Raw genomic sequence first — 452,765 nt, 5'->3', positions numbered from 1 at the left:
GGGGCGGATCGGTGCGGGCGGCCTTTTTGCCATTGCCGAGCGGGCCGACCACGTGGCGCCGCTCTCCCGTCACATCGCCGCCAAGGCGCTGGAAGCGGCGGGCAACTGGCCCAAGGCCTTGCGGTTGTCGATCAATGTCACGCCGGCGGACCTCGCCTTCGGCAATTACGTGCGCCAGATGCTGGACCTTGTCCGCGCGAGCGGGTTTCCGCCGCGCAGGCTGACGCTGGAAGTGACCGAACAGGCCCTGATCGGCGATATCTCGCAGGCTGCGCAGATCCTGGCGGAATTCTCGGCGCAGGGCATCCGCATCGCATTGGATGACTTCGGGGCGGGCTTCTGCAACTTCCGCTATCTCAAGGTCCTGCCGATCCACTACCTCAAGCTCGATCGCTCGATGATCGACGGCATCACCACCGACAAGCGCGACGTGGCGGTGCTGCGTGCCATCGTTGCGATGGCGAAGGCGCTGGACCTTCAGGTCATCGCCGAGGGTATCGAGGAAGAGGCCCAGCGCCAGGTCGCCGCGCGCGAGGGCTGTGCCTATTATCAGGGGTTCCTGCGCGCGCAACCGATGAGCATAGCGATGTTCGGCAGGCTGGCCCGCACGGCGGGATAGCGGCGCCTATTTCTTGCGCGCTGCCGTCGCTTATCCCTTCCGCGCCACCGCCGCGAGGCCCTTGGTCAATTGCAGCAACCCGTTGAGGCGGCTCTTGGGATCGCCCCAGGCGCGTTGCAGCACCAGCTTGTTGTCCGGCCGCAGCTTGACCGCGCCCTGAAGCCGCTCGGCATAGGCGATCAGGCCCATGGGGTTCGGGAAGCTGTCGTTGTGGAAGCTGACCAGCGTGCCGCGCGGGCCGACGTCGATCTTGGCGATATGCGCCTCGATCGCCTGCCGCTTGATCTGGATAAGCTGGACGAGGTTCGACGTGGCGCTCGGCAGCGGTCCGAAGCGGTCGATCATTTCGGCCGAGAGCGATTCGATCTCGTCCTTGCTGTCCGCATCGTTGAGGCGGCGATAGAGCGCCATGCGCACGGCCAGATCGGGAACGTAGTCCTCCGGGATCATGATCGGCGCTTCCACCGTGATCTGCGGAGACAGGCCCGAGGTATCCTTCTCCAGCCCGACGCCGCCCGCGCGGGCCTCGAGGATCGCGTCCTCCAGCATCGACTGGTAGAGTTCGAAGCCAACCTCGCGGATATGGCCGGACTGCTCATCACCCAGCAGGTTGCCCGCGCCGCGAATGTCGAGATCGTGGCTGGCAAGCTGGAAGCCGGCACCCAGCGAATCGAGATCGCTCAATACCTTGAGGCGCTTTTCGGCCACTTCCGAGAGCGCGCGGCCCGCCGGTGTCGTGAGATAGGCATAGGCGCGGAGTTTCGATCGGCCCACGCGTCCGCGCAGTTGGTAAAGCTGGGCAAGGCCGAAGCGGTCGGCGCGGTGGATGATGATCGTGTTGGCGCGCGGAATGTCGATGCCGCTCTCGACGATGGTGGTCGACAGCAGGACTTCGTACTTGCCCTCGTAGAAGGCGCTCATGCGCTCTTCCACTTCGCCCGCGCTCATCTGGCCGTGGGCGGAGATGACCTTCACTTCGGGCACGCTCTTGGCGAGCCATTCCTCGACTTCGGCCATGTCCGAGATGCGCGGCACGACGATGAAGCTCTGGCCGCCGCGATGGTGTTCGCGCAGCAGCGCCTCGCGCATCACCATCTCGTCCCATTCCATCACGTACGTACGCACGGCGAGGCGGTCGACCGGCGGGGTCTGGATGGTGGAAAGTTCGCGCAGGCCGGACATTGCCATTTGCAGCGTGCGCGGGATCGGCGTGGCGGTGAGCGTCAGCACGTGCACGTCGGTGCGAAGCTGCTTCAGGCGCTCCTTGTGATTGACGCCGAAGCGCTGTTCCTCGTCGACGATGACGAGGCCGAGGCGCTTGAAATTGACGGTTTTCGAGAGGATCGCGTGGGTGCCGCAGACCACGTCCATGGTGCCTGCGGTAAGGCCCTCGCGGGTGGCCTTGGCTTCCTTCTCGGGCACGAGGCGCGACAGGCGGCCCACTTCCAGCGGGAAGCCGTTGAAGCGTTCGGCAAAGCTCGCATAGTGCTGGCGTGCGAGCAGGGTGGTCGGCGCGACGACGGCAACCTGCTGGCCCGCCATGGCGGCGACGAAGGCGGCACGCAGGGCCACTTCGGTCTTGCCGAAGCCGACATCGCCACAGACGAGGCGGTCCATCGGCTTGCCTTCGGCCAGATCGCCGAGCACGTCGTCGATGGCGTGTTCCTGGTCCTCGGTTTCCTGCCAGGGGAAACGGTCCACGAACTGGTCGTAGCTCGACTTTTCGGGCAGCAGCGCCGGGGCAACGCGCAGGGCACGCGCGGCCGCGGTCTTCATCAGTTCACCCGCGATTTCGCGGATGCGTTCCTTCAGCCTGGCGCGGCGTTTCTGCCATGCTTCTCCGCCCAGCTTGTCGAGCGCGACGCCTTCCGCCTCGCTGCCGTAGCGGGAGAGGACGTCGAGATTTTCGACCGGTATGTAGAGCTTGTCGCCGCCCGCATAGGTCAGCATCACGCAGTCGTGCGGGCTCTTGCCGACCGGGATCGACTGCAGGCCTTCGTAGCGACCGATGCCGTGGTCCATGTGGACGATCAGGTCGCCGGGCGTCAGCGCCGCCAGTTCGGCGAGGAAGGCGTCGGAATCCTTCTTCTTTTTCTTCCGGCGGACAAGGCGATCGCCCAGGATGTCCTGCTCGGTGACGACTTCGACCGCATCGTTGGAGAAGCCGGTCTCCAGCGGCAGCACCAGCGCGGCGGAGCGGCCCTGAACGGCAAGGCCGAGGGCTTCTTGCCATGTCTCGGCCAGCTTGGGCTCGGGTCCCTGTGCCTCACCCAGGATGGAGACCAGACGGGCGCGGCTGCCGGTGGAATAGGCGGCCAGGATCGCCTTGCGGCCGGTCTTGGCGACGGCGTGGAGGTGCTTGGCGGCAGCCTCATAGGCATTGTCGCCGCGGGCGCGCTCGGGCGTGAAGTCGCGGGCATTGCCGAAGCCGAAGTCGATGACCTTGGTGCTTTCCGGCTGCGCGAAAGGATCGGCGCGGTGGACCGGGAAGGCGGCCACGGCCTGCTCGAACTCCTCGCGGCCCAGGTAGAGCGCGTCGATCGCAAGCGGGCGGTACGATCCCGCCTTCTGGCCGGAGGTTTCGAGGCGGGCCTTGTGATAGTCCGCAATGTCGGTGAAGCGCTCGTCGGCGGCGCCGAGCGCCGGGCTGTCGATCACCAGCAGGTCGTCGTTCGAAAGGTGATCGAACAGCGTGACCAGACGGTCTTCGAATAGCGGCAGCCAGTGTTCCATGCCGGCAAGGCGGCGGCCGTCGCTGACCGCCTGATAGAGTGGGTCCGCCGTGGCATTGGCGCCGAACATCTCGCGGTAGCGGCTGCGGAAGCGCTTGACGCTGTCCTCGTCGATCAGCGCCTCGCTGGCGGGGAGCAGCAGGTGTTCGGGGACGGTGCCGGTGGAGCGCTGGGTGCCGGTATCGAACAGGCGCAGCGTTTCCAGCTCGTCGCCGAAGAAGTCGAGCCGCAGGCCGCCTTCAAGCCCCGAAGGCACGATATCGAAGATCGAGCCGCGCACGGCGAACTCGCCTGCGTCGATCGCGGTGTCGCTGCGCTGGTAGCCCTGACGGCGCAGCAGCGCGATCAGACTTTCATGGCCGATTTCCGCCCCAGGCTTGAGCAGGCGCACCGATTCGCGAATGCGGAACGGCGTGAGCACGCGCTGGAGCACGGCATTGGCGGTGGTGACGAGAAGCTGCGGGCCGGTGCGCTTGAGCTGGAGCCGGTGCAGCGCGGCCAGACGGCGGGCACTGACCGAAAGGGCAGGGCTGGCGCGGTCGTAGGGCAGGCAGTCCCACGCGGGGAATTCAACGACATCCAGTTCCGGCGCGAAGAACTGCGCGGCTTCGGCAACGGCGCGCATGGCGCTTTCGTTGTCGGCAATGAAGACCGCCCGGCCTCCGGAACTCTTGCTTGCCACGGCGCGGGCAAGGTCCGCCATGACCAGAGGCTGGGCCCCGCGCGTGACCGAGGCGAGGGTAAGCGGCGAGGTAGCCGAGACAATGCGTTGGAATTCGGCCATGCCGCAGTCAGTCTGCCTTATGAAATCAGCGCGGAATATCGACGTAATCGAGCTTCATCATGCGGTCCATCAAGGCACCGCGATATTCCTCGGGAATGCTCTGGGTGCCCAGCGCCCATGCCATGATGTCGACGTCTTCTTCCTCGATCATCGTTTCGAAGAGGTCGATCTCGGTGTCGGACCACTCTGCGTGGAATTTGTCGAAGAAGCAGCCGATCATGTAATCGGCCTCGCGCGTGCCGCGATGCCAGGCGCGGAACTTGAGGCGGGCGAGCCGTGCCTGCTTTTGGGGCGTGAGTTCGGTCATGCCCGCGCCGTTACGATACGGCGCGGGCATGAGCAAGGTTTTGGGTTAGCGCTGGATCACCTTGATGATCTCGCTGACGGGTCTGCCGGTCAGCGTCTTGGGCACTTCGGCCCGCAGCGAGGCTTTCAGTTCCTTGTGGTAGTGCCTTCGCATCTCACCAAGGGAGCGCGGATCGGCGACGATGACCAGTTCGGCGATTTCCCCTTCCAGTACCTGCTGGTTGAGCCATCCGGTCACGGCGGCGACATGGGCGCTCTCGTCGTGCGAGTCGTTGCTGCCGTCGCCGGTGCGGGCCTGATGGCGCCTTGGCGCGTCGCTGCGGCGGGCGCCGGCGCTGAAGTTGGTGGCCTCCAGCGCGGGGGGCTCCATGGCCGTCAGCCGCGGGGCGGCCTCGGCGCCCGAATTGCGGTAGAGTTCGAAGTTCTCGCCGTCGACGATTGCGAAAACGGTTCCGCGGGACATCCGCATGAATGGCTCTCCTGTGCAGTTGGGTTCACCAAGGCAACGGGTCTGTCCGCAAATCCGTTCCCCATCGGTCTGGTGAAACGCGCCGCACTCGCGCTAAGAGGCTGCTCATGCGGCCCGAAGCTCTGAATTGCCTGTTTGTCGAAACCGATGCCCTCGACGGCGTGGGCCCCAAGCTCAAGCGCCCGCTCGAAAAGCTGGGCCTCACGCGGCTGCGGGATCTTGTCTATCACTTGCCCGATCGTTTCGTGGAGCGGCGCGCGGTCACCCATCTGGACGAGGCCAACGTCGGCGAGAACGTCATCGTCCAGTTGACGGTGCGCGAGCATCGCGCCTCGTCCGGGCGCGGGCCGTTCCGGGTGGTGACCGAAGACGCGCTCGGCAACATTTGCTCGATCACCTATTTCGGCCGCGCCTCCTACACCGCGAAAAAGCAGCTTCCGGTGGGCGAGACGCGCTGGGTGGCCGGTCGGCTCGACCAGTACGGCCAGATGCTCCAGATGGTGCACCCCGAACATGTTTCGGAGGACAGCGCCGCGCCGGTGGGGCAGCTGTGCGAGGCGGTCTATCCGCTGTCTGAAGGACTGACGCAGGGGCGCGTGGGCGGTCTGGTCCAGCAGGCGCTCAAGGTCCTGCCGGAATTGGCGGAATGGATCGAGCCCAGTCTCTACGACAAGATGAAGTGGCCTGCCTGGCGCGAGGCGGTGATGGAGGCGCATCGCGGCGTCAACGGGCCTGCGCGCGACCGCCTGGCCTATGACGAATTGCTGGCCAACGCGCTGGCGCTGATGCTGGTGCGCGAGAGCAATCGCCGCCAGTCGGGCACGCCGCTGAAAGGCGACGGTTCGCTGCGTGCCAAGCTCAAGCTGCCTTTCGCGCTGACCGGCGCGCAGAAGCGCTCGATCGACGAGATCGAGGGCGATGTTGCGCAGCAGGCACCGATGCTGCGCTTGCTGCAGGGCGATGTCGGTGCGGGCAAGACGGTCGTCGCGCTTAACGCGATGCTGATCGCGGTGGAGGCGGGGGCGCAGGCCGCCTTGCTGGCGCCAACCGAAATCCTTGCCCGCCAGCACTATGAGACGCTCGCGCGGATGCTGCAGGGCACGGGCGTCGAGATTGCGCTGCTGACCGGGCGCGACAAGGGCAAGGCGCGCGAGGCGATCCTCATGGGGCTGATCGGTGGCTCCATAGATATCGTCGTGGGCACCCATGCGATTTTCCAGGACACGGTGTCCTATCGCAATCTCGCGCTGGTGGTGATCGACGAGCAGCACCGTTTTGGCGTTGGCCAGCGGCTGATGCTCGCCCGCAAGGGGCGGCGCACGCCGCATACGCTGGCGATGACTGCCACGCCGATCCCGCGCACGCTGACTTTGGCACAATACGGCGAGATGGAAGTCTCCAAGCTCGATGAATTGCCTCCGGGGCGCCAGGCGATCGACACCCGCGTCGTCTCGGTGGAGCGCATGGGCGACGTCGTCGGTGCCATCGCCCGCCATATCGAGACCGGGCAGCAGGCCTATTGGGTCTGTCCGATGGTGAGTGAAAGCGAGAACGACGATCTGGCTGCTGCCGAGGCGCGTTATGCGACGCTGAAGGAGCGATTCGGCGATACGGTCGTGCTTGTCCATGGGCAGTTGAAGCCGGAGGCGAAGGACGCGGGCATGGAGCGCTTTGCCAGTGGCGAGGCTTCGGTGCTGGTGGCGACGACGGTGATCGAGGTTGGTGTTGACGTGCCCAACGCCACGTTGATGGTGATCGAGCAGGCGGAGCGTTTCGGTCTTGCCCAGCTTCACCAGTTGCGCGGACGCGTGGGGCGCGGCAGCGAGAAATCGACATGCCTGCTGCTACGGGGGCAGCAGCTGAGTGAAACCGCCCGTCAGCGTCTTGCCCTGATGCGCGAGACGCAGGACGGCTTCCGTCTGGCGGAAGAGGATCTGCAGCTGCGCGGCGGCGGCGAACTGCTGGGCACGCGGCAGTCGGGCGACACGCCGTTCCGCATTGCGAGCCTTGAGCAGATCACCAAGCTGCTGCCGCTGGCCCATGATGACGCGCGGTTGCTGATCGAGCGTGACGGCGGCCTCACCGGTCCGCGCGGCGAGGCGGCACGGCTGCTGCTCTATCTGTTCGAGCGGGATTGGGGTGTGCAGCTTCTGCGAGGCGGTTGAGCGCCTCTCTCCATAAAGCGGGGGACGCCGCAATTGACTTGCCTGCGCCGCCCTGTGATGGCCGTGGCATGCCCCAGAAACCGGATATCCAGCTCGCCATTTTTGCCCAGGCAGTCGACGCGGTCGGCGGACAGCGCGTGATGGCGCGCTACATGGGCGTTTCCGAAAAGGAAGTGCGCGATTTCCTCTCCGGCGACGTGGCGCTGGATCGCAATGCATTGCGCTCGGCCTCGCAGGGGCTGATCAAGCAGGCCGACATGTGTCGCCGGCTGGAACGCAAGCTGTCCCCGGCCTTTGTCGAGAACATGACCGACAAGCAGCTGGAGGGGCTTACATTGCCCGATGGGCGGCCCGAGAACCACAAGCAGGGTTGATCCGGCACAAGCCGCAATATCGAGGGGCGGAGGCTTGGATGGAGCCTTCGCCTTTTTCTTTGCGTGCGGGATTCGTTGCCTGTGCCGCAGATAGCAAAAAACCCAGCGTTTCCGCTGGGTTTCTATGCCTCACCCGAAGGTGAAAATGGTCGGGGAAAGAGGATTCGAACCTCCGGCCCCTGCCTCCCGAAGACAGTGCTCTACCAGGCTGAGCTATTCCCCGACCGGAGGGCGTTCCGAAGAGCGCCCGGGGCAGGAGCGCGCCTATATAGGGCGACTCTCAGGGTGGCAAGTGTAGAAAATTGCTTTTTATGCTGCATGGCGCACCGAGGGTGTGGACAACTTTTGCAAGGAGCCGGTCGCGCTCCCGGAAACGCGGAAATGCGCGACGATGCGCGTCAGGTTTTCCGCTTCGCTGGAAAGATTGCGTGCGGCGGCGGTTCCTTGCTCGACCATTGCGGCGTTCTGCTGCGTTGCCGAATCAAGGCCGCCGACGCGTTCGTTGATTCGTCCGATGTCGGTCGCCTGTTCCATCGACACCTGGGCGATCCGGGCGAGAGCCTCGTCGATTTCTGCAATGGCGCTGACGATGGTCATCAGCGATTCGCCCGATTGGCCTACCAGCTTCACGCCCGAGGCGACTTGCTGTGTGGAGGCGCCGATCAGCGCCTTGATCTGGTTGGCGGCATCGGCAGACCTCTGGGCCAGGGCGCGCACTTCCGTCGCCACCACGGCAAAACCCTTGCCCGCCTCGCCGGCACGGGCGGCCTCGACGCCGGCATTGAGGGCCAGCAGGTTGGTCTGGAAGGCGATGCCGTCGATCAGGGCGATGATCTGGCTGATCTCGTTGGCGGAGCTTTCGATCTCGCCCATCGTCATGACGGCGTCCTCGACGATTGCGGCGCCGCTCATCGCGTCGTTGCGGGCCTTGGCCACGCCCGCCTGGAGCTCGCGGGCGCTGGAGGCATTGTCCTGAACCGTGGTGTTGAGCGCGCGCAGGGTCGTGGCGATGTCCTCGACCGTCGCGGCCTGCCGTTCGGTGCGCAGGGCAAGGTCGTCGGTGGCGGAGCGGATCTCGAGTGATCCGGTCTCGATCTGGCGGGCCGATTCGCCCACCCCGCGCACGATGCCGTCGAGGTCTTCCGCAGCGGAATTGAAGTAGCCGCGCAATTCCTCGTAGCTGGCGGGAAAGGTCTGGGCCAGCCGCAGCGAAAGGTCGCCGGCTGCAAGCGAACGAAGCCCGTCGCCAATGCTGTCGATCACGCTCCTTTGCTCGTCGGCCGCTGCGGCCCGTTCCTGTTCAGCCGCATGCTGGAGCGCTTCTCGCGCTTCGTGTGCCGCAGCCTGGTCGATCACCAGCTTTTCAAGCCGGATGGCGACCATGACCAGCACCAGCGTTTCGGCGATGACGATCGCCGCGTGAAGGACAACCCGGCCGAATTCGCCGCCATTGGTGAAGACGAGCGAAGGCGCGATGAAATTGGTCAGCAGGTGATGGACCGCGGTTATGGCTGCAGAAAGCAGGATAGGCCGCCAGTCGGCGAGAATCGCCAACATGGCGATCGTCGCGAAAAACAGCATGTGGAGGTCGATCATCCATTCGTGACCGGACCATTGCCACAGCAGGATGGCCGGATAGAGCGGCAAGGTCAGGCCGAGGGCCAGGCGGCTGTGCGGCCCGCTTTCGCTGCGCAGTACCAGCCAGGTGGGCGCGAGTGTTACCAGCACGGCAGCAACAGGCGGGCCGAGGCCGGTCTGTGCGAACAGAGTGCCGCCCAGCGTTATCAGCACGCCGATCCAGCATACCAGGACGAGCCCCTGGGCTCCTTTGCGACGCAGTTCTTCCAGTTCATTCATGGTCGGGGATTCGGTTCTTTTTGGAGGGAGTGCCCACAAAGGGCTTCGGGAACGGAAATCAGGAGGGCGCCTTGCCGCAGGGCGGCGAGCGTGGCGCGCGCAGAGGGTACGCGGACGAAGACGCTGCCGGGCCAGGGGCCGCGGGCGATCACGCCTGCACGCACGTCATGCGCCCATTGGAACGGGGCGGCACTGCCATTGCCGGGGGAGACGTAAAGTGCGATCCCGCCTCTGGCCGGTGTCAGTGCGAAGCAAACGGTCGCAACGGCGACGAGGCCTTGAAGGGCCAGCACGCCTTTTGCCGCGGTCTTGCTCTTGGCGCGGGGGCTGGCGGTGTTTGTCATGGCATCAATTATAGAGCCGCAGTCCTGCCTAGCTGCGAAGATGACCATAAGGTAAAGCACAAGGGTGAGGGCGGCTCGGGCGAAGCTGCTCTTTCCCTTGCGGCTCGGGGGAGGTAGGTCAGGGGCATGACCGACAGCCTGATCGAAGCCGCCAGAATCGACCCGTCCCGCGCAGCCTCGGGGCGACACTGGGAATGGCAGTATCTCGACCTTATGCGCCGCATCTGGGAGCAGGGTGACGAACGGGTGGACCGTACCGGCGTGGGCACCCGCTCGGTCTTCGGGGCGACCATTCGCTTCGATCTGTCGGGCGGGCTGATGCCGCTGCTCACGACCAAGCGTGTCTACTGGAAGACTGCGAGCCGCGAGATGCTGTGGTTTCTGACGGGTGACACCAACATCCGCTCGCTCTGTGCGCAGGGCGTGGAAATCTGGACCGACTGGCCGCTCGACCGTTACCGCAAGGCGACGGGTGAGGAGATTGCCCGAGCCGATTTCTCCCGCCGCATCGTCGAGGATGAGGGCTTCGCGGCAGAATGGGGCGATCTCGGTCCGGTCTATGGCAAGCAATGGGTCGACTGGCCGGTCTACGAGCCTACCGGCGACGGACTCTACAAGAAGCGTGAGCACGGCGTGAACCAGGTCGCGCAAGTGATCGAGAGCCTCAAGAGCAATCCCGGCAGCCGCCGCCACATCATCGAGGGCTGGAACGTTGCCGAACTGGACACGATGGCGCTGCCGCCGTGCCACAAGACCTATCAGTTCCACGTTGCCGAGGGCCGGCTGTCGTGCATTCTCTATCAGCGCAGCTGCGATCTTGGTCTCGGCTTCGCCTTCAACATGTGGTCACTGGCGCTGCTGACGCGCATGTTTGCGCAGCAGTGCAACCTTGAACCGGGTGAGGCCGTTTGGATGGGTGGTGATGTCCATCTCTATCTCAACCACGCCAGCCTCGTCGAAGAGCAGCTTTTGCGTCAGCCCTCGGGCGAGGCGCGGCTGGATATCGTGCGCAAGCCCGATTCGATCTTCGACTATCGGATCGAGGATTTCGCGGTTTCCGGTTATGCTCCGCAGGCCCACATCGCCGCGCCTGTCGCGGTGTGACGAGCCTTCGGGGCGGCCAATCGACTCTGTATTGACATTACCTTTGGTTGAAATATTGTGACCTGACTGTGGAATTTTGAAACTCACCGTTAACCGTTGTTTTCGGCGTAGTTTCACTCTTCGCGGCCCGATTCAATGCGGGAGAGGAAACAAAAATGGCTTCAGGCCCGACACGTACAGGTCCCACGCGTACAGGTAAGTCGCGCGGCAATCTGCCGCCCCTTGATCTTTATGTCCCCGAGCCGAAGTTCCGGCCCGGCGATCCGGTCGACTATTCGCATCTGGAAATTCCTGCCGCCGGCAAGCTGGCGCGCCCCGACGAGGGTTGCGCCGCCAGCGAGACATGGCCGCTGACGCTCGACCTGATCCGCGTTCTGGATGAGAACGACGCGGCGGTGGGTGCGTGGAACCCCAATCTCGATCCCGAGACCCTGCGCCGCATGCTGGCTTCGATGGCGCTCACCCGCGCTTTCGACGATCGCATGTATCGCGGCCAGCGGCAGGGCAAGACCAGCTTCTACATGAAGTCCACGGGCGAGGAGGCGGTCTCGATCGCCTGCGCCCATGCGCTGGCCTTCGACGACATGGTGTTCCCCAGCTATCGCCAGCAGGGCATCCTGATCGCGCGCGGCTATCCGCTGGTGGAGATGGTCAACCAGATCTACTCCAACCGCGCGGACCCGCTGAAGGGCCGCCAGCTGCCGATCATGTATTCGGCCAAGGACTACGGGTTCTTCTCGATTTCCGGCAACCTCGCCACACAGTTCCCGCAGGCGGTGGGCTGGGCGATGGCCAGCGCGATCAAGGGCGATACCCGCATCGCCACCAGCTTCGTGGGCGAAGGCTCCAGCGCGGAAGGCGATTTCCACGCAGCAATGACGTTCGCGGCGGTCTACAACGCGCCGGTCGTGCTCAATGTCGTCAACAACCAGTGGGCGATTTCCAGCTTCTCTGGCTTTGCCGGGGCGGAGCGCACCACCTTTGCGGCGCGCGCCGCCGGTTACGGCATCGCCGGCCTGCGGGTGGACGGCAACGACATCCTGGCGGTCTATGCCGCGATGGAGTGGGCCGCCAACCGTGCCCGCTCCAACCAGGGGCCGACGCTGATCGAGCACTTCACCTATCGCGCCGAGGGGCACTCCACCTCGGACGATCCCACGGCCTATCGCTCCGCGCATGAGCGTGAGGAATGGCCGCTGGGCGATCCGATCATGCGCCTGAAGAAGCACCTGATCGGGCTTGGTGAATGGTCCGAGGAACGGCATGCCGAGATGGACCGCGACGCCGCCGAGCAAGTGAAGGCCGCCACCAAGGAGGCCGAGAAGAACGGCATTCTGGGTCACGGCCTGCACCATCCGTTCCACACCATGTTCGAGGACGTCTTCGAGGAACTGCCCTGGCACCTTGAAGAGCAGGCGGATCAGGCGATCCGTGAGCGGCAGAGCAAGTTCCCGGATTGGAAGGACTGATCATGATGATTGAAGAAGATTCGGTCAGCCTCCACGACGCGCCGACCCGCCAGATGAACATGATCGAGGCGATCAACGACGCGCTCGACATCATGATGGCGCGCGATCCCGATGTGGTGACCTTCGGTGAAGACGTCGGCTATTTCGGCGGCGTGTTCCGCGCGACGGCCAATCTCCAGAAGAAGTACGGCCGCAACCGCGTGTTTGATACGCCGATCAACGAATGCGGCATCATCGGCGCTGCCGTGGGCATGGCCGCATATGGCTTGCGCCCGGTGCCGGAGATCCAGTTCGCGGACTATATCTACCCGGGCATGGACCAGCTCGTCTCCGAAGCGGCGCGTCTGCGCTATCGTTCGGCGGCGGAGTTCATCGCGCCGATCACCGTGCGCTCGCCTTTCGGGGGCGGCATTTTCGGCGGCCAGACCCACAGCCAGAGCCCGGAAGCGCTCTTCACGCACGTTTCCGGCCTGAAGACGGTGATCCCGGCCAGCCCCTATGACGCCAAGGGCCTGCTGATCGCTGCCATCGAAGACAACGATCCGGTGATCTTCTTCGAGCCCAAGCGCATCTATAACGGCCCGTTCGACGGCTATTACGATCGCCCGTCGAAGACGTGGAAGGGCCACCCGCTCGGCATGGTGCCGGAAGGGTACTATTCGATCCCGCTGGGCAAGGCGCGGATCGTGCAGGAAGGTTCGGCGCTGACGGTGGTGACGTATGGCACCATGGTCCACGTGGCCGAGGCGGTGCTGGCCGAAAAGGGTGTCGACGCCGAGATCATCGACTTGCGCACGCTGGTCCCGCTTGACCTGGAGGCTGTGGAAAAGTCCGTGGAAAAGACTGGGCGTTGCCTGGTGATACACGAGGCGACCCGCACCTCCGGCTTTGGCGCGGAACTGGTGACGCTGGTTCAGGAACGCTGCTTCTATCACCTGGAAGCGCCCGTCGAGCGTGTGACCGGTTTCGATACGCCGTACCCGCACAGCCTTGAGTGGGCCTATTTCCCCGGTCCCGTCCGCATTGGCGAGGCGGTCGATCGTCTGTTGAAGGATTGATTTGATGGGACGCTATACTTTCAGGCTCCCCGACATCGGCGAGGGCATTGCCGAGGCAGAGATCGTCGCCTGGCACGTCAAGATCGGCGATCGGATCGAGGAAGACGACCGCGTTGCGGACATGATGACCGACAAGGCAACGGTCGAGATGGAAAGCCCGGTTTCGGGCGTGGTGGTCGAAGTCGCCGGTGAGGCGGGTGACATCATCGCTATCGGATCGCCGCTGGTGGTGATCGAGGTCGAAGGCGCGGGCAATGGGGTCGACGGGGCCAGTGCGCCCAAGGTCGAGCCCGAGATGGCCAGTGCTTCGACAAGCTCGGCACGAGCGGAGGTTGTGGAGGCTGCCCCAGCGCCTGAACCTGAAGCTGTGCTCCCCAAACCCGCTCAGGCTGAGCTTGTCGAAGCCCGCGCGCCAACGCCCGCCACGCACGCCAAGGTCATGGCCAGCCCCGCCGTCCGCAAGCGCGCGTCGGATCTGGGCATCAATCTGGCCGAAGTCCGCCCTGCGGAAGACGGCCGCGTGCGCCATGGCGATCTCGATGCCTTCCTGTCCTACAACGCTGCGGGCGGTTTCCAGCCCGCCGGCAGCAAGGGTAAGGACGAACAGGTCCGCGTGATCGGCCTGCGCCGCCGCATTGCCGAGAACATGGCCGCGTCCAAGCGCCAGATCCCGCACTTCGCCTATGTCGAGGAATTCGACGTGACGGCGCTGGAGGAAACCCGTGCGCAGCTCAACGCTGGGCGAGGAGATCGTCCCAAGCTGACGATGCTGCCGTTCCTGATCGCGGCGATCTGCAAGCTGCTGCCCAAGTATCCGATGCTCAACGCGCATTACGATGACGAGGCGGGCGTAGTGACGCGCTACGGCTCGGTCCATCTGGGCATGGCCGCGCAGACCCCGGCGGGCCTGATGGTTCCGGTGATCCGCGATGCGCAGGACCGTAACCTGTGGCAGCTCGCTACCGAGATCGGCCGCCTTGCCAATGCGGCGCGCGATGGTTCGGCCAAGTCGTCGGAGCTTTCGGGCTCGACGATCACGGTCACCTCGCTCGGGCCGATGGGCGGTGTCGCCACGACTCCGGTCATCAATCGCCCCGAAGTCGCCATCATCGGCCCGAATCGCATCGTCGAGCGACCGATGTTCGTGAAGGGCGCCGATGGCGTGGAGCGCATCGAGAAGCGCAAGATCATGAATATCTCGATGTCGTGCGACCACCGTGTGGTAGACGGTTGGGACGCAGCAAGCTTCGCGCAGGACCTCAAGAAGCTGATCGAGGCCCCGGCGCTGATTCTGGCGGGATAAGATAGAGAGGGCATTCATGGGCAAAGATCCGCGCGCCGACGACTATATCGAAAAGGCCGCGGACTTTGCCCGCCCGATCCTCACCCATTTGCGCGATCTCACCCACCGCGCGCTGCCCGGGGCCGAAGAGGCCATCAAATGGGGCATGCCGCACTTTCTGGTGAAGGGTAAGAATGTCGCCGGGATGGCGGCGTTCAAGGCGCACTGCACGTTCGTCATCCATGGAGACGGGCGACAGGGCGATGCCATGGGCCAGTTCGGGCGCATCACCGCCATCGGCGAACTGCCGGGCGAAGGCGAACTCATTGAAAAATTGCAGGCGGCCGAGGCGAGGGTGCTCGAAACGGGCACTGCGCTGAAGTCTGCCGCCCCGCGCGCGCCCAAGGCGGAGATTCCGATGCCGGACGATTTCGCGTCGGTGTTGGCGACTGCTCCTGCCGCGCAGGGGCACTACGACGCCTTCTCGCCGTCACAGCGGCGCGAATATCTCGAATGGATCACCGAGGCCAAGACAGAGGCTACGCGTGCCAAGCGCATGGCTCAGGCCGTCGATTGGATTTCCGAAGGCAAGCGCCGCAACTGGAAGTACGAGCGCTGCTGAGCCTGAATCAGCGCACGATGCCGCTGTAGGTGATCTGCCCGCGTCCGCGCGCCGCGCTCTGCGGCGGGATGCGCCAGCGAACATGCGTGACGTCTTCGGGGGTGGCGAGGCGATTGCCGATCCTCAGCGCGCCGATACGGCCCCATGAGCGGCCGCCGTCCACCGAGACTTCCTGCATGTCTTCCGCGCTCTGCTGATAGGCGAGGGCGGTGGGCACGGGATTGGTGATGACGAAGCCGCCGGTTCCGGCGGCGCGGACCCATGTAACGATCGTCACGACTCTATCACCGCGAGCAAGGCGGCTCGCGGGTTCCAGGCTGCGGGAGGCGGCCGAGCCGCTGCGTTCCACATAGACGGCGCTGTCGGTGGCCACGGCGGGCCCTGTGCGCAGTTCTGCCTGCGCAGCACTGGTGGTGAACGTGCTGGCTGCAAGCGCAAGCGACATGGCGAGATGGATTGCTTTCACCCGAAAACCCCCTGCGATGTTCCGCGCCGTTTCCGCGTGGACGGGGTGTTTTCTGCAATTCCAGTCGCCAACATATGGTTAACGCCGGTTGCCCGTGTTGTCGCTCAGATGGGGTAAGGTCGGACCGGCCAGATTTTTCGGGGGTGTGGATAAAAACTTTTCAATCTTCGGGTCATTCCCGTTGACAGGGTGGGTGCCCTGCCATAGAGGCGCGGCTCCCAAGCGGACGCAAACGCAAGAACGCGGGTGTAGCTCAGTTGGTTAGAGTGCCGGCCTGTCACGCCGGAGGTCGCGGGTTCGAGCCCCGTCACTCGCGCCACTTGGGAAAATGCTGGTAATCCAGCGACTTGAGGTAGTCTAAAAACCTCGCATACATTGCTGCGCGGGTGTAGCTCAGTTGGTTAGAGTGCCGGCCTGTCACGCCGGAGGTCGCGGGTTCGAGCCCCGTCACTCGCGCCATTTCCTTTACGGGAAGTGGTAAGGCAATGAAACGAAAAAGGCCGGGTTCACGCCCGGCCTTTTCTTTTGTCCGGCGCAGGCGTGCCGTTCCTGATTTGTCGATGCCTGATTTGTCGAATCGGGTGGCTGCTCAGGGCAAAAATAAAAGCGCTGGGGAATCACCCCCAGCGCCCGGTTTCCATCCAGATCAGGAACCGCTTGAGCGGTAGCAGCCAAACCACTCCCAGAACCACGTAGACGGGCGTCTGAAGCAAAGGGTGCCATCCTTCGATCACCGGGGCCAGATAGCGTGCAATCAGCACGCCATAGGCGATCAGGGCGGCAAATAGCCCCAATACGCCCAGCGGGATTCGCAGGGTTGGAGTCTCGCGCAAGTTCAGATCGCTCCCTCGTATATTCTCGTCGGTGTCACCACGGCATCGAGGATGCGGTCGTGCGCTTCGATGGGAAGGGTGTCGGCGAGTTGGCAGTCCCATGCAAGCCCGATTGCCGGAACGTCCGGGTTGGCATCGAGCCAGCGATCGTAATGGCCGCCGCCCTGGCCCAGTCGGTGCCCCTCGGCAGTGAAGGCGAGCAGCGGCACGATGGCGATGGCGGGGGTGACGGGCGCTGCGTCTGCCAGTGGTTGCAGCGCACCCCAGGGGCCGATGGCAAGCTGTTCTTCGACGAAGGGATTTGCCCAGAGGCGGAACTCCATCGGCGCGTCGCGCGATTCGAACCAGGGCAGGGCGATCTTGCGGTCGTTCTCCGACAGCCAGCGCGCCCAGCCAAAGGCCGGTGCCTCGTCGCCTACGGGAGCATAGAGACCGATGGTCAGCCCCTCGGGCATCATTTCGGCGACGGGCGCGGGCGGGCGGTTCAGCATCAGCGCGCGCAGCTGCTGCGGAAGCGAGGCGACGTGCTCCGTGCGCGCGGCACGATGCTTTTTGCGCAGAGCGGCCTTTTCGGCTGCGGGAGAGAGAGGGAGTGACGAATCCACCGGTGGTCCCATTCCTGGCATTCGGAGCCGCACGGTATCATCTGCGGCTGCGTTGGGCATGTTGGAATTCCAGCGCGGCCAGCTTCGGGCCCATGCTGGAAGGGCGAGGCTAAATCCCTCAAGAAAAGGGAGTGATCACGGAAGAGGGGGTGACGGGCCCACCATAGGGTCGTTTGCCTAGAAATCCTCTGACGCCTCGACGTCAGGTGGGGACCATGTGTTCCGGACCAGGGTCCGGGCAGGGACAGCCCCCTTGGATTTGCTTATAGCCTCAGGGATTTTCGAACGGCTCGTGCCGGGCAGTTCCCGTCACCGTCTAATTAGGGGCTCTCTTGCGCTTCCTCAAGGAGGCTTGCGAGATTTTCGATGCTATCGGCAATTTTCGCCAGCCGATCGAGCATTTCCGGGGGCAGGGAGGCATTTTCCTCGCTGGCAGCAGGTGCCGGGGGGGATGTCAGGGGTGGCGCGGGAGGCGGTGCGGCGTCTTGTTCGCGCAGGTTATGCACTTCGTCGGCCAGCATGATGGCTGCAAACAGCAGCATGCGCGTCTCGGTCTGGCCGACGGCGCCGGCTGCGGCTGCCTTCTCGTCGATCAGGCGGCCGAGATGCTCGACATGGCCTTCCTGACCGTCCGCGCAGGCCAGCGTGAAGCTGCGACCGCCGATGGTGAGATTGACGTTGCTCATGCCTCGCGCCGCGCCAGCAATGCATCGATTTCGCCGAGGGCATCCTCAACCAGCACCCGCAGGCGGCGATCGCGACTGCGCTGTTCCACGGTTTCCGGAATGGCCTTGTCGAGACGGGACAACGCCGACTCGATCCGTTCGACGATCTGAACGATCGGTACCTCTTTCATGGCTTACGGTTACCGCGAAACTGTAAAAAGGCAAGAATTTGGCACAGCTTGGCGACTAATGCTTCGACGAGTGGAAGAGATTGTGCCACCACGCGAATTGCCTGGGCCCGGATCTGCGGTGTTTGGCTGCGGTGAACTTGACGCCCGCAGGCCTCAGCCTAAAGGGGGTCGGCAAGCCGAATCGTTCCTTTTTCCGTTTACCGGAGCCACCCGATGACCCTTGCTGCCGACCGTCTCGCGCCGATGGCCAACGCCATTCGCGCGCTTTCCATGGACGCGGTCCAGGCCGCCAACAGCGGCCACCCCGGCATGCCGATGGGCATGGCCGATGTTGCCACCGTCCTGTTCTCCAAGTTTCTCAAGTTCGATCCCGCAGCGCCCAAGTGGGCCGACCGCGACCGCTTCGTGCTGTCGGCCGGTCACGGTTCGATGCTGATCTACTCGCTGCTTCACCTGACCGGCTATGCCAGCCCGACGATGGACGACATCCGCAATTTCCGTCAGCTGGGCTCGGTCTGCGCCGGCCACCCGGAAAACTTCCTGATCGAAGGCGTGGAATGCACCACCGGTCCGCTCGGCCAGGGCCTGGCCATGGCGGTCGGCATGGCGATGGCGGAGCGCCAGCTCAACGCCACTTTCGGTGACGATCTGGTCGACCACAAGACCTGGGTCATCGCCGGCGACGGCTGCCTCATGGAAGGCATCAACCACGAGGCCATCGGTCTTGCCGGCACGCTCAAGCTGGGCCGTCTCAAGGTCCTGTGGGACGACAACAAGATCACCATCGACGGCGACACCTCGCTTTCGACCAGCGAAGACATCCCGGCGCGCTACCGCGCTTCGGGCTGGGACGTGTTCGAATGCGACGGCCATGACTTCGCCGACATCGAACGCGCGCTGGCTCAGGCTGCCGCTTCGGACAAGCCGACGCTGGTCGCCTGCAAGACCGTGATCGGCAAGGGTGCCCCCAACAAGCAGGGCGGCCATGACGTCCACGGCGCCGCGCTGGGCGAGGCCGAAGTGGCCGCTGCCCGTGAATACCTGGGCTGGACTTCGGCTCCCTTCGAAATCCCGGCGGAAATCCTCGCCGACTGGCGTTCGCTCGGGCAGGCCGGCGCCAAGGCCCATGCCGAATGGTTCGTGCGCCTCGGCGCTTCGGACAAGGCGGACGAATTCACCCGCCGCATGGCCGGTGAACTGCCGGAAGGCGATGCGATCCGCGCCAAGCTGGCCGAATGGCTGGAAGGCGATGCCACCGTCGCAACCCGCAAGGCTTCGGAAAACTGGCTGAACGTGCTGGCCCCGGCGATCCCCGAGATGATCGGCGGTTCGGCCGACCTTACCGGTTCGAACAACACCAAGGCCAAGTGCCAGGAACCGTTCACCCCGGACAACTTCGGCGGCCGCTATGTCTATTACGGCATCCGTGAGTTCGGCATGGCCGCGGCCATGAACGGCATGGCGCTGCACGGCGGCGTGATCCCCTACGGCGGCACCTTCCTGATCTTCTCGGATTACTGCCGCAATGCGATCCGCCTCTCGGCGCTGCAGCAGACCCGTGCGATCTACGTGCTGACCCACGATTCGATCGGCCTTGGCGAAGACGGCCCGACCCACCAGCCGGTCGAGCACGTCATGTCGATGCGCCTAATCCCGAACCTCTACGTGTTCCGTCCGGCCGACGTCATCGAGACGGCGGAATGCTGGAACGTGGCCCTGGAATCGCAGGATACGCCTTCGGTGCTGGCGCTTACCCGCCAGAACCTGCCGCAGCTGCGCAAGACCGGCGACATGCTTTCGGCGCGCGGCGCCTATACGCTTCGCCACGCCGAAGCGGATCGCAAGGTGATCCTGATCGCCACCGGTTCGGAAGTCGAGCTGGCGGTCAAGGTCCGTGCCGAGCTGGAATCGCAGGGCATCGGCGCCGACGTCGTCTCGATGCCGTGCATGGAGCTCTTCGCCGCCCAGGATGAAGCCTATCAGCACGAAGTCCTGCCCCATGATGCGTCGATCCTGAAGGTCTCGATCGAGGCCGGCACGACCATGGGCTGGGAACGCTACACCGCACAGAGCCGCAACGGCGGCCTGAACATCGGTCTCGACCGCTTCGGCGCCTCGGCCCCGGCCAAGGACCTCTTCGCTCGCTTCGGCTTCACCGTCGAGGCGATCGTCCCGAAGATCCTCAACAAGCTTAGCGTGTAAACAGGAGAATTTACCAATGGCGACCAAGGTTGCGATCAACGGTTTCGGACGTATCGGGCGCAATGTCGCTCGCGCCATTCTCGAACGCACCGACCATGACCTCGAGCTGGTGTCGATCAACGACCTCGCCGATGCTCAGGCCAATGCCCTCCTGTTCAAGCGTGACAGCGTCCACGGTACCTTCGAAGGCACCGTGGAAGTCGACGGCACCGATCTCGTCGTGAACGGCAAGCGCATCCACGTGACGGCGGAGCGCGATCCCGCGAACCTGCCGCACGCCGCGCAGGGCATCGATATCGTGCTCGAATGCACCGGCTTCTTCACCGACAAGGCGAGCGCCGGCAAGCACATCGACGCGGGCGCGAAGCGCGTGCTCGTCTCGGCTCCGGCCAAGGGCGTGGACCTCACCGTCGTCTACGGCGTGAACCACAAGGAACTGACCGCCGATCACGTCGTCGTGTCGAACGCCTCGTGCACCACCAACTGCCTGGCGCCCTTCGCCAAGGTACTGAACGAGAAGATCGGTATCGAGCGCGGTCTGATGACCACGATCCACTCGTACACCAACGACCAGAAGATCCTCGACCAGATCCACAAGGATCCGCGCCGCGCCCGCGCCGCCGCGATGAACATGATCCCCACCAGCACCGGCGCCGCCGTGGCCGTGGGTCTCGTTCTTCCCGACCTCAAGGGCAAGCTCGACGGTTCGTCGATCCGCGTGCCGACCCCGAACGTCTCGGTCGTCGACCTGACCTTCGTGCCCAAGCGCGACACCACCGCCGAGGAAGTCAACGCGCTGCTCAAGGAAGCGGCCGAAGGCGAACTCAAGGGCGTGCTCGGTTACACCGAAGAGCCGCTGGTTTCGATCGACTTCAACCACGACGCGCACTCGTCGACCATCGACAGCCTTGAGACTGCCGTTCTGGAAGGCAAGCTGGTCCGCGTCCTGTCGTGGTACGACAACGAGTGGGGCTTCTCCAACCGCATGATCGACACCGCTGGTGTCATGGCTGGCCTGCTCTGAGGGCTTGATGGCGGTGGATCGCCCTGTCGGCGTCAAACGCGGTGTAAGAGCCGCGTTGATCCGATGGTGGGCGGTTCGCCCCCACCACTGTCGCCGCGGAAGTCCGGTATGGGACTTTCGCGGCGCAGTGCATCCGGCACGATCGTCCGGCGCCCGCTTTGGGGCGGCGTCATGGCGGTACGGGCGGCATAGACTGCGAACAAGATATTCTGACGGCGCGCGTGCTGCCGTGGGCGACGAGACAAGGACCGAACGATGAGCGCTTTCAAGACCCTTGATGACCTTGGTGACGTGGCCGGAAAGGTCGCGCTGGTGCGCGTCGATTTCAACGTGCCGATGAGCGATGGCGTCGTCACCGACGATACCCGCATTCGCGCCGCCGCGCCGACGATCCTGCAGCTCGCCGAGAAGGGCGCCAAGGTCCTCCTGCTCGCCCACTTTGGCCGCCCCAAGGGTGAGCGCGTGCCCAGCATGTCGCTGTCGATGGTGGTCGGCGCGGTCGAGAAGGTGCTCGGCAAGGAAGTGATGTTTGTGCCGGAAGTGGCGGGCGACGTGGTCAAGCAGGCCGTCGGCATCCTGCGCGCGGGCGACATCGCGATCCTCGAGAACACCCGATTCTGGAAGGGTGAGGAAAAGAACGAGGCCGAACTTGCCGCCGCGATTGCCGCCAACGGCGACTTCTACGTCAACGACGCCTTCTCCGCTGCCCACCGCGCCCACGCCAGCACCGAGGGCCTCGCCCGCGTGCTGCCCGCCTATGCCGGCCGTTCGATGCAGGCTGAGCTGGAGGCGCTGGAAAAGGCGCTCGGCGCGCCGGAAAAGCCGGTCGCGGCCGTAGTCGGCGGCGCCAAGGTCTCGTCTAAGCTCGACGTGCTCAAGCACCTCGTTACCCAGGTCGATCACCTGATCATCGGCGGCGGTATGGCTAATACTTTCCTGGCCGCCAAGGGCGTGGACGTGGGCAAGTCGCTGTGCGAGCATGACCTGACCGGGACTGCGAACGAGATTCTCGATACCGCCGATCAGTCGGGCTGCACCGTGCACCTGCCCTATGAAGTGGTGGTGTCGAAGGAATTCGCCGCCAATCCGCCCAGCCTGCGCACCTGCAACGTCCACGAAGTGGCTGCCGACGAAATGATCCTCGACGTCGGCCCGCTCGCGGTCGAGGCTCTTGGCGACGTGCTCAAGACCTGCCGCACGGTGGTGTGGAATGGCCCGCTCGGTGCCTTCGAGACGGTGCCGTTCGATGCCGCCACCGTGGCTCTGGCCAAGACCGCGGCCGCGCTGACCCGTGAAGGCTCGCTGACCTCGGTGGCTGGTGGCGGCGATACCGTTGCCGCGCTTCACCATGCGGGCGTGGCGGAAGACTTCTCGTATATCTCCACGGCCGGTGGTGCCTTCCTGGAGTGGATGGAAGGTCGCGAACTGCCCGGCGTGGCAGCACTCGAAGCCTGATAGGATAGGGCGGGGCGGCGCGCATGAACGGACCTGCTTCGGTTTCCGACGCTGCCCGGGCCTGGCAAGGCCCGCGCCCGCCTTGGCACGGCCGCTATGTAACGCTCGACGGCATGCGCGGGATTGCCGCCCTTGCCGTCGCGCTGTTTCATTTCAACATCTCGCAGGCCCCGCACGGCTACGTCGCGGTGGACTTCTTCTTTGCGCTTTCGGGCTTCGTGCTTGCCACCAGCTACCTGCCGCGCTGGCAGGCGGGCATGGGCACCGGCGAGTTCATGATGAAGCGCCTCGTGCGGCTCTATCCGCTGTTCCTCGTCGGCGTGGTGCTGACAACGACGGTGGGCCTCGCCCGCCTCTACAGCGGCGGCGATACCTCGCTGAGCCTCAGGACGATCCTCGTCAGCACCGGCATCAACGCCGCCATGTTGCCGTCGCCGCTGACCAACACGCTGTTTCCGCTGAACGTGCCTGCCTGGTCGCTGTTCTACGAACTGGTCGCCAATTTCGCGATGATCGTGCTGCTGTTCCGCCTGCCGCGCATCGGCATCGCGGTGGTCTGTGCGCTTTCGGCCTGGTGGTTCGTGCCGGCGGTGCTCGAGAACGGATCGGGCAATATCGGCGCGGTCTGGCACGAATGGCCGATCGCGCTTGCCCGCACGCTCTATTCGTTCGGGATCGGCATGCTGATCGCCCGGATGCCGCAGCCCGAACATCGTCCCTCATCGTGGGTGGGCGTGGCTTGTCTCGTTGCCATCGCCGCGATGTTGATGGCGGATCCGCATTTCCTGTCGACCACGGCCTACGACCTTGCCTGTGCGCTGCTGATCTCGCCGCTGCTGGTCTGGTGCGGTTCGCGTGTCGAGCCCTCGCGCCGCTTCGCGCGCGCCGCCTGGTTCGTGGGCGAGGTATCCTTTGCGCTCTACGCGGTGCACTGGGCGGTGATCGAGCCGATGCGTTACTTCAAGGACGATCTGCATTATAACGCTGTGCTAATGGCATTTGTCTTTCTCGGTGCGTGCCTTGCCATCGCCTGGCTCTGCGTACGCTGGATCGACGTGCCGGCGCGCACTCTGCTGGGCGGCATCCTGCGTCGCCGCGAGAAGGCGCAGCGCCTGCGTCACGCCGCGCTGCCTTAGGGCGCGCAATCGTTTCGCTCCGGCTCGCCGGGGCAAATCTAGGAGGAGAAACCCATGGAATTTTCTGAGATGACGGCCAAGATCGCCGGCGGACACGGCTTCATTGCCGCGCTTGACCAGAGCGGCGGTTCGACCCCGAAGGCGCTCAAGGGCTACGGCATCGAGGAAGGCGCCTGGTCGACCGAAGAAGAGATGTTCGGCCTGATCCACCAGATGCGCGCCCGCATCATCTCGTCGCCGGTGTTCACCGGTGAAAAGGTTCTCGGCGCGATCCTGTTCGAACGCACCATGGACGGTGAAGTGAACGGCGTTCCCACCCCCCAGGCACTGATCGCCAAGGGCGTAGTGCCGTTCATCAAGGTCGACAAGGGCCTTGAGGACGAGGTGAACGGCGTGCAACTCATGAAGCCGATGCCGACCCTTGATGCGCTGCTGGAGCGTTCGAAGGCGCTGGGCGTGTTCGGCACGAAGGAGCGTTCGGTGATCAACTCGGCCAATGCCGAGGGCATTGCCGCCGTCGTCAGGCAGCAGTTCGAGATCGGCAAGCAGGTGCTCTCGCATGGCATGATGCCGATCGTCGAGCCCGAGGTGAACATCAAGAGCGCCACCCGCGCCGAGTGTGACCAGATCCTGCTCGCCGAGCTTCTCAAGAACCTCGATGAACTGCCCGAAGGGCAGAAGGTCATGCTCAAGCTCTCGCTGCCGATCGTGCCCGGCACGTTCGATCCGCTGGTCACCCACCCCAAGGTGCTGCGCGTCGTTGCGCTTTCGGGCGGCTACGAACGTCCCGAGGCCTGCGTCGAACTGGCGAAGAACAAGGGCATCATCGCCAGCTTCAGCCGCGCGCTGCTGCAGGACCTGCGCGCGCAGATGAGCGATGCCGAATTCGATGCCGCGCTCGGCGAAGCGATCGACGAGATCTTCAAGGGCTCGACCCAGAAGGCGGACGCCGCTGCGGCAGTCTGATCGTCCGGATCACGCGAAAGGACAGGGCGGTGCCGCAAGGCGCCGCCCTTTCTCGTTTCAGAGGCCGCCCATGAAGCGGAAACCGAACTGGTAGGCGAGCGGGGCCGGCTTGGAGCCTGCAACCGGCGTCGGACTTGCGGCCAGCAAGGTCAGGCTGCCATCGGCGACTTGCACAGGCTGTCCGAGCGTCATGTCGATCTTGTGCGAACCCGAGCCGAGATCGATGCGTACGCGAAGCCTCAGGCGCCCGGCCTGGATGCACTGCACACCTTGCGGACAGCGGCTATCCTCGATCAGCGAGAGCGGGGTGACCCTTGGGCCATCGACGGAAACCGTCTCGCCGATGCGGGTATAGGCGAGGGGCGGGCCGTTGTAGGGATGCGAGGCGGGCAATTCGCCGGCGGGCTGTGCGAGCGGCGGAGTGGCCTGCTCGGGCATGGACGCCGGTGGCTGCGCGGGGGCAGGCGGCGGGGGCACATCGGGAGGCGCCGGGCGATAAGACGAAGGTGGTACCTGCATTGGCGCGGACGGAGGCATTCCGGCGCCTTCGGGGATGATCCGGCAACCGCTCATCGCCAGGGCCAGCGCGGTGAGCGCCAGGGTCTGTGCGAGTGCGGAGGAAAGGGCGGGCGGCGGGGCGCGTCGTTTCATGTTCCTCCCTTATAGCTTGAAGCAGCCCCGGGTTCCGGGGGCGTGCCGGCGAAACCTATCGGCAGCGCCTGAACCTCTCCCGAACGAAACGGGCTTTGCCTGCCGCACCGGGGCGGGTAGGGATGGGCGCGGCAAGTGGTATGACGATGAAAATTCTCAAGTCCTGGCGGGGCGTCGATGGTTGGCTCAAGCTGTGGATCGCCTATCTGGCGGCGAGTTACATCCTTCCGTCGCTGCTGCCCATGTCCGTCCGGCAGGTGGTATTGCCGCCCGTTTTCTGTGCCCTGCTGGCGACAAGCGTGATCGCGCGGCTACGGCCCCGGCTCGATCCGATGTTGCGGCGCGCGCTCGCCTTGCTGGTCGCGGAAGCGGCATGGATCGGCTTTGATGCGGGGCTGGCAGGAGGCGTGCCGCCTGCAACCGTGATCGGCATCCTGGCAGCGCTCGTCTTTGCGGGCTGCCTTGTCTGGCGTCCTTCGAGAATGCTGCTGGGCATGCTGGTCGGCGCGGTCGGCGCAGCGGCGTTCGAGGCGATCTATCTGGCGGTGAGCGCGGCCGACTGGAACCTCGAGACCGCAACCGAGGCGCTTCATGCGACGATGCGCCTCGCGATCCTGGTGTTTACCCATGCCGCGCTGACGGGCTGCAATCGTGAGGCCGAGGATGCCTTGTTTGAAGACGAAGTCTTTTCCTGAGCCTCGCGAACGGCTAGGTGCGCGCTTATGGAAGAGATTGAACGCGAACCGACGCAGCTTTACCTGATTTCGCCGCTCGATGTGACCGGCGCTTTCCCCGAACGCCTGGCCCGCGCGCTCGATGCCGCGCCGGTGGCGGCGTTCCAGTTTCGCGTCAAGGACGTGGACCAGCACGAGGCGGCGCGCCTTGCCGAGCCGCTGCAGAAGATTTGCGGCGATCGCGACGTGGCCTTCATCGTCAACGATTCCACCAGCCTCGCCAAGCGCCTCGGTGCGGACGGCGTGCATCTGGGTCAGGAGGACGGCTCGGTCGAGGAAGCGCGCAAGGCGCTCGGCCGTGACGCGCAGATCGGCGTGACCTGCAACAACAGCCGCCATCTTGCGATGGACGCGGGCGAAGAGGGCGCGGACTACGTGGCTTTCGGTGCCTATTTCCCCACGACCACCAAGGACGTGAAGCACATGGCGGGGCTCGACCTGCTGGAATGGTGGCAGTCGATCTTCGAAATTCCCTGCGTTGCCATCGGCGGTATCACGCCCGGAAACTGCGCGCCGCTGGTGAAGGCCGGAGCCGATTTCCTTGCGGTGTCGGGTGCGGTGTGGAACGGCGATGAGGCCGCAGCGGTCAAGGCTTTCCACGAGGCGATGACCGGGGCGATGGCCTGAGGTCTGCGCGGGCGTTTGGCACAGCCCCGAACCAGTAGGCCGAACCGGCAGAATGGATCGGTTCAACTAAACCCCGTCATCCCCGCGAAGGCGAGGATCCCGCTTGTTCTTTGCGACGTGGCAAAAAGGGAAGCGGGGCCCCCGCCTTCGCGGGGGCGACGAGATGGTATTGTTTAAGATCGTGGTCGACCGCGATCTGACCCATCAAAAATCAATCTTCGCGATCACATCCTCCCCGAATTTCAGTGCCAGATCGCAATATTCCGCGCGCGTATCGGCATGCACCGTTGCGCCGGCGCCATGGATGCCAAGCGACTTGAGGTGCGCGAAGTGGTCCAGCGCTTCCGGCGCGCTCCAGCCCTCTTTGATCGAATAGGTGGACGAGGCGATGACCTTCGGCGGCTCCGCACGCCCGATCTTCTCGGCATGGGCGTGCATGTAGGCGATGGCCTCGCTGATGTCTTCGTCACCCTCCAGATTGGCGGTGCGGGCGGTGTCGGTCACCGACTTGGGCACAAAGAACGGGTGCCAGGCATCGCCCATCTCCGCTGCCCGGCGCAGCGCGCGCCGCGAATTGCCGCCGACCAGAAGCGGGGGGTGCGGCTTCTGCACCGGCGTCGGCAGCATGCGATTGCCCAGCGCGGTGTATCCGCTGCCCTCGAATGTGAAGTCCTCGCCCGTCCAGGCCAGCTTCATCGCCGTGATGTACTCGTCCATGAGGTCGTTGCGGCTGTCGAAATCGACGCCCAGCGCTTTGTATTCCGCCTTCATGTACCCGGCGCCAAGGCCCAGAACCACGCGGCCATTGGTGAAGTGGTCCAGCGACGAGACCCCGCGCGCCACCACGAAGGGATTGCGGTACGGCAGTACCAGAATGTTGGTCTGCAGCCGTAGCCTGGTGGTCACCGCGCCCAGCATCGACAGCATCACGAACGGATCCTGCGCGTAGTGTCCGCCCGCATCCAGCCAGCGTGCCGAGGGAGCAGGGTGATCGGTGACGGTGCCGGCGTGGAAGCCTGCCTTCTCGACCGTGCGGGCAATCTCGTGCACGGCCTCCATGGTGCCGAATTCCTCCGGCCTGTCGATCCGGTCGAAAGGCAGGCTGGTGCTGAGCGTGAAGGTCATGGCGTGCGGTCTCTCGTTCAATCGGTGGGTTCGGGCGGCAGCACCCAGTTTTCATCGCTGTTGCGCACCCATCCGCCGGATGCCCAGGTGCCGCCGTCGACCGGGATGATCGTGCCGGTGACGTATGTGGCCATTTCGGAGGCGAGGAACACGGCGACGCGGCCACATTCCTCGTCGACGCCTGCACGGCCGAGCGGGATGCGGCGGCGGATCGCCTCTTCCTGCGCAGGCGAGGGGCGATGCCAGAGCAGCGGATCGACCGGCCCGGTGAACTGGCCGCGGGTGCCCGGCGTTACCGTATAGTCGGGCGCGATGGCGTTCACGCGGATGCCGTGGTGGGCAAGCTCAACCGCCAGCGTACGGGTGAGGTTGTTGATCCCGGCCTTGCACGCGGCATAGACCGCGTAGCCCGGCGCCGCGCGCGACGCCTCGATGCTGGTGACGTTGATGATTGAACCTCCACGCCCGCTTTCGATCATGATCGGCAGCGCGGCCTGCGTGGCGGCAAGGTTGGAGACGAGGTTGAGATCGATATGGCGGCGCCAGTTCTTCTCGGTGAGGTCCGCGAAGGGCCGCCGGGACACGCCGCCGACGTTGTTCGCCAGCACGTCAAGCCGCCCGAAATGGCGCGCCGCCTCGGTAACGGCATCCTGCACGAAATCGGCGTCCATGGCATTTCCGGCGATGCACAGCGCCTTGCGCCCGCGCGCCTCGATCAGTTCGGCTACCTGATCGCAGCGTTCGGGGATCGCCTCAAGGATCGCGATGTCTGCACCCATATCGGCCATGCAGAGCGCGATCGCTCGCCCGATCCCGCCGCCGCCACCGGTGACGAACACGACTTTCCCCGACAGGTCGATGACCGAGGCATCCACACCCGTTCTCCCTTCAACCGGGCCGTTTTCGGCCTCCCGGGCGTGGCCAACCGTCGATCGCCGGGTTGTAGACGCGCCTTAAAACGCGAACAGCATCAACGAGATCGAGAGGGTCGTCTATATCTTTCTCCAGTCCGCAGGAGAGGATCGTCTCCACGGTAAGGCCGCGATTTATCGCTTGTTCGCAATGGGTTGAGAAGCTGTCCTGACCAAAGGAGAAGGGAAACCAGATGCCTGCCGGCAATGGCAGGGACAGCGCGTTGGTGCCGGTGCGATGACGGTCCGGGGCGATTCCCAGAGCATCGTGGGGCAGATCTACGAGCCGTTCGATGTCAGCGGCGGTGATGCACGGCAGGTCTGCCGGCAGCACCAGGATACGTTCCGGTCCCGCTGCGGTGATGGCCGATACCGTGCTTTCCAGCGCTCCGTTGAGGTCGGGGCCCGGATCGTCGAAACGCAGTACCCCGCTACCCAGATTGGGCCGCGCCGGACCCAATACGCAGACGCGCTGGATTGCCCGGCAGCCGCGCAGGGTATCAAGCACATGGCGCAACATGCCTGAAACCAGTGCCTCGCGCTCGTCAGGATCGAGCGCGGAGGCCAGCCGGGTCTTTCCCATGCCTGGCGCCTTGACCGGGATGAGCGCCCAGCAGCTCACGGCACTTGGGGCGCTGCGGTGAGGTTGGTGAAGCGTATTCCGGCCCCGTCGGCCTTGTAGGTCTTGTTCATGTAGATGAGGATCGAGGTCAGCGCCTCCGCCGCCGCCGAATTGGCCAGGCCGCCGCCGGAAAGCCCGCGCAGGCCCATGCCCGGGCACAAGTCCACAACGGTCTGGCGCGCCTCCACATCGTCCGAGAAGACCAGCACGTCGCAGTCAATGGCGTGATCGCTGTCGAGGTGGTGGGCAGAGACGTTGTGGAACGCGGTGACGAGGCGGGTGTCCGGCCCCAGATGCTCACGAGCCTGCATCGCGGCGCTGCCCTCTGCAGGAAGCTGCACGCGCATGACTTTGGGCGGCACCAGCGGCACGGTGGTGTCGACGACCACGGCCGAGCCGATCACGTTCGCGATCTGGCGCAGGGTCTCGCCTTGCGAAGCATGGGGCACGGTGACGATCACCACGTCCTTGCCCTGCGCGGCCTCGCCATTCTCGGCATAGCCCGCCGCCCCGAGTTCCTCGGCCGCCGCACGGGCTTTGTCCGCCGTGCGGGATCCGATCGTCACCTGATGCCCCGCCTTGACGAGCCTTCGGGCAATGCCCTTGCCCAGCGCGCCGGTCCCGCCGATCACCGCGATCGCTGCCATCAGATCATCTCCCCTGCGAATTCTTGGTCGTTGTCATTGTCGTTCCCGGTGCGGCAGCTTTAGACACGGTGGTTCGGGAGGGCCGATGAAGCGAAATCCAGAACTGACCGTGCGACCGCTGACGGGGCTACCTATGTTCGCTGCCGGAATGTCGATTGCGCAAGCGATATGCGCGAGCCTCGCAGGCGAAGGTGACCGGTTACGCGATGGCGATATCTTGGTGGTTGCGCAGAAGATCGTCTCCAAGGTGGAGGGCCGCACGCGCGATCTTGCGGCGTTCATGCCTTCTGAGGAAGCACATGAACTTACCCGTACAACCGGCCGCGATCCTGGGATGATGCAGGCGATACTAGAGGAGAGTTCCCAGGTCCTGCGCTGCACTCCGGCGGCCGTGATCGCGGCGCATCGCACCGGGCACGTGCTGGCCAATGCCGGGATCGACGCATCGAACGTGGAAGGCGGAGAGGCTGGCCGTGTGCTGCTCTGGCCGCTCGAACCCGATGCCTCGGCGCGGGCGCTGCGGGGCGAACTTCAGAAAGCGTGTAAAGTTCGGATCGGCGTGGTGGTCGCGGATTCGATGGGGCGGGCCTGGCGGATCGGCACGTTGGGCCATGCCATCGGCTGCGCGGGGCTGACCGTGCTGGAAGACCGCCGTGGTCGCGGGCAGGATCTTTACGGCCGCACGCTTCAGGCCACGGTGATCGGCATTGCGGACTCGGTTGCCGCCATGGCAGCGCTGGCGATGGGTGAAGGCGCGGAAGGCACTCCGGTCGCGCTGGTGCGCGGCTGCGAGCGCTGGGTGACGGAGGAAGACGGCCCCGGCGCGGTAAGCGGGCTTCGGCCTATCGAGCAGGATATGTTCCGATGAACGGCCAAAAACAGCAAGCGGGGCACGTACTCGCGCTTTCGGGCGGCGTCGGCGGGGCGAAGCTGGCTGCGGGGCTCGCTGCAGTCATGGCGCCGGCAGATCTCACGATCGTCATCAATACTGGAGACGATTTCGAGCATCTCGGTCTAACTATATGTCCTGACATGGATTCTGTGACTTATGCGCTCGCCGGTCTCAACGATGCCCAGCGCGGTTGGGGCGTGAAGGACGAGACGTGGCAGACCATGGCCATGCTCCGCGCGCTGGGCGAGGAGGGGTGGTTCAACCTTGGCGACCGCGACATGGCGATGCACATTGCGCGGTCATGGCGGCTGCGTGCAGGTGAGACGCTTTCTGAAGTGACGGCGCGGCTGACGCACGAACTCGGGATCGCCCATACGGTTGTGCCGATGAGCGACGATCCGGTGCGCACGCAGGTGCTTACGGAGGCAGGCTGGACAGATTTTCAGCGCTGGTTCGTGGGGGATCAATGCGTTCCGGTGGTTTCTGATGTACGTTTCGAGGGCGCGGCGGGGGCTAAACCCTCGTCCGGATTTGCTGACGCACTGGCACGGGAAGACCTTGCCGCCATCGTCGTCTGCCCGTCCAACCCGTTCCTCAGTGTCGATCCGATCCTTGCCGTCGACGGCGTGCGCGCTGCGCTGGCGGCGCGGCGGGTGCCGCTGATCGCAGTCTCGCCGATTGTCGGCGGAACCTCGGTGAAAGGCCCGCTGGCCAAGATGCTGGCCGAGCGCGGGCAGGCGGTGAGCAATGCGGCTATCGCTCATCACTACAGCGATCTTCTCGACCACCTCTTGATCGATCATGCCGATGAGGCCGATGTCTCTGGTTTGCAGGCACGGGGCCTCACGGTCACCGTGACGACGACAATGATGCGCGAAGCCGCCGACAGGGAAAGGCTCGCGAAGGAGGTGCTTGCCCTCGCAGGCATCTGAAGGGTGAGCAGATGCAGGATGATAGCCACACGCTGAAGGCATGGCTGCTGGCGGCTCAGTTGGAGGACGTCACCGCGCGGGCAAGGGCGCGGCGCGAGGCAAACGGTCCGGCGCGGATGACTTATTCGCCCAAGGTCTTCATCCCGCTGACACGCCTTTGCATGGACGTCTGCCACTACTGCACGTTCGCGACGACGCCGTCGCGGCTCGAGGCACCCTACCTCACGCCTGAGGAAGTGCTGGACATAGCCCGCGCCGGGGCCGCGGCGGGGTGCCGGGAGGCGCTGTTCACGCTGGGCGATGCCCCGGAGCGCCGTTATGCCGCCGCGCGCGACTGGCTGGCGGAGCGGGGCTTCGCGCGCACCGTGGACTATGTGCGCCACTGCGCCGAACTGGTGCTGAAGGAAACCGGCCTGCTGCCGCACGTCAACGCCGGTGTGCTGGAGGAAGTGGACTACCGGATGCTGCGCCCGGTCGCGGCTTCGGTGGGGCTGATGCTGGAAAGCACGTCGGAGCGGCTGCTGGAAAAGGGCATGTGCCACCATGGCTCGCCTGACAAGGTGCCGGCGCTGCGGCTCGCCTCGCTGGCGGCGGCCGGTCGCGCACAGGTGCCGATGACCAGCGGCGTGCTGATCGGCATTGGCGAGACGGCGGAAGAACGCATCGACGCGCTGATCGCCTTGCGCGATCTGCACCGCGAGCATGGCCATTTGCAGGAAGTGATCGTCCAGAACTTCTGCCCCAAGCCAGGCACGAAGATGGCCCGCGCGCCGGAAGCGAGCGAGGCGGATTTCCTGCGCGTGGTCGCCGCCGCGCGCATCCTGCTGCCGGACGAAGTATCGATACAGGCGCCGCCCAATCTGAATGATGAGCGGCTTGTCGAACTGATCGACGCGGGGATCGACGATTGGGGCGGCATCTCTCCGGTAACGCTCGATCATGTAAACCCGGAAGCGCCCTGGCCCGAAGTGGAGCGGCTGCGTGCGATCTGCGCGACCAAGGGCCTGCCGCTGGTCGAGCGCCTGACGGTCTATCCGCGCTTCGTGATGAGCGAGGACCGTTCATGGCTCGATTCGGCGATCCGGCCAGCCGTGCTACGCCATGCCGATGCCGAGGGGCTGGCGCGCGACAGCGTCTGGAGCCCCGGTCTGGCCGATCAGCATGCACCAGGCAGTGTTCGCGCTCCGCTGGGGCAGTTCCATGCCGGCCCGGTCGCAGCCTCGCTCCATCGTATTCTTGATCGTGCGGCGAGCGGCGTGACGCTCAGCGAGGACGAGATCGTCGATCTTTTTGCCACGCGCGGCGCTGCGGCGCAGGCGGTGATCGCCGCGGCCGACGCCCTGCGCGCCGAAGTCAGCGGCGATGCAGTGACGTACGTCGTCAATCGCAACATCAACTACACCAACATCTGCACGCACACTTGCTCGTTCTGCGCTTTCTCGAAGACCAGCAGCAAGGCGGGCTTCCGTGACAAGCCCTACAATCTCGACTTGTCGGAAGTCGCGGGCCGCGCGCGCGAAGCGGTGGAGCGCGGGGCGACCGAAGTCTGCCTGCAAGGCGGCATCCACCCGAGCTATACCGGCGAAACCTACCTTTCGATCTTGCGCGAAGTGAAAGCGGCGTGCCCGGACCTTCATGTCCACGCCTTCTCTCCGCTGGAAGTAAGCCAGGGCGCGCGTACGCTGGGCATGCCGGTGCGGGACTATCTGGCGATGCTGAAGGATGCGGGGCTGGGCTCGCTGCCCGGTACGGCGGCCGAGATCCTTTGCGACGACATTCGCGAGCAGATCTGCCCGGGCAAGCTGACCACGCAGGAATGGCTGGATGTGGTCGGCACCGCGCATGCTGTCGGCCTGCCGACGACGTCCACGGTGATGTTCGGTCACCTCGAAGGCATCGGGCACTGGGCGCGGCACCTGCTGGCGCTGCGCAATCTCCAGCTCGAAACCGGCGGCATCACCGAATTCGTGCCGCTGCCGCTCGTGCACATGGAAGCGCCCTTCTACCGGCGTGGACAGTGCCGCAAGGGGCCGACCTGGCGCGAGGCGGTAATGATGCACGCGGTGGCGCGTCTGGCGCTGAATGGGGCGATCAACTCGATCCAGTGCTCCTGGGTGAAACTGGGCATGGACGGGGCCGCCGCCGTGCTGGCAGCGGGCGCCAACGACCTTGGCGGTGTGCTGATGGATGAAAGCATCAGCCGCGCCGCAGGGGCAGCACACGGGCAGGGGGTGACGATCGCGGAACTGCGCACGGCGGCGGAAAGCGTGGGGCGCACATTGAAGCAGCGTACCACGCTTTACGGCGAAGTGGCATTGGAAGCGGTTTGAACCGGGACCTTACATGGCCTTGATCTGCTGCCACATGGCTTCGGGCATCCAGGTGTATTCGATGTAGTGCCCGAAGACCTTGCGGGCATCGAGGTAGAGGAACTTCAGCGCGTCCGGATTGTCGTCAGGCTCGCGCTCCATGGCGATGGGAAACTCCTGGCTGTCGACCCGTTTGCGAAAGTCCGGCCAGTCGTCCACCCCAAAGCAGATATGGTGGAAGCGCAGCGGTCCACCGTTCGACTGGCAACCCGCGTAGATGCCCACTTCGTCGATCTCGTTTTCGATCAGTTCGATCTGGAGTTCGCCGATCCAGATGAAGCAGATCCGCCCCTTCTGGCGTTTCAGGCCCTGCGGCGTGAGCACTTGCTGGTCCACCGGGATGATTACCGGTTCACGGACGAGCCCGCGCCTGCGGAACAGGTCGATTCCGGCTTCAAGATTGTCGCAGACGTAGGCGTTCTGGTAATGGCGGCCTTCAAGCATCGGTCTCTCCTGCAGTCTTGCGCAAGCCCCTGGACCCGTCGCCCCGGCGAGGGCGACGGGTCTGGAAGGAGTTCGCCGTCTCAGCCCTCGCGGGCGACGTCGTAGCGCGAAAGATAGCGTTCGAAGAGCGGTTCGAGTTCGGCCTTGTCGATGCCGTACTGGGCCAGCTTGTATTCGTGCTTGCCGAACTTGTCCTGCGGGTTGTCGTCCACCCACTGCTGGATCCCGGCCTCTGCCTCGGCGGTCCATTCGTCGCCCAGTTGCCGGTAGACCTTTTTCATGGTGCCGATCGGATCGGCCGTCATATCGGCGTAGTGGACGTCGATAATCTTGTCCTCGCCATGCCTGTCACGGAAATCCATGATCCGGTTGGCGTGCTCGGCGGCCTGCCAGGTGTAGTTTTCCTTGAGCCACGCGGTATCCGGCTTGCCCATGTGTGCCATGTGGCTGAGCGAGATGATCGAGCAGAGCGACCCTGTGGCGGTGAAGGGATCGCGGTGCGCCCAGAGCACGCGGGCGTCGGGATAGACCTTGAAAATCGTCTCCAGCCATAGCGCATGGCTGGGCTTCTTCACGTTCCACACGCCGCCGGCGTTCTGCTGGAGTACTTGCAGGAACTTCTTGTGGTATTCGTAGGCGCTGGTCATGTCGCAGGAGAAGATGAATTCCTTGTAGCCCGGCAGCTTGCCCTTGGAATCGATCATCAGTGTCTTGAAGTCGTGCGCCATGAAGAACACGCACTCGTTCGGATAGACGGCCGAGCCGCGATAGTACTTGCCCATCGCCGGATTGGCCTCGAGCATCGCCTTTTCCTGCGCCAGACGGGCCTGCGCGCGCGGATCGGTGGTGAGCAGTTCCTTCGAGGCGACCGGCGGGACCGGATCGTCGATTTCCCAGGTCAGCGGCGAGCGGCGCGCCGGGTCGGCGGCGAGCAGGTTCGAGAGCAGCGTGGTGCCGGTGCGCGGCACGCCCATCACGAAGACCGGCTTTTCGACCGGGCGACTGAGCAATTCAGGGTTCTGGCGCAGGTAGTCGGAGATCTTCAGGCGGCCGCGCAGATAGTGCACGATGTCCGCCTTCGCGCGGGCTATACCGCCCTCGGTATATTGACCGCGCGCGATGCCGGCGTTGAAATCGCCCACAAGAACGTCGAAGCCTTCGCGCCATGTGTCGTTGTCGAAGGTGTGGATGCCGGTCTCGTTCATCGCCTGTTCGACGAGTGCATCACCGACGAGTTTGTCCATCGTGAGGTGTTCGGTCATTTCGTGATCCTCTTTCCCGTGTCTCGGCGCGGGCCGCTGCGGCGACCTCATCGCCATGAGATAGCCAGCGGGAGAGCCGCCTTGGCAATGCGGCTGACATGACGGATCAGGACGTAATGTCGAATATGGGCCAAGACCCGCCGCCCCTCATGCTGCGGCGGAGGCCATCGAGGACAAGGCGCGCGCCTGCCGCTGGCGGAACGTGCTGGGGCTGGCGCCCACTGCGCGGCGAAACGCGAACGTGAAGCTGGAGGGGGAGGCAAAGCCCATGGCGAAGGCGACCGTCTTCACGCTTTCGCCTTCCATCAACAGGCGTTTGGCGGCTTCCATCCGGCGCTGTTCGATATAGTCGCCGATCGAGCAGGCGCGGCTGACGCGAAAGCCGCGGGTCAACTGACGCACGGAGAGCCCGCACATGTCGGCCAGATCCTTGAGCGACGGGGAAGTGAGGTCGCTGGCCAGCCGTTCCTCGATCAGGCGCAGCCGCCAGCCGGAAAGGCCGCCGGTCATCGGTCTTTCGGCAACTTCGAGGCCGTAGCGCCCGAGCTCGATGGCCAGTTCGCCGCCCAGCAGTTCCAGCATGCGCTGCGCGGCAAGGCCGGGGTGGCGCACTTCGGCGGTGATGCGGAACAGCAGCGCCCGCACATGCGCGCTGCCGATGTCGAGCGCTGCGGCGAGGTGCGCATCGTCCCACGGCAGTTCTCGGCCGAGCAGGTCGTGCACCAACGCGGCGTCGATGGTGCAGACCAGGGAGGCTTGCCGGCCGCTGCCGCCGCGAATGTAGAGCGCCTCTCCGGGGGGGATCGCAAAGATGTCGCCCAGACGTTCGAACCGGTGCGGGCCCCAGCGCTCGCGATAGCCGCCGCGCGAGTCCAGCGGGCGCGGGGTCAGGCACATGTTGACATGATAGCCCGAGCCGAGGGCATGGCGCGTGTCGGTCGGTTCGGGAATGTCGAACCGCACGATCTGCGCGGTGATTCCGGCTGCGGAAAGTTCCGCATCGACAATCATCGTCGGCGAATGGGCAAGTTGCGTTTCGGGCATGGCAGGCTCTCCGGGGCGTGTCGGGTCGCTGGCCCGAATTCGTGTCCCTGATGCTTGGATAGGGCCCGAACTCTACGATTGCCACACTTGCGGGACAAGCCGCCCACGGGAAACATCGCGCCAACGAAAGTGCCGGCAGGAAAGTCGGTGGAGGGATCGAGGAGAGAATGATGGCCAAGGGCCTTTTTGACTGCACGGGCAAGGTGACGGTGGTGACCGGCGGCAACGGCGGTATCGGCTTCGGCTTTGCCATGGGCGTGGCCAAGATGGGCGGCGATCTGGCGATCTGGGCGCGCAACGCGGAAAAGAGCGCGAAGGCCAAGGCCGAACTGGAAGCGGCCGGCGCGTGCAGGGTGATCGCCTATCAGGTCGACGTTTCGGAAGAGGCGAACATCAAGGCCGGTTACGAGCAGGTGATGGCCGATTTCGGCCGGGTGGACTGCGTGTTTGCCAACTCCGGTGCAAGCCCGCGCTACAACTCGGCCTTCGAGATGCCGACCGAGCATTGGTACGAATTCCAGAAGACTGCGCTGGACGGTGCGTTCTTCACGCTGCGTGAAGGCGCGCGGTTGATGAAGGAGCGCGTGGAGGCGGGAGACCAAAGCGGCGGCAGCCTTGTCGCCTGTGGTTCGCTCTCGCTGTTCCAGGGTCTGCCGGGCAAGATGGAATATGCCGCATCGAAGGCGGCGGTGGCGGCGGCGATCCGCTGTCTGGCCATCGAGCTGGCTCCGCTGGGCATTCGCGCCAACGTCGTGGCGCCGGGCCTCGTCATCACGCCGATGATGGGCGAGGGCGCCCGCGCTGATGCCGTGGCCGCGCATTTCGCGCCGACGATCCCGATGAAGCGCACCGGCTATCCGGCCGACTTCGAGGGCATCGGCGCCTATCTTTGCTCGGACGCAAGTTCGTTCATGACCGGCGAGACGGTCACGATCGACGGCGGCTACATGGTTCGCCCGTAAGCGGGGCTTGGGGAGAGACGTGATGGAATTGCTCAAGATTCATGGGCAAGGCGACGTTCGCCTCGATGCCTACGAACGTCCGGCGGCCGGGCCGAAGGACGTGGTCGTCAGGATGAAGTCGGTTGGCATCTGCGGATCGGACCTGTCCTACATCAAGATGGGCGGCATTCCGCCGGGCGTGGAGACCGCGCTGGGCCATGAAGGCGCGGGCGAGGTGATGGAAGTCGGCGCCGAAGTCGCCGGGATCGCGGTGGGTGATGCCGTCATCGTCAACCCGATGATGACGCCCAGCAACATCGGTTCGGGCGGCCCGGAAGGCGCGTTCACGCAGGAACTGCTGGTGCGCGAGGCGCGCCTCGGCGATTCCATCCTGCCGATCCCCGAGGGCATTTCCTACGACGTGGCCGCGATGTGCGAGCCGCTGGCCGTGGCCATGCACGGCGTCAACCGCGCCGATGTGAAGCCGGGTGACAAGGTCGTCGTGTTCGGCTGCGGGCCGATCGGGCTTGGCATGTTGCTCTGGCTGGTCGATCGCGGCGTGACCGATGTCGTCGCGCTGGACCTTTCCGAAGAGCGCCTGGAGCGCGCGCGGGCGCTGGGCGTGCAGGCTGCGCTCGATCCCACGAAGGTCGATCTGCGGGCGGAACTGGCGAAACTGCACGGCGAAGTGCCCAGCTACGGCCGCGTGGGCGTGGGCACCGATGCCTTCATCGACGCGGCGGGCGCGCCCAACATCCTGACCGATGTGATCATCATGGCCAAGCTGCATGCCAGGCTGGTCATCACCGCCGCCTACATGCGGCCCATCGAGTTCCCGGTCGGCCGCATGCTGACCAGCGAGATGACGATCACCACGGCGGTTGGCTATCCCACCGAAATGCCTGAAGTTGTCGCCGCCATGCCCCGCCTGAAGGACAAGATCGCGCCGATGATCAGCCACAAGCTGCCGTTCAGCGAAATCATGAAGGGCCTGGAAATTGCCGCCACGCCGCAGTCCGCCAAAGTCATGATCGGGATCGAGGAGGCTTGAGATGGCCGATATGAAGGATGCCGGTCCGAAGCTGGCGGGCCTGGTCCGCTCGGGTGACGAGCAGGCCGAGGCTATCGCGGTCACCGATTTCGTGTTTCAGGCGAACGATATCTCGAACGCCTACCTCGTGACGACGTCCGAGGGCGACGTCATGATCAACACCGGCTTCATGGACAATGCAGAGCGCACCAAGCGCTTGCTGACCCCGCATCGCACCGGGCCGCTGGCCTTTATCATCCTGACGCAGAGCCATGCGGACCACTTCGGCGGCGTGCCGGAATTCCTGGAGCAGGGCACGCAGGTCGTCGGCGGGCCGGGCTTCAATGAAGCGCTTTCGGACATGATGGACCTCCAGCCCTTTTTCGGGCCAAGGAGCGGGAAGCTCTGGGGGGCGACGCTGAAGCGCGGCGGTTCGCCCAAGCCGGCCCCGCACGTGGTTCCCGACATCCTCGTCGACCGCCGCCTGACCATCGATCTTGGCGGGCGGACCTTCGAACTGATCTCCACGCCCGAGGGCGAGACCGTCGATGCGCTGACGGTCTGGCTGCCCAAGGAGAAGATCGCCTTTACCGGCAATGTCTTCGGGCCGGTCTGGCTGTCGATGCCGTTCCTCAACACCCTGCGCGGAGACAAGCCGCGTCTGGTGCGCAACTACCTGAAGTCGCTGGAGACGATCCGCGACCTTGGGGCCGAGATCGTTGTTACCGGCCACGGCGAGGCCATTCGCGGAGCCGAGCGCATCCGTGCCGATCTCGACAGGATGCACGCGGCGGTAAGCTACGTGCGCGACTATACGCTGGAAGGCATGAAGGCGGGCAAGGACGTGCACAGGCTGATGCGCGAATTCGTCTGGCCCGAGGGGCTGGAGATCGGCGAATTCCACGGCAAGGCAGCCTGGGCGGTCAAGTCGATCTGGCGCGAGTACGCGGGCTGGCTGCACTATGAGGACGGTACGACGGCGCTCTACGGCGTGCCGCGTTCCAGTGTGGATGGCGATCTGGTCGAACTGGCTGGCGGCGCGGTCAAGCTGGCGGAACGGGCGCAGGCGAAGCTCGATGCGGGCGCTCCGCTGGAGGCCGTGCATCTGACCGATATTGCCCTCAGCGCGGAGCCGGACAATGCGGCGGTGCTGACCGTGCGCAAGGCGGCGCATGAGGCGCTGCTGGCGGCGTCGGGCGGCAGGAACCTGTCCGAGATGATGTGGCTGCGTTCGGAAATCGGGGCGATGGAGGCCAAGCTGGGGGATTGATCTGCTAAAACCTCGTCGTCCCCGCGCAGGCGGGGACCCCGCTTGGTCTTCTGGCCTCGCGCTAGCGTGCAAAAAGGAAGCGGGGCCCCCGCCTGCGCGGGGGCGACGAAGTTTTTGGGTTTGAGGTTGGGTTTGGGTTCGCGGCGTCGTGCGGGCGCGTGTTTTACGCCATCACCGCGCTGCTCTCATAAACCAGCCGCACGAGTTCCGCTTGCCCGCGCACGCCCAGCTTGGCGTAGAGCCGCTTGGAATAGTTGCGCGCCGTTTCCAGGGTCAGGCCCATGCGCTCCGCCGCTTCGGCGATGGAGTGGCCGTCCGCCAGCGCCATTGCCAGTTCCGCCTCGCGCCGGGGCAGGTCGAAGACGGCTGCCAGTCGTTCGGCGCTCTGATCCGAATGCGGGCGGGGCAGGGTGCAGAGCGCCAGGATCGCCGGTGCCGCGAGGGTCTGCGCATTCTCGGCGGGCATTAGCAGCGCCTCGATATGCGGGTTGTCCCGCAGCAGCAGCGGCCGTGCGGACAGCGCGGGGGCCTGGGTCATTTCCGCCGCGATGGCCGCCAGCTTGCGCTCGGCGGCAAGGTCGAGGCCCAGCACGCGCTCGCCCGGGCGCAGCGCCGCGCCGCAGTGCGTCTGCCAGAATTCCGCCAGCGCGCGATCGGCCACCACGATGCGCGCTTCGGCATCCAGAAGCATCCAGCCCTTGCCGGTGCGCTCCAGCCCCATGGCGTTGATCCGCGCCGCAAGCCGGTCGCGGTCCATCGCCACGAGATTCTCGACCGCGATGGCCACGTAAGGCGCCAGGCTGGAGAGCAGGGCGCTGTCGGCGGCGGTGCACTCGCGCGCACGCGCCATCAGCAGCCATGCGCTGTAGCGCTCGCCGCCGGCGATCCGCACCACGCGCTCGTCGCCGATGCCAAGCTTCGCCATGCGCCGGTTGCGATCCGCGCGCGCCACGGGGTCGTGGTCGATCATCTCCCCGATCGAATAGACCCGCCCCGGCCGCAGGCTGTCGTAGAGGTAGCGGTCAAGGTCGAACGGCCCCTGCTGTTCCGACTCGCGGGCGCGTTTGCGCAAGTCGATTCCGGCATGGCTTTCGACGATGGTGCCATGCGGACCATCGCCCATGCGAAGGATCAGGCTGACGTAGTCGGCCTGGGTGCGACGACGCAATCTTTCCAGAAATGTCGCAAAGCGCGGATCTTCGGCATTTCCCTGAAAGAGCGGGATCAGGAGATCGGTCTCGTCGTTGCTGGTAAGAGCCATACCCTCCCATATGGGAGGTTCGCGGAAATGTCATCCTTGCGATTCGGATCGGGACAGTTTGAAACCCAGCCGAACGGGCGCGAGCCCAAGGGCAGAGGAAGACCTGATGAAAACACTCACGCATCTGGAGCGTCTCGAAGCCGAGAGCATCCACATCATCCGCGAAGTCGTTGCCGAGGCCGAAAAGCCGGTGATGCTCTATTCGGTCGGCAAGGACAGCGCGGTGATGCTGCACCTTGCCCGCAAGGCGTTTTATCCCTCGCCGCCGCCGTTCCCGCTGCTCCATGTCGATACGACGTGGAAGTTCAAGGCGATGTACGAGCTGCGCGACAAGATGGCGCGCGAGAGCGGCATGGAGCTGCTGGTCTACCAGAACCCCGAGGCGGTCGAGAAGGGCATCAACCCGTTCGACCACGGCGCGCTCCACACCGACATGTGGAAGACCGAAGGCCTGAAGCAGGCGCTGGACAAGTACGGCTTCGACGCGGCCTTCGGCGGCGCCCGCCGCGACGAGGAAAAGAGCCGCGCCAAGGAGCGCATCTTCTCGTTCCGCACCTCCTCGCACGGCTGGGACCCGAAGAACCAGCGCCCGGAGCTGTGGAACCTCTACAATGCCAGGAAGGCGCGCGGCGAGTCGATCCGCGTCTTCCCGATCTCCAACTGGACCGAGCTGGACATCTGGCAGTACATCCACCTGAACGACATCCCCATCGTGCCGCTCTACTTCGCCGAGAAGCGCCCGACCGTGGAGCGTGACGGCATGCTGCTGATGGTGGACGACGAGCGCTTCCCGCTGAAGGACGGCGAGGTTCCGGTCGAACGCTCGATCCGTTTCCGCACGCTCGGCTGCTACCCGCTGACCGGCGCGGTGGAGAGCGAGGCGAAGACGCTTCCCGACGTGATCCAGGAGACCCTGCTCACCACCACATCCGAGCGGCAGGGCCGCGCCATCGACAAGGACGCTGGCGGTGCCGGCATGGAAGTCAAGAAGCAGCAGGGGTACTTCTGATGGGACAGAGCGACACTGAAACGGTGCAGAACGACACCAAGGAAGCTGTCTACGTCACCGACAAGCTGATTGCCGAGGACATCGACGCCTATCTCGTCCAGCACGAGCACAAGACGATGCTCCGCTTCATCACCTGCGGCAGCGTCGACGATGGCAAGTCCACCCTGATCGGGCGCCTGCTCTACGATTCGAAGATGATCTTCGAGGACCAGCTCGACGCGCTGCAGTCGGATTCCAAGAAGGTCGGCACGCAGGGGCAGGAGATCGACTTCGCGCTGCTGGTCGACGGTCTTGCCGCCGAGCGTGAGCAGGGCATCACCATCGACGTGGCCTATCGCTTCTTCAACACCGAGAAGCGCAAGTTCATCGTTGCCGACTGCCCGGGCCACGAACAGTACACCCGTAACATGGTCACCGGCGCTTCCACCGCCGACCTTGCGGTGATCCTGATCGATGCGCGCAAGGGCGTGCTGGTGCAGACGCGCCGCCACTCGTACCTGTGCCACCTGATCGGCATCAAGAACATCGTCCTGGCCGTGAACAAGATGGACCTGGTGGATTACAGCCAGGAGGTCTTCGACAAGATCCTGGCGGACTATACCGAGTTCGCGCAGTCGATCGGCATCGAGAGCTTCACCGCGCTGCCGATCTCGGGTTTCAAGGGCGACAACATCACCACGCTCTCGGACAAGACCCCGTGGTACAAGGCGCCAGCCTACGCCGGTGTCCCGCTGGTCGAGCATCTGGAGACGGTGGAGGTTCTCTCCTCGGTCGATGCCGACAAGCCGCTGCGCCTGCCGGTGCAGTGGGTGAACCGTCCGAACCTCGATTTCCGCGGGTTCTCGGGCCTGATCGCCACCGGTTCGGTGAAGGCGGGCGACAAGATCCGCGTCCTGCCCTCGGGCAAGACCAGCACGATCACGCGCGTCGTCACTTTCGACGGCGATCTGGAAGAAGCGGTCGCCGGCCAGTCGGTTACCGTCTGCTTCGCGGACGAGATCGACTGCTCGCGCGGGTCGGTGATCTCGGTTGCCGACAATCCGCCGCAGACCGCCGATCAGTTCGAGGCGACCTTCGTGTGGATGGCGGACGAGGCCATGGTGCCCGGCCGCGCCTACTGGCTGAAGATCGGCACCCAGATGGTGTCGGCCACGGTCCAGGAGCCGAAGTACGAAGTCAACGTCAACACGATGGAGAAGCTGGCGGCCAAGACGCTGGAGCTGAACGCCATCGGCGTGGCGGAACTGACCACCGACAAGCAGATCGTCTTCGAGCCTTATGCCGACAACCGCACGCTCGGCGGCTTCATCCTGATCGACAAGATGACCAACGCCACGGTGGCGGCGGGCATGATCCACTTCTCGCTGCGCCGTTCGCAGAACGTGCACTGGCAGGCCGTGGACATCGATCGCAAGCAGCACGCCGGCCTCAAGAACCAGAAGCCCGCGGTGCTGTGGTTCACGGGTCTTTCGGGCTCGGGCAAGTCGACCATCGCCAACCTTGTCGAGAAGAAGCTGCACCGGATGAACCGGCACACCTTCCTGCTCGACGGCGACAACGTGCGCCACGGGCTCAACAAGGACCTGGGCTTCACCGAGGCCGACCGCATCGAGAACATCCGCCGCGTGGGCGAAGTCTCCAAGCTGATGACCGACGCGGGCCTGATCGTCATCACCGCCTTCATCTCGCCGTTCCAGGCGGACCGCGAGATGGTGCGTTCGATGCTGCCCGAAGGCGAGTTCTTCGAAGTGTTCATCGACACGCCGCTCAAGGTGGCCGAGGCGCGCGACGTCAAGGGCCTCTACAAGAAGGCGCGTTCGGGCGAGCTGAAGAACTTCACGGGTATCGACAGCCCTTATGAAGCGCCGCGGAACCCCGAAATCCGCATCGACACCACGGCGATCTCGCCCGAAGAGGCCGCGAACCTGATCGTCGACACGCTGTTGGGAGACGCCTGATGCGCCACGACGGTAGCCTCACCGACGGCGACCTGGCCGCGCACCTGGCCGAAGTGGCGGGCAAGATCCTGCTCGACGTGCGCAGCTCCGGCCTGTTCTCGGGCAAGGCGCTGGGCAAGGCGGGGGACCAGACCGCCAACCAGTTCCTCTGCCACGCCCTTCGCGAGCAGCGGCCCGAGGACGGGCTGCTCTCCGAAGAGGAAAAGGACAATGCCGAGCGTCTGAGCAAGCAGCGGGTGTGGATCGTCGACCCGGTCGACGGCACCCGCGAATATGGCGAGGAGCGTGCCGACTGGGCGGTCCATGTCGGCATGGCGGTGGACGGTGCGCCGGTGCTGGGCGCCGTGGCGCTGCCGGGCGCCGGGCTTGTCCTGCGCTCCGACCAGCCGGGCGAGGTTCCGCCCGCGCCGGAAACGCTGCGCATGGTCGTCAGCCGCACGCGTCCCGCCAAGGAAGCGACCGGGGTGGCCGAGGAAATCGGCGCCGAACTGGTGCCGATGGGATCGGCCGGGGCCAAGGCCATGGCGATCCTGCTGGGGGATGCGGACATCTACCTCCACTCCGGCGGCCAGTACGAGTGGGACAGCTGCGCCCCTGCCGCCGTGGCGCAGGGCTGGGGCCTCCACGTCTCGCGCATCGATGGCAGCCCGCTGGTCTACAACCGGGAGGACGTCTATATGCCCGACCTGCTGATCTGCCGGAAAGAACATGCCGAACTGGTCCTCGAAAAGGTGAAAGCCTTCCTCTGAGGACAAGCTAATCAACATTGTCGATTAGTAAGCACGCCGCTATGCTCGCCCTTTGATACAGGAAAAGGGGCGGGCATGGAGGCGAAAACACGGCGCAGGACGCGCGATCCGGTCGCGACGCGCGCCGTCATTCTGGATGCGGCGGCCAATCTGCTCGCCAAGGACGGGCCCGAGGGCGTCAGCCTTTCCGCCGTTGCCCATCTCGCCGCCGTCAATCGCGGCACCGCCTACCAGCATTTCGAAACGCGCGAGAAGCTGATCGAGGCGACCATCCAGTGGGTGTCCGACAAGCTGTTCCATGCCGTTTTCGGCGATCCGCAAACCGTGGGCGAGCGCCGGGTCGAGGAAGTGGACGTGGTGTCGCTGACCGAGCGGCTGGCCGATTTCGCGATGGAAAATCCCGACATCTGCCGCGTCTGGCTGCAGCAGGTGCTGGCCTCTCCCGATCCCTCGCAGGACCCGTTCTGGCGGGAATATTGCGGATCGCTGGGGCGCTTTGCCGGCACCGCTCTGGCCGAACCGGGCATCGATTTCGAGGTCTATTCGGTGATGAACCTTGCGGGCGTGTTCTTCTGGCCGATCCTCGCCCGCGCCCATGCCGCCGACGAGGGCGAGCGGCGCGAACTGTCGCGGCGCTATTCGCGCGAGATCCTGCGGCTGTCGATGTACGGCACGATGCGCGCCAAGGCTTTCCCGAAAGTGGCGGACCTGCTGGCGGCGCACGGGGTTTCTCCCGGAGGCTGACCGTTCGGCTGATACCCCGCCCATGATGCCGCTTCGCCTCCGCGATGGCATGGGGCGGCGGCATTGACGCAGCGGCGCATATTCCCTTTCAACCAGGGCCTGCCTAAGCCCGCATCGCCGGGTCCCAGCGTGACCCTTGAGGGAGTATGCCATGTTTTCCGCTATCGTGATCGACAAGACCGATGAGGGCCAGACGGTCACTCTCCAGCAGCTTGACGAAAGCGCGCTGCCCGAGGGCGATGTCGCCATCGACGTCGCGTTCTCGACGCTCAATTTCAAGGACGGCCTTGCCGTCACCGGCGCCTCGCCGGTCGTGCGCAAGTTCCCGATGGTGCCGGGGATCGACCTTGTCGGCACCGTTACGCAAAGCAGCCATGGCGACTGGAAGGCGGGCGATACCGTCGTGCTCAACGGCTGGGGCGTGGGCGAGGGCCACTGGGGCGGGTTGTCGCAGAAGGCCAGGCTGAAGGGTGACTGGCTGGTGCCGCTGCCTTCGGCCTTCACGCCGAAGCAGGCCATGGCGATCGGCACGGCCGGTTATACCGCCGCGCTCTGCGTCGATGCGCTGGTGGACTGGGGCGTGACCCCGGATCAGGGCGAGATCCTCGTCACCGGCGCCACCGGCGGGGTCGGCTCGGTCGCCATCGCCATCCTCAAGAAGCTGGGCTATTCGGTCGCCGCGCTCACCGGCAAGCCGGGCGAGGCGGACTACCTGAAATCGCTGGGCGCGGAAACGATCATCGACCGCGCCGAACTCGCCGAAAAGGGCAAGCCGCTCCAGAAGGAGCGCTGGGCGGGCGTGGTCGACACCGCGGGCAGCCACACGCTGGCCAATGCCATCGCGCAGACCAGGTACGGCGGCGCGGTGGCCGCTTGCGGTCTGGCGCAGGGCTTCGATCTGCCCTCGACGGTCATGCCCTTCATCCTGCGCGGCGTTTCGCTGCTCGGCATCGACAGCGTCATGGCCCCCAAGGCCAAGCGCCTGAAGGCCTGGGACCGTCTGGCCAGGGATCTCGATCCGGCGGCGCTGGAAACCATCGGCCAGACCATCGGCCTCGGCGATGCCATCGAGGCTGCGCGCAAGTTCATGTCCGGAGAGGTCACCGGCCGTTACATCGTTGACGTGAACGCCTGATGCAGCCGGCGCGGCGGGCGGTTTGAGGGAGCCGCCCGCCGCGCCAGAGCATCATTGGGAGAAAGGGCGACACGGCCCTGCAAGGATGGCGAGGAAGGCATGGTCGAAGTCACGCAGGGTCTGTCCATTGCGCGCGGAATTCCGCTGGCGGAAGAGCAGGGCATCGGCCCGCTGACGCTGGGCGGGTTCCTCCGCGAGGTCACGCAGCGCCATGGCCCGGCGGAGGCAGCGGTGATCCATCTGGGCGACACGGTGGAGCGCTGGACGTACGACGACCTCTGGGCCCGTTCGATGGACGTCGCCCGCGCGCTCGTTGCCTGCGGGGTCGGCAAGGGCACCCGGGTCGGGGTTCTGGCGACCAATCGCCTCGAATTCCTCTCCAGCGTCTTCGGCACCGCGCTGGCGGGCGGCGTGGCGATGACGGTCAGCACCTTCTTCACCCCTGCGGAACTGGAAACCGTGCTGCAGATGGGTGGCTGTTCGGTGCTGCTGCTCGAACGCCGCGTGCTCAAGAAGGATTTCGCGCAGACCCTCGTCGATCTCGAACCGCAGATCGGCTCGGCCAGGCCCGGCGAAGTCGCCTCCACCAGGTTCCCGTTCCTGCGCCATCTCGCCGTGATCGACAGCGACGAAGGCCTCGGCGCGATCGAGGGCTGGCAAACGTTCCTCGCGCGCGGAGAGGGCGTCGATCCGGTGCTGGTCGATGCCGCCGCCGCCACGGTCCAGCCGAGCGATCCCGGCGTGCTGTTCTTTTCCTCGGGTTCCACCGGCAAGGCCAAGGGCATCCTTTCGGCCCATCGCGGCGTCTGCCTGCAGCTCTGGCGCTGGCCGCAGTGGTACGCGGTTCAGGAGCCGCCGCGCACCTGGTCGGCCAACGGCTTCTTCTGGTCCGGCAATTTCGCGATGGCGCTGGGCGGCACGCTCGGTTCGGGCGGCTCGCTGGTGCTCCAGCGCTGGTTCGACGCCGGGGAGGCGCTGGCGCTGATGGAGGCGGAGCGGGCGACGATGATCCTTGCCTGGCCGCACCAGTGGGCCCAGCTGATCGCCGCGCCCAATTACGAGACGGTTGACCTGTCGTCGATGGTATACCTCGATGCGCTGACGCCTTGCGCCCGGCATCCCACGATTTCGACGACCTGGCGCGAACCGGCGCAGGCCTTCGGCAATACAGAGACGTTCACGCTGATCTCCGTCTTCCCCTCGGGCACCAGCGAGGACGTGGCAGGCAAGTCGCACGGGCTGCCCACTGCCGGCGCCACGATCAAGATCGTCGATCCCATGACCGGCGCCACGATGCCGCTGGGCGAACGCGGCGAGATCGCCGTCAAGGGGCCGACGCTGATGCTCGGCTATCTTGGCGTGCCGCTCGACGAGACGCTCGACGAGGATGGTTTCCTGCGCACGGCGGATGGCGGTTATCTCGACGCGGCGGGGCGGCTGTTCTGGGAAGGCCGCCTCAACGACATCATCAAGACCGGCGGCGCCAATGTCTCCCCGCTGGAGATCGACGATGTGATCCGCGCCCATCCCGAAGTGAAGATGGTGCAGACCGTCGGCGTGCCGGACGAGCTGCTGGGCGAACTGGTGGTCTCCTGCGTGGTCCCGGTGGAGGGCGTGCGCCCCGATGCCGGATCGATCCGTGATTTCGCCAGGGAAAAGCTCGCCAGCTACAAAGTGCCGCGCAAGGTGCTGTTCGTGGCCGAGGGCGACCTCAAGACCACCGGCAGTGCCAAGATCAAGACGGCGGACCTGCGCAAGCTGGCCGCCGAGCGGCTGGAAGCGGAAACCACACCGGGTTGAGGGGACGAACAGCGTGACACAGGTGCCGCGTTTCGAGGACTGGCTGGAGATCTGCAATCTCAAGGCGCGCTATTGCCGCCTGCTCGATACCAAGGACTGGGACGGCTGGGCCGCGCTGTTCACCGAGGATTGCGAGATCGACACGCGCCCCGCCGGGGGTACGCTGGAGCAGGGGCGCGATACATTTGTCGCGATGGTCCGCCGCTCGCTGGCCGATGCGAAGACCGCGCACCAGGTCCACTCGCCCGAGATCACCTTTCACGGCGACCGCGCCGACGTGGTCTGGGCCATGCAGGACCGCGTGGTGAAGGACAGCTTTGCGCTGACCGGGTACGGCCATTATCACGAGACCTGCGTGCGTGCTGCCGATGGCTGGAAGATCGCGAAGCAGACGCTCTCGCGGCTGATCGTCGACATGGATATGACCCAGCGCTGAGTGCCTGCCGCCGGGGCGCTTGCTGGGCCGGTCTTTCGGCGAACCGGCGCTGCCGATCGGCGTGATCCGGCCTCGGTGGCAGGTTCTCGGCGTGCCGCCCGGTATCGCGGGGACGGTCCTGCCCAAGCATCGTGGCCGCGATAGGCGGCGCCTTGCGCAAGGGTTAGAGTTCGGGAAATCGTGCCGGACAAGGACCGGCACTCGAAAGCCGTAAGAGCGGGAGGATGCGTGGGTAAGACGATCGTGATCACTGGCGCCGGGGCGGGCCTCGGCCGCGCGCTGGCAAGGCGTTTCGCCGGTGAAGGGGAGACCGTGATCCTGCTGGGGCGCACGCTGTCCAAGGTGCAGGAACTGGCGGACGAGATCGGCCCGGCAGCCATGGCGGTGGAGTGCGACGTGGCCAGCGCCGATTCCGTGCGCCAGGCCTTTGCCGCGATTGCGCAAAAGCACCCGAAGATCGATGTGCTGATCAACAATGCGGCGGTCTACGAACCGTTCACGGTGGCCGAGGCGAGCGACGCGCAGATCGACGGTATCATCGCCACCAATCTCAATGGCCCGATCTACTGCTGCCGCGCGGCCATCCCGATGATGGAAAAGGGCGGGCAGATCATCAACGTGGGCAGCGAATCCGTCGCCGTGCCGTTCGTGATGCTCTCGCTCTACCAGTGCACCAAGGCGGGTCTCGAACGCTTTACCGAAGCGCTGGTGGAAGAACTGGAGCCTGCCGGCATCCGCGTCACCACCGTGCGCGCCGGGCCGATGTACGAAGCGGGCAAGGCTGCGCCGGGCTGGAATCCCGATGCCGCCATGCGTTTCCATCAGGGCTGCGCGGCCAATGGCATCGACCTGCGCGCGCGCCCGATCTCGCAGACCGAGAACGTCACCGGGGTGTTCCGCTCGGTCATCGATCTGCCGCCCGACGTGCGCGTGCTCCACGTTTCAGTGGGAGCGCGCCGTCCATGAGCGACGCCCAAACCCTGCAAGACGCCATTCCCGCCAAGGATCACACGATGACCACTCTTCCCGACGCCCAGCTCTATATCGACGGCCAGTTGCGGGGCGCCAGCGACGGCGGCACCTTCGAGGTGATCAGCCCCTGGACCGGCGAGGCGATCGGCAAGGCCGCCGATGCCACCGCCGATGACGTGAACGCGGCCATCGCCGCCGCCCGCCGCGCTTTCGACGAGACCGACTGGGCCACCAACACCGAAAAGCGCGTGGCTCTGGTCAAAAAGTACCGCGAGTTGTTCGAAGCGGCCCGTCCGCGTCTTGGCGAACTGGCGATCAACGAGGCCGGCGCGGCGCAGGGGGCGGTCAGCCGGGCCCATGTCGGCATGGCTCTCGACGGCTGGGACGACTACATGGCCGTGTTCGACAAGCTGGAATGGGAAAAGGACTACGGCGAGAAGCCGGCCTTCGGCATGGTTCACAAGCGCATCGGTGTGCGTGAACCCGTCGGCGTGGTGGGCGCGATCACGCCGTGGAACGTGCCGCTCTACGTGAACATCGGCAAGATCGTTGCCGCGCTGCTCGCCGGTTGCACCGTGATCCTGAAGCCCGCGCCCGATACGCCCGGAATGGGCGCGATCTTTGGCGAACTGGCCAGGGAAGCGGGCTTCCCCGACGGCGTCATCAACGTGGTGTTCGGCGCCGATCCGGCGCTGGCGGGCGAAATGCTGGTCACCGATCCACGCGTGGACCTGATCTCGTTCACCGGCTCCACCGGCGTCGGCAAGCGCATCATGGAGCAGGGGGCGGCGACGCTGAAGCGCGTGTTCCTCGAACTCGGCGGCAAGTCGGCCAAGATCGTGCTCGACGATGCACCGAACTTCGCGATGGAAGTGGGCATGGCGATGCTGGTGTTCCATGCCGGGCAGGGCTGCGCCGTGCAGTCGCGCCTGCTGGTGCCGCGCAGCCGTTACGAGGAAGCCAAGGCCATCCTCAAGGGCGCCTACGGCAACTTCGGCGACAACTGGGGCGATATCGCGAACCCGGCGCACATCATGGGCCCGGTGATCTCGAAGCGTCAGATGGAACGGGTGAAGAGCTACATCGATCTCGGGCAGGAAGAGGGCGCCACGCTGCTGGCCGGCGGCAACATCCGCCCCGACAAGGGCGGCGGCTATTTTGTGGAGCCGACCTGCTTCGTGGACGTTACCAATGACATGCGCATCGCTCAGGAAGAGATTTTCGGCCCTGTGCTGGTCGTCATCCCCTACGAGGACGACGAGGATGCCGTGCGCATTGCCAACCAGAGTTCCTATGGCCTATCCGGCGGTGTCAGCTCGGGTGATCTGAACCGGGCGATCAATATTGCCAAGCGTGTGCGCACCGGCTCGATGAGCGTCAACAACGGCATGTGCATCGCTGGCGACATTCCCTTCGGTGGCTACAAGGCCAGCGGCATGGGACGCGAATGGGGTCTGGAAGGCATTGAAGAGTTCACCGACGTCAAGATCCTCGCCTGGCCCGTCGGCCAGGCCGCGGCCTGACGCAAGCGGCTCGGACGAGGCCTTTCTGGGAAGCGACACCGGAGAAGAGAATAGCGGCGAGGACACCGGAACCCCGGCTGTCCCGCCGCATCTCGCCGCCGCCGTCACCGACGCATCGGCGGCGGTCAGCCATAACCTCCACGGGCAGAAACTGGGCCGCAAGGGGCGCGTCACGCGTGAGCGCATCCTTGCCGCCACCATCGAGCTTGTCGAGAAGACCGACGAGCCGGTGACGCTGGGGGCCGTGGCGAGGACGGTCGGGATCGGCATGACGTCGATCTACAACTACTTCACCGACTTCACCGAACTGCTGCTCGCCGTGCTGGAGCCGGTGATGGGCTCGGCGCAGGACGAGTATTTCGTGCTGGCCCGCGACCAGTGGCCGGACGCGGAGCTCAATGCGCGGGCCATGGACTTCGTGCGCGCCTATCACGCGTTCTGGGCCAAGCACACCGGCCTGCTGCACTTGCGTAACTCACTGGCGGACCAGTTCGACGTGCGCATCATGCACCAGCGCGTGAACTCGACCCGGCCGCTGATCGGCCTGTTCGTGGCGCAGATGGACCCGCGCGGGGCGCTGGGCGACACGGCGGTGCTGATGGCGACGACGCTGATGACGGGTATCGAACGCTCGATCACGCTGGCGACCGACAGGCGCTTGCGGCGTATCCTAGGCACGCTGCCGGGGCGGCGCGAGGAAAGCCTGCTGGAGGTCAACGCGCGGCTGATGGAACTGGCGATCCGCGACATGCGGGAGCGGGCGGCGGGGTGAGGCGCCGTTAACAACCTCGCTTCCATGCACAAACCCCATTTCGTCATCCCCGCGAAGACGGGGATCCCGCTTGTTCTTCTGGCGTGGCGCAAAGGAAGCGGGGCCCCCGCCTTCGCGGGGGCGACGAGCGTTTGTGTCTAGGTTCGGGGTGACCGGAGGGAAACCTCCAGACCGCCCCTACTTCTTCTTCCCGCCCACGCCTTTCAGGTATTCTTCCATGCCGCGGATATAGTCCGGGTTGAGCATGAGTGCGCTGTTGGCCATGCGTTCGATGTGGCGGGCGCTGTCGCGGCCCACTTCGACGCTGAGTTCGATGGCGACCTTGGCCGCGCCCATCTGCTCGGGATTCTGTTTGGCGAGGTGGCGGCAGAACGCCATGACGTCCGCCTCGAACGTCTCGTCCTCATAGACCTGGTGGACCAGCCCCATGGTCAGGGCCATGTCCGCCGGGGCGGGTTTGTTCGCCATGATCAGCCAGCGCGCCCAGTGCGGCCCGCAGATGCGCGTCAGGCGCGAGACGCCGCCCGATGCGGGGAGCACACCGAACAGCCCTTCGGGAAAGGCGTAGGACGCGCTTCTGGCGGCAAGGCGGAAATCGCACGAGAGGCTCATTTCCAGCCCGCCGCCCACGCACATGGCATGGTGCGCGACGACAAAGGGTTTCTCGATATGCTCGATCTCGTCCCACAGCTGCTGCATGTTGTTGAGATTGAGCCGGTGGTTCTCGCGAATGCCGCGCGCGCTGCCCCCGGTCGACACGGGCGAGACGATGTTCTGGTTGCCGCCCCGCAAGTCCGCGCCGGAACTGAAGTAGCGCCCGGCCGAGCGGATCAGCATGACCTTCAGTTCGGGTGTCTCGCGAAAGCGCAGCACCGCCTCGGTCAGCAGGTCCATCATCTGCCGGCTGATCGCGTTGAGCTTGTCGGGCCGGTTGAGCGTGGCGATCAGGATGCCGTCCACGTCTTGGGTGAGCAGGTGCGGTGCTTCTTCGGTCATCGTATTCTCCCCCTCCGTTGCGCGCCTCAATTGCGGGACCGCGGCAGGCCGAGGCCCTTTTCGGCGATCATCGAACGGTGCACCTGGCTGGTGCCGCCGTAAATGGTCGTCCCGTGGGCATGGCGATAGGCGAGGTTGATGGCATTGGCCGCGCCCTTGCGCTTGGACAGCGAGTAGGGCGCCGTCAGGTCGAGCAGGTCGCGGGAATCGGTGATGAACAGTTCGGACGAGAACATCTTCGCCATCGGGCCGTAGGCACCGTTGCCTTTGCCGTGGACCTGCGTCCAGTTGGCGCGATAGGCGATCAGTTCGGAGGCCAGCACATTGGCGTAAGTGCGCGCCAGCCGCGCCTGCGCCTTGGCCGTTTCGATCAGCCTGCCGCCGCCAGCCACGGGGATTTCCTCGCAGAGTTCCACCGCGTTCTCCAGCATCGCGCGCTGCACTTTCGCAAAGCCGCCGCCGTGTTCGAGTTCGAGGCTGGCCGCCATGGTCCGCCCGCCCGCGTTGATCTCGCCCAGGCGCCAGCTGTCGGGGATGCGCACGTTGTCGTAGAAGGTGATGTTGGTGCGCTCGTCCATGAAAGTGTGGACGCCCTGCACGGTGACGCCTTCGGCCTTGAGCGGCACGATGAACATGGTGAGCCCCTTGTGCTTGGGCGCGTCCGGGTCGGTGCGGCAGAGCATCAGCACATAGTCGGTCAGGTTGGCGCCGCTGGTCCACATCTTGGTGCCGTCGATCCGCCACGACCCGTCCTCAAGCTGGGTCGCCTTGCACTGCGCGGCAAAGACGTCCGAACCGCAGCCCGGTTCCGAATAGCCGAGCGAGCAGATCGCCTCGCCCGCCATCACTCGGGACAGCACGTCGCGCTTCAGGTCCTCGCTGCCGAAGCGGTGCATGATGAGGGCGACCATCTGCGAGACATTGGCGACCGGGTTGCTCCAGCCCTCCTCCTCGAAGGCCGAGCGCGCGGCAGTGACGGCGTAGGGGCTGAGGCTGCGCCCGCCGACGTCCTTGGGAAGCTGGAGGTAGGCAAGGTTCGCCTCGACCAGCTGCTTGTGGATGACCGGGTTATGGCCTTCCCACGAAAAGTGGAACTTCTCGCGCTGTTCGTCGGTGACGTTCCTGGCGAAGAATTCGCGGATTTCCTGCTGGATCGCGCGGGCATCCTCGCCCAGATCGAACTCGACGGGGACGTCGCCGACATCGGGCAGGCTGGCCTGCTCGCCCGCGTAGAGGCGGCGACCGGCTTCGGCGAGCCAGTCCTCGGGATCGCCGGCCACCAGCGGCCAGGCCTTGGCGCGCAAGTTGTAGAGGTGGACGTCATGCTCGGTGGTGAGGCCGATGCCGCCGAAGGTCTGCACGGCGTGGCGCACGGTGCGTCCTGCGGCGCCGGCGGCGTACCATGCCGATAGCGAAACCTGGGCTCCTGCCGCCGCATCGCCATCGGCGATCGCGCGCATCGCCTGCCAGGCAAGGAACTTGGCGGAATCGATTTCGCAGATCAGGTCCGCCATCGGGTGCGAGAGCGCCTGGAACGTGCCGATGAACACGCCGAAGGCCTTGCGTTCCCCGGCATAGTCCGCCGCCATCGTCAGCGCGGCACGGGCAAGGCCGGACAGCGCCAGCGCCATCAGCACCTTCCATTCCTCGCGCCCGGCTGCGAAGAGCGCCAGCGCGTCTTTGCCGCTGGCCAGAACGGTTGTCGGCAAGGCACCGAGATCAAGCTCCGCAATCGCCGTGGTGGCAAGCGTCGGCTCCGCGATCCGCGCTTCGGCGGGCACCGTGACCAGCACCACCTCGTTACCCCTGCGTGCGGCGACCGCATCGGCCACGAGGCCGCCCGCGACCCATTGCCGGGGGAATTCGGCCACGTCCTGCATGGCAATGGTGACGACGGCCTCGCCGCCGAGCGCTGCGGCCAGCAGGTCTTCCTGACCGCCCAGCAGGCCGAGCAGGCGGGTGGCCACCAGCGCTTCGGCCAGCGGGCCGGAGGCGAGCGTGCGACCGGCTTCCTCCATCAGCAGGCCGGCATCGAACAGGCCAAGGCCCATGCCGTCGGCCTCTTCGGGAACGCGCATGGCAAAGGCGCCAAGCTCGGCAAGGCCGGTCCACAGGGCGTGGTCGAAACCGCCGCTTTCCTGCGCCTTGCGCACGCGTGCCATGCTCGAATTCTCGTCGAGGAAGCGCGCGAACGTATCGCGCATCATGACCTGTTCATCGGTGAGGTCGAAGTTCATTTCAGGCTTTCCCCGGGGGTTCTTGGTTTTCGTGTTTCCTCGTCAACATCATACCTCGCCGCCCCGTTCAATCGCCTCCGGTACGCAATCGCGGGCGCGATAGCTCGGCGTCGCCGCTGGCAGGGCCGGGAGGGGAGGCGTAGCGTCCCGGTCCAAGGCGCCACGAACGATGCGCCCGCCGGGGACCGTCCGGCCCGGCAACGGATGGGAGTGCCGACATGGAAATGAACGACATGGTGCTGATCAGCGTCGACGATCACATCAGCGAGCCGCCCGACCTGTTCCGGAACCATCTTTCCGGCGCTGCGCTGGAATCCGCGCCCAGGCTGATCCAGGACGAGAACGGCAAGGACTTGTGGGTCTACCAGGGCCAGAAGTTCCCTTCGGTGGGCCTCAACGCCGTGGTCGGCCGTCCTTTCGAGGAATACGGCATGGAGCCGACCTCGCTCGATCAGCTGCGCGCCGGTTGTTATGACGTGCACGAGCGTATCAAGGACATGGACGTCAACGGCATCGCCGCCTCGCTCAACTTCGGCTCGGTGTTCGACTTCGCCGGTGGCCGCCTTCACCGCGTGCCCGACCGCGATCTCGCGAAAGTCCACGTCAGCGCCTACAACGACTGGCATATCGACGAATGGTGCGGCGCCTATCCGGGGCGCTTCATTCCCTGCGCGATCCTGCCGACCTGGGACATGGACGCGACCATCGCCGAGCTGAAGCGCGTCTCCGCCAAGGGCTGCCACACCGTCTCGATCAGCGAGAACCCCACCTGCCAGGGCCTGCCGAGCATCCACAACGCCTATTGGGACCCGTTCTACAAGGCGATCAACGATCTCGACATGACGATCTGCCTGCACATCGGCGGCGGCAATCCGGCGCCCCATGCCTCGATGGAAACGCCGATCGAGGCGTGGATCTCGACGATGCCGATGTCGATCGCCTATGCCGCCTCGGACTGGCTCCAGCTGGAGGCGCTGCACCGGTATCCGGACATGCGCATCGCGCTGTCGGAAGGTTCGATCGGCTGGGTGCCCTACTTCACGGAGCGGGCGGACTTCTCGAACTGGCGGCACAAGGCCTGGACCAACTCGCGCTTCCAGAAAATGAAGCCCAGCGAGATGTTCAGGCGGCATTTCCTCAACTGCTTCATCGACGATGCCTTCGGCCTCCAGAACATCCAGTTCATCGGCGAGGACAACATCGCCTACGAGTGCGACTATCCGCATTCCGACACGCTCTGGCCGGAAGTGCCCGAGCATCTCTGGCCTTCGATCAAGCACCTGACCGAAACGCAGATCGACAAGATCACGCACGGGAATGCGATGCGCTGGTTCCGGTTCGATCCCTTCCGGCACCATGCCCGCGCCGAGCTGACCGTCGGCGCGCTGCGGCAGCGGGCGAAGGCGGAAGGCGTCGATACCAGCGCCAAGTCTTCCGCCGGTGAACGTCCGGTGGAGGAGGGGGATACCCGGCCGGTCACTTCGGGCGACATCATGAAGATGTTCATGCGCCACGAAGATACCGACCGCACCGCGCGCATGCACCGGCAGGAGGCCTGATCGCCGCCGGTAAAAGCAGAAAGGCCCCGCGAGCGTACTCGCGGGGCCTTTTCGGGTGGCTGTGCCCGGTCAGGCTGCGTGGGGCAGTTGTTCCGGTTCGGCGATCACGACGGGATCCGGCAGGCACTTGCGCATCGCGTCGCTGAGCGACTGGAGCAGGGCTTCCGGGTTCACCTTGTCGTCCTTGCCGTAGATCAGGCTGATGACGAGCGGGTGGCCGTCGGGCTGGCGCGGGACAAGGCCGCAGAGCGATTCCGCGCCGCTGCCGAAGCCCGCCGGGCCGAACACGTAACGCGGATCGCGGCAGCTATCGATGCGGGCCATCATGTCGGCAAAGGCGAACTTGTTGAGTTCGCTGGCTTCGGCATTGAGGCGGCGCACCATGCCTTCGCAGCGCTGGCGGGCCACGGTCGAGAGCATCAGCAGGCCAGCGGCGTTCTGGGCCAGCGGTTCCTTGATGCCGCCCGAAAGCTCCCGCGTGGCGGCAAGGGCGCGCGGGCCGTGGCGCCAGTTGACGATCTGGACGTCGAGCCCGACCATGGCATGGAGCGCGACCGAAAGGCCGGTCTGGGCGACCAGGCGGTCCATCAGGCGCACGATGCGGCCGTCGCGCACCAGCTCGGGCTGGCCCGAGGTGCCGATCAGCGCGGCGCGCGGCGTCAGGCTGTAGGCGCGCGAGTAAGGGTCCTTGTGAAGCAGGCCGAGCTCGACCAGGCTGGAGAGCAGTTCCGACGTGCTCGACTGCGGGCGGTTGTAGCGGCGCACGATGTCCATGACGGTGGCTTCACGGTGCGCATCGTCGAAATATTCGAGCACTTCGATCACGCGGCGTGCGATCTTGGCCTTGTTCGATGACGTGGTCTTTCCAGGCATGAGGTCTCTCCTCCCTCAAGTGTGGTGTGATGAACTCACTTCTCTCCCGAGTCGGATCCCTGAAAACTGAGTCTGACTCGTTTTTTGCTAAGCTTGGTTATCATTGCTTTTGGAAAGCCGCAAGGGGCTTCGCGCAGACGATAAGTTGCGCGCAGGGGCGCTCTCTCGAAATATCGCGAAATCCCGCAGCTTCCGGCGGTTTCCGGCGATCGGCGCATCGCCGAGCCGTGTTTGCGGCGGGGCAGGCTGGTCATGACGCGCAATGCTCGTCATGCTCCGGTGCGACCAGGTATTTGTGCGGGAGGGAAAAGTTCGAGGATGCAGGTGGAGGGACTGACATTCGCCGGAGCCGGGCTGTACGATTCGGCGGTGCAGTCCGGCGCGCCGATCGCTTTTGTAGATCTGACGCGCGAAGCCGGGGACCTGCCGGACATGCTCCTGCCGCCATGTCCGGTGATCGGGATCGGCGCACGCGAGCATCCGCTGGCATCGCGGCTCGATGCCTGTCTCGAACCGCGCTTCGATGCGGCGCAGCTGGTGGATGCCGCCTCGGCCCAGCCGCTCGCCGCGGCCGTCGTCGCCCAGTTGCTGCGGCTTCTCCCGTCGCTTTCGATCGATGACGGGCTGACGGCGGAATCGCTTGCCTATGCAACCTTGCAGGGCAGCGAGGCGCATCGCCGCTGGATCGGCGCGCGGGTCACCCCGGACAGTCCGGCCGCGGCGGGGCGGGTCGTGCTGGCGCGCGGCGGCGACGTGCTGACGGTGACGCTCGATCGTCCCGCCGCGGGCAACGCCATCGACCGCACCATGCGCGACGAACTGCGCGAGGCTTTCGTGCTCGCGGGCATCGACAGGAGCATTTCCCGCATCGTGCTGCGGGGCAATGGCAAGGCCTTCTGCCTTGGCGCGGATCTTGGCGAGTTCGGCACGACCCGCGATCCTGCCGAGGCCCATCGCCTTCGCGGGCTGACCCTTCCGGCCAGGGAGGCGGCCCGCTGCCGCGACCGTTTCGAAGTCCGGATCGACGGGGCCTGCATCGGCGCGGGGCTGGAGATCGCGGCGTTTGCCGCCCATGTCGCGGCGACGCGGCGTTCGTGGTTCCAGCTTCCCGAACTGGCGATGGGCATTCTTCCGGGGGCGGGCGGCTGCGTCTCGCTCAGCCGCCGGATCGGGCGGCAGCGCGCCTTGCTGATGATCCTGTCAGGCCGGCGTTTCGCAGCGCGCGAGGCGCTCGAATGGGGGCTCGTCGACGCTCTGGTGGACGATCCGGCCTGACACGACCGTGAGGCGGACGTCCGCGCTGCTCAGCCGCGTGCGGGCCTCGTGCCAGGGGCGGCCGAGCAGGCACAGGTCGGCGGCTTCGCCCACGGTCACCTGTCGCTGGCGGGAAAGGTCCATCGGATCGGCGAGGTAGAGTGCCAGCGCGTCCTCGGGAGAGAGCGCCTCGTCCGGCGTGAAGGGGGTGCCTGCAAGCGTGCTGCGCAGCACGGCGGCGCGGATCGCCTGCCAGGGATCGCCGCTGCCGTAAGGCGCGTCGCTTCCCCCCGCCAGCGTGATGCCCGCCCGCCGCAGCGAGGCCAGCCGGTAGAGGTTCTTGTGGTGATGCGGCTCGACGTCGCGCAAGTAGCGATCGCCGTTCCGGTGAACGAAGTGCGGCTGCACGCAGGCCTGCAGGTCCAGCGCGGCCATGCGCGCCGCGAGATCGGCGGGAACGATCGAGGCATGTTCGATCCGGTCGCCTCGCCGGGCACCCGCGGTTTCGAACAGGGCCAGCGTGAAGACCAGTTCCACTTCGGTCACGCAGTGCACGGCAACGCCGCGTCCCTGGGCGTGGGCCTGGGCGATCCAGGCGCATGCCGCGTCGAAGTCGGGCAATGCGGCTTCGTGCAGGTGGAGCTTTGCAGGCCCCAGCCGCCAGCCGCTGCAGGGCGCATCCGCCAGCGACAGCCCGCCCGCCACTACGAGCCTCTGCGAAAGCTGTCCGGCGCTGATTTCGCAGGCAAAATGGTGCGCGATCAGCGGGTCGTTGCGGGGGGACATATCGGTCACGCCGGTGAGCCCGAAACGCGCGAGATCGTGGCTGATTGCCGCAAAGCCCGGCGGCGCGGCGGCCAGCGCGCCTTGCAGCCAGGCATCCTCGTCGAACAGGCGGCCGGTGAAACGGCCGCCGATCCGCTCAAGCCCGGGCGGCGGGGTGTTCGACGCCAGCAAGGCGTCCAGCGCGGCGCTGTTCAGCAGCCACATGCGGCCGGTGCGATGTTGCAGGCGGACAGGGCGATCCGGCACCATGCGATCGAGCGCCGCCGCATCGGGCAATTCGCCGTCCAGCACGCTTTCGCAGAGCCCGAAACCGCGAAGCCAGCCGGTGCCGGGACGCGAGAGGGCGCGGGCGAGGTCATCGCGGTCCCGAATCGCGGGCGGGCCGCATTCGACCGAGGCCGCACGCACCGCGAGCGCCGCCAGGTGGATGTGATGATCGTGCAGGCCGGGCAGCAAGGCACCGCCGCGCGCCTCGACAACCGCTTCGCCCGGGCGCGGGGCGAGATCGCCGATGGCGGCGATGATACCGCCGTCGATGCGCAGGTCGCCGGTGCCGTGCCGGTGGATGGCGGCGCCGCGGATCAGCATGGCGCAAGCGCGGGCAGATAGCCTGCGGTGTCGGCGCCGAGCGGGCGTACGGGGGCGCGCAGGGCGCGGCGCTGCAGCGCCGGGAAGGGGCGTCCGGGCGCAGTGCCCCAGGCGCGCAGTTCCGCTTCGAGCCGCGGCGCGTCGAAGGCGCGTTCCTCGGCCAGTGCCATGGCGGTTATCGCGCTCATCGACAGGCCGATGCGCTGCGCCTCCCCGCGGCGCAAGGCGTGCAGCACCGCGCCCGCGCCGATGATCCCGGTGAGCGGGTCGGCGATGGCGTCGCCGACGTAGCCGGGCGTCCCGCAGGCTTGCGCCAGCGCGCGGGAGAGGCCCCCGGCAACGCCGCAGTCATTGCCGATGCCCACCCAGTTGGCCGCTTCCCCGCTGGCGCCATGGCCGGTGACGGACAGCCACACCAGCCCCGGCACTTCGCCCACCAGCGCCTGCGCGTCGATCCCGAGATGCCGCAGGGCGCGCGGGCGCGCACTCTCGATGACGACGTCGGCGCGGCGGATGAGGGCGACCAGCCGGGCCTTTTCGGCGTCGCTGGCAAAGTCGACCAGCACGCTGGCCTTGCCCTGGTTGATGAGATCGAAAGTTGCCGGATCGTCGCGGCGGATGAGGTCGGGGCGGGAGCGGCTTTCGACTTTCACCACCTCCATTCCCGCCTGCCAGAGCAGGTGCCCGGCGAGCGGCCCGGCCCAGATGGCGGACATGTCGATCACCAGGGGGCGATGGCCGGGGGCCCTGTCGCGGTGCGGGCCGCGCGCGATCACCTCGATGGCAGGCGAGACCGGCTGTTCGTCGAGCAGGGCTACCGGCAGCCCCAGCAGCCGTCCGGTTTCGAGCAGCGCAGCGCCGTCGCTGCGCCGCACGGCCGCAGCAATCGCGGCAGGGTCGCCCGCGTCGAGGTCGGCATCGCCGAACAGTGCGGGCAGGAGGTCGCGGTCGATCTCGCGGATCAGCGTGAGGGCAAACCAGTTGCCGTCACGCGTCGGTAGCAGGCGGCTGCCGCCAAGCCCTGCGGAGACCTTTCCGGCGATGCGATAGCGGCCATGGGCGGCGCGTTCGCCCAGCAGGGTCGAGCCGGAAAGACGGGGCAGGCCGAAATCGCGGGCGAGCGCATCCAGTTGCCGGTCGGCCCAGCGAGCCAGCGGGATCGCCGGGCCGCGCGCTGAACCCTCAGTCGGCAAGGACGTCCTTGACCTTGCGGCGCAGCAACTTGCCCATTTCGTTGTAGGGCAGCTCGGCGACGAAGACGACCTTCTCCGGCACCCGCGAGGATCGCAGGCGGGCGCGGACAAGGTCCTTCAGCTCGGTTGCGCAGGGCGACGCGTGGCCTTCGCGGGTGACGATCGCAACGCCCACGGTCTCGCCCCATTCGACCGACGGGATCGCGCAGGCACAGGCATCGGCGATGGCCGGGTGCGTCAGCAGGACGTCCTCGATCTCGCCCGGCGACATGTTCTCGCCGCCGCGCACGATCACGTCGTCCGCGCGCCCGGAGAGGAACAGGTAGCCATGCTCGTCGATGAAACCGGCATCGCGGGTGGGGAACCAGCCCTCGGCGTCGAGCGCGCTCTTTTCCTTGTATTCGCCCGAGACCTGCTCGCCGCGCACGTAGATTTCGCCGGGTTCTCCGGGGCCGAGCACCTCGCCGTTGTCGCCGCGGATCTCGATCTCCACGGTCGGGATCGGCTTGCCGAGCGAGGTGAGGCGGGCGCGGACCTGCGGGTCGCCCGAGGCCAGCGCCTCGCGGTGGTCCTCGGGGCCGAGCAGGGCGATGGTCGAGCTGGTTTCAGTGAGGCCATAGGCATTGGTAAAGCCCGCCTCGGGGAAACGTTCGAGCGCCTTCTGGATCACTTCGATCGGCATCTTGCCGCCACCATAGGCGACGGCGCGCAGTGAGGAAACGTCGCCGCTCGCGCCTTTTTCCATCGCATCGATGATCCGTGCGAGCATGGTGGGCACGACAAAGGCGTTGGTGACGGTTTCCGCCGCGACCAGCGATAGCCAGCCCTCGGGCGAGAATGCCGGCAGCATCACGATCTTGCGCAGCGCATAGATCGAGGAGAGCAGCGCCGAGATCCCTGCGATATGATAGGGCGGCACCACCACGAGCGCGGCGTCGGCCTCGTCCGCCGAACCGAACTCGACGGTGCCCAGGATATAGCCGAGCAGGTTGGAATGGCGCAGGATCGCGGCTTTCGGCGCGGCGGTGGTGCCGCTGGTGAAGAGCTGGATCGCGATGCCGCTCCCGGATTCATCGCCCCCCGGATCGTATTCACGCGCTTCGTCGGCGGGCACGGTTTCCTGCGCCTTGAGCACGAACTCCCCGCGCGAGAACACGGTGTGGCCCTGATCGGCGGCGACGCGCAGGATGCGTTCCTCGTCGCCGATCACCAGCGCCGGGGCGATGCGGCCGAGCAGGGCGGCGAGATCGGCATCGGGCAGGCGGTAGTTGAGCGGGCAATAGGGCACGCCGGCCAGCGCGGCCCCGAACACCGCGATCACCGCCGCTTCGCTGCTCTCGTCGAGCAGGGCCACATAGTCGGCCTCGCTCTGGCGGATCAGTTCGAACGCGCCGCGCGCGGCAGCGAGCAGGTCGCCATAAGTCCAGCGCCGTCCGTCGCAGACGAGCGCGACGCGGTCCGGCGCGGTCTCCGCCGCCATTTCCAGAAGAAGCGCGATGTTCATGGGGCGTCAGTCCGAAGCGGGCAGGGGCTTGGCGTCCTTGACGACCAGCGCGACGCCGCCGACTGCAAGCGAGCCCTTGCCCGGCTTCACGCAAAGCAGTTCGTACTTGCCGTCACTGTCGACGTAGCGCTTGCCCATCAGGGTGCCGGCCGAGAAATCGGCGGCGAGCGGCGCGGCATCGGCGGGCCTGGCCTCGCCCATCGGCGCGCCGCCGCATTCGATCGTGCCGTCGGCGCAGCGGATCACCATGACTTCGGTGTCGCAGGCAGCGCTCTTGAGACGGGTTCCAGGCTTCATGTCTTCGGTCCTTGCTTGGTATGTCGTGCGGTCGGGCGATCAGGCGATCGCGCCCTTGGCCTTGAGGTCCTCGATGCGGTCCCAGTCCACGCCCATTTCCATGAGCACGATCTCGGTGTGCTCCGAGGCCTGCGGCGAACGCGTGGTTTCCAGGGCCTCGCCGTTGAACTGCACCGGACCGCGCACCAGCTTGAGCGGCGCGCCGCCATCGGCGGCCTCGACCTCGACCACGGTGTCGTTGGCGATGGCCTGCTCGTCCTCGGCCAGTTCGAGCAGGGTGAGGATCGGCGCCCACTGGCCTTTCATGGTCTTGAGGTGTTCGCGCCAGTAGGCGAAGGGCTTTTCGGCAAAGGCCTCGACCAGGATGGCGCTGGCGGCCTCGGCGTTCTCGATCAGGCTGAGGACGTCGGCAAAGCGCGGATCGTCGGCGGCCTCGGGGCGTCCGACATGCTCGAACGTGTCGCGGATCAGGCCGGTCGGGCTTACCATGCAGAAGTTGATGGTGCGCTTGTCGGCCGTCCAGAAGTTGCCCATGAACGGGTTCTTGGCGCTGCCGCCCGAGGTCGGCATGGCGTTGCGCGAGACAACGCCGGTTTCCAGCACTTGCGCGATGTTCGCGCCCGAGGCCCAGGCGGCCGTGCTCATCAGCGAGACGTCGAGTTCGGTGGCCTCGCCGGTCTTCTCGCGGTGGAAGAGGGCTGCGGAAATACCGCCGGCGATGAACATGCCGCCGATGGAATCGCCGAATGCGGGCATGCCCTGCGACAGCGGGCCGGGCAGTTCCGGCGGGGTCATGCAGTCGGCAATGCCGCTGCGCGACCAGAATGCGGTGCCGTCGAACCCGCCCTTTTCCCGCTCGGGCCCCTTGTCGCCCCAGGCGCTGCCGCGCGCATAGATGATCTGCGGGTTGGCGGCGCGGATGTGCTCGACGTCGAAGCGGTTCTTCTGGCGGACCTGCGGCAGGTAGTTGGTGAGGAACACGTCGCACTGCCGGGCCAGTTCGTAGAGCAGTTCCTGGCCTTCCGTGGTGGACAGGTCGATGCCGACGCTGCGCTTGCCGCGGTTGGGGTGTTCGAACAAGGTGTGACGCAGCGGGTCGAGCTTGACCCCGCCCATGTTGAGGAAGCCGCGCTGGGTGTCGCCGCGCACGGGGTGTTCGATCTTGATGACGTCCGCGCCCCAGTCGGCCAGGATCGCACCGGCCGCGGGGGTGAACGTGAACTGCGCCACTTCGAGGACGCGCACGCCCTGCATGACCTTTGTCGGCATCAGACAGTCCCTGTTTCTTGTCTTCTCGGTTCCGGCGCGAACCGGCGCTTTTGAGCCGCTCGCACCGCTTGCCATCGATGTGCGCGCAAAGGTCATCGGGAGCAACACCACCGCCATCGCGGCGACGATCATCGGCCGGATTCGCCGGTGCGATCTGTTGCGTGTTGCACTGCGGCAGATGGGCGAACCCATGAAACGGCGCGGGAGCGATGGTTGCGAAAAATGTTTTAGCGGTTGCGGCAATCGCAATTGACACCTAGGCAGGTAATTACTAACCTAGGTGAGTAAATAGCGGGGATGGACCCGTTCCAAGCACTCGGAGAGTTACCCATGAAGAAGTTCGTTGCCCTTGCCGCCGTCGCTTCGCTTGCCTCGTTCGCTGTCGTTCCGGCTGCCTTCGCCGAAACCACCCAGTCGGTTCGCGCCGTCACCGAGGAAGCGGCCGCTCCGGTCGACCTGAGCGCCGGCAAGATGCTCTATGCCGCCAACGGCACCCGCATCGCCCCGATCTACCGCGTTGCCGCCGACGGCAACCCGCAGGTGATCCTCAACGGCCGCCTCATCACCGTTCCGGCCAACAGCCTGACCGATGCGCAGGGCAAGATCACCACTTCGCTGACCAAGAAGGACCTCGCCTCGGCGAAGTGATACCAGCCGGCGTTGACCTTGACGCATCGCAGGTCGGTCAAGCCCGCGCGGCGCCCGAGCGTTCCAGGCTGCTGATGCGTCAGCATCACCGCAGCCTGGAACAAGCCTTCGGTCCGTTCGGGACACAGAAAAGGGCGGCACCGCGGTGCCGCCCTTTTCTGTGCGTCCAAGCAGGAGGAGAGGGAAGGAGGGAAGGAGGAAAGGCCTCAGCCGCGGCTGACGTTGTCGTAGATGCGGTTGAGATAGTCCCGCATCTGTTCGACTTCCGCGTCCGAAAATCCGGCGAACATCCGGCCCTCGGCTTCGGCGGCGATCAGCCCGAGCTTTTCGAGCAGCGGATGCGCGGCGTCGGTGACGTAGACCGAACGCGCGCGGCGGTCGTCCCGGCGGTCGCGCCGTTCGAGCAGGCCGTCGGCGCAGAGGCGGTCGATCAGGCGGCCGGCGGAGGCCTCCGACATCTCCAGATATTCGGCGACGGTGCGCTGGGTCGATCCGGGATAGCGCGCAACCACCGCGATCATCGCCCATTGCGAGCGGGTGACGTTGAGTTCGGTGACGAGCCGGTCGAAATTGTTGCGCTGCAGGCGGGCAATCACTGTCAAGCGCAGGCTCACCTGGCGGCGCGGGCTCTCGGTCTTGTCGTTGAGGACATCGCCCAGTTTGCCCGTCAGTTTGTCTTCCGCCTCGGTTGCCACATGTATCTCCTTGTAATGACTTAAATTCGCTCGATGATCACGGCAGGGGCCATACCGCCCGCCGCGCACATCGTCACCAGTCCATAACGCCCGCCGCTGCGTTCCAGTTCGTCGAGCGCGGTGCCGATCAGGATTGCCCCGGTCGCGCCGATCGGGTGGCCCAGCGCGATCGAGCCGCCATTGGGGTTCACCTTGGCGCGGTCGAGATCGAGATCGCGGATGAGCTTCTCGACCACGACGGCAAACGCCTCGTTCACTTCCCAGACGTCGATCTGGTCCTTGGTAAGACCCGCCTTGGCGAGCACCTTCCTTGCCGCCGGGACCGGGCCGTTGAGCATCAGGGTCGGGCAGTCGCCGGTCTCGGCCATGGCGACGATGCGCGCGCGCGGCTTGAGGCCATGCTTCTCGGCATAGTCCTTCGAGGCGAGCAGGATCGCCGATGCGCCGTCGACCACGCCCGAGGAAATGCCGACGTGGTGGACCGGCTTGACGTCGAGGTCCGGGTAGACCTGGTGGACGAGTTCCAGATAGGTCTTGCCGCCGGGGGCGGAGGGCATGGCGTAGAACATCTCGAACGCGGGCTTGAGCTGGGCGAGGCTTTCGGCGGTGGTGTCCGGTCGGGGATATTCCTCGTGGTCGAGGATCACGTTGCCGTCATCGTCCTTCACCGCGATGGTGGACCGCGCGAAGCGGCCCTCGGCGATGGCAAGGGCGGCGCGGCGCTGGCTTTCGGCGCCGAGCGCTTCCAGTTCCGCGCGGCTGATGCCCTCCATCGCCGCGATCGCATCGGCGGCAACGCCCTGGTTGGTCTGCGGGTGCTTGGCCTGGAGGCGGGGATTGCCCGCGCCCATGCCGGCGCTGCCGAGCCCGGCCTCGCGCATCTTCATGCCGTGGGCATTGGCGTAGGAGAGCATGTCCATGCCGCCCGCCACCATCAGGTCCGACATGCCCGACATGATCATCGCGGCGGCGAGGTTGGTGGCGGTGATGCTCGATCCGCAGAAGCGGTTGAGCGTGACGCCGCCTGCCTTGACGTCATACCCCGCATCGAGCGCGGCCATGCGGCCGATGTCGCCGCCTTGCAGGCCGATGGCTGCGGACACGCCCCAGATTACGTCGTCGACGTCGGCGGTGTCGAAGCCGTTGCGCTCCTTCAGGGCGGCCAGCACGGTGGCCGACAAATGCTCGGGGTGCATCTGCGAAAGGGCTCCCTTGCCCATCTTGCCGATGCTGCGCGGGGTGCGCACGGTGTCGATGATCCAGGCTTCGCTCACGGTCGGATCTCCTCAATGTCCCGGGCAGGCGCGCGATCTGTCGAGGCGCCTTTTGCCGAGGTCATGCTGGCAGGTCCGGGGAATTGCAATTGGAGGGGGGTGTCCTATCGCAGCGGCGATTGCTTTCAGATGAAAGCATATCGGATTTCGTGCCTGCCGCGTCAACCTTTCCGGCCAGGCGATGGATCGCGCGGGCGCAGTGGCTGTGCTTGACGCTGACCGCGCTGCGGACACAGTCAGGAGCCAAGGGGCAGGACGAAGGGAAAGAGCGTGTCGGACAACAGCGCGCCGAACGGGGAAGAGGGCGCTTCATCGCTGGAGAACGGTTCGCCGGGCGGTGCCTTCGCCCCCTTGCGCGAGCGAACCTTCCGCCGGATCTGGACGGCCAGCCTGTTCTCCAATTTCGGCCAGCTTTTCCTGGGTGTCGGGGCGGCCTGGGAAATGACCAGGCTCACCAGTTCGGCCGAGATGGTGGCGCTGGTGCAGAGCGCGATGATGCTGCCGCTGGTGGTGGTCACGCTCCCGGCAGGCGCCATTGCCGACATGTTCGACCGCCGCCGCATCGCCATGAGCGGGCTTGCCTTCAGCGCGGTCTGCGCCGCGATGCTGGCGGCGATCGCGTTCCTCGATCTGGTGACGGGCGCGATGCTGCTGCTGTTCTGTGCGCTGATCGGTGCCGGCGTGGCGCTCTATTTGCCGTCGTGGCAGGCCTCGATCCCGGAGCAGGTCTCGCGCGGGCACTTGCCGGCCGCGGTGGCGCTGGGGACGATCAGCTACAATGTCGCGCGCAGTTTCGGCCCGGCGCTGGGCGGATTGATCGTGGTTGCCTATGGCGCGCGCGCGGTTTTCGGGATGACCGCGTTGCTCTATCTGCCGCTGTTCTTCGCGTTTTTCCTCTGGCAGCGACGGCACGTGCCATCGCGCCTGCCGCCCGAGCGCATGGACCGCGCGATGCTGGGCGGGGCGCGTTACGCGCTGCACGCCCCGGCGATCCGGACCGCGCTGCTGCGGGTCTTCGCGTTCGGCCTGTCGACCGCGACCGCTTCGGCGCTGGCGCCGCTGATCGCGCGCGACATGCTGCGCGGCGATGCGGCGACCTATGGCCTGCTGCTTGGCGCGCAGGGGGTGGGGGCGGTGACGGGGGCGCTGTTCGTCAGCCGCATTCGCGAGATGATCTCCACCGAATGGGCGGTGCGCCTGTTCGCCATCGGCACCGGCGCGGCGCTTGCCGTCATCGGCTTCAGCCACGAGGCCATGCTGACGTGCGCGGCTTTTCTGGTGGTCGGCGCCTGCAACATCCTGACCATCGCGATGATCAACGTGACCGTGCAGCTTTCCGCCCCGCGCTGGGTGACGGCGCGGGCGCTGTCGCTGTTTTCCTCGGCGATCACGGCCGGGATCGGCATCGGCGCATGGGTCTGGGGGCAGGTCGCGCAGCAGACCGGGGTGGGCCATGCCTTGCTGGTGTCCGGCATGGCGGTCGGCGCAACGGCCCTGCTCGGTCTTGTCCTGCCGATTGCGCGCGAGGGGGCGAGCGGGACTTCGGAAATGCCGCTGGGCAATGAGCCCGAGGTCGGCATGGCGCTGACCTTGCGGTCCGGTCCGGTGGTGATCGAGGTCGACTACGACGTCGATCCCGCCCACGCGCGGGACTTCTATGCGGCGATGATGAAGATGCAGTCGATGCGCAAGCGCAACGGCGGTTTCGCCTGGTCCATCGCCCGCGACATCGCCGATCCCGCGCTCTGGACCGAGCGGTATCATTGCCCCACCTGGGGCGATTACCTGCGGCTGCGCGATCGCTTCACCGAGGCCGATCTGGCGGTGCAGGCCGCCGCCGATGCCTTCCACCGGCGGGGGGAGGGAAGCCGGGTGCGGCGCCAGCTGGAACGGCCGTTCGGATCGGTGCGCTGGAAGGCGGAATCCTACGATCCCCGGCAGGAAACGACGGGCTGGATCGCGCCCTGAGCGTTCCCATCCGGGGATTGTCGCAGCCGTGAGGGGCAGGCGAAATGACGCAAGGACCGGGAGAGAAGCGAATGCAGGACAGGATCTGGCGCGTGGTGCAATGGGCCACGGGCAACATTGGCAGCCGCGCGCTGCGCACGGTGATCGAGCATCCGCGCATGGAGCTGGTGGGCCTGTGGGTCTCCTCGCCCGGCAAGATCGGCAAGGATGCCGGCGCGCTGTGCGGGCTGCCGGCAACCGGGGTGACGGCGACCGGTTCGCTGGAGGACATCGTCAGGCTCGATGCCGACTGCGTGCTCTACATGCGGCAGGGCACCGACTGGGACGAGCTTTGCGCGCTGCTGGAATCGGGCAAGAACGTTGTCACCACGCGCGGTGACTTCCACAATCCGCGGCTGATGGACAAGGACCTGCGCGCCCGCATCGAGGCGGCCTGCGCCAGGGGCGGCGTCTCGATCTATTCCACCGGATCGAGCCCGGGCTTCGTCACCGAGGCGCTGGCCATCCCCTTGCTCTCGCTGGAGCGCCGCCACGGCGTGCTGACCATCGACGAATATGCCGACGTCTCCAGTCGCGATTCGCCCGAGATGCTGTTCCAGGTCATGGGCTTCGGGGCCGAAATGGCGCCGTTCGACCAGCGCCGGGCCGAGCATCTGAAAGGCGATTTCGGCAGCTCGCTCTCGCAGGTCGCCGATGCCATGGGGCTGGAGATCGATGCGATCGAGGCGTTCGGCGAACTCTCGGCCACGCGCAAGGACCTGACCATCGCGGCAGGGACCGTGCCGGCGGGGACGGTCGGGGCGATGCGCACGACGATCACCTGTCTGCACAAGGGCGAGCCGGTCATGCGGTTCCGCGCCAACTGGTACGTCACCACCGATATCGAGCAGGACTGGGATCTGCGGGAATCGGGCTGGCGGGTCACGACCGGCGGCGATGCGCCGGTGCGCATGGAGATCACCTTCCCGGTTGCGCCCGAGGACTATGCGGCCTTCACGCCGGGGCTCACCGCGCACCGCCCGGTCAATGCGATCCCGGCCGTCTGTGCCGCGCCGCCGGGGATCAGGACGACCGTGGACCTGCCACAGATCGTCCCGATCTTCGCCTGACTTACGGCTGGGCGGGTGCGGTCGCCTGATCGCCGCCGAGCACGCGGTAGAGCGTCACGCGGTTGCTGGCGACGGCGAGGCGCACCGCGATTTCCTGCTTGCGCGCGGTGTAGAGGCTGCGCTGCGCGTCGAGGTTGTCGAGCGAGCTGGAGATGCCCTGCTTGTAGCTGGCCTCGGTCAGCTTCGCAGTGTCGCTGGCGGCGTTCGAATAGGCGCTGGCGGCGCGCAGGCGCTCGTCCAGCGTGCCCTGATCGGCAAGGGCATCGGCCACTTCGCTGAACGCGGTCTGGATCGACTTCTCGTAAGTCGCCAGCGCCGCATCGCGCCTGGCTTTCGAGACGTCGACATTGGCCGCCTTGCCGCCGGCGTTGAAGATCGTCCAGCTGGCATCCGCGCCTGCCGTTGCCGAGAACGCGCCCTTGTCGAACAGCGAGGACAGCGCGCCGCTGGCAAAGCCGAGCAGGCCGGTGATCGAGATCGACGGGAACAGCTGCGCCCGCGCCGCGCCGATGTCGGCATTGGCGGCGCGCAGGGCATATTCGGCTTCCACCACGTCCGGACGGCGGAGCAGGACTTGCGAACTGGTGCCGGCGGGCAGGACGGCGAGCGAGGCGTTGACCTCGTCGATGCCGCCCGGCAGCAGGCTCTGGTCGAAATCGGCGCCCACCAGCAGGCGGATCGCGTTGATGTCCTGCGCCAGCGCGGTCTTCTGTGCGGCGAGGTCGCCTCTGGCGGTTTCGAGGACCTGTTCCGCTTGCCGAAGGTCCGTGCGCGGGGCGATGCCGCCCTTGAGGCGGGCACCGGTCAGCGTGACCGAGCGTTCGGCATTGGCCGCCGTTGCCTCGGCGATCTTCAGGAGATCGTTATCGGCACCGTAGTTGGCCCAGGCCTGCGCGAGATCGGCGACAAGGCCGAGGCGCACGGTGCGGGCATCGGCTTCGGTCGAGACGGCGGTATCGCGCTGGGCCTGCGTGGCGCTCGCGTACTTGCCGAAGAAATCCAGTTCGAAGCTGGAAATGCCGCCCTTCAGCGACAGCGCGGTGCTGTCGCCCGAACCGTTCACTTGCGTGCGGGTGCCCGATCCGGTCACGCCGAGCGCGGGGATCTGGTCGGCGCGGGTGACGCGCACTTGCGCCCGTGCCGCTGCCACATTGGCCGCCGCGACGCGCAAGTCGCGGTTGTTGAGGAGGGCCTGCTCGACCAGCTTCTGCAGGCGCGGGTCGCGGAAGATTTCCGAATAGGACACCAGCGGCAGGTTTGCCTCGCTCTGCGCGAGATAGGCGTCACCCACCGGCCAGGAGGCCGGGGCGGGAAGCGGCGGCTGCACGTATTTGGGGGCCATCGAACAGGCGGCAAGCGCCAGCGCGGGCAGGGTGAGCGCCATGCGCTTCAGCATGCGGGCGCGGATCATGCGGCGTCTCCCTTGGCGGCGCGGCGATTGCGAAGATAGCGGTGGGCAACGGCCAGGCCTTCGCGGACACTGCGACGAACGATGACGAAGAACAGCGGGATAAAGAAGATCGCCAGCAGCGTTGCCGTCAGCATGCCGCCGACGACGGCGGTGCCGATGGCGATGCGGCTGTTGGCGCCGGCTCCGCTGGCGACGGCAAGCGGAAGCACGCCGAAGATGAAGGCGAAGCTGGTCATCAGGATCGGACGCAGGCGGATGCGCGCGGCTTCGAGCGCCGCCTCGATCACGCGCTTGCCCTGCTTTTCGGCCTGTTCGGCAAACTCGATCATCAGGATCGCGTTCTTGGCGGCAAGGCCCATCGTCGTCAGCAGGCCGATCTGCAGGTAGACGTCGTTCTCCAGTCCGCGCAGCGTCACCGCGAGGATCGCGCCCAGCAGGCCGAGCGGGATGATCAGGATCACCGCGATCGGGATCGACCAGCTCTCGTAGAGCGCGGCAAGGCAGAGGAACACCACCAGCAGCGACAGCGCGTAAAGGATCGGTCCCTGGCCCGAGGAGAGGCGCTCCTGATAGGACGAGCCGGACCAGGCCACGGCGGTGCCCGGGATCTGGCTGGCGAGGTCTTCCATGATCTGCATCGCCGTGCCCGAACTGACGCCCGAGGCCGGAGTGCCCGAGAACTCGTAAGCCTGCAGGCCGTTGAAGCGCGACGAGGTACTGGGCGCGGTCGACCAGCTGATCGAGGAGAAGGCCGAGAACGGCGCCATCTGCCCGTCGGTGCCGCGCACGAACCAGCGCGAAAGGTCTTCGGGGCGCGAGCGGAACTGCGCATCGCCCTGGACGTAGACACGCTTGACGCGGCCCTTGTCGAGGAAGTCGTTCACGTAAGTGCCGCCCCAGGCCGTCTGCAGCGTGGAGTTGGCGTTCGCGGCGGTCAGTCCGTAAGTGGTCAAGGCGCGCGTGTTCATCGCCACCTTGAGCGTGGATACGTCCGGAAGGTCGCTGAGGCGCACGTTGGTGAGGCGGCTGTCCTCGCCCGCCTTGGCCAGCAGTTCGTCACGGGCCTGCTGGAACTGCGCGCGGGTCATGCCGGAGCGGTTCTGCAGTTCCATGGTGAAGCCCGCGGACGAGCCGAGGCCGCGGATGGCGCCGGGTACGAGCGTGAAGACCTGGGCGTCGCGCAGCCCGCGGAACGCGCCGTTGGCGCGCTGGACGATGGCGGCCGCGGTGTTCTTCGCGCCGGGGCGCTCTTCCCAGTCGACCAGGGTGATGAAGGCGGAGCCGGTGTTCTGGCCCGATGCGCCCATGCCGCCGCCCGAGAGCGACAGCATCGTCGCGATATTGTGCTTCTCGTAAGTCTGGAAATAGGTCTCGATCTGCTTCTGCACTTCTTCCGTGCGGGTGCGCGGCGAGCCTGCCGGCAGGCGCCACTGCACCATGATCGTGCCCTGGTCCTCGTTCGGCAGGAAGCCGGTCGGCAGGCGCTGGAACAGCATGAAGGTGGCAACGCAGGCGATCGCGAAGAGGGCAAGCCAGCGCCACTTGTGCTGCACCACACGCTCGACGCGGCGGGCATAGGCATCGGTCATGCGCTCGAAGCCGGTATTGAACCCGGTGTGGAAGCGGTGCCAGAGGCGGCCCAGCCAGGGCAGGTGGCGGTCCACCCAGGTGGGTTCCTCCTCGCCCTGGGTCTTGGGCTTGAGCAGGGTGGCGGTCAGCGCCGGGCTCAGGATCAGGGCCACCAGCACCGAGAGCACCATGGCAACGACGATCGTCAGCGAGAACTGGCGATAGATCACGCCGGTCGATCCGCCGAAGAAGGCCATCGGCAGGAACACCGCCGACAGCACCAGCGCGATGGCGACCAGCGCGACCTGGATTTCCTGCATCGACAGGATCGTCGCCTGCCGGGGCGTCATGCCCGGGTTTTCCTCAAGCAGTCGCTCGACGTTCTCGACCACGACGATGGCATCGTCGACCAGGAGGCCGATCGCCAGCACCAGGCCGAACAGCGTGAGCGTGTTGATCGAGAATCCGGCGACGTAGAACACCGCAAAGGTGCCCAGCAGCACGACCGGAACCGCGATCGCGGGGATCAGCGTGGCGCGCCAGCTTTGCAGGAACACGAACATCACGATCACGACCAGCACGATCGCCTCGAACAGCGACTTCTCGACTTCGGCCACCGAGAGCTTGATGAACGCGGTGGAATCGCTGCCGTAAGTGTAGTCGAGGCCGTCCGGCATGCCCTTGGCGAGATCGACCATGGCCGACTTGACCCGCTCCGCCGTCGCCAGCGCGTCGGCGCCGGGCGAGAGCGAGATCGAGATGCCGGCGCCGGGATGGCCGTTGATGCGCATGATCGTGCTGTAGTTCTCCGCGCCGATCTCGACACGGGCGACATCGCCGATGGTCACGCTGGAGCCGTCGGTGTTGGTCTTGAGCACGATGGCGCGGAACTGGTCGGCCGTCTGCAGGCGCGAGCCGGCGGTGACGATGGCGTCGATCGACTGGTCCTGCGGCGCGGGAAGGCCGCCGATCTCGCCCGCGGCAACTTCGGTGTTCTGCGCGGTGATGGCCGAGGTCACGTCGCTGGGCATCAGCGAAACCGCCGCCAGCTTGTTGGGGTCGAGCCAGATGCGCATCGCGTGCGGGGCGCCGAACACATTGACGTCGCCGACACCCTCGATACGCGAGAGCGGATCCTGGATGTTCGAGGTCAGGTAGTCGGAAACGTCCTGGTTGGAACGGCCGTTGCTCTTGTCGTAGACGCCGACCATCAACAGCTGGTCGGGGTTCGACTTGGTGACCGTCACGCCCTGGCTTTGCACTGCCTGCGGCAGGCGCGAGAGCGCGGACTGGACCTTGTTCTGGACCTGGACCTGGGCGATGTCGGGATCGGTGCCCTTGGCGAAGACCGCGCTGATCGTGGCCTGTCCGCGGTTCGAGGACTGCGACGAGAAGTAGAGCAGGCCGTCGATGCCGGTCAGCTGCTGCTCGATCACCTGGGTGACGCTGTTCTCGATCGTTTCCGCCGAGGCGCCGTTGTAGGTCGCGCGGATGTTGACCTGGGCCGGGGCGATGTCGGGGTACTGCTCGTTGGGCAGGAAGGCGAGGGCGCCGAGCCCCGCCATCATCACGATGATGGCAAGGACCCATGCGAAGATCGGCCTGTCGATGAAGATGCGCGACATGGGAGGATCAGTGGCCCTTGGCTGCGCCGGGCTTGCCGGACTGGGGCTTCACTTCCTGCGGCGCGGTGGACAGCACGGCCTTGATCTCGGCGCCCTGCTTGAGGCCGTTGAGACCCTGGACGATCACCTTGTCGCCGCGCTGCAGGCCCGAGGTCACGACCGAGTTGGGCCCGTTCGTCCGGTTGGTCTCGATCTTGCGGCGGGCCGCCTTGCCGTCGGCGCCGACCACCATGACGTAAGCCGAGCCGTCGAAATCGCGCTGCACGGCGTTCTGCGGCACGAGGAAGGCATTGGGGTCGTTGGCCTGGTCGAACACCGCCGAGACGAACATGCCGGGAAGCAGCAGGCCGTCGGGGTTCGGGAACTCGGCGCGCAGGGTCACGGTGCCGGTGCCTTCGTCCACGGTCACTTCGGAGAAGCGCACGGTGCCGGGCAGCGCGTACTGGCTGCCGTCATCGAAGGTGAGGTGCACGGTGGTGCTGCCGGGGATGACGCCGCCGGCCGCCAGCTTGCGGCGCAGCGCGGTGATTTCGGCGGCGGACTGCTGCATGTCGACGTAGATCGGGTCCATGCGCTGGATCACCGCGAGCGGATCGGTCTGGCTGGCGCTGGCAAGCGCGCCGACGGTGATCAACGAGCGACCGATGCGGCCGCTGATCGGCGCCGGCACGGTGGTGAAGCGCAAGTTGATCTTCGCGGTGTCGAGCGTGGCGGCGTTCTGCGCGATCGAGGCATTGGCCGAGCGCGCGGTTGCCAGTGCATCGGCGTAGTCCTGCTTGGCGACGGCCTCCATGTCGGCCAGCGGCTTGTAGCGCTGGGCCTTGGCACCGGCCGCCTCGGCCGTGGCGCGGGCACTGGCGAGATCGGCCGAAGCCTGGTTCACCGCGGCGCGGTAGAGGCTGGGGTCGATCTGGTAGAGCGGCTGCCCTGCCTTCACGAGGGTGCCCTCGGTGAAGAAGCGCTTGACGATCACGCCGGTGACCTGCGGGCGCACTTCGCTGGTCTCGTAGGCCACGGTGCGGCCGCTGAGCGTCACCGCGACGGGCACGGTCGAGGGCTGGGCGACGATGTAGCCGACTTGCGTGGGTGGGCGCTTGTCATCCTTCTTTTCGCCCGAGCAACTGACCAGCAGCGAGGCGATGACCAGCGACAGCGCGGTCCGGCGGAAGGGAAGGGCGGAAAGAGGGGCTGGAATCGTCAAAGGCATGGTCGATTTCAAGTTGCGCACCCGATCACGGAAAAGTGCGCGAGCTATCGAGGCAATCGGCGACGACCGCAAGCCGGCATTTCGCAAGTGCGACAATTTGTGACCGAATGCCGTTTTATGCAATTGCATCGCCGCCCTCGCGGATTTTTGCTCTAAAACGGGGAGGTGACGGGCCATGTCAAAACGTTGCTGCCCTTGCGCGGGCCATTGACGCGCGTGCATGCGGGTGAGAGCCCGAGGCAAGGCGCTGCCCCCGCGCAGGCGGAACGATGGAGCATGGCGCCGCCGAGAAGAGAGGTGAGAGTGCCGCATTTCCGTTCGCCCCGCCTGGCCGTGCAGGCCGCGTCGTTGCTGCTCCTGCTCGGGCTGGTGCAGCTGGGGGGCAGCATCGCCTTCTATCAGGCCATCGACCGCCAGACGCTGCGCGAGGATCACGCGCGGCGCATCGCCGAATTGCTGGTGGTGAGCGACCGGCTGCACCGTCTCGATGCCCGGCGAACGGCCGAAGTGATGTCGACGCGGCATCTCGATGCGCGCGTGGATGCCGCGCCTGCGGTGCCCCGCATGGGGCAGGGGCGGACGCTGCAGCTGATTGCGGGGCAGGTCGTGCACTGGGAGCCGGGGCTGGCGACGCGGCCGCTGCATCTTGCCTTCGCGGACAAGCGCGGAGGCGGGCGCGATCTGGTGGGCTCGATTCGCCTTGCCGACGGGCAGTGGCTGAACTTCCGTTCGCGTGATTTCGGGGCGATGTGGCCGATCGCCCTGAGGGCGACGATCCTGACCTTCTTCACCGCGCTGGCCTGTCTTGCGGTGGGTCTGCTCTTGCTGCGCCTGCTTACGCGGCCGCTCAGGCGCCTGGCGCTGGCCGCCGATGCCATCGGGCATGGCCAGCGCGTGGAGATCGACGAGCGCGGTCCCGAGGACCTGCAGAACCTCGCCCATGCCATGAACGTGATGCAGGAGCGCATCGCCCGGCTGCTCGAGGATCAGGCGCGCTCGTTCGAGGCGATCAGCCATGACTTGCGCACGCCGCTGGCGCGCCAGCGGGTTGCGGTGGATCTTATCGACGACCGCGAGATCTCCGAGATCGTGGCGGGCAGCATCGATGAGATGGAGGGGCTGCTGGCCTCGCTTCAGGGCTATCTGCGCGCCCAGCATCTGGCCAGCGAGGCCGAGGCGGTCGATCTCGCGGCGCTGACCGGCGCGCTCGCGGCGCCTTATGCGGGGCGGGTCCATGTGCTGGGGCCGGAGACGGCCATTGCAACCACTTATGCGGAGCCGGTTCGCCTGGCGCTGGCGGCGCTGGTGGAGAATGCCGTGCGTTATGGCGGCGAGGCGGATGTGCGGATCGGCCGGATGTCCGGCGCATGGGAGATCGAGGTCGAGGATTCCGGCCCCGGCATTCCCGCGGCGCACTTCGAGGACGTGCTGACGCCGTTCTTCCGTCTCGACGAGGCGCGCAGCCGCGATACGCCGGGATTCGGCCTGGGCATTCCCACCGCGCACCGCTTGATGATGCGGTTTGGCGGCAAGCTGTCTTTCGTGGAGCGGGCGGAAGGCGGCCTGAGGGCGACCCTGACCATACCCGAGGCTTGAAAGGGCGCTATGAAATTTCAGGGAGCGGAAAAGGAAAAGGCACCACTTCCTGCTGAGGAAGTGGTGCCCGGGGACGGGATCGAACCGCCGACACCATGATTTTCAGTCATGTGCTCTACCAACTGAGCTACCCGGGCATCCCTGGTCCGGTGCGGTGCCGAAGCTTCCGTACCGTGTCGGTGGCGGGCCTATGGCGAAGGCAGCGGGCCTTGGCAACCTTAAAATGACATCGGGTCTTAATCGTCCTGTGGAAAAATATTCGGCCGCGACAGTTCCGGCAGATCCGGGTCGGCGGGCTGGCCGGGCAGGGCATAGCCGTCGTCGAGCCATTTCAGGAGGTCGCGGTCGCGGCAGCCCTTGGAGCAGAACGGAGTGTGCTCTTCGCTGCGCGGATTGCCGCAGATCGGGCACTTGCGGGTCTTGGTGGTCATGACGTGATCGCCTGCGCGAATCCGCCGGTGAGCGCAAGCGCGGCGTCCTCGTGCCATTGCAGCGCGCGGCCGGTGCGGCGGGCGAGTTCGGCCTCCCACTGCGGCAGGACTTTTGCCCGCACACGCGGATGGGCGGTGAGCAGGAGCGTGCCCGGCTGCGTGACGCGCTCGGCCTGGCGCAGCAGCAGGCGGGCGCAGGCGCCGGCGGGATCGTGGTGCAGGCGGTGGAGAATCGAGGGGCGTTCCAGCCGGGCGATGATCTGCACGAAGCCGAAGCCGTTCATTGCCGTGGACTGGTGCGGCCAGTGGTCGAGCGCCTCGGCCAGCGCCTGGTCAATGGCCTTGCGCTCGTCCTTGCGCTCCAGCGTCGGGAAATCGATGCCGATCGATCCGCCAAGGTCGAACTGTTCCAGCGCGCGGGCGATTGCCGGCACGGCCGCGCGGGCAAGCGCGGCAGGGGGCAGGGTGCCGTCGATGTCGATCAGCGTCATCGCCGGGGTCGGGATGACCAGCAGCGCGCCGCCGTCGAACAGGACTTCGCCCGAGAAGGCCTCGGCGAAGAGTTCGGGCCAGGGATCTTCGGCAAAGGCGCGCAGACGGCGTACCGCCATGCCGCCTGCGCGCAGCGATTCGCCGAGCGAGGGGGCCGGGCGCGGGTCCAGTTCGCTGGGCCGCGCCTGGGCGCGCTTGAGGCGGCCGGTCTCGGCCATCGCGGAGCGGGTGACGATCAGCCGGATCGGTGCGCCTTCACTGGCATCGGCGGGCAGTCCGTCGACCAGGGCTTCCTCGCCCGAGGGGAAGCGGGCGGTGCCGCGCTTCGCCCCCTTGCTGCGGCTGATAAGCACGGCATCGGCCACTTCGCCGGACCTCAGGCCGGTGTGCCATTCCAGCCGGGCGGCCAGAACGGTGCCGTTATCGACGAGGACCGCGCGGGTCTCGCCGATCCCGTCCTCGACCAGCCATTCAGCCAATGGCGAAGCCGGCTGCCTTGAGCAGCGCGCGCGTTTCGAACAGGGGGAGGCCGACGACGCCGGAATGGCTGCCGGAAATCCAGGTGATCAGCCCTTCGGCACTGCCCTGGATGGCATAACCGCCTGCCTTGCCGTGCCACTCGCCGCCGGCGATATAGGCCTCGACCTCATCCTTCGAGAGCGACTTGAAGCAGACGATCGTTTCGGACAGCCGTTCGCGCAGGGTGCCGTCGGGGGATCTGAGGGCAATGGCGGAAAGCACGCGGTGACGGCGGCCCGAGAGCAGCGCGAGGCATTCGCGCGCGGTCTTCTCGTCCTCGGCCTTGGGCAGCACGCGGCGTCCGCAGGCCACAACCGTGTCGCCTGCCAGGATATGCACGTCGTCCGCAGTCACCGCGAGCGCCTTTTTGCGCGCCATGCGGCGGGCGTAGGCGCGCGGATGTTCGCGCGCGTCATGCGTCTCGTCGATGTCGGCGGCGACGACGGCGTGCGGTGTCACGCCAAGCCGTCCGATCAGTTCGCGCCGACGCGGGCTCGCCGAGGCAAGCAGCAGGCGCGGTCCGCCTGAAGCGTCGTTCACCGAAACGGGGCCAGCCGAAACGATAGCGTCCCCTTCAGGGGACGCGGCATCAGTACTGACCGGGGCCACCGCGACCAGGCATGAAGCGGTAGGTGATACGGCCCTTGGTAAGGTCGTAAGGGGTCAGTTCGACGAGGACCTCGTCACCGACGAGCACGCGGATGCGGTTCTTGCGCATCTTGCCGGCGGTGTGGCCCAGGATCTCGTGGCCATTTTCGAGCTCGACGCGGAACATCGCGTTGGGAAGCAGTTCGACCACACGGCCGCGCATTTCGAGAAGTTCTTCTTTCGCCATCGGCGATCAATATCCGTAAGCTAGCTTTGTCGTTGGGGCGCGACATAGCCACGACTCGCCGAAAATGGAAGCCTTGGCGAACATTCGGTTGAATTGACCGGATTTCACCTTCTGGCAGCGGCCTTGCGACAAAATGTTACCGCAGGTCGGCTTGCGGCCGTTTCGCACTCGCGGCATCTGCCCTGCGGGGGATAGCGACCCTGTCTTTTGGCGGAGATCCGAGTTGCGTAGTGTTCATACGATCGCCTTTGCGGCGGGCGTCAGCCTGTCGGCGATGGCTCCTGTCCTGGCCCATGCGCAGGACGGGCCGGTGGCAGCCACCGGCAGGCTGAGCACGGTGCATGACGATGCGGCGGAAGCGTCCGGCGGCGCCGGGAGCGCGCCGGCCAGTTCCGCAGCGCCGAAACCGGATCCGGAAGCGCAGCTGAATGCGCAAGGCACGGTGACGATCGTGCCCACCACGCGCGGCAAGGACATCGTCGTCACCGCGGCGCGGGTCGCGGGGCAGCTCGATGTGCCGCAGCAGCCGATCCAGACCTTCGACGAGGACGACATTGCCGCGTACGGCGTCAACTCGATCAGCGAACTGATCGATGCGATCTCGCCGCAGACCGGCAGCGGCCGCGGGCGGGGAAGCGGCGGGCCGGTGATGCTGGTCAACGGCCAGCGCATCACCAGCTTCCGCGAGATGCGCGACATTCCGCCCGAGGCCATCCGCCGCCTGGAAGTCCTGCCCGAGGAGGTCGCCCTGCGTTTCGGGTATGCCGCCAACCAGCGGGTGGTGAACATCATCCTCAAGAAGAAGTTCGACGCCGCGACCGCCGCCGGGGAATACAACCGCCCGACGCGCGGCGGCTATGACAATTACGAATTGCAGACCGGGCTGTTCAAGGTGGCCGGGCCGCGCCGTTACAACGTCACCGCAAAATATAGCGATACCTCGATGCTCACCGAGGACGAGCGGGGCGTCACGCAGGCCGAGGGCAGCGTTCCCACCGTCGCGGGGGATCCCAGCCCGGCGCACTATCGCAGCCTTGCGGCAGCCGATTCCGAATTCACGCTGAACGGCACCATGACACAGGGCATCGGCAAGGACGGGCTCGACGGTTCGTTCACCACCAACGGCACCTTCACACATTCGGTCACCAACAGCTGGTCGGGCCTCGATACAGTCACGCTGGTGCAGGACGGCGATTCGGCGGTCCGCGCCTTGCCCGATCCGCTGGCGACGCGGGTGGAGACCAACCAGTTCCAGGCCGGGCTTGGCTATAGCCGCATGCTCGGCACCTGGAATTTCAACGTGACCAACGATGCCGGCTACACGATCACCCAGACCGATACCGACCGGCGCCGGGACACCTCGGGTCTGGTCGCGGCGGCGGCGGCGGGCGATCTGGCCATCGACGGGGCCCTGCCTTTCGTGCCCGGTGCCGGTGTGGACGAAGCGCGTAACCGCACGACGACATTGTCCTCGATGGCGACGCTTTCGGGCCGTCCGTTCACGATGCCGGCGGGCGATGCCAACCTGACTTTCAAGGGCGGCTACGACTATACGCATAGCAATAGCGAGAACACGGCTTCCGATGTGGGCCGGATCGGCCTGACGCGCGGGGACCTCTCGGGCCTCGTCAATCTCGCGCTGCCGCTGACCAGCCGCAGCCGCGATACGCTGGGGGCGGTGGGCGACATCACGCTGAACCTCAGCGGCGGGCTCGATCACCTCTCGGACTTCGGCACGCTTTACAACTGGAGCGCAGGTGTCACCTGGTCGCCGACCGACAGGCTGAGCTTCCAGGCGAGCTATATCGTCGAGGAGGCGGCGCCCACGCTCACCCAGCTCGGCGCGCCGATCGTGCAGACCTACAACGTCTCGGTCTACGACTTCACCCAGAACCGGACGGCGCTGGTGACGGTGACGAGCGGCGGCAATCCCGATCTGGTCAAGGAAAAGCAGCGCGACATCAAGCTGGGCGCGACCTGGCAGCTGCCGTTCCTGCAGCGCTCCAACCTGATGGTGGAGTACTTCCACAACCGATCGAACGACGTCTCCGAGGCCTTCCCGATGCTGACCCCGGCGGTGGAATCCGCCTTCGCGGGCCGGGTGACGCGTGATGCCGACGGCAACCTGATCGCGCTGGACCGCCGTGCGGTGACGTTCGATCAGGAAACCAGTTCGCGCATCCGCTGGGGGCTCAATCTCTCGGGCAGCATCGGCGCGCAAGGGCAGGGCGGTCCGGGCGGATTTGGCGGGCCGCCGCCGGGCGGGCCTTCTTCGGGGGGACCGGGCGGTGCCGGTGCCGGAGCTCGTGGCCCTGGTGGTCCGGGCGGCTCCGGCGGGCCGCCGCCGATGATGGGCGGTGGTCGCGGGCCGCAGGGTACGCGCTGGAACCTGTCGATCTACCACACCTGGCGCTTTACCGACCGGGTGCGGATCGCCGAGGGTGTGCCCGAACTCGACCAGCTGAACGGCGAGGCGCTGACGGCGGGCGGCGTGCCGCGCCATGCCATCGAGGCCGAGGGCGGCCTGTTCTCCAACGGCTACGGTTTCCGCCTGAAGGCCGAGTGGGATGCGCCCAGCACGGTGGACGGCACCGGCGCGCCGGGCAGCACCGACTTGCGCTTCGGCAGCACGTTCGTGGCCAACCTGCGCATCTTCGCCGACCTCGGCCGCAAGGAAGAGCTGGTGAAGAAAGTGCCGTTCCTCAAGGGCATGCGCGTGTCGTTCGTGGCCGACAACCTGCTCGATTCGCGCCAGAAGGTCACCGACGACAATGGCCTGACGCCGATCGCCTACCAGCGCGCCTATCGCAGCCCGCAAGGTCGTGTGATCGGCATCGACGTGCGCAAGATGTTCTGAGTACTTGTCTGAAAATCCGCCATGGGCGGATTTTGCGGCACCGGCCCGCTCCCCCACCCGACCTCCCATCCAGGATACACTGTTGTGGGAGGTCGGGTGGGGGAGCGGGCCGGTACCGCATCAAAAATGCCCCACGGGCATTTTTCAAACGGACTCTGGATTGATCCGTGCCGGGGCTACCCGATCCGGCACGGATACCCTATCTGGCGGGCATGGCGCGAACACCTGCCGGAACTCCTGAACACCCCAAGGGCACCGCACGCTTCAACGAGGAGCAGGCGACCTCGGCCCTGCGCGGCTCGGACCAGCCCGACCTGATGAAAGGCGTGGAAGCGATCCGCGAGGTCGTGCGCACGCTGCCCGCCAAGCCCGGCGTCTACCGCATGCAGGACGCGCGCGGCGACGTGCTCTACGTCGGCAAGGCGCGGGTGCTGCGCAACCGCGTGACCAATTACACGCAGTGGGAACGCTTGCCGATCCGCCTGCAGCGCATGGTCAGCCAGACGCGCAGCATGACCATCGTCACCACCAATTCCGAGGCCGAGGCGCTGCTGCTGGAAGCGCAGCTGATCAAGCGCTTCCGCCCCGCCTACAACGTGCTGCTGCGCGACGACAAGTCGTTCCCCTTTATCCTGCTGCGCGCCGAGCATGACTTCCCGCGCATCATGAAGCATCGCGGCGCGCGCAAGATGAAGGGCAATTATTACGGCCCCTTCGCCAGTGCCGGATCGGTCAACACCACGATCAACGCGCTGCAGAAGCTGTTCCTGCTGCGCTCCTGCACCGACAGCTTCTTCGCGCGGCGCGACCGGCCCTGCCTGCTCTACCAGATCAAGCGCTGTTCGGCCCCTTGCGTCGGCCGGATCGACGAGGCGGGTTACGGCGAACTCGTGAAGGAGGCCAAGGACTTCCTCGGCGGCAAGTCCAGCGCGGTGCAGAAGAAGATCGAGAGCCAGATGGCCGAAGCCGCCGAAGCGCTGGACTTCGAGCGCGCCGCCATGCTGCGCGACCGTCTGCGCGCGGCGACGTTCATCCAGGGCAGTCAGGCGATCAATGCCGAGGGCATGGACAGCGCCGACATCTTCGCGATGGCGGCCAGGAACGGCCAGATCGGCGTGCAGGCCTTTTTCATTCGCGGCGGCCAGAACTGGGGGCACCGCGCGTTTTTCCCGAGCCACACCGAGGGACTGTCGGAAGAAGAGGTGTTCCAGAGCTTTCTCGCCCAGTTCTACGAGGAAGTGCCGCCCGCGCGCACGATCCTGGTCGACCGTGAACTGCCCGAGGCCGAACTCATGGCCGAGGCGTTCCGGGAACTGGCGGGCGGCAAGGTCGAGATCTCGGTCCCCCAGCGCGGCAACCGCCGCCGGCTGATGGACCAGGCCCTGCGCAATGCGGTCGAGGCGCTCGACCGGCGCATGGCCGAACGCGGATCGCAGGCGAAGATCTGGCGCGAGATGGCCGAATTCCTGGAACTGCCGGACCTGCCGCAGCGCGTGGAAGTCTACGACAACTCGCACATTCAGGGCAGCAAGGCGGTCGGCGCGATGGTGGTGGCGGGGCCGGAGGGTTTCCTCACCAGCCAGTACCGCAAGTTCAACATCCGCGAGGCGCAGTCGAACGACGACTTTGCGATGATGCGCGAAGTCATGACCCGCCGCTTCGGCCGTGTTCAGGAAGAAGACCCCGAGCGCGAAAGCGGGACATGGCCCGACCTCGTGCTGATCGACGGCGGCAAGGGGCAGATGAGCGCGGTGAAGGACGCGCTGGAGGAACTCGGCATCGAGGACGTCAACCTCATCGCCATCGCCAAGGGCCCCAACCACGGGCGCGAAGGGCGCGAGGTGTTCCACTTCCCCGACGGGCGCGAGAAGATGCTGCCGGTGAACTCACCGCTGCTGTTCCATCTCCAGCGCCTGCGCGACGAGGTTCACCGCTTCGTGATCGGTGCGCACCGCGCCAAGCGCAGCCGCGCGATCACCGCCAGCCCGCTGGACGAGATCCCCGGCATCGGCCCGGCGCGCAAGCGTGCCCTGCTGCTGCACTTCGGCACGGCGGGCAAGGTGAGGGCGGCCAGCCTGGAAGACCTCCAGCGTGCCCCCGGCGTCAGCGCGGCAGTGGCGCAGACGATCTACGATTTCTATCACCCGGGCGGGTGAGGCATCACTTGCACTTCTCGTGCGTGCCGATGTCGCGCACGTCGCTGGCCTTGCCGTCCGCGGTGGTCATCTGCACGCACTGGGCGGATTCCCGGCGATACCAGATCGTGTAGGAGGTATTGCCGCTCTGGAAGGCGTCGACATTGGCGAAGCCGCGATTGCGCAGTTCGCTGTCGGCCGTGGAGGCGCGCCAGCCGTTGAGGTCAGACACGGTGACGGCGCCGTTTCCGTTGCCTGAGGGGCCGTCGCTGCTCTTCTTGGCGTCCGACTTGTGCGAAGCGGACGCTGCGAGGGCGGCGATCAGCGCGGCACCGGCGACGACGGCCACCGCGGTTCCCGTGCCCGAACCGGACTTCTTGCCGCAATCCTTGGCCGAGGCATCGTCGATGGCGCGAATGCGTCCGTCGCGGGTCTTCACGTCCACGCAGCGGTCGTGCTTGCTGTTCCACCAGAAGGCGTGGCGGTTCTTGTCCCCGGCGTAACCGGTCTGGAAACGATAACCGCGATCGCGCAGTTCGCGTTCCGCCGAACTCGCCCGCATGCCGACCAGATCATAGAGGCCGGAGCCGTCTCTCGCGGCGCCGGGGGTGGTCATGGCGGAGGCCGTCAGGGCAAGGACGATGCCCCATGTGCGGGTGAAAACGCGGGTGGATGGCGGGCGGGTCGTGGCAGGCCGTTTGGCGGCATCGCGATGGAACTGGGTCATGGAAGCCTCCGAGTCGCACTTCGGAAGTGTGAAAAATCGCACAAAAGCGAGGGGATGTCGCGCGCCGCCTTCAATACCAAGGTATGATTCCCATCGACAAACGACATGGCATCAGGGTGGTTCGCAGCCAGGCTTCGGGCTAACACGCGCGCACGGCTGGCGCGGCGTCCTGCCTGCGCAAACAGTACCCGATTTCTCGGAGCCTCTCTTTCATGCGTTCTACCCTGCGTAACCTTGCCACGGCCGGTGCCGTGATTGCCTTTGCCGTTTCCGCCCATGCATTCGCCGCCAGCGCGCCGGCTGCTCCAGTTGCCGCAACCCTCGCCCCGCTGCCCGAAACCGTGCCGAGCGACCTGCCGCGCAACGCCCGTCCGACGCATTACCGCATCGAAGTGACGCCCGACGCGCAGGCGCTGACCTTCACCGGCAAGGTCTCGATCGACGTCACTGTCTTTTCCGCCACCGACGCGCTGACGCTGCACGGCAACGGCCTTGCGGTCTCGAGCGCTGCGCTCGTCGGCGCCGACGGCAAGCCGGTCGCCCTGACCACCACGGCCGACGAGGCCGCGCAGACCCTGCGCTTTGCCGCCCCCAAGGCCATCGCGCCGGGGCAGTACCGCCTCGACGTGGCCTATGCGGGCAAGATCGGCACGCAGCCCTCGGGCCTCTTCGCGCTCGACTATCCCGACAAGCGCACCGGCAAGGAAGTGCGCGGCCTGTTCACCCAGTTCGAGGCCCCCGACGCCCGCCGCTTCGTGCCGAGCTTCGACGAGCCCAGCTACAAGGCGACCTTCGACGTTTCGGCCATCGTTCCGGCCGACCGCATGGCGCTCGGCAACATGCCGGTGAAGGGGCAGGAAATGCTCGCCGGCGGCCTCAAGCGCGTGACGTTCGCGACGACGCCGAAGATGAGTTCCTACCTGCTGTTCTTCGGCATGGGCGATTTCGAACGCTCGTCGCAAAAGGCGGCGGACGGCGTCGACGTCGGCATCGTCGCGCCTGCGGGCAGCGGCGCGCAGGCCGATTATGCGCGCGAGGGCCTGGCCCAGATCCTGCCGTGGTTCGATGACTACTTCGGCGTCAAGTTCCCGCTGCCCAAGCTGGACAACATCGCCGCCCCCGGCACCTCGCAGTTCTTCGGTGCGATGGAGAACTGGGGCGCGATCATGACCTTCGAGCGTATCCTGCTGCTCGATCCCAAGACCACCAGCCCCTCCGGCAAGCAGAGCATCTACAGCGTGCAGGCGCACGAGACCGCGCACCAGTGGTTCGGCGATCTGGTGACGATGGCCTGGTGGGACGACATCTGGCTGAACGAGGGTTTTGCCAGCTGGTTTGCCGCCAAGGCGACCGATCACTTCAATCCGGACTGGAACTGGAAGCTGGGCGCCGTCGACGGCCGCGAAGGCGCGATGGCGCTCGATGCGCTGCCCACCACCCACCCGGTGGTGCAGAAGGTCCGCACCGTTTCGGAAATGGAGCAGGCCTTCGATTCGATCACCTACCAGAAGGGGCAGGCGGTCATCTCGATGCTGGAGGACTACGTCGGGCCCGACACCTGGCGTGACGGCATGCGCCTCTACATGAAGCGCCACGCCTACTCGAACACCTCCAGCCGCGATCTCTGGGCGGCGATGGAAGCTGCCGGCGGCAAGGACGTGGACCGCATCGCCGAGGCCTTCACCCACACGCCGGGCGTGCCGCTGCTGCGCGTCAACGCGGTGTCGTGCCAGAACGGCCAGACCCGCCTCGACCTGACGCAGGATGCCTTCTCGCTCGACCCCGCCGCACGCGGCACGACCGCGCCCGTCTGGCCGATGCCGCTGCTGGTGCGTGTCGGCGATGCCGCGCCCGCCCGTCACCTGATGGCGCAGCGCAGCGAAAGCATGACCCTGGCCGGTTGCGGCCCGGTCCTCGTCAATGCAGGGCAGCTCGGCTACTACCGCACGCTCTATCCGGCCCCGGCGATCAAGGCGCTGGTCGCCGCGTTCGGCAAGCTGGCCCCGATCGACCAGTACGGCCTTGCCCGCGACAACCTCTCGCTGGCGCTGGCGGGGTATCAGGACATGGCGGTCGGCCTCGACTTCCTCTCGGCCTTCTCGCCTAATGCCGACGCCGTGCTGTCGGGTAACGTCGCGGCGCGCTGGCAGGCGGTCTACGGCCTGCTCGACGGCGATGCCGCGAAACCGGCCCGCACGGCGCTGGGCGCACGCATCTCGAAGATCTGGTCGCCGCGTCTCGGCAAGCTGGGCTTCGACGGCACTGCCGGCGAGCCGCTGGTCGACACCGAACTGCGCGCGCAACTGATCGAGACGCTGGGCGCGGTGGGTGATGCCAAGGTCGTGGCCGAAGCGCGCCGCCGCCTTCAGGGCCTGACGACGAACCCGCAGTCGCTCGACGGCCCGCTCAAGGGCACCTGGCTCTCGGTCGCCGCCGCCAACGCCAACCGCGCAGACTGGGAACTGCTGCGCAAGCAGGCCGCCGGCGCCACCAGCTTTGTCGAGCGCCAGATGTACTACTCGAACCTCGGCCTCGCCAAGGACGACGCGCTGGCCGGGGAATCGCTGGCCTTCGCGATCTCCGGCACGCCGGATGCCACCAGCGCTTCGCAGATCATCACCTCGGTCGCCCGCGCGCACCCGGAAATGGCCTTCGACTTCGTGCGCGCCAATCAGGCCAAGGTCGACGCGCTGATCGAACACTCGGGGCGCGCGCGCTTCTTTGCCCGCATCGTCGCCTCGAGCACCGATGCGGCGATGGTCGGCAAGATCGAAGCCTATGCCGCCACGCTTCCGGCCGACGAGGCCAAGCCGGTGGTGCAGGCGCTGACCGCGCTCAAGGAACGTCTCGCCAACCGTCCGCGTCAGCGCGAGCAGGTGGCTAAGTGGGTCAAGTGAGTAGGGGGAAGGGTAAAAGCAGGGGAGCATAGCCACCCTGCACCCCCATTACCGTCTTCGTTGCGCCTCGCCTATCGGTTGTGCGCTCCTTGCAGCCGCAGGCTATTTGTCTCCCGGCTCTCAGTGAGCGCAAGACGGATAGGCAGGGCGCAACATAGACATTCTGCGGGTCTGGGGGATCTCCCGAGCTTGTCGAAGCGCCCCAGGACTTTCTCTTATTTCTTGAACTTGCGCAGCACCCGCCAGGCCAGTGCCTTGGCGCGATTGCGCGCCGGCCAGCGCCCCGGCGCCTTGGGTTTGAGGCCCAACTTCCGCAGCACCCCGTTGAACGCCCGGGCGTCCGCTTCGGCAAAGCTCCATTCCGAACGCCACGTGATCGAGAGCGAAACCGAAGGTTCGGTGCCGTTCCGCACAAAATGCGGCGCCATCACCGGCACGAACACGGCCTCGCCCGAACCCAGCGCGAATTCGCGGCCGCCTTCCAGCAGTTCGTCCCGCCATTTCAGCTCGCGGCCGCCCCCGGTATGGTAGGTTTCGTGCACTTCGTCCGGCGCGAAGCGGTGGTCTCCGGCGGGGAACTGGGTCATGACCTTGTGGCCGCGCACTTGCAGCAGGATGTTGTGCTCGGGGTCGAAGTGATAGGGCGTGACGCCGCCTGCCGAGGTGACGAAGATGAAGCCTTGCAGCTTCATCATGGCGCCGGTCTTTTCCTCGATCATCGGGCGCAGTTCGGCGAGCAGGTCTTCGAGCAGGCGGGCGTAGTCGGGGTGCTGCTCGATATTCTTGATGACGGCCCAGGAGTTGGTCGTCTCGATCTCGCGGATGGTGCGGCCGATGGGGATGCCGGTGGGCGCGGGCTTGCCGTCGATGCCGAGGGGCTGGTTGCCGAAGTTGTACTCGACCGAACTGGCGGGCACGGTTTCCGCCAGTACGGCGAGCGCTTCGAGGTCCAGCAAGGGGTGGCTGGTCAGCCTATGCGGCAGCTTGTGCGGCGCTTCGGGGTAGTTTGCGGCAAACAGCGCGCGCGCCGGAGCGCCGAAGACGGGAAGGGCGGGGGCGTTCATCCAGTGGTTCCAGCGGGATTGCGGGCGAGTTCGGCGGACATGAAGCGCTGGAACAGCGCACGGCGCACCGGCCCGCCGATGGCGATGGAGAGGCGGCCAAGCACGCGGCGCTCGCGCCAGAGGTGGTCGATCATCGGGTGATCCTGCGCCGCGCAGCTGTCGGTCCAGGCGATGTCGGCGCGGGCAAGCACGTCAAGGTATTCGCGCTGAAGCAGGACGCCGGGTGAAAAGCGGGCGAAGCTCTCGTCAAACGCGGTCTTGAACGAGAAGGCGCCGGGCGGGGTGAGGAATGTGGCCAGCATGGCGATCGGCTTGCCGTCGAGCCGCAGGGCGAGCCGTTCCAGCCGGGCACCGGCGGCGGCGCCGGACAGCGCCTCGCGAAACAGCGTCCGCGTCGTCTCCAGGCTGGCGAGCGCGGACCCGGCATTGCCTTTCCAGCCTGCCGCTTCGAGCGCCAGAAATTCGTCGATCCAGCCCTGAAGCCCGTCGCTGCCGCCGAGCCGTTCGACCGTGACCTCGCCGCATTCGCCGAGGCGGTTCCACTGGCGGCGGATTTCCTTGCGCTTCTTCCCGGAAAGCGAGGCTTCCAGGTAGGCACCGGGCGAAAGGTCGGAGCGCAGGAGGGCGCGTTCCTCGCGGTGGACGATGGCGGCGGTACGGTTGCCGAGTGCGTCCTCGAGGCCGCGATGGACCGGCCCGCCCAGCGGGATCGCCCGCAAGTGCAGGAACATAGCGCTGCGCGCCGAGCTGTCGGCCCATGCGAGCAGCGCGCGCCAGAAGGCCTGCTCTGCGCCGCGTTCGATCAATGGGGTGCCCAGGAAGGCGTTGGCGTGCAGCCAGCCTGCCATGTTCGGCACCGGCCAGCGGTAATAGTGGCGGCTGCGCACGATGGGCAGCAGGCCCGCGAGGCGGCCATCGCGTTCGAAACGGAGCATCTCTACGCATTCCCCGCTGGCGAGGTGGCGCAGCGAGGGCAGCAGGTACCAGCTTTCGTAGAACGGATTGGCCTCGCTGGCGCGCCGGGCCAGGGCATCCCATGCACGCACGTCGCTCGCCAGCTCCCGCAATGGCACGGCGGCGATGGTGCCGCAGTGGCCGGGCGCGTCCTCGTGGACCGGGGGGCTGGTCGTGAGCATGGAGGGCTTTCTAGCGCCTCGGTTTCAAGGAAAGCCTAACGCGGTGCCGGAAAAGGCAAATCCCACGGCGGATCGCTCCGCCGGGGGATTGCTGCAACCGGGAGATCAACCCGCCGCCAGTGCTGCGAGCAACAGCAGGGCGACGATATTGGTGATCTTGATCATCGGGTTCACCGCAGGACCGGCAGTGTCCTTGTACGGATCGCCCACGGTATCGCCGGTGACCGCGGCCTTGTGGGCCTCCGAACCCTTGCCGCCGTGATGGCCGTCTTCGATGAACTTCTTGGCATTGTCCCAGGCACCGCCGCCCGAGGTCATCGAGAGCGCCACGAACAACCCGCCGACAATCACCCCCAGCAGCAGTGCGCCGAGGGCGGCAAAGCCGTTCTCCACCCCCGCCACGAACGAGATCGCGAAATAGACCGCGATCGGCGTCAGCACCGGCAGCAGCGAGGGCACGATCATCTCCTTGATCGCGGCCTTGGTCACGAGGTCCACGGTGCGGGCATAGTCCGGCTTGGTTTCGTAGGTCATGATACCGGGATTGGCCTTGAACTGCTCGCGCACGTCCTTGACCACGTCGCCCGCCGCGCGGCCCACCGCCGTCATGCCCATGGCCCCGAACAGGTAGGGCAGCAGCGCGCCGAGCAGCAGCCCGACGATGACGTAGGGATTCTCCAGGCTGAAATCGACGTCGAGATCGGGGAAGAACTCACGCAGGTCCGTGGTGTAGGCCGCGAACAGCACCAGCGCGGCAAGCCCCGCCGAGCCGATGGCATAGCCCTTGGTCACCGCCTTGGTGGTGTTGCCCACGGCGTCCAGCGCGTCGGTCTTCTCGCGCACGCTGTCGTCGAGTCCGGCCATTTCGGCGATGCCGCCGGCATTGTCGGTAACGGGACCATAAGCGTCCAGCGCCACCACCATGCCTGCCAGCGCCAGCATGGCCGTCGCCGCATAGGCAATGCCGAGCAGGCCCGCGAGTTGATAGGCGATGATGATGCCCGCCACGATCACCACGGTGGGCAGCGCAGTCGCCTCAAGGCTGATGGCGAGGCCCTGGATGACGTTGGTGCCGTGTCCGGTCTCCGATGCCTTGGCGATCGAGCGGACCGGCCGGTAGCCGGTGCCGGTGTAGTATTCGGTGATCCAGATGATCAGCCCGGTGATGACCAGGCCGACCAGTGCGCAGTGGAACAGCGACTTGCCGGAGAACCCGGTGGTGCCGATCTCGGCGCCGATATCGGCCAGCGCGTAATTGATCGCCCACCAGATCGCCGGGATCGACAGGACCGCGGTGACCAGGAAACCCTTGTACATGGCCCCCATGATGTTCTGCGATCCGCCGAGGCGCACGAAGTAGGTGCCGATGATCGAGGTGACGATGCAGACGCCGCCGATCAGCAGCGGCAGCGCCATTAGGCCTTCGAAATTGGCGATGCCCTTCATCAGCAGCGCGGTCAGCACCATCGTCGCGCCGACGGTGACGACATAGGTCTCGAACAGGTCGGCGGCCATGCCGGCGCAGTCGCCCACATTGTCGCCCACGTTGTCGGCGATCACGGCGGGGTTGCGCGGGTCGTCCTCGGGGATGCCCGCTTCCACCTTGCCGACGAGGTCGGCGCCCACATCGGCGGCCTTGGTGAAGATGCCGCCGCCAAGACGCGCGAAGATCGAGATGAGCGAGGCGCCGAAGGCGAGGGCGGTCAGCGCCTGCACGACGGTGCGATCCTCACCGCCGACGGTGTGGCCGCCGGGGCCGGTCAGATACCAGTAGAACACCGCGATCGCGAGCAGCGCGAGGCCTGCGACGAGCATCCCGGTGATGGCGCCCGCGCGGAAGGCCAGCGTCAGGCCCGCTTGCAAGCCGGTCTGCGCGGCGGCGGCGGTGCGCACGTTGGAGCGGACCGAGATGTTCATGCCGATGAACCCGGCCACGCCTGAAAGGATCGCGCCGATGACAAAGCCGATGGCCGAGATATGCCCCAGCGTCAGCGAAATGATGATGGCAACGACGATGCCGACGACGGCGATGGTCGAATATTGCCGCTTGAGGTAGGCCTGCGCGCCTTCCTGAATGGCGGCGGCGATCTCCTGCATCTTGTCGGACCCGGCCGGAGCGCCGAGAACTTGTCTGCTGGTAATGAAGCCATAGAGAATGGCCAGAAGCCCCAGGATAATTGCGATCGTGACTGGATTCACAAAACGCCCCCTTTTCCCACGCGAACATTCGCTATTTTCGACGGTTTTTCCCGTTCTGGACGTAAAGGGCTATAGACAAGGAGGATTACTGGCAAGCGCCTTCATCCGAAGTCGATTTTGTCGGGAGGAACTTGGCGGGAATGCGGTATCGGCCCCAACGACAGTGCGCGGTCGGGAATGCGGACCTTCGTCCCGCCCATACCGCTCATCCTGAGCCTGTCGAAGGATGGGGAGCCGTGGTGCCGACCCAGAGGGCTTCGACAGGCTCAGCCTGAGCGGAGTTGGGATGTCTGATTTGGGTGGGGAGCGGCCATTGCCTCTCCAGCATTCCAAGCGCAAGCATCCGAGTATAAAAGGGGACTGATGATGCCTTTACGAGAAGATCTGCAATTTGCGGCACGACCAAGGTTAATTCGTTACTTAGCGCGTGCGATCCATGGGTTCACTATCATGGCCCGCGACGATGTTAGCGTGCAGGTAAATTGGGCGATCAACAACTGCATACACTATCTCGCTGGGCATATAGTTGGACTCTCTGATCCTGCAGAACCCCTGACCGAAGCTCGACTGGACGGCATCATGGAGCAGGTCGCGCGGCTCAATACCGGCATAGCCGAAGAAATCGAAGCTGAACTGATCCGCTGATGTCCGCAACGGGGCGTACCTGGAACGGCAGCTTGAAGACGGCAACCGTTGAGAGCGGTCATCGCAATCGCCGCCGCGCAAGTATGCCGGGCCTAATGCTGATAACCCAACCGATCCGGCAGCGAGATCGGCGAACCCTTCCATTCCAGAACGATGCCGCTGCCTTCGGAAACCGTACCGATGGCGTGGATTTGCGTATCCAGTCCCTTGGCTGCGGCGCGCAAATAGGCGCTGTTTACCGGCGGGGCGGTGAACAGCAGGACGTAGTCGTCTCCCGCCGTCATCGCGGCTATGCGCTGTTCGACATTGTCCCCGGCGACAGCGCGATAGGCGCCTGAAAGCGGGACTTCGGAGGCATCGAAATGGATGGCGACGCCGCTGGCATCGGCCATGCGCCGCGCGTCGATCAGCAGGCCGTCCGATACGTCCATCATCGCGCTGGTGAGCGGGGCGAGCGCGGCGCCCAGCGCCGGTTCGGGCATCGGGCGGCGATAGCGGTCGATCAGCCAGTCATGGTCGGGGCTGACGTCCTTCACCCGGTCCGACAGCAGCGCCAGGCCGAGGCCGGAATCGCCCAGCGTGCCGCTGCACCACACCACATCGCCCGCCTGCGCGCCGCTGCGGGTGGGCACCGGCACGTCCTCGATGCCCCGGCCGATGGCGGTGAGCGAGAAGCTGCGCGCCGAACCGCGCGGCATGCGCACGGTGTCGCCGCCCAGCAGCGGCAGGCGGAAATGGCGGCAGGCCTGATCCATGCCGCCAAGGAAGGCGCGGTCCCACGCGTCTTCGCCCAGCGCGTGGGACTTGAGGCAGCCCAATGGCTCGGCGCCCTTGGCGGCAAGGTCCGAGGCATTCACCGCCACCAGCTTCCAGGCGATGCTTTCCGGCGGATCGTCGGGCAGGAAGTGGATGCCCTCGACCAGCGTGTCCATCGTCAGGACCAGCTTTTCGCCGCCGATTTCGAGTACGGCGGCATCGTCCGCAAGGCCGCGCGCGGCCGGGCTGACGGCAATGGCGCGCAGGGCTTCGATGAAGGCGAATTCGCGGGTCATGGAAATGACAATGGGCCCGGCAGGGCCCATTGTCGAGATCGGGTGTGGGCGCTGATGCTGCGCAAAAAGCTCAGCGAACGGCCTTGGCGACGGCATCAAGCACGCCGTTGACGAACTTCGCCTCGCGCGCGTCGAAGAAGGCGTGGGCGACGTCGAGATATTCGCCGATCGCCGCGCCGGTCGGCACGTCGGGGCGGGCCAGCAGTTCGTAAACGCCGGCGCGCAGGATCTGCAGCATGGTCTTGTCGAGACGGGCGAGCGACCAGCCTTCGGCCAGCTTGCCGGAGAGCAGTTCGTCGATCTCGTCGCGGCGGGCGATCACGCCCTTCACCACGTCGTCGAAGAAGGCGACTTCGGCCTTGGCGTACTGCTCCTCGTCGATTTCCGCGCCAAGCCGGTGGCGGTGGAATTCGTCGAGCAGGATGGCCTGCGCGGTGCCTTCCATCTCAAACTGGTAGAGGGCCTGGACGGCGGCAAGGCGGGCGGCCGAGCGGGCCTGCTTGGAATTGGGCTGGGGATTGCTCATTGGGAAAGTCTCACGGAAATGGAGCGCGCGTGCGCGGGAAGCCCTTCGGCATCGGCAAGGGCAACGGCGGCGGGGCCAATGGCCTCAAGCGCCGCAGAATCGAGCTGGATGAAGCTGGTGCGCTTCATGAAATCAAGGACCGAAAGGCCCGAGGCAAACCGCGCGCGGCGCCCGGTGGGCAGCACGTGGTTGGGACCGGCGACGTAATCGCCCACCGCTTCGGGGGTCATGCGGCCCAGGAACACCGATCCGGCGTGGCGGATCCGGCGGAACAGGCTTTCGGGATCGTCGGTGGCGATCTCGACATGTTCGGCGGCGAGGGCATCGGCCAGCGCCGGAGCCTCGTCGAAGCTCTCGACGACGACGATGACGCCGTAGTCGTTCCACGACTGGCGCGCGGTCGCCTCGGTGGCGAGGGCGGAGAGTTCGACCTCCACCGCCTCGGCAACGGCGTCGGCATAGCCGGCATCGTCAGTGATGAGGATCGACTGCGAGGTCGGATCGTGCTCCGCCTGGCTCAGCAGGTCGGCGGCGATGCGGCGTGGTTCGTTCTTCGCATCCGCGATGACGAGGATCTCGCTGGGCCCGGCCACCATGTCGATGCCGACAACGCCGTAGAGCTGGCGCTTGGCTTCGGCCACCCAGGCATTGCCGGGACCGGTGATGACGTCGACGGGCGCGATCCGCTCGGTGCCATAGGCCAGCGCGCCCACGGCATGGGCACCGCCCACGCGCCAGACTTCGTCGACACCGGCAAGATGCGCGGCAGCAAGGACAAGCGCATTGACTTCGCCCTTGGGGGTCGGCGTGACGACGACGAGACGCTCGACGCCCGCGACTTTGGCGGGGATGGCGTTCATCAGCATCGAGGAAGGATAGGCCGCGCGGCCGCCCGGCACATAGAGCCCGGCGGCGTCGACCGCGCGCCACACGGCACCGAGGCGCACACCGGCGGCATCGGTATAGTCGCGGTTCTCGGGAAGCTGGGCGGCGTGATAGGCGCGGATGCGCTCCGCCGCGAGTTCGAGCGCCTCGCGCAGTTCGGGCTTGAGAGCTTCGAACGCGGCGCGGCAGGTTTCGGCGTCGATGCGCCAGCCGGTCTGGTCGAGGTCATGGCCGTCGAACCGCGCGGTGTAATCGGCCAGCGCCGCGTCACCGCGCTCCCGCACGGCGGCGAGGATGTCGGCGACGTCACGGGCGACATCGGTGGCGCTCTCGCGGCGGTCGGCAACGACGCGCCGGAAGGCTTCGGCGAAGCCCGCGTCCTGGCTGTAGAGACGCTGCATCAGGCGGCGACCTTGCGTTCGGCGACGAGTGCGCGGAAGGCATCGACCAGTGCGGCGACACGCTCGTCGGTCTTGAGGGCGGCGCGGTTGACGATCAGGCGCGCGGAAATGTCGAGGATGCGGCTCGTCTCGACGAGGCCGTTCTCCTTGAGGGTGCGGCCCGTGGAGACGAGATCGACGATGCGGCTCGACAGGCCGAGCGAAGGCGCCAGTTCCATCGCGCCGTTCAGCTTCACCACTTCGGCCTGCACGCCGAGCTTCTCGTAGTGCTTGCGCGTCAGGTTCGGATACTTGCTGGCCACCCGCAAGTGCGAGGGCAGGGCGCCGCCCTGTTCGCCTTCGCGCTCGGCAACCGAGAGGCGGCAGTGGCCGATATCGAGATCAACCGGGGCGTAGAGATCGGGGTAGGCGAACTCTTCCACCACGTCGGAACCGACGATGCCGACTTGCGCCGCGCCATGGGCCACGAAGGTCGCGACGTCGAACGCGCGCACGCGGATCAGGCGCATGTCGCTGTTCTCGCACGCAAAAGAGAGCGCGCGCGACTTCTTGTCGTGGAACTCCGCCTCGGGCACCACGCCGGCGTGCGCCATCAGCGGCAGCGCTTCGTCGAGGATTCGGCCCTTAGGCACGGCAAAGATCAAGGGTGTCGGCATGGTGCGCGCATGTAGGCTGGGAGCGCGAAAAGGGCAACCGGCGATAAAACCGGAGCGTGCCGGTTTGAAAAATGCCCGTTGGACACTCTTGTGGCCGGTGCCAGCCCGCTCCCCAATCTGGTCACCTGATAGGGGACCGAGCGGGAGCGGGCTGGTACCGCCAAATCCAAGTGCTTACTCTCCCGGCGCGCGGGCCTTGATGGCGACGGCGTGGACGCGGTTGCCGGGAATGTCGCCGAGCGCGGCGTTGACGAGGCGCTGGCGCTGGAGGCGCGAGACGCCGGTAAAGGCAGGGCTTTCGATCGCAATCGTGAAGTGCGATTCGCCGCTGCCGTCATCACCGGAATGGCCGCGGTGCGTGGCGGAATCGTTGATCACGTCAAGCTGCGTGGGGGCGAAGGCGGCGACCAGCAGTTGCCGCATTTCCTGTTCGAGTGGTCCGTTCATGGCTTCCATTTAGGCGCTCGATCCCCCATCTGGAAGCCGGTGAGACATTCTAGATTTCATGGAAGGGTCGAATCCGGCGGGCGCGTGTGCAGTTGGCCGGGGTGCGACGAGGCGGGCGAGTTCCGCGCGCCGGGCGGGCGCACGCCCAGTTTCGACGGGCCGGGCGATTATCGCTGGTTCTGCCTCGACCATGTGCGCGAGTTCAATTCGGGATACGACTATTTCGACGGCATGAGCGCGGAAGAGATCTTCCGGGCGCAGTCGCCGCTGCATGGCTGGGAGACGCAGACGCGCGCGTTCCGGCCCGATGCGGGGGTGGACGGGGCGCCGAAATGGGCCGATTTCGCCGATCCGCTGGATGCGATCAGCGGGCGGGCAAGGGCGCATATGCGTCAGCGTCAGGCCGACATGAAGGCGGATATGCACCCGCAAAACGCCCGCTTCACGCCGGACGAGCGCCGTGCGCTGGGGGTGCTGGGGCTGGACGGCAGCATTGATCGCAAGACTTTGCGCCTGCGCTACACGCGGCTGCTGCGCCAGTATCACCCGGACCACAACGGCGGTGATCATGGCCATGCAAGCAGGCTGCAATCGGTGGTCGAGGCCTATCAGCTGCTCAACAAGGCCAGCGCCTTCACCTGATCAGCCGCTGCGCAGGACTTTCCAGCGGGCCGCCGCATTGTCGCCGTAGATCCGCACCACGTCCTTGCCGGAATAGAACACTTCGTACTGTTCGGCCCGTTCGGGGAGCACGACCCATGGTTGCCTGCTCCCCGTGAAGATATGCACGTCGGGCGGGAATGTGTCGGGATTATCCAGCGTGCCGACGCGTACGTAAGCAGCCCTGTCGCCCGCGCCGCCGTAGTGGCTCCAGAGCGCGACCTTGCAGGCGGGGCAGCGCAGGATCGCCTGCCCCTTGCCGCTGAGCGACGGCGTCTCGATGCGTTCCGGTGCGGTCTTGCCGACCAGTTCCACCCGGTCCGCCTCGATCACCGCGTTGAGGGCGAAGGCACTGCCGGTTTCGCGCTGGCACCAGCGGCAATGGCAGCAGTGGACAACGATGGGGTCGTCCAGCAACCGGTAGCGGACCTGACCGCAGGTGCAGCCGCCTTCGGCGCCCTCGCTCAAGAGACTTTGCCTTCGCAGATTTCGGCAAGCTGATCGGCGCAGGCCGACCAGCCCTGTTCAAAGCCCATGTCCGCGTGTTGCTGCATGGTTTCGGCGTTCCAGTGGCGGGCGCGGGCGGTGTAGCGGGTGCCGCTGCCTTCGGGTTCGACTTCCCAGATGCCGATCATGAAGGGGCCGGATGGCTGGAACTCGCCGGTCACGGCGTCGGTCGTGACGAAACGGCGACCTTCGTCGTAGGCGAGATAGATACCGTTCTGCGGCGCGACTTCGCCTTCGGGGCCGTACATCGTCATGTGGCAGACGCCGCCGGGGCGCTTGTCCTGCTCGTCCACTTCGACGCGCCAGGGCCGGGGGCACCACCATTCCTCCTGCCGGTTGGCGAGAACCTCCCAGACTTCGGCGACAGGCGCGTCGATATGGCGGGTGATCGACAGTTCGTGGTTGGTCGCGCTCACAGGCATCTCTCCGAATGTGGTGTCAGTCGCGGTCGGGCGCTCCGAGCGGGAAGTAGGAGCGGTACGGGCGGGCATCGTCCACGCAGCGCGCAACCGGGGGCAGGGCCAGCAGATGCGCACGCCATTGCCGCAGGCGGGGCAGTTCTTCGGGGATCGGGTGGACCCAGTCGGCATAGAACAGCGAAGGCGCCGCCGCGCATTCGATCAGCGTGACATGGTCCATTGCCGGATAGAACTGCAGCCAGCCTTCCAGCCAGGCGTAGCTGCGTTCGAGCCGGCCACGCGCTTCGGTGCAGCGGGCCATGTCCGGCGTATCGGGCGAGCGGATATGTTCGTCCACGACCACCTGCATCACGTTCATCACGTAATTGTCGAAGACCCGGTCGAGCATGCGGATTGCGGTGGCGGCATCGGGGTCTTCCGGGATCAGCGTGCCTGCGCCGATATGATGGCGGTCGAGGTATTCGAGGATCGACGTCGTTTCGAAGAGCAGGTTCTCGCCATCGCGCAGCACCGGGAACTTGCCTTGCGGCCCCGCGGTCTGGACCACTTCGACGTTTTCCGGATGGTCGGGGCCGACCAGGCGGAACGTGAATGGCACCTCGTAGGCGTAGAGCGCGATCAGCACCTTCCAGGTGTAGGACGAGAAGGGATGGCCAAAGAGTTCGAGGCTGGGGCCGGGATTCATGCGGAGGTTCCTGCCAGTGCGGCTTCGATGGCGGCTATGTCGATCTTGCGCATCGTCATCATCGCTTCCATCGCCCGCTTGGAGGCGGCGCGATCAGGATTTGTGAGGGCGTCCGACAGGGCTCTGGGTGTGATCTGCCACGACAGGCCCCACTTGTCCTTGCACCAGCCGCACATGCTCTCCGCGCCGCCATTGCCGACGATGGCGTTCCAGTAGCGGTCGGTCTCTTCCTGTGTTTCGGTCTCCACCTGAAACGAGAAGGCCTCGCTATGCGGAAAGGCGGGGCCGCCGTTGAGGCCGAGGCACGCGATCCCCATCACCGAGAACTCGACGGTGAGTACATCACCTGCCTTGCCGTCGGGATAGTCGGCGGGTGAGCGGGTCACCGCGGTGACGAAAGTATCGGGAAACACGCCGGCGTAGAAGTTTGCCGCTTCCTGCGCCGCGCCGTCATACCACAGGCAGATCCGGTTCTTGGCCCGAGGTGCCGGCGCGGTCATTTTTTCATCTCGGCAATCAGCGTGTTGTCCACCGCCTTCGCGGCCTTGTAGGCGTCGCGGGCCTGAAGCCGTTCGGCATAGGCAACAAAAGCAGGGCGCGGCGGCATCGTGCCGAATGTCAGCCCCCAGTCCACCGCGCTGCCGACATAGACGTCCGCCATCGTGAAACGTGCGCCGCAGACCCAGTCACGCCCTTCGAGGTGCTTTTCCAGCGTGTTCATCGTGCGCTCGAAGCTGCCCCAGCCGGCCATCATTTCCTGTTCGGGAGAGGGTTCGCTGTTGAAGTGGCGCGACATGACCGCCTGTTCGACCGGCCCCGAGGCGAAGAAGGTCCAGCGCAGATAGTCGGCCATTTCGGTTTCGCTGGGCAGGAGGCCGGCTTCAGGGTTCATCTCGGCCAGGTAGAGGCAGATTGCGGCGGCTTCGGTCACCACCCGGTCGCCGCTATCGGCATGATGGACAAGCGTGGGCACTTTGCCCATCGGGTTGATGTCGAGGAAGCCTGCGGGCTTTTCCTTCCACTCGACAATCACCTGATCGTAGTTCGCACCGGCTTCGTGGAGGGCCCAGCGGGCGATCTGGCCGCGCGACATGGGATTGGTGTAGAAGGTGTAGTCTGCCATTCCCGGTGCTCCTCGCAGTCCATGTCCTCGATGGAACAATTATGGAACAAATGCCCGCCGTCAAGCCATGATCGACGGGCTGCCCGCATCAAGCGCCCTTGGGTCCGACAACACCGAAACCTGCCCCTTGCGGGTCCATGGCAACAATGATCCACTCGCCGCCGGGGACTTCGTGCGGCCCCATCAGCACGGTTCCGCCATGGGCCTCGATCGCCGCCTTTGCCGCGGTTATGGAGGGGACGCCGAAGTAGAACAGCCACATTGCCGGTTGCTGGTCGCTCTGCCGCTGCATGATCGCGCCGAGCGTCTGTCCGTGGTGGCCGATGAAGCAGTAGTCGCCCATGTCGCCCATCGACATCTTCTCGTTGAACGTGAAGCCGAAGTGCCTGGCATAGAAGGCCATGGAGGCGGCCTGGTCGGGGCTGGCGAGTTCGTTCCAGCGCACGTGCTGGGGCTCGGTGGCGGAAAAGACATCGCTGACGGAGCCGGCATTGTCCTGTTCCTGGCCATCGCTGGACAGTGATTGTCCGGCGGGAGACACCGGCTTCATCAGGTAGATCGGCACGCCTTGCGGATCGGCGACCATGGCGATGCGGCCGACCGGCAGGTCGAAGGCGGGAAGCCGCTCTTGCCCGCCGGCAGCGACGATCGCATGGACTTCGGCATCGACGTCGTCGACCGCGAGATAGGGCAGCCAGCAAGGGCGGGCGCCGCCCATTGCCATGTCCTGCGTGATCTCCATCGCACCGCCGGCCATGCCGCCGTCGTCGCGGCCGATCATGCGGTAGTTCATGTCCTCGGCATCAGGATAGGCATCGGCCGAGATCGTCCAGCCGACCACCGCCTTGTAGAAGACGGCGGCGCCGTCGATGTCGCTGGTGAGAAGCTCGTACCAGATGAAGCTGCCGACCGGGTTGCCCATCGTCATTCTCCCACCGCGACGACGCGCTGGAACCCGCCGAAGATCATCCGGGCGCCGTCGAACGGGGGCGGATTGGTCTGCGGGTCGAAGCGCGGGTCGTTTTTCATCAGTTCGCCGAGCAGGCCCATCTGGCGGTCGCGGGTTTTCTTGTCGGGCCATTCGATCCAGCTGAAGCAGACCGTCTCGTCCTCCCTGGCGGCGACGGCGCGATGGAAATCGGTCTGCTTGCCGTGGGGAACGTCGTCGCCCCAGCATTCCCAGACGCGGATGGCGCCATATTCGATGAAATAGTCGTCGAATTCACGCGCGTGGGCGATGAACCGGTCCTTGCTTGCAACCGGTACGGGGATCACGAAACCGTCGACATAGGCCATGGCTGTATCTCCTGTGGGGCTCACTCTCCTGTGGGGGCGGCGTAGGCTTCAAGCTGTTCGGCAAGCGCGCGGACAAAGGCGGGGCGGGCCTCGCCGCGTGCCTTGTAGGCGGCAAGGGCCGGGAACTCGGCGAGGACATCCGTGTGGTCGAGCAGGCGCAGCACGGTGACCATCAGCACGTCGGCGATGGAGAAGGGGCCCGCCAGCCACGCGCGCTCGCCCAGCGCCTTCTGGAGCGAGGCCAGCTTGCGCCGGGCCTGCTTGACGGCGCCGGGACGGGCCTGCTCCGCCCAGGGTTCCTGCGCGAAAAACAGGTCCAGCCCGTTAAGGTGGGCAAGCGCCGGTTCGACCGAGTTGCCGGCGGCAAACAGCCAGGTGATCGCCTGCCAGCGCGCTTGCGGGGCCGTGGGCAGCAGGTGCGCGTTCTGTTCGCCGAGATAGAGCAGGATCGCGCCGCTTTCGAACATGCGGATCTCGCCATCGTCGAAGGCGGGGACCTGGCCGAAGGGCTGCCATTGCCGGTACTCGCCGCTGCGCGGGGCCATCGCGTCGATCAGGTCGAGCCGGTAGTCGCGCCCGATTTCCTCCAGCGCCCAGCGGATGCGCAAGTCGCGCACGTGTCCGCGCACTTGCGGCGGCACGTTGCTGAAGCCGCTGATCACCGTTGCCGCGTCATCGCACAGGGGCATCTGTCGTCTCCCATCGAGGATCGTACCACAAGTTCGCTCAGGAACGGATCATTCAAGCGTTCCCGAACGGCGCACTTGCGGCGAATCGTTATTGCCATGGGCTGCGCTTCAAGGTTACGAAAAGCAACCATGAAGTTACTAAATGAAACTGATGTGACGCCGAAGCGCGCCGGGGCTGCGCCAGTCTCCGCGCCTGCCCGCCACGGGCGCTGGTATGACGATGCCTGCGGGGCGTCGCTGGCGCTGGAACTCATCGGCGAACGCTGGTCGCTGCTGATCGTGCGCGAGATGCTGCTGGGCCCGCGCCGCTTCAACGAACTGCGCGGCGCGCTGCCCACGCTGAGCGCCAAGGTCCTGACCGAGCGCCTGGTGGCATTGGAGGCTTCGGGCATCGTCCGGCGCATCCGCATGGCGCCGCCCGCCTCGGTGCAGGTCTATGGGCTCACCGAATGGGGGCAGGGGCTGGAGCCGGTGCTGCTGGAGCTGGTGCGCTGGGGGCTGCGCGCGCCGGGGCACGATCCGGCGCTGGCGTTCACGCCGGTGGCGCTGATGCTGTCGCTGCGGGCGCTGATCGATCCGGTCCGCGCGCGCGATCTTTCGCTCTGGGTGGAATTCGACATCGGCGCGCAGAAGTTCGCGGCCCGGCTGCGCGGGGGTGAGCTTGCCATCCACCCGGCCGGAGAGGGCATGAGCGCGCCGGACCTGCGCTTCACCGCGGCCAGCGCGTCCGATTTCCTGCCGGTGTTCTACGGCAAGCGCAGCCTTGGCGAGGCGGTGGGCAAGCTCAAGGTCGGCGGCGATCCGGCACTGGCCGGGCGGTTCATCGATCTCTTCGCGTTGCCGCCGAAGTTTCGCGGCTGACGGGCGGGGGCAGTGCTCAAACCCTGTTGCGGTGCAGCGCCCGCTTGTCTACGCGGTTAGGCACGATGACTGAGACCATGAAAGCCGAGAGTCGCGACGCCACCGTGCTGGCCGCCCCCGATATCGAACTCGACGTGCGCGAGACCTTCGGGATCGATATCGACATGAAGGTGCCCGCCTTCTCCGTGGCGGACGAACGCGTGCCTGATCTGGACGAGACTTATGTCTTCGACCCGGATACCACCCTCGCGATCCTGGCGGGCTTTGCCTACAATCGCCGGGTGATGGTGCAGGGTTACCATGGCACCGGCAAGTCGACGCACATCGAGCAGGTGGCCGCGCGCCTCAAGTGGCCGTGCATCCGCATCAACCTCGACGCGCACATCAGCCGTATCGACCTGATCGGCCGTGACGCGATTGTCCTGCGTGACGGTCTTCAGGTCACCGAATTCCGCGAAGGCCTGCTGCCCTGGGCGCTCCAGCACCCGGTGGCGCTGGTGTTCGACGAATACGACGCGGGCCGTCCGGACGTGATGTTCGTGATCCAGCGCATCCTCGAAACCGAGGGCAAGCTGACGCTGCTCGACCAGAACCGCGTGATCCGCCCGGACCGGAACTTCCGCCTCTTCGCCACGGCCAATACCGTCGGCCTTGGCGATACCTCGGGCCTCTACCACGGCACCCAGCAGATCAACCAGGGCCAGATGGACCGCTGGAACCTGGTGGTCGGCCTCAATTACCTGCCGCAGCCGGTCGAGACGGAAATCGTCACGAAGAAGGTGCCGCAGGTGGATGCGGCAACGATCGCCAACATGGTCAAGGTCGCCGACTTCTCGCGCCAGGGCTTCATGAACGGCGACATCTCGACCGTGATGAGCCCGCGCACCGTCATCACCTGGGCGCAGAACACCGCGATCTTCAAAGACGTGGGCTTTGCCTTCCGCCTCTCGTTCCTCAACAAGTGCGACGAGACCGAGCGGGTGATGGTTGCCGAATACTACCAGCGCGTGTTCGGCACCGACTTGCCCGAAAGCGTCGTCGCCAAGGCCTGATGGCCCGAGAGTCTGTTTGAAAAATGCCCGATAGGGGATTTTGAGGGCGGCACCAGCCCACTCCCCCACCCGACCACCCACAGAATACTGCCGATGGGTGGTCGGGTGGAGGAGTGGGCTGGTGCCGCGAAATTCGCTTTTGGCGAATTTCCAAACGGACTTTGCGCCTCGGCGAACAGGCAAAAGGGAGGCCGCGGCCTCCCTTTTTTCATGTCAGTCGTAGGAGAACGCCGTCACCGTGCCGTGGCGGGTGTCGCACTTGAAGGTCATCTTCTTCATTTTCAGCTTGCCGTCCTTGTCGGGGATCGCGACGTCGACTTCGGCGCGCACCGAGGCGCGGCCGTCGCTTTTCTTGTCGGTATCCTCGACCTTGCGCATGCTCACGTCGCGCGCGCCGAGCTTTTCGCCGCGCGCCTTGGCCTCGGCCATGCAGACCTGGACCACCTGATCGCGTTCATCGCCCGAAACCGGGGGCGGCGAGGGGTCCTGGCTCCAGGCCTTGGTCACGAATGCGACGCTGAGCACGAGCACGTTCGCGCTGGCAAAGTACTTCAACATGAGATCCCGCATTGCCACCTCCTGCCCAATCCCGGCGGGGCATGACCGGCCGGGCCGATGTCATCCATTCGGCAGGATCGAAGGTACCGGGAAAGTGTCAGCGCTCCCATTGGGGCAAACCCTCGTCGGCGCAGGGGAAATCCCCAAGACGGCGTATGGCGCGGGGGCGTGGCCGGCCCCGATCAGTCCCCGGGATACGTCGCCTTGACGAAATAGAGCCCGTCTGGCGGCGAATTGAGGCCGAGGGCCTGACGGTTGCGCGCTTCCAGCGCCGCGGTAACCCGCGCTTCCTCCCAGCGGCCCATGCCCACGAGCGCGAGGCAGCCGACCATCGAGCGAACCTGGTGGTGCAGGAAGCTGCGCGCCTCGGCCTCGATCAGCACCATCTCGCCCTCGCGCCGGACCTCGAGCCGGTCGAGTGTCTTGAGCGGGCTCTGCGACTGGCAATGGGTGGAGCGGAAGGTGGTGAAGTCGTGCAGCCCCACCAGCCTTTGCGCGGCGCGGTGCATGGCCGTTTCGTCGAGCGGCTTGGGCACTTGCCAGGCCTTGCCGCGCTCCACCGTGAGCGGGGCGCGGCGGTTGGCGATGCGGTATATGTACGAGCGGCCGATGCACGAGAAGCGGGCGTGCCAGTCGTCCGGCACCACCTCGCAGCCGACCACCGCGATCGGATGCGGGCGCAGCCGCGCGTTCATGCCTTCCGAGAACTGGAAGGGCGTGAACGGCTTGTCGATGTCCATGTGCACTTTCATGCCCAGCGCATGGACCCCCGCATCGGTGCGCCCGGCGGCATGCATGCCGGTGACTTCCCCGGTCAGCGCAAAGGCCGCTTCCTCGACGCTCTGCTGCACCGAGGGCCCGTGCACCTGCCGCTGCAGGCCCATGTAGGGCCCGCCGTCGAATTCGAGAGTGAGGGCAAAACGGGTCACGCGAGCCTCGTTCCGGCAGCGACCGGACGGCCGCGCAGCAGGTCCGCCGCTTCCATGGCGGGCTTGCCCGCGCGCTGGATGCGGGTCACGCGGATCGCGCCTTCACCGCAGGCGATGGTGAGAACGTCGTCGAGCGTTTCGCCGGGCGTGCCCGAACCCTCCGCGAGATCGGCGGCGAGTACCTTGTAGCGCTCGCCATCGAGTTCGAAGAAGGCGCCGGGCGCAGGCATGAAGGCGCGCACCTGGCGCTCCACTTGCTCGGCGGGAGCCGCGAAGTCGAGCCGGGCTTCGGCCTTGTCGATCTTCCTGGCATACGTCACGCCGTCTTCCGGCTGGGTGACGGCGCGGTGCACGGCAAGGTCGCGCAGGGTGCCGACCATGAGCTGCGCGCCCTTTTCGGCCAGTTCGGCGGTGAGTTCACCGGCGGTCTTGCTGTCGATCGTCGTGCGCAGCGTCGCCAGCATCGGCCCGGTGTCGAGCCCGATTTCCATCTGCATGATCGTCACCCCGGTGGTGGGATCGCCCGCCAGGATCGCCCGCTGGATCGGCGCCGCCCCGCGCCAGCGCGGCAGGATCGAGGCGTGGATGTTGAGGCAGCCAAGGCGCGGGGCATCGAGCACCGCCTGCGGCAGCAGCAGGCCGTAAGCGGCGACAATGGCGATGTCGGCGCCCAGCGCGGCGAACTGTTCCTGTTCCTCGGCGCTCTTCAGCGACACCGGATGGCGCACCCCGATCCCGCGGGCCTCGGCTTCCTTGTGGACGGGCGAGGGGGTCAGCTCCTTGCCGCGGCGACCGCCGGGGCGCGGCGGCTGGCTGTAGACGGCAACGACCTCGTGCCCGGCCTCGACCAGCGCGACGAGTGCGGGCACCGCAAAATCGGGCGTTCCCATGAAAACGATGCGCATGGTGTGGGGAATTCTCCGAAGGACTATCTCTTGGGCTGCGCAGGCCCTATCTCCGCCGCCATGGCATCGCAAGAGATCGAGACGCTTACCGCCGCGCTGTCGCGCCTTCCCGGCCTTGGCCCCCGCTCCGCGCGGCGGGCGGTGCTGTGGCTCATCAAGCGCCGGGAAACCTCGCTGGTGCAACTGGTCGATGCGCTTGCCGCCGTGCGCGAGGCGCTGGTCGAGTGCCGGACCTGCGGCAACATCGATACCACCAACCCTTGCGGCATCTGCGCCGATCCGCGCCGCGATGCGGGTTCGCTCTGCGTGGTGGAGGAAGTGGCGGACCTCTGGGCGCTGGACCGCGCGCGGCTGTTCAACGGTCGTTATCATGTGCTTGGCGGCCGGTTGTCGGCGCTCGACGGGGTGCGGCCGGAAGACCTGACCATCGACCAGCTCTTGCGCCGGGTCGAGGAAGGCGGCATCGACGAAGTCGTGCTCGCCATGAATGCGACGCTCGAAGGGCAGACCACCGCGCACTATATTGCCGAGCGTCTTGAAGGGCTTGCCGTGCGCATCACGCAGCTGGCCCATGGCCTGCCGGTAGGCGGCGAGCTGGACTATCTGGACGAGGGAACACTCGCCCAGGCCATTCGCGCAAGGCGGCCGGTGGCCTGACGATCACTCTGATCGGACCGACGACCTTGCGAGAATCGGCCATCGCGCTTATTTGGCGGGCATGGCTATCCGTGAAATCCTCGAAGTTCCCGATCCGCGTCTCAAGCAGGTTTCGGTCCCCGTCGAAAAGTTCGACGACGAGCTCAAGACGCTTGTCGAAGACATGTTCGAGACCATGTACGATGCCCCGGGCATCGGTCTTGCCGCCATCCAGGTGGGCGTGCCGCTGCGCGTGCTGGTGATCGATCTCCAGCCCGACGACGAGGATGCGGAACCGGAAGTGTGCACGGCCCATGGCGGTCACCACCACACGCACCAGCCGACCAGGAAGGAACCCCGGATCTTCATCAATCCGGAAATCCTCGATCCTTCCGAAGACCACACGGTCTATCAGGAAGGCTGCCTGTCGGTGCCGGAAATCTTCGCCGACGTCGAACGCCCCTCGCGCATCCGCGCGCGCTGGCAGGACCTCGACGGCACCGTGCACGAGGAAGAGATGGACGGCCTCATGGCCACCTGCCTCCAGCACGAGATGGATCATCTCGAAGGCATTCTCTTCATCGATCATCTCTCGCGCCTGAAGCGCCAGATGGCACTCAAGAAGCTCGACAAGCTGCGCCGCGCGGCCTGATTTGCACGCATTGGGGAAAAGCCGGCCGGAAGGCTGGCGTTCCCTGAATGTTCTGGCTATGCTGCCGGAATGGAAATCGCAGTCGTCGCCATTGTCGCGCTCGTTGTCGGTCTTGGGGCCGGCTGGTTCTTCGGATCCCGGCCGGCCGCCGACTGGCGAAACCGCCACGAAACCCGCGATCGCGAAGCGCGTGAACTCGACGAGAAGTTCCGCGCCGCGATTCGCGACCTTGCCGCCGCCGGTGAACGCGCCAGCCGTGCGGACGACCTCGCTGAAACGCTCGAACGCACCCGCGCCGAGCATGGGCAGGCGATGGAACTTGTCCGCCGCGGCCATGACGAAGCGCAGCAGCGCCTGCGCGGCGAACTGACGCAGGCGCTCGACACTACCCGATCCGAACATGCGACGCTGGTCGACGCCTTGCGCCGCGAACAGCGCGAACTGGCCTCGGAACTGGCGACGCTGCGGGAAAAATCCGCCAATTTCGACGAGCAGAAGCGCCTCCTCATCGAAGCGCAGGAAGCGCTGCGCAAGGAGTTCGAGAATGCCGGCGCCAAAGTGCTGGCAGGAGCGCAGGAAGCCTTCCTCAACCGCGCGGGCGCGCGCTTCGAGGAGAGCGAAAAGGCCAGTGCCGAGCGTATCCGCACCCTGCTGGCCCCGGTCGGCGAGCGCCTGAAGAGCTACGAGGAGCAGGTCGCCACGCTTGAAAAGCAGCGCACCGATGCCTTTGCGACGCTGACCGGACAGCTGGTCGAACTGAGCGCCGGGCAGGAACGTGTGCGTAGCGAGGCGGCGCGTCTCAGCAATTCGCTGCGCAACGCGCCCAAGGCGCGCGGCCGCTGGGGCGAGCAGCAGCTCAAGAACGTGCTCGAACAGTGCGGCCTTGCCGAACATACCGATTTCGTGACCGAGCATTCGGTGGAGACCGAGGATGGCCGCCTGCGTCCCGACGCGATCGTGCGTATCCCCGGCAACAAGCAGCTGGTGATCGACGCCAAGGTCTCGCTCAACGCCTATCAGGATGCCTTCGAGGCTGAGGACGAGACGCTGCGTGCGGCCTTCCTCGACCAGCATGCCGCCTCGATGCGAGGCCACATCCAGACGCTGGGCAACAAGAGCTACCAGAGCCAGTTCGAGAACGCGCCCGACTACGTCCTGATGTTCGTGCCGGGCGAGCATTTCATCGCCGCTGCGCTCGACCACGATTCCAGCCTGTGGGACTATGCCTTCGAGCGGCGCGTGCTGCTGGCGAGCCCGACCAATCTGGTCGCGATCTGCCGCACCATCGCGCAGGTCTGGCAGCAGGAAGGCCTCGCCAAGGAAGCGCGCGAGATCGGCAAGCTGGGCAGCGATCTCTACGACAGCCTGGCCAAGACGCAGGACGATCTCGGCAAGGTCGGTGTGCATCTGGGGCGCGCGGTGAACAGCTTCAACGACTTTGCCCGCACCTATGAAGGCAACGTGATGAGCCGTGCCCGCCGTCTTACCGAAAAGCACATCAAGATCGGCAAGCGCGAGATTTCGGATGAAGTGGCGGGGGTGGAAGCGATGCCGCGCTACGCCGAAACCGGGGGGCAGATCGCCGACTTTTCCGGCGATATAGCCGGCGATACAGCCGGCGATTCAGGCAGCGATGTACAGAGCGAGGACGCCGCAGCGGCCGAATGAACCCCGGGGCCTATTTGCCGGCGACGGCGGCCTCTCGTTGCAGTTCGGCGCTATGGCCGCTCGACTGCAAGGTCATCCGGCCATGGTCGACGACCATGCGCGGCGTGGCGACGAGCAGCGCGCCGATGGCCTTTTCCTGATCCCAGGCGGGCGTCGGACAACTCATCTCGGTGAGCGAGAGTGGGCCCGCGATCAGCCGGTCGTCGTCGACATGCCAGGGGCCGTCCAGACGGTTGCAGCCCACCCGGACGCCGATCTTGCCGCCCTCGAAGGCGATGCTGGCGCCGTCGGCCTGCGGCCGCTGGCCGTCGATCAGGGTAATCCGCCAGGAGGTGCGGGCAAGTTGCGGGTCACCATCGCCGCCCGGGCTCGAGCAGGCCGCAAGCATGGCGGCGCAGGAGGCCGGAAAAATCGCGTGACGAAGCATGGCGAAGCCTTGTCACAGCTGACCTGAGGCTGTGATGAACGCGCGCCATAGATATGCCGTTCCCAGCGAGGGTTTGACAGCCATCGGGCCGGGAATGGCGGCGATGCAGGCGCGGGCAGGGGCTTGCCCCGCCTCTGCCGGTTTCGGTCGGTGACGGCAATCAGTCCCGGCGCAGGTGGGCGAGCGCTTCGTAAGCCAGCACTGCCCCTGCAACCGCCGCGTTCAGGCTGTCCGCACGGCCCAGCATGGGGATCGTGACACGCAGGTCGCAGGCTTCTTCGTAGGCCTGCGGCAGGCCTTGCGATTCGTTGCCTACCATCAGGAAGCAGGGCGCGGCGTAGGCCGCCTCGCGGTAGTCGGTCGGGTCCCGCAGCGAGGCGGCGACCAGCTGGCCGCCCAGTGCCCCGGCGTCCTGCGTTCCGGCGCCTTCGCGCAGCCAGGGCAGGAACTCGTCCCAGCGGGCCGTGACGATCTTCTGCGTGAAGATCGCCCCCATGCTGGCGCGCACGGCCTCGACCGAGAAGGGATCGGCGCAGTCGTCCAGCAGGATCAGGCCGCCCGCGCCCACGGCGTCGCCGGTGCGCAGCATGGTGCCGAGATTGCCGGGATCGCGCAGCGCCTGCGCCACCAGCCAGATCGGGGCGGCAGAGCGGTCGAGGGTGGCAAGGCGGGTGTCGAATTCGGCAAAGACGCCGGCGACGGCCTGCGGATTGTCCTTGCCGGTGACCTTGGCGAGGATCTCCACGTCCATCTCGACGATGTCGCCGCCGGCGGCCGCAACGGCCGCTTCCAGCGCATCGAGCAGGGGATGGGGATCACGGCCGATTGCCATGACCAGGATCTCGGGCACGATGCCGCATTCGCGCGCGTCTGTCAGCAGGCGCAGGCCTTCGGCGAGGAAGCGCCGTTCCTGCTTGCGGTGCTTCTTCTCGCGCAGCGAGCGCAGGAACTTGACGAGCGGGTTGGAAAATCCGGTAATGGTACGGCGCACGGCCAAAACTCTTGCCTTCTACTCTTCGCCGAAACCGTCGCGCACCAGCGTGGCGAGCGTGGCCAGCGCTTCGGGGGCGCCTTCGCCCGCGCAGGAAATCTCGATGCTGTCGCCCTTGGCGGCGCCCAGCATCATCAGGCCGAGGATCGAGTTGCCGGCGGCCTCGGTGCCGTCCTTGCCGACCTTGACCAGCACGGTGGCCGGCAGTTCGGCGACGTGGTTCACGAACTTGGCGCTGGCGCGGGCATGAAGGCCGCGCTTGTTGACGATCAGCACCGTTTCACGAAAATCGCTCATGCCGCATCCTGCCCCAGATACTCGCTGGCGATGGTGATGTAGTTGCGCCCGGCGTCGCGCGCGGCGGCGGCGGCTTCGCGCACCGACATGCATTCGCGGGCCTTGGCGAGGCGGATCAGCATCGGCAGGTTGATGCCGGCGATCACTTCCACGCGGCCCGCTTCCATCAGCGAAATGGCGAGGTTGGACGGCGTGCCGCCGAACAGGTCGGTGAGGATGATGACGCCCGAACCGCTGTCGACCGCGGTGATCGCGTCGGCAATCTCGCTGCGGCGGCGTTCCATGTCGTCATTGGGACCGATGCAAACGGTTGCAACCGCCGACTGATCGCCGACGACGTGTTCCATCGCGTTTACGAACTCCTCGGCGAGATTGCCGTGAGTGACGAGGATCATGCCGATCATGCTGGAAGCAGGCTCCGAACTTTTTCTTGCGTGGGCGACCAGGTTACTTGTTCATTTTTCACGCCGCTGACCCCCTTCCAGAAGATCGGCTGCTCGCGAGCCCAGGTTGCGGTGCAGCAATGTGGGCGAAAATCCCGCATCGCGCAAGGCCGCAGCCATGAGTTCGGCGGTGAATACCGACCTGTGACGCCCACCCGTACACCCGAAAGCGACGTGAACATAGGCTTTGCCCTGTGTGCGATAGCGTGGAAGCAGGAGCAGGAGAAGGTCGCGAATCCGCGTGAAAGCTTCGTTAAAGGCAGGGTCCTGCCGGACATAGTCGCCCACGGGCGCATCAAGCCCGGTCATCGGCCTCAGCATCGGATCCCAATGCGGGTTTTCCACGAAGCGCATGTCGAACACGAGGTCGGCAAGCGGCGGCATGCCGCGCGAGAAACCGAAGCTCGATACCGTCAGCGTGAGGTCTTCCGGCGCTTCGGTTGCGAATCGTTCGCGAATCACGCGCTGGAGGTCGTTCGAGGTGAACTCGGTGGTTTCGACCAGGAGATCGGCCCAGCGGCGCAGCGGTGCCAGCAGTTCACGCTCGGCGCGGATGCCGGTGTCGACCGGGGCGTCGGCGGCCAGCGCGTGACGGCGGCGGGTCTCGTTGAAGCGGCGCTCCAGTTCCTTGCTCGAACAGTCGAGGAACAGGGTGTTGAGTTCGACATCCTCGCGCTCGTCGAGGGCCTTGACCTGCGCGATCACCCGCGCCGGGTCGAAACCGCGGGTGCGACAGTCGAAACCGATCGCCAGCGGCGGGCGCGGCGAGCCTTCCGCGGTCGGGGATCGTTCGATCAGGCGATCGAGCAGGCGCACCGGGAAATTGTCGATGATCTCCCAGCCGAGGTCTTCGAGTACCCGCAGGGCAGTGGTCTTGCCCGCACCCAGCATGCCCGTGACGAGCAGGACACGCTGGCGATCGGCAGCCGGGGTGGGGGGAGGAACGGCGCCGCAGGGGGATGCGCCGCTTTCCGGGGATTCGCGATTCATCGCGTCTGTTTGCGCCGGGCGGCCGCGAAAGGGAAGGGGGTGCCGGTGCGGTCAGCCCGGCCTGTGGCCAAAGTGGGACAGTGCCAGTTCGGTCTTGAGCGCGAGCGGTCCCGATCCCGGCCAGAGGCGCAGATGTGGCAGCGGGATTCCGGCAATTTCAGTAGTTTGGGGGATCTCGATGAAGCGCGGTGCTTCGGGGTCGAGGGTGACGAGCAGGGCGAGCGGCACCTCTTCCACGCAGGGAAACGGCAGCAGCCCGAGATTGCGCACTTCGATCAGCCCGCGGGTATTGGGATGCGGGCGGGCGAGGAGCACGCCGTTTCCCGCCATCAGCAGCACGCTGTCGTCGCCCACCAGCGCGGCTCCCCGGTCGATCAGTTCCAGCGCGAGGCTGGACTTGCCGGTACCGGATGCGCCCTCGATCAGCACGCCGCGCCCGCCGATGGCGACGCAGGTCGACTGGCGCGCGAAGGGGGAGGGATGTGCCGGTGCCGGTGCGGATGCGGGTGGGGTGTCCATGCTCATTCGCCCTGCCATGCGGGCAGCGAGACCACCAGCCGCGCGCCGTGTTCGCCGTCGATCCGGTCGGTCGCGCGCAGCTTGCCGAAGTGGGCCTCGACGATGGTGCGGGCGATGGCGAGGCCGAGGCCGCTGTGCTTGCCGAATTCCTCGCCGGAAGGGCGCAGCGAGTGGAAACGGTCGAAGATGCGTTCGCGCGCGCCTTCGGGGATGCCCGGGCCGTGGTCCGATACCGCGATGATCACCCGCGTACCCTCGCGCGCCAGCATGACCTCGATCGGCGCGCCGGCCGGGGAGAACGACACGGCGTTGTCGAGCAGGTTCTGGAGCACGCGCTCAAGGCGCGGCGCGTCGCCCGGCACCATCAGGCGGGTGGTTTCGTCCATGCCCGGTTCGCTGGTTTCCAGGACTTCGACCGGGCAATGGCCGTTGACGCCGCGCTGCGCCCTTTCGCTCGCCAGCGCGCGCACCAGGCGTCCCATGTCGACCGGCTCGAAAGTCGTGCGGCTGAGTTCGGCGTCGATGCGGCTGGCATCGGCGATCTCGGTGACGAGGAAGTCGATCCGCCGCACGTCGTCCTTGGCGATGCCGATCAGTTGGCGGCGCAAGTCGGGCTCGTCCACCCGGTCGAGGCTTTCGAGCGCGCTGCGCAGCGAGGTCAGCGGGTTCTTGAGTTCGTGGGCGACATCGGCGGCAAAGCTCTCCACCGCGTCGATGCGCTGGCGCAGGGCTCCGCTCATGTCGGAGACGGCGCGGGCCAGCAGGCCGATCTCGTCGCGGCGGTCGGGCAGGCGGGGGACCACCACGCTGCGGTCGCGTCCGAGGCGCACGCGCACGGTGGCGCGCACCAGCTTGCGCAGCGGCTCGACGATGGTGCGCGCCAGGAACAGCGAGAGCAGGATCGAGACGGCAAAGGCGCCGCCGACGATGATCGCCAGGGTCTGGCGGGCCATGCGCACGTTTTCGGTGATGTCGCGGGCGTTGCGGGTGACCAGCAGGGCCTCGCCGTCATGGCCGACCGGCGTGGCGGCGATGATGATCGGGGTCTGGTCGGGGGCGGCCTCGTGGTTGACCTCGGTGCGGCCATTGAGGAGGGCCTGGGTGATCTCGGGCCATGCCCGCGCATCGGCGCCGGGATTGTCCTCGTAAGGCGGGATCGGCGGGGCGCCGAGAACGAAGTCCATGCCCTGGTCGATGGCGCGGGCGGCATCCTGCAGCCAGGGCTCGCTGGCGGGATCGACAAGCCGGTAGGAGGGCGGCGCGAGGTCGAAGCTGTCGGCGACGAGCTTGCCGCCTGCGTCGTAGAGGCGCAGGCGCAGCGCCTGCCCGGCGCCGATGCGGGCGATCAGTGCGCGGCGATCGGCAGAGTCCATGCCGGTCAGCGCATGGGCAACGATCTCGGCCTGCGAGGCGGCAAGCCGATACCGCTCGGCCAGCAGTTCGCGCCGGTAGCTGTCGATGTAGAACAGGCTGCCGGCCAGCAGGGCGAGGGCGATGACGTTGACGGCGAGGATGCGCGCGGTGAGCGAGACGCGCCAGGGCAGGCCCAGCCGCATGCCGAGGGGCGTCTTCCGGTGCTTGCCCTTGCCCCGTTTGCCCTTGCCGCGTTTGCCCGTGCCGCGCCGGGAGCGCTTCATGCCCTGTTGGCGGGGCGCCATGCTGCGGGATTCAGGCATCGGAGAAGGAGTAACCGGCGCCGTAGAGCGTGTCGATCGCGCCGAACTCCGGGTCGACCGCGCGGAACTTGCGGCGCAGGCGCTTGATGTGGCTGTCGATCGTGCGGTCGTCGACGTAGACGTCCTCGCTGTAGGCGGCATCCATCAGCTGGTTACGGCTCTTGACCACGCCGGGGCGGGTGGCGAGCGCCTCGAGGATCAGGAATTCGGTCACCGTCAGCGACACCGGCTCACCTTCCCAGGCGACCTGATGACGCGCGGGGTCGAGTTGCAGGCGGCCGCGGACGACGAGGTCCGGCAGGCCTTCGCCAGCGGCGGCATCGCTGGGCGTGCGGGTCAGTTCGCTGCGGCGCAGGATGGCGCGGATGCGCGCCACCAGCAGGCGCTGGCTGAAGGGTTTGGTGATATAGTCGTCGGCACCCATCGCGAGGCCGAGGGCCTCGTCCGGCTCCTCGTCCTTGGACGTGAGGAAGATCACCGGCAGGCTCGATTGCGCGCGCAGCGCCTGCAGCAGCGAGAGGCCGTCCATGCGCGGCATCTTGATGTCGAAGATGGCAAGGTCGGGCGGATTGTCGAGCAGGGCCTTCAGCGCGGTTTCGCCGTCGGTATAGACCCGCGTGGCGAAGCCTTCGGCCTGCAGGCTGATCGAGAGGGTGGTGAGGATGTTGCGGTCGTCATCGACCAGCGCGATGGTCTGCGCGCGTGCTGCGGGACTGTCTCCGGGGGCTGTCGCAGGATCTGCCATGGGGCGGTGCACTGTCCTCTTGTCGCAGCATTTTTCGATAGGATGGTACGCCTAGCCGGACCGCTTCGGGCTGACAATCTCCGTTCCCGACGCAAAAGGGATGGCGTTCGTCGCGAGGGGCTTGGTTTATTTCTGCGGCGATTTGATCGAAAAGGGAGCGGCGCGTAAGCGCGGCCCCGAGTCTTGCGTAAAAATGTCCGGGTGCCCGACGACCCCGTCGTCTGGCGTCTGAAAATGGAGGAGATGACATTGACCGCTACCCTGAACTACTCGCTTGCCAAACAAGGCATTGAAACCAGTGCGGAAATTTTCGCAAACCTGGGCACGGCACCGCTCGTCGAGCATGCAGTACGCAATGGAGAAGGCGTACTGAGTGCGGACGGTCCGTTCGTCGTTGCCACCGGCAAGCACACCGGCCGTTCGGCCAAGGACAAGTTCATCGTCAAGGACGCCGAGACGCAGGATACCGTCTGGTGGGGCAAGACCAACGTCGCCATGACGCCGGAGCACTTCGCGGCGCTGAAGGAGGACTTCCTCAAGGCCGTCGCCGAGAAGGACACGCTCTACGTGGCGGACCTGTTCGGCGGCTCGCAGCCCGAGCACCGCGTCAAGGTGCGGGTCATCAATGAATTCGCCTGGCACAACCTGTTCATCCGCACCCTGCTGGTGCGTCCCACCGAGGCCGAACTCGCGGATTTCGCGCCCGAATACACGATCATCGACTTGCCGGGCTTCCGCGCCGATCCCGCGCGTCACGGCTGCCGCAGCGAAACCGTGATCGCGGTCAACTTCACCGAGAAGCTGATCCTGATCGGCGGCACCGCCTATGCGGGCGAGATGAAGAAGTCGGTCTTCGGCATCCTCAACTACCTGCTGCCGGTCAAGGGCGTGATGCCGATGCACTGCTCGGCCAACATCGGCCCGGACGGCGATACCGCGGTGTTCTTCGGCCTTTCGGGCACCGGCAAGACCACGCTTTCGGCCGATGCCTCGCGCACGCTGATCGGCGATGACGAGCATGGCTGGTCGGACACCGCCGTGTTCAACTTCGAAGGCGGTTGCTACGCCAAGATGATCCGCCTCTCGGCCGAGGCCGAGCCGGAGATCTTCGCCACCACCAAGCGCTTCGGCACCGTGCTCGAGAACGTGGTGATCGATCCGGTGACCCGCCAGATCGACCTTGAGGACAACTCCCTGGCCGAGAACAGCCGCGGTTCCTACCCGATCGACTTCATCCCGAACACCTCGGAGAAGAACCTCGGCCCGGTTCCCAAGAACATCATCTTCCTCACCGCCGACGCCTACGGCGTGCTGCCGCCGATCGCGCGGCTTACCCCCGATCAGGCGATGTACCACTTCCTCTCGGGCTATACCGCGCGCGTCGCCGGCACCGAGATCGGCGTGACCGAGCCGGAAGCTACCTTCAGCACCTGCTTCGGCGCGCCGTTCATGCCGCGTCACCCCTCGGTCTACGGCAACCTCCTCAAGGAGCGCATCGCCAAGGGCGGCGTGAAGTGCTGGCTGGTCAACACCGGTTGGTCGGGCGGCAAGGCGACCATGGAAGGCATCAAGCGCATGCCGATCAAGGCCACCCGCGCGCTGCTCAATGCGGCGCTCGACGGCAGCCTCAACACGGCCGAGTTCAAGGAAGATCCGAACTTCGGCTTCGAGGTTCCGGTGGCGGTGCCCGGCGTCGATGCCCGGCTGCTCGATCCGCGCGGCGCCTGGGCGGACGGCGCCGAGTACGACAAGACCGCACAGACGCTGGTCAAGCAGTTCATCGACAACTTCGCCCAGTTCGAAGCCCATGTCGACGAAGGCGTGCGCAAGGCGGCTCCCGTTTCGGCGTGATCCGGCGCTGTTCGGCGTGAAATAAGGGCAGGGCCCCGGAGCGACCGTTCCGGGGCCCTTGTCTTGTCACGAATAGGGTGCATCTTGCGGTTCCCCCTCTCTTTCATGGAGATACGAACATGGGACTTTTCGACGGCATTCTCGGTCAGGTCAGCGAACACCCCGATGTCGCCAACCTCGCAGGCCAGCTGGGCATCGAGCCGGCGACGGCCGAGAAGGCGATCGCCGCGCTCGGCTTTGCGCACCAGCAGGAAGGTGACACCGCGCAGCTGGCCGCCGCCAAGACCGGCCTCGGTGTCGACACGATCCAGCAGATCATCGCCGCGATCGGCGGCGAGGGCTCGCTGAGCCAGTTTGCCGGCATGCTGGCGAACGACCCCGGAAAGTTCGCGGCCTTGCTCGACAAGGACGGCGACGGCAGCGTGATCGACGACATCACCGATGCCGCCAAGGGCCTGTTCGGGCAGCGCTGATCGCCAACGCGGCGCAGCAAAAAGGGCGCTCCGGCCAGGCCGGGGCGCCCTTTTCCTGTCTGCGGTGAAATCAGCGCTTGCGCGTTACCGCGATGTAGTCGTCGATGTTGGTGGCCAGCACGTCGAGCGGGACGTTGCCGCCGTCGACCACGGCCTGGTCGAAATCGCGCAGGTCATAGGCCGAACCCAGCGCCTGCTGCGCGCGGCTGCGCTGGAGGTTGATCTCCGAATGGCCCATCTTGTAGCCGCAGGCCTGTCCCGGCCAGGAGCAGTAGCGGTCCACCTCGCTGGCGATTTCCTCCCGCTTGTTGCCGTTCTTCTGCATGAAGAACTGCACCGCCTGTTCGCGGCCCCAGCCCTTGGTGTGGAGGCCGGTGTCGACCACCATGCGGCAGGCGCGGAAGGCCAGCGACTGGAGGTAACCGAGGCGGCCGACCGGATCGTTGTCGTAGGCGCCCAGTTCGTCGGCCAGCTGCTCGCCGTAAAGCGCCCAGCCTTCCGAATAGGCGTTGAACGCCAGCATCGAGCGGATCAGCGGCAGGCGGTTGGCATATTCGCCCTGCCAGACGTGGCCGGGGATCGCCTCGTGATGGACCAGCGTGGGCAGGTCGTACTTGCGGTGCAGGTCGGTGGAGCGCAGGTTGATCCACATCTTGCCCGGCACCGTGCCGTCCTTCGAGCCGCCGCCGCCGTAAGCGGTGGGGGCGCCGGGTTCCTCGGCAAGCGGCAGGCGGTGCACTTCCACCTTGCCCGAAACCGGATCGCGGAAGGCGCGCGGCATCTGCGCGCGGATCCAGTCCACCCGCTTCTGGATGAAGGCCATGATCTCGGCGCGGCCGGGATCGCCCTCGGGGAACATGAAGCGCTTGTCGCTGCCGAGCGCGGTCATGCGCTCGCCCACGGTGCCCTGCGTGTAGCCGAGCGACTTCAGGATCGGCTCCATGCGGGCGTGAAGCGCGGCCAGTTCCTCGAGGCCGCGCTCATGGATTTGCGCGGCGGGGACGGTCGTGGTCGTGCTGGCGCGCAGGGCCCAGGCGTAGAATTCGTCGCCGTGCGGGCGCGCGCTCATGCCGGGGTCGCTCTTGGCAAGGCCGCGCTGGCGCTTGAGTTCGGCGAGCTGGCGTTCGAGCGCGGGCACCACTTCGCCCGCCACGATCCTCTTCGTGCGGCCTTCCCAGTCGCCGGGGATCGTTTTGGTGCGGCTGACCAGCGAGGAGACCATGCCGCCGCCGCCATCGCGGGCATCGGCAAGGGTGCTTTCCATCTGGGCGATGGCGCGGTCCAGCAGGAAGTCGGGCGGGACAAGGCCCTGGTCGGTAGCCGCGCGCATGCGCTCCAGCTCGCCGTCGAGCTGGCTGTCGAACTGCGAGAGGCGCGCGACATAGGCCTCGGCGTCCTCGGCGGTCTTCACCTGGTGGTCGGCATCGAGGAACTTGGGCGTGTCGAGATAGGCGCCGACGTTCTGGATCACCACGTAGGGGGTGTTGCGCCAGCCGCCGACGGCAACGTCGCCGTAGGGCAGGGCAAGACCGTCGAGCGAGGTCTTGTAGGCGCTGCGGATCACCGCCAGGCTGGTGCGCTCGGCATGGTTCAGGTGGCTGGGGTTGAAGGCCTGCACTTTGGCAAGATCGCCGCGCAGCGTGTCGGCAAGCGCCGCGCGTCCGGCAAAGGAGCGGTCCTCCAGTTGCGATCGCAGCGCGGCATGGGTGCCGGTATCGACGCCAAGCGTGGTGGCGGTTTCGGGGGCGTGCCGGATCAGGTCCCAGGCGACCGCATCGAGCAGCGGCGCGGCGCTTGTCGGCGCGGCGGGCGAGGCGGCCAGCGCGCGGGCGCCCGGCAGCGCAAGCGCGGCCGTGCCGGTGGCGAGAAGCTGGAGCGTGGTGCGGCGCGAGAGGGGCGCGCTTCCCATGACGTGGTTGTTCATGGCCGGCGAAACTGGCGAGCGCGGGGCCCGCTGTCAAACCCGCTCGATTGCGCCGCCGTGCTGGGCTAGGGGATAAGCCATGGATATTGCGCTTTCCCTGCTCGTTCTTGTCATTGCCGCGCTTGTGCTGGGGGCGACCGCGCTGTTCCGGCGCGGCGGCTATCGCAGGCAGGCGGTGCTGATGCTGGTGCTGGCGGCCGTGATGGCGGTGAACGTGGCGATCCTGGTGGTGCCGACGGGCCGCGGCGAGACGGTGGCGGCGGCAGCAAAGGAAAAGGCGCCGGAGTAGCTCTCCGACGCCTCGTGTTTTCCGGTCCGCGGTCTCGCGCCGATTACTTGATCGGGCAATCCGGCGCGAGGCGCATGTCGAGGTAGTTGTCGACCGAGCGCATCAGGTCGTCCATCTCGTTCTCGAAGAAGTGGTTCGCGCGCGGGATCTCGTCGTGGTGGATGGTGATGTGCTTCTGCGTGCGCAGCTTGTCGACCAGCTTCTGCACGGCATTGGGCGTCACCACCGTGTCCGCCGCGCCCTGGACGATGATGCCCGAGGCCGGGCAGGGGGCGAGGAACGAGAAGTCGTACATGTTGGCCGGCGGCGCCACCGAGATGAAGCCGCGGATTTCCGGGCGGCGCATCAGCAGCTGCATGCCGATCAGCGCGCCGAACGAATAGCCCGCGATCCAGGTGGACGAAGCCTCGGGGTGGATCGACTGCACCCAGTCGAGCGCCGCTGCCGCGTCGGACAGTTCGCCCACGCCGTTGTCGAAGCTGCCCTGGCTGCGGCCGACACCGCGGAAGTTGAAGCGCAGCGTCGCGAAGCCGCGCGCCACGAACGTCTTGTAGAGGTGCTGGGTGATGCGGTCGTTCATCGTGCCGCCCGCCTGCGGGTGCGGGTGGAGGATCATCGCCACCGGTGCGCGCGGGCGCGTTGCGGGCTGGAAGCGGCCTTCGAGGCGGCCTTCGGGTCCGGGAAAGATGACTGATGGCATGTGTTTTGCGGGCCTGACCTGTTGAAACTCCCGCGAAATACCGCCGGCCATTGGCCGCAACGACATTCACGGGAGTGGTAAAGGAATGGATCGCTATATAGAAACACTGGGCCCAAAAACAACTTTTGCAGAACATGGCCTCTCAAACGATCTATCTCGATCACGCCGCGACCACTCCGATCATGCCCGAAGCGCGCGAAGCCTGGCTTGAAGGTGCGGCGATCTGGGCGAATCCGTCCAGTCCGCACAAGGCCGGACGCGCCGCCCGCGCCGCGCTGGAGCAGGCGCGCGAACGGGTGAAACAGGCGCTCGGCTGGCAGGGTGAACTGATTTTCACCTCGGGCGCCAGCGAGGCCCTGGCGATCGGGCTTGGCCGGGCCAGGGCGGAGCGGCGGCTGGTCTCGGCGGTGGAGCACGATGCGGTGTTTCGTGCCGCGCCCGATGCGCAGGAATTGCCGGTGCGGGAAGGCGAGGTCGATCCCGAGGCTCTGGCGGCTGCGTTGGCTGACGGTGGACGGGCGGTGGTCGCGGTCCAGTCGGTCAATTCGGAAACCGGCACGATCTTGCTGCCCTACGCACGCAATCCGCTGATCGAGCAGGTGCGCGCGGCGGGCGGGCTGGTGCTGGCGGACTGTTCGCAAAGCGCCGGCAAGGCGCCGCTTCCCGATGCCGACATGGTGGTGCTGTCGGCGCACAAGCTGGGCGGCCCGATCGGCATCGGCGCGCTGCTGGTGAAGGACTGGGCCATGCTGGAGCCGAGCGGCGGGCAGGAGCGCGGCTACCGTGCGGGCACCGAAAACCTGCCCGGCGCGATGGGCTTTGCAGCGGCGCTCGAGGCGCGCGGGCTGGAGGACTGGGCAACCACGGCCGAGCAGCTGTTCGATTTCAAGAACGCGCTGTTCAGGCATGGCGAGGTGATCCAGCCCGGGGTGCAATGCTCGCATATCTTTGCCGTGGCCGCGCCGCGTCTGGCGGCGACGGCGATGCTCATCCGCATGGATGCGATGGGCTTCGCGATCTCGGCGGGCAGCGCCTGTTCCTCGGGCACGCTCAAGCAGAGCCGGGTGCTGAAGGGCTTCGGCATCGACGAGGATCTTGCCCGCCGCACCGTGCGTGTGAGCATCGGCTGGAACACCACGCCCGCCGAACTCGATGCCTTTGCCGAGGCCTGGGTGCAGGTGAACGCGTGATCTACCTTGACTACCAGGCCACCACCCCGCTCGCCCCGGAGGCGCGCGACGCCATGCTGCCATGGCTGGGCGGGCCTGAGGGCATGGGGTTCGCCAATCCGCACAGCCCGCATCGGCCGGGGCGCGGCGGCGCCGCCATCGTCGAGGTCGCGCGCGAGCAGGTTGCGGCGCTTTTGCCGCCGGGGGGGAGGGTGATCTTCACCTCGGGCGCTACCGAGGCGATCAACCTCGCGCTGCAGGGCTGCGGCGCGCGGCGTCTCGCCGTTTCGGCCATCGAGCATGCCGCCGTGCTGGACACCGCGCGGGCGATCGATCCCGAGGTGTCGGTGCTGCCCGTCGATGGCCAAGGACTGATCGCCAGCGATGCATCGATCCCGGAGGGGGCCGGCCTTGTCGCGGTGATGCAGGTCAACAACGAGATCGGCACGATCCAGCCGGTCGAGGCGCTGGCCGAGGCGGCGCACCGGGCAGGCGCGCTGTTCCTGTGTGACGCGGTGCAGGGCGCGGGCAAGCTCGCCGCGCCCCAGGGCGCGGACCTGATCGCGATCTCGGCGCACAAGCTCTACGGCCCCAAGGGCATCGGTGCGCTGTGGATTCGCGATGGGATCGACCTCAAGCCGCTGATCCACGGCGGCGGTCAGGAGCAGGGGCTGCGCTCCGGCACGCTGAGCCCCGCGCTCTGTGCCGGGTTCGGCGCGGCGGCGGCATTGGCGGCGACCCGCATGGACGAGGATGCTGCCCATGTCGAAATGCTCTGGGCCCACGCCCGCGCTATCCTTGCCCGCTGGGTGCTGAACGGCTCGGCCGAGCATCGCTGGCGCGGAAACCTCAATCTGCGGCTGGCGGGGCTCGATGTCGCGCGGCTGATGTCGGACCTTCGGAACATCGCGTTTTCCGCCGGTTCCGCCTGCGCCAGCGGCTCGGGACGGCCCAGTCACGTGCTCAAGGCACTGGGACTTTCGGACGCGGAGGCCAAAAGCTCTATCCGTCTGGGATTCGGGAGATATAGTGGCCTCAGGGAAATCGAGGATGCCTGCACACGAATAGAAGCCGCGGCAGCGGTGCAGGGAGTCTGAATTGTTGAACGTCAGATTTGTTACCGCCGAAGGAGCCTCCGTCACGGCCGAGGCCGAACCGGGCACGCGCCTGCTTGCGCTTGCGCAGCGCTGCGGCATGCCGCTTGAGGGAACCTGCGAGGGGCAGATGGCCTGTTCCACCTGTCACGTGATCGTCTCGCCCGACTGGTTCGACGTTCTGGAGCCTGCCTCCAACGACGAGGAAGACATGCTGGACCTTGCCGCCGGCGTCACCCGCACCAGCCGCCTTGCCTGCCAGATCGAACTGACGGACGCGCTCGACGGCCTTGAAGTGCGCATCCCCGGCCTCTCGCGGGACATGCAGATCGGCTGATCGCGATAAATCGGAACGAATCGGGAAACCAAGCTCTGGAAAACGCTGGAATCCGACTTGGCACCGGGCGGGGCGCTGCTAGGTTCCGCGCATGGTGACCACGACCGACGAAGACTCCGATCCGTTCGACGCCATTGTCGACGCGCCTTTCGATGCCGCGCTCTCGCAGCGCTACCTCGTCTATGCGCTCTCGACGATCACGGCGCGCTCGCTGCCGGACTTGCGCGACGGGATGAAGCCGGTGCACCGCCGCCTGCTCTGGGCGATGCGGCAGCTCAAGCTCGATCCCGCCAGTGCCTACAAGAAGTCGGCCCGCGTCGTCGGCGACGTCATCGGCAAATACCACCCGCATGGCGACGCCTCAGTCTACGATGCGATGGTCCGCCTCGCGCAGGACTTCTCGCTGCGCTATCCGCTGGTGCAGGGGCAGGGCAACTTCGGCAATATCGACGGCGATAACGCCGCCGCCTACCGCTATACCGAAGCGCGCCTGACACGCACGGCGATCCACCTGATGGCGGGGCTGGACGAAGGCACCGTCGATTTCGTTCCCACCTACAACGGCGAAGAGAGCGAGCCGGACATCTTCCCCGGCATGTTCCCGAACCTGCTGGCGAACGGCTCGACCGGCATCGCCGTGGGCATGGCCACCTCGATCCCCAGCCACAACGTCGCCGAGATCATCGATGCGACGATGATGCTGATCGACAATCCCCAGGCCGAGCATGACCAGCTCATGCAGGTGTTCCACGGCCCGGACTTCGCGACCGGCGGCCTGGTGGTCGACAGCCCCGAGGCGATCAGCCACGCCTACGAGACCGGCAAGGGCGCGTTCCGCGTGCGCGGCCGGTTCTCGACCGGAAAGGACGAGGCGGGCAACTGGGAAGAGACCGGGATCGAGAAGCTGGGCAGCGGCCAGTGGCAGCTGGTCATTTCCGAAATCCCCTACATGCTGCCCAAGGGCAAGCTGATCGAGCAGGTCGCCGCGCTGATCGGCGACAAGAAGCTGCCGATCCTCGAAGACATCCGCGACGAGAGCGACGAGCAGATCCGCATCGTCTTTGTGCCCAAGAGCCGCAACGTCGATCCCGAGATGCTGAAGGAGAGCCTCTACAAGCTCACCGATCTCGAAAGCCGCTTCTCGCTCAATCTCAACGTGCTGGATTCGCACCGCACGCCGGGGGTGATGGGCCTCAAGCTGCTGCTGTCCGAATGGGTCTACAGCCAGATCGACATCCTGCTGCGCCGCACCCGGCACCGGCTGGAAAAGATCGCCTCGCGGCTGGAGCTGGTTGCCGGCTACATCATCGCCTACCTCAACCTCGACCGGATCATCGAGATCATCCGCACCGAGGACGAGCCCAAGGCGGTGATGATGGCCGAGTTCGAGCTGACTGACCGTCAGGCCGAAGCCATCCTCAACATGCGCTTGCGTTCCTTGCGCAAGCTGGAGGAGATGGAGCTTCGCAAGGAGCATGAGGACCTGCTGAAGGAGCAGGACGAACTCAACAAGCTGCTCGAAAGCCCGGCCCGCCAGCGCACGCGCCTGAAGCGCGACCTGACCACGCTGCGCAAGGAATATGCCGAGGATACCGTGCTCGGCCGTCGCCGCACGACGATCGCGCAGGCCAGGCCGACGGTCGAGTTCAGCATGGACGCGATGATCGAGAAGGAGCCGGTGACGGTGATCCTCTCGGCGCGCGGCTGGGTGCGTGCGGCCAAGGGGCATGTGGCGCTGGACGGCGATTTCAAGTTCAAGGAAGGCGATGGCCCCGCTTTCGCCTTCCATGCGCAGACCACCGACAAGATCCTGATCGCGCTCGACAATGGGCGTTTCTACACGGTCGGCGCCGACAAGCTGCCGGGTGCGCGCGGGTTTGGCGAGCCGATCCGCACGATGGTCGACATCGATGCCGATGCGCACATCATCGCCGCGCTGGTCTACAAGCCGAAGTCGCAGATCCTGCTGGCCTCCAACATCGGGCGCGGCTTCGCGGTGGAAGCCGAGGACCTGCTTGCCGAAACCCGCAAGGGCCGTGCGGTGATGTCCACCAAGCCGGGCATCCACCTCAAGATCGTGCGCGAGATTCCGGCGGAGCACGATCACGTGGCCGTGGTGGGCGACAACCGCAAGCTGGTGATCTTCAGCCTCGAGGAACTGCCGCTGATGGCCAAGGGGCAGGGCGTCACGCTCCAGCGCTACCGCGACGGCGGGCTGTCGGACCTCATTACCCTCAGGCTGGAGGATGGTCTGTCCTGGACGATGGGCGGCGAGACCGGCCGCACGCGCAACGAGAAGGACATGGGCCTGTGGAAGGTCGCGCGCGGCGCGGCAGGCCGCCTGCCGCCGACCGGATTCCCGCGCGACAACAAGTTCCAGGGTTAGCTTTTGCGAGATTAAACTTCGTCGCCCCCGCGTAGGCGGGGACCCCGTTTTTCCTTCGCGGTTTGGCAGAAGGTAGCGGGGGCCCCGCCTGCGCGGGGGCGACGAGGTGTTTGTTGTGAGGGTGTGCGACGGCTCAGGCTACGCTCCCCTGCTTTAACCTTTCTTCTTCACCCGCCCGAAGCGGCAGCCTTGGGCACCAGGATCAGCTGGTTGTTCTCCACCCGCCACGATCCGAGCTGCGAGAGCAGGTTCATCCCGATCACATTGGTTTCCACCTCGTTGTCCGGCCCGATGGCGACCGGCAGCGCGTTCGCCTCGATGGAGCCGAAGCGCAGCGAGCCGGCGGTCGCCATGCGGGCGACGATCGTGCCGTTCGCGGTATCCAGCATCACGCCCTGATCGCCGTCGTCCGGCAGGATCCCGGCGCGCTGGGCGACGGATTGCGAGATGCCGGTATAGGTCGCGCCGGTATCGATGAGGAAGTTCACCGGCTGGCCGTTGAGCTGCGCTTCCACCCAGAAATGTCCGTCGGTGCGCAGTGGCAGCACGGTCTGCGCGCCTTGCACCGTGGCCGGGCGCAACTGGTCGAGCCAGAGCGCGGCGTCGGAGCGGTGGGCATTGCCGGCGAGGCTGGCCACGGTCAGCAGCAGTGCGGCGGTGAGGCCCAGATAGGAGGTATTGCGCAGCCCGTGGCTGAGGCGCGGGTAACGCACCGTCAGCATGCCCGCCAGGATCGAGACCAGGATCGCCGCGATGGTCAGCGCCATCAGCGGCTTCTGGTAGAGGAATTCGGATAGTTCGCCGAGATTCACGAGTTCTGCTCCGCCAGTTCGGCGTCGAGCAGGGCATCGACGCGGGCCGCCGCGGGGAAGCCTTCGGCGATCCAGCGCTCTTCCACGCGGCGCAGCAGGCGGGCGACTTGCGGCCCGGCGCTGACGCCGCGAGCGACGATCTGGCCGCCTTTCAGCGGAAACGCGGGGATCTGCCAGCCGGTGATCGATGCGGCGTCGGCCCCGGCGATCAGCAGCCGGTCGAGCGCGCCGTCCTGGCCGAGGCGGTAGGCGAGGGCGCGGGCTTCGCCGGGCTCGGCCTCGCGCGCGGCGGCGAGGGCCAGGCGCTTTTTCTGCGCGCCGGAGAGCCGAAAGCGCGAGGCGACCTGTTCGGCCAGCGGCACTTGCGCCGGCAGCAGCGCGGCAAGACGGCGCAGCGGATCGGGGCCGATGTCCTGTGCCTGCTCGGCAGCGACCAGCGCGGCAAGGGCAGCGGGATCGGCTTCGGGCAGGATGACGGCAAGCACGCCAAGCTCTGCCATGCGCGCCACGGTCGGCGCGGGATCGGGCAGGCCGAGGAGGTTCATCATCTCCATGCCCACACGCTCGCGGGACAGGCCCTTGAGCGTGGCGGCGAGTTCGGAGCAGGCGCGTTCGGCTTCCTCGTCTGCCGGTTGCGACCCGAACCGGGCCTGGAAGCGGAAGTAGCGCAGGATCCGCAAGTGATCCTCGCGGATGCGCTGGCGGGCGTCGCCGATGAAGCGCACGCGGCGCTCGGCAAGGTCGGCAAGGCCGCCGAAATAGTCGACGATTTCACCGCTCAGCGGATCGGCATAGAGTGCGTTGATCGTGAAGTCCCGGCGGGCGGCATCGTCGCGCCAGTCCTCGGCGAACTCCACGGTGGCACGGCGACCGTCGGTGGAAACGTCGTGGCGCAGGGTGGTGATCTCCACTGGCCCGCCGGGCAGCACGGCGGTGACGGTGCCGTGTTCGATGCCGGTCGGCACGCGGTGGATGTCGGCGCGCTTGAGGCGGATCATCACTTCGTCCGGTTCCAGCGTGGTGGCCATGTCGATGTCCTTCACCGGCAGGCCGAGCCGCGTGTCACGCACGGCGCCGCCGACGAAGCGGACGTTCTGCGCGCCCAGCGTGTCGACCAGCGCGGCGATGTCCTCCCGGTGCATCCATTCGGGTGCGATGCGGGCGGGCAAGTGTTCAGTCATTCCAGTCGAGCCTGCGGGAAAGGTTGTGAAGGATCGCCCCGGTCACGCCCCAGATGCGGTGGTCGTGCCAGTTGATCTCGACAAAGCGGTGGTGGCGGTTTTCCCACTCGACCGAGCAGTGCTGCTGGTTGGCGGGATCGAGGAGATAGCCCATCGGCGCCTCGAACCACTGCGCCACTTCGGCCGGGTTGGGGTGGATCGGCAGGTCGGCGGGGATCACCGCGAGGACCGGGGTGATTTCGTAGCCGCTGCCGGTGCGGTAGACGTCGCTGGTGCCCAGCACCTGCACGTCGCGCGGATGGATGCCCAGTTCCTCGTCCGCTTCGCGCAGCGCCGCTTCGATCGCGGTCTCGCCGTCATCCAGCCGGCCGCCGGGAAACGCGATCTGCCCTGGATGGGCGCGCATGGTGGAGGGGCGGTGGAGCAGCAGGGTGCCGGGTTTTTCCCGCTCGGTCAACGTGATGAGGACGGCGGCGGGCTTGAACTCCGGGATATTCTCGATGCGCGGATCGAGCCAGAGCTGTGGCGGGGCGTTCCTGTGGGCGGCCTCGAAACGCGGGCGCAGGCGGTCGAACAGCAGGCTCATGCCGGCACCAGATCGAACGTCGCGCCCTGGCTGGTTACCGACAGATCGCCGCCCGCGAACGCGATTTCGGCAAGCTGGCCATAAGTGCTGCGGTTGAGGCGGGCTTCGGTGCCGTTGCGCACGGAAAGGTAGATCGCCGGGGTTTCGGGATCGCCATGGCTGCGGATCGGGTGGTCGGGCCCGGCGATGACAAGATCGTCGGTGTTGAGGCGGAAAACCAGCGCATCGCCCTCGGCGCGCACGTCGGTGGCGATGAAGGCGGCGTCCTCGACTTCGATGGAAAGCTTTTCGGCGGGCGTGACCAGCCAGTGCCGGCCCTCATCGTCGCGCAGCAGCAGCGAGGCGAAGGCGCGGACCATCGCGGGACGGCGGATCTCACCGCCCTGATGGAACCAGCGGCCATCCGCCGCGATGCGCATTTCGCTGTCGCCGATGACCGCAGGCGACCACTGCGACACCGGCGGCAACTTGCGTGCGGCCATGAGTTCGGCCGCTTGCGAGAGCGTCAGCGCGTTCAGATCGGGCGGCACGTCATAAGGCATGGCTATCGCGATGCCAGATAGGGACGCCCGCGCCAAGGTCCAGCCCGCGATTTAACGCGGGCCGGTTGCTGTGGATCAGCGCAGGCCCAATCAGCGCAGGCCCAATTAGCGCAGGCCCAATTAGCGGAGCCAGGGCCCCAGCATGCCCTCACGCGGGAGGACGGCGGGATTTTCGCTGCGCACCAGCAGGCGGTGCTGCTCGAACGGGCCGGGCAGGCTCCAGCCGCCGGTGGCCTCGCTGGTGAAGCCCCAGCGCTCGTAGTACTCGGGATCGCCGATCAGCACTTGCGGCAGCGGCGCGCGGGCGTCGATCCCGGCGAGGCTGGCCGAGACCAGCGCCTTGCCGAAGCCCTGTCCCTGCAGTTCGGGCAGCACGGCGACCGGGCCGACCATGATCAGCGGATGGGCACGGCCTTCGCCATCGGTGAGTGCCACCGGCCAGCACTGGATCGAGCCGACCAGCATCTCGGCGCTGTCGAGCGCGGCGAAGGACAGGCCGGGCAGCCATTCGGTCCCCTCGCGTACCTTGTAGGCGGTGCGCGTGTGTCGCTCCGGCTCGAACGCACGGTCGAGCAGGGCTTCGACGAGCGCGGGATCGACATTGTCGAGCGGGATGAGCGTGGCGGTGTCGGGGATGGTTTCGGACATGGCGCGCGCCGATAGGATTGGCGCGCGCCTTTGTCGATTCAATTCGGCTAATGCGGGATTAGTGCGGTAGCGATCACGAGGGCGGCGTGAGATGCAGCAGGTGCCCGGAATCCGGCGCCGGGCCGTCTTCCAGCAGCCAGATCGATCCGTCGAGGCCCTGCTGGATCTCGCGGATGCGGTTGCCGAGCGGGTAGCGCGCTTCCTCGATCGCCTTCTCGCCGTCGATCCGCACGGTGACGAGGCCGGGTTCGGAGAACGAGGCGATCACGAACTTGCCCTTCCACTGCGGGAAGCGGTCGCCGGTATAGAAGATGAAGTCTCCCGGCGCGATCACCGGGTTCCAGCTGATCGCCGGCGCGGCAAGATCGGGACGGGTCTTGTGGCGCGGGATCGGCTTGCCGTCATAGTGGTCGCCGTCCGAAACCAGCGGCCAGCCATAGTTCTGCCCCGGCTTCACCAGGTTGATCTCGTCGCCGCCCGCAGGTCCATGCTCGAGATCCCAGAGCCGCCCCTTGTCGTCGAACACGAGGCCAAGGACATTGCGGTGGCCGTAGGACCAGATCTGGCTGGTCGGGGCGGATCTACCGGCAAAGGGGTTGCCCGGGGCGGGCGTGCCATCGGGCCGCAGGCGCACGATCTTGCCGAGATTGGTGCCAAGATCCTGAGCAGGCGTGAACTTCTGGCGCTCACCGGAACTGACGAAGAGGTACTGGCCATCGGGCGAGAAGGTCAGGCGGTGCGAATAGTGGCCTTCGCCGGAAACCTTGGGGGTCTGGCGCCAGATCACCTGAAGGCCCTGCAGCGCGCAGCTTGCCGGCTGCGGGCAGGAGAGGGTGGCCTTGCCGACGGCGGCGCCGCGCGTCTCGCCTTCGCCCGCCTCGGCCCAGCTGAGATAGACCACGCGGCCGTCCAGGGTCTTGGCCGGCGTCTTGCCGCTTTGCCCCGGTGCGAAGATCACGTCGCCAAGCCCGCCCTGTCCGCCGTAGGCGACCGTCGGTGCGCCGGAGACTTCGCCCAGGGTGCCGTCGGCCAGGCGCAGGCGGATCGCGCCCTTCTTCTCGGTGACGATCATGGCCCCGGTGGCCGCGTCGATGTCCATCGCCCAGGGCTCGTCGAACGCGGCGACCTGTTCCACCTTGAAGGGCGCCGCCTCGGTCGCGGCCGCCGAGGCCTTATCCCCCGAGCCTGCCGCACCGCAGCTTGCGAGGATGCAGGCGACGGGCGATACCGCAGCCAGGAACGATCTGGAGTTTTTCCGCTTGGTCACGTCGAGTAAATCCCTTGCCGCCAGCGCACCGGGCCGCCTGATCATCGGGGTGGATGAGGCAGGGCGTGGCCCTCTGGCAGGGCCGGTTGTGGCGGGCGCGGTCGTGCTGTGCAAGCCCCGGCCTGCGGGGCTGGACGATTCCAAGAAGCTTTCCGCCCGGCGCCGCGCCGAACTGGAAGAGGCGATCAAGCGCCGCTGCCGCTGGGCGGTGGGCGTGGTGGACGTGGAGGAGATCGACCGCCTCAACATCTTCGGCGCGACGATGCTGGCGATGACCCGCGCGGTCGCCGCGCTCTGCGCGCAATTGGGCGAGGAGCCGGACGAGGTCCTGATCGACGGCAACATGACCCCGCAGGGCCGCACGGCGGAGTGGCGCTGGAAGGCCCGCGCCATCGTTGGCGGCGACGCGGTGGAGCCGTGCATTTCGGCCGCCTCGATCATCGCCAAGGAACACCGCGACCGCATCATGCGCGATCTGGCGCTGGTGCATCCACACTACGGCTGGGAGCGCAATGCCGGCTACGGCACGGCCCAGCACCTCGAGGCGCTGCGCGTCCATGGGCCCACCATCCACCACCGCCGCAGCTTCGCGCCGGTCGCTCAACTGGAGATGATGTTGTGACGGGATTTACCGCGGCCGACGTGACCGGGCAGGCCGGCAAGTGCTTCCTTGTCAGCGGCGCCAATACCGGCCTCGGCTTCGAGGTGACAAGAGTGCTGGCCGCGCGCGGCGCCCGCGTGCTGCTGGCCTGCCGCAGCGAGGACAAGGCCCGGCTCGCCATGGAGCATATCCGCATGGAGGTGCCCGGCGCCAATCTCGCCTTCGTGCCGCTCGATCAGGCGGACCTTGCCAGCGTGCGCGAATGCGCAGGCATCGTGGCGCGGGACGAGCCCCGGCTCGATGTGCTGGTCAACAACGCCGGCGTCATGGTGCCGCCGCTGGAGCGGACCGTGCAGGGGCATGAACTGCAGTTCGGCGTGAACCACCTCGGCACGTTCGCGCTCACGGGGCTGCTGCTGCCCAAGCTCGCCGACGTTCAGGCTGGCCGCGTTGTCATTACCGCCAGCCTTGCCCACCGGCGCGGCAGGATCGACTGGGACGATCTCGACGCGCATCGCGGCTACAGCCGCTCCAAGCGCTATGGCGACAGCAAGCTGATGAACCTGCTGCACATGTACGAACTCGACCGGCGCCTGCGCGCGGCGGGTTCGCCGGTCACGGCCCTGGCCTGCCATCCGGGGGTGGCTTCCACCGAACTGGGACGCCACTCGCTGGCGTTCCGGGCGCTCTTCCCGATTGCGGGGTGGGTGCTCAACAGTGCCGAGGACGGCGCCTGGCCGACCTTGCAGGCGGCGACGGGGGCGGTCGACCCGGGGCAATATTACGGCCCGCAGCGTTTTGGCGAACTCTCCGGCCCCTCGGGCGTGGCCAGGCGCAGGGCTTCCGCCACCGATCCCGACGCGGCGCGGCGGCTCTGGGAGATCAGCGCGGCGATGACCGGGGTCGACTACGCGGGGATTTGAATCTCATCGCGCCCTGCCGGACTCGGCCAGGTTCAATGACGCAGCTGTGCATTTCGCGTGCGGCGGTGTTGATAAAAAAATTTGCCGGAATCGCGCGAGTCGCTGCCGAGTCGCGAACCCCAAGATGTTGAGTCAGGTGATTCCCTCATGACTCGATATCTTGTGTGGGATTCGTTTTGTTCCATAGTGCTGAACAGGTGAATCACTAGGGAATCCGGCGAGTCGCGGCTTGACGGTGAATCCCGAAAGACTCATTGGGGAGTCAATCCACAGTTCAAATTCCCCGGAGCAAACATGGGCCAGCTACTCGTCAAGCAGAAGATCCGCGCTCGCGCACCCGCGCCGACGCCGAAGGAACTGCTGCCCCTCGGCCAGATCATCCCGGGCGACTGCATCGAGGCGATGCGCACCATTCCCGACGCCAGCGTCGACATGGTCTTCGCCGACCCGCCCTACAACCTCCAGCTCGGCGGCGACCTGTCGCGTCCGGACGGCAGCCATGTGGACGCTGTCACCAACGACTGGGACAAGTTCTCCAGCTTCGCCGTCTACGACCAGTTCACCCGTGACTGGCTGACCGAGGCCCGCCGCGTGCTCAAGCCCGAGGGCTCGCTGTGGGTGATCGGTTCGTACCACAACATCTTCCGCCTCGGCGCGATCATGCAGGACATGGGCTTCTGGATCCTCAACGACATCGTGTGGCGCAAGGCCAACCCGATGCCGAACTTCAAGGGCACCCGCTTCACCAATGCCCATGAAACGCTGATCTGGGCCTCGATGGGCGAGAAGTCGAAGTACACCTTCAACTACCGCGCGATGAAGACGCTGAACGACGAGCTGCAGATGCGTTCGGACTGGGTCCTGCCGATCTGCAACGGTGCCGAGCGCCTCAAGAAGGGCGGCCGCAAGGTTCACCCGACCCAGAAGCCCGAGGCGCTGCTCTACCGCGTGATGCTGGCCACCACCAACGAGGGCGACGTCGTGCTCGACCCGTTCTTCGGCACCGGCACCACCGGCGCCGTCGCCAAGCGCCTCGGCCGCGAGTGGATCGGCTGCGAGCGTGAGGGTGACTACCGCGAAGCCGCGCTGGAGCGCATCGAGATGGCGCTGCCGCTCGACGAGCGTGCCCTGAAGACCATGCAGTCGAAGCGCACCGCGCCCAAGGTGGCGTTCGGCACGCTGATCGAGACCGGCTGGATCGCCCCCGGCACGGTGCTTTCGGACAAGAAGAACCGCTTCCGCGCTGTGGTGCGCGCCGATGGTTCGCTGGCCGCGGACAAGGTGACCGGCTCGATCCACGGCCTTGGCAAGGAACTCCAGGGCGCGCCTTCGTGCAACGGCTGGACGTTCTGGCACCTCGAGCATGAAGGTCAGGTCAAGCCGATCGACGCGATCCGCCAGCTTTACATTCTGGCCACCGAGCCCTGAGGCTTCTGAACCGCCCTTCGAGACCGATCGAAGGGCGGTTCATTCTTAGCGAGAGGTGATTGGGCAAAATACGGGGTGGGCCCCGAAACCTGTTCTGCGTGGCCCGCGCAAAGGCTAAGGGCCGCTCCATGACTCGCCAGATCTACATCCAGCCCATCGCCTTCGCCCAAAGCCCGCAGTGCGAGGACGGCGAGGCCGTCCGTCTCGCCGGTTCGCTGGTCTGGGCCAGCCGCTTCGCGCTGATCGTGCGGGAAAACGGCAAGGTGGTCTCGCGCGACCGGCTGGGCGCGGCCGATGTGCCCGCTGCGCTGGCTGCGCTGCCGGCCGATCTGGCGGCTGCGGCCGAGACACAGTGGGCAAACTTCAAGAAGATCCACCCACCGCTCCAGCTGAAGCTGGCAGGCGGCGGTGCGCGCACGATCCGCCTCGAACAGCCGCAAGTCGCCGGCATCCTCAACATGACGCCGGACAGTTTCTCGGACGGCGGCGCGTTCCTCGACAAGCCCGATGTCGCCTCCGGTCATGCCGCCGCCATGCTCGAAGCGGGCGCGGCGATGATCGACCTCGGCGGCGAATCCACCCGTCCTGGCGCCGGCGCGGTGTGGGAAGGCGATGAGATCAGGCGCGTGGTGCCGATGGTCGAGCAGCTTGTCGCCATGGGGGCTGCAATCAGTGTCGACACCCGCCGACCGGCGGTGATGGAAGCCACGCTGGCAGCGGGCGCGCATATCATCAACGACGTCTCGGCCTTGCGCTACGATCCGCGCAGCGTCGAACTCGCGGCGGCATCGGGCGCGCCGGTGGTGCTGATGCATGCGCCGGGCAAGGCGGACGACCTCCATTCCAACGGCACTTACGCCGACGTGGTGCTGGACGTCTACGACTGGCTCGAACGGCGCCGGGACGAGTGCCTGGCCGCGGGCATCCGGCCCGAGAACATCATGCTCGACCCCGGCGTCGGCTTCGGCAAGACCCTGGCCGAGAACCTCGCGCTGATGAACGGCCTCGCGATCTTCCACGGCCTTGGCCATCCGCTTTACGTCGGTGCCAGCCGCAAGCGCATGATCGGCGCGCTTTCCAACGAGGCGCCCGCGCATGACCGGCTCGGCGGCTCGCTGATGCTGGCGATCAGGGCGATGGATGCGGGCGCGCATATCCTGCGTGTCCACGATGTGCGCGAGACGGTGCAGGCGGTCCACGTCTGGCGCGGCCTGCGCGACGCCGCACTGACCGATTTCGGCCAGCTCCCGCGCTGATTTCTGCGACAAAACTGGCTGGCGGATGAACCCGGGATTGCCCCCGGATGAATGCGCGCGCCTGTTGTGTCGCCTGGTGACCGCATGGCCGCGTCCGGTTTCGGATCGTCCGCCCGGCGCCCCGGTTCGTCTCTCCGGCTTGAGCAAAATCGTGTTTCGGCTCGTTTCTCCATCGAACCGACCACACGAAGCCAAGGGAGAAGTCCCCATGAAGAAGACGATTTTCCGCACCGCACTGGTTGCGATGGCCCTCGTTCCCGCCGGTGCCGCGATCGCCGTGCCGACGATGTACGAAAAGGAAGTGGCGCGCGGCGAGGAAGCCCGTATCATCCAGAGCCCGATCGGCGGGATCCAGAACAGCAAGTGGTATGACTATCGCATCAACGTGAACGAGAGCCGCAAGGAACTCGCCAGCGATCTGCGCCGCGCCAGCGACATCGAGGACCAGCGCGATGCCTACAGCGAATATGCCACCGAGCTTTCGCATGAGCGCGGCAAGTACGTGAAGTACATGGCCAAGCGCGGCTACCGCGTGCCGCAGGTCTATCTCGAAGCGCTGTAATCTCAGCCTGCGCTAGGCTTGACTGATCGCAGGTTGGTCAAGCCCGCGCGGCGCCTTAGCGTTCCAGGCGGCTGATGCCTCTGCATCACCGCAGCCTGGTATGGCGCCTGCAATCCCCTTGGGGGCAGCCCCGCAAGGGGCGGCGGCCTCGGAGCTACGGCTCCGGGGCCGCCTATCGTTATGCCGCCTATCGTTAGGCCGCGTTGTCGATGCCGAGTTCGCTGAGCTTGCGATAGAGCGTGGACCGGCCGATCCCGAGCCGGCGCGCGACTTCGGTCATGCGTCCGCGATACAGGCCGATGGCGAGACGGATCACGTCCGCCTCGATATCCTCCAGCGGGCGCAAGTGGCCGTCCGGCGTGTAGAGCATGACGCCCGAGCTTTCCTGGCGCGGATTGGCCGCCACGCTCGACGAATCGGTGCCGAGGATGCTGAGAAGCTGGGGGAAATCGTCCGAAGTCAGCGCATCGCCGTCGCAGAATACCGCCGCGCGGAACAGTACGGCCTGGAGCTGGCGGACGTTGCCCGGCCAGTCATAGGCGGCAAGCAGCGAGAGGGCGCCGTCGGTGATGCCCAGTTCCCTGAGGCCCGGCTGCTCGCCGATGCGGGCGAGGAAAAAGCGGGTGAGGGCGGGGATGTCGCCCGTCCGCTCGCGCAGCGGCGGCAGCTCGACCTTGGTGGGCGAGAGCAGTTCCAGCAGGTCCGGCAGGAATTCGCCGACATCGACAAGGTCCTGCAAGGGCATGTTGCTGGCGGCAATGACCCGCACGTCGACCCGGAACGAATGGCGCGCGCCGATCGGGCGCACGTCGTTCTTGCGCAGCGATTCCAGCAGGCGTTCCTGGACGCTGAGGGGAAGGCGGTCCACCTCGTCGAGCGCGATGGTGGCGCCGTCGCAATGCTGCATGGCGCCGATCTGCCGTTCGAACGCGCCGGGAAAGGCGCCTTTTTCGTGGCCGAACAGGTTGGATTCGATCGAGTTGGCGGCCAGTCCGGCGATATTGACGATCCGCAGAGGCGACTTGGCGCGGGGGCTGGCGGCGTGGATCGCGCGAATCAGCACTTCCTTACCGGTGCCGCTTTCGCCTTCGATCAGCACGTGGCCGTGCCCGCGCGCGGCCTTGGCGGCGACCGCCAGCGCCTTGCGGAAATTGGGCGAGGCCCCGATCATCGATTCGAAATCGGGGGTGGAGGGCATCTTCTCGGTCAGCGGCGCCAGTTCGTCGCGCGGGGCTTCGCGCGTGGTGGCCGAGCGCAGCGCGTGCATCAGCCGGTCCGGCGCGATGGGCTTGACCAGATAGTCGGTCGCGCCCGCGCGCATCGCCTCCACCGCCAGCAGCGGCGAGGTATTGGCGGTGAGCATCAGGATCGGCAATGCCGGGCGGCGCACCTTGAGTTCGGCGATCAGCGCGCAGGCATCGTCGCCCGGTACCCATTGGTCGAGAACGATGGCGGAAAGCTGCATGCCCTGGCGGGTGCCGAGCGTGGCGATCGCGGTTTCGGGGTCACGGGCGATCAGCGTGCGCCAACCTTCCCGCGCCGCCAGCGCCGAGATGAGGCGGCTCTGCGCAGGTTCGTCGTCGATCAGCATGAGGAGGCGTTGTTCGGAATCCGCCATTTCTTACGCTTGTTCTTGCGCCCCCTTGTTGTGGTGCCAGAGACTTAGGTCAAACCGGTAAAGAGCAACTTAAGCCTGACGCCGCGTTCAGGGCTAGCCGATTGTTGAACCTTAAGGGAGTCTCCAGTCTCAAGTTCGATCCGAAATGGCATCAATCCGGCGCCATCGCGATGCCAAGGCCCTTGAGCCCGGCGCCCTGCAAGGTTAGACCATCGGCAATAACACAAGAATGACAACGCTTTTGAAAGCGGCGGACCTCGCCAAGGCGCGCAACAGGGGATTTCATCTGATGGCTTCCGGCACGGACATCAAGGCAGCTACCGAAACCTACAACAGCTTCATCAAGGCGACGGTCTGGGGCACGGCAGTCGTGCTGGTGATCGTTGTCCTCGTCGTCGGCCTGATCGCGTCCTGAGCCGCCCGGTGGCGGGCACGCGCTTCGCCGTCCTGAAAGAGCGGGCGGCGGGTGAAACGCGGGTTTCGGCTACGCCGGAGACCGTCAGGAAGCTCATCGCGCTTGGCGCAAGTGTCGCGGTGGAAACGGGCGCAGGGTTTGCGGCCAGCATCGGCGATGACGACTATGCGGCGGCCGGGGCCGAAGTCGGCCCGGCGGCGCAGGTGATTGCCGGCGCGGATGTGGTGTTTGGCGTGCAGGGCCCGGATCCCGCCTTGCTGTCCGGCGCGAAGGCTGGGGCATGGGTGGCGGCCGGGCTCGATCCCTTCGGGAACCGGGCGCGGGTGGATGCTTACGCCGCAGCCGGTATCGAGGCGCTGGCGATGGAATTCATGCCGCGCATCACCCGCGCGCAGTCGATGGACATCCTCTCCTCGCAATCGAACCTGGCGGGCTACAAGGCGGTGCTGGTCGCCGCCAATCTCTACGGCCGGGCCTTCCCGATGATGATGACGGCGGCCGGCACGGTCACGGCGGCCAAGTGTTTTGTTATGGGCGTGGGCGTTGCCGGATTGCAGGCGATCGCCACCGCCCGCCGCCTTGGCGCGCAAGTCTCGGCAACGGACGTGCGCTCGGCCACGAAAGAGCAGATCCTGTCGCTGGGCGCCAAGCCGATCTTTGTCGAAACCGTGGCGGGGATCGAGGGGGAGGGCTCCGGAGGCTATGCCACCGAAATGAGCGAGGAGTACCGGCAGGCACAGGCCGAGCTGGTTTCCGGGCACCTTGCCAAGCAGGACATTGTGGTGACGACGGCGCTCATTCCGGGCCGGGCGGCACCACGCCTCATCACCGACGCGCAGATCGCGACGATGAAGCCGGGCAGTGTGATCTATGATCTGGCAGTGTCGCAAGGCGGCAATGTCGAGGGTTCCGAGGCGGACCAGGTGGTGGTGCGCCACGGGGTGAAGATCGTCGGCTATTCGAACACGCCCGCGCATCTGCCCGCTGACGCTTCGGCGCTGTTCGCGCGCAACCTGTTCAATTTCATCTCGGCGTTCTGGGACAAGGAGCAGGGTAGGCCGGTACTTGACGAGGAGATCGGCAATGCCATCCGGCTGACGCGGGGCGGCAAGGTGGTGAACGAGAGGCTGTTGGGGTGAGGGCCATCGCTTTTGGACTCGCAATAGCGATGCTGGCTCTCCCGCAAAATGTCTGGCCGCAGGTCAAAACTGATACCGGATCGATCAGGTACCTATTTGAGACCCTTCTCGTCCCGGATGCAGGGGCTGAACGTTCGATAACCGTAGACAAATACGGCCCTTGGGTCGGCGGCAAAGCGGTTCCTGCGAAGGCCGTAGTGCTGGCGACCGATGTGCCGCTTCCCGAAACAGGGATCGTTCTGCGCAGCGGCACGGTCATGACGGCCGCAACCGCAGATCGTCTGATCGCATGTGCAAACCGCGCCCTTGTCAAGGCCGGCGTAGGGGGGATGGGGAAGTCGCCGATATGCCTTGTCGATCTGGATCAGGATGGCAGGCTCGACGGGTGGTTCAAGGGTAGCATCAACGCGCTAGAGCCTTGGGGATATTACGAAATTCGTTTTGGGCAGGGCATGCTGACTTGGTGCATCGGGCGGTCAGATGAGTGCAAGCAGGGGGCGCCCAAGATCAAATTGACCGATAGCGAGCAACTGACCGAGTTCATGGGTGGGGTGTTCGCCTATCGCAAGTTGGCCGACGGAAATCTGGCGGTTCGAATAGTTCGCGATCCTGGGGAGGGAAAATACTAGCCATGGACTTCGTCTCGATCCTCTCGATCTTCGTGCTGGCCTGCTTCGTGGGGTATTACGTCGTCTGGTCGGTGACGCCGGCGCTGCATACGCCGCTGATGGCGGTGACCAATGCGATCTCCTCGGTGATCGTCGTCGGCGCTCTTGTGGCGAGCGCGGCGCCGGGCTCGCCGCTATCGAAGTGGCTGGGGCTGGGCGCGGTCATGCTGGCCAGCATCAACATCTTTGGCGGTTTTGCCGTCACCGCGCGCATGCTGGCGATGTACAAGAAGAAGGACAAGCCGGCCTCCAGGGAGACGAAGTGATGGAGGCCCACGCGGTGAACCCCTGGGTGGCGGTCGCCTACCTGATCGCCGGTATCTGCTTCATCCTCGCACTGCGGGGGCTTTCCTCACCCGCGACCAGCCGCAGGGGTAACCGCTACGGCATGGCGGGCATGGCGATTGCCGTGGTGACGACGCTGCTGACGCACGTGCCCACCGTGACGGCGATCGGGACCGACTATAAAGTCCAGATCGACGGCTGGCGGTTTCTGGAGATTTTTGCCGCCATCGCGATCGGCGCGGTGATCGGCCTCACCACGGCGCGCAAGATCCAGATGACCGCGATGCCGCAGCTTGTGGCGGCGTTCCACTCGCTGGTCGGCCTGGCCGCGGTGCTGGTGGGCGTGGCGGCCTTTTACAATCCGGCGGCCTTCGGCATCCTGGAGGCGGGCGGGCTGGACATCCTCAAGGGAAGCCGGATCGAGATGGGGCTGGGCGTTGCCATCGGCGCGATCACGTTCTCGGGTTCGGTGATCGCCTTTGCCAAGCTCAACGGCAACATGAGCGGGGCGCCGATCCTGCTGCCCGCGCGCCACTCGATCAATCTGGCCGCGCTGCTGGCGATCATCGTGCTGGTCAGCCTGTTCCACGGCGATACGCCGCATCTGTTCTGGGGGATCGTGGCACTGAGCTTTGTCATCGGTTTCCTGCTGATCATCCCGATCGGCGGGGCGGACATGCCGGTGGTTGTCTCGATGCTCAATTCCTATTCGGGCTGGGCGGCGGCAGCGATGGGGTTCACGCTGCACAACACGGCAATGATCGTGACCGGCGCCTTGGTCGGCTCCTCCGGCGCGATCCTCAGCTACATCATGTGCCGGGCGATGAACCGCAGCTTCATCTCGGTGATCGCCGGCGGGTTCGGCGCCGAGAACGCGGCGGGCGGCGGCGAGGCAAGGGAGCAGCGCCCGTGGAAGCGCGGATCGGCGGAAGACGCGGCTTTCCTGATGCAGGAGGCGGAGAACGTCATCATCATTCCCGGCTATGGCATGGCCGTGGCGCAGGCGCAGCATGTGCTGCGCGAGATGGCGGATCTCCTGAAGAAGCACGGCGTCAACGTGAAGTACGCGATCCACCCGGTCGCCGGGCGCATGCCGGGGCACATGAACGTGCTGCTGGCCGAAGCCAGCGTGCCCTATGACGAGGTCTTCGAACTGGAGGACATCAACGGCGAGTTCGCCCAGTGCGACGTGGCCTTCATCATCGGCGCCAACGACGTGGTGAACCCGGCCGCACGTACCGACAAGTCCTCGCCGATCTACGGCATGCCGGTGTTCGACGTGGAGAAGGCCAAGACGATCTTTTTCGTCAAGCGCTCGATGGGCGGCGTGGGTTATGCCGGCGTCGACAACGACGTGTTCTACATGGACCAGACGATGATGCTGCTGGCCGACGCCAAGAAGATGGTCGAGGACATCAACAAGGCGCTGGCGGATTGAGGATGAGCCGCTAAGGGCGCGGCATGCGTATGTTGAAGCGAATCCTGTTGCTTGCGGGTCTTGTCGTGGTTCTGGTTGTCGGCGCGCATTTCTATGCGGCCTGGCGCCTGCATTCGGCACTGATCGAGAATGGCATGTCGAACCGTGTCGCCACTTGCATGACCAGGCGCATGATGAAGCGGCTGAACCTGATCCAGATCGTCAAGCTGCAGAAGCTGGAGGGCGACAAGCCCACGCTGGGCGCCTGGGTGCGTGCGGTGAAGTCGGTGGACGATAGCGAGGTGATCCTTGTCACCACGTCCTCGGCGGCGCTGTGCAAGACCGGTCTGGCCACGTGAAGCGGTTGCAAGTCAGGTGTTTCCCCCGCCACTCGAAATGCTCTAGGGCGGCGGGAAATTTCTAGGCCGTGAACTCATCAACGGCACCATCGAGGCGCTCAAATGGCGAACATATCGGACCGAAGCGTCCGCCGGGCGGGCTGGATGCCCGTCCAAGGCCGGTTCGGTTCGAGATGGAAGCCATTTGGACGCCCCTTCGGGGTTTGACCAAAATGGTCCATCGCTGCGTCAGGAAGCCTTGAAATATGGACATATTCCTACGCCTTCCTTCCTGGCGCTGAACCATTTTGCCTCAAACCTCGATGGTGCCGTTGATGAGTTCACGACCTAGCTCCAGGAAAGACCAAGGCTTGACCCTCGCTCCTTACGCATCCGATCCGGCTCGCACGCGCGGGCGCGAGTTCCTGACCGACGACAGCGGCACGCGCGGGCCGCGCAGCGCCTATCAGCGCGACCGTGACCGCATCATCCATTCGATCGCGTTCCGCCGCCTGCGCTACAAGACCCAGGTCTTCATCGCGCCCGACGGCGATCATTATCGCGTGCGCCTGACCCACAGCCTGGAAGTCGCCCAGATCGCGCGTGTCATCGCCCGCATCCTCGGGCTCGACGAGGATCTGAGCGAGGCGCTGGCGCTGGCGCACGATATCGGTCATCCGCCGTTCGGCCATGGCACCATCGAGGCGCTCAAATGGCGAACATATCGGACCGAAGCGTCCGCCGGGCGGGCTGGATGCCCGTCCAAGGCCGGTTCGGTTCGAGATGGAAGCCATTTGGACGCCCCTTCGGGGTTTGACCAAAATGGTCCATCGCTGCGTCAGGAAGCCTTGAAATATGGACATATTCCTACGCCTTCCTTCCTGGCGCTGAACCATTTTGCCTCAAACCTCGATGGTGCCGTTGATGAGTTCACGACCTAGCTCCAGGAAAGACCAAGGCTTGACCCTCGCTCCTTACGCATCCGATCCGGCTCGCACGCGCGGGCGCGAGTTCCTGACCGACGACAGCGGCACGCGCGGGCCGCGCAGCGCCTATCAGCGCGACCGTGACCGCATCATCCATTCGATCGCGTTCCGCCGCCTGCGCTACAAGACCCAGGTCTTCATCGCGCCCGACGGCGATCATTATCGCGTGCGCCTGACCCACAGCCTGGAAGTCGCCCAGATCGCGCGTGTCATCGCCCGCATCCTCGGGCTCGACGAGGATCTGAGCGAGGCGCTGGCGCTGGCGCACGATATCGGTCATCCGCCGTTCGGCCATGCGGGGGAGGAGGCGCTCGACGCCGCGCTCCACCAGGCGGGCGGGTTCGACCACAATGCCAATTGCCTGCGCACGCTGATGCGCATCGAGACGCCCTATTGCGAGCACGACGGGCTCAACCTGACGTGGGAGACCCTGGAAGGGCTGGCCAAGCACAACGGCCCGGTCACCGCGCCGAACTGGGCGCTGGGTGAGCTGGATGCGGCCTATAACCTCGAACTCGGCTCCTATGCCTCGCTGGAGGCGCAAGTGGCGGCGCTTTCCGACGACATTGCCTACGACAACCACGATATCGACGATGGCCTGCGCGCGGGGTTCCTCGATCTCGACGAACTGCTGGCGCATCCCTTTGTCGCCGCGCGCTGGCGCGAGGTGGAGCGGCGCTTCCCGGGCGTGGCGCGCAGCCGGCAACTGGCGGAGCTCATCCGCAGCCAGATCGGTTTTATGGTCAACGACCTGATCGCCCAGACCAGGGCCAACCTCATCGGCATCGAGAGCGTGCACGACGTGCGCACCGCGGGGCGTCAGCTGGTCACCTTCTCGCCGGACGTCGAGGAGGGGGAGCGGGCCTTCAAGCGCTTCATGTACGAGAAGCTCTATTACCACCCCGAACAGCTCGAAACCGCGCGCCGCGCGCGGGCGGTGATCGCCGAACTCTATGCCGCCTATTCGCAGGAGCCGGTGCTGATGGAGGAAAGCTGGATCGACGGCTTGCCGCGCCAAGAGCCGCAGCGCAGCCGCCATATCGCCGACTATATCGCCGGCATGACCGACCGCTACGCCATCGCCTGTCACGCGCGGATCTACGGATCGACGCCGGAGGGGCTGCGCAATGTCTGAAGCCGCAACGCCTGTACGGCGGCTTTGCCTCGTCGGGGCGAGCGGGCTGGTCGGGCAGGCGGTGATCGCCGGCAGCGTCGCGCGCGCCGATGTGCGTGTGGTCGGTGTTGCCCGGCGCGAGGTGCCCTTGCCGGAAGGTGCGCGAATGGAAGTGCTGGTGGGCGATAGCGACCAGTGGCCTGCGCTCATCGCCGCCGCCCGGGCCGAGGTGCTGGTCTGCGCGCTCGGCACCACGCGCAAGGCGGCGGGCAGTGACGAGGCGTTCCGGGCGGTCGATCACGACCTCGTGCTGGAGGTGGCGCATGCCGCCCGCGCCGCCGGGATCGCGCATTTCATCCTCGTCTCCTCGGTCGGCGCCGACCGGGCGAGCGGCAACCTCTACTTGCGCACCAAGGGCGACGTCGAGGATGCTGTCCACAAGCTGGGTTTCCGCCGCCTCGACATCCTGCGCCCCGGTCTGCTGCGCGGCCCGCGCCGCGAGAGCCGCCCGCTGGAAAGCCTGGCGCAAGTCTTGAACCCGCTCGCGGATGCCACCGTGCTGCATGGCCGGTTCTCGAAATTCCGCTCGATCACGGTACGCCGCCTTACCGAGGTGATCCTCGCGCTGAGCGCCGAGAAGACGCGCGGCCGCTTCATTCACGAGCACGCAGCGATGATGCGCGTGCTGGGCCGGGCGCAAAGATAGGTGGGACGGGCCGGGGGTTGCGGCGGCGCCTTGCGCGAAATTGTGCGGCACTGCAGCGCAAGCGGCGTTGACACAAACGCACCGGTCACCCAAGGGACAAGGCATCGCTGACAGCGCGGGAGAGACCTGCCGATTCGCATGTGCGGCCTAGGCCGCATTTGGGATGAAGTGGGCGCCGAAGGAGCAACCGCCCCGGAATCTCTCAGGCAAAAGGACCGCGCAGCGTCGATAGCGAGACTCTGGAAAGTGTCTCATTCCTTTGGAATGAGGCCGCCGACGGTGTAACTTTGGCCTGCCTGTCATGGGCGCGCCAAGGGAAGCTCTCAGGTTTCCGTGACAGAGGGGGCACCTGGAATGGTGTGCCGAACTGTGCGGAGTCATGTCTTGAGCGAATACCCGATTTCCGATTCCGATCAGGAACCCGAAGAACTGGCGCCGATGCTGTTGCCGCTGGATGGCTGGCACCGCGATCACGGCGGCCGCATGGTCGAATTCGCCGGTTACATGATGCCCGTCCAGTACGAAGGGATCATGGCCGAGCACCTGTGGACGCGTGAGAGCGCCGGGCTGTTCGACGTCAGCCACATGGGCCAGCTGTTCATTTCCGGCGAGGGTGTCGACGCCGCGCTCGAAGCGGCGCTGCCGATCGATCTTTCGACCCTCAAGCTCGCCTCGGTGCGCTATTCGCTGCTGCTCGACGAGAACGGCGGCGTGCTCGACGATCTCATGGTCACCCGCCAGGAAGACGGCTTCTACGTTGTCGTCAACGGCGCGACCAAGTGGGACGACATCGCCGTCTTCCACGAACTGCTGCCCGAGGACGTGACGCTCAACCACCTCGATGACCGCGCGCTGCTGGCGCTGCAGGGGCCCAAGGCGGTCGATGCGCTGGAGCGCGTGGCGCCGGGCGTTGCCGCGCTCACCTTCATGAAGAGCGGGCGCTTCACGCTGGGCGGCGTCGAGGCCTGGATCAGCCGCTCGGGCTATACCGGCGAGGACGGTTTCGAGATCTCGATTCCCGGCGATGCCGCTGCCGAGGTGGCGGACCTGCTGCTGGCCCAGGCTGAAGTGAAGCCGATCGGCCTTGGCGCGCGCGATTCGCTGCGTCTTGAAGCCGGCCTGCCGCTCTATGGCCACGACATGGACCCCGAGCGCGGCCCGGTCGAAGCCGGTCTTGCTTTCGGCGTGAACAAGCGCCGCCGCCTCGAAGGCGGTTTCCCCGGCGCGGCGCGTGTCCAGCGCGACTTTGCCGAGGGCACGGCCCAGAAGCGCATCGGCCTCACGCTCGAAGGCCGTCAGGCCGCGCGCGAAGGCGCCAAGGTTTTCCATGGTGAACAGGAGGTTGGCGTCGTCACTTCAGGCGGTTTCTCGCCTTCGCTCCAGCATCCCATTGCCATGGCCTATGTCGACGCGGCGCTTGCCGCGGACGGCACGGCCCTTTCCATCGACATCCGGGGCAAGAAGCTGGGCGCCACCGTCGCAGCCATGCCCTTTGTCCCCAATCGCTATCACCGCTGAGGAACTCTCCCATGACCCGTTATTTCTCGCAGGAACACGAGTGGATCGAAATCGAGGGTGACCTCGGCACCGTGGGCATCACCGACTACGCACAGGGCCAGCTGGGCGACATCACCTTTGTCGACCTGCCCGCCGAAGGCGCGACGTTCGAAAAGGGCGATTCGGTTGCCGTCGTCGATTCGGTGAAGGCCGCTTCGGACGTCTACACCCCGGTTTCCGGCACCATCGCCGAAGCCAACGAAGTTCTGGCCGATCAGCCCGAACTGGTGAACACCGACGCCGAAGTCGGCGGCTGGCTGTTCCGCATCACCCTGTCGGACGCTTCCGAACTGGAAGCGCTCATGGATGAAGCGGCTTACAAGGACTATGTCGAAAGCCTCTGAGCCTTCGATCCTCCCCCTGAGGGGGAGGGGCACCGCCGCCAAGCGGTGGTGGAGGGGTATTCCGGCCCGCGGCGTGGTTCCACGCCGCGGGCAGCTTGCCCCTCCGTCAGCCCTCCGGGCTCCGCCTTTCCTCAGGCACCTCTCCTTGCAGGTGAGGATCCTCGAGATTTCTGACCAGGAAACCCCATGCGCTACCTTCCCCTGACTCCGGCCGACCGTGCCGAGATGCTCGGCGTCATCGGCGCCGCCAGTGTCGATGATCTTTTCATCGACGTGCCCGCCGAAGCCCGCCTGTCCGGCCCGATCGCAGGCCTGCCTGCCCACGCCAGCGAAATGGCGGTCGAGCGCCACATGGCGAGCCTCGCGGCCAAGAACCTCTCGGCCGGCACGGCGCCGTTCTTCATCGGTGCGGGCGCCTACCGCCACCATGTTCCGGCCTCGGTCGATCACCTGATCCAGCGCGGCGAGTTCCTCACCGCCTACACGCCCTACCAGCCGGAAATCGCGCAGGGCACGCTGCAGGTGCTGTTCGAGTTCCAGACGCAGGTCGCGCGCCTGTTCGGCACCGACATTGCCAATGCCTCGATGTACGACGGTTCGACCGCGTGCTGGGAAGCGATCCTGATGGCCAGCCGCGTGACCCGCAAGGTCCGGGCCGTGCTGTCCAGCGGTCTGCACCCGCACTACGCCGAAGTCGTGCGCACGATGGCCAAGTTCACCGAGGACGAGATCGTCAGCCTCAAGCCCGAACTGGTGGCCGAGGCCGATGATGCCGCCGTGATCGCCGCGATTGACGACAAGACCTCCTGCGTCGTCGTCCAGTACCCGGACGTGATGGGCCGCATTCCCGATCTCGCCGCGATTGCCGATGCCGCGCATGCCAAGGGCGCGCTGCTGATCGCCGTGGTCACCGAGCCGGTGGCGCTGGGCATGATCGAGGCGCCGGGCGCGCTGGGCGCTGACATCGTGGTGGGCGAAGGCCAGTCGATCGGCGTCGGCCTGCAGTTCGGCGGTCCGTACCTGGGCCTGTTCGGCTGCCGCGAAAAGTTCGTGCGCCAGATGCCGGGCCGTCTCTGCGGCCAGACCGTGGACGCCGAGGGCAAGCGCGGCTTCGTGCTGACGCTTTCCACGCGCGAACAGCACATCCGCCGCGAGAAGGCGACCAGCAACATCTGCACGAATTCAGGGCTTTGCGCGCTGGCTTTCAGTATTCACCTGACCCTGCTGGGCGGTGAGGGCCTGGCCCAGCTGGCCGCCGTGAACCACGACAAGGCGCAGGCCCTGATCGAGCGTCTGGCCAAGGTGCCGGGCGTGACGGTGCTGAACCAGGCCTACTTCAACGAGGCGACCGTGGTGCTGCCGCGTGACGCCCGCGAAGTCGTGCGGGACCTTGCCGACCGCAAGGTGCTGGGCGGCGTCTCGCTCGGCCGCCTGTTCCCCGAGGACAGCGATCTGCACAACGGCCTGCTGGTGACGGCGACCGAGACCGTGACCGACGAGGATATCGAAACCTTTGCCCGTGAGCTTGAAGGAGTGCTGGCATGAACGCGGTAAACGCAAGCGGCTGGCGCCCCCAGATGGGCGAAGCCGGTGAGGGCGCTGTCTTCAAGACCGCCTCGGGCGACTATGGCCTGATGCTGGAAGAGGCGCTCAGCTTCGAACTCGGTTCCTCGGCCAAGTGCGGTGTCGATCTCGACACCCCGACGCGCCCCGTTGCCTCGGGTCTTGCGAAGTTCCTGCGCAAGGCGGCCCCGGCGCTTCCGGGCCTCACCGAGCCGGAAGCGGTGCGCCACTACACCCGCCTGTCACGCCAGAACTATGCAATCGACCTCGGGCCGTTCCCGCTCGGTTCGTGCACGATGAAGCACAACCCGCGCCTGAACGAGAAGATGGCCCGCCTGCCGGGCTTTGCCGACGTTCACCCGCTCCAGCCGCAGAAGACGGTCGAGGGCGCGCTGGAAGTGATCGAGCAGCTGGCCGACTGGCTGATCACGCTCACCGGCATGGCCTCGGTGGCGATGAGCCCCAAGGCAGGCGCGCACGGCGAGCTGTGCGGGTTGCTCTGCATCCGCGCCGCGCTCGACGCGCGCGGTGAGAAGCGCGACGTGGTGCTGGTGCCGGAAAGTGCCCACGGCACCAACCCGGCAACCGCGGCTTTTGCGGGCTTCAAGGTGCAGTCGATCCCGGCGACCCCGGAAGGCCGCGTCGATGTCGAGGCGCTCAAGGCGAAGCTCGGGCCCAACGTGGCCGGCGTGATGATCACCAACCCCAACACCTGCGGCCTGTTCGAGCCGGAGATGAAGGCGATTGGCGACGCGGTTCACGCCGCCGGCGGCTACGTCTACTGCGACGGCGCGAACTTCAACGCCATCGTCGGCAAGGTGCGCCCGGGCGACCTCGGCGTCGATGCCATGCACATCAACCTGCACAAGACCTTCTCGACGCCCCACGGCGGCGGCGGTCCCGGTGCGGGTCCGGTCGTGCTGTCCGAAGCGCTGGCGCCCTTCGCGCCGCTGCCCTTCGTCAGCCGCGGGGACGATGGCCGCATCCACCTCGTCGAGGAAGAGAACCGGGGCGAGGGTCACGATCAGGCCTTCGGCCGCATGGTCGCCTTCCATGGCCAGATGGGCATGTTCACCCGCGCGCTGACCTATATCCTCAGCCACGGCGCGGACGGTCTGCGTCAGGTTGCCGAGGATGCGGTGCTCAATGCCAACTACGTCCTGCGTTCGTGCGAGGACCTGCTGCCGGCGCCTTTCGCCAAGAGCGGCCCGTGCATGCACGAGGCGCTGTTCAGCGATGCCGGGCTCGCCGAGGGCTTCTCCACGCTCGACATCGCCAAGGGCCTGATCGACGAGGGCTTCCACCCGATGACGGTCTACTTCCCGCTGGTGGTCAAGGGCGCGATGCTGGTCGAGCCGACCGAGACCGAAAGCAAGGCGGGCCTCGACCGCTTCATCGCTTCGCTGCGCAGCCTTGCCCAGCGCGCCAAGGACGGCGACCAGAGCCTGCACAGCGCGCCGCACTTCGCGCCGCGCCGCCGGCTTGACGAAACGCTCGCCGCGCGCAAGCCTGTGCTGGTATGGCAGGGCACCCCGGGTGAGCCGGGCACGCCTGCGCTGAGCGAGTTCGGAGGCAGCTGAGGCATATGGGGGGATCCGGTAACGGCATGGCGGCATGGGTGCCGCTGGCGATTTTCGGCGCGGTGATGCTCTGGCGTTTCCGCAATCTGGAAAAGGCCCGCCCGCTCCGGCTCCCCCTCCTGTGGATCATGCCGCTGATCGTGACGGCAGTGGTCTGCTTTGCGCTCAGCGCGATGATGCCATCGCCGCTGGGGTGGGCCAGCCTCGCTGCGGGTTTCGTGGTCGGCGGCGCCATCGGCATGCAGCGTTCACGCCTGATGCGGCTTCATGTCGAGGGTGAGGGCGAGGATGCCCGCGTGATGGTGCGCCAGTCGCCGCTTGCGCTGATGCTGATCGTCGGCGTCGTGATGGCGCGCAAGCTGGTGCTGCCGGGCGGCATGGCGATCGGGGCCGGGCATCCGGCGGCAACCGCCTTGCTGGTGACCGACGGGATGCTAGGCTTTGCCTTGGGCGTGGTGCTGGTGAGCCGGCTGGTGCTCTGGCAGCGCGCCCGCGCCATGGTTGCGGCGCACGTCTCAGACAGCTGAAACACGGGAACGGCCTGCCGGGATGACCCGGCAGGCCGTGTTCCTCACATCGCGCGGTCGACCGAGTTCGCCGCCGATTCCAGGTCCTGCCCGACACCGCGTACGGTGTTGCAGGCAGCCAGGCCCAGCACGAGACCGGTGCTCACGGCAACCAGGACCAGCTTCCTCACCATCTTTTCGCTACCCTTATTGCTCCGCGGCCACGATTGGCCGGGACCTTCTGCCGCTAGGCGAAGGCGAAGAATAGCGAAAGAGGAGAGGCGCTGCCGCCCGGATTATACCAGGCTGCAGTGATGCTGACGCATCAGCAGCTTGGCACGCTCAGGCGCCGCGCGGGCTCGGCCGACCTGCAATGAGCCAAGCCCAACGCAGGTTGGTATTACTTGTGGATCGCGTCGTCGCCGGCCTGGCCGACCGATTCGATGTCACGGCCTGCGCCCTTGACCGTGTTGCAGGCCGAGGCCGACATCACGATGCCGCCGGCCACGAGGGCGAGTACGATTTTCCTGACCATAGTGCGTTCCTTTCAGGCTCTTCCGGCGCATGGCCGGGATCGCTCAGAGCAACGCGTGATGGCGGAGCAGGTTCCCTCGAGGAAATTCAGGCGGCGATCTCTTCGGTCGCGCCTTCGTCGAGCGCGGACGTCGGGGCGATGCGCTTGGACAGGGTGTGTTCGCGCCAGGTGATGATGAGCCCGGCCAGGATGATCAGCGGCGCGCCCGCCCAGATCGATGAGGGTTGCAAGGCGCCGAAGATCGTCAATTCGTAGAGGGTCGCCCAGATCAGGGCGCTGTAATCCATCACCACCACGCTCGCCACCGCGCCGTAGCGCAGGGCGGCGGTGATCAGCAATTGCGCCAGCGTGCCCGCCAGCCCCACCGCGACCAGCAGCGCCCAGACATGCGGCGCATGGAACTGGCCGTAGAACGGCAGCAGCACGGCGGCGAACAGGGCGCCGAAGAACGAGAACCAGAACACGCAGGCGATCGGCGCCTCGGTGCGGGCAAGGTCGCGGATCTGGAAACTGACGATCGAGACGACCACGCCGGCGCCAAGCCCTGCCGCAAGACCGGCCAGCGGCACCGCCTGTTCGCCCGGCCGGGTGATCAGCAGCACGCCCACGAAGCCCAGCACCACCGCCGTCCAGCGCCACGGCCCGACATGTTCGCGCAGCACCAGCGCGGTGATCAGCACGGCAAACAGCGGCGCGGTGAAGCCCAGCGTCGTGCCCACGGGCAGGGGCAGCAGCATCGCGGCGGTGACGTTGCACACGAGGCCCACGGTGCCGGTGGTCGCACGCATCGCGTGATTGCGCAGGCGCTGCGTCTTGAGCACGCCGATACGCCCGGTCGCGAGCAGCCAGCCGGCGATCAGCGGCACCGCCATGGCCTGGCGCCAGAACACCATTTCCGGCGCCGAGACGCCGTTCTGCCCGGCCAGCCGGATCAGCATGAACATCGTCGAGAGCATGACCATCGCCAGCAGGCGCAAGCCGATGGCGAGCATCGGGCGATCGCGTGACGGCGTGGCGGTCCGGGCGGGCATGGCGGGCGATGCGTTCACGAGGGAGGGCTTTATCTTCCTGTCACGACGAGGCAAGGGGCTGCGCCATGATCGACACCGACCTTGTCATGGCCATCGCGGGCCTTGTCTGCGCGTTTGTGGCTGCCGTCGCCTGGATCGGCGACCATCGCCGTATGAAGCGCCGCGATCTCGACCGGGTCGGCTTCATGCCCTGGACGGCGCTGTTCTTCATCGGCCTGATGGGGGCGGTGCTGCTGCTGGGCATTTCCGCCAAGGACTGGTTTTCGCGCTAGGTCGAGGCCGACCGCTGGCTGCGCGGCTTTTGCAGTACGGCGCCGGAGGCCTTGCGCACGGCATCGGTCAGGGCGCGCAGCGCCCCTGCCTGAAGCCGCGTGACGGTCCAGTAGAGGCTGACTTCGAGTGCCTCGCCCGGCGGCAGTTCCTTGAGCTGGCCCGAGGCGATATGCGGCAGCGCAAGCGGTTCGGGGTGCATGCCCCAGCCGATGCCTCTTGCCGTGAAATCGAGGAAGCCTTGCGTGGAGGGCACCCAGTGCGTCGGCGCCGAGAGCTTTACTGCGTGGAATTCGGCCGCCCAGCGGGCCTGCACCGCGTCGCGGCGGTCGTAGCGCAAGGTCGGGGCGGCGGCCAGCGAACGCGCATCGACGCCCTCGGCAAAATGGCGCGCAAAGAATTCCGGCGAGGCACAGGCGCGGTAACGCAGGGCGCCGAGTTCGATCGTCGAGCAGCCCTGGATCGGTTCCGGGTCGGAGGTGATGACGGCGGCCACTTCGCCCGAGCGCAGACGGTCTGCGGTATGCGCCTCGTCATCGACGATGAGGTCGAGCAGGGTGCCGCTGGTTTCCACGAACAAGGCGGCGGCATCGGGAAACCACGTGGTCAGGCTGTCCGAATTGACCGCGACCTTCAGCGTCAGCGGCGCTTCGCCCTTGCGCAGCTGGGGGGTGAGGTGCGGGGCAAGGTCGGCCTCCAGCAGCCGCACCTGATCGAAATGGGCGCACAGGGCGCGGCCGGTCTCGGTCGGTTCGCAAGGCTGGGCGCGCACGACCAGCACCGTGCCTAGCCGTTCCTCGAGGCCGCGCACGCGCTGCGACACCGCCGAGGGCGTGATGCCAAGCGCGTCGGCGGCCCGTTCGAACGAGCCTTCACGCACCACCGCGGAAACCGCCGCCAGAGCCGGATAATCGAGCATGATGAAGCAATGCTTCATCAGCCTTAGGCGATCAAGTTTTATTGATCTGGTCGACGCAGGTAGAGGTGCTGCTCATGGACACGATCATTTTCCCCCTCTGCCTTGCGCTCGGCGTGGTCTGCGCTTCGCTCGTCTCGTTGTGGTCCGGCCTGCGTGCCGGGTCCTCGGCTCCCCGCAAGGGCCTGGCACGACGATGACGGCCGGGGCCTACCTTTCCGGCTTTGCGCTGTCGGCGGCGCTCATCATTGCGATCGGCGCGCAAAATCTCTTCGTGCTGCGGCAGGGGCTGCGGCGCGAGCATGTCGGCGCGATCGTGCTGTTCTGCGCGGCGGCGGACTCGATCCTGATCGCGGCGGGCGTCGCCGGGGTGGGGGCCTTCCTGTCGGCCCTGCCGCAACTGACGAGGGCGCTTTCGCTGGGCGGGGCCGCATTTCTGGGCTGGTACGGCGTGGCCGCGCTTCGCCGCATGGCCGCGCCGGGTTCGGTGAACGTCACGGGCGGCGGCACCGTCACGCTGGGACGCGCGCTGGCGGCAACTGCGGGTTTCACGTTCCTCAATCCGCATGTCTACATCGACACGGTGCTGCTGATGGGCGCGGCGGGTGCGACCCAGCCGCTGGCCTTGCGGCCGGTGTTTGTGGCCGGTGCCGCCAGCGCCAGCGTGTTGTGGTTCTCGGCGCTGGGCTACGGCGCGCGATTGTTGATCCCGCTGTTCGGCCGCCCCGCGGCGTGGCGGGTGCTGGACGCCGTGGTCGGCGCGACGATGCTGACGCTTGCCGCCTCGCTGATTGCCCGCGCGCTGGGATAAGCGCGCTTTCCTACAGCGGGCAAATCTGTCCTAACCTTGCTGATGCAACGCCCTTCGCTCCGCAGCAAACCCCGCCATCTGCGGGTTCCCGCTTTCTCGCCCGTGCCCTTGCGCGCCCGCGCCGATGGCTGGACTGCGGCCCGGCAGGCGGCCTTCCTTGGCGCCCTGGCGGAGACCGGCTCGGTCCGCGAAGCCGCGGCGCGCGCGGGCATGACGCGCGAGACCGCCTATCGGCTGCGGCGCCGGCCGGGGGCGGGCAGCTTTGCGGCGGCGTGGGACAAGGTGACAGGCGCCTCGGCGCAAGGTGACAGGCGCCCAAAACGGAAGGTCACACTGGAGGAGCGGGCGGGGCGGGCGCTTTACGGCGTGCTCAAGGTGCGGATGTACCGTGGCCGCCATGTCGCGACCGAGCGAAAGGTCGACAATTGCGCGCTTCTGGCCTATCTGTCGCAGCTTGATCGCTTCGCCGCATCCGGCGAGCCCGACTTCACAAGTTTACGGCGTTTCACACCCGCTTGCGTGTCAACCGGGTGTGAAACGTGAAGTGCGTGCGCTCAGAGGCAGGCTTCGAGATAGGCCTGATCGAACCCGAACTGGCGAGCCTTCTCCAGCGTATAGGGACGCAGGCCCGAGGGGCGGAATTCGCCGATGATCTTGCCGTCGTCGGTCTCGTCCAGATACTCGAACTTGAAGAGTTCCTGGGTGACGATGACGTCGCCTTCCATGCCGATCACTTCGGTGATGTTGGTGGTGCGGCGCGAACCGTCGCGCAGGCGCTTCACCTGCACGATGATGTCCACCGACTCGGCGATCTGGCGGCTGATGGCTTCCTTGGGGATCTTGATGTCGCCCATCAGGATCATGTTCTCCATACGGCCAAGGCACTCGCGCGGGGAGTTGGCGTGGAGCGTGCACATCGAACCGTCGTGGCCGGTGTTCATGGCGGCAAGCAGGTCGAAACACTCGGCGCCGCGGATTTCGCCCAGGATGATGCGGTCAGGACGCATGCGCAGCGCGTTCTTGACGAGGTCGCCGATGGTGATCGCGCCTTGCCCTTCAAGGTTCGGCGGGCGGGTTTCCAGCGGCAGCCAGTGCGGCTGCTGCAGGCGCAGTTCGGCGGCGTCCTCGATGGTCAGCACGCGCTCGCCCGGATCGATCATCTTGGACAGGGCGTTGAGCATCGTCGTCTTGCCCGAACCCGTACCGCCGGAGATGACGATGTTCATGCGGCAGGCACCGGCGATCTTGAGCGCGGTCGCCATCTTCTCGCTCATCGAGCCGAAGTCCTTGAGCATGTCGATGGTGATCGGCTTCTCGGAGAACTTGCGGATCGAGATCGCGGTGCCGCGCAAGCTGAGCGGCGGCACGATGACGTTGACGCGGCTGCCGTCCTTGAGGCGGGCGTCGGCCAGCGGCGTGGTCTGGTCGACGCGGCGGCCGACCTGGTTGACGATGCGCTGGGCGATCTGGAACAGGTGCTGCTCGTCGCGGAACTTGGTGGGGGCGAGCTGGAGCTTGCCCTTCTTCTCGATGTAGGTCTGGTTGGGGCCGTTGACCATGATGTCCGACACGTCGGGGTCGTTCAGCAGCTCTTCCAGCGGGCCGAAGCCGAGCAGTTCGTCGATCAGCACCTTCTCCAGCGCGAACTGTTCGCGGCGGTTGAAGGTGATCTTCAGTTCGGCCAGCACCTCGATGATGATCGGGCGGAATTCCTCGGAAAGCTCGTCCTTGGTCAGCGTGGCGGCGGCCTCGGGGTCGACGCGTTCGAGCAGGCGGGGAAGCACCTGTTCCTTGATCTTGTGGATCGAGGCTTCGAAGCCGCCCTGTTCCGACTCGCCCGAGTGCACCGCGTTGGAACGCTCGGCAAGGCGCGACATCGCGTCGTCGCGCAGGTTCTGCGGGGCGGAGGAGGAGCCGTCCATGCCCGGGACCGGCGGGAACTGGTCGCCGCCGGGAAGCGGCGAAGTGCCGGGGGCAGGGGCCTTTTCGCCGGCGCCGCTCTTCAGCGGCTTGGCCACGCCGAACGCGGGACGCGCGCCCTGGCCCATCCCTCCGATGCCGTTACGTCGCCCGAATGCCGTCATGTCTCACTAAACCTTTCCAGCGCCACGATTGCCCAGGTTTCCCCGGGAACCTGTGCGAATATGCAGAGGATTAAGGTTGAAACTTTGATAACTTCCTAATGCCGCACCGGCTCGCGCCGGGATTTTGGGGCTATCGTCCACAGCCGCTGAACACGGTCTGCACTTGCGGGCCGTTGTGATCGTAGATGGTGAACTTGCGCTGGCGCTTGCAGGCGCGGACATAACGCTCGACCTGCCGGACGTTCGTCATGTTGAGCGGCGCGGCCTGGATCGGGAACTGCGAGATCACGGTGGAGGGGCGGCCGGCAAGCACCTGGCGCAAGGCTGCAACCTCGTCGATGCCGGTCCATTCGCGGCCCTCGTACATGTGCGGAGCAAAAGCGAGCACGCTGGGCGGACGGGTGCCGACCACGGCGTAGAGGAAGTTCGGATTGCCCCAGACGAAGATGTCGTGCCGTGGGGTCTGCTCAAGGATGTAGTCCACCATCTCGCGCGCCGCCGAGCGGGCCTGCCAGCGGTCCTTGAGGTGGAAGGTGCCGGAGAGCGCAAGGCTCACGCCGACCAGGGCGGCGATGCCGAGCCAGGGGCTGCGGCGATGGATGAAGTAGCCCGCGCAAAGGATGGCGAAAGGCGCCAGGGTCGACTGGGCGTAATGGACGTAGATGTTGGGGAAGGTGGCAAGCCCGAACAGCGCGGCGGCGAGCCAGAGGCAGACGAACGCCAGAACCTCGCGTCGCTGCGGTTCGCCGCAGGTTCGCGCCTCGGTGACGAAGCGGTGCAGGCCGATGCCGCCAAAGACCAGCGGGATGCCAAGCATGCCGATCATGACCAGTTGGCCCTTGAAGCGGATGCCGGGGTCGGCATAGCCGCGCGCCAGATTGGATTCGACAAGCGCGGTCCACATCTCGGGGAAATGACCGCGGGCAAAATAGAACAGCCCGGTCAGCAGCATGGGCAGCGCTCCTGCAAGCGCAAGCGGAGCGGCCTTCCAGAGCACGGAGAGCGGTTTGCAGCCGCCGCGAAGAAGCATGACGATGACAAACAGGCCGAAGCAGGCGCCTTCGATCGCGGTCGACTGCTTGTAGGCGATCGCGATCCCGGCGCAGGCAAAGGCGGCAACGACGGCGCGGTCGATGTGGCCCCGGCGCAGGCGATCGAGGCGCGAGACGATCAGCGCCGCTGCCGCGATCAGCCAGGTGTTGAAGAACACGCCGGCCTCGGCGTTGTCACCCTCGAAGCGATTGAGCAGGGCGATGTAGACGACGCCGGACAGCAGCGCCCACTGTGCGGGGGCGAGCCGTCTGGCAATGCGATTGACGCCGTAACCGCCCATCGCGGCAACCAGGGTGGCGACAAGCTGATAGGCGATCGCCGAGCGCGAGATCAGCCCGATCAGCGAAAAGGTCAGATAGAGGGCAGGGCCCTTGCGGTCCCAGATGTCGACATAGAGCAAGTCGCCGTCGAGCAGGCGGTGGCCTACGAGGGCGTAGTACTGGTCGTCGATGGCGTAGTTCCATTCGCCGTAAGCGGGAAACCGGAACGCCACGGCCAGTGCCAGGATGACAAGAAACTGCGCGGTGCGGCTTGCGCACAGACGCGACACAAGGGATCGTGCAGGGATAGTGGTCGATCGCGGGAAGTGCGACGTCAGCGGCATGCTTGTCATGAGGATCTCGCAGATTTGCGAGTATTCCTAGGCATGCAGTGGTTACCAAAGCGATAAATGCAAAAGGGGGCGCCGCGGTTGCCCGGCGACGCCCCCTTTCAAAGCCATGCGGCCTGCTGCGAGATCAGCCTTCGACGTGCTCGGCCAGCACGGTCAGGCCCTTTTCGCCCACTTCGGCGAAACCGCCGGTGATGCGGATCTCTTCCGGCATGCCGCTCTCGGTCTTGTAGACCTTGATGGCGCCGTCAGCGACGGTCGACATGAAGGGCGCGTGGCCCTCCAGCACGCCGAACTCGCCTTCGGTGCCGGGGACGACCACCATGTGGACGCTTTCCGAGCGGACGAGCTTCGCCGGCGTGACGAGTTCGAAGTGCAGAGCCATGATCGCTTACGCCTCTTCGGCCAGCTTCTTGGCCTTGGCGACCACTTCCTCGATGCCGCCGACCATGTAGAAGGCTGCTTCCGGAAGGTGGTCGTATTCGCCTTCGACGACGGCCTTGAACGACTTCACGGTGTCTTCGAGCTGCACGAACTTGCCCGAGATGCCGGTGAAGACTTCGGCCACGTGGAACGGCTGCGACAGGAACTTCTGGATCTTGCGGGCGCGGGCGACGGTGAGCTTATCTTCTTCCGAAAGCTCGTCCATGCCCAGGATCGCGATGATGTCCTGAAGCGACTTGTACTTCTGCAGGGTTTCCTGGACCTTGCGGGCGGTCTCGTAGTGCTCGGCGCCGACGACGCGGGGCTCAAGAACGCGCGAGGTCGAGTCGAGCGGGTCGACGGCCGGGTAGATACCCAGTTCCGAGATGGCGCGGTTCAGCGTGGTCGTCGCGTCAAGGTGAGCGAACGAGGCAGCCGGTGCCGGGTCGGTAAGGTCGTCCGCGGGGACGTAGATCGCCTGGACCGAGGTGATCGAACCCTTGGTGGTCGAGGTGATGCGTTCCTGCAGCGCGCCCATGTCGGTCGACAGGGTCGGCTGATAGCCCACGGCCGAAGGAATACGGCCGAGCAGAGCCGACACTTCGGCGCCCGCCTGGGTGAAGCGGAAGATGTTGTCGACGAAGAACAGGACGTCCTGGCCTTCCTGGTCGCGGAAGTACTCGGCCATGGTCAGGCCCGAGAGAGCGACGCGGGCACGGGCGCCCGGGGGCTCGTTCATCTGGCCGAAAACGAGGGCAACCTTCGAACCGTCCGAGGTGGCGTTGCCTTCGGCGTCCTTGGCGATAACGCCGGCGTCGAGGAACTCGTGGTAGAGGTCGTTGCCTTCACGGGTACGTTCACCGACGCCCGCGAAGACCGAGACGCCGCCGTGGCCCTTGGCGATGTTGTTGATCAGTTCCTGGATGAGAACCGTCTTGCCGACGCCGGCGCCGCCGAACAGGCCGATCTTGCCGCCCTTGGCGTAAGGCGCGAGAAGGTCGATGACCTTGATGCCGGTGACCAGGATCGCCGCTTCGGTCGACTGGTCGACGAATTCGGGAGCCTTGGCGTGGATCGGGGCGAACATGTCCGAACCGACGGGGCCACGCTCGTCGATCGGGTCGCCGACGACGTTCATGATGCGGCCGAGGGTCTTCGGACCGACGGGGACCGAGATCTGCTTGCCGGTGTTGGCGACGGGCTGACCGCGGGTCAGGCCATCGGTGCCGTCCATGGCGATGGTGCGGACGGTGTTCTCGCCAAGGTGCTGCGCGACTTCGAGAACCAGCTTCTGGCCGTTGTTCTCGGTCTCGAGCGCGGTGAGGATTGCCGGCAGTTCACCTTCGAAGGTGACGTCGACGACGGCGCCGATGATCTGGCTGATCTTGCCAGTGGCGGTCTGGTTTAGCACGGGTGCGGTGGCCATTTTGGTTTCCTTGCCTGCGATGTCTTAGAGCGCTTCCGCGCCCGCGATAATTTCGATGAGTTCGGTGGTGATCGCGGCCTGGCGGCTGCGGTTGTACTGGATCGTCAGCTTCTGGATCAGGTCGCCGGCGTTGCGCGTGGCGTTGTCCATCGCGGTCATCGACGCGCCCTGTTCGGAAGCGGCGTTCTCCAGCAGTGCACCGAAGATCTGCGTACGCAGGTAGCGCGGCAGCAGCGCGGCGAGGATTTCTTCCTCTTCCGGCTCGTATTCGGTCACGGCATCGCCGGACACGACCGCCTTGGGGGCGGGAACCGGGATGATCTGCTGGTCGGTCGGCTCCTGCAGAAGTGCCGAACGGAACTTCGAATAGAACAGGTGCGCGACATCGAACTTGCCGGCCTCATACATGGCCACCAGTTCGTCGGCGATGCGCTCGGCTTCGTTGAAGCCGGGGTCACGCACGTCGGTGGTGTCGAACATGTGCGCGATCTGCTTGGGGAATTCGCGGCGCAGCGCGGCGCGACCCTTGCGGCCGACGAGGTAGAACAGGACGGTCTTGCCCTGTGCTTCCAGCTCACGCGCCTTGACGCGAGCGGCCTTGACGATGTTCGAGTTGAACGCGCCGCACAGACCCTTGTCCGAGTTGGCGACGACGAGCAGATGCACCTTGTCGCTACCGGTGCCGGCGAGCAGCTTGGGGCTGTTCTCGCTGACCGTGATCTTGCTGGCGAGCGAGCCCATCACCTCGGCGAGACGCGCAGCGTAGGGACGCGCGGACTCCGCGGCGGCCTGCGCCTTGCGCAGCTTGGCCGCGGCGACCATCTGCTTGGCCTTGGTGATCTTCTGGGTCGACTTGACCGAGTTGATGCGGCCTTTGAGTTCCTTGAGCGAAGCCACTCGTTTCTCTCCGTTTTCCGCTCCGGCCGCCTTTACAGGCAACCGGAACGGAGGATCAGGTCAATCTCAGGCGAACTGCTTGGCGAACGCGTCGAGCGCAGCCTTGGTCTTCGCCTTGGCTTCGTCGCCGAAGTCCTTGGTCGAACGGATCAGTTCGAGAACGTCGGCGTGCTTTTCGTGCATGAAGTCAAGCATTTTGGCTTCATACTCGGTGACCTTCGAAACCGGCAGGCCGTCGAGGTAGCCGTTGGTGCCGGCAAAGATCGACACGGTCTGCTCTTCGAACTTCAGCGGCGAGAACTGCTTCTGCTTGAGCAGTTCGGTCAGGCGCGCACCGCGGTTGAGGAGCTTCTGGGTCGAGGCGTCGAGGTCCGAACCGAACTGGGCGAAGGCCGCCATTTCGCGGTACTGCGCCAGCTCCAGCTTGATCGAGCCGGCAACCTTCTTCATCGCCTTGGTCTGGGCCGAACCGCCGACGCGCGACACCGAGAGGCCGACGTTGATGGCCGGACGGATGCCCTGGTAGAACAGGCCGGTTTCAAGGAAGATCTGGCCGTCGGTGATCGAGATCACGTTGGTCGGAATGTAGGCCGAGACGTCACCCGCCTGGGTTTCGATGATCGGCAGCGCGGTGAGCGAGCCGTTGCCGTTCTCGTCGTTCATCTTCGCGGCGCGCTCAAGCAGGCGGCTGTGGAGATAGAACACGTCGCCGGGGTAAGCTTCGCGGCCCGGAGGACGACGCAGCAGCAGCGACATCTGGCGGTAGGCGACGGCCTGCTTCGAAAGGTCGTCGTACACGATCACGGCGTGCATCGCGTTGTCGCGGAAGAATTCGCCCATCGCGGCGCCGGTGTAGGGCGCGAGGTACTGCAGCGGAGCGGGCTCCGAAGCGGTTGCGGCGATGACGATGGAGTATTCCATCGCGCCGTTTTCTTCGAGCTGACGGACGATCTGCGCCACGGTCGAGCGCTTCTGGCCGACGGCGACGTAGATGCAGTAGAGCTTCTTGGACTCGTCGTCGCCCGCGTTCGCTTCCTTCTGATTGATGAAGGTGTCGATGGCGACGGCGGTCTTGCCGGTCTGGCGGTCACCGATGATCAGCTCGCGCTGGCCACGGCCGACGGGGACGAGGGCGTCGATCGCCTTGAGGCCGGTCTGCACGGGTTCGTGCACCGACTTGCGCGGGATGATGCCGGGAGCCTTGGCTTCGACGCGCGCGCGCTTTTCAGCCACGATCGGGCCCTTGCCGTCGATCGGGTTGCCGAGAGCGTCCACCACGCGGCCGAGCAGGCCCTTGCCGACGGGAACGTCGACGATGGTGTTGGTGCGCTTGACGCTGTCGCCTTCCTTGATCTCGGCGTCCGAGCCGAAGATCACGACGCCGACGTTGTCGGCTTCGAGGTTCAGGGCCATGCCCTGCACACCGTTGGCGAATTCGACCATTTCGCCGGCCTGGACCTTGTCGAGGCCGTGGATGCGGGCAATGCCGTCACCCACCGAGAGCACGGAACCGACTTCCGAAACCTGGGCTTCGGTGCCGAAATTGGCGATCTGGTCCTTGATGACCTTCGAGATTTCTGCGGCGCGGATGTCCATTGTGGTGCCTTTCTTAGCCCTTCATGGCCTGGGCGAGCGAATTGAGACGGGTGCGGATCGAGCTGTCGATGCGCTTGGAGCCGATGGTGACGACCAGGCCGCCGAGCAGATCGGCGTCAACGCTGGTCTTCACGCTGATCTTGCGGCCCTCGCGCAGTTCCAGCTTCTGGCGCAGCTCTTCGACCTGAGCGTCGTTGAGCGGGTGCGCGGTGGTGACTTCGGCAGTCGCCTCGCCGCGCTGGGCAGCGGCGATCGCGGCGAAGGCACGAATGATCTCGGGCAGCGCGGAAAGACGGCGATTGGCCGCCAGCACGCCGACGAAATTCTTCGTCAGGGGTGCCAGGCCAAGCACGTCGGCCACAGCCTCCATGGCCGCACCGGCCGCCTTGCGGCTGATTTCGGGATTGCGAATCAGGTCGGCGAGGTCGCCGTTTTCCTTGATCGCAGCGCCGATACGCTCGAGGTCGCCCTCGACGCTCGTTACGACGCCGTTCTCGCTGGCAAGGTCAAACAGCGCCGAAGCGTAGCGCCCTTGCAAGCTGGCTTTGATGCCGCCGGAATTCTCCACGCGTGTCCTATCCTTACATCGGGTGGGCTGAGGCACTTGGGTACACGAATATAACGTGCCCCCCGGCCCGCAGACGGGGCGCGCATAGCGACGATAGTGTTACTATGCAAGGTGCGGGTGGCCACCTGGGGACAATGCCCAAAAAAGCGGTTTGAAAGCAAGGTGCGGGAAGCGGGGGCGGCGTGGGTGCTGCAGAACTTCGGGTGAAGCGTGGCAGGAGTGTGGCAGTGTCTTTTCGAATCGTTGGCCTGGAGGCAGGTGATTTCGCCCCCTATTTCTTCATGAGTGACGCGGAACTGAGACGTTCCGGCGCACGAATGGTAGTCGCCGATGCGCATCCCGGCTTTCCGTGCCGCGCCAGCCTTGAAGATGCGCGGCAAGGTGAGCGGGTTCTGCTGATCAATTTCACGAGCCACGATGTGGCGAATCCCTATCGAACCGCACATGCGATATATGTTCGCGATGGGGTGTCGACGCCCGAGCCGTGGATCGATCGGCTGCCGCCGGTGTTCGCCGGCCGGACGATGTCGCTGCGTGGATTTGATGATGAGGGCATGATGGTGCGGGCGCTGCTGGCCGGGTCGGGAGAGGTGGAGGCGGGAATCGCTGCGCTCTTTGCCGAACCGCGTGTGGCCTGCATTCATGCTCACAACGCCGCCTATGGCTGTTTCGCGGCCCGGATCGAACGAGAGGGAGAAGGCTTGTGACTCCGACGACCGCCCAAGCCGATCACGCTCCCGTCGATGAGGAGCGGGCCTGGCAGGCCGTAATGGCGCGGGACAAGTCCTTCGACGGGCGTTTCGTTACCGGGGTTCTCTCCACCGGCATTTACTGCCGCCCGTCCTGTTCGGCGCGCCATCCCAAGCGGGAGAACGTGCGCTTCTTTGAGGAGGCCGGTGAGGCAGAACTCGCCGGGCTGCGGGCCTGCCTGCGATGCAGGCCCAATGAAGTTTCCCGCGACGATGAGGCGGTGAATCGCGCGCTGAAGATGCTGGACGCGGTGGACGGCGTCGCGCCGGGGCTTTCCGAACTGGCGGATGCGGTCGGTTATAGCCCCACGCATTTCCAGCGTGTGTTCAAGCGGGCGGTGGGGCTTTCGCCCGCCGCATATGCCCGTGCGCGGCGCTTCGATCGCGCGGGTGAGGCGCTGAGCAATGGTGCCAGCGTGACCGAGGCGATCTACGAAGCCGGTTTTGGTGCCGCGTCCCGGTTTTACGCGGGGAGCGACGGGCGGATGGGCATGGTGCCTTCGGCTTGGCGTGGCGGCGGAGCCGGGGTGGTGATCCACTGGTCTGTGGTGCCGACCACGCTGGGGGCGATGCTGGTTGCCGCCACCGCCAAGGGCGTTTGCCGGTTGTCGTTCGGTGAGGGACGCGAGGAATTGGCCGAGCGCTTCCCCAAGGCCGACCTGGTCGAAGGCGGCGAGGACTTCGCGCGGATCGCAAGGGATGTCGTTGCGGCCGTCGAGCAGCCGGGGCAATCGCGCGCGATCCCGCTCGACGTGCAGGGCACCGCGTTCCAGCAGGCGGTCTGGCGCGAGTTGCAGCGCATTCCTCCCGGGGAGACCCGGACTTACGCGCAGATTGCCGCTGCCGTCGGCAGGCCCGGCGCGGTTCGGGCTGCGGGGTCGGCCAATGGCGCCAACAACGTGGCCGTGCTGATCCCTTGCCACCGCGTGATCCGCTCCGACGGATCGATCGGCGGTTATGCCTATGGCGAGGCGATCAAGCGCGAACTGCTGCGTCGTGAGAAGGCTCAGACGAAGCTGTAGGGGTCGACGTCGATGTGCACGCGCACGCCGCGCGGGAACTGGAGCGGCTCCAGCCATTCGCGCAGCACCCGCTGCAGTTCGGCTGAGCGCTTTGCGTTGATCAACAAGCGAAAACGGTGGCGCCCGCGCAGCAGCGACAGCGGCGCGGGGGCCGGGCCCAGCACCAGCATGTCGGGCAGGTTGGGTGCGGTGCCGCCGATGGTGCGGGCGGCGGCCTTGGCCTCGGCCTGATCCTCGGAAGAGACGATGATCGCGGCCCAGCGCCCGAACGGAGGGGCATTGGCATCGCGCCGTGCCTCGATTTCGGCGGCGTAAAAGGCGTCGCGATCTCCGGCCGCCAGCGCCGCGATGACCGAGGCTTCCGGATGGCGCGTCTGGATCAGCACTTCGCCGGGTTTCTCGCCGCGCCCGGCGCGCCCGGCGACCTGGGCGACCTGCTGATAGGTCCGTTCCGCCGCGCGCAAGTCTCCGCCTTCAAGGCCGAGATCGGCATCGACCACGCCCACCAGTGTCAGTTCGGGGAAGTGGTATCCCTTGGTGACCAGCTGGGTGCCGACGATCACGTCGATCGCCTTGTTTTCCGCCTTGGCGACGAATTCGTTCATGGCTTCGGCGGTGTTCATGGTGTCCGAAGTCACCAGCGCCACGCGCGCTTCGGGCAAGATTTCCGCGACTTCGTCGGCAATGCGCTCGACGCCGGGGCCGCAGGCGACCAGGCAGTCGCCGGTGCCGCATTCGGGGCAGGCCTCGGGCACCGGCACTTCGTGGCCGCAGTGGTGGCAGGCCAGGCGCTGGGAGAAGCGGTGCTCCACCAGCCAGGCCGTGCAGTTCGGGCATTGGAAGCGGTAGCCGCAGTGGCGGCACAGCGTCAGCGGCGCATAGCCGCGGCGGTTGAGGAACAGCAGCGATTGCTCGCCGCGCGCAAGGCGGGCCTTCATTTCCTCGACCAGGCGCGGCGCCAGCCATTTGCCGCGTTCCGGCGCTTCCTTGCGCAAGTCGACGATCTGGATGTCGGGCAATTGCGCGCCGCCGAAGCGGGCGGGGAGGTCGATCTTTCTGTAGACCCCGGCCTCAGCCAGTTGCATCGTCTCCAGCGCCGGCGTGGCGCTGGCGAGGATGACCGGAAAAGCCTCGAATTTGGCGCGCATGACCGCCACGTCGCGGGCGTTGTAGCGCACGCCGTCGTCCTGCTTGAACGAGATTTCGTGGGCTTCATCGACGATGATCAGGCCGAGATGGGCGTAAGGCAGAAACAGGGCAGAACGTGCCCCTACGACGACCTGAGCGTCCCCTAGAACGATGGAGCGCCACGCGCGGCGGCGTTCGCTGGACTTGAGCGAGGAGTGCCAGAGGATCGGCGATACCCCGAAGCGATGTTCGAAGCGGCGAAGGAAGTTCTCGGTGAGCGCGATCTCCGGCAGCAGCACCAGCACCTGCCGATTCAGACGCAGCGCTTCGGCCACGGCCTCGAAGTAGGTTTCGGTCTTGCCCGAGCCGGTGACCCCGTCGAGCAGGAACGGCGCGAACCTGGGGGTGCGGACGGCCTCCACGAAAACATCCGCGGCGGCCTGCTGTCCCTCCGACAGTTCCGGGACCGCGAATTCCGGGTTGGCGCGCGGATAGGGGCGGTCGAGGTCGACGGTGACCGGCTCCAGCAGTCCCGCGCCGACCATGCCGCGCAGCACGCCGTCGGAAACCGAGGCCAGCTCCGCCAGTTCCTTGATCGAGGCCTGCTCGCCCTGCAGCGCATCCAGCGCTGCGGCGCGCTGCGGGGTGAGGCGGGCCGGTTCCATGCCGGTCAGCCTGTACTCGGTGGTGGTCCCGCCGCCGCGCAGCGCTGCCATCGACCCCAGTGCCATGCGGGCCACCGAGGCCAGCGGGGCGCAGTAATAGTCCGCCGTCCACTCGATCAGCCGCCGGAGCCGCTCGGGGATGGGCGGGACCGGCAGGACTTCCAGAATCGGACGCAATTTGCTTTCGGGCACTTCTTGCGCGCTCAGGCGTTCCGCCTCCCAGACGATCCCCAGAACCTGACGGGGGCCGAGCGGCGCGATCACCACGGATCCGTGTTCGACGGGCCTGCCTTCGGGCACGCGGTAGTCGAGCACGCCCAGCGCGGCATTGAAGACAAGGATTCGAATGCGTTTCATCTGAAATGCATATAGGCATCGGAGTAAGGTCGCGTGAAGGACATGATGATGGTGAATTGGGGATCGCCGGACCTGGCGGACGGACATGAAGGTGCGGGGCAGGGGTACATGATCGAGCGCCGTGCCCTGCTGGGCGGCTTCGCGCTGCTGGGGGCCTTTGCCGTTTCCGGCTGCGCCACGACGGGCCTGCGCCGAGCTTTCACCAGCGATGCCGAGCCGGTGCGCCGCCTGATGCGGCTGTCGTCCGAGCGTGCCTTCACCTGGCTGGTCCAGCCGGACGGGTTCTGGACCAGCCCGGTTGCGCGCATTGCGCTGCCGGTGCTGTTCACCCGCACCGGTGCGACCCGCTCGCGCAAGTTGCGCTCTGCCGATTTCAGGATGAAGCTGCAGCACCAGCTCAACACCATCGCCGGCAAGAGCGCGGCGGTGGCCGCCCCGCTGGTGGCGCAGGCGGCCCGGCAGGTTCCGATTCCCGACCCTGCCGAGGTGCTCGGCGGCGGCCGTACCGCGGCAACCACGTTGCTGCGCAAGGCGATGGGCCCGGCGCTGGTCAATGCCATGCTCCCGGACATGGAACGGGCGATGCAGCAGGCCGGTGATCCCACGCTGGGTGAGGCGATTGCCGCGCTGAAGGGGGTGACGATCACCGATGCCGCCCATGCCCTGGCGATCGAGGCGGACAATGCCATCTGGTACGAGATCGGCTCGGCCGAGGCGGCCATCCGGCAGGATCCGGCACAGACGGGCGACAGCCTGCTGATCGCCACCTTCAAGGCGGCCTGATCGTTCGGCCGTTCGGCGGGGTATCCAGCACGGCGCTCTGTGCCTATAGGGGGCGCCAGAATCGCCCCTCGGGCCGTGGGCCTGAGGGGCGTGATGCCATTACAGGAACCCCGCCATGAAGTTCTTCGTCGACACCGCCGACACTGCCGAAATCGCCGAGCTGGCCGCTACCGGCCTGCTTGACGGCGTTACCACCAACCCGTCGCTGATTGCCAAGTCCGGCCGTGACTTCATCGAAGTCACCAAGGAAATCTGCGGCCTTACCGATGGTCCGGTCAGCGCCGAAGTCGTCGCGCTCGACCATGCCGGCATGATGCGCGAGGCCGAAATCCTGCGCAAGATCGCCGACAACGTCTGCATCAAGGTGCCGCTCACCTTCGACGGCCTCAAGACCTGCAAGGCGCTGACCAGCGACGGCACCATGGTCAACGTCACCCTGTGCTTCTCGGCCAACCAGGCGCTGCTCGCCGCCAAGGCGGGCGCCTCGTTCATCTCGCCTTTCGTTGGCCGTCATGACGACAACGGCTTCGACGGCATGGACCTGATCCGCGACATCCGCCTGATCTACGACAACTACGCCTTCGAGACCGAGATCCTCGCCGCCTCGATCCGCCACCCGGTTCACGTCCTCGAATGCGCCCGCATCGGCGCCGACGTCGCGACGATGCCGCCGGCGGTCATCAAGAACCTGGTCAAGCATGTCCTCACCGACAAGGGCATCGAAGGCTTCATGGCCGACTGGGCCAAGACCGGCCAGAGCCTCTGACAGGCTGCAAGGGAAATGCCCATTCGGGCATTTCCCGTGCGGCACCGGCCCACTCCCCCACCCGACCTCCCACGAGCATATCCTGACGGGAAGTCGGATGGGGGAGTGGGCCGGTGCCGCAAGATCCGCGTGTCGCGGATTTCCATTCCAGCGTCTTGCGCCTGCGCGGCGATGTCGCCATTGAGCGGTGATGTCCGAAGAAACACCTGTCGACCGCTTCAAGCTCGCGCTGACCGGCGCTTCGCGCGCCATCGCCAACGATGCCGAAGTCGAGGTCAACTGGACCGCCGATGCCCCCAGCGCGACCGGGGGCACCTTCCGCATCCCGATGCCGGGCCGCTCCGTACCACGCGCCGCCGCGATGCAGGCGCGTGGCTATGCCGACAGTTTTGCGCTCAGGCTGCGCCACCACAACGAGGCGCTGCACCGCCGTCACGCCCCGTCCGAACCTTCCGCGCGCGCCTGCTACGACGCGGTGGAGATGGTCCGCTACGAAGCGCTGGGCGCCAATGCCTATGCCGGTATGCGCGACAATCTTGACGCCTCGCTGGAAGCGCGCATCGCCAGCGACCCGATCGCGCGCGCCGATGCGCCGGACAAGGTTCCGGTGCCGACGGCGCTGGCACTGCTTTTGCGCGAGCGCCTGACCGGCCAGCCCGTGCCCGACGTGGCGCAGGACGGCGTGCAGATGGTGCGCCGCTGGATCGAATCGAAGGCGGGCGACGATTTCGACGCGCTCGCCGGATTGCTGGAGGACCAGAAGGCCTTCCAGAAACTCTCGCTCGACATGCTCGCGCATCTTGAGATGACGCAGGCCGATGAAGTCGACCTGCCGCCCGAGGACGCCGACGAGATGGACGGCGACGAGCAGACCGAGGAAGACGAGACCGGCGATGAAAGCGGGCGCGAGGAGCAGCCTGCCGAAGCCGCCGCCGAACCCTCCCGGGGCGAGGACCAGGGGGAGGCCGAGGCCGAGGGCGAAAATCCGGCGGACATGGACGAGGGCCAGGAAGGCGACGAGGGCGATGAGGGCATGCTGCCGGTCCGCCCGAACCGCCCCTGGACCGACATTCCGGAAAGCTTCGACTATCAGGTCTTCACCGAGGCCTATGACGAAGTGGTCGGCGCCGCGGACCTCTGCGACGAAGAGGAGCTGACCCGCCTGCGCGCCTATCTCGACGCGCAGCTCAAGGGCCTTCAGGGCGTCGTCACGCGGCTGGCCAATCGCCTCCAGCGGCGCCTCATGGCGCAGCAGAACCGCTCGTGGGACTTCGATCAGGAAGAGGGCATGCTCGATGCCGCGCGGCTGGCCCGTGTGGTCGTCTCGCCCGGCCAGTCGCTGTCCTACAAGATCGAGCGCGATGTCGAGTTCAAGGACACCGTCGTCACGCTGCTGCTCGACAATTCGGGGTCCATGCGCGGGCGGCCGATCTCGATCGCGGCGATCAGTGCGGACGTGCTGGCGCGCACGCTGGAACGCTGCGGCGTGAAGGTGGAAATCCTCGGCTTCACCACCCGCGCGTGGAAGGGCGGGCAGAGCCGCGAGGCATGGCTCGCCAGCGGCCGTCCCGCCCATCCGGGCCGCCTCAACGACCTGCGCCACATCGTCTACAAGAAGGCGGACGAGCCCTGGCGCCGCGCGCGCAAGAACCTCGGCCTGATGATGCGCGAAGGGCTGCTGAAAGAGAACATCGACGGCGAGGCGCTGCTCTGGGCGCATAACCGGATGCTCGCCCGCCAGGAAGATCGCCGCATCCTGATGGTGATCTCGGACGGCGCGCCGGTGGACGATTCGACCCTCTCGGTGAACTCGGCGGGTTATCTCGAGGCGCACCTGCGTCGGGTGATCGAATGGATCGAGGCCAAGAGCCCGGTCCAGCTTGTTGCCATCGGCATCGGCCATGACGTTACGCGCTATTACCGGCGCGCCGTCACCATCATGGATGCCGAGCAGCTTGGCGGCACGATGATCGAGCAGCTTGCAGGTCTGTTCGAGGAAGAGTGATTTTTCTACCGGGCGGTATTGAATATGTGCCGCCCGGTCCCAAGTTCGGCGGCGGATTGCAAACTGCCGCCAACGAAGGGAAATTCATGAACGTCACCGACGCCGTCCTCAGCCGCCGCTCGATCCGCGCCTTCAGCGACGAGCCGGTGAGCCTCGACGTGCTGCACCGCGTGCTCGACAAGGCGCGCATGGCGCCTTCCGGTTGCAACTTCCAGCCCTGGGAAGCGACCGTGCTGACCGGTGAGCCGCTCAAGGCGCTGCAGGATAAGATGCTGGCCAGCCAGCCACAGGATCCCGAGGAATACAGCTGGTCCGCGCCGATGCAGTCGCCCCGCCACGCCGCGCGGCTGCAGGAACTGGGCGGTCTCATGTATGGCGCCATGGGCATCGCGCGGGACGACGCCGCAGGGCGCCAGGCCTTCATGAACCAGAACGTCACCTCGTTCGGCGCGCCGGTGCTGCTGGTCTGCTATTTCGAGCGTTTCATGGGTTCGCCGCAGTGGTCGGACGTGGGCATGTGGCTGCAGACGATCATGCTGCTGCTGCGCGAGGAGGGCCTCGATTCCTGCCCGCAGGAATGGATGGGCCTCTATGCCCGGCTCATCAAGGACCACATCGGCGTGTCGGACGAGACGCACCTGCTGTTCTGTGGGCTCTCCATCGGCAAGCGCCTCGACGCGCCGGTAAACGCCTTCGATCGCCCGCGCGTGGCGCTGGACGATCAGGTGAAGTTCCTCGGTTTCGAATGACCGGAATGCCGGGCGTGGCTTGACTGCGCCCGGCACCTGCCTAATTGCCCTGCGTCATGACCGAGACGCAAAGCCTGACGCTGTTCAACAGCCTGACCCGCCAGCTGGAGCCGTTCCAGCCCGTCCACGCCGGCGAGGCGCGCGTCTATACCTGCGGGCCGACGGTCTACAACTACCCTCACATCGGCAACATGCGCGCCTATGTCTTTGCGGACATCCTCGGCCGGACGCTCAGCCATGCGGGGTACAAGCTTACCCACGTCATCAACATCACCGACGTCGGCCACCTGACCGACGATGCCGATGCGGGTGAGGACAAGATGGAGAAGATGGCAAGGGCGCAAGCCCAGTCCATCTGGGACATCGCCGAGCACTACACGCAGGCCTATTGGGCCGACATCAAGGCGCTCAATATCCGGCAGCCGGCCAAGTGGTCGATCGCGACGGACTACGTTCCGCAGATGATCGCATTTGCCGAGAAGATCGCGCCAAGGCACTGCTACGAACTGGAAAGCGGCCTCTACTTCGACGTTTCCACCGTTGCCGACTACGGCCGCCTTGCGCGTGCCGTCACCGATGAGGGGGAGGGGCGGATCGAGGCCGTAGAGGACAAGCGCAACGCCGCCGACTTCGCGATCTGGCGCAAGACGCCCGAGGGCGAGAAGCGCCAGATGGAATGGGATTCTCCCTGGGGCCGGGGCGCTCCCGGCTGGCATCTCGAATGCTCGGTGATGTCGGGCGATCTGCTCGGCTTCCCGTTCGACATCCACACCGGCGGCATCGACCACCGCGAGATCCACCACCCCAACGAGATCGCCCAGAACCAGGCGTTCTGCTGCCAGCCCGAAGATGCCTGCGGCCTCGACGTGCCCGCAAATTCGGGTGCCAAGGTGTGGATGCACAACAATTTCCTCGTCGAGCGTTCCGGCAAGATGAGCAAGTCCTCGGGCGAGTTCCTGCGCCTGCAACTGCTGATCGACAAGGGCTACCACCCGCTTGGCTACCGCATGATGTGCCTGCAGGCGCATTACCGGTCGGAGCTGGAGTTCTCGTGGGAGGGCCTCGCCGCCGCGCTCGTGCGCCTGAAGCGCATGATTATCGTGGTGGAGCGGCTGGGCGATGTGGAAGCCGGCGATCCCGGCCACCCCAAGCTCGCGCCGATGCTCGAAACGTTCGAGAAGGCCATTCGTGACGATCTCAACACCGCGGTCGCGCTGACGGCGCTCGAGGATGTGCTGGCCGCCAAGAAGGTCGATGCGGGTGCCAAGCGGGCCGTCGTCGAGCGAATGGATGCCGTGCTCGGGCTTGATCTGTTCGGCACCGGCCGCGCCGATCTGCGCCTTCGTCCCAAGGCGGCCGAAATCACCGAGGCCGAGATCGAGGACGTGCTGGCCCGCCGCAAGGCCGCGCGTGCGGAGAAGGACTTCGCCAGCTCCGATGCGCTGCGCGATGGACTTGCGGCCAAGGGCGTGGAGGCGATGGACGGCGACCCGCTCGGCTGGGAATGGAAGCTCGCCTAGCCGAGCGGCACGACTTTCAGCTTGTAGGGCAAGAAGAGCAGCACTTCGGAAAGGCCGGCGCGCGTCCACTCGACCGGGCATTGCAGACCTTCGATTTCCACGCCGTAGCCATTGCCGAGCCGGCTCGCCATGCCCCTGGCATCGGCGGCGATGGCATCGGCGATCTGGCCGCGATACTGGTCCGGAGCGACGATCGAGAGGGTCAGGTCGCCGCTCTCGCTCATCAGCGCGCGGCCGACGGGCTTTACCGATTTCACGAAACGCGTGATCGCGGCCTGTGCGCTCTGGGCATCGATCGTGCCGGTCAGCGGTACTTTCGCGAGAAAGCTGGTGCGTTGGCTGTCGGGCCGGGAATCGTTGCGCAGTGTCAGGTCGCGGTAGTTCTGCGGGGTGAGCGGCTGGAGCGTACGCTCGCCATAGGCCAGTTGCACGCCGGCGCCCGGCGCGGCGGCGATGGCGCTGCGGATCATGTCGTAGATTTCGCTCTCGCGCTGGGCCTTGTCGCGGCTGTCGCCCGATACGGTGACTTCGACGATGGCAAAGTCGGCCTTTCGGCGTAGTCCCACGGCGGGCATCGTCGCGGAATAGTCATCGGCATCGCGGCGCGAGGCGGTGACCACGACTTCCTGCGAGCCTTCGTCCTGCGCCATTGCGCCGAACGGGACCAGCGAGCCCAGAAACGCAACCGCATATGCCCATTGCCGTCTTGCCATGTCGGCTTCCCCTGCCAATTTCACTCTTCTTCAAGTTGTTATGTCTGTCCGGAGCCTGTCAATGACCATCGTCCTCATCTCCGCGCAGTTCCGCCCCGGTCTTGAGGGGCGCTTGCCGGAGGGGATCGAGGCGCGCTGGTACAGCGATGGCGTTGAACTTCTTGCCATGGTGGAACAGGCGGATGCGGTCTGGCTGCACCTGATCGACGGCACGACCGCGCGCGAGGCGGTCACGCGGGGAACACGGCTCAAGTGGTGCAACGTGCTGTCCTCGGGCGTCGACTGGCTGCCGCTCGACCTGCTGCGCGAACGGGGCATCACGCTGACCAACGGCGGGGGCATCCATGCGCAGTCGGTTGCCGAGTTCACTGTCATGGGTATGTTGACGATGGCCAAGGGCTGGCGCGAGGTCGTGCGCGCGCAGGATCGTCACGAATGGCTGGCCGAGCCTCCGGGCAAGCGCGAACTGCTCGATTCGCAGGTGCTGGTGATCGGCGCCGGTGAAATCGGCAGCCGCATCGCGGAAATCCTGCGAGCCTTCGGCGCTCGAGTGACCGGCGTTCGCCGCCGTCCGGGCCCGGGGGAACTGGGCGCGGAGGAGTGGCGCGGCGTGCTGGGGCAGTTCGACTGGGTGATCCTGATCGTGCCCTCGACTCCGGACACATACCGCATGTTCGGTCCGGCGGAACTGGCGGCGATGAAACCGGGGGCGGCACTGGTCAATTTCGCGCGCGGCACCGTAATCGATCAGGAGGCGCTGCTGGCATCGATCGATTCGGGGCATCTGGGCGGCGCGTTCCTCGATGTCACCGATCCCGAGCCGCTGCCCGCCGATCACCCGCTATGGTCGCGGGAGAATGTCCATATCTCGATGCACCTTTCGGGGCGGGCGCAGGATCTGCTCCATACGCGCGGCGAGACGCGCTTTCTTGCCAATGCCGAGCGGTTCGTTGCGGGCGAACCGCTCGGCCATGTCGTCGATCCGGGGCGGGGGTATTGATACCAACCTGCGTTGAGCTTGACTCCTCGCAGGTTGGTGTGATGCGCGCGGCGCCTCAGCAGTCGTCGAGCAGCAGCAGTTCCACTTCCACCGTCATGCGCGCGGGCGGGCCTGCCGCATGGTCGACCGCGGCGATGGCGGCATCTGCGACGATTCGCCCCGGCACGGTGAATTCGTGATCGGGCAGGGCGGCGATCAGTGCCTCGCCCTCGACGATGGCATCCACGCCCTCGAATGCCAGCGCGATGGTGTGGCGCGAACCGGAGAAGGTGGCGCTGCTCCACGGCCGTTCGGCGTGATGGATGAATTCCACTTGTTTGCCTGCCAGCAGCAGCACTTCCGAAAGCAGGAGCAGCCAGGGGCCGCGCGGCCTGCCCGCGCCATCGCCCAGCGCGCTGCGGGCGGTTTCGAGCATGGAGCGGAACTCGCCGGTGTTGCGGGCCTGGTCACGGCCGGCTTTGTGATGGGCGGCGGAATTAGTGCGCATGGAGGCTCTCCAGATAATTGTTCATGAAATGTTCGACGCGTTTCACGGTGCCGGCGCGGGGATTGCGGCCGTTGCGCAAGTCGGCGACGAATCGCGGGTCATGGGTCGCCAGGCGACCGAACTTGGTCCACGGCATTTCCGTCAGGCGCAGAAAGCGCTCGATCTGGCGCAGTAGCATCGTGTGAAAGCTCCGGTTTTGGATGTTTTCGTAATGTTCCGGAAATCTCGGCATCCAAATCCTACTTGTCTAGGAAATTTCCTTCGGTTACGGATTACATTATGGAAACCCCGGACCCCCGCTCCCGCCTGCTGCAACTCGCCGATGCACGAGGGGTCAGCCTTTCGTCGCTCTCCCGGATGATCGGGAAGAATGCCAGCTATCTCCAGCAATTCATCAAGAAGGGCAGTCCTCGAAAGCTGGAGGAGCAGGACCGCAGCCTGCTGGCGCGGTTCTTTGGCGTGGATGAGGTGGAGCTGGGCAAGGGCGGGGAAAAATCCTACGATCTGACCGGATGGGTCGATGTGCCTCGGCTGGCCGTCGGCGCATCCGCCGGGCCGGGGGCTCATGCGGGGGAGGAGGAGACTTTCGGCACCTTGCGCTTCACCGCGCGGTGGCTGCGTTCGCTCGGGCTGCGGCCCGATGCGCTCTCCGCGATCAGCGTGACCGGCGATTCGATGGAGCCGACACTGCGTCATGGCGACGAGATCCTTGTCGACCGCGATTGGCAGCCGCTGCGCGATGGCATTCATGTCGTGCGTCTGGACGATGCCGTGCTGGTCAAGCGGCTGGAACCGGTCGGGGCCGGGCGGATCGCCTTGCTCAGCGACAATCCGGCCTACCGGGTGATCGAATGCGGGCTCGACGATGTGGTGGTGATCGGGCGAGTCGTCTGGAAGGGCGGGCGCATCTAGCGCAGTTGCATTCAGGGCGGCTTGCGGCCATCTCGTGCGGCATGACCGAAACTGCCGACGAACGTCCGATGCGGGTGGGAATCATTCCCGTCACGCCGCTCCAGCAGAATTGCACGCTCCTGTGGTGCACCAGGACGATGCGCGGCGCCTTTGTCGATCCCGGGGGAGACTTGCCCAAGCTGCGTCAGGCGCTGGAGAAGACCGGGGTGACGCTGGAGAAGATTCTCGTCACCCATGGTCATCTCGACCACTGCGGCATGGCGGGCGTGTTCGCCAAGGAAATGGGCGTGCCGATCGAAGGCCCGCAGGAGGAGGACCGGTTCTGGATCGCGCAGCTTAATGACGACGGTCCGCGCTGGAACATGGAGGCGCATACTTTCGAGCCCGATCGTTGGCTCGAGAATGGCGATAAAGTGACGGTGGGCGAGCTGGAACTCGATGTTGTCCATTGTCCCGGACACACGCCGGGCCACGTGATCTTCCACCATGCGCCGAGCAAGTTCGCGATGGTGGGCGATGTCCTGTTCCAGGGCGGAATCGGTCGCTGGGACTTCCCGCGCGGGAACCTCGAGGATCTCGTCAACTCGATTACCACCGGGCTCTGGCCGCTCGGCGACGATGTGACGTTTGTGCCGGGGCACGGTCCGATCAGCACGTTTGGGGATGAGCGCCGGACGAATCCCTATGTCGGTGATGCGGCGCTGGAGCGCGGCCTGCCGGCGTGATCTTTGCGGTGGATTAAATGAAAAGGGCGCCGGTCCGACCGGCGCCCTTTTTGTTTGCCTGCCCTGCGCGGCAGGATCAGAAGCGGCCCAGCGCGATCAGCACGGCCATTACCGAAAGCCCCAGCAGCGTGAGCACGGTGACAAGTACGCCGGCCATGCGAAGCAGGTTGGGCTTGGGGATGTCCATGCCAAGGCCATGCGAGACGCGTCCCAGCATGAAGACCGCACCGACGATGGCGAGCCAGGGGCCCGCCTTTCCGGTCATTTCTATGGCGGCAACGAGGATCAGCACGAAGGGTGTGCTTTCCACGAAATTGAGCTGGGCGCGCATGCGGCGCGACAGCAGGTCGTGGCCGCCGTCACCGAAAAGGACCTTCTCGCGCATGCGCAGCTGGCCGATACGTGCTATGTGCCAGAAAGTGATGACGGCCGCTGCCGCCGCAAGGCACAGCGTGGTTTGAAGAATCATGGGCTCGTTTTCCCCTTTGTCGATTTCGCGTTCTTGCTGCGGGGACGAACGGGTTGCAACTGGTGAGAAATCGGTTATAGGCGCGCCTTCGCAAGCCGCCGGTCCGCGAAAACGGTTCCCGGCGGCCTTTTTGACATTAATCCAGTTTCAGGAACAGGTGCCGAAATGGCTGTCCCTAAAAGAAAGACCACCCCGTCCCGCCGTGGCATGCGCCGCAGCCATGATGCGCTGAAGGTCGAAGCTTTCCACGAGTGCCCGAACTGTGGCGAACTCAAGCGTCCGCACAACCTGTGCAACGCTTGCGGTCACTACAACGGTCGCGAAATCGTCGCGGTCGAAGTCTAAGACCAAAGACGAGTTTCGGAGAAAAAGCATGAGTCTGCCGCGTATCGCTATCGATGCGATGGGCGGCGACGAAGGTGTGCGCGTCATGATCGAGGGCGCCGCACTTGCGCGCCGTCGCCATGACCAGTTCAAGTTCCTGCTGGTGGGGGACGAGCCGCGGATCAAATCCGCACTTGAGGCTCATCCCAACCTCAGGGCCAGCTCCGAAATCCTGCATACCGAAGGCGTCATCAGCGGTGAGGACAAGCCCAGCCAGGCCTTGCGCCGGGCCAAGGGTACGTCGATGGGGCGCGCTATCGAGGCGGTGAAGGCGGGTGACGCCGGAGCCGCCGTCAGCGCCGGTAATACCGGCGCGCTGATGGCGATTGCCAAGCTCTCGCTGCGCACGATGCCCGGTATCGACCGGCCCGCGCTTGCCGCCTTGCTGCCGACGCTGGAAGACCATGACCTCGTCATGCTCGACCTTGGCGCCAATGCGGAATGCGATGCGCGCAATCTCGTGCAGTTCGCGATCATGGGCGCTGCCTATGCCCGCGTCGCCACGGGGCGCGAGCAGCCGCGCGTGCGTCTGCTGAATATCGGCACCGAGGAAACCAAGGGCACCGAAATGCTGCGCGATGCGGCTGCGATGCTCAAGGCTTCCGCCGCCGACCTGTCCATGTCCTTCGACGGTTTCACCGAGGCCGACAAGCTGGGCCGCGGCGACATGGATGTCGTCGTGACCGACGGTTTCTCGGGCAATGTCGCGCTGAAGGCGGTGGAGGGTACGGCCCGTTTCGTCGCCGACCTGCTGCGTCGGGGCTTCACCAGTTCGCTGCGCTCGAAGATCGGGTTCCTGATCTCGAAGCCGGCCACCGAACTGCTCAAGCACCATCTCGATCCCAATAATCATAACGGCGCAGTTTTCCTGGGTCTCAACGGTATCGTGGTGAAAAGCCATGGCGGCGCCAATGCTGCCGGGGTCGCCAATGCCGTCGCGGTGACTGCGCGACTCCTGGAGGAAAATGTGACCGAGCGGATTTCCGCCGACCTCGCCCGTATGGGTGGGACGTCCCTGCGCAAGACGCGCGTCCAGGAAGAGCGCGCCTGATGCGGCGTTCGGTCATCGTCGGCACGGGCTCGGCCCTGCCGCGCCGCGCGGTCAGCAACGCAGAACTGGCAGAGAAGGTCGATACCAGCGACGAATGGATCGTCGAGCGTACCGGCATCTCCAACCGTCACATCGCCGATGCCGACGAGACGACGTCGAGCCTGGCCACCGATGCCGCCCGCAAGGCGATCGAGGCAGCCGGCATCGACGCCGCGTCGATCGATCTCATCGTGCTGGCAACGGCCACCCCGGACCAGACGTTCCCGGCCACCGCCACGATCGTCCAGGCCAATCTCGGCTGCCGCGGCGGTATCGCCTTTGACGTGGCGGCTGTCTGCTCGGGTTTCCTCTACGCGGTTGGTGTTGCCGATTCGATGCTGCGCTCGGGCATGGCCCAGCGTGCGCTGGTGATCGGTTCGGAAACTTTCAGCCGGATTCTTGACTGGGAAGACCGCACGACGTGCGTGCTTTTTGGCGACGGCGCGGGCGCGATCGTGCTTGAAGCGCAGGAGCAGGAAGACGGCGAGAAGCCGCGCGGTGTGCTTGCCACCCGTCTGCATGCCGATGGCGCGCATAACCAGCTTCTGTTCGTCGATGGCGGACCGTCGACGACGGGAACCGTTGGCAAGTTGCGCATGAAAGGCCGCGAGGTGTTCCGTCACGCGGTGACGAATCTCGCCGAAGTGCTTGAGGAAGTGCTGACCGAAACCGGTCACACCGCGCAGGACATCGACTGGCTGGTGCCGCATCAGGCCAATGCCCGCATTCTCGATGCGACCGCGCGCAAGCTCAATCTTCCCGCCGAAAAGGTGGTGATGACGGTCTCCCAGCACGCCAATACCTCCGCTGCATCGGTGCCGCTGGCGCTCGATCAGGCGGTGCGGGACGGCCGAATCGTGAAGGGCGACCTGGTCGTGCTGGAAGCGATGGGCGGCGGCTTTACCTGGGGTGCCAGCCTGATCCGGATGTAATTCCGTAGAGCCTGTTTCAAATCGGCGCAGTCTCCTGCGTCGAGCATTGCTTTTCCCTCATTTTTTCATATTATCGTCATGGGGGTTCGGGCTCGAAGGGGATGTGGTGGTATGCGCTCCACGGAAACATTGACAAGGGCTGAGATCGCGGAAGCCATCCATCGCCGGTTGGGCCTGTCACGGGCAGAATCGCTTGGTATGGTCGAAGCCATTCTTCAGCATATGTCCAACGCATTGACCGATGGGGAGAACGTCAAGATCTCCGGTTTCGGTACGTTTTTGTTGCGGGACAAGGGTGAACGTATCGGTCGAAATCCCAAGACAGGGATTGAGGTGCCCATCACGCCGCGTCGGGTGATGACGTTCCGTGCCAGCCAGATGCTCAAGGATCGCATCGCGCAAGTCTGACCATGGCCGCTCTGGGGGCGGTGGCCCGTAAGGAGCGAATTTCATGTCTCAGAATCCGGATCGTGATCCGGTGTCGCAAGCGCCGCTTTCTCGTTTTGACGATGGGAAGGCGGCGGATGCGCTGCGCACGATTGGCGAAGTGACCAAGGCTCTGGGCGTGCGCCAGCACGTGCTGCGTTATTGGGAAGAGCAGTTTCCGGCGCTTCAGCCGATCAAGCGGGCGGGTGGACGCCGCTATTATCGGCCGGAAGACGTTGCCTTGATCGCCGAGATCGACCGTTTGGTTCACCGCGAGGGGTATACCCTGCGCGGTGCCCGGCAGGCGCTGGAAGGTGGAACCGTGCCGGAAGCGACGGGGCTGCGAGCGGCTCCGGCTTCAGAACCCGCGTCGCCCGTAGCGGATATTTCGCCCGAACGTCTCGCGCGGCTGCGCGCCATCCGCGACAAGCTGGCAGCGGCCCTGGCCGCCTGAGGTTGCATTTGTCCTGATCAGCGCGGCGCGAGGCCCCTGCTGCCCATCAGAATTCGATCTGCGGGCCCAGTTCTGGGTCCAGGTCGCGCGGGCGGGTGAGGTGCACCAGTCGGCCGCAGCCTTCGGTAATCTCGCTCCAGGATTCGATGTCCAGTTCGATCACGGCAAAGGCGGCGGTCGGAAACTTCTCCTCGACCATGTCCCGCATCGGACTCGACCCGTCGTCGGGCACGAGGTCGAAGATCAGGTCTTCGAGGCCCGGATTGTGGCCGACAAGCATGAGCGTGCGGGGATCGGTGGTCTGCTCGCGCAGCAGGTCCATGAGAATGGCCGAACTGGCGAGATAGAGGCGGCGGTCCCAGGTGATCGGCGGCGATTCGCCGGCAGCTTCCTCGGCCAGTTCGATCGTCTGCGCGGCGCGCACCGCCGGAGAGGCGAGGATGCGGTTCCATTTCACCGCGTGGTCACGGATGTGCAGGCCCATCAAGGCCGCGCCCTTGCGTCCGCGCTTGTTGAGCGGACGGTCGAAATCCCGAAGGCGGGCGTCGTTCCAGTCGGATTTGGCGTGCCTGAAAATGCCGAGAGTTTTCATGCGGGGATCAAGCTCACACTGAACGGGTCAAACCGGCGGGCGGGCGTGATTGCCGTCCTTGACGGTTTCCCCTGAAACACTTGCGGCCACGCGATGCAAGGCTTCTTCCAGTGAAATCCGATGAACCGGCGTGCCCTTCGGGAACGCGCTCAGGAGGCGCGAAGGGAAGGCCGAGGAGAGGACGACAAAATGGCCGCGGTCGCCGCGGCTGCGGATAAGACGGCCGAACGCCTGCGCCAGCTTGGCGCGGATCAGGCCGTCGTCGTAGGACGAGCCGCCCCCGGCCAGCCGCCGCGCGCGGTGCAGGATGGTGGGGCGCGGCCATGGCACTTGCTCCATGACGACAAGCCGCAGCGAATGGCCGGGCACGTCCACGCCGTCGCGCAGGGCATCGGTACCCAGCAGCGAGGCGGCGGGATCGTCGCGGAAAATGTCGACCAGCGTGCCGGTGTCGATCGGATCGACATGCTGGGCGTAGAGCGGCAGGCCTCCGCGTGCGAGGCGGTCGGCGATGCGTCCATGCACGGCGCGCAGGCGGCGGATCGCGGTGAACAGGCCGAGCACGCCGCCTCCCGAAGCCTCGATCAACCGGCCGTAGGCACCGGCGAGCGCGGGAATGTCGCCGCGCGGGATGTCGTTGACGATCAGCACTTCGGCCTGCTCGGCATAGTCGAAGGGGCTGAGATGTTCGGAGAGTTTCGGGGTGACTTCGATATAGGGCACGCCCGAGCGCTTGATCGCCTTTTCCCAGCCTTCGCCGTCGCGCAGCGTGGCCGAGGTCATGACCACGCCATGGGCCGGTTCCAGCACGACACTGGCGAACGGCTTCATCGGATCGAGCCAGTGGCGGTGGATGCCGATATCGTATTCGCGCGCGTCGGACCGGTCGACCGCCAGCCAGTCAACATATTCGGGATCGGCGGGGCCGCTGAGCCGGGCCAGCATCGTTTCCCATGCCGAGAGCAGGTCGATCCGCCAGCCGAGCGATTGGCGGGCGCCTTCGATACGGGCGCGGCCGGGGCCGTCGAGCCAGTCCGGCCCGTCCTCGAGCAGGGCCTCGAGCCGCAGGCCAAGCCGCATCAGCGGCTGCCGCAGTTCAGCCAGAGCCTCGCGCGCGGCCTCGGCGCGTTCGACGAAGGGGCCGTCGAGGCCCGCGGCTTCGGTTTCGAGGCCGTAGCCCGCTTCCTGTCCGCCGCTCTCGTCGCGGGCGTAGACGGTGGCGCGGGCGGCGGCGAACAGCTCTTCCAGCGGGCCGGAGGGCGCGCCGTCGACGATGCGCTGCATCCAGCTGTCGCCGGGTAGGGACTCGGCGGCGGCGCAGGCGGCGGTGATGGCCTTGGCCCCGGCCTCGTCATAACTGGCGACGTCGGCAAGGCGGGCGGAGAGGCCGCGGCGGCGGCCACGCGCGTTCTTTTCGGGGCCGATCACCCAGCGGCGCAGTTCGATGGCCTCGGCGCCGGTGAGCGCGGCGGCGAACGTGGAATCGGCGGCGTCGAAAACGTGATGGCCTTCGTCGAACACCACGCGGGTAGGGCGGGAGGCCTGATCGCGCCCGCGCGCGGCGTTGATCATGACAAGCGCGTGATTGCCGATCACGAGGTCGGCGCCGACGCTGGCGCGGGTGGCGCGCTCGATGAAGCATTTGCGGAAATGCGGGCAGCCGGCGTAGACGCATTCACCGCGCCGGTCGGTCAGCGCAGTGATGCCGCGCTGGCGGAACAGCGTGCCGAGCCAGCCCGGCAGGTCGCCGCCGATCATGTCGCCATCCTGCGAATAGGCGGCCCAGCGTGCGACGAGTTGCGCCATGATCGCGGCGCGGCCCGCAAAGCCGCCTTGCAGCGCGTCTTCGAGGTTCAGCAGGCAGAGGTAGTTCTCGCGGCCCTTGCGCACGACCACGGGCTGGCTTCCGTCCGGCCGATACTCGGGCCAGGCGCGGCGGCTTTCCTTGCGGAGCTGGCGCTGGAGCGCCTTGGTATACGTCGATACCCAGACGGTGCCGCCCGATTCCTGCGCCCAGAGCGAGGCCGGGGCGAGATAACCGAGGGTCTTGCCGATGCCGGTTCCGGCCTGTGCCAGCACCACATGTGGGCGGCCACGTGCCTCGCGCGGGGCGAAGGCATAGGCCGCTTCGGCGGCATAGGCCTGCTGGGTGGGGCGCTGTTCGGCGTTGCTGCCGGTCAGTTCGGCCAGTCGGCGCAGCACGGCATCGGGTTCGAGCACGATTTGGCGGGGCTGCGGCAGTTCGGGCGTCTCTTCCCATTCGGGCAGGCGGGTGAACAGCCAGCGCTCCGCCCGTTCCGGTTTGCGGATGTGTGCCCCGAGCAGGCCTGCCCAGGGCCAGCGCATGCGCACCAGCGATTGCAGGCCGGTCCATGCGCCTTCGCGTTCGGCCCATTGGTCGCTTTCGCAAGTTGCCAGCAGCGCCCCGGCAGCCTCCTGAAGCAGCCTGGGCACCTCGGCATCGCCCTTGGGTTCGTCGAGCCCCAGGGCGTGGGCAAGCCCCTTGGCGGTGGGGACGACAAAGCGGGCAGGGTGCACGAAGGCAAACAGTTCCAGCAGGTCGAGCCCGGACAGATCGGGGTAGCCGAGTCGGGTGGCGACGAGCGGGGCGTTGAGGATCAGCAGCGGGGTGTCGGCGGCTGCGGTGACTGCCTCGCCTTTGGAAACGGGACGAGTCGAGCCGGAACCCTCGCGCAGCCAGGAGCCTGCGTGGCTGGCGTGGAGGGCAGGGATGGAGAGGGCGGCCATTGCCCCGTCTTAGGCACGGCGGAACGGAAAGGGAAACCCGGCAATGCCCGGTTTTGGCGGAAACGCGCGCTTCAGCGGCGTTCTCATTCAAAAAATACATCAAGATACATTTTAGTTTCTTGCGGAATGCGATTTAAAATATATCTTGAGGCCATCATGAAGATAGGAAACGAGAAGAGAACGATGAAGCATCATCACAACTGCGGCATGGGTCGCGGAAGTCGTGGCGAACACGGCGGGCGCGGCGAAGAGTTCCGCGGTGAATTTCGTGGCGAACGCCATGGTGAGGGCCGCTTCGGTCCGCGCGGCATGCGTGGTCGCGGTGGTTTCGGCATGGAGCGTGGACCGTTCGGCCGCGACGGCGGCGATTTCGAGGGCGGCTTCCCCGGCGGTCGTGGACGCGGTCGCGGCGGTCGCGGTGAAGGTTTTGGCGGCGGCTTCGGGGGCGGTTTCGGCCCCGGCGGTGGCCGGATGGGCGGTGGACGCCGCAAGCGGCTGTTCGATCAGGCGGAACTGCAGATCCTGCTGCTCGCGCTGATCGTCGAGGCGCCGCGTCACGGCTATGAACTGATCCGCGAGATCGAGGCGCTTTCGGGCGGCGACTATGCGCCGAGCCCGGGCGTGGTCTATCCGGCGCTGACCTACATGGAAGAAGCGGGCCTGATCGCGGCCACGGCCGAAGAGGGGGCCCGCAAGTCCTACGAGGCGACCGGGGAAGGCCGTACGCAGGCTGAAGCCGATGCCGAGAAGGCCGTCTTGCTCAAGGCCCGCCTGTCGGCACTGGCAGAGGCGCGCGACCGGGTCGATCCCGCGCCGGTGCGCCGGGCCATCCATGCCCTGCGCACGGCCGTGCACGACCGTCTTTCCAAGGACGGTGCCGATCGCGAGATCATCCTCCAGATCGCCGATGCGCTCGACGAGGCGACCCGCAAGATCGAAAGGATCGAAGGATGAGCCACACGATCGGGGCAGAGGTCGCCACGCCCAATGGCGCGAAGTACGTGCTGCAGCTCTGCAAGCACTGGAGCCACAAGCTCGAAACCACTGTGGAAGGCAGCACCGGCACGGTGACCTTCCCCAATGCGATGGCGACGATGGCGGCGGGGGATACCGGCATCGCCATCGCCATCACCGGCGAAAACCGGGACGACGTGCAGGGGCTGACCGACGTGGTCGCCCGGCACATCGACCGCTTCGCCTTCCGCGAAGCGCCGCTCACCTACGACTGGAAGTGGCAGGACATCGCACGGCCGTAATCCGCCGAAGCTTTCGTCACGCAGTGAAGCGACCCGCTCTCCGGATAGAGGGCGGGTCGCTTCATTTTTTGTCAGGCCGCGCGCTTGTCCGGCGTGTGGGCGCGATCGATCGGCAGGGCTTCCTTGAAGGTGTTGGTCACGTAAGGGTAGGGGATCTCGATGCCTTCTTGGTCGAGCGCCGCCTTGATGCGCTTGATCACCGCGCTTTTCACGACGCGAAGGTCGTTTGTGGTTGTCAGCGTCCACCACTGGACCAGGAAGTCCACCGAACTGGCGTTGAATTCCTGGGCCACCACCAGCACACCCTTGGCCAGGTCGAGGCCATCGGTTCCTTCCACTGCAGTGCGGATCACCCGCTCGGCTTCGTCGAGGTCGCTGTCGTAGGAGACGCCGACGACGACTTCGTTCCGGCGCACCGGCTCGTCGGTCAGGATGAGCACCGGGTTCTTGAACAGCATCGAGTTGGGCACGACCGTGAGTTCGCCGGTGAACTGGCGGATATGGGTTTCGCGCAGGGTAATGCGTTCGACCTTGCCGGTGATGCCCTGGCACTGGATCGAATCGCCGATGTTCATCTTGTCGCGCAGCATGATGAGCACGCCCGCGAGGAAGTTCTCGAAGATGTCCTGAAACGCGAAACCGATGGCGAGGGCGCCGACGCCGAGGCCGGCGAAAGCGCCTGCAGGGGTGAAGCTCGGCACTGCCACCGTCAGGGCGACCAGCGAGCCGATGATCCAGACGAACAGGCGTACAAGAGTGTCGAGCAATTGCTTGAGATCGTTGCGGATCGTTGCGCGGGATGTCAGCTTGTCGGCCAGGCGCACGGCGAAGCGGGCCAGCGCCCAGGTAACCATGAGCACCATGAGCGCGATGACGAGGCTGGGCAGGGCCTGCACAAAGCCCTCGGCCATGCTTTCGAGCTGTTTCTGCAGGGTATCGACGTACTTCACGACTTGACCATGTCCTTCTGCGACCTGAAAATTCACAACGGCTCCCCGTTCGAGTGGTTCCCCGCACAGCTTCGCGCTTGCGAAATGCGGCAAATTCGCGTCATAGCGCGCGCATGACTGAACAAGCCCTGATCGAAGCCGCACGTGTGTCCAAGGCCTGGCCCTTCCAGGAGGCCCAGAAGCTGCTCAAGCGTTTCCCGAATGGAAAACTCGGCCCGGACGGAAAGCTTGTGCCGGTGCTGTTCGAGACGGGCTACGGTCCCTCGGGCCTGCCGCATATCGGCACCTTCCAGGAAGTGCTGCGCACCACGCTGGTCCGCCGTGCCTACGAGGCGCTGACGGGCGGTGCGCCCACGCGCCTTGTCGCCTTCTCGGACGACATGGACGGGTTGCGCAAGGTTCCCGACAACATTCCCAATGCCGAAGTTCTGGCCGCGAATCTCGGCAAGCCGCTCAGCCGCATTCCCGACCCGTTCGGCACCCATGAGAGCTTTGCCCATCACAACAACGCGATGCTGCGCGAGTTTCTCGACCGTTTCGGCTTTGACTACGAATTCGTCTCGGCCAGCGACCGCTACAATTCCGGTGAATTCGATGCCGCGCTGACCCGTGTTCTGGAATGCAACCAGGGCATTCTCGACATCATGTTGCCGACGCTGCGCGAGGAGCGCCGCAAGACCTATTCGCCGATCCTGCCGGTCTCGCCGACCAGCGGGGTGGTGCTGCAGGTGCCCGTGGAAGTGCTCGATCCGGCGACCGGCATGGTCCGCTTCACCGACGAGGACGGCTCGGTCGTCGAACAATCGGTGTTCGGCGGCAAGGCCAAGCTGCAGTGGAAGGTCGACTGGGCGATGCGCTGGTATGCGCTGGGCGTCGACTACGAGATGTGCGGCAAGGACCTTACCGATTCGGTCACCCAGTCGGGCAAGATCGTGCAGGTGCTGGGCGGCCGCAAGCCGGAAGGGCTGATCTACGAACTGTTCCTCGACGAGAACGGCGAGAAGATTTCGAAGTCCAAGGGCAACGGCCTGACCATCGAGCAGTGGCTGACTTATGGCACCGAGGAATCCTTGGGCTTCTACCTGTTCCGCGAACCCAAGAGCGCCAAGCAGCTTCACGTCGGCGTGATCCCCAAGGCGGTCGACGAATACTGGCAGTTCCGTGGCAACCTTGCCGATCAGGCGCTGGACAAGCAGCTTGGCAACCCGGTCTGGCATCTGCTGCGCGCCAATGGCGAAGGTGAGGGCGCGGGCGACAGCGTGCCGGTGACGTTCTCGCTTTTGCTCAACCTCGTGGGCGTGCTGGGCGCGGATGCGACGGCGGAACAGGTCTGGTCCTACCTCGGCAACTACATCGAGGATGCCCGTCCCGAGGCGCACCCGGAACTGGGCGAGATGGTCCGCGCGGCGCTTGCCACCAACCGCGACTTCATCGCGCCGACCCTGAAGCGCCGCGCGCCGACCGCCAATGAGGCCGAAGCGCTCAAGGTGCTGGATGCCGAGCTGGAGAAGCTGGGCGGTGAGGCGACGGCCGAAAACCTTCAGAACGCCGTCTATGAGATCGGCAAGAACGAGGCTTACGGTTTCGAAAGCCTGCGTGACTGGTTCAAGGCCCTCTACGAAACCCTGCTCGGTTCGCCGCAGGGGCCGCGCATGGGCAGCTTCATCGCCCTTTACGGCGTGCCTGAAACGCGCAAACTGATCGCCGAGGCCCTTTCGGCCGCCTGAGGTCGGAGTCTAGCCTGAATGCGTAAGAACCCGCGAACGCCCGAGGAACTCGCTGAAGAACTCCTCGGGCGCAAGCTGGAGGAGCTCGATCCCGAGGATCGGCGGGTGCTGGGCCGGCTGGCCGCTGGCACTCTGGTCGGGCCCGATGCCGACGAACTGGCGGCCATGCACGCCTCGCACGGCGACCGCATCGCCGACAAGGTGGCGGCGGTCGGCGGCAGCTGGGGGTTCATCATCGCCTTTGCGGTGGTGCTGTTTGGCTGGATGCTGCTCAATTCGAGCGTGCTGCAGATGCTGGGCGTCAAGCCCTTCGACGCCTATCCCTATATCTTCCTGAACCTGATGCTCTCGATGCTGGCGGCGATCCAGGCACCGGTCATCATGATGAGCCAGAACCGGCAGGCGGACAAGGACCGCATCACCGCGCGGCACGACTATGAGGTGAACTTGCGCACGCAGCTGGAAATCATCCGGCTGCACCGCCGCTTCGATCAGCTGATGGAATATCTCGACAATCGCAAGGCCGCCGAAAACGGCGAGGAATGCTGAGGATCGCTATTGCCAGGTGCGGGCGCGATACCATTTGGTGACGACGTACTTCACCCCGCGCACGACGGGGCGGGCCGCGTGGATTGTCCAGGGATTGGGCGTGCCGTCGGGCAGGGCGTTGTTCCATAAGAGCAAGGTGCCGGGGCAGGGCGCGACACGCAGGCCGAGGCGGGTGAAATCGGTGTACCCGCCTTCCTCGACGGCGTTGAGATAGACCATCGCCGTCCAGCTGCGCTGTCCGCCGTTGCGATCCTCTCCCGCCCAGTAGGCGGCCTTGGTATCGAACCAGTCCCAGTGCTCGTGGTAATATTCCCCCGTGAGGTAGCGCTGGCCTTGCGCGCATTCGCTGCGGGTGGTGTCGAGCCCGGTAAGGTGCGCCAGTTCCCGCTCGAGGTCGCGGACGGTGGCGTCTCCGGGGTCTATATCGCCGGAGTAGCTGGTGCGGTATCCCTCCCAGTTCGCTTCCTCGACCAGCCGGGAAGGGCAGGCGACGGCGTCGATCAGGGCCGTCAGCCGCCGGCAGGTGGCGGAAGGGAGGAAGTTGGCGATGGTATAGATTTCCGCATCATCGACGGCGACGCGCCTTGCAGCCGCCATCAGCGAGAGGCGATCACGAACATCGGCACCGATCCGGGCGAGCGCTTCGCAATCTGGATGGTGTTCTTGCGCCATTGCCGGATCAGCTTAGCGCGGCATTCGACAAGATCAATCGGTTGCCGGTTACGTTCATGAAAATGCCTCCGAAGCAGGGACTTCGGAGGCATTTCTCGAATTACCAGAAGAAGTCGTAGATCACGTCGACCACTTCGCCGGTGTACGTGTCGACCAGCAGCACGTCGTCGTAGTAGCGGACCCAGCGGTAGGGGCCGTAGACGGGCGGCAGGCGATACATCCAGGGATCGTCGAGCCAGTAGGAACTGCCGTAGAACATCGAGCTCATGTAGAAACCGATGCTCAGGCGGCGGTACGAATAGCCGCGATAAGGGGCGTAGTAGGGCCGTGAGCGGTAGACCGAGCGGTGGCGGTCACGATAGTCGCGCCAGTCGTAGCGGTTGTCGCGGCGCCAGTCGTTGCGGTCCCAGCGGTGGTCGTCGTTGCTCCAGCGGCGGTCACCGCCCTGCCTGTCGCCCTTCCATGCGGGGGTGCGATCACGGTCGCGGTCGTTCCAGCGGTTGGCCCCGTCACGATCCCGGTCGGGACGAGTGTCTGCCCCCCGATCGGGCCCCCGATCGGGACCACGGTCAGGCCCGCGATCAGGACGTCCATCGGGACCGCGATCAGGGCCGTCACGACCACCCTGCCACGACGGGCGCCCGGACTGATTGTCGGAAGGACGGTTCCGGTCGGTGTTGGCGCCGGGGCGATTGTTGCCCAGATTGCGGGCCCAGTCCGGCGTGCGCGACGGCTGGCCCTGTCCGCGCCAGGCGTTGCCGCCATTGCCCTGCGCAGGCCGCTGGGCATCAGGGCGGGGAGCCTGGGGCTGGCCGCCACCTTGCTGCTGCGGTGCACGCATCTGCGGACGCGGTTGCTGGGCCTGCTGCGGAGCGCCGCGATTGCCGCGCCAACTGCCGTTGCCGCCGCTGCGTTCGCTGCGCGTTTCGCTGCCGCGGCGGTCGTCATCCGCCATCGCCGGGGTTGCCGCGAGCGAGGTCAGCGCCACCGCCATGGCACCAGCTGCACCCGCACCCTTGAGGAACTTCAGTGTCGTACCCTTTGTCATTGTCTTCCGGTCTCCAAACCGGACTTGTCGCAGGCGACCCGCGACTTATCCTATGACGAGTAGTTATACCCCATCGGCTGTCGCACCGGTGAACCGTGCTGTTGCCATTTGTTCATTTTACCGGATCTTAAAATGAACAAGGCCGCCGTCCATGTTTTGGGACGACGGCCTTGTAATATCAGCTAAATCGCTAAGGTCAGCGCGTCAGCTTCTTGTAGGCAAGACGGGTCGGACGGTCGGCCGCATCGCCCAGGCGGCGGCGCTTGTCCTCTTCGTAAGCCTCGAAGTTGCCTTCGAACCATTCGACGTGGCTGTTGCCCTCGAAGGCGAGGATGTGAGTCGCCAGACGGTCGAGGAAGAAGCGGTCGTGGCTGATGACCACGGCGCAGCCCGCGAAGTTCTCGATGGCTTCTTCCAGCGCGCCCAGCGTTTCGACGTCGAGGTCGTTGGTCGGTTCGTCGAGCAGGAGGACGTTGCCACCCTCCTTGAGCATCTTGGCCATGTGGACGCGGTTGCGTTCACCGCCCGAGAGCTTGCCGACGTTCTTCTGCTGGTCGGCGCCCTTGAAGTTGAACGCGCCGACATAGGCGCGGGTCGACATGTCGTGGCCGTTGACCTTCATGTAGTCGAGGCCGTCCGACACTTCTTCCCAGACGTTCTTCTTGGGGTCGAGGTGGTCGCGGCTCTGGTCCACGAAGCCCAGGTGCACGGTCGAGCCGATCTCGATCGAGCCGCTGTCGGGCTGTTCCTTGCCGGTGAGCATCTTGAACAGGGTCGACTTGCCGGCGCCGTTCGGACCGATGACGCCGACGATGCCGCCCGGCGGCAGGATGAACGACAGGTCCTCGAACAGCAGCTTGTCGCCGAACGCCTTCGAGATGTTCTTCACCTCGATGACCTTGCCGCCGAGGCGCTCGGGCACCTGGATGACGATCTGGGCCTTGCCGGGCTTGCGGCCGGCCTGGGCTTCCTGGAGCTGCTCGAACTTGCGGATACGCGCCTTCGACTTGGTCTGGCGGGCGGCCGGGGTCTGCCGCATCCACTCCAGCTCGTCCTTGAGCGCCTTCTGGCGGCCGGATTCCTCGCGGTCCTCCTGCTCCATGCGCTTGGCCTTCTTCTCGAGGTAGGTCGAGTAGTTGCCTTCGTAGGGGAAGTACTTTCCGCGGTCGAGTTCGAGGATCCAGTCCACCACGTGGTCGAGGAAGTAACGGTCGTGGGTGATCATCAGCACCGCGCCCGCGTATTCCTTGAGGTGGTTTTCCAGCCATTCGACGGATTCGGCGTCGAGGTGGTTGGTCGGTTCGTCGAGCAGCAGGATCGACGGCTTCTGGATCAGCAGGCGGGTGAGCGCGACGCGGCGCTTTTCACCGCCCGAGAGCTTGTCGACGGGCCAGTCGCCCGGCGGGCAGCGCAGCGCTTCCATCGCGATTTCGAGCTGGTTGTCGAGCGTCCAGCCATCAACTGCGTCGATCTTGTCCTGCAACTCGCTCATCTCGGCGCCGAGGGCTTCGAAATCGGCGTCTTCCTCGCCCATTTCCATGCCGATCGCGTTGAAGCGATCGACCATGTCGGCCGTCGCGCGGGCACCGTCCTTGACGTTTTCGAGCACGGTCTTGGTCGGATCGAGTTCCGGTTCCTGCTCGAGGTAGCCGACGGAGATGTTCTCGCCCGCCCAGGCTTCGCCGGTGAAGTCGGTGTCGATACCGGCCATGATCTTGATCAGGGTCGACTTACCGGCGCCGTTCGGGCCGACGATGCCGATCTTGGCGCCCTGGTAGAACTGCAGATTGATGTCGTTCAGCACCGGCTTCTGGGCGCCGGGGAAGGTCTTGGTCATGCTCTTCATGACGAAGGCGTATTGCGCGGCCATCGGATTCCTCTGGATGGAAAGTCTGTAAGATCGAAATGTCGGGTGTCTTGGGCGCCGCTCTACAGGCGCGCGCCCCTGTTGCCAAGGGCAGCGGCGGGGAACCGGCGCGTGCCATGTCCCGCCTGACACGATGACTGGAACGTCGGGGCCGGAACGTCGGGGCTACCCGGGGAGTTTCAAGGGGGCGTTCGGCGGAGGCGGGGCTTGCCCAAATTTCGCAATGCCCCCGTTGGCAGAATGACCAAGCCGGGCTAGCCAGTTGACATGCAACGCTCATTCACCCGCGCGGCGCTTCTCGCCGCTTCCGCCGCCGCGCTTGTCGCTGTTCCCGCATTCGCCACGCCGACGCAAGGTTCGGGCGTCGCCTGGGACATCGTCGAGGGGCTGACCACCGAGATCGGCCCGCGCATCGCCGGATCGGATGCCGAGGGCCGCGCCCGGGCATGGGCGGACGCGAAGCTGAAGGCGCTGGGGTTCCAGAACGTCAAGGTGGAGCCGTTCACCACGCTCGCGTGGACGCGCGGCGAGGAAAAGGCCGTGCTCACCGCGCCCTATAGCCAGCCGCTGGCGATCGCCGCGCTGGGCATGTCGGTGCCGACGCCGGCGGGCGGACTCAAGGCGGAAATGGTCTATTTCCCGACCCTTGATGCGCTGCGCGCCGAGCCCGATGGTTCGTTGAAGGGCAAGATCGCGTTTGTCGATCACGCCATGCGGGCCGCGCAGGACGGTTCGGGCTACGGGCCCTACGGCGATGTGCGCCGCAAGGGTCCGGCGCTGGCCTCGCAGAAGGGCGCTTCGGCGATCGTCATCCGTTCGGCCGGTACGGACAGCCACCGCAATCCGCACACCGGCGTGACGGTGTTCCCCAAGGGTGTCGCCGGTATTCCGGCTGGCGCTGTTTCCAACCCGGACGCTGACCTCATTGCTCGCATCGCCAGCCGCGGTCAGCCGATGAAGATGGAGTTGACGCTGGCGGGCAAGCCGTTCCCCAACGCTCCATCGGGCAACGTGATCGCTGAACTGCCGGGCCGTGATCCCTCTCTGCCGAAGATCGTGCTGGCCTGCCACCTCGATTCCTGGGACCTCGGCACCGGTGCCATCGACGATGCCTCGGGCTGCGCCATCGTCACTGCTGCCGCGCTTGCCGCGCAGAAGGGCGGGCAGACGCTGCGCACCATCCGCGTGCTCTGGGCCGGTAACGAGGAAATGGGCCTGAGCAATGGCGGCAACGCGGCCTATGTGAAGATGCATGGCTCCGAACCCCATGCGCTGGCGATGGAAAGCGACTTCGGCGCGGACAAGGTCTGGCAGGTGAAGTTCTCCGCCGCGCCGCAGAACCAGGCCATGGTGGACAAGGTGAAGGCCGCGCTGTGGCCGATGGGCATCACCCCGCATGCCGGTGCGGCCGATGGCGGCGAGGATGTCTCCGGGATCATTCAGGCCCAGAACCTGGCGGTGATCGATCTGGGGCAGGATGGCACCCATTACTTCGATCTGCACCACACGCCCGACGATACGCTCGACAAGGTGGACCCGGCGGCGCTCCAGCAGAACGTCGATGCCTGGACGGCGGTGCTCAAGGTCGTTGCCAACGAGGCGGGTGAGATCGCCAAGGTTCCGGCCCAGGGCGAATAAGCCGGATCATCCAAAAAAAACGGGAAAGGGGCGGGCTTTACCGCCCCTTTTTCATATCAGCCGGCAGCAGCGATCTGTTCGGCCACCGCAAGCAGGCGTCGTGCCTGGTCGAGGTGGAGCAGTTCGGTCATCTTGCCGTCGACGCGGATGGCGCCCTTGCCCCGGTTTTCGGGCAGGCCAAAAGCCTCGATCACGCCGCGCGCCCATGCCAGATCGGTTTCGCTGGGTGAAAACACCGTGTTGCAGGGATCGATCTGGGCAGGATGGATCAGGCTCTTGCCGTCAAAACCGAACATCAGCCCCTGGCGGGCTTCCGCCTCGAACAGGTCGAGGTCGCGGAACTCGTTGCAGACGCCGTCGAGAATGGAGATGCCGTTGGCACGGGCAGCGGCAACCGCCATCGACAGGAACGGCAGGAACGGCGTTCGGCAAGGCGTCAGCTGCGCGCGCATTTCCTTGGCCAGATCGTTGGTGCCCATGATCCAGAGGGCAAGCCGGGTCGTGTGTGCCATGGCGGCGATGGCGGGCAGGTTGCCGACGCTCGCACACGTCTCGATCATCGCCCAGAGCCGCATCCGCGGCGGCGCGCCGGCAAGCGCATTCTCGTAGCGCGCGATATCCGCGGCATCGTTGACCTTGGGGACCAGCACCGCATCGGCCTGCGACCCGGCAATCGCGGCAAGATCCGCCGCGCCCCATTCGGTGTCGAGTCCATTGGCGCGGATCACCAGTTCACGGTGACCGAAACCGCCTTGTGCAATGGCCGCGATCGCGGCATCGCGCGCCTCGTCCTTGGCCTCGGGCGCGACGGCGTCCTCCAGATCGAGGATGACCACGTCGCAAGGCAGCGTGCGTGCTTTGGCAATCGCCTTGGCGTTCGAGGCGGGCAGGTAGAGCGCGCTGCGACGCGGGCGCGGGACGGTCGGGGTGGCGGACGAGGCAGTCATCGTGAGAAGGCTCCTGGGATAGCGCACGGCGGTCTTTCGGCTGGCGATCCGGACAGGTCAAGCGCGGCATGATCGTGGTTCGGGGGCAGGGGATGGTTAGCCGGACGTTGCCTGTCGCACAGGCGTTTGCCCCCCGGTCGAAAGTCCTAATGATATCGTTTGCGAAGCGCGGTATTCCTTGCCTGTCGCCAACGATCACAACAGCCTCGGTGATCGCGGAAATGCAGACTTCCCCTTCTGCCCATCCCGGCGACAGCCTTACGGGTCGCACCGCCGTCCCGTACTCGCGCCACATCCAACCCCCTCGACTGGCGCGGGTACGGGACGGTTCTTTTTCAGTCCGTTATGAGGCGGATGCGAGAATCGCTTGCAGCATCTTCTCGCTCTCGGCCCAGAGTTTCGCGGCAGCGGTATCATCCCGCGCCTGAGGCGCCGGCTCCTCCTCCCCGAGATCGTGGAAATAGCGCCCGCCCATGCCGCCCAGTTCCTGTGCATTGGCCATCCAGACGAGGGTTCGGGCTGGCTGCTCCGGCGGCACGGTGTCATTCCCTCTCATCCAAGCCTGCATCTGCGGGTCGGCGTGGCTGGCGAAGTTCGACGCCACGCGGCCGGGGTGCATGGCCAGCGAGACGATGCCCCTGTCGCGAACCTTGCGGTCAAGCTCGCGCGCGAACAGCAGGTTGGCGAGCTTGGCCTGGCAATAGGCGGCATTGGCGTCGAATGCCGCCTTCATCGCCAGATCGTACCAGCGCATCCCGGAGCAGGCCGCGTGACCTGCCGATGAGACCGCGATGACCCGCACCAGTCCGGGGGCGCTGTCTCCCGCGGCCCGCTCCAGCAGCGGCATGAGTTCGCGGGTCAGGAGAAAGGCGGAAAGGTGATTGGCGGCAAATGTCGCCTCCAGGCCGTCGGAGGTGCGATAATACCCGTCGCGGACACCGCCGGCGTTGTTCACCAGGACATCGACATGGTCGGTCAGCTCGGCGATCTCGCGGGAGATGCGCAGGACCTCGCGCATTTCCGTGAAATCGCCGCGCAGCATGTCCACCCGCGCCTCTCGGCTGGCGGCGGCGGCAATCTGCTGGGCCGCATCGTCGCAGCGGGCCTCGTCGCGGCCGGTGCCGATGACGTGCCAGCCCATGCGTGCAAAGGCCTGTGCGGCGGCGCGGCCGATGCCCGAGCTTGCGCCGGTCACCACCACGCAGCGCCGTTTTCGCGGCGGGGTCGGTTTTGCCGTTGCTGCCATGTCGTTCTCTCCCGTTATTGTTTTGATCTGGCGTGGTTCAGCGGGGCAGGGCGCCTCTCAGGAACAGGCGGACCGCAAAGGCCACGCGGTGGCTGACGCTGGCGGCATCGAGCGCATTGCCGGAGGCGAGAAAGCGGACCGGGCCGCTCACTACCATGCTCATGAAGACATTGGCCGCGAGCATCGGGTCTTGAGCCGCCAGTGTCCCACGGGCGGTTTCCTCTGCCAGCAGGTCGGCAAGGAACTCCACCGTCGGCAGGGCGGTGATCTCGTAGTAGGTCTGGAAAATATCCGGGAAACGATAGGCTTCGGTGTTGATGAGTCTCTGAAGCTTGATGCCTTCCTCGGTTCCGGCAAGTTCGATCCGCAACATCGCGATGTTGACCAGCGTCTGTTCGAGGCTGTCCACATAAGTGGCCTCGATCCGCGCGCGGCTGGCGGCACGGCGTTCCATGCCCCGGCGCAGGGCGGCACGGAAAAGCGCGGCCTTTTCGGGGTAGCGGGCATAGACCGTGCGCTTGGTCATCGAGACTTCGGCGGCGATCGCCTCGATCGTGGTGGGCTCGTACCCCTTGTCCAGAAAGTGCCCGAAGGCGCAGTCCAGAAGCTGTTCGTGCCGTGCGCGCGCTTGTTCGCGCGTCGGACGGCCCGCGCGCACGCTGACCGCAGGGGCGGGGGTGTCCATGATGTCGCACGCATCGCTCATCGGTCCATAGGAACCGATCCTGCTTGTCCTGCCAAGTGAATCGTGAATAATGAAACGCACAAGATGCCATTAATCGAGTCGAAACCCTGCGTCCAGCGGGGAGCTTCGGTCGGCAGGATTGGGGAGAATGGGAATGGGAGAAGCGGCCGACAGGCTCATGGCGCGCATTGCCGATCCGCAGCGCTTCAGCTTCAGCGCCGGGGAACTGCGGGAAACGCAGCTTGCCGCGCTGAATGAGCGTTTCCAGGAGCGCAGGGGCCGGATCAGGCTGCTGGGCCTGCGCGCCCGCGATGCCGGGATCGAGAGGATCGAATCCATCGCGGACGTGGTGCCGCTGCTGTTTCCGCACACGGCCTATAAGTCCTATCCCGAGACCTTCCTGATGGAGGAGCGGTGGGGCAAGCTGACCGGGTGGCTGGGCACGGTTTCGCCCTATCCGATCGAGGGGCTGAACCTCGAAAGCGTCGAAGGTATCGACGACTGGATCGAGCGGCTGGCGGCGCTGGGCCATTTCATTTCTTGCTCCAGTGGAACTACCGGCAAGTCGGCCATGCTGATCGCCTCGCAAAAGGACATGGACTGGTCGAGGCGTGACACGGTCAATGTCTTTGCCTGGGGATCCGGCGTGGCTCCGGCGCAGGACCGGGTGATTGTCGGTTGTGCGCCGGTCGCCACAGTGCCGAAGAACCTGACCATCGCTCAGGCGCAGTATGAGGCGTTTGCCGATCCGTCGGCGCCGCGCTGGCATTATCCGGTGCCGCCGATCACCGTGGGTTCGCTGACTTCGATGGTGGTGATGCGCAAGAAGATCGCCGAGGGCACGGCCCGGCCCGGCGAGATCGCGGCTTTCGAGGAAACCTCTGCCGCGCGGGCCAGGGCGGTGGCTGATGCGATCCCGGCGACGGCGCAGTTCATCATCGAGAACCGCCATCGCAAGCTTCAGCTTTCGGGCCTGTGGAGCGGGTTGTGGCAGGTGGCCAAGGCCGTGCGGGATGCCGGGTATGGTCGTGCCGATTTCGACCCGGATAACTCGATCTACGTCGGTGGTGGGCTCAAGCGTGCGCAACTTCCAGATGATTATCAGGAGTATGTTTTCGATACCTTCAACATTCCGGAAGATCGTCACTTCCAGAATTATTCGATGCAGGAACTGAACTCGGGCATGCCCAGGTGCCGCGAGGGCGGGCGCTATCACGTGCCGCCGTGGGTCGTGCCGGTGCTGCTCGACACGTCCGGCGACGCTGCAGTGGAGGGGGCACTCGACCACACTTCAGGTGAAATGGAAGGTCGTGCCGCTTTCTTCGATCTCTCCCTCGACGGGCGCTGGGGCGGCGTGATTACCGGCGACCGGATCTCGCTCGATCATGGTCCCTGCAAGTGCGGAAACAACGGTCCTTCGATCCGCGACAACATTGTCCGTTATGCGGATCTGGAAGGCGACGACAAGATCGGCTGTGCCGGCACGGTCGATGCTTATGTGCGAGGTCTGGCGTGAACTCTGTAACGCAAAATTCTGAAACAGAAGAACTTGTTTCGGCTCCCTTCTTCCTGCGCGGAGAGGTTCTGCATGGCGCTGACGTGATCCAGAAATCGCGTGACCTGGGTGTGACTTTCGCGACGCCCAGGATACCTTTCGACCGTGCGGTGCCCCCACGCACCGAGGTGCCGCCGCTGCTCGGCGTGCGGCTGGCGGAGGTCATCGACTTTCTTGTCGAAACCGGCCAGCGTCTCGTCGCCTCCGGCAACGATCACATGCAGGAGTGTATCGAGCGGATGTGCCGCACGCACATCTTGCCGCGCGCCGTCGTCGAGAATACCGCGCGTCATGCTGCCGCCTATCTCGACAGGCGCGTGCTCATGGCGGAAGTGGAGCAGAACTTCCCCGATCCCCGCGCACTCGATGAATGGGTGCCGAAGCAGGACTTCACCGGCCGCAAGAGCTTCGTGCGCGCCTTTGCGCCCCGCCTGATCCATGTGCTGCCGGGCAATTCGCCGGGCGTCGCGGTAAAGTCGGTGGCGCAAGGCGCGATGGTCAAGGGCGTGAACCTGTTCAAGATGAGCAGTGCCGATCCCTTCACGATGGTCGCGATCCTGCGGACCATGGCGGATATCGATGCGGATCATCCGGTCGTGCGCTCGATGTCGGCCGTCTACTGGCGCGGCGGCGACGATGCGACCGAGCGTGTGCTCTATCGCCCCCAGTATTTCGACAAAATCGTTGCCTGGGGCGGCGGTGATGCGATCGGTAATGTTATCAAGTACCTGGGGCCGGGATTTCAGCTGGTTTCCTTTGATCCCAAGACTTCAGTTTCGTTCGTCGGCCGGGAGGCGCTGGTAGACGAGGAGGTCGTCGATCGTGTGGCGGATCTTTGCTCCGCTGACGTCATGACGCTTAACCAGGAGGCCTGCGTTGCCAGTCGTTTCCAGTTCGTGGAAGGCAGCGAGGAAGACGTCGACCGCTTCTGTGCGCGGCTGCACCATCACATCGCCCGCCGCGCGGCCGAAAGCGGAGATGTGCGCCCGCTCGACCGCGACATGCGCGAGGCGGTCGATTCCATGATGCTGATGGATCAAGACTATCGTGTCTGGGGGCGGACCGACGGCAAGGGGCTGGTCATCCGGTCCGATGAGCCGGTTGACTTCCACCCCATCAACAAGACTGCCAGCGTCGTGCGGGTGGATAGCCTCGACGATGCGGTGAAGTGGATCAACGTCGCCACCCAGACGGTTGGTTTCTATCCGTTCCACCGAATGGCGCAATTCCGCGACCGCTTGGCCGCAGGTGGCGCGCAGCGGGTTGTCCATCTGGGCGAGGCGGGGCCCGCGACGATCGGCAATCCGCACGATGCGATGTATCCGCTCCATCGCTTCGTGCACTGGATGGTGCATGAGGACGGAACGGTGCCCGTCTGATCGACCCGGCGCCAGCAATGCAGGGGCGATACCCGACAAATTGCTCGCAAATCCCGATAGGCGGTGGGGTTAAAGCTGCTAGTCCCATGATTGGGCGCCTCCTGTTTGACGGCAGGCGGCCGGTTTCGGGACAAGGAGTTATGCGGATGAAGATGGCACGGATCCTGGCGGGGTTAGGCGGAGCGGCGGCGCTGGCAGCCTGTGCATCCGCGGTGGCGTCAAGCGAACCGCAGGGCGCTGCCGCGCCGGCGTCTGCCTCGCCGCTGGACGATGCGCCGAAGGCGGCGATGGCGGCTGTGATGCGTAACGGCAGCTATCTGCCCCGGGGGACCGCGCCGAACAGCCTGCTGTTCAATCCGCCGCCGCCGGCGCCGGGATCGGCGGCGATGGCGCGCGACGAGGAAGGGGCCCGTGCCGCGATTGCCATGCAGGGCACGGCGCGCTGGGAACAGGCGAAGATCGATGCCAACCTGTTCACGCCGAGCGTCACCGATACGTTCTCCTGTGCGGCCGGCTTGCGCATCGGCCCCGAGACGACGCCTCGGGTCCAGGCGCTGCTGCTCAAGTCGATGATGGACTTCGGGCTAGCCAGCTACCCCACCAAGAACCGCTACCAGCGGGCCCGGCCTTTCATGGAAAACGGCAAGGCGACCTGCACGCCGGATCAGGAGGCGGTGCTGCGCAAGGATGGTTCCTATCCTTCAGGGCACAGCACGATCGGTTTCGGGATGGGGTTGATCCTTGCCGATCTCGTGCCGGACCGGGCTGGGGAGCTTGTCGCACGGGGGCGGGCCTTCGGGGAGAGCCGCCGGATCTGCAATGTCCACTGGCTCAGCGATATCGAGGAAGGCCGCGTGGTCGCCGCGACGGTATTTGCCCGCCTGAATGCCGATCCCGTCTTTGCCGCCGACATGGCGGCAGCCCGTGCGGAACTGGCCGAAAAGCGCGCTTCTCTGGCCGCACCGGACTGTGCGCGAGAAAACGCGGCGCTGGCGATGTAATCGTACCGGCGAAACCTGCATGTGCCCGCGCTCTCGGCCCTATGCCGGTGCGCGGGTGCGCGATAGGCAATGGTCAAAGACATTCGCAAAGGATCGAGAAAGACCATGGCCGTTGAAATCCTGCTCCCCAAGATCGGCTTCTCCATGCAGGAAGGGCAGATCGCGGAATGGCTTGCCAGTGATGGAGACCAGGTTGCCGAAGGTCAGCCGCTGTTCTCGCTCGAGGCTGACAAGTCGACCAACGAGGTGGAGGCTCCGGCGTCCGGCACGCTGAAGATCGTGGCGGCCATCGGCGAGACCTACGAAGTGGGAACGGTTCTCGGATATATCGAGTAAGCTGCGGGAATTACGCTCCGCAAGGTGGCCGGGGAAGGGGGCTGGACAGCATCCCTCCCAAGGTCCAGATTGCGCGCCATGCGCAAGACTTTTCCCGCTCTCGCCGCCGCCATGGCTCTTGTTGTTTCCGCCGGCGCGGCCGATGCGGCGCTTCCTGTCGGTGCCAAGGCGCCGGTCTTCTCGACGCAGGGCGCCAAGGGCGGAAAGGTCATGCCCTTCGACCTCAAGGCGGCGCTGAAGAAGGGGCCTGTTGTCCTTTACTTCTACCCCAAGGCCTTCACGCAGGGCTGCACGCTGGAGGCGCACGCCTTCGCTGATGCAACCGACGATTTTGCCAAGCTGGGCGCTACCGTGGTTGGTATGTCGAACGACGACTTGCCCACGCTTCAGAAATTCTCGACAGAGGCCTGCCGCGACAAGTTCACGGTTGCCGTTGCCTCGCCGGCAGTCATCAAGGCCTATGATGTTGCGTTGAAGCGCGAAGGCGCACCCGCCGGCATGACCGACCGCACCAGCTATGTGATCGCGCAAAACGGGAAGATCGTCATGGTCCATTCCGATCTCGACTACCGCGACCATGTGAAGCTGACGCTTGAGGCGGTGAAGAAACTGAAGGGCTGAGAAGTCCGTTCACGGCACTTGAACAATACCCCCCTCAGCGGGTAATAGCGCCGCTTTCCCGCGTCGTGCGCCGGTATCCGGCGGCTCGCGTGCTTTACTTATGTCGCTGGTCCGCTATGCGCGGCACCGGAGTCATGGGCGTTTCTTGGGAGTTTCAAGTCATGCGTGCCGAAGGGCAGGCCCACATTGCGCGTATCGAGAAGGCCCTCGCGCTGGTCCGCAAGTTCCTCGACTGGGACCGTGCCCTGCGCCGGTTCGACGAGCTGAACGCGCGCGTCGAAGATCCTACGCTGTGGGACAAGCCCAAGGAAGCCGAAGCGGTGATGAAGGAACGTCGCCGCCTTGAAGCCTCGATCGGTGCGGTGAACGAGATCAGCCGCGAGATGCAGGACGCCGTCGAGTTCGTCGAACTGGGCGAGATGGAAGGCGACGAGGATACCATCAATGAAGGTATCGCCGCGCTGGCCGCCCTTGCCGAACGCGCCGACCACGACAAGGTCACCGCGCTGCTTTCGGGCGAGGCCGACAGCAACGACACCTACCTTGAAGTCCATGCCGGTGCCGGCGGTACCGAGAGTCAGGACTGGGCCGAGATGCTCCAGCGCATGTATACGCGCTGGGCCGAGCGTCACGGCTACAAGGTGGAGCTGGTGGACTATCACGCCGGTGAAGCCGCGGGCATCAAGAGCTGCACCCTGCTGATCAAGGGCGAGAACGCCTATGGCTATGCCAAGACCGAGAGCGGCGTCCACCGCCTGGTCCGCATCAGCCCCTATGACAGCTCGGCGCGCCGCCATACCAGCTTCTCGTCGGTCTGGGTCTACCCCGTGATCGACGACAGCTTCGAGATCGAGATCAACCCGGCCGACCTGAAGATCGATACCTATCGCGCTTCCGGCGCGGGCGGCCAGCACGTCAATACCACGGACTCGGCGGTGCGTATCACCCACGGTCCGTCGGGCATCGTCGTGGCGAGCCAGATCGACCGTTCGCAGCACAAGAACCGTGAAATTGCCATGGGCATGCTCAAGGCGCGCATGTTCGAGGAAGAAATGCGCAAGCGCGAGGAAGCCGCCAGCGCGGAGCATGCCTCGAAGAGCGACATCGGCTGGGGCCACCAGATCCGTTCCTACGTTCTCCAGCCTTATCAGCAGGTGAAGGACCTGCGCACCGGTGTCGTTTCGACCGCGCCGGGTGACGTGCTCGACGGTGCGCTCGATCCGTTCATGGCCGCCGCGCTGTCCCAGCGCGTGACGGGTGAAAAGGTCGAGGTCGAAGACGTCGATTGATCCGTGGCGGTATCGGCCCGGCGCTTGCGGCAGAGTGTTTTGCCAAGCGCGGGCCGAACCGCTAAAGGGCCGCATGCGTTTGCCTCGCCCCCTTTCCGGTCGAACCGCTTTGCTGGCCTTTGTGCTGGCGCTTGCGGCGTGCCAGCAGAAGGCGCCGGATGACGGGCGGCCGGAGACGGCGCGTGCCTTCCCGGTGGCGGACCGTCCGGTTTCCAAGGCCAGCGAGACCGATTTCGGCAGCGAAGTCCAGCGCGACTCCCTGCACGAGGCCGAAGTGGTCATGGACCTCGCCCGGATCGCGCCGGGCATGACCGTGGCCGACATCGGCGCTGGCGAGGGCTATTACACCGTCCGGCTTGCCAAGCGGGTGGGGACCCGTGGCCGGGTGCTCGCCGAAGACATCGATCGCGGAGCGAACGAGCGGCTGGGCCAGCGCGTGCTGCGCGAACAGCTCGACAACGTTTCGATCAAGCTCGGACGCAGTGATGATCCGAGCCTGCCTGAGAAGAGCTTCGACCGGGTATTCCTGGTCCACGTCTATCACGAAGTGAGCGAGCCTTACGCATTCCTGTGGCGGCTTCAGCCGGCGCTGCGCAAGGGCGGCAAGGTCGTGGTGGTCGAGGCTGACCGGGCCAGCGACAGCCACGGCATGTCGCCGCAACTGCTTTTCTGCGAATTTGGCGCCGTGGGGTTTCGTTTGACGGAATTTGTCCGTAAGCCGGAACTTCAAGGCTATTTCGCCCAGTTCGAAGCCACCGGGGAGCGGCCCGATCCGGCCAGTATCGTGCCGTGTCGACTATCCGGAAAATCGACGACGCAAAACAGGTGAGCGTCATTCACACAGGGCGTATAAGGCAGGTCTGATCGACCCGCCACGCCGGGGGAAAGTTGAAAGAGAAGATGGGTTTCAAGGGTCTCAAGCCGATTGTCTATGGTGGACGCGAAGTCTGGCCGCTCGTCGAGGGTGGCAAGGGCGTTGCCGCGACCAATCACATGAGCTCGGGCGCCTGGGCGGCGGCCGGCGGCATCGGCACCGTCAGTGCCGTCAATGCGGACAGCTATGATGCGGAAGGCAAGATCGTCCCCCAGATCTACCGCGCGCTCACCCGCAAGGAACGTCACCAGGAGCTGATCGACTATGCCATCGACGGCGCGGTCGAGCAGGTGCGCCGTGCCTACGAGATTTCGAATGGCAAGGGCGCGATCAATATCAACGTCCTGTGGGAAATGGGCGGCGCCCAGACGATTCTCGAAGGCGTCCTGGAAAAGACCAAGGGCATGGTTGCCGGCGTCACGTGCGGCGCGGGCATGCCCTACAAGCTGTCCGAGATCGCGGCGCGCTTCAACGTCAACTACCTGCCGATCGTCAGCTCCGCGCGTGCGTTCCGTGCGCTGTGGAAGCGTGCCTATCACAAGGTTTCCGACCTGCTGGGCGCGGTCGTTTATGAAGATCCCTGGCTTGCCGGCGGCCACAACGGCCTGTCGAACGCCGAAGATCCGCTGAAGCCGGAAGATCCGTACCCCCGCGTGAAGGCGCTGCGCGACACCATGCGCGCCGAGGGTATCTCGGATTCGGTGCCGATCGTCATGGCCGGCGGCGTCTGGTTCCTGCGCGACTGGGAAAACTGGATCGATAATCCCGAACTCGGCTCGATCGCCTTCCAGTACGGCACGCGCCCGCTGCTGACGCAGGAAAGCCCGATCCCGCAGGCGTGGAAGGACCACCTGCGCACGCTCGAACCCGGTGACGTGCTGCTGCACCGCTTCTCGCCCACCGGCTTCTACTCGTCGGCCGTGCGCAACCCGTTCCTGCGTAATCTGGAGGCCCGTTCGGAGCGCCAGATCCCTTACTCGAAGGTGGAAGCGGGCGAACATACGGTGCGCCTCGACGTCGGCGTCAAGGGCAAGAACTTCTGGGTCGCCCCCAAGGATCTCGACCGTGCCCGCGCCTGGTCGGCCCAGGGCTTCACCGATGGCCTGCGCACACCCGACGACACGATCATCTTCGTGAACCCGGCTGAACGCGACGAGATCCGCCAGGATCAGGCTGACTGCATGGGCTGCCTCTCGCACTGCGGTTTCTCGTCGTGGAAGGACCATGACGACTACACCACCGGCCGCCTTGCCGATCCGCGCAGCTTCTGCATTCAGAAGACCCTGCAGGACATCGCTCATGGCGGCCCGGTCGACCAGAACCTGATGTTTGCGGGGCATGCGGCTTACAAGTTCAAGCAGGATCCGTTCTATTCGAACGGTTACACGCCGACCGTGAAGGAACTCGTGGATCGTATCCTGACGGGCGACTGATCCCGCGCAAAGTCTCTGGCAGACAGGAAAAGGGCGGCCTCCCGGGGCCGCCCTTTTTCATGGGCGCTTTCTTGGTCTAGGCTTCGGCCCCGGTGTGTCCCGAGCGACAGATACGGTCGCGGCCGCCGCGCTTGGCGTCGTAGAGGGCCTGGTCGGCAAGCAGGAGCGTTTCCTCGACATCTTCGCCGCGCCAGCGGCTGACCCCGGCGGAAAAGGTGATGGTGCGGCCATCCACTTCGCCGATTGGCATCTCGCGCATCCGCGCGGTGGTGTGGCAGGCGGAATGAAAAACGGCGGAGATCGTCTCGATCCCCGCCGTTTGTCTGATCAGATTCGCGCTTCGTTTGCGGCGCTGAGGACAGCTCGTACCGAAGCTGTCGCCACGTCCTCGTCGATGCCGACACCCCAGATGGTGCGGCCATCCGGCGTCACGCATTCGACGTAAGCGGCTGCGCGGGCGTCCGAACTCTTGCCCATCGAATGCTCGGCATAGTCACGCACTTCGAGGCTGACGCCGAAACTTTCGGCCAGCGTTGCGGTGACCGAGGAGATCAGCCCGTTGCCACGGCCCGAAACGGTCTGCTCCTTGCCGTCGACGCCGATCTTGCCGGCAAAGACACGGGTGCCGTCGGGGCGCTTGGCCTCCTCGTAGTCGATCAGCGCGAAGTGCTGCGGATCGTCGAGGCGGTAGGCCTGCTTGAACACGTCCCAGATATCGGCAGCCTGCAGTTCGCGGCCCAGTTCGTCGGCCAGGTTCTGCACGTGCTTGGAGAAGTGTGCCTGCATGCGCTTGGGCAGCTTGAGGCCCTGGTCCTGTTCGATCACCCAGGCGAAACCGCCCTTGCCGGACTGCGAGTTGACGCGGATCACGGCTTCGTAATCGCGGCCGAGATCGGCGGGATCGATCGGCAGGTAGGGCACGGCCCAGAGCTCGTCGTTGCGCTTTTCCTGCGCGGCGAAGCCCTTCTTGATGGCGTCCTGATGGCTGCCGGAGAAAGCGGTGAAGACCAGTTCGCCGCCATAGGGGTGGCGTTCCGCGACCTTCAGCTGGTTGCAGTATTCGACCGTCTGGATCACTTCGTCGATGTCCGAGAAGTCCAGTTCGGGGTCTACGCCCTGCGTGTACATGTTCAGCGCCACGGTGACGAGGCAGCAGTTGCCGGTGCGTTCGCCATTGCCGAACAGGCAACCTTCGACGCGGTCGGCACCGGCCATCAGGCCCAGTTCGGCGGCGGCGACACCGGTGCCGCGGTCGTTATGGGTGTGCAGCGAGATCACCGCCGAATCACGGTTCGGCAGGTTGCGGCAGAAATACTCGATCTGGTCGGCATAGACGTTGGGCGTCGCCGCCTCGACCGTCGCCGGCAGGTTGAGGATGATCGGATTTTCCGGCGTCGGCTGCAGGATGTCCATCACCGCCTCGCAGACCTCGATCGAGAAATCGAGTTCGGCGGTCGAGAAGGTCTCGGGCGAGTATTCGAACTGCCACTTGGTCTGCGGATACTTCGCCGCCTGATCGCGCAGGATCTTGGCACCGTTCTGGGCGATGCCCTTGATCTCGTGCGGTTCCATGCCGAACACCACGGTGCGCCACAGCGGCGAGACGGCGTTGTAGAGGTGGACGATCGCCGCGTGGACGCCTTCCAGGCTCTCGAACGAGCGGGTGATCAGGTCTTCGCGCGACTGGGTCAGCACCTGGACCAGCACGTCTTCGGGAATGCGGTCGTTCCTGACGAGGCCGCTGATGAAGTCGAACTCGGTCGCGCCGGCGCTGGGGAAGCCGACTTCGATTTCCTTGAGGCCCACCTTGACCAGCAGGTCGAAGAAGCGGTTCTTCTTCTCCGCGCCCATCGGGTCGATCAGCGCCTGGTTGCCGTCACGCAGGTCGGTCGAGAGCCAGCGCGGCGCCTTGGTGATGACCTGCGAGGGCCACTGGCGGTTCGGCAGGTCGATCTGCGGGAAGGGGCGGTACTTGACCGAGGGGTCTTTCAGCATGGTCATGGGTATTCTCGCTCGGATTTACGTCTTCGTCTGGAAAGGCCGTGATTTCGGCCTGGTCTGGCAGGGTCCCCTTGAGCGCCGAGCGCGCCGCAGGACCGACGCGTCAACTCACGCCCAAGGGCGTGTAAGTCGAAGGGTAAGGCCAAGACGAAGGTTCATGGCCGTGCCTATGCGCATTGGCGGCATGCTTGTAAAGCGAAAAGGCGCATCCTGTTGCGATCCTTCGGCTTCGCCGCGCAACAAACTTGCCGTGTCAGGCGGGCGGGTGGCGATCGAGGAACAGACGGTCGAGGCCGCTCCACGGCAGCATCCAGAACACGGCGACCAGCGCCGCGCTGGCTACGCCGAGCCAGGGCGAAACGTAAGTCAGCGGAATGCCGAGAGCATAGACGAATGCCGCCGCGAGGCCCTTGCGGTGGGAGGCCTTGTGGTAGCGGCGGCTGGCCGAGGTCTGCGCGCCGGTCGCGGCGATCCGGCCTTGCAGCAGGACATAGGCAAGGGCGGGCGTCAGCATCGTTACCAGATAGAGCAGCGTCGCTTCGCGGCTGAAATGATGCTCACCGAGATAGGCGGTGGAGAAGGGGATCAGCGAAAGAGTGAACAGCAGCAGCATGTTCGCCCAAAGGAGGCCGCTCGTCACCACGCGCGCATGGCTGAGCAGGCGGTGGTGGTTCACCCAGTAGATCGCGACGTAGGCGTAGCTCAGCACATAGGCGACAAAGATCGGCCACAGGGGCCAGAGCGCTGCCAGCCCTTCCGACACCGGGGTTTTCAGTTCCAGCACCATGATGGTGATGATGATCGCCAGAACCCCGTCGGAGAATGCCTCCACGCGGGTAAGGCTGTCTTCGCGTTCGATATCCGTAGCTTCGGTCATGGGGCCCCTGCTGATGTGCGGCCTTCATGCCTGGACGAGACGGGGGGCGGGATCAAGGCGCTGGCGGCCGAAAATCAGGCGCAGTTGAAGCCCTTGATCTTGCCGTCCTCGCCGATCTGCACGTTCAGTCGGTCGGGGCGGAAGTCCATGGTCATCGGCTGGCCTGGGCGCAGCACGCGCATCGGCTTGTCGCCGCGCCACTGGGTGATCGCGGCGATCACCTCGTCGCTGGCGGGCTGGCCGATATAGGCACCGAGTTGATCGGCGCCGCAACCGGGCGCCATCGAGGGCGGGGCAGGCGGCGTTGGTTCAGCCACTGTGGCGTTCCCGGTAGTGCAGGCGGAAAGAGCCGTGAGGCTGATGGCGAGAGCCGTCATCGCGGTCGATTTGCGCAACATGTCATTCTCCCATCGGGATTTTACCGGAGGAGAGCATGCATGAAAATCCGCGACGCGTCGATGACGGCCTCTGCTTCGGCCCCGAACGAGCGTGCCTTTATTGCTTTTCGAACGCCGCGTTGATGACCAGTACCGTCTCGTCGGAGACCATCGGTACGTACTTCGAGACGCCGAAGTCCGAGCGCTTGATCTGGGCGCGGGCAAGGAAGCCGATCGAGTCCTTCTTGCTCATCGGGTTCTGCGCGGCGCCGAAGAAATGGGCCATGATCGTGATCGGCTTGCTGACGCCGTGAAGCGTGAGGGTCCCGTCGATCATCGCCATGCCGGAGCCGTGGGGGGTAACCTTGGCGGCGACGAAAGTCGCGCTGGGAAACTTTGCCGCATCGAGCCAGTCTGCGCTGACGAGTTCTTCCGAGAGCTTGGAACTGGTCGTCTGCACCGAGGCGGTCGGGATGGTGACGCTCAGCTTGGTGGCCGCGAGGTTCGCGGGATCGAGAGTCATGGTGCCGCTGGCGCCGGAAAACGTGCCGGCAAAGGGCGAGATGCCCATGTGCGAGACGCTGAAGGTGACCTGGGTGTGCGCCGGTTCGACCGCATAAGTGCCGGCCTTGACGTCGGCGGGCGTGCCGGTGCCGTGCAGCATTTCCATGTGCCCGCCCGAATCGGGCTGGGCGATGACGGGAGCGGCAAGAACGGCGGCGGCAAGGACAAGCGCGATAGGCGAACGACGCATGGGTCTGCTCCCGAAAGAAAAGAGGCGGCGCATTTCTGCGCCGCCTCCCGAATTTCGTCAAACGCGAAAGCGCGAGTGGGAAATCAGTTCTTTGCCTTGTCGACCAGGGCGTTGGCGCCGATCCAGGGCATCATGGCGCGCAGCTTCGAGCCGGTTTCCTCGATCGGGTGACGCTTGGCGGCGATGCGCGACGCCTTCAGTTCGGGCTGGCCGGCGCGGTTGTCGAGCACGAAGTCCTTCACGAAACGGCCCGACTGGATGTCTTCCAGAACGCGCTTCATTTCCTTCTTGGTCTCTTCGGTGATGATGCGCGGACCGGTCTTGATGTCGCCGTATTCGGCGGTGTTCGAGATCGAGTAACGCATGTTGGCGATGCCGCCTTCATACATCAGGTCGACGATCAGCTTCAGCTCGTGGAGGCATTCGAAGTAGGCCATTTCCGGTGCGTAACCGGCTTCGACCAGCGTTTCGAAACCGGCCTGGACCAGCGCGGTGGTGCCGCCGCAAAGCACGGCCTGCTCGCCGAACAGGTCGGTTTCGCATTCCTCGCGGAAGTTGGTTTCGATGATGCCCGAACGACCGCCGCCGACGCCCGATGCATAGGCCAGGGCGACGTCCTGCGCGTTGCCGGTCACGTCCTGGTGGATCGCGACGAGGCAGGGCACGCCGCCGCCCTTGACGTATTCGCCGCGCACGGTGTGGCCCGGGCCCTTCGGCGCGATCATGATCACGTCGATGTCGGCGCGCGGTTCGATCAGGCCGAAGTGGACGTTGAGGCCGTGGGCGAAGGCGAGCGCCGCGCCGGGCTTCAGGTTCTCATGGATGTCGGCAGCGTAGATCGCGGCCTGATGTTCGTCGGGGGCGAGGATCATGAGCACGTCGGCCCATGCGGCCGCTTCGGCGTTGGCGAGCACCTTGAAGCCGGCGCCTTCAGCCTTCTTGGCAGAGGGCGAACCCGGACGCAGCGCGATGGCGACTTCCTTGACGCCCGAATCGCGAAGGTTCTGCGCGTGGGCGTGACCCTGGCTGCCGTAGCCGAGGATCGCGACCTTCTTTTCGGTGATCAGGTTGATGTCGCAATCGGCGTCGTAATAGACCTTCATTGTATTGCCCTTTCGAGGACCATGACGTCTCGTTCCTGTGAGAGGTCAGGCCGGATTTGTGGTGCGCCTTGCGGCGCGTTCTTTCAGTTCCAGCGCCAAATTTCAGAGGCGGCTGGATGGGATGGTTTCCGTCAGGCGCCTTCGGGCCCGCGGATCATGGCGACGATGCCGGTGCGGCCGACCTCGACGAGGCCGAGGTCGCGCATCAGCGCCACGAAACTGTCGATCTTGTCGGGCGCGCCGGTCAGTTCGAAGATGAAGCTGCCGGTGGTGGTGTCCACCGGGCGGGCGCGGAACACGCCGGCGATCCGCAGGGCCTCGACCCGCTTTTCGCCAACGCCGGTGACCTTGATCAGCGCCAGTTCGCGCTGCACGTAAGGGCCGACTTCGGTAAGATCGGTCACCTTGTGCACCGGCACCAGACGCTCAAGCTGGGCGTGGATCTGGTCGATCTGGCTGGGCGGGCCGTGCGTCACGATGGTGATGCGGCTCACCGAGTGGTTCTCGGTAATGTCGGCCACGGTCAGGCTGTCGATGTTGTAGCCGCGCGCGGTGAACAGGCCTGCGATCTTGGCGAGAATGCCGGCCTCGTTGTCGACCGTCACGGTCAGGACGTGGCGTTCCTCGGCTTCGTGCTGGATATGCATCATGATTGTTCTCTGATCTCTCGCAGTCTCAGACCAGCGCCTTGGCGGCATCGTCCATCGTTCCGGCGACGGTATCGCCGTAAAGGATCATCTCGACATGCGACGCGCCCGAGGGGATCATCGGGAAGCAGTTGGACTCCTTGGCGACAAGGCAGTCGACGATGACGGGGCCGTCATAGTCGATCATCGCCTGGATACCGGCATCGAGTTCGCTCTCGTTCTCGATGCGGATACCCTTCCAGCCATAGGCTTCGGCCAGCTTCACGAAGTCCGGCAGGCTGTCCGAATAGGACTGCGAGTAGCGGCTTTCGTAAGTGAGTTCCTGCCACTGGCGAACCATGCCCATCCACTCGTTGTTGAGGATGAAGATCTTCACCGGCAGACGGTACTGCGTGGCGGTGCCCAGCTCCTGGATGTTCATCTGGATCGAGGCGTCGCCGGCGATGTCGACGACGAGGCTGTCCGGATTGCCGAGCTGCGCGCCGATCGCGGCGGGAAGGCCATAGCCCATCGTGCCGAGACCGCCCGAGGTCAGCCACTTGTTCGGACCGAAGAAGTGGAAGTGCTGCGCCGCCCACATCTGGTGCTGGCCCACTTCGGTCGAGATGATCGGATCCTTGTCCTTGCTCAGTTCGAACAGGCGCTGGATCGCCAGCTGCGGCATGATCGCGTTGCGGTTCTCGGGGAACGAGAGGCTCTTCTTCTCGCGCCAGGTTGCGACACGGGCCTTCCACGGCGCCAGGTCCTGCGGCTTGCGGTCGCCCCACAGGTCGAGGATCTGTTCGAGGACGGTCGCGCAGTCGCCGATGATCGGCAGGTCGACGCGCACGGTCTTGTTGATCGAGGCGCGGTCGATGTCGATGTGGATCTTCTTCGAATTCGGCGCGAAGGCGTCGAGACGGCCGGTCACGCGGTCATCGAAGCGGGCGCCGATGCAGACGATCAGGTCCGCCTGGTTCATCGCCAGGTTCGCTTCGTAGGTGCCGTGCATGCCCAGCATGCCCAGCCAGTCGGCATGGTCGGCCGGGAAGGCGCCGAGGCCCATGAGTGTCGAGGTGACCGGCGCGCCGATCTTTTCCTGAAGCTCACGCAGCAATGCGGTGGCGCGCGGGCCGGAGTTGATGACGCCGCCGCCAGTGTAGAACACCGGTGCCTTGGCCTTGGCGATCATCTCGACCGCTTCGGCGATCTCGTCGACCGAGCCTGCGGTGCGCGGGTCGTAGCGCTTGCGGCGCTGGATCGGGCCTTCGTGCCACGGAGCCATGGCGATCTGCACATCCTTGGGGATGTCGATCAGCACGGGGCCGGGGCGGCCGGTGGTGGCGATCTCGAAGGCTTCGTCGATGATCGCGGCAAGGTCCGCTGGATCCTTCACCAGATAGTTGTGCTTGGTGCAGTGGCGCGAGATGCCGACGGTGTCCGCTTCCTGGAAGGCGTCCGAACCGATCAGGGCGGTGGGGACCTGTCCGGTAATGACGACCAGCGGAATCGAATCCATGAAGGCATCGGCAATGCCGGTGACGGCATTGGTCGCACCCGGACCGGATGTGACCAGAACGACGCCGGGCTTGCCGGTCGAACGTGCATAACCTTCGGCCGCGTGAGCCGCACCAGCCTCGTGACGCACGAGGATGTGCCTAAGTCGCTCGTCACCGAAGAGAGCATCGTAGATCGGTAGCACGGCACCGCCGGGATAGCCGAATACGAATTCGACTCCCTGCTTGACCAGGCTTTCGACCAGGATGTTCGCGCCGCTGCGCTCTTCAGTCACAATACTTTCCTTTTCGACTCTCGGCAGACCCCGGGGGTAGGGTGCCTACGAATGTTGCGGCTCGATACGCTCTTTGCCGCATGACACAACACTTAGTCCGCCGTTTCGCGCACTATAATGAAACCGACCCGACACGACGGACGCCGTGCCGGGTCTCCCTCTCCTCCTGCATCACTTCCACGGCAGGACGATGCGGGCTCTAGGGGGACGAAAATGTTACGTCAACCCCATAACCTGAAATAATCTATCTTCAAGTGATTTTTGATCGAAACTTTCGTACTCAAGCCTGACCCATTCTTGCGGGGGCTGATGGCGGAGCCAGGTGAATTGACGCTTGGCGTAATTGCGCGTGGCCTGGGAGCCGCGGGCGATGGCGTCATCCAGGCTCCATTCCTTACGGACGACTCCCGCCAGTTCGGGTACGCCGATGGCGCGCATGACAGGCAGCGCGGGATCGAGATGGCGTTCCAGCAGCGCCTCCACTTCGCCAAGCGCACCCCGTTCGATCATGCGTTCGAAGCGCAAGTCGCAGCGGCGATAGAGCGCCTGACGCTCGGGCAGGAGTACGACGGGGAACAGGCTGATGGTGTGCCCAATCCCGCCGGTCAGCTCCGCCTGCCAGTGGGCGAGCGGTTTTCCGGTGGAGCGGACGACTTCAAGCGCGCGCGCGATGCGGGCCGAATCGGCCGGGGCGAGGCGGGCGGCGCGTTCCGGGTCTTCGATCCGGAGTGCGGCATAAGCTTCCGAAACGGGCAGGGCGCGCACGGCCTCGCGCACGGCCGCGTCAATTTCCGGGACCGGCGCAATGCCGTCCAGCAGCGTGCGGATATAGAGGCCGGTGCCGCCGACCAGGATGGGCACGGCGCCTTCGGCATGAATTGCGGCGATGGTTTCGCGCGCCGCCTTGGCCCAGTCGGCGGCGGAGCAACCGGTTGCTCCATCCCATGCGCCGAACAGGCGGTGCTCGATGCCGCCCATCTCGTCGGGCAGGGGGCGGGCGCTCAGGACGGCCAGATCGGCATAGACTTGCGAACTGTCGGCATTGACCACGACCGCACGGCGGCCGCGCCGTTCCAGTTCCTGTCCCAGCCTGACGGCACAATCGCTCTTGCCGCTGGCAGTCGGCCCTGCGATGAGCGCGAGCGGTGGTCTGCTGTCGTCAGCAGGCGCGCCAGTGGAATTTTCATACGCAGCTTCAAGGGAATTCGCAGTGCTCATTGCGCGGCTGATAGCAGAACCGGACCACCTCTCGGCAAGAATCGATGCGGCTCGTGCCGAAATGCAGGAAAGCGGCGTGCGACTGGCCTCTGCGGCGATGCTCGATTTCTGCGACCAGACCATGCAGATCGCGTCTCCCGACAGCGATGCGGCGGCGCTGCGCAAGGCACTGGACGATCACTTTGCGCCGACCGACGGTCTTGTCTGCGATCACGAGCCGACGATCCCCGGCCTGTTCATCTCCGACATGGATTCGACCATGATCGGGCAGGAATGCATCGACGAACTGGGCGATTTCGCCGGTATCAAGGATCGCATCGCCGAGATTACCGAGCGCGCCATGCAGGGCGAACTCGATTTCGAGCAAGCCCTTCGCGAACGCGTGGGGCTGCTCAAGGGGCTGTCGGTCGACGCGATCGAGGAATGCCTCGCCAGCCGCATCCGGCCGGTGGAAGGCGCACGCACGCTGGTAGAGACGCTCAAGAAGTTCGGCTGCCGCACGGTGCTGGTCACCGGCGGTTTCCACCACTTCGCCGATCCCGTCGCTGCGCATCTCGGCTTTGACTATGTCGTCGGCAACCGGCTTGAAGTCGTGGACGGCAAGCTGACCGGCGGGCTCGACGGTCCGATCGTCGACAGCTCGGTCAAGAAGGCGACGCTGCTGGCCGAACTCGAACTGCTGGGCGGCAATGTCACCACTCTGGCCACCGGCGACGGCGCCAACGACATCCCGATGCTGGAGGCGGCGCATTACGGCATTGCCTATCGCGCCAAGCCCAAGGCCCGCGCGGCCGCCAATGGCTGGATCGACCGGGGAGACCTGACCAGCGTGCTGCGCCTGCTTGGCATCGACGAGCAGGAATGGGTCCGCGTCTGATCCAGGGGAGCGAAATGCGATGGCTGGTGAGCGAGATCCCTTCCTGAGCCGGCTGTCGCATCCGCGCTACCTGCTGTTCCTGGGCGTGATGACGGCAGCGGCCATGGCGCTACTGTTGGTGCTCCCCGCCGTCGAAGCGGTGATCACCGCATTCGACCTTGGCGTGATCGCCTTCGTGACATCCTGCGTGCCGCTGTGGCGTAGCGGCAATGCCGAAGTCATGCGCCGGCAGGCCAAGCGCGACGATGTCGGTCAGATCATGCTGCTGATGCTGACGGCGGTGATCACCTCGGTGATCCTTGCTGCGCTGGGCACGCTGGTTCTCGACAACAAGATCCTGAAGGCGGGCGAGATCGCCTTGCTGGTGGTCACGCTGCTGTCCTGCTGGACCTTCGTGAACCTGATCTATGCCTTCCACTACGCTCGGCTCTACTATTCCTCGCGCGCCGGAGGGGATCATGAGGGGCTGGACTTCCCGGGCGACTGCGTGCCGGACTTCTCCGACTTCGTGAACTTCGCCTTCGTGATCGGCATGACCTGCCAGACCGCCGATATCGCGATCACGCAAACGAGCGTCAGGCGCGTCTCGACCTTCCACGGCCTGTTCGCCTTTGCGTTCAACCTCGGCATCCTGGCGCTGACGGTGAACGTGCTGGCATCGACGACGGGCGGAAGCTGAGCCTCAAACGAAAAGAGGGCGCCGATGCGGCGCCCTCTTTCCGGTTCCATACGCGCTGACGCGGTGGATCAGGCTTCCATCCAGTCGCGGAAGAAGGCCTCGTTGGCTTCCTTGAGCGCTGCAATCTCGTTGCCGGCCACCTGGGTGCCGCCAACCGTGCCGATCTTCACGGCGCCGGGCAGGGCGGTGCCGGCAGGGGCAGTGACGACATAGCGTGACTGGTCCTCGCCGAATGCCTCGGCAGTGGTCAGTGCCGCGTCCAGTTCGACGCCAAGGCCGCTGGCGAGTGCCATTTCGGCCAGCGCGACGAGCAGGCCGCCGTCGCTCACGTCATGCACCGCGGTGACCTTTCCTTCGGCGATCCAGCCGCGGACCGCAGCGCCGTTGGTGGCTTCGGCCTTGAGGTCGACCTTGGGGGCATCGCCTGCTTCCTGGCCGGCGATCTCGCGCAGCCAGATCGACTGGCCGAGGTGCGTGCCGCTTCCGCCGAGCACGAAGACCTCGTCGCCGGCGTTCTTGAAAGCGACGGTCGCCATCTTCTCGTGGTCGCCCAGCAGGCCGACGCCGCCGATCGCCGGGGTCGGCAGGATCGCCGAGCCGCCGCCGGTGGCCTTCGATTCGTTGTAGAGCGAGACGTTGCCCGACACGATCGGATAGTCGAGCGCACGGCAGGCATCGCCCATGCCGTTCAGGCAGCCGACGATCTGTGCCATGATCTCGGGGCGCTGGGGGTTCGCGAAGTTCAGGCAGTTGGTGATGGCGAGCGGAAGGCCGCCGACCGCGCTGATGTTGCGATAGGTCTCGGCCACGGCCTGCTTGCCGCCTTCGTAAGGATCGGCGTAGCAGTAGCGGGGCGAGCAGTCGGTGCTGATTGCCAGCGCCTTCTGCGTATCGTGGATGCGCACCACGGCTGCGTCGCCGCCGGACTTCTGCATCGTGTCTCCGCCGACCTGGCTGTCGTACTGTTCCCAGATCCACTTGCGCGAGGCAAGGTCGACCGTGCCCATGAGCTTGAGCAGGTCGGCGCCGACGTCGGCGCTTTCGGGTGCGCCCGCGATGGCGGGAACCTTGGCCCAGGCCTTGTATTCCTCGGGCGAGACGTAAGGGCGCTCATATTCCGGCGCATCGTCGGCAAGCGGGCCGAGGGGGATGTCGCAGACCACTTCGCCGTTGAATTCCAGCACCATGTGGCCGGTGTCGGTCACTTCGCCGATCACCGCGAAGTCGAGTTCCCACTTCTTGAAGATGGCCTCGGCCATGGCTTCCTTGCCGGGCTGAAGCACCATGAGCATGCGCTCCTGGCTTTCCGAGAGCATCATCTCGTAAGGCGTCATCGCCTCTTCGCGGCAGGGCACGGCGTTCATGTTGAGGCGAATGCCGGCACCGCCCTTACTGGCCATCTCGACCGACGAGGAGGTGAGGCCGGCCGCGCCCATGTCCTGGATGGCGACGATGGCGTCGGTGGCCATGAGTTCGAGGCAGGCCTCGATCAGCAGCTTTTCGGTGAAGGGATCGCCTACCTGCACGGTCGGGCGCTTCTCGTCCGAATGCTCGTCGAAGTCGGCCGAAGCCATCGTGGCGCCGTGGATGCCGTCGCGGCCGGTCTTTGAGCCGACGTAGACGATCGGGTTACCGAGTCCGGTGGCGGCGCAGTAGAAGATCTTGTCGGTGTCCGCGACGCCCACGGTCATGGCGTTGACAAGGATGTTGCCGTCGTAGGCCTTGTGGAAGTTGGTCTCGCCGCCGACGGTCGGCACGCCCACGCAGTTGCCGTAGGAGCCGATGCCCTCGACCACGCCCTGCACCAGATGCTTCATCTTCGGGTGATCCGGGCGGCCGAAGCGCAGCGCGTTCATGTTGGCGACCGGACGCGCGCCCATGGTGAAGACGTCGCGCAGGATGCCGCCGACGCCGGTGGCCGCGCCCTGGAAGGGCTCGATGTAGCTGGGGTGGTTGTGGCTTTCCATCTTGAAGATGGCAGCCTGGCCGTCGCCGATGTCGATCACGCCCGCGTTCTCGCCGGGGCCGCAGATGACCCAGGGTGCCTTGGTCGGCAGCTTCTTCAGGTGGAAGCGGCTCGACTTGTACGAGCAGTGCTCCGACCACATGACCGAGAAGATGCCGAGTTCGACAAGGTTCGGCTCTCGACCAAGGGCGTTCAGGACGCGCTCGTATTCTTCGGGATTGAGGCCGTGCGCCTCGACGACGTCAGGGGTGATTTCGCTCATGCGAGGCGCCTTAGCCATGTCCGTCGCGGAGCGCTAGACGGCATGGACCCTGACATGAACTTTCACTTTCGATGCCGGGGGTGATGTGCCAGATGCCGCTGAGCGACTTTCCGATTGAAACGGGGTATTTATGCGTAAGATTATCGCCGGGCTGCTGCTCGCCCTGGGCACCATGACGAGCGGTGTGGCTGAGGCCCAGATGGTGACGGCCAAATCACCCGCCAGCCTTGTCTCGGCCTTGCAGGACGCGGGCTACCGTGCGGAACTGACCAAGGATTCGGTTGGCGACCCGATGATCAAGAGCGCGTCGTCAGGCTCGAAGTTCACGATCACGTTCTATGGCTGCACCGACGGCGCCGATTGTTCCAGCATCCAGTTCTATGCGGGCTGGACCGAGGCGACGCATTGCAGCCTCGACGCGATGAACACCTTTTCCCAGAAATATCGCTTCGTGACCCCTCAAGTGGACGGAGATGGCGACTGCGTGATCCAGTACGACCTCGATCTCGACGAGGGCGGCATGAGCAAGGCGTTGTTCCTCGACACGCTGGAGTTCTGGACCGACACGATGGCGACATTCCAGGACTACATTTACGAGAAATGACGGCGGGATTTTCGCGACTTGCGGCCGGTCCGTGGTCTGCCCGGCGGACCGGCGGCGCAATCCGGCAAATAGCGGTCGGCTCCCCTTGACCGGCCCGTGCGCTAAGGCCATTGCTTCGCCATGGTAGACGAGACTGAAACCATCGAAAGCCTCAGCTTCGAGGACGCCCTGCGGGACCTTGAGGGCATCGTGAGGCGACTGGAAAGCGGCGATGTCCCGCTCGAGGATTCGATCACGCTCTACGAAAAGGGCGAGAAGCTGCGACAGCATTGCCAGAAACGCCTGGACGCGGCGCAGGCGCGGATCGAGCGCATCGTCGCCGGTCCGGACGGTGCGGTTGCCGGCACGCAGCCTTTCGACGCGGAGCGCTGAGGGGATGGGCGAGGTCGTAATCAGCGACCCGCTGCTGGCGGAGGGGCTTGCAAGGATCTCTGAGGAGATCGACGGTGCATTCGATGCGCTGCTGCCGGTGCCTGACGATCAGCGCGCGCGCCTGGTGGAAGCCATGCGCTATGCGGCCATCGGCGGCGGCAAGCGGCTGCGTCCGCTGCTGCTGACGGCGGTTGCCGAGATGTTCGGTGTCGTGCGCGAGGCGGCGATCCGGGCGGCCATCGCCATCGAATCGATCCACGTCTATTCGTTGATCCACGACGACCTGCCGTGCATGGATGACGATGCCCTGCGTCACGGCAAGCCGACCGTGCATCTCGCCTATGACGAGGCGACGGCGGTGCTGGCGGGCGATTCGCTGCTGGCTTTTGCGTTCGAGGTTCTTGGCGATCCCGCCGTCAGCGCAGACCCCTTCACCCGGATCGAACTGGTGCAGGCGCTTGCCCACGCCAGCGGCGCACTGGGCATGGCAGGTGGCCAGATGATGGACATCGTGGCCGAGAACAGCGAGTTCGACCTTCAGACGATTACCCGCCTGCAGCAGCTCAAGACCGGCGCGCTGCTGGGTGCCGCGGTGGAGATGGGGGCGATTCTCGGGCGTATCCCGCCGGAAGGGCGCACGCATTTGCGCGGTTATGCGCGTGATATCGGGCTGGCGTTCCAGATCGCGGACGATCTCATCGACCACGAAGGTGATGTGGTGCTGGCCGGCAAGGCGGTCGGCAAGGATGCGGCGGCAGGCAAGCAGACCTTCGTGTCGCTGCTGGGCGCCGAACGGGCGCGCGAGCAGGCGCGGATGCTGGTCGAGCAGGCCATCGGCCATCTCGCCCAGCACGGCAAGGAAGCCGATCTCCTGCGCGCGGTGGCGCGTTATATCGTCGAGCGGAAGCATTGAGGCCGCAAGCCTGCGGAAATCTCGCAGACGTTTGGCGGATCGCTGAAATTGCGTGCGCCGCTGCGGCGGCGGGTTCAAGGGAATTGGGGAATAATCGGCCATGACTGAACGCATCGGGGTCTATCCCGGCACTTTCGATCCGATCACGCTGGGGCACGCCGACATCATCCGGCGCGGCGCCAAGCTGGTCGATCGGCTGATCATCGGGGTGACCACCAATCCCTCCAAGAACCCGCTGTTCACGCCGGAAGAGCGCATGGCCATGGTTGAACGCGAAGTGGCGTCGCTGGGTATCGAGAACGTCACTGTTGTCGGCTTCAACGCGCTGCTGATGAAGTTCGCGCAGAAGCAGGGGGCGAGCGTGATCGTCCGCGGCCTGCGGGCGGTCGCGGACTTCGAGTATGAATACCAGATGGCGGGCATGAACCAGCAGCTCAACCCGAACATCGAGACAGTTTTCCTGATGGCCGATGTCAGCCTTCAGCCGATCGCCTCCAAGCTGGTCAAGGAAATCGCCACGTTTGGCGGCGACATCTCGCGGTTCGTCAGTCCTGCGGTGCGGGCGGATGTGGTGGACCGTATTGCTGCCAAGGGCCTCCAGGGCGACTACTGAGAGCGCTTGCGACAAATTCATTCATTGTCACGTCAGGCCGCGCACTCTATCGCCGCGAGCCTGAACGGCTTCCTTCAGTGAGTAATCGATGACGTTTCGCCTGACCCTTACCACGACGATGATCGGCCTCGCGCTGGCGGCAACGCCGGCAATGGCCAAGAAGAAGGAAGCGCCGACCCCCGATGCCGCCGCCGCTCCGGTGGCGCCGCCGCTTTCGCCGGTGGTCGATGCCGATATCTCGCACGAGCCCGAAAACGTTCTGCTGCTCGACCTGTCGGACGGTGGCCGCGTGGCCATTCGCCTGATGCCGCAGTGGGCGCCGCACCATGTCGAGCGTATCAAGACGCTCGCATCGCAGGGTTTCTACAACGGCCAGATCTTCCACCGCGTGATCGATGGTTTCATGGCGCAGACCGGCGATCCGACCGGGACCGGGCAGGGCGGTTCGCAGCTTCCCGACCTCGAGGCCGAGTTCAACTCGCTGCCGCACTTGCGCGGCATGGTCTCGATGGCGCGTACCAACGAGCCGAACAGCGCGAACAGCCAGTTCTTCATCGTGTTTTACCCGCGCTTCTCGCTCGATCATAAGTATACGATCTTTGGCCGTGTGATTTCGGGCATGCAGTACGTCGATGCGATCCAGCGCGGCGAGCCGCCGGCGAATCCCACCAAGATCGTGCAGGCTTCGCTGGCGTCGGAAAACAAGGCGCCGCCGGTGGCCGCTCCCGCGCCGGTTGCAGCGCCCGCCAAGATCACGGCCGACCAACTGAGCAATTCGAAGTCGAACTGAATTTCTCCGAAAGGGGATGACGAAGCGATGGCGCGCGCCTAGACGCGCGCCATGCGCGTTGACCTTTTCGACTTCGACCTTCCGCCCGAGAACATTGCCCTGAGGCCGGCCCGGCCGCGCGATTCCGCGCGCATGCTGCTGGTGGAAGGGGCCGAGAGCGGATCGCTCGTCGATCGCCACGTCCACGATTTGCCTGGCATCCTGCGGCCCGGCGATGTGCTGGTGTTCAACGACACGCGTGTCATCCCCGCCCAGCTCGAAGGGCGCCGCGGCGAGGCGAAGATCGGTGCGACGCTGCACAAGCGCATCGATCTGCGCCGCTGGCAGGCCTTTGTGCGCAATGCCAAGCGGCTGCGGCCCAGTGACCGCATCGAATTTCCTGCCGGTGTCACCGCGCTGGCCGAGGAGCGCCTCGACGACGGCAGCTGGGTACTGTTCTTCGAAGGCGAGGAGCCGGTCGAAGTCCTGCTGGAGCGGGCAGGACGCATGCCGCTTCCCCCGTATATCGCCGGCAAGCGCGAAACCGACGAGGCAGATCGCAGCGACTACCAGACGATGTTCGCCGAGAAGGATGGTGCGGTTGCCGCGCCGACCGCCTCGCTGCACTTCACCCCGGAACTGATGGCGCGCCTGGAGGCCGCAGGCGTGAAGCGGGAGACGCTGACGCTGCATGTCGGCGCGGGCACTTTCCTGCCGGTCAAGGCCGACGATACGCAGGACCACCGGATGCATGCCGAATGGGGCAGCATCGACGCGGCGACCGCCGATCGCCTCAATGCCGCGCGTGCGGCGGGAAATCGCGTTATCGCGGTGGGCACCACCAGCCTGCGCCTGCTGGAAAGCGCGACCGGCGACGACAACCTGATCCGTCCGTTCGAAGGCGATACCGCGATCTTCATCACTCCGGGCTATCGCTTCAAGGCGATCGACGGACTGATGACCAATTTCCACCTTCCCAAGTCCACCCTGTTCATGCTGGTCTCCGCGCTGATGGGGCTGGAACGTATGCAGGCGGTCTATCGACACGCTATTTCAACGGGTTATCGTTTCTATAGCTATGGCGATTCCAGCCTGCTGATTCGGGAATAGGGGGAACTATCATGATCATTTCGAAGTGGCCGGCGGCGGCTGTCGCACTCGCGGCGCTGCTGCCGGTGGGCGCGGCTGCAGCCCAGACGCCGACTTCGCCTGCCGCAACGGCGCCGTTGGCGCCGGACGTCGAACGCGATCTTGCCGGCAAGCTTGGTGAGTGCTTCGCGATGAAGTCGACCGGGGAGGACCGGGTGACGTTTGCGCGGTGGTTCCTGACCGCGATGGGCAGTGCGCCGCAGGTGGCCGACGTCGCCAAGATCGACCCGGCCGTGAAGGACAAGCTGGACCGCCAGGTGGCGACGATTTTCACCCGCCTTATCACGGTGGACTGTGCCGAACAGGCCCGCCCGCTCTACCGCGCGCACAGCAGCGCCGGGTTCCGCACGGCGGGGGAAACGCTGGGCCGGATGGCGATGCAGGAACTCATGGGCAACCCGGAGACTGCCGCGAAGATGTTCGGCGGTTACGTGGGGTATATTCGTCAGGACGACTTCAAGGGCCTGGAACAGTAATCTCCCGCTTCGGCCGGCTGGTGGAAATTTCCCCGGTCGGCCCGATATTTCGGTCTTGGAACCGTCATCGCTTTCGCGCATCACGCAGGCCATGGATGCCATTCTTGAAATCAAGGGTCTGACCAAGACCTATGACAGCGGGTTCACGGCGCTTCACGGCGTGGACCTTTCGATCAACCGGGGCGAGATCTTTGCGCTGCTGGGGCCCAATGGTGCCGGCAAGACGACGCTGATCGGTGCGGTCTGCGGACTGGTCCGGCCGACCGGTGGCAGCATGACCGCTTTCGGTGAGGACATGGGGCGCCACTGGCGGCGCCTGCGTGCCCGGATCGGACTGGTTCCGCAGGAACTGGCGACCGACATGTTCGAGACGGTGATCCATTCGGTCAACTACTCGCGCGGGCTGTTCGGCCTTGCGCCCGACGCGGCGCGGGTCGAGGAAATCCTCAAGGCGCTGAGCCTGTGGGACAAGCGCAACGACCAGATTCGCGCGCTGTCCGGCGGCATGAAGCGCCGCGTGCTGATCGCCAAGGCGCTGGCGCACGAGCCCGAACTGCTGTTCCTCGATGAACCCACGGCGGGCGTCGACGTCGAACTGCGCCGCGACATGTGGGCGCAGATCTCGCTGCTGCGCGATCGCGGCACGACGATCATCCTGACCACCCACTACATCGAGGAAGCCGAGGAAATGGCCGACCGGGTGGGCATCATCCAGGGGGGGCGCATTCGCATGGTCGAGGAAACCCGCGCGCTGATGAAGCGACTGGGGCGTACCGAAGCCCATTTCGTCCTTGCCGCGCCGCTGGCCGCCGTTCCCGAGGTGCTCTCCGGCCTGAACGTCAGCCTTTCCGAAGACGGGCTGGAACTGGTCTACCGCGGGGGGGACGGCTCCGGGCGGGGCAAGGCGGAAGTGGCGGAAGTCACCAAGCGGCTGGCCGGTGCGGGCATCGACTATGTCTCGATCGACATCCGCGAATCGAGCCTCGAGGACATCTTTGTCGACCTTCTGGAAGGAGCGGCGGCATGATCGCCTTCAACGCGCGCAGCACCTGGACCATCTACAAGCGCGAGGTCATGCGGGCCATGCGCACCGCGATGCAGTCGATCCTCGGGCCGGTGCTGACGACGGTACTCTATTTTGTCGTGTTCGGCGCCGCGATCGGCGGGCGCATGGATTCGGGGGTGACCGGCGTCAATTACGGCGCCTTCATCGTGCCGGGCCTGCTGCTGTTGACGATTTTGGGCGAAAGCGTCTCGAACGGCAGCTTCGGAATCTACATGCCGCGTTTCACCGGCGCGATCTACGAACTGCTGTCCGCCCCCGTCGGCGTGGCCGAGACGCTGGTCGGCTTTGTCGGCGCCGCGGCGACCAAGTCCCTCATCCTTGCGGCGATCATCCTGGGCACCGCGACGTTCTTTGTCGACTACACGATCGTCCACCCGTTCTACGCGCTGGGCTTCATCCTGCTGGTTTCGGCGACGTTCTCGCTGTTCGGTTTCATCCTCGGCATCTGGGCCGACAGTTTCGAGAAGCTTGGCATCGTGCCGGTGCTGTTCGTGGTGCCGCTGACGTTCCTGGGCGGCACGTTCTACTCGATCCAGATGCTGCCCGAGCCATGGCGTTCGGTGGCGATGGTCAATCCGGTGGTCTACCTCGTCAACGGTCTGCGCTGGTGCTTCTATGGCAGGTCGGACTTCCCCATCGGCATCTCGCTGGTGATGACTCTGGCATTCCTCGCGCTCTGCGTGGGTTTCATCGCCTGGATCTTCCGTACGGGGTGGCGCCTGCGCGCCTGAGCGGATAACTGTTTATCATGTCGATGCGTTTGATGGGTCTTCCGCTTGTGCTCGCCGCCGTGCCGGCGCAAGCGCAGCCCCTTGTCCACCTCCCCCCGGCGCCGCAACCGGTACCGTTCATCGTGCCGGTGGTGGCGGTGGCGCTGCCGACGTATCCCTGGCCGATGCCGTTCGTGGCTGCGGGACCGCCGCGGCTGCCGGAAAACGTGCGTGCCATGCTCGAATCGGCGATCCGTACCGGCGATTCGGCAACGGTTGCCGCGGTGGTGAAGGTCGCGCTGGATACCAAGCCCTACGACAAGGACGAGATCCGTGCGATGCAGAAGGCCTTCAACGACGAGGCTGCCCGCCTTGCCGCTGCCAAGGCCAATGCGGAAACCCAGCGCATCCGCCAGTCCGACATCTTCCAGTTGTGGACCGGGAAGGTCGAGGCCGGCGCGTTCCGGGCAACCGGCAATACCAACAATTTCGGCTTCAGCGGGGCTATCAATCTCGATCGCAAGGGGATCGACTGGCAGCACACGATCCAGCTCACGGCCGATTACCAGAAGGACAAGGGCACGGTCACGCGCGAGCAGTACCTGGCCGGCTATCAGGCGCGCTACACCTTGCGTGACGGCCTGTTCACGTATGGGCGTACCCAGTGGGAGCGTAATGCGATCCAGGGCTACGATGACCGTTATTCGCTTTCGGGCGGTCTCGGCTACCGCGTGATCAAGCGAAAGGATCTGGCGCTGTCTCTGGAAATCGGTCCGGCCTTGCGCCGTACGCGCTATGTCACGGACCCGGTCGAGACAACCTGGTCGACCCTGACTTCGCTCGATTTCAGCTGGAATGTCGACGATGCCGTGAAGTTCACCCAGACGGCCTCGTCGTACATCGAAACCGGCAACAGCACTTTCACGACGAACACCGGCATCGAGGCGGGCGTGTCCAAGAAGTTGAAGGCCAAGCTCTCCTATTCGTTCGAGCATGAGACCTCTCCGCCCGCCGGGACGCTGAGGACCGATACGATTTCGCGCTTCTCGCTGGTCTACGGCTTCTGAATTCGATAACGGGCGGGCTATGAACCCCCGTTTCGAATTCTCCATCCACGCCACCGACGGCAAGGCCCGCACCGGCGTCATCAAGATGCGTCGCGGCGAGATCCGCACCCCGGCCTTCATGCCGGTGGGAACCGCCGCCACGGTCAAGGCCATGAAGCCGCAGGATGTGCGGGCCACCGGCGCCGACATCATCCTGGGCAATACCTATCATCTCATGCTGCGCCCCGGCGCCGAACGCGTGGCGCGGCTGGGCGGGCTGCACAAGTTCATGAACTGGGATCGCCCGATCCTGACCGATAGTGGCGGGTATCAGGTGATGAGCCTGTCGGACCTGCGCAAGATCACCGAGAACGGCGTGACCTTCGCAAGCCATCTCGACGGATCGCGCCATCTGCTTACGCCCGAACGGTCGATGGAAATCCAGCGGCTGCTGGGTTCCGACATCGTCATGTGCTTTGACGAATGTCCCAAGATCGACCAGCCGCGCGACGTCATCGCGCGTTCGATGGAAATGTCGATGCGCTGGGCAAGGCGCAGCCGCGACGGCTTCGACAGCGGCGGTGAGCATGCGGCCAATTCGGCGCTGTTCGGCATCCAGCAGGGCGCGCTCGACGAAGGTCTGCGCAAGACTTCGGCCGATGCCCTGATCGACATCGGTTTCGACGGCTACGCGATCGGCGGCCTGGCTGTCGGCGAGGGGCAGGAGGCGATGTTCGCGACGCTGGAGTTCGCGCCGCAGCAGCTTCCGGCCGATCGTCCGCGCTATCTCATGGGCGTCGGCAAGCCCGACGATCTCGTGGGCGCGGTGGAACGCGGCGTCGACATGTTCGATTGCGTCCTGCCCAGCCGTTCAGGGCGTAACGGACAGGCCTTTACGTGGAACGGTCCGCTCAACTTGCGCAACGCCCGCCATGCCGAGGACAATGGTCCGCTTGACGAGCGCTGCAAGTGCCCGACGTGCGCGACGTATAGCCGTGCCTACCTGCACCACCTCGTGCGCTCGGGCGAGATCCTGGGCTCGATGCTGATGACCGAGCACAACATCTCCTTCTATCAGCAGCTCATGCAGGGAATGCGCGACGCCATCGCAGAAGCGCGGTTCGCGGCTTTCGCGGCCGACTTCCGGCGTTCCTATTTCCGTTTATAGGGGGCGGCTGAGCTGTTCCGGGTTGCCCCGGAGCGCCTCTCCCGCTCGTCTTGAAGGGGCTGGCTAGGGCAGTCAGGCCGAGACTTCGAGCCGCGTTCCGGGATAGGCGACGAAGCGGCCGCTGCGCAGATCGAGGAAACCGGCGCCGATCTGGCTGGCAAAACGCTGGGCCAGTTCGAGGGTGGCATACCATTTGCCGGTGCGGTGCGGAGTGATGAAGCGAAAGCGATTCATGATGCAGGTCCAATGCCGTCAAACGATGTCGGTTCCCTGACAAGTCCCTCGATTCGCCGTATTTTCGTGCCATTCGTCGTGCAAAAGAAAAGGGCGGCTCCGTGGGGAGCCGCCCTTCCTATTCCTGGTCCGGAGACCCGAAACTTAGCGCGAGTAGAACTCGACCACCAGGTTCGGTTCCATCTTCACCGGGTAGGGCACTTCGTCGAGCGTCGGGACGCGGACGAAGGTCACCTTGTCGGTGCCGTCCTGAGCGACGTAGTCGGGGACTTCACGCTCGGGCAGGTTCTGGGCTTCGATGATCAGCGCCATTTCCTTGGCCTTGTTGCCCAGGCTGATGACGTCGCCGACCTTCACGCGACGCGAAGCGATGTTGCACTTCACGCCGTTGACGCGGATGTGGCCGTGCGAAACGATCTGACGGGCCGCGAAGATGGTCGGAGCGAACTTCGAGCGGTACACGACCATGTCCAGGCGCTGTTCGAGCAGGCCGATCAGGTTCTGGCCGGTGTCGCCCTTCATGCGCGAGGCTTCCTGGTAGGTAGCCTTGAACTGCTTCTCGGTCACGTCGCCGTAGTAGCCCTTGAGCTTCTGCTTGGCGCGCAGCTGCAGACCGTAGTCCGAGATCTTGCCCTTGCGGCGCTGGCCGTGCTGGCCCGGGCCATAGCTGCGGCGGTTAACCGCGCTCTTGGGGCGACCCCAGATGTTTTCGCCCATGCGGCGGTCGAGTTTGTACTTGGCGCTTTTACGCTTCGACATAAGTCGTCTCCTTTTCTGCTGCCGCATCCACTGTGGATGCGGTCCATGTTTTCCCGGGGCGCACCATTCCGCCTATTTCGCGGAATGCGGCCGCCGCTTCACCGGGGTGCGGGGCCGAATGGACGGACCTGTCAAGAAGACAGGCGCCATGTGAAGGGGTGCCCCATACGGGCTCGGGGGTGAAAGTCAAGCGGATAAGCCGGAAACCGGCTCAACTCCGCGGGCGACGCTCGTTTCCGAGGGCAGAGAGCACACCGCGAAGGGTGCGCACTTCGAGGTGATTCCAGGCCGGCTTCGTGAGAAGATTGCGCAAGGTCAGCCGGTTGGCTGCCGCGCGCGTTTCCGGCCAGAAATAGTTCTTGGGTTCGAGCAGTTGCTCGAAATGGCCGATGAGGCCTTCCAATTCGTCCTGGGGGGCAGGGGGGAGCAGTTCCTCCTGCGTGGGCTGTGCCAGTTCGCCGGACGCCGCCGCGCCTTTCGACCATTCATAGGCGCAGAGAATGACGGCCTGCGCGAGATTGAGCGAGGCAAATTCCGGGTTGATCGGCACCGTCAGGATCGCGCGGGCGAGGGCGGCGTCCTCGGTTTCCAGGCCCGAACGCTCGGGCCCGAACACGTAAGCCGAGCGGGCACCGGTAGTGCGGGCGGTCTCGTGCACTTCGCGGGCGGCCTGCTCGGGCGTGACGACCGGCTTGGTAACGCCGCGTTTGCGCACGGTGGTGGCATAGACATTGGCGCAGTCGGCCACGGCTTCCGCCAGCGTGTCGAAGACCTGCGCGTGTTCCAGCACCACGTCCGCCCCGGCGGCGGCCGGGCCGGCCGAGGGATTGGGCCAGCCGTCACGGGGGGCGACAAGGCGCATTTCGGCAAGGCCGAAGTTGAGCATGGCGCGTGCGGCCTTGCCGATATTCTCGCCCAGTTGCGGGCGGACCAGTACGATGACCGGCTTGCTTGCGTCAGCCATCATTCGGCGTCCTTTGTTACACCCTTGGTCGCACCTTGCCCGGCGACATCGCGCACGGTGCCTGCAAAAGCTTCGAAATCGCGCGCTTCGTTGAAGGCGCGGTAGACCGAGGCGAAACGGATATAGGCGACCGAATCGAGCTGACGCAGCCCTTCCATCACCATCTCGCCTATTTCGCGGGAGGGAACTTCGGATTCGCCCAGCGTCTCGACCTGGCGCTGTACGCCGGAGACGAGCTGGTCGATCTTCTCGCGCTCGATCCCGCGCTTGCGGCAGGCGAGCGTGACCGACTGTTCGATCTTGGCGCGGTCGAACGGCTCGCGCGCATCGTCACTTTTTACGACAGTGATGTCGCGAAGCTGGACGCGCTCGAACGTGGTAAAACGCGCGCCGCAGCTGGAACACTGGCGGCGACGGCGGATCGCCGTGTTGTCCTCGGTCGGGCGGCTGTCCTTGACCTGGGAATCGTCATGGGCGCAAAAAGGACAGCGCATTCAGTCGGTTACTTTCGAATAATCAGGCAAGATAGAGCAGGCTTTCAGGGGCGCACGCGCTTGTAGAACTGGTATCCCGCGCCGACCGCAAGGCCGAGCGGGATCGACACGAACGGAAGCACGGCCGCCGCGACCGCCCCTGCCGCGCCCCAGATCAACACCGGTTTGGTCGATGGATGGTCCAGGCCATCCTGCAGCATTCCGGCCAGCTCGTGGCGGGCGTCGGAAATGAAGTCACCGGTGTCGTCGGGGCGGTCAGGGTCGGTCATGGCGTTCAGGCTCCTGGATCAGTCCTCGTAGATCGGGAAACGGTCGCACAGCGCTTCGACGCGTGCACGCACGTTCTGCTCCACCTGAGCGTCGCCCGCTTCGCCGCACTTGGCAAGGCCGTCGAGGACGTCGGCGACCATGTTGCCGATTTCACGGAACTCTTCCGGACCGAAGCCGCGGGTGGTGCCGGCGGGCGAACCCACGCGGATGCCGCTGGTCTTCATCGGCGGCAGCGGATCGAAGGGGATGCCGTTCTTGTTGCAGGTGATGCCCGCACGTTCCAGCGCCTCGTCCGCATCCTTGCCGGTCACGCCGAGCGGCGAGAGGTCGATCAGGGCGAGGTGGGTGTCGGTGCCACCCGAAACGATCGCGGCGCCGCGTTCCTTGAGGGTATCGGCAAGGACCTTGGCGTTCTCGATCACGCGCGCGGCGTAGTCCTTGAACTCGGGGCGAAGCGCTTCACCGAAGGCGACGGCCTTGGCGGCGACGACGTGCATCAGCGGACCGCCCTGGAGACCGGGGAATACCGCCGAATTGATCTTCTTGGCGAGAGCCTCGTCATTGGTGAGGATCATGCCGCCGCGCGGGCCGCGCAGCGTCTTGTGCGTGGTGGTGGTGGCGATGTGCGCGTGCGGGAAGGGCGAGGGGTGCAGGCCCGCGGCCACCAGGCCGGCGAAGTGGGCCATGTCGACCTGGAACAGCGCGCCCACGCTGTCGGCGATTTCGCGCATGCGCTTGAAGTCGATCACACGCGGATAGGCGGAGCCACCGGCGATGATCAGCTTGGGCTGGTGTTCCGTGGCGAGAGCCTGGACCTCATCGTAGTCGATCAGGTGGGTGTCCTTGGTCACGCCGTACTGCACGGCCTTGAACCACTTGCCCGAGAGCGCCGCGCGGGCGCCGTGGGTGAGGTGGCCGCCGGCATCGAGGCTCATGCCCATGATGGTGTCGCCGGGCTTGACGGTGGCGAGGAGCACGGCGCCGTTGGCCTGCGCGCCCGAGTGGGGCTGCACGTTGGCGAACTGGCAGTCGAACAGCTGCTTGGCGCGTTCGATGGCGAGCGTCTCGACTTCGTCCGAGGGCTCGCAGCCCTGGTAGTAGCGCTTGCCGGGGTAGCCTTCGGCGTACTTGTTGGTCAGCACCGAACCCTGGGCTTCGAGCACGGCCTTGGAGACGATGTTCTCCGAGGCGATCAGTTCGATCTGCTTGCGCTCGCGCTTGAGTTCGTGGCCGATGGCCTTGGCAACAGCGGGGTCGCTCTGGGCAACGCCGTCAGAGAAGAAGCCGGCGGAACGGATGGCGGTTTCTACAGTCATGTTCGGGCTTCTCCGTTTCAGAAGACGGGGTTGGAAAGCTTTTCGACGCGGCCTGCGTGGCGTCCGCCACCGAACTCGGTCGAAAGGAAGGCATCGAGGCAAGCCTTGGCCATGTCCTCGCCAGTCAGGCGGGCACCCATGGCGATGACGTTGGCGTTGTTGTGCTCACGCGCGAGTGCGGCCGAGAGCGGCTCGGATACGAGCGCGCAGCGGCAGGCCGGATCACGGTTCACGGCAATCGAGATGCCGATGCCTGAGCCGCAGAGGGCGACGCCGAACTGCGCAGTGCCGTCGGCGACGACCGAGGCAAGTTTGTAACCGTAGTCGGGATAATCGACACGATCGGCGGTCTCGGGGCCGAGATCGGCGACTTCGTGGCCGAGTTCGATGAGGTATTCACGCAGAACCGTCTTGAGGTCGACGGCGGCGTGGTCTGAAGCAATCGCAATGCGCATGGGATCGGGCTGCCTGTCCTGATGCGGGGATTCGTTTGCGCCTCCCCTTAGTCGCGACTTCGTCGCATTGCCACCTTTGTTGACATTCCGCCTGCGCATTTCCCGGATGTGCAAGGATCAGGCGCAATTACGGTCTGAACGCGCAGGAATCCGCTGCTCGTGACCGTGAATGGCGCAGAATTCCAAACTTGGTCGGATGCGATTGACACCCGGGCGGGCAGGCATGATTGTTTCGCGTTTGCGATGAAGGGGTTAGCGGTGAAATCGGCGAAATTGCTTGTCCTTGCGCTGCTGATCGGGGTGGTCCTCGCCATCCTCGGCACGACGCCGCCGCGCCCGCTCGCAGCCGATACGGCCGGGGAAGACTTCTCGGCAGGCCGCGCCATGATCGAGGTCGCGCGGATCGCGCGGGCTCCGCATCCGAGCGGTTCGGCCGAGCATGCGGCCTTGCGTGGATATCTGATGGATCGGCTCGGTGCCCTCGGCCTGGTCGTGCATACGCAGGAAGCACTGTTCCCGGACGATGCGCGGGAAAAGCTGAACCATCGCGGCGGGGAGAACCGCGCGCAGATCCCGTTGGTCAACATCGTTGCGGTGCTGCCGGGGCGGGATCGCACTTTGCCCGCCGTGGCGCTGATGGCGCATTACGACAGCGTCTGGGGCTCGCCTGCCGCTGCCGACGACGGCGCGGGCGTGGCTTCGATCCTCGAGACGATGCGTGCGCTGTCCGGCCAGCGCGATCGTCGCCGTGACGTGATCGTCATCCTGACGGACGGCGAGGAAGCGGGGCTCAACGGAGCAGAATTGTTCTTTGGGCAAGCGCCCGAGGCAAGCCGGATCGGCGCGCTGATCAATCTTGAAACCCGTGGAGGCGGCGGCAAGGCGAACCTGTTCCAGACTTCCGCGATGAACGGCGACGCGGCGCGGCTCTGGGCAGCCACCGCGCCGCATCCGGCGGGCACCTCGCTGGCGACGTTCATCTATAGCGTCCTGCCTAACGACACGGACCTCACCGTCGCGCTGCCGCACGGCTATGCGGCGTGGAACTTTGCCTTCATCGGTAGGCCCGGGCTCTACCACTCCCCGCTGGCGACGCCGGCCAATCTCGATCAGGGGGCGCTCCAGCAGATGGGCGAGCAGACGCTGGGGCTGGCGCGGGCCATGGTGGAGGCGCCCGAACTGCCGGGGCGGTCGCCGGATATCGTGTTCTTCGACGTGTTCGGGCTGTTTGCGGTGCACTATGCCGCATGGTGGGGCTGGGTGATGCTGGCCGTGGGATTTGCCGGATACGGTATCCTTTCGCTGCGGCGGTTCGATGGCCGGGCGCTGGTCGGCGGAATGGTCCGCATGCTTGCTCTGGTCGCGGTGACGGCGGGCTTGCTCTATCTGCTCAACTTGCTGTCGGGCGCCGATGGTCCGGTGAACTATTACGACCGTCTCGCCGCGATCCCCAGGCTTCAAGGCATGGCGCTGTGTGCGAGCGTGGCCGTTGCAATTCTGCTGGTGGGGCGAAAGCCGGACGGCGAGGCGGGGGAGGCAGGGCTGGTGCTGCCTGTATTGCTGGGCGGCGCTGTGTTTCAGGCCTTTGCGCCGGCGGCGGCCTATGTCCTGACCGTGCCGCTGCTGCTGGGCGGCGTTGCGGCGCTGGTGCGCGCCTCGGGGCACGACGGTCTGGCGCGGGCGGTCGCGGTGGTCGTGGCCGGCGTGGTGACGGGTTATGCGCTCATGCTCGGCTATGCGCTCATGCAGGCGGTTGGCCCCACCATGCCGATGGTGGCCGTGCTGCCGCTGATGGCCGGCGTTTGCGTGCTGATACCGCTGCGACCTGCATTGTCCTTGGTGCCCGGGCGTGTGGTGGCCGTGCTGCTGCTGGCAGGAGCCCTCGCCGTTTCGCTGTGGGTGCGACTGGATGCCCCGGCGCCCAGTATCGCCGCCTATTCGGACAGTGCCAAGAACCGCGGCAGGACCTGAGCGCTACTCGAAGAACTCGGGCGATGGCTCGCGCAGGTTCCGTGCGCCGCGCATGCCTTGCAGGACCAGCTTGCCCACGACTGTCGCAAGCGTTGCAACCGGGATGACCGCGAAGATGCCTGCAGCATCGATGCTGAGCGCCACGAATGCCGTTGCAAGGACGCTCGCCAGGAGGGCTAGGAGCATCAAAAAGCCCACGTGTTCTCCCTTCTGTCTTGCGAAGCGGAAGGCGCAGGCGAAGGATGTTGCAACGATTGCGACAAGCAGAATGAGCATCGCTGTCGGCAGTCCGAACAGGACAGCGGGGCCAGCGAAGCGGAGTACTGCCAATAGGCCCATAAGGATCAGGGACGGGAATGCGATGCAGGCGCCCGCGGCACAGAGCGTTGCTTCACGCGCGCCTGCTTCGCTGACGATGTCGGTATCTCCGAAGGCCATGGGTCTTGTCTTTTTCCAGCCTGAGGGGTGAGGGGGCTAAAAAAGAACCCCGCCGAAGCGGGGTCCTTTCATCTTCAGGCAGCCGTTACTGATCGAGGAACGAGCGCATCTTGCGGCTGCGGCTCGGGTGCTTGAGCTTGCGCAGGGCCTTTGCCTCGATCTGGCGGATACGTTCGCGGGTGACCGAGAACTGCTGGCCGACTTCCTCGAGCGTGTGGTCAGTGTTCATGCCGATACCGAAGCGCATGCGCAGCACGCGTTCCTCGCGCGGGGTGAGCGATGCAAGGACACGGGTGACCGTTTCCTTGAGGTTCGCCTGGATCGCGGCGTCGACCGGGATGATCGCGTTCTTGTCCTCGATGAAGTCGCCGAGGTGCGAATCCTCCTCGTCGCCGATCGGCGTTTCGAGGCTGATCGGCTCCTTGGCGATCTTCATCACCTTGCGCACCTTCTCGAGCGGCATCGACAGGCGCTCGGCCATTTCCTCCGGCGTCGGCTCGCGGCCCTGCTCGTGGAGGAACTGGCGGCTGGTGCGCACCAGCTTGTTGATCGTCTCGATCATGTGCACCGGGATACGGATCGTTCGGGCCTGATCCGCGATCGAGCGGGTGATGGCCTGACGGATCCACCAGGTGGCATAGGTCGAGAACTTGTAGCCGCGGCGGTACTCGAACTTGTCGACCGCCTTCATCAGGCCGATGTTGCCCTCCTGGATGAGATCCAGGAACTGCAGGCCGCGGTTGGTGTACTTCTTGGCGATCGAGATGACGAGGCGCAGGTTCGCCTCGACCATTTCCTTCTTGGCGATGCGAGCTTCGCGCTCACCCTTCTGGACCATGTTGACGATGCGGCGGAACTCGGGAAGCGCCATGCCGGTGGCGGCGGCGATGTCCGAGACTTCCGCGCGGATACGCTCGACAGGGTCCGCTTCGTTTTCGGCGAAGGCAGCCCACTTCTTGTCCTTCTTCGCCATGTCGGTGAGCCAGGTGTCGTCCAGCTCGCGGCCCACGTAGGTCTCGAGGAAGTCGGCACGCTTGACCTTGTGGCGCTCGGCCAGGCGCAGCATCTGGCCGCCTAGCGTGGTGAGGCGGCGGTTGAAGGCGTAGAGGTTGTCGACGAGGTATTCGATCTTCGTCGCGTGGAACTTCACCGATTCGACCTGCGCAGTCAGTTCCTCGCGCAGCGAATGGTACTGTTCTTCCTTGGCGGCAGGGAAGTCGATGCCCAGCGCCAGCGCTTCGAGGCGTTCCGACTGGAGGCGTTCGAAGGTCTGGAACAGCTCGGTGATGAGCAGGAACTTCTCCAGCGCCTCGGGCTTGAGGGCCGCTTCCATCTGGGCGAGGCTGAGGGTGTTGTCCTCCTCCTCTTCCTCGGCTTCGCGCTTGGGGATCGGGTTGCCGTCCTCGTCGACTTCCTCCGAGTTGTCCTCGTCGGAATCGTCCTCGTCCTTGAACGTGGGGCCGGCGGTGGCTTCGCTGATCTCCCCATCCTCGTCGCCTTCGCCGTCTTCGCTCAGGCTTTCGGGCGCGGGTTCCTTGGCAAGCATGGCGTCGAGATCGAGGATCTCGCGCAGTTGCATTTCACCGTTGTTGAGGGCTTCGGACCACTGGATGATCGCGTGGAAGGTGATCGGGCTCTCGCACAGGCCCAGGATCATCATGTCGCGGCCGGCCTCGATGCGCTTGGCGATGGCGATTTCGCCTTCGCGGCTGAGCAGTTCGACCGCGCCCATCTCGCGCAGGTACATGCGGACGGGGTCGTCGGTCCGCTCGACCGTTTCCTTCTTCTTGGTCTCGACGACCATGCGCGGGCCGGCGTCGTCGCCATCCGCATCGTCGGTGTCGGTATCCCGGTCGGAATCATTGTCTTCCTGACCGTCGGCATCTTCATCGCTCTCGACGATGTTGACGCCCATCTCGTTCAGCGCGGCGGTGATGTCCTCGATCTGGTCGGAAGACATGTCCTGCGGGAGCGCTTCGTTGAGCTCGTCGTAAGTAATGATGCCGCGGCGTTTGGCGCGGGCGATAAGCTTCTTGATGGAAGCTTCGTTGAGATCGATCAGCGGCGCATCGTCGTTCGGTTCGCCGGTGTTGTCGTTTTTGCTCATTCTTCGCCGTTATCCCCGTGCGTCCGAACTGATTATACAATCAGGACGAAGCCGCCTGTCTTGTCGCCATTTGCCTGAGGCGACTGTCAAATTCCAGCTTTCTCTTGAGGAGGCGTTGCTGCTCGGCAAAAGCATCGTCGGACAGTTCGTTTTCGAACCGCGCCGTTGCCTGTGCCAATGCCGCCTCCAGAACCGGACGTTCCACCAAGAGATCGACCGCCTGCACAAGATCCTCTGCCGCCTGATCCGCGCCGGTATCGGGATTCAGGAACCCGAAGCGCAATCCTGAGTATTCGGCGGTGCCGGGGATCTCCAAGCCACTGTCGGCCAATATGGAGGCAAGCGCTGCGCTTTCAAGCGGTTCGTGCATGTGGCAGCAATCAAGCAGCAAGGAAAAGCGGGGGTCGAGCCCCGGGGTGCGGGCCAGGGCTTCCGCGTGACGGATGATCTGGTCGGGCCAGCGGATGAGCCCGGCCAGAACGGCGGCCGAAAGGGCGTCGCGCGCGCCGCCCGCGATCGCCTTGCGCAGGCGTTCGAGTGATTCGGGATCCGATTCGGGGATCGGGCTCCAGCGGCCTTTCTGGAAATTGCCCCGGCCCCCGCCGCGCGGCGGATTGGGCTTGAACGCTCCGCCCTGACCGCCGCCCTGCTGCCAGCGGCTTTCGCGCTTGGGGAAGGCGAATTCGGAATAGCGGTCCTGCAACTCGCGCCGATAGAGGCTGGCGATGTCCGGGTGCTGGATCGCATCGACATGGGCCATCAGTCGGGCCTTGAGACCGGCCTTGTCTTCGGGCGTGGTGAGCGGCTGGGCATCGCGTTCCACGTCCCAGAGCACTTCGATCAGGCTCTTGGCGGCGCCCAGCACGTCTTCCATCGCCCGTGCGCCCCTGGCCTTGATAAGGTCGTCGGGGTCAAGCCCTTCAGGCAGGCGGACGATCCGCAGGGAGTGGGCAGGGCGCAGCAGGGGCAGGGCGCGGGTTACCGCGCGCATTGCCGCGCGCTGGCCGGCGGCGTCTCCGTCGAAACACAGGATCGGCATCTCGACGTGGCGCCAGAGCATCTCGATCTGCTGCTCGGTCAGCGCGGTGCCGAGCGGCGCGACGCATTCGCCAATGCCCGCCGCCGCCATCGCGACCACATCCATGTAGCCCTCGACCACGACCATCCGGCCAGACTGGCGCGCGGCAGGCGCGGCGCGGTGCAGGTTGTAGAGCGTGCGGCCCTTGTCGAAGAGGGGGGTGTCGGGAGAGTTCAGATACTTGGGCGCATCCGTCTTCTCCTTGGTGAGAATACGGCCGCCGAAAGCGATGACCCGGCCGCGTGCATCCTCGATAGGCAGCATCAGGCGGCCGCGGAAGCGGTCGTAGGGATCGCGGCCTTCGACTTCGATCCTGAGGCCCGCCTCGATCAGCATGGCCTCGGGAAACTTGCCGAGCGCTTCCTTCATCGCTTGGCGGCCTTCCGGAGCGTAGCCGAAGCCGAATCGCTGGAGGGTGTGGGCGTCGAACCCGCGGGTTGCTAGGTAGGCGCGCGCCGATTCGCCGCCGGGGGCGGAAAGGTTCTGCACGAACCAGCCCTGCGCGGCGGCCATCACGTCATGAAGCGTGTCGCGCTTTTCGGCCGCCTTGGCCGCGCGCGGATCGGGGGCAGGGACGTCCATCCCCGCTTCGGCCGCCAGTTCCTTGACCGCGTCCATGAAGGACAGGCCCTGGTGATCGGTCATCCAGCGGATCGCATCTCCATGTGCGCCGCAGCCAAAGCAGTGATAGAAGCCCTTTTCATCGTTGACGGTGAAGCTTGGAGACTTCTCGTTGTGGAACGGGCAGCAGGCCTTGAACTCGCGCCCCGCCTTGGTGAGGCGGGTCGAGCGACCGATCAGCGCGGACAGCGTGATCCGCGTGCGAAGCTGGTCGAGCCATTGAGGGGTAAGCACGGTCCTGCCGCCCGATCGCGTGTCAGGTCAGGCCAGCGCCGCCTTCACCCAGCCCGAAGCCTTGCCCATGTCGAGCTGGGTGCCGTGGCGTGCCTTCAGCGCGGCGACGACCTTGCCCATGTCCTTCATGCTTTCGGCGCCGACTTCGGCCTTGATCGCCTCGATCAGGGCCTTGGTTTCTTCCTCGGAGAGCTGGGCGGGAAGGAAAGTCTCGATCACCTCCAGTTCGGCCTTCTCCTCGGCGGCCTTTTCGGGGCGGCCACCTTCCTCGAAGAGCTGGATCGATTCGCGGCGCTGCTTCACCATCTTCTGGAGAACGTCGATCACCATGGCATCGTCGTCGGGAAGAGAATCGGCGGTGCGCAGTTCGATGTCGCGGTCCTTGATCTTGGCAAGGATGAGGCGAACCGCGGCGAGGCGCGGCTTGTCGCCCGCCTTCATCGCGGTGATCTGGGCGGCCTTGATCGAATCACGAAGCATTGTTTTCCTGCTGTTCTGCTGGTTCTGGAAAAGGGTGATGGCGCAAAACTAGCAAGCCGCGCGCCAAATTGCACCTCTCGCGCCTTGACGCGGTGCACAACCCTGTCTAGCGGGCGGGCCTTAGCACACATAGTCAGAAACGCCGAAAACGGAGCGACCCACCATGGCCGACGCCGCATATACGCTTGCGCCCAAACCTGAAGGGGCGACAGGCGTTCTCGTCCTGAGCGATGGACACGTGGTCTGGGGCCGCGGCTTTGGAGCCGTTGGCGAAGCAGTCGGTGAAGTCTGCTTCAACACCGCGATGACCGGGTATCAGGAAGTGATGACTGACCCGTCCTACGCGGGCCAGATCGTCACGTTCACTTTCCCCCACATCGGCAATGTCGGTGTCAACGACGAGGATCTCGAATCCCGGGTCGATGGCGCCGTTGGCTGCGTTGTCCGCGAGGACGTGACGCTGCCCTCGAACTTCCGCTCTGCCGGTGAGTTCGGCGATTGGCTCGCCGCCAAGGGCAAGGTTGGTCTCGCCGGGGTCGATACCCGCGCGCTGACCCGCCGCATCCGCCTGCAGGGCGCGCCCAACGCGGTGATCGCCCATAATCCGGCGGGCGAGTTCGACATTCCCGCGCTCATCAAGCGTGCGCAGGAATGGCCGGGCCTCGAACGCATGGACCTTGCCAAGATCGTCAGCCGCGAGATCCAGGAGGGCTGGGAAGGTTCGACCTGGGAACTCGGCCAGGGCTTCGGTGCTGCCGAGGGTGATGCTCTGCCGCATGTCGTCGCCATCGACTACGGCGCCAAGGACAACATCTTCCGCAACCTGGTGAAGGCCGGGGCCCGCGTGACGGTGGTTCCCGCCGAAACCTCGCTCGAGGCCATCCTCGCGCTGGAGCCGGCGGGCGTGTTCCTCTCGAACGGCCCGGGCGACCCTGCCGCGACCGGCGAATATGCCGTGCCCGTCATCAAGTCGCTGCTTGACCGCGACGTGCCGGTCTTCGGTATCTGCCTCGGTCACCAGATGCTCGGCCTTGCGGCCGGCGCCAGGACCTCGAAGATGCACCAGGGGCATCGCGGCGCCAACCACCCGGTGAAGCGCCTGACCGACGGCGTTGTCGAGATCACCTCGATGAACCACGGCTTCGCGGTCGACAACCAGTCGCTGCCCGAAAACGTCGAGGAGACCCACGTCTCGCTGTTCGACGGTTCGAACTGCGGCATCGCGATCAAGGGCAAGAAGGCGTTCGGCGTGCAGTATCACCCGGAAGCCAGCCCCGGTCCGCAGGACAGCTTCTATCTCTTCGAGAAGTTCGTGGGGATGCTGGCCTGATGGGCGTAACGGGTCGGAACTTGATGGCGGCATTCGTGCCGCGCCCCGCATCGGCGATCATTGCCGGTGCGGACCAGCGAGTTTTCGACCCGGTATCGCACTTTGCCTATGCACGGGAAATTCCGGCCTTCGCGCCGGGAACCCGTGTTAAGCAAGGTGCCACGCCATGACCGACCTCATCGACCACATGCTCGCTTACTACATTGCCGGACAGGCTGCCGAACTCTCGGTTGCGCCGCGGTTCTACCCTTACGGGGAACTGCAGCTCATCTTCGAGGACAAAGTCTCGGTGGCGGTTCGCAAGTTCGGCCCCAAGGTGCGCAAGCACGCGAAGGAAGCCGGCAAGGCGTTCATCGACAGGATGCTCGAGGCGGGCGCCTGGTCGACGACGCAGGGCGAATATGGCGGCTCGATGCACCAGTTTCAGGCTGACCGGTTCAAGGCGGTGATCCGCATGGAACAGGAAAGCAACCCGATCATTCTCCAAGCCAAAGCCGAAGGCCCGGATTACTGGGACAAGGCGTTTGGCGAACTGGTGGCCTAGGCCGCCAGTCCGACATACAAGACACACAGGACACCCCAGGACAGCCCATGCCCAAGCGCACAGACATCTCCTCGATCCTCGTCATCGGCGCTGGCCCGATCATCATCGGCCAGGCTTGCGAATTCGATTATTCGGGGACGCAGGCGATCAAGGCGCTCAAGGAAGAGGGTTACCGGGTCATCCTGGTCAACTCGAACCCGGCCACGATCATGACCGACCCGGACATGGCCGACTCCACTTATGTCGAGCCGATCACCCCGGAAGTGGTCGCCAAGATCATCGAGAAGGAGCGCCCCGATGCGGTGCTCCCGACGATGGGCGGCCAGACCGCGCTGAACTGCGCGCTGGCGTTGTTCAACGACGGCACGCTGGAGAAGTTCGGCGTGCAGATGATCGGCGCCGATGCCGATGCCATCGACAAGGCCGAGGATCGCCAGCGCTTCCGCGACGCGATGGACAAGATCGGCCTCAACTCGGCTCGTTCGGGCGTGGCTCACACCATGGACGAGGCGTTCAAGGTGCTGGAGACCACCGGCCTGCCTTCGATCATCCGCCCCAGCTTCACGATGGGCGGCACCGGCGGCGGCATCGCCTACAACAAGGCCGAGTTCGAGACGATCGTGCGCTCGGGCCTCGACGCCTCTCCCACGACCGAAGTGCTGATCGAGGAATCGCTGCTCGGCTGGAAGGAGTATGAGATGGAGGTCGTGCGCGACAAGCACGACAACTGCATCATCATCTGCTCGATCGAGAACGTCGATCCGATGGGTGTCCACACCGGCGACTCGATCACCGTCGCTCCGGCGCTGACGCTGACCGACAAGGAATACCAGATCATGCGCAACGCCTCGATCGAGGTGCTGCGCGAGATCGGCGTCGAGACCGGCGGTTCCAACGTGCAGTTCGCGGTCAACCCGAAGGACGGCCGCCTGATCGTCATCGAGATGAACCCGCGCGTCTCGCGCTCGTCCGCGCTTGCCTCGAAGGCCACCGGTTTCCCGATCGCGCGCGTCGCGGCGAAGCTGGCCGTCGGCTACACGCTCGACGAGATCATGAACGAGATCACCGGCGCCACGCCGGCGGCGTTCGAACCGACCATCGACTACGTTGTCACCAAGATCCCGCGCTTCGCCTTCGAGAAGTTCAAGGGCGCCAAGAACGACCTCACCACCGCGATGAAGTCGGTCGGCGAAGTCATGGCGATCGGCCGCAACATCAAGGAATCGATGCAGAAGGCCCTGCGCGGCCTGGAAACCGGCCTCGACGGTTTCAACCGGGTGGTCGAACTGGAAGGCGCGGGCCGTGACGTGATCACCGCGGCGCTGTCGAAGGCGACCCCGGAGCGTCTGCTGCACGTCGCGCAGGCCTTCCGCGAAGGCTTCACCGTCGACGAGATCCACGCGATCGCGCATTACGACAAGTGGTTCCTTCGCCACATCGAAGAGATCATCGCCGAAGAAGCCAACATCATGAAGCACGGCCTGCCGGCCGATGCGCAGGGCATGCGCCGCCTCAAGGCGATGGGCTTCTCGGACAAGCGTCTTGCCACGCTCGCCGTGCGTTCGGTCGGCGTCGCGGGCGGCATGGGCGAGACCCAGGCCAAGCGCTCGGGCCTGCTGCACGATGCGTTGCTGGCGATGGCGGGTGCCACCAGCGAGGACGAAGTGCGCAAGCTGCGCGGCAAGCTGGGCGTCCACCCGGTGTTCAAGCGCATCGACTCCTGCGCGGCCGAGTTCGAGGCGGTGACGCCCTACATGTACTCGACCTACGAAGCCCCGATCTTCGGTGAGCCCGAGAACGAGGCCAATCCGTCGGAGCGCAGGAAGGTCGTCATCCTCGGCGGCGGTCCCAACCGCATCGGCCAGGGCATCGAGTTCGACTACTGCTGCGTCCACGCCTGCTTCGCGCTTGCCGAGGCCGGCTACGAGACCATCATGGTCAACTGCAACCCCGAGACCGTCTCGACCGACTATGACACTTCGGACCGCCTCTACTTCGAGCCGCTGACGGCCGAAGACGTGCTGGAAATCCTGCGTGTCGAACAGTCGAAGGGCGAACTCGTCGGCGTGATCGTGCAGTTCGGCGGGCAGACCCCGCTGAAGCTTGCGCAGGCGCTCGAGGATGCAGGCATCCCGATCCTCGGCACGTCGCCCGACGCCATCGACCTTGCGGAAGACCGCGAGCGTTTCTCGGCTCTGGTCGAGAAGCTGGGCCTCAAGCAGCCTGCCAACGGCATTGCCCGCAGCCGTGACGAGGCCGTCGCCGTCGCCAATCGCATCGGCTACCCCGTCCTCATGCGTCCCAGCTACGTGCTGGGTGGCCGCGCGATGGAAATCGTCGACAGCGAGCAGCAGCTTGACGACTACATCACCACTGCCGTCCAGGTCTCGGGTGACAGCCCGGTGCTGATCGACCAGTATCTGCGTGATGCCGTTGAATGCGACGTCGACGCGCTCTGCGACGGCGAGCAGGTTGTCGTGGCCGGCGTCATGCAGCACATCGAGGAAGCGGGCATCCACTCCGGTGACAGCGCCTGCACCCTGCCGCCCTACAGCCTGCCGGCCGAGATCATCGCGGAAATGGAACGCCAGGCGGAAGCGCTGGCCTTCGGGCTCGGCGTGCGCGGCCTGATGAACATCCAGTTCGCGGTGAAGGACGGTGAGGTCTACCTCATCGAGGTCAACCCGCGTGCTTCGCGTACCGTGCCGTTCGTTGCCAAGGCGCTTGGCCAGCCGGTTGCCAAGATCGCCAGCCGCGTGATGGCGGGCGAGAAGCTGTCGGACTTCCCGCCGTTCAAGCGCGACCTGTCGTACATGGCGGTAAAGGAAGCGGTGTTCCCGTTCGCGCGCTTCCCGGGCGTCGACCCGGTGTTGAGCCCCGAAATGAAGTCCACCGGCGAAGTCATGGGCCTCGATGCAGACTTCCCGCGTGCCTTCCTCAAGGCCCAGCTAGGTGCGGGCATGCGCCTGCCCGACAGTGGCACGGTGTTCGTGTCGGTGAAGGACAGCGACAAGGCCGTGATCCTGCCCGGCGTGCAGACGCTGGTGAAGGAAGGCTTCAAGATCGTCGCCACGGCCGGTACCCACAAGTACCTGAGCGAAGCCGGGGTTCCGGTGGAACTGGTCAACAAGGTCGCTGAAGGCCGTCCGCACATCGTCGACAAGATCGTCGACGGCGAGATCGCGCTGATCTTCAACACCACCGAGGGTTGGCAGAGCCTCAAGGATTCGCAATCGATCCGCGCTTCGGCGCTGACCGGCAAGATCCCCTACTTCACCACTGCAACCGCCAGCGTCGCTGCTGCACAGGCAATTTCCGCCCTGCGCGGGACCCAGCTTGAAGTGCGTTCGTTGCAGGATTATTATAACTGAAATCGATCTAGCCTCCCCACATCGCTGCGGATCGGCCCGCCCCCGGAAATTTCCTGAGGGGCGGGGCAGGGAACTAGTCGCCTTCGACTGGTTTCGCGTGCGGGGAGGTTGCAGGAAGGAAGTGTTTGATGGCCAGTATCGAAAAGCTCCCCATGCTCGCCGAAGGGTATGAGAAGCTGACCGCAGAGATCAAGGCGCTCCGCGAGGAACGCCCGCGGATCGTCGATGCGATCGAGGAAGCGCGCGCGCACGGGGATCTCTCGGAAAATGCCGAGTACCACGCGGCCAAGGAACGCCAGGGCCAGGTTGAAGCCACGATCGCCGATCTGGAAGACAAGATCAGTCGTGCCCAGATCGTCGACCCGGCCACGCTGACCAGCGAGAAGATCATCTTCGGTGCTACCGTGACCTTGCTCGACGATGACGACAAGCCGGTGAAGTACCAGATCGTCGGTCCTTACGAGGCCGATGCCAAGGTTGGGCGGATCAGCTACAACTCGCCGCTGGGCAAGGCGCTGATCGGTCGCCGGATCGAGGATGAGGTCGAAGTGACCGTGCCCTCGGGCGACAAGTTCTACCTGGTGCAGAAGATCGAGTTCATCTGATCTCGTCCGGCTGCGGCAGGCAAAAGAAAAGGCCGGCGAAAGCCGGCCTTTTTCGTATCCGCTTGCCAGTTGGAAGCGGGGAGCCTTGTCAGGCTCAGGCTTCCGGCTGGTCCGGCTGGAGCAGGCGGTGAAGGTGCACGATGACGTACTTCATTTCGGCATCGTCGACCGTGCGCTGAGCAGCCGAGCGCCATGCGTCTTCGGCCGCGGCATAGTCGGGGTAGACGCCGACGAGATCGAGTTCGTTCAGATCGGCGAATTCGAGCGTGCGCGGGTCCTTGACCCGGCCACCCATCACGAGGTGAAGTTTCTGCATGGAGAGGGATCGCTTTCCTGTGGGAGAGACGAAGGTCCCCATAGGTCGTGGCGATCAGCAGGGCAAGAGCCGATCGCGCCTGCGATGCGGCTCTTTAATGCTCCTGTAAATCATTATCGATAATTTATCAACGACTGATGCGCTGCGCGAAATCCTGAATGCGCCGAGCGAAACGTTGCGACGATTCCGACGCGGTTTCCGCAGCTTCATGGCCGAATTTTCCAGCCTTTTCGGCCGTGCTACCGGCCTTTTCGGCAGCTGCCTTGCCCAGCGCCCCAGCTGCGGCGAGGGCGGCCAGCCCGAATCGCTCGAGTCGCTCCGCGGCGGCGCCGCCGGCCTTCTCGGCGCGGTCGGCAAGGTGGCCGGCCTCGCGCCTGGCGCCGATGCCAAGATCATGGGCCTTGTCAGAGGCGTTACGTCCCAGCAACGCTGCCGCGCCGCCTGCCGCTTCGGCCAATGCGACCGAGCGGTTCAACGCCTTGCCGGCAACGCCGCGCGTCAGGCGCCTGGGGAGCAGCGCGCTGACAAGCGCCCCCGCCGCAAGCCCGCCTGCTACGACAAGTACGGGATGCTCCTTGGCAAATGCGATGATCTTGCGGGAAGGGCGCTCGTCCTGCGCCGGCTTTGCCCTGATCGGCACCACCGCGCCGAGATTGGCCTCGGTTGCGGACTGAGCTGGCGTTTTCGGTTCAGCTTCGCTCACCGTCGAACTCCTTTTTACTGTCGTTACCGTGCGATCCTTCACCGTGCAGTCGGCCCAACACGTCGGAGACCAGCGAAAGGATCGGATTTCGGAAGATCCAAAGCACCAGCGCCGTGAAGGTTCCCCCCACTGCGGCAGGGTGTTCCTCAACCACGGTGACGGCTTCATCGAGGACGTCGATGGCCTTTTCGATCGCCTCATCAGCAAGGCGACCGCCGATGCCGCGTTCATCGATATCGGCCTTGATCGCGGCGTAATGGGCATCGAACGCGGCCCTGGCCGCGTCCCTCGTGGCGCGATGCTCGGCGAGGCGATGGGCGAGTGCGGACATCAGGCGTCTCCCGCCGAAAGAACCGTACGCATCCGCCGCATGCGTGCCCGTGCCAGCAGGAGCAGGGCAAGGGCGATGCCGCCGATGATCAAAGTCCCGGCCGCCATCGCCGCCCAGGGCCCCAGAACGCTGCCAAGCGCGATGACAAAGCCGACCACCAGCGCCATGAGTGCAAAGAACACGAAGACAGCGCCGAGCATGCCGAGCAAGGTGATCGTGCGCAATTCGGCACTGACATAGGCGGCGCGCGCTTTCTGGAAGGCCAGTTCGGCCTGGGCCAGTGTACGCGCTTCCTCTGCCAGCAACCGAAGGTCCTGGGCGAACGAAAGGTCCTCCTCCTCGGTCTCAAGGCCGAGGGACGGTGCGGGATCGAGCATTGTCGCGATCTGTCCCGACCTGCCCGATCAGTTGCTCTTCTTGAACAGGCGGCCGAGCAGGAACCCGGCCGCAATGGCCGCGCCGATCGCCACGCCGGGGCTCTTGCGCACGAATTCGCGGGCTTCGTCGCCCAGTTCGTCGAGGCTTTTCTCGTCGAGCTTGGTCGCGGCGCCGGAAACGGACTTTGCCGCCGAGCGGGCGTAATCGCCGTACTTGGGACCGACCTTCTCGTCGATCAGGCTGACGTTGTCGTCGATCACCTTCGACAGGCTGATCATGGCCTGGCTGGTCTTGGCCTTGCCCTGGTTGGCAAGGTCGACCGCCTTGACCTTGGCGTCGTCCGCGAAGGCGCTGGCTTTCACCTTCGCGTCGTCCGCGAAGGCACTCGCTTTCACCTTGGCATCTTCCGAGCGGACCTTGGCCTCGCTCGACCATTCGGTCTTCGCTTCGTTCAGCTTGCCGAGGTAACCTTCCGCCGCGCTCTGGGCTTCCTTGCCCAGCGCAGCCGCTCCGGCACGGACTTCTTCCATGGCCTTGGTGAAGTGGCTCTTGGCATTTTCGGTTCCGTTTCCGGTTTCCGTCGTTGGATCGGCCATGGGGTTTCACTCCTCGTTGTCGGTTAACCCGGTCATTCGCCTATAGGCGATGCACATTAAGTGTAACACATCTTGCACTCTGTGCTGCAACGCAACTTGTAACCTCGGGTTCCCCTGCTAAGACGCCCTCAAGAGCGCCGAAGCCTCGTTCGAAGGCGCCTTTAAGGAGGAATTCCCAGCATGACCGCGATCATCGATATCCACGGCCGCGAAATTCTCGACAGTCGTGGCAATCCCACCGTCGAAGTCGACGTTCTCCTTGAAGACGGCAGCTTCGGCCGCGCCGCGGTGCCTTCGGGCGCCTCGACCGGTGCCCATGAGGCGGTGGAGCTGCGTGACGGTGACAAGAGCCGTTACCTCGGCAAGGGCGTGCTCAAGGCCGTTGATTCGGTGAACACCGAAATCGCCGAGGAACTGGTGGGCATGGATGCCGAAGACCAGCGGGACCTCGATCTTGCCATGATCGAACTCGACGGGACCGAGAACAAGGGGCGTCTTGGCGCCAACGCCATCCTCGGCGTCAGCCTCGCTGCCGCCAAGGCGGCCGCCAATGCACGCGGCCTGCCGCTCTATTCCTACGTTGGCGGTGTTTCGGCGCATGTCCTGCCGGTACCGATGATGAACATCATCAATGGCGGCGAGCATGCCGACAACCCGATCGATTTCCAGGAATTCATGATCATGCCGGTCGGCGCCGATTCGATCGCCGAAGCGGTGCGTTGGGGGTCGGAAATCTTCCACACCCTGAAGAAGGGCCTGCACGAGAAGGGTCTCGCGACGGCCGTGGGTGACGAAGGCGGTTTCGCCCCCAACATCGCCAGCACGCGGGCCGCGCTCGACTTCGTGCTCGCCTCGATCGAGAAGGCCGGCTTCAAGCCCGGCGTCGACGTTCAGCTCGCGCTCGACTGCGCGGCCACCGAGTTCTTCAAGAACGGCAAGTACGAGATCAGCGGCGAAGGTCTTTCGCTCAGCCCGATCCAGTTCGCCGACTACCTTGTCGACCTCTGCGGTGCTTATCCGATCGTGTCGGTCGAGGACGGCATGGCCGAGGATGACTTCGAAGGCTGGACTGCGCTCACCGAAAAGCTTGGTCACAAGGTACAGCTTGTTGGCGACGACCTGTTCGTGACCAACCCCAAGCGTCTGACCATGGGCATCGAGAAGGGCATGGCGAACTCGCTGCTGGTCAAGGTCAACCAGATCGGCACCCTGACCGAGACGCTGGAGGCTGTTTCGATCGCCAATCGCGCCGGCTACACCGCCGTGATGTCGCACCGTTCGGGTGAAACCGAAGATGCCACCATCGCCGACCTCGCCGTCGCCACCAACTGCGGTCAGATCAAGACCGGCTCGCTCGCCCGTTCGGACCGGCTTGCCAAGTACAACCAGCTGATCCGCATCGAGGAAGAGCTTGGCAGGGCTGCGCGCTTTGCCGGAGCCTCGGCGTTCGCCCGCCTCGCGCGCTGAACCTATCGGTAGCTGAAAACAAGGGCCTGGCTTCTTTCGGAAGCCGGGCCCTTTTTGCAGCCGGCTGTTTCCTGGAGCAGTTTCAGATCCGATTGCATCGGATAAGCTGCTCTAAGATTTTGGTTTTCCGGGTCATCAAGCGATTCCACCTGATTGGAAAACGCTCTAGCGTGCGGCGGCCAGTTCCTGTCGGGGATCGTCAAGCAGGACGACTGAGCGCGATGCGGAGGAAAAATATTCCAGCATGGCGGCATAGCCCCGCGCGCTTAGCTTGACGTAGACGCGGCGCGCATCTCCGGGGTCCGCCTCGCGCATCAGCAATCCCTGCTTTTCGAGGATCGTGATCCAGCGCAGCGCGGTTGTGGACGGGACGGCGGAGCCGATGCAGGCACTCGTTACCGAGACGCGGCGCCGTTCCTTGGCCGCGATGAACAGGTCGAGGAGGATGTCCCAGGCAGGCTCGCCGAAAAGTTCCTCCGAATCGAAGATCTTCGTGCGGCGCCGCCGGTCATCGTACGTCTGGCGGGCCAGTTCGACCCAGATGGGATGGTCCTGGCTGGCTGATGTCTTGCCGCTTTCCCGTTGTACCGAATTGGCGATTTCGGTGGCTATCGTCTGTCCGATTTCGAGTTCGCGCGCCATGGCGAGAAGCTCGTTGGCAATTCCAATAAGGCGAATGGCCTTCGCCCGATTGCGCATCAACTGATCGGTCTTCTCCATACAACTGAGCCCACCAAGCCTTGTGGCCGCAATGATCCGTGTCGAGGGGGGCGCCGAGCACGAATACGAGTCGCAGCAATTGCTCCTGCAAGGCTGCAGTCCGCCGCGCCGATGTGTTTTCGCTTCAAATCGGCGAAACCGCATCGACGTGTCGTGCCGCACCTTGCAGGGTTTGTTGCATGCGCGAGCGGCGGCGTCAGCGGTCGGTTAGTCCAGATCGGAGGGGTCTTGGTCCAGGCCCGAATCGCGTCGCAGCGCGTCGATGGCGGCCTGCATGTGGGCCGCGGCGATTTCGGCGCCCAGGTTCTCGAGTTGGGCGAGGTTGGCCATCATGGCTTCGATCAGCGCACTGCGCTTCGCTTCGATGTTCACCTGCAGTACTCCTCCGTCGCGGGTGCGTGCCCGGTCGGGCCCCGCTTCCCGGGTGCATGGGTTGCGACCCTCGTCCCGTAGGCGGGGTATTCTTGGTTAATGATGTGTCCGATTAAGATCGAATTCGGACACTTCTTTCTCTGGCTACAGTATCCGGCCAATTTGCAAACCGGACTTTTTGTGGTGTCCAAGTTGGATACATGCAACTTGAGGATGGATAACGGGCGCCGGATGGCTTCCGTCAGAACTATTTATCTGATGTTCTGGCGGAATTCCATGCAGAATAGGGGTATTTGCTTGGCTACCCTCGTGCGTCGTTGGCGAGAAAGGCTTCCGCGGGAGGTTGCAAATCGCAGATCATGGCAAGCTCGCGCACTTGCTCGGGCGAAGTGGCGCTGGCAATGGGGGCGGCAACGCCTGCCCGCGTGTTGAGCCAGGCTAGTGCGGTTTGTGCGGGAGTGGCGCCCAATTCATCGGCGATCCCGCGAAGCCAGGCCAGACTCTGCCAGCCGTTTCCGGCGGCAGCTTCGTCGAGCGTGTGGGCGCGGGCTGTTCCGGCCCATTGATCGGCCTGCGTGTACTTGCCCGTCAGGAAGCCTGCAGCGAGGCCATAATACGGGAATGCCGCGATTCCCCGTTCAACGCAGATGTCCTGCAAGCCGCCCTCGAACTGTGCGCGGGCGACGAGGTTGTAGAGCGGTTGCAGTACGGTGAAGGGGTGAAGACCCTTCTCGCCGGCCACCGCGAGGATGGCGGAAAGCCGGGCGGGGGAGTAGTTCGACGCGCCCAGTTCGCGGGCGCGGCCCGAGGTAAACGCCTGATCATAGGCTTCGGCCACTTCGTCCAGTGGCGTCGCGGTGTCATCGCGGTGGGCGTAGTAGAGATCGACATAATCGGTGCACAAGCGCTGCAGAGACGCCTCTAGCGCCGCGCGGACAGTGTCGGGAGCCAGCATGCCGGGCGCGCCGCCCTGACCGGTCTTGGTGGCGATGCGCATCTCGGAGCGGACCCCGCGCGTTTTCAGCCATTCGCCGATGATCGTTTCGGATTCGCCGCCCTTGTGTCCGGGGACCCACTTGGAATAACCGTCGGCCGTGTCGATCATGCGGCCGCCGGCTTCGTAGAAGACGTCGAGGACCGCAAGGCTGCGATCCCGGTCGATTGTCCATCCGAAGACGTTTCCGCCCAGCACCAGGCGGATGCCGCCAAGGCAGGGGTGCTCGCAGTGCGGGCTGTCCTTCAGGTCGGAGACCGGGATCGTGTCAGCCATTCCTTACTCCGTCAGGCGAAGCGCTCCTTGAGGTCGTAGAGCGCGATGGCGGCCTTGGCCGCTTCGCCGCCCTTGTCCTTCTGTGCGGGATCGGCGCGGACCAGCGCCTGTTCCTCGTTCTCGACGGTAAGGATGCCGTTGCCGATGGCAATGCTGTCCATGGTCAGCGCCATGATACCGCGTGCCGATTCCCCGGCGACGATTTCGAAGTGGTAGGTCTCGCCGCGAATGACCACGCCGATGGCGACGTAGCCGTCATAGTCGCCGGTCGCCTCGGCCATCGAGATGGCGGCGGGGATTTCCAGCGCGCCGGGCACGGTGATCACTTCAGCCTTGTGGCCGGCGGCCTTGAGCGCGGCCTTGGCGCCGGCGATCAGCTGGTCATTGAGGTGGTCGTAGAAGCGGGCTTCGACGATGAGAAAACGGGCCATGTCAGTTCGCTCCTTCAGCGGCAGCATCTTCGGAAGTGCTGGGAATGGGGCGCTCGTTCACGATGTTGAGGCCATACCCCTCCAGCGCGACAAGCGAATGATGCGTGTTGGTGAGCAGGATCATGTCGTGGACACCAAGTTCCGCGAGAATCTGCGCCCCCACCCCATAGTCGCGAAGTTCTTCGATGTCAGGCGTTTCGCCCGCACGAATCTGCTGCTTGATGTCCATGACCTTGGACATCGAGCTGCCGATCTGGCGGTTGATGACGACGATCACGCCGCTGCCTTCTTCCGCGATCATTTCCATCGAGCGGTGCAGCAGGTTGCCGCGATCCGCCGACTCCTCGCCGAACACGTCGGTGAACATCGAAAGCGTGTGCATGCGCACCAGCGTCGGCTTGGCGGGATCGATGCGGCCCTTGATCAGCGCCATCGTCTCGTCGCCGGTGGCCTTGTTGTAATAGCTGCGGGCAAGCCACTGGCCGCCGTGGCGGCTCTGGAAGGTGATCTCGTTCTTCTTCTCGACCATGCGGTCATGCTTGCGGCGATAGGCGATGAGGTCGCGGATCGTGCCGATCTTGAGGTCGTGGATGCGGGCGAAGCCAATCAGGTCGTCCATGCGCGCCATGGTGCCGTCGTCCTTCATGATCTCGCAGATCACGCCCGAAGGGTTGAGGCCGGCAAGGCGCGAGATGTCGACGGCGGCTTCGGTATGGCCGGCGCGGACCAGCACGCCGCCGTCACGCGCGCGCAGCGGGAAGACGTGACCGGGAGTGACGATGTCGGCCTTGCTCTTGGTGCCGTCGATGGCGACCGAGATCGTGCGCGCGCGGTCGCCCGCCGAGATGCCGGTGGTCACGCCTTCGCGCGCCTCGATCGAAACGGTGAAGGCGGTTTCGTGGCGGGTGCCGTTGTGGCGGCTCATCAGATCGAGGCCGAGTTCGTCGATGCGCTGGCTGGTGAGCGTCAGGCAGATCAGCCCGCGGCCGTGCGTGGCCATGAAGTTGATCGCTGCCGGGGTTGCCATCTGCGCCGGGATCACGAGGTCGCCCTCGTTCTCGCGGTCCTCGTCATCGACGAGGATGAACATGCGGCCGTTGCGCGCCTCGTCGATGATCTCCTCGATGGGGACAAGCATCTGGCGGTCGTCGTTGGAGAACAGTGCGCGCTCCAGCTTGACCAGGGTTTCGGCGGTGGGGTTCCAGTCCGGCTCGGTGCAGTCGCGCAGCGTGTTGGCGTGGAGCCCGGCTGCGCGGGCAAGGCCCGACTTGCTCATGCCGCCCTCGGCGACGAGCTTGCGGACCTGTTCGATCACATTGCCTGCCATTGGAGTATCTCGTTCTCACATTGTGGTGTGAGCGCGATATGAGCCTATCACATCGAAATTCAAGTCCCCTTGAATTCGGGCCGTCGCTTTTCGAGGAATGCCTCGACCGCTTCGGCGTGATCCTGGGTGGCGTGGGCGGCGGACTGCATGGCGGCGGCCATTTCCAGCAGGGTGGCGAGATCGGCGCGGCGGCCTTCCCACAGCAGGCGCTTGGTCATGCGCACGGCATGTGGCGGGTTGGCGGCGATGCGGCGGGCGAGGGCGCGGGCCTCGTCCATCAACTGGTGATCGGGCACCACCTTGGAGACGAGCCCGCAGGCCAGCGCCTCCGCCGCGTCGATCATGTCGCCGGTCAGCGCCATTTCGGCCGCCTTCGACCAGCCGACGACGCGCGGCAGCAGCCAGGAGCCGCCGTCGCCGGCGATCAGGCCGATCTTGACGAAGCTTTCGGCAAAACGCGCGCTTTCACCGGCAATGCGCAGGTCGCACATGCAGGTAAGGTCGCAGCCCGCACCCGCCGCCGCGCCGTTGACGGCGGCGATCACCGGCACTTCGAGCGCGGCGAAGGCGAGCGGCAGGCGCTGGATGCCGCGCTTGTAATTGAGCCGGGTGCGGATCGGCTCGCCGCCGTTGACGTTGCCGCCGGGCTTCATCTCGTTGATGTTGCCGCCCGAGGAGAAGCCCTTGCCCGCGCCGGTGAGAATGGCGACGCGCGCGGCGGGATCGTTGTCCAGCCGTTCCACGGCGCCCAGCAGGGCCTCGATCACTTCGGGATCGGAGATCGGATTGCGCATTTCCGGCCGGTTGAGAGTGATCGTGACGATGCCTTCGGCGTCGATCTCGTACAGTACGGCGTCGGTCATGCTTGTGGTCCTGCTCCTTGTTCTTGCGACTGCCTTAGCAGGTTGACGCATAGGTTAAAGGGGCGGGGGTTAAAGGGGCTGGGGTAAAAGGGGCCGGATGCACAGGCAGCCGACCCCTTTTCGAATTTTGTCGCCGAGCGATCAGGCGGGCTGCTTGGAAGCCGCGCTCATCATCTTGGTGATGTCCACTTGGCCCGTGGCGAGGCCGCCCATGAAACCGCCGTCCACCGGCATGACGATGCCGTTGACCACGCCGGCAAGGTCGCTGCAGATCAGCACCAGCGGACCGGCCTGTTCGGCGGGCGTGGTGTAGCGGCCGAGCGGCTCGGCGGCGGCATCGACCACATCCTTGCCCGAAGTGGCGTGGAAGGTTGCCATCATCGGCGTCTGGGTGGGCGAGGGCAGCGAGCAGTTGATGCGGATGCCCTTCTTGATGAGCTGCGCGCCCATGAACTGGGTCCAGACGATCACTGCTTCCTTCGAGAAGGCATAACCCTCGCTGACCTGTTCCATGTTGGCCTCGCACCAGGCGAGACCGGCGTCGAAGCCCTGGGTCGCAAGCAGTTGCATGTGGACGGGGATGCGGCGGCTCCAGCCAAGGCCGCCGGTGGAGGCGATCGAGACGATGGCGCCGCCCTGGCCCATCAGCGGCACGACCTGTTCGGTAAGGTGGCGGGTGCCGAGGAAGTTGACCTTCATCACGTCCATCGCCGGGAAGCCGCCGCCGCCGGGTAGCCCCGCGCAGTTGAACAGGGCGTCGATCTTGCCGCCGACACCGGCAACCGCGGCTTCGAGACTGGCCGGGTCGCGCAGGTCGATCCGGGTGAACGAGGCCATCGGCACCGCGCTTTCCTTGAAGTCGAAGCCGTGGACTTCGGCGCCGAGGTCGACAAGCAGCTTTGCCGTCGCCTCGCCCATGCCCGAGAAGCAGCCGCTGACGATTACACGCTTGCCTTTGTAGCCGAGAACATCGCTCATCCGGTTATCCTTCCTCTCTCGGGCGCGCGCATGGGCTGGCCCCGATCTCTTGTTGCCGGATAGCTAGTCGCACAGGGGCTGCGGCATCAACCGCGATGCGGGCTGATCGCCGGTACGATACGCCGTGACGGCTCGCAAACGGGCGGCGGTGCTGCTAGGCGAACGGGCATTCCAGCGGAGGACGAGGTGCACGGACAGGCGGAAACGGAAGGGGCGGGGGCCGTGCCTGTCATCTATCGCGAGCCCGGATGCGCCGCGCGGATCGCCTTGATAGCCGGGAGTTTCGAGCGCCTGCTGGGGCGTCCGCTGGTGCGCGGCGGCGATCCGGTTGCGGCGTTGTGGCAGGCGCCGTTTGCCGTGGTTGCCCACGGCACCGAGGCCGATCCGCTGTTCTTTCTCGGCAATGCGCGCGCGCTCACGGCATTCGAGAGCGATCTTGCGACGTTTGTCGGCATGCCCTCGCGCCTCTCGGCCGAGGCGCCGCTGCGCGAAGAGCGGCAGGCTTTGCTCGACCGTGTGACCGCCCACGGCTTCATCGACGACTATGCCGGTGTGCGCATCAGCGCCAGGGGGCGGCGTTTCCGGATCGGCCCGGCGGTGGTCTGGAACCTCGTCGACGGCGATGGGGTCTGCTTCGGTCAGGCCGCGATGTTCCCGCTGTGACCGGGCTCGATCCCCGCCTTGTGGATGCCGTGATGGAGCAAGTCCACGGCGCGCTTTCCGGCGCGCTTTCAGGCCCGCGGCCCGGCTCTTGGCCCGGCTCCCGTCATCGCCCCGTCGTCATCGGCATTTGCGGCGCGCAAGGGTCCGGCAAGTCCACGCTGGCGCAGGCGGTGCAGGCCCATTGCGCGGCCGAGCGCCTCGCGAGCGCGGTGCTGTCGCTGGACGACCTCTATCTCACCCATGCCGAGCGGCAGGCACTGGCGCGCCACGTTCACCCCCTGCTCGCCACGCGCGGGGTGCCGGGCACGCACGACATCGCCCTCGGGCTGGACGTGCTCGACGGGCTGGAGGCGGGCGGTCCGGTGGCGCTGCCGCGTTTCGACAAGGCCCGCGACGACCGGGTTTCGGAGCGTGACTGGCCCATCGTCGGGCCCGGCTGCCAGGTGCTCGTGCTGGAGGGCTGGTGCCTCGGCGCCTTTCCGCAGCGGGCACGCGAACTGGCCGAACCGGTCAATGCGCTGGAGGCGGGGGAGGATCCCGATGGCCGTTGGCGGCGCTGGGTGAACGACATGCTCGGCGATTCGTACCAGCGGCTCTTTGCCCGGATCGACCGGCTGGTGCTGCTGGCCGCGCCCGGTTTCGAGGTTGTCCACCGCTGGCGCAGTGAGCAGGAGCGCGATCTCGCCGTGCGCGCCGGGCCGGACGACAAGGTGATGAGCGAGGCGCAAATCGCGCGCTTCATTGCCCATTACGAGCGGATCACCTGCGCCATCCTCGCCGAGATGCCCGCGCGGGCGGATCTGGTGGTGCGGCTGGATCGGGACCGCCGCCCGCAGGCGATCGAGGCGCGTTAATCCGCCCTTCGGCGTGCCTTCTCGGCGCGGCGGCTGCGCTTGCGCTGGAGGTCCGCGAGCGAGGGCACCCGGTCGTCGATGACGTCGGCCAGCACGGCCCCGCGCTCACCGGGCGGTTTGGGCGGACCTCTGGTGGTGTCGCAGAAGGTCTGCCGCTCGATTTCCGCATTGAGCAGGGCGCCGAGCAGGATACCGTAGGCCGACAGGAACAGCCACATCAGGAACACGACGATGGCCGAAAGCGAGCCATAGGTCGCGTTGTAGTCGCTGATATAGGCGACATAGAGCGAGAACCCGAACGAGACGGCGATCCACAGCAGGGTCGCCAGCAAGGCACCGGGGGCGAGCCAGCGCCACTTGGCGGGGCGCCGGTCCGGGCCGTAGCGCATGATGAGCGCAAAGCCGCTACTGCCGAGAAGGATGGCGGCGAGCCAGGTGAGCCAGTTGAACAGGCTTTGCGTCGCATCGCCGAGGTAGGCGGCGGCATGGGTCTGCAGCCATGCGAAGATGCCGCCGGAAACCACGCCGGTCATCGCGATCAGCACGGCGGACAGCGTCAGGCCTCCGGCGCGCAAGGTGAGGGCGATGATGCCGCGGGTCTCGCGCTCCTCGTTGATGACGTTGAGCGCGCTGATCATGCCGCTCGCCGCGCGCATGCCTCCGTAGATCGCAAAGAACAGCGCGATCACCAGTGCAAAACCGGTGACGCCGCGGCTGGTGGTGACGATCTGGATCAGTTGCTGTTCGAGCATATGGGCCACTTCGGGTGGGACCACCCGGACGATGCTCTGCATCTGGTCGCGCACGGCGTCGACGTCGCCGACGAGGCCGTAGGTCATCACGGTGGCGGCGATCAGCGGCGTCAGCGCGAGAAAGCAGTAGAACGCGAGCCCCGCCGCCAGCAGGCCGAGTTCATGGAACCCGCTCATCACCCAGACCCGCCGCACCACCCGCCACCATGCGCGCGCCGGCAAGGCGAGCGGCGTATCCGCATCCCAGCCCGGCGTGACAGGCGCGGGACCGATTGCCGCCGGAGCCGCCGTCAGGGGTGGCGCATTCGTATCGGAAACCGTATCCGGCGTGTCACGCTCGACGGTTCCTTCGTGTCCATTCATCAGCTTCCCCCTTGCCGCCGGGAACTTTCGCTGTTGCAATGCGATACGCTAAGGCACGAGGGCGTCCGTTGCCCAGACTCGAAGTGGCCATCACGACCTGGCCACGGATGATGCGGTTGATTATCGGGCCGGTCTGCGCAAGGCCGGACGCTACAGGGGGTATTCATAAGTCTGCTCATGCCAGGACCAAGCGATCACGCCGCCATCGGTTCCCGACTGGTGCGTGAAGGCGCCGGATTGGCGACGCTGGCATTCGTGCTGGCGCTCACCGGTACGCCTGCGCGCGCGCAGCAAGCCGATCCGGCCAGCCCGGCGGCAGACAGCAGCGATGCCAGGCGGCCTGATGCGAGAGGCGCGGATGCCGGAAAGCCCGACGAGAACGATACCCTGCAGGCCGGAAAGCTTGCCGTGCCGGCGCCGCCTGCCGATGCGGTGATGCCCGATGTGAAGCCGGTCATTTCCGACGACGAGTTTAACCGTTCGATCCCCAGGCTGGGCGCCGAAGACGATCCCGAACTTGGCAAGCCGCTGGAGACGATCGACGAATTCGAGAAGCGACTGGCGGGCGATGGCAAGGCGGCGAATGCCCAGTCTCCTGTCCAGTCTCCTGCCCCGGCGCCTCCTGCTGCTTCTGCCTCGGCGGGCGCTGCCGTCCAGCAGGCGGCGGCTCCCACCGCCGAAACCGAAACCATCGGCACCGCGCCGGTTCGGGACGCGGAACTGACCGCACCCCTGCCGCCGATCGACCAGTTCGAAGTGACCCCGGTCCAGTTCGCCGAGGCCGAGGAAGAGGCCAAGGACACCGAAGTCGCCTATGCGATGCGGATCGATGGGGTGGAGGAGGCCGACAAGGCCGCGGACACCGATCTGCTGGCCGAGTTCAAGTCCCATTCCGCCCTCAAGAAAGGGGACGGCAAGGCCGCCAATATCGCGATGCTGCGCGCGCGTCTGGCGGAGGATGCGACGCTCATGCAGACCGTGCTCGCGTCCGAGGGCTGGTATTCGCCGGTCATCCGTACCCGGGTCCAGCGTGATCGCAACGACGAGGGCAAGGTTGCGCTGACCGCGGTGATGACGGTGTCGCCGGGCAAGCGCTACACGCTTTCCGACATCGTCGTGAAAGCCGACCCGACGGTGCCGCCAAGCCTCATCGCCGACAATCTCGCACTCAAGCGCGGCGAGCCGATCATCGCGCAGCGTGTGCAGGGCGCCGAGGCGCAAGTGGCGCTGGCGCTTCCCGAAAACGGCTATGCCTTCGCGCAAGTGGGGGACCGCGACATCCTGCTCGACCCGGATAGCGGCGAGGGTGTCTATACGCTGCCGGTCGACGTCGGCCCGCGCGGCCGCTTCGACGGGTTCACGACCTCGGGCGATCTGGCCTTCGATGCCAAGCACATCGGCGTGCTTGCGCGGTTCAAGAAGGGCGATCTCTACGACAGCCGCAAGGTCGACGACTTGCGCAAGGCGCTGATCGCGACCAGCCTGTTCTCGACGATCGCTGTCGAGCCCCGCAAGACCGGGCAATCCGCGGGGAGCGACGGTACCGAATACGTCACCCTGCACGTCCAGCAGGACGCCGGGCCGCCGCGCACGATTGCCGGTACCATCGGGTATGCCACGGGCGAGGGGCTCAGCGCCCAGGCCAGCTGGACCCATCGCAACCTGTTCCCGCCTGAAGGCGCGCTGATCGTCAGCGCCATCGCGGGTACCAAGCAGCAAGGGCTGTCGACGACGTTCAGGCGCTCCAATTCGGGGCAGCGCGATCGCACGCTGGAACTGGTGACCGAGGCGTTCCACAACGACTACGACGCCTACAGCGCCTATACCGGGCGCATCGCCATCCGCATGGCGCGCGATTCCACGCCGCTCTGGCAGAAGAAGATCACGTATGCCGTCGGCGCCGAAACGCTGATCACCGGCGAGACCGACTACAACACGGCAACCGGCACGCGCGACCGCAAGCTCTATTACGTGGCCGGGGTGAACGGACAGCTCGGTTTCGACCAGACCGACAGCCTGCTCGACCCCACCAAGGGCTTTCGCCTGACCGCGCTGGTCCAGCCGGAAGCGACCGTGAAGGGCGGTTTCAACCCCTATATCCGCAGCCGGATCGACGGTTCCGGCTACTTCCCGGTGACCGACAGTCTTGTCCTGGCGGGGCGTGTGCGCCTCGGCACCATCAAGGGTGCCGGCCTGTTCGACATCGCACCGTCGCGGCGGCTCTACGCCGGCGGCGGCGGCTCGGTGCGCGGCTACAGCTATCAGGCGCTGGGCGAGCAGGCCGCCGACGGCAAGGCGGTGGGCGGGCGCAGTCTCAACGAGGCGTCGGTCGAGGCGCGTTACCGTTTCGGCAACTATGGCATCGTCGCCTTTGTCGATGCCGGGCAGGCCTATCGGCAGACCACCCCGCAGTTCAACGACTTGCGCTACGGCGTCGGCATCGGCGGCCGCTTCTACACGAATTTCGGACCGATGCGCCTCGATCTCGCCACGCCGATTGACCGCCGGCCGGGCGAATCGCGCCTCAATATCTACGTTTCGATCGGACAGGCCTTCTGATGAGCGGCGAAGAAGACAACCTGCCCCCGGCAGAGAGCGGAAACCTGCCGGAAGCGGACATGGCAGTGACCGGGGACGAGACGAACGAGCGGCCCCGGCTCACGCTTGGACGGCGCCTGCGCATTCGTGCCCTGAAAACGGTTGTCACCGTGGTGCTGGGCGCGGTGCTGCTGGCCGGGGCCCTGATCTTCGGCATCGATACCGGCCCCGGCCACCGCTTCGTCGCCGAGCAGATCGCGGGGCTGCGCTTCGACAACGGCATGCGCATCAAGGTCGGGCGGATCGAGGGTTCGCTCTACGGCAGGATGACCCTGCACGACCTCTCGGTCAGCGACCCGCAGGGCGAGTTCCTGTTTTCGCCCGAGATCGATGTCGACTGGCGCCCCTTCGCCTATCTCGACAAGCACGTCGACGTGCGCAGCGCCGTGGCCGAGCGGATGGTCCTGCGCCGTTCCCCCCGGTTCAAGCCGACCCCGCCCAGCACCGAGCCGCTGCTGCCCGATCTCGACATCGACGTCGGCCGCCTCCGGATCGGCCAGTTCGTCGCCGAGCCGCCGGTGGCCGGGGTGCGCCGCATCCTCACCGTCGACGGCCGCGCACATATCGCCGATGGCCGCGCGCAGGTCTTTGCCAGGGGCGGCACGGTGGCGATCAAGGGCGCCGTCAAGAACGGGGAGGGCGGGGACCGCTTCGATCTCGTGCTTGATGCCGTGCCCGCCAGGAACCGGCTGGCGCTCAAGGCCGACGTCGATGCGCCGGTGGGCGGCGTGATCGCCGCGCTCGGCGGGTTCAAGCAGCCGATGGCGCTGCGGCTCGACGGCAAGGGCGACTGGAAGACCTGGAACGGCACGTTCGATGCCGATCTTGGCGGCAGCGAGATGGCGCGGCTGGCACTGACCGCGCGGGACGGCACGTTCGTCGTCAAGGGGCCGACCCGGATCGCCCGGCTCTTCACCGGCCCGACCGCGGGTCTGCTGGGGCCGGTGACGAACGTCGATCTCACGGCAGCACTGGACAAGCGCAAGGCCAGGCTGTCGGGCCTGGTGTCGAGCGATGCCTTCACCCTGCGCCCTGACGGCGTGATCGATCTATCCGCCAACAGTTTCGAGAACCTGCGCCTGCAGTTCGCGCTGCTCAAGCCCACGGTGATGGCGAAGAACCTCGGCGGATCGGGGCTGACCGCCTCGCTCGCGCTGGACGGTGCCTTCACCGCGCCAAAGGCTGCCTACAAGATCAATGCCGCGCGTCTGATGATGAACGACATGGGGCTTGAAGGGCTGAGCGCGCAGGGCGCCGCGCGGGTCGATGCCGACAAGATCCTGATCCCCCTCGATGCCCGCGTGCGGCGCATCGTCGGGCTCGACACCGTGGCTGGCGGCACCCTGGCCAATGTCACCCTCAAGGGCGACATTGCCATCGACGGGCCGCGGGTGCTGTCCGACAACATGCGCCTCAAGTCCGACCGCATCGACGCCGGGCTGATCCTGGTCGCCGATGTGGGCAAGGGTTTCTACACCGGCGCCATCGACGGCAAGATCGACAACTACCGCCTCGAGAGCGTCGGCCTGTTCGACATTCGCACGAACATGGACCTCAAGAGCGAGAACCAGGGCTTCGCACTGGAAGGCACGGTCCACGCGCGCTCGCGCAAGCTGTTCAACTCGACCCTGCAAAGTTACCTCGGCGGCAACTTCGCGGCCTCCTCGCGGGTGCGCTACGGTTCGGACGGGATCGTGCGTTTCGCCGCGCTCAGGATGAACGCGCCGGATCTGCGGATCGTCGACGGGCAGGGCAGCTGGTCGCCTGCGGGCCGGATCGCGCTTACCGCGCGCGGCGCCTCGCAGCGTTACGGCGCGCTTGGCGTCAGGGTCACGGGTACGCTGATTAATCCCGACGCGCACCTTACCGCCGAGCATCCCGGCTTCGGGATCGGCCTCGCCAATCTCGATGCGCGGATCACCGGCGTGCGCGGCGGCTACCGCCTCGACGTCCGGAGCGACACCGACTACGGCCCGCTCAAGGCCGACGTGAACCTCTTGATGGGCCGCCAGATGGCGATCCGGATCAACAGCGGCAACTTGTCCGGCGTCGATTTTGCCGGGCAGATGACGCAGACCGCGGCCGGGCCGTTCGCCGGTGAACTGACCGCCAAGGGCAACGGCATCGGCGGCGCGCTGCGGCTGGCGGCCGAAGGCAAGTTCCAGGCCGTGGACTTCAACCTGCGCGCCAAGGACGCGACGTTTGCAGGGCCTGCCAACCTGACCATCGGCTCGGCGCTGATCGACGGGCGCGCGGTGCTTTACGACAAGCCCACCGTGGTTGCCGATGCCCAGCTTGCCGGCACCTCGATCGGCGCACTCGATCTGGCCGCCGCGCGCGTGCTGGTCGATTACCGCGATGGGCGCGGGCAGGCCAAGGGCCTGATCGAAGGGGTTAGCGGGGTGCCGTTCAAGCTCGGCGTCAATGCCGACCTGGCGCCCGAGATGTGGCGCGTGGCGCTCTCCGGGCGGGTTCGCGGCCAGTCGCTGCGCACGCTCAGCCCTGCGCGGATCGTGCCCGGCAAGGACGGCTACGAACTGCTGCCGACCACGCTGTCGTTCGGCCGCGGCCAGGCACGCGTGGCGGGCAAGTACGGCGAAGGCATGCGTTTCGAGAGCCGGATGGAGAATTTCGACGTCGGCGTCATCAATGCCTTCGTGCCGGGCTACGGCCTTGGCGGCAGTGCCAGCGGCAGCTTCGATTTTGCCCAGGCCGGCAGCGATGCCTTCCCGCAGGCCGATGCACGCCTGACCATCACCGACTTCACCCGCACCAGTTCCAGCACGATCAGCCAGCCGGTGGACATCAATTTCCTCGGCAAGCTGGTGAGCGACGGCGCCGAGGCCCATGCCGTGATCCGCAAGCGCGGCAGTGTCGTCGGGCGCATGGAGGCGGCGCTGCGGCCGCTTCCGGCGGGTGGCGGCACCTGGTCGCAGCGGCTGCTGGAAGCGCCGCTGGGCGGAGGCATCCGCTACAACGGCCCGGCCGACACGCTGTTCTCGTTCGCCGGACAGCCCGGGCAGACGCTGGTCGGCTCGGTCGGGTTGGCGGCGGACTTCTCGTGCAAGCTCACCGATCCTTGCGTGAACGGTCTGGTGAAGGGGCGTGACCTCACATACGAATACCAGGCCTACGGCACCAAGCTGACCAACATGACGCTGGCAGGCCGCTTCAACGGCAACAACTTCGAACTGCAGTCGCTCAATGCCAATGCCGGCAGCGGCACCGTCAGCGCGAGCGGGCGGATGAGCCTGGCGGCGGCGGAAGGCTATCCCATGGACCTCGCGGTCAAGCTCGACAAGGCGCGGCTGGCGCGCAGCTCCTCGCTTTCGGCCAGCGCCACCGGCACCGTCAACCTGACCAAGCGGGCGGGCGAGAAGGCCCTCCTCTCGGGCGAGCTGCGGCTGCCGGAAACGCGCTACCAGATCGTGCGGGAAGGGGCCGTGGAGATCCCGCAGCTCACCGGCGTGCGCTTCAAGCCGAAGACCGGGCCGACCCGCGTGACCGGCGACGAGCAGGCCGAGCCGATACTGACCGCGTTCTCGACGCTGCGTCTCGACCTGCACCTCAAGGCGCCGGAAAAGCTCTACGTCTCGGGCATGGGGCTCGATTCGGAGTGGTCGGCCGACTTCACCGTGGGCGGCACCAGCGCCGCGCCGACGATGGCGGGCGACGTCACGCTGATCCGCGGCAACCTTGACTTTGCCGGGCGCTCGTTCGACATCTCGTCGGGCAAGATCTCGTTCAACGGCGGACGCACCATCGATCCTTCGGTCTCGATCGCCGCAACCGACACGATCGAGGACGTGGCGGTGACCGTCTCGGTCAGCGGCAGGGCCTACAACCCGCAGATCGAGTTCAGTTCGGACCCGAGCCTGCCCGATGACGAGATCCTCTCGCGCATCCTGTTCGGCAGCTCGATCGCCAACCTTTCGGCGATCCAGGCGGTGCAGCTGGCGACCTCGCTCAACTCGCTGCGGGCAAGCGGGGGCGGCCTCAATCCGCTGGGCAAGCTGCGTTCGGCAACCGGCATCGACCGCCTGCGCATCCTCAGCCCCGACCAGACCACCGGGCGCGGCACCGCGCTCGCCGCCGGGCAGTACCTGACGGACGACATCTATGTCGAACTGATCACCGACGCGCGCGGCTTCACCGCGACGCAGCTGGAAGTCAGCGTGACCAAGTGGCTGTCGGTGCTGAGCCAGGCGGGCGGCTCGGGGGTCAACTCGCTCAACGTGAAGATCAAGAAGGACTACTGATGCGGCGCGCCTCCCTTTGCGTGGCCCTGCTGGTGCTCGTGGCGGCCTGCCACCGCGAGCCCAGCTTCGACGAGCGCTACAAGGCCGCGCAGGACAGCATCGGCGCAAAGGTCAAGGAGATCGACGCCCAGGCCTCTGGCAGTGCGCTCCCTCCGGCGGAAGACGCACCTGCAGCGGGTGAGGCTGGCCGCTAGGTCGCGGCCGAGAGGTTTTGCGCGGATCGGGCTGGGCGAGGCGGGCAGGGGCCATCCTGCGCTTGTCGAAGAATGGGAAGCCGTGCGCCGCGCCTCAAGGGGCTTCGACAGGCTCAGCCTGAGCGGGGGTGGAAGGTCTGGTTTGGATGGGAAGTGGTCAGTGCTCGGTCCATCCCACGTAACAGTCTTGGTCGATCAATCCGACAAGCGTTCGACCATCTGCACCCTTGAAACTAACTTTAGCCACGTAGTTGGTGGGGTCCTCCGCCAACTCGGCGACGTCAGACGCGAAATTGCGCTGATAAGGAAGGGAAGAACGGCTTAGCATTCCGCGCTTTTGTTCTCGTGCCAACTCCACTGCATCTGAATTTGACATGCCCTTGCAGGCCATTGATGAGATGCTCGGCGAGCATGCTGAACCCATCCATGTAAATGTGGCAATAAGAATGGCTCGAACGGAGGTCACGGCGCAAGCATGGCACACTCGGCCGGCGTCCGCTATGGGGCGTTTCCTGCCGTTCCGCATTTAAACCCCACCCCGCTCAGGCTGAGCTTGTCGAAGCCCGCACCCGGCGCGTGACCATTCGCTGAATGGGCTTCGTGCAGCGCTAGCTCGGCTTGAGCGGAGTTTGGGGGCGCTATGGCGGCGTACCCCGGCCCTGCGTTGTCTTGGCGCTCCCCGAGGGCTTTCCTCCCGGCGCGGCAGAAATATTTTTAGCGGATTCCCTGTGCCGTTCACCAAGCTGCGTGCCTTCCGGCGAGACGCAGTGCCTGGCCGGGCCCGCCCTTACGGCATGGCTGACGCCGTCATAACGAACATCGTTAAGTTCGGTTAAATGCGTTCTTATACGAAGCTGCGTAGGATGGTTCTAACCATGGAGGCCCCAGACCTCGGGAGCCGTCGCCCGTCCCTGCTTGCAACGCAGGGCAGCGGCGGCGTTACCAAGGAAAGGGATAGTCTATGAACAGGACTGCACTCACGGTAGCCGCGCTCGGGATCGCGCTGGCCATTTCCGGTCCGGCACTCGCCGGCACCAAGGCGGGCGACCTTGCGGCAAGTGTCGCCAAGGCGAACGCTGCGGGCAAGAAGGGGCTTCCCCCGGGCTTCTACACCTCGCAGGGCCACGCGAACGGACATTCGGCCGGTGCGCCGGGTCATGACTACGACCACCACACCAAGTCGCGCGGCTGCTGAGCCGACCTGACCTGACCTGAAAATGGGGAGAGGAGCCTGGGGGGCACCCGTCACGAGGTGCGATTCGCGCTCTGTCGCGAGGCAGGTTTCGATCGGAAGGAAAATGCGCTGAAAGGCGCGGTGGTGGACGCACTTGGGCTCGAACCAAGGACCCGCTGATTAAGAGTCAGCTGCTCTACCAACTGAGCTATGCGTCCACACGCGTTGCCGCGTAAGTGACGGAAATGGTGGACGCACTTGGGCTCGAACCAAGGACCCGCTGATTAAGAGTCAGCTGCTCTACCAACTGAGCTATGCGTCCACACACGTTTCCGTGCAAGGACAGGACTGGTGGACGCACTTGGGCTCGAACCAAGGACCCGCTGATTAAGAGTCAGCTGCTCTACCAACTGAGCTATGCGTCCACACTTTACCCTGTCCGGGCTGCCGTTTCAGAGCCTTGCGGGCTCCTCCTCGGCGGCGGAGAGGCCCCTATAACGGCAAAAATTTGGATGGGAAGGGGGTAGTTCGATTTTTTTTCAGGAAAGGCTGCTGGGGCGCGTATTCCAGCGGTTGATCGCCATCAGCGTGCCGATGCAGATCATGTTGGTCATCATCGAAGTGCCGCCGTGGCTCATGAAAGGCAGCGGAATGCCGACCACCGGGGCAAGCCCCATGACCATCATCAGGTTGATGGCGACGTAGAAAAAGATCGTCGCGGTCATGCCGGCGGCCAGCAGGCTGGAGAATCGGTCCGGCGCGCTGCGGGCGACCCGCATGCCCCAGGTGAGGATGACCGCAAAGACCAGCAGCACGAAGTAGCCGCCGACCATGCCCCATTCCTCCGACATCGTCGCGAAGACGAAGTCGGTGTGCGGTTCGGGCAGGTATTGCAGGTGGCTTTGCGAGCCGTTGCCGAAGCCCTTGCCGAATATGCCGCCCGAACCGATCGCGATCTTGGACTGGGTGATGTGGTAACCGGTGCCCAGCGGGTCGCTCTCGGGATCGAGGAAGGTCAGCACGCGGTTGCGCTGATAGTCGTGCAGGACCGTGAAGAAGGCGATCGGGGCGCTGATCAGTGCGGTCACGCCCGCGCTGACGAACCACCACATTGGCAGGCCCGCCAGGAACATCGTCACGCCGCCGCCAAAGCAGATCGCCAGCGCGGTGCCGAGGTCGGGCTGGATCGCCACGAAGGCGACCGGCAGCAGGATCAGCAGGCCAGCGGGAACGAGGCCGCGCCAGCTGGCGGTCATCGCGTGGGGCAGTGTCTCGTAGAACCGCGCCAGCACCAGCACGATGGCCGGTTTCATCAGTTCCGAGGGCTGCAGGGTCATGAAGCCGAGGTTCAGCCAGCGCTGGCTGCCGCCGCCGACCGCGCCGATCGCCTCCACCAGCACCAGCAGGATCACGATGGTGCCGTAGATCGGATAGGCGGCCATCCGGAACATGTCCCGGCTGAAGCGGGAAATGACGATGGCCATGCAGAGGAACACGAAAAAGCGCAGGACGTGGCTCAGCGCATAAGGCTGGAGACTGCCGCCTGCTGCCGAATAGAGCACCGCGCCGCCCAGCGAGACCAGCCCCATCAGCGGCACCAGCATCGCCCAGGGTTGGCGGGCGATGGTGTCGGGGACGATGGAGCGGCTGATCATTGCGGATTTCCGGGGGTTTGCGCGGGTGTCGCAGTCGGAGTGGAAGAGGACGCGGGGGGCGATGCGGACCCCGAGGCGGCCCCCGAAGCGGACGCCGAGGCAGGCTGGGCCGTGCCCGCCGCCGGATTGGCCGCGGCGGCGGGTTCGGGCGCGGGTGACTGCGCGTCACGGACGATCGGCTGCGCGGCTTCCGGTGCGGAATTGGACTGGTCCACCGCCGCGCTTTCCTGTTCGGACGACACGGCCGGGGCGCCGACACCGTATTCGGCGGCATACTTGCGGTATCGCGCGTCGAGCCGCTGCTTGGGCGTGCCGCCCCAGCCCTGTTCCAGCTCGGTCAGGATATCCATGCCCTTCTGCTTGTCGAAGATGTAGGTCATGATATCGCGGGCGACCGGATAGGCCGCCCCCGAACCGCCGCCGTGCTCGATGACGACGGAGCAGGCGTAGCGGGGGTTCTCCACCGGCGCGAAGCAGATGAAGTGGCCGTGGTCGCGGTGCTTCCACTGGCCGCCCTTGCCGTTGCCGATGTTGAGGCCGACGACCTGGGCGGTGCCGGTCTTGCCCGCCAGCTTGATGTCCGGGAAGGGCAGGCGTGCGTGCGGCGCCGAGCCTGGGCCGTTGGCGACGTCGGACATGGCCTGGTGGATGTAGGCCAGGTGCTCCTCGGCAATGCCGAGCGACTTGGGGGCTTCGTAGTCGCTGCCGTGGATCAGGCGCGGCATGATGATCTTGCCGCTGGCAAGCCGCGAGGCCTGAATGGCCTGCTGCAGCGGGTTCACCAGGAAGTAGCCCTGGCCGATGGTGGCGTTGACCGTGTCGAAGGTCTGCCATTCCTTGCCGTATTTCTTCAGCTTCCACGCCGGGTTCGGCACGGTGCCGTAGGACTGGCCGGAGACCGGCAGCGGGAAATCGTGGCCGAGGCCGAGGCGGCCCGCCATCGCCGCGATCGGGTCCATGCCGATGCGCTGGGCGAAGTGGTAGAAATAGACGTCGCAGCTCTGGTAGATGCCCTTGGCCATGTTGACCTGGCCGTGGCCGCGGTGGTTCCAGCAGTGGAACACGCGGTTGCCGACACGCAGGCCGCCGCCGCAGAACACCGATTCGTTCGGGTCGAGGCCTGCTTCCATGAACGAGAGCGCCACCATCGGCTTGACCGTGGAGCCGGGCGGATAGAGCCCGCGCAGCACCTTGTTGCGCAGGGGCACATGGTCGTCGTCCGACAGCATCTTCCATTCGAGGCGGCCGATGCCGTCGGAAAAGCTGTTGGGATCGAAGCTGGGCATCGAGCACATCGCGAGGATGTCGCCGGTCTGGCAGTCCATGACCACCGCCGCGCCCGATTCGATGCCGATGCGGCGCGCGGCATAGTCCTGGATACCGGCGTCGATGGTCAGCTTGATGGTCTTGCCGGGGACGTCCTCGCGGGTGTCGAGATCGCGCACGATCCGGCCCGAGGCGGTCACTTCGACGCGGCGTGCGCCGGGCTTGCCGCGCAGGTCCTTCTCGTAGAACTTCTCGAGCGCGTCCTTGCCGACCTTGTAGCCCGGCGTGATGAGCACGGGATCGTGGTCCTTCTCGTACTCCTCGGCAGAGGCAGGGCCGACATAGCCGATCAGGTGGCCGACCGAGGGACCGAGCGGATAGAACCGCGAGAAGCCGCGCTGGGTGACGACGCCGGGAAGGTCGGGCAGGCGCACGCTGACCGAGGCGAATCGCTCGAAATCGAGGCCGCTGGCAACTTCGACCGGTGCGAAGCCGCGCGCCTTCTCGATCTTGTCCTCGAGGTCCTGCACGGCGATCGGCGTCATGTTGAGGAGCTGGCGCAAGGTGCCCAGCGTCTGTGCCTTGTCGCCCATGCGCTCGGGGATCACGTCGACCCGGAAGTCGGCGCGATTCGAGGCCAGCGGAGTGCCGTTGCGGTCGAGCAGCCAGCCGCGGCGCGGCGGGATCAGCGAGAGGTTGACGCGGTTGCTCTCCGCCTCCAGCTCGTACTTGGCGTTCTGGCCGATGGCCAGCCAGGCCATGCGGCTGGCCAGGAGCACGCCGATGCCGCCCTGGATGCCGCCGACCACGAGGCTGCGGCGGTCGAAGCTGTTGCGCAACGTGCCCGCGCTGACGTGGCGCGGCTCGATCAGGCGCCGGAAGTTGATCTTCATCGGCCGACCAGCAGCGGCTTCAGGCGGAAGCGATCGGCAAGGGCCACGAAACGGCCGACAAGCGGATAGGAAAGCACGGAAATCACGATCTGCGGTACGATCACACGAAGAGGGGCGTCGGCTCCGCCGAAATTGGCAAAGACGAGGCACAGCAGGATGTAGGTAACGATCAGCCCGTTCGCCACCAGCCATTCGATGAGGAAGTGGCGCCAGGGAATGCGGGTCTCGACGATGTCGATCACGATCGAGGACAGCGACCAGAGCAGCACCGCGCAGCCGAACGGTTGTCCGGAAAACAGGTCGTCGAACAGCCCGAGCGGCAGGCCGGCCCAGATCGGCATCAGGCCGGGACGCAGCTGGTGCCAGGCAAGGAAGACCAGGTAGCCGAGCGGCGGCATCACCGGAGCCGAGGCGATCATCAGCCACGACGGCGCCAGCGATCCCAGCATGATCGTCAGCCAGGGGACCGAGTGGGCCAGGAGCGGCGAGGGGGCCCGGTTGATGCTGCGCCGGGGCTGGCCGTGGCCGGAGCGGAGCGCCATCAGGGCTTGCCCGGCTTCTTGGCGGCGGTGGTGGCGGCCGGAGGTGGCGGCGGCGGTGCCCAGGTGCGTTCGACCATGACGTAATCGGTATCCGAAGGGTTGCTCAGCACGCGGGCAATGGCGCCGTCGCGCAGCAGGTCGGTGACGATCGCGATCGGGGTGCCGGGGCGGTAGAGCCCACCGGACCCGGACGTGACCATCACGTCGCCCTTCTTCAAGGGATTGAGGCCAAGGTTGATCAGGCGAATGCGCAAGGTCCCGTCGGACGCCCCCTGGGCGAAGGCGGGAACGCCGTCGCTGGCGCGGCGCACCGGGACGAGGCTCTCGCTGTCGGTGATCAGCAGAACGCGCGAGCTGGAGGCGCCCACTTCGAGCACGCGGCCAACGAGCCCCATGGGCGAGCGTACCGGCATGCCGGTGACGACCCCCTTGTCACGTCCGGCGCCCAGCGTCGCATAGCGGCGCGTGCTGGCCCCGGTCGAGGCGGTGAGGCGCGAGAAGGCCACCGGATTGGCGTCCTTGTCGCCAATGCCGAGCAGGCCCTTGAGCCGCTGGTTCTCCGCCTTGGTGGCTTCGGCCTCGACAAGTCGGACCTTGGCTTCGGCCAGTTCGCGACGGATGCGCGCGTCTTCGCTACCGGTATGGAAAAAACCGGTGACGTTGGCGACGACATCGTGCCCGAACGTGCGTCCGCTGGCCGCCGCCTGGCTGGCAGGCTCGGTCGCGTCGGCGGCAAGGCCGCGCAACGGGGAGAAGAAATCGGGGTTGACCAGCGAGACCACCACGAGCCCCAGCCCCACGACGGCGCCCAACACGCCCGCGGAGTAGCTCAGGAAGGTGGTATACTGCGCTCTGCGCGAATAGCTGGAGCGCCTGTTTGCGGGCGGCGCCATGCGCCATGCACTCCTGAAACAAGGGCGGACGGTCCGCCGGGATTACTCAGCCGGCAACCTGGTGCCGGAATAGAAAACGGGCGGCGCGTGCCTCATGGCCGCGCCGCCCGCGCGAACGCTTATGCGGACATCAGGACGCCGCGATAGACCGGGTCTTCCATCGCGCGGCCGGTGCCGAGCGCGACGCAGGACAGCGGATCTTCGGCGACGCTGACCGGCAGGCCGGTCTCTTCGCGCAGATAGTCGTCCAGGCCCTGGATCAGCGCGCCGCCGCCGGTGAGCACGATGCCCTGGTCGACGATGTCGGCGGCGAGTTCCGGAGCGGTGTTCTCAAGCGCGATGCGCACGCCTTCGATGATCGCGCCGATCGGTTCCGCCAGCGCCTCGGCGACGTTCGCCTGGCTGATGGTGATTTCCTTGGGCACGCCGTTCACGAGGTCGCGGCCCTTGATGTGGATGGTTTCGCCGATGCCGTCCGCCGGGATGGTGGCGATGCCGTAGTCCTTCTTGATGCGTTCCGCCGTGGCGTCGCCGATCAGGAGGTTGTGGTGGCGGCGCACGTAGGAAACGATCGCTTCGTCCATCTTGTCGCCGCCGACACGCACCGAAGTGGTGTAGGCAAGGCCGCGCAGCGACAGCACGGCGACTTCGGTGGTGCCGCCGCCGATGTCGACCACCATCGAGCCGACCGGTTCGGTGACGGGCATGTCGGCGCCGATCGCGGCGGCCATCGGTTCGAGGATCAGGTAGACCTGGCTGGCACCGGCGTTCGAGGCGGCGTCACGGATCGCGCGGCGTTCGACCGAGGTCGAGCCCGAGGGCACGCAGATGACGATTTCCGGATAGCGGAACAGGTTCTTCTTGCCGTGCACCTTGCGGATGAAGTGCTTGATCATCTCTTCCGCGATTTCGATGTCGGCGATCACGCCGTCACGCAGCGGGCGGATGGCTTCGATGTTGTCGGGCGTCTTGCCCATCATCATCTTGGCGTCGTCGCCCACGGCCTTGACCTTCTTGACGCCGTTCAGCGTCTCGATGGCGACCACCGACGGTTCGTTCAGCACGATCCCGCGATCCTGGACATAGACGAGCGTATTGGCGGTACCCAGGTCGATAGCCATGTTCTGGGAGCCGAGCTTGAAGAATCGCGAGAAGGGCGAGGCCATCAGTAATCCGTTGTCTTTCAGGCCGATTGCCGCCCTGTTGGGGGACGGCGTGGCCGGCTTGTTTGAAGGAGAGACAGCCCCTTAGCCCATCGATTTGCGAAACGCCAAAATTTTGTGTCATTTTCCGGGGGGAATCCACGGGGGTCCGTCTCGAATTCCTCGCGCTTCGTCGCTAGGGATGGGAACAGTTCGTGAATGCGGCTTTCCCCCGGTAGAAGCCGCGATGACCAGCGCGCCTCCCGGCGCCACCTAGCCCCGCCGCAAGGGGCCGAACCAGAGACCTGAAAATGCCCACGATCCGCCGTCTTCCCGAGCATCTCGTCAACCGCATCGCCGCGGGCGAAGTGGTCGAGCGGCCCGCGGCGGCGCTCAAGGAACTGGTCGAGAATGCCATCGACGCGGGATCGACCGAGATCACCGTGCGGCTCGCCTCGGGCGGTCTCGACCTCATCGAGGTGACCGACGACGGCTGCGGCATGCGCCCCGACGAGATCGCGCTGGCGTTGGAGCGCCATGCCACCTCGAAGCTGCCCGACGAGGCGATCGAACTGGTGACCACGCTGGGGTTCCGGGGCGAGGCGCTGCCCTCGATCGGCTCGGTTGCCCGGCTGACCATCGAAAGCCGCCCGCACGATTCGGTCGAAGGCTGGAAGCGGGTGGTCGATCACGGGCAGGTGGTAATCGATTCGCCCGCCGCGCTGCCGCCGGGCACGCGCATCCGGGTCGAGGACCTGTTCGGCAAAGTGCCTGCGCGGCGCAAGTTCCTGCGCTCGGCCCGCTCCGAATATGCCGCCTGCCAGGATGTCGTGCGCCGCCTCGCGATGGCGCGGCCCGATATCGGCTTCGTGCTGGAGCATGAGGGGCGCCGGGTGCTGGCGGTACAGCCGCGCGAGGAACTGGCCTCGCGAGTCGCCCGCCTCGTCGCGCGCGAACTCGCCGACGACGGCGTGCTGATCGATGCCGAGCGCGGGACGGCGCGGCTGACCGGGGTTGCCGGCCTGCCGACCTACAACCGCGGCGTTGCCGATCACCAGTACCTGTTCGTCAACGGGCGCCCGGTGAAGGACCGCCTGCTGGTCGGCGCGGTGCGCGGCGCCTACGCGGACATGCTGGCGCGCGACCGGCACGCGGTGCTGGCGCTGTTCCTCGAACTTCCGCCCGAGGAAGTCGACGTCAACGTCCATCCGGCCAAGACCGAAGTGCGGTTCCGCGACCCGGCGTTCATTCGCGGCTTCCTTGTCGGCGCCTTGCGCCACGCGCTCGAATCGTCGGGCCAGAAGAGCGCGCAGCCGCCGCAGGCCTCCGCGATGAACATGTGGCAGGTCGAGCCGCTGGCCCCGCGCGCGCCCGAACCCGCTCCGGCACTGGGCTCGCTGTTCGCGCGGCAATATTCCCCCGGTCCGCAATATTCCTCTCCGGGCGCGCGCCCGGCAGACCCGCGCGTGGCCGAGGCCGGCGCGGCCTGGCGTTCCTACGAGGCGCAGGTCATGGCCGAACCTTCGGGCCGCGCCGAAATGGTACCCGAGGAGCCGCAGCAGGAAATCGGCTACCCGCTGGGCGTCGCGCGCGGGCAGGTGGCGAGCACGTACATCGTTGCCGAGGCGCAGGACGGCCTCGTGATCGTCGACCAGCACGCCGCGCACGAGCGCCTTGTCCTTGAACGGCTGAAGGCCGCCGGGGCCGAGGACGCGATGGCGCGCAGTCAGGCGCTGCTCCTGCCCGAAGTGGTCGAACTGGAAGAAGCCGCCTGCGACGCGCTGGAAGACAAGATCGCGGACCTTGCGAAGTTCGGCCTTGCGCTCGAACGCTTCGGGCCTTGCGCGATGCTGGTGCGGGCGGTTCCCTCGGTGCTGGGCAAGAGCAACGTCCATGCGCTGGTGCAGGACGTGGCCGACGATCTCGCCAAGAACGGCGATGCCCTGCTGCTGGGTGAAAAGCTCGATCTGGTGCTGGCGACGATGGCCTGCCACGGCTCGGTACGGGCAGGGCGCGCCCTTTCGGTCGCCGAGATGAACGCGCTGCTGCGCGAAATGGAACGCACGCCGCGTTCGGGCCAATGCAACCATGGCCGCCCTACGTGGGTTAAACTCGCACATCAGGATATCGAGAAGCTGTTCGGACGAAAATGATGCGATCTGCGGTACTTGCCTTGGCGGCTTTGGGTGCTCTCTCGGCTTGCGGCAAGGAGGATCCGGCCCGCCAGAGAGCCGAGGATGCCCATGACATCGCCATGGTCGAGCGGATGAGCAAGGAGCCGTTCCGCCCGATCCTGCCCAGGCCGATCACCCGCATCGATGTCGAGCGTTACGGTCTCGACAAGCCGGGCTGCCGGTTCGTCAGACAGGGCGAGGCCGACCCGATCTTCATCGGCAATGCCGAGGAAGGGTTCATGCGGATCGAGGGTGACCTCAAGCGTTACGCCGCCAAGCTGGAAAGCGCGCAATTACCGGGGGATGCGCGGACAACTTATGTCGGTCTCTCGACGTGGGTGGATCTGGTCAGCCTGCCGGACCGTGCCGGGGGATCGGATACCACGCACTGGCCTGCCCGGCTGATCCTGCACGATGCGCAGGAGCGTGTGGCCTTCCGCGCGGACGGCGAGATGCGCTGCCGGGGCGACGCGGCAGCGCCCGGCGAGGCGACCCCGGCCGCCTGACCGGCACGCTTGACCCGTTCCGCGGCATCGGCATTATGTCCGGTCATTGAACGGGGGATTTCATGAAGTTACGTTTTCTTGGCGTCGCGGCGGCGGCGCTGATTGTTGCGGCCGGCGTGCCGGTCAGGGCGGCGGACGCGCCGGTGCAGCTTCCCGAAGCAGTTGTTGCCGCCGCCAAGTCGCTGCAGCCCCGGCATGGCAAGATCGCCATCGCCGAGGCCCATGCGACGCTCGATCTTGGCGATGCCTACGATTTTTACGGCCCCGAAGACGCGCGCAAGATCCTGGTCGATATCTGGGGCAATCCGTCGCAATCGGCCGACCGGGTGCTGGGCATGGTCATGCCCGCCGGCGCCTCGCCGCTCAGCGATGCCTGGGGCGCGGTGGTGACGTATGAAGAGACCGGCTTCGTGAGCGACGACGATGCCGGCAAGGTCGACTATGCCGAATTGCTCACGCAGATGCGCGAGGGCGAGGACGAGAACAACGAGAAGCGCAAGGCCGAAGGCTATCCGGCGATGCATCTCGCCGGTTGGGCCGAGCAGCCGACCTATGACGCAGGCACGCATTCGGTGGTCTGGGCGCAGGATATCGCCGTTGGCGATGCGGCCAGCCATACGCTGAACTATGATGTCCGCACGCTGGGCCGGCGCGGGGTGCTGAGCCTCAACCTGGTCTCGTCGATGGACCAGCTTTCGGATGTGCGGCAGGCGGCCACGGCCTTTGCCGACCATGCCGCCTTCGATCAGGGCGCGCGCTATCAGGACTACGATTCGTCCACCGACAAGACCGCCGAATACGGTATCGGCGGGCTGATCGCGGCGGGTGTGGGCGTGGCCGCGGCCAAGAAGCTGGGTATCCTGGCGATCCTGCTCAAGTTCCTGAAGCCCATCGCGATTGCCGCGATCGCCGCGTTTGCGGTCCTGCGCAACAAGATCGCCGGACTGTTCGGCCGCCGCAAGGCCGAGGAGGACGATCCGTCGTTCGAGGAGCAACAGCCGGTCGCCGCTCCGGCCGAAGAAGCTGCCGAAGAAGCTGCCGAAGACGGTGCCGATGAGGCTGCCTCGGGCGCTCCCGAGCGCGCGGAAACGCCGGTCGCCTGATGGCCGGTTCGACGGCGGAGCGGCGCTGCTACTTCGCCGTCAGCACGCTGCGGAACGGCGCATCGCTGCCGTCGCCATCCGGGGCCTGCGGCAGCCCGACAAGGTCGCGCAGCAAGGGGGCGACGTCGACATTGTCGAACGCGGGCAGTTTGCCGGAGGCCTTGAATGCCGGTCCCGCGGCCACGAACAGCGCGGCCATTTCCGGCGCGGCATTGTCGTAGCCGTGCGAGCCGCCGCTCCGGGCGGTCCGGGGCGTGGTCGCGGCGATTTCCCAACCGGTCTCGGCCAGGCAGAAGTAGGGCGCGATGCGGGCGTTGGTGCCGTAGCGAAGGCGCGCCGGAATGTCCTGCCGGCGCCAGCACTGCATGTGCGGATGGGGCTTCAGCAGGATTGCGGCGAGCTTGCCGTCCTTGCCCCTGGTCGGCGTGATTGCCGCGAAGGGGCCGGCATCGCCCAGCTTGAACAGCTTCGGGCTGGCGAGTCGGTCGAGCGCGATCGTGCGTTCGCTCGAAGTGGCGGCCATGCCGTGGTCGGCGACGACCACGAGGTTGGCCGGTTGCCCAAGCGCGCGCAGGCCCTCGATCAACATGCCGATGTCGCGGTCGGCATCGGCAACCGCGGCATTGGTCTGCTCGGCATCGGGGCCGTAACGGTGCCCGGCGGTATCGACCTGGTCGAAGTAGACGGTCACGAACTTCGGGCGGGAGGCGGCGGGGCGGCGCAGCCAGTCGATCACCGCCGAAACCCGCTGGCCGGGGGAAACCGCCTGGTTGAACTGCTGCCAGTCGGACGGACGCGTGCCGCCCTGATCCTCGGTCCACGACGACTTCACGCGGCGGCCACCCCAGGCGACGTTCGAGCCTGGCCAGAACATCGTGGCGGTGCGGATGCCTGCCTTTTCCGCCGTCACCCAGATCGGTTCGGCGCCGTTCCACCAGAAGGGATCGTCGCTCGCCATGGTGAAGACTTCGCCCGGACGCGCGGGGTCCTCGAAGCGGTTGGCGACGATGCCGTGATGATCCGGGACTTTGCCGGTCACCAGCGTCCAGTGGTTGGGGAAAGTCTTGCTGGGGAACGAGGGGCGCATCGCCGCGCTGATCCCGCTTGCGGCCAGTGCGTCGAGATGAGGGGTGATGCCGCGGTCCAGATAGTCCGCCCGGAACCCGTCGATCGAGACGAGGATCGTCACCGGCGCGCGCGTCTCGTCGGGTGCCGTGGTTGTCGGCGGCGAGGACTGGGCAGGGGTGGCGGCAAGAGGGGCGGCGCTGGCGGCGAGAAGGGCCAGCGAAAGGGCAAATCGCTTCATGGGGGCTGCTTGGCGGGGGGACTTTGCAGAATTATGCCAGAACGGCGCGGAAAGTGATTTTCCGCGCCGTTCAGATGGTCAGAGTTTGTTTGGTAATTCGCGGAAGAGCGAATTTCGCGGCACCGGCCCGGTGCCGCTACCGGGAATGCCCGTGCGGGTATTCCCCAGGCAGACTCTTAGACGTTGAACTTGAAGTGCATGACGTCGCCGTCATGCACCAGGTATTCCTTGCCTTCCTGACGCAGCTTGCCGGCTTCCTTGGCGCCGGTTTCGCCGCCGAGCGCGACGTAGTCGTCAAAGGCGATGGTTTCGGCGCGGATGAAGCCGCGCTGCATGTCCGAGTGGATCTCGCCGGCGGCTTCGGGGGCCTTGGCGCCCTTGTGCACGGTCCAGGCGCGAGCTTCCTTGGGGCCGACGGTGAAGAAGGTCAGCAGGCCGAGCAGGTCGTAGCCGGCGCGGATGATGCGGGCGAGCCCGGTCTCGTGGAGACCCATCTCTTCAAGGAACACCATGCGTTCCTCGATCTCCATGCCGACAAGTTCCGATTCGATGGCGGCGGACACGATGACGGCGGTGGCGCCTTCGGCCTTGGCCTTCTCGAACACCCGGGCCGAGAATTCGTTACCCTCGGCGGCGGCTTCTTCCTCGACGTTGCAGGCGTAGAGCACCGGCTTGGCGGTGAGAAGCTGGGCCTGCGCGAAGACGCGGGCTTCGTCCTCGTCCTTGGGCTGGGTCAGGCGCGCGGGCTTGCCGTCGCGCAGCAGTTCCAGCGTCTGGCCGAGCACCGAAGCGATGATCTTCGATTCCTTGTCGCCCTGGGCGGCCTTCTTTTGCGCCGCGGGAACGCGCTTTTCGAGGCTTTCGAGGTCGGAGAGCAGCAGTTCGGTCTCGACCGTCTCGGCATCGGCGATGGGGTCGACCTTGTTGTCGACGTGCTGGATGTCGTCGTTCTCGAAGCAGCGCAGCACGTGGACGACGGCGTCTACTTCGCGGATGTTGCCGAGGAACTGGTTGCCCAGGCCCTCACCCTTGGATGCGCCCCGCACGAGGCCGGCGATATCGACGAAGGAAAGCTGCGTCGGGATGATCTTGGCCGAACCGGCGATCTCGGCCAGCTTGTCGAGGCGCGGATCGGGCACGCCGACCTGGCCGACGTTGGGCTCGATCGTGCAGAACGGATAGTTGGCCGCCTGCGCCGCCTGCGTCTCGGTGAGCGCATTGAACAAGGTCGACTTGCCGACATTCGGCAGGCCCACGATTCCGCAACGGAAACCCATGTGTAACTCCGGGAAGAAATGATTGGCCGCGCCTTAGCGTCAGTCGCGGTAAATGGCCAGCCAGCTTGCAGGCTCAGTCCTGCTGGCGCAGCGCGACATCGTTCATGAAGCGCACGTCATCGCCGGCGGAAAGGCGGTCGGCTTCGGCGGCAACGGCGCCCAGCATGCCGGCCAGCGGATCCATCTCGGCCTTGGCGTAGTTGCCCAGCACATAGCCGTGGACGCGGTCCTTGTGGCCGGGATGGCCGATGCCGAGGCGCACGCGGCGGAAATCGGGGCCGAGGTGCTGGTCGATCGAGCGCAGGCCGTTGTGGCCGGCATGGCCGCCGCCCTGCTTCACCTTGACCTTGAAGGGCGCGAGGTCGAGTTCGTCATGGAACACGGTGAGATCCGTGATCGCCAGCTTGTAGAAGCGCATCGCCTCGCCAACGGCGCGGCCGCTCTCGTTCATGAAGGTGGCGGGCTTCAGCAGCAGCACTTTCTGGGTGCCGATGCGGCCTTCCTGCAGCCAGCCCTGGAACTTCTTCTGGACCGGGCCGAAGCGGTGGATTTCCGCAATCGCATCAACCGCCATGAAGCCGACGTTGTGGCGGTTCATCGCATATTGCGGTCCGGGATTACCGAGGCCGACCCAAAGCTGCATGGTTGTACTGTTCCCGAAAAAGCGAAAGGCCCCTTCCGCGCGCCGGGCATGCCGGGGCGGAAGGGGCCAATCTCTAGGACTGTCCGATTACTCGGCTTCAGTCTTGGTCGTGTCGCCTTCCGAGCTCTTCAGAGCCGAAGGGGCAGCGATCGTCGCGATGGTGAAATCGCGGTCGGTGATCGCCGAAGCAACGCCCGAAGGCAGCTTCACGTGGTGGATGTGGATCGATTCGCCCACGTCGAAGCCGGTCACGTCGATGGTGATCTCGTGCGGGATCTTGTCGGCATCGCAGACCAGTTCAAGGTCGTGACGAACGACGTTCAGCACGCCGCCGCGCTTGAGGCCCGGCGAGGCTTCTTCGTTGGCGAACACGACGGGCACGTTGACGTGCACGGTCGCGTTGGCGCCAAGGCGCAGGAAGTCGGCGTGGAGCGGACGGTCGGTGACCGGGTGGAAGGCAACGTCCTTGGGCTGCGTGCGCAGCTTCTTGCCGCCAACTTCGACTTCGACGATCGAGTTGAAGAAGTGGCCGGTCATGAGCTGACGGGTCAGCTCCTTTTCCTCGACGTGGATCGCGATGGGTTCTTCGTTGCCACCGTAGATGACAGCGGGAACACGGCCGTCGCGACGCAGTGCACGGGAGGCTCCCTTGCCAGCCCGTTCGCGCGTCTCGGCCGGCAGGTTAAGCGTATCGCTCATGGGACTTGCCTTTCAAAACTGGATATAGATCGGCAGCGGATCGCTCATCGACCTGCGCCGTTCCCGCCACGCCTCCAGGGATGACCATGACGGGAAGCGCGGGCCCTTAATGCGAATTCGGCGGAAATGCAAGCGGAGCGGGGCTGGATCGCCCGGAAGGCGCCTTGAGGGGGCGGGTCGGCGGGCAGTGGATGCGCCGGGCCGGGACCGAGACCAGCTCCAGTTCGGGATAACGCAGCGCCGTCAGTTTGACGCCGAAGACACAGCCGGTGTCGATGCAGACCGTCCGGCCCACCCATTCAGCCTCGCGGACCGGCGTATGTCCGTAGACGACCACGGCCTTGCCTGCGTAACCCGCGGCCCAGTCGCCGCGAACGGGCAGGCCGAATTCGTCGATCTTGCCGGTCGTCTCGCCATACATGCAAAAGGCGCGGACGGATTTGCCGGTGCGGCCGAGCAGGCTTTCCTTGAAGCCGGCATGGGCCACGATCAGCTTGCCGTGGTCGAGCACGTGGTGGCTGGGCAGGGTGCCGAGCCATGCCTGCATCCCGGCCAGGAACTCCGGCGGTTCTTCGCGGAGTTGTTCGATTGTCTCTGCAAGGCCATGGGAAATGGTGACATTCCGTCCCGCGAGGTGCCGCATGAGCTTGTCGTCATGGTTCCCTACGACTGCGAGGGCGTGGTCGTTCTCGACCATGTGACGGGCGATGCGCAGGGTGTCCGGCGATCGCGGTCCGCGGTCGACCAGATCGCCGAGAAACACCGCGCGGCGGCCGGTCGGCGGCGTGACGGTGACGGTCTTGCCGTTCCATTCGAGCCGGTAACCCAGTTGGCCAAGCAACTCTTCCAGTTCGTCGGCGCAGCCGTGCACGTCGCCGATGATGTCGAACGGTCCGCTGCCGGAGGTACTGTCGTCCATGGTCATCACTCGACCCGCGTGACCTTGTAGCCGTTTGCCGCGAGCAGGGCGGGCAGGCCTTCCGGTCCGGCCATGTGCGCCGCACCGACGGCAACAAAAGGCCGGTGTCCTTGCGTCATGGCGGCGGCGATCCTGCTCGTCCAGTCGCGGTTGCGGCCGGTGAAGAGGACGGCGCGCAGTTGCGGGTCGGTGAGCATGCCGCGCCGGGTTTCCCGCTCGATCGCGGTCATGTCGCCCTTGCGCCAGCTTTCCGCGAGGCGGCTGTCGTCGTCGCCCTGCTGGTCGGTCACGACGGCGGTGAGCAGATCGCGCTGGTCGGCTTCGGCGAGGCCGTCGAACAGGCCGAGTTGGCGTTCGGCGCCTTCGAGTTCGACGACGGGTTTCTCGCCTGCCTGTGTCATCACGGCCCGGTCCACGCCGTTACGGCTGTTATCGTCGCTGGCGCCGATGCGGGCGAGGGTGAGGGCGGCGGCCCAGGTGTCCATCTGCGCAAAGTCGCCGTCGGTATAGCCCCCGCGCTTCAGGAGGGCTGCGAGCGCGGGGCGGTATTTCACGGAAATTCTCTGTGAAAGAACGGGTTGCCCGCTACTCTTGGCAAGCCGCGCGAATGTGGCGGCCACCGCTTTCTCGTCGGCAAGGTTGCTCACTTCCACCATCACGCTGTCGGCGGCGGCCAGCGCCCCGCGCACCTTGGCGGTGTCCCATGCGAGCGGGCGCTTGACGCTGTGGATCGTGCCGAAGAGCCAGGCCTGCTGGCCGCCGGAGCCTTCGACATGCCAGAGCGCGGGATTTGCCGGCTCGGGCGACTGCGAGCAGGCGGCCAGCAAGGTGCTCGCAACAAGGCCAAGAATGCGTCGCATGGTGTTGTTACTGAACCCGTTTTGCCTTTATTCCGACTTTTGCGAGCTGGTCCTGCACACTGCCTTCACCGGCAAGGTGCCCTGCGCCCACGGCGACAAAGACCGTGCCCGGCTCCGCCATGCGGGCCTGCAGCCACTGGGCCCATGCCTTGTTGCGGTTGGTGATGAAAGCCGCGCGCATGGCCTCGTCCGACTCGTCCTCGTTGAGCAGGCTGGCAAGTTCGTCGGCGCGGCCGGTCTTCCAGGCGGTGACCACTTTCGCGACGTCCTCGCGCAAGGTCGGCAACTGGTCCAGCACTTCGCCAAGGTAGCGGTTCTGGCTTTCGAGCGGCATGCCGTCGAACAGTTCGATCTGGTATTCAGGCGTTTCCAGTGCCTTGCGGGCCTTGTGCTTTTCCGCCGCCCGGGCCTCGATCAGCGTCTCGACGCCGTTGGCCTTGTCGTAGCCGGCGGCCTTGAGCGGCAGCAGGGACAGCAGCAGCCCGGCATACCACGGCTCGAAACGGTCGAAGGCTTCGGCCGGGATGCCCATGCCGGCCAGCGCCTTCTCGAAGGCCGCCCGCTCTTGCGCAGGCAGGCTGGCGCGCAGGGTCGTGCCGTCGCGGCGCATGCCCTTGTCGATGAAGAGTTGCTGGAGCGATTCGGCAGAGCCGATCTCGGTTTCGGTGACCAGCAGGTCGGACGAATCGAAGGCCTTTTTCACGGGCCCCGCGAACCAGTGGGTATCTTCCGGCAGGATGTGGATCGTGCCGAAGAGGTAGATCGTGGTGTCCTTGTCCGCGATCTTCCACATGGCAGGGCGTGCGGGCGCCTCCTCCTGCGCCAGCGACGGCGTGGCGGCAAGAAGGCCAAGGGCGGTGGCAGCGGCAAGACGGACCCGGGATTTACGGAAGAATTTCATCGCCATTCCATGAAACGGTACAGGCAAACGTGCGATTAACGGCGCCTCTGGGCTTGCCTTAGCGGCATCGATTGCTCCGGGGTAGCGCTCTGTGTCACGATCGCGTCGTTCAGCGCGGTTGATTTGCCGGTGTCGATCCGCCAAAGGCCGGCTGTTCAAGAGTTTTGACGGGATTTCGATGTCGACCGCCGTGCCATCCGCAGAAAGGCAGCCGCTAAGCTTTCAGGACATGATCCTGACGCTCCATGATTTCTGGAGCAAGCAGGGCTGCCTCATTCTCCAGCCTTACGACATGCGCATGGGGGCGGGTACGTTCCACCCCGCGACCACGCTGCGCGCGCTCGGTCCCGAACCGTGGAAGGCGGCCTATGTCCAGCCTTCGCGCCGCCCGACCGACGGTCGCTATGGCGAGAACCCGAACCGCCTCCAGCACTATTACCAGTATCAGGTGATCCTGAAGCCGAACCCCGAGAACCTCCAGGAGCTTTACCTGCAGAGCCTCGCGGCGATCGGCGTCGATCCGCTGGCGCACGACATCCGCTTTGTCGAGGACGACTGGGAAAGCCCGACGCTGGGCGCCTGGGGGCTGGGCTGGGAAGTCTGGTGCGACGGCATGGAAGTGACGCAGTTCACCTATTTCCAGCAGGTCGGCGGTTATGACTGCAAGCCGGTTGCGGGCGAACTGACTTACGGCCTCGAACGCCTTGCGATGTATATCCAGGGCGTGGACTGGGTCTACGACCTCAAGTTCAACAGCGAAGGCGTTACCTATGGTGACGTCTTCCTCGCCAACGAGCAGCAGCAGTCGAAGTACAACTTCGAAATCGCCGACACCGACGCGCTGTTTGCCGGTTTCAAGGCTGCCGAGGCCGAGTGCATGCGCTGCATCGAGGCGGAAATTCCGCTTGCCGCCTATGACCAGGCGATTGAGGCCTCGCACCTCTTCAACCTGCTGCAGGCGCGCGGCGTGATCTCCGTGCAGGAGCGCGCAAGCTACATCGGCCGCGTGCGTGAACTCGCCAAGGGTTCGTGCAAGGCCTGGATCGACAAGAACAAGGACCAGTGGGAAGCCAAGTTCCCGGGGTGGAGCGCATGACCGACTTCCTTCTCGAACTGCGCAGCGAAGAAATCCCCGCGCGCATGCAGGCCGGCGCCCGTGCCGACCTTGAAAAGCTGTTCCGCAAGGAAATGGAAGCGGCCGGCGTTGCCGTGGGAGACGTCACCGTCTGGTCGACCCCGCGCCGCCTTGCGCTGATTGCCCATGGTCTGCCGCTGGCGACCGAGGCCGTCCGCGAGGAAACCAAGGGCCCCGCCACCAGCGCGCCCGAGCAGGCACTGGAAGGCTTCCTGCGCAAGACCGGCCTTACGAAAGACCAGCTCGAAGTCCGCGACCTCAAGGGCAAGGACACCTATTTCGCGGTTGTCGAGAAGCCCGGCCGCGCGGTGAAGGACGTGCTGGCAGAGGCGATCCCCGCCATTGTCCGCGCGTTCCCCTGGCCCAAGTCGCAGCGCTGGGGGGCGGCTTCGCTCTCCACCGAATCGCTGCGCTGGGTGCGTCCGCTCTCGGGCATCGTTGCGGTGCTCGGCGAAGATCTGGTCGCGTGCGAGGTCGGCGGCATTGCTTCGGGCTACGTTACCAAGGGCCACCGCTTCCACGCCCCCGGCGAGATCACCATCGGCGGCGCGCATGACTATGCGGACAAGCTGCGCCTCGCCCATGTCCTCGTGAACCATGAGGAACGTCAGGACATCGTGCGCACCAAGGCGCGCGAGGCGGCTTCGGCTGCCGGTCTGGTGCTGGTGGAGGACGAGGGCCTCGTTGTCGAGAACGCGGGCCTTACCGAATGGCCGGTGCCGCTGCTCGGCCGGTTCGAGGAGGACTTCCTCGAAGTTCCGCCCGAAACCATCCAGCTTACCGCCCGCGTGAACCAGAAGTACTTCGTCTGCGAGGACGCTTCGGGCGGGCTGGCGAACGCCTTCGTTTGCACCGCGAACATCGTCGCCACCGATGGCGGCACCGCCATCGTCGATGGCAACCGCAAGGTCCTGGCAGCCCGCCTGTCGGACGCGCGGTTCTTCTGGCAGCAGGATCGCAAGACGGCGCTTTCGGTCCACGCCGAAAAGCTGGCACGCATCACCTTCCACGAGAAACTGGGCACGGTCGCCGACAAGGTCGAGCGCGTGGCCAAGCTGGCCGAATGGCTGGCGAGCGAAGGTGTGGTGCCGAATTGCGATCCGGCGCTGGCGCGTCAGGCGGCGGAACTTTCCAAGGCCGATCTCGTCACCGAGATGGTTGGAGAATTCCCCGAACTTCAGGGGCTTATGGGTGGTTATTACGCCCGCGCCGAAGGTCTGCCCGATGCCGTCGCCGATGCCATCCGCGATCACTACAAGCCAGTCGGGCAGGGCGATGAAGTCCCCACTGCCCCGGTGACGGTGGCCGTGGCGCTGGCGGACAAGCTGGATACTCTGCGCAGCTTTTTCGCGATCGACGAGAAGCCCACCGGCTCGAAGGACCCCTTCGCGCTGCGCCGTGCGGCGCTGGGCATTATTCGGCTGATTACCGACAACACCTTGCGCTTCGGCGTGGCCGAGGGCGATCTGCTCGACTTCTTCGTGGACCGCCTGAAGGTCCAGCAGAAGGAAGCGGGCATCCGCCACGACCTGATCGATGCGGTGATCGCGCTGGGCGGCGAGGACGACCTCGTGCGCCTGCTGGCCCGCGTCCATGCGCTTCAGGCCTTCGTGCAGACCGATGACGGCGTGAACCTGCTTGCGGGGTACAAGCGCGCGGCGAATATCCTCAAGAAGGAAGATTTCTCCGGCGCCATCGCCCGCACCGGCGACGAGGATCCGCTCGAAAACGTCGACGATCCCGACATGAAGGACGTCTACGCCGCGCGCGGTTCGCTGCCTTATGCGGCCGAGCCTGCCGAGCAGGCGCTGCTCGATGCCGTGGCAGCGGCGGAACCTCAGGCGGCCAAGGCGGTCGAGGGTGAGGACTTCGCGGCGGCCATGACCGCGCTTGCCACGTTGCGGGCGCCGATCGACGCCTTTTTCGAAGGCGTCACGGTCAACGATGCCGATCCGGTCAAGCGCCGCTCGCGCCTCGCCTTGCTTGATCGCTTCCGCAGTGCAGTGCACAACGTGGCGGACTTCTCGAAGATCGAAGGATAAGGGTCTCCTCCCCCGACGGTTCTCGAAGGAGCATACGAGCCAGGACAGGAAAGTCGGGGGATAGATGAACAGGCAGGTCTACACGTTCGGCGGCAGCGCGGGGAACGATGTCAGGAATGACGATCCTCGCGGGCGCGACAAGGTCGTGGTCGGCGGCAAGGGTGCGAACCTGGCCGAAATGGCCGGGATCGGCCTGCCGGTTCCTCCCGGTTTCACCATTACCACCGAAGAATGCGTGAAGTACCTCGCCGAAGGCGGGGACTTCTCGGATGCGCTGCGCACCGATGTGGCCGAGGCGCTGACGCATATCGAGAAGACCGTCGGCAAGGCTTTTGGCGACGCCGCCGATCCGCTGCTGGTCTCGGTCCGTTCGGGCGCGCGGGTATCGATGCCGGGCATGATGGACACGGTCCTCAACCTTGGCCTCAACGATGCCACGGTCGAGGGGCTGACGCAGACCTCGGGCGACGAACGTTTTGCCTGGGACAGCTATCGCCGCTTCATCCAGATGTATTCCGATGTCGTCCTCGGCCTCGATCATGGGCGCTTCGAGGAAGCGCTGGAGATCGCCAAGGAAGACAACGGCTACATGAACGACGTCGAGATGACGGCGTCGAACTGGAAGGCCGTGGTCAGCGAATACAAGGGCATCGTCGAGGAGGAACTCGGCCGCCCGTTCCCGCAGGATGTGCACGAACAGCTCTGGGGCGCGATCCGGGCGGTGTTCGATTCGTGGGATTCCGACCGCGCCAGGGTCTATCGCCGCCTCAACGACATTCCCGGTGACTGGGGCACGGCGGTCAACGTCCAGGCCATGGTCTTCGGCAACATGGGTGATACCTCGGCCACCGGCGTCGCCTTCACCCGCGACCCGGCGACCGGGGAAAAGGCCTATTACGGCGAGTGGCTGGTCAACGCGCAGGGCGAGGACGTCGTCGCCGGTATCCGTACGCCGCAGTATCTCACCAAGGCCGCGCGTGAGCGGGCCCGGGCCAACCCGCTGTCGATGGAAGAGGCGATGCCGGAGGCCTACACCGAGCTTGCCGCGGTGTTCGAGCTTCTCGAAAAGCACTACCGCGACATGCAGGACATCGAGTTCACCGTCGAGCGCGGCAAGTTGTGGATGCTGCAGACCCGCTCGGGCAAGCGTACTGCCAAGGCGGCGCTCAAGATGGCGGTCGACATGGTGGACGAGGGCCTGATCGACGAGGCGACCGCGATCCGGCGTGTCGATCCGATGGCGCTCGATCAGCTTCTGCACCCCACGCTCGATCCCAAGGCGCCGCGCGACATTCTCGGCAAGGGCCTTCCCGCATCGCCGGGGGCGGCTTCGGGGGCTATCGTGCTTGATGCCGACACTGCCGAAAAGCGCGCGGAAATGGGCGAGGCGGTCGTGCTTGTCCGGGTCGAGACCAGTCCCGAGGACATTCACGGCATGCATGCCGCCAAGGGCATCCTGACGGCGCGTGGCGGCATGACCAGCCATGCCGCCGTGGTGGCGCGCGGCATGGGGCGCCCGTGTGTCTCGGGCGCCTCCGGCCTGTCGATCGACATGAAGAGCCGCACCTTGCGTATGGGCAGCCGGGCGCTGAAGGAAGGCGACGTCATTACGCTCGATGGCGCCACCGGTGACATCATGGCCGGAGAAGTGCCGACCATCGAGCCGGAACTGGCGGGCGATTTCGCCACGCTGATGGTCTGGGCCGACAAGCACCGCCGCATGAAAGTGCGCACCAATGCCGAAACCCCGGCGGATTGCCGGATGGCGCGCCAGTTCGGTGCCGAGGGCATCGGCCTGTGCCGGACCGAGCACATGTTCTTCGACGCGGGCCGGATTTCGGCCGTGCGCCAGATGATCCTCGCCGAAGACGAAGCCGGGCGCCGCGCGGCGCTGGCCAAGCTGCTGCCCGAGCAGCGCGCCGACTTCACCGCGATCTTCGAGGTCATGGCCGGCCTTCCGGTCACCATCCGCCTGCTCGATCCGCCGCTGCACGAGTTCCTGCCGCACGGTGACGGCGAGTTCGCGGAACTGTCGGAGAGCATCGGCATCGGCGTCGAGACGCTCAAGCGCCGGGCCGACGAACTCCACGAATTCAACCCGATGCTGGGGCATCGTGGGTGCCGCCTTGGCATCACCTTCCCCGAAATCTACGAAATGCAGGCCCGCGCCATCTTCGAGGCGGCCTGCGACGTGGCTGCCGCATCGGGCGAGGCGATCGTGCCGGAAGTGATGATTCCGCTGGTCGCCACCCGGCGCGAGTTGCAGATCCTCAGGAAGGTGGTCGACGAGACTGCCGCCAGGGTCTTTGCCGAAAAGGGGCAGGTGCTCGATTACATGGTCGGCACCATGATCGAACTGCCGCGCGCGGCGCTGATGGCGGGTGAGATTGCCGAGGAGGCGCGGTTCTTCTCGTTCGGCACCAACGACCTCACGCAGACGACGCTTGGCGTTTCGCGCGATGATGCGGCGCGTTTCCTCAGCCCTTATGTCGAGAAGGGCATCTACCCGCGCGATCCCTTCGTCAGCCTCGATATAGAGGGTGTCGGCCAGCTTGTGCAGATGGGAGCCGAGCGTGGGCGCGCGGTCCGTTCCGATCTCAAGCTGGGCATTTGCGGCGAGCATGGCGGTGACCCGGCCTCGATCGCGTTCTGCGAGAAGGTGGGGCTCGATTACGTCAGCGCCTCGCCCTACCGGGTTCCCATCGCGCGCCTCGCGGCAGCGCAGGCGGCACTGGCGACATGAAAAAGGCCGGGGCAACGCTCCGGCCTTTTTCTTATTTCTTCCAGCCGGATAGGGTTAGAATCTCGAAAGTTTCGACGGTCTTGCCGTTGGCTCCGGCGGCCTCGAACGCGGCCTTGGCGCGCGCCAGCGCGGCCTTGCCGAGCGCCGGCCCGGGGTCGGCCAGGACGCTGGAATGGGCCTGGGCACGCAAGTCGCCGATCAGGCGCTCGAAGCTGCGGAACGAGACCTGGAGCGGGCGCTGGTCGATCACCGGGTCGGCATAGAGCGTGCGCTGGAGCAGTTGCCCGCCCGCCCGCACGTCCACCATCGGATGGATGCGGGCGGCGGGGCGATCGGCGTCGGCGGCCAGCATGATCTCGCGCAGGCGCGGCAGGCTTCCCGAGGACAGGAAGCTGGCGATCAGCATGCCGCCCGGGGCCAGCGCCCGGCGGGCGTGGATCAGCGCGCCGGGCAGGTCGTTGACGGTATCCAGCGTGCCGAGGCTGGCGATGAGATCGAAACCGTCGAAGGGGTAGGGCGCCTCCTCGTCGAACCCGGAGGCGGGTTCCGCCTCGACCACCTCGATGCCGCGCAGTCGCAGGCTCCGGGCGAGAGAGCCGGTCCAGTCGCCGATCACCAGCGCGCGGCGTGGTTCGAAGCGCAGGAACGAGAGGCGTTCCTCGACATCCTCGATCATGTCGTCGAGCAGGTAGTGCGGCGCGTCGGGCAGGCGTTGCAGCGCCTCGGCGCGGCGGCGGGCGGCGATGCGGCGGGACGGGGCGAAGATACGCGGCGGGGCGGGGGGAGTGCTTTCGGCCATCGCTTGGCTCCCTGCCGCGTCCGGCGGCTTCGCGCAACCTTGCAGGCGGCTTCGCGGATGAACAGCTTGTAGCTTGCCGTGGCGCCCGGGCCGCCTAGTCTCGGCGCGATGGAGATTGGCAAGGCGCTTGCGCCGCTGTTGGACCTTGTATTCCCGCCGCGCTGCCCGCTGTGCGGCACCGCGATCGTTGCCCAGAACGGGCTCTGTCCGGCGTGCTGGCAGCAACTGGTGCTACCCGGCGATCCCGGTTGCCGCACGTGTGCCAGGCCCTTCAAGCAGAGCATACCGCAAGGCGCGATGTGCGCGCCTTGCATGGCCGATCCGCCCAGGCATGACGGCATTGCTGCGGCCACGCTCTACAACGATGCCTCGCGGCGCTTGGTGCTGGCGCTCAAGCACGGCAACCGCATCGCGCTTTCGCAGATGATGGGCGGGCTGATCGCTGGCCGCATGAGTGATGTCGACGCGGACTGGCTGGTGGTTCCGGTGCCGCTGCATCGCTGGCGGCTCTGGCGGCGCGGCTACAATCAGGCGGCGGAGCTGGCCCGCGCCCTCGCCCGGCAGCGGGGTGCGCGATTAGGCGTCGCCGTGCTGGAGCGCCGCAAGGCCACGCCCTCGCTCGGCGGCCTGGGACGCGGGGCGCGCCAGCGGGTGCTGTCGGGGGCGATCGCAGTGTCCCGGCGCCATCGTCCTTTGGTGAAAGGCGCGCGGATCGTGCTGGTCGACGATGTGCTGACCAGCGGTGCGACCAGCGATGCCTGCGTGGCGGCGCTCAAGCGCGCGGGCGCCCGCAAAGTGGTGATCGGTTGTTTTGCCCGGGTTCTGGACGAGGCGCTTTGACCTCAGGGCAGGCTTTGAAAAGGAAATGTCCGATTGGGGCAGCGTAAAGACGAAAACGCCCGGAGCCAAATTGGCTCCGGGCGTTCTCGTGACGAAACTCGTGGACCCCGCTAAGCGGTTCGGCGGCCCCCCTGCAGGCCGCCTGGTCCGATCCCTCAATTCTTCCCTGAACCGTGGTGCCTGTTTCCTGATATTGCCTTGGCATTTCTGCCGGTGAGACATCTATCAGTCAGCGACCTAAGGTCGGAAGCAGCCCCCCAGCTGCAAGGCGACATTCCCAGCAAACGCGGGGGTTGAAAAGGGGCTTGAGCACGTTACGGGGATTTTGGTGATCGGCTGTGGTTATCGTGCAACAACCATTTGGCCGTGACGTATCTGGGGAATATATCTGAAATGTCCGATACCGGTTCCGAGATTTCCAAGGCCGAACGCGAGCAAGGTTCTGCTTTCCTTCCCAAGTTCGACGCGCAGGGGCTGGTGATCGGCATCGCGGTGGACGCCCTGACCCGGGAAATCCTGATGGTGGCGTTCATGGATGCAGAAGCTCTGGCGCGCACGCGTGAGACCGGGCTTGCCCATTTCCATTCGCGCTCGCGCGGGAAGCTGTGGCTGAAGGGCGAGACTTCCGGCCATGTGCTGCGGGTCGAGGAGATCCGAGTCGATTGCGACCAGGACGCGATCGAACTGCGGGTCCGGCCGGAAGGCCCTGCCTGCCATACCGGAGCGCGCAGCTGCTTTTATCGTCGTCTCACCGACGAAGGACTCGAATCGGTAGAGGGCTGAAGGATTTGCGGGCTCGCTCCGGGCCTGCAAGTTCATCGCGCAAGAAATGCATATAGAACAGTCTGTTTCAGGCTTATCTGTTCAATTCAGCATGTTAGGCTGAAATTGAGAGGGCCTTCGATTGGCCCGATCCGACGGACGTATCGTCGCAACGCGCTCGCATGCTGCACTGCGAAAGGGAAGGCTCCCGGTCGGCAGTGGTGATTGGCGCGCGATCCCTATTGCCCTGCGATAATTGCAAAAACTGTTTTTCGACTGTCCCGTGGCCGGTGTCTTGCCCCTTCACCGGCCGAGGGAAGACTCGTGCCTGCTGACCGGAACCGGCGCGGGTCGACTTGGGGCAGCGAAGGAGAGGTCGTCGGCCTGGAAAGGTCGTTCGGGGCGCAAAGAAGGAAGGGAAAACCTCATGATGCAACGTCTAACCGTTACTGCCGCCGCCGTGGGCCTGCTGGCAGTCGCTCCAACCGCCGCCATGGCGGGGGAGAAGGCCGCTCAATCGACGCTGAGCGCGTCGAAGCTCAAGCTGGCTGCGCTGACCGGGGATTTCGGCAGGAGCAAAGGCTGGCAGGGCAGCCGGCACGGCAACAAGTGGGGCAACAGCGGCGACCACCGCAATGACGGGGATCATCGTCCCCCCGTCGGCGGAAACAAGTCCAACGGCTGCTGACAGGCCATGAGACGGACCGTGGCTGCCTCGAGGGGCAGCCACGGCCTATATCCTGGCGTTCAGTCCAGAACTTCGTCGAACAGCGAAAGCATCGCGGCCCAACTTTGACGGTCGGCACTGGCGTCGTAACCGAGGGCGGCCATGCCGCGTTCGTCGCTGCCGCGGTCGGTGAAGCCGTGGCGCACGCCGGAATAGGCGTGGAAGTGCCAGTTGGCCCCGGCCTTGTCCATTTCCTCCCAGAAGCCGATGACCTGTTCGCGCGGGACCAGCGGATCGGCATCGCCGTGGCAGATCAGGATGCGCGGGCGGATCGTGCCCGGTTCCGCGGGATTGCGCGTTGCCAGCGTGCCGTGGAAGCTGACCGCGGCCAGCAGGTCCTGGCCCTCGCGTGCGGCCTCGAGAACCGCCTGACCGCCCATGCAGTAGCCCACGCCGAGCATCGGCAGGCCTTGCGCTTCGGGCAGCGCGCGCAGTGCCGCGATGGCAGCGGCGATGCGGCCACGGTAATGGGCGTTGTCGGCGCGCAGCGTGTCGGCCAGCGGGAACGAGGCCTCGAAGCTGGCGACGGGCTCACCATAAAAGTCGGCGACGAGCGTAAGGTAACCAAGCTCCGCCAGCATCTTCGCGCGGCGTTCCATCGGCGCGTTGACGTTGGCGATGGTCGGGAAGAGGATGACCGCAGCGCGGACCTCGCCCGAGGGGCGGGCCAGCCAGCCGGTCAGCTGCTGACCGGCGTGGCTGTAGGCGATAGCGTCCATCCCGCTCATTCCGGCAGGAAGTCCGGCACCGAGAGATAACGCTCGCCGGTGTCGTAGTTGAAGCCGACCACGCGCGAGCCTTCGGGCAGCGAGGGCAGCTTCTGGGCGATGGCGGCCAGCGTTGCGCCCGAACTGATGCCGACCAGCATGCCTTCCTCGGTCGCGCAGCGGCGTGCCCATTCCTTGGCGTCGGCCGGGTCGACCTGGATGGCGCCGTCGATCGACTGGGTGTGCAGGTTGCCGGGGATGAAGCCGGCGCCGATGCCCTGGATCGGGTGCGGGCCGGGCTGGCCGCCGGAAATCACCGGCGAAAGCGTCGGTTCCACGGCATAGGCCTTGAGCGAGGGCCAGGTCGCCTTGAGCGTCTCGGCGCAGCCGGTGAGGTGGCCGCCGGTGCCGACGCCGGTGATCAGCACGTCGACCGGGGTCTCGGCGAAGTCCGCGAGGATTTCCTGCGCGGTCGTCTTCACGTGGACGGCGACGTTGGCAGGGTTGTCGAACTGCTGCGGCATCCACGAGCCGGGGGTTTCGGCGATGAGCTCGCGCGCGCGCTCGATCGCGCCCTTCATGCCCTTTTCGCGCGGCGTCAGGTCGAAGCTGGCGCCATAGGCCAGCATCAGGCGGCGGCGCTCGATCGACATCGATTCGGGCATGACAAGGACCAGCTTGTAGCCCTTGACCGCCGCGACCATGGCGAGGCCGATGCCGGTGTTGCCCGAGGTCGGCTCGATGATGGTGCCGCCAGGCTTCAGGGTACCGTCGGCCTCGGCGGCCTCGATCATGGCAAGCGCGATGCGGTCCTTGATCGAACCGCCCGGATTGCCGCGCTCCGCCTTGATCCAGACCTCATGGTCCGGGAACAGGCGCGAGAGGCGGATATGCGGGGTATTGCCGATGGTGGCGAGGATGCTGTCGGCCTTCATTGCTCTTGCTCCCAACGTGGTGCGAAGGTTCGGGCCCGGCGGATCTCGGGGAAGCCCCAGGCCCAGATTGCGGTAATGACTATGGCAGCGGTGCCGCCGAAGACAACTGCGCCGGTTGCACCCAGAAGTGCGGCGGCGACACCCGACTGCATCTCGCCAAGCTCGTTCGAGGCGGAGATGGCGAGCCCGGAAATGGCGGAAACGCGCCCGCGCTTGTCATCAGGCGTGCGCAGCTGGACCAGCGAGCTGCGGATGAACACCGAGATCATGTCCGCCGCGCCGATCAGCGCGAGGAAGCCCAGCGAGACGGCAAAGCTGCGCGACAGACCAAAGCCCAGCGTCATCGCGCCGTAGGCGGCGACCGACACGAGCATCTTGACGCCGACGTTCCTCGCCAGCGGGCGGAACGAGAGCCAGAGCGCGACGACGGCGGCGCCGGCGGCCGTCGCCGCGCGCATCTGGCCGAGCCCCTCGGGGCCGACATGCAGGATGTCGCGCGCGAACACCGGCATCAGCGCGGTGGCCCCGCCCAGCAGCACTGCGAAGAGGTCCAGCGTGATGCAGCCGAGCAGGAAGCGTTCGCTCCAGATGAAGTGGAAGCCATCGACGATCTGGCGCAGCGGGTGCGCCTTGCGCGCATCCACGGGCACCGGCGGAATGTTGCGGATTGCCAGGATATTGAGCGCGGCAAGCGCCATGAGTGAGGCCGCGACCCAGTAGGGGGAGGCGTGGTGGCTGGCGAAGAGGAAACCGAAGGCCGCAGGGCCGACGATCGTACCTGCCTGCATGGCGATCGAGTTGAAGCCGATCGCGCGGGGGATCAGGCTGCTTGGCACGATGTTGGGGGCGATTGCGCTCATCGAGGGGGCGACAAAGACGCGCACGGCGCCGTGAACCGCGGCAAAGATGTAGAGTGCGGGCAGGCTGCGCCAGTCGAGCGTGGTGGTGATGCCGAGGCCGAGCGCGACGAGGATGTCGATGCCCATGGCAAGGCCGGCCACCCGGCGCCGGTCGAACCGGTCGGCGATGACGCCGGAAATCGGGGTCAGCAGGAAGATCGGCAGGAACTGTGCAAAGCCCAGCAGGCCAAGCTGGAACGAGGCCTGGGTGATCGACATGCCATAGTCGCTGCGGGCGACGTCATAGAGCTGGTAGCCGATGATGACGACCATGCCGGTCGAGGCCAGTACCTGGAAGAACCGGGCAAGCCAGAACTTGCGGTAATCGGCGATGCGCAGCGGGGATGTCGGTGGGGATGGGGGCTGCGCTGGGGCGGCTGCAGGGGAAGGGGGCGTATTCACGTCGGGCTGCATGGCAGCATGACCGGCGCTTGCCAAGTCATGCTGCCATGGGGAGCCGATAGGTTATGTTTGGGATCAATAAGTAAACCGCGCGGTGAGGCGCACGTCACGGCCGGCGATCGGCACGAAGTCGCGCGTTTCCGAGGCGGCGAGGCGGCCCGTTGCGTCGAGCAGGTTGTCGGCGGCGAGGATCAGCGAGAGCGGGCCGTCCTGGCCCATCGGGCGCCAGGTGGCGCTGAGGTTGACGAGCGTGAAGGCGCTGGTCGGGTTCTCGTTCTCGGTCACGCGGTCCTGCTTGGCGTTCCATTCCACTTCCCCGCGCAGGGTGACGGCCGGCGAATCGAATTCGAGGCCGCCGCGCGTGCGCAGCGGGGGAATGCGGGGTACCGGGCCCATGTTGACCAGCTTGGCATGGGTATAGTCGACCCCGCCGTCGGCCTTGAGCGCGTTGTCGCCCCAGCGTGCGAAGGTCAGCGCGCCTTCAGCCTCGATGCCGCGGAAGCGGGCGGGGGCCTGGAGGTACTGGTAGACCGGGAAGTCCTCGATCACTTCGCCGGTCGGAACGGCGGTGATGAAGTTGTCGAAGTTGGTGCCGAACAGGGTGACCGAGCCGACAAAGGCGCCGCCATTGTAGCGCAGTCCTGCCTCGACGGTGTTGCTCTTCTCGACCGTGAAGTTCGGGTTGCCGCGTTCGTAGGACTGGGTGGCGTCATGCAGGCCGTCGACGAAGAGTTCCTCGGCCGACGGTGCGCGTTCGCCGTGCGAGAAGTTGGCCGAGAAGGTCAGCGTGTCGGTGGCGTGCCAGGCGACACCGGCAACGGCGGCGTACTGGTCGAAGTCGCGGTGCTCGGTGGCCGGGATCGTGCGGATCTGCGTGTTCTCGTAGCGCAGCGCGCCTTCGAGGTCGAAGCGGCCGACTTCCAGCTGCTGCAGCGTGAAGACCGCGAAGCGGTTGGTGTTGTTGTCCGGCAGCAGGGCCTCGTCGCCGCTGATGTCGAGGCGCGAGGACGAGTACTGGACACCGGTCGAGCCGCTCCAGATGCCGCGCTTGGCCTGGTCGGCCTGGAGGCGCACTTCCACGGCCTGGTTGTGGAACTGGGTGCCGATGTCGCCGTCCTCGATCTCGGCGTGCTCGTAGTCGCCATAGGCGCCGCGCACTTCGAGGCGCTTGAGGAAGCCGGTGAGGTTGAGCCCGGCGCGCAGGTCGACGCGGGTCTGGCGCAGCGAGATGCTGGTGGCCTCGGGATCGGTCGAGGGACGCGGCGGGATGCCGTAGTCGGTGGCGAGACGCTGCACCGAGACGCCGATGTCGCCGCCGTCGTCGATGAAGGCGAGGCCGCCGCCGTAGCTCCAGCCCTCGGTGCCGCTGTTGGCGATCTTGCCCTTGGCGTTGGCCTGTTCGGTGAGCGTGGCGGCGCCGGTCAGGTCGCCGGCGGCGGCAAGGTCGCTCGCCTGGGTCAGCGTTTCGGCGCGCAGTTCGGGCGAGAGCACGTGGCCGCCGACGTGGAGGTCATCGCTGTGGTAGTAGGAAGCGTCGAAGTGGGCAACGAGGCGGCTGGCAAGGCGCACGTTGGTGGCAATGCCGCCGTTCACCATGTCGGCGGCGGTGCCGAAGGAACCGAGTGCGTCGACGGTGAAGGCCTTGTCCGGCACGCTGCGCGGGATGCGCTTGTCTACCGCGTTGACGGCGCCGCCCGAGGGATCGCTGGCGTAAAGCAGGACGCGGGGGCCGTGGAGCACTTCGACACGCTCGACATTGAGCGTGTCGAGCGAGACGGCGTGGTCGGCCGACACCGAGGAGGCATCGAGCGAGCCGATGCCGTCAAGCAGCACCTGCACGCGCGGACCGTCAAAACCGCGCAGGACCGGGCGCGAGACACCCGGCGCGAAGCCGGTGCTGGAGACGCCGGGCAGGCTTGCCAGCATTTCGCCGATCTGCGGCTTGATGTCGCGGGTCAGTGCCTCGCCGGTCAGCACCACGGGGGCGCTGATCGGATCGGCATTGCCGGAGATCACGCGGCCGGTGACGATGATTTCCGGGCCGTTTTCCTGCGGATGAGCGCTGTCTGCAGTCGCGGCAGCGTCAGCGTCAGCGGCAAATGCGGCTCCCGGTGCGGCAAGCAGGGCAGTGGTGGCAAGGGCGCCGGCAGAGGCCAGCAGGGCGATTCGGGCTTGGGGCGTCTTCATGGCGCCTGGGCTAGTGGTGATGTTATACTGTATCAAGAGGTAATCGCAGCATGACGTAAAATTCATGTTGCAGTGCGGTGAAGGTGCCACGCAAGAAAGCCGCCCGGAGCGGATCCGGGCGGCTTTCTTGCGTGATGCCAATGGCTGGCAGGTGTTACCGGCGCGGGCGGAGGCGCGGATTGGGCTGCGTGGCGTCAACCAGCTTGAGGAAGTCATCGATGCGGATGATGCGTTCGAACTGGAAGCCGGAGCGGCCTTCGTGCGACCAGATCAGGTGGGCCTCGATCCGTCCCACCACGGGCAGGCGCATCACCAGCCGTTCGCCGCGATCAAGCGCAAGCTCGCCCTTGCACATGAAGCCCTGGGCGGAAAAGTTGACGATATGCAGGTGGACATCGCCCAGTTGGCGATGCTCGGCGATCAGCTTGTGATCGACAGGGTGGCGGGTTGCCCGCCGCTTGTCGGTTACAGAGAGCTGGGCTCCTGCACTCATGTTCTTGTCCGCCTATTGGTTGCCGCCGTGAAACGGTACAGTGCATCAAAATGGCAAACAAACGGTAAACTTCCGGCAGGATTTTGCCGCCTGCCGGAAGTAATGCATTGATGCGGCTCTTTCAGGCGCCGCGCAGGATCGCGTGCTTCTTCTTGCCCAGGCTCAGCTTTCGGGTTTCGCCGGAAGCCACTTCGATCAGGAAGCCGGGATCGTCCATGGTGACATCGTCCAGTTTCACGGCGCCTTCACCGATCTTGCGCTTGGCCTCGCCGTTGGAGGCGGTGAAGCCGAGTTCGGTGAGCGCCGCGCCGAGGCGAACGCCTTCGCCGGTGACGTCGAGCGTCGGCAGGTCCTGACCGAGGCCGCCGCCCGCGAACGTTGCCCTTGCGGTGGCTTCGGCGGCGACGGCAGCATCCTCGCCGCGGCACAGCCGGGTCACTTCGTTGGCCAGAACGACCTTGGCATCATTGATCGCGGCGCCTTCAAGCGCTTCGAGTCGGGCGATCTCGTCCAGCGGCAGGTCGGTGAACAGGCGCAGGAACTTGCCGACGTCGCGGTCGTCGCAATTGCGCCAGTACTGCCAGAAGTCATAGCTCGGCAGCATCTCCTCGTTGAGCCAGACCGCGCCGGAGGCGCTCTTGCCCATCTTGGCGCCGTCCGCGGTGGTGAGCAGCGGTGTGGTCAGGCCGAACACTTCCTTGCCGTCCATGCGGCGGGTCAGTTCGATGCCGTTGACGATGTTGCCCCACTGGTCGGAGCCGCCCATCTGCAGGCGCACCTGCTTCTCCTTGCAGAGGTGGCGGAAGTCGTAGCCCTGCAGGATCATGTAGTTGAATTCGAGGAAGGTCATCGGCTGCTCGCGCTCGAGGCGCAGCTTGACCGAATCGAACGAGAGCATGCGGTTGACCGTGAAGTGCGTGCCCACTTCCTGGAGCAGCTGGATATAGCCGAGCTGGCCCAGCCAGTCCTGGTTGTTCACCATGACCGCGTCGGTCGGGCCGTCGCCGAACTTCAGCAGGCGCGAGAAGATCGAGAAGATGCCCTTGATGTTGGTCTCGATCGTCTCGTCGGACAGCATCTTGCGGCTTTCGTCGCGCCCGGTCGGGTCGCCGATGCGGGTGGTGCCGCCGCCCATCAGCACGATCGGCTTGTGGCCGGTCTGCTGGAGGCGGCGCAGCATCATGATCTGCACGAGACTGCCGATGTGCAGCGACGCGGCGGTCGCGTCGAAGCCGATGTAGCCCGGCACGACCTGCTTCTCTGCGAGAGCGTCGAGGCCCTCGGCATCCGTCGTCTGGTGGATGTAGCCGCGTTCTTCGAGGACGCGGAGCAGGGAAGATTTGTAGGTCATGACCGTGCTTCTTGTTTATGGGAGCGGGGCGCCTAGCATGGGGGGCGCAGGATATGAAGCAATTGGTCGCGTTCGTGGTGATATCCGACCGAAACCGAAGCGGTCCGGATTGCCAGCATGACCCGCGCGGCTCTACGCAGGGGCCATGTCCGACCTGATCTGCCACCCCGCCCATCCGCCCGTCCTTGTCCGTTCGATGGAGGCCCGCGTGATCGGCCTCGACCAGAGCTGGCTGCGTGTGCGCTGGCGGATCCTGGGTGCGGGCAAGCTGGTGGTTCCCGCCTTTGCGGGCAAGGGCCGGGCCGACGGGCTCTGGAACACCACCTGTTTCGAGCTGTTCCTCCAGGCGCCCGGCGCGGAGCCTTATGTCGAGATCAACCTCTCGCCGTCCGAGCGCTGGAACGCTTATGACTTTACCGCGCGCCGGGAGGGCATGAGCGCGCGGCCGATGCCGCGCGAACCCGAATGCACGATGCGCAAGGGCTCCGACATCGCCATCTTCGATGCCGCCATTCCCGCCGCCGGCCTGCCGGACCTGCCGCTCGGCATGGGCTTCACGGCCGTGATCGAGGAAGAGGGCGGCGTGCGCAGCTTCTGGGCGCTTTCCCACAGCGGCGAGGCGCCTGACTTCCATGATCCGGCTTGCTTCACGCAGGCGCTTGCGGCACCCACCGCGTCATGAAATTCGGTATCGATCGCCTGCTGGCGGACCCTGAACTGCGCAAGCCCCTCGAAGGGCGCCGCGTCGCGCTTGTCGCCCATCCCGCTTCGGTGACGGAGGACCTCGTCCATTCGCTTGACGCGCTGATCGCGGCGGGGGTGAACGTGACAAGCGCCTTCGGCCCCCAGCACGGCCTCAAGGGCGACAAGCAGGACAACATGGTCGAGACGGCGGACGAGCTGGACCCGACCTATGGCATCCCCGTCTACAGCCTCTATGGCGAAGTGCGCCGCCCCAGCGCGGCGATGATGGCCAGTGCCGACGTGTTCCTGTTCGACCTCCAGGACCTGGGCTGCCGCATCTACACGTTTGTCACCACGCTGCTCTATCTGCTGGAAGCGGCGCAGGAACAGGGCAAGAGCGTCTGGGTGCTGGACCGTCCCAATCCCGCCGGTCGTCCGGTCGAAGGGCTGACGCTGCTGCCGGGGCAGGAGAGCTTTGTCGGTGCCGGACCGATGCCGATGCGCCACGGCCTGACGCTGGGCGAGATGGGCCACTGGTTCATCCGTCACTTCAAGCTCGACGTCGATTACCGGGTGATCGCGATGGACGGCTGGGAGCCGGAAGGCCCCGGATTCGGCTGGCCGCTCGACCGGGTGTGGATCAATCCCAGCCCCAATGCCGCCAATCTCAACATGGCGCGGGCTTATGCCGGGACGGTGATGATCGAGGGGGCGACGGTTTCGGAAGGACGCGGCACCACGCGCCCGCTCGAAGTGCTGTTCGGCGCGCCCGACCTCGACGCCAAGGCGGTTCTGGCCGAGATGCAGCGCTTTGCGCCCGAGTGGCTGGAAGGCTGCGCCTTGCGCGAGTGCTGGTTCGAACCGACGTTCCACAAGCATGCGAAGAGCCTGTGCAGCGGCCTGATGATTCATGCCGAGGGCCCGTTCTACGATCACCACGCCTTCCGGCCCTGGCGGCTTCAGGCACTGGCGTTCAAGGCGATCCGGCGCCTCTATCCCGACTATCCGATCTGGCGGGATTTCCCGTATGAGTACGAGTTCACGCGGCTTGCGATCGACGTCATCAACGGCGGTCCGGGGCTGCGGGAGTGGGTCGACAATCCCGATGCGCTGCCCGGTGATCTGGAGGCGGCGGCCGGTGCGGACGAAACCGCGTGGACGGCCGAAGTCGCCGATCTGCTGCTCTATCGCTGAACAGGATGCCTCAGGGCTTCGCCGTTTCGGCGAAGCCCTGAGGATGCCGCCGCTGCTTAGAAGCGGATGCCGCCGGTGAGCACGGCATGGCGGCGCTGGAAGTTGATGCCTTCAAAGCTGCCGAGATCGGCGTAGTTGATCTCCACGCCGACATAGGCCTTGCTCGACAGATTGTAGTCGAGACCGATGCCGCCCATGACGCCGTCGAGCGTTTCGGTGCCGGATTCGCCTGCGTAGGTCGCCTTAAGCTTCATGCGGTCGTAGCCGAGCTTGCCGTAAAGCTGGAGGGCGGAGCCGAGGTTGAGGCCGATGCGGCCGCCTGCGGCCAGGTTGCCGTCCGAACCCAGGCAGTAGCCGCTCGCGCAGTCCTTCGAGCGGGCATAGTCGTAGTTCACGAAGGGACCGACGGTGACTTTCGTGCTGACCGGAATGTCATAACCGATCTCGCCGCCAATCGAGACCGACTGCCCCAGCTTGTAGACGTCGTCGTCGCTGACGGTCGGGGTTTCCAGACCGACGCGGGCTTCGACGCGCAGCCCGGAAAGCCTGGCTTCGTCGGCGAGCGCCGGCTGGGCCAGAAGGGCTGCGGAGATGAGGCCGTACTTGATGAAATGCATAAATTCCCCCTATTGGAGAAAGCGCACCCGCTTCTCCATTCATTCGATACAGTGTTGTTATGATTTGGTTCTGCGCACCCGAATGGAGCGCCCTTAACGAAGGGGGTGGACGTTCTCAATCGGCAATGGCGGTTACTTTTTTGAAATCCGCCGATAGCGTCACCGCATTGTTTGGCGTCGACGCGAAAGGCTGAGCGTCACGCCTTCTTGCGCGACAACTCCCGCATCGCCGCGTCGAGCCCGTCGAGCGTGAGCGGGAACATCGCCCCGCCCATCAGTTCGCGGATCATGCGGGTGGAGCCGGAATAGCCCCACTGGTTCTCCGGCGTGGGATTGAGCCACACGGTGGCCGGATACGTCTGCGTAACGCGCTGCAGCCAGACGGCGCCGGCCTCCTCGTTCATGTGCTCGACCGAGCCGCCGGGATGGCTGACTTCGTAAGGGCTCATCGCCGCGTCGCCCACGAAGATCACCTTGTAGTCGTGCCCGAACTTGTGGAGCAGGTCCCAGGTCGGGGTGCGCTGCGACCAGCGGCGGCGGTTGTCCTTCCAGACGCCTTCGTAAAGGCAGTTGTGGAAGTAGAAGAACTCCATGTTCTTGAACTCGGCGCTGGCGGCGCTGAACAGGTCTTCCATCATCGCGATGTACGGATCCATCGAGCCGCCGACATCGAGGAACAGCAGCACTTTTACGGCATTGTGGCGTTCGGGACGCATGACCACGTCGAGCCAGCCCTGCTTGGCGGTGCCCCGGATCGTCTCGTCGAGGTCGAGTTCCTCGGCCGCGCCTTCGCGGGCAAACCGGCGCAGGCGCCGCAGCGCCACCTTGATATTGCGGGTGCCGAGTTCGCGGGTGTTGTCGAGATTGGCGAATTCGCGCTTTTCCCAGACCTTGATCGCGCGGCCGTGTTTGCCTTCACCGCCGATGCGGATGCCCTCGGGATTGTAGCCCGAATGGCCGAAGGGCGAGGTGCCGTTGGTGCCGATCCACTTGTTGCCGCCGGAATGGCGCTTTTCCTGCTCCTCCAGACGCTTCTTCAGCGTCTCCATGATCTCGTCCCAGGAACCCAGCGACCGGACCTGCTCCATCTCCTCCTGCGAGAAGTAGCGCTCCGCCACCTTGCGCAGCCAGTCCTCGGGAATGTCCACCGGCTGCTGGCCATAGTCGGTCAGCACGCCCTTGAAGACCTTCTGGAACACCTGGTCGAAGCGGTCGAGCAGGCCTTCGTCCTTCACGAAGGTCGCCCGGCTGAGGTAGTAGAACGCCTCGGGCGTGCGCTCGATCACCTCCCGGTCGAGCGCTTCGAGTAGCACCAAGTGTTCCTTGAGCGAGGCGCCGATGCCCGCGGCGCGCAGTTCCTCGACGAAGTTCAGCAGCATGGCAGCTCTCGCCGGTCGACCGAACGGCACAGGGAAGCAACGAGGCGGGCAGGGGCCGGGCAAGCGTTCATGCCCATCGCATAGCCTATCGCGCGGCGGGTGGGAAACGCCTGCCCGATGACCGGCGGACGATTGAGAGGGCGCCGCGAAGCTTTATAGATCGCACCGTGCAACTTACCCCGAATCAGATCGCCCGCCTTCGTGAAGATGCCGTCCGCGCGCTGCAGCGCCGGGACGGCCCGGCAGCGCTTGCGGCGCTGGAGCCGCTGATGCAGCTTCCCGATCCGCCGCTGCTGTCGGCGGCGCAGGCCTTTCTCTTCGCGGGAGACCCGCGCCAGGCGGATGCGGTGCTCGACAGGGTGCTGGCAGCCGACCCGCGCCATATCGGCGCGCTCCTGCTCAAGGGGGAGGCGCATGGCCAGATCGGCGACAGCCGGGCCGCCACGGCATTCTATCAGGCAGCGCTCGACACCGCCGCCCGGACGCCGAACGTGCCGCAGGGCCTGCAAGGTGCGCTCCAGCGTGCCAGCGAGGCTATTTCCGGCTTCGCTTCGCGTTACGAGGAAGAACTGCGCGGGCGGCTGGAGCAGGAAGGCATTCGCGGCGCGGCGATGAGCCCGAGGATCGCCGAGGCGCTCGACATCCTGACCGGGCGCAAGCAGGTCTTTGTCCAGCAGCCGCAGAGCTTCTATTTCCCCGGCCTGCCGCAGAACCAGTTCTACGAGCGCGAGGCCTTCGACTGGGTTCCCGCGCTGGAGGCGCAAAGCGAGGTCATTCGCGCGGAACTGGAGGGCGTGCTGGGCGAGGACGATGGTTTCCGGCCTTATGTCGAATCCGAACCCGGACGGCCTCCCAAGGCCAATGCCATGCTGGGCGATCCGCGCTGGGGCGCCCTGTATCTCTGGCGCGGCGGCGAGCCGGTGGCGCGGCAGGCCGAGCGCTGCCCGCGCACGATGGCGGCACTGGAAGCTGCGCCGATCCCGCGCATCGCCGGTCGTTCGCCGATGGCACTGTTTTCGCGGCTCAAGCCCGGCATGCATATCCCCGCGCACACCGGGTTCCTCAATACCCGCCTGATCTGCCATTTGCCCTTGGTGGTGCCGCCGGGGTGCAGCCTGCGCGTGGGCAACGAGGTGCGTTCGTGGGAGCCGGGCAAGTTGCTGATCTTCGACGACAGCATCGAGCATGAGGCATGGAACCGCGGCGAGGACGACCGCGTCGTTCTGCTTTTCGAGATCTGGCGTCCGGAGATCAGCGAGCAGGATCGCGCCGCCCTGACCGTGATGTTCGAGTATATCTCGGCCTACGACGCCTGACCTGAAAGGGTGTGGGGCACCCGTCCGGCGCTCGGCGACGCTGGTCTTGCTGGGGCCAACCCTACCGGGGATCGACACCGGGCGGCGGCGGGGGCTGGCGCGGCCACTGCTCCAGCGCGGGGTCGATCATTGCCCATTGCGGTGCGTCCTCGGTCCAGATCACGGCGTCGGGCTTGAGGCCGTGTCCGGCATCGAGCGCGCCGAGGCGCATGGTCTTGAGGTGCGGGCGGGCCGAACTCTGCGCAAAGATCTGGGTGCCGCATCGGGGGCAGAAGTGGAAGGTCAGCCTGTTGCCGCTGGCGGCCTGCCATGCCGAGGCGGCAAGATCGCCGTCGATGGCGACGTCCTCGACCTTGAAGATCGCGTTGTTGGTGGGGCCGCCGGCGGCAAGCTGCTGGCACTGGCGGCACCAGCACTGGCGCGTGGCGACCGGTTCGCCCGCGATCGCGAGCGTGACGGCGCCGCAGACGCAGCCCCCGGAATAGGGTGCGGTCATCGTGTCAGTTCCCCCGGCGCGCCATGAAGGCGAGCCTTTCGAACAGCATGACGTCCTGTTCGTTCTTGAGCAAGGCCCCGTGGAGCGGCGGGATCGCCTTGGCGGCATCCTGGTTCTGCAACACGTCGAGCGGCATGTCCTCGGCCAGCAGCAGCTTCAGCCAGTCGAGCAATTCGCTGGTGGAGGGCTTTTTCTTGAGCCCGGGCACTTCGCGCAGTTCGTAGAAGATCTCCATCGCGCGGGTGACCAGCGTCTTCTGGATGCCCGGGAAATGCACGTCGACGATGGCCTGCATTGTCTCGCGGTCGGGGAACTTGATGTAGTGGAAGAAGCAGCGGCGCAGGAAGGCGTCGGGCAGGTCCTTCTCGTTGTTCGAGGTGATGACGACGATCGGGCGTTCGGCGGCGGCGACGTGCTCGCCCGTCTCGTAGACGTCGAAGGCCATGCGATCGAGTTCGGCAAGGAGGTCGTTGGGGAACTCGATGTCGGCCTTGTCGATCTCGTCGATCAGCAGCACCGGAAGGCGCGGGGAGGTGAAGGCTTCCCACAGCTTGCCGCGGCGGATGTAGTTGTTGATGTCATGGACCCGGGCATCGCCGAGCTGGCCGTCGCGCAGGCGACCGACCGCGTCGTACTCGTAAAGGCCCTGATGCGCCTTGGTGGTGGACTTGACGTTCCAGGTGATCAGCGGGGCGCCGAGCGAGGCGGCGATCTGTTCGGCCAGCACGGTCTTGCCGGTGCCCGGCTCGCCTTTCACCAGCAGCGGACGGCGCAGCAGCACGGCCGCATTGACCGCGACCTTGAGGTCGTCCGTGGCGACGTAACTGCCGGTGCCTTCGAAACGCTGCATCATCCATCCTTAGTTGATCGCTTGATGGGTAGGTTTTGCCTCGCCGCATGGCAAGCGATCTGGCGCGGGTCTTATCGAAGGCATGGACTTCGCCGCCGGGGCGTTGCAAGCAGTCGCAAAATTGGGGCTGCTTATCTTGCGTGAAATGAACTGGCTGGGCGCGGGCCGGGTGCGGGGCTACCTGCGCCTGCTCGCCCTGCTCAATGCGGCGATGGTGATCTGGCTGCTGGCGACCTCGCACGGCGGGGTGGACGCCAATGGGTTCCTGCTGGGCAGCGACTTCATCAGTTTCTGGACCACGGGGCGGATGCTGATCTCCGGCGCCGACCCGTATGACGCGGCGGCGCATATTGCGGCGCAGCGCACCTTTTTTGCCTCGGCGAGCGGTTACACCGCGTTTTTCTATCCGCCCTCGTTCCTGGCGCTGTGCTGGCCACTCGGCTGGCTGGGCTATTTCCCGGCACTGGCGGCATGGCTGCTGGCGACAGGCGCGCTCTATGTGGCGGCGGTGCGGGTCTGGTGGCGTGAACTGCCGGTACTGGCGCGCCTCGGCATGCCGCTGTGGCTGCCGCTTCTGGCCTATCCGGCGATGGTGATCGTGGTGACCCATGGGCAGACCTCGTGGCTGCTCGCTGCCTTGCTGGGAACGGGGCTGCTGCTGGTTCGCCGCCAGCCCGTGCTGGCAGGCCTGTGCCTCGGCCTCGCGACGGTCAAGCCGCAGTTCGGCGTGCTGGTGCCGCTGGCGCTCATCGCCTCGCGCGAATGGAAGGTGGTGCTGGTGGCCGCGTCCACCGCGCTGCTGCTGGCGGGACTGTCGGCCTGGGCGTTCGGCCCGCAGCTCTGGGTAGAGTGGTTGGACGCGAGCGCGCGTGCACAGATCGCGATGGCTGATGGCGCCGTGGGTTTTGGCAAGATGACAAGCGTATTTGCGGCGCTGCGCCTGCTGGGGACGGCGAGCGTGGCTGCCTATGCGGTGCAGGCGCTGGTGGCGGCAATGGTCGCGGCGCTGGTCGTGACCCATGGCTGGCGCAAAGGGTGGCGGCCGGGGCTGGCGGCGCTGGTTCTGGCGGGAGCGCCGCTCGCAACGCCGTTCGTGCTCGACTACGACATGGTGCTGCTGGCCTTCCCGATGCTCTGGCTCACGGGAGAGGGGCTGCGGGGCGGGTTCCTGCCTTACGAAAAGCTGGTGCTGCTGCTCGCCTTCGTGGCCACGGCCTTTGCCAGGCCCCTGGCATTGAACCTGTCTGTTCCGATCATGCCGCTGGTGTTGCTGGCCTTTTTCGCCATAGTCTGGCGCCGGGCAACCTTGCGCCCCGCCGCGCATTGCGAGGATCAGCCCCAACCGGAAGGAGCCTGAAGTGCCCGCAGCCAAGCCGCGCGCCGCGCGCAATATCGCGCTGTTGATCGATGCCGACAATGCCTCGCCCGCCAATCTGGAGGCGGCGCTGACCATTCTGGGCGACCTGGGTTCGGTCAATGTCCGGCGGGTCTACGGCAACTGGAGCAAGGTCTCGCTGAAAGGCTGGTCGAAGCTGGTGCTGCGCCATGCGCTGGAGCCGCAGCAGCAGTTCGACGTGACCAAGGGCAAGAACGCCACCGACATGAAGATGACCATCGATGCGATGGACCTGCTTTACGGCGGCCATATCGACGGTTTTGGCCTGATGACCAGCGACAGCGATTTCATGCCGCTCGCCATCCGGATCCGCCAGAACGGCACGCCGGTCTACGGTTTCGGCACAAGCCGCACGCCGGAGGCGTTCCGCGAGGCCTGTACCCGTTTCATCGACCTCGATACGCTGCCCGACGCCGATGCCGACGACAACGCGGCGCCGTCGTCGGCCCCGCCGCCCCTCGATGCCGACCTCGTGAAACTGATCGGCGAGGCGTGGAAGGCCAGCAAGCGTGACGAGGGCGGGTTCGCCAGCCTGTCCGAAGTCGGCCAGCGGGTGGCCAACCGATCGAGCTTCGATGCGCGCAGCTATGGGTTCTCGCGGTTGTCGGAACTGGTGCAGACCCTGCCCAACTTCGCCACCGAGAAGCGTGAGAGCGGGCTGTTCCTCAAGCGGATGCGCTAGGAACCCGCCAGCCTAGGCGGCGTGGACAGATTCCTCGAGGTCACGATAGCCCCCATTTGCCCCCCGGCTAGGCGCGCGGACGCGGGAAGAGTGGTTCTCTTTCAAGGCCGTGCAACGCTGCCGGGGGGCACATGGGGGCTACCCCGAAGGGGCCGGACCAAAACCCGCCACTTCGGCGTCGGTTCGGCTGGAACTATCGACATAGTCCTGCGCCTCGCCTCCTTGAATTGACGGGTTTTGCCTCCGGTCGTGACCTCGAGGAATTTGTCTACGCCGCCTAGTCCAGAGGGCGGAAAAACCGCGCTCCTTGGGCAGTCTTCAGGCCGATTCCAAACCGGCGAGTAACCGTTGCTGTCATGGTTTTAACTTTTTCGAACAGCGTATTGGGTTTGACAGTGGTTGCCCGGAAATTCTAATCTCGCCCTTGAGGTATTCTTGCCTCACAGGGGGAATTAGCATGAAATTGAAGTATGCCGCGGGCTTCTGCCTGCTGGTGTCGGTTGCTGCTGCGGGTCAGGCACAGCAACAGGAGGCAGCCGTGACTCCGGGGGTGAATCCGGCGGTGGCTCCAGCCGAAAAGCAGGTTGCCGTGATGGTCGCGCAGCCGCAGGACAACATCCTGCGCGCAGGCCTTGAGGTTCCGCTGCTCACGCGTGAGGAACTGACGACCAAGGGCAAGAAGCTGAAGGTCGGCCAGCGTTTCCAGATGGAAGTTGCCGCCAACATCGAGCGTAATGGCATGGTCGTGATCCCGGCAGGCACGCCGGCGATCGGCGAGATCACCGAAGTGCGCAACAAGGGCATGTGGGGCAAGTCGGGCTATATCGGCGCGCGTGTCGTGTCGATCCGTCTCGGCGATCGCAATATCCGCGTGACCGGCACGTTCGACGACAAGGGTGTTACCGGCACGGGCGGCGTTGTTGCGGCCATCGCCTTCGTGCCGATTGCCGGGTTCCTGACCACTGGAACCAGCGCGTTCATCGCGACGGGCTCCCCGGTCAAGGGATTCCTCGACGAGGATGTGACCTTCACTGCGACTTCCGCGCCCGCGCCAATCCCGGTGGCGGCTACGCCCGTAGCGCCGGCAGCGTCTTCCGGCGCCCAGTAAGAATCACATCGGACTGATCGGCGCCTCAGGCGTCGATCAGTTCGGGATCGATCTCGCCCGCGCGGTTCTGGATGAACTGGAAGCGGTGTTCGGGATTGCGGCCCATCAGGCGGTCGACGAGGTCCTTCACCGCCGCGCGGCCTTCGTATTCGGGCGGCAGGGTGATGCGGATCAGCGAGCGGCTCGCCGGGGCCATCGTCGTCTCGCGCAGTTGCTGGGGGTTCATCTCGCCCAGACCCTTGAAGCGGCCGACTTCGACCTTCTTGCCCTTGAACATCGTCTGTTCCAATTCGGCGCGGTGCTCGTCGTCGCGGGCATAGGCCGACGTCGAGCCCGAAGTCAGGCGGTAGAGCGGGGGCTGGGCGAGGTAGAGGTGCCCGCGCCGCACGATTTCCGGCATTTCCTGGAAAAAGAACGTCATCAACAGCGTGGCGATGTGCGCTCCGTCGACGTCGGCGTCGGTCATGATGACCACGCGGTCGTAGCGCAGGTCGTCGGCGTTGCAGTCCTTGCGGGTGCCGCAGCCGAGCGCGAGGCCGAGGTCGGCGATTTCCTGATTGGCGCGGATCTTGTCCGCCGTGGCGCTGGCGACGTTGAGGATCTTGCCGCGGATCGGCAGGATCGCCTGCGTCTTGCGGTCACGCGCCTGCTTGGCCGAACCGCCTGCCGAATCGCCCTCGACGATGAAGAGTTCGGTCTCGGCATCCGTTTCGCCCGAGCAATCGGTGAGCTTGCCGGGCAGGCGCAGCTTCTTGGCGTTGGTGGCGGTCTTGCGCTTGACCTCGCGCTCGGCCTTGCGGCGCAGGCGCTCGTCCATGCGCTCCATGACCGCGCCGAGCAGCGCCTTGCCGCGCTCCATGTTGTCGGTCAGGAAGTGGTCGAAGTGATCGCGCACCGCCGCTTCCACCATGCGCGCGGCTTCGGGGCTGGTCAGGCGGTCCTTGGTCTGGCTCTGGAACTGCGGATCGCGGATGAAGACCGAAAGCATGACTTCGCTGCCGGTCACCACGTCGTCCGGGGTGATGTCCTTTGCCTTCTTGGCCTGCCCGACCAGGTCGGCAAAGACGCGGATGCCTTTGGTCAGCGCGCCGCGCAAGCCCTGCTCGTGGGTGCCGCCGTCGGGCGTGGGAATGGTGTTGCAGTACCAGGAATAGGAGCCGTCCGAGTAGAGCGGCCAGGCGATCGCCCATTCGACGCGGCCCTGTTCGGAGCCGTCCTCGCCGCGCGGGAATTCCTGGCTGCCGGAGAAGAACTGCGTGGTCACGCATTCGCGGCTGCCGATCTGCTCGGCAAGGTGGTCGGCAAGGCCGCCGGGGAACTGGAAGGTCGCCTCGGCGGGAATGCCGTCCACCGCGAGTGCGGGCGCGCACTTCCAGCGGATCTCGACACCGGCGAAGAGGTAGGCCTTCGAGCGCACCAGTTTGAACAGGCGCGCGGGCTTGAACTTCTGGTCGCCGAAGATCTCGGTATCGGGCGTGAAGGTGACGGCGGTGCCCCGGCGGTTGGGCGCGGCGCCGACTTTCTGCAATGGCCCCAGCGTTACCCCGCGCGAAAATTCCTGGGCGAAGAGTTCCTTGTTGCGGGCGACTTCCACGCGGGTCTTCACCGAAAGGGCGTTGACCACCGAGATGCCGACACCGTGGAGACCGCCCGAGGTGGCATAGGCCTTGCCGGAAAACTTGCCGCCCGAGTGCAGGGTGGAAAGGATCACTTCGAGGGCCGACTTGCCCGGATATTTGGGATGCTCGTCGACCGGGATGCCGCGGCCGTTGTCGGTGATGGTAAGGCGTCCGGCAGTGCCCGGTTCCTCTTCCAGCGTCACCTCGATGCGGTTGGCGTGGCCCGCGACGGCTTCGTCCATCGCGTTGTCGAGCACTTCGGCGGCGAGGTGGTGCAGCGCGCGCTCGTCCGTGCCGCCGATGTACATGCCCGGACGGCGGCGGACGGGCTCAAGCCCCTCCAGCACTTCGATGGCCGAACCGTCGTAGGTTTCACCGCCCGCGGAGGGGAGCTTTTCGAAGAGGTCGTCGGACATGGCTGCGACTATAGGCAGGCGGAAAATCCGCGATCAAGCGTGCATGCCCGATTTTTCGCAGCGATTGGGGAAAAGTGGAAGAAAAAGAGAACAAAAGGGATGGGGCGCCGCTCCGGACGCCCCATCTGTCCCGTTATTTGCCCGTGGCGAAGCCGGTCGGTGCGGCGTCGATCACCTTCACCGCGCCGGCAGAGACGGTGCGCACTTCCAGCGCGCGCTCGATCAGGCCGTTGCGGTTGAAGCGGAAAGCGCCGTCGACACCGAGGAAGCCGTCCTGCGCGAACATCGCCGCCGTCGGGAACGCGGCGCCCTGCTTCCAGTCACGCGCGACGCGCAAGGTGAGCAGAACCGCGTCGTAGCCGAGCGTGGCGATGCGGAAGGGCTGCACGCCGAAGCGGGCGCGGTAGCTCTTGGAGAACTGGCCGAAGCGCGCGTCCGAAACGGTGGAGAACCACGCGCCGTTCAGCGACGGCGAGGCTGCCAGCTCCTTTTCGCCGCTCCACAGCTCGGTTCCCAGCAGGCGGACCGAAGTGGTGCCGCCGCCCGCACGGTAGGCGGTGGCGGCGCGGGCCGAGAGGCTGCCGCTGTCGGCGATCAGCAGCGCGTCGTAGCCGCCCTTGGCCTTGATGCGGGTGGCCGCTGCGCTGATCGAGGCGGCGGTGCGGTCATAGGGCTCCATCGCCAGCACGGTGCCGCCGCTGGCGCGCACGGTCGAAAGCAGCGATGCACTGACGCGCTGGCCGTAGTCGCCGCGCGGGACAAGGGCGGCAAAGCTCGAGACGCCCTGCTGGCGGGCATAGGCCACCGTGCGGGCGACCGACTGGCCGGGCAGGTTGCCGATCACGAACACGTCGGCTCCGGCGGCTTCCTCGTCGTTCGAGAACGAGATGAGCGGCACCCTGGCAGGCTTGGCGACGGCGCGGACCGCGCCGATGTCGTCCGCCAGCAGCGGGCCGAGGATCAGCTTGTTGCCGTCCGCCACGGCCTTGCGTGCGGCCTCGCTGGGGTTGGTGCCGGTGTCGTAAGTGGTGATGCGCAGGTTCTTGGCGCCGGTATCGAGCAGCGCCATGTTCGCGGCATTGGCCAGCGCCTGCCCAACGCCCGCGTTCGGGCCGGTGACCGGAACCAGCAGCGCGATGCGGTGGCGGTCGGTGTCGGTGGCAACGACATTGTTCTCGCTCGGTGTCGGCGTCGGGGCCGGTCCGGGGGCAGGGGCCTTGGGAACGACCGCGCAGCCGGCGAGCAGGGCCATGGCGGCTCCGGCAAGGAAGTTGCGCCGATGGGTACGCCCGATGAGGGTCGTGTCGAACATTGCTTGCCGCTCCCGTGGTCCTTGGGCCATTAGGCCGATGATGGAAAACAGTCTTTCACCGGGCCTCTACATAGTCGCAACCCCGATTGGCAACCTCGGGGACATAACCTTGCGGGCGGTCGAGACGCTGCGGGGCGTCAGTGCGGTTGCCTGCGAGGATACCCGGGTGACCGGCAAACTCCTGCATCATCTCGGCATCAAGCAACGGATGATTCGCTACGACGACCATGCCGGCGAGGGTGACCGCGAGCGTCTGCTGGCGCTGATGGAGAGCGAGCCGGTGGCATTGGTCAGCGATGCCGGAACCCCGCTGATTTCGGACCCCGGCTACCGTCTGGTGCGCACCGCGCGCGAGCGCGGGATCGCCGTCACCAGCCTGCCCGGAGCCAATGCCGCGGTCATGGCGATGACGCTCTCGGGTCTGCCCAACGACCGTTTCCTGTTTGCCGGGTTCCTCCCCAACAAGGCGAGGGCGCGCGAGGGTGTGCTTGCGGATCTGGCCAAGGTCCCCGCGACGCTGATCTTCTACGAAACCGCGCCGAGGCTGGAGGATTCGCTGCAGACTATCGATTCGGTGCTGCCGGGCCGCGAAGTGGCGGTGGCGCGCGAACTGACGAAGAAGTTCGAGGAATGCCGCAGCGGCACCCCGCAGGACCTGATCGCGCATTACGCCGCTCATCCGCCCAAGGGCGAGATCGTGTTGCTGGTGGCGCCGCCGGGAGACGAACCGCTGGGCGAGGTCGATGTGGATGCCCTGCTGCGCAGCGCGCTGGAGCAGGCCAAGCCCTCGCAGGCTGCGGCCAGCGTGGCCAAGGCGACCGGGCTCGATCGCAAGATGCTCTATGCGCGGGCGCTGGAACTGAAGTGAGCGATCGGCGCGTCCATGCGGAGCGGCAGGGGCGGCGGGGTGAGACGCTTGCGTTGTGGTACTTGCGGCTAAGCGGTTGGCGCGTTCTGGCGCGGCGCGCGAAGACGGTGCGGGGCGAGGTCGACCTGGTGGTCCGGCGCGGGCGGACACTCTGCTTCGTGGAAGTGAAGTGGCGTTCGCGGGCCGAGGATCTGGGGCATGCGATCGACGCCTATCGCCTGCGCCGGGTGGCGGCGGCGGCGCAAGTGCTGGCGGCGCGATACCAGAAACCCGGCGACAACCTCAGGATTGATGTCCTGCTGCTGGCGCCGGGGTGCTGGCCCCGCCGGATCACCAATGCCTGGCAGCCCGGCGGATGACAGCGGGGGGTCTGGTCAGGCCGCCCAGGCTCAGCCGTGCGGCTTGGGGTGTTCGCTGGGCGCCGGGGACGGGTGCTCGCCCGGATGCGTGGTGGGGTGCGAGGTCGGGTGGTCAGCGGGATGGCCGGTGGGATGCGGCTCGGGGTTGGCGGCGGCGACCACGCTGCCGAAAACCAGCATCGTCGCCCCTGCCGCAAGGACTGCGGCCAGTTTGAACGGGTTGGCTTGGCTCAAGGGGGAATTGTGCATGAAGACCATCCTGTTTCGAGATATCGCGGGGGCTTTCCCGCGGCGGATGCGAAACTAGTCGCGCACGTCGCCGATTCCGATTAACCGGCGGTTCCGCAATCCCCCCAAGGAACAGTGATTCATGACCCTGCGCATCGCCGTCCAGATGGACCCGCTCGAGACGATCAACATCGCGGGCGATTCGTCCTTCGCCCTCATGCTTGCCGCCCAGGCGCGCGGTTACACGCTGTTCCATTATGACGTGCGCACCCTGGCCTACGACGCGTCCTACGGCGCGGCCGGGCGGCTTACCTGCTGGGGCGCGCCGGTGACGGTGCAGCGTGTCGAGGGCGCGCACTTCACCCGCGGCGAGTACCGGCTGATCGACCTTGTCGCCGATGTCGACGTGGTGCTGATGCGGCAGGATCCGCCGTTCGACCTTGGCTACATCACCGCGACTCACTTGCTGGAACGGCTGGCCGGGCAGACGCTGGTCGCCAACGATCCCGCCTCGGTGCGCAATGCGCCGGAAAAGGTCTTCGTGCTCGATTTCGCGCGCTTCATGCCGCCCACACTCATCGCCCGCCGGATCGAGGACGTGCGCGCCTTCCAGGAACGGCAGGTCGCGGCCGGCCTCGGCGGTGATCTTGTCGTCAAGCCGCTGCACGGCAATGGCGGCAAGGCGGTGTTCCGCGTGCCTGCCGACGGCAGCAATCTCGGGGCGCTGGTCGAGATGTTCCAGAACGCCTGGGTCGAACCCTTCATGGTCCAGCCGTTCCTTCCCGACGTCGCCGAGGGCGACAAGCGCATCGTGCTGGTCGACGGCGTGGTGGCGGGGGCGATCAACCGCAAGCCGGGCGCGGGCGAGTTCCGCTCGAACCTTGCCGTCGGCGGTTCCGCCGAGGCGACCGAGCTCACTTCGACCGAATTGGCGATCTGCGCGGCGATGGGGCCGGAACTGAAGGCGCGCGGGCTGGTTTTTGTCGGCATCGACGTGATTGGCGGAAAATGGCTGACGGAAATCAATGTGACTTCGCCCACCGGCATCGTCGCCATCGACCGTTTCAATGGCAGCGATACCTGCGCGATGATCTGGGATGCCATCGCGGTCCGCCACGCCGCCATGTAACGGCGCGCTGCTCTGTAGTTCCTTGGAATTTCCGACATGGATGATTGGGTCATCCGCCTGATCGAGGGCGGCGGCTACTGGGGCATCGCCTTGCTAATGGTGCTGGAAAACCTGGTGCCGCCGATCCCTTCCGAGCTCATCATGGGTGTGGCCGGGGTCGCCCTTGCGCGCGGCACGATGAGCTTTGCGCCAGTGCTGCTGGCGGGCACCGCGGGCTGCACGCTGGGCAACTACATCCTGTTCCTGATTGCCGATCGCCTCGGCTACGAGCGCATGGAACCGCTGGTCGACCGCTGGGGGCGCTGGCTGACGATGGAGTGGCACGATGTCGAGCGCGCCGGGCGGTTTTTCCGCCGTCATGGCCACTGGATCGTGTTTGTCATGCGCTTCATGCCGATGTTCCGGACGCTGATTTCGGTTCCGGCGGGGCTTTCGCACATGCGGCACGTGCCGTTCCTGCTCTATACGGCGGCGGGGGCAGCAGTGTGGAACACGCTTTTGCTGATGGGCGGGCAGTGGCTGGGGCACCGCTTCACCGAAGCGGGACAGTGGATCGGCTGGGCAACCCTCGCACTCGCAGCAATCACGATGGCCTGGTACTTCTGGCGGGTGCTCACGTGGAAGTCCACGCGCTAGATTTACTTCGCTCCAGAAAATCGAGCCGCGCTATCGTCTTGGAATAAATCTCGCCTATTCAGTCTACGCATTGTGACGTAGTCTTTCCCCGCAACCACAGGGGAGCAGACGTCATGTCCAAGCGATTGGCCGCTGAATTTTTCGGTACGTTCTGGCTTGTTTTCGGAGGCTGCGGTGCAGCCGTTCTTGCAGCGGGTTTTCCTGAACTGGGTATCGGCTTTGCCGGCGTGGCGCTGGCCTTTGGCCTCACGGTCGTGACCATGGCCTATGCGGTGGGCTCGATTTCCGGGGGGCATTTCAATCCGGCGGTGTCGCTGGGCATGGCGGTGGGCGGCCGGCTCGACTGGAAGGACCTCCTCCCCTACTGGATCGCGCAAGTGATCGGTGCGATCGTCGCGGCGGCGGCGCTCTATTCCATCGCTTCGGGCAAGGCGGGCTGGGAACCCGGCGGCTTTGCCACCAACGGGTATGGTCCGCTTTCTCCCGGCGCCTATTCGCTGCATGCGGCGCTGCTGATCGAGATGATCCTGACCGCCGGGTTCATCGTGGTGATCCTCGGATCGACCTCGAAGAGCGCGCCGGCCGGTTTCGGCCCGCTCGCCATCGGCCTTTGCCTGACGCTGATCCACCTCGTGTCGATCCCGGTCACCAACACCTCGGTGAACCCCGCGCGCTCGACCGGCGTGGCGCTGTTCGCCGAGACGGCGGCGCTTTCCCAGCTCTGGGCCTTCTGGGTTGCGCCGCTGATCGGGGCTGCCATCGGCGCCGCGATCTGGCGCTTCCTGCTGGCGGGCGAGGAAGGCGCGATCTGACATCGGTGGAAATTGTCGTCGGGGAGCGGCTGCGCTCCCCGATTGATCATCCCTGCTCGCGCGGATGCGCGTGGCGGTAGACGTCCAGCAACGTGGCTGCGTCCACTTTGGTGTAGATCTGCGTCGAGCCGAGGCTGGCGTGGCCAAGCAGTTCCTGCAAGCTGCGCAGGTCCGCCCCGGCCCCGAGCAGGTGGGTGGCGAAACTGTGCCTGAGCGCATGCGGGGTCGCCGTCGACGGCAGGCCGAGCGCGATGCGCGCCCGCGCCATGGCCTTCTGCACCATGCCCTGCGAAAGCGCTCCGCCCTTGGCACCGCGGAACAGCGCGCCGTCCCGCTCCAGCGGCCAGGGGCACTTGCGAATGTAATCGGCGACCGCCTCCCGCACGATCGGCAGCAGCGGCACGACCCGCTGCTTGTTGCCCTTGCCGGTGACGGTGATCGTCTCGGCCAATGGCAGCGCCGCGCCGGTCAGCGACAGGGCTTCGGCGATACGCATGCCCGCGCCGTAGAGCAGCAGCAGCACCGCCCGGTCGCGCGCGCCAATCCATTCCTCGCGGGCGTCTTCTTCCACCATTGCGGCGAGGTTCACGGCTTCATCGGGCGTGACGGGGCGCGGAATGCCTTTCTTGACGCGCGGCCCGCGCACACGCGGACCGGCGCGTTCCGGCACGCCTGCCTGCTGCCGGGCAAAGGCAAGGAAGCTCTTGATCGCCGAAAGCTCCCGCGCGGCGGAGACGTTGCCGATGCCGTCCTCGCGCCTGTCGGCAAGATGGAGGCGCAGCGATCCGGGATCGAGGGCGGCAAGCGCGTTCCAGTCGGTTGCGCCAAGACCGTCGATCAGCCGGGCGGCGGCGGCGATATAGGCGCGGCTGGTATGCGGACTGCGCCGCCGGGCATGGGTGAGGTGATTGCCCCAGGCTTCGAGCAGGTCCGCCTTGGTCATGTCTCGACGAGATCGGCGGGGACCAGTTCGGCCAGCAGCCCGTCGAGCAGCGCCATACCCTGATCGGTCACGCCAAGGCGGCTGCCCTGGCGCCAGACAAGGCCTTGCGTTTCATAGAAAGCCGCCTTGCCGCCGATGCAGAGCTGGTCTGGGGTGAGGCCGAAGCGACCCGCCAGCGCCTCGAGGTCGACGCCTTCGCCAAGCCGCAGGCCCATCAGCATGGCCTCGCTCGCCTGTTCGCGGCGGCCGAGTTCGCGTGTTTCGTTGATGCCATGGCCGTTGCGGTCGATCGCGTCGAGCCAGTTTTCCGGCTTGCGATGGCGCGTCGTCGCCACGCCGCCGCGGCGACCGTGGGCGCCGGGGCCGATGCCGCAATAGTCCTGATAGCGCCAGTAGGTAAGATTGTGGCGGCTCTCCTCGCCGGGGCGGGCGTGATTGCTGATCTCGTAGGCCGGGAGGCCGGCGGCGGCGGTCATTTCGCGGGTGAGCGCGAACATGTCGGCGCAGGCATCCTCGTCCAGCGGCTCGAACTCGTGCTGGCGTACCATGGTGGCGAACCTGGTGCCCGGCTCGATGGTCAGCTGGTAGAGCGAGAGGTGTCCGGTGCCGTAGGACAGGGCATGGGCCAGCTCGCGCTGCCAGGCGTCGAGGCTCTGGCCCGGGCGGGCGTAGATCAGGTCGAAACTGACGCGTGAGAACCGCTTCTGTGCCACTTCAAGGGCTTTCAACCCCTCTGAAGCGTCGTGAAGTCGGCCAAGGAAGCGCAGCGTTTTGTTGTCGAGCGCCTGAAGGCCGAGCGACACGCGGTTGACGCCGGCGTCGGCCAGTGCGGCATAATTGGCCGCCTCCACGGAAGAGGGATTGCCCTCCAGCGTGATCTCGATGTCTTCGGCAAAACCCCAGAGTTTCTGTGCTTCGTCGAGCAATCGCGCGACAAGGGCAGGGGGCATCAGCGAAGGCGTGCCGCCGCCGAAAAAGATCGACGACAGCGCCTCGCCGCCTGCCACTTCGTGTTCGCGGCGCATGTCCGCCAGCAGCCCTGCTTGCCAGCGGTCATGCTCGACCCGCTCGCGGACATGGCTGTTGAAGTCGCAATAGGGGCACTTTGCGAGGCAGAACGGCCAGTGAATGTAGAGCGCGCGGGCCATGGGGCGGATTAACCTGCGAACTGCTCCGCCACCAGCTTGGCGAAGGCGTCGGCGCGGTGGCTGATCTTGTGCTTTTCCTCGGGATCTAGCTGGGCGAAAGTCACGTCGCGGCCCTGGGGCACGAAGACAGGGTCGTAGCCGAAGCCCATCTCGCCGCGCGGCGGCCACGAGAAGGCGCCGTTGACGCGGCCTTCGTAGACGGCTTCCTCGCCGTCCGGCCAGGCGATGGCGAGGACGCAGGAAAACCAGCAGGACCGGTCGACGTCCGCGCCCTGTTCGCACAGCAGGCCTTCGACCTTGCCCATCGCCATGAACCAGTCGCGGCCCTTGGGCCCCTCGAACCATTGCCGTTCGGCCCAGTCGGCGGTGTAGACGCCGGGGCGACCATCCAGCGCGACTACCGAAAGGCCGCTGTCATCGGCCAGGGCCGGCAGGTTGGCGGCCTTGGCAGCGGCATGTGCTTTCAGCAGGGCGTTCTCGACAAAGGTCGTGCCGGTTTCTTCGGGCTCGGGCAGGCCAAGTTCGCCGGCCGACACGCAGTCGACGCCGAACGGGGCCAGCAGGGCCGAAATTTCCTTCAGCTTGCCCGCATTGTGCGTGGCAATGACGAGGCGGGTGTTACCAAGCTTGCGGGTCATGCTCTGCTTTTTTGTCTGCCCTGCTTCCCTGGCCGAAGCCGGGGAAGCAGGAACGGAGGGAGATCAGCGACCGACGGCCTTGGCCTGTGCGGCGAAGATCTGGTCGCAGCCGATGCGTGCGAGGCGCAGGAGGCGAAGAAGGCCTTCCTCGTCATAGGTCGCGCCTTCGGCAGTGGCCTGGGCCTCGGCGATCTTGCCGCCTTCGATCAGCACGAAGTTGGCGTCGGCATCGGCCGAGCTGTCTTCGATATAGTCGAGGTCGAGCACCGGGGTGCCTTCGCAGATGCCGCAGGAGATCGCGGCGACGCGGCCGGTGATCGGGTCTTCCTTGATCTTGCCGTCCGCCATCAGCTTGTCGACGGCAAGGCGCAGGGCAACCCACGCGCCCGAGATCGAGGCGGTGCGGGTGCCGCCGTCGGCCTGGAGCACGTCGCAGTCGAGCACGATCTGGCGCTCGCCGAGCTTCTTCATGTCGACCACGGCGCGCAAGCTGCGGCCGATCAGGCGCTGGATTTCCTGGGTGCGGCCGGACTGCTTGCCCTTTGCGGCTTCACGCGAACCGCGCGTGTGGGTCGCGCGGGGCAGCATCGAGTATTCGGCCGTTACCCAGCCTTCGCCCTTGCCGCGCAGGAACGGCGGCACCTTTTCCTCTACCGAGGCGGTAACCAGCACGCGCGTATCGCCGAAGGAAATCAGCACCGAACCTTCGGCGTGCTTGGTGAAACCGGTCTGGATGTCGATGGCGCGCATCTCGTCGGGCGTACGGCCGGAAGGTCGCATGGGAATTCCTCTGGTCAAAGTCTGGTCGTTGATTACCGGCGCCCCCTAGAGCATTTTCGCACGCAGGGGAAACACCTCGGGCGCATGAAAATGCGGCAATCGGACAATCCTGTTCGCATTTGGCTTGAGGCCGCTCTGCGATCGCCTAAATTGACGGTGTGATGCCAGGCCCGCCGATCTCCGAACTGACCACCCGTGCGCGGGACATCTTCCGTCTGGTGGTGGAGGGATATCTCGCCACCGGCACTCCGGTCGGCTCGAAGGCGCTGGCCGGCGGCATGAACCTGTCCTCGGCCTCGATCCGGTCGGTCCTTGCCGATCTCGAATCGCTGGGGCTGCTGGCAGCGCCGCACACCAGTGCCGGGCGGCTGCCGACCGAGGCCGGCCTGCGCCTTTTCGTAGACGGCATCATGCAGGTTGCCGAACCGACCGTGGAAGAGCGGCTGGCGATCGAAAGCCGTATCTCCGCACCCGGGCCGATCGAGGCGGCGCTGGAGGCGACGAGTTCGCTGCTTTCCAGCCTCACGTCGGGGGCAGGGGTCGTCATGGTGCCGCGCCGCGAACCTCGCCTGATGCACCTGCAACTCGTGCCGTTGGGGCCGGGCAGGGCCCTGGCCGTGCTGGTGGGTGAGGACGGCGCGGTTGAGAACCGCGTGGTCGAACTGCCCGCGATCCTGCCGCCCGGCGCGCTGGAAGAGGCTTCCAACTACATTTCCGCGCATCTTTCGGGGCGCACGCTGGCCGAAGCCGCACGCGCGATGCGCGGCGATATTGCCAGCGGCAAGTCCGCGCTCGATGCCGCCAGCCGCGAACTGGTGGAACGGGGGCTTGCGGTCTGGAGCGAGGATGCGGCCGCGCGCCCGGTACTGATCGTGCGCGGGCAGGCCAACCTGCTCGACGAAAGCGCGCTTGCCGATCTCGAACGGGTCCGCTCGTTGCTCGACGATCTCGAGAACAAGCAGTCGGTCGCCGATCTGCTCGATCTTGCCCGCGAGGCAGAATCGACGCGCATCTTCATCGGTTCCGAGAACCGCCTGTTTGCGCTCTCCGGCTCCTCCGTCATCGCCTCGCCCTATCGCGACCGCGACGGGCGGGTGGTCGGCGTGGTGGGGGTTATCGGTCCGACGCGGTTGAATTATGCGCGCGTAGTCCCCATGGTGGACTTCACTGCCCAGAGCCTGGGCAAGCTCATCGGATAGCTGGAACCCAAGAATAATGACCGAAGAAAAGACGCAGTCGGCAGATGAAGCGGCAAAGGCCGAAGAACTGAAGGGTGTGCCCGAGGATATGATCGAATCCCCCGAACTCGCCAAGCTGCGCGAGGAACTGGAAACGGTGAAGCAGGAAGCGCTTTATGCGCGTGCCGAAACGCAGAACGTGCGTCGCCGTCTCGAAAAGGACATCGCCGACACCCGCGCCTATGCCGCGACCGGCTTTGCCCGCGATATCCTTTCCGTGGCCGACAATCTTTCGCGTGCGCTTTCGGCGATTCCCGCCGAACTGCGCGAGGACGAAAAGCTGAAGAGCATCGTTGCCGGCATCGAGGCCACGGGCCGCGAGATCGAGAAGGTGTTCGGCAACCACGGCATCACCCGCGTGGCCGCCATGGGCCTGCCGCTCGATCCCAACCAGCATCAGGCGATGATCGAAGTGCCCTCGGCCGATGCTGAACCGGGCACCGTCGTGCAGGAACTGCAGTCGGGCTACATGATCAAGGACCGCCTGCTGCGTCCGGCCATGGTGGCCGTGGCGAAGAAGCCGGACTGATTTTGTTCGCGACACGCCTCGTCCTTCGAGGCGGGCGTGTCGTGGAAAACCCGGAACCTCATGGCATTGGCTCCCGTTGCTCAGGCATGTGACCTGAACAACGGGAGAAATGTCATGCGCAAGTTCACGATTCCCATCCTTGCTGCAAGCGCGCTCGCCATGGCGGGCTGTGCGAGCAATTACGCGGGCGAGGGCGCGCTGGCGGGCGGCGCGCTGGGCGCCGGTGTCGGCGCGGTGACCGGCGGCGATGTCGGCACGGGCGCGGCGGTCGGTGCCGCTGCAGGCGCCGCGGTCGGCTCCACCCAGAAGAAGAACGACGGCTGCTATCGTTACGACCGCGACGGTCGACGCTACTGGGATCGCCGCTGCTGACGGTCGCTCAGAACGGCAGGATCGCCCGGTAGCTGTCCAGCGAGACGGCGCCGGGCACCTGCCATCCGCGCCTGAGCAGAAAGGCGTGGCGGACAATCTCCGCCTGTTGCTCGATGCCGTAGCGGCCGAGCGGCCAGCCCGGCCTCAGGGTGTAGTCGTACCGGCATAGCGGATGGCGCATCAGCGGCAGGTACCAGCGCCCCTTGTTCTGTGCCTGCCAGACATGCACCATCTCGTGGATGAACAATCCTTGCAGCAGCGGCGAGGCCGACGCGAAGTCGTCGTGGTAGAGCGGCGAGCGCGGATGGAAGTGCAAGTGCCCGCAAGGCGCCATCACGACGTTGGCGGGCTGGAAGGGAAACCAGCGCCGCCGCCGGATGCGCACCGGCGTGCAGTCGATGGCGGTCCCGAACACGTCCGCGACGAGTGTGCATTCGCCCTGGGTCAGTGGCCGTTCGCCGCCCACCGGGCAGGCGGCGCTGGGGCTTTGGGTGATCAGTGATCCATCCCGGGCATCGAGGCCATGGCATCGCTCTTTGCTGCATCGTGGCCGCCGTGGCCCTGGCTGCCATGATCGTGCCCGGTTGCCGCAGTGGCGGCGCTGCTGGCGGTGCTACTGGGCGCGGTCATCGGCCCCATGCCTTCCATGTCGTCGCCGCTGCCGCCGATACTGTCGATCATGACCGGCATCTTGAGTGTTTCGCCGTTCGCGAAAGTCAGCGTCAGGTCGGTCGACTGACCCGCCTTCAGTGTGGGGGAAAGGTCGAAGACCATGACATGAAGCCCGCCAGGGGCGAACTCGATCTCGGCGCCGGGCGCGATCGGCAGCGAATCGACCGCCTTCATCGACCCGCCGCTGGTCTCGTGCATCTGGGCCTTGCCGGCCCCGGCAATGGCGACGCCGGTGAGCGCGGCTGCGATGCTGCTGTCGTTGCGCACGGTGAAGTAGGCCGCACCCGGGCGTCCGGCCACGGCAGGCAGCATCAGCTTGCCGTCACGCGCGGAAACTCCGGCGCCAGCTTCGGAAGCGGCGGTGCTGGCACTATCCGTTGTCGCCGGTGCCTCCTGCTTGCAGCCTGACAGCGAAACGATCAGGGCGGCGGCGATCAGGCTGAGCGAGCGGCATTTGTCCACGGGGAGGAATCCTTCTCGAAATCCGGGCTTCTGGCTGGTCCGGCATGGTTTTGCCGGGCCATGAAAATTTCGCGTGCCTAATGCCATCGCAACGCTCTTGTTCCAAGATAAACCGCACCTATATGCCGCATCGACGACTTTGAACGTCATCGAGCCGTGCAAGCCGCCTTGCCTCTTTCGAGGGAGGCCATCCGCGCGGTGTCATCCACTGACGTGAGGAATGGGGATAATGGCAAAAGTAATTGGTATCGACCTCGGCACCACCAACAGCTGCGTCGCCGTGATGGACGGCGGCAAGCCGAAGGTCATCGAGAATTCCGAAGGTGCGCGCACCACGCCCTCGATCGTCGCTTTCACCAAGGATGGTGAGCGCCTGATCGGGCAGCCTGCGAAGCGCCAGGCCGTGACCAACGGCGACAACACGATTTTCGCGGTGAAGCGCCTCATCGGCCGCCGCTTCGACGACCCGGTGACCAAGAAGGACACCGAGCTGGTTCCGTACCACATCGTCAAGGGCAAGAACGGCGACGCCTGGGTCCAGGCCGGCGGCGAAGACTACAGCCCGTCGCAGATCTCGGCCTTCACGCTGCAGAAGATGAAGGAAACCGCCGAATCGTACCTCGGCGAGACCGTGACGCAGGCCGTCATCACCGTGCCCGCCTACTTCAACGACGCACAGCGCCAGGCGACCAAGGACGCCGGCCAGATCGCCGGTCTTGAAGTGCTGCGCATCATCAACGAGCCGACCGCGGCCGCGCTCGCCTATGGTCTCGACAAGCAGGACGGCAAGACCATCGCCGTCTACGACCTTGGCGGCGGTACCTTCGACGTCTCGATCCTCGAGATCGGCGACGGGGTGTTCGAAGTGAAGTCGACCAACGGCGACACCTTCCTCGGCGGTGAAGACTTCGACACCAAGGTCGTCGAATGGCTGGCCGACAAGTTCAAGGCCAAGGAAGGCATGGACCTGCGGACCGACAAGCTCGCTCTGCAGCGCCTGAAGGAAGCGGCCGAGAAGGCAAAGATCGAACTGTCGTCCACCGCGACGACCGAGGTCAACCTGCCCTTCATCACCGCACGCATGGAAGGCGGCGCCACCACCCCGCTGCACCTCGTGGAAACGATCACCCGTTCGGACCTCGAGAAGATGGTTGCGGACCTGATCCAGCGTACGCTCGAACCCTGCCGCAAGGCGCTGGCCGACGCCGGCATCTCGGCCAAGGAGATCGACGACGTCGTGCTCGTGGGCGGCATGACCCGCATGCCCAAGGTGCGTGACGTGGTGAAGGACTTCTTCGGCAAGGAGCCCCACACGGGCGTGAACCCGGACGAAGTCGTCGCCATGGGCGCGGCGATCCAGGCCGGTGTGCTTCAGGGCGACGTCAAGGACGTGCTGCTGCTCGACGTGACCCCGCTGTCGCTGGGCATCGAGACGCTGGGCGGCATCATGACCAAGATGATCGACCGCAACACGACGATCCCGACCAAGAAGAGCCAGGTCTACTCGACCGCCGAGGATAACCAGCAGGCGGTGACCATCCGCGTGTTCCAGGGCGAGCGCGAGATGGCGCAGGACAACAAGCTGCTGGGTCAGTTCGACCTCGTCGGCATCCCGCCGGCACGCCGCGGCGTGCCGCAGATCGAAGTCACCTTCGACATCGATGCCAACGGCCTTGTCAACGTTTCGGCCAAGGACAAGGGCACCGGCAAGGAACAGCAGATCCGCATCCAGGCTTCGGGCGGTCTGTCGGATTCCGACATCGACCAGATGGTCAAGGATGCCGAGAAGTTTGCCGAAGAGGACAAGAAGCGTCGTGAGGCCGCCGAGGCCAAGAACAACGCCGACAGCCTCGTCCACGCGACCGAGCAGCAGATCGCCGAGCATGGCGACAAGATCGACGCCGGCCTGAAGTCGGAAGTCGAGGCGGCCATCGCCGCGACCAAGGCAGCGATCGAAGGCGGTGAACCCGCCGACATCACCGCCAAGGCGCAGGCCCTGACCGAAGTCGCCATGAAGATGGGCCAGGCCATCTACGAGAAGGAGCAGGCCTCGGCCGCTTCGCCGGACGCTGCTCCGGCCGGTGACGACGATGTTGTCGATGCCGAGTTCTCGGAAGTCGACGAAAACAAGGGCTGATCGGTCCTCATGACTAGCGTGGCCGCCATCGTTGCCAGGGGTGACGGTGGCGGCCAGGTTGCACGCGGGGAATAACGAGACGTGTCAGCTACCGAAATCGACTATTACGAACTGCTCGAGTGCGAGCGCACCGCCGACGACAAGGTGCTGAAGTCGGCCTATCGCCGCCTTGCCATGCGTTATCACCCGGACAAGAACCCCGGCGATAACGAAGCCGAAGCGCGCTTCAAGCAGATCAACGAGGCTTATGACTGCCTCAAGGACCCGCAGAAGCGGGCGGCCTACGATCGCTATGGCCATGCCGCGTTCCAGCAAGGGATGGGCGGTGGCGGCGGCCCCGGCATGGGGGCCGAGTTCGGCGACATCGGCGATATCTTCGAATCCATCTTCGGCAGCGCCTTCGGCAGCGGTGGCGGCGGTCGCCAGCAGGCGCGTCGCGGCGCCGACTTGCGCTACGACATGGAGGTCAGCCTCGACGAGGCGTTCCATGGCAAGTCGACCGAGATCACCATCGAGGTCTCGCAGGGGTGCGAGCCCTGCAAGGGCACCGGCGCCGAACCCGGCACCGGCAAGCGCACCTGCAACATGTGCGCCGGCCACGGCAAGGTGCGCGCGCAGCAGGGCTTCTTTGTGGTGGAACGCACCTGCCCGACCTGCCACGGCCGGGGTGAGGTTATCGAGAAGCCGTGCCGCGCCTGCGGCGGCGAGGGCCGGGTGGACCGTCCGCAGACGCTGGAAGTGGAAATCCCGCCGGGCGTGGATTCGGGCACCCGCATCCGCCTTGCCGGCAAGGGCGAGGCTGGGCCGTTCGGCGCGCCTCCGGGCGACCTCTATATCTTCCTCCACGTCAAGCGCCACAAGGTATTCGAACGGGATGGCACTTCGCTGCTGACCCAGGTTCCGATCACCTTCACGACCGCCGCGCTGGGCGGCTCGATCGAAATCCCGGGCATCGATGGCGAGACGATCTCGCTGGACATTCCCGCTGGGATCCAGTCGGGCAAGCAGTTGCGCAAGCGCGGTGCGGGCATGCCGGTGCTGCAAGGGCGCGGCCGGGGTGATCTGGTTATCGAGATCACCGTGGAGACGCCGACCAAGCTCTCCGCGCGCCAGAAGGAAATCCTGCGGGAACTCCAGTCGACCGAGACTGGCGAGGAATGCCCCGGCTCCAAGGGCTTCTTCGATCGCATCAAGGAAGCATGGAACGACCTGACCGAGTAATCGGGCCTGGTTTTTCATGCTGGAATCCAGGACACGCCGTCCCCGCGCTAGCGAGGGCGGCGTGTTTGCTTCGAGGGCCTCAAACCAGCTGACACATCAGCAGCTTGGAACGCTCAGACGCCGCGCGGGCTGAACGAGTCAAGCTCGCCGCAGGTTGATATCAGATCCGGCGCAGCACTTCGGCGCGAAGGTTGCCGACAAGGCCGGGATCGGCGTTGAGCCGCCCCTGCTCCTCATCCAGCACCGCGAGAAATGCCGCCTTGCGAAACTGGTCCAGTTCCCGCTCGTCCAGCGCATGCTCGCCTTCAAGGGCGGAGGCGATCAGTTCGATCATACGCTCGGCCCCGTGGAGGCGGCCCCAGAGATAGTCGTTCTCGCGGTAGGCGCGGCTGAAGAAGGCGCCGAAGTTGTAGAACTCGCTGCCGCGCAGCATCGGTCCCTGCCGGATCGCATGGCAATCCTCGGGCGAGATCCGGTCGACCCGAATGGGGTCGAACTCGTCCAGACCTTCACCGCGGAGCAGGGGAAGCGTCACCGTGTCGTAGAAGGGGTAGCCGAGATAGGCGAGCAGCAGTCGTTTGCGCAGTCCGCTCGGCATCGACGAGAGCATCTCGGCAAGGATCTGGTCGACCTGCGCGTCGATCTGCAGCAGGCCGCGCCGGTCGGCAATGTGATCGAGCAGGGCGCCGGGATCCTCGAAAACGCCTTGCGCCAGTTCGGTGAAGTCCGGTCCGAGGAACGAGACCGCCTCCGCCTCGATGCACAGTGCCAGCGCCCCGTAGATCGCTTCGCGTGCAGCATCGCGCTGGCTTTCGTCGACATCGCCGTCGAGCCGCCACTCCTGCGTCACGCGCCGCGCCAGCAGGCGCAGGCGGCGGATGCGGAAAGTGATGTCATGGAGGCGGAAAAACGCCGCCATTCCCGGCGAGGTTCCGCCGCGCAGGGGTTGCATGCGGTCGATGCCGTGATCGGAAAGGTAGCTGTAGAGGCGCTCCATGATCGGTGCCGCGGAACTGACGCCGAGGCTCGGCGCGGCTTCGTGAACCAGCCTCGCTAGCATCGTGACAACGCCGGTGAACTTCACCTGCACATAGCCGTGATAGGCAAAGCCGGCCTGTTCGAACGCCGCTTGCTGCGCGCGGGCGCGCCATGCGGCGAGGCGCTTGGGATTGGGGCGGTCGAGGAAAAGGGTATGGCCGAACAGGCTGCTGACCGTCTCCTCGATCTCCGGGCGCAGCGCCAGCACGATGGCGCGCAAGGTCGCCATCTCGCGCGACTCTTCTTCCAGCGCTTCGAGGTTGTCGCGGATCGGCTGCTCGCGCGGGATCGAGGAGAGCGAGCCGAAGATCGTCGTGAAGAAGCCCGGAGGGCGCTTGTCGCGCCTGAGATCGGCGCCGACGCGATCGGGAGCCGGATCGATATAGACAAAACGCCGGTCGATCTCCCGCGTCGCCGGACGACTGCGAAGCACCTGCATGGCATCGGCAAACGGGGCGTTCACCAGCACCGAGCCATCGATCAGCGAGACCGAATCGAGATCGCCGCGGGCCACGTGCTCGGGCATGATCCGCTTCAGGAAGGCTTCGCGCCCCGGCCATTCGATGGCGTTTTCCGAAACGAGGCGGTCTATCTCCTCGAGTTGGAGCGGCGGGAATGCGCCGGGAAAGCTGGCGGTGGATCGCGCCGCCATGACGAGTTCGGGAAGCGCGGCCAGTTCGGCTGCTCCGCTGCGGGCACGGAACCCGAAGGTCAGCCGGTGCTCGCTTTCGAGGACCAGTTCGGGTGAATGGAGGCGCAGGGTTTCCAGGTGTCCCTTGAAGTCGGTCGCGGTCACGAAAAGATCGATGGGGTGGCGCTGCGGCAGCAGGCCGGGGCCGCTCGTTTCCGCCATCGATGACAGCGCGCGGTACAACAACCGGGAGAAGCCGATACCGCTGAAGGGCGGCTCGAACCAGCGCGAGCGGATCAGGCGTGACAGCTTCTCGCGTACTTCCTGGCGTGTTTCCGGGGCCACGCTGGCGCTGACGGCATTGCCTGGGCGCGTGAGCAGGTAGGACACCAGCGGCTGCGCCCAGAACTTGGTGCGTGCAGACCAGGGCCGGGCCTCGGGATCGAGCAGTTCGTCGACGTCGGCCACCTCCAGCCAAAGCTGGGTCAGCGGCTCCAGCGACTGGCCGGAATGGATCGCCTGTGCCAGGAAGATCGAATTGATTCCGCCGGCGCTGGCTCCGGCGACAATGTCGCACAGTACCCGCAGGCGCAGGTTCCCGGCCTGCTCCAGGCGGCGCAGCAGCTTGAGGTAGACCGCCGTGGTGCCTCCGGGCTCGCTGTCGCCAGCCCAGAACGTACGGCTGGCCTGAAGCGTCTTCCACAATTCCTTGGTGACGCCGTGCATGTAGACGGCAAGGCTGACACCGCCGTAGCAGACGAGCGCAATCCGCAGTTCCTTCTGGTGCATGGGCTTAGCTTGGTACGAGACGCGGCGAAAGGCAATTGCGTTCTCATTCCGTTCCAGATAATCGATGGGCCATGGCAAAGCCCAAACGTCGATATGTCTGTTCGTCCTGCGGCGGTGTTACCACCCGCTGGCAGGGTCAGTGCGCTGATTGCGGGGAGTGGAACACGCTGAGCGAGGAAGCACCCCAGACGGTGTTTTCGACCAAGCACGATCTGTCCTCCGGCGGCCGTCCGATCCGCTTCACGCCGCTCGATGCGCCGGGCGAGGTTCCCAAGCGCCGCGCCAGCGGCCTGGCCGAGTTCGACCGGGCCTTGGGCGGCGGCCTCGTCCCCGGCTCGGCGATCCTGCTGGGCGGCGATCCCGGCATCGGCAAGTCGACGCTGCTGCTGCAGGCTGCCGCCCATATTGCCAGTTCGGGCAGCTCTGCCGTCTATGTCAGCGGCGAGGAAGCGGCAGGGCAGGTGCGCCTGCGGGCCGAGCGCCTCGGCCTGTCGAAAGCGCCGATCCAGCTCGCCTCGGCAACCTCGGTCCGCGATATCCTGACGACGCTCGGCATGATGGATGCACCGACGCTGCTGGTGATCGATTCGATCCAGACCATGCATTCGGACACCATCGAAGGCGCACCGGGCACGGTCAGCCAGGTGCGCGGCTGTGCCTTCGAACTGATCCGTTATGCCAAGGAAAACGACGTCACCCTGATCCTCGTCGGCCACGTCACCAAGGACGGCAATATCGCGGGGCCCCGTGTGCTGGAACACATGGTCGACGTGGTGATGAGCTTCGAGGGCGAGCGTAGCCACCAGTACCGTATTCTGCGCAGCCTCAAGAACCGTTTCGGCCCGGTCGACGAGATCGGCGTCTTTGCGATGGAGGGCGCGGGCCTTGCTGAAGTCGGCAATCCCTCGATGCTGTTCCTGTCGGGGCGCGAGGAGGCGATGGCGGGCAGCGCGGTCTTTGCGGCGATGGAAGGCACCCGCCCGGTGCTGATCGAGATCCAGGCACTGATCGTGCGGTTGCAGAGCGGCGCAACCCCCCGCCGCGCGGTCGTCGGTTGGGATTCGGGGCGCATGGCCATGTTGCTGGCCGTGCTGGAAGCGCGCTGCGGGCTCAATTTCTCCAGCGCGGAAGTCTATCTGAACGTGGCGGGCGGCTATCGCCTCGCCGACCCGGCCGCCGATCTTGCGGTCGCGGCGGCGCTGGTGTCGGCATTGGGGGATCGTCCCTTGCCCAAGAACACCGTCTGGTTCGGCGAAGTCTCGCTCGCCGGCGAGATTCGTCCTGTCGCCCATTCATCGATCCGGCAGCGCGAATCGGCGAAACTGGGCTTCGGCCGCGCTTATGGCCCCGTTGCGACAACCAAGCCCGAAAAGGGGCTGGAGTTCACCGGAATGTCGATGTTGCCCAACCTCGTTGACCGTATTCTGGGAGATGCCTAGAGCCTGCCGCATGACCGGTTTCGATATTGCAGTTCTCGTCATCGTCGGCCTTGGTGCGGCCATGGGGTTCATGCGCGGTTTTGTGCAGGAAATCCTGGCGCTCGGTGCCTGGGTCTTTGCGGTTATCGCCATCCGTACGATGCATACGCCGCTGGCGCACTGGCTGGAGCCGCATACCGGCACCGGTTCGGCAACGCCCGTGCTGGCCTTTGCGATCCTGCTGATCGTGCCCTTCGCGGCCGTGAAGCTGGTGGCCGGCTGGGCCGGGCGGGCCAGTCGTGCTTCGCTGCTTGGGCCGATCGACCGGGTGCTGGGTTTCGGCTTCGGCGCGGTAAAGGGCGTACTGATCGCGGTGCTGGGTTTCTCGGTGCTTGTGCTCGGCTACGACACGATCTGGGGCGCGGAAGGCCGCCCCGACTGGATCCGGCAGGCGCGGACGTATTCGTTCATCAATGCCAGCAGCGAAGCGCTGGTGAAGATGCTGGGCGAACGCCGCCGGGAGGCGCGTGCGGCTGAAACCCGCGAAGACGCCGACGGCCAGTCCTGAGCAGCGGGGCGGCATAGTCCGGTGTCTGCAACCGTTCTCTACACCCCCGAAGTGCTGGGGCTGGCCGTCAGGCTCGCTGAACATGGCTGGGATGATAGCCTGCCCTTCCAGGCCGAGGCGCGCTCGCCAAGCTGCGGTAGCACCATCGCGCTCGGCCTTGCCCTTGATGCATGCGGGCGGGTGGAGCGTATCGGTATTCGCAGCCATGCCTGCGCCATCGGGCAGGCCGCAGCCGCTATCTTTGCCGATGCCGTGCAAGGCCGCAGCCGGGCCGACATTGCCGAGGCGAACGAAGCGATCGCAAGCTGGCTCGGCGGGCAGGCCTCGCTCCCGGATTGGCCGGGACTTTCGCAGATCGCCGCCGCGCGCGACTATCCGGCCCGTCATGGGGCGGTGACGTTGCCATGGAAGGCTGCGCTCGCAGCGCTTCCAGAGCCAGCCCGGAACGGCTAATATGACCAGCGATCGGGCCGGTGGGGGCCAGGTCGCAGAGGGGGGTGAATGGCCGAAACGCCGCGCAATTCGCATGGGACCGAGCCCAGCGCGTCCGACATGAGGCTGGTGATCGCGGCCTCATCGATGGGGACCGTGTTCGAATGGTACGACTTCTTCATCTACGGCACCTTGGCGGCCGTGATCGGAAATACCTTTTTCCCCTCGGGCAACGAGACGCTGGAAACCCTGCTGGTCTGGGCGGGCTTTGCGGTGGGCTTCTGTTTCCGGCCGCTGGGCGCGATCCTGTTCGGCTTTCTGGGGGACCGACTGGGGCGCAAGTACACGTTCCTGGTCACCGTCACGCTCATGGGCGTCGCGACGGCCGGGGTCGGCTTCACGCCCTCATCCGCAAGCATCGGTCTCGCCGCGCCCGTCATCGTGCTGCTGCTGCGGGTGGTGCAGGGATTGGCGCTCGGCGGTGAATACGGCGGTGCGGCGATCTATGTTTCCGAACACTCGCCGAGGCACCGGCGAGGATTTCACACCGGGTTTATCCAGGCCAGCGTGGTCGGGGGCTTTGTGCTCAGCCTGATCGTCGTCCTTTCCTGCAAGGCGATGATGAGCCCGGCAACATGGGAAGCCTGGGGCTGGCGCCTGCCGTTTGTCCTGTCGCTCGTGCTGCTGGCGCTGTCACTCTACATGCGCCTCAAGCTTTCGGAGAGCCCGGTGTTCCGCGCGATGCGCGAGGAGGGCAAGCTTTCCGGCAATCCGTTCAAGGAAAGCTTCACGTATCCCGGCAATCGCCGTCGTATCTTCATCGCCCTGTTCGGCATTTCCGCTGGCCTGACGGTGATCTGGTACACCGCGATGTTCTCGGCGCTGAGCTTCCTCAAGGGTGCCATGCGCATGGCCGATACCAGTGCGGAAATCATCGTCGGCGTGTCTGCTGCGGTGGGGATGGCCTTTTTCGTGATCTTTGGCAGCCTGTCCGACAAGGTCGGGCGCCGACAACCGATCATCCTCGGCTACATGCTGACACTGCTGCTGCTGTTTCCGGCTTTCTGGCTGATCGGCAACAATGCCAATCCGGCTCTTTCCCGCGCGGCCGAGCAGGCTCCGGTGCTGGTGGCAGGGCCCGACTGCAAGTTCAATCCGTTCCGCAACGAACAGGACACCGACTGCGGAAAGCTCCTGGGCGACCTTACCGGGGCGGGCATTGCCTACCGCGTTGTCGACGCCAAACACCTCTTGCTGAAAGTCGGCAGCAGGCCGCTGCCGATGGCGGAGTACCCCTGGGCCGACAAGGCTGCCCGCGGGCAGATGCTGCAAGGCTGGCTGGCGCAGGCGGGCTACAATTTCACCAAGGATCGGCCAACCTTGAGCGGGGCGATCACCATCGTCGGGGTGCTGGTTGCGCTCATGGCGCTGGCCGGGGCGACGTACGGGCCGGCGGCAGCCTTGCTGTCCGAGATGTTTCCGCCGCGAATCCGCTACAGTTCGATGTCGATCCCCTATCATCTCGGCACCGGCTACTTTGGCGGTTTCCTTCCTTTGATTTCCAGCTACATGGTCGCCAGCAGCGGCAATCCGTACCAGGGGCTCTGGTACACCTGGATCGTTGTTGCCATCGCGCTTGCCGTCTCTCTGTGGGGACTGCGAGGTGGCCCCCCGCGTGAATATGGTGATCCTTCTGTCTGATCGATCCGGGCTTTCCGAAGTCCCCGTTTCTGCCCTGCGTCTCGATGTCGATGGTGATGCACTGGCCTCCAACTGGCGCGCGCTCGACACGCTTTCCGGAACGGCGCGGGCAGGGGCGGCGGTAAAGGCCAACGCTTATGGCCTTGGCGCAAGGCGCGTCGTACCTTTGCTGCACGAGGCGGGGTGCCGGGACTTCTTTGTCGCCCATTGGCGCGAGGCGGCAGAATTGCTCGACCTTGTCGACCCGCGCGGCCTGGCCGTCCTGCATGGCCCGATGAACGATGCAGAAGCTGCTTTCGCGCAGGCCAGCGGCGTGGTGCCCGTCATCAACTCTGTGGAGCAGGCACGGCACTGGGTCGCGGCGGGAGGCGGGGCTTGCCACCTGATGGTGGATACCGGGATGAACCGCCTTGGCGTTGCGCTGGCGGAACTGGGCGATGATGCCGTGCAGGCGCTCGAGATCGACGCCCTGCTTTCGCATCTTGTCGCTGCCGAAGAGGACAGCCCGCTCAACGAATTGCAACGCGAGCGCTGGACGGCGGCGCGCGGCCTCGTGCACCACGCGCGCGGCAGCCTTTCCAACAGCGGCGGCATAGCTCTGGGTGCGGAATACCACGGTGATCTGACCCGTCCCGGAATCGCGCTTTATGGCGGGATCCCGCGCGCCGAAATGGGGCCCTTGCTGCGCCAGGTTGCGCGCCCGCAGGCGGCTGTGCTGCAGGTGCGCGAAATCGCTGCCGGAGACAGTCTCGGCTACAACGCGACCTTTGTCGCGCCGCGCGCCATGCGGGTGGGAACGGTCGCAATGGGTTACGCCGATGGCTACTTGCGCTGCTGGTCGGGCAAGGGGGCTTTCCGTCCGGCCGGCGGTGATGCCGGCGTACGGCTCCCGGTTGTCGGCCGGGTAAGCATGGATTTGACCATTCTCGATCTTTCCGCTTTGCCAACGCTGGGTGAAGGGGACTGGGTGACGGCCGATTACGATCTGCCGGAGGCTGCTGCCGTTTCCGGTCTGTCGCAGTATGAATTGCTGACGTTGCTCGGTCGGCGCTTCACGCGCTGACAACCGGGACGGTGTGTTTTGCTGCGCAGCAAATTGTGTTGCGTTGCACCAAGCGCAAGTGGTATCGTTGTCCCCTAAACCATGGGGGTGGACCTCTAGCTAGGGGATAGGCAATGCCAGAAACGGGATCGCACGACGACGACACCGTCATAATCAAAAAATACGCGAACCGGCGTCTCTACAATACCCGCTCATCGAGCTACATCACGCTCGAACATCTTGCGCAGATGACCCGCGAGGGCGTGAACTACAAGGTTCTCGATGCCAAGACCGGGACGGACATCACGCACACGATTCTCACCCAGATCATCATGGAGGAGGAGTCGAACGGCGAGCAGATGCTGCCGGTCAATTTCCTGCGGGAACTGATCAGCATGTACGGCAACTCGATGCAGTCGCTGGTTCCGCACTACCTCGAGGCGTCGATGGACAATTTCCGCGCCAACCAGACCAAACTGCACAAGGCGTTCGAGGACAGCCTTGGCAACAATCCGCTGGCGCGTCTGGCCGAACAGAACATGGCGATGTTCAAGGCAGCCGCCTCCGCCTTCATGCCCGGTGCCGAGAAGCCGGAGCCCAAGGCGCCGCCGGCCGAGGACGCTGGCGACCTCTCCGCGCTGCGCGAGCAGATGGCCGAAATCCAGAAGAGGCTTGACGCGCTGGGCAAATAAGGGTCTGCGCAAGGGCCCCTCGCAACGGACACGTTCCGGATCGAAGGGCCCGAATGCGGCGGATGGTCCGCCCGCATCGATGCAAGCAGGAAGAAGCCCCAGTGTCCGCCATTCGCCACGCCCTCTCCGTCAAGCGCGAGGACGATTTCGCCCAGTGGTACCAGGAAGTGATCTCCGAGGCCGAAATGGCCGAGGAATCCGGTGTTCGCGGGTGCATGGTCATCAAGCCGTGGGGCTATGGCATCTGGGAGCGCATCCAGCGCCTGATGGACGACCGCATCAAGGCTGCGGGCGTCACCAACTGCTACTTCCCGCTGTTCATTCCGCTTTCGTACTTCTCCAAGGAAGCCGAGCACGTTGAAGGCTTCGCCAAGGAAATGGCGGTGGTCACCCATCACCGCCTGATCGGCGACGGCAAGGGCGGGCTGGTACCCGATCCCGAGGCCAAGCTGGAAGAGCCGCTGATCGTGCGCCCGACGTCGGAAACGGTGATCGGCGCGGCCATGGCGCGCTGGGTCCAGTCGTGGCGTGACCTGCCGCTCATGGTCAATCAGTGGGCCAACGTGGTGCGCTGGGAAATGCGCACCCGCATGTTCCTGCGCACCAGCGAGTTCCTCTGGCAGGAAGGCCACACCGCGCACGCCAACCGCGACGACGCGATGGAAGAGACGCTGCGCGCGCTCGAAATGTATCGCGATTTTGCCGAGAACGAGCTGGCCATGCCGGTGATCGCCGGTGAGAAGCCGGAGAACGAACGCTTCCCTGGCGCGGTCGGCACTTACTCGATCGAGGCGATGATGCAGGACGGCAAGGCGCTGCAGGCCGGCACCTCGCATTACCTCGGCACCGGCTTCGCCAAGGCGTCCGGCATCCAGTACCAGGACAAGGAAGGCACGCAGCAATACGCCCACACCACCAGCTGGGGCGTCTCGACGCGCCTGGTCGGCGGCATGATCATGGTTCACGGCGACGATGACGGGTTGCGCGTGCCGCCGATGGTGGCGCCGCATCAGATCGTGATCCTGCCGATGCTGCGGGACAACGACGAGGACGAGGCGCTGCTGGCCTACTGCGAGGAGCTGCGCAAGGCGCTGGTCAAGCAGACCGCGCTCGGCGAGACCGTTCGTGTCCTGCTCGACAAGCGTCCGGGCAAGGCCACGCAGAAGCGCTGGGCCTGGGTCAAGAAGGGCGTGCCGCTGATCCTCGAAATCGGCGGCCGCGACGCGGCAGGCGGGCAAGTATCGATGCTGCGCCGCGACAAGCTGTGGACCGAGGCGGGCAAGGCCAATTTCGTCGGCATGGCCAAGGAGGACTTCGTCGCCCGCGCTTCTGCCGAGATCGAGGATTTCCAGGCCTCGCTCCATGCCGAGGCCCTGGCTCGCCGTGATTCCAACATCACGCGGCTTTCCAGCTTCGACGAGCTTTCCGCCTTCTTCTCGGATGACAAGCGTTATCCGGGCTGGGTCGAGGTCGAATGGTCGCGCCCGACCGGGGCTGAACTCGAAGCCGTCGTGCAGAAGCTGAAGGCGCTGAAGCTGACCATGCGCAACACGCCGATGGATGCGCCGGCCGCTACCGGCACTTGCGTCTTCACCGGCAAGCCGGCAGCCGAACGCATCTACGTGGCGCGTTCGTACTAATGAACTGAAAGGAAGAGGGCGTGCTGGGATCGATCAGGTATAACCTTGCGAACCTGCTGAACTTCAAAGGGCGCGATGCGCGGCAGACCTTCTGGTTCTACGTCCTCTTCCTTGTCATCCTCCAATATGCCGCCGGCATGCTCATTTCGCTGCCGATGATGGGCGGAATGATGAAAGGCGCGTTCAGTGCCGCTCAGCAGGGAGCCAGCGAAGCCGAGTTGCAGGCACGCATGATGGCTCAGATGGCCGGCTACATGCGCACTTCGATGACATTGACGGCAGCCGTGTCGGTGATCGCGGCAATGTTCCTGTTGGCTGCTTTCGTGCGCCGCCTGCACGACTCCGGCAAGCCGGGCTGGATCGCCTTTGCGGTCCTTGCGCTGTCGCTTGTGGCCCGCGTCATGATCTGGTCGAAGATGAACGAGGTCATTGCCGCCATGACCAGCGCACCGGCGGAGGACATGGCATCCGCCCTGGCGATCCAGTCCAAGGTAATCGGTGCCTCGGCAATGAGCTGGGCAGCCATTCTGATCGTGATCATCTGCGGTGTCCTGCCTTCGACCAATGGCCCCAATCGCTACGGTGACGCGCCCGTCCGGTTCTGATCCTGCCGCCCTCTTGCAATCTCGGGAGCCAGGCCCGACAAGTGCGGTCATGCAATACAAGATCCTGGTCGCCGCCACGCTTTCCTCCAGTGTCCTGAGCCCGGTCGCCGCCAGCGCCGCCGAGGCGCCGACCGCCGACGTTTCGGAAGCGCGCATGCGTGCGGATGTCGAGAAGCTGGTCTCCTTCGGCACCCGGCATACGCTGTCTTCGGATTCCGATCCCCGGCGCGGCATCGGTGCCGCGCGGCGCTGGGCGGCCGATGAATTTCGCAAGACCTCGAAGGCCTGCGGTGGCTGTCTTGAAGTCGTGATGCCGGAAAGCATGGTGAGTGGGACCCGCATCCCGGTGCCGGTGAAGATGGTCGATGTTGTCGCCATCCAGCGCGGCACCGAACGCCCCGATGAAGTCGTCATCGTTGAAGCGCATATCGACAGCCGCGTGACCGACGTGATGGACGTCAGGAGCGATGCGCCGGGAGCCAACGACGACGGCTCGGGCACCGCGCTCGTTCTGGAGGCCGCGCGTGTACTGTCCAAGCGCAAGTTCCCCACCACCATCGTCTACGCCGCGCTCTCGGGCGAGGAGCAGGGGCTTTATGGCGGCAAGCTGCTGGCGGATTACGCAAAGAAGCAGGGCTGGACGGTCAAGGCCGTACTCAACAACGACATCGTCGGCGGAACCCACGGCTCCGACGGGCTGGTCGACGACACCCATGTCCGCCTGTTTTCAGAAGGTCCGCGTGCGGACGCGACCGACAAGACCCGCGCCGACGCACGCCGGTTCGGCGGCGAGAACGACAGCCCTTCGCGCAACATCTCACGCTTCATCGCGGCGCTTTCGGGCGGTGTGCAGGACAAGCTGGAAGTCCGGCAGGTCTGGCGCGCCGATCGCATGGGCCGCGGCGGCGACCAGTTGCCGTTCCTTGAGCAAGGCAATCCGGCGGTGCGCTTCTCGGTAGCCATCGAGGACTACGAGCACCAGCATCAGGACCTGCGCACCGAGAACGGCGTCAAGTTCGGCGACACGATCGACGAGATGGACTTTCCCTATCTCGCCCGCGTCACCCGCCTGAACATTGCCGCGCTCGCCGCGTTGGCCAAGGCGCCGATGCCGCCGGTTCCCACCGCCGATGCCGCAGTGAAGACCTGGACCGACGTGTCGTGGAAACCGGTCAACGGTGCGGTCGCCTATTCGCTGTGGCGCCGCCGGACCGACCAGGGTGAGTGGGAGGCGCAGCCGATGATTGCGAATACCACGCAGACCCGCGTGAAACTCGACGGCTTCCGCGGTGATGACTGGATCCTCGGTGTCAGTTCGATCGCTGCCGACGGCAGCCAGAGCCCGGTCGCGGCTGCGGTTCCGGGTGGCGGCTTCCTGCCGCTCGGCACGCCGTGACAGGCATCGAATGATCCGACAGGGGTGCTTGCCAAGCGCCGCGGTATGACTAGAGAGGCAACGCAACAGGGATCTGCGCGGGAAGCGGAGCCGGTCACGGCTCACGAACACTCCCGTGCCTGCCGTCCGATGCCGCAAGGATCGGACTCCCGGCACGCGTTGTGGAGAGTGAATTCGCTATGACCCATGCCTTCGACACGATGCACGCGGTTGCCGGCCTGATGGTCGGCATACTCGTGGGCCTCACCGGTGTCGGCGGCGGCTCGTTGATGACGCCGCTGCTGGTACTGATGTTTGGGGTCAATCCGCAGACCGCGGTCGGCACCGACCTGCTGTTTGCCGCGCTGACCAAGATTGGCGGCTCGGTTGTCCACGGCAAGCGCGAGACGGTCGACTGGACCATCGTGCGCCGCCTGGCCTCCGGCAGCGTGCCGGCGGCTCTCGTAACGCTGGGAACGCTTGCCTATATCGGCAAGATCGGCAAATCGACCGAGAACATGATCCTGTTTTCCCTCGCGATCCTGCTGTTCCTGACGGCGATCGCGGTGGCATCGCGCAAGTGGCTGACCCGCTTCGCGCACGACCATGAAGCCGTTGCGCCGCCGGCGCGGGTTGCCGGACTTACCGTTCTGCTCGGCGCGGTCATCGGCCTTGCCGTATCGATCTCGTCGGTCGGCGCGGGAGCGATCGGCGTCACGGTATTGCTGGTGCTCTACCCCCGGCTGCAGGTCTCGCGCCTGGTGGGGTCGGATATTGCCCACGCCGTGCCACTGGCGCTGATTGCCGGAACCGGCCACTGGATCATCGGCGACGTCAACTTCACGCTGCTCGGAAACCTGCTGATCGGCTCCATTCCAGGCGTGGTGATCGGAAGCTATCTGTCATCCCACGCGCCGGACAGGGTCTTGCAGCCGCTGCTTGCCTGCGTGCTGTTGGTGTCTTCGTGGCAGCTCATGGTCAAGTCGCGCATGCCGGACAAGGCGATGAAGCCTGTCCACGCGGTGGTGCAGGAAACGGCCTCCTCGCATTGATCGCATGCCCCGGATGACAAGCGGCGGATTGTAATTCCCGCCGTTTACCGGCAAGTGCGATGCCATGCCTCGCCCAAAGAACAGCACGCCCAGGTCCTCCCTCAAGTCCTCCAGGCCCCGGCACGAGCCCGGGCTTCCCACGCGCCAGCAGGTGTTGGACTTCATTCAGAATGCTACCGAGCCCGCGGGCAAGCGCGAGATCGCGCGGGCGTTCGGCCTGAAGGGGCAGGAGAAGATCCAGCTCAAGGCGCTGCTCAAGGACATGGCCGAAGAGGGCCTGATCGACGGCAAGCGCACCGCGTTCCACCGCATGGGCGGGCTGCCCAAGGTCACCGTCCTGCGCATCGTCGACGTGGATGAGGGCGAGCCCATCGCCATCCCCGATACCTGGACGCCCGACGATGCCACCCCGCCGCCGCGCATTCGCCTGATCGAGAAGGGGCGCTCGGCACTCAAGAAGGGTGACCGCGTATTGTCGCGCACGGAAGAGACGCCCACCGGATGGCGCGCCTATCCGATGAAGAAGCTGATGTTGCGTTCCGAGCAGATGCTTGGCGTTGTCGAGATCGATGGTGCGGGCAAGCCCTGGCTGGCCCCGGTAGACAAGCGCATCCGCAATTCCTCGCCGATTTCCGATCTTGGCGACGCCGAGAAGGGCGAACTGGTGCTGGCCGAGCCGATCGGCCGCTCCGCGCGCCCCTCGGTCAAGGTCACCGAAGTGCTGGGTGAACCGCTTGCGCCCAAGGCCTTCAGCCTGATCGCGATCCACAAGCATGGCATCCCCAACCACTTCGACGGCGACACCATCGCCGAAGCAGAGCGCTCCGCCAGGATGCCGCTCAGCCGCGAGCAGCGCGAGGACCTGCGACACCTGCCGATCATCGCCATCGATCCCTCCGATGCGCGCGACCACGATGACGCGATCTGGGCCGCACCGAACGAGGAGGGTGGTTTCGACGCGCTGGTCGCGATTGCCGACGTCTCGTTCTATGTCCGCCCCGGCGGTCACATCGACCGCGAGGCTCGGCGCCGCGGCAACTCGGTCTATTTCCCGGACCGGGTCGTGCCGATGCTCCCCGAGGTGCTCAGCGCCGACGTCTGCTCGCTGCGTTCGGGCGAAGACCGCGCGGCGATGGCCTGTCACATGAAGATCGACGGGCAGGGCAAGGTCACCGAATGGCGCTTTACTCGTGCCATTGTCCGTATCGACGAAGTCATCGCCTACGAAGAGGCGCAGGCCCGCATCGACGAGGATCGCGCCCCGGAGCATCTGAAGAACCTCTGGGCTTGCTGGAAACTGCTGGCGAAGGCCCGAGAGGCCCGCGATCCGCTTGAACTGGAATTGCCAGAACGCCGCGTAAAGCTCGACGATCAGGGGCGCATTGCCGAAATCGCCATTCGTGAACGGCTCGACGCGCACCGCGTGGTCGAGGACTTCATGATCGCCGCCAACGTCGCGGCGGCCAAGGCACTGGAGGCCAAGGTCGCGCCGGTGGTTTACCGCATCCACGAGACGCCGAGCCGTGAGAAACTGACCGCACTCAAGGACTATCTGGCGACGTTCGGCCGCAAGCTGGCCATGGGGCAGGTCATCACGCCGGGCCTGTTCAACCGCATGCTCAAGGACATCGCCGACGAGAGCGAGAAGGCGCTTATCATGGAAGCGGTGCTGCGCAGCCAGACCCAGGCCTATTACGGCCCGCGCAACGAAGGGCACTTCGGTCTCGCGCTCGGTTCCTACGCGCACTTCACTTCGCCGATTCGCCGCTATGCCGACCTTCTGGTCCACCGTGCGCTGGTCGATGCCTATGGGCTGGAGCAGCCCAAGCCCGAGGGCGACATTCCTGCGCTGTCGGGGCTTTCCGAGCGTGATCGCACCGATCTCGGCCGCGTCAGCGAGGCAATCAGCACGGCCGAACGCCGCGCGATGGAGGCCGAGCGCGAAACCATCGACCGTTATGTCGCCGCGTGGCTTTCGGGCCGCGTCGGGCAGGTTTTCGACACGCGCATCACCGGGGTTCAGAAGTTCGGGTTCTTCGCAACGATCCTCAGTCTGGGCGGTGATGGTCTGGTGCCGGTCTCGACGCTGGGGGACGAGCGTTTTGCCTATGACGAGAAGGCCCAGGTGCTCGAAGGCGAAAGCACTGGCACCAGCTATGCCGTGGGGCAGATCCTGCGCCTGCGTCTGGCCGAGGCGAATCCGCTGACCGGCGCGCTCAAGTTCGAGCTGGAGGAGGGCGGTGGCCGCATCGAGCAGCGCGGAAAGCCGCAGCCGCTCAAGAAAAAGGGCAAGCACTTTGTCGGCCAGCGTGGCCGGCCGAACAACATCCGCCATCAAGGGCGCAAAAAGAAGTGAGGCAGTCGGCTCCGGACAGGAGCCGATCACGACCCTGGTTCAGCTCAGGCGCTCGATCGCATCGGCATCGAGCGTCCCGGGGATCACGAAAACCGGGCACGGCATGTGGCCAAGCCCCGCCCCGGTGAAGTGTGCCACCAGCGGACCGGGGCCGCCCTCCTTGGCCGCGCCCAGAACCAGCGCGGAAACTTCCGGGTGTTCCTTCAGGTACTGGCGCACGATCTTGATGTCCTCGCCCATACGCACCGCGATGACCGGCATCTTCGCGCCTTGCGACAAGAGGTTGCCGGCCGCTGCCGTCACCAGTGTTTCGGCGCGGGCGCGGGCTTCTTCCTCGATCGTGGCCTGAACACCGCCGAAGGCGTTGAAAGGCTGGGGCGGAACGAGCGCCAGCAGGTGCAGTGCACCGTCGGTCTTTGCCGCGCGGCGAGCCGCGAATTGCAGGGCGACCAGCGCCTCTTCGGTTTCGTCTATGATAACCAGATAGACGCGCATGATTTTTAGCCTTGATCCCCTTGGACAGCGCTTATCGGGCCATTCAGGTCGCTGTGCAAGAGATCACGAATGGCAAAAGGATTGCGAAGGCGCTTGTATGCTGCGCGCAACTTGTCCAAGGAAAGGCCAACCCCGCACACCTCCCCAGGATAACAAGGGACACACAAGCTTCCATGCCCATCGAGATCAAGATGCCCGCCCTGTCCCCCACGATGGAAGAGGGGAAACTGGCGAAATGGCTGGTTAAGGAAGGCGACACCGTCAATTCCGGCGACATCATGGCCGAAATCGAAACCGACAAGGCCACCATGGAATTCGAAGCCGTGGACGAAGGCGTCGTCGGCAAGATCCTGGTGCCCGAAGGCACCGAAGGCGTGAAGGTCGGCACCGTGATCGCCGTGATCGCCGGTGAAGGCGAAGACGTCAGTGCCGTTGCCGCCGCCCCCAAGGCCGCTGCCGCTCCGGCTGCTGCGCCTGCCGCCCCCGCTACTGCCCCGGCGCCCGTCGCTTCGGCACCGGTTGCTGCTGTCGCCGGCAAGGACGGCCGCGTGGTCGCCTCGCCGCTCGCCAAGCGCGTGGCCGTCGCCAAGGGCGTTGACCTCGCCGCCGTCACCGGCACCGGCCCCAAGGGCCGTATCGTCAAGGCCGACGTCGAAGCCGCCCAGCCCGGTACTGCCGCGCCGAAGGCCGCCGCTCCGGCTGCTGCACCCGTTGCGGCTCCTGCTGGCGAAGCCAAGCCCGCTTCGGTCGAAATGGCTGCCGAAACCCGCGCTCTGCTTGACGACCGCATCCCGCACACCGTCGAAAAGCTCTCGGGCATGCGCAAGACCATCGCGCGCCGCCTGACCCAGTCGATGCAGGAAGCGCCGCACATCTACCTTACCGTGGACGTGCGCCTCGACAAGCTGATGGCCCTGCGTGCCGAGATCAACTCCATGCTCGAAAAGCAGGGCGTGAAGGTTTCGGTCAACGACATGCTGATCAAGGCCCTTGGCCGCGCGCTGATCGATGTGCCGGAGTGCAACGTGACCTTCGCCGGTAACGAGCTGATCAAGTATGCGCGTGCCGACGTTTCGGTTGCCGTCTCGATCCCGAACGGCCTGATCACCCCGATCGTCCAGAACGCCAACGGCAAGTCGTTCTCCGAAATCGCCAAGGCGACCAAGGATCTCGGCAAGCGTGCCAAGGAAGGCAAGCTGCAGCCGCTCGAATATCAGGGCGGCACCGCCTCGATCTCGAACATGGGCATGATGGGCATCAAGCAGTTCACCGCCGTGATCAACCCGCCGCAGGCGACGATCATCGCGGTCGGCGCGGGCGACAAGCGCCCGTGGGTGATGCCCGACGATTCGCTGGGCGTCGCCACCGTCATGAGCGCGACCGGCAGCTTCGACCACCGCGCGGTGGACGGTGCCGACGGCGCCCGCCTCATGGCCGCCTTCCGCGAATATATCGAAACGCCGCTGGGCATGGTCGCCTGAGATGATCGACGAGACCAAGGGCTGCCCTCGTGACCCGGTGATCCGGGTCACGGCGATGCCCGCCGATGCCAACGCCTACGGCGACATCTTCGGCGGCTGGCTGATGAGCCAGATGGACATGGGCGCCGGTTTGATCGCCGCCCGCCGTTCGCGCGGCCGCGCAGTCACTGTCGCCATGGACGGCACCCAGTTCCACCTGCCCGTAAAGGTGGGTGACGAGGTCTCCGTCTATGGCGAGATCAAGCGGGTCGGCCGCACCTCTATGACGATCGCCATCGAGGCGTGGCGCCGCCATCGGCATGAAGAAGAAGAAGTGAAGGTGACGCAGGCCGTGTTCACCTTCGTCGCGGTGAACGAATTCGGCAAACCGCGCGTCATCGATCAGGAGAAGTAAGACAGTGGCTGATACCTATGACGTCATCGTCCTCGGCTCGGGCCCGGGCGGCTATGTCGCGGCGATCCGTTCCGCGCAGCTGGGCCTGAAGACCGCCATCGTCGAGCGTGAACTGCTCGGCGGCATCTGCCTCAACTGGGGCTGCATCCCGACCAAGGCGCTGCTGCGCTCGGCCGAGGTGTTCCACCAGATGAAGCACGCCAAGAACTACGGCCTCGCCGCCGAGAACATCACGGCGGACCTGAACGCGGTTGTCCAGCGTTCGCGCGGCGTTGCCAAGCAGCTCAATCAGGGCGTCACGCACCTGATGAAGAAGAACAAGATCGCCGTGCACATGGGCACCGGCAAGCTTGTTGCGAGCAACGGCACTGGGGGCAAGCTGGAAGTGACCGGCGAGAAGGGCACCGAGACCCTCACCGCCAAGCACATCATCATCGCCACCGGCGCCCGCGCCCGCGATCTGCCAAACGCCAAGGCCGACGGTGAGCGCGTGTGGACCTATCGCCATGCGATGACGCCCAAGGAAATGCCCAGCAAGCTGCTGGTCATCGGTTCGGGCGCGATCGGTATCGAATTCGCCAGCTTCTACAACGACATGGGCGTTGACGTCACGGTCGTCGAGATGATGGACCGGATCGTGCCGGTGGAAGATGCCGACGTGTCGTCCTTCCTCGAGAAGGCGCTGACCAAGCAGGGCATGAAGATCATGACCGGCGCCAAGACCAGCGATCTGGCCGTTGGCAAGGACAGCGTGAAGGTGACCATCACCGACAAGGCCGGCAAGGCCGCCGCGCATGAATTCAGCCACATGATCGTTGCCATCGGCATCGTGCCGAACGTCGAGAACATCGGTCTGGAAGACCTCGGCATCGAACCGGACAAGCGCTTCCACATCAAGACGGACGACTACGGCCGGACCAACGTCAAGGGCATCTGGGCCATTGGCGACTGCGTGGACGGCCCCTGGCTGGCGCACAAGGCGAGCCATGAAGGCGTTACCGCTGCCGAATCGATCGCCAAGGAACTGGGCAACAAGGACGTGCATCCGCACGCTCTCGACCGCCGCAACATTCCGGGCTGCACCTACTGCCACCCGCAGATCGCCTCGGTCGGCATGACCGAAGCGAAGGCGAAGGAAGCGGGCTACGAGGTGAAGGCCGGCACCTTCCCGTTCATCGGCAACGGCAAGGCCATCGCGCTGGGCGAACCGGAAGGTTTCGTGAAGACGGTGTTCGATGCGAAGACCGGCGAGCTGCTGGGTGCCCACATGATCGGCGCGGAAGTGACCGAGATGATCCAGGGCTACGTCGTCGGCAAGACGCTGGAGACCACCGAGGCCGAACTGATGCAGACCGTGTTCCCGCATCCGACGATCTCGGAAGCGATGCACGAATCGGTGCTGGCTGCTTACGGGCGCGCGCTGCACATCTGATCGGACTTTCAGGTTTCGAAACGCGAAAGGCGGGCCTGCGAGGGCCCGCCTTTTTCGTTTGCGCGTCAGACAGAGGATCCGTTGCCGGTCGTGCGGGCGATGTGCTCGAAAACAGCCGGGTGGAGCGGTTCAGCAAATTCGCAGCCGACCATGTTGTCACGGCTCCAGCAGACCCGCGCAGTGAGCAAGTGCAGGCCGGGAATGCGGATGCGCAGCGGCAGATCTTCCCGCACCTCGGGAAGCCACGCGATTCGGAACCCGCCGGGGGCAAGATCGTCGAGGCGCGCGGCTTTCCAGGGGCGGGATCCCTGGCGCACTTCGCACAGCAGAGTGACGCTTACCCGTTCGGCCCGCTCGGACTGGTCCTGGGTGGGTGGGCCGGTAACGAGGCGCGGATAAAACGACAAGGCGGGTCTCCATCGATGGAAACCCGCCTTGGACCCGACGATTTTACCGGCAGCTTACTGCGGCGCGGCAAAAGGATCCGGATTGGAGAATTTTAACGGAAGGCTTTCGACAGCACGACCAGCGTCGGGTCTCCGTCGAACGGCTCGGGGGTAAAGCCCTTGTCACGCTCGACTTCGATCGCAGCACTGTTTTCCCGGCTTTCGATCGACATCACGCGGCGGCAGCCCTGCGCCTCGGCCTGCTTGCCGAGGAAGTCGAGCATGGCCCAGCCGATACCCTTGCCCTTGTAGGCACCTGCCACCGAAATGGCGACTTCGGCGGTGTCGCGGTCAGCATCGCTGGCAAGCACGCCCGAGGAGACGATCTCTCCGCTGGCCTTGTCGAAACCGATCCACGATTCGGTACGGAACTGGTCGGCATGGACCAGCGGGGCGATCTGCTGGGCACTGACCTTGTCCGCCGCGGCGAAGAAGCGGAAGCGGCGATCCTCGTCCTCGACGCGTTCGAAAAAGGCGGTCAGCGCGGCCTCGTCGTCTTCCCGTGCGGGACGCACTTCGAGTTCGATGCCGGAACGGGTGGGGAGGGTGATGACGTCATTCAGAGACATGGACGAGACTCCACTCGAGAAGTGTGGGTTCCTTAGACCGCCGCAAGGGCCCGCACCTTGATCGAGATCAGGATACGGGCCTTTTGACGGCGGATCAGGCGTCTATGTTCCGCCGGAAGGTTTCCGGAAGGAACAGCAGGCCGATCACCACCGTGGCCGCGGCGATGACGACCGGATACCACAGGCCGTAGTAGATGTCGCCGGTGGCGGCGACCATGGCAAAGGCGGTGGTGGGCAGGAAGCCGCCGAACCAGCCATTTCCGAGGTGATAGGGCAGGGACATCGAGGTGTAGCGGATCCGGCTCGGGAACAGTTCCACCAGCATCGCCGCGATCGGACCGTAGACCATGGTCACCAGCACCACGAGGTAGAACAGCACGGCGACGACCGTGATCTTGTCCATCGCGTTCGGATCGGCCTTGGCCGGATAGCCCGCCTCGGCAAGGGCAGCCTTCACGTCGTCCTGGTAGGCCGTGATGGCGACGGCACGATCCTTTTCCGACACCAGCGCAGGGTTGGGGGCCGCCAGCGTCCTACCGCCGACCGAGACCGAGGCGATCGTGCCTGCCGGCACTTCGAAATTGCTGTAGTTGATGCCGCTCTTGGCGAGGAAGGCCTTGGCGATGTCACAGCTCGACGCGTCGAACTTGTTCTTGCCCACGGGGTCGAACTGGAACGAGCATTCGCCGGGATTGGCGTGGACGATGACCGGGGCGGTTGCGGTAGCCCGGGCAAGTGCGGGGTTGGCGGCGTCCGAAAGCGCGTGGAAGGCGGGGAAATAGGTCACTGCCGCCAGCGCGCAGCCGCCGAGGATGATGTACTTGCGGCCGATGCGGTCGGACAGCCAGCCGAAGAACACGAAGAACGGCGTGCCCAGCGCCAAGGCAATGGCGATCAGCGTGTTGGTCGTGGCGCCGTCCACCTTGAGGATCTTCTCGAGATAGAACATCGCGTAGAACTGGCCCGCGTACCAGACCACCGCCTGCCCCGCGACAGCGCCGAACAGGGCGATCAGCACGAACTTGAGATTGCTCCACTGGCCAAAGGCTTCGGTCAGCGGGGCCTTCGAGGTCGTGCCTTCGTCCTTCATCTTCTGGTAGACGGGGCTCTCGTTGAGCTGGAGGCGGATCCACATCGAGACGCCCAGCAGGATCGACGAGACGAGGAACGGCAGGCGCCAGCCCCAGCCGGAGAAGGTGTCCTCACCCATTGCCGTGCGGAAGCCGAGTACGACCAGCAGCGCGGCGAAGAGCCCGAAAGTCGCGGTGATCTGGATAAAGCTGGTGTATAGCCCGCGCTTGTTGTTGGGTGCATGTTCGGCAACGTAAGTCGCCGCACCGCCATATTCACCGCCGAGGGCAAGTCCCTGGACGATGCGCAGGCCCACCAGGATGATGGGCGAGGCGACGCCGATCGTCTCGTAGCCCGGCAGCAGGCCGACCGCGAAAGTGGAGGCGCCCATCAGGCCCATGGTGACAAGAAAGGTGTTCTTGCGCCCGACCAGGTCGCCGATGCGTCCGAACACCAGTGCGCCGAACGGCCGCACCGCGAAGCCCGCGGCAAAGGCGCCGAGCGCGAGGATGAAGCCGGTCGTCTCGTTCACGCCCGCAAAGAAGACCTTCGAAATGAACGTCGCCAGCAGGCCGTAAAGATAGAAATCGTACCACTCGAAAACGGTGCCGAGCGATGAGGCGGTGATGACGAGCTTTTCGCTCTGCGTCGCCTGATGATGCTTCGGCAAGGCGTCATATGTCGATGCCATTGCACTCTCCCTTATTGTGCCCCCAGAGTGTTGTACTTCCGCGGGATTTTTCTTCAGAAACTATACTTAGCGGCAAATTCGAGACGGTCGAGATTGCCATTGTCGCCGTCGACCAGATCGCGCTCGCCGTGACGGTACTCGATGCCGAGATCGATGTTGCGGTAGGGCGAGTAGAACAGGTTGGCCGCCCCGCTCCATGCCTGGCGATTGAAGGTGGCGATATCGGCAACGGCAAGGTCGCGGGAGTAGTAGACCCGCTGCCAGCTGCCCATCACGTTGGCGCGCCAGTTGGTGCCAAGCGCGATATGCAGCGCGGCGAAGGCGGCTATGGCATCCACGCTTTCAAGCGAGTTGGTCGCGGGCGAATAGACCGCGTCCGGCGCGAAGTTGAGGCCGAGGTAACGGCTGATGTTGTGCCCGTATGTGACCATGGCGCGAAGGTCGCTGGTCTTGCTGCCGTTGAGCCAGAGCTTGCCGGCCGCACTGACGCCAAGTCCGGTGGTGCTGGCGTCCTTTCCGCCGTTCTGCACGCGAACCTGCCGAGCGAGGCCCGCCAGCGAAAGCTCGCCGATCCCGCCCTTCCAGGCTAGACGGGCGACAAAGTCGGGAATGCGCTCATCACCGTTCTCGATGATCGTTGGCGAGCCGGTGTCCACCGTGCCCGTTTCCGGCTGCTCCATCGCCAGGTGCAGCGTGGCCTGCTTGCCGATCGGCAGGCTGTAGCGGATCAGCGGCTGGCGCGCGAAGACGGTGCCTTCGGTGACGCCCACGAAGTCGGTCGATTCGGGCAGGGCCGGCACGTACTGGAAGGTTGTCCACTCCTGTCCGATCAGCCAGCGATCGAACTGCATGTAGGCGCGGCGCAGGGTGAAGTTATAGCCGTTGGTCGTGCGCTTGGAGGCCTGGATGCCGGGCGAGGTCTGGAAGTCCGCCTCCACATAGGCCTTGAGCGCGTGGTCGCCCAGGCGGGTGTTGACGTCGACCCAGAGGCGCGACTGCTTGGCGTTGAAGTCGGTCGCGTCGGTGCTCTGGCCGCTGCCGGTCGGGATCGCCTGGGGCAGGTAGAAGTCGCGCCCGAAGGTGTTGGTGGCGACCTTGCCGTCGCTGAAGTGGCTCGAAGTGGCGACCAGCTTGATGTAGCCGCCGATGTTGATCGCGGAATTGCCCGAGCGGAACCCGTCGGCGGGTGGCGCGGCCGGAGCGGTCGCTGCTGCCGTTGCCGGGCCGGACGCCTTAGCCTCGACTGCCGCGATCCGGGTGGCGGCAGCTTCGCTGCGCGCATTGGCGGCGGCGATCGCGCCTTGCGCGGCAGAAGCATCGCGGACCTGCTGCTGGCGGGCCTGGGCGAGGTCTGAACGAAGCTGTGCCATTTCCGTCTCCAGCTTTTCCAGGCGCGCCTCGAGTTGCTCCTCGCGCGCCGTGGCCGCGTGGGCCGCCTGCGGTGCGATCAGGCAGCTTGCCGCCATCAGCGCACGCGCCAGCGATCGGGTTCGCTCGTGCATCGTTGTCCCTCTCCATTCCGGACCGGCGGCGCCTCGCATGGGATCCGTCTCGGTACCGGGACACCATCCGCCAGCAGGCATGCACGGGCCATCCAGACCAAGGTGGAAGAGCTTCGACCATTGTCTAATGTCGATGCGGACAGGCCCACGTGCTAAGGGCTGGTGCAAAGCCGGGATTGCCGGATACAGTCCCGTGGAGAGGAGAAGGAATCATGGCCGAGGCCATCTATCCCGTGCCTGCAGAATGGGCCCAGAACGCCCTGATCGATGAGGCCCGGTACCAGCAGATGTACGAGCGCTCGATCGCCGATCCCGATGGGTTCTGGCGTGAGGAAGGCCAGCGGATCGACTGGATCAAGCCGTTCAGCGTGGTCAAGCAGACCAGCTTCCACGAGGCGGATTTCGGCATCTCGTGGTTTACCGACGGCACACTGAATCTCTCCGCCAATTGCCTCGATCGCCATCTGGCCGAGCGCGGCGATGCCATCGCCATCCTGTGGGAACCGGACGATCCGAAGAACCCGGAACGCCGGATTACCTACCGCGAGCTGCACGAGGCGGTCTGCCGCTTTGCCAATCTTCTGAAGGCCCGCGGCGTCAAGCGGGGCGAGCGTGTCACCATCTATCTGCCGATGGTACCCGAAGCCGCGGTCGCCATGCTGGCCTGCGCGCGTATCGGTGCGATCCACTCGATCGTCTTTGCCGGCTTCTCGCCCGATGCCCTGGCCGGCCGCATCCAGGACTGCGACAGCCGGATTGTCCTCACCAGCGACGAAGGTCTGCGCGGCGGCAAGAAGGTGCCGCTCAAGGCCAATGTCGACGAGGCGCTCAAGGCTTGCCCGGGTGTCGACAGCGTGATCGTGCTCAGCCACACCGGCGCCGACGTGCCGATGGTGGACGGCCGCGACATCGACTGGGCTTCCGCGGTCGCCGCCCAGCCTGCGGACTGCCTGCCCGAGGAAATGAGCGCGGAAGACCCGCTGTTCATCCTTTACACCTCGGGCTCCACCGGCAAGCCCAAGGGCGTGCTCCATACCACCGGCGGCTATGCGGTATGGGCCTCGATGACGCACGAATACGTCTTCGATTATCGCCCTGGCCAGATCTACTGGTGCGCCGCCGACATCGGCTGGGTGACCGGACATTCCTACGTTGTCTATGGCCCGCTGATGAACGGGGCGACCACGGTGATGTTCGAGGGGGTGCCCAACTTCCCCGACGCCAGCCGCTTCTGGCAGGTGGTCGACAAGTTCCAGGTCGAGATCTTCTACGGCGCGCCCACGGCCCTGCGCGCACTGATGCGCGAAGGCGACGATTTCGTGAAGAAGACCAGCCGCAAGAGCCTGCGCCTCCTGGGGTCGGTCGGTGAGCCGATCAATCCCGAAGCCTGGTCCTGGTATCACGAGGTCGTCGGTGAAGGGCGCTGCCCGATCGTCGACACCTGGTGGCAGACCGAGACCGGCGGCGCCATGATCACCCCGCTGCCCGGTGCCACCGCGCTCAAGCCCGGTTCGGCCAGCAAGCCGATGTTTGGCGTGAAGCCGATGCTGCTCGATAACGAGGGCGGCGTGCTTGAAGGGGCAACCGACGGCTGCCTGGTGATAGCGGACAGCTGGCCGGGACAGATGCGGACCGTCTGGGGCGATCACGAACGCTTCTTCCAGACCTATTTCTCGACGTTCGCGGGTTACTACTTCACTGGCGACGGCTGCCGCCGCGACGAGGACGGGTACTACTGGATCACCGGCCGTATCGACGACGTCATCAACGTCTCGGGGCACCGCATGGGTACGGCCGAGATCGAATCGGCGCTGGTCGCCCATCATGCCGTGGCCGAGGCAGCGGTCGTCGGCATGCCGCACGAGATCAAGGGGCAGGGCATCTATGCCTTTGTCACCTGCAACGCCGAAATCGAACCGGATGAGGCGCTGCGCAAGGAACTGGTCCAGTGGGTCCGGCACGAGATCGGCCCGATCGCGACGCCCGACGTCATCCAGTTCGCGCCGGGCCTGCCCAAGACCCGTTCGGGCAAGATCATGCGGCGTATCCTGCGCAAGATCGGCGAGAACGACTTCTCCAACCTTGGCGATACGTCGACCCTGGCCGATCCTTCGGTGGTCGACAACCTGATCGCCAATCGTCCCCAGCCTGCAACGGCGTGAGCCGTGCGGGCTGGCGCCCTTCGAAAGCCGTGATATTGCGGTGACATGACCCGCACCGTACTCATCGCCGATGATCATCCGCTCTATCGCCAGGCCCTTGCCCTGGCGGTGGGGCAGGTGGCGCCCGATGCCATGGTGGTGGAAGCAGGGACCCTAGCCGAAGCGGCCCGCCTGGCGTCGGAGCGAGAGGGGCTGGCGCTGGTGTTGCTCGATCTCAAGATGCCGGGGGCCGTGGGCTTTTCCGGCATTGCCCTTATCCATGCAGAGCGTCCCGAAGTGCCGATCCTGGTCGTGTCCAGCGCCGAGGGGGCGTCCGCCGCCGATGAGGCACGGGCGTTCGGTGCCATCGGTTTCCTGCGCAAGGACAACGATCTTTCGACCATCGAAGCCGCCGTCGCCACGGCGTTGGGCGGACGAACGCCCGCTGCTGTCACGACCAGCGATGCCGAACTCGATCCGATCCGACGCGAGGTGGCCAATCTTACGCCGATGCAACTCAAGGTCCTGCTGGCCGTGCTCGACGGCCAGCTCAACAAGCAGATCGCCTATACCCTCGGCATCAGCGAGGCGACCGTGAAGGCGCACATGACGGCAGTGATGAAAAAGCTGGATGTGCGAAATCGCACTCAGGCGGCGCTTGTTGCCCGCTCACTGGGCCTTCATCTCCAGCACTGAACCTGGGGTAATGCCCGCCAGGAAGGCTTCGATTCGCGCCGGGTCGACGGGCTTGGCATAGACCGGCACGCCCAGTGCATCGGCCTTGATCCGCAGTTCCGGGAATGTCTCCGCCGTCAGGATGGCCGCTGGGAGGTCCGGCCGATGGCTGCGCAGACGTGCGATCAGCGTGAGGCCGTCTTCCCCGCGATCGAGCCGATAGTCTGCCAGCACGACATCGATCCGCTCCGCCATGGCTTGTGCGTCGGCGATGTTCGATGCGCCGAAAGCCGCGTGCCCAAGATGCGCTACCAGTGCCGAGGTCGCCTCGACGATCAGCGGTTCGTTGTCGACGATGAGCACCGAAAGCCGATGTGCGGGAATGATACTCGCGGCATGTTGCACGTCGAATGTGGGGTTTGGCGCCGGCGCGCTGGCCATGGCAGGCAGAAGAAGGCTGAAGCGGCTGCCACGCCCTTCATGAGAAGCGACCTCGATCTGTCCTCCCAGCAGGCGCACGATCCTGTCCACCAGAGCAAGCCCGAGCCCGTGCCCTTCAGTATCCACCGTGCCCAGGCGGGTGAATTCGCTGAACACGGCATCGCGCTGGGCCTCGGGTATGCCCACGCCGGTGTCGATCACGTCGATACGCAGCCGGTCCCCCCGTCGCCGCACACCGATCAGGACGCCGCCATGCCGGGTGTAGCGAAGCGCGTTGGAAAGGAAATTTTGCATAACCGAGCGCAGCAGCCCGGGGTCGGTCTCGACATGGCCGGTCAGCGGGCCGATCTTCAGATTCAGCCCCTTGGCGTCCGCCATTGGACGAAAACTTTCGGCCATGTCGGCAAGAAATGCGCTCAGGTCGACCGGTTCGGGGCTAGGCGTGACACCGCCTGCATCGAGGCGGGAGATGTCCAGTAGTGCACGCAGCAGTTCCTCCGCGGCGATGATGGCATTGTCCACCCGCATCACCAGAGGCTTCTCTCCCTCCTGCGCCGAGCGGCCGAGCGCAGCGGTGAACAGCCGGGCGGCGTGGAGGGGCTGCAGAAGGTCGTGGCTGGCGGCGGCAAGAAATCGCGTCTTGTCCTGCGTCGCGCGGGCGAGCAGGCGGTTGGCCTCGGTCAGTTCGCGGGTGCGATCCTCGACCCGATGTTCCAGTTCCTCCAGCGTGCGTTCGAGTTCGTCTCGCACCCGCGCTTCCTCGGTCATGTCGGTGAACGACATGACATAGCCGCCGCCTGGCATCGGCCCGCCCACGGTCTTGATGACGCGGCCGTCGTTGCGGCGGCGTTCGAAGCTGTGGATGCTGCCCGCGCGCAGGTGATCCAGACGGCGCGCGATCTTCATCTCGATATCCTCGGTGCCGAAATCACCGCGCTGGGCATTGTGGCGGATCAAGGCCTCGATCGGGGCGCCGACGCGCAGCAGGTCGGCGGGATAATCGAAGAATTCCTCGTAGCGGGCGTTCCAGGCGATCAGGTTGAGTTCGGCATCGACGACGCTGATCCCTGCGTCGATGTTCTCGAAAGTCGATGCCAGGAGCTGGCGGGAAAACCGCAGAGATCGGCCGCCCTGATCGAGCAAGCGGGTAACATCGTCGAGCGCCATATGCCCGCTCGCCAGGGCCGACGCCATGAGCGCGCGGGCGGACGAGGCCCCGACAACCCCGGCAATCAGGTCCTGGGCCTGCCGCGCAGCACTCTGGGTCACCGGCGCTGCGTGCAGTGTCTGCGGGAACTCCCTCAGCGCGCGATCCTCGCCCACGAATCCGGCGACCAGCTGGCTGAGTTCGCCAAGGTTGGAAACACGGCGCTGCACGGCAAAGAGGCGTGGCAGCGCCGGCCCCGGCATCTTGCGGGCGGCAACGGCTGCGTGAACCAGCAAATTGGCGCCAAGGCTCCATGTCACGCCGTGGACCAATGGGCTGGCCTGCCCGAGCCCAAACAGGCGCATGGGGTCAAGCACGGTCCCTTGCAGCATTGCCAGCCACTCTGGTGGGAGGATGGGGGGCAGGGCGAGGGTGTAGCACCAGAACGTCAGGCCGGTGACAAGACTGGCGCGGGCGGCCAGCGGGTCGCGGCCCCGTCCGGTCGTGGCCAGCAGCAAATGCGGAGTGAACTGGGCCATGGCGGCAAAGGCGACGAGCCCCATCGACGCCAGCGACTGCTCTCGGCCGATCAGCAGGGCAAAGGCGAGCGCAAGCAGCATGATCCCGGCGATCGAGAGGCGGCGCAGCACCAGCATGCGCTCACCGATCGCGCCCGCGGCTGCCGAAGGATGGCGCAGCACGGCTCCAGCGAACAGGTCGTTGGAGACCATGGTGGCCAGTGCCGTGCTGTCGACTACCGCCATCGATGCCGCGGCGCCGATGCCGCCGAGCAGGGCGGCTGCGAGCACCAGCTGCGAACCGGCCACGGCAGGCAGTTGCAGCACGAACAGGTCCGGTCGCGTCGCTGGCGGCAGGAGCGAAAGGCCTGCCAGCGCTATGGGCAAGGCCATCAGTGCCATGACCAGGATATAGGCGGCCAGTCCGAACCTGGCGCGCACGAGATCGTCGGATTTTTGCGCTTCGACCAGCCCCATGTAGAACTGGCGCGGGAGCGCGACGACGGCAAAGATCGAGATAAGCAGAATGACCGCGAATTCGAGATCGATCCCACGCGGCGAGAACGCTGCGCCAAACCGCGCGAGGCCCCGCGTCATCCATTCCGACGGCGCTGAAAAGACCAACCATGCCGCCATTCCCGCGACAAGCAGGAGGGCGCCTAGCTTGATCACGGAATCGACGCCGATCGCGTAGAGCAGCCCCTCGCTTCGCCCCGCAAGTTCGAAGCGCCTTGCCCCGAACAAGACGGCAAAAAGCACAAGAAGCGCCGCACCTGCCACCATGGCCGGCGTCATGACGTCATGACCGGATACGATCGAAAGGGCGCTGCCGATGGAGCGAAGTTGCAAGGCTAGGTAGGGAATCGACCCGAGCAAAGCGATCAACGTGACCAGTCGCGCCACCGCGCTGTCGTGACCGAAGCGCGCCGCTATGAAGTCGGATACCGTGGTTGCGCGCTCCTCGGCTACCGCTTCGGCAAGACGTTTAAGGAACCGAGGCGCAAAAAGCAGCAGGAGCAAGGGACCGAGATAGATGGGCAAATAGCCCCATCCGCCCCGCACCGCGCTACCGACGGCGCCATAGAACGTCCAACTGGTGCAGTAGACACCCAGTGCCAGCGTATAGGCACCGTGGCGCAAAGCGGGCCATCGCCGGAGGGCACGGCCGCGCCGTTCGACAAAGGCGGCAACCGTAAAGAGCAGCACGATCAGTGCCAGGGCAATCGATATGCACGCAATGAGGCTCATGACAGGAAGGCCCGCAAGTTCACGCCGCATACGCCTTCCGGCAACTGCCAGAGGTTCCCAGTCACTCGGGCAGCCTCCCCGTCACGTTTCCCAAACTGGACGGTAGCAACCTTGGTGGCGGAGCGGTACCTGTATCGTCAGGAATTCAAGCTGGAACAGGCTATGGCGGAAGAGGTGGGATTCGAACCCACGGATAGGTTGCCCCATCGACGGTTTTCAAGACCGTTGCCTTAAACCACTCGGCCACTCTTCCAAGCAGGATTGCTGCTGCGGGCAACGCGCATAGAGCAAAGCTGACAGCATGCAAGAGCAGTCGTTGCACTGTGGACAGATTGGGACGGAGTGCAGCCGGCATGCGGTGACTGTCCACGGTTGATGCCGCCGGGGCATTTGCATCGGCGCTGCATTGTGCAAGATTTGGCGGCGATGACTTTTTCCTCGAAGCTTCGTTTTCTGCGCCTTCCCATCCTTGCCGCAGCCGCGACTGCCGCGCCGATCGTGCCGGCTCATGCCCAGGCCGTTATCCAGAGCGTCGCCCCTCAGGGTTTCGATGCCTATTTGCAGACGGTCGCCGCGAGGGCACGGCGCGAAGGTGTCAGCGAACCGACGATCGCAAAGGTGCTAACCGGCTTGACGCCCAATCAGCGCGTGGTCGAACTGGACAGCGCACAGCCCAACCGCAGCAGTTCGCCGCCGCCGATCGCCCCCTATATCGCCAAGCATGTAGGCTCGAGCATCATCGCCCGCGGTCGGGATCGCTATGCCCAGAATGCGTCCATTCTGCCTGCCATCGAGCAGCGTTATGGTGTGCCGGCCAAAATGCTGTTTGCCATCTGGGGGCATGAGACCAATTTCGGCAGCTATGTCGGCGATTTCGATCTGGCGCGTTCGCTGGCAACGCTTGCCTGGGAAGGGCGGCGGCGGCAGTTGTTCGAGAACGAGCTGATCGAACTGATGAAGATGGTCGATCAGGGGGTGCCTACCTACAAGCTCAAGGGCAGCTGGGCAGGGGCCTTTGGCTATCCGCAGTTCCTTCCCAGCGTCTACCTGCGCCTTGCCGCAGACGGCGACGGCAATGGTACGCGTGACATTTTTTCCAGCCCGGCGGACACACTGGCGTCGATCGCGAACTATTTTCGTGATGCGGGCTGGCGGCCGGGCCAACCCTGGGGCGTGCGCGCCTCGCTCCCTGCGAGTTTTTCGGCCAGCGACTATGCGTCCAAACTGTCGGCACCGACCTGCGCTGCGGTCCACGCCCGGCATGGCCAGTGGAAAAGCGTGGCGGAATGGCGGGCGCTCGGCGTGACGCCGCTGGGACCGATTGGGGATCAGGTGCAGGCCTCGCTGTTCCAGCCCGACGGTCCTGGAACTTCGGCCTATCTGTTAACCGGGAATTATCGGGTCATCCTCCAGTACAACTGCTCGAACTACTACGCCTTGTCGGTGGGGTTGCTTGCAGATGAGATTGCCCGTTAACCATGTGCTGCCAATTGCAGCGCTGATTGTCCTCGTTGCCTCGCCGCTCGCGGCGAAAGAGCGTGGGGCGCCCGTTGTCGCACCGGCAGCAAGCGGACCTGCTGCCGATTATCCGGTGGTAGTGGGGGAGCCGTTTACGGTCGCTGGCACGACCTGGACACCGGCCGACCAGCTTAATTACGACGCCGTAGGCTATGCCACGACGGGGGAGGGCAAGGGCGTGACTGCCGCGCACAAGACGCTGCCCTTGCCAAGCTATGCGGAAGTGACCGCGCTTGGCACCGGCCGCACCATCCTTGTGCGCATCGAGCGCAGGGGCCCCATGGTCAACGACAGTCTCGTCGAACTCTCCGGCGATGCCGCTGCCCAGCTTGGTGTCACGCCAGGCTCGCACACCCCGATCCGGATCCGGCGCGTCAACCCGCCCGAGGCGGAGCGGGCCCTGCTGCGCAGCGGCACGCGCGCGCCGGAACGCATGGCCACGCCCGAAGGCCTGCTTGGCGTGCTCCGCCGCAAGCTTGCCGAGCAGTCGCCGTTGCTGCCGCCGCCTTCGACGCCGCCCAGAATGCCGACGACGCTGCCCCTGCCTTTGCCCACGCCTCAGGATGGTCCCGTTAGTGCGCCCGCGCCGACGCCAAATCCTGTGCCAAGAGCGACGACTGCCGCACTACAGCCCCCCATCCGCACTGCGCCGCCCGCAGCGAAGCCAACCGAAAAGCCGACTGCGAAACCGGCAATGGCATCTGCTCCTTCCACCAGCGCCCCGCGCAAGGATGGCTCCTTCGTTCAGGTCGGGGCATTTTCCGTCGAAGCCAACGCACGAAAGGTGGCCGCGCAGCTGGGCGGCTCCGTGAGCAAGGCAGGCAAGCTCTGGCGTGTCCGGCTCGGTCCATTCCAGGCGGATACGCAAGCTGCGGCCGCGCTGCGCAAGGCGCAATCGGCAGGCTACAAGGACGCCAGGATCCCGCGCGGGGACTGATCGCCGGGTCCAGGGCAGGTCCGCTCCTTCGCAAACAGTGCACAAGCTGCCGCAGCGCTGGAGCGGACACCGCGCGCGCGGTATAGCCAATCGCGAATCTCGCGCGCCGGCCAATCTGGCGGCGCGCCCCGCACCATCGCACCCCACCGTGAGGGCGCGCCGGGAGAAGTCGCGTCTTGAAGTTCTTTCCTAAGTCCGCCCGTTTCATCACCTCGGCACTGGCTATCGCGCTCGGGGTTCCTGCAAATGCGGCAATTCCGACGCCGCCTGCGGAGTTGCAGGGCATTCCGGTCAGTCTGCTGGTCGATATCGGCTCGGGACAGGTGCTCGTGCAGAATCATCCGGACATTCCGTTCCTGCCGGCTTCCGTCACCAAGGTGATGACGGCATTCGTGGCTTTCGAGGAAATCGACGCGGGGCGCCTGCCGCTCGACCGCCGCTTCGCAGTGCGCCCGGAAACCGCGCGGGAATGGTTTGCCAAGGGTACCTCAATGTACCTGACCGAAAAGGACCAGCCCACCACGACCGACCTCCTTCACGGCATCATGACAGCGTCCGCCAATGACGGCGCGATCGTGCTTGCCCAAGGCTATGCCGGTAGTATTCCTGCGTGGACCGCAAAGATGAATGACGCCGCGCGCCGCCTCGGCATGTCGCGCAGCCACTACAATACGCCCAATGGCTGGATGGACGAGGGACACACTTACGTCACCGCCAGCGATCTTGTCCGTCTTGCCGACGCGATGATCACCCGCCATCCGGCGCTCTATCGAGAATTCTCGGGTGTAAAGCACTACATGTGGCGCGACGTCGCCATGCGCAGCCATGACCCGACAGTGGGGGTGGTTCCCGGTGCCGACGGTATCAAGACCGGTTACACGCGCGAGGCAGGATACAACTTCCTGGGCACCGCAGAACGCGATGGCCGCCGGCTGGTAATGGTGCTGGCAGCATCTCCCCTGCCCAAGCAGCGCGATGCCGCGGCGCGGGCCTTGCTGGAATGGGGCTTCTCCGCGTGGACGTCTCGACACCTGTTCGATCAGGGCCAGCCTGTCGCGCAGGCCGAAGTGCAGGGCGGAACCGACCGCTCGGTGCCGCTGGTCGCCAACCGCGAGGTTCATGCGACCCAGCCTACCGGTGACAATCGCAAGGTTACGCTCGCTGTCCATTACAAGGGGCCGTTGGTGGCACCGATCCGTAAGGGAGACGAAGTCGGAAGCCTCGAAATCAAGGTCGACGGCCTTGCGCCCGGCCGTGTCCCTCTTTATGCCGGGCGCGACGTTGCCGTGGGCGGCCCGCTGGACAGGCTCTGGAACGGCCTTATCAGTCTCTTCGCATGAAACCGGGACGATTCATTGCGCTGGAAGGCGGGGAAGGGGCTGGCAAGTCCACGCAGGCGCGGCTGATTGCCGACGCCTTGCGTGGGCGCGGACTGGAAGTGGTTACCACGCGGGAGCCGGGCGGAACGCCCGGTGCCGAGGCGATCCGCAACCTGCTCCTCCACGCCGAGGGTGAAGGCTGGGGCGCACGCGCCGAGGCGCTGCTGTTCGCGGCCGCCCGCGCCGACCATGTCGAGAAGCTGATCCGTCCGGCACTCGCCCGCGGAGCCTGGGTCATCTGCGATCGCTATCTCGATTCCAGTCGCGCCTACCAGGGCGGCGGCGGTGGGCTGTCGGATGCGGATCTGCGCACTTTGCACGCCATCGGCAGCGAAGGCCTGCTGCCGGACCTCACCCTGCTCATCGAAGTGTCGCCGGAAGTCGCCCGTACCCGCGTAACCCGCCGCGACGTCGACGGAAGCGATCGCATCGGCGGCCGTGAAGCGGCCTATCACGCGCGCGTCAACGCCGCATTTGTCCGGTTTGCGGACGAGGAGCCGAAGCGCTTCATTCGCATTGACGGCAATGGGTCGCCGGAACAGACACGTGCGCTTGCCGTGCAGGCACTCGAACCGCTGCTACCCGAAAGCGCCGGGACGTGAGCGAGGTGCTGCCGTTCGTCGGCCAACGCGAGGCATGGCACGAGTGGCTTGCCGCCATCGGCTCGGAGCGCATGCATCACGCCTGGCTGCTCGCCGGGCAGCGCGGGCTAGGCAAACGGGCCTTCGCGCGTGAAGCGGCGGCGGAACTGGTTCGCCAGCCCGGCCACCCGCGCCCGGATCACGCCTCCCACCCGGATATTCACATCCTCGAGGCATTGCCCGCAAACGACGACGAAGCCAAGAAAAAGGCGGAGGGCAAGCCCTGGCAGGCCAAGCGCAGCATCTCCGTGGACCAGGTGCGCGAGATGATCCGTCGCCTCGCCACCAAGCCCACGTTGGGCGAGCGCCGCGCTATCGTCATCGATCCTGCCGACGAACTGGAGAAAAGCGCGGTCAACGCCTTGCTCAAGGCCTTGGAGGAACCGCCGGCGGGAACGTTTTTCCTGCTGGTCACGCACCAGCCGGGGCGGCTGCTGCCGACTGTCCGATCCCGCTGCCGGGTCCTGCGCTTTTCGGCGCTCAGCGAAGCCGAGCTCGATGAAGTGATCCGGCGGGAGCTGCCGGAATCGGATGCCTCGATCCGCCGCACTGCCATCGAGGCCGCGCAGGGATCGCCCGGGGTTGCGCTGAGCTTTGTCGAGCATGATCTCGCCGGGATCCATCACTTGATGCTGAGGATCCTCCACGAAGGAGACCGTGATTACCACCTTCGCGGGGCCCTCGCTGACGAGATGGGGGCGAGGCCGGCGCGCGGCCGTCAGTTGGCGACGCTGGAACTGGCCCGCACGGTGGTGGCGGGAGAACTGGCTGCGGCTTCGCGGCCCCGGCAACTCGCGCTGATCGAGGCCCATGGCACGCTGATGCAGATATCCGCACAGGCACCGACCTACAATTTCGATGCCGGCCTTCTCGTAATGGAAATTGGCGGCTTGCTGGCATCGGCTGCGATGCCTAGAGAGGCGGCTCGCCCGTAAACTCCAGCAAGGAATTGCGACGCCGCATGGCCGAGCCTTATTACGTCACCACCGCCATTTCCTACCCCAACGGCAAGCCGCATATCGGCCATGCCTACGAGGCCATTGCCGCCGACGTCATCGCCCGCCACCGCAAGGCGGAAGGCTTCGACGTGCGGTTCCAGACCGGCACCGACGAGCACGGCCTGAAGATGGCGCAAAAGGCTCGTGACCTCGGCATCACGCCGGCGCAGCTGGCGACAGAAATGTCTCAGCATTTCATTGATATGTGCGCGGCTCTTAACATCGAATACGATGTCTTCATCCGCACCACCGAACCGCGCCATCACGAAGCGACGCAGGAATTGTGGCGCCGGATGGAAGCGAACGGCGACCTCTATCTCGACCGGTATGAAGGCTGGTACTCGGTTCGCGACGAAGCCTATTATGACGAGTCCGAACTGGCCACCGGGGAAGGGGGAGGCAAGCTCTCGCCCCAAGGGACTCCCGTGGAATGGACCGTCGAGGAATCATGGTTCTTCCGCCTGTCGAAGTACCAGGACAAACTGCTCGAGCTTTACAATTCGAGCGACTTCATCCGTCCGGACACCCGCCGCAACGAGATCCAGCGCTTCGTCGAAGGCGGCCTGCGCGATCTTTCGGTTTCGCGTACCAGCTTCGACTGGGGCATCAAGGTGCCGGGCAGCGACAACCACGTCATGTACGTCTGGGTCGACGCGCTGACCAACTACCTCACCGGCCTCGGCTTCCCGGATGAAAGCGGCGACTACGCCAAGTTCTGGCCGGCAGACCTGCACCTGATCGGCAAGGACATCGTCCGCTTCCATACGGTCTATTGGCCGGCGTTCCTGATGAGCGCAGGCCTGCCGCTTCCCAAGCAGGTCTACGGCCACGGCTTCCTGCTCAATCGCGGCCAGAAGGAATCGAAGTCGCTCGGCAACGTGACCGATCCGATCGGCCTTGCCGAGACCTTCGGCGTCGATGCCGTACGCTATTTCCTGCTGCGCGAAGTGGCCTTCGGTCAGGACGGTTCGTGGTCGCCCGAAGCGATTGTCACGCGTGCCAATGCCGAACTCGCCAATAGCTTCGGCAACCTTGCCCAGCGCAGTCTTTCCATGATTTTCAAGAACTTGGATGGGTCAATCAAGGCCGACTTCGAGGAATCTGAAGCTGACAAGGCGCTGTTTGCCGCTGTCGCCGAGGGTATCGCCGGCCTGCGCAAGAGCTTCACCGATCTTGCCTTCAGCGACGGCCTCGAAGCCTGGATGCGCGCCGTCTTCGCGTGCAACCAATATGTCGACGAGCAAGCTCCCTGGACGCTGCGCAAGACCGACCCCGCGCGCATGGAAGTTGTGCTCATGACCTTGTTCCGCGTCGTGCGCGATCTCGCCATCGCGGTGCGTCCGGTCGTGCCCAACTCGATCGACAAGTTGCTTGACCAGATGGGTATCGCCACGGATGCCCGAGGCTACGCGTCGCTGGGCGATGCGGACTGGTTTACCGCACTTGCCGCAAGGGGCTTCAAGGTGGAAAAGCCGGAAGGCGTGTTCCCCCGCCTCGAATTACCCGAGGGTACGGAAGCAACGGCTTGATGTTTATAGATTCGCATTGCCATCTTGAATACGAAGGCCTGGTCGAGGATCAGCAGGGCGTGCTGGATCGCGCCCGCGCTGCCGGGATCAAGGGGTTCCTCAACATCTCGACGCGGCAAAGCGAATGGGATCGCGTGGTCGGCACGGCCGCGCGTATCCCGGACGTATGGGCTTCGGTCGGCATTCATCCCCATGAAGCTGACCAGCATTCCGATCTGGGCGAAGCCGCACTGCTTGAAGCAACACGGCACCCCAAGGTGATCGGCATCGGCGAGACCGGCCTTGATTACTATTACGACAAGTCGGATCGTGAGGTGCAGCAGGCGCTGTTCCGCACGCATATCCAGGTCGGCCGGACCACCGGCCTGCCGCTGATCATCCATACGCGCGATGCGGAAGATGACACCTTCCGCATTCTCGAGGAGGAAATGGGGAAGGGCGCATTCCCGGCACTGATCCACTGCTTTACCGCTAGCGCGGACTTCGGCCGCAAGGTGCTGGACCTGGGCCTCACGATCTCGATCTCGGGCATCGTGACTTTCAAGAACGCGGCTGACTTGCAGGAGGTTGTTAAGACGATTCCTGAAGATCGGCTGCTGGTCGAAACGGACTCTCCTTTCCTTGCCCCGGTCCCGCATCGCGGCAAACGCTGCGAGCCTGCCTATACGGCCGACACCGCGCGTTTCGTCGCGAACCTGCGCGGCGTGAGCGAGCAGGAACTGGCAGAAGTTACGTCGCGCAACTTCTTTGCGCTGTTCACCAAGGCCGATCGAAAGGCCGTTTCGTGAAGGTGGTGATGCTTGGTAGCGGAACCTCGACGGGGGTCCCGCGCCTCGGCGGCGAATTCGGAGCCGATTGGGGGCTTTGCGACCCCAGCGAGCCTAAGAATCGCCGAACCCGCGTATCGATCCTGCTGGAAAGCGATGCCGGAAGCCGCATTCTCGTCGACACGTCGACCGACTTGCGCGCGCAGCTTCTGGCCAACGACATCCACCGCATCGATGCGGTTTTCTGGACCCATGACCATGCGGACCATTGCCATGGCATCGATGACATGCGTCCGCTGCGCTATGGGCGCGCAGGCCCCATACCCGGCTTTGCCAATTCCGAAACGGTCCGGCGCCTCCGGCAGCGCTTCGGCTATGTCTTTGCAGGTCAGTTCGGCTATCCAACCCTGATAAGCCTCGACAATCTTGATACCATGCGGCTGTGCGAAGGTTTCCGTGTCGATCACGTGCAAATGCCGCACGGACCGGCGGAATCCACCGCGTTCAGATTTGATTGCGACGGAAAATCAGTGTGTTACGCGACAGATTTCAGCGAAATTACCGGGGGAATGGTTGACCTCTGTTACGGCGCGGACCTGCTCGTGGTCGACTGCCTTCGCCGCGAACCGCATCCCACGCACGCACATCTCGGCATGGCGCTGGAACTGGCGTCGGTCTGCCGGGTGGGCAAGGCGGTTCTGACCCATCTCGACAAGTCGATGGACTACGCAACACTTTCCGCCGAAGTGCCGGACAATGTGTCGGTAGGTTATGATGGAATGGTGATCGAACCGTGATCAACAGCGCAACGATCGTAGGCATCATTTCCGTGATCGGTGCGCTGATCCTGGTTTCCAGCCATTCGCGCTTTCGGGAGCTTGGCTTTACCAAGGGCATCAAGCTGGCGCTGATCTGGGCACTGATAATCATTGCGTTGACGTTGGTGATCGAAACCCTTGGCATGCGGCTAAGGGGATGACGTCGGATCGTACCGACCGCTCATTTAACATAATACATATTATCAACCTATCAAACCCCAGGTGACCATGACCCCGCACCACCACCAGATCGATCGTCTTCTGGGCATTATGGCGCGACTGCGCGATCCGGTTTCAGGCTGTGAATGGGACCGCGAGCAGGATTTCGTGACGATCGCTCCCTACACGATCGAAGAAGCCTATGAGGTCGCCGACGCTATTGCTCGCGAAGACATGGTCGATCTGCGCGGAGAACTCGGCGACCTGTTGCTTCAGGTCGTTTTTCATGCTCGCATGGCCGAAGAACTGGGCCACTTTGCCTTTGACGATGTCGCTGCCGCAATCTCGGACAAGCTGGAATCACGCCATCCTCACATCTTTGGTGAAGAGACCTCGGGCGATCCACAGACCGAGCGTTGGGAAAAGCTGAAAGCCAAGGAACGCGCGAGCAAGGGCGAAACGAGCGCGGTCGACGGTGTGGCGATCTCCCTGCCGGCGTTGATGCGGGCCGAGAAGCTCCAGAAGCGAGCCGCCCGCGTCGGTTTCGATTGGCCCGATCCCAGCGGTGCTGCGGAAAAGGTTACCGAAGAGATGGCCGAACTCGCAGAGGCTGGCGAGGCAGACCGCCTGGAGGAAGCCGGCGACCTGCTTTTTGCTGCCGTCAACCTGGTCCGCCTCAATGGTATCGCGCCCGAAGACGCCCTGCGCGCCGCCAATGCCAAGTTCGAGCGCCGCTTCCGGTCCATGGAGGCCTTTGCCGCCCGGGATGGACTGGATTTCGCGGCGCTCTCGCTCGATGAACAGGAGGCCTACTGGCAGGCAGTCAAGCGGTCAGAGCGCGCTGAAACGGCCTAGCTCGCGGTCGGCAAGGCGTACCTGCACCCGCAGCAGAGGCCCCTGCTCGTTCTCGCCGGCATCTTCTTCGGACACGACGTCACCCCGCGCATGCAGGAATGCCAGCCGCTGGCCGTCCGCCGCAGGAATGACAAAGCTGTAGAGCTTTGCATCCTCGGTGAGAGACAAGCCCACCGTTTCCAGCAGCGCGTCGCATCCCATGCCGGTGAGCGCGGAAATCGGCACGATCGTCTCGCCAACGCGGTGATCGATTACCTCACGCAGTTCTTCGGCCTGTTCAGGCCCGAGAAGATCCCACTTGTTCCACACCTCGACCATCGGGATCGCGGGCTCGGCCTCCCCTTCTCCGTCCTCGTTCTCGCCGCTGCCAAGCACTCCGAGGTCGGCCAGTACGTCCAGCACTTGCCGCTTCTGTGCTTCAGTGTCGGGGTTGGCGATGTCACGGACGTGCAGGATAAGATCGGCGGCCGTCACTTCCTCCAGGGTCGCACGGAAGGCCGCGACGAGCTGGGTAGGAAGGTCGGAAATGAAGCCGACGGTATCCGAGAGGATCGCCTTTTCGACGCCGGGCAATCGAATTGCCCGCATCGTCGGATCCAGCGTGGCGAACAGGAGATCCTGCGCCATCACCTGAGCGCCTGTCAAATAATTGAAAAGGGTCGATTTCCCTGCGTTCGTATAACCAACAAGCGCGACGATCGGCCAGGGCGCCTTTTCACGCCGGTCGCGGTGCAAGCCGCGTGTCCGGCGGACTTGCTCCAGTTCCCGGCGGATCTTGCCCATGCGATCGCGGATCATGCGGCGGTCCGCCTCGATCTGCGTTTCGCCGGGGCCGCCAAGGAAGCCGAAACCGCCGCGCTGACGCTCAAGGTGCGTCCAGCTGCGCACGAGGCGACCAGCCTGGTAATCGAGGTGCGCGAGTTCGACCTGGAGGCGGCCTTCCGCGGTCGCGGCGCGTTCGCCGAAGATCTCCAGGATCAGTCCGGTACGGTCGATGACCTTGCGCTTGAGCTTTTCCTCGAGATTGCGCTGCTGGATCGCCGACAGGGAGCCGTCGACGATGATCAGTTCTGCCTCGTTCAGCTCGCAGGCGACGCCGATGTTCTGGATCTGGCCTTCGCCGAAGAGCGTGCCGGCGCGCGGCTCGCGGATGGGAATTGCCATGGCTTCGGCCACGACAAGGCCGATCGCGAGGGCGAGCCCTTTCGCTTCTTCAAGACGGGCTTCGGTATCGAGGTCTCCACGACCCCGCATTTGCGGATAGACGACAAGGGCACGCGCGCCGCGCGTGACCTCGCCCTTGAGTTCGTCGTTCAAATCGGTTCAGCTTTGCTCGTCAGTCTTCGTCGATTTCTTCATGCGCCTGAAGGTCGACCGGAGTCACGGGCTGAATCGTCGAAACCGCATGCTTGTAAGCCAGCTGAACGTAGCCTTCGCGTTCCAGCAGCATGCAGAACAGGTCGTAAGCGGCAACACGGCCCTGAAGCATGACGCCATTGATCAGGAACATCGTGACCTGCACACCGGCGTTACGGATGCTGGACAGGAAGACATCCTGAAGAACACGGGTCTTCTTGGTGCTTTCAGCGCCGTTGGAAAACTGACGCGCATCGATCGGCGTCGAGGGCATGATCGTCGAGATCGCATGCTTGTAGACAAGCTGCGACTGACCGTCACGACGCAGGAGGATCGAGAAATTGTCGAACCAGGTCACGATGCCCTGGAGCTTGACGCCCTTCACGAGGAACATCGTGACCGGTGTCTTGTTCTTGCGGAGGAGGTTCAGGAACTGGTCCTGGAGGTTCTGCCCCTTGCTCGCCGAAGTGCCGGCGGCAACCGGAGGTGACGCGGGGTTTTCTTCCGCAGGCGGGGGGGTGGGACGAGGACGCGCGGTCAGCGTACGGCCAGCCATGTTCATGCTCCTTTTTTTGGCGGCCGCTTATGCGGTCCGCGATCTGGCCCTGCCCTGATGACAATGACCGTTCTCGAATCAAAATCTATCGCCTTGCTGCAATGCAGTAAACGCGAAAAATGTAGCAAGACGATGACAGATGCTGAGAGACGCTCCGAATCCCTGAGGTTTCCGCCATTTTGGAGGCCTCAGATTTCCTCGTCGTCAGGCTCGCCCTCGCGCCGCTCGGCCATGCCGAGCAGCTTGAGTTTGCGATGCAGGGCCGAACGCTCCATGCCGATGAACGATGCCGTCTTCGAGATATTGCCCGAGAAACGGCGAATCTGAAGCCGCAGATATTCTCGCTCGAAGGTTTCCCGCGCCTCACGCAGCGGTGCGCTCATCATCACCGAGATTCCGGCCTCGCCGCCGGTGCGATTGGCGAAGATCTCGGGCGGCAGCATGTCTACCTCGATCCGGGCCAGCTTTTCGCGCGGTGCCATGATGACGGTCCGTTCGACCACGTTGCGAAGCTGGCGGACATTGCCTGGCCATTCATAAGCCTGCAGCGCGGTCATTGCCTCGGCGCTGACCTGCGGCGGGGCAATCCCCTGTTCGTTCGCGTAGCGTGCGAAGAAATGATCGATCAGCGATGGAATGTCATCGCGCCTCTCGCGCAGAGCGGGAATGGTGACTGGCACCACGTTGAGGCGATAGAAAAGATCCTCGCGGAAGCGCCGTTCGGCGATCTCCTTTTCGAGATCGCGCGATGTGGAGGATACCACGCGCACATCCACGCGGATCTGGCGGGTGCCGCCGACACGGACAAACGCCTGATCGGTCAACACCCGCAGGATGCGGGCCTGCGTCGATAGCGGCATGTCGGCCACTTCGTCGAAATAGAGTGTCCCGCCGTCGGCCATCTCCAGCAGGCCCGGACGCACGAGTGCCCCTTCGCTTTCTTCGCCGAACAGTTCCTGCTCGAAGCGTTCAGGCGTGATACGCGCCGAATTGACGCTGACAAAAGCGCTGCTTGCGCGCGCACTCCAGGCATGGAGCAACCGCGCGGCCACTTCTTTGCCCGATCCTGCGGGCCCCGTGATCAACAGGCGGCTGCCGGTATTGGCGACTCGCTTCAGCGTCGCGCGAACCTGGTTGATGACGCCGCTGGATCCGGTGAACTCCTCGCCACTGGTGAAATCCGAGCGCAACTGTGCATTTTCGCGGCGCAGCCGCTCCGTTTCGGTTGCGCGCTCGACGAGGTGCAGGAGCTTTTCGGCCTCGAACGGCTTTTCGATAAAGTCCACGGCGCCGCGACTGATGGCCGCAACTGCAGTATCGATATTGCCGTGGCCGGAGAAGATGATCACCGGCAGCCCCGGCTCACGCGCCTTGATCGCGTCGAGCACCTCGAGCCCGTCCATCGGGCTCCCGTGAAGCCACACGTCCAGCAGGACCAGCGAAGGACGGCGCGCATCGACCGCGGCCAACGCAGCGCCGCTGTCCCCTGCTGTGCGGCATTCATAGCCTTCGTCGCTCAACACACCCGCGACCAGTTCGCGGATGTCGCGCTCGTCATCGACAATCAGAATTTCGAGGGCCATGGCATTGTCTTCATCTGGAGGAATATGGAGAGCGATCGAAGGATCGCTGGAGACCTTGTTGGAGGACGCCCTGTCATTCAGCGGCCTCCGCCTTGCGGGCCTGCGCGGTGGGATCGACGGCGAACCGCATGGTCACCGTGGTCCCGCCGCCGAGCGTCGGCAGGAACTGCATTTCGCCGCCATGCTCTTCGATGATCTTGTTGACGATGGCGAGACCGAGGCCGGTCCCCTTCTCGCGCGTGGTCACGTAAGGCTCGATGATGCGTTCGCGGTCCTGCGACAGGCCGATGCCGTTGTCGGCGATCCGCACGAGGATGGCGTCGCTCAGCGCGTCGACAGAGACCGCGATGGCACCGTGATAGTCGTCACCGGCATCCTTGGCCTTGGCCTCGACCGCCTCGACCGCGTTCTTCAGCACGTTGGTCATGGCCTGGCCGAACTGGTGACGGTCGCAGTCGATCGAACCGATGGCCCCGTCGCTGGCAAAGCTGAAGGCGATGTCCGGACGGGCGACTTCCTGCAGGAACAAGGCCTGCCGGGTCAGTGCGACCGGGTCCTCAGGCCGGAAGACCGGCTTGGGCAGACGGGCGAAGGACGAGAACTCGTCGACCATCTTGCGCAGGTCTCCGACCTGGCGGATGATCGTGCGGGTTAGATCCTCGAACAGTTCCGGATTGTCGACGATCTGCTTGCGATAGCGCCGGCTGAGGCGTTCGGTTGCGAGCTGGATCGGAGTCAGTGGGTTCTTGATCTCGTGGGCGATGCGCTGCGCGACATCAGACCAGGCCGCGGTGCGCTGGTCGAGCAACTGGCGGGTGATGTCCTCGAAGGTGATGACATAGCCGGTCGCATCGCGCGTGACCTTGACCGCGAACGTGAGCAGGTCGCCGTGCCGATGATACTGAACAAGCCCGCCGCTGCTTCCCTGCTCGACCAGAGCGGCGAACTGCGCGGCCACATCGGCCAGCGGAGTGCCTTCCGGCACCTGCTCCAGCGTGGTGAGCAGCTTGAGCGCGGTGCTGTTCATCAGGAGGATGTAGCCCTCCTTGTCGAGCGAGATGATACCCGAGGTGACCGATTCCAGCACCGCCTCGATGAAGATACGGCGTTCGTGCAGTTGCCGGTTGGCCCCCAGTAAAGCCTGGGTCTGCTTCTCGATCTGCGCGGTCATCCGGTTGAAGGCACGGTTGAGCAGCCCGATCTCGTCGGTGCCCACCCTTCCCTCCAGACGGAGTGCGAAATTGCCGCTGCCGACCGTACGTGCCGCGTCGACAAGTTCGTAGAGCGGCTTGACCTGCCTGTCCGCAAATCGCAGCGCGAACCAGACAGCCAGCCCCACGAGTGCGAGCGAAGCGATGAACAGCGCGATGTTGAAGCGCAGCTGGAAAACCCGTGCGCGGCTTGTCAGCACTTCGTAGGCCTGGACGATATTCTCGGCGTTTTCGGCGCGTTGTCCCTGGCTCAGGGCAAGCAAGTCGTTGCTGCGCGCCGCGTAGAGATAAATGCCGGCATCCCGCTCGATCGGGACGACCGCCACGATCCGGTTGGCGTCCGAAGTGACGACGTAAGGCTCCTTTTGAAGCCTTTGCTGAACATCCGGTGCGATCCGCTTGGAATCCGATTTCCGGTCCGGATCGACGATGATCGGCGTGCGCTGCTCACCGTCGGGCGTCACCTGGACCAGGGCGGCGACCGAAAGGTTGCGGCGATAGACCTGGTCGCCGAAAAACGCCTGGAATTCGCGGCTACCCACCGGATATTCACCCAGCCAGTCCCGGGTGTCCTGCGCCATGGCCACAGATTCGTAACCGACGTCGCGCTGGGTCTGCTCGTAATAGCCACGCGCCAGCTTGTTGGCGTTTTCCAGCAGGCCGCGCGAGGAATCAGAGAACCAGAACTCCACGCCAGACTGGAACAGCCAGGACGCAAAGACCACCACAAGCAGGGTCGGCACCGCGGCGATCAACGAGAAGATGAACACCATGCGCACATGCATCTGCCCGGTGCCGCCGATATGTTCGGCCGCGCGGCGCAGGGCCATCCGGCGCCCGAACAGCACGAGGATCGCCATGGCCGGCACCAGCGTCCCGACAAGCAGCGTGGCCGTCAGGTTCGAGGGGAGCAGCGTTCGCTTGTCCGCCCCGGTATTGAGCGCCATCCAGGTTGCCGCCGTCATCGCCAGGAAGGCGAGAATGGAGGCGACTTCCATGACCGCAAAGAAATTCGCCCGGCGCGCCCCGATCTGGACACGCCGCCACCAACGCGGCCAAGCGCGCTTGCGGACCCATTGTTCGTTCATCGTGGCCGAGTTACAACGCCAGTGTTGCCGGTTTGCAAGTGCAAATGCATCAAGCGCGGCTCATGAACGACGGGTGAATTCCTCGGGATCGAGCGCAAGTTCGCTCAATCGCTTGCGCAAGGTGTTGCGATTGATACCCAATGCCTGGGCGGCCCGCAGCTGGTTCCCACCGGTCTCGCGCAGCACTTCGCTGAACAAGGGCCGCTCGAAGGCAGCCACCGCCGCTTCGTAGATCGTGCCGCTGGCAGGCCGTTCGGCTGCAAGCCAGCGACTGACCGCATCGGCAATGCCCCCCTGCCCGATCACTGCCCCCTCTCCGCCGCCCGAAAGGTCGTCCCCGGCCGCAGCGGGGGCGGTATCCGGGCTCAATAGGGCCTGTACGCTTTCGGCATCGATCATATCCTCCCGCGCAAGCAAGGCGAGGCGATAGATCACGTTCTTGAGTTCGCGCACATTGCCGCGCCACGGCTGCCGGGCCAGCAATTGCCCCGCCTCAACGCTCAACTGGCGGCGCGGAAGCCCTTCACCTGCGGCCAGTTGCAGGAAATGGCGGGCAAGAACCTCGATGTCGTCGCGCCGTTCGCGCAGGGGCGGCATATGGATCGGCACGACGTTGAGGCGGTAATAGAGATCCTCACGGAAGCGCCCCGCAGCGATCTCCGGTTCGAGGTCCTTGTTGGTCGCTGCGATGATGCGCACGTCGAGGCGAACCTCCTCGCGTCCGCCAACACGCCTGACAGTGCCGGACTGGAGGGCGCGGAGGAGGCGGGTCTGCGCCTGCATCGGCATGTCACCGATCTCGTCCAGGAACAGCGTGCCCCCGGAAGCCTGCTCGAACTTGCCGACATGGCGCGCGACAGCGCCGGTGAAGGCCCCTTTCTCGTGGCCGAACAACTCGCTCTCGATCAGGTCGGCCGGGATCGCCGCGGTGTTGACCGCGATGAACGGTCCGGCCCGGCGATGACCGAGATTGTGCACGGCTTCGGCCACCAGTTCCTTGCCGGTTCCCGATTCTCCCAGGATCAGCACGGTCAGGTCATTGCGCAGGACCCGCGTTATCATACGGAAAACCGATTGCATGGCGACACTGCGACCCACCAGCGGCAGGCCGTCGCCCAGCGGTTCATCCCCGTCCGGCAGCAGCTCCTTGCCCGCCCCGGCCGCCTGGCGCACGGTGCGCGCGAGTTCGTCGATGTCGAAGGGCTTCGGGAAATACTCGAAGGCGCCGGTATCGCTCGCCCGCACTGCGGTATCGAGCGTGTTCTGCGCCGAAAGAATGATGATCGGCATCAAGGGGTGCAGCGCCCGCGCACGATCGATCGTCTCGATCCCGTCGCCATCCGGCAGCATGACGTCGGTGACCAGGGCGTCAAAACCACGCTCACCCAATAGACGGTCACGCTCGGCGATTGTCTGGCAATGCGTCACCGCAAAACCCTCGGCCTCCAGCGCGGCGGTGATGACGATGGCGATCGAGACGTCGTCCTCGACCAGCAAAACACTCATGGCGCGACCTTTCTCCTGCTCGCCCTGCCGCGGGTTTCACGCGCAAGCGGCAGGTGAACGCGAAAGTGCGTCAGGCCTGCTTCATCGTCGCGTTCGTGGGTGATGCGCCCGTTCATGTCGCGAACGAGCTTGCGCACCAGCGGCAGGCCGAGCCCCTGCCCCGCCTTCTTGGTGGTGACGAAGGGCTCGAAAATATGTTCGCGCATTGCCGCATCGACGCCGGGACCGTTGTCGGTGACGCGCAGTTCGACGGGGAGCCGCACCGGCTCGCCCGAATCGGTGGTGTGAAGTTGGAGGCCGCTGGCAAAGCGCGTGCGAATGGCCACGCGCGGCGCGGCTTCCCCCTGACAGGCTTCACGGGCATTGGCGACAAGGTTGATGATCACCTGCACCAGGGCATCGGGACTACCGAGTACGGCTGGTAAGGAAGGATCAAATTCTTCCTTAATTCTGACCTTTACCACCGAACCTTCATGCGCCGCCGAAAGAACGTCGATGGCGCGGCGAGCGGCCTCGTGGAGATTGCACGGCTCGACCGGCGGCGTCGTGCGCCGGGACAGCTTCTGCATGCGTTCGATCAGGTTGGCGATCCGGTCCACTTCGGAAGTGATGAGTTCGGTCAGCGGAAGATCGCGCTCGCTGGCATGGCGCCCCAGCAATTGCGCTGCCCCGCGAATGCCCGCCAATGGGTTCTTGATCTCGTGCGCCATGATCTCCGGGCCGCGCAGCACGGCATTGTCGGCGCTGCCGGAATCGTCTCCCAGCGCATCGGTGGCGCTGTTGTCGTGGATCGTCAGGACCTGCCAGCCCGGCGTGTCGGCCACCGGCGCGACGTTGACATCGATGCGCAGAACCCCGCGCCCGCGGATTGAGACCGTCACCTCACGCGCGGAAACCGGAGTTTCGTAATCGTCCAGACGCTCCAGCAGGCGCGCGTCGGGCACCGTCATGACGTCGCGCAGGCGATTGCCGACAAGCCGGCGGGCAGATTGCCCGAAGAACTGTTCCGCCGCCGGATTGAGCGAAGCGATCCTGAGCCCCGGCTCCAGCACCACAACGGCCACCGGCAGGCTCGCCATCAACCGCCCGATGTCCGGCCGAGCATTGACCGAAGGGGCGTTCATGCAGCCTGACGCTGAAGGGTGTTCGCCTCGCCGGGTTCATCGCGATAGGGAGCGTAGAACTCGGCAAGTTCGGCAAGCACACGATCGGGATCGTCGATGAAGTTCACGTGATTTCTGAACTCTGCCGACCCGCGAATGCCGCGCACGTACCAGCCCAGATGCTTGCGCGCCATCTTGACGCCGGTCTCGCGCCCGTAATGGCTGAGCATCTCTTCGTAATGCTCACGAATGATCTCGTACTGGGCGCCGAAACCGGGCTCAGCCCCGAAGCCGTTTCCGCGCCACCACTGCATGATCTGCGCCAGCGCCCAGGGCTTGCCGTAGGCACCGCGCCCGACCATCAGGCCATCCGCGCCCGACTGTTCCAGCGCCTTGGCCGCATCTTCGATCCCGCAGATATCGCCATTGACGATCACCGGGATGGAAACCGCGTCCTTGACCCCGCGCACAAATGCCCAGTCGGCCGAGCCCTTGTACATCTGGTTGCGGGTACGACCGTGAACGGTGATCATCTTCGCGCCCAAATCCTCGGCAATGCGCGCGAGTTCCGGAGCGTTGAGGCTGTCATGACACCAGCCCATGCGCATCTTGACGGTGACCGGGACCTTCACGGCCTTCACCGTCGCCTCGATCAGGCGAGTCGCCAGGGGCACATCGCGCATCAGTGCCGAACCGGCATCGCCGTTGACGACCTTGCGGACCGGGCATCCCATGTTGATGTCGATGATGGCAGCGCCGCGATCCTCGACCAGCTTGGCGGCCTCGCCCATCTGCTCGGGATCGCAACCGACAAGCTGCATCGACACCGGGTCTTCCACCGGATCCCACATCGCCTTCTGGAGCGACACGCGAGTCTCCCGGATGGCCGCCGGGCTGGCGATCATCTCGGTGACGTTGAGGCCCGAGCCGAAGCTGCGCACCATACGGCGGAACGGCAGGTCCGAAACCCCGGTCATTGGCGCCAGCACGACCGGACACTCGATCCGCACGGGACCGACTTCGATCGGCTTCATGGCCGGAGGAGTGGGAAGTTCGTTCATGATGCGAGCCCGACAATTGCCTGAATGACGCCACGTGCCTAAAAAACGTGACATGCCTAAAAAACAGGCAGCGCATAGTGGATTGCCCTCGGGACGGCAAGCGATTACCGGCAGGCACGATGTCGCAGGACCAGACAATTTCGCAGGCGCGAAGCATAGCCGGGCAGAAGGCCGCAGCCATCGTCGTTGCAGCCGGCCAGGGACTTCGTGCCGGCCAGCCTCTTCCCAAGCAATTTGCGCTCTGGCGCGGCAAACCCGTGCTGCGACACTCGGTGGAGGCCCTGGCGAACGCCGGCGTGGCGCCTATCCTCGTGGTCATCCCGGAAGGCGCCGATCCGCTGGTTCGCGAGATTGTTTCGGGGATCAAGGACATCCAGCTGACGACAGGCGGCGCAACTCGTCAGGAATCGGTTCGGATCGGACTTGAGGTGCTGGCCGGGTCTGCGCCAGACCTCGTGCTGATCCACGACGCGGCCCGCCCGGTCCTGCCGGCCGCCGTGATCGAGCGATTGACGGCGGCACTGGACCGCCACCCAGGCGCAATCCCGGTGCTGCCGGTGGTCGACAGCCTTGCGCATGCGGAGATGGGCGCAGAGGGCGAGACGATGGGCGCTCCTGCCCGCCGCGAGGACCTGCGCCGCGTCCAGACCCCGCAGGCATTCCGATTCGCCGAAATCCTCGCCGCCCATCGCAACTGGGAAGGCCCTTCCCATGCCGGCGACGATGCCCAGGTCGCACAGGCTGACGGCCTTCAAATCGCGCTCGTCGAAGGAGACGAAGCCTTGCACAAACTGACGTTCGCGACCGACTTCGCGCCCTCCGCCCCGCCGATCCGCGTCGGTACCGGCTATGACGTCCACCGCCTTGAAGCAGGCGAGGACCTCTGGCTCTGCGGGGTAAAGATCGAGCACAGCCACGGCCTTGCCGGCCACAGCGACGCCGACGTGGCCATCCACGCACTGGTCGATGCCCTGCTGGGCGCGATCGGCGCGGGCGACATCGGCCAGCACTTCCCGCCGAGCGATCCGCAATGGAAGGGCGCCGCCTCCGATCGCTTCCTCGCGCACGCCGGATCACTGGTGACCAAGGCGGGCTACATGCTTGCCAATGCCGACGTCACGATCATCTGCGAAGCCCCCAAGATCGGCCCGCACCGCGAAGCCATGCGCGCCCGGCTTGCCGAAATTCTCGGCGCCGATCCCACCGTCGTCAGCGTCAAGGCAACCACGACCGAGAAACTGGGTTTCACCGGCAGGTCCGAAGGCATCGCGGCGCAAGCCGCCGTAAGCCTGATCCGCCTCTAGGGAATAGTCGATGACCGTTCACCGCAAGACACTCACCCTCGCCGCCATGCTGCTGGGAATCGCCCCAAGCATCGCGCAGGCAGAAACGGCATGCCTGACACGGCCCGAAGCGCAGGCCATGTTTACCTATGCCCTGCCCCAGGTCATTTCCGGCACCGCCAAGCGCTGCGAGCAGGTTCTGCCTGCCGACTCCTATCTAAGGACGCACGGCAGCGAACTGGCAGCGCGCTATGCGTCTCAGAAAGGACGTTCCTGGCCCGAAGCCAAGGCCGCTTTCCTGAAGCTTTCCCAAGGGCAAAGCAGCGATGTTGCCAAGTTCGCGCGCAATTTGCCCGACGAATCGCTGCGCCCGCTGGTCGACATCACGGTCGAGGGACTGGTCTCGCAGCACCTCCCGCTCAAATCGTGCGACCGGATCGATCTTGCGGTCGACCTGCTCGCCCCACTACCGCCCGAAAACACCGCCGGACTTATCGCGCTGATCGTCGAGATGACCGCGAAGGCCAAGGACGTCGCGCCCGCCGATGTGGCCGACAAGACGAAGATCGCCGGCCTGACCCTCTGCAAGGACTGACATGCCCGACACCCTCCTTTTCCCGCAGGATCTCTACGCCCTGGCGGAGCGCGTCATTACCGAGAACAAGGCTGCCGGCCGCAAGGTGGCGGTCGCGGAAAGCTGCACGGGTGGCCTCGTCTGCGCGGCATTGACCGAAGTTCCGGGCTCTTCGGCGGTACTGGATCGCGGCTTCGTGACGTATTCGAACGAGGCCAAGCAGGAACTGCTGGGTGTCTCACCGGACATCATCGATACGCTGGGCGCAGTATCACCGGCCACGGCATGGGCCATGGCGCAAGGCGCCATTGCGAACAGCCGGGCGGATGTGGCCGTGGCAATCAGCGGCATTGCCGGTCCTGACGGCGGCAGCGAGTTCAAGCCGGTGGGAACCGTGGTCTTCGCACGCGCCTTGCGCGGCGCGGAAGAGGAAGATGCCGAACAGAAGCTGCTGGACGGCACGGGCCGGACGGAAATCCGCCATCAGGCCGCGCTGATCGCACTGGAACTGCTGCTGCCCGAAAACGCCTGAAGGACGGCCAGAAGGACTGGATGTAGCGGCCCTCGTAGCAGGCCGCTCCAAACTCATGAAAACTCAGCTTTCCTGAGGCTCGCCATAGAGTTCGTGCGCCCGGGTTTCGAAAGCGGCGACCATCTTGCGGAAGGCCTTGTCAAAATACTGGCCGGCCAGCTTCTCGAACAGCACGTTGCGGAAGCTGAAACGTACGTCGAACTCGATATCGCAGCTATGCGCATCCACCGGATGGAAGATCCAGTGGTTGTCGAGATCCTTCATCGGCCCGTCGACATAATGCACCTTGATCTCGCGCGGACGGACCTTCTCGACGCGCGAGGTGAACTTTTCGCGCAGCGCCTTGAAGCCGACCAGCATATCCGCGATCATCTCGCTGCCGTCGTCCGACTTGACCCGGGTGGCGACCACCCAGGGCAGGAATTCCTGGTAGCGGCCTACGTCCGCGACAAGATCAAACATCTGTTCAGCGCTGTAAGGCAGCCGCTGCGTCTCATGAATACCGGGCATGCGCGTCAGGCCTTCGGAGCGGCCTTTGCGAGCTTGGCTTCACGCGCCGCACGCATTTCCGCAAAGTCCTTGCCGGCATGGTAGCTCGAACGCGTCAGCGGCGAGGAGGCGACCTGCAGGAAACCCTTGGCACGGGCAATCGCGCCATAGGCATCGAATGCCTTGGGGGTGACGAACTCCTTGACCTCGGCGTGCTTGGGCGTCGGCCGCAGGTACTGGCCCATGGTCAGGAAATCGATGTCGGCGCAGCGCATGTCGTCCATCACCTGATGGACTTCGAGACGCTCTTCGCCCAGCCCCAGCATCACGCCGGACTTGGTGAAGATCAGCGGATTGTGGGCCTTCACCTCTTCGAGCAGGCGCAGCGATGCGTAGTAACGTGCACCGGGACGAATGGTCGGGTAAAGGCGGGGAACCGTCTCGAGGTTGTGATTGTAGACGTCGGGCCCGGCCTCGACGATGGCCTCGACCGCGCGGCGCATCTTGCCGCGGAAGTCGGGCGTCAGGATCTCGATGGTGGTATTGGGCGTTGCTGCGCGCAGCGCCTGGATCACCTTGACGAACTGGTTGGCACCGCCATCGGGAAGATCGTCGCGATCGACCGAGGTGATGACGATATGTTCAAGACCGGTCTTCAGCGCCAGTTCGGCGACATGTTCAGGTTCGAGCGGATCGACGCGCCCCGGCATGCCGGTCTTCACGTTGCAGAACGCACAGGCGCGCGTGCAGGTATCGCCCAGGATCATCACCGTGGCGTGCTTCTTGGTCCAGCACTCGCCGATATTCGGGCAAGCCGCCTCTTCGCAGACCGTATTGAGCTTCAGGTCCCGCATGAGCTGGCGCGTTTCGCCATAACCCTTGCTGGTCGGCGCCTTCACGCGGATCCAGTCGGGCTTGCGCTGACGTTCGGGCTTCTGCTCGGGGCTCGGCACGGAAGAGAGGTCGTTCATGGGGCCCAGATAGTCGCAAGCGCCGCCGCTTGCCAGTGCGAATATCCGGTCTATGGGTTGCGTGCGTTTCAACGGAGGCCCCCATGACCGATTCTTCCACCGGAACCAGCGCAGGCGACAATCGCGTGCTCGATGGTTTGATCGCCGGCTACCGCCGTTTCCGCGACTCGGGCTGGACCCCGCATCGCGAACGCTGGGCCCGTCTCAGCGAAGGCCAGCAACCCGAAGTGATGATCGTCGCCTGCTCCGACAGCCGCGTCGATCCTTCGCAGATCTTCGACGTCGACCCCGGCGAGATCTTCGTGGTCCGCAATGTCGCCGCCCTTGTCCCGCCCTTCGAGACCTCGCCCGGCCACCACGGCGTGTCCGCCGCACTGGAATTTGCGGTACAGGTCCTCAAGGTGAAGGAAATCGTGGTCATGGGCCACGGCATGTGCGGTGGCTGCAAGGCGGCGCTGACGCAGGAACTTCACGGCACCGAGCCGGGTGAAGGCGGCTTCATTGCCGACTGGATCTCGATGCTCGACGAGGCCCGCGCCCCGGTCGCAGCCGAATTCGGCACCACCGGCCGTCCCGCCGAGCGGGAAATGGAACAGGCTGCGGTGCGCGTCAGCATCGAGAACCTGATGTCGTTCCCCTGCGTGCGCCACAAGGTGAAGAACGGTGAACTGACCCTGCGCGGCACCTTCTTCGCCATTTCCGATGGCGTGCTGCACCTGATGGATCAGGAAACCGGCGAGTTTGCACCGGTAGCCTGATCGCTCGCTACCGACAGCCCACAAATAAAAAGGGCGGCGGGTAATCCCGCCGCCCTTTGTTTTGGGCTTGTATTGCCGATCAGGCGGCCGGCTTGCCCTTGGTGGCGGCATAGGCCGACCACAGCTTGGCAATCGACGAGCGCTTGTCGGTCACCTTGGCGAGCGTGGCCTGCGCTTCGGCAACCTTGCCCTGCATGGCCTGGGCCATGCCGAGGCGCAGGTTAGCCTTGTTGGCATCGACACCCGGCTTGGTCAGTGCGGACTGGAGCAGCGCCTCGACCTTGGCATACTGTTCATAGCTCAGCAGCACGTCGGCCGCGCCCATGATCTGGGCTGCGGTCGCGCCGGGCTTCTGGGCATCGCGTTCGGTCGCGGCGAGCGAGGCCTTGTCGCCAGCGACGCGCGAGGCGGCATTGGCGCGATCGGCGCCGACTTCTGCCTGGGTCAGCTGGCCCTTCGCGAGGCCCTGATCCATGACCTTGAGTGCTTCACCCGGATAGGCGCGCGGATCGGCGTTTTCCAGGTACTCATAGTAGTCGCGCTTGTCCTTCATGCCGCCGGTGATGAACATCAGGCGCATGAGGTCGAGGTTGTCCGACTTCTCGAACGACCCCAGCTGGCGCACGATCGAAGCCGAGATGTTCCAGGTGTCGTTGCGCGGATAGTACTGCGCAAGCATCGCCGCGTAGTCTGCCGAGGCGTCGAGCTGCTTGGCGGTATAAGCCGCCTGAAGCACGTTGCGGATCGACGTTTCGCTCGGCGCCACGCCCTTGGCCTTGGCGCCGTCGACTTCGGCCTTGGCCATGTCCATGGCCGCCTGCGGGTTTCCGCCGCGCTTGTAGGATTCCGACAGGATCAGGTCGAGCTGGTTCTGGGGATCCTGATAACCAGCATCCTTTGCCTGCTTCACGTATGTCGCAGCGGTCGCATAGTCCTTCAGGTTGAAGGCGTTGACGCCGGCATCGAAATAGGTCGCGGGAAGCGAGGCGGCGGGAACCTTGCCGCTCTCGATCATCAGCAGGACACCCTTCTGCTTGAATGCGAGGTCCTGCGAAAGCACGCCATAAGTGCGGGCGAACTGGCCCATCGCCATCTTGTCGTCAGGCGTGGTGGCCGAAGGCAGGGCCGCCTCGATGGCCGCCTTGCCGTCGCCGCCAAGCGCGGTGTCGATGCTGGCCTTCGCCGCCGGGAAGGCATCAGCGCCTGCGCCCTGCGGAATCGCGGCGGTCGCGGCGTTGATCGCCTTTTCGATCGGACCGGCAGCCTTGATGAAGCCTTCCGAGTACTTGCTTTCGGATTTCTTGGCTTCCTTTGCCGAAGCAACCGGCGCCATCGCCACGGCCATGCCGCCGCCCAGGGCCACGGCAAGGGCAACACGGGAAATCAGGAACTTGCGAGCCATCAAGGCCAACTCCTCAAAAAGACATGTACGGTCGCGCCGCGAACCACGGCACTATAAATTCGCCGGGCCGGTTTGACGGCGAAATCGCCGCTTGGCAACCTTGCCGCCCGATTAGACGCGCCCCACTGAACGCTGATTGAATGCAATTCGTCGCAAGTTCGCAGGGCTTCGCCGCAGCCCTTTGGCAACGCCTTGCCATAAGTGTGGAAAAAGCAATGCCCACCCCGGTCCCCGCACGCGTTCCGGTGGCTTTCATCCGCCGCATGCCCTAGGGCCGAATATCAACCCTTGTCCCGCAGCAACGAACGATCCAGCGCGTGAGCGACGACACCGACATTCCCGAGCAGAACGGTTCCGGACACACCGGCCCCGAAGGCGAATACACACGCATCGACATCGTCGATGAGATGAAGACGAGCTATCTCGATTACGCGATGAGCGTGATCGTGAGCCGCGCGCTTCCCGACGTGCGCGACGGCCTCAAGCCCGTCCATCGCCGCATTCTCTATAGCTGCCACGAAGCGGGCTACGTTGCGGGCCGACCGTACCGCAAGTCGAGCCGCATCGTCGGTGACGTCATGGGTAAATATCACCCGCATGGCGACAGCGCGATCTACGACGCGCTTGCCCGCATGACGCAGCCCTGGTCGATGCGACTGCCGCTGATCGACGGTCAGGGCAACTTCGGCTCGATGGACCCCGATCCGCCGGCCGCCATGCGTTACACCGAAGCGCGCCTCGACAAGGTGTCGAACGAGCTTCTGGCCGACATCGAGAAGGCCACGGTCGACTTCGCCGACAACTACGACGGTTCCGAAAGCGAGCCGACCGTACTGCCGGCGCGCTTCCCGAACCTGCTCGTAAATGGCGCCGGCGGCATCGCCGTCGGCATGGCCACGAACATTCCGCCGCACAACCTCGGCGAAGTGATCGACGGCTGCCTTGCCATGATCGACAATCCGGCGGTCACCATCGAGGAACTGATCCAGATCATTCCGGGGCCGGACTTCCCGACCGCTCCGCTGATCCTCGGCCAGGGCGGCGCCCGCAACGCATACCTGACCGGGCGCGGCTCGATCATCATGCGCTGCCGCCACGAGATCGAGGAAGGCCGCGGCGACCGCCGCTCGATCGTGCTCACCTCGATCCCCTACCAGGTCGGCAAGGCCGGTCTGGTCGAGAAGATCGCCGAAGCCGCCAAGGACAAGCGCATCGAAGGCATCGCGGACATCCGCGACGAATCGAACCGCGAAGGCATGCGCGTGGTCATCGACCTCAAGCGCGATGCAACGCCGGAAGTCGTGCTCAACCAGGTCTGGCGCAACACTCCGGCACAGTCGAACTTCGCAGCCAACATGCTGGCCATCAAGAACGGCCGCCCCGAAGTCTTCAACCTGCGCGATATCCTCGCCTCGTTCATCCAGTTCCGCGAAGAAGTCATCACCCGCCGCACCAAGTTCGAACTGAACAAGGCGCGCGACCGGGCGCACATCTTGCTCGGTCTGGTCGTCGCGGTTTCGAACCTCGACGAAGTGGTGAAGATCATCCGCGGCGCGCCGAACCCGGCGGAAGCCCGCGCCCGCCTGCTGGCGCGCGAGTGGCCGATCGGCGATATCGCGCCCTATATCCGCCTGGTCGAAGCCATCGAGCCCAATGCCGAGGAAACCGGCGGCGTCTATCGCCTGTCCGAGATCCAGGTGAAGGCGATCCTCGACTTGCGCCTGCACCGCCTGACGGCACTCGGCCGGGACGAGATCGGCGACGAACTCAAGGAACTCGCCGCCGCGATCGAGGAATATCTCTCGATCCTCTCCGACCGCGTGAAGCTTTACGGCGTCATGCGCGGCGAACTGGTGGCCGTCCGTGACCTCTATGCCACCCCGCGCGTTTCCGAGATGACTGGCGCCGCCGAAGGCATCGAGGACGAGGACCTGATCGAGCGCGAGGACATGGTCGTTACGGTGACCATGGACGGCTACATCAAGCGCACGCCGCTCTCGACCTTCCGAGCCCAGAACCGTGGCGGCAAGGGCCGCGCCGGCATGGCGACGAAGGACGAGGACGTGGTGACGACCATGTTTGTCACCTCGACCCACAACCCCGTGCTGTTCTTCTCGACCGCCGGCAAGGTCTACCGCCTCAAGGTCTACAAGCTGCCCGAAGGCGGCCCGACCACGCGCGGTCGTCCGATCGTCAACCTCCTTCCCGCGCTGGACAAGGACGAGACGATCCAGACCGTACTCGCCCTCCCCGAGGACGAGAAGGAATGGAGCAAGCTCTCGGTCGTCTTCGCGACGGCCAAGGGCAACGTGCGCCGCAACGCGATGGACGCCTTCGCGAACATCCCGTCGAACGGCAAGTTCGCGATGAAGTTCGACGAGGACAGCGACGATCGCCTGATCGGCGTCGCGCTGCTCAGCCATCAGGACGACGTGCTGCTGGCAAGCCGCCAGGGCAAGGCAATCCGCTTTGCCGGCGATCTTGTACGCGAATTTGCAAGCCGCACCTCGACCGGGGTCAAGGCAATGACGCTGAAGGACGACGACGAGGTCATCTCGCTCTCGATCCTCCACCGCGTCGGCGTGAAGGACCAGGACGAGCGCGAGGCCTACCTGCGCTTTGCCCCGTGGAAGGGCGAAAAGGAAGGCGAACCCTCGCTCGAAGCCGACCGTTACACCTACCTGGCCGAGATGGAGCAGTTCATCCTCACGGTCTGCGCCAACGGCTATGGCAAGCTGTCCTCGGCCTACGAGTATCGCCGCACCGGTCGTGGCGGCCAGGGCATCACCAACATCGACAACATCGCCCGTAACGGCCCTGTCGTCGCAAGCTTCCCAGCCACGCGTGCGGACCAGCTCATGCTGGTGACCGATCAGGCCAAGCTGATCCGCCTGCCGCTCGATTCGCTGCGCGTGATCGGCCGCGGTTCGGCGGGCGTACGCCTGTTCAATGTCTCTGGCGGCGAACACGTGGTGAGCGCCGTGCGCCTCGATGAAGCCGAAGCGGAAGACGTGGCCGAAGGCGAAGCCATCGACACCCCGGCAACCGAAGCACCCGAAGGGCCGGAATCCGAAGCGTGAGCGATACCGTTGCCTACAAGATCCTGACCGGCGAGCAGTTCCAGCAACTGCTCGCCGACAAGGTGTTCACCGGCGCACCGATCGACAAGGCGGATGGCTACATCCACATGTCGACCGCAGCGCAGGCCCAGGAAACGCTCGAAAAGCACTTCGCCGGGCAGGACGGCCTTGTTCTCGCCGCCGTTGATCTGTCGGTGCTGGGCGATGCGGTGAAATGGGAAGTATCGCGCGGCGGCGCGCTGTTTCCGCATATCTACGCCGATCTACCGCTCTCCGCGGTAATCGCGCACGGCCCGGTCGCCTACGACGCCGACAGCAAGCTGACCTTTCCTGCGTAAGCGGGGCGCGCTCACCCTTTCCCATCCCGTCGCAAAGGTCTAGGCGCAGGCGCCATGACATACGACGTTCACATCATCGGCGGCGGCCTTGCCGGCAGCGAAGCCGCCTGGCAGCTGGCCCGCCGCGGCTTCAAGGTCCGCCTCTCCGAAATGCGCGGCACGGGTGAGAGAAGCCCCGCGCATCAAGGCGATGGCCTGGCCGAGCTGGTCTGCTCCAACTCGTTTCGCTCGGACGATCACGAAAAGAACGCCGTCGGCTTGCTCCACGAGGAAATGCGCCGCTGCGATTCGCTGATCATGTCGGCGGCGGGCAAGGCGCAGGTTCCCGCAGGATCGGCGCTCGCCGTCGACCGCGACGTCTTCTCGGCGGAAGTCGAAGCGCGCCTTGCCGCCCTGCCCAACCTCGACATCGTGCGCGAACGGATCGACGTTCTGCCCGAAGCCGGCACCACCATTGTCGCCACCGGACCGCTCACCGCCGAAGCGCTGGCCCACAGCATCGGCGCGGCGACCGGCGCGGACAGCCTGGCGTTCTTTGATGCCATCGCCCCCATCGTCTACCGCGACACCATCGACATGGACGTGTGCTGGATGGCCTCGCGCTGGGACAAGGGCGAGACCAAGGACTACATCAACTGCCCGATGGACAAGGACCAGTACCTGGCTTTCCATCAGGCCCTGCTCGACGGCGAAAAGACCGCCTTCAAGGAATGGGAAGCCAACACGCCCTATTTCGACGGCTGCATGCCGATCGAGGTCATGGCCGAACGCGGCGTCGAGACCCTGCGATTCGGCCCGATGAAGCCGGTCGGACTCGACAATCCGCACTGGGCGACCGAAGAGCACCCCAAGGGCCGCTGGGCCTATGCGGTTGTCCAGCTTCGGCAGGACAACAAGCTGGGCACGCTGTGGAACATGGTCGGCTTCCAGACCAAGCTCAAGCACGCCGAGCAGGTGCGCCTGTTCCGCACCATTCCGGGGCTTGAAAATGCGGAATTCGCGCGCCTCGGCGGTTTGCACCGCAACACTTTCCTGAATTCCCCGGTACTGCTGGATCGCCAGCTTCGCCTGAAAAGCGCGCCGCACGTCCGCTTTGCCGGACAGATCACCGGCTGCGAGGGCTACGTCGAAAGCGCCGCCGTCGGCATGATGGCGGGACTGATGACGGCAACCGAACTCGCGGGCCGCGAATGGCAGGCGCCCCCACGCACGACCGCACTCGGCGCCCTGCTCTCGCACATCACCGGTGACGCCGAGGCGGACAGCTATCAGCCGATGAACGTCAACTTCGGCCTGTTTCCGCCGCTTCACGAGGTGAAAAAGAAGCAGCGCAAGGAAGCCTATACCGAGCGCGCCAAGGAGGACATCGCCCCCTGGCTGGCTAACCTTTCGCCCGCCTGAGCTATTTGCAGGAACACTTGGGCTTCGGCTTCGCCGGTGGCGGAGCCGTTGACCGGAACTCCTCGGGCGTCAGGATCTGGTCGTGGTCGCCGTCGGCATGCTCAAACTTGTCGACCGTCGCCACGGCCCATTCCTCGAAAGTCAGCAGATTGTTGCCGTCCTTGTCGAGCTTGCGAAATGCGGCTGTGCGCGTCGAGAGCATCTCCTCGCGCGTGATCCTGCCATCACGATTGAAGTCATAACGCGAGAAACGCCGCTGTTCGCGCGTCAGCGGCGTTGCCTCGGGCAATTCGGGGCCGGCGAGGTCTTCAAGATCGGCGCTAGGTATTTCGGTGGGCTGCGGCTGCGCCTGCATCACCGCCGGCGGCGGAGCGGCCTTCTCCACTTCCGCCCGGCCCTGCCACCAGAACAGGCCCAGCGACAGCAGTACAAGCACTGTCACGCCGCCGAGGATGAAGCGCTGCATCGCCAAACTCCCTGAAGTCGCGCGCGGGTTATCCGCCCACCACGGCATTCCAGGGAAATTACATAACTGTTATCACGGGCAATTCAGCGCCCGAGCAGGCCGATCCTCATGGCCTTCAGTACGGTTTTAGCGGAGCCCTGCCCACCATTGGCCATGTTCTCGCTGGCCAATCCTTCCAGCACGGCGAGAGGACGCAGTATCCGCGAAACACGCGCCAACCGGCCCTTCTCGGCCTGAGCCAAACGGCGCACCACCACGCTTTCGCCTGGATGGTTCAGTTTGGTGGCAAGATCGGCCAGAGCCCAGCGCCGCCCGAGCGCGCGCGCAACCCCTGCCTCACCCTCCCGACCGAGCGCCTCGGCCAGCCCGCCAAAAGCAGCGGCACGGCCATCCACCATCTCTTCCAAAGCCGAGGGCGCCAAGGGGGCTTCTCCCGTCAGCGCTTCCCAGCCATCGACCAGGCCGACAAGAGCACGGTGCTTGCCGTTCCAGCTTCGCAAGACGGCCAGCAAGGGTTCGCCCTCAGGCCATTCGGCCGCATCGCGGTCCAGCGTCTCGCGCCACCACGCCAGGCGGATCTGCGCCATCATCGGCTCGCGCGAATGGCGCAGCAAACCGGCGAGACGCTGGTCGAGCGCCAGCAATGCCAGTGTCGGCAACTTCGCGCGCGCGGGCGCATAAGCGAGCGCCAGTTGCATGGTCTGCGGCAAAGCAGGCAGCAGCAGGTCTTCGGGGCGACTTGAAGGGGCAGATGGCTCGAACACCGAGCCTCTCTAACCGGCGCGGCCCCTCGCGCAAGTGCGTAACGCAAAACGGCGGCGAAGCCAGTGCTTCGCCGCCGCTTCAGGCGCCTACCAGACGGCAGGATCAGCGATAGCAGACCTTGCGGACGGCCTCGACGATACGCGGCGTGTCGATCAGCGCGAGCTTCTCGAGATTGGCCGCATAAGGCAGCGGCACGTCTTCGTTGCAGACGCGGACAACCGGGGCATCGAGGTCGTCGAAGCCGTCTTCCATACAGATCGCGATGATTTCAGAAGCGATCGAGCAGACCGGGAAGCCTTCCTCCGCAACGACCATGCGGTTCGTCTTGGCGAGGCTGGCCAGCACGGTTTCCTTGTCGAGCGGACGCAGGGTGCGAAGATCGATGACTTCGGCATCGATGCCTTCACCGGCCAGCTGCTCGGCGGCTTCGAGCGCAAGGCCGACGCCGATCGAGTAGGACACGATGGTCACGTCCTTGCCTTCGCGCATGATGCGCGCCTTGCCGATCGGCAGGACGTGATCGTCGAGTTCGGGCAGTTCGAAGGTACGGCCATAGACCAGCTCGTTCTCAAGGAACACGACCGGATCCTCGCTGCGGATCGCCGCCTTGAGCAGGCCCTTGGCGTCCGACGCGTCGTAAGGCGCGATGACAACCAGACCCGGCACGTTGGCGTACCAGGGACCGTAGTTCTGCGAGTGCTGCGCGCCGACGCGGGCGGCAGCGCCGTTGGGACCACGGAACACGACCGGGCAGCGCATCTGGCCGCCCGACATGTAGTTGGTCTTGGCGGCCGAGTTGATGATGTGGTCAATCGCCTGCATGGCGAAGTTGAACGTCATGAACTCGATGACCGGGCGCAGACCGCCCATCGCGGCGCCGGTGCCGATACCGGCAAAGCCGTACTCGGTGATCGGGGTATCGATCACGCGGCGCGGACCGAATTCCTCGAGCAGGCCCTGGGTCACCTTGTAGGCGCCCTGGTACTCGGCCACTTCCTCGCCCATCACGAAGACGCGGTCGTCGCGGCGCATTTCCTCGGCCATCGCGTCGCGCAGGGCTTCACGAACGGTCGAGGTCTTCATGTTGGTGCCGAAGGGAACTTCGGGGTCCTTCTTCGCAACCGGAGCAGGGGCTTCGGGGCGAGCCGCAGCCGCGCCAGCAGCAGGGGCAGCCTCGGCCTTCGGCGCCGCGGCCGAAACGGTCGATGCATCTTCGCCTTCACCCGCAAGCACAGCGATCACGGTGCCGACCTTCACGCCCTCGGTGCCTTCGGCCACGAGCAGCTTGCCGACGGTGCCTTCGTCGACGGCTTCGAATTCCATCGTCGCCTTGTCGGTCTCGATTTCGGCGATGATGTCACCCGAGGTGACTTCGTCGCCTTCCTTTACCAGCCAGCGGGCAAGCTTGCCCTCTTCCATCGTCGGAGAGAGCGCCGGCATCTTCAGTTCGATCGCCATCAGTAGCGCTCCACCAGGACGTCAGTATAAAGTTCAGCAGCTTCGGGCTCGGGCGAACTCTCGGCGAAGTCAGCCGATTCGGCGACGGCCGCGCGCACGCGCTTGTCGATGTCCTTGAGCGCGGCTTCGTCCACGCCCATGGCGATCAGTTCGTTCTTCGCGTGGTCGATCGGATCGCGCTTTTCACGCACGTCCTGAACTTCCTCGCGGCTGCGGTACTTCGCAGGGTCCGACATCGAGTGGCCGCGATAGCGGTAGGTGTTCAGTTCCATGAGAACCGGACCGTTGCCTGCGCGGACATATTCCAGAGCCACTTCGGCAGCCTTGCGGACTTCGAGCACGTCCATGCCGTCGACCTGCATGCCGGGGATGCGGAACGCGGTGCCGCGACGGTAGAAGTGCGTCTCGGCCGAGCCGCGCTTCACGGCGGTGCCCATGGCGTAGCCGTTGTTTTCGATCACGAAGATGATCGGCAGCTTCCAGAGAGCCGCCATGTTGAAGCTCTCGTAAACCTGGCCCTGGTTGGCTGCGCCGTCGCCGAAGTAGGCCATCGCGACACCGCCGTCTTCACGGTACTTGTGCGCGAAAGCGAGGCCAGCGCCGAGCGAGACCTGTGCGCCGACGATGCCGTGGCCGCCGTAGAACTTATGTTCGACGCTGAACATGTGCATCGAACCGCCCTTGCCGCGCGAGATACCGGCAGCGCGGCCGGTCAGTTCGGCCATGATCACCTTCGGATCGATGCCGTAGGCAAGCATGTGGCCGTGGTCGCGATAGCCGGTGATGACCGAATCGCGTTCACCGTCGAGCGCGGACTGCAGGCCTACGGCAACGGCTTCCTGGCCGATATAGAGGTGGCAGAAACCGCCGATCAGGCCCAGCCCATAGAGCTGGCCTGCGCGTTCCTCGAAGCGGCGGATGAGCAGCATCTGCTCATAGAAGTGAAGCAGCTCTTCCTTGCTGGGCTTGTAGCGCTTGTCGGCTTCCAGGGCTTCCTGGAGGCTGCGCAGCGCAAAGTCTTCGTCCTGTGCCGGTACTACGGCTGCTGGCTCGGCGCCGGACCCGGCGTCACTCTTAGCTTTGGGCAACGGGACTCCCCATCGTTGGTGCGATTGATTACCGGCCGCTTATAGGACGCCGGACGGAAATCGGAAGCGCGATGACGGAAATTTGCCGTACCCGGCACAAAAATTATGGTGAATGGAAATGTTGCATCGCAACATGATGCGCCACGAAGCTCAGGAGCAAAGCCCTGAAAGGCGCAAAATCAGCGCTTGATCAGCATGACCATTTCATCAGGGCGCGCGACATTGAGGTTCGAGCGCAGCAGTTCACCGGCAAGATCGGGGTCAACCTTGCTGGAATCGAGCAAGGCAACGCGATTTTTCAGGCGATCGCGCTGACCTTCCAGTTCGGCCAGCTTTTCATGGCGCTGCTCAAGAAGACGCTGATTTTCGCCCCAGGCGAGCACGCCACTGGGTCCGGCGATCACAAAACCACCCATGAGCAGGAGCAAGGCCAGGGCACCGCCCTGAACCAGCCGCTCTTTCGCAAGGTTGTTATCGTGATGCATGGCCCTCATGCCGTGATAGAATCACAAGTGATTCCGCGTTGCAAGCACGAATATTACCCGATTCGCCCCCGCAAGCGACAGACCTGCGCGCCACGCTGCACCGCAAAATGAACAATTTAGATGTTGATAAGTTTTACGCGCCAGCAACATCAAGCTGGCCGTTCAACCTGGCGGATCACTCGGCGGGACATTGCCGATGGCCTTGCTGATGGCGGCCAGGCGGGTTCGCAGCCGGGCATCGCTCTCGTCCAGATCCCGCTCCGCCCCCAGAACCGCACGGCGAGCGTCGATCACCGGAAGGTAGTTGACCTGTCCCGCCCGGTAGCGCGCCTCCACCAGCGCGGCATGCGACCTTGCGTGATCCAGCCGCATCGCGAGGTCGGAACGAACCTGCCATTCAGCCGTATAGCCGGTCAGCGCATCGTCGATCTCCTGCCAGGCCTTCAGCACCGTGACCTGGAAATTTACAGCAGCCTCGCGCTCTTCCAGCTTGCGGACCTCTACGGCCGCCCGGCGACGGCCGCCATCGAAGAGCGGCAGGCTGAGGCTGGGACCGATCTGCCAAGTCCGGCTCGCCCAGTCGAACAGGTTCTGCGAGCGATAGCTTTCCAGGGCAAATCCGCCGCCGAGCGTGATGCTGGGATAGAGATCAGCCGTCGCCACGCCGATCTGCGCGGTCGCTGCATGGAGCCTTGCTTCGGCGGCCCGCACGTCGGGCCGCCGAAGCGCCACTTCGGATGGTAGTCCAAGGGACATGTCGGGCAGGCCCGGCGGCAACGGGCCGAATGGCGCCGGTTTCAACACGTCCCGCAAAACCCCGGGCTGGACGCCGAGCGCAACCGCGATTCGATTGGCCTGCACGGCCTCCTCGGCCCGTGCTGCCGGAAGACCGGCCTGCGAGGCGCGCAAGCTGGCGGAATCGGTTTCGATCGCCGCGTGATCGCTCAGGCCCCCAGCCGTCCGGGCACTCGTCAGTTCGACCCGGCTTTGCAGGAGAGAGATGTCATCGGACGCTGCCCGGACCTGCATCTGGGCGTTTCGCATGGCAAAATAGGCTTGCGCGACTTCCGCGGTAACCGCAAGGCGCGTGAGGTCCAGCAAGGCCCCCTGCTGATCGACGCCGGCATCCGCCGCCTCGACCGAACGCCGGACCTTGCCCCAGAGGTCGATTTCCCACCCCGCATCGAAACCCGCCTGATAGTCGGTGAACGGATCACCGATGACCTTGGCGATCTCGTCCCGATTGGAGCCGGCAAGGGCGTTGAACAGGCGCGTCGACGCACCGTTCTCGCTCATGCGTTCACGCGTCACGCTGCCGCTGGCGTTGACTTGCGGCAGCGCCGCGGAGGCGATTCCACCGCGCTGGGCCCGGGCCTGGGCATAATGAAGCGCCGCCGTCTGAAGATCGGGACTGGCAGCCAGAGCCCTGCGCTCCAGATCGTCCAGGACAGGATCGCCAAGCAAAGTCCACCACTGCGCCGGAATCGCCTGCGTCCCTGCCGGAACGGCAACCACATCGCCGCTCCCGCTGCGCCACTGCGACCAGTCGCCGGGGGCGGTCACCGCCGGCGCCTTGAAATTCGGGCCGACCGTGCAGGCCGACATGCCGAGGCTGAGAGCAAGCGCGCCGCCAAGCGGCAGCCAGGCAATGGTCCGGGCACGAGACATGGCCAATTATCCTCAGGAAAGCCGGTGGCGGAACAGCCACGCGGAAAGCGGCAGGGTCACCGCCGCGACCGCGAGTAGCGGCACGAAGTTGATGGCGATCTCGCCAAGTCCGGCGCCTTCAAGGTAGACCCGGCGCACGATGGCGACCCCGAACCTCAGCGGGTTCACATAAGTCACGTACTGGAGGACCAGCGGCATGTTGCGGATGGGTGTCAACAGACCGGACAGCAAGGTCAGCGGCATGATCAGCACGAAGGAATACAGCATCGCCTGCTGCATGTTCAGCGCAAAGGCCGATAGCGTCATGCCGATGCCGACGGCGGCGATATTGAAGCAAAGAAGGCCAAAATACAGGAGGAACGGCGAACCGCTCATCGGTATCCGGAACCAGAGCAACACGATCAGCATCACGATCGTCGATTGCAGGAGTCCGACAACGATGGACGGCAGCGCCTTGCCGACCAGTATCTGCAAGGGTGTCATCGGCGTGACGAGAAGCTGGTCGAATGTCCCCTGCTCCCGCTCACGCGCTACCGAAAGGGCTGCCAGCAGCATGGTCTGAAGCATCGACAGCGTCGCAATCATGGCCGGCATGATCTGCCAGCGCGACTCCAGGTTGGGGTTGAACCAGGCGCGCCGGACGACGGCCACCCCCTTCCCGCCCGAACGCGCGGCGTTGAGCGCCTGCACCACCGCGCTGACATAGGACGCCGCCGATCCCGCCGTCGTCGAATTGCGACCGTCGAACACGACCTGCACCTCGCCATTGCCCCCGCTGGCCAGCTTGCGATCGAAGTCGGCGGGAATGGTGACGGCCATCAGCACCTGCTGACGGTCTATCAACGGCGCGATCTGGCTGGCGTTCACCAACGTCGCCTGCCGGGTGAACACCCCCGTCCCGTCAAGCCGCGCGATGAGTTCGCTGGCAGCCTGACCCCGGCTCTGGTCAAGCACGGCATAGGGCACATGTTGCAGATCGAGGATCGCGCCATAGCCGAACAGCAAGGTCTGAATGAAAGCCGGTGCGAACAGGATGATGCGGTTGGCGGGATCCTTGAACAACGCCAGCACTTCCTTGCGGAACAGGAAGGCGACTTCCCCCAGCCACCCGAGGACCGAGGCCAAGATAGGGGGCAGAGCGCGGCCGGATTCACGGTCCATCACGTCAACCCAGTCGCTTGCGCAATGTTCTGCGCGTAAGGAATGTGAGAACCACGATATAGCCCAGCAGGATCGCGCTGTTGCTGGCGACCATGCTCCAGTCGGTGCCCGCGAGGAACAGCGTCTTGATCACACCCATGAAGTGCGTTGCCGGCAGGATCTCCGCAACGATGCGGACGGCGAGCGGAATGTTGCGGAGATCGAAGACGAATCCGGACAGCATCAGCGCCGGCATGAAGCTGGCAAGCAGGGCCACCTGGCTGGCCGCGAACTGGTTGCGGGTAACGCCGGAGATCAGCAGTCCCACCAACAGCGACACCAGCAGATAGAGGAAAGACATCAGGACGATCGCCACCAGTGACCCGCGGATCGGCACGGCAAACAGCACGACAGCCGCGATGATGCACATCGCCAGATCGATCAGGCCGATGATGATATACGGGGCCAGTTTGGCCAGCACGAGTTCCAGCGGCCGCACCGGCGTGACGAACAGCGCCTCCAGCGTTCCGCGCTCCCACTCGCGCGCGATCAGCAGCGAACTGAGGAAGGCGCCGACCAGCGTCATGATCAGCACGACGAGCCCCGGCACCAGGTACCAGCGGCTGTTGCCTTCCTCGTTGAACCAGGTCCGGGTCATCAGCGTGACCGTGCCTGTGGCCACACCGCCGCCGCGATCCGCCTGCCGCGCCGTGGCGGTGGCCAGCGCGCCCTGCACATAGGCCTCGAGCGTTTGCGCCGTGGTCGAATCGACCCCGTTGAGGACGAGCTGCACCTGCGCGCCGCCCTTCACCTGCCGACTGGTGAAATCGCCGGGGATCTGGACGATGGCATCCACCTTGCCATCCACCAGCATCCCGCTGGCCTCCTCCATCGTCTGGACGTCGACAGGATCGAGGTACGGCGAACCGCGCAGCCCCGACACCAGCTCGCTCACAGTTTCGGAGCGATCCTGGATCACCAATGCAACCGGCGCATCCCTGACGTCGAACGAAAGGCCATATCCGAACAGCAGGATCAGCACGACCGGTAGCAACAACCCCACCATCAGGTTGCTGCGATCACGCAGCATCTGGCGGGTTTCCTTGCGCACCAGGGCGACCAGACGGGTGGTGAAGCCGCTACCGTCCGCGGAGGTGTTGCGCGCATCGCTCATGCCGCGGACCTTCCCTTGACCCGGCCCTGCTCGACGATGGCGATGAAGGCCTGGTTCATGTCGTCCACGCTTTCACCCCCGGCCTGCTCACGCACTTGCCGGGGAGTGCCAAGTGCCAGCATGCGGCCTGCGTCCTGGATGGCGATGCGGTCGCAATACTCGGCCTCTTCCATGAAATGGGTAGTGACGATCACGGTCACCCCCGATTGCGACAGCGATGTGATCGTGCGCCAGAACGCCCGGCGCGCCAGCGGATCGATGCCGCTGGTCGGTTCGTCGAGGAACAGGATCTCCGGCTCGTGCACGAGGCCCGCCGCCATGGCGAGGCGCTGCTTGTAGCCGTGGGGCAAGGCCCCGCTGGTCGCCGCACCGTCGAGCCCGAACCGACCGAGAATGGCGTGGACCCGTTGCTTCAGCACACTCCCGCGCAGCCCGTAGGCGCCGCCGAAAAATTCGAGGTTCTCGCGCACCGTGAGATTGGCATAGAGCGAGAATTTCTGCGCCACATAACCGATCTTGCGCCGCGCCTCGGAGCGCGCACGACGCAAGTTCACGCCGGCGACTTCCAGCGTTCCGCTGGTCGCGGGAAGCAATCCGCACAGCATGCGGAAAGTCGTGGTCTTGCCCGCGCCATTGGGGCCGAGCAGCCCGAATATCTCGCCGCGCCGGACATCGAACGAGGTATTGGCGACGGCCGTGAAATCCCCGAAACGGCGCACCAGATCGCGCACATGAATGACCGCTTCGCCCGCAGCATCTTCCTTTGCCGCCAGACGCATTTCCGGGATTGCCGCATCGCGCGGTGCATCCGGCTTCGCGGCGTCATGCTGGCGCAGCAACAGCATGAAAGCGTCTTCCAGCTCCTCGCTGCGCGGCTCGACCGGGCGCCCCTGGAGCAGATCCGCCATGCCGTCCACCGGGCAATCGGCCTGGCGGATAAAACGGACGGCGCCGCCGCGCGGCACCGCATCCACCACCCGCTCGGGAGCATCGATCAGCCTGGCCTGCAGATCGCGCGCTGGCGTTCCGGGTTCGGGCGTGACGCGGTAGGTGAGGCCGGCCGCCCTCGCGGTAATCGCCTGGGGCCGATCCTGGGCCAGCAGCCGTCCGTGATCCATGACCAGCACTTCGTCGCAGCGCCCCGCCTCGTCCATGTAGGCGGTACTGACGAGGACACTGAGGCCATCGGAGGCAATCAACTGCTCGATGATCTCCCAGAGGTCGCGGCGCGACAGAGGGTCGACACCCACGCTCGGCTCGTCCAGCAAAAGCAGGTCGGGCACGCGCACCAGCGTACAGGCAAGGCCCAGCTTCTGTTTCATGCCGCCCGACAGATTGCCCGCCGCCCGCGCGGTAAAGCGGGCCATGTCGGTCATTTCCAGCATGCGGCGGAAACGTTCAGCCCGCACCTCCTGCGGAACGCCGTGAAGATCTGCGTAAAGATCGAGATTTTCCTGAACGGAAAGATCTTCATAAAGACCAAATCTTTGCGGCATATAGCTGATACGGCTCTGAACTGCCTGCGGATCGCCAGCAACATCCGTACCCAGCACTTTGAGCGACCCGCCATCCGGCTTCAGCAGCCCGGTCAACATGCGCATCAGCGTGGTCTTGCCCGCACCGTCGGGCCCCACCAGGGCCGAAATCGTTCCTCGCTTCAGCGAGAACGTCAGATCGTGGACGGCATCGAAAAGTCGGCCGTCCGGCCCGGCGAAGACCTTGCGCAGGCCTTCGCAGACGACGGTGCAATCGCTCACCGTGTCGATCCGGCCTTCGCGGCGCCCGCGTCGATGCGTACCGTCACCGGCTGTCCGAGCCGAAGCCGGCCCTGCCGGTCGTCCACGCGCACCCGCACTTCGTAGACCAGCGCGGTACGCAACGATTCGGTCTCCACCGACTTGGGCGTGAATTCGGCGACCGAGGAAATGTACCCGATCGTTCCGGCAACCGGCTGGTCGGGGAAACTGTCACTGGTCACGGCAGCCCGCTGGCCCATGCGGACCCGGCCAAGATCGGCCTCCTCGACATAGACCCGGATCCACTTGGGGCTGGTGAGCGCCAGTTCGTAAACCGGTTTCTGCGGTGCGGCCATGTCGCCAACTTCAAGCAGGCGCGAACGCACGACCGCATCCGATGGCGCCTTGAGCGCGCCCTGATCGATCTGGTGTGTCAGCAGCGCCAGCTGCGCCTCGGCACTTTTCACCTGGGCTTCGGCGCCAGCGATGTCCTCCGATCGCGGGCCGCGCAGGGCCAGCCCCAGCGCCGCCTCCGCCTCCTTGAACTGGGCATTGGCGACTTGCGAGGCATTGCGCGCCTGATCGAGTTCCTGAGCGCTCACCCCGCGCCCGTCGGTGCTTGCGGATACCGTTTGCGCCCGCTGGTAATCGTCCGCAGCGCGCCGGGCCGTAGCCTGCGCGGAGGCGAGCCGTGCCCGTGCCTGCGCGATGTCTTCAGGGCGCGTGCCGTTCCGCAGCTTGAGCAGGTTTTCGCGCATCGCCGCCACCTGGGCTTCGGCATTGCGCGCCTGCAGACCGAGGCTGACCGTGTCGAGCCGGGCAATGACCTGCCCGGCCCTGACGGCATCGCCCTCCTCCACCGCCATCTGGATGACCCGGCTCGACCCGTCAAAAGCCAGAGAAACCTGCCGAATATCGACATTGCCGTGCAGGATGATCGCATCCTGCTCCTTGCCGCTTCGGGTGAACCAGAAGACCAGCCCGGCCGCCAGCAGTATTGCCACCACCACTGCGGCGACCACGGATTTCTTCATCGACGTACCTCGCCCAGCGTCTCGGGAATCGGAAAAGTACTCACGCTTTACCAGTCACATAGTGACACCGCGTTGGCGCAAATCAAATCGTGTTTACGCATAGGGAAGCTAGGCGGCGTGGACAGATTCCGCATTGCCACGGCTGGAGACAAAAGCCGTCAATTCAAGAAGGTGAGGCGCAGGCGTATGTCGATACTTCCAGCCGAGCCGACGCCGAAGGGACGGCTTTTGCCTCCAGCCCCGTAGGGGTTGCCCTGCAAGCTGCGCCAGCAGCGTTGCCCCGCCTTGAAAGAGGCCCGCTCTTCCTGCGGCTTCGCGCCTTGCTGGCGCAGCTTGCAGGGCAACCGTGGCTATGCGGAATGTGTCCACGCCGCCCAGGTCTCGCTGCGCCTGCGCAGTGAGGGTTTCCCCAAGCCGCAAAAATGCTCTAGGCGCTGCGCCATGCTGAATATTCGCGATATCACTGTCCGTCTCGGCGGGCGCACCATTCTCGACCAGGCTGCCGCCACCATTCCCAAGGACGGCAAGGTCGGCCTGATCGGCCGCAATGGCGCGGGCAAGTCCACGCTGGTGAAGGCGATCATCGGCCAGCTGGAACCCGATGGCGGCTCGGTGGAGATGCCGCGCCGGGCCCGTCTCGGCTATATCGCCCAAGAAGCCCCTAGCGGCACCAGAACCGCCCTTGAAACGGTCCTGGACGCCGATACCGAGCGCAAGGACCTGCTTGCCGAGTCCGAAACCTGCGTCGACCCCCATCGCCTTGGAGACGTCCACGAACGCCTCCTCGCGATCGACGCCTATACCGGTGAGGCACGCGCCGCGCGCATCCTTGTCGGCCTCGGTTTCGACGAAGAGATGCAGAACCGTCCGCTCGACAGTTTCTCCGGCGGCTGGAAGATGCGCGTCGCCCTCGCCGGCCTGCTGTTCTCGCAGCCCGACGTGCTGCTGCTCGACGAACCTTCGAACCACCTCGACCTCGAAGCGACGCTGTGGCTGGAGAACTTCCTCCAGACCTACCCCAAGACGCTGATCGTCATCAGCCACGAACGCGATCTGCTCAACAACGTGGTCGATCACATCCTGCACCTCCAGCAGGGCAAGCTGACGCTTTATCCCGGCACGTACGACAGCTTCGAGCGTATCCGCGCCGAGCGCGCCGCGCAGGCGGCCGCAGCGCGCGCCAACCAGGATGCGCAGCGCAAGAAGCTGGCCGAATACGTCGCCCGCAACTCCGCCCGCGCCTCGACCGCAAAGCAGGCGCAGTCGCGCGCCAAGATGCTGGCCAAGATGCAGCCGATCGCGGCCATGGCCGAGGATTCCTCGCTCAGCTTCGATTTCCCCAGCCCCGACGAGCTGCGCCCGCCGCTGGTCACGCTGGACCTTGCCGCCGTCGGCTACGAGACCGACAAGCCGATCCTGCGCCGGTTGAACCTGCGCATCGACCCCGAGGACCGCATCGCCCTCCTCGGCCGCAACGGCAACGGCAAGACCACGCTGGCGCGCCTGCTGGCCCGTCAGCTGGAGCCGATGGAAGGTTCGCTGAGCTTCTCGCCCAAAATCCGCATCGGCTACTTCACGCAGTACCAGGTCGAGGAACTGCCCTCGGATTCGACCCCGCTGGAACTGATGACCCGCGCGATGGAAGGCAAGCCGCCGGTTGCCGTGCGCGGGCAGCTAGGCCGCTTCGGCTTTTCCGGCGACCGGGCGACGGCGCAGATCTCCACGCTTTCGGGCGGTGAGCGCGCACGCCTTGCGCTGGCGCTGGTCACCCGCGATGCGCCGCACATGCTGATCCTCGACGAACCGACCAACCACCTCGACGTCGACGCGCGCGAGGCACTGGTGCAGGCGCTCAACCAGTTCGAGGGCGCGGTCATCCTCGTCAGCCACGACCGCCACATGGTCGAACTCGCGGCCGACCGGCTGGTGCTGGTCGATCAGGGCACGGCGGCCAATTACGACGGCTCGATGGAGGACTACATCGACTTCGTGCTCGGCCGGAACCAGCCCAAGGGCGATGGCAAGGCGCAGGCCGATGCCAAGCCCGCCCGCAAGAACGGCGCCGTCGCGCGCGAGGAACTGAAGGCCCTGCGCAAGAAGGTTTCCGAGACCGAGACGTGCATGAAGCGCATCCAGCAGCAGATCGAGGCGCTCGACGCCGCGCTGGCCGATCCCGCTTCGGTCAAGGGCGATCTCGCCAAGCTGGGCATCGGCGAGATCGGCAAGCGCCGCACGCAGGCTGCCGAGGAACTCGAAGCCGCCGAACAGGGCTGGTTCGAGGCCAGCGAGGCCATGGACGAATACATGGGCGGCGGCGCATGAGTGTCGCTTTCCGGCGCGACGGGGACGAGGAGCATCTCGAGCCCAAGTTCGAAGTGCCGATCCCGCCGGGACCGAACCTCGTCACCGCCGCAGGCCGCGCCCTGATCAACACCCGCATCGCCGCGCTGGAGGCCGAAATCCCGGCCCTCACCGACGAAACCGCGCTCAATGCCGCCAAGCGCGACTTGCGCTACTGGCGCAAGCGCCTCGCGACGGCGGACGTGCAGCCAGCGCCTTCCGGCGACCGGGCGATGTTCGGGCACCATGTCCGCTTCGCCCTCAACGGCAAGGAGCGCGAGGTGCACATCGTCGGCCATGACGAGGCCGATCCCGCCAAGGGCGCGCTGGCCTTTACCGCCCCGCTCGCCCGTGCCTTGCTCGGCGCGGAAGTCGGCGAATTCGTCGATTTCAATGGGCAGGAAGAGGCTATCGAGGTGCTTGCTCTGCGCGCTTGAGAGGGTCAGCCTCTCGAAAACACAGCCCTCGCGAATGCGGGCGCCCCTGCTTTCTTCTGCCTGCCATCCGCCAACCGCAAGAAAGGCGGGATCCCCGCCATCGCGGGGATGACGGATATGGTTTGGATCGGCCTCTGGATCCGGGCGGGGGCTCGATTTCCTCTCGCGCTCCCTGATCCAAAGAAAAAGGCGGGGAACCGAGCCCCGCCTTCTCCTGATTTCAAGCCTGGCAGAGCTTACCAGTTGCCCTTCTTCGGCTTCTTGTGGAACGGCTTGCCGCCGCCGCCACTGCGCTCGGGACGGGCACCGCCGGTCGGGCGCGGCTGGTAGCGCTGGCCCTCATAGCCGCCACGACCACCTTCCTCACGGCCGCCATGCGGCTTGCGACCGCGGCCCTGCGGGCCTTCGCGCCGACGTTCGCGGGCGACTTCGCGCGGGGTGTCCTGCGCCTGCACGATGCGGATGGTGTTCTCCACATCGCCGCTATCGTCATTCGCCGTACGCTCGACGGCGCGAACGAACTGTTCGGCCTGCGCGCGCGGGATCTGGAAGTAGGTCTCGTTGGCCATGATGCGGATCTGGCCGACCGCGTTGCGGGTAACATGACCACGGCGGCACAGCAGCGGCAGGATCCAGCGCGGATCGGCGTGCTGCTGACGGCCCACGTCCATGGTGAACCATACCACGTCGTCGAAACCGGGACGCTGGCGCGCCTCGCGGGCCTCGGGGCTGTTGCCGATGAGTTCTTCCGGCTGCGGCATGGCGGCGCGGTGGGCGCGAACCAGTGCGGCGGCCAGATCCTCGGCGCTCACCTTCTCGAGGATTTCGCGGGCGATCTCGCGATCTTCCTCGTCAGCCTCGACCGGGGCAAGCAGCTTTTCCATCAGGCGGCCACGGTCGGCGGCGCGGATGACGTCGGGGGTCGGCGCGGCCACCCATTCGGCCTCGATGCGCGCACCGCGCAGCATGCCTTCGACGCGGCGACGGCGCGGGAACGGCACGATGAGCACGGCCGTGCCCTTCTTGCCGGCGCGGCCGGTGCGGCCCGAACGGTGCTGCAGCGTTTCGGCATCGCGCGGGATTTCCACGTGGATGACGAGCGTGAGCGAGGGAAGATCGATACCGCGCGCGGCGACGTCGGTGGCGACGCAGACGCGGGCGCGCTTGTCGCGCAGCGCCTGAAGCGCGTTGTTACGCTCGTTCTGCGAGTGTTCACCCGAAAGCGCCACGGCTGAGAAGCCGCGCTCGGTCAGCGTCGAGTGCAGGTGCTTCACATTGTCGCGCGTGGCGCAGAACAGGATCGCAGTTTCGGCGTCGTGAAGGCGCAGAAGGTTGACCACCGCGTTCTCGACGTCGGCCGGGGCAACGGTGACGGCCTGATAGGAAATGTCGCCGTGGCCGCGGTTCTCGCTGATCGTCGAGATGCGCAGCGCATCGGTCTGGTAGCGGCGGGCCAGCGCCTCGATCGGGCGCGGCATCGTGGCCGAGAACAGCAGCGTGCGGCGGCTCTCCGGCATCGCGTCGAGCATTTCTTCCAGGTCTTCGCGGAAGCCCATGTCGAGCATCTCGTCGGCTTCGTCGAGCACGACGACGCGCAGCGCCGAGAGGTCGAGCTTGCCGCGTTCCAGATGGTCGCGCAGACGGCCCGGCGTGCCGACGACGATCGTCGCACCGCGTTCGAGCGCCTTGCGCTCACGCACCGGGTCCATGCCGCCGACGCAAGTGACGATGCGCGCGCCGGTCTTGCCGTAGAGCCATTCAAGCTCGCGGCTGACCTGCTGCGCCAGTTCGCGCGTGGGGGCAATGGCGAGGGCCAGCGGCGCCTCGGCGTAAGGGATGGAACCGTCCGCCAGCAGTTCGTCGCTCATGGCGATGCCGAAAGCGACGGTCTTGCCCGAGCCGGTCTGCGCGGAAACCACGAGGTCGCGCCCGCGCGCTTCGGCTTCCGAAACGGCGGCCTGAACGGGGGTCAGGGCCTCGTAGCCCTGCGCCGTGAGGGCGTCGGCAAGGGGCTGGGGGAGCTGTGAAAAAGTCATGAGTTTGTGAATCAGTCCTGTGCCGCTTGCGCGGTCTCATGGGGGTAAGTTGCCGTGGAGTGTTTTTGTGCGACCCAATGGTCCTTGCACGCCCCATAGCGGAAAAATCCACGTTTGGCGCGTCCCAATTTCACATCGTTCATCGCAGCAGTCGCAAGACTGCGGATTTACCAGTCCGGCGGCGTCACGGAATGGTCACGCTGTGCGCATAGTCCGCTCAGCGGGGACCGCAAGCAAAAAACAGGAACCGCATCAACTTGGCACCACGTCAACCCAAGCGCCTGCTGGCCTCGATCCACGATGTCGGGCCGGCGAGCGAACGCGCCGTATTGCAACTGGCGGACATTCTGGAAGCGCGGCTGGGCGGGCCGAGCTTCGCCATGCTGGTGGTGCCGGACTATTGGGGCAGCCATCCGCTTGCCCGGGACAAGGCCTTCCAGGCCCGGCTGCGACACTGGTCCGATCGCGGGATCGAGATGTTCGTGCACGGCTGGTTCCACAAGGACATGGTCGCGCTCGGCAGCGGCCACGCCAATGCCGCCGCGCGCTTCAAGGCCCGCCACATGACCGCGGGCGAAGGCGAGTTCCTCGGCCTCGACGACACCACCGCGCTCGCACGGATGCTGGAAGGCAAGGCGCTGGTCGAAGACGTGATCGGGCGCGAGAGTGCCGGTTTCATCGCACCGGCATGGCTCTACGGGGACGGCGCGCGGACCGCGCTGCGCAAGGCCCGATTCGCCCTCAGCGAGGATCACTGGCGGGTATGGGACGCATCGACCGACCAGGTGCTGGCCAAGGGACCGGTGATCACCTGGGCGAGCCGCTCGGCAATGCGCACGGCATCGTCGCTCGCCTTTGCCGGGATCGCCCGCGCCGCGCTGGGCGCACTCGATACGGTGCGCATCGCCGTGCACCCCGGCGACGTCACCAGGCCATCGCTGCTCGCCAGCATCGATGCCACCCTCGGCCGTTTCGCCAAAACGCATCGGCCGGCCCGCTATGGCGAACTGCGCGCTCCGGCCAACGCCTCCGGAATGACTGTTTGAATACGGTTTCCGATCCAGGGAATGACAGCCCCGGGAACGTCACGAACCCGACACGATAGTCGCAGTACCGCGACACCGGCCGCCGAAGCTGCGGTCTTGATCGGCCGCGAAATTTTGCGCGCGGCGACTGCGGAGGGATGCAGTCGGTGACGTCGGGGGTAGCATGAACGACAAGCTCAGGATCGTCATTCCGATCCACAGTCTCGACCCGGGGGGAGTGGAACGCGTCGCGCTCGGCCTCGCGGTGCATTGGGACCGTGCGGGACACGATGTGACGATCGTGCTGGGCCGTTCGGCCAGCAGCCACCTGACCAGCGCCCCCGCGCTCGATTACTGGCAGCTCCCCGCCCCCTTCCCCACCGCGTCCTGGGAGACGCCGTGGATGATCCACTGTCTCCACGGCTACCTCCTCAAGAACGACGCCGACGTGGTGTTCCTTGCGGGCAACACTTATGCGGTGGTCGGCGCCGCCGTGCGGCTGATGCTGGGCGAGCAGATGCCGCCGATGATGCTCAAGGTCAGCAACGCCCTGCACCGCCCCGACATGCCGCCCCTGCTGCGCAGCGGTTACCGGGCCTGGCTGCGGACGCAAGGGCGGATGTTCGACCGCCTGATCGCGCTGTCCGAACCGATGGCGCGCGAGATCCGCGAGATCGCCGATGCCCATCCCCGGCAGGTGGCGACGATCGCCAACCCCATTCTCGGACGCCGCCGGCTTGCCGACCTCGCCCGCATCGAACGGCGCCCCGCCTCGGCCTGGGGCACCCGCTATCTCGCCGCCGGACGGCTGGTCCCGCAAAAGAACTACGGCCTGATGCTGCGCGCCTTCGCGCGCTCCGCCCGCCCCGGCGACACCCTGACGATCGCCGGCGAAGGCCCCGAACGCGCCGCCATCGAGCGGCTGGCCGGCGAACTGGGCATAACCGACCGGCTGCACCTTCCCGGCCATCTCGCCTCGATCGACCCCTTGCTCGCCCAGGCAGACGCCTTTGTGTTGAGTTCCGACTACGAAGGCCTGCCCGGCGTCGTTGTCGAGGCACTGGCGAGCGGCCTGCCGGTACTCGCCACCGACTGCTGTGTGTCGATGGCCTGCCTGCTGGAAGAGGAACGCACCGGCCTGCTGGTGCCGACCGGCGACGAGCAGGCCTTTGCAGCGGGGCTGGCCCGCCTGCGCGAATTCCGCGGCGACCCGGCCCGAGCCCGCGCCATCGCCGCGCGCTACGAAATCGAGGGTGCATCCTCACGTTACCTGGACCTCATGGAAAAACTGCGCCGCGAACACGAGCGCAGCCGCCAGCGGATGCGCGACACCAGCGCCTGGCTGTCACCTGCCCCCCGGCAGCGAACGCTTTGAGCATCCGCGCACACCTTCGGAGAATCGCGTGACCGAAATCGTCACTGCCATGGCGCCCGCTGCAATCGGCGCCGACGGCCCCACCATTCAGCTTACCCCGCAGGACCGCAGCCCCAATCGCGGCAGGCAGGCCCTGTTCTCGATCGTGCTCTCGCTCGCGGTCATCGCTGCCGTCATCCACGAGATGGGCGGCCTCGAAATCGCGCGGATGCGCGCGATGATGCCGATGGGCGTCGGCTTCTGGCTGGTCTTCGCCGCAGGATACCTGGTGACGCCGGCCAGCGAGTGGCTGATCTTCCACCGCCTCTGGGGCATTCCGGCGGGCGGCATGCTCGCACTGCTGCGCAAGAAGATCTACAACGAGCTGCTGCTCGGCTATCTCGGCGAGGCCTATTTCTACACCTGGGCGCGCAAACGCGTCGCGCTGACGGCCGCCCCGTTCGGCGCGGTGAAGGACGTGGCGATCCTCTCGGCAATGACCGGCAACGGCGTGACCATGCTACTGGTGGCGATCATGCTGCCGATGGTGGGCACGACCCGCCTCGGGCTCGATTCGCACATGCTGGTCTATTCGCTGGCGATCCTGCTGGCGGTCTCGGTCGGTGCCATGGTGTTCCGCCGCAAGGTCTTCACCCTGCCGCGCGCCGACCTGGTGATGATCACGCAGGTCCACCTTGCCCGCATCGCCTTCACCACGCTGGCCAATGCGGTGATGTGGCACATCGTCCTGCCGCAAGTGCCGCTGAGCTGGTGGCTGTTCCTGGCGACGCTGCGCCTGCTCGTCTCGCGCCTGCCGCTGATGCCCAACAAGGACCTGCTGTTTGCCGGTTTCGCGGTACTGGCACTCGGCCACGAGGGCGACATCGGCGCGCTGATGACGCTGATGGCGGGCCTGCTGCTGGCCGCCCACCTCGTGCTTGGCGGCCTGCTCGCCGTGCGCGACCTGATCGCACCGGAGGCCAGCGCATGAGCCTCGCCCTGCTACTCCCGCTCGCGATGACGGCGGCGATCCCTTCCACCCCCGATCTCGGCAAGGCCGAAGGACAGTGCCGCGCGGGCGAGCGCGGCCCGGCCTTCGAGGTGGAAGTGCTTGGCCTCAAGGACCGCGCCGGCAAGCTGAAGCTCGAAGTCTACCCAGCCAACGACAAGGACTTCCTGGCCGACGACAACGTGCTGGTCATGGCCGGCAAGACCTTCCGCCGCGTGGAAGTGCCGGTCCCCGCCAGCGGCACGCCAAGGCTCTGCGTGCGCCTGCCCGGCCCCGGCACCTATGCCGTCAGCCTGCTGCACGACCGCGACAACGACCGCCGCTTCAGCTGGCGGATCGACGGCATCGGCTTTTCCGGAAATCCGAGGCTCGGCTGGGGCAAGCCTGCCGTGCGCAATGTCGCCGTCAGCGCCGGCAGCGGCCTCACGGCGCTGCGCATCGTGATGAACTATCGCAGCGGGCTGGGCGTCGCCCCGCTCAAGTCCCCATCCAGACAGGACTCCTGAACCATGCGGATTGTCGATGTCTGCGCCTTCTATTCCCCCCAGGGCGGCGGCGTGCGCACGTATGTCGAACAGAAGCTGCGGATCGGCCCGGCGCTCGGCCACGAGATCGTCATTCTGGCCCCCGGCGACGAGGATGCGGTGATCGAGCGCGGCCCCGGCGCCCGCATCGTCACCCTCAAGAGCCCGCGCTTCCCGCTGGACCGCAAGTACTGGTACTTCAACGAGGCACCGCGCCTCCACGCCGCACTCGATGCCCTCGCCCCCGATTTCGTCGAGGCGACCTCGCCCTGGCGCAGCGCGGGGCTGGTGGCGGACTGGGCGGCGCCGACACCGCGCAGCCTCGTCATGCATGCCGATCCGCTGTCGGCCTATGCCTATCGCTGGCTGGGCGACGTGTTCTCGCGCCAGACCATCGACCGGCAGTTCTCGATGTTCTGGCAGCACTTGCGCCGCAATTCGCGCCGCTACGACTATGTCGTCTGCGCCAACAGCGACCTCTCCCGCCGCCTCGACGAAGGCGGCGTAAGCCACACGGTGACGATCCCGATGGGTGTGGAGGCAAACCGCTTCTCGCCGGACCATCGCGATCCGGCCTTGCGGGCCCGCCTGCTGGCCGGTTGCGACTTGCCGCAAAGCGCCGCGCTGCTGCTGGCGATCGGCCGCCTCGCGCCGGAAAAGCGCTGGCCGCTGGTGATCGATGCGGTGAGCATGGCCAGCCAGCAGAGCCCGATCGGCCTCGTCATGCTGGGCGAAGGGCGCGAGCAGCGCACGATCCTGCGCCATATCGCCGGAAACCCGCATGTCCGCCTTTATGAGCCTGAGCGCGACCGTGCCGCTTTTGCCCGGATCATGGCGAGCGCGGACGGCCTCGTCCATGGCTGCGAGGCGGAGACGTTCTGCATGACCGCCGCCGAAGCACGGGCAAGCGGGGTTCCGGTGATCGTTCCCGATGCCGGGGGCGCTGCCGACCATGCCCGCGGCGGCGCAGGCCGGACCTATACGGCGGCCGATGTCCACGCCGCCGCCGAAGCGATCCGCGCGGTGGTGCGCGAACGTCCGCGTCCCGCCGCCACGGCACGCACGATGGACGAACATTTCATTGATCTTTTCGCGGCTTACGAAGCGCGCCTGCGCCATCGCCGCGCGGCCTGACGCCGCTTTCGGGGACTGCCGCAAGGCAGTCCCCGAACGGTCACTGCTTTTCCCAGCCGCCGCCCAGCGCCAGGAACACGGCGATCTGGTCATCCACCAGCGAGGCTTCCGCCGCCGCATGGTTGACCTGAGCCGAGGCCAGATTGGCCTGCGCCGTCAGCAGCGACAGCAGATCGCTGCGCCCGAACCGGAACAGCTTGGCCGCCTGCGCCGAGGAAACCCCCGCGCTGGACGTCGCGCTGCCGAGTGCGGCGGCACGGTCGGTATCGCGCGCATAAGTCTCCAGCGCCGTTTCGGTGCCGCGCAGGGCCTCCAGCACGGCCGCGTCGAACTTGGCGATATCGCCTTCGACTTGCGCATTGGCCGCATCGATCCGCGCCTTGACCACCGGCCGGTTCGGGAAGCTCCAGCTCAGCAGCGGGCCAAGGCTGAAGCCGAAGCTATGCGTCTTGCCGAGGTTCTCCAGCTTGCCGTCGTTGATGATGCCGCCGCCGATGCTGACGGTGGGATAGAGGTCCGCCGTGGCGACGCCGATCCTGGCCGTGTCGCCCGCGATGGTGCGTTCGGCCTGACGGATGTCGGGACGGCGGCGGATCATCGCCGCACCGTCTCCCACTGGCATCGGCGAGCGCAGCCTTGGCAGCGCGGCGCAGCTTTCGACGTCCGCGGGGTATTCCGCGGGCGGTTTGCCCAGCAGCGTCGCCAGCAGATAGAGCGCCGCCTTGCGCTTGGCGGTGAAGGCCGGGAGGCTGGCCTTGCTGGTCTCCACCGCCGTGCGGGAACGGCTGACGTCGAACGCGGTGCCGCGTCCGCCGCGCTGCAACCGGGTGGTGGCGGTGAGCGTCTGCTGCTGCAGCGCGATCACCTTCTCGACCGTCGCCTGCTGGTAATTGGCCGCGCAGACATCGGCATAAGCCTTGGTGACTGCCGCCGCGACGCTGATGCGCACGGCATCGCGCGCGGCCTCCACAGCCTCGCGGTCGGCCAGGCTGCCTTCGATGGCGCGCTTCAGCTTGCCATTGAGATCAAGCGGATAAGTAACTGAAAAACCGAGATCGTAAGTCAGAACGCCGGGCATGTTGGTGCCGGCGGACGTCGTCGTGTAGTCGCGTTCGAGGTCGGCGTCGGCCAGCACCGATGTGCCCAGCGCCTTCTGCCCGCTCGCCTCGCGCACCACCGCGTCGGCGCGGCGCAAATTGGCATCGGCCGCGCGCAAGTTCGCGTTCGCTTCCAGCGCCTGCTCAACCAGCGCATCAAGACGCGGATCGTCGTAGAGGCTCCACCAGCGGTCCGGCAGCGGCTCCAGCGAGAACTCCGGCCCCTGCCCCGAGGCGAAGGCGCCGTTGGCGGAAGGCATGGTCGCCACCGAATGCTCCGGCGGCTTGTAGTCGGGACCGGCAACGCAGCCGGCCAGCATCGCCATCGCGCCAAGCGAGGCGGCACCAAGGAGTCGGGGGAGGAGGCGGGGAGCGATGGTCACTGGGCAGGCTCCGCCGATGCGTTGGGGGCCGGGTTCCGGGCCTGCTTCTGGCTCTTGGCGGGGGTCTGATCGTGCTGCTCGATGGTCACCGTCGCGGTGCGCCCCGCGATCAGGCGCACGTCCTTGGGCACGTCGGTCAGCTTCACGCGGACGGGGATGCGCTGGGCAAGGCGGACCCAGGTGAAGGTGGGATCGACGCTGGGCAGCAGGTTGCGCGAATCGCTGCGGGTGGTGTCGTTGATGCCCGCCGCGATGCTCTCGACCACGCCCTTAATCTGGCGCGTCTCGCCCATCAGCACGACCGTAACCGGCGCGCCGACGTGGATGTTCGGCAGCTTGGTTTCCTCGAAATAGCCTTCGACGCGGATCGAATCGCTGTCGATCAGCGCCATCGCCTGGCTGCCCGGCGCCACATAGTCGCCGGGATGCAGGTCGAGGTTGGTCACGGTGCCGTTGACCGAGGCGTGGACATTGGTGCGCGCGAGGTCGAGCTTGGCCTTGTCGAGCGCGCTCAGCGCCTGATCGAGCGCGGCGCGGGCGGTGGCGACGGCGGCAACGTTCTGTTCGTGGCTTTCGGTCGCCACCAGGTCGCCGAGGGCAAGGTCGCGCGCGGCCTCGCGCTGGGCCTGCCCCAGCTTGGCCTGCGCGCTGGCGACGGCGGCCTGTGCCTGCTGCATCGCCAGCGTGTAGCGCGGACGGTCGATCACGAAGAGCAGGTCGCCGGCCTTGACCTCCTGGTTGTCGCGCACTTCCACCGAGGTGACGAGGCCGCCGATGTCGGGCGTGACGCGCACCACGTCGGCGCGGACACGGCCGTCGCGGGTCCAGGGGCTGTCTTCGTAATGGTTCCAGAGCCAGTAGGCGACGCCTGCGGACAGGACGACAAGCACGATGGTCGCAAGGCTCGGGGCGATCCGGGCAAGCAGGTTCTTCATTGGCGGAAACCGATCAGCGGAGCGGCCCAGACCAGAAGCCCGAGCACGAGGATGTAAAGGCACAGGTCAACCGCCGCACGATAGGCGAAAAGGCGGTAGAAACCCACGAGATTGGCAATGCGCATGAGCATCAGGGTGATGACCGAGGCGATCACCGCGAGCACCAGCAGGGTCGGCACGAAGACGCCGTCGAACGAGATCTCGCCCCTCATGGCGCCACCCTTTCGGGCGCGGCCATGGGCGGCGCTTCGGGGAAGATGTTGCGGCGCAGGCTGTAGAGGCTGAGCACGCCGGAACGACCGACGGCCGGATCCTCGTCATGCTGCACGGCGCCGAGCGCGACGTCGATCTCCTGCAGCAGCCTGGGGTCGGCAGGAGCGGGACGATCCGGTTCGAGGCCGCGGTAATAGTCGCCCACGCTCGCCAGCACGGCGGTGAGCGGGGCGCTGCGTTCGGGCGACATGCCCAGGCGCAGTTCACGCAGTTCGCCGATGGCAATGCCGGTGCGAAGGTCACGCAGGGCATCGTAGAGCGGCTTTCCGGGCGAACGCCCGGCCATGGCAAGGCGGGGGGCAAGGTGTGCGATACGATCGAGCATGCGGTTGATCCAGGCGCGCACGTCGGGCGGGCCCATGAGGTTGGAACGTTCGGCGATATCCCCCCATCCGGCACGGATCGTGCGCCGGATGGCGGCTTGCGCGCCGGTCGAATTGAGCAGGCGGATCATGACGATGGCGTAGAGAATGCCCACCAGCTGGGCGATGCCGCCGTTTATGTAGCTGGCGAAACCGCCGACATACTCGTTCGCCACCAGCACCGGCGAGCCGAGGCCAAGCAGCATCGGCATCGCCACCCCTGCGTAACGCGGGGACTGCATCAGCATCCCCAGCATCAGCAGCATCGGCGCCATCGTCGCGGAAAACTGCAGGTAGCCGTCCAGCCGCGGCATCAGCACGAAGCCGTAGAGCATGCCCAGCAGCACCGCGATGAAGGTGCCGACAAAAAACGTGCGCAGCGGTGCCAGCGGGTCCGGCGCGGAAGCGAACAGCGCGGTGAACACGCCTGCCAGCATGATCGCGGTGCTGCCGTCGTGCCAGCCGCTCATGATCCACAGATAGCAGCCGAACACGATGGTGGCGAAGGCCCCGAGCGCGCCGCGGACCGCCCCGCCATAATCGCGATGGACCTCGCGCCCGCGCCGCCCTTCGAGCAGTTCCGCCGCGCGCGCACTGACCGGACGGGTGCTCGGCGTCTCCAGCTGTTCGGCGAGATCGCGGCAGTCGCGATGCGCCGCGATCAATGTCGAAAGGCGCGAGAGCAGGCTGAGCAGGATGATGTCGTGCCAGGGCGTGGCGGCGCGAACCGGCGGTTCCAGCGCGGCGCAGCGGGCACGCAGCGCCTCGGCCTCGGCGGTGCGGGAGGCGATGTCCATGTGCCCGAGGCGCGCGAACCAGTCCCGCGTATCGTCCAGCAGGCGGGCGATATCGGGATGGGGGATCCCGGCCTCGTGAAGTTGCGCGATCCGGTCGGCAACGGCGGCCCCCAGCGGCATGATGAGCGAAAGCTGGTCCTGCAGGGCACGCACGGTGCGGATGCGCGGGGCGATGCGGGTGCTCTCGTAAGGAAGGTGGATCGAGAGCTGCTGCAATTCGGTGACGTCCAGAGCCAGCCGCCGCCGCTCGCGGTCGATCGCGGGATCGGCATCGACCGACAGCGAATCGCGCGACCAGCGCTCGGCGTCGGTCAGGATCGCGGTCACCCGCTGCAGCATGAAGGCCGACACCGACTGCGGAAACACCAGGGCATGGACAAAGCTGCCGCACAGGATGCCGATGGTGATTTCCTGCACGCGCAGCGAAGCCGTGGTGAAGATCAGCTGCGGGGTATCGACGCTGGGCAGCACGATCAGCACCGCCGTATAACCCGCCAGCACCGAGGCATAGGAGCGCGGCGTGCGGTCGAGCAGCGAGACGAAAACGCAGATCGCCAGCCAGCCACCGATCGCCAGCGTGAGCAGTTCGGGCGAATGGGCCAGCGGCGGCACCATGAACACCGCGGCGGCCGCCCCGATGAACGTGCCGACAACGCGGAACATCGCCTTGGACACCACCGCGCCCGCCAGCGGCTGGGCGACGATATAGGATGTCAGGAACGCCCAGTACGGCCGGTCCAGCCCGATCGACAGGGCAATGTAGACGGCCAGGATCGCGGCGAGGTACGCCTTCACCGAAAACAGCGCTGCATCAAATCCAAAGCGCTTGGTCATGGCTTGCTGCTGCTTTCAGCCACGCGGGCAGCGATTCGGTCGAGAACCGCCACGGTGGTTTCGAGGTCCGCATCGGTGATGCCATCCAGAAGGCCCGCGCGCAATGTGTTGAGGCGCGTATCAATTCGTGCGGCCAGCGCCTCGCCATCAGCGGTCAGCGACAGGTGCTTGGCGCGGCGGTCGGTCTCGTCGGCGATCCGCGCGACCAGCCCGGCGCCTTCCAGCAGGTTGAGCGTGCGCACCAGCGAGGGTTCGGTAACCCCGACGACGCGGGCAAGCTCGCTCTGGCGCACCGTCTTGCCGAGGCGCAGCAAGTGCACCAGCGCCCAGCCCGAGGAGTTGGAAATCCCGAGCGAGGAAAGCGCATCGTCCGCCAGTTGCCGCCATGATCGCGACACCGGCGCCAGCCTTTCGGCAAATGCCCGTTCGCGCTTTCGTCGTTCCTGCATGGACGGGTACTTAGCAGCCTAACTAATGACCGCAAGGCGAACGAACGGAGATATTATTGCAAGTCCCGCAAGCCAATCGGCAATTGCATCTGCTGCATTTGCGAAGATGCAGGCGCCGGAATCGGGCAGCGAGGCGCCCAGGAAGCCCCACTCTTGCACATGGCCACGGGCGGCGGGGCTGGCACAAGCCGGCAAGGCTCGTTAAGCCACGGGAAAATCGGTCGCTCCCAGACAGGAGAACGCACTTGCGCCGCCCCACCGCCTTCCGCCGTATCACCGCTTCCGCCCTCGCCCTATCGCTGACTTTCGCGCTGACCGCGCCGTCGGTCGCGCAGGCCGAGGCGCCTGTCGATGTTGCCGCTGCGAACACCCGCCCGCAGCAGTGGGGCCTTGCGCGCCACGCGATGGTCGCGGCGGCCAATCCGCTGGCGGTCGAGGCCGGGGTCGAGGTACTGCGCAAGGGCGGTTCGGCGGTGGATGCCGCGGTTGCCATCCAGGCCGTGCTCGGGCTGGTGGAGCCGCAAAGCTCGGGCATCGGCGGCGGCGGCTTCATGATCTATTACGATGCCAGGACCCGCAAGGTCACCGCCTACGACGGGCGCGAGATGGCCCCGTCCGGCGCCAGCAACCACCTCCTCGTCGATGACGGCGGCAAGCCCCTGCCCTTTGTCGACGCGGTGCTGGGCGGCATCTCCACCGGTGTTCCCGGCGCCGTCGCGATGCTCGACATGGCGCACCGCGATCATGGCAAGCTCGCCTGGGACAGCCTGTTCGGCAAGGCGCACGAACTGGCCGCGGACGGCTTCATCGTCAGCCCCCGGCTTGCCGGCATGATCAAGTCGCGCGCGCCGCAGGCCTCCTCGCCCGACGCCGTGCGCTATTTCACGAAGCCGGACGGCACCCGCTATGTCGCGGGCGACCGGCTGCGCAATCCCGCTTACGCGCAGACGCTGGAGCGGATCGCCAAGTTCGGCGCATCCGGCCTGCTCACCGGCCCGGTCGCACAGGACATCATCACCCGCCTCCACGAAGGCCCGCGCCCCAGCACGATGACGCTGGCCGATCTGGCTGCCTACAAGCCGCGTTCCGGCCCGGCGCTGTGCAATCCTTATCGCACTTACGTCGTCTGCACCCCTGAATCCCCCTCGGGCGGCCTCGGCCTGCAGGTCGCGCTGGGCCTGCTTGCCCATACCGACATCAACACGCGCTCGGCCAGCGACGAGAAGGCCTGGTTCCAGTTCGCCCAGGCCAGCCGCCTCGCCTATGCCGACCGCGACCGCTACGTCGGCGACCCGGCCTTCGTGAAAGTGCCCGAACAGGGCCTGCTCGACCCGGACTATCTCGCCGGCCGCGCCGCGCTGATCGGCGAGAAGGCCGGTCCCGTGACCTTCGGCATGCCCAGGGGGGCGCCGGTCAACGGGCCCGATGCCACCGCCGAACCGGGCGGTACCAGCCACTTCGTCATCATCGACACGCAGGGCAACGTCGTCTCGATGACAACGACGGTGGAAAGCATCTTCGGCTCGGGCCGCATGGTCGACGGCTTTTTCCTCAACAACCAGCTGACCGACTTCTCGTTCTCGCCGCGCGACCAGGACGGCGCGCCTGCCGCCAATGCCCCGGCCCCCGGCAAGCGCCCGCGTTCGAGCATGGCCCCGGCCATCGTCCTCACCCCGCAGGGCAAGCTCGTGGCCGCCGCGGGATCGCCGGGCGGCACGTCGATCCAGGCCTACAACCTCAAGGTGCTGGTCGCCATGCTCGACTGGAAGATGACGCCGCAGGACGCCGTCGCGTTGCCCAACCTTGTCGCCAAGGGCGATGCCTTCAATGCCGACAAGTTCCCCGAACCGATCATGGCCGGGCTCGCCGCGCGGGGCATGCCGCTGTCGACCGGCAGGGGCGAGGAATCGGGGCTGCAGGCCGTGGTCGTAACCCCCAAGGGGTACCTTGGCGGCGCCGATCCCCGCCGGGAGGGCGTGGCCAGGGGATTCTGACGCGCGTCCGGCTTGAGCGGAGCGGATCGGCCACGCATAGTCGGCGCCGATGAATCACACCGCACCTGCCGTTCCGCTCGGCCAACTCGTCGCGACCGACCCTGCCGGGGCCGTGCCCTTGCTGCGCGAGGCGCTGGCCCGCAAGGGCGAGGATCCGCGCGTGCTGCGCCTGCTCGGACAGGCCCTGCGCACGCTTGGACGGGACAGCGAAGCGGAACGGGCGGAAAATGCCGCGATCCGCGCCTCGGTGCGCGATCCCGCGCTGATCGCCATCGCACAGGCCCTGCTGGCGAACGATTTGCCGACCGCCGAGGCGGGCCTGCGGGAACGCCTGTCCGCCCAGCCGCGCGATGTCGCCGCGATCCGCATGATGGCGGAACTCGCCGGGCGAATTGGCCGTTACCGCGACGCCGAGACGCTGCTGCTCCGCGCGCTGGAACTGGCCCCCGGTTTTGCCGCGGCCCGCGCCAATCTTGCCACGGTTCTCTACAAGCAGAACCGCTTCGCCGATGCCGTGGCCGCGCTGGACCACGTGCTGGCCGCCAACAGCGCCAGTGCGGGCGATCTCAACCTCAAGGCTGCGGCGCTGGGGCGGATCGGGGAATACGAGGAATCGCGCAGGATCTACCGCGAGCTGCTCGAAAGTTTCCCGGACCACGCCAAGCTCTGGATGAGCTACGGCCATATCCTCAAGACACTGGGCGAACAGGCCGAAGCCGTCAGCGCCTATCGCCGCTGCATCGCCGTCGAGCCTGCCCTCGGCGAGGCATGGTGGAGCCTTGCCAACCTCAAGACGGTCCGCTTCGGCGATGCCGATGTCGCGGCGATGCGGCGCGCTCTGGATCAGGCCGACATCGGGCCGGACGATCGCCTGCACCTCCATTTCGCGCTCGCAAAGGCGCTGGAAGATCGCGGCGAGGCCGAAGCCGCGTTTGCGCACTACGCCCAGGGCAACGCGCTGCGCAGCATGGAGCTGCAGCATGATCCCGAGGCCGTGGCCGAGCAGGTCGACGCGGTGATCGGGACGTTCTCGCCGGCCTTCCTCGCCGCCCATGCCGATGGCGGCGATCCCTCGCCCGCGCCGATCTTCATCCTCGGCATGCCGCGCGCAGGCTCCACGCTCATCGAGCAGATCCTCGGCAGCCACTCGCAGATCGAGGGCACGATGGAATTGCCCGACATTCCGGCACTTGCCATGCGCGAGGCACAGGCCACCGGCGGACGCCCGCGCGACTGGCCAGCCGCGCTGGCCGCCATGTCGCCGCAGCGCCGCGCCGAACTGGGGGCGGAATTCCTCGAACGCACGCGCGTGCAGCGCAAGACCGACAAGCCCTTCTACATCGACAAGCTGCCCAACAACTGGGCCTACCTCGGGTTCATCGCGCTGATCCTGCCCCATGCGAAGATCATCGACGCCCGCCGCCATCCGCTCGATTGCTGCGTCTCCAATTTCCGCCAGAACTACGCCAAGGGGCAGGCGTTCTCCTACGATCTCGCGCACATGGGCCGCTATTATGCCGACTATGTGCGGGTGATGCGCCACTACGATGATGTGATGCCCGGCCGCGTTCACCGGGTGATCCACGAGGACTTGCTGGACGATCCCGAAAGCCGCGTCCGCGCGCTGCTGGACTATCTGGGCTTGCCGTTCGAGCCGGCCTGCCTCGAATTCCACAACAACACGCGCGCCGTACGCACCGCCTCCAGCGAACAGGTCCGCCGCCCGATCAACCGCGACGGCGTCGGCCAGTGGCGCGCCTACGAGGCCTGGCTCGCCCCGCTCACGGCAGCATTAGGAGATCTTCCAGAGACTTACGCAAAATCCTGAACGTGTGTTCATGTGGCAGAAATGTCATAGTTGCACCGCAACATGAGCGGCCTCCCAAAGCCCTATTGCCGGTTCCCGAAAATTATGGAGACCTACGCATAGAGGACATAATGGGGGTTAACGGGTGGTCGTTTCCGGCATTTCGTTTCGTCGCAGCATGGTCGCCATGCTGCTGGGGTCGTCCGCGATTGCTGCAGCGCAACCTGCCTTGGCGCAGGACGACAAGGCCGCACAGGCGCCCGCCGCCGATGGCGTCATCTACGTCACGGCCCAGAAGCGGGTCGAGAACCTCCAGGACGTGCCGATCGCGATTACCGCACTGGGCGCTGAAAAGCTGAAGGACCTGCAGGTCAAGGAACTGCAGGACGTCGTCAAGTTCCTGCCCTCGGTGACGATCCAGACGGTGCAGCCCGGCTTCAGCCAGGTCTACTTCCGCGGCGTCGCCTCGGGCGAGAACGCCAACCACTCCGGCCCGCTGCCCACCGTCGGCACCTATCTCGACGAAATGCCGATCACGACCATCCAGGGCGCGCTCGACATCCACGCTTACGACATCGCCCGCGTGGAAGCGCTGGCCGGCCCGCAAGGCACGCTCTACGGCGCCAGCTCGATGGCGGGCACCATCAAGATCGTCACCAATGCGCCAGACACCTCGGGCACGTACGGCGCGGTCGATGCGGAAGTGAACTCGGTCTCGCACGGCGACATGGGCGGCGTGATGCAGGGCTTCATCAACTACCGGATCAGCGATTCCGTCGCCGCGCGCCTGGTCGGCTGGTATCGCCATGACGGCGGCTATATCGACAATGTCCACGGCAGCCGCACCTTCGCCGTCTCGGGCATCACCCAGGACAATGCCGATCTGGTCGAGGACAACTACAACGACGTCGATACCTACGGCGGCCGCCTGGCGCTGGGCATCGACCTTGACGGCAACTGGACGATCAAGCCCACCATCATGGGCCAGGTCCAGAAGACCAACGGCAGCTTCGCGCAGGAACGCTCCAGCGCCGTCAGCGGCAAGCTGCAGACCGTCCAGTACAATCCCGAGAAGAGCAAGGACGAGTGGTATCAGGCCGCCCTCACCATCGAGGGCAAGATCGGCAACTGGGACCTCACCGCCACCGGCGGCATCCTCAACCGCAAGGACTGGACCCAGTCCGACTATTCGGACTATTCCTACTTCTACGATGCCCTGTTCGGCTCGGGCGCCTACCTCTACGACAATGCGGGCGATCTCGTCAGCCCGAACCAGTACATCAAGGGCAAGGACGTCTACCACCGCCAGTTCGGCGAAATTCGCATCAGTTCCCCGCAAAGCAACCCGCTGCGCTTCATCGGCGGCGTGTTCTACCAGCGCCAGCAACACCACATCGAGCAGAACTACATCATCGACGGCATTGCCGACGATCTGAAGGTGCCCGGCACCACCAGCGACATCTGGCTGACCCAGCAGAAGCGCGTCGACCGCGACTATGCCGCCTTCGGTGAACTGACCTACGACATCACCGACAAGCTGAGCGCCACCGGGGGCCTGCGCCTCTATCACTACAACAACTCGCTGGTCGGCTTCTACGGCTACAGCGCCGGCTATTCGAGCCGCACCGGCGTCGCCGCCTGCTTCGAGGACGCGATCGTCAAGGGATCGCCCTGCACCAACCTCGACAAGTCGACCTCGAAGACCGACGCGATCTACAAGGCCAACCTCACCTACAAGATCACGCCCGACGCGCTGGTCTACGCGACCTGGTCGCGCGGTTTCCGCCCCGGCGGCATCAACCGCCGCGGCACGCTGGCGCCCTACAAGCCCGACCGGCTCGACAACTACGAGATCGGCTGGAAAACGATGTGGGGCCCGGTGCGCTTCAACGGCGCGGTCTATCAGGAGGACTGGAACGGCATCCAGCTCTCGTTCCTGGGCGCCAACGGCCTTACCGAGATCCGCAACGCCGGCGTGGCCCGCATTCGCGGCGTCGAATTCGACGTCGGGTACAACAAAAACGGCTTCTCGCTGGACTTCTCTGGCAGCTACAACGACGCCACGATCCGCAAGGACTTCTGCCTGATCGCCAACAGCGCGTTCGACTGCAGCCTTGCCGGTTCGGACGGCGCCGCGAACGACTTGCTCGCCCCCAAGGGCACGCACCTGCCGATCACCGCCAAGTTCAAGGGCAATGCGGTTGCCCGCTACGAATTCCCGGTCGGCGGGTGGGACGGCCACGTCCAGTTCGCTGCCAACTACATCGGCAAGCGCCGCAGCGACCTTCGCACGCTGGAAAACAGCATCAAGGGCAACCTCGGAGCCTATACCACCGCCGACTTCAGCATCGGCGTGAAGAAGGACGGCTACCGGGTGGAGCTCTACGCCACCAACCTGTTCAACAGCAACGGCGTGGTCAACACCAGCGTCCAGTGCCTCGAAACCACCTGCGGCGACTATGTCGGTGACAGCAGCACCGGCGGGGTGTTCTACGATTACGTCATCCGTCCGCGCGTGATCGGCCTGAAGTTCGGCGCCGACTTCTGACATTCGCGCCGGAGTGACGCGAGAAACGCCAAAAACCGCAGGCCCGGGCGCCAGCCTGGGCCTGTTGGCGGCGACCGCGCTGGTCATGGGCAACATGATCGGTTCAGGGGTGTTCCTGCTGCCCGCCAGTCTCGCCCCGTTCGGGTGGAACGGGGTGCTGGGCTGGATTGTGACGATCAGCGGCGCACTGATCCTGGCCTATGTGCTCAGCCGCCTGACCCGGGCCTGCCCGCAGGCGGGCGGCCCTGCGGGTTTCGTCACCGATGCCTTCGGACCGACCGTCGGCTTCTTCATCAGCTGGATCTACCTCGTCTCGATCTGGACCTCGGTCGTGGCCATTGCGGTCGCGGCGATCAGCTACCTCACGAACCTGTTCCCGGTCCTGGCCAGTGGCGAAAACGTCCCCGCCCTTGCCGCTATCACGCTGCTTTGGCTGATGGCGCTCGTCAACTTGCGCGGGACCCGCGCGGCAGGCGGCTTCCAGATACTGACACTGGCCCTGAAGATCGTTCCCCTGCTGGTGGTCATCGCCATCACCGCCGTGGTACTGGCCAGCGGCGCCGCGCGGATTGCCCCGCCCGCCCCCGGCAGCATCGGCATCGGTGCGGTCAACGGCGCCGCCAGCCTGACGCTCTGGGCCCTGCTCGGGTTCGAAAGCGCCAGCGTCGCCGCCGCCCGCGTGCGCAATCCAGAAATCAACATCGCTCGCGCCACGCTGTGGGGCACCGCGCTCACCGGTTTGCTCTATCTGGTGGTCTGCTCGGCGATCGCGCTGCTCTTGCCCGTGGACCTCGCCGCGCATTCCGCCGCACCGTTCGCCACCTTTGTCGGCCGGTTCTGGAGCACGGATGCGGCCACGCTGATCGCGATCTTTGCCGTCATCAGCTGCGTCGGCGCACTCAACGGCTGGACCCTGCTCGAAGCCGAAATGGTGCGCGACATGGCGCACCGCCGCCTCTTGCCCGCGTGGTTCGCAAAAACCGATAGGCGCGGTGTCGCCCGCCGCGCGCTGCTGATCTCGACGGTGATCGCCAGTCTTTTCGCGGCAATGAACGCCAGCCGCTCGATGCAGTCACTGTTCGAATACCTGCTGCTGCTCTCGACCTCCGCAACGCTCTGGCTCTATCTGGCCTGCGCGCTCTCGGCACTGAAACTCGGCATCGCCAGGCCCGCCGCGCTCCTCGGCGCGGCTTACGCCCTGTGGACGCTGTGGGGCGCAGGGATCGGCGCCAGCGGCCTCAGCTTCGTGCTGATGGCGCTAGGCCTGCCGATCTGGCTACTGGTTCGTAGCAGGTCCGCCGAGCAGCGCGTCCAGCCAGGTCTCGACTAGCCCTTCTGCCTCCTCCGGCGTGAAGGGCGCCTTGCCCAGACTGAGTTCCAGCCAGAGCCCGTCGATCAGCGCGGTCAGCGCCACGCCGATCAGGCGGGTATCCGCCATGTCCGGCCGGCAATCACGGATCAGCGCATCCATCCCGCCGCGAAACTCGCCGTAGATGTCCTCGTGCAGACGCCCGATGGCGGCATCCTGCGGCGTCATCGCCCAGAACGCGAGCCACGTTGCCAGCAACTGCGGATCGGCAATCGGCGGCCGGAAGCTGGCGACAAGATAAGCGAGCAACCGGCCGCGGGGGCTGTCGTCCGCCGCCGCCACCGCCTCTTCCAGCGCGCGCGCCACGCGGTGCCCGGTCCAGCGATAAGCCTCGGCAATCGCATCCGCGACGCCGCCGAAATAGTGCCGCAGCAGCCCTGCCGAAACGCCCGCTTCCGCGCAGATCGAACGCACCGAAGTCCCGCCTATGCCATGCAGCGCAAGGCACCGTGCAGTGGCCTCGATCAGGCTTTGCCGCCGCTCGTCGGGATCGCCTCGACTAAAGGCGGGGGTGTGGGATTGCTTGGTTGTCATGGCATTGTTATACACTCGTACAACAAGGAGTCTCCAATGGCAACGCAGCCGATAGATCAGCCGCAGACCGATCCGCTCGATGGCTGGAGCCTGCCGGCGTGGACCTATTCGGACCCCGAGTTCCTGGGAGTGGAAAAGGAGCGCATTTTCGCACCGAGCTGGCAGATCGTCTGTCACGAGAGCGACGTGCCGAACGCGGGCGATTGGCACACGCTGGAGTACATCGGCGAAAGCGTGATCGTCGTGCGCGGCAACGACCGGCAAGTCCGCGCCTTCACCAATGTCTGCCGTCATCGCGGATCGCGCGTGGTCGACGGCGCCAGTGGCTGCGCGAAGAAGCTGGTCTGCCCCTATCACGCCTGGGTCTACGATCTCGACGGACGCCTGACCGGCGTGCCCGACAGCCAGAGCTATCCCGATTTCGACAAGGCCAGCCACGGCCTTGCCCCGGTGGACGTCGAAGTCTGGCGCGGCTTCATCTTCGTGCGCCTCGTCGATGACGGCGGCCCCTCGATCGCGCAGATGATGGCCCCCTACGAGGAAATGGTCGCGCCCTACCGGTTCGAGGATCTGAAAGCGCTCGGCCGCGTCACCATGCGCCCGCGCGCGGTGAACTGGAAGAACGTGGGCGACAACTATTCGGACGGGCTGCATATCCCCGTCGCCCATCCCGGCCTCACCCGCCTGTTCGGCCGCAGCTACGGCGTGGAGGCCGAACGCCATGTCGACCGCATGTGGGGCGACCTGATGGACGCGCCCTCCTCCAACTGGTCGGAGAGGATGTACCAGCGCCTGCTGCCGCCGGTGCCGCACTTGCCCGAGGACCGGCAGCGCCACTGGCTCTATTTCAAGCTCTGGCCCGGCGTCGCCTTCGATATCTACCCCGATCAGGTCGATTTCATGCAGTGGCTGCCCACGGGGCCGGAAACCTGCATGATCCGCGAGATCAGCTACGTCCTCCCCGATGACCGCCGCGAGATGCGCGCCGCGCGCTATCTCAACTGGCGTATCAACCGGCAGGTCAATGCCGAGGATACCGCCCTTATCACCCGCGTGCAGGCGGGCATGGCCTCGCGCACGTTCTCGGTCGGGCCGCTGTCCGACAAGGAAGTGTGCCTCCGCCACTTCTGCAAGCGCATCCGCGAACTGATCCCAGAGGCCCGCCAAAGCGAGCGGCCCGCATCTGGCTGGAGCACAGGGCGTAAACTCATAAACCGCACCATCGAGGCGCCCGAATGGCAAACAGATCGGGCCGAAGCGGCTGCCGGGCGGGCTGGTTGCCCGTCCAAGGCCGTTTCGGGTCGAGATGAAAGCCATTCAGGCGTCCCGTAGGGATTTGATGAAAATGGCCCAGCGCTACGTCGGCAGGGCTTGAAATATCGACATATTCCTTCGCCCTTCCTCCTTGCCCTGTGCCATTTTGATTCAAACCTCGATGGTGCGGTTTATGAGTTTACGCCCTGACATGACCCAGAAATACGATGCTGTAATTATCGGCGGTGGCCACAACGGCCTCGTCTGCGCGTTTTACCTTGCCCGGGCGGGACTGAAGGTCCGCATTCTGGAGCGCCGCGACGTGGTCGGCGGTGCGGCGGTGACCGAGGAATTCCACCCCGGCTTCCGCAATTCGGTGGCCAGCTACACCGTCAGCCTGCTCCAGCCCAAGGTCATCGCCGACATGCGCTTGGCGGACCATGGCTACCGCGTGATCGAGCGGCCGATCTCCAACCTGCTGCCGCAGGAAGACGGCGGCTACCTCAAGCTGGGCGGCGGGCTGGAGCGCACACAGGCCGAGTTCCGCCGGTTCTCCAGGCACGATGCCGATGTACTGCCCGCCTATTACGATTCGCTGGAAGTCGTGGCCGAAGTGCTGCGCGATCTGGCGCTGAAGTCGCCGCCCAACGCTGGCGATGGTTGGCGCGGACTGATCGACGCGGCGCTTCAGGGCCGCAAGCTGGCGGGCCTTTCCATCGAGGCGCAGCGCGATGTGCTGGACCTCTTCACCAAGTCCGCGCGCGGGCTGCTGGACGGCTGGTTCGAGAGCGAGGCGGTGAAGGCCGCATTCGGTTTCGACGCGGTGGTCGGCAACTACGCCTCTCCCGATACGCCGGGCAGCGCCTACGTGCTGCTGCACCATGTCTTCGGCGAAGTGAACGGCAAGAAGGGCGCCTGGGGTCACTCGGTCGGCGGCATGGGCAACATCACCCGCATCATGGGCGAAGTCTGCCGCAAGCTGGGCGTGGAGATCAGCCTCGAAAGTCCGGTCGATCAGGTGCTCGTCGATGGCGACAAGGTTGCCGGCGTGCGGCTTGAAAGCGGCGAGGAGATTGCTGCCAGGCGCGTGATCGCCAATGTCGGGCCCAAGCTGCTCTACGGCAGGATGATCGCGCAAAGCGATCTCAATCCCGATTTCCAGCGCCGCATGAAGGGCTTCAAGGCCGGCAGCGGCACCTTCCGCATGAACGTGGCGCTTTCGCAGTTGCCGAAGTTCAACTGCCTGCCCGAACCGGGCGAGCACCACCAGTCCGGCATCATCATCGCGCCGACACTGGACTACATGGACCGCGCCTTCCTCGACGCGAAGACCCATGGCTGGTCGAAAAAGCCGATCGTGGAGATGCTGATCCCCTCGACCGTGGACGACAGCCTCGCGCCCGAAGGCCAGCACGTCGCCAGCCTGTTCTGCCAGCAATTCGCGCCGGAACTGCCAGATGGCCGCGACTGGGATGCGGAGGAAGACAAGGCCGCCGACACCATCATCGATACGGTCGAGGACTATGCGCCGGGCTTCCGCGCCTCGATCCTCGGCCGGCAGGTGCTCAGCCCCAAGGGGCTGGAACGCAAGTTCGGCCTTGTCGGCGGCGACATCATGCATGGCAACCTGACGCTCGACCAGATGTGGTCGGCGCGCCCGGTACTGGGCCACGGCGCCTATCGGGGCCCGCTCAAGGGGCTTTACATGTGCGGCTCGGGCACGCACCCCGGCGGCGGCGTGACCGGGGCGCCCGGCCATAACTGCGCACACGAAGTGCTGGCGGACAAAGGCCGTTTCGGGCGCTTCCGCACCTGAAACGGGGCCTTTCGTCCCTTTGAGGGGGCGATCCGCCGCTAGTGGGTTGGGTTCGGGGGCGAACGGCATCAGGTAGGCGGCAAGGTCGCCAACTGCCCGGATGTTTGTTTGCCCCAGTCCTTCATCGCCGATGCCCCGCGCAAATCCGCCGCGATCTCGATCGCACGGGTCATCTGCATCCTCGGCGTCGTCTACGTCCATGCCTGGACCGGCCTCACCGGCTACGACCTGCAACTGGCCAGAGGCTCCCCGCAGGAAGACTTGCGCTGGATCCTGATGGACGTGTTCGGACGCAGCGCGGTGCCGCTGCTGGGCCTCATTTCCGGCTGGCTGGTCGCCTCCTCCAACCGCACGCGCGACTGGCCGAGCCACGTTGCCCGCAAGGCCCGCACCATCCTGCTGCCGATGGTGCTGTGGAACGTGCTGGCGCTGGTGCTGGTTTCCGGCACCGCCTGGCTGCTCACCCTGCCCGCGCCGACGCCGCACTCGCTGGACTGGGTATTCGAGGAAATCTTCGTTGCCAGCCGCAACCCCGACATCAACGTGCAGATGCCGTTCCTGCGCGACCTGTTCGTCTGCATGCTGGCGGCGCCGCTGCTGGTGAGGCTGGCCAATCCGTGGCTGGTCGCGCTCGCCTCCATCGCCGCCGTGTGCCAGATCCTCGGGGTGGGAGCGCCGGTGTTCATGCGCGCGTCGATCCCGTTCTTTTTCGTGCTGGGCATTCTGGCGCGGCGCGGCCACGTCGCGGACCGCATCGCGGCCTGGCCCCTGCTTCTGACCGTTCTGCCTTTCGCGGGCCTGACCTGCCTCCAGCTCTACAGCGCGCTGCGGCTCGGCACCGATCCCGCGACGCCCGAGGCCGCCGCGCTGGACCTTGCGGTTCGGGTCGCCGCTGCCGTGACCTACTGGCGCGTGGCATGGGCGCTCTCGGACAGCCCTGCCCGCACGTTCCTGCTGCGGATCGAGCCTTTTGCGTTTTTCCTGTTCTGCTCGCACCTCATCCTGATCTGGCTGGGCGGACCGGTACTGGGCGCGCTGTTCGGCAAGCTGGGCTCACCGCTCTATCCGCTCTACCTTCTGACCCAGCCACTGATCGTGCTGCTGGCCGTGATCCTGCTGGGCACCCTGCTGGTCCGGGCAGCCCCCGGACCGGCACGCGTGCTGAGCGGGGGACGGCTCACCGCCAGTTGAGCTATTTTTCGAGTACCCCCGCCTTCATCACGTGCGAGACCTTCTCCAGCACGCCGATGTCGCGCAAGGGGTCACCCTCGACCGCGATCATGTCGGCATATTTGCCGAGCGCGATGGAGCCCAGTTCGCTCTCATGGCCGATCAGCGTCGCCGCATCGATGGTGGCCGAACGGATCGCCTGCATCGGCGTCATCCCGTATTTCACCATGTAGGCGAACTGGCGCGCGTTGAGGCCGTGCGGATAGACGCCCGCGTCGGTGCCGAAACCGAGCTTCACGCCCATCTTCACGGCTTTCTCGAAGCCGTCGCGCTGGGTCTGGGTGGTCTCCCGGTTCTTGCGCAAGTACTCGGCGGGCCAGCCTTCCCTGGTGCCCTGCTGGTCGATCCAGTCACCATCGTAGATGTCCATGACCAGCCAGACGCCCGCATCCCTGGCCATCCGGAGCCCCTCGTCGTCGATCAGGCTGGCATGTTCGATCGAGTGGACACCCGAGCGGATCGCCGCCTTGATCCCTTCCGCGCCGTGGGCATGGGCGGTGGCGTAGGAATGATGCTCCTTCGCGACCGCCACGGCGGCGCGCATCTCATCCTCGGTCAGTTCCACCTGGCCCGGTTCGGTGCCGATGGCGAGGACCGCGCCGGTGGCGATCATCTTGATGAAGTCGGCACCGTGTTCGAACAGGAACTCGGTCTTGTCGTGGGCTTCCTGCGGATTACGGATCACGCCGTAGCGCATGTCAGAGGGAAGCTGGTCGTTGGGGATCACCCCGTTAAGCTCGCCCCCGCCGCCGGGCTTGGTGATGTAGGCACCCGCCACGAACATGCGCGGCCCCGGCACGTAGCCCCGGGCAATGGCATCACGCAGGGCGACATCGGTCAGGCCGCGATAGGTGCCGACATCGCGCACCGTGGTGAAGCCCGCCTCCAGCGTCACCTTGGCATTATGCGCGCCGATCAGCGCGGTAAGCTGGGGCGAAGTCCGGTAGGGCGCGGCAACATCCGCGCTCTGCCCGGCATCGGCAAGATGGGTGTGCAGGTCGATCAGGCCCGGCAGCACCGTGTAGTTCGACCAGTCCACTTCCTTGGCGCCGGAAGGCGTCTTGCCGCAGGCGTCGACGCGGGTGACGCGGCCGTCGGTCACCGTCACGCACTGGCCGGTGCGGGTGGTCTGGTAATCGACGTCGATCAGCCGGCCCGCCCGCACATAGAGCGTTTCCGCCATGGCGGGCGCTGCCAGCACGCCCGCCACCATTGCCGCCAGAAGCGCCCCCCGCTTCGCCCCGTTCCTGCTCACTTGCTCGCGAGGTCCTTGTACATCGAGAGGTAGTAGGTGATGCCCGGACGGATGTTGACCAGCGAGACACGCTCGTTGAGGCCGTGCGCGAACTCGTCGGAATCCTTCATCATCGATGCACTGGCGCCGTAGCTCGGCACGCCGACCGCGCGGTACCACATCGAATCCGACGCACCCGAGGCCTGCGCCGGAATGATCGGCACCGGCCCCCAGGCCGCCGTCACCGCCTTGCGCGCGGCGGCAACGAAATCGGGCCGCATCGGCGAGGCCGGGGCCATGGTGGAATCGTCCCCCGTCACGTCGCTGAACTTGGCGGCGGGCATGGCGGCCACCTTCTCCAGTTCGGCCATGATCTCCTCGCGGGTGTGGCCGGGGAAGATGCGGCAGTTGATGTTGGCGGTGGCGCGCTGCGGCAGGGCGTTGCGGGCATGGCCGCCCGAGAGCATCGTCGGCACGCAGGTCGTGCTCACACGGCCCACGGTGGCCGGATCGGCGCGCAATACGGCGAGCGCGGCGGGATCGTTGGGGTTGGCGGCAAAGTCGCGCATCGCCTTGGCCTTCCTGGGATCGGCCTCCAGCTTGGCGGCCTCGGTCCAGTAGGCGCGGGTGACGTCATTGAGTTCGGGCTTGAACGTGTAGGCGCCGATGCGGGCCAGCACTTCGGAAAGCTGGACGATGGCGTTGTCCGGGCGCGGCGCGGAGCTGTGGCCACCGGGATTGGTAACCTCGATCTGGTAATCGATGTAGGTCTTCTCGGCGCCCTGCCAGGTCCAGTAGAGCGGCTTGCCGGTCTCTTCCGACAGGGTACCCGAGGCGCCGTCGACGTTAAGCACGAGTTCGGCGTTCTTGAGCTTCTCGGCAATCAGCTTGGAGGTCGCCATCGAGGTTTCCTCGTCGCCCGAATAGGCGATCACCAGCGAGCGCCGGGGCTTGAAGCCTTCCTTGCGCAGCTGGATCATCGATTCCATCGCCAGCACCGCCTCGAACTTGGTGTCGCTGGCGCCGCGTCCGAAGAGGTAGCCGTTCTCCACCACCGGGGTGAAAGGATCGCGCTGCCAGTCGGCAGGCTTGGCCTCAACCACGTCCATATGCGCGGAGACGACCAGCGGCTTGAGCGACGGGTCGCTGCCCTTCCAGGTGGCGATCAGGTAGGCGGTGTCCTTGTAGGGCACGATCTCGATGTCGGAGGCGCTCCAGCCCGCTTCGACCAGACGCTGCTTGAACAGTTCGGCCACTTGCGGGGTCTGGTTGCCCTCTCCTTCGACCGAGCGCAGGGCGATGGCCTTCTTGGCCATGTCGAGCACATGCGCTTCCGCATCGGGATAGGCCTTGGGAGCGGCCTCGGCGCTCGAAGCGCCCGACGCCAGCGCCATGGCGCCGAGGGAAGCCACGGTAAGAAGGATATGCCTCATGAAAATTGCCCTGCCCTGTGATGCGATCTGGCCCGAAGGTTCTTGCTGAACGGGGCCGGAAAGAATCGGCCCCGAAGCGGGCACTCTGTCGCATTCGCAGGGGCGGCGCACCTGTTTTGGTGCGCCGCCAGACACTTCATTGAAATTTACGCGATGTCGAGCGCGCCGGTCAGGTCTCCGGGGGCGACACCGCCGGCTGCCAGCATCGCATCCTCGCGCATCTTCAGGCCTTCGAGCTTCTCCAGTCCGAAGCGGCGCGTGAGGAAGCGGGCGATGGAGCCGGTGTCGTAGATCGTGTGGTCCACCGCGCCCTTCTTGGCATGGGGCGAGACGATCACCGCGGGGATGCGCGTGCCGGGGCCCCAGCGGTCGCCCTTCGGCGGGGCGACGTGGTCCCACCAGCCGCCGTTCTCGTCGAAAGTCACGACGATCAGCATCTTCTCCCACTGCGGGCTGGCGCGCAGGGTATCGATGACGGCGGCGATATGGCGGTCGCCAGCATCGATGTCCGAATAGCCGGCGTGCATGTTGAGATTGCCCTGCGGCTTGTAATAGCTGACCGCAGGCAGCTTGCCCGCCTCGGCATCGGCCAGGAACCTGTTGGTGCGCGCGGTGCTGCCCTCGCCGCCGTCCCGCAGGAACCTTGCGCGGTCGGCGGTGCCGGGGGCGAAGCGATCGTAATAGTTGAACGGCTGGTGGTGCGGCTGGAAGTTCGGACGCGAGGGGGTGGAGGTGTCGTTCATCCGCCCTTCGAGCGCCGCGTTCCATCCGCCCGCGTACCAGGCCCAGTCCACGCCCTTGGCGCTGAGCATGTCGCCGATGGTCTTGTGCCGCTGCGGCACCAGCGTGCTGGCGCTTTCGGCATTGGCGTAGCCGGGCTTCTCGGGGTCCAGTTCATAAGTCGGCGCGTAAGGCGGCAGCATCGTGTTGACCGCCCAGAAGTCCGGCGAAAGCGTGCTGGGGCCGAATACGGCCGGGCCGTCGAGCGCGCTGGCCGGGGTCTTGGGATCCGGCTTCAGGCGCGTGCCCTTGGGGTCGCCGCCTTCCAGCCTGGCGATCTTCCTGGCGGACGGGCTCTTGTCCGCATCGGGATAGAACGGCGGCTGCGCGGCGATCAGGTACTGGTGGTTGAGGAACGAGCCACCGAACGCGCCCATGAAGAAGTTGTCGCAGAGCGTGAACTCGCGCGCGATCTGCCACAGGCGAAGCTGGGCGCGCATGTCGCCGTAATGGCCCATGACCAGCGCGCCGCTGTCCCCCCAGGCGACGAACTGGTCGTTGGCGCCGCCGTTGATCTGCATCTGGTTGTGGTAGAAGGCATGGACCAGATCGCGGGTGACAAGGCCGTGCGGCAGCGGATCGCCCTCGGGCGTCTTCAGCGCGAAAGGACCGTTCGGGATCGGCGCGAGGTCGTCCGGCCCGATCTGGTATTCGGCATGCTCGACAACCTGCCGGGTCGGCACGAGGCCTTCCCAGATCTTCGGCAGCTTTTCCATGACCTTGCCGTCACGGTCGCGCTGGCGGGTACGCTCGGCGGGCACTTCGGACAGCGGCTGCTGGAGGCCGGGGAAGTCGGCGAAGAGATTGTTGAAGCTGCGGTTCTCCGCATAGATCACCACGACCGTATCGATCGCCGCGCGCAGCTTCGCATCGCTGACCGGGCGCGCGGACGATCCCCTGGCCGGTTTCGCCTCGGCCGTCTCGGCCGCGCCGCCAGCAACGGCGGCAGCGCCCAGCGCCGCGGCAAGCCCACCGAGAAAATCGCGGCGGTCGGGATTGCCGGACGCGGGTTTTGATGAGGGGGGCTCGGCGGGATCGAAATCGGACATCGGGGGCAGCCTCGAAAGGATTGGAAATCAGGCACTCTGTGGGACGGTGACGCCCCCCGCGTCAACCGCCCCACCCATCAATTACGGAAAAGCAATCAGGCCTTTGCGAAGCGGCGCTCGCCCCATTTGACGGCCAGCGTGGTGCTGTCCGTGTTCGCCGTGGTGCGCCGGGCAATGGTCGACATGAAGTGCCAGGTGCCGCGCACCTGATCCGGCGTCACATCCAGCGAGACATAACCCCGGCGGCTGACGTCGGTGAACGCCAGCCCCGGATTGGCCTGACGCATTGCCCCTGCCAGCGCCTGCGGCCCGGCGCCGGGAAGGTACGCCTCGTACCCCGGAGACGTGACCGAATGGCCCGCGTACTCCACGCCCGCGGCAGCGCCACCGAACGACAGTTCGTTACCCCAGGCATTGTGGCTGTCGCCCGAGAGCACGACGAGGTTGCAATCCGCCTCACGCGCGGCCTTGAGCAGACGCTCGCGCGCCGCCGGATAGCCGTCCCACGAATCCATGTTGAACGGCAGACCGACCCTGGCGGCCGCGGCGGCGGCCATGAGCGCGCCGCGAACCTTGGCGTCGCCGCCAGCCGGAACGAAATCGGCCAGCGCGGCAGGCGACTTGAGCGAGCCCATGACGATCTGCTGCGCCAGGATCTGCCAGCGCTTGCCCGCCCTGGCCGATGCGGCGAAGCCCTTGTAGAGCCAGTCTTCCTGCACCCCGCCCATCAGCGTGCGCTCAGGCGCCATCCACGGACCGTCACGGAAAGCCAGCAGCGCCTTGGCGACGTCCTGCTGCCCCTTGAAGGCATCACCGAGATCGAGTTGCTTCATGCGCGCGGACACGCGCGTCTCGGGGCGGAACAGCGTCGCCAGCGAACCGATCTCGTAGCTGCCCCAATCGGCATCGGAAACCGGCATCCACTCACGGTAAGCCTTCTCCGCCGCTGCCTTGCGAATGGACCACGGTCCTTCGGTCTCGCTCTGGTGGTTCTCGGCGCCGTCCTTGTAGGCGTCATTGGCGAACTCGTGGTCGTCCCACTGCGCGATCATCGGGAAACGGGCGTGGAGCGCGCGCAGGTCGGGGTCGAGGCGGTAGCTGGCATAGCGCAGCCGGTAGTCGGCCAGACTGACGATCTCGTTCGCCGGCTCGATCGCCCGGCCCGCCATCGGATGTGCGGGATATTCGCCCTGCTTGTATTCATAGAAATAGTCGCCGACGTGGACGACAAGGTCCAGATCCTCGCGCGCGGCGGCATGGGCATAGGCATTGAACCAGCCGAACGGCATGTTCGAGCAGGAGAACAGGCCGATGCCGAAGCGCCCCACCTCGCCCACCGGCAGGGTGCGGGTGCGGCCGACTTCGCTTTTGGTGCCGTCTGGCGCGATGAAGCGATAGAAGTACCACTTGCCCGGCTGCAGCCCGCCGACCACCACTTTCGCGCAGTTGTCGCGCGCGGGGCTGGCGATCACCTCGCCGCCGCTGGCGACCTTGCGGAAGTCCCGGTCCTCGGCCAGTTCGCAGCGCAGTTTCGTCTCGCTGCTGCCGACGTAGCGGGTCCACAGCAGCACCGAATTGGCCGCCGGTTCGCCGCTGGCAACGCCGTGCGTAAAGCCCCGCGCGGTAAGGATCCGGGCCATGCCGGGCGTCGAAAGTGCGGCAAGACCGAAGGCGCCGGCCTTGATGAGAAGGCGGCGGTCGAGAGCGATGGTCATGGGATCGTCCTGTCGTCGGAAGGTCAGTAGCGCGCGGTGAACTCGATACCGTACGTGCGCGGTTCGGCCGGGATGTAGGTCGCATGGCCGAAGGACCCGCCGGTGTTTCCGGCATCGAGCAGGTACTTCTCGTTGCCCAGATTGCGGGCGTACCCGGCGATCTGGAACTTGCCGTTCATCAGCGAAACGCCGCCGCGCAGGTTCACCAGCGTCACCGGATCCTGGCTGATCGCCTCGCTGTTCGGGATCTCGAAGTAGATCTTGCTGCGGTAGGTCACGCTGGGCGTCAGGAACACGCTGGTGTTCTCGGTGACCGGCACATTCAGGTTGAAGCCCGCCGCCCACTGCCACTTGGGCTGGAGACGAAACTGGTCGCCCGCATAGACCCCGTTCGAGGCATTGTCGTCGATACCGCCGCTGATGAAGCCGACATTGCCGAAAGCGCTCAGCCAGGTGGTGAGCTTTGCCTCCAGCTCGGCTTCCACGCCAAGGTTCGATGCCGATCCGGCGCTGCGGGTAACGCTCTGCCCGTTCTCGGTCACCGTGACCTGGAAGTTGCTGTAGTCGTCGTAATAGACGCCCAGCGAGCCGGAGAAGATACCGACCGAGCCCTTTATGCCCGCTTCATAGTTCCACACCGTCTCCGCCTTGATCAGGTCCAGATCGGCAACCGGACCGGCTGCCGCCGAAAGCTGCACCACCGGCGAGCGGCGGCCTTCGGAGATCGTGGCGTAGACGTTGACGTTCGGCGTGAGGTGATAGAGCGCGTTGAAGCGCGGCAGCACCGCCGCGAAGGAGCGCTGGGCGGAGTAGGTCTCGCCATCGGTATCGACCAGCGGCAGCAGCGGCTGGCCATAGACCGGGGCATCGGGCTGATAGGCCGAATAGCCCGAGCGGCGCTTCTCGATCAGCACGCGCGCACCGGCGGTCAGTTCCAGTTGCGGCACCGGCTTGAAGGTAACGTCACCGAACATCGACCATGACTGGTTGCGCCCCTTGTTCTCGTACCAGCTGGAGTAGGGAACGGCGCTATAGGCACCGCTCGTCAGGTACGATGTCGCCAGTGCGCCTGTCGCCACGTTGGAGGCGTTCACGCAGCCCAGCGACGGGATCAGGTTCGCCGTGCACTGCAGGTAGGTGCCCACTTCCGAGGAGAACGGCACGTACTGGGAGCTGTCCTCGATGAAGTAGTTCCATCCGAACGAGGCGCGCCACTGGTCGTCGCTATAGGTGAAACGGCCCTCGTGGCTGGCCTGCCAGCCCTTGGCGTGTTCGGCGAATTCGAGATACCAGGCGGCCGAGCCGTCCGCATCGAAGACTTCGAGGGCGTCGAAGTGGCGATAGCCGTTGACGGTGGTGAAGTTCCAGCCGTCCGCGAAGTCCCAGCTGGTCGTGAAATTCACGTCGTAGACGTCACGGTTGAGGCCCAGCTTGTCGCTACCCAGCACTTCAGCGGAATAGGGAGAGCCGCCGAGGTAGGCCGCGCCGTAGAGCCCGTCGACCGAAGTCGACCCGAGGTCCTTCGACAGGAACGGCGTACCCGTGTTGCGCTGGCGGTCGTAAGTGAAGACAAGGTCGGCGGTGAAATCGCTGCTCGGCGTGAAGCGCAGCGATCCGCGCAGGCCAAGCTGGTCCTGCCCGTAGAGATCGTCCTGATCGGGCGCGAGGTTCTTCACGTAGCCGTCGCGCTTCTTCCACTGCCAGGCCACGCGGCCGGCAATCACGTCGTTACCCGCGTTCACGAAACCTTCGACGCGGTAGGCGTTCAGGTTGCCATAGCCGCCGGTCACTTCGGCCGAGACACCCGGCTGAGGCTTCGCCGATACAAGGCTGATGGCGCCGATCGTGGCGGCGGTGCCGAACAAGGTCGCCTGCGGGCCCTTCACCACTTCGATGCGCTCAAGGTCGTAGTTGCCCTGATAGGCCCCGCGCGAGCGCGAGATGTCGACGCCGTTGTAATAGAGCGTCACGCGCGGCCCCTGCTGGGCCGAGCCGCTGTCCGAGGTGATGCCGCGGATCACGAAGCCGGGGTTGTTGGCGCTCTGCACCTGGATGTTGAGCCCGGGGATGTAGGCCGAGAGTTCGCCGATGTCGGTCACGCCCAGTTCGCGCATGCGCTCGCCGCTGGCGACCGAGAGGGTGATCGGCACATCGACCGCGCGCTGCTCGACCTTCTGGGCGGTGACGACGATCTGGTTGGAATCGTCAATATCGGCAGCGCCCGAGGCGGCAGCCCCGGCCTCGTCGGCGTAAGCAGCCACCGGGATCCCCGCCAGCGCCGTGCCGACCATCAGAGTCTTGATGCAAATACCGAATTTCATTGCCGTTTCCCCTGCGCCCACGAGCGTATGTCGTGGCGGGGCGTTAACGGCTTCAGATGAAGCTTCAATGGCGATTTGTTGCAGCAGCCGCAATCATGCGTGGGCGCTGCGCAATTTCTCCCCTCCCGCAACCGGCAAGCCAAGCCGCCGAACCGCCTGCTTCATGGCCACCCGGCCCTGCAGGCGCGCCGTGATGCACGCGAGCCCTGCTTCCGCGTCGGCCTGCCGGCCGCAGACAAAGAGGTCCACGGCGGCCACGCCGTGCTCCGGCCAGGTGTGGATCGAAATGTGCGATTCGGCCAGCAGCGCCACCCCCGTCACCCCCATGCCCGGCCCGAAGTGGTGGAGCCGCACGTCGAGCACGGTGGCATGCGCGGCCTCCGCCGCCTCGCGCAGCGCTGCCTCGACCCGCGCGAGATCACCAAGGCCCTGGCACTCCGCAAGGTCGGCGATGAGGTGCAGGCTGCTATCGGGTTGATGCGCCATCAAGCGAGACTTTCGAATGGAAGACCAAGGTGGGCGAGCGCCGCTTCGGCGGCGACGACGCCGCGATAATGCGCCTCCTCGAACAGCGACAGGCCGCTCATGTCCGAATGGGCAAACAGCACCGGCGGCCGGGCGGCGATCGCCGCGCCGCGGGCCGGATCGGAAAGGAAACCGGGCGTGGGGCGGATCATCGCATGTCCCCAGCGCCACACGTCGATCCGCTCGATGGCGCCGTCAAGATCGGGGTTCATGCCCAGCAGGTCGTCGCGCACGATCCGCTGCCACTCCCGCAGCGGGCGCGTCATCATGATCTTGCGCGCCGCTTCCGGCTTCTCCTTCGACAGCGGCAGGTACCAGGTCAGCACCGTCGGCCCGCCGTCGCTGGCTTCACTCTGATGCGTGGCGACCACGTAGCCGAGCGATTCGCTGGCGGTCGAGACATTGTCCCACGCGAGCGATACGCCCTTGCCCTCGGGATGGCGGCCCACCGTGACATTGGCCACCACCCAGGGCGCATAGGACATGGCGTCCTCACCTGCGAACTTGGCCACGAACTTGGGCGCGACCCGCGCGGCCACGAAATGGGGCATGGCCATGATGACGGCCCTGGCCCGCAAGCGGCGGCTGCGGCGCGCGGCGTGATCGAACAGGTCGACCAGCGCGCCATCGCCGTCCGGCTCCACCCGGAACACGCTATGGGCCGGTTTCAGGTGCGGCGCGATCCGCCCCGCCATCAGCGAGACGAGGCGGCCGTTGCCTTCCGGCCATGTCAGTTCCCGGTCGCCGTCGCCATCGCTGGCCCAGCCCCGGCGTCCTGCAAAATAGTGGATGCCCGCCCATGCCGAGACATGCTCGGGCTCGCTGCCATAATCGTCCCGGCAGCAATAGCGCAGATAGGCGCGCAGCACCGGCGAGGTGAAATGCTCGCCATCAAGCCACTGCGCGAAGTTCATGCCATCAAGCGCGCGGAAGGCTGGGTCGGCGCTCGAAAAGGCCATGGGAATGGCAAAGGCGGGACGGCCATCCGATCCCACGGCCTTGCGCAGATCCGCCATCCGCCGCTCAAACGCGGCATGCTGGGCGCGATCGGCCGCAGTCACGCCCGAATTGGGAAACAGCCCTTCCTGCCAGCGCCCGCGCCAGAGCAGGCGTTCCTCAAGGTCCGCGCAAAGCTGGTAGGGATCGTAGACCGGCACCCCGTCCCGCTCACCCGTCATCATGCCGAACTGGCCGAGCATGCGGCGCAGCGCCGTCGCCTCGCGGTTGGGCACCGGCAGGTAATGCGCGCCGAGCGGATAAGCGCTGACGGCATTCCTGCCATGACGCGCATTGCCGCCGGTCCTGTCTTCCAGTTCGAACAGGGTGAAACGGTCAAAGCCGGCTTCCGCCAGCCGCCATCCTGCCGCGAGGCCCGCCGCGCCGCCGCCCGCGATCACGACATCGATTTCCTCCACCGGCCCCTGCGGCTCGGGAAAGCGCCGGTCGCGCAGCAGGTGGCCGCGCTGCCAGTCCGCCCCGCCGAGTTCTCCGGCCATGGCCTCCTCGCCGCATCCGCCCAGCGCCATCGCGCCGGCGGCAAGCGTACCGCCCGCCAGAACCTGCCGCCTGCTCGGCCCGGCTGTTTGCTCAGCCTTCATACTTGCCCCATTCCTCGGCAAAGCTGCGCACGAGGGCCTGGTTGTCGAGGCGGTTCACCGGGGTCGGCCGGCGGGCCATGTCGGGCGGGAAATCGAACATCGCCCGCTCGCTGGAGGCGGTCAGGAAGCGCAGGCCGCCGGGCAGCTTCACCGCATCCGTCAATGGCCTGTGCGCGGCGAGCGTGAAGCCCCATTCGCCGAAGCTCGGCACATAGGCGTGATAACCGCGCGAGAACAGACCGGCGGCCTCCAGCGTGGTTGCCACCGTCCAGTAGGAGCGCGGGGCGATCAGCGGCGAGGTGCTCTGCACCGTCATCACCCCGCCGGGTGCGAGCAGGCGGGCGACCTCGCGGTAGAAACTCTCGGTATAGAGCTTGCCGAGCGAGAACTCGGTGGGATCGGGAAAGTCGACGATCACCGCATCGTAAGGGCCCCTCGCCTCGCGCACCCAGCGGAAGGCATCGGCATTGTGCACGGTGATGCGCGGCGAGGAGAGCGAGTGGGCGTTGAGCGCGGCCAGTTGCGGCGTATCGCGGAACAAGTGCGTCATTTCCGGGTCGAGATCGACCAGCGTGAGATGCTGCACGCGGGTGTCCCGCAGCACCTCGCGGGCGGCAAGGCCGTCCCCTCCGCCAAGGATCAGCACTTGCGCGGGATGGGCAACGCGCCCCAGCACCGGCCAGACCAGCGCCTCGTGATAGCGATACTCGTCGCGGGTCGAGAACTGGAGGTTGCCGTTGAGGTAAAGGCGCAGGTCCTCGCCCCGCCGGGTGATGACGATGCGCTGGTAGGGCGTCGAGCGGGCATGGATCACCGGCTCGGCATAAAAGGCCACTTCCGACCAGCGCTGCATGCGGTCCGCCATGGCAAGTCCGACCAGCAGGCTCGCCGTGACCACCAGCGCCGCCGCCATGTCCGCGCCGATCCGGCGCTGGCGGCGCAGCGCGACCAGCAGCGCCAGCGCAACGGCCACGTTGGCAAGGCCGAAGACAAAACCGGTGCGGATCATCCCCAGCCAGGGCACCAGCACCAGCGGAAACAGCAGCGAGGCAATCAGCGCGCCGACATAGTCGTACGTCAGGACATTGGAGACCAGTTCGCGAAACGCGAAACGGTGGCGCAGGATGCGGATCAGCAGCGGGATTTCGAGCCCCACCAGCACGCCGATCGCCAGCACCAGTGCATAGAGCGCGACACGGAAATCGCCGACCAGCGGGAACAGCATGAACAGCCCCGCCGCCGACCACCCGCCGAGCGCGGCAATCATCACTTCCACCCGCACGAAAACGCCGATCTCGTCGCCCCGGACATGGCGCGAGAGCCAGCTGCCCACGCCCATCGCAAAGAGGTAGGAGCCGATCACTGTCGAGAACTGGGTAACGCTGTCGCCCAGCAGGTAGCTCGCCAGCGTGCCCGCCAGCAATTCGTAGATCAGCCCGCAGGTGGCAACGACCAGGACCGAAACCAGCAGAATGACCGCAAGCGAGGCAGGGCCCTTTTCCCCGCCCTCACCCACGGCCCCATCTGCCACAAAGTCCCCTTCAGCCATGAATGGCCGCAGCAATGATGTTCGAGATGCCGAGCGCCACGGCGCCCGCGAGGATCGCGACGGCCATGTTCTTGCGCTCGATGATCTCGCGCCAGAGTTCGCCCGGGGTCAGCTTGTCCACCAGCACGAAGCTGATGATGAAGATGACGATGCCGAGCCCCGCGTAGAGCAAGGTCGCGAGGAAGACGGAAAGCGTGAGCATGTCTGGGCTCCCTGCCGTTAGGGCGTTTTCCGATCAGGTGGAATCACCGGATGTCCCGGAAAGCGCGTGGAAACAAAATCTTGGAGCATTTCATCCGATGCGATCGGATCGGAAACGGCTCCAGCGTGAATTACTTGTGGGTGGGGCCGCTGCCCCGGATGCCGGAACCGCTGTTCCCTCCTGCCTCGTGTTTCTCGTCGGAATAGGGCGACCAGGCGTAGAAGCTGGATGCCGCCACGCCCGCCAGCAGGAACAGGCAGCACAGCGCATGGAAGAACAGGCGCGCGCTCATGGCAAAGTCTTCATTGCGCAGACCTCATTGTTCGGGCCTCATCGGTATTTCCATCCGCGATAGAGTGCGAAGGCGGGCATCAGCGCCACCAGAATGCACAGCGTCCAGAAGTTGTCCCTGGGCACGGTGTTGGTCTTCACCGTCACCTCGACCGGAACCGGGCCCGGCCGGTCCTCGCCCCATCCGCCATACGTCGAAGCCTCCCAGGGCGAGGCGGTATTGACCGGCGGCACGTCGGTCGGCCAGCGGTGCGCACCGGCATCGACAAAAACGTCGTACGTGCCTTTCCGGATATGACCGAACTGGATCGTCGCCTTGGTATCGCCTTCGCTCCACGCGCCGTCGCTGTCGCGGCCGGTGTAGTGCTCGACGAGGCCATAGGCATCGATCGACTGGCCGGTCGCCCGGTCGACAAGGCTGTAGTCGAGATCGACCCACTGATTGTCGAGGGTATTGGCCCGTGCGGTGACGCTGACGAACTGCCAGGGGCGGTTGACGGTGATCGAACCGAGGCGAATGCCTTCGGCGGTGCGCCCGAACGGCGCTTCGATATCCGTCCTGACCTCGGCCGAGCCGCCCGCAAAGCCCAGCATCAGGACCAGCGCGGCGATGAGCGTCAGCAACGAAAGGCCAAGCATCGCCGGAATATCGTCGACGCCGCGCGCCGCCTCGGCCTGCGCCTCGGCCTCGAACAGCGCATAGCCGCGCGCCTTGTCGCCGCTCCCCCGGCGTTCTTCCGGCTCGGGAGGCAGGATTCCGAAGGCGCTTTCGACATGGCCGCCGGAGAGCGCGGCAAGGTGGGTCCAGTTGACCTCGCCGTCCGCTTCCTCGCGCGAGAGCGTGAAATCCCGGCTGGTATAGGATGCACAAAGCACGCGGTCCCCGCTGGAAACGCGCCAGTAGAATTCCCCGATCACCGTCTCGGTAGTGGCCAGCGCCGCCTCGTCCTCCTGCCGGTAACGCTGCCCCTGCCACACGACCGTCTTGCCGTTCTCCTCAGGCCGGCCCAGCAGCATCGTGCCGAACTTCCAGTCGCCCTCGTACTCGACCAGCCAGCGATACCCGGCGTAAGGATTGAGCAGCAGGTATTCGCGCCAGGTCGACCAGGCATCGCTGCGTTTCAGCGCGCCGATCACTTGCCATTCCGTGTCGAACAGCCGCCCCCGGCTGCCAAGCGGCAGCGCGAAACCGGCAGCGGTACGGTTGTGCTGCTCAAGGAGCTGCACTTCGGGCCGCGACACGTCGAGAATGGAGCCGCAATACCGGCAGGCCAGGTTCACCGACCAGCCCGCCGCGCACACCTCCAGAGTGCCGCCGCAGCTGGGACAGGTTACCGCGCGCACGGCGTGCTTGGGTGCGTTCACCGCATGGCCTCCGGCACCGTCCAGCCCTCGATCTCCGCCAGCGCACGCGGCGCGAGGTCGGCGAGTTCATGCCAGGTGCCGAGCCAGGCCGACGCCCCCTGCCCGTCCCGCTGGAGCGACAGCGCCGCGCCGCCGGTCGTGCGGAAATCGACATTGGTCATTGCCCAGCCGGTGCGCGGCGGAAACGGCAGATCACCCTCGCCGCCAAGGCATTCGGCCTGCTTCACATCGGAGACGGCATATTCCGCAGCGTCCACCACAAGCGTCTGCCCGGGCACGAGTTCGCCGCCCCCCGCAAAGGCGCGCGCGAGCGGTGACGTCATGACATCGGCACGCTCGGCAGTCAGCATGTACATGCCCATGGCCTCACCCAGCCAGCGCGTCTGGCCATCGGCCGCATAAAGCAGCCATTCATTCCAGGAACCACCGCTCCAGCCCCAGCGCACGCGGCCCGCGGCAACGAAGTCCACGCCGCCGACATGAAAGCGCGTGCCGATCCGCACCGGCGACACGTCTTCCGGCACCACGGCAACCTTGCCGATCTCCTCCACCGCCTGGCCCTGCCGCAAGATCAGCGACTGGCAATGACTGCAGGTCGTATAAGGCGCGGAAAGGCCCCGCACAGGCAGGGCCGCGCCGCAGGACGGGCAATTGATCACGCCGCTATTCCCCCCGAACCCTTCGCGTCAGCGAATACGCGAAAGCAGTTCGGCTTTCTTGGCGTCGAATTCCTGCTGGCTGAGCGCGCCGAGCGTGACCAGCTTGTGCAGCTTCTCGATCGTGGCGATGGGATCTTCCTCCGCCTGCGCAGGAGCGGCCGGGGCAGCCCCCAATCCCGAGCCCAACCCTGCCGACATGGCTCCGCCGAGCGCCGTCGCCGCCGCAACGCCCGCACCGATCCCGGCCACGCCGCCATCGGCGCCCGCCGCCTGCTCGATCGCCTCTGCCGCCTGGAAACGCGTATACTGCGCCAGATCGCCCAGCACCCGCATCGAGGAGCCCTTGTCGAGATGGGCCTGCACGTCCTCAGGCAGCGACACGCTCTCCACGTAGAAGGTCAGGCATTCGAGGCCCCACTGGGCAAACGCCTTGTCGACTTCCACCTTGATGCGGTCCGACAGCGCCTGCTGGTTGGCGGCGAGGTCGAGGAAGGCGATGCCGCTGCCGCCCAGCGCCGCGGCCAGCGCGGTCTGGATCGCGGCGCGCAGCTGCGGTTCCAGCGAAGCGGCGGAAACGCCCTCCAGCGTGCCGACCACCCGCGAGACAAATGGTTCGAGCTGCGCCACACGGAACGAATAGGAGCCGAAAGCGCGGATGCGCAGCGCGCCGAATTCGGCATCGCGCACCGTTACCGGCTGGGCAGTGCCCCACTTGAGCCCGTGCTGCTCCTTGCGCGACAGGAAAACGACGTCGGACTTGAAGGGTGACTTGAAGCCCTTGTCCCAGTTCATCAGGCTCGTCAGCACCGGCAGGTTCGCGGTATTGAGCGTATGCAGGCCGGATTCGAAGAAATCCGCCACGCAGCCTTCATTGACAAAGACCGCGACCTGCCCCTCGCGCACCGTCAGCTGTGCGCCGTTCTGGATCTCGCGGTCCTCGAACGGCACCCGCCATGCCAGTTCACCCGGCTTTTCCAGCCATTCGATAACGTCGACGAACTGCTTCTTCAGAAAACCAAACATGTCGCACATCCCCCTGGGGCATCGGCCAAGACTAATCGCTTCGGCGGCAAGTGGAAAGCACCCTTGCTGCTGCCGGTCTGGTTCGAATCAGCGGTTCGACGATGAAATGGCGGGAGTTTTTTCAGACCGGCAGCCACGCCTGCGGCCAGGCCGGGGCACGCCCGACAAAGAAAAACCCCCGGGAATACCGGGGGCTTTCCTGAAACGTGGTGCGCCCGACGGGATTCGAACCCATGGCCCCCAGATTAGGAATCTGGTGCTCTATCCGGCTGAGCTACGGGCGCCCCTGCCCGGCCTCCTACCGTGAGGAACCGGAGTTGGCAATTCGTTCAGTTCGCGCTTTCGGGGGGAACCACCGGAAACGGCAGGGCCGCGACGGCAATGCCTTCCTCGATCAGTTCCTGAGCCTGCTCGGCACTGGCTTCGCCGTGGATCACTTCGTGCTCGCGCTCGCCGTAATGCATGGCGCGGGCATCCTCTGCAAAATTCCTGCCGACATAGCGGCTGTCCTTGAGCGCCTCGGCCTGCATCGTCGCCAGTTTGTGGATCAGTTCCACCGCCTGCGGCGGCAGCGGCACGCTGGCCACCGGTGCGGCGGGTGCCGCAGCCGGCTGCGCCGCACGGGTCGGAACCGGCTCGCTACGCTGGTTGCCCTTGCGGGTCAGTCGCGGCGCCTGCAACGCCTTCTCCACTTCATCGGTGCCGCATTGCGGGCAGCAGAGCAGGCCGCGTTCCTGCTGGCGTGCGAAGTCGTCCGAGGACTTGAACCAGCCCTCGAAACGGTGGCGCGCCGAGCGGCACTCGAGATCATAGACAATCATGGCGATATTCTTGCGCGAAACCCGTCAGCTTTGGGACTTAATCGGCGATCATGCGCCGATTGGCAAGGCTCGGCAATTGGGCGCGCACTTCGGCGATCCGCGCAGGATCCAGATCGGCAAAGCCAAGCCCCGCCGTTTCACCACCCATGTCGAGCAGGATCTCGCCCCACGGGTCGATGGCAAGGCTGTGACCGTATGTTTCGCGCCCGTCCTCATGCCTGCCCACTTGTGCCGCGCTGAGCACATAGGCGCTCGCCTCCACCGCGCGGGCCCGCTGCATCAGGTGCCAGTGCGCCTTGCCGGTCGGCACCGTGAAGGCCGCCGGGGTGGCGATCACATCGCACTTGGCCCGACCTAGCGCCTCGAACAGTGCGGGGAAGCGCACGTCGTAGCAGATCGCCAGGCCAAGGCGGCCCAACGGGGTTTCCACCGTCACCACCGTGTCACCGGGAGCATAGGCATTGGATTCGCGCCAGGATTCGCCCGTCGCCAGATCGACGTCGAACATGTGCATCTTGTCGTAGCGGGCCCGGATCTCGCCCTTGTCGTCGATCACGAACGCGCGGTTGGCATAACGACCGTCACCGCCTTCGGGACGCACCGCCAGCGAGCCGATGTGGACCCACAGCCCCTCGCGCGCGGCCGCTTCGCGCACGGCGGCCAGCACAGGGTCCTCGTCCTCGGAAACGATGTTCGCCGCCGCCCTGTCGCGCTGCCGGTCGAGCAGGCCGGACATCTCCGGCGTGAACAGCATGGCCGCACCGCCCGCCCTGGCTTCGGCCACGGCGGCAACGATTGCCTGGGCGTTGGCCACGGGATCGATGCCCGTGGTCATCTGGAACAGCGCGGCGCGGGTCATCTCAGAGCCCCAGCACGGGATCGAGCTCGCCCTTGCGATCGAGCGCATTGATGTCGTCGAACCCGCCATAGGGCTTTCCGTCAACCAGCACCTGCGGGACCGTGCGCGCACCGGGCACACGCGCTTCCATCTCGGCGCGCTTCTCGCCGCCCATGGTCACGTCGTATTCCTCGTAGGCCACGCCTTTGCCGTCCAGCAGCGACTTGGCCATCACGCAATAGGGGCAGCCCCACTTGGTATAGATCTCGACCTTGGGCTGGCTCATCGAACACTCCTTGAATTCAGACTCTTGGCATTTTTTCGGCGACCGCCTCGCGCCTTGCTGGGCAAGCCTTGAAACGCGGCGCGGCTAACATATCTAGGGTTACAAGTCATGGCCCACGATGGGGATGGCTTGCAAACGAGGCGCCGGCGATCCGGGCCTCCTCACACGAAGATTGCTCAAACGAGGATTTTTGTCATGAACCGTATCGACTTTACCCCCTACCGTCGCACCATGGTCGGCTTCGACCGTCTTTTCGACATGATCGAAAACCAGGGCCGCGCCAATGCGGGCGACAAGTATCCCCCCTTCAACATCGAACGCCGCGGCGCCGATGCCTATCGCATCACCCTGGCGGTCGCCGGCTTCAAGCCTGCCGACATCGACATCACCGCGCAGGCCAACCTGCTGGTCGTCAAGGGCCACAAGCCCGAAGAGGCCCCCGAAGGTGAAATGCTGCACATCGGCATTGCCCAGCGCGGGTTCGAGCGCCGGTTCGAACTGGCCGACTATGTCCGCGTGGACGCCGCCGACCTTGCCGACGGCCTGCTGGTGATCGACCTCGTGCGCGAAGTGCCCGAGGCGATGAAGCCCAAGAAGATCGCGATCGGCGGCAATACGCTGACCGTGGTCGAAGGCGGTCCGGGCGAAACCGCCGCAGCCTGACGGCCCGCAAACGCGTGGAATTGACGGGGCGGTCCGGTTTCCGGGCCGCCCTTTTTGCATTCGCAATTGCACGGCCGGCAACCGCGACATGCTGGAACTGCGGGCTTTCTCCCGATAAGCCCTGGGCTTTGACGCAAGCCCGGGCCGCCATTCCGCAATGCTATCCATTCTCTCCATCGTCCTGCCCATCTTCGCGCTGACCCTCGTGGGATGGCTTGCCCGGCGGGTGGGGATCTTCAGCCCGCAGTCGACGACCGAACTCAATCGCTTCGTCGTCTACCTTGCCCTGCCCGCACTGCTGTTCGACATCGTCGCCAAGGCGAACTTCGCGCAGCTCTGGCAACCCCGCTTTGTCGCCGTCTTCGCGGTCAGCACGTTCCTGTTCTTTGTGCTGACGGTAGCGGTCAGCCGGATCATGGGGCGGCCGATCGGCAATGCCGCGATCCTCGGGCTCAATGCCAGCTATTCGAACACGGCATTCCTTGGCTTTCCGCTACTGCTCGCCACCCTCGGCCCGGCCTCGCAGACCCTGACCCTGATCGCCACGATCAACACCGTTTGCGTGCTCTTCGCGCTGGCCATCGTCCTGATCGAGTTCGGCAACCAGAAGAGCGGCAACCCTGCGGTGATCGCGCTGCGGGTGGGGCAGGCGCTGTTTCGCAATCCGCTGGTGCTGGCGCCGCTGGCTGGCGCGGCGGTCATGGCCAGCGGCATCGGCGTGGCAGCCCCGCTCGATGCCTTTCTCAAGCTGCTGGGCTCGGCCGCCAGCCCCTGCGCGCTGGTGTGCCTGGGCATGTTCCTCGCCGAACCGCGCGACAAGGGCGAGGGCGCGGGCGCGGGCGCGGGCGCGGCGGGCGAGACCGTGGCGCTCGTCGCCCTCAAGCTCTTTGTCTATCCCGCGCTGACCCTGGCGCTGGCGCTCTGGGTCATCCCCCTGCCCGCCGCCTTGCGCCATGCCGCCGTGCTGCTGGCGGCATTGCCCACCGGCACCGGGCCGTTCATGCTCGCCGAGTTCCACCGCCGCGAGGGCGCCCTCACCGCCAAAGTCATTCTTGCCTCCACCGTGTTGTCGGTGGGAACGGTCACGCTGCTGCTCTCCCTGCTGGGCTGAAACGAAAAAGGGCCGGTTTCCACGGAGGAAACCGGCCCTTCCCGAATTTCGTATCGCCTGATGGATCAGGCGCCGCCGGATCAGACCAGGCGCGCCTGACGCAGTGCCGCCGAGACGAATCCCTTGAACAGCGGGTGCGGTTCGAAGGGACGCGACTTGAGTTCGGGGTGGAACTGCACGCCGACAAAGAACGGATGATCCGGACGTTCGACGATCTCAGGCAGCAGGCCGTCGGGCGACATGCCGGAGAAGATCAGGCCATTGGATTCCAGCGCATCGCGGTACTTGGCGTTGACCTCGTAGCGGTGACGGTGGCGTTCCGAGATTTCGGTCGCGTCATAGATCGCCGAGACATGGCTGTTGGGCGAGAGCTTGGCAGTATAGGCACCAAGACGCATCGTGCCGCCCAGGTCGCCGCCTTCGGCGCGAGTCTGCAGGCCGTCCTCGGTCATCCATTCGGTGATGATGCCGACCACCGGTTCCTCGGTCGGGCCGAATTCGGTGGAACTGGCCTTCTCGATGCCGGCCGCGCGGGCGCCCTCGATGCAGGCCATCTGCATGCCGAGGCAGATGCCGAAGAACGGCACGCTGCGCTCGCGCGCAAAGCGCACGGCAGCGATCTTGCCTTCCGAACCGCGCTCGCCGAAGCCGCCGGGCACCAGGATGCCGTGCATGGGTTCAAGTGCCGCGGCGATCTCGGAATCTTCCTTCTCGAAGATCTCGGCATCGATCCACTGCACGTTGACCTTCACGCGGCTGGCCATGCCGCCGTGGACCAGCGCCTCGTTCAGCGACTTGTAGGCATCGGGCAGGCCGACATACTTGCCGACGACGCCGATGGTCACTTCGCCTTCGGGATGTTCGAAGCGGTCGGTGATGTCGTCCCAGCGGGTAAGGTCGGGCGCGTCCGAGCTCATGCCGAAGTGGTGCAGCACTTCCGCGTCGAGGCCTTCAGCGTGGTACTGCTGGGGCACCGCGTAGATGTTCGGCGCGTCGAGCGCGGGGATCACCGCCTGCGGACGCACGTTGCAGAACAGCGCGATCTTGCGGCGTTCGCTCTCGGGCAGCTCGCGGTCGCAGCGGCACAGCAGGATGTCGGGCTGAATGCCGAGACCGGTCAGCTCGCGCACCGAGTGCTGGGTCGGCTTGGTCTTCAGCTCGCCGGCTGCGGCGATGTAGGGGACCAGCGTGACGTGGACAAAGCAGGTCTGCTCACGGCCGAGTTCGTTGCGCATCTGGCGCAGCGCCTCGACGAAGGGCAGGCCCTCGATGTCGCCGACGGTGCCGCCGATCTCGCAAAGCACGAAGTCGAGATCCTCGGTCTCCGCCATGGCGAAATCCTTGATCGCGTCGGTCACGTGCGGGATCACCTGCACGGTCGCGCCGAGGTAGTCGCCGCGGCGTTCCTTGGCGATGATGTCCTGGTAGATCCGGCCCGAGGTGATGTTGTCGCCCTGATGCGCCGAGACGCCGGTGAAACGCTCGTAGTGACCAAGGTCGAGGTCGGTCTCGGCACCGTCATCGGTGACAAAAACCTCGCCGTGCTGATACGGGCTCATCGTGCCCGGATCGACGTTCAGATAAGGGTCGAACTTGCGAATGCGGACGCGGTAACCGCGTGCCTGAAGCAGAGCCGCGAGGCTCGCCGCCATGAGACCTTTGCCGAGCGAGGAAACCACGCCGCCGGTGATAAAAATATGCCGCGCCATGGGAGTCGGCCCTTAAATTGCATGGGGGCACAAGGGCAAGAGCCCTGTGCCTCAATCCACAGAACAAAACAGATCAAATGCCGCCTGACAACGCCAGACGGCATTCGCGCTACAGTGATACGCCGGAAGTTACCGGGTCAGATCAATGACCGGCAGCACCCGAAAGCGGATCGTTGGCCGGAGTCGACTGACCCGCGGCCGGGCTCGCAGGAGCCCCAGCGGCCGGATTGGCCGCACCGGCGAGCGGGTCGTTCTGCGCGGGCGCCTGCTGCGCCGGCGCAGCGGGAACCGCAGCGCGCTGAAGGGAAGTGTCGACGTCGTCGCCGGTCTTGCCGACGGCCAGCGCCGCAAGAACGATCGAGAGAATCACGAAGGCGGCAGCAAGGCCGCCGGTGGCGCGGGTCAGGAAGTTCGCCGCACCGCGTGCCGACAGCATGCCCGAGGGGCTGCCACCCACACCGAGGCCGCCGCCTTCCGACTTCTGCACCAGAATCACGACCACCAGAAGGAGGGCGACGATCGCCTGGACTACGGTCAGGAAAGTGAACAGCATCGTGTAAATCTCGATCTTTCGAAGGGGACGGTGACCCGTCCGCGATTCAAGCCGCGCAGATAGGCGCTCGAACGCCCCGGCGCAAGCCGTCTGCCGGAGATGGGCGGCAAGACGCCCGCCCGCCCCCGGAAAGCCTCAGGAATTGCGCGTCAATCGGCGTCCAGCAGCGCGGCAGCGCCGATGATCGCGGTGAAGCTCTCGGCGCTCAGGCTGGCGCCGCCGACCAGCGCCCCGCCCACGTCGGGCACGGAGAGCAGCTCGGCCGCATTCTCGGCCTTGACCGAACCGCCATAGAGAATGCGCACGTCCGCCCCGCCTTCGCCGTAGAGCGCGACCAGCTTGGCACGGATTGCCGCGTGCATTTGCGCCACGTCCTCGATCGAAGGCACGCGGCCGGTACCGATCGCCCAGACCGGCTCATAGGCGATCGACAGCTTTTCCGGCGCCCCGTCAACACGCGGGCACGAACCGTCGAGCTGGCCGGTCACGACGGCAAGCGCCTCGCCCGCATCGCGCTGGGCCTCGGTCTCGCCGACGCAGAGAATCACCGCCAGCCCCGCGCCAAGCGCGGCCTGCGCCTTGGCGTTGACCTGGGCATCGCTCTCGCCGTGGAGCGTACGGCGCTCCGAGTGGCCGAGAATGGTGAAGTCGGCACCGGCATCCTTGAGCATGGGCGCGGAAATGTCGCCGGTGTAGGCGCCGCTCTCTTCGGCGCGGCAATCCTGCCCGCCGACGCCGATCAGTTCGACGGCATCGCGCATCCGGAAGATCAGCGTGGCTGGCGGCGCCAGACCCACCTGCACCTTGGGAAAGCGTGCGGCTGCCCGATCGACCGCGCGCGCCTCGCTGAGCATCGCGCGCGTGCCGTTCATTTTCCAGTTACCGACGATGTAAGGCAGACCAGCCATTTAACAAAAACCCTGAATCATTTTCTGCGTCCGGCCACCCATCAACCGCTTCTTGATGAGGTCAAAGCGGGAATCGTCCGGATGCTTGCCGGGCCGCTGCTAGGCACGGCAGGCCCAATTGTCAAAATTCGCGCCGTCCCGGATCTGGCAAAACCGCCCGCGCGTGGCGCAACTGCGTCACTTTGACACAGGCAAGGAGACCTCCGACAACGTGAACCCAAATTCCTCCGCACCGGCTGCCGGGCGGGGCGCCTGTCGGCAATCGGGCGGGGCGCCTGCCGGCAATGCCCGGCAAGACCATGTCAGCCATTGCAGGATCGCACCGCGCCCCCTAAAGCCTGCGCCCGCATCGGCTTTGCCTTTGCGCTGCTTCGCATATTCGTCTCCACGCTGAACGGCACGGTCCATGCTCTCATTCTTCCGTAACTTCCTGAAGTCCAAGATCGGGGCCGGCATCGCCCTGGCAGTGCTCGTGCTGATCACGCTTGCCTTTGCGGGCGGCGACATCAACGGCATGCGCGAGACGGCAGGCCTTTCCAGCACGACCTCGGTCGCCACCGTCGGCGGCAAGAGCGTGGAGGCCAACGACCTCGCCACCGCCGCCAATTCGCAGCTGGAACAGATCAAGCAGCAGAACCCGACCGCGACGATGAAGATGCTGGTCGCCGAGGGCGGGCTCACCCGCATCCTCGACGAGATGATCTCGCGCACCGCGATCGGCGTGTTCGGCAAGGACAACGGCGTTGTCGCCAGCAAGCGCCTGGTCGACAGCGAGATCGCCCGCATCCCGGCTTTCCAGGGTGTCGACGGCAAGTTCAGCCAGGACGCGTTCCGCCAGGCGCTGGCCCAGAAAGGCATTCCCGAGGCCGCGCTGCGCGACGACTTCACGCAGGGCCTGATCGCCCAGCAGCTGATGATCCCGGCCCAGTTCGCAGCCACGATGCCCAGCTCGCTCGCCGCGCGCTATGCCGCGCTGCTCGAAGAAAACCGCAAGGGCCAGGTCGCCACGCTGCCCGCACTCGCCTTCGCGCCGACGCAGCCCGCCACCCCGGCCGAGCTCGAGAGCTTCTACAAGACCCATATCAACCAGTTCGTCCGCCCCGAGCGCCGCACCATCCGCTACGCCACCTTCGGCGAGGAAGCGCTGAAGAACGTCGCCGCGCCCACCGACGCGGAAGTGGCCAAGCGCTACGAGGCCGACAAGGCCGCACTTTACGCCGCGCGCGACGATCGCAAGCTCACCCAGCTGATCGTGCCGACCGAAGCCGCCGCCAAGGCCGTTGCCGCCGAAGTGGCCGGCGGCAAGTCGCTCGAACTGGCCGCGACCGAACGGCGCCTTTCGGCCGCCAAGCTCGAATCGTTCACGCGTGAACAGCTGGCATCGCAGTTCTCGCCCGCCATCGCCGACGCCGTTTTCGCGGCCCCGGTCGGCAAGCTGGCGGTGCCGCAGAAGAGCGCGCTGGGCTGGCACGTGATCCGCGTGGATTCCGAGCAGAAGACGCCCGAAAAGCCCCTCGCCGCCGTGCGCGCCGAGATCGTCACCAAGCTGGCTGAAGAAAAGCGCCGCGCCGCCTTCACCGACCTGCTCGCCCGTATCGACGACCAGTTCCAGAGCGGCGCCAGCCTCGTCGAAGTGGCCAAGGCCGTCGGCGCCACCGTCGCGACGACGCAGCCGATCATCGCCAATGGCTCGGTCTACGGCAAGGCGGGCGAGACTGCCCCGGCCCAGCTGCAGCCGATCCTGTCGACCGCGTTCGGCATGGAGCAGGAAAAGCCGCAGCTCGCCCAGCTCACCCCCGGCACTGCAAACTCGCCCGGCCAGAGCTACGTGATCTACGACGTGACCGCGATCACCGCCTCGGCCCCCGCTCCCTTCAAGGAAATCGGCAACGACGTCGCCGATGCCTGGAAGCAGGACAAGGGCGCTGCCGCAGCCAAGGCCGCCGCGCTGAAGATCCAGGCAGCCGTCAAGGGCGGCAAGTCGCTGAACGAGGCGATCGCCGCGCTCGGCAAGAGCCTGCCCCCGGTCCAGGACGTCGCCATGTCGCGCCAGATGCTGACCGCCGCGATGCGCCAGGGCCGCCAGGTGCCGCCGCCGGTCTCGCTGCTGTTCCACATGGCCAAGAACACCGTGAAGGTGCAGGCGGTCGGCGGAAACCGCGGCTGGTTCATCGTCGCGCTCAAGGACGTGGTGCCCGGCAAGACCGACAACCCGCTGGTCGTCCAGGGCACCCAGCGCGAACTGTCGAGCCAGCTCGGCAGCGCCTATACCGAGGCTCTCGCCCAGGCGATCCGCAAGCAGGTCGGCGCCACCACGCACCCCGCCGCGATCAAGACGGTCAGCGACCGTCTTGCCGGCACCGGCACCGCTGCCAACTGACCCTCAACTACCCGAAAAAGAAGGACACCCACCGATATGAAGCGCGAATCGGATCGCGAAGAGGCACTGGCACGGCTGCGCGAGGGTAAGCCCGCGCTGCTGTGGCGCAGCCTCGTCGCCGATACCGAAACGCCCGTTGCCGCCGCCCTGAAGCTCTTCACCGAAGGGCGCGGCGACTTCCTGCTCGAATCGGTGGAAGGCGGCGCCGTGCGCGGCCGCTACAGCCTGCTGGGCCTCGACCCGGACCTCGTGTTCCGCGCCGAGGGCCATGCCTGCGCGATCAACCGCAAGTGGCAGCACGACCGCGAGGCCTTCGCGCCGCTGCCGGGCGATACCCTGGTCGAACTGCGCGGTCTGGTCGAGGCCTGCCGCTTCGATGTGCCGGCGGAGCTCCCCAAGGCCCTCGCCTGCCTCGTCGGCTATTTCGGCTACGAGACGATCGGCCTTGTCGAGAAGCTGCCGCGCGCCCCGCAAAGCGCGCTCGAACTGCCCGACATGCTGTTTGTCCGCCCCTCGCTGATCCTCGTGTTCGACCGGCTGAGCGACGAACTGTTCTGCGTTGCCCCGCTCTGGCCGGAAAACGGCACGCCCGAGAGCCTTGTCGAAGCCGCCGCCGAGCGGATCGACGAAGCGCTGCGCAAGCTCGCCGCGCCGGTCCCCGCCTCGCCCGCCATCGCCGACCTGCCGGAGCCGGTGCGTACGCCGGTCATGGCCGCGGACGACTACAAGGCGATGGTCACCCGCGCGAAGGACTACATCGAGGCGGGCGACATCTTCCAGATCGTGCTGGCCCAGCGCTTCACTTGCGAATTCCCGCTGCCGCCGGTCGCCCTCTATCGCTCGCTGCGCCGCGTGAATCCCTCGCCGTTCCTCTATTTCCTCGACCTGCCCGGCTTCGCGCTGATCGGTTCGAGCCCGGAAATCCTGGTCCGCGTGCGCGAGGGCGAAGTCACCATCCGACCGATCGCGGGCACGCGTCCGCGCGGCAAGACGGTGGCGGAGGACAAGGCCAACGAGATCAGCCTGCTGGCCGATCCCAAGGAGCGCGCCGAACACCTCATGCTGCTCGACCTCGGCCGCAACGACGTCGGCCGCGTCTCCGCTGCCGGCTCCGTGGAAGTGACCGACAGCTACACGATCGAGCGTTACAGCCACGTGATGCACATCGTCTCGAACGTGATCGGCAGGCTCGACACGAACAAGCACGACGCCATCGACGCGGTCTTCGCGGGCTTCCCGGCAGGCACCGTCTCGGGCGCCCCCAAGGTCCGGGCCTGCGAGATCATCGCCAGCCTCGAACCCGAAACCCGCGGTGCCTATGCGGGCGGCGTCGGCTATTTCGGTCCCGACGGCTCGGTCGATTCGTGCATCGTCCTGCGCACCGGGGTGCTGAAGGACGGCGTGCTCCACGTCCAGGCCGGGGCCGGCATCGTCGCTGACAGCGATCCCGACTACGAGCACCACGAGTGCGAGGCCAAGTCCGGCGCCCTGTTCGCCGCCGCCCGCGAAGCGATCCGCGTCGCCGGAGAACCGGGCTTCGGCCAGTGAGGCACGCAGCCCTGGCGGCTGCGTTCACTCTCGCCGCCTGTTCGTCGGGCGCCCAGCAGGATCAGCGGAAAGCGGAAGCCCCGCCTCCGCCGCCCTGTGAAGGCGCTTCGTTCGAAGGCGCGAGTTTCACGCACTGCACCGCCACGCCCGGTCGCCACACGATCCACCTCGTGCTGGGTCCGAAGGACGGCGCCCCCTATCGCAGCCTCTCGCAGCTTGCGGTGAACCGTCCCTCGGGCAGCCACGCCGTCGCCTTCGCGATGAACGGCGGGATGTTCGACGCGGACGGCAAGCCCATCGGTTATGCCGTGATCGAGGGCCAGCGCATCCATGCGATCAACACCAACGAGGGCTGGGGGAACTTCCACCTCCTGCCCAACGGCGTGTTCTTCGGCGATGCAGCGGGCCACTGGCAGATCCGCACGAGCGAGGACTTCGCCGCCCATGTCGACAACCGGCCCGACTTCGGCACCCAGTCGGGCCCGATGCTGGTGGTGGACGGCAAACTGCATCCGAAGATCGACGCGGACGGCCAGTCGCTCAAGCTGCGCAACGGCGTCGGTGTCGACCGGCAGGGCCGCGCCCATTTCATCATTTCGGACGAGCCGGTCTCGTTCGGCAAGCTGGCGCGGCTCTTCCGCGACAAGCTCGATTGCCCCAACGCGCTGTTTCTCGACGGCAGCGTGTCCTCGCTATGGGACCCCGAACATGGGCGCGTGGACGGCGGACCGCCGCTCGGCCCCTTGATCGTCGTCGAGAAAAGCGCGAAGGGCTCTAACGGAAAGGACAGGCCATGATCCTCGTCATCGACAATTATGACAGCTTCACCTGGAACCTGGTCCATTACGTGATGGAACTGGGCACCGAAGTCGAAGTGGTGCGCAACGATGCGCTCTCCGCCGGGCAGGCGATCTCCAGCGGCGCGCAGGGTTTCCTGATCTCACCCGGCCCCTGCACCCCCAACGAGGCGGGCATCAGCCTCGATCTCGTGGGCGCGGCGGCCGATGCCGGGAAACCGCTGCTCGGCGTATGCCTCGGCCACCAGTCGATCGGCCAGTATTTCGGCGGCAAGGTAGTGCGCGGCGGGCTGATGCACGGCAAGACCAGCCCCGTAACCCATGACGGCACGGGCCTGTTCGCGGGCCTGCCCTCGCCCTTCACGGCCACGCGCTATCACTCGCTGATCGTCGAGGACATTCCCGAGGCCCTGGTGGTCAATGCCCGATCGGACGATGGCCACGTCATGGGCTTCCGCCATGCCGAGCTGCCGATCCACGGCGTGCAGTTCCACCCGGAAAGCATCGCCACCCAGCACGGCCATGCGATGCTGGCGAACTTCCTGCGGATCTGCGGCATCGAACCGAAGCTCCCGGCACGCCTCGACACCGGCCTGGCGGCGGCATGACCACGATGATCCTGCCCGATCCCCTCCACCCCATCGAGGAAGCCGAGGCCGAACAGGCTTTTGGCGCCATCCTCGACGGCCGCGTGGGCGACGATGCCATCGTGCACTTCCTGCTGGCCCTCACCGAACGCGGCGAGACCGCCAGCGAGATCACCGGCGCCGCCCGTGCCATGCGGGCGCGCATGATCCCGATCCAGGCGCCCGCCAACGCCATCGACGTCTGCGGAACCGGCGGCGACGGCCATCACACGCTCAACGTCTCCACCGCAGTATCGCTGGTGGTCGCGGCCTGCGGCGTGCCGGTCGCCAAGCACGGCAACCGTGCCGCCAGCTCCAAGGCGGGCGCGGCCGATACGCTGGAGGCGCTCGGCCTCAATCTCGACCGCGCGGCCGAGACAGCGGAAGAAACGCTGGCCGACCTTGGCATCTGCTTCCTCTTTGCCGCGCGCCATCACCCCTCGATGGGCCGCATCATGCCGATCCGCAAGGCGATCGGCCGCCGCACCATCTTTAACCTGATGGGGCCGCTGGCGAACCCCGCCAACGTGCGCCGCCAGCTCGTCGGCATCGCGCGCCCGGCTTACGTTCCGATCTATGCCGAAGCGCTGATGCACCTCGGCAGCGAGCACTCGCTGGTCATCTCCGGCGACGAGGGGCTCGACGAACTGAGCCTTGCCGGCGGCAACGAAGTGGCTGAAATCCGGCACGGCGAACTGTCGATGCGCCGCGTCTCGCCCGGCGACGTCGGCCTCCCGGTCTCGCCGGTCGGCGCGATCCGCGGCGGCGATGCCGCCTACAACGCCGATGCCCTGCGACGCCTGCTCATGGGCGAGCACGGTCCTTACCGAGACGCCGTGCTGCTCAACGCCGCTGGCGCGCTGATCGTGGCGGGCGAGGTCGAGACCTGGCGCGACGGCGTCGAGGAAGCGGCCGAAGCCATCGACAAGGGCCTCGCCAACGCCCTGCTCAACTGCTGGATTTCCGCGCTCAAGGCCTGAGCCGCGCGAGAGGGATACGATGTCCGACAAGCTTACCGAGATCTGCGACACCAAGCGCGAGGAAGTTGCCGAGCGCAAGGCCGTCGCCACAATGGCCGACCTCGACGCGCATGCCGCCTATCAGACCGCCCCGCGCGGGTTCGAGACGGCCTTGCGCGCAAAGGCCACGACCGGCTTCGCACTGATCGCCGAAATCAAGAAAGCTTCGCCGTCCAAAGGACTGATTCGGCCTGATTTCCGTCCGGCCGAACATGCCCTGGCCTATGAGCGCGGCGGCGCCGCCTGCCTTTCGGTGCTGACCGACGCGCCCTACTTCCAGGGTCATGAGGACTTCCTGATGGACGCCCGCGCGGCGTGCTCGCTGCCAGTGATCCGCAAGGACTTCATGGTCGATCCCTGGCAGGTGGCCGAGGCCCGCTCGATCGGTGCCGACGCGATCCTCATCATTGTTGCCGCTCTCGATGACGTGCTGATGGCCGAGATCGAAGCCGCTGCCCACGAACGCGGCATGGATTGCCTTGTCGAAGTTCACAACGAATCCGAAATGGAGCGCGCAAGTCGCTTGAAATCAAGGTTGATCGGCGTGAACAACCGCGACCTCAAGCGCTTCGTCACCGATATCGGCACCACCGAGCGGCTTGCCCCGCTGGCCCCCGAAGGCACGCTGCTCGTCGCCGAAAGCGGCATCAACACCCACGCCGACCTCGAAAGACTCTCAGGTTGCGGCGCACGGACCTTCCTCGTCGGCGAAAGCCTGATGCGGGAAGCAGATGTCGAGGCGGCAACCCGCGCCTTGCTGACCGGCGCCTGATCCTCAGGCCAGCGGCAAGATCAATTCGGTAAGCGCCTCTGCCGCGGACACTTGCGGATAGAGGCGCCCCCGTTCGCAGAAGAGCGGGAAATCGCGAAGGGTTTCGCCGCTGGCCGGCAACCAGTCCCGGTAGAGCAGCGTCGCCGGTTCCTCCAGATCCATCGCCGGGCCGGTAACGGCCAGGACCGCGCACCGACCACCGGGGATCTCCTCCACCCGAACCCGGTCGTCGCCCACAAACCATGACGGCACGGAGGCACAGAGCCATACGCGGTGACCGCCTTCGACTGCGGTGCGAGGATCCGTCGGAAAGACATTGAAAGTACGGCTTTTACCCGGCGAAAAACCAAATTCCCTGCGCCAGTCGATAAAGCGGCGGATGCTATCCCCGATGCCCGCAGGATCGCCGCGATGCTCCATCACCGCCACACGCACGGCGGCAAATTCACGGATCTCGACTGCTGTCGTCATGACGTCATTCATGGCCTTGCTCCTTGCTG

The 452,765-nt window shown here is 65.8% G+C and carries 428 protein-coding genes, 9 tRNA genes, 1 pseudogene and 2 riboswitches (2 of these 440 running past the window's edge); of the genes and pseudogenes, 213 read left to right on the top strand and 225 right to left on the bottom strand.

The window, feature by feature from the left end:
• On the top strand, positions 1-619 hold the final stretch of the coding sequence (locus CA833_RS17325; RefSeq protein ID WP_207078754.1) for an EAL domain-containing protein. Its footprint begins 707 nt before the window's first position; only the last 619 of its 1,326 coding nucleotides appear in the window; the start codon falls outside the window, past its left edge; the stop codon is at positions 617-619.
• Positions 620-649: 30 nt separating this feature from the next.
• On the opposite strand, the gene mfd is transcribed toward CA833_RS17325, so the two are convergent.
• The 3 genes from mfd to CA833_RS17310 are packed head-to-tail and all read right to left on the bottom strand — an operon-like array spanning position 650 to position 4,910.
• Positions 650-4,135: a transcription-repair coupling factor gene (gene mfd, locus CA833_RS17320; protein WP_207078753.1), complete on the bottom strand. Its 3,486-nt coding sequence runs from the start codon at positions 4,133-4,135 to the stop codon at positions 650-652.
• A gap of 25 nt (positions 4,136-4,160) precedes the next feature.
• Entirely contained in the window at positions 4,161-4,442 is a 282-nt protein-coding gene (locus CA833_RS17315; RefSeq protein ID WP_207078752.1) for a succinate dehydrogenase assembly factor 2, read from the bottom strand.
• Between the two features lie 45 nt (positions 4,443-4,487).
• Positions 4,488-4,910, bottom strand: a complete 423-nt coding sequence (locus CA833_RS17310; protein ID WP_142633057.1) for a host attachment protein — start codon at positions 4,908-4,910, stop codon at positions 4,488-4,490.
• Between the two features lie 107 nt (positions 4,911-5,017).
• Here CA833_RS17310 and recG point away from each other — a divergent pair, with 107 nt between their 5' ends.
• Positions 5,018-7,075, top strand: a complete 2,058-nt coding sequence (recG, locus tag CA833_RS17305) for an ATP-dependent DNA helicase RecG (RefSeq protein ID WP_142633059.1) — start codon at positions 5,018-5,020, stop codon at positions 7,073-7,075.
• A 68-nt stretch (positions 7,076-7,143) separates the two neighbouring features.
• Positions 7,144-7,449 (top strand): helix-turn-helix domain-containing protein, encoded by a 306-nt coding sequence (locus CA833_RS17300; protein WP_142633061.1) that lies wholly within the window; start codon positions 7,144-7,146, stop codon positions 7,447-7,449.
• Positions 7,450-7,595: 146 nt separating this feature from the next.
• Here the strand turns inward: CA833_RS17300 and CA833_RS17295 are convergent.
• The 3 genes from CA833_RS17295 to CA833_RS17285 all read right to left on the bottom strand — a co-directional run bounded on the left by CA833_RS17295 (position 7,596) and on the right by CA833_RS17285 (position 9,650).
• A tRNA-Pro gene (locus tag CA833_RS17295) sits at positions 7,596-7,672 on the bottom strand.
• A gap of 86 nt (positions 7,673-7,758) precedes the next feature.
• Positions 7,759-9,306, bottom strand: a complete 1,548-nt coding sequence (locus CA833_RS17290; RefSeq protein ID WP_207078751.1) for a methyl-accepting chemotaxis protein — start codon at positions 9,304-9,306, stop codon at positions 7,759-7,761.
• Positions 9,303-9,650 (bottom strand): hypothetical protein, encoded by a 348-nt coding sequence (locus CA833_RS17285; protein WP_207078750.1) that lies wholly within the window; start codon positions 9,648-9,650, stop codon positions 9,303-9,305. The genes CA833_RS17290 and CA833_RS17285 overlap by 4 nt, the downstream gene beginning before the upstream one ends.
• Positions 9,651-9,776: 126 nt before the next feature.
• Between CA833_RS17285 and thyA the strand changes: the two genes are divergently transcribed.
• From thyA to CA833_RS17260, 5 genes are all read left to right on the top strand, one after another.
• Complete coding sequence (gene thyA / locus CA833_RS17280) at positions 9,777-10,754, top strand: thymidylate synthase (protein WP_207078749.1); 978 nt, start codon at positions 9,777-9,779, stop codon at positions 10,752-10,754.
• 155 nt (positions 10,755-10,909) lie between these two features.
• Positions 10,910-12,223 carry a 3-methyl-2-oxobutanoate dehydrogenase (2-methylpropanoyl-transferring) subunit alpha gene (locus CA833_RS17275; RefSeq protein WP_207078748.1) on the top strand — a complete coding sequence of 438 codons (1,314 nt, stop codon included), beginning with the start codon at positions 10,910-10,912 and terminating at the stop codon, positions 12,221-12,223.
• A gap of 5 nt (positions 12,224-12,228) precedes the next feature.
• A complete protein-coding gene (locus tag CA833_RS17270; RefSeq protein WP_207080160.1) occupies positions 12,229-13,281 on the top strand; it encodes an alpha-ketoacid dehydrogenase subunit beta in 1,053 nt (350 codons plus the stop codon).
• 4 nt (positions 13,282-13,285) lie between these two features.
• Positions 13,286-14,584, top strand: a complete 1,299-nt coding sequence (locus tag CA833_RS17265) for a dihydrolipoamide acetyltransferase family protein (RefSeq protein ID WP_207078747.1) — start codon at positions 13,286-13,288, stop codon at positions 14,582-14,584.
• A 16-nt stretch (positions 14,585-14,600) separates the two neighbouring features.
• On the top strand, positions 14,601-15,185 hold the full coding sequence (locus CA833_RS17260) for a YdeI family protein (RefSeq protein ID WP_207078746.1): 585 nt from the start codon (positions 14,601-14,603) through the stop codon (positions 15,183-15,185).
• 7 nt (positions 15,186-15,192) lie between these two features.
• On the opposite strand, the gene CA833_RS17255 is transcribed toward CA833_RS17260, so the two are convergent.
• Complete coding sequence (locus CA833_RS17255) at positions 15,193-15,651, bottom strand: hypothetical protein (RefSeq protein WP_242526174.1); 459 nt, start codon at positions 15,649-15,651, stop codon at positions 15,193-15,195.
• A gap of 242 nt (positions 15,652-15,893) precedes the next feature.
• Here CA833_RS17255 and CA833_RS17250 point away from each other — a divergent pair.
• Positions 15,894-15,970, top strand: a tRNA-Asp gene (locus CA833_RS17250).
• A 63-nt stretch (positions 15,971-16,033) separates the two neighbouring features.
• A tRNA-Asp gene (locus CA833_RS17245) sits at positions 16,034-16,110 on the top strand.
• A gap of 158 nt (positions 16,111-16,268) precedes the next feature.
• Here CA833_RS17245 and CA833_RS17240 read toward each other — a convergent pair.
• From CA833_RS17240 to CA833_RS17225, 4 genes are all read right to left on the bottom strand, one after another.
• Positions 16,269-16,484, bottom strand: a complete 216-nt coding sequence (locus tag CA833_RS17240) for a DUF2842 domain-containing protein (protein ID WP_142633075.1) — start codon at positions 16,482-16,484, stop codon at positions 16,269-16,271.
• Between the two features lie 2 nt (positions 16,485-16,486).
• A complete protein-coding gene (locus CA833_RS17235) occupies positions 16,487-17,101 on the bottom strand; it encodes a 5-formyltetrahydrofolate cyclo-ligase (RefSeq protein ID WP_207078745.1) in 615 nt (204 codons plus the stop codon).
• 308 nt (positions 17,102-17,409) lie between these two features.
• Entirely contained in the window at positions 17,410-17,775 is a 366-nt protein-coding gene (locus CA833_RS17230; RefSeq protein ID WP_207078744.1) for a cell division protein ZapA, read from the bottom strand.
• Positions 17,772-17,945 carry a hypothetical protein gene (locus CA833_RS17225; RefSeq protein ID WP_185928716.1) on the bottom strand — a complete coding sequence of 58 codons (174 nt, stop codon included), beginning with the start codon at positions 17,943-17,945 and terminating at the stop codon, positions 17,772-17,774. The genes CA833_RS17230 and CA833_RS17225 overlap by 4 nt, the downstream gene beginning before the upstream one ends.
• 213 nt (positions 17,946-18,158) lie before the next feature.
• On the opposite strand from CA833_RS17225, the gene tkt reads away from it, so the two are divergent.
• The 5 genes from tkt (at position 18,159) to CA833_RS17200 (ending at position 24,728) form a co-directional block, all read left to right on the top strand.
• Positions 18,159-20,147, top strand: a complete 1,989-nt coding sequence (tkt, locus tag CA833_RS17220; RefSeq protein ID WP_142633081.1) for a transketolase — start codon at positions 18,159-18,161, stop codon at positions 20,145-20,147.
• 16 nt (positions 20,148-20,163) lie between these two features.
• Entirely contained in the window at positions 20,164-21,171 is a 1,008-nt protein-coding gene (gene gap / locus CA833_RS17215; protein WP_142633083.1) for a type I glyceraldehyde-3-phosphate dehydrogenase, read from the top strand.
• Positions 21,172-21,426: 255 nt separating this feature from the next.
• On the top strand, positions 21,427-22,626 hold the full coding sequence (gene pgk / locus CA833_RS17210; protein ID WP_142633085.1) for a phosphoglycerate kinase: 1,200 nt from the start codon (positions 21,427-21,429) through the stop codon (positions 22,624-22,626).
• A 23-nt stretch (positions 22,627-22,649) separates the two neighbouring features.
• Complete coding sequence (locus tag CA833_RS17205; protein WP_207078743.1) at positions 22,650-23,762, top strand: acyltransferase; 1,113 nt, start codon at positions 22,650-22,652, stop codon at positions 23,760-23,762.
• A gap of 54 nt (positions 23,763-23,816) precedes the next feature.
• Positions 23,817-24,728, top strand: a complete 912-nt coding sequence (locus CA833_RS17200) for a fructose bisphosphate aldolase (RefSeq protein WP_207078742.1) — start codon at positions 23,817-23,819, stop codon at positions 24,726-24,728.
• Between the two features lie 57 nt (positions 24,729-24,785).
• On the opposite strand, the gene CA833_RS17195 is transcribed toward CA833_RS17200, so the two are convergent.
• Complete coding sequence (locus CA833_RS17195; RefSeq protein WP_242526403.1) at positions 24,786-25,379, bottom strand: hypothetical protein; 594 nt, start codon at positions 25,377-25,379, stop codon at positions 24,786-24,788.
• Positions 25,380-25,474: 95 nt separating this feature from the next.
• Between CA833_RS17195 and CA833_RS17190 the strand changes: the two genes are divergently transcribed.
• Positions 25,475-26,074, top strand: coding sequence for a hypothetical protein (locus CA833_RS17190; RefSeq protein ID WP_207078741.1), 600 nt, complete (start codon positions 25,475-25,477; stop codon positions 26,072-26,074).
• A gap of 27 nt (positions 26,075-26,101) precedes the next feature.
• Positions 26,102-26,740 carry a thiamine phosphate synthase gene (gene thiE, locus CA833_RS17185; RefSeq protein ID WP_207078740.1) on the top strand — a complete coding sequence of 213 codons (639 nt, stop codon included), beginning with the start codon at positions 26,102-26,104 and terminating at the stop codon, positions 26,738-26,740.
• Positions 26,741-26,944: 204 nt separating this feature from the next.
• On the opposite strand, the gene CA833_RS17180 is transcribed toward thiE, so the two are convergent.
• Genes CA833_RS17180 through npdG form a run of 4 tightly spaced genes read right to left on the bottom strand, consistent with a single transcriptional unit; the run spans position 26,945 to position 30,045 of the window.
• Positions 26,945-27,865 carry a TIGR03619 family F420-dependent LLM class oxidoreductase gene (locus tag CA833_RS17180; protein WP_207078739.1) on the bottom strand — a complete coding sequence of 307 codons (921 nt, stop codon included), beginning with the start codon at positions 27,863-27,865 and terminating at the stop codon, positions 26,945-26,947.
• A gap of 17 nt (positions 27,866-27,882) precedes the next feature.
• A complete protein-coding gene (locus CA833_RS17175; RefSeq protein ID WP_142633097.1) occupies positions 27,883-28,740 on the bottom strand; it encodes an SDR family NAD(P)-dependent oxidoreductase in 858 nt (285 codons plus the stop codon).
• Positions 28,741-28,753: 13 nt separating this feature from the next.
• Positions 28,754-29,398 carry a 2-phospho-L-lactate guanylyltransferase gene (gene cofC / locus CA833_RS17170; protein WP_207078738.1) on the bottom strand — a complete coding sequence of 215 codons (645 nt, stop codon included), beginning with the start codon at positions 29,396-29,398 and terminating at the stop codon, positions 28,754-28,756.
• Entirely contained in the window at positions 29,395-30,045 is a 651-nt protein-coding gene (gene npdG / locus CA833_RS17165) for an NADPH-dependent F420 reductase (RefSeq protein ID WP_207078737.1), read from the bottom strand. The genes cofC and npdG overlap by 4 nt, the downstream gene beginning before the upstream one ends.
• 85 nt (positions 30,046-30,130) lie before the next feature.
• Here npdG and cofE point away from each other — a divergent pair, with 85 nt between their 5' ends.
• The 3 genes from cofE to cofH are packed head-to-tail and all read left to right on the top strand — an operon-like array spanning position 30,131 to position 34,199.
• A complete protein-coding gene (cofE, locus tag CA833_RS17160; protein WP_207078736.1) occupies positions 30,131-30,913 on the top strand; it encodes a coenzyme F420-0:L-glutamate ligase in 783 nt (260 codons plus the stop codon).
• Positions 30,910-31,869 carry a 2-phospho-L-lactate transferase gene (gene cofD / locus CA833_RS17155; protein WP_207078735.1) on the top strand — a complete coding sequence of 320 codons (960 nt, stop codon included), beginning with the start codon at positions 30,910-30,912 and terminating at the stop codon, positions 31,867-31,869. The genes cofE and cofD overlap by 4 nt, the downstream gene beginning before the upstream one ends.
• Before the next feature lie 11 nt (positions 31,870-31,880).
• Complete coding sequence (cofH, locus tag CA833_RS17150; protein ID WP_207078734.1) at positions 31,881-34,199, top strand: 5-amino-6-(D-ribitylamino)uracil--L-tyrosine 4-hydroxyphenyl transferase CofH; 2,319 nt, start codon at positions 31,881-31,883, stop codon at positions 34,197-34,199.
• Between the two features lie 9 nt (positions 34,200-34,208).
• On the opposite strand, the gene CA833_RS17145 is transcribed toward cofH, so the two are convergent.
• The 3 genes from CA833_RS17145 to CA833_RS17135 all read right to left on the bottom strand — a co-directional run bounded on the left by CA833_RS17145 (position 34,209) and on the right by CA833_RS17135 (position 36,988).
• A complete protein-coding gene (locus CA833_RS17145) occupies positions 34,209-34,682 on the bottom strand; it encodes a VOC family protein (protein WP_207078733.1) in 474 nt (157 codons plus the stop codon).
• Between the two features lie 80 nt (positions 34,683-34,762).
• Positions 34,763-35,944, bottom strand: a complete 1,182-nt coding sequence (locus CA833_RS17140) for a sulfotransferase (RefSeq protein WP_185928717.1) — start codon at positions 35,942-35,944, stop codon at positions 34,763-34,765.
• Positions 35,945-36,091: 147 nt separating this feature from the next.
• On the bottom strand, positions 36,092-36,988 hold the full coding sequence (locus CA833_RS17135) for a helix-turn-helix transcriptional regulator (RefSeq protein ID WP_142633111.1): 897 nt from the start codon (positions 36,986-36,988) through the stop codon (positions 36,092-36,094).
• Between the two features lie 167 nt (positions 36,989-37,155).
• Here CA833_RS17135 and CA833_RS17130 point away from each other — a divergent pair, with 167 nt between their 5' ends.
• Genes CA833_RS17130 through CA833_RS17120 form a run of 3 tightly spaced genes read left to right on the top strand, consistent with a single transcriptional unit; the run spans position 37,156 to position 40,229 of the window.
• Positions 37,156-37,950: an SDR family NAD(P)-dependent oxidoreductase gene (locus CA833_RS17130; RefSeq protein WP_242526170.1), complete on the top strand. Its 795-nt coding sequence runs from the start codon at positions 37,156-37,158 to the stop codon at positions 37,948-37,950.
• A gap of 22 nt (positions 37,951-37,972) precedes the next feature.
• Entirely contained in the window at positions 37,973-38,980 is a 1,008-nt protein-coding gene (locus CA833_RS17125) for a zinc-binding dehydrogenase (protein ID WP_207078732.1), read from the top strand.
• 1 nt (position 38,981) lies between these two features.
• Complete coding sequence (locus CA833_RS17120) at positions 38,982-40,229, top strand: MBL fold metallo-hydrolase (protein WP_207078731.1); 1,248 nt, start codon at positions 38,982-38,984, stop codon at positions 40,227-40,229.
• A 163-nt stretch (positions 40,230-40,392) separates the two neighbouring features.
• Here the strand turns inward: CA833_RS17120 and CA833_RS17115 are convergent, their stop codons facing one another.
• Entirely contained in the window at positions 40,393-41,490 is a 1,098-nt protein-coding gene (locus tag CA833_RS17115) for a helix-turn-helix transcriptional regulator (RefSeq protein WP_207078730.1), read from the bottom strand.
• 58 nt (positions 41,491-41,548) lie between these two features.
• Here CA833_RS17115 and cysD point away from each other — a divergent pair, with 58 nt between their 5' ends.
• The 10 genes from cysD (at position 41,549) to CA833_RS17065 (ending at position 52,588) form a co-directional block, all read left to right on the top strand.
• Positions 41,549-42,499 (top strand): sulfate adenylyltransferase subunit CysD, encoded by a 951-nt coding sequence (gene cysD / locus CA833_RS17110; protein WP_370584529.1) that lies wholly within the window; start codon positions 41,549-41,551, stop codon positions 42,497-42,499.
• Positions 42,499-44,457 (top strand): sulfate adenylyltransferase subunit CysN, encoded by a 1,959-nt coding sequence (cysN, locus tag CA833_RS17105; protein ID WP_207078729.1) that lies wholly within the window; start codon positions 42,499-42,501, stop codon positions 44,455-44,457. The genes cysD and cysN overlap by 1 nt, the downstream gene beginning before the upstream one ends.
• Complete coding sequence (locus CA833_RS17100; RefSeq protein ID WP_207078728.1) at positions 44,457-45,206, top strand: 3'(2'),5'-bisphosphate nucleotidase CysQ; 750 nt, start codon at positions 44,457-44,459, stop codon at positions 45,204-45,206. Before cysN ends, CA833_RS17100 begins: the two co-directional genes overlap by 1 nt.
• Before the next feature lie 75 nt (positions 45,207-45,281).
• Positions 45,282-45,950, top strand: coding sequence for a TetR/AcrR family transcriptional regulator (locus CA833_RS17095; RefSeq protein ID WP_207078727.1), 669 nt, complete (start codon positions 45,282-45,284; stop codon positions 45,948-45,950).
• A 151-nt stretch (positions 45,951-46,101) separates the two neighbouring features.
• Entirely contained in the window at positions 46,102-47,085 is a 984-nt protein-coding gene (locus tag CA833_RS17090; protein WP_207078726.1) for an MDR family oxidoreductase, read from the top strand.
• Positions 47,086-47,184: 99 nt separating this feature from the next.
• Positions 47,185-48,885 carry a class I adenylate-forming enzyme family protein gene (locus CA833_RS17085; protein ID WP_207078725.1) on the top strand — a complete coding sequence of 567 codons (1,701 nt, stop codon included), beginning with the start codon at positions 47,185-47,187 and terminating at the stop codon, positions 48,883-48,885.
• A 13-nt stretch (positions 48,886-48,898) separates the two neighbouring features.
• The gene (locus CA833_RS17080; protein ID WP_207078724.1) at positions 48,899-49,321 is read left to right on the top strand and encodes a nuclear transport factor 2 family protein; all 423 of its coding nucleotides are present in this window, start codon (positions 48,899-48,901) and stop codon (positions 49,319-49,321) included.
• A gap of 228 nt (positions 49,322-49,549) precedes the next feature.
• Positions 49,550-50,287: an SDR family oxidoreductase gene (locus CA833_RS17075; protein WP_142633132.1), complete on the top strand. Its 738-nt coding sequence runs from the start codon at positions 49,550-49,552 to the stop codon at positions 50,285-50,287.
• A 47-nt stretch (positions 50,288-50,334) separates the two neighbouring features.
• The gene (locus CA833_RS17070) at positions 50,335-51,816 is read left to right on the top strand and encodes an aldehyde dehydrogenase family protein (RefSeq protein ID WP_207080156.1); all 1,482 of its coding nucleotides are present in this window, start codon (positions 50,335-50,337) and stop codon (positions 51,814-51,816) included.
• A complete protein-coding gene (locus tag CA833_RS17065; RefSeq protein ID WP_207078723.1) occupies positions 51,758-52,588 on the top strand; it encodes a TetR/AcrR family transcriptional regulator in 831 nt (276 codons plus the stop codon). The genes CA833_RS17070 and CA833_RS17065 overlap by 59 nt, the downstream gene beginning before the upstream one ends.
• Positions 52,589-52,765: 177 nt before the next feature.
• Here CA833_RS17065 and CA833_RS17060 read toward each other — a convergent pair whose 3' ends face one another.
• The gene (locus tag CA833_RS17060; protein WP_207078722.1) at positions 52,766-53,584 is read right to left on the bottom strand and encodes an enoyl-CoA hydratase/isomerase family protein; all 819 of its coding nucleotides are present in this window, start codon (positions 53,582-53,584) and stop codon (positions 52,766-52,768) included.
• A gap of 26 nt (positions 53,585-53,610) precedes the next feature.
• Positions 53,611-55,821: an acyl-CoA dehydrogenase family protein gene (locus CA833_RS17055; protein WP_207078721.1), complete on the bottom strand. Its 2,211-nt coding sequence runs from the start codon at positions 55,819-55,821 to the stop codon at positions 53,611-53,613.
• 218 nt (positions 55,822-56,039) lie between these two features.
• Between CA833_RS17055 and CA833_RS17050 the strand changes: the two genes are divergently transcribed.
• Positions 56,040-57,380 (top strand): amidohydrolase family protein, encoded by a 1,341-nt coding sequence (locus CA833_RS17050; RefSeq protein ID WP_207078720.1) that lies wholly within the window; start codon positions 56,040-56,042, stop codon positions 57,378-57,380.
• 69 nt (positions 57,381-57,449) lie between these two features.
• Here the strand turns inward: CA833_RS17050 and CA833_RS17045 are convergent, their stop codons facing one another.
• Positions 57,450-58,253 carry a helix-turn-helix domain-containing protein gene (locus CA833_RS17045; RefSeq protein ID WP_207078719.1) on the bottom strand — a complete coding sequence of 268 codons (804 nt, stop codon included), beginning with the start codon at positions 58,251-58,253 and terminating at the stop codon, positions 57,450-57,452.
• Positions 58,254-58,571: 318 nt separating this feature from the next.
• Between CA833_RS17045 and CA833_RS17040 the strand changes: the two genes are divergently transcribed.
• Positions 58,572-59,528: an enoyl-CoA hydratase/isomerase family protein gene (locus CA833_RS17040; RefSeq protein ID WP_207078718.1), complete on the top strand. Its 957-nt coding sequence runs from the start codon at positions 58,572-58,574 to the stop codon at positions 59,526-59,528.
• Here CA833_RS17040 and CA833_RS17035 read toward each other — a convergent pair.
• The 5 genes from CA833_RS17035 to CA833_RS17015 are packed head-to-tail and all read right to left on the bottom strand — an operon-like array spanning position 59,454 to position 65,144.
• On the bottom strand, positions 59,454-60,881 hold the full coding sequence (locus tag CA833_RS17035; protein WP_207078717.1) for an amidohydrolase: 1,428 nt from the start codon (positions 60,879-60,881) through the stop codon (positions 59,454-59,456). The two genes, CA833_RS17040 and CA833_RS17035, sit on opposite strands and share 75 nt — an antisense overlap.
• The gene (locus CA833_RS17030; RefSeq protein WP_142633145.1) at positions 60,875-62,074 is read right to left on the bottom strand and encodes a CoA transferase; all 1,200 of its coding nucleotides are present in this window, start codon (positions 62,072-62,074) and stop codon (positions 60,875-60,877) included. The genes CA833_RS17035 and CA833_RS17030 overlap by 7 nt, the downstream gene beginning before the upstream one ends.
• On the bottom strand, positions 62,064-63,578 hold the full coding sequence (locus CA833_RS17025) for a class I adenylate-forming enzyme family protein (RefSeq protein ID WP_142633147.1): 1,515 nt from the start codon (positions 63,576-63,578) through the stop codon (positions 62,064-62,066). Before CA833_RS17025 ends, CA833_RS17030 begins: the two co-directional genes overlap by 11 nt.
• Positions 63,579-63,584: 6 nt before the next feature.
• Positions 63,585-63,875 (bottom strand): hypothetical protein, encoded by a 291-nt coding sequence (locus CA833_RS17020; protein WP_142633149.1) that lies wholly within the window; start codon positions 63,873-63,875, stop codon positions 63,585-63,587.
• 39 nt (positions 63,876-63,914) lie between these two features.
• Positions 63,915-65,144: a CaiB/BaiF CoA-transferase family protein gene (locus CA833_RS17015; RefSeq protein ID WP_242526168.1), complete on the bottom strand. Its 1,230-nt coding sequence runs from the start codon at positions 65,142-65,144 to the stop codon at positions 63,915-63,917.
• Here CA833_RS17015 and CA833_RS17010 point away from each other — a divergent pair.
• Together CA833_RS17010 and CA833_RS17005 are read left to right on the top strand one after the other, a co-directional pair.
• On the top strand, positions 65,128-65,397 hold the full coding sequence (locus CA833_RS17010) for a hypothetical protein (RefSeq protein ID WP_207078716.1): 270 nt from the start codon (positions 65,128-65,130) through the stop codon (positions 65,395-65,397). The two genes, CA833_RS17015 and CA833_RS17010, sit on opposite strands and share 17 nt — an antisense overlap.
• Positions 65,398-65,474: 77 nt before the next feature.
• The gene (locus tag CA833_RS17005; protein WP_142633153.1) at positions 65,475-65,792 is read left to right on the top strand and encodes a hypothetical protein; all 318 of its coding nucleotides are present in this window, start codon (positions 65,475-65,477) and stop codon (positions 65,790-65,792) included.
• Between the two features lie 206 nt (positions 65,793-65,998).
• Here the strand turns inward: CA833_RS17005 and CA833_RS17000 are convergent, their stop codons facing one another.
• Both CA833_RS17000 and CA833_RS16995 read right to left on the bottom strand, forming a co-directional pair.
• Positions 65,999-66,487: a MarR family winged helix-turn-helix transcriptional regulator gene (locus CA833_RS17000; protein WP_207078715.1), complete on the bottom strand. Its 489-nt coding sequence runs from the start codon at positions 66,485-66,487 to the stop codon at positions 65,999-66,001.
• A 20-nt stretch (positions 66,488-66,507) separates the two neighbouring features.
• Positions 66,508-67,761 carry an acetyl-CoA C-acetyltransferase gene (locus tag CA833_RS16995; protein ID WP_142633157.1) on the bottom strand — a complete coding sequence of 418 codons (1,254 nt, stop codon included), beginning with the start codon at positions 67,759-67,761 and terminating at the stop codon, positions 66,508-66,510.
• Positions 67,762-68,076: 315 nt separating this feature from the next.
• On the opposite strand from CA833_RS16995, the gene CA833_RS16990 reads away from it, so the two are divergent.
• Together CA833_RS16990 and CA833_RS16985 are read left to right on the top strand one after the other, a co-directional pair.
• Positions 68,077-69,729 (top strand): MFS transporter, encoded by a 1,653-nt coding sequence (locus CA833_RS16990; RefSeq protein ID WP_207080154.1) that lies wholly within the window; start codon positions 68,077-68,079, stop codon positions 69,727-69,729.
• A 71-nt stretch (positions 69,730-69,800) separates the two neighbouring features.
• Entirely contained in the window at positions 69,801-70,838 is a 1,038-nt protein-coding gene (locus tag CA833_RS16985; RefSeq protein WP_207078714.1) for a dihydrodipicolinate reductase, read from the top strand.
• Position 70,839: 1 nt separating this feature from the next.
• On the opposite strand, the gene CA833_RS16980 is transcribed toward CA833_RS16985, so the two are convergent.
• The 3 genes from CA833_RS16980 to CA833_RS16970 are packed head-to-tail and all read right to left on the bottom strand — an operon-like array spanning position 70,840 to position 76,650.
• Complete coding sequence (locus CA833_RS16980; protein ID WP_242526166.1) at positions 70,840-72,249, bottom strand: efflux transporter outer membrane subunit; 1,410 nt, start codon at positions 72,247-72,249, stop codon at positions 70,840-70,842.
• Positions 72,246-75,443, bottom strand: a complete 3,198-nt coding sequence (locus CA833_RS16975; protein ID WP_207078713.1) for a multidrug efflux RND transporter permease subunit — start codon at positions 75,441-75,443, stop codon at positions 72,246-72,248. The genes CA833_RS16980 and CA833_RS16975 overlap by 4 nt, the downstream gene beginning before the upstream one ends.
• A 7-nt stretch (positions 75,444-75,450) precedes the next feature.
• Entirely contained in the window at positions 75,451-76,650 is a 1,200-nt protein-coding gene (locus tag CA833_RS16970) for an efflux RND transporter periplasmic adaptor subunit (RefSeq protein WP_142633165.1), read from the bottom strand.
• A gap of 303 nt (positions 76,651-76,953) precedes the next feature.
• Here CA833_RS16970 and CA833_RS16965 point away from each other — a divergent pair, with 303 nt between their 5' ends.
• On the top strand, positions 76,954-78,246 hold the full coding sequence (locus tag CA833_RS16965; protein WP_242526165.1) for a HAMP domain-containing sensor histidine kinase: 1,293 nt from the start codon (positions 76,954-76,956) through the stop codon (positions 78,244-78,246).
• A 61-nt stretch (positions 78,247-78,307) separates the two neighbouring features.
• Here the strand turns inward: CA833_RS16965 and CA833_RS16960 are convergent.
• From CA833_RS16960 to infA, 5 genes are all read right to left on the bottom strand, one after another.
• Positions 78,308-78,383: transfer RNA gene (locus CA833_RS16960), tRNA-Phe, on the bottom strand.
• 99 nt (positions 78,384-78,482) lie between these two features.
• Positions 78,483-78,677: a DNA gyrase inhibitor YacG gene (locus tag CA833_RS16955; RefSeq protein WP_142633168.1), complete on the bottom strand. Its 195-nt coding sequence runs from the start codon at positions 78,675-78,677 to the stop codon at positions 78,483-78,485.
• Positions 78,674-79,648, bottom strand: coding sequence for a ribonuclease E/G (locus CA833_RS16950; RefSeq protein WP_207078712.1), 975 nt, complete (start codon positions 79,646-79,648; stop codon positions 78,674-78,676). The genes CA833_RS16955 and CA833_RS16950 overlap by 4 nt, the downstream gene beginning before the upstream one ends.
• The gene (locus tag CA833_RS16945) at positions 79,641-80,297 is read right to left on the bottom strand and encodes a nucleoside triphosphate pyrophosphatase (RefSeq protein WP_207078711.1); all 657 of its coding nucleotides are present in this window, start codon (positions 80,295-80,297) and stop codon (positions 79,641-79,643) included. The genes CA833_RS16950 and CA833_RS16945 overlap by 8 nt, the downstream gene beginning before the upstream one ends.
• Positions 80,278-80,523 (bottom strand): translation initiation factor IF-1, encoded by a 246-nt coding sequence (gene infA / locus CA833_RS16940; protein ID WP_007014967.1) that lies wholly within the window; start codon positions 80,521-80,523, stop codon positions 80,278-80,280. The genes CA833_RS16945 and infA overlap by 20 nt, the downstream gene beginning before the upstream one ends.
• A 223-nt stretch (positions 80,524-80,746) precedes the next feature.
• Here infA and CA833_RS16935 point away from each other — a divergent pair, with 223 nt between their 5' ends.
• Both CA833_RS16935 and uvrC read left to right on the top strand, forming a co-directional pair.
• Positions 80,747-83,380: a TonB-dependent receptor gene (locus tag CA833_RS16935; RefSeq protein ID WP_207078710.1), complete on the top strand. Its 2,634-nt coding sequence runs from the start codon at positions 80,747-80,749 to the stop codon at positions 83,378-83,380.
• Positions 83,381-83,592: 212 nt separating this feature from the next.
• Entirely contained in the window at positions 83,593-85,536 is a 1,944-nt protein-coding gene (gene uvrC / locus CA833_RS16930) for an excinuclease ABC subunit UvrC (RefSeq protein ID WP_185928759.1), read from the top strand.
• A gap of 4 nt (positions 85,537-85,540) precedes the next feature.
• Here uvrC and CA833_RS16925 read toward each other — a convergent pair whose 3' ends face one another.
• Entirely contained in the window at positions 85,541-86,242 is a 702-nt protein-coding gene (locus CA833_RS16925) for a hypothetical protein (protein ID WP_207078709.1), read from the bottom strand.
• 212 nt (positions 86,243-86,454) lie between these two features.
• On the opposite strand from CA833_RS16925, the gene CA833_RS16920 reads away from it, so the two are divergent.
• A complete protein-coding gene (locus CA833_RS16920) occupies positions 86,455-89,139 on the top strand; it encodes a M1 family metallopeptidase (protein WP_207078708.1) in 2,685 nt (894 codons plus the stop codon).
• A 215-nt stretch (positions 89,140-89,354) separates the two neighbouring features.
• On the opposite strand, the gene CA833_RS16915 is transcribed toward CA833_RS16920, so the two are convergent.
• The 3 genes from CA833_RS16915 to CA833_RS16905 form a co-directional block, all read right to left on the bottom strand.
• Entirely contained in the window at positions 89,355-90,203 is an 849-nt protein-coding gene (locus CA833_RS16915) for a transcriptional regulator (protein WP_207078707.1), read from the bottom strand.
• Positions 90,200-91,339 carry a GNAT family N-acetyltransferase gene (locus CA833_RS16910; protein ID WP_207078706.1) on the bottom strand — a complete coding sequence of 380 codons (1,140 nt, stop codon included), beginning with the start codon at positions 91,337-91,339 and terminating at the stop codon, positions 90,200-90,202. Before CA833_RS16910 ends, CA833_RS16915 begins: the two co-directional genes overlap by 4 nt.
• Positions 91,340-91,444: 105 nt before the next feature.
• Positions 91,445-93,538 (bottom strand): sodium-translocating pyrophosphatase, encoded by a 2,094-nt coding sequence (locus CA833_RS16905; protein WP_207078705.1) that lies wholly within the window; start codon positions 93,536-93,538, stop codon positions 91,445-91,447.
• 450 nt (positions 93,539-93,988) lie between these two features.
• Here CA833_RS16905 and CA833_RS16900 point away from each other — a divergent pair, with 450 nt between their 5' ends.
• Complete coding sequence (locus tag CA833_RS16900) at positions 93,989-94,183, top strand: hypothetical protein (RefSeq protein ID WP_207078704.1); 195 nt, start codon at positions 93,989-93,991, stop codon at positions 94,181-94,183.
• A 92-nt stretch (positions 94,184-94,275) separates the two neighbouring features.
• Here CA833_RS16900 and thiL read toward each other — a convergent pair whose 3' ends face one another.
• The 5 genes from thiL to CA833_RS16875 form a co-directional block, all read right to left on the bottom strand.
• The gene (thiL, locus tag CA833_RS16895; RefSeq protein ID WP_207078703.1) at positions 94,276-95,235 is read right to left on the bottom strand and encodes a thiamine-phosphate kinase; all 960 of its coding nucleotides are present in this window, start codon (positions 95,233-95,235) and stop codon (positions 94,276-94,278) included.
• Between the two features lie 70 nt (positions 95,236-95,305).
• On the bottom strand, positions 95,306-95,761 hold the full coding sequence (nusB, locus tag CA833_RS16890) for a transcription antitermination factor NusB (protein ID WP_142633187.1): 456 nt from the start codon (positions 95,759-95,761) through the stop codon (positions 95,306-95,308).
• Entirely contained in the window at positions 95,758-97,047 is a 1,290-nt protein-coding gene (gene hisD / locus CA833_RS16885; protein WP_207078702.1) for a histidinol dehydrogenase, read from the bottom strand. Before hisD ends, nusB begins: the two co-directional genes overlap by 4 nt.
• The gene (gene hisG / locus CA833_RS16880; RefSeq protein WP_142633191.1) at positions 97,047-97,703 is read right to left on the bottom strand and encodes an ATP phosphoribosyltransferase; all 657 of its coding nucleotides are present in this window, start codon (positions 97,701-97,703) and stop codon (positions 97,047-97,049) included. Before hisG ends, hisD begins: the two co-directional genes overlap by 1 nt.
• A gap of 174 nt (positions 97,704-97,877) precedes the next feature.
• Positions 97,878-98,150 carry a BolA family transcriptional regulator gene (locus CA833_RS16875; RefSeq protein ID WP_207078701.1) on the bottom strand — a complete coding sequence of 91 codons (273 nt, stop codon included), beginning with the start codon at positions 98,148-98,150 and terminating at the stop codon, positions 97,878-97,880.
• A gap of 39 nt (positions 98,151-98,189) precedes the next feature.
• Here CA833_RS16875 and CA833_RS16870 point away from each other — a divergent pair, with 39 nt between their 5' ends.
• Positions 98,190-98,792 (top strand): DnaJ domain-containing protein, encoded by a 603-nt coding sequence (locus CA833_RS16870; protein WP_142633195.1) that lies wholly within the window; start codon positions 98,190-98,192, stop codon positions 98,790-98,792.
• Here CA833_RS16870 and CA833_RS16865 read toward each other — a convergent pair whose 3' ends face one another.
• The 8 genes from CA833_RS16865 to CA833_RS16830 form a co-directional block, all read right to left on the bottom strand.
• Positions 98,793-99,278 carry a GFA family protein gene (locus tag CA833_RS16865; protein WP_242526163.1) on the bottom strand — a complete coding sequence of 162 codons (486 nt, stop codon included), beginning with the start codon at positions 99,276-99,278 and terminating at the stop codon, positions 98,793-98,795. It lies immediately after the preceding gene.
• The gene (locus CA833_RS16860) at positions 99,275-99,733 is read right to left on the bottom strand and encodes an SRPBCC family protein (RefSeq protein ID WP_370584528.1); all 459 of its coding nucleotides are present in this window, start codon (positions 99,731-99,733) and stop codon (positions 99,275-99,277) included. The genes CA833_RS16865 and CA833_RS16860 overlap by 4 nt, the downstream gene beginning before the upstream one ends.
• Positions 99,734-99,755: 22 nt before the next feature.
• Complete coding sequence (locus CA833_RS16855; RefSeq protein ID WP_207078699.1) at positions 99,756-100,421, bottom strand: glutathione S-transferase family protein; 666 nt, start codon at positions 100,419-100,421, stop codon at positions 99,756-99,758.
• Complete coding sequence (locus CA833_RS16850; RefSeq protein WP_207078698.1) at positions 100,418-100,921, bottom strand: VOC family protein; 504 nt, start codon at positions 100,919-100,921, stop codon at positions 100,418-100,420. Before CA833_RS16850 ends, CA833_RS16855 begins: the two co-directional genes overlap by 4 nt.
• Complete coding sequence (locus CA833_RS16845) at positions 100,918-101,544, bottom strand: glutathione S-transferase family protein (RefSeq protein ID WP_207078697.1); 627 nt, start codon at positions 101,542-101,544, stop codon at positions 100,918-100,920. The genes CA833_RS16850 and CA833_RS16845 overlap by 4 nt, the downstream gene beginning before the upstream one ends.
• Positions 101,545-101,632: 88 nt before the next feature.
• Complete coding sequence (locus CA833_RS16840; protein ID WP_207078696.1) at positions 101,633-102,466, bottom strand: VOC family protein; 834 nt, start codon at positions 102,464-102,466, stop codon at positions 101,633-101,635.
• 2 nt (positions 102,467-102,468) lie between these two features.
• Positions 102,469-102,840 carry a DUF1428 domain-containing protein gene (locus tag CA833_RS16835; protein WP_207078695.1) on the bottom strand — a complete coding sequence of 124 codons (372 nt, stop codon included), beginning with the start codon at positions 102,838-102,840 and terminating at the stop codon, positions 102,469-102,471.
• A 20-nt stretch (positions 102,841-102,860) separates the two neighbouring features.
• Entirely contained in the window at positions 102,861-103,529 is a 669-nt protein-coding gene (locus tag CA833_RS16830) for a glutathione S-transferase family protein (protein WP_207078694.1), read from the bottom strand.
• A 153-nt stretch (positions 103,530-103,682) separates the two neighbouring features.
• Here CA833_RS16830 and CA833_RS16825 point away from each other — a divergent pair, with 153 nt between their 5' ends.
• Positions 103,683-104,390, top strand: a complete 708-nt coding sequence (locus CA833_RS16825) for a winged helix-turn-helix transcriptional regulator (protein ID WP_242526162.1) — start codon at positions 103,683-103,685, stop codon at positions 104,388-104,390.
• A gap of 77 nt (positions 104,391-104,467) precedes the next feature.
• On the top strand, positions 104,468-105,442 hold the full coding sequence (gene cobS, locus CA833_RS16820; RefSeq protein ID WP_370584527.1) for a cobaltochelatase subunit CobS: 975 nt from the start codon (positions 104,468-104,470) through the stop codon (positions 105,440-105,442).
• Positions 105,443-105,655: 213 nt separating this feature from the next.
• Here the strand turns inward: cobS and CA833_RS16815 are convergent, their stop codons facing one another.
• The 3 genes from CA833_RS16815 to fmt form a co-directional block, all read right to left on the bottom strand.
• Complete coding sequence (locus CA833_RS16815; RefSeq protein ID WP_142633216.1) at positions 105,656-106,012, bottom strand: hypothetical protein; 357 nt, start codon at positions 106,010-106,012, stop codon at positions 105,656-105,658.
• Between the two features lie 170 nt (positions 106,013-106,182).
• On the bottom strand, positions 106,183-106,929 hold the full coding sequence (gene truA / locus CA833_RS16810) for a tRNA pseudouridine(38-40) synthase TruA (RefSeq protein WP_207078692.1): 747 nt from the start codon (positions 106,927-106,929) through the stop codon (positions 106,183-106,185).
• Entirely contained in the window at positions 106,926-107,834 is a 909-nt protein-coding gene (fmt, locus tag CA833_RS16805) for a methionyl-tRNA formyltransferase (RefSeq protein ID WP_207078691.1), read from the bottom strand. The genes truA and fmt overlap by 4 nt, the downstream gene beginning before the upstream one ends.
• A 60-nt stretch (positions 107,835-107,894) precedes the next feature.
• Between fmt and recR the strand changes: the two genes are divergently transcribed.
• From recR to rmuC, 3 genes are all read left to right on the top strand, one after another.
• Positions 107,895-108,491 (top strand): recombination mediator RecR, encoded by a 597-nt coding sequence (recR, locus tag CA833_RS16800; RefSeq protein WP_207078690.1) that lies wholly within the window; start codon positions 107,895-107,897, stop codon positions 108,489-108,491.
• 61 nt (positions 108,492-108,552) lie between these two features.
• Positions 108,553-109,122 (top strand): peptide deformylase, encoded by a 570-nt coding sequence (gene def, locus CA833_RS16795; RefSeq protein ID WP_142633224.1) that lies wholly within the window; start codon positions 108,553-108,555, stop codon positions 109,120-109,122.
• 69 nt (positions 109,123-109,191) lie between these two features.
• Entirely contained in the window at positions 109,192-110,790 is a 1,599-nt protein-coding gene (gene rmuC, locus CA833_RS16790; protein WP_207078689.1) for a DNA recombination protein RmuC, read from the top strand.
• Between the two features lie 10 nt (positions 110,791-110,800).
• Here the strand turns inward: rmuC and CA833_RS16785 are convergent, their stop codons facing one another.
• The 8 genes from CA833_RS16785 to CA833_RS16750 all read right to left on the bottom strand — a co-directional run bounded on the left by CA833_RS16785 (position 110,801) and on the right by CA833_RS16750 (position 116,878).
• A complete protein-coding gene (locus CA833_RS16785) occupies positions 110,801-111,217 on the bottom strand; it encodes an META domain-containing protein (protein ID WP_242526161.1) in 417 nt (138 codons plus the stop codon).
• A 160-nt stretch (positions 111,218-111,377) separates the two neighbouring features.
• Positions 111,378-112,214, bottom strand: a complete 837-nt coding sequence (locus tag CA833_RS16780; RefSeq protein WP_142633228.1) for an RNA methyltransferase — start codon at positions 112,212-112,214, stop codon at positions 111,378-111,380.
• Between the two features lie 12 nt (positions 112,215-112,226).
• Complete coding sequence (locus tag CA833_RS16775; RefSeq protein WP_142633230.1) at positions 112,227-112,505, bottom strand: HPr family phosphocarrier protein; 279 nt, start codon at positions 112,503-112,505, stop codon at positions 112,227-112,229.
• Entirely contained in the window at positions 112,502-112,909 is a 408-nt protein-coding gene (locus CA833_RS16770) for a PTS sugar transporter subunit IIA (protein ID WP_142633232.1), read from the bottom strand. Before CA833_RS16770 ends, CA833_RS16775 begins: the two co-directional genes overlap by 4 nt.
• Before the next feature lie 51 nt (positions 112,910-112,960).
• The gene (rapZ, locus tag CA833_RS16765; RefSeq protein ID WP_207078688.1) at positions 112,961-113,938 is read right to left on the bottom strand and encodes an RNase adapter RapZ; all 978 of its coding nucleotides are present in this window, start codon (positions 113,936-113,938) and stop codon (positions 112,961-112,963) included.
• Between the two features lie 51 nt (positions 113,939-113,989).
• On the bottom strand, positions 113,990-114,457 hold the full coding sequence (locus CA833_RS16760; RefSeq protein ID WP_207078687.1) for an HPr kinase/phosphorylase: 468 nt from the start codon (positions 114,455-114,457) through the stop codon (positions 113,990-113,992).
• Between the two features lie 2 nt (positions 114,458-114,459).
• Positions 114,460-116,013, bottom strand: a complete 1,554-nt coding sequence (locus CA833_RS16755) for a stimulus-sensing domain-containing protein (protein ID WP_207080150.1) — start codon at positions 116,011-116,013, stop codon at positions 114,460-114,462.
• A 112-nt stretch (positions 116,014-116,125) separates the two neighbouring features.
• Positions 116,126-116,878 carry a response regulator transcription factor gene (locus CA833_RS16750; protein ID WP_142633237.1) on the bottom strand — a complete coding sequence of 251 codons (753 nt, stop codon included), beginning with the start codon at positions 116,876-116,878 and terminating at the stop codon, positions 116,126-116,128.
• A gap of 243 nt (positions 116,879-117,121) precedes the next feature.
• Here CA833_RS16750 and CA833_RS16745 point away from each other — a divergent pair, with 243 nt between their 5' ends.
• Positions 117,122-118,729 carry a phosphoenolpyruvate carboxykinase gene (locus tag CA833_RS16745; RefSeq protein ID WP_370584526.1) on the top strand — a complete coding sequence of 536 codons (1,608 nt, stop codon included), beginning with the start codon at positions 117,122-117,124 and terminating at the stop codon, positions 118,727-118,729.
• A gap of 119 nt (positions 118,730-118,848) precedes the next feature.
• The gene (locus tag CA833_RS16740; RefSeq protein ID WP_142633240.1) at positions 118,849-119,202 is read left to right on the top strand and encodes a hypothetical protein; all 354 of its coding nucleotides are present in this window, start codon (positions 118,849-118,851) and stop codon (positions 119,200-119,202) included.
• Positions 119,203-119,272: 70 nt separating this feature from the next.
• Here CA833_RS16740 and CA833_RS16735 read toward each other — a convergent pair whose 3' ends face one another.
• Positions 119,273-121,126, bottom strand: a complete 1,854-nt coding sequence (locus CA833_RS16735; RefSeq protein WP_242526160.1) for a DUF885 family protein — start codon at positions 121,124-121,126, stop codon at positions 119,273-119,275.
• Between the two features lie 79 nt (positions 121,127-121,205).
• On the opposite strand from CA833_RS16735, the gene CA833_RS16730 reads away from it, so the two are divergent.
• Positions 121,206-121,415 carry a hypothetical protein gene (locus tag CA833_RS16730; protein ID WP_207078686.1) on the top strand — a complete coding sequence of 70 codons (210 nt, stop codon included), beginning with the start codon at positions 121,206-121,208 and terminating at the stop codon, positions 121,413-121,415.
• A gap of 43 nt (positions 121,416-121,458) precedes the next feature.
• Here the strand turns inward: CA833_RS16730 and CA833_RS16725 are convergent, their stop codons facing one another.
• Positions 121,459-122,115 (bottom strand): alpha/beta hydrolase, encoded by a 657-nt coding sequence (locus CA833_RS16725; RefSeq protein ID WP_207078685.1) that lies wholly within the window; start codon positions 122,113-122,115, stop codon positions 121,459-121,461.
• A 134-nt stretch (positions 122,116-122,249) separates the two neighbouring features.
• Between CA833_RS16725 and CA833_RS16720 the strand changes: the two genes are divergently transcribed.
• The 4 genes from CA833_RS16720 to parC all read left to right on the top strand — a co-directional run bounded on the left by CA833_RS16720 (position 122,250) and on the right by parC (position 127,101).
• Positions 122,250-123,305: a cysteine desulfurase family protein gene (locus CA833_RS16720; RefSeq protein ID WP_207078684.1), complete on the top strand. Its 1,056-nt coding sequence runs from the start codon at positions 122,250-122,252 to the stop codon at positions 123,303-123,305.
• Positions 123,302-124,381, top strand: a complete 1,080-nt coding sequence (locus CA833_RS16715; RefSeq protein WP_207078683.1) for a cysteine desulfurase family protein — start codon at positions 123,302-123,304, stop codon at positions 124,379-124,381. Before CA833_RS16720 ends, CA833_RS16715 begins: the two co-directional genes overlap by 4 nt.
• A 1-nt stretch (position 124,382) precedes the next feature.
• Complete coding sequence (locus CA833_RS16710) at positions 124,383-124,715, top strand: 2Fe-2S iron-sulfur cluster-binding protein (protein WP_142633251.1); 333 nt, start codon at positions 124,383-124,385, stop codon at positions 124,713-124,715.
• Between the two features lie 91 nt (positions 124,716-124,806).
• Positions 124,807-127,101, top strand: a complete 2,295-nt coding sequence (gene parC, locus CA833_RS16705) for a DNA topoisomerase IV subunit A (protein WP_142633253.1) — start codon at positions 124,807-124,809, stop codon at positions 127,099-127,101.
• A 167-nt stretch (positions 127,102-127,268) separates the two neighbouring features.
• On the opposite strand, the gene CA833_RS16700 is transcribed toward parC, so the two are convergent.
• The 6 genes from CA833_RS16700 to CA833_RS16675 form a co-directional block, all read right to left on the bottom strand.
• Entirely contained in the window at positions 127,269-127,913 is a 645-nt protein-coding gene (locus tag CA833_RS16700) for a TIGR02281 family clan AA aspartic protease (RefSeq protein WP_207078682.1), read from the bottom strand.
• Entirely contained in the window at positions 127,910-129,094 is a 1,185-nt protein-coding gene (locus tag CA833_RS16695) for a CCA tRNA nucleotidyltransferase (protein ID WP_207078681.1), read from the bottom strand. Before CA833_RS16695 ends, CA833_RS16700 begins: the two co-directional genes overlap by 4 nt.
• Positions 129,087-129,680, bottom strand: coding sequence for a CoA pyrophosphatase (locus tag CA833_RS16690; protein WP_207078680.1), 594 nt, complete (start codon positions 129,678-129,680; stop codon positions 129,087-129,089). Before CA833_RS16690 ends, CA833_RS16695 begins: the two co-directional genes overlap by 8 nt.
• Positions 129,677-130,222 carry a DUF1285 domain-containing protein gene (locus CA833_RS16685; protein ID WP_142633261.1) on the bottom strand — a complete coding sequence of 182 codons (546 nt, stop codon included), beginning with the start codon at positions 130,220-130,222 and terminating at the stop codon, positions 129,677-129,679. The genes CA833_RS16690 and CA833_RS16685 overlap by 4 nt, the downstream gene beginning before the upstream one ends.
• Positions 130,223-130,342: 120 nt before the next feature.
• Positions 130,343-130,870, bottom strand: coding sequence for a GNAT family N-acetyltransferase (locus tag CA833_RS16680; protein WP_142633263.1), 528 nt, complete (start codon positions 130,868-130,870; stop codon positions 130,343-130,345).
• 73 nt (positions 130,871-130,943) lie between these two features.
• Complete coding sequence (locus CA833_RS16675; RefSeq protein WP_242526159.1) at positions 130,944-132,137, bottom strand: PQQ-dependent sugar dehydrogenase; 1,194 nt, start codon at positions 132,135-132,137, stop codon at positions 130,944-130,946.
• Between CA833_RS16675 and CA833_RS16670 the strand changes: the two genes are divergently transcribed.
• The 5 genes from CA833_RS16670 (at position 132,130) to CA833_RS16650 (ending at position 136,907) form a co-directional block, all read left to right on the top strand.
• A complete protein-coding gene (locus CA833_RS16670) occupies positions 132,130-132,759 on the top strand; it encodes a ribonuclease HII (RefSeq protein WP_242526158.1) in 630 nt (209 codons plus the stop codon). The two genes, CA833_RS16675 and CA833_RS16670, sit on opposite strands and share 8 nt — an antisense overlap.
• Entirely contained in the window at positions 132,756-133,661 is a 906-nt protein-coding gene (locus CA833_RS16665; protein WP_207078678.1) for an oxidoreductase, read from the top strand. The genes CA833_RS16670 and CA833_RS16665 overlap by 4 nt, the downstream gene beginning before the upstream one ends.
• Positions 133,662-133,955: 294 nt before the next feature.
• Complete coding sequence (locus CA833_RS16660; RefSeq protein WP_142633270.1) at positions 133,956-135,089, top strand: site-specific DNA-methyltransferase; 1,134 nt, start codon at positions 133,956-133,958, stop codon at positions 135,087-135,089.
• Positions 135,090-135,217: 128 nt separating this feature from the next.
• The gene (folP, locus tag CA833_RS16655; RefSeq protein WP_207078677.1) at positions 135,218-136,345 is read left to right on the top strand and encodes a dihydropteroate synthase; all 1,128 of its coding nucleotides are present in this window, start codon (positions 135,218-135,220) and stop codon (positions 136,343-136,345) included.
• Between the two features lie 208 nt (positions 136,346-136,553).
• Positions 136,554-136,907, top strand: coding sequence for a hypothetical protein (locus CA833_RS16650; RefSeq protein WP_207078676.1), 354 nt, complete (start codon positions 136,554-136,556; stop codon positions 136,905-136,907).
• A 193-nt stretch (positions 136,908-137,100) separates the two neighbouring features.
• On the opposite strand, the gene CA833_RS16645 is transcribed toward CA833_RS16650, so the two are convergent.
• Positions 137,101-138,525, bottom strand: a complete 1,425-nt coding sequence (locus CA833_RS16645; protein WP_142633276.1) for a sigma-54 dependent transcriptional regulator — start codon at positions 138,523-138,525, stop codon at positions 137,101-137,103.
• Positions 138,526-138,814: 289 nt separating this feature from the next.
• Here CA833_RS16645 and CA833_RS16640 point away from each other — a divergent pair, with 289 nt between their 5' ends.
• From CA833_RS16640 to CA833_RS16575, 14 genes and pseudogenes are all read left to right on the top strand, one after another.
• A complete protein-coding gene (locus CA833_RS16640) occupies positions 138,815-138,940 on the top strand; it encodes an aa3-type cytochrome c oxidase subunit IV (RefSeq protein WP_142633277.1) in 126 nt (41 codons plus the stop codon).
• A gap of 8 nt (positions 138,941-138,948) precedes the next feature.
• Complete coding sequence (locus CA833_RS16635) at positions 138,949-140,079, top strand: NAD(P) transhydrogenase subunit alpha (protein ID WP_207078675.1); 1,131 nt, start codon at positions 138,949-138,951, stop codon at positions 140,077-140,079.
• 29 nt (positions 140,080-140,108) lie between these two features.
• The gene (locus tag CA833_RS16630; protein ID WP_207078674.1) at positions 140,109-140,708 is read left to right on the top strand and encodes a hypothetical protein; all 600 of its coding nucleotides are present in this window, start codon (positions 140,109-140,111) and stop codon (positions 140,706-140,708) included.
• A gap of 2 nt (positions 140,709-140,710) precedes the next feature.
• On the top strand, positions 140,711-141,013 hold the full coding sequence (locus CA833_RS16625) for an NAD(P) transhydrogenase subunit alpha (protein WP_142633283.1): 303 nt from the start codon (positions 140,711-140,713) through the stop codon (positions 141,011-141,013).
• Positions 141,013-142,470, top strand: a complete 1,458-nt coding sequence (locus CA833_RS16620) for an NAD(P)(+) transhydrogenase (Re/Si-specific) subunit beta (RefSeq protein ID WP_207080148.1) — start codon at positions 141,013-141,015, stop codon at positions 142,468-142,470. The genes CA833_RS16625 and CA833_RS16620 overlap by 1 nt, the downstream gene beginning before the upstream one ends.
• A 23-nt stretch (positions 142,471-142,493) precedes the next feature.
• Positions 142,494-142,808, top strand: a complete 315-nt coding sequence (locus CA833_RS16615; RefSeq protein WP_142633287.1) for a hypothetical protein — start codon at positions 142,494-142,496, stop codon at positions 142,806-142,808.
• Between the two features lie 314 nt (positions 142,809-143,122).
• Positions 143,123-143,489: pseudogene (locus tag CA833_RS16610) on the top strand (HD domain-containing protein); the annotation flags it as partial.
• Between the two features lie 258 nt (positions 143,490-143,747).
• Positions 143,748-144,908 carry a deoxyguanosinetriphosphate triphosphohydrolase gene (locus tag CA833_RS16605; protein ID WP_142633289.1) on the top strand — a complete coding sequence of 387 codons (1,161 nt, stop codon included), beginning with the start codon at positions 143,748-143,750 and terminating at the stop codon, positions 144,906-144,908.
• Positions 144,901-145,593 (top strand): NAD(P)H-binding protein, encoded by a 693-nt coding sequence (locus tag CA833_RS16600; protein WP_207078671.1) that lies wholly within the window; start codon positions 144,901-144,903, stop codon positions 145,591-145,593. The genes CA833_RS16605 and CA833_RS16600 overlap by 8 nt, the downstream gene beginning before the upstream one ends.
• A 106-nt stretch (positions 145,594-145,699) precedes the next feature.
• A riboswitch (glycine riboswitch) is annotated at positions 145,700-145,821 on the top strand.
• Position 145,822: 1 nt separating this feature from the next.
• Positions 145,823-145,943, top strand: a riboswitch (glycine riboswitch).
• Between the two features lie 34 nt (positions 145,944-145,977).
• The gene (gene gcvT / locus CA833_RS16595) at positions 145,978-147,111 is read left to right on the top strand and encodes a glycine cleavage system aminomethyltransferase GcvT (RefSeq protein ID WP_370584525.1); all 1,134 of its coding nucleotides are present in this window, start codon (positions 145,978-145,980) and stop codon (positions 147,109-147,111) included.
• 11 nt (positions 147,112-147,122) lie between these two features.
• Complete coding sequence (gene gcvH, locus CA833_RS16590; RefSeq protein WP_142633294.1) at positions 147,123-147,494, top strand: glycine cleavage system protein GcvH; 372 nt, start codon at positions 147,123-147,125, stop codon at positions 147,492-147,494.
• A gap of 186 nt (positions 147,495-147,680) precedes the next feature.
• Positions 147,681-149,039 carry an aminomethyl-transferring glycine dehydrogenase subunit GcvPA gene (gcvPA, locus tag CA833_RS16585; RefSeq protein WP_207078670.1) on the top strand — a complete coding sequence of 453 codons (1,359 nt, stop codon included), beginning with the start codon at positions 147,681-147,683 and terminating at the stop codon, positions 149,037-149,039.
• Positions 149,036-150,637 carry an aminomethyl-transferring glycine dehydrogenase subunit GcvPB gene (gcvPB, locus tag CA833_RS16580; protein ID WP_207078669.1) on the top strand — a complete coding sequence of 534 codons (1,602 nt, stop codon included), beginning with the start codon at positions 149,036-149,038 and terminating at the stop codon, positions 150,635-150,637. The genes gcvPA and gcvPB overlap by 4 nt, the downstream gene beginning before the upstream one ends.
• A gap of 5 nt (positions 150,638-150,642) precedes the next feature.
• Positions 150,643-151,164 (top strand): CcdC protein domain-containing protein, encoded by a 522-nt coding sequence (locus CA833_RS16575; RefSeq protein ID WP_142633300.1) that lies wholly within the window; start codon positions 150,643-150,645, stop codon positions 151,162-151,164.
• 44 nt (positions 151,165-151,208) lie between these two features.
• Here the strand turns inward: CA833_RS16575 and CA833_RS16570 are convergent, their stop codons facing one another.
• The 3 genes from CA833_RS16570 to CA833_RS16560 all read right to left on the bottom strand — a co-directional run bounded on the left by CA833_RS16570 (position 151,209) and on the right by CA833_RS16560 (position 152,727).
• Complete coding sequence (locus CA833_RS16570) at positions 151,209-151,337, bottom strand: entericidin A/B family lipoprotein (RefSeq protein WP_142633302.1); 129 nt, start codon at positions 151,335-151,337, stop codon at positions 151,209-151,211.
• A gap of 206 nt (positions 151,338-151,543) precedes the next feature.
• A complete protein-coding gene (locus CA833_RS16565) occupies positions 151,544-151,678 on the bottom strand; it encodes an entericidin A/B family lipoprotein (RefSeq protein ID WP_142633304.1) in 135 nt (44 codons plus the stop codon).
• Positions 151,679-151,764: 86 nt separating this feature from the next.
• Positions 151,765-152,727 (bottom strand): DMT family transporter, encoded by a 963-nt coding sequence (locus tag CA833_RS16560; protein ID WP_242526157.1) that lies wholly within the window; start codon positions 152,725-152,727, stop codon positions 151,765-151,767.
• 47 nt (positions 152,728-152,774) lie between these two features.
• Here CA833_RS16560 and CA833_RS16555 point away from each other — a divergent pair, with 47 nt between their 5' ends.
• Entirely contained in the window at positions 152,775-152,981 is a 207-nt protein-coding gene (locus tag CA833_RS16555; protein WP_207078668.1) for a hypothetical protein, read from the top strand.
• Here the strand turns inward: CA833_RS16555 and CA833_RS16550 are convergent.
• Positions 152,978-153,916, bottom strand: coding sequence for a LysR family transcriptional regulator ArgP (locus tag CA833_RS16550; RefSeq protein ID WP_305082433.1), 939 nt, complete (start codon positions 153,914-153,916; stop codon positions 152,978-152,980). The genes CA833_RS16555 and CA833_RS16550 overlap by 4 nt on opposite strands.
• Positions 153,917-153,972: 56 nt before the next feature.
• On the opposite strand from CA833_RS16550, the gene CA833_RS27185 reads away from it, so the two are divergent.
• The 3 genes from CA833_RS27185 to CA833_RS16540 all read left to right on the top strand — a co-directional run bounded on the left by CA833_RS27185 (position 153,973) and on the right by CA833_RS16540 (position 155,249).
• Positions 153,973-154,095, top strand: a complete 123-nt coding sequence (locus tag CA833_RS27185; RefSeq protein ID WP_255535840.1) for a hypothetical protein — start codon at positions 153,973-153,975, stop codon at positions 154,093-154,095.
• A complete protein-coding gene (locus CA833_RS16545; RefSeq protein WP_207078667.1) occupies positions 154,092-154,706 on the top strand; it encodes a LysE/ArgO family amino acid transporter in 615 nt (204 codons plus the stop codon). Before CA833_RS27185 ends, CA833_RS16545 begins: the two co-directional genes overlap by 4 nt.
• A gap of 108 nt (positions 154,707-154,814) precedes the next feature.
• The gene (locus tag CA833_RS16540; protein WP_207078666.1) at positions 154,815-155,249 is read left to right on the top strand and encodes a hypothetical protein; all 435 of its coding nucleotides are present in this window, start codon (positions 154,815-154,817) and stop codon (positions 155,247-155,249) included.
• Positions 155,250-155,260: 11 nt separating this feature from the next.
• On the opposite strand, the gene CA833_RS16535 is transcribed toward CA833_RS16540, so the two are convergent.
• From CA833_RS16535 to CA833_RS16505, 7 genes are all read right to left on the bottom strand, one after another.
• Positions 155,261-156,790 carry a CpaF family protein gene (locus CA833_RS16535; protein ID WP_207078665.1) on the bottom strand — a complete coding sequence of 510 codons (1,530 nt, stop codon included), beginning with the start codon at positions 156,788-156,790 and terminating at the stop codon, positions 155,261-155,263.
• A 130-nt stretch (positions 156,791-156,920) separates the two neighbouring features.
• On the bottom strand, positions 156,921-158,393 hold the full coding sequence (locus tag CA833_RS16530) for a hypothetical protein (protein ID WP_242526156.1): 1,473 nt from the start codon (positions 158,391-158,393) through the stop codon (positions 156,921-156,923).
• Between the two features lie 187 nt (positions 158,394-158,580).
• Positions 158,581-158,838: an ATP synthase F1 subunit epsilon gene (locus CA833_RS16525; protein ID WP_207078664.1), complete on the bottom strand. Its 258-nt coding sequence runs from the start codon at positions 158,836-158,838 to the stop codon at positions 158,581-158,583.
• Positions 158,839-158,844: 6 nt separating this feature from the next.
• Positions 158,845-160,302 (bottom strand): F0F1 ATP synthase subunit beta, encoded by a 1,458-nt coding sequence (gene atpD / locus CA833_RS16520; RefSeq protein ID WP_142633317.1) that lies wholly within the window; start codon positions 160,300-160,302, stop codon positions 158,845-158,847.
• A gap of 24 nt (positions 160,303-160,326) precedes the next feature.
• Positions 160,327-161,199: a F0F1 ATP synthase subunit gamma gene (locus tag CA833_RS16515; protein ID WP_142633319.1), complete on the bottom strand. Its 873-nt coding sequence runs from the start codon at positions 161,197-161,199 to the stop codon at positions 160,327-160,329.
• 66 nt (positions 161,200-161,265) lie between these two features.
• A complete protein-coding gene (gene atpA, locus CA833_RS16510) occupies positions 161,266-162,795 on the bottom strand; it encodes a F0F1 ATP synthase subunit alpha (RefSeq protein ID WP_207078663.1) in 1,530 nt (509 codons plus the stop codon).
• Between the two features lie 13 nt (positions 162,796-162,808).
• Entirely contained in the window at positions 162,809-163,363 is a 555-nt protein-coding gene (locus CA833_RS16505) for a F0F1 ATP synthase subunit delta (protein WP_142633323.1), read from the bottom strand.
• Positions 163,364-163,590: 227 nt separating this feature from the next.
• On the opposite strand from CA833_RS16505, the gene CA833_RS16500 reads away from it, so the two are divergent.
• Complete coding sequence (locus tag CA833_RS16500; RefSeq protein ID WP_242526155.1) at positions 163,591-164,070, top strand: DUF1203 domain-containing protein; 480 nt, start codon at positions 163,591-163,593, stop codon at positions 164,068-164,070.
• Positions 164,067-165,134 carry a bifunctional transcriptional activator/DNA repair enzyme AdaA gene (locus tag CA833_RS16495; RefSeq protein ID WP_255535839.1) on the top strand — a complete coding sequence of 356 codons (1,068 nt, stop codon included), beginning with the start codon at positions 164,067-164,069 and terminating at the stop codon, positions 165,132-165,134. Before CA833_RS16500 ends, CA833_RS16495 begins: the two co-directional genes overlap by 4 nt.
• Here the strand turns inward: CA833_RS16495 and CA833_RS16490 are convergent.
• Positions 165,119-167,284 carry a primosomal protein N' gene (locus CA833_RS16490; RefSeq protein WP_207078662.1) on the bottom strand — a complete coding sequence of 722 codons (2,166 nt, stop codon included), beginning with the start codon at positions 167,282-167,284 and terminating at the stop codon, positions 165,119-165,121. The genes CA833_RS16495 and CA833_RS16490 overlap by 16 nt on opposite strands.
• Positions 167,285-167,326: 42 nt before the next feature.
• Here CA833_RS16490 and CA833_RS16485 point away from each other — a divergent pair, with 42 nt between their 5' ends.
• The 5 genes from CA833_RS16485 (at position 167,327) to cysS (ending at position 173,107) form a co-directional block, all read left to right on the top strand.
• On the top strand, positions 167,327-168,067 hold the full coding sequence (locus CA833_RS16485; protein ID WP_242526154.1) for a DUF4197 domain-containing protein: 741 nt from the start codon (positions 167,327-167,329) through the stop codon (positions 168,065-168,067).
• 115 nt (positions 168,068-168,182) lie between these two features.
• A complete protein-coding gene (gene fsa, locus CA833_RS16480) occupies positions 168,183-168,833 on the top strand; it encodes a fructose-6-phosphate aldolase (RefSeq protein WP_142633328.1) in 651 nt (216 codons plus the stop codon).
• Positions 168,834-169,023: 190 nt separating this feature from the next.
• Complete coding sequence (gene cobT / locus CA833_RS16475) at positions 169,024-170,838, top strand: cobaltochelatase subunit CobT (protein ID WP_142633330.1); 1,815 nt, start codon at positions 169,024-169,026, stop codon at positions 170,836-170,838.
• 86 nt (positions 170,839-170,924) lie between these two features.
• Positions 170,925-171,587: a nitroreductase gene (locus CA833_RS16470; RefSeq protein ID WP_207078661.1), complete on the top strand. Its 663-nt coding sequence runs from the start codon at positions 170,925-170,927 to the stop codon at positions 171,585-171,587.
• A gap of 56 nt (positions 171,588-171,643) precedes the next feature.
• Complete coding sequence (gene cysS / locus CA833_RS16465; protein WP_207078660.1) at positions 171,644-173,107, top strand: cysteine--tRNA ligase; 1,464 nt, start codon at positions 171,644-171,646, stop codon at positions 173,105-173,107.
• Here the strand turns inward: cysS and CA833_RS16460 are convergent.
• Complete coding sequence (locus CA833_RS16460) at positions 173,104-173,820, bottom strand: TonB-dependent receptor (protein WP_142633336.1); 717 nt, start codon at positions 173,818-173,820, stop codon at positions 173,104-173,106. The two genes, cysS and CA833_RS16460, sit on opposite strands and share 4 nt — an antisense overlap.
• A gap of 61 nt (positions 173,821-173,881) precedes the next feature.
• Between CA833_RS16460 and CA833_RS16455 the strand changes: the two genes are divergently transcribed.
• Entirely contained in the window at positions 173,882-174,820 is a 939-nt protein-coding gene (locus CA833_RS16455; protein ID WP_207078659.1) for a D-2-hydroxyacid dehydrogenase, read from the top strand.
• Between the two features lie 55 nt (positions 174,821-174,875).
• On the opposite strand, the gene CA833_RS16450 is transcribed toward CA833_RS16455, so the two are convergent.
• On the bottom strand, positions 174,876-175,307 hold the full coding sequence (locus CA833_RS16450) for a hypothetical protein (protein WP_242526153.1): 432 nt from the start codon (positions 175,305-175,307) through the stop codon (positions 174,876-174,878).
• Positions 175,297-175,485, bottom strand: a complete 189-nt coding sequence (locus tag CA833_RS16445) for a hypothetical protein (RefSeq protein ID WP_142637578.1) — start codon at positions 175,483-175,485, stop codon at positions 175,297-175,299. The genes CA833_RS16450 and CA833_RS16445 overlap by 11 nt, the downstream gene beginning before the upstream one ends.
• A 101-nt stretch (positions 175,486-175,586) precedes the next feature.
• On the opposite strand from CA833_RS16445, the gene CA833_RS16440 reads away from it, so the two are divergent.
• Together CA833_RS16440 and CA833_RS16435 are read left to right on the top strand one after the other, a co-directional pair.
• Positions 175,587-176,219 (top strand): S24 family peptidase, encoded by a 633-nt coding sequence (locus CA833_RS16440; RefSeq protein ID WP_142633340.1) that lies wholly within the window; start codon positions 175,587-175,589, stop codon positions 176,217-176,219.
• 41 nt (positions 176,220-176,260) lie between these two features.
• Entirely contained in the window at positions 176,261-176,944 is a 684-nt protein-coding gene (locus CA833_RS16435) for an MBL fold metallo-hydrolase (protein WP_142633342.1), read from the top strand.
• A gap of 76 nt (positions 176,945-177,020) precedes the next feature.
• On the opposite strand, the gene CA833_RS16430 is transcribed toward CA833_RS16435, so the two are convergent.
• The gene (locus CA833_RS16430; RefSeq protein ID WP_207078658.1) at positions 177,021-177,413 is read right to left on the bottom strand and encodes an MAPEG family protein; all 393 of its coding nucleotides are present in this window, start codon (positions 177,411-177,413) and stop codon (positions 177,021-177,023) included.
• 165 nt (positions 177,414-177,578) lie between these two features.
• On the opposite strand from CA833_RS16430, the gene rpmF reads away from it, so the two are divergent.
• The 5 genes from rpmF (at position 177,579) to CA833_RS16405 (ending at position 180,699) form a co-directional block, all read left to right on the top strand.
• Entirely contained in the window at positions 177,579-177,758 is a 180-nt protein-coding gene (rpmF, locus tag CA833_RS16425; protein WP_031342399.1) for a 50S ribosomal protein L32, read from the top strand.
• A gap of 28 nt (positions 177,759-177,786) precedes the next feature.
• The gene (plsX, locus tag CA833_RS16420) at positions 177,787-178,848 is read left to right on the top strand and encodes a phosphate acyltransferase PlsX (RefSeq protein WP_142633345.1); all 1,062 of its coding nucleotides are present in this window, start codon (positions 177,787-177,789) and stop codon (positions 178,846-178,848) included.
• Positions 178,848-179,819, top strand: coding sequence for a beta-ketoacyl-ACP synthase III (locus tag CA833_RS16415; RefSeq protein WP_207078657.1), 972 nt, complete (start codon positions 178,848-178,850; stop codon positions 179,817-179,819). Before plsX ends, CA833_RS16415 begins: the two co-directional genes overlap by 1 nt.
• Positions 179,820-179,930: 111 nt before the next feature.
• Positions 179,931-180,227 carry an integration host factor subunit alpha gene (locus tag CA833_RS16410; protein WP_142633349.1) on the top strand — a complete coding sequence of 99 codons (297 nt, stop codon included), beginning with the start codon at positions 179,931-179,933 and terminating at the stop codon, positions 180,225-180,227.
• Between the two features lie 43 nt (positions 180,228-180,270).
• Positions 180,271-180,699: a MerR family transcriptional regulator gene (locus tag CA833_RS16405; RefSeq protein WP_207078656.1), complete on the top strand. Its 429-nt coding sequence runs from the start codon at positions 180,271-180,273 to the stop codon at positions 180,697-180,699.
• A gap of 46 nt (positions 180,700-180,745) precedes the next feature.
• On the opposite strand, the gene CA833_RS16400 is transcribed toward CA833_RS16405, so the two are convergent.
• Both CA833_RS16400 and CA833_RS16395 read right to left on the bottom strand, forming a co-directional pair.
• The gene (locus CA833_RS16400; RefSeq protein ID WP_207078655.1) at positions 180,746-181,291 is read right to left on the bottom strand and encodes a histidine phosphatase family protein; all 546 of its coding nucleotides are present in this window, start codon (positions 181,289-181,291) and stop codon (positions 180,746-180,748) included.
• A 27-nt stretch (positions 181,292-181,318) separates the two neighbouring features.
• The gene (locus CA833_RS16395) at positions 181,319-184,039 is read right to left on the bottom strand and encodes an ATP-dependent DNA helicase (protein WP_142633355.1); all 2,721 of its coding nucleotides are present in this window, start codon (positions 184,037-184,039) and stop codon (positions 181,319-181,321) included.
• Between the two features lie 183 nt (positions 184,040-184,222).
• Here CA833_RS16395 and CA833_RS16390 point away from each other — a divergent pair, with 183 nt between their 5' ends.
• A complete protein-coding gene (locus CA833_RS16390; protein ID WP_207078653.1) occupies positions 184,223-184,993 on the top strand; it encodes a PadR family transcriptional regulator in 771 nt (256 codons plus the stop codon).
• The gene (locus tag CA833_RS16385; protein WP_207078652.1) at positions 184,990-185,295 is read left to right on the top strand and encodes a DUF2218 domain-containing protein; all 306 of its coding nucleotides are present in this window, start codon (positions 184,990-184,992) and stop codon (positions 185,293-185,295) included. The genes CA833_RS16390 and CA833_RS16385 overlap by 4 nt, the downstream gene beginning before the upstream one ends.
• Before the next feature lie 71 nt (positions 185,296-185,366).
• Here the strand turns inward: CA833_RS16385 and CA833_RS16380 are convergent, their stop codons facing one another.
• Complete coding sequence (locus CA833_RS16380; RefSeq protein WP_207078651.1) at positions 185,367-186,245, bottom strand: mechanosensitive ion channel family protein; 879 nt, start codon at positions 186,243-186,245, stop codon at positions 185,367-185,369.
• A 113-nt stretch (positions 186,246-186,358) separates the two neighbouring features.
• Here CA833_RS16380 and CA833_RS16375 point away from each other — a divergent pair, with 113 nt between their 5' ends.
• Both CA833_RS16375 and CA833_RS16370 read left to right on the top strand, forming a co-directional pair.
• Positions 186,359-187,972 carry a lysine--tRNA ligase gene (locus CA833_RS16375; RefSeq protein WP_207078650.1) on the top strand — a complete coding sequence of 538 codons (1,614 nt, stop codon included), beginning with the start codon at positions 186,359-186,361 and terminating at the stop codon, positions 187,970-187,972.
• Positions 187,973-187,990: 18 nt separating this feature from the next.
• On the top strand, positions 187,991-188,521 hold the full coding sequence (locus CA833_RS16370) for a DUF1003 domain-containing protein (RefSeq protein ID WP_142633363.1): 531 nt from the start codon (positions 187,991-187,993) through the stop codon (positions 188,519-188,521).
• A gap of 6 nt (positions 188,522-188,527) precedes the next feature.
• On the opposite strand, the gene CA833_RS16365 is transcribed toward CA833_RS16370, so the two are convergent.
• The 3 genes from CA833_RS16365 to ettA all read right to left on the bottom strand — a co-directional run bounded on the left by CA833_RS16365 (position 188,528) and on the right by ettA (position 192,111).
• Positions 188,528-189,193 carry a 2OG-Fe(II) oxygenase gene (locus CA833_RS16365; RefSeq protein WP_207078649.1) on the bottom strand — a complete coding sequence of 222 codons (666 nt, stop codon included), beginning with the start codon at positions 189,191-189,193 and terminating at the stop codon, positions 188,528-188,530.
• 100 nt (positions 189,194-189,293) lie between these two features.
• Positions 189,294-190,241: an RcnB family protein gene (locus tag CA833_RS16360; RefSeq protein ID WP_207078648.1), complete on the bottom strand. Its 948-nt coding sequence runs from the start codon at positions 190,239-190,241 to the stop codon at positions 189,294-189,296.
• A 196-nt stretch (positions 190,242-190,437) separates the two neighbouring features.
• A complete protein-coding gene (gene ettA / locus CA833_RS16355; protein WP_142633370.1) occupies positions 190,438-192,111 on the bottom strand; it encodes an energy-dependent translational throttle protein EttA in 1,674 nt (557 codons plus the stop codon).
• Between the two features lie 264 nt (positions 192,112-192,375).
• Between ettA and CA833_RS16350 the strand changes: the two genes are divergently transcribed.
• Positions 192,376-193,746, top strand: a complete 1,371-nt coding sequence (locus CA833_RS16350; RefSeq protein ID WP_207078647.1) for a M20/M25/M40 family metallo-hydrolase — start codon at positions 192,376-192,378, stop codon at positions 193,744-193,746.
• Between the two features lie 56 nt (positions 193,747-193,802).
• Here the strand turns inward: CA833_RS16350 and CA833_RS16345 are convergent, their stop codons facing one another.
• The 3 genes from CA833_RS16345 to CA833_RS16335 form a co-directional block, all read right to left on the bottom strand.
• On the bottom strand, positions 193,803-194,693 hold the full coding sequence (locus CA833_RS16345) for a CoA ester lyase (RefSeq protein ID WP_207078646.1): 891 nt from the start codon (positions 194,691-194,693) through the stop codon (positions 193,803-193,805).
• Between the two features lie 343 nt (positions 194,694-195,036).
• Complete coding sequence (locus CA833_RS16340; protein ID WP_207078645.1) at positions 195,037-195,939, bottom strand: SDR family NAD(P)-dependent oxidoreductase; 903 nt, start codon at positions 195,937-195,939, stop codon at positions 195,037-195,039.
• Positions 195,940-195,976: 37 nt separating this feature from the next.
• The gene (locus tag CA833_RS16335) at positions 195,977-196,645 is read right to left on the bottom strand and encodes a TetR/AcrR family transcriptional regulator (protein WP_242526152.1); all 669 of its coding nucleotides are present in this window, start codon (positions 196,643-196,645) and stop codon (positions 195,977-195,979) included.
• 133 nt (positions 196,646-196,778) lie between these two features.
• On the opposite strand from CA833_RS16335, the gene CA833_RS16330 reads away from it, so the two are divergent.
• From CA833_RS16330 to CA833_RS16295, 8 genes are all read left to right on the top strand, one after another.
• The gene (locus tag CA833_RS16330) at positions 196,779-198,140 is read left to right on the top strand and encodes a hypothetical protein (RefSeq protein ID WP_207078644.1); all 1,362 of its coding nucleotides are present in this window, start codon (positions 196,779-196,781) and stop codon (positions 198,138-198,140) included.
• 83 nt (positions 198,141-198,223) lie between these two features.
• A complete protein-coding gene (locus CA833_RS16325) occupies positions 198,224-199,558 on the top strand; it encodes an acyl-CoA reductase (RefSeq protein WP_242526151.1) in 1,335 nt (444 codons plus the stop codon).
• Between the two features lie 146 nt (positions 199,559-199,704).
• Positions 199,705-200,559 (top strand): phosphatase PAP2 family protein, encoded by an 855-nt coding sequence (locus CA833_RS16320; RefSeq protein WP_207078642.1) that lies wholly within the window; start codon positions 199,705-199,707, stop codon positions 200,557-200,559.
• A gap of 105 nt (positions 200,560-200,664) precedes the next feature.
• The gene (locus tag CA833_RS16315; protein WP_142633384.1) at positions 200,665-200,895 is read left to right on the top strand and encodes a biotin/lipoyl-containing protein; all 231 of its coding nucleotides are present in this window, start codon (positions 200,665-200,667) and stop codon (positions 200,893-200,895) included.
• 78 nt (positions 200,896-200,973) lie between these two features.
• Positions 200,974-201,516: a peroxiredoxin gene (locus tag CA833_RS16310; protein WP_142633386.1), complete on the top strand. Its 543-nt coding sequence runs from the start codon at positions 200,974-200,976 to the stop codon at positions 201,514-201,516.
• 161 nt (positions 201,517-201,677) lie between these two features.
• Positions 201,678-202,805 carry a peptide chain release factor 2 gene (gene prfB, locus CA833_RS16305; RefSeq protein ID WP_142633388.1) on the top strand — a complete coding sequence of 376 codons (1,128 nt, stop codon included), beginning with the start codon at positions 201,678-201,680 and terminating at the stop codon, positions 202,803-202,805.
• A 73-nt stretch (positions 202,806-202,878) separates the two neighbouring features.
• Positions 202,879-203,634, top strand: coding sequence for a class I SAM-dependent methyltransferase (locus CA833_RS16300; RefSeq protein WP_142633390.1), 756 nt, complete (start codon positions 202,879-202,881; stop codon positions 203,632-203,634).
• A gap of 71 nt (positions 203,635-203,705) precedes the next feature.
• Positions 203,706-205,112, top strand: a complete 1,407-nt coding sequence (locus CA833_RS16295) for a nitronate monooxygenase family protein (protein ID WP_207078641.1) — start codon at positions 203,706-203,708, stop codon at positions 205,110-205,112.
• Between the two features lie 76 nt (positions 205,113-205,188).
• Here the strand turns inward: CA833_RS16295 and CA833_RS27180 are convergent, their stop codons facing one another.
• The 9 genes from CA833_RS27180 to miaA form a co-directional block, all read right to left on the bottom strand.
• Complete coding sequence (locus tag CA833_RS27180) at positions 205,189-205,548, bottom strand: diguanylate cyclase domain-containing protein (protein ID WP_207078640.1); 360 nt, start codon at positions 205,546-205,548, stop codon at positions 205,189-205,191.
• The gene (gene leuA / locus CA833_RS16285; protein WP_207078639.1) at positions 205,440-207,113 is read right to left on the bottom strand and encodes a 2-isopropylmalate synthase; all 1,674 of its coding nucleotides are present in this window, start codon (positions 207,111-207,113) and stop codon (positions 205,440-205,442) included. Before leuA ends, CA833_RS27180 begins: the two co-directional genes overlap by 109 nt.
• Before the next feature lie 253 nt (positions 207,114-207,366).
• Positions 207,367-207,990 carry a TMEM175 family protein gene (locus CA833_RS16280; protein ID WP_142633398.1) on the bottom strand — a complete coding sequence of 208 codons (624 nt, stop codon included), beginning with the start codon at positions 207,988-207,990 and terminating at the stop codon, positions 207,367-207,369.
• Positions 207,991-208,064: 74 nt separating this feature from the next.
• Positions 208,065-208,388 (bottom strand): I78 family peptidase inhibitor, encoded by a 324-nt coding sequence (locus CA833_RS16275; RefSeq protein ID WP_242526149.1) that lies wholly within the window; start codon positions 208,386-208,388, stop codon positions 208,065-208,067.
• Between the two features lie 97 nt (positions 208,389-208,485).
• The gene (locus CA833_RS16270) at positions 208,486-209,121 is read right to left on the bottom strand and encodes a YceI family protein (RefSeq protein WP_207078638.1); all 636 of its coding nucleotides are present in this window, start codon (positions 209,119-209,121) and stop codon (positions 208,486-208,488) included.
• Between the two features lie 83 nt (positions 209,122-209,204).
• Positions 209,205-210,224 carry a ketol-acid reductoisomerase gene (gene ilvC / locus CA833_RS16265; RefSeq protein WP_054441697.1) on the bottom strand — a complete coding sequence of 340 codons (1,020 nt, stop codon included), beginning with the start codon at positions 210,222-210,224 and terminating at the stop codon, positions 209,205-209,207.
• 131 nt (positions 210,225-210,355) lie between these two features.
• On the bottom strand, positions 210,356-210,874 hold the full coding sequence (gene ilvN, locus CA833_RS16260; protein WP_142633402.1) for an acetolactate synthase small subunit: 519 nt from the start codon (positions 210,872-210,874) through the stop codon (positions 210,356-210,358).
• 25 nt (positions 210,875-210,899) lie between these two features.
• Entirely contained in the window at positions 210,900-212,642 is a 1,743-nt protein-coding gene (gene ilvB, locus CA833_RS16255) for a biosynthetic-type acetolactate synthase large subunit (RefSeq protein ID WP_207078637.1), read from the bottom strand.
• A gap of 216 nt (positions 212,643-212,858) precedes the next feature.
• Positions 212,859-213,860 carry a tRNA (adenosine(37)-N6)-dimethylallyltransferase MiaA gene (miaA, locus tag CA833_RS16250; protein WP_207078636.1) on the bottom strand — a complete coding sequence of 334 codons (1,002 nt, stop codon included), beginning with the start codon at positions 213,858-213,860 and terminating at the stop codon, positions 212,859-212,861.
• On the opposite strand from miaA, the gene serB reads away from it, so the two are divergent.
• Positions 213,853-214,737, top strand: a complete 885-nt coding sequence (serB, locus tag CA833_RS16245; protein ID WP_242526148.1) for a phosphoserine phosphatase SerB — start codon at positions 213,853-213,855, stop codon at positions 214,735-214,737. The genes miaA and serB overlap by 8 nt on opposite strands.
• A gap of 19 nt (positions 214,738-214,756) precedes the next feature.
• Positions 214,757-215,416, top strand: coding sequence for a DUF1345 domain-containing protein (locus tag CA833_RS16240; RefSeq protein WP_142633409.1), 660 nt, complete (start codon positions 214,757-214,759; stop codon positions 215,414-215,416).
• A 68-nt stretch (positions 215,417-215,484) separates the two neighbouring features.
• On the opposite strand, the gene purL is transcribed toward CA833_RS16240, so the two are convergent.
• On the bottom strand, positions 215,485-217,644 hold the full coding sequence (gene purL, locus CA833_RS16235) for a phosphoribosylformylglycinamidine synthase subunit PurL (protein ID WP_142633411.1): 2,160 nt from the start codon (positions 217,642-217,644) through the stop codon (positions 215,485-215,487).
• A 130-nt stretch (positions 217,645-217,774) separates the two neighbouring features.
• On the opposite strand from purL, the gene CA833_RS16230 reads away from it, so the two are divergent.
• The 11 genes from CA833_RS16230 (at position 217,775) to tgt (ending at position 226,530) form a co-directional block, all read left to right on the top strand.
• Positions 217,775-218,248, top strand: coding sequence for a YbjN domain-containing protein (locus CA833_RS16230; RefSeq protein ID WP_142633412.1), 474 nt, complete (start codon positions 217,775-217,777; stop codon positions 218,246-218,248).
• A gap of 120 nt (positions 218,249-218,368) precedes the next feature.
• A complete protein-coding gene (locus CA833_RS16225; protein ID WP_142633413.1) occupies positions 218,369-218,620 on the top strand; it encodes an exodeoxyribonuclease VII small subunit in 252 nt (83 codons plus the stop codon).
• Between the two features lie 4 nt (positions 218,621-218,624).
• The gene (locus CA833_RS16220; RefSeq protein ID WP_142633414.1) at positions 218,625-219,533 is read left to right on the top strand and encodes a polyprenyl synthetase family protein; all 909 of its coding nucleotides are present in this window, start codon (positions 218,625-218,627) and stop codon (positions 219,531-219,533) included.
• A 100-nt stretch (positions 219,534-219,633) separates the two neighbouring features.
• Complete coding sequence (gene coaD / locus CA833_RS16215; protein WP_142633415.1) at positions 219,634-220,146, top strand: pantetheine-phosphate adenylyltransferase; 513 nt, start codon at positions 219,634-219,636, stop codon at positions 220,144-220,146.
• A gap of 88 nt (positions 220,147-220,234) precedes the next feature.
• Complete coding sequence (locus tag CA833_RS16210) at positions 220,235-220,936, top strand: peptidylprolyl isomerase (protein ID WP_142633416.1); 702 nt, start codon at positions 220,235-220,237, stop codon at positions 220,934-220,936.
• A gap of 51 nt (positions 220,937-220,987) precedes the next feature.
• A complete protein-coding gene (gene queA, locus CA833_RS16205; protein WP_207078635.1) occupies positions 220,988-222,025 on the top strand; it encodes a tRNA preQ1(34) S-adenosylmethionine ribosyltransferase-isomerase QueA in 1,038 nt (345 codons plus the stop codon).
• Between the two features lie 11 nt (positions 222,026-222,036).
• On the top strand, positions 222,037-222,540 hold the full coding sequence (locus CA833_RS16200) for a hypothetical protein (protein WP_207078634.1): 504 nt from the start codon (positions 222,037-222,039) through the stop codon (positions 222,538-222,540).
• Between the two features lie 91 nt (positions 222,541-222,631).
• Positions 222,632-223,567 (top strand): ABC transporter ATP-binding protein, encoded by a 936-nt coding sequence (locus CA833_RS16195; RefSeq protein WP_207078633.1) that lies wholly within the window; start codon positions 222,632-222,634, stop codon positions 223,565-223,567.
• Positions 223,564-224,337, top strand: coding sequence for an ABC transporter permease (locus CA833_RS16190; RefSeq protein ID WP_207078632.1), 774 nt, complete (start codon positions 223,564-223,566; stop codon positions 224,335-224,337). The genes CA833_RS16195 and CA833_RS16190 overlap by 4 nt, the downstream gene beginning before the upstream one ends.
• A 32-nt stretch (positions 224,338-224,369) precedes the next feature.
• On the top strand, positions 224,370-225,383 hold the full coding sequence (locus CA833_RS16185; RefSeq protein ID WP_242526147.1) for a YdiY family protein: 1,014 nt from the start codon (positions 224,370-224,372) through the stop codon (positions 225,381-225,383).
• A gap of 19 nt (positions 225,384-225,402) precedes the next feature.
• A complete protein-coding gene (tgt, locus tag CA833_RS16180; RefSeq protein ID WP_207078630.1) occupies positions 225,403-226,530 on the top strand; it encodes a tRNA guanosine(34) transglycosylase Tgt in 1,128 nt (375 codons plus the stop codon).
• Between the two features lie 72 nt (positions 226,531-226,602).
• Here the strand turns inward: tgt and CA833_RS16175 are convergent, their stop codons facing one another.
• The 7 genes from CA833_RS16175 to rpiB form a co-directional block, all read right to left on the bottom strand.
• The gene (locus CA833_RS16175) at positions 226,603-226,764 is read right to left on the bottom strand and encodes a hypothetical protein (protein WP_185928725.1); all 162 of its coding nucleotides are present in this window, start codon (positions 226,762-226,764) and stop codon (positions 226,603-226,605) included.
• A 144-nt stretch (positions 226,765-226,908) separates the two neighbouring features.
• Entirely contained in the window at positions 226,909-227,523 is a 615-nt protein-coding gene (gene rpsD / locus CA833_RS16170) for a 30S ribosomal protein S4 (protein ID WP_142633431.1), read from the bottom strand.
• 211 nt (positions 227,524-227,734) lie between these two features.
• Positions 227,735-228,487: an RNA methyltransferase gene (locus CA833_RS16165; protein WP_207080139.1), complete on the bottom strand. Its 753-nt coding sequence runs from the start codon at positions 228,485-228,487 to the stop codon at positions 227,735-227,737.
• Positions 228,487-228,981, bottom strand: coding sequence for a transcriptional regulator NrdR (nrdR, locus tag CA833_RS16160; protein WP_207078629.1), 495 nt, complete (start codon positions 228,979-228,981; stop codon positions 228,487-228,489). Before nrdR ends, CA833_RS16165 begins: the two co-directional genes overlap by 1 nt.
• 44 nt (positions 228,982-229,025) lie before the next feature.
• Positions 229,026-229,250: a hypothetical protein gene (locus CA833_RS16155; RefSeq protein WP_142633435.1), complete on the bottom strand. Its 225-nt coding sequence runs from the start codon at positions 229,248-229,250 to the stop codon at positions 229,026-229,028.
• 18 nt (positions 229,251-229,268) lie between these two features.
• Complete coding sequence (gene glyA, locus CA833_RS16150; RefSeq protein ID WP_207078628.1) at positions 229,269-230,567, bottom strand: serine hydroxymethyltransferase; 1,299 nt, start codon at positions 230,565-230,567, stop codon at positions 229,269-229,271.
• Between the two features lie 17 nt (positions 230,568-230,584).
• Positions 230,585-231,022 carry a ribose 5-phosphate isomerase B gene (gene rpiB / locus CA833_RS16145; RefSeq protein WP_142633439.1) on the bottom strand — a complete coding sequence of 146 codons (438 nt, stop codon included), beginning with the start codon at positions 231,020-231,022 and terminating at the stop codon, positions 230,585-230,587.
• 258 nt (positions 231,023-231,280) lie between these two features.
• Here rpiB and CA833_RS16140 point away from each other — a divergent pair, with 258 nt between their 5' ends.
• Complete coding sequence (locus CA833_RS16140; RefSeq protein WP_242526146.1) at positions 231,281-232,993, top strand: M28 family peptidase; 1,713 nt, start codon at positions 231,281-231,283, stop codon at positions 232,991-232,993.
• A gap of 3 nt (positions 232,994-232,996) precedes the next feature.
• On the opposite strand, the gene CA833_RS16135 is transcribed toward CA833_RS16140, so the two are convergent.
• The 4 genes from CA833_RS16135 to CA833_RS16120 form a co-directional block, all read right to left on the bottom strand.
• Positions 232,997-233,431 (bottom strand): hypothetical protein, encoded by a 435-nt coding sequence (locus CA833_RS16135; RefSeq protein ID WP_207078626.1) that lies wholly within the window; start codon positions 233,429-233,431, stop codon positions 232,997-232,999.
• 85 nt (positions 233,432-233,516) lie between these two features.
• A complete protein-coding gene (rpoD, locus tag CA833_RS16130; RefSeq protein WP_142633445.1) occupies positions 233,517-235,538 on the bottom strand; it encodes an RNA polymerase sigma factor RpoD in 2,022 nt (673 codons plus the stop codon).
• Positions 235,539-235,578: 40 nt separating this feature from the next.
• Positions 235,579-237,471: a DNA primase gene (dnaG, locus tag CA833_RS16125; RefSeq protein ID WP_142633447.1), complete on the bottom strand. Its 1,893-nt coding sequence runs from the start codon at positions 237,469-237,471 to the stop codon at positions 235,579-235,581.
• A gap of 27 nt (positions 237,472-237,498) precedes the next feature.
• The gene (locus tag CA833_RS16120) at positions 237,499-237,951 is read right to left on the bottom strand and encodes a GatB/YqeY domain-containing protein (protein ID WP_142633449.1); all 453 of its coding nucleotides are present in this window, start codon (positions 237,949-237,951) and stop codon (positions 237,499-237,501) included.
• 163 nt (positions 237,952-238,114) lie between these two features.
• Here CA833_RS16120 and carA point away from each other — a divergent pair, with 163 nt between their 5' ends.
• The 4 genes from carA to greA all read left to right on the top strand — a co-directional run bounded on the left by carA (position 238,115) and on the right by greA (position 243,801).
• Positions 238,115-239,281, top strand: coding sequence for a glutamine-hydrolyzing carbamoyl-phosphate synthase small subunit (gene carA / locus CA833_RS16115; protein ID WP_207078625.1), 1,167 nt, complete (start codon positions 238,115-238,117; stop codon positions 239,279-239,281).
• A 166-nt stretch (positions 239,282-239,447) separates the two neighbouring features.
• Positions 239,448-239,825 (top strand): hypothetical protein, encoded by a 378-nt coding sequence (locus tag CA833_RS16110; RefSeq protein ID WP_142633453.1) that lies wholly within the window; start codon positions 239,448-239,450, stop codon positions 239,823-239,825.
• 47 nt (positions 239,826-239,872) lie between these two features.
• Positions 239,873-243,196, top strand: coding sequence for a carbamoyl-phosphate synthase large subunit (gene carB / locus CA833_RS16105; protein ID WP_142633455.1), 3,324 nt, complete (start codon positions 239,873-239,875; stop codon positions 243,194-243,196).
• Positions 243,197-243,324: 128 nt separating this feature from the next.
• Positions 243,325-243,801 carry a transcription elongation factor GreA gene (gene greA, locus CA833_RS16100; protein ID WP_142633457.1) on the top strand — a complete coding sequence of 159 codons (477 nt, stop codon included), beginning with the start codon at positions 243,325-243,327 and terminating at the stop codon, positions 243,799-243,801.
• A 94-nt stretch (positions 243,802-243,895) separates the two neighbouring features.
• Here the strand turns inward: greA and CA833_RS16095 are convergent, their stop codons facing one another.
• The 5 genes from CA833_RS16095 to CA833_RS16075 all read right to left on the bottom strand — a co-directional run bounded on the left by CA833_RS16095 (position 243,896) and on the right by CA833_RS16075 (position 246,125).
• On the bottom strand, positions 243,896-244,117 hold the full coding sequence (locus CA833_RS16095; protein ID WP_142633459.1) for a DUF4170 domain-containing protein: 222 nt from the start codon (positions 244,115-244,117) through the stop codon (positions 243,896-243,898).
• Positions 244,118-244,244: 127 nt separating this feature from the next.
• Positions 244,245-244,820: a hypothetical protein gene (locus tag CA833_RS16090; RefSeq protein WP_142633461.1), complete on the bottom strand. Its 576-nt coding sequence runs from the start codon at positions 244,818-244,820 to the stop codon at positions 244,245-244,247.
• Positions 244,807-245,151 carry a hypothetical protein gene (locus CA833_RS16085; protein ID WP_242526145.1) on the bottom strand — a complete coding sequence of 115 codons (345 nt, stop codon included), beginning with the start codon at positions 245,149-245,151 and terminating at the stop codon, positions 244,807-244,809. Before CA833_RS16085 ends, CA833_RS16090 begins: the two co-directional genes overlap by 14 nt.
• Complete coding sequence (locus CA833_RS16080) at positions 245,151-245,528, bottom strand: phage holin family protein (protein WP_207078624.1); 378 nt, start codon at positions 245,526-245,528, stop codon at positions 245,151-245,153. Before CA833_RS16080 ends, CA833_RS16085 begins: the two co-directional genes overlap by 1 nt.
• Before the next feature lie 27 nt (positions 245,529-245,555).
• Entirely contained in the window at positions 245,556-246,125 is a 570-nt protein-coding gene (locus CA833_RS16075) for a hypothetical protein (protein WP_142633464.1), read from the bottom strand.
• Positions 246,126-246,305: 180 nt separating this feature from the next.
• Between CA833_RS16075 and eno the strand changes: the two genes are divergently transcribed.
• Positions 246,306-247,592: a phosphopyruvate hydratase gene (eno, locus tag CA833_RS16070; protein WP_142633466.1), complete on the top strand. Its 1,287-nt coding sequence runs from the start codon at positions 246,306-246,308 to the stop codon at positions 247,590-247,592.
• A gap of 165 nt (positions 247,593-247,757) precedes the next feature.
• Here eno and CA833_RS16065 read toward each other — a convergent pair whose 3' ends face one another.
• The 7 genes from CA833_RS16065 to CA833_RS16035 form a co-directional block, all read right to left on the bottom strand.
• Positions 247,758-248,312 (bottom strand): winged helix DNA-binding protein, encoded by a 555-nt coding sequence (locus CA833_RS16065; protein ID WP_142633468.1) that lies wholly within the window; start codon positions 248,310-248,312, stop codon positions 247,758-247,760.
• A gap of 207 nt (positions 248,313-248,519) precedes the next feature.
• Positions 248,520-248,684: a hypothetical protein gene (locus CA833_RS16060; RefSeq protein WP_185928726.1), complete on the bottom strand. Its 165-nt coding sequence runs from the start codon at positions 248,682-248,684 to the stop codon at positions 248,520-248,522.
• 301 nt (positions 248,685-248,985) lie between these two features.
• Entirely contained in the window at positions 248,986-249,954 is a 969-nt protein-coding gene (locus CA833_RS16055; RefSeq protein WP_207078623.1) for an aldo/keto reductase, read from the bottom strand.
• Between the two features lie 11 nt (positions 249,955-249,965).
• The gene (ribH, locus tag CA833_RS16050) at positions 249,966-250,385 is read right to left on the bottom strand and encodes a 6,7-dimethyl-8-ribityllumazine synthase (protein ID WP_142633472.1); all 420 of its coding nucleotides are present in this window, start codon (positions 250,383-250,385) and stop codon (positions 249,966-249,968) included.
• A gap of 1 nt (position 250,386) precedes the next feature.
• Positions 250,387-251,712 carry a 3,4-dihydroxy-2-butanone-4-phosphate synthase gene (gene ribB / locus CA833_RS16045; protein WP_142633474.1) on the bottom strand — a complete coding sequence of 442 codons (1,326 nt, stop codon included), beginning with the start codon at positions 251,710-251,712 and terminating at the stop codon, positions 250,387-250,389.
• 59 nt (positions 251,713-251,771) lie between these two features.
• Positions 251,772-252,575: a crotonase/enoyl-CoA hydratase family protein gene (locus tag CA833_RS16040; RefSeq protein ID WP_207078622.1), complete on the bottom strand. Its 804-nt coding sequence runs from the start codon at positions 252,573-252,575 to the stop codon at positions 251,772-251,774.
• A 141-nt stretch (positions 252,576-252,716) separates the two neighbouring features.
• Entirely contained in the window at positions 252,717-253,553 is an 837-nt protein-coding gene (locus tag CA833_RS16035) for a coniferyl-alcohol dehydrogenase (protein ID WP_207078621.1), read from the bottom strand.
• A gap of 222 nt (positions 253,554-253,775) precedes the next feature.
• On the opposite strand from CA833_RS16035, the gene CA833_RS16030 reads away from it, so the two are divergent.
• Both CA833_RS16030 and CA833_RS16025 read left to right on the top strand, forming a co-directional pair.
• Positions 253,776-254,216, top strand: coding sequence for an MEKHLA domain-containing protein (locus tag CA833_RS16030; RefSeq protein ID WP_242526144.1), 441 nt, complete (start codon positions 253,776-253,778; stop codon positions 254,214-254,216).
• Positions 254,213-255,070, top strand: a complete 858-nt coding sequence (locus CA833_RS16025) for a kinase (RefSeq protein ID WP_207078620.1) — start codon at positions 254,213-254,215, stop codon at positions 255,068-255,070. Before CA833_RS16030 ends, CA833_RS16025 begins: the two co-directional genes overlap by 4 nt.
• On the opposite strand, the gene CA833_RS16020 is transcribed toward CA833_RS16025, so the two are convergent.
• Positions 255,067-256,185 carry a YihY/virulence factor BrkB family protein gene (locus tag CA833_RS16020; protein ID WP_242526143.1) on the bottom strand — a complete coding sequence of 373 codons (1,119 nt, stop codon included), beginning with the start codon at positions 256,183-256,185 and terminating at the stop codon, positions 255,067-255,069. The genes CA833_RS16025 and CA833_RS16020 overlap by 4 nt on opposite strands.
• A gap of 177 nt (positions 256,186-256,362) precedes the next feature.
• Between CA833_RS16020 and CA833_RS16015 the strand changes: the two genes are divergently transcribed.
• The 4 genes from CA833_RS16015 (at position 256,363) to CA833_RS16000 (ending at position 264,431) form a co-directional block, all read left to right on the top strand.
• Positions 256,363-258,744 (top strand): autotransporter assembly complex family protein, encoded by a 2,382-nt coding sequence (locus CA833_RS16015; protein ID WP_207078619.1) that lies wholly within the window; start codon positions 256,363-256,365, stop codon positions 258,742-258,744.
• Entirely contained in the window at positions 258,744-263,042 is a 4,299-nt protein-coding gene (locus tag CA833_RS16010) for a translocation/assembly module TamB domain-containing protein (protein ID WP_242526142.1), read from the top strand. Before CA833_RS16015 ends, CA833_RS16010 begins: the two co-directional genes overlap by 1 nt.
• Positions 263,042-263,236 carry a hypothetical protein gene (locus tag CA833_RS16005; RefSeq protein WP_207078618.1) on the top strand — a complete coding sequence of 65 codons (195 nt, stop codon included), beginning with the start codon at positions 263,042-263,044 and terminating at the stop codon, positions 263,234-263,236. The genes CA833_RS16010 and CA833_RS16005 overlap by 1 nt, the downstream gene beginning before the upstream one ends.
• A gap of 961 nt (positions 263,237-264,197) precedes the next feature.
• Positions 264,198-264,431, top strand: a complete 234-nt coding sequence (locus tag CA833_RS16000; protein WP_142633485.1) for a hypothetical protein — start codon at positions 264,198-264,200, stop codon at positions 264,429-264,431.
• Positions 264,432-264,552: 121 nt separating this feature from the next.
• Here CA833_RS16000 and CA833_RS15995 read toward each other — a convergent pair.
• The 8 genes from CA833_RS15995 to CA833_RS15960 form a co-directional block, all read right to left on the bottom strand.
• A tRNA-Lys gene (locus CA833_RS15995) sits at positions 264,553-264,628 on the bottom strand.
• Positions 264,629-264,656: 28 nt separating this feature from the next.
• Positions 264,657-264,732, bottom strand: a tRNA-Lys gene (locus CA833_RS15990).
• 27 nt (positions 264,733-264,759) lie between these two features.
• Positions 264,760-264,835: transfer RNA gene (locus CA833_RS15985), tRNA-Lys, on the bottom strand.
• Positions 264,836-264,949: 114 nt separating this feature from the next.
• On the bottom strand, positions 264,950-266,062 hold the full coding sequence (gene rodA, locus CA833_RS15980) for a rod shape-determining protein RodA (protein ID WP_207080135.1): 1,113 nt from the start codon (positions 266,060-266,062) through the stop codon (positions 264,950-264,952).
• A complete protein-coding gene (gene mrdA, locus CA833_RS15975) occupies positions 266,062-268,224 on the bottom strand; it encodes a penicillin-binding protein 2 (protein ID WP_207078617.1) in 2,163 nt (720 codons plus the stop codon). The genes rodA and mrdA overlap by 1 nt, the downstream gene beginning before the upstream one ends.
• A complete protein-coding gene (locus CA833_RS15970) occupies positions 268,221-268,766 on the bottom strand; it encodes a rod shape-determining protein MreD (protein WP_142633489.1) in 546 nt (181 codons plus the stop codon). Before CA833_RS15970 ends, mrdA begins: the two co-directional genes overlap by 4 nt.
• Positions 268,766-269,659: a rod shape-determining protein MreC gene (gene mreC, locus CA833_RS15965; protein ID WP_142633491.1), complete on the bottom strand. Its 894-nt coding sequence runs from the start codon at positions 269,657-269,659 to the stop codon at positions 268,766-268,768. Before mreC ends, CA833_RS15970 begins: the two co-directional genes overlap by 1 nt.
• A 119-nt stretch (positions 269,660-269,778) precedes the next feature.
• Positions 269,779-270,825, bottom strand: coding sequence for a rod shape-determining protein (locus CA833_RS15960; RefSeq protein WP_142633493.1), 1,047 nt, complete (start codon positions 270,823-270,825; stop codon positions 269,779-269,781).
• Between the two features lie 287 nt (positions 270,826-271,112).
• Here CA833_RS15960 and mutL point away from each other — a divergent pair, with 287 nt between their 5' ends.
• From mutL to CA833_RS15945, 3 genes are all read left to right on the top strand, one after another.
• A complete protein-coding gene (mutL, locus tag CA833_RS15955) occupies positions 271,113-272,954 on the top strand; it encodes a DNA mismatch repair endonuclease MutL (RefSeq protein WP_207078616.1) in 1,842 nt (613 codons plus the stop codon).
• Positions 272,951-273,481 carry a hypothetical protein gene (locus CA833_RS15950; RefSeq protein ID WP_142633497.1) on the top strand — a complete coding sequence of 177 codons (531 nt, stop codon included), beginning with the start codon at positions 272,951-272,953 and terminating at the stop codon, positions 273,479-273,481. The genes mutL and CA833_RS15950 overlap by 4 nt, the downstream gene beginning before the upstream one ends.
• Positions 273,482-273,543: 62 nt before the next feature.
• Positions 273,544-274,584, top strand: coding sequence for a DUF2167 domain-containing protein (locus CA833_RS15945; protein WP_207078615.1), 1,041 nt, complete (start codon positions 273,544-273,546; stop codon positions 274,582-274,584).
• A gap of 28 nt (positions 274,585-274,612) precedes the next feature.
• On the opposite strand, the gene CA833_RS15940 is transcribed toward CA833_RS15945, so the two are convergent.
• The 7 genes from CA833_RS15940 to CA833_RS15910 form a co-directional block, all read right to left on the bottom strand.
• Entirely contained in the window at positions 274,613-275,890 is a 1,278-nt protein-coding gene (locus CA833_RS15940) for an ectonucleotide pyrophosphatase/phosphodiesterase (protein WP_207078614.1), read from the bottom strand.
• A 176-nt stretch (positions 275,891-276,066) separates the two neighbouring features.
• Positions 276,067-277,167: a redox-regulated ATPase YchF gene (gene ychF, locus CA833_RS15935; RefSeq protein ID WP_207078613.1), complete on the bottom strand. Its 1,101-nt coding sequence runs from the start codon at positions 277,165-277,167 to the stop codon at positions 276,067-276,069.
• Between the two features lie 73 nt (positions 277,168-277,240).
• Positions 277,241-277,810, bottom strand: a complete 570-nt coding sequence (gene pth, locus CA833_RS15930) for an aminoacyl-tRNA hydrolase (RefSeq protein WP_142633504.1) — start codon at positions 277,808-277,810, stop codon at positions 277,241-277,243.
• Positions 277,811-277,897: 87 nt separating this feature from the next.
• Positions 277,898-278,509, bottom strand: coding sequence for a 50S ribosomal protein L25/general stress protein Ctc (locus tag CA833_RS15925; RefSeq protein ID WP_142633506.1), 612 nt, complete (start codon positions 278,507-278,509; stop codon positions 277,898-277,900).
• Positions 278,510-278,615: 106 nt separating this feature from the next.
• On the bottom strand, positions 278,616-279,428 hold the full coding sequence (locus tag CA833_RS15920) for a metallophosphoesterase (protein ID WP_207078612.1): 813 nt from the start codon (positions 279,426-279,428) through the stop codon (positions 278,616-278,618).
• A gap of 5 nt (positions 279,429-279,433) precedes the next feature.
• Positions 279,434-280,288 (bottom strand): TraB/GumN family protein, encoded by an 855-nt coding sequence (locus CA833_RS15915; RefSeq protein ID WP_207078611.1) that lies wholly within the window; start codon positions 280,286-280,288, stop codon positions 279,434-279,436.
• Positions 280,289-280,295: 7 nt separating this feature from the next.
• On the bottom strand, positions 280,296-281,189 hold the full coding sequence (locus CA833_RS15910) for a TraB/GumN family protein (RefSeq protein WP_242526141.1): 894 nt from the start codon (positions 281,187-281,189) through the stop codon (positions 280,296-280,298).
• Between the two features lie 178 nt (positions 281,190-281,367).
• On the opposite strand from CA833_RS15910, the gene CA833_RS15905 reads away from it, so the two are divergent.
• The 3 genes from CA833_RS15905 to ppdK all read left to right on the top strand — a co-directional run bounded on the left by CA833_RS15905 (position 281,368) and on the right by ppdK (position 287,109).
• Complete coding sequence (locus tag CA833_RS15905; protein ID WP_207078609.1) at positions 281,368-282,285, top strand: glycine--tRNA ligase subunit alpha; 918 nt, start codon at positions 281,368-281,370, stop codon at positions 282,283-282,285.
• Positions 282,282-284,366, top strand: coding sequence for a glycine--tRNA ligase subunit beta (gene glyS, locus CA833_RS15900; protein WP_207078608.1), 2,085 nt, complete (start codon positions 282,282-282,284; stop codon positions 284,364-284,366). The genes CA833_RS15905 and glyS overlap by 4 nt, the downstream gene beginning before the upstream one ends.
• 64 nt (positions 284,367-284,430) lie before the next feature.
• Positions 284,431-287,109, top strand: a complete 2,679-nt coding sequence (gene ppdK / locus CA833_RS15895) for a pyruvate, phosphate dikinase (RefSeq protein WP_207078607.1) — start codon at positions 284,431-284,433, stop codon at positions 287,107-287,109.
• A 31-nt stretch (positions 287,110-287,140) separates the two neighbouring features.
• Here the strand turns inward: ppdK and CA833_RS15890 are convergent, their stop codons facing one another.
• Positions 287,141-287,908: a bifunctional 2-polyprenyl-6-hydroxyphenol methylase/3-demethylubiquinol 3-O-methyltransferase UbiG gene (locus tag CA833_RS15890; RefSeq protein WP_207078606.1), complete on the bottom strand. Its 768-nt coding sequence runs from the start codon at positions 287,906-287,908 to the stop codon at positions 287,141-287,143.
• Positions 287,909-288,016: 108 nt separating this feature from the next.
• Between CA833_RS15890 and CA833_RS15885 the strand changes: the two genes are divergently transcribed.
• The 3 genes from CA833_RS15885 (at position 288,017) to CA833_RS15875 (ending at position 290,198) form a co-directional block, all read left to right on the top strand.
• The gene (locus CA833_RS15885; protein ID WP_207078605.1) at positions 288,017-288,748 is read left to right on the top strand and encodes a ComF family protein; all 732 of its coding nucleotides are present in this window, start codon (positions 288,017-288,019) and stop codon (positions 288,746-288,748) included.
• Positions 288,749-289,141: 393 nt separating this feature from the next.
• Positions 289,142-289,531, top strand: coding sequence for a phosphoribosyl-AMP cyclohydrolase (gene hisI / locus CA833_RS15880; protein ID WP_207078604.1), 390 nt, complete (start codon positions 289,142-289,144; stop codon positions 289,529-289,531).
• A gap of 406 nt (positions 289,532-289,937) precedes the next feature.
• Positions 289,938-290,198 (top strand): hypothetical protein, encoded by a 261-nt coding sequence (locus CA833_RS15875; RefSeq protein WP_207078603.1) that lies wholly within the window; start codon positions 289,938-289,940, stop codon positions 290,196-290,198.
• A 59-nt stretch (positions 290,199-290,257) separates the two neighbouring features.
• Here CA833_RS15875 and CA833_RS15870 read toward each other — a convergent pair whose 3' ends face one another.
• The 6 genes from CA833_RS15870 to tyrS all read right to left on the bottom strand — a co-directional run bounded on the left by CA833_RS15870 (position 290,258) and on the right by tyrS (position 297,211).
• Positions 290,258-290,956: a dienelactone hydrolase family protein gene (locus CA833_RS15870; protein WP_370584523.1), complete on the bottom strand. Its 699-nt coding sequence runs from the start codon at positions 290,954-290,956 to the stop codon at positions 290,258-290,260.
• Between the two features lie 5 nt (positions 290,957-290,961).
• The gene (cysK, locus tag CA833_RS15865; RefSeq protein WP_207078601.1) at positions 290,962-291,879 is read right to left on the bottom strand and encodes a cysteine synthase A; all 918 of its coding nucleotides are present in this window, start codon (positions 291,877-291,879) and stop codon (positions 290,962-290,964) included.
• On the bottom strand, positions 291,876-293,180 hold the full coding sequence (locus tag CA833_RS15860; protein ID WP_242526140.1) for an MFS transporter: 1,305 nt from the start codon (positions 293,178-293,180) through the stop codon (positions 291,876-291,878). Before CA833_RS15860 ends, cysK begins: the two co-directional genes overlap by 4 nt.
• Before the next feature lie 75 nt (positions 293,181-293,255).
• Positions 293,256-295,367: a TonB-dependent receptor gene (locus CA833_RS15855; protein WP_142633527.1), complete on the bottom strand. Its 2,112-nt coding sequence runs from the start codon at positions 295,365-295,367 to the stop codon at positions 293,256-293,258.
• Between the two features lie 154 nt (positions 295,368-295,521).
• Positions 295,522-295,860: a PilZ domain-containing protein gene (locus tag CA833_RS15850; protein WP_142633529.1), complete on the bottom strand. Its 339-nt coding sequence runs from the start codon at positions 295,858-295,860 to the stop codon at positions 295,522-295,524.
• Positions 295,861-295,981: 121 nt separating this feature from the next.
• Positions 295,982-297,211, bottom strand: coding sequence for a tyrosine--tRNA ligase (tyrS, locus tag CA833_RS15845; RefSeq protein ID WP_142633531.1), 1,230 nt, complete (start codon positions 297,209-297,211; stop codon positions 295,982-295,984).
• 145 nt (positions 297,212-297,356) lie between these two features.
• On the opposite strand from tyrS, the gene CA833_RS15840 reads away from it, so the two are divergent.
• Both CA833_RS15840 and CA833_RS15835 read left to right on the top strand, forming a co-directional pair.
• Complete coding sequence (locus CA833_RS15840) at positions 297,357-297,893, top strand: DOMON-like domain-containing protein (RefSeq protein ID WP_207078599.1); 537 nt, start codon at positions 297,357-297,359, stop codon at positions 297,891-297,893.
• Entirely contained in the window at positions 297,890-299,089 is a 1,200-nt protein-coding gene (locus tag CA833_RS15835) for an exo-beta-N-acetylmuramidase NamZ domain-containing protein (protein WP_207078598.1), read from the top strand. Before CA833_RS15840 ends, CA833_RS15835 begins: the two co-directional genes overlap by 4 nt.
• Positions 299,090-299,145: 56 nt before the next feature.
• On the opposite strand, the gene CA833_RS15830 is transcribed toward CA833_RS15835, so the two are convergent.
• Together CA833_RS15830 and CA833_RS15825 are read right to left on the bottom strand one after the other, a co-directional pair.
• Positions 299,146-299,706, bottom strand: a complete 561-nt coding sequence (locus tag CA833_RS15830) for an outer membrane beta-barrel protein (protein ID WP_207078597.1) — start codon at positions 299,704-299,706, stop codon at positions 299,146-299,148.
• Positions 299,707-299,903: 197 nt separating this feature from the next.
• Positions 299,904-301,085, bottom strand: a complete 1,182-nt coding sequence (locus tag CA833_RS15825; protein WP_207078596.1) for a VWA domain-containing protein — start codon at positions 301,083-301,085, stop codon at positions 299,904-299,906.
• A 167-nt stretch (positions 301,086-301,252) separates the two neighbouring features.
• Here CA833_RS15825 and CA833_RS15820 point away from each other — a divergent pair, with 167 nt between their 5' ends.
• The gene (locus CA833_RS15820; RefSeq protein ID WP_242526139.1) at positions 301,253-302,401 is read left to right on the top strand and encodes an aspartyl/asparaginyl beta-hydroxylase domain-containing protein; all 1,149 of its coding nucleotides are present in this window, start codon (positions 301,253-301,255) and stop codon (positions 302,399-302,401) included.
• A gap of 61 nt (positions 302,402-302,462) precedes the next feature.
• Here the strand turns inward: CA833_RS15820 and CA833_RS15815 are convergent, their stop codons facing one another.
• Together CA833_RS15815 and CA833_RS15810 are read right to left on the bottom strand one after the other, a co-directional pair.
• Positions 302,463-302,897, bottom strand: a complete 435-nt coding sequence (locus tag CA833_RS15815; protein ID WP_207078595.1) for a GFA family protein — start codon at positions 302,895-302,897, stop codon at positions 302,463-302,465.
• A 4-nt stretch (positions 302,898-302,901) separates the two neighbouring features.
• Positions 302,902-303,747 (bottom strand): MoxR family ATPase, encoded by an 846-nt coding sequence (locus tag CA833_RS15810; protein WP_142633543.1) that lies wholly within the window; start codon positions 303,745-303,747, stop codon positions 302,902-302,904.
• A gap of 145 nt (positions 303,748-303,892) precedes the next feature.
• On the opposite strand from CA833_RS15810, the gene CA833_RS15805 reads away from it, so the two are divergent.
• The 3 genes from CA833_RS15805 to CA833_RS15795 all read left to right on the top strand — a co-directional run bounded on the left by CA833_RS15805 (position 303,893) and on the right by CA833_RS15795 (position 306,933).
• On the top strand, positions 303,893-305,104 hold the full coding sequence (locus CA833_RS15805) for a glycosyltransferase family 87 protein (protein WP_242526396.1): 1,212 nt from the start codon (positions 303,893-303,895) through the stop codon (positions 305,102-305,104).
• A gap of 1 nt (position 305,105) precedes the next feature.
• A complete protein-coding gene (locus CA833_RS15800; protein WP_242526138.1) occupies positions 305,106-305,825 on the top strand; it encodes an NYN domain-containing protein in 720 nt (239 codons plus the stop codon).
• Positions 305,826-306,282: 457 nt separating this feature from the next.
• Positions 306,283-306,933: a hypothetical protein gene (locus CA833_RS15795; RefSeq protein ID WP_207078593.1), complete on the top strand. Its 651-nt coding sequence runs from the start codon at positions 306,283-306,285 to the stop codon at positions 306,931-306,933.
• Between the two features lie 25 nt (positions 306,934-306,958).
• Here CA833_RS15795 and parE read toward each other — a convergent pair whose 3' ends face one another.
• Complete coding sequence (parE, locus tag CA833_RS15790; RefSeq protein WP_207078592.1) at positions 306,959-308,968, bottom strand: DNA topoisomerase IV subunit B; 2,010 nt, start codon at positions 308,966-308,968, stop codon at positions 306,959-306,961.
• A 133-nt stretch (positions 308,969-309,101) separates the two neighbouring features.
• Positions 309,102-310,280, bottom strand: a complete 1,179-nt coding sequence (locus CA833_RS15785) for a penicillin-binding protein activator (protein ID WP_207078591.1) — start codon at positions 310,278-310,280, stop codon at positions 309,102-309,104.
• Between the two features lie 40 nt (positions 310,281-310,320).
• Here CA833_RS15785 and rsmI point away from each other — a divergent pair, with 40 nt between their 5' ends.
• Together rsmI and CA833_RS15775 are read left to right on the top strand one after the other, a co-directional pair.
• On the top strand, positions 310,321-311,148 hold the full coding sequence (gene rsmI, locus CA833_RS15780; RefSeq protein ID WP_207080133.1) for a 16S rRNA (cytidine(1402)-2'-O)-methyltransferase: 828 nt from the start codon (positions 310,321-310,323) through the stop codon (positions 311,146-311,148).
• A complete protein-coding gene (locus tag CA833_RS15775; protein WP_207078590.1) occupies positions 311,145-311,507 on the top strand; it encodes a YraN family protein in 363 nt (120 codons plus the stop codon). The genes rsmI and CA833_RS15775 overlap by 4 nt, the downstream gene beginning before the upstream one ends.
• Positions 311,508-311,537: 30 nt before the next feature.
• Here CA833_RS15775 and CA833_RS15770 read toward each other — a convergent pair whose 3' ends face one another.
• Positions 311,538-311,756, bottom strand: coding sequence for a hypothetical protein (locus tag CA833_RS15770; protein ID WP_142633564.1), 219 nt, complete (start codon positions 311,754-311,756; stop codon positions 311,538-311,540).
• A gap of 121 nt (positions 311,757-311,877) precedes the next feature.
• Here CA833_RS15770 and gshB point away from each other — a divergent pair, with 121 nt between their 5' ends.
• The 3 genes from gshB to aqpZ all read left to right on the top strand — a co-directional run bounded on the left by gshB (position 311,878) and on the right by aqpZ (position 314,312).
• Positions 311,878-312,864, top strand: coding sequence for a glutathione synthase (gene gshB, locus CA833_RS15765; protein WP_207078589.1), 987 nt, complete (start codon positions 311,878-311,880; stop codon positions 312,862-312,864).
• A 36-nt stretch (positions 312,865-312,900) separates the two neighbouring features.
• A complete protein-coding gene (locus CA833_RS15760; RefSeq protein ID WP_142633568.1) occupies positions 312,901-313,500 on the top strand; it encodes a DedA family protein in 600 nt (199 codons plus the stop codon).
• A 113-nt stretch (positions 313,501-313,613) separates the two neighbouring features.
• Complete coding sequence (gene aqpZ, locus CA833_RS15755; protein WP_207078588.1) at positions 313,614-314,312, top strand: aquaporin Z; 699 nt, start codon at positions 313,614-313,616, stop codon at positions 314,310-314,312.
• Positions 314,313-314,358: 46 nt separating this feature from the next.
• Here aqpZ and CA833_RS15750 read toward each other — a convergent pair whose 3' ends face one another.
• The 4 genes from CA833_RS15750 to rph form a co-directional block, all read right to left on the bottom strand.
• Positions 314,359-315,255, bottom strand: coding sequence for a tyrosine recombinase XerC (locus CA833_RS15750; protein ID WP_207078587.1), 897 nt, complete (start codon positions 315,253-315,255; stop codon positions 314,359-314,361).
• Entirely contained in the window at positions 315,252-316,403 is a 1,152-nt protein-coding gene (gene hemW, locus CA833_RS15745) for a radical SAM family heme chaperone HemW (protein ID WP_207078586.1), read from the bottom strand. Before hemW ends, CA833_RS15750 begins: the two co-directional genes overlap by 4 nt.
• A gap of 8 nt (positions 316,404-316,411) precedes the next feature.
• Positions 316,412-317,041 (bottom strand): RdgB/HAM1 family non-canonical purine NTP pyrophosphatase, encoded by a 630-nt coding sequence (gene rdgB / locus CA833_RS15740; RefSeq protein WP_142633587.1) that lies wholly within the window; start codon positions 317,039-317,041, stop codon positions 316,412-316,414.
• A gap of 63 nt (positions 317,042-317,104) precedes the next feature.
• Entirely contained in the window at positions 317,105-317,821 is a 717-nt protein-coding gene (gene rph, locus CA833_RS15735) for a ribonuclease PH (RefSeq protein ID WP_207078585.1), read from the bottom strand.
• 161 nt (positions 317,822-317,982) lie between these two features.
• On the opposite strand from rph, the gene hrcA reads away from it, so the two are divergent.
• The 3 genes from hrcA to CA833_RS15720 all read left to right on the top strand — a co-directional run bounded on the left by hrcA (position 317,983) and on the right by CA833_RS15720 (position 319,960).
• Positions 317,983-319,020, top strand: coding sequence for a heat-inducible transcriptional repressor HrcA (gene hrcA / locus CA833_RS15730; protein WP_207078584.1), 1,038 nt, complete (start codon positions 317,983-317,985; stop codon positions 319,018-319,020).
• 16 nt (positions 319,021-319,036) lie between these two features.
• A complete protein-coding gene (gene grpE, locus CA833_RS15725) occupies positions 319,037-319,588 on the top strand; it encodes a nucleotide exchange factor GrpE (RefSeq protein ID WP_207078583.1) in 552 nt (183 codons plus the stop codon).
• A 114-nt stretch (positions 319,589-319,702) separates the two neighbouring features.
• Positions 319,703-319,960 (top strand): glycine zipper domain-containing protein, encoded by a 258-nt coding sequence (locus CA833_RS15720; protein ID WP_142633597.1) that lies wholly within the window; start codon positions 319,703-319,705, stop codon positions 319,958-319,960.
• A 7-nt stretch (positions 319,961-319,967) separates the two neighbouring features.
• Here the strand turns inward: CA833_RS15720 and CA833_RS15715 are convergent, their stop codons facing one another.
• Positions 319,968-320,426: a vgr related protein gene (locus CA833_RS15715; protein WP_142633599.1), complete on the bottom strand. Its 459-nt coding sequence runs from the start codon at positions 320,424-320,426 to the stop codon at positions 319,968-319,970.
• Between the two features lie 29 nt (positions 320,427-320,455).
• On the bottom strand, positions 320,456-321,094 hold the full coding sequence (locus CA833_RS15710; RefSeq protein ID WP_242526137.1) for a copper chaperone PCu(A)C: 639 nt from the start codon (positions 321,092-321,094) through the stop codon (positions 320,456-320,458).
• Between the two features lie 229 nt (positions 321,095-321,323).
• On the opposite strand from CA833_RS15710, the gene dnaK reads away from it, so the two are divergent.
• Positions 321,324-323,231, top strand: coding sequence for a molecular chaperone DnaK (gene dnaK, locus CA833_RS15705; RefSeq protein ID WP_142633600.1), 1,908 nt, complete (start codon positions 321,324-321,326; stop codon positions 323,229-323,231).
• 81 nt (positions 323,232-323,312) lie between these two features.
• On the top strand, positions 323,313-324,452 hold the full coding sequence (gene dnaJ / locus CA833_RS15700) for a molecular chaperone DnaJ (RefSeq protein WP_207078581.1): 1,140 nt from the start codon (positions 323,313-323,315) through the stop codon (positions 324,450-324,452).
• Positions 324,453-324,612: 160 nt separating this feature from the next.
• On the opposite strand, the gene CA833_RS15695 is transcribed toward dnaJ, so the two are convergent.
• Positions 324,613-326,910: a patatin-like protein gene (locus CA833_RS15695; protein ID WP_207078580.1), complete on the bottom strand. Its 2,298-nt coding sequence runs from the start codon at positions 326,908-326,910 to the stop codon at positions 324,613-324,615.
• Between the two features lie 71 nt (positions 326,911-326,981).
• On the opposite strand from CA833_RS15695, the gene radA reads away from it, so the two are divergent.
• From radA to rnr, 11 genes are all read left to right on the top strand, one after another.
• The gene (gene radA / locus CA833_RS15690) at positions 326,982-328,349 is read left to right on the top strand and encodes a DNA repair protein RadA (protein WP_207078579.1); all 1,368 of its coding nucleotides are present in this window, start codon (positions 326,982-326,984) and stop codon (positions 328,347-328,349) included.
• 10 nt (positions 328,350-328,359) lie between these two features.
• Entirely contained in the window at positions 328,360-328,896 is a 537-nt protein-coding gene (locus CA833_RS15685; protein ID WP_142633608.1) for a CvpA family protein, read from the top strand.
• Between the two features lie 21 nt (positions 328,897-328,917).
• Positions 328,918-329,349: an iron-sulfur cluster assembly scaffold protein gene (locus tag CA833_RS15680; protein ID WP_207078578.1), complete on the top strand. Its 432-nt coding sequence runs from the start codon at positions 328,918-328,920 to the stop codon at positions 329,347-329,349.
• 48 nt (positions 329,350-329,397) lie between these two features.
• The gene (locus CA833_RS15675; protein WP_142633612.1) at positions 329,398-331,029 is read left to right on the top strand and encodes an MFS transporter; all 1,632 of its coding nucleotides are present in this window, start codon (positions 329,398-329,400) and stop codon (positions 331,027-331,029) included.
• Positions 331,010-332,092, top strand: coding sequence for an alanine racemase (locus tag CA833_RS15670; protein ID WP_207080132.1), 1,083 nt, complete (start codon positions 331,010-331,012; stop codon positions 332,090-332,092). The genes CA833_RS15675 and CA833_RS15670 overlap by 20 nt, the downstream gene beginning before the upstream one ends.
• A gap of 113 nt (positions 332,093-332,205) precedes the next feature.
• Positions 332,206-332,763: a polyhydroxyalkanoate synthesis repressor PhaR gene (phaR, locus tag CA833_RS15665; RefSeq protein WP_142633614.1), complete on the top strand. Its 558-nt coding sequence runs from the start codon at positions 332,206-332,208 to the stop codon at positions 332,761-332,763.
• A gap of 62 nt (positions 332,764-332,825) precedes the next feature.
• Positions 332,826-334,403 carry a proline--tRNA ligase gene (proS, locus tag CA833_RS15660; protein WP_142633616.1) on the top strand — a complete coding sequence of 526 codons (1,578 nt, stop codon included), beginning with the start codon at positions 332,826-332,828 and terminating at the stop codon, positions 334,401-334,403.
• Between the two features lie 20 nt (positions 334,404-334,423).
• Entirely contained in the window at positions 334,424-335,008 is a 585-nt protein-coding gene (locus tag CA833_RS15655; protein ID WP_207078577.1) for a DUF805 domain-containing protein, read from the top strand.
• 49 nt (positions 335,009-335,057) lie between these two features.
• Entirely contained in the window at positions 335,058-336,404 is a 1,347-nt protein-coding gene (locus tag CA833_RS15650) for a M20/M25/M40 family metallo-hydrolase (RefSeq protein WP_207078576.1), read from the top strand.
• Positions 336,405-336,583: 179 nt separating this feature from the next.
• The gene (locus CA833_RS15645; protein ID WP_142633623.1) at positions 336,584-337,435 is read left to right on the top strand and encodes a sulfite exporter TauE/SafE family protein; all 852 of its coding nucleotides are present in this window, start codon (positions 336,584-336,586) and stop codon (positions 337,433-337,435) included.
• 64 nt (positions 337,436-337,499) lie between these two features.
• A complete protein-coding gene (rnr, locus tag CA833_RS15640) occupies positions 337,500-339,791 on the top strand; it encodes a ribonuclease R (protein WP_207078575.1) in 2,292 nt (763 codons plus the stop codon).
• A gap of 39 nt (positions 339,792-339,830) precedes the next feature.
• Here the strand turns inward: rnr and CA833_RS15635 are convergent, their stop codons facing one another.
• On the bottom strand, positions 339,831-340,286 hold the full coding sequence (locus CA833_RS15635) for a universal stress protein (RefSeq protein ID WP_142633626.1): 456 nt from the start codon (positions 340,284-340,286) through the stop codon (positions 339,831-339,833).
• A 173-nt stretch (positions 340,287-340,459) separates the two neighbouring features.
• Here CA833_RS15635 and CA833_RS15630 point away from each other — a divergent pair, with 173 nt between their 5' ends.
• The 3 genes from CA833_RS15630 to lpdA are packed head-to-tail and all read left to right on the top strand — an operon-like array spanning position 340,460 to position 343,593.
• Positions 340,460-341,767: a pyruvate dehydrogenase complex dihydrolipoamide acetyltransferase gene (locus CA833_RS15630; RefSeq protein ID WP_207078574.1), complete on the top strand. Its 1,308-nt coding sequence runs from the start codon at positions 340,460-340,462 to the stop codon at positions 341,765-341,767.
• Between the two features lies 1 nt (position 341,768).
• Positions 341,769-342,161, top strand: a complete 393-nt coding sequence (locus CA833_RS15625) for an acyl-CoA thioesterase (protein WP_142633629.1) — start codon at positions 341,769-341,771, stop codon at positions 342,159-342,161.
• A gap of 4 nt (positions 342,162-342,165) precedes the next feature.
• On the top strand, positions 342,166-343,593 hold the full coding sequence (gene lpdA, locus CA833_RS15620; protein WP_207078573.1) for a dihydrolipoyl dehydrogenase: 1,428 nt from the start codon (positions 342,166-342,168) through the stop codon (positions 343,591-343,593).
• A 65-nt stretch (positions 343,594-343,658) separates the two neighbouring features.
• Here the strand turns inward: lpdA and CA833_RS15615 are convergent, their stop codons facing one another.
• From CA833_RS15615 to CA833_RS15600, 4 genes are all read right to left on the bottom strand, one after another.
• Positions 343,659-344,000, bottom strand: a complete 342-nt coding sequence (locus tag CA833_RS15615) for a PilZ domain-containing protein (protein WP_207078572.1) — start codon at positions 343,998-344,000, stop codon at positions 343,659-343,661.
• A gap of 92 nt (positions 344,001-344,092) precedes the next feature.
• On the bottom strand, positions 344,093-344,608 hold the full coding sequence (locus CA833_RS15610; protein ID WP_142633635.1) for a GNAT family N-acetyltransferase: 516 nt from the start codon (positions 344,606-344,608) through the stop codon (positions 344,093-344,095).
• A 94-nt stretch (positions 344,609-344,702) separates the two neighbouring features.
• Positions 344,703-346,370: an MFS transporter gene (locus CA833_RS15605; protein ID WP_207078571.1), complete on the bottom strand. Its 1,668-nt coding sequence runs from the start codon at positions 346,368-346,370 to the stop codon at positions 344,703-344,705.
• A 53-nt stretch (positions 346,371-346,423) separates the two neighbouring features.
• Entirely contained in the window at positions 346,424-347,872 is a 1,449-nt protein-coding gene (locus CA833_RS15600; protein ID WP_242526136.1) for a DcaP family trimeric outer membrane transporter, read from the bottom strand.
• A 212-nt stretch (positions 347,873-348,084) separates the two neighbouring features.
• Here CA833_RS15600 and acs point away from each other — a divergent pair, with 212 nt between their 5' ends.
• Positions 348,085-350,034, top strand: a complete 1,950-nt coding sequence (gene acs / locus CA833_RS15595) for an acetate--CoA ligase (RefSeq protein WP_142633638.1) — start codon at positions 348,085-348,087, stop codon at positions 350,032-350,034.
• 45 nt (positions 350,035-350,079) lie between these two features.
• Positions 350,080-350,709: a response regulator transcription factor gene (locus tag CA833_RS15590; RefSeq protein ID WP_207078570.1), complete on the top strand. Its 630-nt coding sequence runs from the start codon at positions 350,080-350,082 to the stop codon at positions 350,707-350,709.
• Here CA833_RS15590 and CA833_RS15585 read toward each other — a convergent pair.
• The gene (locus tag CA833_RS15585; protein ID WP_207078569.1) at positions 350,683-354,042 is read right to left on the bottom strand and encodes a PAS domain-containing hybrid sensor histidine kinase/response regulator; all 3,360 of its coding nucleotides are present in this window, start codon (positions 354,040-354,042) and stop codon (positions 350,683-350,685) included. The two genes, CA833_RS15590 and CA833_RS15585, sit on opposite strands and share 27 nt — an antisense overlap.
• Before the next feature lie 163 nt (positions 354,043-354,205).
• Positions 354,206-354,295, bottom strand: a tRNA-Ser gene (locus CA833_RS15580).
• 173 nt (positions 354,296-354,468) lie between these two features.
• On the opposite strand from CA833_RS15580, the gene CA833_RS15575 reads away from it, so the two are divergent.
• From CA833_RS15575 to mazG, 10 genes are all read left to right on the top strand, one after another.
• Complete coding sequence (locus CA833_RS15575; protein ID WP_207080130.1) at positions 354,469-355,518, top strand: lytic transglycosylase domain-containing protein; 1,050 nt, start codon at positions 354,469-354,471, stop codon at positions 355,516-355,518.
• Positions 355,502-356,497 carry an SPOR domain-containing protein gene (locus tag CA833_RS15570; RefSeq protein ID WP_207078568.1) on the top strand — a complete coding sequence of 332 codons (996 nt, stop codon included), beginning with the start codon at positions 355,502-355,504 and terminating at the stop codon, positions 356,495-356,497. The genes CA833_RS15575 and CA833_RS15570 overlap by 17 nt, the downstream gene beginning before the upstream one ends.
• A 176-nt stretch (positions 356,498-356,673) precedes the next feature.
• Positions 356,674-357,837, top strand: a complete 1,164-nt coding sequence (locus CA833_RS15565) for a D-alanyl-D-alanine carboxypeptidase family protein (protein WP_207078567.1) — start codon at positions 356,674-356,676, stop codon at positions 357,835-357,837.
• Entirely contained in the window at positions 357,834-358,478 is a 645-nt protein-coding gene (gene tmk, locus CA833_RS15560; RefSeq protein WP_207078566.1) for a dTMP kinase, read from the top strand. Before CA833_RS15565 ends, tmk begins: the two co-directional genes overlap by 4 nt.
• Positions 358,475-359,452, top strand: coding sequence for a DNA polymerase III subunit delta' (locus CA833_RS15555; protein WP_207078565.1), 978 nt, complete (start codon positions 358,475-358,477; stop codon positions 359,450-359,452). Before tmk ends, CA833_RS15555 begins: the two co-directional genes overlap by 4 nt.
• Before the next feature lie 26 nt (positions 359,453-359,478).
• The gene (gene metG / locus CA833_RS15550; protein WP_207078564.1) at positions 359,479-361,044 is read left to right on the top strand and encodes a methionine--tRNA ligase; all 1,566 of its coding nucleotides are present in this window, start codon (positions 359,479-359,481) and stop codon (positions 361,042-361,044) included.
• A complete protein-coding gene (locus tag CA833_RS15545) occupies positions 361,044-361,832 on the top strand; it encodes a TatD family hydrolase (protein WP_207078563.1) in 789 nt (262 codons plus the stop codon). The genes metG and CA833_RS15545 overlap by 1 nt, the downstream gene beginning before the upstream one ends.
• Complete coding sequence (locus tag CA833_RS15540; protein WP_142633744.1) at positions 361,829-362,608, top strand: MBL fold metallo-hydrolase; 780 nt, start codon at positions 361,829-361,831, stop codon at positions 362,606-362,608. Before CA833_RS15545 ends, CA833_RS15540 begins: the two co-directional genes overlap by 4 nt.
• Entirely contained in the window at positions 362,605-362,790 is a 186-nt protein-coding gene (locus tag CA833_RS15535; protein WP_142633746.1) for a hypothetical protein, read from the top strand. Before CA833_RS15540 ends, CA833_RS15535 begins: the two co-directional genes overlap by 4 nt.
• A gap of 67 nt (positions 362,791-362,857) precedes the next feature.
• Positions 362,858-363,643: a nucleoside triphosphate pyrophosphohydrolase gene (mazG, locus tag CA833_RS15530; RefSeq protein ID WP_207080129.1), complete on the top strand. Its 786-nt coding sequence runs from the start codon at positions 362,858-362,860 to the stop codon at positions 363,641-363,643.
• Here mazG and hflX read toward each other — a convergent pair.
• The 7 genes from hflX to dusB form a co-directional block, all read right to left on the bottom strand.
• Positions 363,620-364,960: a GTPase HflX gene (gene hflX, locus CA833_RS15525; protein WP_207078562.1), complete on the bottom strand. Its 1,341-nt coding sequence runs from the start codon at positions 364,958-364,960 to the stop codon at positions 363,620-363,622. The two genes, mazG and hflX, sit on opposite strands and share 24 nt — an antisense overlap.
• 19 nt (positions 364,961-364,979) lie before the next feature.
• Entirely contained in the window at positions 364,980-365,555 is a 576-nt protein-coding gene (gene hfq / locus CA833_RS15520) for an RNA chaperone Hfq (protein WP_207078561.1), read from the bottom strand.
• Positions 365,556-365,743: 188 nt separating this feature from the next.
• Positions 365,744-367,138, bottom strand: a complete 1,395-nt coding sequence (locus tag CA833_RS15515) for a sigma-54 dependent transcriptional regulator (RefSeq protein WP_142633750.1) — start codon at positions 367,136-367,138, stop codon at positions 365,744-365,746.
• A gap of 73 nt (positions 367,139-367,211) precedes the next feature.
• Positions 367,212-369,437, bottom strand: coding sequence for an ATP-binding protein (locus tag CA833_RS15510; protein ID WP_142633753.1), 2,226 nt, complete (start codon positions 369,435-369,437; stop codon positions 367,212-367,214).
• A 60-nt stretch (positions 369,438-369,497) separates the two neighbouring features.
• Positions 369,498-370,943: a sigma-54 dependent transcriptional regulator gene (locus CA833_RS15505; protein WP_207078560.1), complete on the bottom strand. Its 1,446-nt coding sequence runs from the start codon at positions 370,941-370,943 to the stop codon at positions 369,498-369,500.
• A complete protein-coding gene (locus CA833_RS15500; RefSeq protein WP_142633756.1) occupies positions 370,940-372,067 on the bottom strand; it encodes a nitrogen regulation protein NR(II) in 1,128 nt (375 codons plus the stop codon). Before CA833_RS15500 ends, CA833_RS15505 begins: the two co-directional genes overlap by 4 nt.
• Positions 372,064-373,107 carry a tRNA dihydrouridine synthase DusB gene (gene dusB, locus CA833_RS15495; RefSeq protein WP_207078559.1) on the bottom strand — a complete coding sequence of 348 codons (1,044 nt, stop codon included), beginning with the start codon at positions 373,105-373,107 and terminating at the stop codon, positions 372,064-372,066. Before dusB ends, CA833_RS15500 begins: the two co-directional genes overlap by 4 nt.
• Before the next feature lie 119 nt (positions 373,108-373,226).
• Between dusB and CA833_RS15490 the strand changes: the two genes are divergently transcribed.
• Genes CA833_RS15490 through CA833_RS15480 form a run of 3 tightly spaced genes read left to right on the top strand, consistent with a single transcriptional unit; the run spans position 373,227 to position 375,496 of the window.
• Positions 373,227-374,411, top strand: coding sequence for a bifunctional 2-C-methyl-D-erythritol 4-phosphate cytidylyltransferase/2-C-methyl-D-erythritol 2,4-cyclodiphosphate synthase (locus CA833_RS15490; RefSeq protein WP_207078558.1), 1,185 nt, complete (start codon positions 373,227-373,229; stop codon positions 374,409-374,411).
• Positions 374,412-374,421: 10 nt separating this feature from the next.
• Complete coding sequence (locus tag CA833_RS15485; protein WP_207078557.1) at positions 374,422-374,985, top strand: hypothetical protein; 564 nt, start codon at positions 374,422-374,424, stop codon at positions 374,983-374,985.
• 1 nt (position 374,986) lies between these two features.
• The gene (locus CA833_RS15480; RefSeq protein WP_142633760.1) at positions 374,987-375,496 is read left to right on the top strand and encodes a CinA family protein; all 510 of its coding nucleotides are present in this window, start codon (positions 374,987-374,989) and stop codon (positions 375,494-375,496) included.
• Between the two features lie 63 nt (positions 375,497-375,559).
• Here CA833_RS15480 and CA833_RS15475 read toward each other — a convergent pair whose 3' ends face one another.
• Together CA833_RS15475 and lipA are read right to left on the bottom strand one after the other, a co-directional pair.
• A complete protein-coding gene (locus CA833_RS15475; protein ID WP_142633762.1) occupies positions 375,560-376,006 on the bottom strand; it encodes a type II toxin-antitoxin system RatA family toxin in 447 nt (148 codons plus the stop codon).
• Positions 376,007-376,011: 5 nt separating this feature from the next.
• Positions 376,012-376,956 (bottom strand): lipoyl synthase, encoded by a 945-nt coding sequence (gene lipA, locus CA833_RS15470; protein WP_142637624.1) that lies wholly within the window; start codon positions 376,954-376,956, stop codon positions 376,012-376,014.
• Between the two features lie 83 nt (positions 376,957-377,039).
• Between lipA and CA833_RS15465 the strand changes: the two genes are divergently transcribed.
• The gene (locus tag CA833_RS15465; RefSeq protein ID WP_142633763.1) at positions 377,040-377,714 is read left to right on the top strand and encodes a carbonic anhydrase; all 675 of its coding nucleotides are present in this window, start codon (positions 377,040-377,042) and stop codon (positions 377,712-377,714) included.
• 79 nt (positions 377,715-377,793) lie between these two features.
• Here the strand turns inward: CA833_RS15465 and CA833_RS15460 are convergent, their stop codons facing one another.
• Positions 377,794-379,116 carry a hypothetical protein gene (locus CA833_RS15460; RefSeq protein ID WP_142633766.1) on the bottom strand — a complete coding sequence of 441 codons (1,323 nt, stop codon included), beginning with the start codon at positions 379,114-379,116 and terminating at the stop codon, positions 377,794-377,796.
• 317 nt (positions 379,117-379,433) lie between these two features.
• Between CA833_RS15460 and gyrA the strand changes: the two genes are divergently transcribed.
• From gyrA to trmFO, 3 genes are read left to right on the top strand one after another with little or no spacing between them, the layout of a single operon-like run.
• A complete protein-coding gene (gyrA, locus tag CA833_RS15455; protein ID WP_207078556.1) occupies positions 379,434-382,196 on the top strand; it encodes a DNA gyrase subunit A in 2,763 nt (920 codons plus the stop codon).
• On the top strand, positions 382,193-382,534 hold the full coding sequence (locus CA833_RS15450) for a DUF952 domain-containing protein (protein ID WP_142633771.1): 342 nt from the start codon (positions 382,193-382,195) through the stop codon (positions 382,532-382,534). The genes gyrA and CA833_RS15450 overlap by 4 nt, the downstream gene beginning before the upstream one ends.
• Positions 382,535-382,588: 54 nt before the next feature.
• On the top strand, positions 382,589-383,935 hold the full coding sequence (trmFO, locus tag CA833_RS15445; protein ID WP_142633773.1) for a methylenetetrahydrofolate--tRNA-(uracil(54)-C(5))-methyltransferase (FADH(2)-oxidizing) TrmFO: 1,347 nt from the start codon (positions 382,589-382,591) through the stop codon (positions 383,933-383,935).
• A gap of 1 nt (position 383,936) precedes the next feature.
• Here trmFO and CA833_RS15440 read toward each other — a convergent pair whose 3' ends face one another.
• The 10 genes from CA833_RS15440 to CA833_RS15395 form a co-directional block, all read right to left on the bottom strand.
• Positions 383,937-384,401 carry an EF-hand domain-containing protein gene (locus tag CA833_RS15440; RefSeq protein WP_142633775.1) on the bottom strand — a complete coding sequence of 155 codons (465 nt, stop codon included), beginning with the start codon at positions 384,399-384,401 and terminating at the stop codon, positions 383,937-383,939.
• 83 nt (positions 384,402-384,484) lie between these two features.
• On the bottom strand, positions 384,485-385,099 hold the full coding sequence (locus tag CA833_RS15435) for a hypothetical protein (RefSeq protein WP_242526135.1): 615 nt from the start codon (positions 385,097-385,099) through the stop codon (positions 384,485-384,487).
• A gap of 169 nt (positions 385,100-385,268) precedes the next feature.
• Positions 385,269-386,624, bottom strand: coding sequence for a pyruvate dehydrogenase complex E1 component subunit beta (locus tag CA833_RS15430; protein ID WP_142633779.1), 1,356 nt, complete (start codon positions 386,622-386,624; stop codon positions 385,269-385,271).
• Positions 386,624-387,712, bottom strand: a complete 1,089-nt coding sequence (gene pdhA / locus CA833_RS15425; protein ID WP_207078554.1) for a pyruvate dehydrogenase (acetyl-transferring) E1 component subunit alpha — start codon at positions 387,710-387,712, stop codon at positions 386,624-386,626. The genes CA833_RS15430 and pdhA overlap by 1 nt, the downstream gene beginning before the upstream one ends.
• Positions 387,713-387,891: 179 nt before the next feature.
• Positions 387,892-388,206, bottom strand: a complete 315-nt coding sequence (locus CA833_RS15420) for a septum formation initiator family protein (RefSeq protein WP_142633783.1) — start codon at positions 388,204-388,206, stop codon at positions 387,892-387,894.
• A 153-nt stretch (positions 388,207-388,359) separates the two neighbouring features.
• Positions 388,360-389,865, bottom strand: a complete 1,506-nt coding sequence (locus CA833_RS15415; RefSeq protein WP_207078553.1) for an efflux transporter outer membrane subunit — start codon at positions 389,863-389,865, stop codon at positions 388,360-388,362.
• Between the two features lie 12 nt (positions 389,866-389,877).
• On the bottom strand, positions 389,878-390,990 hold the full coding sequence (locus CA833_RS15410) for an ABC transporter permease (protein WP_242526134.1): 1,113 nt from the start codon (positions 390,988-390,990) through the stop codon (positions 389,878-389,880).
• 40 nt (positions 390,991-391,030) lie between these two features.
• The gene (locus tag CA833_RS15405; RefSeq protein ID WP_207078551.1) at positions 391,031-392,179 is read right to left on the bottom strand and encodes an ABC transporter permease; all 1,149 of its coding nucleotides are present in this window, start codon (positions 392,177-392,179) and stop codon (positions 391,031-391,033) included.
• Positions 392,176-393,936, bottom strand: coding sequence for an ATP-binding cassette domain-containing protein (locus CA833_RS15400; RefSeq protein ID WP_242526133.1), 1,761 nt, complete (start codon positions 393,934-393,936; stop codon positions 392,176-392,178). The genes CA833_RS15405 and CA833_RS15400 overlap by 4 nt, the downstream gene beginning before the upstream one ends.
• The gene (locus tag CA833_RS15395; RefSeq protein WP_207078550.1) at positions 393,933-394,949 is read right to left on the bottom strand and encodes an HlyD family efflux transporter periplasmic adaptor subunit; all 1,017 of its coding nucleotides are present in this window, start codon (positions 394,947-394,949) and stop codon (positions 393,933-393,935) included. The genes CA833_RS15400 and CA833_RS15395 overlap by 4 nt, the downstream gene beginning before the upstream one ends.
• Positions 394,950-395,390: 441 nt before the next feature.
• On the opposite strand from CA833_RS15395, the gene CA833_RS15390 reads away from it, so the two are divergent.
• Together CA833_RS15390 and CA833_RS15385 are read left to right on the top strand one after the other, a co-directional pair.
• Positions 395,391-397,271: an ABC-F family ATP-binding cassette domain-containing protein gene (locus tag CA833_RS15390; protein WP_207078549.1), complete on the top strand. Its 1,881-nt coding sequence runs from the start codon at positions 395,391-395,393 to the stop codon at positions 397,269-397,271.
• Complete coding sequence (locus tag CA833_RS15385; protein WP_207078548.1) at positions 397,268-397,726, top strand: GreA/GreB family elongation factor; 459 nt, start codon at positions 397,268-397,270, stop codon at positions 397,724-397,726. Before CA833_RS15390 ends, CA833_RS15385 begins: the two co-directional genes overlap by 4 nt.
• 236 nt (positions 397,727-397,962) lie before the next feature.
• Here CA833_RS15385 and CA833_RS15380 read toward each other — a convergent pair whose 3' ends face one another.
• Entirely contained in the window at positions 397,963-399,762 is a 1,800-nt protein-coding gene (locus CA833_RS15380; protein WP_142633799.1) for a DEAD/DEAH box helicase, read from the bottom strand.
• Between the two features lie 257 nt (positions 399,763-400,019).
• On the opposite strand from CA833_RS15380, the gene CA833_RS15375 reads away from it, so the two are divergent.
• The 5 genes from CA833_RS15375 to CA833_RS15355 all read left to right on the top strand — a co-directional run bounded on the left by CA833_RS15375 (position 400,020) and on the right by CA833_RS15355 (position 404,808).
• The gene (locus CA833_RS15375) at positions 400,020-400,808 is read left to right on the top strand and encodes a DUF2334 domain-containing protein (RefSeq protein ID WP_242526132.1); all 789 of its coding nucleotides are present in this window, start codon (positions 400,020-400,022) and stop codon (positions 400,806-400,808) included.
• 163 nt (positions 400,809-400,971) lie between these two features.
• On the top strand, positions 400,972-402,162 hold the full coding sequence (locus CA833_RS15370; RefSeq protein ID WP_142633801.1) for a glycosyltransferase: 1,191 nt from the start codon (positions 400,972-400,974) through the stop codon (positions 402,160-402,162).
• Between the two features lie 28 nt (positions 402,163-402,190).
• Entirely contained in the window at positions 402,191-403,132 is a 942-nt protein-coding gene (locus tag CA833_RS15365; protein ID WP_242526131.1) for a hypothetical protein, read from the top strand.
• Positions 403,129-403,656, top strand: a complete 528-nt coding sequence (locus CA833_RS15360) for a DUF2141 domain-containing protein (RefSeq protein ID WP_142633803.1) — start codon at positions 403,129-403,131, stop codon at positions 403,654-403,656. Before CA833_RS15365 ends, CA833_RS15360 begins: the two co-directional genes overlap by 4 nt.
• A 3-nt stretch (positions 403,657-403,659) precedes the next feature.
• Positions 403,660-404,808, top strand: a complete 1,149-nt coding sequence (locus CA833_RS15355) for a glycosyltransferase (RefSeq protein WP_207078547.1) — start codon at positions 403,660-403,662, stop codon at positions 404,806-404,808.
• A 40-nt stretch (positions 404,809-404,848) separates the two neighbouring features.
• On the opposite strand, the gene CA833_RS15350 is transcribed toward CA833_RS15355, so the two are convergent.
• The 5 genes from CA833_RS15350 to CA833_RS15330 are packed head-to-tail and all read right to left on the bottom strand — an operon-like array spanning position 404,849 to position 409,938.
• The gene (locus CA833_RS15350) at positions 404,849-406,231 is read right to left on the bottom strand and encodes an efflux transporter outer membrane subunit (protein WP_207080126.1); all 1,383 of its coding nucleotides are present in this window, start codon (positions 406,229-406,231) and stop codon (positions 404,849-404,851) included.
• 53 nt (positions 406,232-406,284) lie between these two features.
• Positions 406,285-407,223: an efflux RND transporter periplasmic adaptor subunit gene (locus CA833_RS15345; protein WP_207078546.1), complete on the bottom strand. Its 939-nt coding sequence runs from the start codon at positions 407,221-407,223 to the stop codon at positions 406,285-406,287.
• Entirely contained in the window at positions 407,220-407,435 is a 216-nt protein-coding gene (locus CA833_RS15340) for a DUF1656 domain-containing protein (RefSeq protein WP_142633809.1), read from the bottom strand. The genes CA833_RS15345 and CA833_RS15340 overlap by 4 nt, the downstream gene beginning before the upstream one ends.
• Positions 407,432-409,489 (bottom strand): FUSC family protein, encoded by a 2,058-nt coding sequence (locus CA833_RS15335; RefSeq protein ID WP_207078545.1) that lies wholly within the window; start codon positions 409,487-409,489, stop codon positions 407,432-407,434. Before CA833_RS15335 ends, CA833_RS15340 begins: the two co-directional genes overlap by 4 nt.
• Positions 409,486-409,938, bottom strand: coding sequence for a MarR family winged helix-turn-helix transcriptional regulator (locus CA833_RS15330; RefSeq protein WP_142633813.1), 453 nt, complete (start codon positions 409,936-409,938; stop codon positions 409,486-409,488). The genes CA833_RS15335 and CA833_RS15330 overlap by 4 nt, the downstream gene beginning before the upstream one ends.
• 245 nt (positions 409,939-410,183) lie before the next feature.
• On the opposite strand from CA833_RS15330, the gene CA833_RS15325 reads away from it, so the two are divergent.
• The 4 genes from CA833_RS15325 (at position 410,184) to CA833_RS15310 (ending at position 417,617) form a co-directional block, all read left to right on the top strand.
• Positions 410,184-411,932 carry a gamma-glutamyltransferase family protein gene (locus CA833_RS15325; RefSeq protein ID WP_242526130.1) on the top strand — a complete coding sequence of 583 codons (1,749 nt, stop codon included), beginning with the start codon at positions 410,184-410,186 and terminating at the stop codon, positions 411,930-411,932.
• A 49-nt stretch (positions 411,933-411,981) separates the two neighbouring features.
• On the top strand, positions 411,982-413,760 hold the full coding sequence (locus tag CA833_RS15320) for a sulfotransferase (RefSeq protein ID WP_207078544.1): 1,779 nt from the start codon (positions 411,982-411,984) through the stop codon (positions 413,758-413,760).
• A 166-nt stretch (positions 413,761-413,926) separates the two neighbouring features.
• On the top strand, positions 413,927-416,287 hold the full coding sequence (locus tag CA833_RS15315; protein WP_370584583.1) for a TonB-dependent receptor: 2,361 nt from the start codon (positions 413,927-413,929) through the stop codon (positions 416,285-416,287).
• A gap of 13 nt (positions 416,288-416,300) precedes the next feature.
• Complete coding sequence (locus CA833_RS15310; RefSeq protein WP_255535836.1) at positions 416,301-417,617, top strand: amino acid permease; 1,317 nt, start codon at positions 416,301-416,303, stop codon at positions 417,615-417,617.
• On the opposite strand, the gene CA833_RS15305 is transcribed toward CA833_RS15310, so the two are convergent.
• Positions 417,564-418,190, bottom strand: coding sequence for a TetR family transcriptional regulator C-terminal domain-containing protein (locus CA833_RS15305; protein ID WP_207078543.1), 627 nt, complete (start codon positions 418,188-418,190; stop codon positions 417,564-417,566). The two genes, CA833_RS15310 and CA833_RS15305, sit on opposite strands and share 54 nt — an antisense overlap.
• A gap of 36 nt (positions 418,191-418,226) precedes the next feature.
• Between CA833_RS15305 and CA833_RS15300 the strand changes: the two genes are divergently transcribed.
• From CA833_RS15300 to CA833_RS15290, 3 genes are all read left to right on the top strand, one after another.
• Positions 418,227-419,522, top strand: a complete 1,296-nt coding sequence (locus CA833_RS15300) for an aromatic ring-hydroxylating dioxygenase subunit alpha (RefSeq protein ID WP_207078542.1) — start codon at positions 418,227-418,229, stop codon at positions 419,520-419,522.
• A gap of 133 nt (positions 419,523-419,655) precedes the next feature.
• Positions 419,656-421,260: an NAD(P)/FAD-dependent oxidoreductase gene (locus CA833_RS15295; protein WP_207078541.1), complete on the top strand. Its 1,605-nt coding sequence runs from the start codon at positions 419,656-419,658 to the stop codon at positions 421,258-421,260.
• A gap of 108 nt (positions 421,261-421,368) precedes the next feature.
• Complete coding sequence (locus CA833_RS15290; protein ID WP_142633825.1) at positions 421,369-422,451, top strand: acyltransferase; 1,083 nt, start codon at positions 421,369-421,371, stop codon at positions 422,449-422,451.
• Position 422,452: 1 nt separating this feature from the next.
• On the opposite strand, the gene CA833_RS15285 is transcribed toward CA833_RS15290, so the two are convergent.
• The 17 genes from CA833_RS15285 to grxC form a co-directional block, all read right to left on the bottom strand.
• On the bottom strand, positions 422,453-423,673 hold the full coding sequence (locus CA833_RS15285; RefSeq protein ID WP_242526392.1) for an amidohydrolase family protein: 1,221 nt from the start codon (positions 423,671-423,673) through the stop codon (positions 422,453-422,455).
• 68 nt (positions 423,674-423,741) lie between these two features.
• Complete coding sequence (locus CA833_RS15280) at positions 423,742-425,157, bottom strand: M20/M25/M40 family metallo-hydrolase (protein ID WP_207078540.1); 1,416 nt, start codon at positions 425,155-425,157, stop codon at positions 423,742-423,744.
• Positions 425,158-425,303: 146 nt separating this feature from the next.
• Positions 425,304-426,986, bottom strand: coding sequence for an acid phosphatase (acpA, locus tag CA833_RS15275; protein ID WP_207078539.1), 1,683 nt, complete (start codon positions 426,984-426,986; stop codon positions 425,304-425,306).
• A gap of 95 nt (positions 426,987-427,081) precedes the next feature.
• The gene (locus CA833_RS15270) at positions 427,082-428,701 is read right to left on the bottom strand and encodes an alkaline phosphatase (protein ID WP_207078538.1); all 1,620 of its coding nucleotides are present in this window, start codon (positions 428,699-428,701) and stop codon (positions 427,082-427,084) included.
• A 23-nt stretch (positions 428,702-428,724) separates the two neighbouring features.
• On the bottom strand, positions 428,725-431,022 hold the full coding sequence (locus tag CA833_RS15265; RefSeq protein WP_207078537.1) for a TonB-dependent receptor: 2,298 nt from the start codon (positions 431,020-431,022) through the stop codon (positions 428,725-428,727).
• 93 nt (positions 431,023-431,115) lie between these two features.
• Entirely contained in the window at positions 431,116-431,508 is a 393-nt protein-coding gene (speD, locus tag CA833_RS15260; RefSeq protein WP_207080121.1) for an adenosylmethionine decarboxylase, read from the bottom strand.
• Positions 431,508-433,145 carry an NAD(P)-binding protein gene (locus tag CA833_RS15255; RefSeq protein ID WP_207078536.1) on the bottom strand — a complete coding sequence of 546 codons (1,638 nt, stop codon included), beginning with the start codon at positions 433,143-433,145 and terminating at the stop codon, positions 431,508-431,510. The genes speD and CA833_RS15255 overlap by 1 nt, the downstream gene beginning before the upstream one ends.
• Positions 433,135-434,676, bottom strand: a complete 1,542-nt coding sequence (locus CA833_RS15250; RefSeq protein ID WP_242526129.1) for a polyamine aminopropyltransferase — start codon at positions 434,674-434,676, stop codon at positions 433,135-433,137. Before CA833_RS15250 ends, CA833_RS15255 begins: the two co-directional genes overlap by 11 nt.
• 10 nt (positions 434,677-434,686) lie before the next feature.
• On the bottom strand, positions 434,687-434,896 hold the full coding sequence (locus CA833_RS15245) for a DUF350 domain-containing protein (protein ID WP_207078535.1): 210 nt from the start codon (positions 434,894-434,896) through the stop codon (positions 434,687-434,689).
• A 130-nt stretch (positions 434,897-435,026) separates the two neighbouring features.
• Positions 435,027-435,188 (bottom strand): hypothetical protein, encoded by a 162-nt coding sequence (locus CA833_RS15240; protein WP_207078534.1) that lies wholly within the window; start codon positions 435,186-435,188, stop codon positions 435,027-435,029.
• Between the two features lie 38 nt (positions 435,189-435,226).
• Entirely contained in the window at positions 435,227-436,552 is a 1,326-nt protein-coding gene (locus CA833_RS15235) for a DUF4178 domain-containing protein (RefSeq protein WP_207078533.1), read from the bottom strand.
• Positions 436,549-437,211, bottom strand: a complete 663-nt coding sequence (locus tag CA833_RS15230) for a DUF4178 domain-containing protein (RefSeq protein WP_207078532.1) — start codon at positions 437,209-437,211, stop codon at positions 436,549-436,551. Before CA833_RS15230 ends, CA833_RS15235 begins: the two co-directional genes overlap by 4 nt.
• 27 nt (positions 437,212-437,238) lie before the next feature.
• A complete protein-coding gene (locus tag CA833_RS15225) occupies positions 437,239-438,234 on the bottom strand; it encodes an SPFH domain-containing protein (protein ID WP_142633845.1) in 996 nt (331 codons plus the stop codon).
• A 207-nt stretch (positions 438,235-438,441) separates the two neighbouring features.
• Positions 438,442-438,518 (bottom strand) — tRNA-Arg (locus CA833_RS15220).
• A gap of 45 nt (positions 438,519-438,563) precedes the next feature.
• Positions 438,564-439,055 carry a DUF1178 family protein gene (locus tag CA833_RS15215; RefSeq protein WP_207078531.1) on the bottom strand — a complete coding sequence of 164 codons (492 nt, stop codon included), beginning with the start codon at positions 439,053-439,055 and terminating at the stop codon, positions 438,564-438,566.
• A 37-nt stretch (positions 439,056-439,092) separates the two neighbouring features.
• Positions 439,093-439,914 carry a carbon-nitrogen hydrolase family protein gene (locus CA833_RS15210; RefSeq protein WP_207078530.1) on the bottom strand — a complete coding sequence of 274 codons (822 nt, stop codon included), beginning with the start codon at positions 439,912-439,914 and terminating at the stop codon, positions 439,093-439,095.
• 1 nt (position 439,915) lies between these two features.
• Positions 439,916-440,179 (bottom strand): glutaredoxin 3, encoded by a 264-nt coding sequence (grxC, locus tag CA833_RS15205; protein ID WP_142633934.1) that lies wholly within the window; start codon positions 440,177-440,179, stop codon positions 439,916-439,918.
• Between the two features lie 195 nt (positions 440,180-440,374).
• Here grxC and CA833_RS15200 point away from each other — a divergent pair, with 195 nt between their 5' ends.
• Together CA833_RS15200 and CA833_RS15195 are read left to right on the top strand one after the other, a co-directional pair.
• Positions 440,375-440,842 carry an Hsp20 family protein gene (locus CA833_RS15200; protein ID WP_142633936.1) on the top strand — a complete coding sequence of 156 codons (468 nt, stop codon included), beginning with the start codon at positions 440,375-440,377 and terminating at the stop codon, positions 440,840-440,842.
• 157 nt (positions 440,843-440,999) lie between these two features.
• Positions 441,000-441,953 carry an AEC family transporter gene (locus tag CA833_RS15195; RefSeq protein WP_207078529.1) on the top strand — a complete coding sequence of 318 codons (954 nt, stop codon included), beginning with the start codon at positions 441,000-441,002 and terminating at the stop codon, positions 441,951-441,953.
• Positions 441,954-442,033: 80 nt separating this feature from the next.
• Here the strand turns inward: CA833_RS15195 and CA833_RS15190 are convergent, their stop codons facing one another.
• From CA833_RS15190 to tpiA, 3 genes are all read right to left on the bottom strand, one after another.
• Complete coding sequence (locus tag CA833_RS15190) at positions 442,034-443,662, bottom strand: CTP synthase (RefSeq protein ID WP_142633941.1); 1,629 nt, start codon at positions 443,660-443,662, stop codon at positions 442,034-442,036.
• 142 nt (positions 443,663-443,804) lie between these two features.
• Entirely contained in the window at positions 443,805-444,212 is a 408-nt protein-coding gene (gene secG, locus CA833_RS15185; RefSeq protein WP_142637644.1) for a preprotein translocase subunit SecG, read from the bottom strand.
• Between the two features lie 152 nt (positions 444,213-444,364).
• Complete coding sequence (gene tpiA, locus CA833_RS15180; RefSeq protein WP_207078528.1) at positions 444,365-445,123, bottom strand: triose-phosphate isomerase; 759 nt, start codon at positions 445,121-445,123, stop codon at positions 444,365-444,367.
• A 406-nt stretch (positions 445,124-445,529) separates the two neighbouring features.
• Between tpiA and CA833_RS15175 the strand changes: the two genes are divergently transcribed.
• Genes CA833_RS15175 through trpC form a run of 6 tightly spaced genes read left to right on the top strand, consistent with a single transcriptional unit; the run spans position 445,530 to position 452,265 of the window.
• Positions 445,530-447,503, top strand: a complete 1,974-nt coding sequence (locus CA833_RS15175; protein ID WP_207078527.1) for a peptidylprolyl isomerase — start codon at positions 445,530-445,532, stop codon at positions 447,501-447,503.
• Between the two features lie 36 nt (positions 447,504-447,539).
• Entirely contained in the window at positions 447,540-449,051 is a 1,512-nt protein-coding gene (locus CA833_RS15170; protein WP_207078526.1) for an anthranilate synthase component I family protein, read from the top strand.
• Positions 449,048-449,848 (top strand): phosphodiester glycosidase family protein, encoded by an 801-nt coding sequence (locus tag CA833_RS15165; RefSeq protein ID WP_142633950.1) that lies wholly within the window; start codon positions 449,048-449,050, stop codon positions 449,846-449,848. Before CA833_RS15170 ends, CA833_RS15165 begins: the two co-directional genes overlap by 4 nt.
• Positions 449,845-450,456, top strand: coding sequence for an aminodeoxychorismate/anthranilate synthase component II (locus CA833_RS15160; RefSeq protein ID WP_207078525.1), 612 nt, complete (start codon positions 449,845-449,847; stop codon positions 450,454-450,456). The genes CA833_RS15165 and CA833_RS15160 overlap by 4 nt, the downstream gene beginning before the upstream one ends.
• Positions 450,457-450,461: 5 nt before the next feature.
• The gene (trpD, locus tag CA833_RS15155) at positions 450,462-451,454 is read left to right on the top strand and encodes an anthranilate phosphoribosyltransferase (RefSeq protein ID WP_207080119.1); all 993 of its coding nucleotides are present in this window, start codon (positions 450,462-450,464) and stop codon (positions 451,452-451,454) included.
• A 19-nt stretch (positions 451,455-451,473) separates the two neighbouring features.
• On the top strand, positions 451,474-452,265 hold the full coding sequence (gene trpC, locus CA833_RS15150; RefSeq protein ID WP_207078524.1) for an indole-3-glycerol phosphate synthase TrpC: 792 nt from the start codon (positions 451,474-451,476) through the stop codon (positions 452,263-452,265).
• Positions 452,266-452,268: 3 nt separating this feature from the next.
• On the opposite strand, the gene CA833_RS15145 is transcribed toward trpC, so the two are convergent.
• Positions 452,269-452,765, bottom strand: the 3' portion of a protein-coding gene (locus tag CA833_RS15145) for a GyrI-like domain-containing protein (RefSeq protein ID WP_242526127.1). Its footprint extends 433 nt past the window's final position; the window shows 497 of its 930 coding nt (coding positions 434-930); its start codon lies beyond the right edge, outside the window; its stop codon occupies positions 452,269-452,271.

The sequence above is a fragment of the Novosphingobium sp. KA1 genome (assembly GCF_017309955.1).
In the GTDB taxonomy this organism is placed as follows: Bacteria; Pseudomonadota; Alphaproteobacteria; order Sphingomonadales; family Sphingomonadaceae; genus Novosphingobium.
The sequence above is the reverse complement of the archived record's forward strand: the minus strand, read 5'-3'. Positions and strand labels throughout refer to the sequence as shown.

Coding starts and splice junctions, on each gene's coding strand:
- CA833_RS15240 (WP_207078534.1), bottom strand. CDS start 435,188: ATGAGCGCGCGCCTGTTCTTCCATGCGCTGTGCTGCCTGTTCCTGCTG.
- CA833_RS16980 (WP_242526166.1), bottom strand. CDS start 72,249: ATGATCCGCGCCCGCATGCTGAAGCGCATGGCGCTCACCCTGCCCGCG.
- CA833_RS15405 (WP_207078551.1), bottom strand. CDS start 392,179: ATGAGCGATGCGCGCAACACCTCCGCGGACGGTAGCGGCTTCACCACC.
- mfd (WP_207078753.1), bottom strand. CDS start 4,135: ATGGCCGAATTCCAACGCATTGTCTCGGCTACCTCGCCGCTTACCCTC.
- CA833_RS17085 (WP_207078725.1), top strand. CDS start 47,185: ATGGTCGAAGTCACGCAGGGTCTGTCCATTGCGCGCGGAATTCCGCTG.
- CA833_RS15675 (WP_142633612.1), top strand. CDS start 329,398: ATGGCCGAAACGCCGCGCAATTCGCATGGGACCGAGCCCAGCGCGTCC.
- CA833_RS16925 (WP_207078709.1), bottom strand. CDS start 86,242: ATGACCCAGTTCCATCGCGATGCCGCCAAACGGCCTGCCACGACCCGC.
- CA833_RS15575 (WP_207080130.1), top strand. CDS start 354,469: ATGACTTTTTCCTCGAAGCTTCGTTTTCTGCGCCTTCCCATCCTTGCC.
- CA833_RS16815 (WP_142633216.1), bottom strand. CDS start 106,012: ATGCGGGATCTCATGTTGAAGTACTTTGCCAGCGCGAACGTGCTCGTG.
- CA833_RS17310 (WP_142633057.1), bottom strand. CDS start 4,910: ATGCGGATGTCCCGCGGAACCGTTTTCGCAATCGTCGACGGCGAGAAC.
- CA833_RS15175 (WP_207078527.1), top strand. CDS start 445,530: ATGCTCTCATTCTTCCGTAACTTCCTGAAGTCCAAGATCGGGGCCGGC.
- CA833_RS16330 (WP_207078644.1), top strand. CDS start 196,779: ATGGGAGAAGCGGCCGACAGGCTCATGGCGCGCATTGCCGATCCGCAG.
- ribH (WP_142633472.1), bottom strand. CDS start 250,385: ATGGCCCGTTTTCTCATCGTCGAAGCCCGCTTCTACGACCACCTCAAT.
- CA833_RS15610 (WP_142633635.1), bottom strand. CDS start 344,608: ATGTCTCTGAATGACGTCATCACCCTCCCCACCCGTTCCGGCATCGAA.
- CA833_RS15320 (WP_207078544.1), top strand. CDS start 411,982: ATGAATCACACCGCACCTGCCGTTCCGCTCGGCCAACTCGTCGCGACC.
- tmk (WP_207078566.1), top strand. CDS start 357,834: ATGAAACCGGGACGATTCATTGCGCTGGAAGGCGGGGAAGGGGCTGGC.
- CA833_RS15345 (WP_207078546.1), bottom strand. CDS start 407,223: ATGAAGAACCTGCTTGCCCGGATCGCCCCGAGCCTTGCGACCATCGTG.
- CA833_RS16280 (WP_142633398.1), bottom strand. CDS start 207,990: ATGACCGAAGCTACGGATATCGAACGCGAAGACAGCCTTACCCGCGTG.
- hisI (WP_207078604.1), top strand. CDS start 289,142: ATGTCCGATACCGGTTCCGAGATTTCCAAGGCCGAACGCGAGCAAGGT.
- cofE (WP_207078736.1), top strand. CDS start 30,131: ATGAAGCGAAATCCAGAACTGACCGTGCGACCGCTGACGGGGCTACCT.
- CA833_RS15570 (WP_207078568.1), top strand. CDS start 355,502: ATGAGATTGCCCGTTAACCATGTGCTGCCAATTGCAGCGCTGATTGTC.
- hrcA (WP_207078584.1), top strand. CDS start 317,983: ATGCCAGGCCCGCCGATCTCCGAACTGACCACCCGTGCGCGGGACATC.
- CA833_RS15795 (WP_207078593.1), top strand. CDS start 306,283: ATGAAATTGAAGTATGCCGCGGGCTTCTGCCTGCTGGTGTCGGTTGCT.
- CA833_RS15855 (WP_142633527.1), bottom strand. CDS start 295,367: ATGAAGACGCCCCAAGCCCGAATCGCCCTGCTGGCCTCTGCCGGCGCC.
- CA833_RS16040 (WP_207078622.1), bottom strand. CDS start 252,575: ATGACCGACGCCGTACTGTACGAGATCGACGCCGAAGGCATCGTCACG.
- CA833_RS17045 (WP_207078719.1), bottom strand. CDS start 58,253: ATGCCTGGAAAGACCACGTCATCGAACAAGGCCAAGATCGCACGCCGC.
- CA833_RS16345 (WP_207078646.1), bottom strand. CDS start 194,693: ATGACTGCCTCGTCCGCCACCCCGACCGTCCCGCGCCCGCGTCGCAGC.
- CA833_RS17020 (WP_142633149.1), bottom strand. CDS start 63,875: ATGAAGCCTGGAACCCGTCTCAAGAGCGCTGCCTGCGACACCGAAGTC.
- CA833_RS16650 (WP_207078676.1), top strand. CDS start 136,554: ATGAAGAAGACGATTTTCCGCACCGCACTGGTTGCGATGGCCCTCGTT.
- CA833_RS16155 (WP_142633435.1), bottom strand. CDS start 229,250: ATGACCGACCCTGACCGCCCCGACGACACCGGTGACTTCATTTCCGAC.
- radA (WP_207078579.1), top strand. CDS start 326,982: ATGGCAAAGCCCAAACGTCGATATGTCTGTTCGTCCTGCGGCGGTGTT.
- CA833_RS15645 (WP_142633623.1), top strand. CDS start 336,584: ATGACCCATGCCTTCGACACGATGCACGCGGTTGCCGGCCTGATGGTC.
- CA833_RS15910 (WP_242526141.1), bottom strand. CDS start 281,189: ATGAAATTCTTCCGTAAATCCCGGGTCCGTCTTGCCGCTGCCACCGCC.
- greA (WP_142633457.1), top strand. CDS start 243,325: ATGGCCAGTATCGAAAAGCTCCCCATGCTCGCCGAAGGGTATGAGAAG.
- CA833_RS16275 (WP_242526149.1), bottom strand. CDS start 208,388: ATGTTGCGCAAATCGACCGCGATGACGGCTCTCGCCATCAGCCTCACG.
- CA833_RS16970 (WP_142633165.1), bottom strand. CDS start 76,650: ATGCCTTTGACGATTCCAGCCCCTCTTTCCGCCCTTCCCTTCCGCCGG.
- CA833_RS15160 (WP_207078525.1), top strand. CDS start 449,845: ATGATCCTCGTCATCGACAATTATGACAGCTTCACCTGGAACCTGGTC.
- miaA (WP_207078636.1), bottom strand. CDS start 213,860: ATGAGCACTGCGAATTCCCTTGAAGCTGCGTATGAAAATTCCACTGGC.
- def (WP_142633224.1), top strand. CDS start 108,553: ATGGCTATCCGTGAAATCCTCGAAGTTCCCGATCCGCGTCTCAAGCAG.
- tkt (WP_142633081.1), top strand. CDS start 18,159: ATGACCCTTGCTGCCGACCGTCTCGCGCCGATGGCCAACGCCATTCGC.
- CA833_RS16680 (WP_142633263.1), bottom strand. CDS start 130,870: ATGTCCGAAACCATCCCCGACACCGCCACGCTCATCCCGCTCGACAAT.
- CA833_RS16640 (WP_142633277.1), top strand. CDS start 138,815: ATGGCTTCCGGCACGGACATCAAGGCAGCTACCGAAACCTACAACAGC.
- phaR (WP_142633614.1), top strand. CDS start 332,206: ATGCCAGAAACGGGATCGCACGACGACGACACCGTCATAATCAAAAAA.
- CA833_RS15810 (WP_142633543.1), bottom strand. CDS start 303,747: ATGCAGCGTTTCGAAGGCACCGGCAGTTACGTCGCCACGGACGACCTC.
- CA833_RS17025 (WP_142633147.1), bottom strand. CDS start 63,578: ATGAACATCGCGCTTCTTCTGGAAATGGCGGCGGAGACCGCGCCGGAC.
- CA833_RS17265 (WP_207078747.1), top strand. CDS start 13,286: ATGGGACGCTATACTTTCAGGCTCCCCGACATCGGCGAGGGCATTGCC.
- CA833_RS16555 (WP_207078668.1), top strand. CDS start 152,775: ATGATCGACACCGACCTTGTCATGGCCATCGCGGGCCTTGTCTGCGCG.
- leuA (WP_207078639.1), bottom strand. CDS start 207,113: ATGACCATGCTGAAAGACCCCTCGGTCAAGTACCGCCCCTTCCCGCAG.
- CA833_RS16135 (WP_207078626.1), bottom strand. CDS start 233,431: ATGGCCTTCGGAGATACCGACATCGTCAGCGAAGCAGGCGCGCGTGAA.
- CA833_RS15270 (WP_207078538.1), bottom strand. CDS start 428,701: ATGACCATCGCTCTCGACCGCCGCCTTCTCATCAAGGCCGGCGCCTTC.
- CA833_RS17290 (WP_207078751.1), bottom strand. CDS start 9,306: ATGAATGAACTGGAAGAACTGCGTCGCAAAGGAGCCCAGGGGCTCGTC.
- CA833_RS16535 (WP_207078665.1), bottom strand. CDS start 156,790: ATGACGGCATTCGGGCGACGTAACGGCATCGGAGGGATGGGCCAGGGC.
- gshB (WP_207078589.1), top strand. CDS start 311,878: ATGACCCTGCGCATCGCCGTCCAGATGGACCCGCTCGAGACGATCAAC.
- CA833_RS16920 (WP_207078708.1), top strand. CDS start 86,455: ATGCGTTCTACCCTGCGTAACCTTGCCACGGCCGGTGCCGTGATTGCC.
- CA833_RS27180 (WP_207078640.1), bottom strand. CDS start 205,548: ATGCGTGACGCCGGATGGCCGCACCATCTGGGGTGTCGGCATCGACGA.
- CA833_RS16620 (WP_207080148.1), top strand. CDS start 141,013: ATGGAGGCCCACGCGGTGAACCCCTGGGTGGCGGTCGCCTACCTGATC.
- plsX (WP_142633345.1), top strand. CDS start 177,787: ATGAGTCTGCCGCGTATCGCTATCGATGCGATGGGCGGCGACGAAGGT.
- CA833_RS17135 (WP_142633111.1), bottom strand. CDS start 36,988: ATGCCCGAAACGCAACTTGCCCATTCGCCGACGATGATTGTCGATGCG.
- gcvPB (WP_207078669.1), top strand. CDS start 149,036: ATGAACGCGGTAAACGCAAGCGGCTGGCGCCCCCAGATGGGCGAAGCC.
- CA833_RS15465 (WP_142633763.1), top strand. CDS start 377,040: ATGACCGATTCTTCCACCGGAACCAGCGCAGGCGACAATCGCGTGCTC.
- CA833_RS15545 (WP_207078563.1), top strand. CDS start 361,044: ATGTTTATAGATTCGCATTGCCATCTTGAATACGAAGGCCTGGTCGAG.
- CA833_RS15385 (WP_207078548.1), top strand. CDS start 397,268: ATGAGTGTCGCTTTCCGGCGCGACGGGGACGAGGAGCATCTCGAGCCC.
- CA833_RS16175 (WP_185928725.1), bottom strand. CDS start 226,764: ATGAATCGCTTTCGCTTCATCACTCCGCACCGCACCGGCAAATGGTAT.
- thiL (WP_207078703.1), bottom strand. CDS start 95,235: ATGACCCGCGAATTCGCCTTCATCGAAGCCCTGCGCGCCATTGCCGTC.
- CA833_RS16220 (WP_142633414.1), top strand. CDS start 218,625: ATGGGCGAGGTCGTAATCAGCGACCCGCTGCTGGCGGAGGGGCTTGCA.
- CA833_RS17140 (WP_185928717.1), bottom strand. CDS start 35,944: ATGACCGAACACCTCACGATGGACAAACTCGTCGGTGATGCACTCGTC.
- CA833_RS15605 (WP_207078571.1), bottom strand. CDS start 346,370: ATGGCATCGACATATGACGCCTTGCCGAAGCATCATCAGGCGACGCAG.
- CA833_RS15750 (WP_207078587.1), bottom strand. CDS start 315,255: ATGACCAAGGCGGACCTGCTCGAAGCCTGGGGCAATCACCTCACCCAT.
- CA833_RS15960 (WP_142633493.1), bottom strand. CDS start 270,825: ATGGCCTCGCCCTTCTCGCGATTCTTCAAGCTCGGCTCCCAGAACATG.
- CA833_RS16775 (WP_142633230.1), bottom strand. CDS start 112,505: ATGAGCGATTTTCGTGAAACGGTGCTGATCGTCAACAAGCGCGGCCTT.
- CA833_RS15335 (WP_207078545.1), bottom strand. CDS start 409,489: ATGACCAAGCGCTTTGGATTTGATGCAGCGCTGTTTTCGGTGAAGGCG.
- CA833_RS15435 (WP_242526135.1), bottom strand. CDS start 385,099: ATGCAACTGGCGCTCGCTTATGCGCCCGCGCGCGCGAAGTTGCCGACA.
- CA833_RS16985 (WP_207078714.1), top strand. CDS start 69,801: ATGCAGGACAGGATCTGGCGCGTGGTGCAATGGGCCACGGGCAACATT.
- CA833_RS15940 (WP_207078614.1), bottom strand. CDS start 275,890: ATGAAGCGATTTGCCCTTTCGCTGGCCCTTCTCGCCGCCAGCGCCGCC.
- CA833_RS15500 (WP_142633756.1), bottom strand. CDS start 372,067: ATGAACGCCCCTTCGGTCAATGCTCGGCCGGACATCGGGCGGTTGATG.
- CA833_RS16845 (WP_207078697.1), bottom strand. CDS start 101,544: ATGGCAGACTACACCTTCTACACCAATCCCATGTCGCGCGGCCAGATC.
- CA833_RS15885 (WP_207078605.1), top strand. CDS start 288,017: ATGGAGATTGGCAAGGCGCTTGCGCCGCTGTTGGACCTTGTATTCCCG.
- CA833_RS17090 (WP_207078726.1), top strand. CDS start 46,102: ATGTTTTCCGCTATCGTGATCGACAAGACCGATGAGGGCCAGACGGTC.
- CA833_RS17050 (WP_207078720.1), top strand. CDS start 56,040: ATGGAAATGAACGACATGGTGCTGATCAGCGTCGACGATCACATCAGC.
- CA833_RS16730 (WP_207078686.1), top strand. CDS start 121,206: ATGGATATTGCGCTTTCCCTGCTCGTTCTTGTCATTGCCGCGCTTGTG.
- CA833_RS16695 (WP_207078681.1), bottom strand. CDS start 129,094: ATGACTGAACACTTGCCCGCCCGCATCGCACCCGAATGGATGCACCGG.
- recR (WP_207078690.1), top strand. CDS start 107,895: ATGGCATCGCAAGAGATCGAGACGCTTACCGCCGCGCTGTCGCGCCTT.
- CA833_RS16200 (WP_207078634.1), top strand. CDS start 222,037: ATGATCATTTCGAAGTGGCCGGCGGCGGCTGTCGCACTCGCGGCGCTG.
- ettA (WP_142633370.1), bottom strand. CDS start 192,111: ATGGCCGCGCAATACGCCTTCGTCATGAAGAGCATGACCAAGACCTTC.
- CA833_RS16485 (WP_242526154.1), top strand. CDS start 167,327: ATGATGATGGTGAATTGGGGATCGCCGGACCTGGCGGACGGACATGAA.
- ilvC (WP_054441697.1), bottom strand. CDS start 210,224: ATGAAGGTCTATTACGACGCCGATTGCGACATCAACCTGATCACCGAA.
- CA833_RS15460 (WP_142633766.1), bottom strand. CDS start 379,116: ATGGCTCGCAAGTTCCTGATTTCCCGTGTTGCCCTTGCCGTGGCCCTG.
- CA833_RS15485 (WP_207078557.1), top strand. CDS start 374,422: ATGACCGTTCACCGCAAGACACTCACCCTCGCCGCCATGCTGCTGGGA.
- CA833_RS16225 (WP_142633413.1), top strand. CDS start 218,369: ATGGTAGACGAGACTGAAACCATCGAAAGCCTCAGCTTCGAGGACGCC.
- CA833_RS17005 (WP_142633153.1), top strand. CDS start 65,475: ATGAAGAAGTTCGTTGCCCTTGCCGCCGTCGCTTCGCTTGCCTCGTTC.
- rmuC (WP_207078689.1), top strand. CDS start 109,192: ATGGAAATCGCAGTCGTCGCCATTGTCGCGCTCGTTGTCGGTCTTGGG.
- rpmF (WP_031342399.1), top strand. CDS start 177,579: ATGGCTGTCCCTAAAAGAAAGACCACCCCGTCCCGCCGTGGCATGCGC.
- tgt (WP_207078630.1), top strand. CDS start 225,403: ATGAACCCCCGTTTCGAATTCTCCATCCACGCCACCGACGGCAAGGCC.
- CA833_RS16445 (WP_142637578.1), bottom strand. CDS start 175,485: ATGCTACTGCGCCAGATCGAGCGCTTTCTGCGCCTGACGGAAATGCCG.
- hemW (WP_207078586.1), bottom strand. CDS start 316,403: ATGGCCCGCGCGCTCTACATTCACTGGCCGTTCTGCCTCGCAAAGTGC.
- CA833_RS16545 (WP_207078667.1), top strand. CDS start 154,092: ATGACGGCCGGGGCCTACCTTTCCGGCTTTGCGCTGTCGGCGGCGCTC.
- folP (WP_207078677.1), top strand. CDS start 135,218: ATGACTCGCCAGATCTACATCCAGCCCATCGCCTTCGCCCAAAGCCCG.
- rnr (WP_207078575.1), top strand. CDS start 337,500: ATGCCTCGCCCAAAGAACAGCACGCCCAGGTCCTCCCTCAAGTCCTCC.
- CA833_RS15285 (WP_242526392.1), bottom strand. CDS start 423,673: ATGGCGGAAACGCTCTATGTGCGGGCGGGCCGGCTGATCGACGTCGAT.
- CA833_RS16840 (WP_207078696.1), bottom strand. CDS start 102,466: ATGGGCAACCCGGTCGGCAGCTTCATCTGGTACGAGCTTCTCACCAGC.
- CA833_RS16055 (WP_207078623.1), bottom strand. CDS start 249,954: ATGGCTGACACGATCCCGGTCTCCGACCTGAAGGACAGCCCGCACTGC.
- CA833_RS16525 (WP_207078664.1), bottom strand. CDS start 158,838: ATGGCTCTGCACTTCGAACTCGTCACGCCGGCGAAGCTCGTCCGCTCG.
- CA833_RS15415 (WP_207078553.1), bottom strand. CDS start 389,865: ATGTCTCGTGCCCGGACCATTGCCTGGCTGCCGCTTGGCGGCGCGCTT.
- CA833_RS16645 (WP_142633276.1), bottom strand. CDS start 138,525: ATGGCGGATTCCGAACAACGCCTCCTCATGCTGATCGACGACGAACCT.
- CA833_RS16085 (WP_242526145.1), bottom strand. CDS start 245,151: ATGTCCGCACTCGCCCATCGCCTCGCCGAGCATCGCGCCACGAGGGAC.
- dusB (WP_207078559.1), bottom strand. CDS start 373,107: ATGAACGAACTTCCCACTCCTCCGGCCATGAAGCCGATCGAAGTCGGT.
- parC (WP_142633253.1), top strand. CDS start 124,807: ATGGTGACCACGACCGACGAAGACTCCGATCCGTTCGACGCCATTGTC.
- carA (WP_207078625.1), top strand. CDS start 238,115: ATGGCCGACGCCGCATATACGCTTGCGCCCAAACCTGAAGGGGCGACA.
- purL (WP_142633411.1), bottom strand. CDS start 217,644: ATGAGCGAAATCACCCCTGACGTCGTCGAGGCGCACGGCCTCAATCCC.
- CA833_RS15355 (WP_207078547.1), top strand. CDS start 403,660: ATGCGGATTGTCGATGTCTGCGCCTTCTATTCCCCCCAGGGCGGCGGC.
- CA833_RS15635 (WP_142633626.1), bottom strand. CDS start 340,286: ATGCGCGTCTATCTGGTTATCATAGACGAAACCGAAGAGGCGCTGGTC.
- CA833_RS16850 (WP_207078698.1), bottom strand. CDS start 100,921: ATGACCGCGCCGGCACCTCGGGCCAAGAACCGGATCTGCCTGTGGTAT.
- fmt (WP_207078691.1), bottom strand. CDS start 107,834: ATGCGCATCGTTTTCATGGGAACGCCCGATTTTGCGGTGCCCGCACTC.
- glyS (WP_207078608.1), top strand. CDS start 282,282: ATGACCGACTTCCTTCTCGAACTGCGCAGCGAAGAAATCCCCGCGCGC.
- CA833_RS15905 (WP_207078609.1), top strand. CDS start 281,368: ATGTCGACCGCCGTGCCATCCGCAGAAAGGCAGCCGCTAAGCTTTCAG.
- mutL (WP_207078616.1), top strand. CDS start 271,113: ATGCCCACGATCCGCCGTCTTCCCGAGCATCTCGTCAACCGCATCGCC.
- CA833_RS15300 (WP_207078542.1), top strand. CDS start 418,227: ATGGCAACGCAGCCGATAGATCAGCCGCAGACCGATCCGCTCGATGGC.
- CA833_RS16900 (WP_207078704.1), top strand. CDS start 93,989: ATGGCCCGCGACGATGTTAGCGTGCAGGTAAATTGGGCGATCAACAAC.
- CA833_RS15945 (WP_207078615.1), top strand. CDS start 273,544: ATGAAGTTACGTTTTCTTGGCGTCGCGGCGGCGGCGCTGATTGTTGCG.
- CA833_RS16000 (WP_142633485.1), top strand. CDS start 264,198: ATGAACAGGACTGCACTCACGGTAGCCGCGCTCGGGATCGCGCTGGCC.
- CA833_RS16350 (WP_207078647.1), top strand. CDS start 192,376: ATGCAACGCTCATTCACCCGCGCGGCGCTTCTCGCCGCTTCCGCCGCC.
- CA833_RS16165 (WP_207080139.1), bottom strand. CDS start 228,487: ATGGCTGACGCAAGCAAGCCGGTCATCGTACTGGTCCGCCCGCAACTG.
- CA833_RS17015 (WP_242526168.1), bottom strand. CDS start 65,144: ATGCCGACAAAGGTCATGCAGGGCGTGCGCGTCCTCGAAGTGGCGCAG.
- CA833_RS17275 (WP_207078748.1), top strand. CDS start 10,910: ATGGCTTCAGGCCCGACACGTACAGGTCCCACGCGTACAGGTAAGTCG.
- atpA (WP_207078663.1), bottom strand. CDS start 162,795: ATGGACATCCGCGCCGCAGAAATCTCGAAGGTCATCAAGGACCAGATC.
- CA833_RS16240 (WP_142633409.1), top strand. CDS start 214,757: ATGGCTGGTGAGCGAGATCCCTTCCTGAGCCGGCTGTCGCATCCGCGC.
- CA833_RS16110 (WP_142633453.1), top strand. CDS start 239,448: ATGACCGACCTCATCGACCACATGCTCGCTTACTACATTGCCGGACAG.
- CA833_RS16335 (WP_242526152.1), bottom strand. CDS start 196,645: ATGAGCGATGCGTGCGACATCATGGACACCCCCGCCCCTGCGGTCAGC.
- CA833_RS16320 (WP_207078642.1), top strand. CDS start 199,705: ATGAAGATGGCACGGATCCTGGCGGGGTTAGGCGGAGCGGCGGCGCTG.
- thiE (WP_207078740.1), top strand. CDS start 26,102: ATGGAAGAGATTGAACGCGAACCGACGCAGCTTTACCTGATTTCGCCG.
- CA833_RS15315 (WP_370584583.1), top strand. CDS start 413,927: ATGCTGCTGGGGTCGTCCGCGATTGCTGCAGCGCAACCTGCCTTGGCG.
- CA833_RS16975 (WP_207078713.1), bottom strand. CDS start 75,443: ATGTCGCGCATCTTCATCGACAGGCCGATCTTCGCATGGGTCCTTGCC.
- CA833_RS17180 (WP_207078739.1), bottom strand. CDS start 27,865: ATGACCTTCACGCTCAGCACCAGCCTGCCTTTCGACCGGATCGACAGG.
- trpD (WP_207080119.1), top strand. CDS start 450,462: ATGATCCTGCCCGATCCCCTCCACCCCATCGAGGAAGCCGAGGCCGAA.
- CA833_RS16375 (WP_207078650.1), top strand. CDS start 186,359: ATGACTGAACAAGCCCTGATCGAAGCCGCACGTGTGTCCAAGGCCTGG.
- hisG (WP_142633191.1), bottom strand. CDS start 97,703: ATGCCGACACCCTTGATCTTTGCCGTGCCTAAGGGCCGAATCCTCGAC.
- CA833_RS16095 (WP_142633459.1), bottom strand. CDS start 244,117: ATGCAGAAACTTCACCTCGTGATGGGTGGCCGGGTCAAGGACCCGCGC.
- cysK (WP_207078601.1), bottom strand. CDS start 291,879: ATGAAGGCCGACAGCATCCTCGCCACCATCGGCAATACCCCGCATATC.
- lipA (WP_142637624.1), bottom strand. CDS start 376,956: ATGAACGACCTCTCTTCCGTGCCGAGCCCCGAGCAGAAGCCCGAACGT.
- CA833_RS16750 (WP_142633237.1), bottom strand. CDS start 116,878: ATGGCAGATCCTGCGACAGCCCCCGGAGACAGTCCCGCAGCACGCGCG.
- CA833_RS16415 (WP_207078657.1), top strand. CDS start 178,848: ATGCGGCGTTCGGTCATCGTCGGCACGGGCTCGGCCCTGCCGCGCCGC.
- CA833_RS16080 (WP_207078624.1), bottom strand. CDS start 245,528: ATGCTCGATCCCGCACCGTCCCTCGGCCTTGAGACCGAGGAGGAGGAC.
- CA833_RS15875 (WP_207078603.1), top strand. CDS start 289,938: ATGATGCAACGTCTAACCGTTACTGCCGCCGCCGTGGGCCTGCTGGCA.
- queA (WP_207078635.1), top strand. CDS start 220,988: ATGCGCGTTGACCTTTTCGACTTCGACCTTCCGCCCGAGAACATTGCC.
- uvrC (WP_185928759.1), top strand. CDS start 83,593: ATGGCGCGAACACCTGCCGGAACTCCTGAACACCCCAAGGGCACCGCA.
- cobS (WP_370584527.1), top strand. CDS start 104,468: ATGAAAGCCGAGAGTCGCGACGCCACCGTGCTGGCCGCCCCCGATATC.
- ppdK (WP_207078607.1), top strand. CDS start 284,431: ATGAACAGGCAGGTCTACACGTTCGGCGGCAGCGCGGGGAACGATGTC.
- CA833_RS16565 (WP_142633304.1), bottom strand. CDS start 151,678: ATGGTCAGGAAAATCGTACTCGCCCTCGTGGCCGGCGGCATCGTGATG.
- CA833_RS15720 (WP_142633597.1), top strand. CDS start 319,703: ATGCGCAAGTTCACGATTCCCATCCTTGCTGCAAGCGCGCTCGCCATG.
- CA833_RS16725 (WP_207078685.1), bottom strand. CDS start 122,115: ATGCCATCAGTCATCTTTCCCGGACCCGAAGGCCGCCTCGAAGGCCGC.
- tyrS (WP_142633531.1), bottom strand. CDS start 297,211: ATGACCTACAAATCTTCCCTGCTCCGCGTCCTCGAAGAACGCGGCTAC.
- CA833_RS16830 (WP_207078694.1), bottom strand. CDS start 103,529: ATGCCCCTGTGCGATGACGCGGCAACGGTGATCAGCGGCTTCAGCAAC.
- CA833_RS15840 (WP_207078599.1), top strand. CDS start 297,357: ATGTCCGACCTGATCTGCCACCCCGCCCATCCGCCCGTCCTTGTCCGT.
- CA833_RS15350 (WP_207080126.1), bottom strand. CDS start 406,231: ATGGCGATGCTGGCCGGCTGCGTTGCCGGTCCCGACTACAAGCCGCCG.
- CA833_RS15190 (WP_142633941.1), bottom strand. CDS start 443,662: ATGGCGCGGCATATTTTTATCACCGGCGGCGTGGTTTCCTCGCTCGGC.
- CA833_RS15395 (WP_207078550.1), bottom strand. CDS start 394,949: ATGAAGAAATCCGTGGTCGCCGCAGTGGTGGTGGCAATACTGCTGGCG.
- CA833_RS15600 (WP_242526136.1), bottom strand. CDS start 347,872: ATGCACGAGCGAACCCGATCGCTGGCGCGTGCGCTGATGGCGGCAAGC.
- CA833_RS15685 (WP_142633608.1), top strand. CDS start 328,360: ATGACCGGTTTCGATATTGCAGTTCTCGTCATCGTCGGCCTTGGTGCG.
- CA833_RS15950 (WP_142633497.1), top strand. CDS start 272,951: ATGATGCGATCTGCGGTACTTGCCTTGGCGGCTTTGGGTGCTCTCTCG.
- CA833_RS15850 (WP_142633529.1), bottom strand. CDS start 295,860: ATGAGTGCAGGAGCCCAGCTCTCTGTAACCGACAAGCGGCGGGCAACC.
- CA833_RS15170 (WP_207078526.1), top strand. CDS start 447,540: ATGAAGCGCGAATCGGATCGCGAAGAGGCACTGGCACGGCTGCGCGAG.
- CA833_RS17115 (WP_207078730.1), bottom strand. CDS start 41,490: ATGGCTCTTACCAGCAACGACGAGACCGATCTCCTGATCCCGCTCTTT.
- CA833_RS16035 (WP_207078621.1), bottom strand. CDS start 253,553: ATGAGCGATGTTCTCGGCTACAAAGGCAAGCGTGTAATCGTCAGCGGC.
- CA833_RS15505 (WP_207078560.1), bottom strand. CDS start 370,943: ATGAGTGTTTTGCTGGTCGAGGACGACGTCTCGATCGCCATCGTCATC.
- CA833_RS15825 (WP_207078596.1), bottom strand. CDS start 301,085: ATGCTGCTGAACTTCGTCGAGGAACTGCGCGCCGCGGGCATCGGCGCC.
- CA833_RS16075 (WP_142633464.1), bottom strand. CDS start 246,125: ATGGCCGATCCAACGACGGAAACCGGAAACGGAACCGAAAATGCCAAG.
- CA833_RS17205 (WP_207078743.1), top strand. CDS start 22,650: ATGAACGGACCTGCTTCGGTTTCCGACGCTGCCCGGGCCTGGCAAGGC.
- CA833_RS15210 (WP_207078530.1), bottom strand. CDS start 439,914: ATGACCCGCGCCGCGCTGTTCCAGATGACCACGGGCATCGATCCCGTG.
- ychF (WP_207078613.1), bottom strand. CDS start 277,167: ATGGGTTTCCGTTGCGGAATCGTGGGCCTGCCGAATGTCGGCAAGTCG.
- CA833_RS15490 (WP_207078558.1), top strand. CDS start 373,227: ATGTCGCAGGACCAGACAATTTCGCAGGCGCGAAGCATAGCCGGGCAG.
- CA833_RS15510 (WP_142633753.1), bottom strand. CDS start 369,437: ATGAACGAACAATGGGTCCGCAAGCGCGCTTGGCCGCGTTGGTGGCGG.
- CA833_RS17100 (WP_207078728.1), top strand. CDS start 44,457: ATGCGCCACGACGGTAGCCTCACCGACGGCGACCTGGCCGCGCACCTG.
- metG (WP_207078564.1), top strand. CDS start 359,479: ATGGCCGAGCCTTATTACGTCACCACCGCCATTTCCTACCCCAACGGC.
- cobT (WP_142633330.1), top strand. CDS start 169,024: ATGTCCGAAGAAACACCTGTCGACCGCTTCAAGCTCGCGCTGACCGGC.
- CA833_RS16630 (WP_207078674.1), top strand. CDS start 140,109: ATGCTGGCTCTCCCGCAAAATGTCTGGCCGCAGGTCAAAACTGATACC.
- CA833_RS15225 (WP_142633845.1), bottom strand. CDS start 438,234: ATGTTTGGTTTTCTGAAGAAGCAGTTCGTCGACGTTATCGAATGGCTG.
- trpC (WP_207078524.1), top strand. CDS start 451,474: ATGTCCGACAAGCTTACCGAGATCTGCGACACCAAGCGCGAGGAAGTT.
- tpiA (WP_207078528.1), bottom strand. CDS start 445,123: ATGGCTGGTCTGCCTTACATCGTCGGTAACTGGAAAATGAACGGCACG.
- CA833_RS15295 (WP_207078541.1), top strand. CDS start 419,656: ATGACCCAGAAATACGATGCTGTAATTATCGGCGGTGGCCACAACGGC.
- CA833_RS15255 (WP_207078536.1), bottom strand. CDS start 433,145: ATGAAGGCTGAGCAAACAGCCGGGCCGAGCAGGCGGCAGGTTCTGGCG.
- rsmI (WP_207080133.1), top strand. CDS start 310,321: ATGGAAAACAGTCTTTCACCGGGCCTCTACATAGTCGCAACCCCGATT.
- ilvN (WP_142633402.1), bottom strand. CDS start 210,874: ATGATGCATATCCAGCACGAAGCCGAGGAACGCCACGTCCTGACCGTG.
- CA833_RS16875 (WP_207078701.1), bottom strand. CDS start 98,150: ATGAACGGACCACTCGAACAGGAAATGCGGCAACTGCTGGTCGCCGCC.
- prfB (WP_142633388.1), top strand. CDS start 201,678: ATGCGTGCCGAAGGGCAGGCCCACATTGCGCGTATCGAGAAGGCCCTC.
- CA833_RS15630 (WP_207078574.1), top strand. CDS start 340,460: ATGCCCATCGAGATCAAGATGCCCGCCCTGTCCCCCACGATGGAAGAG.
- acpA (WP_207078539.1), bottom strand. CDS start 426,986: ATGTCCGATTTCGATCCCGCCGAGCCCCCCTCATCAAAACCCGCGTCC.
- CA833_RS16210 (WP_142633416.1), top strand. CDS start 220,235: ATGACGTTTCGCCTGACCCTTACCACGACGATGATCGGCCTCGCGCTG.
- CA833_RS16745 (WP_370584526.1), top strand. CDS start 117,122: ATGACATTGACCGCTACCCTGAACTACTCGCTTGCCAAACAAGGCATT.
- CA833_RS17145 (WP_207078733.1), bottom strand. CDS start 34,682: ATGCTTGAAGGCCGCCATTACCAGAACGCCTACGTCTGCGACAATCTT.
- CA833_RS15370 (WP_142633801.1), top strand. CDS start 400,972: ATGAACGACAAGCTCAGGATCGTCATTCCGATCCACAGTCTCGACCCG.
- atpD (WP_142633317.1), bottom strand. CDS start 160,302: ATGGCCACCGCACCCGTGCTAAACCAGACCGCCACTGGCAAGATCAGC.
- CA833_RS17060 (WP_207078722.1), bottom strand. CDS start 53,584: ATGACCGAAGAAGCACCGCACCTGCTCACCCAAGACGTGGACGGCATC.
- glyA (WP_207078628.1), bottom strand. CDS start 230,567: ATGACTGTAGAAACCGCCATCCGTTCCGCCGGCTTCTTCTCTGACGGC.
- CA833_RS16360 (WP_207078648.1), bottom strand. CDS start 190,241: ATGACAAAGGGTACGACACTGAAGTTCCTCAAGGGTGCGGGTGCAGCT.
- pgk (WP_142633085.1), top strand. CDS start 21,427: ATGAGCGCTTTCAAGACCCTTGATGACCTTGGTGACGTGGCCGGAAAG.
- CA833_RS16550 (WP_305082433.1), bottom strand. CDS start 153,916: ATGAAGCATTGCTTCATCATGCTCGATTATCCGGCTCTGGCGGCGGTT.
- gap (WP_142633083.1), top strand. CDS start 20,164: ATGGCGACCAAGGTTGCGATCAACGGTTTCGGACGTATCGGGCGCAAT.
- gcvH (WP_142633294.1), top strand. CDS start 147,123: ATGACCCGTTATTTCTCGCAGGAACACGAGTGGATCGAAATCGAGGGT.
- mreC (WP_142633491.1), bottom strand. CDS start 269,659: ATGGCGCCGCCCGCAAACAGGCGCTCCAGCTATTCGCGCAGAGCGCAG.
- rapZ (WP_207078688.1), bottom strand. CDS start 113,938: ATGAATCGCGAATCCCCGGAAAGCGGCGCATCCCCCTGCGGCGCCGTT.
- CA833_RS15815 (WP_207078595.1), bottom strand. CDS start 302,897: ATGACCGCACCCTATTCCGGGGGCTGCGTCTGCGGCGCCGTCACGCTC.
- CA833_RS16005 (WP_207078618.1), top strand. CDS start 263,042: ATGCGGCGCGCCTCCCTTTGCGTGGCCCTGCTGGTGCTCGTGGCGGCC.
- CA833_RS17200 (WP_207078742.1), top strand. CDS start 23,817: ATGGAATTTTCTGAGATGACGGCCAAGATCGCCGGCGGACACGGCTTC.
- CA833_RS16195 (WP_207078633.1), top strand. CDS start 222,632: ATGGATGCCATTCTTGAAATCAAGGGTCTGACCAAGACCTATGACAGC.
- CA833_RS16430 (WP_207078658.1), bottom strand. CDS start 177,413: ATGATTCTTCAAACCACGCTGTGCCTTGCGGCGGCAGCGGCCGTCATC.
- eno (WP_142633466.1), top strand. CDS start 246,306: ATGACCGCGATCATCGATATCCACGGCCGCGAAATTCTCGACAGTCGT.
- CA833_RS16390 (WP_207078653.1), top strand. CDS start 184,223: ATGAAGCATCATCACAACTGCGGCATGGGTCGCGGAAGTCGTGGCGAA.
- CA833_RS16470 (WP_207078661.1), top strand. CDS start 170,925: ATGAACGTCACCGACGCCGTCCTCAGCCGCCGCTCGATCCGCGCCTTC.
- CA833_RS15330 (WP_142633813.1), bottom strand. CDS start 409,938: ATGCAGGAACGACGAAAGCGCGAACGGGCATTTGCCGAAAGGCTGGCG.
- CA833_RS16405 (WP_207078656.1), top strand. CDS start 180,271: ATGTCTCAGAATCCGGATCGTGATCCGGTGTCGCAAGCGCCGCTTTCT.
- infA (WP_007014967.1), bottom strand. CDS start 80,523: ATGGCGAAAGAAGAACTTCTCGAAATGCGCGGCCGTGTGGTCGAACTG.
- coaD (WP_142633415.1), top strand. CDS start 219,634: ATGACTGAACGCATCGGGGTCTATCCCGGCACTTTCGATCCGATCACG.
- CA833_RS15760 (WP_142633568.1), top strand. CDS start 312,901: ATGGATGATTGGGTCATCCGCCTGATCGAGGGCGGCGGCTACTGGGGC.
- CA833_RS17235 (WP_207078745.1), bottom strand. CDS start 17,101: ATGGGACCACCGGTGGATTCGTCACTCCCTCTCTCTCCCGCAGCCGAA.
- rpoD (WP_142633445.1), bottom strand. CDS start 235,538: ATGAGCAAAAACGACAACACCGGCGAACCGAACGACGATGCGCCGCTG.
- CA833_RS15870 (WP_370584523.1), bottom strand. CDS start 290,956: ATGGACGCTATCGCCTACAGCCACGCCGGTCAGCAGCTGACCGGCTGG.
- CA833_RS16835 (WP_207078695.1), bottom strand. CDS start 102,840: ATGGCCTATGTCGACGGTTTCGTGATCCCCGTACCGGTTGCAAGCAAG.
- CA833_RS16190 (WP_207078632.1), top strand. CDS start 223,564: ATGATCGCCTTCAACGCGCGCAGCACCTGGACCATCTACAAGCGCGAG.
- CA833_RS15835 (WP_207078598.1), top strand. CDS start 297,890: ATGAAATTCGGTATCGATCGCCTGCTGGCGGACCCTGAACTGCGCAAG.
- speD (WP_207080121.1), bottom strand. CDS start 431,508: ATGGCGCATCAACCCGATAGCAGCCTGCACCTCATCGCCGACCTTGCG.
- CA833_RS16435 (WP_142633342.1), top strand. CDS start 176,261: ATGACCGAAACTGCCGACGAACGTCCGATGCGGGTGGGAATCATTCCC.
- CA833_RS15430 (WP_142633779.1), bottom strand. CDS start 386,624: ATGGCGATCGAACTGAAGATGCCGGCGCTCTCTCCGACGATGGAAGAG.
- CA833_RS15475 (WP_142633762.1), bottom strand. CDS start 376,006: ATGCCCGGTATTCATGAGACGCAGCGGCTGCCTTACAGCGCTGAACAG.
- CA833_RS15590 (WP_207078570.1), top strand. CDS start 350,080: ATGACCCGCACCGTACTCATCGCCGATGATCATCCGCTCTATCGCCAG.
- CA833_RS15480 (WP_142633760.1), top strand. CDS start 374,987: ATGCCCGACACCCTCCTTTTCCCGCAGGATCTCTACGCCCTGGCGGAG.
- rpsD (WP_142633431.1), bottom strand. CDS start 227,523: ATGTCGAAGCGTAAAAGCGCCAAGTACAAACTCGACCGCCGCATGGGC.
- CA833_RS15245 (WP_207078535.1), bottom strand. CDS start 434,896: ATGCTCACGCTTTCCGTCTTCCTCGCGACCTTGCTCTACGCGGGGCTC.
- CA833_RS15380 (WP_142633799.1), bottom strand. CDS start 399,762: ATGACTTTTTCACAGCTCCCCCAGCCCCTTGCCGACGCCCTCACGGCG.
- parE (WP_207078592.1), bottom strand. CDS start 308,968: ATGTCCGACGACCTCTTCGAAAAGCTCCCCTCCGCGGGCGGTGAAACC.
- CA833_RS15515 (WP_142633750.1), bottom strand. CDS start 367,138: ATGGCCCTCGAAATTCTGATTGTCGATGACGAGCGCGACATCCGCGAA.
- rph (WP_207078585.1), bottom strand. CDS start 317,821: ATGCGACCTTCCGGCCGTACGCCCGACGAGATGCGCGCCATCGACATC.
- CA833_RS17010 (WP_207078716.1), top strand. CDS start 65,128: ATGACCTTTGTCGGCATCAGACAGTCCCTGTTTCTTGTCTTCTCGGTT.
- CA833_RS17315 (WP_207078752.1), bottom strand. CDS start 4,442: ATGACCGAACTCACGCCCCAAAAGCAGGCACGGCTCGCCCGCCTCAAG.
- CA833_RS15770 (WP_142633564.1), bottom strand. CDS start 311,756: ATGCACAATTCCCCCTTGAGCCAAGCCAACCCGTTCAAACTGGCCGCA.
- CA833_RS16340 (WP_207078645.1), bottom strand. CDS start 195,939: ATGGCAGCAACGGCAAAACCGACCCCGCCGCGAAAACGGCGCTGCGTG.
- CA833_RS16915 (WP_207078707.1), bottom strand. CDS start 90,203: ATGAACGCCCCCGCCCTTCCCGTCTTCGGCGCTCCGGCGCGCGCGCTG.
- nusB (WP_142633187.1), bottom strand. CDS start 95,761: ATGAGCAATCCCCAGCCCAATTCCAAGCAGGCCCGCTCGGCCGCCCGC.
- CA833_RS15890 (WP_207078606.1), bottom strand. CDS start 287,908: ATGGCCGAAAGCACTCCCCCCGCCCCGCCGCGTATCTTCGCCCCGTCC.
- CA833_RS15280 (WP_207078540.1), bottom strand. CDS start 425,157: ATGAGGCATATCCTTCTTACCGTGGCTTCCCTCGGCGCCATGGCGCTG.
- cofH (WP_207078734.1), top strand. CDS start 31,881: ATGCAGGATGATAGCCACACGCTGAAGGCATGGCTGCTGGCGGCTCAG.
- proS (WP_142633616.1), top strand. CDS start 332,826: ATGGTCCGCCCGCATCGATGCAAGCAGGAAGAAGCCCCAGTGTCCGCC.
- CA833_RS15215 (WP_207078531.1), bottom strand. CDS start 439,055: ATGATTGTCTATGATCTCGAGTGCCGCTCGGCGCGCCACCGTTTCGAG.
- CA833_RS17035 (WP_207078717.1), bottom strand. CDS start 60,881: ATGCTGATCCGCGGCGCCGCCATCCACCGGCACGGCACCGGCGACCTG.
- CA833_RS17125 (WP_207078732.1), top strand. CDS start 37,973: ATGGAATTGCTCAAGATTCATGGGCAAGGCGACGTTCGCCTCGATGCC.
- CA833_RS15670 (WP_207080132.1), top strand. CDS start 331,010: ATGGTGATCCTTCTGTCTGATCGATCCGGGCTTTCCGAAGTCCCCGTT.
- CA833_RS17270 (WP_207080160.1), top strand. CDS start 12,229: ATGATTGAAGAAGATTCGGTCAGCCTCCACGACGCGCCGACCCGCCAG.
- CA833_RS16270 (WP_207078638.1), bottom strand. CDS start 209,121: ATGCGTCGTTCGCCTATCGCGCTTGTCCTTGCCGCCGCCGTTCTTGCC.
- CA833_RS16720 (WP_207078684.1), top strand. CDS start 122,250: ATGGCCTCTCAAACGATCTATCTCGATCACGCCGCGACCACTCCGATC.
- CA833_RS16010 (WP_242526142.1), top strand. CDS start 258,744: ATGAGCGGCGAAGAAGACAACCTGCCCCCGGCAGAGAGCGGAAACCTG.
- CA833_RS16185 (WP_242526147.1), top strand. CDS start 224,370: ATGGGTCTTCCGCTTGTGCTCGCCGCCGTGCCGGCGCAAGCGCAGCCC.
- npdG (WP_207078737.1), bottom strand. CDS start 30,045: ATGGCAGCGATCGCGGTGATCGGCGGGACCGGCGCGCTGGGCAAGGGC.
- CA833_RS17260 (WP_207078746.1), top strand. CDS start 14,601: ATGGGCAAAGATCCGCGCGCCGACGACTATATCGAAAAGGCCGCGGAC.
- CA833_RS16065 (WP_142633468.1), bottom strand. CDS start 248,312: ATGGAGAAGACCGATCAGTTGATGCGCAATCGGGCGAAGGCCATTCGC.
- CA833_RS16365 (WP_207078649.1), bottom strand. CDS start 189,193: ATGGCGCAAGAACACCATCCAGATTGCGAAGCGCTCGCCCGGATCGGT.
- CA833_RS15440 (WP_142633775.1), bottom strand. CDS start 384,401: ATGCAGCGCTTCATCCTCGGCGGCGTGACAGTGCTTGTACTGCTGTCG.
- CA833_RS16910 (WP_207078706.1), bottom strand. CDS start 91,339: ATGCTCACGACCAGCCCCCCGGTCCACGAGGACGCGCCCGGCCACTGC.
- cysN (WP_207078729.1), top strand. CDS start 42,499: ATGGGACAGAGCGACACTGAAACGGTGCAGAACGACACCAAGGAAGCT.
- fsa (WP_142633328.1), top strand. CDS start 168,183: ATGAAGTTCTTCGTCGACACCGCCGACACTGCCGAAATCGCCGAGCTG.
- CA833_RS15420 (WP_142633783.1), bottom strand. CDS start 388,206: ATGAGGGCCATGCATCACGATAACAACCTTGCGAAAGAGCGGCTGGTT.
- CA833_RS17095 (WP_207078727.1), top strand. CDS start 45,282: ATGGAGGCGAAAACACGGCGCAGGACGCGCGATCCGGTCGCGACGCGC.
- CA833_RS16575 (WP_142633300.1), top strand. CDS start 150,643: ATGGGGGGATCCGGTAACGGCATGGCGGCATGGGTGCCGCTGGCGATT.
- CA833_RS16755 (WP_207080150.1), bottom strand. CDS start 116,013: ATGCGGCTGGGCCTGCCCTGGCGCGTCTCGCTCACCGCGCGCATCCTC.
- CA833_RS16315 (WP_142633384.1), top strand. CDS start 200,665: ATGGCCGTTGAAATCCTGCTCCCCAAGATCGGCTTCTCCATGCAGGAA.
- grxC (WP_142633934.1), bottom strand. CDS start 440,179: ATGAGCCAGCCCAAGGTCGAGATCTATACCAAGTGGGGCTGCCCCTAT.
- CA833_RS17040 (WP_207078718.1), top strand. CDS start 58,572: ATGCAGGTGGAGGGACTGACATTCGCCGGAGCCGGGCTGTACGATTCG.
- CA833_RS15915 (WP_207078611.1), bottom strand. CDS start 280,288: ATGCGACGCATTCTTGGCCTTGTTGCGAGCACCTTGCTGGCCGCCTGC.
- CA833_RS15695 (WP_207078580.1), bottom strand. CDS start 326,910: ATGCACCAGAAGGAACTGCGGATTGCGCTCGTCTGCTACGGCGGTGTC.
- acs (WP_142633638.1), top strand. CDS start 348,085: ATGGCCGAGGCCATCTATCCCGTGCCTGCAGAATGGGCCCAGAACGCC.
- hfq (WP_207078561.1), bottom strand. CDS start 365,555: ATGGCTGGCCGTACGCTGACCGCGCGTCCTCGTCCCACCCCCCCGCCT.
- CA833_RS16955 (WP_142633168.1), bottom strand. CDS start 78,677: ATGACCACCAAGACCCGCAAGTGCCCGATCTGCGGCAATCCGCGCAGC.
- CA833_RS15340 (WP_142633809.1), bottom strand. CDS start 407,435: ATGAGGGGCGAGATCTCGTTCGACGGCGTCTTCGTGCCGACCCTGCTG.
- carB (WP_142633455.1), top strand. CDS start 239,873: ATGCCCAAGCGCACAGACATCTCCTCGATCCTCGTCATCGGCGCTGGC.
- CA833_RS16660 (WP_142633270.1), top strand. CDS start 133,956: ATGGGCCAGCTACTCGTCAAGCAGAAGATCCGCGCTCGCGCACCCGCG.
- recG (WP_142633059.1), top strand. CDS start 5,018: ATGCGGCCCGAAGCTCTGAATTGCCTGTTTGTCGAAACCGATGCCCTC.
- ribB (WP_142633474.1), bottom strand. CDS start 251,712: ATGGCAGGCAATGTGATCGAACAGGTCCGCAAGCTCGTCGCCGAGGGC.
- mrdA (WP_207078617.1), bottom strand. CDS start 268,224: ATGAAGATCAACTTCCGGCGCCTGATCGAGCCGCGCCACGTCAGCGCG.
- CA833_RS16615 (WP_142633287.1), top strand. CDS start 142,494: ATGCGTATGTTGAAGCGAATCCTGTTGCTTGCGGGTCTTGTCGTGGTT.
- CA833_RS15805 (WP_242526396.1), top strand. CDS start 303,893: ATGAACTGGCTGGGCGCGGGCCGGGTGCGGGGCTACCTGCGCCTGCTC.
- rdgB (WP_142633587.1), bottom strand. CDS start 317,041: ATGACCCGCAAGCTTGGTAACACCCGCCTCGTCATTGCCACGCACAAT.
- pth (WP_142633504.1), bottom strand. CDS start 277,810: ATGCAGCTTTGGGTCGGCCTCGGTAATCCCGGACCGCAATATGCGATG.
- CA833_RS17130 (WP_242526170.1), top strand. CDS start 37,156: ATGATGGCCAAGGGCCTTTTTGACTGCACGGGCAAGGTGACGGTGGTG.
- cofD (WP_207078735.1), top strand. CDS start 30,910: ATGAACGGCCAAAAACAGCAAGCGGGGCACGTACTCGCGCTTTCGGGC.
- hisD (WP_207078702.1), bottom strand. CDS start 97,047: ATGCAGCGTCTCTACAGCCAGGACGCGGGCTTCGCCGAAGCCTTCCGG.
- grpE (WP_207078583.1), top strand. CDS start 319,037: ATGACCGAAGAAAAGACGCAGTCGGCAGATGAAGCGGCAAAGGCCGAA.
- CA833_RS16395 (WP_142633355.1), bottom strand. CDS start 184,039: ATGGCCGCCCTCTCCATCCCTGCCCTCCACGCCAGCCACGCAGGCTCC.
- CA833_RS16570 (WP_142633302.1), bottom strand. CDS start 151,337: ATGGTGAGGAAGCTGGTCCTGGTTGCCGTGAGCACCGGTCTCGTGCTG.
- CA833_RS15390 (WP_207078549.1), top strand. CDS start 395,391: ATGCTGAATATTCGCGATATCACTGTCCGTCTCGGCGGGCGCACCATT.
- CA833_RS17120 (WP_207078731.1), top strand. CDS start 38,982: ATGGCCGATATGAAGGATGCCGGTCCGAAGCTGGCGGGCCTGGTCCGC.
- CA833_RS17055 (WP_207078721.1), bottom strand. CDS start 55,821: ATGAACTTCGACCTCACCGATGAACAGGTCATGATGCGCGATACGTTC.
- gcvPA (WP_207078670.1), top strand. CDS start 147,681: ATGCGCTACCTTCCCCTGACTCCGGCCGACCGTGCCGAGATGCTCGGC.
- CA833_RS15200 (WP_142633936.1), top strand. CDS start 440,375: ATGAACCGTATCGACTTTACCCCCTACCGTCGCACCATGGTCGGCTTC.
- CA833_RS15360 (WP_142633803.1), top strand. CDS start 403,129: ATGAGCCTCGCCCTGCTACTCCCGCTCGCGATGACGGCGGCGATCCCT.
- CA833_RS16015 (WP_207078619.1), top strand. CDS start 256,363: ATGCCAGGACCAAGCGATCACGCCGCCATCGGTTCCCGACTGGTGCGT.
- CA833_RS16310 (WP_142633386.1), top strand. CDS start 200,974: ATGCGCAAGACTTTTCCCGCTCTCGCCGCCGCCATGGCTCTTGTTGTT.
- CA833_RS17225 (WP_185928716.1), bottom strand. CDS start 17,945: ATGAAAGAGGTACCGATCGTTCAGATCGTCGAACGGATCGAGTCGGCG.
- CA833_RS17195 (WP_242526403.1), bottom strand. CDS start 25,379: ATGAAACGACGCGCCCCGCCGCCCGCCCTTTCCTCCGCACTCGCACAG.
- CA833_RS16410 (WP_142633349.1), top strand. CDS start 179,931: ATGCGCTCCACGGAAACATTGACAAGGGCTGAGATCGCGGAAGCCATC.
- rpiB (WP_142633439.1), bottom strand. CDS start 231,022: ATGCGCATTGCGATTGCTTCAGACCACGCCGCCGTCGACCTCAAGACG.
- CA833_RS15195 (WP_207078529.1), top strand. CDS start 441,000: ATGCTATCCATTCTCTCCATCGTCCTGCCCATCTTCGCGCTGACCCTC.
- CA833_RS17230 (WP_207078744.1), bottom strand. CDS start 17,775: ATGAGCAACGTCAATCTCACCATCGGCGGTCGCAGCTTCACGCTGGCC.
- CA833_RS16300 (WP_142633390.1), top strand. CDS start 202,879: ATGCGTTTGCCTCGCCCCCTTTCCGGTCGAACCGCTTTGCTGGCCTTT.
- CA833_RS16455 (WP_207078659.1), top strand. CDS start 173,882: ATGACCATCGTCCTCATCTCCGCGCAGTTCCGCCCCGGTCTTGAGGGG.
- CA833_RS16855 (WP_207078699.1), bottom strand. CDS start 100,421: ATGAATCCCGGCCCCAGCCTCGAACTCTTTGGCCATCCCTTCTCGTCC.
- trmFO (WP_142633773.1), top strand. CDS start 382,589: ATGACATACGACGTTCACATCATCGGCGGCGGCCTTGCCGGCAGCGAA.
- CA833_RS16760 (WP_207078687.1), bottom strand. CDS start 114,457: ATGGACACCCCACCCGCATCCGCACCGGCACCGGCACATCCCTCCCCC.
- CA833_RS16440 (WP_142633340.1), top strand. CDS start 175,587: ATGGAAACCCCGGACCCCCGCTCCCGCCTGCTGCAACTCGCCGATGCA.
- cysS (WP_207078660.1), top strand. CDS start 171,644: ATGACCGAGACGCAAAGCCTGACGCTGTTCAACAGCCTGACCCGCCAG.
- CA833_RS15650 (WP_207078576.1), top strand. CDS start 335,058: ATGCAATACAAGATCCTGGTCGCCGCCACGCTTTCCTCCAGTGTCCTG.
- CA833_RS16295 (WP_207078641.1), top strand. CDS start 203,706: ATGGGTTTCAAGGGTCTCAAGCCGATTGTCTATGGTGGACGCGAAGTC.
- CA833_RS17070 (WP_207080156.1), top strand. CDS start 50,335: ATGACCACTCTTCCCGACGCCCAGCTCTATATCGACGGCCAGTTGCGG.
- CA833_RS16120 (WP_142633449.1), bottom strand. CDS start 237,951: ATGCTTCGTGATTCGATCAAGGCCGCCCAGATCACCGCGATGAAGGCG.
- CA833_RS16020 (WP_242526143.1), bottom strand. CDS start 256,185: ATGAATGGACACGAAGGAACCGTCGAGCGTGACACGCCGGATACGGTT.
- CA833_RS16400 (WP_207078655.1), bottom strand. CDS start 181,291: ATGAAAACTCTCGGCATTTTCAGGCACGCCAAATCCGACTGGAACGAC.
- CA833_RS17300 (WP_142633061.1), top strand. CDS start 7,144: ATGCCCCAGAAACCGGATATCCAGCTCGCCATTTTTGCCCAGGCAGTC.
- aqpZ (WP_207078588.1), top strand. CDS start 313,614: ATGTCCAAGCGATTGGCCGCTGAATTTTTCGGTACGTTCTGGCTTGTT.
- CA833_RS15305 (WP_207078543.1), bottom strand. CDS start 418,190: ATGACAACCAAGCAATCCCACACCCCCGCCTTTAGTCGAGGCGATCCC.
- CA833_RS15830 (WP_207078597.1), bottom strand. CDS start 299,706: ATGCATTTCATCAAGTACGGCCTCATCTCCGCAGCCCTTCTGGCCCAG.
- CA833_RS15265 (WP_207078537.1), bottom strand. CDS start 431,022: ATGAAATTCGGTATTTGCATCAAGACTCTGATGGTCGGCACGGCGCTG.
- CA833_RS15785 (WP_207078591.1), bottom strand. CDS start 310,280: ATGTTCGACACGACCCTCATCGGGCGTACCCATCGGCGCAACTTCCTT.
- CA833_RS16785 (WP_242526161.1), bottom strand. CDS start 111,217: ATGCTTCGTCACGCGATTTTTCCGGCCTCCTGCGCCGCCATGCTTGCG.
- CA833_RS15970 (WP_142633489.1), bottom strand. CDS start 268,766: ATGGCGCTCCGCTCCGGCCACGGCCAGCCCCGGCGCAGCATCAACCGG.
- CA833_RS16740 (WP_142633240.1), top strand. CDS start 118,849: ATGGGACTTTTCGACGGCATTCTCGGTCAGGTCAGCGAACACCCCGAT.
- CA833_RS16370 (WP_142633363.1), top strand. CDS start 187,991: ATGCGTAAGAACCCGCGAACGCCCGAGGAACTCGCTGAAGAACTCCTC.
- CA833_RS15585 (WP_207078569.1), bottom strand. CDS start 354,042: ATGAGCCTCATTGCGTGCATATCGATTGCCCTGGCACTGATCGTGCTG.
- nrdR (WP_207078629.1), bottom strand. CDS start 228,981: ATGCGCTGTCCTTTTTGCGCCCATGACGATTCCCAGGTCAAGGACAGC.
- thyA (WP_207078749.1), top strand. CDS start 9,777: ATGACCGACAGCCTGATCGAAGCCGCCAGAATCGACCCGTCCCGCGCA.
- CA833_RS16490 (WP_207078662.1), bottom strand. CDS start 167,284: ATGAAACGCATTCGAATCCTTGTCTTCAATGCCGCGCTGGGCGTGCTC.
- CA833_RS27185 (WP_255535840.1), top strand. CDS start 153,973: ATGGACACGATCATTTTCCCCCTCTGCCTTGCGCTCGGCGTGGTCTGC.
- CA833_RS16450 (WP_242526153.1), bottom strand. CDS start 175,307: ATGCGCACTAATTCCGCCGCCCATCACAAAGCCGGCCGTGACCAGGCC.
- CA833_RS16690 (WP_207078680.1), bottom strand. CDS start 129,680: ATGAGCCTGCTGTTCGACCGCCTGCGCCCGCGTTTCGAGGCCGCCCAC.
- CA833_RS16385 (WP_207078652.1), top strand. CDS start 184,990: ATGAGCCACACGATCGGGGCAGAGGTCGCCACGCCCAATGGCGCGAAG.
- CA833_RS16770 (WP_142633232.1), bottom strand. CDS start 112,909: ATGATCGGCATGATCCTCGTCACTCACGGCAATCTCGCCGAGGAGTTC.
- CA833_RS16685 (WP_142633261.1), bottom strand. CDS start 130,222: ATGCCTTATGACGTGCCGCCCGATCTGAACGCGCTGACGCTCTCGCAA.
- CA833_RS15625 (WP_142633629.1), top strand. CDS start 341,769: ATGATCGACGAGACCAAGGGCTGCCCTCGTGACCCGGTGATCCGGGTC.
- mazG (WP_207080129.1), top strand. CDS start 362,858: ATGACCCCGCACCACCACCAGATCGATCGTCTTCTGGGCATTATGGCG.
- CA833_RS15925 (WP_142633506.1), bottom strand. CDS start 278,509: ATGAGCGATACGCTTAACCTGCCGGCCGAGACGCGCGAACGGGCTGGC.
- CA833_RS16625 (WP_142633283.1), top strand. CDS start 140,711: ATGGACTTCGTCTCGATCCTCTCGATCTTCGTGCTGGCCTGCTTCGTG.
- CA833_RS16735 (WP_242526160.1), bottom strand. CDS start 121,126: ATGAACAACCACGTCATGGGAAGCGCGCCCCTCTCGCGCCGCACCACG.
- CA833_RS16230 (WP_142633412.1), top strand. CDS start 217,775: ATGCGTAAGATTATCGCCGGGCTGCTGCTCGCCCTGGGCACCATGACG.
- CA833_RS15920 (WP_207078612.1), bottom strand. CDS start 279,428: ATGGACGACAGTACCTCCGGCAGCGGACCGTTCGACATCATCGGCGAC.
- dnaK (WP_142633600.1), top strand. CDS start 321,324: ATGGCAAAAGTAATTGGTATCGACCTCGGCACCACCAACAGCTGCGTC.
- CA833_RS16600 (WP_207078671.1), top strand. CDS start 144,901: ATGTCTGAAGCCGCAACGCCTGTACGGCGGCTTTGCCTCGTCGGGGCG.
- CA833_RS17285 (WP_207078750.1), bottom strand. CDS start 9,650: ATGACAAACACCGCCAGCCCCCGCGCCAAGAGCAAGACCGCGGCAAAA.
- CA833_RS16460 (WP_142633336.1), bottom strand. CDS start 173,820: ATGGCAAGACGGCAATGGGCATATGCGGTTGCGTTTCTGGGCTCGCTG.